Below are 392,048 nucleotides of genomic sequence, written 5' to 3'. Positions count from 1 at the left end.
GTCAAGATGATGCGGGCAGTCGGGGATGTGGTTCCATTCGACTGGCGACTGATCGTCAATGGCTATCTTCCAGAATACGCCTATGAGCGCGGCGCGCTCGACACCAGTCTGCCGCTCGCGGATCTGCGGCGACGCGCCCATGTCGCCGAGCGGGCCAAGGCCGCAGGCCTCACGCCGGACTTTTCCCGGCTCATCAGGCTGGATGTGCCATCTCCATCTGCACCGCAAAAACAGTGAGAGGGAGGGAGGGACGTATGATTCGCTATCCCGGTCAGGCCGATTCAGGCCCGTCTGGCTTCGGGGATGACTGCGATCTCCTTGGAGAATATCACCACGGCGAAGATCAAAACGCCTGCGAAAACAACAAGCGACCCTATCCCGACGAGCGGTTCAAGCTGGACATTGCCAAGTTCCATGAAGTAGAGCGCCGGCAGCATGACGATCAGACCAAGCGTATAGACCACATAATGAACCATGGCCATTCTCTTGACTGCCTTGGCTGGGTTGAGCGCGTAATACCCACCGAAAATGGAACTGGAAACCCAGCCCAAGAGGTTGAGATGTGCATGAGCAGCGATCACCGTATGGTTTCCGGACATTCCCATTTGCAGGCCCATCGCGAGCCCGATCAGAAGACATATGATGGCCGTCTTGAAGAAAAGCTGAGAAATCTGTGGCATTTGGCTCCCCCTGAACCAGAATTCAATGATGCCGCGAATAATACACGCGAGCGACCGTGGTTTCCAGCAAGCCCAGTTAAGCATTAAGAATGAGGCTTGTGTGCTTCGTCAGGTGAGGGGAGCTGCAATGTTTTCCATTGGGGCGCGCAAAGTCCATACGAGGCGTTTGGGCGTTTGTTCGAGGGTGCCTGCCCCCCCAAGGGATAGGGGAGTTACGCGCTCCAGCACGATCTTGCCAAATCCATGGGCACGCCCAAGCCTTACAGGTGGCCCGTCAGATTCAGTCCACGCCAGATAAAAGTTGTTACCGTCATCGCCGACATACCAATCGATTGCGATGCTACCCCGGTCAGCGGAAAACACACCATATTTGGCCGAATTCGTTGCCAATTCATGGAACGCAATCCCCAGATACTGAACGGCATTGGGCTGCAGGACTATAACGGGACCTGAAATTGTAACGGCGGATTCATCGCCGAACGGCTTTATCTGCGCCAAAAGCAGATCTGCTACGGTCGCTCCGCGCCATTCGGCGTGTACAAGCAGATCATGTGATCGCGCGAGAGCCATGATTCTTTCCCGCACCTGCTGCTCGAACTCGCCACTATCTCCGGTGCGATTGCCGGTTTCGCGGATCATGGACAGAATGACGGCATATTGATTCTTGACGCGGTGGTTTACCTCCCGCATCAACATGACGATGCGTTCTTCCTTCTCCTTTCTATCGGTAATGTCGCGGGCAATCTTGGACGCACCAATGATGCGACCGGTCGAATCCTTGACTGGCGATACGGTCAGCGAAACATGAATCCGCACCCCGTCCTTGCGCACCCGAATTGTCTCATAGTGATCCAGGCGTTCACCCTTGCGGACTTTGTCGACGATGGACTCTTCCTCCCCCAATCTTTCGGGAGGAATAACAGTGGTGATCGAACGGCCAATCATCTCCTCGGCTGTGTAACCGAATACGCGTTCAGCACCCCTGTTCCAGCTCCTGACGATGCCTGTGAGGGTTTTGCTAACGATCGCATCGTCGGATGATTCCACGATCGCCGCGAGGTGCTGAGCCGACTCTTCATTGCGCTTCTGTTCTGTGAGATCAACCAGCATATTCAAAGCGCCAATAACTTCGCCACTCTTGTCCCGGAGCAAAACAGGGAATGGACGGAACGCAACCCGGGTGCCGTCGGGCCGCTCGGCTATTGCTTCCAGTCCTCGCACCTCTCTGCCTTCGCGCAGGCTCGTCGCCATGGGACACTCGTCATGCCGCATCGGCGTTCCATCAGGCCAGTACAATTTCCATGATCCGCACCAAGCCTCTTCGCTGATCCGCGGCTCACGACCCCAAAACTCCGCCGCGGCTCGGTTGTAGAAATTAATGATGCCGGATTTGTCTGTCGTATATACGGGAATGGGAAGTGCCATGACCAGGGAATCACGGATGACGCTGTCCATGCTGTGCAAAGCTGCAAGCGAAGAACTAAAGTTGCTTTGCGCAATATCCACTATTTTTCCTGCTTCAAGTAACTACTTGCCTGCCGGTTCTCGAATGAAGGGGAACAGTCGACAACAGCATAACCCCATCTGCGAAACTATCTGCAATGACTTTGGTTCCAATAGTGCCCAGGCGCACCAAGGGCCAGAAGTGGCGCCTGAAGCGGTGAGAGTAAAGGGCGGTCTTTCCTCCCGGCCGAACGGTTCGACAGCCGGTTCAAGCGCCATTCCTACCGGATTTTGACCTAAAGTCCCAACAATAGAATGGGCCAGTTTCTCTTGGAAACCAGCCCATACCAAACCCATGCGCTATCCGTCGGACGCACACAGCTCTCCGAGTTTTCATCCCGATCGGGTCAAATCCCCGATAGTCAAACCGCAAAGACGACGGCTGCAACTGCCAGCGCGCCAAACAAAATCATTGAGCATGTCATCCAGTTGGAGATATCGCCGTTTTCTTTCGTGTGTCGCATCGCCTGACTCCTCCTGAGCGTAGCCGGATAGGACCGGCGCGTTCTCAAAAAAATCATAAACACCCGTCGCTGATTCCAGTTCCCAGCGATCAATTCAAATTGTGGTGATCATGTGCTTGACCCAAATCATGGAAGGCTTAATCCCATTATCCCGGCCTCACTGGAAGGGATTATAGCGCTTTCAATGTAGAGCGCAATTTGCGCTGTGCCTTAGTTTCATCACATTTTGATATCGAGTGAAACGAAAGCGATATCGGTGAAACTCAGGCTGCGCTGGCCTCGACGAGCTTTGGAAAAGTCATCCGCACCATCGCTCCGCGACCGGTATGAAAGCTCGCAGGGGCATCCAGCATTTCGAGATGCCCACTATGATCTTCGACGATTTTCTTGACAATGGCGAGGCCGAGACCGGTGCCCTTTTCGCGCGTCGTCACATAAGGCTCGAGCAGTCGATGACGATTGTCAGCGGGCAATCCTTTGCCGTTGTCGAGCACTTCAACAATGATGGACGAACTGGTGCTGACAGCACGAACGAGAATGAAACCTTCTTCGATCGCTCCGTTCTGGAGCGCTGCCTCAATGGACTCCGAAGCGTTCTTGATAATGTTACCGAAAGCCTGACCAAGGAGTCTGTTGTCGAAATTTCCAACGAGCGGCTCGTCGGTAAAGTCATGCTCGAACTTGATCTGGTTGTTACTGATTTCCACGAGAAAGGATGCGTCGCGCAACACATCGCGGATGTCCGTTGCTGCGAGTTGCGGCTTGGGCATACGAGCGAATTCAGAAAACTCATCGACCATACGACCTATATCGCCCACCTGGCGGATAATCGTTTCGGTGCATTGGTCGAAAACCTCGCGATCGTCGACAATGACCTTGCCGTAGCGGCGGCGAATGCGCTCGGCGGAGAGCTGGATTGGCGTTAGCGGATTCTTGATTTCATGGGCGATGCGGCGTGCGACGTCCGCCCAAGCGGACGAGCGGTGGGCAGCGACCAGATCGGTGATATCGTCGACGGTCACCACGTAGGAGGTGTGCTGCGTATCGGCGTCTTCCCGGGTAATCTGAACGTTGAAAGAGCGTACGACACCATTGCGGGTAATGCCTATTTGCTGGCGGCTGGAAGACCGGCCGTTCTCCCGCGCCGCCTCGAATACAGCGCCGATTTCCGGAAGGATATCAAGGAGGTTCTTGCCGATAGCGAGTGAACCATCTATCGACAGCATGTGCTCGGCTGGCCGGTTTAGACCGGCAATATCGCCTTGCGAGTTGACGCTGATAACGCCGGCGGTCACGCCGGACAGAACCGCTTCGGTAAAGCGCCTGCGCTCATCGATCTCGTCCTTTGCCGAGATCAGATCGTTATGCTGGGTTTTCAACTGCTCGACCATATTATTGAACGTATGAGATAGGGAGCCGATATCGCCATCCGAAGCGCGGACAGGCACTGAGACGTCAAAATTGCCGGTGGCAACGTCGCCGGCAGCGCCAATCAAAAGGCGAATGGGCCTGACCACACGATTGGCGACGGCGATGCCAGTCCAGACGGCGGTCAAAAGCAGCAACAGTGTCAGCTCAATATAGAGCAACGCGTAGGCGATCTGTGTATTCTTCCTGTTGCTCGCCAGCGACTGATATTCGGCATTGTTGTCGGTCATGACGCGCATGTTATCCAGTGCCGAAGAATCCACGGCGCGGATCGTATAGAGGTACAAATCCGGCAGCGCCTGCATCTTGATGATGGCGCCGACGAGGTTGGTGGCTTCCGGCGGTATCAATACCGGCCTGTCGCCCGCCGCAGTTTTCAACGCCTCCAGCGGTGCTTCGGGAAGGCTGTGATCGTTGAAAAGTTGGGCGCTGACCACAACCTCACCGTTGGCTCGGACCAGGGATGCGCCAAGCAGATTGTTGCGGCCTGCATCGTAAGTCAGCCAATTTTCGAAGGCGCCTCGATCAAGACTGTACAGCATCCGCCGCTGATCGAGATCGATCGCCATTGAAAGTGTTGTGGTCAAAAGACTTTGCGCATTGTCCTCGGTGTAGGACTGAGCCGCCTTGATTGACATATCAATGATCTGATTGTTCTCGGGATTGATCCAGGAGTTTAACCGATTGTCCAGGACAATGAGTGAAAAACAGGCAACCATGATCGAAGGGATCGACGCGATCAGCGCGAAGATGATTGCTATGTTGGTATGCAGATCCCGGTGCTTTTCCTTGCTCTTGAACAGAAACAGTTTCCGGAGCGTCGCATAGGATAAATAGATCAGTACCAGAATTGAAACTGCGTTGGCTGCAATGATGATTTGCGTCGTCCGTTTGGTGGGCGAGATGTCGGTAATACCCATCATGATGACGAACGAAACAATTGTTGTCGCCAACGTCAGGAGCGTCATGATCAACGCGCCTTTCGGCAGAACCTGCGGTTTGACTACGGTCTTGCTCATTTGCTGTCGATTATCGGTCGCAGCGTTGCTTGTAAAGGAAGCTTGCGCTCCGAATGCGGTTTGAGGCACGAGGCTGTAGCAGCGTTGCTCATGTGCCACGTCCCAGTTTGAAAGGTCCAAGTTTTGACGATACGCCCAATCCTCAAATATCCGCATCCCTTGCTGCGTTCATCGGCTGAAGGCGTTACCGAATTTGGGAATGATCTCCGTTTGCTGGCAGATGACCTCCTGGAGACAATGCGGGCAGCGCCGGGAATAGGCATAACCGCTCCACATATCGGCCTGTTGAAGCGCATTGTCGTTCTTGAACTTGATCGCGGGCAACCAGCTCGCTTCTATGTTAATCCGGAAATCGAATGGTTTTCGGCTGACACCGTCCGGCACGAAGAGGGCAGTGTTTCTATGCCAGGTGTTTCTGACGAGGTCGAGCGGCCCGCTTCCATTCGGGTTCGCTATGAGGATCTTGCGGGCGTGTCCCAGACAGAAGAAGCGGCCGGTCTCCTGTCCATCTGCTTACAGCACGAAATCGATCAGCTCGATGGCATATTCTGGATCTACCGTTTGTCGAAACTCAAACGTGACAGGTTGATCAAGCGTTATGAGAAGCTCTCGCGCAGTCAGCGGTGAATCGGATCCTTCCATAAAACACCCTCCGGCATTTCTACCGGCTGAATATCGAGATTGACGACGACAGGCTCCTGACCGGAGCGGACAAGGACGCATTCAAGCGCTTCGTCTGTACTGGCGTTTATCTCCTGATGCGGCACATATGGCGGCACAAAGATGAAATCGCCGGGGCCGGCTTCCGCGACATATTCCAGCCTTTCGCCCCAGCGCATGCGTGCGCGGCCTTTGACCACGTAGATAATGCTTTCCAGATCTCCGTGGTGATGCGCGCCGGTCTTGGCGTTGGCGTGAATGACAACGGTTCCTGCCCAGATTTTTTCGGCTCCAGCCCGGGCGCGATTGATGGCGGCGGCTCGGTTCATACCCGGCGTCTGTGCTGTGTTGGGATCAAGCGAATCGCCCGGAATAATTTTGACACCATGCTCCCGCCAGTCGACTGGGTGGTCATGCGCGCGCGCGTACTCCTCTTGATGTTCGTCTGACATCGATGCCTCCTGCCTCTTGGCGATGTTACGGGCAATGTAGCGAGGAGAATGCAATGACACCAGAGATCAACCGCTGTCAGGATGTGCGTGTATCGGTAGTTGCAAACGCATAGTAAATAATTTCTACTTCTCCCGGAACATTGGCATATTGTTCTGCGAACTTAGTGCCCGAGATTGCTAGCATGCGAATTCGATAACGAAACCAGTGGGATACAGATGAAATCCTACAGTAGCTGCGGGGAATACCATGAACTTGAAAAGTGTCGCCTCAATCGGGCTTGGCGTTTTGGTGGCATTGACGGCGGCGACGTCCGGCTTTGCGCAGACAGTGAAAATTGGCAGCAAGAATTTCACTGAACAGTTCGTCGTTGCTGAAATCTATGCGCAGGCGCTGGAGAAGGCCGGCATCACAGTCGAGCGCCGGCTCAACCTGGGCGCTACGCTCATCGCACATTCGGCACTGACGAGCGGCGAGATCGATCTTTATCCGGAATATACCGGGACAGCGCTTGCGGCGGTGGTCAAGGGCGACCTGTCGGGCTCGGCCGACAAGATTTACAAGGACGTCAAGGATTATTACGAGAAGAACCTGCAATTGACCCTGCTTGAGCCAACGCAGATCAACAACGGCTATGCCATCATTACGCTTCCAGAGACCGCCGAAAAATACAAGCTCAAGACGCTGACGGATCTTGGTCCAGCTTCCAAGGAGCTCTCCTTTGGCGCCGAAGGCGGCTTTGGCGAACGCAAGGATGGTCTGCCGGGGTTGAAGCAGGTTTACGGCATAGAGTTCAAGGATTTCCGCATCTTCGCCAAGCTTGGTATCCGCTACAGCGCGCTGACGAGCAAGAACATCGATGTGTCCTATGGTTTCAGCACTGACTGGCAGATCGCCGATAGCAATCTCGTTGTTCTGGATGACGATAAGCACCTTTTCCCTCCCTATTATCTTGTGCCTGTCGTTCGCCAGGATGCCTTGGCGAAAAACCCGAAGATTGCTGAAGTGCTCAACAAGGTCAGCCCGCTTTTGACCAACGAGATCATGCGCGACCTGAATGCCGCCGTCGAACGCGACAAAAAGGAACCAAAGGAAGTCGCTGCAGAGTTCCTGAAAGAAAAAGGTATTTGATTATACTCGGCGGAACCCAGCGGTTTCGCCGATCATTTGAACGTGTATGGCGGAGATGACCACATCTCCGCTATTTCATTGCTGAAGCGACCATACAGGCAGGACGGCACCCTTGAACTGGGCTCCCAAAAACATTCCGGAAATACTCACTGCGACGTGGCAGCACCTGGTTCTGTCGGTTTCCTCGGTGCTGATAGGACTGGTGATCGCCTTGATCCTCGGGATCATCTGTGCGCGACGGCCGAAGCTGTACGCTGTTGTCCTGACGCTAACAGGCATCATTTTCGTCATCCCCAGTCTGGCGCTATTCGCACTTTTAATTCCCTGGCTTGGCCTTGGGACAAAGCCAGCGCTGGTTGGACTGTCGTCCTATTGCCTGCTCATTCTCCTGCGCAATGTCGTAACCGGATTGCGCGGCGTACCGGCCGATGTTCTCGATGCCGCAGATGGTATGGGTTACAATGCCTGGCAGCGGCTTGTCGGGATCGAACTTCCTCTCGCACTGCCCCTCATTGTTTCGGGCATACGCATCGCCCTTGTTACCGTCATTGGCATCGCCACCGTAGCGGCCTTCATCGATGGCGGCGGGCTTGGCACGATCATTCTGATGGGGATCGATCAAAACTACACAGAGAAGATACTCGTCGGCGGCATTTTGACGTCCTTGATGGCGATCTTCTTCGATGTCGTGCTCAGTCAGGCCGAGAAATATCTCGTTCGGGGGAGGGCATGACATGTTGATCACCGCCTTCACTTGGATCATCAATCATCAGCCGGAGTTCTACCAGGCGCTTGGCCAACATCTGGTCATGTCGGGGGTCTCGTTGGCCTTCGCGCTGGCCATCGGACTGCCGCTGGCGATCCTGATCATCAACCGGAGCGGCCTCGCCTTTGCCGTCATCAACACAATTAATGCACTGCGTACGATTCCCAGTCTCGCAATTCTCGCGATAATGATGCCGCTCCTTGGCATCGGATTGTGGCCGTCCATCGTGGCCCTGACCATTCTCGCATTGCCGCCTATCCTGCTCAACGCTTTCATCGGACTGCGCGACGTCGACCCCGATGCCGTCGAAGCGGCAACGGGAATGGGCATGAGCCGAGGGCAGATCTTGCGTAAGATACGCATTCCCCTTGCAGCACCTGCCATGTTCGCCGGTGCACGCACCGCCGCCGTTCAGGTCTTGGCCGGTGCGACGCTTGCCCCTTTCATAGGCGGCGGCGGCCTCGGAGATTTCATCGCCGTCGGCATCAGTATGATGGATATGTCGAGGCTGCTGGTTGGCGCCATTCCCATTGCGCTGCTCGCGCTCACGACCGAGTTTACTCTCGGCATCGCCGAAAAAGTCTTTTTTGCAGAGAGATCTACCGCATGATCACCATGGAACATGTGACCAAACGTTTCGTTGCGGGCGGACCCGCTTCAGTTGATGATCTCTCGCTGGTTGTGCCGGAAGGGACGACAACGGCACTCATAGGTCCATCGGGCTGCGGCAAAACCACGACCATGCGGATGATCAACCGCCTTATCGATCCGACGGAAGGCAAGATTATCGTCAATGGCGAGGACGTCACAGAGGTTGATCCGGTAGAGCTGCGCCGGCACATTGGCTACGTAATTCAGCAGGTCGGTCTGTTTCCGCACATGACCATTGCTCAAAACATTGCGGCGGTGCCTAAATTGCTCGGCTGGACTGAAGCGAAAATCACCGGCCGTACGGAAGAACTGCTGGATCTGGTCGGACTGGACCCGAGCGAAATGCTGAAGCGCTACCCGCGCCAGCTCTCAGGCGGACAGCGCCAGCGCATAGGGGTGGCACGCGCGCTTGCGGCCGATCCGCCGGTGCTGCTGATGGATGAGCCTTTCGGCGCGATCGATCCGATCGCCAGAACGAGACTTCAGGACGAATTTCGCCAGATATTGCGCCGCGTTCGCAAGACTGTTGTGCTCGTCACCCATGATCTCGACGAGGCCATCCGGCTTGGAGACCGCATCGCCATCATGAAAAGCGGCAAGATCGTCCAGTACGATACGCCGGATGCAGTGCTGTCTCACCCCGCCGACGCTTTTGTGGAAAATTTTGTCGGGATAGACCGCGCGATCAAGCGGCTCAGCCTGTTCACTGTGAATGACGCGATGACCACTGCAGCGCCGAGCACAGGTGCCGGTACGGTTGCGCGGACGAGTAGCCTGCGCGATGCGCTAGCGTTAATGGTTGCCGCCAATAGCGACGTTCTTGCGGTTGTAGACGAGAGCGGCGCAGTGAAGGGGCAATTGACGAGGGACGCTATCTTCGCGGTCTGACGGGCGGTACGAGCAAGGGTAACCCAGCAATGCACATCGGAATATCGATCACGCCGTTTGGCCACCATCCCGCCGCCTGGCGTGAGAAGTCGGAAGATGCGATTCATTTCAACGCGTTGGCGGCGCAGGTGATGAAAGCAGAAGAAGGCGGGTTGGACTTCGCATTTTTTGCCGATCGGCTTGGCCAGCGGCCCCTGAACGCTCTGTCGCCGCAGGCCGTGCCTTTCGAGCCGACGACGCTGGTTGCGGCACTTGCCACTATCGCTCGCCGGATCGGGCTGATCGCAACCGCTGCAATGACCCAGCACGAACCTTACAACCTTGCGCGTCGCTTTGCCTCGCTCGATACGATCAGCAAGGGCAGGGCTGGGTGGAATGTCGTGGTTTCGTCGGGCACAACCGCGCGCGACCAGGAATATCTCGAAGTGATCAACGGACTCTGGGACAGCTGGGAGGATGATGCCTTCGTTTATGACAAGGCCTCAGGCCGTTTTTTCCTGCCGGAGAAAATGCACCTTCTCGATCACAAAGGCGCGTATTTCACCGTGCGCGGTCCACTCAACGTCAATCGTTCGCCACAAGGCAAGCCTGTTGTTGCGCACGTACTGACGGCTGACACCGCCGAGATGGCCGCACGCTGGGCCGAACTGGTTTTCATTAATCCGGCGTCGGTGGACGAGGCGACGACGCTTGTCTCCGATTTCGTGCGGCGGCTCGAACGTCATGATCGCAAACGGTCCGAGGTGAGGATCCTTGCAAATGTCATTCCATTCATCGGCGCTACCAAATCTGACGCACAGCAACTTCATGCCAAACTGGATGCGCTATCGCCCGATGGAGAAAGGCCTGGAGGGTCGGAGATCATTGGCACGCCTCTCGATATTGCGGATGCGTTGGAGACATGGGCAGGCGTTGTCGATGGTTTCACCGTCCTTCCTCCGGTGACGCCGGAAGGTGTCAACGCCTTTGTGGATCACGTCATACCTGAACTTCGAAAGCGCGGACTATTCCGCAACTCCTACGCGGATACCACACTGCGCGAGCATCTTGGATTGCAACGTCCGCGTCATCCGGCCAGCCAGGCAGCGGAGCAACCATCATGAGCAAAGCACTGATGAAGCTTGGCGCCTTTCTTATGGCAGGCGGCCATCATATTGCGGCCTGGCGGCACCCGGACGCGGTTGCCGAAGCCGGTGTGGATGTCGATCACTTCATAGCTCTGACGCGCCTTGCAGAAGCTGCCAAATTCGACATGGTTTTCTTTGAGGACGCGGCCGCGATCCGCGAGCGCAATATCAACACCGCGAGCCAGGCTGCGCGTTCGACCATGTTCGAGCCGTTGAGCCTGCTTGCGGCGCTGGCGGTCAATACGTCCCATATCGGCTTGGTCGCTACGGCCTCCACGACCTACAACGAGCCCTATGGCCTTGCACGCACACTGGCCTCCATTGATCAATTGAGCGGTGGCCGGGCTGGTTGGAACCTCGTCACGTCCGCGAGCGAACTCGAGGCGGAGAATTTTGTTTCAAGCGGCCTGCGGCCCCATGCGCAGCGTTATGAACGTGCCGAGGAATTCGAACAAGCGGCAAGAGCAGTCTGGGACAGTGTCGACGCCGGCGCTTACGTCGCCGACGGAAAAAGCTATACCGACCGGACCAAACTACATCCAGTCAATCATCACGGCGCGCATTTCACGGTGAGCGGACTTCTCGACAGCCCGCGTTCGCCGCAGGGCCGTCCATTGATGGTGCAGGCCGGTGCTTCGGATGCGGGCAAAAACCTCGCAGCGCGTACAGCGGATGTGGTGTTCGTAGCAGCGCAAACCTTGCAGGAAGCTCAAACCTACTATGCTGATTTGAAATCGCGCATGCCGGGCTTCGGTCGGAAGCCGGACGATCTGAAGATCCTGCCCGGCGTGTCGCCCATCGTTGGCCGAACCGAAAGCGAAGCACGAGCGAAATATGACGCCCTCCAGGAACTCATTCCCGATGAGGTTGGGGTGGCGTTGCTCGCCAGCTATCTCAGTATCAAGGACCTGTCACAGTACCCGCTGGGAGGACCATTGCCCGAAATGCCAGCGACCGATGGCATTCAAAGCCGTCAGCAATTGATCATCGATCTTGCGCGGCGGGAGAACCTTTCGATCCGGCAGGTTGCGCGCAATTTCGCCGGAGCGCGCGGCCATTGGCAATTGATAGGCACACCGGCGCAGATCGTCGATGAACTGGAGGAGCGGTTTCATGGCAAGGCGGCGGATGGCTTCAACGTGATGGGTGCCTATTTTCCAGGGGCACTCCAGGATTTCATCGACCTGGTTGTGCCTGAATTGCGTCGCCGTGGCCTCTTTCGCAATGAGTATGAAGGGCGCACATTGCGCGAAAATCTCGGAATCACAATCCCTGCGCGTGCAGCATGAGCAAAGACATGAAACCTATCTATATCGACTATCTGAATGCGCTCGACATCGATGCGTTGGCGCTGACGGATGCCGAAATTCTCGGTGCAATCGAAACCTCGCTTGCCGCGCAGGGCAATGGCCAGACCGTCATAGAGCCGCGAGTGCATCTTGAGCCGGATGCGACTTTCAACGGCCATTTCAACGTGTTGCGGGGATATGTTGCGCCTTTGAATCTGGCAGGTGTGAAGATCGTCGGGGACTTTGTCGACAATTACAAGCTGAACTACCCATCAGAATTCGGTGTGCTCAATCTGTTCGATCCACGTACCGGTGCGCCTCGCGCTATTCTTGATGCAACGGTCATCACCGATATGCGCACCGGCGCCATCACCGCACTCGGAGCAAAATATCTCGCGCGCAAGAGTTCGAAGATCCTTGGCCATATCGGAGCGCGCGGCACGGCCTATTGGAACGTGAGGCTCCTTGATCATCTCTACAATTTCGATGAAATTCGCGTGCATTCACGTCGTCCCGAAAGCCGCAACGCCTTTGCCGAGAAGCTTTCCCGGGATCTTGGCAAGCGGATCATCGTCACGGATGATTGGCGTTCCTGCGTCGAAGGCGCCGACATTGTTGTTGAAGCGTCGCGCTTGCCGCAGCCGCAACCGATATTGAAAACGGAATGGATCAAGCCCGGCGCGTTCGTCGTGCCTTACGGAACAATGAGCGCCGTGGAGCTGTCGTTGACCGACATCATGGACAAACTTGTCGTCGATGACTGGGGCCAATGCAAGGGCGGGAAATTTGGGTCCCTGCGCGCTCATGTGGAGGCGGGCAAGCTATCCGAACAGACGTTGCATGCGGAGCTCGGCCAGATCGTTGCCGGACAAAAGTCCGGACGTGAGAGTGAAAATGAGACCATCCTGTTCTGGCATCGGGGCCTGTCGCTAAGCGACATTGCGCTGGGCTATGCCATGCTGGAAAAGGCCAAAGCCTCCAATATCGGCCAGCGGCTGCGCTTTGCATGAGCCCCGTTGTCTTCAGTGGAGCGACCACCACGATCGCTGATATCGCAGCGATCGCCCGTAAGAATGCGGCGGTCCAAGTCGAGCCCGCTGTGTATGACAGGCTGGAAAAGGGGCGGACGCTCCTCGACAGAGCTGCATCATCTGGACAGCAAATCTACGGTCTTAATACTGGGCTCGGCGCCAATTTGAAAACATCGGTGACCGAGGACATCAGCGCCTTCCAACAGCAATTGGTGCGCGGACGCGGCATGGGTGTTGGCCCGTCCCTGGAGCGCGATGCTACCCGCGCCCTCATGGCCGCGCGGCTTTCAATGCTGGCTGTCGGCGGATCCGGAATTTCTCCATCAGTTTTCAATGACTTGCTAGCGTTGCTCAATAGACAGATTCATCCGGTTATCCCATCCATTGGCTCCATAGGAGCTGGTGATCTCGTGCTGCTGGCTGCTATGGCATCCACTCTGATCGGCGAAGGTTCTGCAGAATATCAAGGCAAGGTCTACCCATCTGCTCAAGCTTTGAAAAAGGCCGGTCTTGCGCCGTCGGCGCTTGGCCCGAAGGACGGGTTGTCGCTGCTCAATGCCTCAGCGGTTTCGGTCGGGCGGGGTGCACTTGTTGCGATAGACGCTGGTGCGCTTCTCGACTGTCAGCGTCGCTCGATTGCCCTGAGCTTCGAAGCCTTGGGCGGCAATCCACGCATTCTGACACCTGCGATTCAGATTGCGCGTCCCGCTGCAGGTCAGGTGGAAGAGGCGGAAAAGCTTTTGGCATTGCTTGAAGGCTCGTCATTGCTCGAAGCAAAGACGGCGATTCAGGATCCACTTAGCCTGCGTTGCGCAGCGCCCATTCAGGGAGCGCTTGCCCATGCCTTGAAGGCCGCGACAGACGCGATCGAACTCGAGCTCAATTCGGCCGCGGATAATCCGCTGGTAATCATCGATGAAGACCGGGTACTGTCGACGGGAAATTTCCACACGCCGTCGCTGGCGCTGGCTTTCGAAACACTTGGGCTAGCCATCGCACAAGCGGCGCTGGCCAGTGCTGCACGTTTCATTCAAATCACGGGCTCCGGGCGGCATGGCCTACCACGGTATCTGAGCCCAGTCGGCGGGGCGTCGGCCGGTTTTGTACCTTTGCAGAAGACAGTAGCCGCAATCGCTGGTGCCATTCGCTCCAAGGCCAATCCGGTCCTTCTGGATTTCCTTGCCGTTTCGGAAGGGGTCGAGGACCATGCGACGCAGACGCCGCTCGCAGTGGCAAAATGTGCGGAGATTGTTGATTTGTGGCGACACCTTGTTGCCTGCGAGATGCTGGCCGCAGCACAGGCCATAGATCTGAGGCCGGAACTTCGCTGCGGCAGGGGAACGAGACAAACGTATGATCTCGTTCGCGCTGTTTCACCCAAGCTGGAAGCGGATCGGGCGCTCGGAGCGGAGGTTTTGGCGTTGGTGGACAGCTTGCGCCAATGATTGGGGCGTCACCTCAAGCCATCGGTCGGGTGTTGTCGGATGTGCAACGGTTTGGACACCTTTGCACGCTAGAATGGTGAACGAGTTGTATATTCGTTACCGGTAAGTTTCATGATCTGCGCATCGTCTGCCACCAAGTTTCGGCAACACTATCGAAACGCTAAATTCTTGATGCCAGTCCAAGAACAGAACATTTGACTTATTTCCACGAATAACATCGACTAAAGTAGGGTGCTGTAAAATCAGCGTTTCTTGAAAAGCTGGATAGTCATGACGGTCGAGCGGAATCTTTTGTGGGCGCCAACAATAGGCTTATCCTGGCTGTGGGGATTGGGTTTCTTTTATTCCATCCACGTCACTCTGACCTATGGTTGGCTGGGGTTTTTTGGTTTTGCCATTGCCAATGTCGCAGGGCTCTGGCTGTTTGGATTTATTCTCGGCCGCACCAAGCGGCCGCCTGATCAAATCATCAAGGATATTGAAGGCCGCTACGCTGGCGTGTTTCTGCTATTTCAGATGGCCGCACTGGTTGTGACGATCTTCGGATTCGTCGCCTATCTCTGGCAGCCGATCGTGGGCGAGGGATCGGCGCTCGGCGTTGCGCTGTTGTTGTTGTTTGCATGCGCTATCGGTCATGCGCTGTCGCTGCAGCAACTCAAACTATTGCATATCGTCTATACGATTGTCGGGGTGGCTGCGGGGATTGTCCTGCTCATCGGACTGCGGCAGACATCAGACTATCCAGGTGTGCCACTCGAAAAGTTCGATAGCCGCTTCTATGGTCTGATCATGCCAACGCTGATCGGGTTCCTGCTTGGCCCGTGGCTCGATATTCAGCATTGGCAGCGGGCGGTTACCATCAAACGCGAAGGCGGTGATGTGGGCATGGCCTACGGTGTCGGCGCGTTGATATTCTTTGGCTTTTTGTTGCTCAATGCGCTTACCGCTTCGGCCGTCGGCCCGATAGGCAGCATTCTGTCCATCGATGGTCTACCAAGCGCCCAGGGATCCGTCTCTGCAGCTACGGTTCTTGCTGCAGAAAATGGCCAGCCATATCTGGCGGTTGCCTTCGTTATCTGGACCGTCATTGCCCTGGCTTCAACCGTGGACAGCTTTTATTGCGCCACGTCGTGGTTCCTGAAAGGCAAAAATCTACGCAGCAACAGTCCCTTGCTTGCTCTCATCCCGGACGGTGTCGCTTCATCGCCGCTTTGGCTGTTGTTTGGCGCTGCCTGGATTGCCTTCACGGCGGTGCCGGCGAATTTCTCGCTGATGTATTTCATGATGCCATTCGCAACCCTGTTCGTCAGCGCCTCGGCGAACCTCGTATGCGAGGCGCTCGGCGCAAAGCCAAAGTTCGACCCGGTGCTCAGCTTCATGATCGGTTGCGGTTCGTCGCTGATATTCATCATCGGCTACATCCAGCCGGTGCCAGGCTTCCTGTTCATCTCTCCGTTCATCGGTCTGATAGGCGCTTTGCCCGTCATCATCGAACTGTTCGGGCCGGCCTCGAAGGCTATTCCCGTTGAGATCGTCGATCAACCTATCCGGATGATGTCGCCCATACCACTTGCCAGCGTCGCGGGAGGTGACGAGGTTTCGCCGTCGCATGGATTCGACGGTGAGTGGTTCGTCATGCAGCTTGTTCCCACTTATGATGATACGAATTCCGTCGGAAACGTCTATTTCGCCAACTACGTGCGTTGGGTCGGCAAGGCACGCGAGTTGTTCTTCAACGTCTGCATGCCCGATTTCGACCTGGCAACGACGCGGTTCTATATCCTCACGCGTTCGTTCACCCATGATTACCGTCGCGAGTCGAAGGAGTTCGAGCAGATCACCGTGCGCATCAAGATTGCACGCCACAATCGGAAGTTCGTGACGTTGCAGCATGAGATCCACAGCGCCGCACAAGGATTGCTCGGGCATGGCGAGCAGTCATTGATGTTCGTCGACCGCGACCACTACAATCCGCTCGATATTCCGGGGGAAGTGATCAAAGGCTTCCTGCCCTATTGGCCGAAGGATTCACGCCTGTCCGCGAACTACCGGCCGGTCAATATTCAGGATGCTGCGAAGCGGCAGGCGTGATGCTGGCGGATTGTCAGAGCTTTGATGCCTAAGAACCGTTCTCGCAGAGCGGTTCTTTATTTAGATAGTTCTAGCTGGCAACCTGGTATCGGTCACGATCGAAGGCGAGCAGCTCGAAAGTCTTCTCGACAGGTTCTGCCGGGCTGAACAGGAAGCCCTGCACCTGATCGCAACCCTCCTTTTGCAGGCAGGCAAGTTGCTCACGGGTCTCGACCCCTTCCGCAGTGATCTTCATGCCCATGCTGGCCCCAAGGCCCATCACCGCACGGATAATTGCGAGGCTGCCCCGATTGTGTGGAAGGTCGCGCACGAAGGACTGATCGATCTTGATCTTGTCGAATGGCATCTTGCGCAGGTAGCTCAAGCTCGAATAGCCGGTGCCAAAGTCATCGAGTGCAATGCTCACTCCCATGGCGCGGAACTGGCGCAACAACGAAATAGCAGCGACATTCGCTTCAAGAAAGACGGATTCAGTGATCTCCAGCTCCAGCCGATTTGGTTTGAGCTTGTTCTTGGTCAAGGCATCGCGAACGATGGACGCCAGGTCGGAGTGCCGGAACTGGATCGCCGAGATATTGATAGCAACGTGGATTTCCTGCGGCCACGAAACGGCGATACGGCACGCTTCCTGGATGATCCACTCGCCAAGGGGAATGATATTGCCTGTCTCTTCTGCGATCGGGATAAAGATAGTCGGAGAGATGAAGCCGTGCACCGGATGCTTCCAGCGCAGCAGGGTCTCGAACCCTACCGTCTTGAGCGTCTGCGCGGAAATGATGGGCTGGAAATGGAGGATGAACTCGTCTCGTGCCAGAGCCCCACGCAAGTCCATGGCGAGCGCACGTTTGGCTTCGATGCGCGCATCCATTTCCACCTCGTAGAAACGGAAACTGTTGCGGCCCTCATTCTTGGTCCGGTAGAGTGCGAGGTCGGCGCAGCGCATGATGTCGTTGACACTGTCGGTCGGTGCAATGGCAATGCCGACGCTGATGTGAATATTGATCTGGATACCGTCAATCCAGAAGGGTTGTGCGATGCTTTGAACGAGCTGCTCGGCGAGTTCGGTGGCAGCAGACTGATCCGCGCCACGCGCCAGGATGGCGAATTCATCGCCGGAAAGGCGGGCAACGACATAGGTTGCGGGTGCTGCACCACGCAGGCGGTCCGCGACCTGTTTGAGCAACTGGTCGCCGATGCCATGACCAAAACTGTCATTGACCGTCTTGAATTCATCAAGATCGACGCAAAATACCGCAAAGCTGCGCAGCCCTTTCTCAAGGTCCTTGGTGGCTTGCGAGAGCTGGTCGGTAAACAGTGTACGGTTTGGCAGATCGGTCAGCACATCATAGCGGGCGAGATAGGACAATTGATCGTCCGATTGCTTTGCAGCGGTCACATCGGAGCCGACGCCGCGGTATCCGACGAACTGGCCCGCGTTATCGAAAATCGCCTTGCCGGTGAGCGACCACCAACGGGTCTCCCCCTTGATGTTGACAGGCAGAATATGGTTGCGGAATGTTGTGCGGTTCTCGATGGCCTGCCAGATCGAACCAACCTTGACTGCCTCTTCGGCATGAGACTGATCGATCTTGAACAGTTGGGCAAAAGGCATGCCTTGCAGCTCTTTGGTCGTTTTTGCAGCGATCTGCGCCAGCCGCGGCGATGTGTGCTGAAGCTTCAGATCGGCGTCGGTCTCCCAAATCCAGTCGCTGGCGTTTTCTTCGAAGTCATACAGCAGCAGGCTGATAACTTCCTTCTGCTGTTCGACCTTGATCTGGTCCAGCGTGCGCATAACAATAAGATTGCTCATGTGGACGATGGTGAACAGAATGAAGAGCGCATAGAAGGCAAGCAGGATCGCAATGAACAGAAAGAAATCTTCGCCAGTCGACGCAAGCGCGAAGAATGAACCGGTGATGATTGTGCCTGAATAGGCGATCGCAGCAAGGGGTACCACTGCCACGCCGATGCCGGTTGCCATGAGACCTGCTGCTGTACACGCGATCAAAAGCCTGTGGTAGGGATCAGCGTCGAGAAACAGCATCAGGGGAATGCTGGCAAGGCAGATGCCGTAAAGCGCGGATATGATGATCAAGTATTTGATCGCATCAAATCCAAGCTCCTTGACCTTTGGCACTGTGTACCATTGCCAGCAGGCGAAAAGTGAGCCCACAGTCATGAGCGCGACCATTATCGACACACCGGCGAGATAGGGGCGGGGGCCGAGATCCCAGAAAACGAACGCGACGACAAACACGACGCACATAGCCACCAGAACCGTAAAAGGCGCTAGCCTCAGTGCAACATCCATCTGCTCCGCATAGACACGACGCTTTACTGCCGGGTTGATAGCACCCCGCATACCGAACATCGATCGGATAGCGTCAAAAGTATGGAAATTGGACAATTGCACGCACAGACCTCAGGCAGGTGAGTTCATCTCTGACCCATGTTAGTTTTTTTACGTTCGGCATTGGTTAATATACTTAGCATTTTTTCTATTAGTTACCAATGTCTTTATGTCCTGGCGTCGCGCTTTCGTTAAGATAAAATTTGCGACTACAGGGTATTAGTGCGAGAAAAGACATAAATTTTCTACTGATATAAGTATATCAATAATCTATACGTTAAAGTGGAAAGTAATGTTTCCAAAACAACTTTTTTCTATTCAAATGTATTCCGCCGGTCAATCTACTCGATTTGCTACGCAATCAAGTAAATAGTTCTTTGGAATTAGCTCTTATCGGCCGAAATTTTCCCCTGCATGAAGGGTACAAAGCCGATGTGCTGGCCGATACGTTCGTTTTGGAAAGACATTCCCGCAATTGACACAAATATGAAACCGGCGTCGTGTCATCGGACGAAAACATTGCGTATCGTCATCTCCGTCGACGCTTTCCGGCCACCCAAGATGTCCAAACAGAGCTTAAAATGTTGATCCCTGTCGTCAAGGTCTATCGAAACTCGAAGATGGTCTGTATAGACCGCCCTAAAAAGGCAACAGGGCGGACGTGCGAACTCCGCAAATGAACATGGCAGTATTGAGAAACACGGCAACGAGTACGCCGCACGTTCTACCAGGTAATGAAGCGGCTGTGCCCGAGGCAGCCAATCCCATGGTTGTATTCGAAGGCGTTGCCAAACGCTTTGCGGCGGGGAAAACCGGCGCCGAAGTGGTAGCGCTGAACGATATAGACCTCGTGGTGCCCCGTGGATCTGTAACCGGGATCATTGGCCGTTCAGGAGCGGGCAAGTCGACGCTGATCCGGCTCGTCAATGGGCTTGAAAAGCCGAGTTCTGGCCGCATCCTCGTTGACGGCGTGGATATAGCTGGACTGGACGAGAAAAATTTGCGCGCTGTGCGCCGCTCGATCGGCATGATCTTCCAGCATTTCAATTTGCTCTCCTCGCGCACCGCCTTTGGCAACGTAGCGCTGCCGCTTGAAATTGCCGGCATGGGAAGACAAGACATTGAAAAACGTGTGGCGCCTTTGCTTGACCTGGTCGGCCTTTCCGACAAGCGCGACCGGTTTCCTTCCGAGCTTTCGGGCGGTCAGAAACAGCGCATCGGCATCGCGCGCGCTTTGGCAACCGAACCAAAACTGCTGCTCTCCGATGAGGCGACATCGGCGCTGGATCCAGAAACTACGCGCTCGATCCTTGCCCTGCTCCGGAAGATCAACAAAGAGCTCGGTCTGACTGTGCTTCTGATTACCCACGAGATGGAGGTGGTGAAGGCCATCGCCGACCATGTGGCAGTGATCGATGGGGGCCGCATCGTCGAACAGGGCCCTACATTCGATGTGTTTACCGGGCATGTGCACGAAACCACAAAAGCCCTGCTCGGTGGCCTCGCAGGCATGTATTTGCCGGAGTTCCTGACCAGCCGGATGTCGCAGCAACCGGAGCCCGGCTCCCGGACCATTCTTCGCGTCATATTCAAGGGCGAAAATGCCACGGAACCGATGTTGGCGCGGCTTGGAAGCGATCTTGGCATCGAGGTCAACATCATGGCCGGTGCAGTCGATGAAATCGCGGGGCGTCCTTTCGGCATGCTGGTCGTTTCCCTGCGTTCCGACGAAGCAAAAATTGCCGAGGCCCGGCAGTTCCTTGCCCATCACGGCCTGTCATCGGAGGTGGTCGGCTATGTCCGCTGATATCGTTGCTCTCATCGTCAAGGCGACGGGCCAGACGCTGTATATGGTCGCAGTCGCTGGACTGATTGGTTCATTGTTGGGCATTCCCCTTGGCGTGTTTCTGGCGACGAGCGGGCGAGGCGAGCTTTTCGCTGCGCCTTGGGTCAACAAGGTGCTTGGCGCCATGGTCAACGCCACGCGTTCGACGCCGTTCATCATTCTGGTCGTTGCCATCATCCCGTTCACTAGGTTCGTTGCGGGCACCTCCATAGGAACCACCGCTGCGATAGTGCCGTTGACGATTGCGACAATCCCCTTCGTTGCTCGTCTGGTCGAAACGGCAATTCGTGAGGTCGATCCTGGTCTCACCGAAGCGGCGCGCGCAATGGGTGCAGGCCCGATGCAGATTGTCTTCAAGGTGCTGCTCGCAGAGGCGCGGCCTGGAATTGCCTCTGCACTGACGCTGACGATCGTCAGCTTGATCGGTTACGCGGCAATGGTCGGTGCGATTGGCGGCGGCGGCCTTGGCGACCTTGGCATCCGCTACGGCTATCAACGCTTCATGCCAGACGTCATGGCCGTCGTCGTTGTGGTGTTGATCGTACTTGTTCAGCTTGTCCAGAGCGCCGGCGACCGGTTGGCGCGGCAATTCGACAAGCGCAGCCGTCCCCGTTGAATTTTTTATAGAAGCAGGAGTATGAAATGTTGAAGAAAATACTTGGTGTGGCAGCCTTGGCGGCGATCCTCGGCGCGACCGGTGCGTTCGCCGAAACGATCAAGATCGGCGTTACGCCAGGAGAGCATGCGCAAATTCTCGAAAAGGTCGCGGAGGTCGCCAAGCCCAAGGGTCTCGATATCCAGATCCTCGAGTTCTCGGACTACGTCGTTCCAAATCAGGCATTGAACGACGGCGAGCTCGATGCGAATTCCTTTCAGCACAAGCCTTACCTGGACAATCAGATTGCTGATCGTAAATTCGATATCGTCGATGTCGCCTATACTGTCAATTTTCCGATGGGCGTCTATTCCAAAAAAGTGAAGAGTTTCGACGAGTTAGCGGATGGAGCTACGATTGCGATTCCGAATGATCCGACCAATGGCGGCCGTGCCCTGCTCATTCTCGCCGATAAGGGTGCGATCAAGCTGAAGGAGGGTTCCGGCCTGAAGGTGACGCCCGCCGACATCACCGAAAACAAGAAGAACTTCAAGTTCGTTGAACTCGATGCCGCCCAGCTACCGCGTTCGATTGATGACGTCGATGCCGCAGCGATCAATACGAACTACGCCCTTGAAGCAGGACTTGATCCGATGAACGGTACGATCCTCAAGGAAGGTGAAAAAGCTCCGTACGTCAATCTCATCGCCGTTCGCACCGCCGACAAGGACAAGCCCTGGGTGAAGACACTCATTGAATCTTACCACTCCGATCCGGTGAAGCAGTTCATTCTCGACAAATACAAGGGTGCGGCCGTCCCAAGCTGGTAACCCGATCTTGGAAGAGAATCTCACTTATGCAGGTGGGATTCTCTTCCCGTCAGCACCAAAAAGATGCAGCTTGTCCTTCGGGATGATTACCCGCAGGTGATCATCGGTTTGTGACGCGGATCGGCCCGGAACTCGCACCACGACGCGCTCGCCCCCGGCAATGCCATAGACATAGCTTTCTGCACCCACCGGCTCGACGCCCAGTACCTTGAGATCAAGAACCAGTCCGCCGACATGCGTCTCCGATCCAGCGGAGACTTCGAGGTCTTCGGGCCGGAAGCCGATGAAAGCCCCATCGCCTGGAATGACAAGACCTTCAGCACCGATGCGTGTGCCGTCCTTCAGAACCAGTCCCGAATGGTCGGCGTTGACCGGCACAAGGTTCATGGGCGGCGCGCCAATGAAGCTTGCGACAAAGGTGCTGGCCGGCTTCTCGTAAATATCGAGTGGTGCGCCGATCTGTTCTACGGAACCGGCGTTCATGACGACAAGGATGTCAGCAAGCGTCATGGCCTCTAGCTGATCATGGGTAACATAGACGCTGGTCACGCCCAATTGCCGCTGCAGGTTCTTGATTTCGACGCGCATTTGCCCGCGAAGCTTGGCATCGAGGTTGGACAGCGGCTCATCGAAAAGAAACACTTTCGGGCTGCGGACTATAGCGCGGCCCATGGCGACGCGTTGACGCTGGCCACCTGAAAGTTCTTTTGGGCGACGTTCCAGAAGCTGAGTCAATTCAAGGATTTGAGCTGCGTCTTTTACACGCTTGTCGATCTGGTCCTTTGGCATACCCCGGTTGCGCAGGCCATAGGCCATGTTGTCGTAGACCTTCATATGCGGGTAGAGCGCATAGTTCTGGAATACCATTGCGATGTCCCGCTCGGCGGGTCCAAGCTCGTTGACCACCTTGTTGTCGATTTTCACCGTGCCGTCGGTGATCGACTCCAGACCCGCGATCATACGCAGCAAAGTTGACTTTCCGCAGCCGGACGGACCAACCAGCACGCACAGTGCGCCATCCTCTATGGCAATGTTGATGCCTTTGACCGCTTCGACGGAGCTACCATAGACCTTGCGAACATTGGTCAATTCTACATTTGCCATATCGGTATCATTTCTCCGTTTCGACCAAACCGCGCACGAACCAGCGTTGCATCAAAACGACAACGAGGATTGGAGGCACTATGGCGAGTATGCAGGTCACCATCACCAGGTGCCATTCGGTATCGGCGTCGGCGAAGGAAATCATCTTGCGTAGACCAATGACGATGGTCGACATGTCGTTGCGGTTCGTCATCAGAAGCGGCCAGAGATACTGCGTCCAGCCATAGATGAAGAGGATCACGAACAGGGCGGCGATGTTGGTCTTGGATAGTGGCAGCAGGATATCCTTGAAGAATCGCCATGGTCCTGCGCCATCAACGCGGGCGGCCTCGACAAGTTCTCCGGGGATGGTCATGAAGAACTGCCGGAACAGTAGCGTGGCCGTTGCAGACGCCATGAGCGGCAGGATCAACCCCGTATACGTGTCGATCAGGCCAAGGTCGACCATGATCTTATAGGTGGGCAGGATGCGAACCTCGACCGGCAGCATCAGGGTTATGAAAATGAGCCAAAAGAAGATCATGCGCCCCGGAAAGCGGAAGAAGACGATCGCATAGGCAGAAAGGATCGAGATGCAGATTTTTCCGATGGCAATGCCGAGCGCCATGACCAGTGTGTTGAACAGGAGCCGGTCTACGCCCACGCCGCCGATACGGCCTACGCCACCAAAGAGCGCAGCGGAATAGTTCTCCCACAAGTGTCCGCCCGGCAGCAATGATAGCGGCGGGCGCAAAATTTCCTGGAGCGTTTGGGTCGAGGCGACGAAGGTATAGTAGATCGGGAAGGCGACGATCAATATACCGATAACCAATATCACATGGGCGAACAGGCGGCCGAGGGGATTGTTCTGGATCATTATCTATCCTCAGCCGTAGTGCACTTTGCGCTCAACATATCGGAACTGAATAGCCGTCAAGCCGATAACAATGATCATCAGGATCACCGATTGAGCGGCGGAGTCACCCAGGATGAGGTTGACGAAGCCGTCATTGTAAACTTTGTAAACGAGCGTTTCCGTAGCCTTGCCGGGACCGCCCCCGGTGACCGCGTGGATGATGCCGAAGGTGTCGAAAAAGGCATAGACCGTGTTGACGACGAGCAGGAAGAAGGTGGTCGGAGCCAGTAACGGAAAAACGATGGTCCAGAAGCGTTTCGTTTCGCCCGCGCCGTCAATGGCTGCAGCTTCGATCAGCGATTTGGGTATCGACTGCAGACCGGCGACGAAAAAAAGGAAATTATAGCTGATCTGCTTCCATGCCGCGGCCGAGACGATCAGCACCATTGCCTGATCGCCGTTGAGCAGCGGGTCCCAATTATAGCCTGTCGAACGGAAGAGGTAGGCAAGGGTTCCCATCGACGGATTGAACAGGAACAGCCAAAGCATGCCCGCGATGGCGGGTGCGACCGCATAGGGCCAGATCAAAAGCGTTCTGTAGATGCCTTTGCCGCGGATAACTTTATCGGCCATGACGGCTAGAAGAAGAGCAAGCGCCATCGCGATGAGCGCAGTGGCTACAGAGAATATAACTGTAACCTGAAGGGAGTTCAGGTAGTTCGGATCTCCGAGGACGCGCCGAAAATTGTCGAGACCGACAAATTGCGTGGAGAGCCCGAAAGGGTCTTCGCGCAAGACGGACTGATAGATCGCCTGTGATGCCGGCCAGTAGAAGAATATTGCGGTGATGGCGAGTTGTGGTGCCAGCAGCAGATAAGGCAAAAACTTGTTTGGAAAAGTGACGCGCGTTGACGATGCCATGAATGCCCCGTTTTGAAATAGCCCGTCCGTAAATTACGGACGGGCTGTCATGAATTGAAGCTTACTGGCCGATTGCCTGCTTGATCGCAGCGTTGCCACGCTTGACGGCGTTATCCAGAGCCTGTTGGGCAGTCTGTTTACCCGAAAGCATGTTTTCGAACTCTTCATTCTGGATGTCGCGAACCTGCGGCAGGTTAACGAGGCGGACACCCTTTGAATTCTCAGTCGGCGCCTTGCCCATCATCTGCTGGATCGGCGTTTCGCGACCGGGATTCTTGTCGTAGAAGCCAGACTTCTTGGTTTCCTCATAGGCGGCCAGCGTTACCGGCAAATAGCCCGACACCTGATGCAGGCGCGCCTGAATTTCGGTTTTGGAGAGGAAGTTGAAAAAGGCTGCGACGCCCTTGTATTGCTCGTCGCTCTTGCCCGCAAAAACCCAAAGGCTCGCGCCGCCGGGGATCGTGTTCTGTGGCGCACCTTTGGCCTCAGGGTCATAAGGCAACGGACCTGTTCCGTAGTTCATACCCGATTTGATCACGTCGCCGAGACCGCCCGATGAATCGTTGTAGATGCCGCATTCGCCGGAAAGGAAGAGCGGTTTGGCTTCGGAAGTACGTCCTCCGTAACGGAAAGTGCCATCTTTTGCGAGATCGGCGAGTTCCTGAAAATGCTTGACGTAGATTGGCGCATTGATCTTCAGCTCGACATCGACGCCGCCGATACCGTTTTCATTCGAACCCCAAGGCAGGTTGTTCCAGGCGGCGAAGTTTTCGGTGTGAATCCAGGTCAGCCAGGCCGAGGTATACCCGCATTTGGCTGCGCCGCTTGTCTTGATCTTCTTCGCAGCGTCCCAGACTTCGGACCACGTCTTGGGTGCATTGTTTTCGTCGAGTCCGGCCTTCTTGAAGATGTCCTTGTTATAGTAAAGGATTGGCGAGGAGCTGTTATACGGGAAAGACAGCATCGTGCCGTCGGGCTTGGAATAGTAGGCGACAATTCCGGGCAGATAGAGGCTCTTGTCAAACTTGGCGCCGCCCATTGAAAGAATGTCGGCGACCGGCTTGATCGCGCCCTCGGCGGCCATCATCACGCCGGTGCCCGCATCAAATACCTGAATGATGTCCGGTGCCTGTTTGGCGCGGAACGCTGCGATGCCGGCATTCAGCGTTTCGGGATATGTGCCCTTGAACACCGGAACTACTTTGTAGTCGCTTTGGCTTTCGTTGAATTCCTTCGAAAGCGTGTTGACGACCTCGTTGTTGGCGCCGGTCATCGCATGCCACCAACTGATCTCGGTGACGGCAAAAGACGAGGTGGATGAGGCGAGGACAATGCCGAGAGCAAGGCTCAGTGAAGTGCCGCGAATAGTCATGTGAATCTCCCATACACATAAGGCGTCATCTGAAGTGCGCTTGACGGCAGTATCGCCATTATGTGACAGGGAAACAACAGTTTTGTGTCTGGAAGCTCATACCTTGGTTCAAGGCTGTGGAAAAAATGCTCAGCTGTTCACTTCGAGTGGCCGTTAAACAAGGACAACACCGGCCTTGCGCATTTTTGCGGTCATGGCAGCGAGCGAGCCGCCAAGATCGATCCCGCGACAGGCGTCGAGCAGGACCTCCGCGGTAAAACCGTGTTCGATAGCGTCCAACGCAGAATATGCGACGCAATAGTCGGTCGCGAGACCTGCGAAAGTCACATTGGTAATGCCACGCTCGCGCAAATAACCGGCAAGTCCGGTAGGAGTCTTCCGGTCGTTTTCGTAGAAAGTCGAATAACTGTCGATATGCGGATGAAAACCTTTGCGGACCACCAACTCCGCTTTTGTCCATACCAGATCCGGATGGAATTCCGCACCGGCAGATCCCTGGATACAATGATCGGGCCAGAGGACCTGCTCTCCATAGGGCATCATGATTGTTTCGAACGGCGCCTTGCCTGGATGCGACGACGCGAAGCTCGAATGCCCTTGTGTGTGCCAATCTTGCGTGAGGACGACGCGATCAAAACGCTGTATGAGCTTGTTGATGATGGGAACGATCTCGTGCCCGCCATCAACTCCCAACGCCCCGCCAGGACAGAAGTCATTCTGCATATCGACGACGATCAGCGCGTCCTTGGCCATCTCGATTCTCCAGCAAGGTGAAGGCTCTAGGTCGTGAACTCATAAACCCGATGGAAATGGTATGACCAGTCGAACTGTTCCGTCAACGTGCGTAATGCGAATCGCCACCGATCCAGACGTGATTGACATCGAGCTTCTCGTCGAGATGCACGACATTGGCGATATAACCCGGCGCAAGGCGTCCGTAACGGTGATCGACACGGATACTCTGGGCAGGGTAGAGCGATGCCATACGCAGTGACTCATCGAGAGAGAGCCCGAGTTCCCGATGCACAAAACGCACTGCGGAGATCATATCGAGATCAGCACCGGCCAGTGTCCCGTCGTCCAGTGTCAAACGTCCGCCGGCACGTGTGATCCTGCGTCCGTTCAGCGTGAACGATGAAATGTCGGTACCTATCGTGGACATCGCATCGGTGACGAGGAATATCTTTGCCGGACCCTGCTTGGCACGCAGTGCGATCGCCATTGAGGCTTTGTCGACATGAAAGCCGTCGGCGATCAACCCCGCCGACAGTTCCCCTGATTGAAGCACCGCGCCGACCACGCCGGGACTGCGATGGCCGAGCTGGCTCATTGCATTGAACAGGTGTGTCACCATGGTTGCACCCGCATCCTTGGCTGCCAGCGCGACTTCATAGGACGCGCCGCTATGGCCGAGGCTGACGATCACCCCGGCGTCGACCATCGCCCGGATCTTTTCGGCCGATACCGTTTCCGGTGCAACTGTGGTGAGCAGAACCGGCAATTCCTGCACGGCTTCTATGATGGCAAGGAGATCAGCGTCGTCCATCGGCCGGATCAGCTTCGGGTCGTGCGTGCCCTTGTGTGTTAAAGACAAATGTGGACCCTCGAGATGCAAGCCGAGAAAACCCGCCACTTTCTCTTGTGCCGCGGCCTTGCCTGCGGCGATGGCTGCCGCCGTTATTTCCGGCGTATCGGTGATCAGCGTTGGCAGCAAGGCAGTCGTGCCGAAGGCGAAATGCGCATCGCATATGGTGCGGATTGCGTTGATGCTTGGGCCATCGTTGAGGAGTACGCCACCACCCCCATTGACCTGTACGTCGATGAAGCCCGGTACAAGCTTACCGCCCTTCAATTCGACCTGGCGAATGTCGCCGGGCAGATTCGACAACGGCGTGATACTCTTGATTACGTCGCCATCGACAACCAGACCTGAATCGGTGTGCCAGGTTTCGCCGTCGAATATCTCGGCGCCGATGAGGGCATAGATAGTACTCATAGGGTTTCAGTCACTTTTCGCAGGTGCGGAGGTTCATCCGGATTCAATCCACGACTGCGGGCAAAGCTTTCGACGAAAGCATAGAACGAAACGAGCAGTGCCAATGGATCAGTCAGCGGGTGGGACGTAGGAACGAAGGGCAGGGCCGTAGCATGTGATGGTTTGGACGAGGTGAGGAACACCGCGGCGCCCTGGTCGGCCAGGCGATTGGCAGCGTCCACGAGTGAATCTTCGGCCGCGTCCCGTGCAGCAAGGACGAGAATCGGGAAACCTTCACCGACAATTGCCTTTGGCCCGTGCATGACTTCGGCAGCACTGAAGGCTTCGGCATGAACCGCACTTGTTTCCTTGAATTTCAGCGCCATTTCGTTGGCGATTGCCAGAGATGGCCCGCGTCCAAGAACAAACAGGGAGTTTTCGTCCGTCACCGCGCCCGCAAAGGCCGACCAGTCACAAGCCACAGCTTTGGCGAGTGCAGACGGAAGATCATCGATTGCGGCAAGCAACTTGTTGTCTTGGGTCCAGTGTCCGATCAGCGCGAGACCCGCAACCGCCGAGCTGACGAAAGACTTCGTGGCGGCGACGCTGCGCTCTGGCCCGGCCAGGATATCGATAGCAAAGTCGCTGGCATGTGCAAGGTCCGACGCGATGACATTGGTAATCGCAATTGTCAGCGCCCCACTTTCACGCGCTGCGTTTGTCATGCTGACGATGTCTGGACTCTTGCCGGACTGCGAGATGGATAGCGTCGCAGCAGAGCCCAATTTAAGCTTCACGCCATAGATCGAGGCGACAGAAGGCCCGAGCGAAGCAACCGGAATACCGGCCGTGAGTTCGCTGGAATATTTCAGGAAGGCACTGACGTGATCTGATGATCCGCGAGCGATTGACGCAAGGAAGGGCGGGTTTTTTTCGCGCAACTTCGCGCCAGCGGCAGCAAGCGTTGCGCGGGAGGCGTCAAGGAACTTTGCTGTCACATCGGGAATTGAGAGTATTTCTTCCCGCATAAGGGTCGTTTTGGCATTCACAGCACTGCTCCTGAAATTTCCGAAGACTCGCCGAGTTTGAGTTCGGCGACAAATTCATAGGCATCGGCACGGTAGATCGATCGGGTAAACTCGATCACCTTCCCGGATTCGAGGTAAGATATCCGCTCTATATTCAAGCTGGCGGAACCCGCCGGAACCTGGAGCAGTTTAGCATCATTCTCTTTCAAAATGGCCGCCGAAATGCGCTGTATCGCCCTGACAGGTCGATTGCCGCTCTCGGCAAGTACTGCATAGAGCGATAAAGTGACAAGTTCCGGATTCGGCAGCACATGGATTGACAGTGCAGCGCGTTCGATTGCCATGGGCGTGTCGTTGGCCACGCGCAATCGGCTGATCCGCGCCACCTTTTCGCCGGATGACAGGCCGAGCGTCACCATTTCTTCGGGGGAAGGGGCATAGACGCCGCGGTCGAGCCATGTTGAGCGGACGATCATACCGCGCCGCGCCATATCCTCAGTAAAAGATGTAAGGTGCGACAAGGATTGCTCGACGCGTGCGGAACGCGGTGCAACAAATGTGCCCGAACCATGCCGCTGAACAAGCAGTCCATCATTGACGAGACCCTGGACGGCTTTGCGTACGGTTACCCGCGAGATCTCCGCCATTGCAGCGAGCTCTCGCTCCGGAGGCAATGCGTCTCCAGGTAGAAGTTTTCCTTCACGAACGGCGTTTTCGATCAGCCGTTGCAATTTCACGTAGAGCGGACCACCGATAGCAGAACTCTCGTTGAGCGAGGGCAGAATGTCGATCAAACCCTCACCCATTGCTGACCTCCTCTGATGACGAAGCGAAATTGCGCGCTGCCAGCTGGACTGCACCCGTCAGTGCGTCATTCAACGGTGCTTGCAGTATTGCCCGATAGCGAGGTGAAAGGCGCGGACCATAAAAAGCGCCAAGACCACCCAAAAGAGAAAGGCGCATAGGGGCCGGGGACATGACGGCATCGAGCCCTTCCTCGATTTGGCCAATGGTCTTATCCAAAAGAGCAACGGCGACAGCGTCATGTTGCGAAGCATACTCGAAGACAGTTGGCGCGAACGTGCCGAAATCACTCGGCGTCGCGGAATGCGCGAATTGGACGATCCGATGCGGGTTGCCTCCAAACCGCTCCATAACTGCCGTCGTCATCGGCGAGCTCATGTGAAACTTGTCATAGGCGAGCAATGTTTCTTCGAGTAGGTCCCGGCCAAGTCTAGCACCCCCGCCGAGATCACTGACCTTGAAGCCCCAGCCGCCGGCAAATCGAATGTTATTGCCGAGCCGGGTAACATAGGCGGAACCGGTGCCGAGGATCACCACTGTGCCATCATGATCGCCAAGTGCACCTTGGAGCGCGATCATGCCATCAGAATAAACAAGCGATTTTTGAAACGGCAGCATAGCTTCCAGCTTTGCGCCATTACCGCCCACATTGGCGCCGGCGAGACCGAGGACCGCGAAGACCGTTTTGCTTTGGCCAGCGTCGATTCCAGCCATTTTGAATGCTGCTTCCGTTGCATCGAGAATATTGAGACGTGCTGTATTCATGTCGGTCATGATATTGGCCGAACCACTCTTGCCAGTGCCTAGAACATTGCCGCTCAGATCAGCCAATGCCGCCCTGCAACCTGTGCCACCACCATCAATTCCAAGGAGATAAGTCACGTTCAATCGTCCTCCAGCATTCAGAATACCAATAAAATACCAATAGCCAAGCGTTAATTTGTATCTCGCCGGGTTTTTCTCGATCTAATTGAAATAATTGAACAAAAATCCGTCGTCGCAAATCCTCGTGCAAATTTTTTAAGGAATTGCTGGACAAGTGGTATTTTTTTGGCATTAATTATCGGAACGAGGAGTGAGCAGTGGCACTAACCCGCACCGAGCAGCGCAACGAGAACGCATTGGGACTGGACGAGAAGTCGCCAGAAGATGTTCTGCGGTTGCTGCATGAAGCACAGATTGAGGCTGCTGCTTCGGTTGCTCGCGCCAGGGATTCCATTGCAAATGCCTCCCTGCTTGCTGCCGACACGCTCGCGTCGGGTGGACGTCTGGCTTACGCCGCGGCGGGCAGTTCAGGGCTGATGGCCATGGCGGATGCGCTGGAATTACCCGGTACTTACGGCATTGCTCCCGACCGCGTCGTCGTTCTGCTTGCTGGCGGTGTTGCCAGTCTTACCCGGTTGGCTGGCACTTACGAAGATGACGCGAGCCAAGCCTCAAGCGATATTGCGGCGGCAGGGTTGATGGCCGGTGATTGCCTGATCGCGATTTCCGCCAGCGGCACAACGCCCTATGCACTCGCCGCAATCGATGAAGCGAAAGAGCGCGGCCTCAAGATCATTTCGATCGCCAATAATCCCGACGTTCCGATGTTTGAAAAGGCGGACGTAGCAATTGCGCTGGAAACGCCGGCGGAAATGGTGGCGGGCTCGACACGAATGGGGGCGGGAACCGCGCAGAAAATCGCACTCAATCTGTTGTCCACTTTGATGGCCATCCGTCTCGGTCACGTGCATGACGGGTACATGGTCAATCTTGTCGCGGACAATATCAAACTGCGCGAGCGCGCGGCGCGCATCGTATCGGCGATCAGCGCTTGCGATATGAGCGACGCAGCAAAATTGCTGGAAGCCAGTGGTGGCTCGGTCAAGTCGGCGATCCTGCTCGCTGCTGGAGCAACGAGCGCTGAAAATGCATCAAAACTTCTCGAAAGCAATCAACAGAGGCTTCGCCCGGCGCTTTCGGAACTCAAAGAGAGTCATGGTTCCCGCTAGGAACCCGGGCTCTCATTAACGGCACTGCTCAAAAGGGTGCAACAGGAGACTAAAATGGGAAGCACGACTTTAAAAACATTGCTTATGGCGACAAGCATTCTGGCTACGGCCGGTTTTGCCCAAGCCGCCGATACCACGCTGACGCTGGAAAGCTGGCGTACCGACGATCTGGCCGTGTGGCAGGAAAAGCTCATTCCAGCTTTCGAAGCCAAAAACCCTGGGATCAAGGTGAAGTTCGCTCCGACGCCTCCAACGGAATATGATGCTGCGCTTGGTGCGCGCTTCGATGCGGGTAGCGCTGGCGACATTATTACCTGCCGTCCCTTCGACAAATCGCTGGAGCAGTTCAAGCGCGGCAATCTGGCGAGCCTGAACGACCTTCCGGGAATGAAGAACTTCTCGGATGTGGCAAAGTCCGCCTGGACGACCGATGATGGCAAGGACACGTTCTGCGTGCCGATGGCTTCGGTTATCCACGGCTTCATCTATAATAAGGATGCCTTTGACAAGCTTGGTATCGCGGTTCCCACCACGGAAGCCGAGTTTTTCGCCGCGCTCGACAAGATCAAGGCCGATGGCACCTATATTCCCATGGCCATGGGTACAAAGGATCTCTGGGAAGCCGCTACCATGGGTTACCAGAATATCGGACCGACCTACTGGAAGGGCGAAGAAGGCCGCGCCAAACTGATCAAGGGCGAAGAGAAGCTGACCGACCCTGATTGGGTCGAGCCCTACAAGGTTCTTCTCAAGTGGAAGGATTATCTCGGCGATGGTTTCGAAGCCCAGACCTATCCAGACAGCCAAAATCTGTTCACTCTCGGACGTGCTGCGATTTATCCGGCCGGTTCATGGGAAATCGGTCTGTTCAATACGCAGGCCCAGTTCAAGATGGGGGCATTCCCGCCGCCTGTGAAGAACGCCGGTGACACCTGCTACATTTCCGACCACAATGACATCGGTGTCGGGCTCAATGCCAAAAGCGGCCACCCTGAAGAAGCCAAGAAGTTTCTGGAATGGGTTGCTTCTCCGGAATTTGCAGAGATCTATGCCAACGCGCTGCCAGGCTTCTTCAGCTTGAACTCGACGCCGGTGAAGATGCAGGATCCGCTGGCGCAGGAATTCGTTTCATGGCGCGAGAAGTGCAAGCCGACGATCCGCTCGACCTACCAGATCCTGTCGCGCGGCACGCCAAACCTCGAGAACGAAACCTGGGTTGAATCGGCCAACGTCATCAATGGCACCGATACGCCGGAAGCTGCGGCCAAGAAGCTGCAGGATGGTCTCGACAGCTGGTACAAGCCTGCCAAGTAAGTGATTGATGGCCGGGACGTTCTCGTGATCGTCCCGGCTATTTCTTTATCCGGGCGCAAGGCACGCCGGTGCGCTATCATTACTAAAAAACGGCAGTCGCAGGCCGCTTTCCGTGCGACCAAAAATCACAAGCAGGGGTCTCAGTTTTTCAATGAGCACAGTCGCAGAAGTATCGATCGATCGAGCTGAGGACAGACACCGCCGGCGCTGGCACATTCTCGTGTTTTTGGCGCCCGCCTTGCTCGTCTATACGGCTGTGATGATCCTGCCGCTCATCGAAACGCTGCGGCTTTCCCTGTTCAATGTCAAAGATAACCAGAGCATCTTTGTCGGCTTCGGTAATTTCCAGGTGCTTTTCGGCGATCCGCGCTGGGCCGCCAGTTTCTGGAATGCGCTGCGCAACAACTTCGTTTTCTTCCTGATCCACATGCTGGTACAGAATCCCATCGGGGTGGCACTTGCCGCACTGCTGTCTGTCCCGAAGCTGCGCTTTGGGGCCTTCTATCGTACGGCGATGTTCCTGCCGACGCTTCTCTCCTTCGTGATCGTCGGCTTTATCTGGAAGCTCATCCTGTCACCAATATGGGGCGTTTCGCCTTTCCTGCTCGATCTGGTCGGGCTGAAATCGCTGTTTTCGCCCTGGCTCGGTAAACCGGGTAGTGCTCTGATCGCCGTGTCGCTCATCTCCGTCTGGCAGTATGTCGGCATCCCGATGATGCTGATCTATGCGGCAATGCTCAACATTCCCGAAGAAGTTCTTGAAGCAGCCGAATGCGATGGCGTGACCGGATGGAGCCAGTTCTGGAAGATCAAGCTGCCGCTGATCCTGCCATCCATCGGCATCATCTCGATTCTGACTTTCGTCGGCAATTTCAATGCGTTCGATCTGGTTTATACCGTGCAGGGTGCGCTAGCCGGACCCGACGGCGCGACGGATATTCTCGGCACTTTGCTTTACCGCACCTTCTTCGGTTTCCAGTTGCAGATCGGCGACAAATCCATGGGCGCGACGATCGCGACGGTGATGTTCCTCATCATCCTGTCAGGCGTCTGCCTCTACCTTTTCGCCATCCAGCGGCGTATGCGCCGCTACCAGTTCTAGGATCGAGAATATGGCAAAGCCAACTGCATCGCCCGTCCGCACCGGTCTCGTCCATCTGGCGCTCATCATCTATACGCTGATCGCGCTGTTTCCAGTATTCCTGACCGTCATCAATTCCTTCAAGGACCGGAGCTCGATCTTCCGTGATCCACTGGGTCTGCCAACGCCATCTACATTCAGCCTCATCGGCTATCAGACCGTTCTCGGACAGGGCGATTTTGTTCTTTATTTTCAAAACAGCTTCATCGTTACCGGTGTTTCGATTTTCTTCGTTCTGCTATTTGGCGCAATGGCGGCCTTTGCGCTGTCGGAATATCGCTTCCGCGGCAATACGCTGATGGGACTTTACCTAGCGCTCGGCATCATGATTCCGATCCGCCTGGGAACGGTGGCCATCTTGCAGGGCATGGTTGCTGCGGGACTGGTCAACACGCTCACCGCGCTCATTCTGGTTTACACAGCGCAGGGTCTGCCGCTCGCGGTCTTCATTCTCACTGAATTCATGCAAACCGTTTCGGATGATCTGAAGAATGCAGGGCGTATCGATGGGCTGTCGGAATATTCGATCTTCTTCCGCCTCGTGCTGCCGCTGGTGAGGCCGGCGATGGCAACAGTTGCCGTCTTCACAATGATCCCGATCTGGAACGATCTGTGGTTCCCGCTTATCCTTGCCCCGAGCGATGCCACCAAGACCGTGACGCTCGGCTCGCAGGTGTTCATCGGACAATTCGTCACTAACTGGAATGCGGTGCTCGCCGCGCTGACCCTGGCTATCGTTCCGGTCCTCGTTCTTTATCTTATCTTCTCGCGGCAGTTGATCCGCGGCATCACTTCCGGAGCAGTCAAATGATGGCACAAAAGCCAGTGCGGGTTCTTGTGGCAGGGCTCGGCAATATGGGCCGCAGCCATGCGCTGGCCTATCACCACAATCCCGGTTTCGAGATCGTCGGGCTGGTCAATCGCTCTATCGTGCCCTTGCCGGAAGAGCTCAGTGCCTACACAATCCATCCTTCCTTCGACGAGGCACTCGCTGAGTTGAAGCCCGACCTCGTTTCCATCAATACTTATTCGGACAGTCATGCTGATTATGCGATTGCCGCCATGGAAGCGGGCGCGGATGTCTTCGTCGAAAAGCCGTTGGCCACGACCGTAGCCGATGCGGAGCGGGTTGTTGCTGCCGCCAGGAAGCATGGGCGCAAGCTCGTGATAGGCTATATCCTGCGTCACCATCCGTCATGGATCCGGCTGATCGGAGAAGCCCGCAAGCTGGGCGGTCCTTACGTTTTCCGCATGAACCTCAATCAGCAGTCGAGCGGCCAGACATGGGAGACCCACAAGTCGTTGATGAAGACCACGTCGCCAATCGTCGATTGCGGCGTTCACTACCTTGATGTCATGCTGCAGATCACCGACGCCAAGCCGGTTCAGGTGCGTGGTATGGGCGTGCGTCTCTCCGATGAAATCGACCCGGACATGTACAATTATGGACACCTGCAAGTGCTGTTCGACGACAAAACCGTCGGCTGGTATGAGGCCGGTTGGGGTCCGATGATGTCGGAGACTGCCTTCTTCGTTAAAGATGTGATTTCGCCGAATGGTTGCGTCTCGATCGTCATGGACCAGAACGCCAAATCGGATGACATCGATTCACACACCAAAACTTCGACCATTCGTCTGCACTCGGCAAAGATTGGACCGGATGGCCGCTTCGCAAAGCCCGACGAGCTTTTGAGCATGGCCGGCGAACCTGGACATCAGGAACTCTGCGATCTGGAGCAGGCGTTTGTTCTCAAGGCTATCCGCGAAGACCTCGACCTTGACCGCCACATGCAGGACGCCGTGCGTTCGCTCAGCGTCTGCCTGGCCGCAGATGAAAGCGTGCGGACGGGTCAACCAGTTAATCTATGAATTTGAATCAAGAAACGGGAACAAGACATTGGGTTCTTTGAAAATTGAAAATATCCGTAAGTCCTTCGGTCAGGTCGACGTGTTGAAAGGCATCGACCTTGAGGTCAAGGATGGCGAGTTCGTGATTTTTGTCGGACCGTCCGGTTGCGGCAAATCCACCTTGCTGCGGGTGATCGCGGGACTCGAGGATGCAACGTCGGGTGAAATCCTGATCGACGGCAAGAAGGTCAACAATACGCCGCCTGCGAAACGCGGCATTGCCATGGTGTTCCAGACCTATGCGCTCTATCCGCATCTTTCAGTTCGCGACAATATGGGTCTCGGCTTGAAGCAGGCGGGAAAACCTGCCGATGAGATCAAGGAACGCACCAGGATCGCCTCGAACATGCTGTCGCTCGGTGATTACCTCGACCGCCGCCCGGCGGAGCTGTCCGGGGGCCAGCGCCAGCGTGTCGCCATTGGCCGCGCCATCGTACGCGAACCGCAGCTTTTCCTTTTCGACGAGCCTCTGTCGAATCTCGATGCTGCGCTGCGTGTCAATACACGCATCGAGATCGCGCGTCTGCACCGGCAACTCAAAGCAACCATGATCTATGTGACACATGATCAGGTCGAGGCGATGACTCTTGCCGACAAGATCGTGGTGCTGAACCAAGGCAGGATTGAACAGGTCGGCTCACCCATGGAGCTCTACAATTCACCGCAGACCGTCTTTGTCGCCGGGTTTATCGGGTCGCCACAAATGAACCTGATCGACGCAACCAAGCTCGGCCAGGGTGGCGCGAAGACTATCGGCATCCGCCCGGAACACATCCAGGTCAGCAAATCATCGGGCGAATGGAAGGGCTCGGTGATCCACGTCGAACATCTTGGCGCGGATACGATCATTTACCTCCAGACTGATTTTGGCCCGCTGACCGTTCGCCTCTTCGGCGAGCACAATTACGATGTGGACGGGGTGCTCTACGCCACGCCGGATGCAGGGCGAACATATCGTTTTGACAATGACGGAAAGATCATCAGGGCTAGTTCGTAAACGCGTAAATCTGGTAGAAATGGCGCCTGAAACGGCAAGAATATGCGAGGAGAAAGCCGCTCGGGATATATTGCTCACGTCGCTCTGGAAAATTGAGATTACAGAACAACCGCTATTCATGTCATGACATCACCATGCGTATGGGGCATAGTCCGGCGCGCGTGGAGTCGCCTCCCGCGGTAATAATGTATGGATGAGAGCAGGACGAACACCATGAGCTGGACACCGGACTCCAAGCGCTACGACACCATGAAATACAACCGTTGCGGCAGGAGCGGACTCAAGCTGCCGGCCATTTCTCTTGGGCTTTGGCACAATTTTGGCAACGACACCCCGCACAACGTCAAGCAGGCAATCTGCCGTCAGGCCTTTGACCTCGGCATCACGCATTTCGATCTTGCCAATAATTATGGTCCGCCTCCCGGTTCTGCCGAAGAAGCATTCGGCGACATTCTACGTAATGACTTCAAGGGTTATCGCGACGAGCTGATCATTTCGTCCAAGGCGGGCTACAACATGTGGCCCGGGCCTTATGGCGAATGGGGCAGCCGCAAATATGTTATCGCCAGTTGCGATCAGAGCTTGAAGCGGCTGGGCCTCGACTATGTCGACATCTTCTATTCGCATCGTTTTGATCCCGATACGCCGCTCGAAGAAACGATGATGGCGCTGGATCAAATCGTTCGGTCCGGCCGGGCCCAGTATATTGGCATTTCATCCTACAACTCCCACCGCACGCGCGAGGCGGCAGCCATTCTCGAAGAGCTTGGCACGCCATGCCTCATCCATCAGCCAAGTTACTCGATGATCAATCGCTGGATCGAGGAAGACGGATTGATCGACGCGCTGGAAGATCTCGGTATCGGTTCCATCGTATTCTCGCCATTGGCGCAAGGAATGCTGACCGACAAATATCTCAAGGGTGTGCCAGAAGAGAGCCGTGCGGCACAGGGCAAGTCGCTCAATCCGGATTTTCTCAACGAGCGCAACATCGACAACATTCGTGCACTCAATGAGATCGCTTCCAAACGCGGTCAGACACTCGCGCAAATGGCAATCGCGTGGGTTCTCAGGAAGGGCCGCATCACCACCGCGCTGATTGGGGCCAGCAAGCCACAGCAGGTAGTCGATTGCGTCAAGTCGCTTGAAAATCTCGCATTCACAGATGCCGAGCTTGCCGAGATCGATAGTTATGCAACCGATGCGAACGTCAATCTTTGGGCTGCCTCGGCTGAACGCAAGGGGCCGTCACGCAAGTAAAGCGTCCTCGAAGCAACCTTGAAATTGGTATGGCGGGGTTAAATATGCGAAACATCCCGCCAAGATAAGGATTGGACCGTTCAATGAAGATTGCGATGATCGGAACCGGGTATGTCGGTCTGGTGTCGGGTGTCTGCTTTGCCGAATTTGGCTTTCAGGTCACCTGTGTCGATAAAAACCCGGCGATCATCGACCGGTTGCAGGCTGGCGAGGTCACGATCTACGAACCAGGCCTTGATGAGCTGCTGGTGCGCAATGCGCGCGACGGGCGCCTGACGTTCACGACGGAACTTGCAGAGACCGTTGCCGATGCGGACGTTATCTTTGTTGCGGTGGGTACGCCCTCGAGGCGCGGCGATGGTGAAGCCGACCTGCAATATATTCACGCGGCTGCCGATGAAATCGCTGCGGCAATGAAGCCGAACGCTGTCATCGTCATCAAATCGACTGTGGTCGTTGGCACCAACGCCGATGTGCGTGCGCGCATCGCCAAAGCACGGCCCGGCGTGCCGTTCTCCATGGTCTCCAATCCGGAGTTCCTGCGCGAAGGTTCGGCCGTCGTTGACTTCCTGCGGCCAGACCGCGTCGTGGTCGGCGTTCATGATGATGCCGGTGCAGCAGCCATGAAGCGCGTCTATCGTCCGCTCTATCTGCGCGAAACGCCGATGATCGTCACGACGCTGGAAAATGCCGAGATCATCAAATATGCGGCCAACGCCTTTCTGGCCATGAAGGTCACGTTCATCAACGAGGTGGCTGACCTGTGCGAAAAAGCCGGAGGGAACGTCCAGGACGTGGCGCGGGCCATCGGTATGGACAACCGCATTGGATCGAAATTCCTGCATGCGGGGCCGGGATTTGGGGGGTCATGTTTCCCCAAGGATACACGCGCCTATGCGGCGACCGGACGCAAGGTCAATGCACCCCAAACCCTTATCGAGCAGGTCGTCAGTGTCAATGAACAGCGCAAGCGTTCCATGGCGGAGCGTGTGATCGACGCAGCGAGGCGCACCGGCGCGAAATCCGTTGCCGTGCTTGGCATTGCCTTCAAGCCCAACACGGACGACATTCGCGAGTCTCCGGCGCTCGACATTATTCCTGCCCTGCAGAAGGCCGGATTGAGCGTGCGAGCGCATGATCCTGAGGCACGCGAGGCAGCGGAATCGGTCCTGCAAGACGTCACCTGGTGCAAGTCTGCCTACGAAGCAGTCGACGGGGCAGGGATCACACTGTTGCTGACCGAATGGAATGTCTACCGAGCGCTCGACCTCAAGCGGGTTTCTACGCTGATGAGCGGCAATCTCCTGTTCGATCTGCGCAATGTCTTCAATGCGCAAGACCTTGAAGGCTCCGGTCTCGAATACCATTCTGTGGGACGGCCGCTGGTCGGGCGCACCGAGGTCTAGTCCGCTCTTGCCTTGAACGCGGAATTCGGTTCCGCGGGCTGGAATGCAAGAGTCAGCGGCGCCCCTCCAGTTCGAGGGGAAACGGCGTGCGCTGCCAGATTTTTTCGATCTTGCACCATTTGACCGTAGCCTCCTCCCATTCGTGCAATATCCGCACCACTTCGGCGCGGTCTCCGGCAAGCAGCGCTTGATGGAACCGGGGTTCTCGCTGGTTGAAGTCGTACAGAACGTCCGGATAGTTTTTGAGATTGTTGATGGCGAGCTCGAAATCCCCTTCGAGGACTGGCATCAGCACTTCGCATTCTTTGATGGCGTAGGTCTCCGGCCAAAAGCCCCCTATGCCTCGAACGTAGTCGTAGTAGTCTTGGAGGGTGGTTATGCCGGTGAAGGCGGTCAATATCTCGTCGACTGTCTCGACCAGCTGCGTCATGGATTCCGGCCTTGTGATATCCCAATAGGCTGTGGAGGTGCCATCCTCAAGCTTCTCCCTGAGGCGATCGCCCGCCCCACGATGGCCTCCGCGGGGAACGAGGAGCTGAATTGATGTTTCCACGAGAAAGGATTTGGGGTTGAAGCCGCTTGCCCCAAGATAAACGCCGCGCAGCAGGTGGTGAACCGGCTTGATAAAAACGAAGCGGCCAATCAGAACGAGTTCCGGGCGGCGTTGGAGCAAAGGCCGTAGGAGATTGCGTACATCCTTGATGGTGGTCATTCGTCTTAGTTCCTTCGAATGGAGCCGGCCGACGGCCTGATTTCGATGAAGAAGTACTGCTTGAAGGCCCAACGCGTCTCTCGCGCGTTCCGGAATGTCATCGACGGCACCTCGTATAGAGGTTGGCTAGCTGTCGCGCAGCTCCAATGGAAACGGCGTGCGCTGCCAGATTTTTTCGATCTTGCATCTCTTGACCGTAGCCTCCTCCCATTCGTGCAATATCCGCACCACTTCGGCGTGGTCTCCAGCAAGCAGCGCTTGATGGAACCTGGGTTCTCGCTGGTTCAAGTCGTACAGAACGTCCGGATAGTTTTTGAGAGTGTTGATGGCGAGCTCGAAATCGCCTTCGAGGACTGGCATCAGCACTTCGCATTCTTTGATGGCGTAGGTCTCCGGCCAAAAGCCCCCTATGCCTCGAACGTAGTCGTAGTAGTCTTCGAGGGTGGTTATGCCGGTGAAAGCGGTCAATATCTCGTCGACTGTCTCGACCAGCTGCGTCATGGATTCCGGCCTTGTGATATCCCAATAGGCTGTGGAGGTGCCATCCTCAAGCTTCTCCCTGAGGCGATCGCCCGCCCCCCGATGGCCTCCATCGGGAACGAGGAGCTGGATGGTTCTTCGGGCGCGGAAGGATTTGGGGTTGAAGCCACTTCCCCCAACATAAACGCCGCGCAGCAGGTGGTAAACCGGCTTGATAAAAACGAAGCGGCCGATCAGAACGAGTTCCGGGCGGCGTTCAAGCATAGGCCGTAGGAGATTGCGTACATCCTTGATGGTGGTCACTCGTCTTAATCCCTTCGAATGGAGCCGGCCGACGGCCTGATTTCGATGAAGAAATACTGCTTGAAGGCCCTTAATCTCTCGCTCTTCGCGCTCGAAAACGCAAAATCCGCTATGCGCTTGGTACCAAGCCCTTTGATGCCGGTCTTGAAATCATAGATGCAGGCCGTATCGGCATCCACCGGCTCGACCACATCCACACCCAACGTGTCTCTCGCCCGTTCCGGAATGTCATCGACGGCACCTCGTATAGAGCTTGGCTAGCTGTCGCGCAGCTCCAATGGAAACGGCGTGCGCTGCCAGATTTTTTCGATCTTGCATCTCTTGACCGTAGCCTCCTCCCATTCGTGCAATATCCGCACCACTTCGGCGTGGTCTCCAGCAAGCAGCGCTTGATGGAACCGGGGTTCTCGCTGGTTCAAGTCGTACAGAACGTCCGGATAGTTTTTGAGAATGTCGATGGCGAGCTCGAAATCGCCTTCGAGGACTGGCATCAGCACTTCGCATTCTTTGATGGCGTAGGTCTCCGGCCAAAAGCCCCCTATGCCTCGAACGTAGTCGTAGTAGTCTTCGAGGGTGGTTATGCCGGTGAAAGCGGTCAATATCTCGTCGACTGTCTCGACCAGCTGCGTCATGGATTCCGGCCTTGTGATATCCCAATAGGCTGTGGAGGTGCCATCCTCAAGCTTCTCCCTGAGGCGATCGCCCGCCCCCCGATGGCCTCCGCGGGGAACGAGGAGCTGGACGGTTCTTCGGGCGCGGAAGGCCTTGGGGTTGAAGCCGCTTCCCCCAACATAAACGCCGCGCAGCAGGTGGTGAACCGGCTTGATAAAAACGAAGCGGCCAATCAGAACGAGTTCCGGGCGGCGTTCGAGCAAAGGCCGTAGGAGATTGCGTACATCCTTGATGGTCGTCATTCCTCTTAGTCTCTTCGAATGGAGCCGGCCGACGGCTTGATTTCGATGAAGAAGTACTGCTTGAAGGCCCCTAATTTTTTGCTCTTCGCGCTGGAAAACGCAAAGTCCGCTATGCGCTTGGTACGAAGGCCTTCGATACCGGTCTTGAAATCGTAGATGCAGGCCGTATCGGCATCGACCGGCTCGACCACATCCAGGCCCAATGTGTCTTTCGCGCGTTCCGGAATCTCATCAATCGCATAATATTCATCTGGCATGCCCTCCATGGGCCTCATTAAATAGAGCTCTGCGAAGAGGCGGCCCCTCCAAACGTTTTCGACCTCATCTGCCGCGCGTAAATGGTATTGAATACCGTAATTCTGCGGTGAGCCGTATGACGAGACCGGCCCCATCGAATAGGCCACCCTATCCGCCAAAGCTTGTACATCGAGATACTCGGGGCAGAACTGTTTGATCGTTTCCTTGTCCACCTCCCGAACACTCGCCCATAGCTTCGTGTTCGACCGATCCTCGTCCCTGATAAACTGTTTCGCCCGCATGCCCAGCAGCGGCACGACATAAGGGTCGTCGGTGCTGGCGATGGCGTTGTACTGCTTCACCGCCTCGTCGAGAGGATATTCGATCTCCGGAGCCTTCAGAGCGGACATCAGTGCGGTGACGGTGCCGATGACCGGATTGAGGCGGCGAAAAGCTCCAAGTTCCGGAAGTTCGTGCTCGGTCACCTCCCAAGCCCGTTTTGCCGCGCCAAGCCAATTGGTCGATCGGGAGGTCCCTGCCGCGGCTGCCGCTGCCGGACTGGCGGCCGGGCTACTTCCACGCCGCCTCTCTTGCGCGAGCCAGGCTCGGCCATTGCCGGAACCTGTTCCGCTGGCGCCGGTCCACTGACCGCCGTCCGCACTGCCCGCCGGTACCCGCGGTTGGTTCGGATCGAATTTGCACGAGAGGTCCAATGTCTCCCAAACCTCGACTTGGCTAAGAAGCAGCTCACGTTCCTGCCAAAGTCGTGCGAGGTGGGCTTTTTGTTCCTCCCGAGATGCCCGACGTTTTGGTTGTCTCATCTGGGCATCGTTGGCGCGCAATTGCCAAAGCAGATGGTGATATTCGGGATGGTCTTTGGAAAATTGATGCATGAATATGGTCCTTCATTAGAGGACAATATTCCTACGGCGAAACGGAACCGTCAATTCGACATTAGTCGCAAGTCAATCGATTATTGCGCGGCTTTGTACAGCGTAATGGTCGTTTTACGGCCTTTGCTGTAGTTGATGCCGCTGATAGTAGCGAGTGCGGCAATCGACTTTTCGCCCTGCGGCAGAGCCTCGATGAAAGCGTCGTGTTCCCGTTCATCAACGGCTGAGATTGCGCAAGCCGGATCGTCGGTGAGGTGCTTGGCTGCCCCTGCGCCGTCGGTTAGGACCGTCTTCGTACCGGCAAGAAACACCAGGCTTGGCTCGGCATAGCTGGCAGAAGCCAATACGCTGCCGTCGCAGGGCTTGGCGGCATTGAACGCATTGGCAATGGCCGGGCTGAGCCAGATCGGCGTCAGTGCCGGAACGACGCCCCATGTAAGCAGTGTGAGCGTAATAATCGCAAAGGTTGCAGAGGCTTGCAGTGCACGCTTGAGATTATGATTCAATACCAGACCGCTGGCAAAGACACCGGCGGCGGCTGCGGTAAAGAAGGCAATGATCCCCGGAAACGAGAATGATCCGGTCAGGACGTAGGGAAGGACAAGCCCAGCGCCCATGAAGCCGAGTGTCGCAGCGGCAAGGCCAAGCAGCGTCAGCCGCTCGACCCAGATTTGCCAGCGGCCGCGATAGGGCTGGGCGGCGATGCCCGTGTCGATGGCCCAAGCCATCATCAACAGCAGGGCCGGGTAGGCGGGAAGGATATAGTGGGGCAACTTCGTCGGGATGAGCTCGGTTACCAGCCAGAACGGGATGTACCAGGCAATCAGGAAAGCAAGGCGCGGATCCTCGCGCAGCCGGCTCAGCGCCTGCAGACCGCCTCGAATGGCGAGCACGGCAAACGGCCACATGAACACGACGAAGATCAGGGCGAAATAGCCTGGCGGCGCGCCGTGGCTTTCCTGCGCATCGCCAACCTTCGACAGGAAATCCTTGTTGACCGATTCGTTGAAGAACGCACCGCCGCTTTTCAGCGTGATCAGAATGAGCCAGGGCAGCACGATTGCCAGCAGGACGAGGATACCACTTAATGGCTTGAGGCGTTTCAGCCATCGCCACTCGCGGTAGAAAAGGCTGAGAGAGCCCATCGTCAAAAGACTGACAAATGGAGTGATCGGGCCCTTGATGAGAACGCCGGCTGCCGTTGCCACCCAGAAGATCACTGCTGGTGCCCATTTGGCTGCAGCCTGTTTGCGGCTTGCCATCCAGATCGAGGCAAGCGCACCTTGCGCGATGACGACTGTCGCCAGCACCGTCGCATCGGTCTTTGCCACGCGCGCCTCGAAACCGAGCATAACGATCGATGCAAGGGCGATGCCGGCCATGAGGCCGGCGCTTTGACCAAAAAGGAATGCCCCCAAAGCAGCCGTGCCGAGCACAGCAATCGTAGCGCCGGCCACGGAGACTAACCGATAGACCCATGCCGGTGCATCGTTATTGTAGCCTGTGAGCTTGAGCGCGGCGCTCTGCAGCCAGTAAATGCCAACCGGCTTCTTGTAGCGTGATGCGTCTTGAAAGCGGATATCGACATAATCGCCGCTCTCAGCCATTTGGTGCGTCGCCTGCATGTATCGCGCTTCATCGCGGTCCAACGGGGGTATCGAAGCGATGCCGGGTACGAAGGAGACGAGGCAGATGAACACCAGCAGTAAGTAGTGGCTGGCGCGAAGTTTTGTGCCGCCGCCGGGAGCCAGGTCCGAAGAGGTCATCAACATCCCTCGCTCACGTGTCCAGCGTCATCGCCTTCTTCTCATTAGCGATCAGCCAGAGATTGCGAATATAGACGATCAGCCCCAAGCCCTGACCAGCAATGAACACCGGATCCTTGCGCACGACTGCGTAGACAAAAAGCAGCACACCGCCGAACAGCGAAAAGAACCAGAATGTCACCGGTACGACACTGCGTTTGGCGCGTTCAGAGGCAATCCACTGCACGACGAAACGCATGGTGAAACAGCCCTGCGCAAAAAAGCCCAGCAGGATCCAGGCGTCGAATTGGGCCACGAAAACCGAGTGCAGCCAATTGGTAATAGAATCAGCCATGACTGATCTCCGTAATCGTTGGAACGGTCTTGCGGCGTTTGCGCAACCACCAGACGCCATAAAGGTCGAGGATACCGCGCAGACCGCGGTCGAGAATACCGTAGTTCGATTTGCCGTGACGGCGTTCGCGATCGAGGACATCGACATGCACGACGCCGTAGCCTTCACGGATCACCAATGCAGGCAGATAACGATGCCAGCCATCGAAGAAAGGCAATTCGCGGAAAAGCTGGGTGTGGATTGCCTTAAGGCCGCAACCACTGTCGCGGGTATTGTCCTTAAGGATCGCGCTGCGCAGCTTGTTGGCATATTTCGATGCAAACTGCTTCAGTTTCGTGTCGGTACGCTTCAGGCGTTGCCCGGCTGCGATCCCGATTGCCGGACCGGCCTGCAGCAGTGCATCGGCGAGCTGCGGCAGATAGGCAGGGTTGTTCTGCCCGTCGCCATCCATGGTGACCACGACCTTGCCCCTTGCCGCAAATACGCCTGAGCGAACGGCTGCACTTTGCCCCGCTGACTTGTCGTGACGAATATGGCGCAGAGGCTTCCCGGCCTTGATCCGCTCGCCCAATGCTTCACCCGTCAGGTCGGTAGAGCCATCGTCGACCACGATCACTTCGTAGCTGCGGCCTTCCATGGCTGCATCCACTTCATCGAGGAGAAAGGCTAGATTGGCGGCCTCGTTGCGGCACGGAATGACGATCGTAATTGCCGGATTGCTCAAGTTGCAAGCTTTCGTAGTGGGACTTCAGGCGGGCTCCATAACATCGAAAGCGCCGCCGTGCCATCCTCATTTGCATTACGAAGCCGGAATGGTCACTTGTCGTTCAACGCTTGTTGCGAATGTCGGAGAGCGACTTTGCCGGTGTAATCGCTTCGGGATCAAGGCGGATCTCGATGATTGCCGGTCTGCCGCTTTCCACGGCTCGTTGCCACGCTCCTTCGAACGCCTCGGTTGCGTCCACTGTCTCTCCATGCCCGCCATAGGCACGCGCCAGCATGGCAAAATCCGGGTTGGTGAGATCTGTTGCGGATACTCGCCCAGGATATTCGCGTTCCTGATGCATGCGGATCGTCCCGTAGATGTTGTTGTTGATGACGAGGACAATGATCGGCAAGTCATACTTCACCGCTGTTGCAAAATCCTGGCCGTTCATCAGGAAGCATCCGTCGCCCGCAAAGCAGACGACCATACGCTCCGGATAAAGCTGCTTGGCTGCAATCGCGGCTGGGAGCCCATAACCCATGGAGCCCGACGTCGGCGCCGCCTGTGTGCCAAAGCGGCGGAATCGATGGAAGCGATGCAGCCATGTGGCATAGTTGCCTGCGCCATTGGTCATGATAGCATCCTCAGGCAGCACGCTCTCAAGATAGGACATGATTGGTCCCATCGCGACCTTGCCTGGTCCGGTCTTCGGCGGTGTCGACCAGGCAAGATAGGACTTATGCGCAATGTCGGCTTCGCCCGGCCAGTTGATGTGGGATGGCGGGGCGAGGTGCTCAACGGCTTCAGCAAAAGCGTCGGGCGCTGAGTTGATGGCGAGGCTTGGGCGATAGACTCGTCCGAGCTCACCCGCGTCGGGATGCACATGGATCAGCATCTGCTTGGGGTAGGGACTGTCCATCAACGTGTATCCCGAGGAGGGCATCTCACCAAAACGCCCGCCGACGAGCAGCAACACATCAGCGTCTTTCACGCGCGCCGCCAAAGCCGGATTGATCCCGATCCCGACATCGCCAGCATAATTCGGATGCAGATGATCGAATAGCATCTGCCGGCGGAAAGAACAGCCAACGGGCAGGTGCCATTTTTCTGCAAAACGTGTGATTGACTGAACGGCATTTTCATCCCAGCGCGACCCGCCCAGGATCATGAACGGCTGTTTTGCACCCTGAAGAAGATCGGCGAGCTTTTCGATACTAGCCGGAGAGGGCCCCGTCTCGACCGGTTGCCAGCCCTGAGCCGCCACTGCTTCGACCTCGTCCGTCAGCATGTCTTCCGGCAAGGCCAGTACGACAGGCCCAGGACGGCCCGACGTTGCGACTGAGAAGGCGCGCGTGACGAATTCCGGAATGCGCCGCGCATCGTCGATTTCTGCCACCCATTTCGCTGTATCGGCAAAGAATCGGCGGTATTCGACTTCCTGAAAGGCCTCGCGCTCACGTGCGTCGCGTTGCACCTGGCCAATAAAAAGGATCAGTGGCGTTGAATCCTGCTTGGCGATGTGGATTCCAGGGGAGGCATTGGTTGCCCCCGGACCCCGTGTGACAAAGCAGATGCCTGGCTTGCCTGTGAGCTTTCCCCAGGCATCAGCCATCATCGTCGCACCGCCCTCGGCCCGGCAAACGGTGACTCCTATCTGTGCGTCGTAGAGCGCGTCGAGCACGGAAAGATAGCTCTCACCCGGCACGCAAAACAACCGCTCGACACCATTCGCCGCCAAAGCCTCGACAATCAATTCACCGCCCGTTTTCATTTGGATACGTCCTTCAGTTCTTCAAGAATTTCGGCGCTGTGCTCGCCAAGACGTGGCGAAGGCCGTTGATAGCAAAGCGGGCTTCTGGACAGGACGATGGGCGTGCGCACCGAGGGAATAGTGCTGCCATGGCCGTCCTCGAGGTCAAGCCGCAATTGCCGCGACACGATCTGAGGATCGTTGAACATCTCGCCGATCTGGTTGATCGGGCCAGCGGGAACAGCATTTCGGGAACAGGCGTCAAGCAATTCGGCGCGGGTACGTTTCTGCGTTTCAGCCCGGATCAGGGCCGTCAGTTCGATGCGATTTTCCAGTCGTGCCCGATTGGTCAGGAAGCGAGGATCGCTGGCGAGATTTTCAAGCCCGACAAGGCTGCAGAACCGGGCGAACTGCCCGTCATTGCCGACGGCGAGAATCATGTGACCATCGGATGTCGGCACAACTTCGTACGGCGAAATATTCGGATGCGCGTTGCCCATGCGGTGCGGGCTCTTGCCCGTTGCGAGATAGTTCATCGCCTGGTTGGCCATGACAGCGGATTGCACATCGAACAGGGCCATATCGATCATCTGGCCTTCGCCTGTCTTCGTGGCATGGGCCAGCGCTGCCTGAATGGCGATGACGGAATAGAGCCCGGTGAAGACATCGGCGACTGCGAGGCCAACCTTTTGCGGCTCGCCGTCGGGTTCGCCGGTAACCGACATCAGCCCGGACATGCCCTGAATGATGAAATCATAGCCCGCCTGAGCGGCGTACGGACCGTCCTGACCAAAGCCTGTGATCGAACAATAGACGAGGCGCGGATTGTCAGCGCTCAGAGATGCATAGTCGAGGCCGTACTTCTTCAGGCCGCCTACCTTGAAATTCTCGAGCACGACATCTGCGGTACGGCACAGTGCCTTGACCGTCTCCTGCCCCTCGCTGGTCGTAAAGTCGATGATGATCGAACGCTTGCCGCGGTTGCATGCGTGAAAATAGGCGGCGGAGAGGCTTTCGCCCTCGCTGCTGGTGATGAACGGCGGTCCCCATCCACGCGTTTCGTCACCTCCGGCGGGGTTCTCCACCTTGATGACATCGGCGCCAAGGTCGGCAAGAACCTGTCCGGCCCATGGCCCGGCCAGAACGCGAGCGAGTTCGATGACGCGTACACCTTTGAGAGGAGCATCAGTCATGCTTCAAGCACTCTCGTTCGTTTCGAAACGGTTTGTGTGGCCCAATCCGCGAAATCTCGCATGATTACCTCCCTGTTGATCTCGTTGAGGCCTTCGTGCCGCGTACCCTCGTAGATCTTCGTTGTGACATTGGAAAATCCAAGCTGTTTCATTCTGCGATAGAGGTCCCTGACAGCTTTGCCCTTTTCAGTGGCCGGATCTTCGGCACCGCCGACGAGATTGAAGGGTAAGTCGCGAGGGACGTTGGCCAGCAATGAATTATCTGCACCGGTGAAGATGAGGTCGAAAATATCGCGCCACATACTCACCGTCGGGTTCCAGCCCGACAATGGGTCGGCAAGATAGGCATCTACTTCGTCAGGGTCGCGCGATAACCAGTCGGAGGCCGTACGGGCGTTGGCAACGTTGCGGCCCCACTGCTGAAAGGTGAATTTCGGTAGCACCATGCTTGGAACGTCCGATCCCAAAAACATGCGCTCGGCACGCAGGACACCTTGCGCGACCCGGCCGAGAAGTCCAGCAGAGAAATTGGCATTCCAGATCGCCGCAGCGTCCACTCTACCCGGATGCTTCAGCACGTAGTTCAGTGCAATCAATCCGCCGAGCGAGTGGCCGAACAGAATCATGGGGAGGTGAGGATGACGCTGGCGGGCAAGACCGTTGATGGCATCGACATCGTCCAGAACGTGCATAACCCCGTCGCTTTCCGCAAATCGTCCAACCGGGGCTCCGGGTGCTTTGGTACGTCCGTGCCCGCGATGATCGTGAGCATAGACGTGAAAACCTTGTCCGTTCAAGAATTGGGCAAACCGCGCATAGCGCAGGGAATGTTCACTGACGCCGTGACTGATCTGGACGGTAGCGTGGGTTTGACCTTCGGCCGCGGAAAACCGCATCGCAAGTTGTGCCCCTGTCGCGCTTGCAATTGTTTCTACGTCCTCGAAGGCCATTCTGTGCTCCCGCCGCCAGTTGAAGTGGTGGCGCAGGAATAGTCAATGCGCAATAAATTCCGATAGAATCCGCTTAATTTTTTTCGATCCTGCACAATAAATAATCACGACAAACTCTATGCAATTTTATTTTGCAAAGCCTCTTGCAATCGATAAAAACTTGCCTCAGAACTTCACTCGAAAGAGATCGAATGTGCGATCGTTGCAACCGCAACAATGAAACGCACACGGTCTGCCAGTTACATGGCCGTTCAGGGGAGAAGAGGACGCTCCCCGAATGCGGCACCAGAGGGGAAACCGGGTGACGGAAATATCCGCGCCCGGTTTCGCTCGTTTTGGATGTCCAAATGGTATTGCATCTGGCAAATCGGCGGCCTCGGACCAAATGGCAAGAGTCAGATGAGCGGTTGGCAAAGAAGGAGCCTAACCTCGGTCAGCTGCTCGAAATAAACCACCGATCCATTGCCACAGGAGCCCCTTTCGCCTACATACGGCGCAAATTCATGTCCCTAAAATCCCGAACACCGGAGTGACGCGCGTTATGGCACGCCAATTCATCTATCATATGGCCGGCCTGAACAAGGCATATGGAACCAAGAAGGTTCTTGAAAACATTCACCTTTCTTTCTACCCCGATGCCAAAATCGGTATCCTCGGGCCGAACGGTGCCGGTAAGTCGACGATCCTGAAGATCATGGCCGGTATGGACAGAGAATATACGGGCGAGGCCTGGCTGGCCGAGGGCGCGACAGTTGGCTATCTCGCGCAGGAGCCCATTCTCGATCCGACGAAGGACGTGATGGGCAACGTCATGGACGGCGTTGCCGACAAGAAGGCCATTCTCGACCGCTATAATGAAGTCATGATGAACTATTCTGAAGAGACCGCTGACGAGGGCGCGAAACTGCAGGATATCATCGATTCCAAGAATCTCTGGGATCTGGAATCGCAGGTCGAGATGGCCATGGAAGCGCTGCGTTGCCCGCCTGGAGACAGCGAGGTAACCAACCTTTCCGGCGGTGAACGCCGCCGCGTGGCTCTATGCCGTCTTCTGCTTTCGCAGCCGGACCTTCTGCTCCTCGACGAGCCGACCAACCATCTGGATGCGGAGACCACCGCGTGGCTCGAAAAGCATCTGCGTGAATATAAAGGTTCGGTATTGCTGATCACCCACGATCGCTACTTCCTCGACAATGTTACCGGCTGGATTCTCGAACTTGATCGCGGTCGCGGTATTCCTTATGAAGGCAACTACTCGGCGTATCTCGGTGCCAAGGCCAAGCGCATGCAGCAGGAAGGCCGCGAGGACGACTCGCGCCAGAAAGCATTGGAGCGCGAGCGCGAATGGATTTCTGCGAGCCCCAAAGCACGTCAGGCGAAATCGAAGGCGCGTATCAAGGCCTATGATGCTCTGGTGGATGCGGCCAACGATCAGCGGCCCGGCGACGCACAGATTCTCATTCCGGCAGGCGAGCGCCTTGGTCAGGTGGTTATCGAAGCGGAAGGCCTCACCAAATCCTTCGGCGATCGACTGCTCATCGAAAACCTGACATTCAAGCTGCCGCCCGGCGGCATCGTCGGCATTATCGGCCCCAACGGTGCTGGTAAAACCACCCTGTTCAAGATGATTACCGGACAGGAAAAGCCTGATTCTGGATCCATCCGAATCGGCGAAACCGTGCATCTGGGCTATGTCGATCAAAGCCGCGATCATTTGAAGGCGGATAAAAACGTCTGGGAAGAAATTTCGGGCGGCAATGAAATCATCAAGCTCGGCAAGCACGAGATGAACTCACGTGCCTATGTCTCGGCGTTCAACTTCAAGGGCGGGGATCAGCAGCAAAAGGTAGGCAATCTCTCCGGCGGTCAGCGCAATCGCGTGCATCTCGCCAAGATGCTGCAAGCTGGTGGCAATGTTCTTCTGCTCGATGAGCCTACCAACGATCTCGACACCGAAACGCTGGCAGCGCTTGAGGACGCGCTGGAAAAATATGCAGGCTGCGCCGTGATCATCAGCCATGATCGCATGTTCCTGGACCGGCTGGCGACGCACATTCTCGCATTCGAAGGCGACAGCCATGTGGAATGGTTCGAAGGCAATTTCGAAGACTATGAGAACGACAAGATCCGCCGCCTTGGTCCGGACAGTGTCAACCCGAAGCGTCCCAGCTACAAGCCGCTAACGCGATAAACGGTGTTGGGAGGCGGAGACGTTCTCCCATCACCATTTTTGACGAACCCATCAGGCTTATTCGCTGGTTTTCCTCACCTGAATTTCTAGTATGCGAAGAATTCATGGAGTGGCTCAATGACTGACCTGTTTGGAACCAGAACCGAAATAATGCCTTCACGCAAGCTTAGCGGGCGGGTCAGCGGGTTGTTCGAAGCACTCGCGGGCGACTTTGTCACGACGCCTGCAGCTTCTCTTGATCTCACATTCGATGGGATCGTTGGCGATTTTCATGCTGGTCCAACGCGTAGGTCCGGTGGGCGTGAGCCCTGGTATCCGCGCGGTACGGAAATGCGCAACGAGCGCCAGCTTTCCATTCTCGCATCGGACGAGCTGGCGGATGTCGCTGCTGGCATGGGATTGTCCTATCTGAAGGCTGAATGGATCGGCGGGAACATGGTCATTGACGGTATTCCGTCGCTGTCGATGTTGCCGCCACGGACGCTGATGTTCTTTGAAGGCGGCGTCACTTTGAGGGTGGACGGGCAGAATGCCCCGTGCAAGGTAGCGGGGCGTTCCATCGGCGAACATGCTGACACCGAAGATCACACGACGACAGCGCTCGATTTCGTCAGGGTCTCGAAACGCCTGCGCGGTATTGTCGCCTGGGTAGAGAAGCCGGGCACCATTCGCGCCGGTGAAAAAGTCGATGTGCGGGTTCCCGAGCAATGGATTTATCAGGTCTGAGGCTTGCGCCAAGTGCATTTCTATGGCGAATGGACTGAAGGTCCGGTGCCCGCGCGATGCGGGAGAATCGGGAAGCCGGTGTGACTCCGGCACGTGCCCAACGCTGTAAAGGGGATGGGCCGCGCAGATGCCACGGAAATACCGGAAGGCGCGCGGTTCAGATGAACCTCAGTCAGAAGACCGGCCGGACCTCATAGCTCAAACCGCGCGGACAGCGGGGAGAGTTTCCAAGCGTTGTTGGGAGCAAACAATGCAGAATGTTTCGTATCGTCCTGTCGCCGCCGATTGCTTTTCCGATGATGAACGTGCGGCGGTGTACAAAGCCATCTATACAAGACGCGATGTGCGCGACCAGTTTCTCCCGAAACCGGTGCTAGACGACATCCTTATGCGGCTGCTGGACGCCGCACACCACGCGCCGTCGGTCGGATTCATGCAGCCCTGGAACTTCATCATCATTCGCGACGAGGCGCGAAAGGCGGAAATATATCGCGCTTTCACCCGCGCCAACGAGGAAGCGAAGGTGCTGTTCGGCGACGAACGGCAAGCGCTTTACGCTTCGCTGAAGCTCGAAGGCATTCTCAAGGCTCCGGTCAACCTGTGCATCACCTGCGACCGCACCCGTGGGGGCAAGGTGGTGCTTGGACGTACGCATAATCACCAGATGGATCTCTACAGTACCGTCTGCGCTGTGCAAAACCTTTGGCTCGCAGCTCGGGCCGAGGGTATTGGGGTCGGCTGGGTGAGCATTTACCGCGATCAGGATATGCGCCATATCCTCGGCATTCCTGGGCATGTCGAGATCATAGCCTACCTTTGTGTCGGTTATGTCGACGAACTCTACGATGCGCCGGAACTGCAAAAGCGCGGCTGGGCCAAAAGATTGCCTCTGGAGAACCTGATTTTCCAAGATCAATGGCAGGAGACGACAAGCATCAGCTCGGATCTTCCTCATCAGGATCCAGCAGACGCGTCGCTCGCCACTCCGTCAACTTCCGATTGATGGCATCGAGCACGAAGAATCGCGCACTTTCCTTGTCATACCCTTCATCGCGCAGAGCGTCGTAGTCCGTGTGCTGGTGGCGGACATGCGCCACGGTAGCAAGCCAAACCGCGATGGGAGGGGGCAATGACCGCATGTGTGGCGCGCCGGCAGCAGCCCTTATCGGCTCCGAATCCGAATAGGGCACCGCAGGGAGAAGCAGCGTCAGTGCCTTGTTGATCGCACGCTGGCGGTTTGTTCCTGTGCTCATGCAGGCTCCTTGCGTGATTCTCGGTCGTATTTCAAACGCGGCAAAATTTGTCGTCAACGGCAAAAACAGCTTGCCAAAATTTGATTCCTCACATAAACATATCTTTATGTCTTTTGAGGTGAATGATGGACAAGCGTAATCTCAGTCTTGATCTGATGGTCGACACGCTGAAAGCAGCGGCCGAGCCGAGCCGCTTGCGCATTCTGGCGCTACTGTCGCGCGGCGATCTGACAGTTTCCGACCTTACGACCATTCTCGGCCAGTCACAGCCACGTGTGTCACGCCACCTCAAGCTCCTGTTTGAAGCAAGCCTCATCAACCGTTATCAGGAAGGCTCCTGGGCCTATTTCCGTTTGGCAGAATCGTTGATCGTCGGCGACATTGCCCGCTCCCTTCTGGATCGCCTGGACAACGCCGATACGCTGTTGGAGCGTGATCTCGAACGCCTTTCCTCGGTGAAGCTACAGCGTCGCGAGCGTGCAGCCGCATACTTCAGTGCCAATGCCACCAGCTGGGACGCGATCAGATCACTGCATGTTCCGGATGGCGCTGTAGAGGACGCACTGATCAAAATTGTCGGGCGCAAGCCCTTCCAGGCCATGCTCGACGTTGGGACTGGCACAGGCCGCCTTCTGGAGCTTTTTGCGCCGCTTTATGTGCGCGGTGTCGGCATCGACATTAATCGCGACATGCTGACTATTGCCCGTTCAAACCTCGACCGCGACGGGATTACCAACGCACAGGTTCGCCATGGCGACGTCTACTCGCTTCCGGTCGATCGAGAGACTTTCGATCTCGTGACGATTCACCAGGTCCTGCACTTTCTCGATAATCCGGCGGAAGCGATCCGCGAAGCGGCGCGCGCGTTGCGGGCAGGCGGACGAATGTTGATCGTCGATTTTGCGCCGCATGAGCTTGAATTTTTGCGCGACAATCATGCGCATGTGCGCCTTGGGTTCAATGACGGGCAGATGCGCGACTGGCTGACCGAGGCCGGATTGATGCTCGAAGAAAGCCGCGATTTGGAACCGAAGGGCGATGACAAACTGACCGTCAAATTGTGGCTGGCACGCGACCCACGCCTGCTGATCGCCGATCCCGATTCAACCTCCCGCATAACGGAGAGCGTATAATGAGTTTTTTCCGCCAGTCCCGCCGTTCGGATATTGGGTCAAATATCCGTGTTTCATTTGAGTTTTTCCCGCCGAAGACGGAAGTCATGGAAGAACGGCTTTGGGAAACGGTGACGCGCCTTGCGCCGCTCAATCCTGAATTCGTTTCGGTAACTTACGGCGCGGGCGGCACCACCCGGGAACGTACTGCCCGTACAATCAAGCGGATTTTGACTGAAACCGACGTCAATGCCGCTGCCCATCTGACCTGCGTCGATGCGACAAAGGAAGAAGTGGATACGGTTGTGCGCGAGTTTGCCGCCATGGGCGTCAAGCGCTTTGTGGCGTTGCGCGGCGATCCGGCCGGTGGCGTTGGCGCGCACTATAAACCAACTCCAGGTGGCTATGAGAACGGCGCCGACCTGGTCGCCGGACTCAAAGCCTTCGCAGACTTCGATATCTCAGTCTCCGCGTATCCGGAAAAGCATCCGGAAAGTCCAGATTTTGCCACGGATATCGACATGCTGAAACGCAAGGTCGACAATGGCGCGACCCGGGCGATCACGCAGTTCTTTTTCGAGAACGACCTTTATGAACGCTACGTTGAAAAGGTTCGCCGCGCTGGCATCTATATTCCGATCCTGCCCGGCATATTGCCGATCCATAATTTCACGCAGGTTACCAATTTCTGCTCAAAGGCCGGAACGCACATTCCCGCATGGCTCGCCGAGCGGTTTGACGGGCTGGACAATGACCCGCAGACGCATGCCTTGGTCTCCTCCGCGGTCGCTGCCGAACAGGTGCTCGATCTGGTCGAGCGCGGTATCCAGGATTTCCATTTCTACACGATGAACCGGGCTGATCTACCCTTTGCCATCTGTCATTTGATTGGCATCCGTCCTGGCGGCAGCAATGCGGTTGAGGCCAGTCTTGCCGGCGCCGCGGCCTGAATGAGAAACGAAAACGGCCCGGTTGCTATAACCGGGCCGCCTTCCTGTTTCTATTCGCTTAACGGTCAGAGACCATCTTCGTAGCGCTCTTATTTATAATCAGGGGATTAGTCCTACGACCATTGCACCAATAAATGCGAACGCTGCACAGATCATAAGGACATTCATCGATCGAGTTAGTCCCATCGCTCGTCTCCTGCAGTTAACCCATTTAGCATAGCGCAAATTTGCCACATAAAAAGCCTAAATATTGCGGTCTTGTGACATGGATGGTAGAAATTTTTGCTTCTCAAACCTAAGTTTTTGAATTTAAACCCATTTAGATCAGCAAAAAAAATTTAAATCACGATAAAATGTTCCAGTAGGTGGTATATTTTTGCAGTGCAGCAAAAAGGTCACACAGTAGGGATCGGCATGAGGTTTGCCACAATTAGGCCAGAATTAAGCCGCGGACCCGGAGCTATAGGACTAACGGAATATTGAAAACTTTAGGCTTTTTGGCGCTTTTGCAAGTCTGCGAGCAGCCTGCCATCAATCGTCAACAGTCCGAGAGCGATCAATGCCATGCCGAGGAAGTCCTGAAGCCCTAACTTTTCGTCAAGAAAAATTGTTCCAAGCAGAATAGCGCTGACTGGAACGATCAAAGTGACGAGTGATGCATTTGTTGCCCCCGCCGTCCGGACGATCGAAAAGTACAGAATATAGGCGAAAGCGGTCGACAGAATGCCAAGACCGAGAATGGCCAACCAAACACCGGTATCGATGTTCGCTACGGCAGGAACGCCGTCGTAGATGAGCACCACGGGTATCATGATGAGCGTGGATGCGGTCATTTGACCGGTGGAGGTCACTGTCGGCGGCACGCCCTTGAAGCGCTTCGCCAAAATGCCGGCAAAAGCATAGGAGAGGGTGGCGCCTATCACAGCAATTTCAGCCCAAAGCGGTCCACCGAGACCGGTGAGGACACCAGGGCCGATCATGATGACGAGCCCGAATATGCCCAGGAGAATGCCGACAAGTTTGTTGATCGTGATCCGTTCGTCTACCGTAAGGATGGCGGCGACCACGACCGTCCAGATCGGTGTTGTCGCATTGAGGATCGACTCGACACCAGCGCCAAGAACGGTCTGCCCGATGAAGAGCAGGGAAAAGGGTATGACGTTCATTAGAAGACCAAGGCCGGCGAACTCAAATGCATGGTCTCCGTAGTCCCAGAACCGGATGCCGCGGCTCAGCAGATAGAGATGAAGCGCCAGAGCTGCTACCGCCACGCGAAAAAGAACCAACGTCAACGGGGGAACGACCTGCACCGCGACACGCGCAAAGAAGAATGACCCACCCCAGATCGCGCCAAGAAGGAGTAATTGCAACCATGCGAAGCTGGTCATGGCGAGAGGGTTGGGCGACGTCGTTTGCGCGGTGGTCATGGAGAGATCCTTTTCGACAGTGCGGTCTGATCAGGTTTCTAGCTGTTCGACGGTATAAAACCACCCGATTCCAGCTGCAAGAAACCGACTTTCGTCTGTCACCTGTCCTTGATAAGAGTTTTGCATGACGCAGAACAAAACGATGCAACGATTCGCCTCGGCCCGTGAAGCAGCGCTTACCCTGCGGCCGGATCAACCAGTCTACTGCTTTCGCCCGCAAGTTCTGATCGATGATGCGCACCGCTTCATGAAGATGTTCCCTGGCGAGACGGCCTATGCGGTCAAGACCAATGGCGAAAATCTTGTGCTCGAAACGCTGGCACGCAATGGCATCACTGTTTTCGATGTGGCATCCCCGGGAGAGTTCGAAGCGGTGCGCAAGGTCGCACCGGATGCGCAGATGCTCTATATGCACCCGATCAAGGCGCAGTCGGATATTCGCCTGGCTCTTGAAACCTACGGCATTCGTGTGCTTGCAGTGGACCATGAGGATGAGATCGCCAAGGTAACCCGCATCGTGCGCGCACTCGATATCGATCCAGCCAGCATAACGCTATATATACGGCTGCAGACCAAGGGACATGCGGCTTACGAACTGTCCAAGAAATTCGGTGCGGCTCCAGCACATGCGGTCGAGCTTCTGCAGCGCGCCCACAAGATCGGCTACATGGTCGGCCTGTGTTTTCATGTTGGCAGCCAGATCGAGGATCCCGACACCTATGAGCGCGCCTTGAGCTCGGCTGATTGGGTACGCAACCGCGCCGGAGTTCCCTTGGCGGGTCTCGACGTTGGCGGTGGCTTTCCCGCTGAGTACGGACATGACCCGAAACGCAAGCATGTCGAGATGCCATCGCTTGGCCAACTGATGTCGCGGCTGCGGGGTGATATCAAGGAGTATGGCTTTGGTGATTTGCCCCTCGTGGCAGAGCCGGGCCGGGTCATCGTCGCCCGGGCGTTTTCATTGATCGTGCGTGTTCTCTTACGCAAGGGCAGGCGGCTCTACATCAATGACGGTATCTGGGCGTCGCTGTCGGATTCGTGGACCGGCAAGATCACGCTGCCTGCCCGCTTCATCCCCGATCCGGCCAAAAAGCACCGTCATGGCGATCCGAAGGAAATTGTGCCTTTTCGGGTGTGCGGCGCAACGTGCGATTCCGTCGATATCCTGTCACGCCCGTTCTGGTTGCCGGAAACGGTCGATACTGGCGACTGGATCGAGATCGGTAATATCGGTGCCTACTCGCTGTCGCTGCGCACCCGATTCAACGGTTTCTATCCCGACACGTTCGTGGAGGTCGAAACACCCTTCGACGAAGGTGATCGACCGGAGGGTTTTGCCTCGCTCGAAACGATGGCGCCTGCGCAGTAGGGTTAGGTCGTGTGGACAGTTATGAATTAGAGCGTGGTATGAGCAAAATCGTCCAGTTCGAGGAGCGAGACCGAAGGCGGAGATGTTCTCCTTCGAGGGCTTGCGACGCTGAAATGGGCGATTTTGGCCATATCCCTTTCGGGACGCGGCGGATTTCAGCCCTGGCTTCGTTGAAAAGCCCTTGTGGTGGGATACACCACCGCGGTCTTTTCGCCTTGCCAGCTCAGAAATCCGGCTCGCGCCACGCCCAATCGCTAACTGTCCACACGACCTAAAGCTTGCCGAGGAGTTCAGGTGTTGGCCACGCATCGGCGGGCAGACCAAGGCGAATCTGTTCGTCACGTACCGCATCGCGGGTAAGAATGCCGAACACGCCATCGATCTTCGGGCCCATGTCGTGGCCACGCGCCGCAAGCTTGTTCTGCAATTCCTTCATTTGTTCGGGATTGAGCCCGACTTCAGGATTGGTCGGCTCCAGCGGGCCCGCGCCAGCCAGGCGGGTGGCAAAATAGGCCGCTGTCGTAGCGTAGATGATCGATTTGTTCCATTCGACAAAAATATCGAAGTTCGCGTAGGAAAGGAAAGCTGGCCCCTTGCGGCCCATCGGAAGCAGCAGCGAGGCATCGCCATCGTCTGGACCAAGCGGTCCCTTCATACCGGTAACACCCCACGCTGCCCATTTGGAGTGGGGCAAACGGTTGGTACGCATGGCATTTTCCCAAGGAAGCTCTTGTGTGAGCTTTACTTCCTCCAGCCATGGCTCACCCTTGCGCCAGCCCAGATCATGCATCACACGAGCAGCGGTCATGATCGCATCTGGCGCGCTGTGCTTCAGATCGACCTTGCCATCGCCGTCACCGTCGACGCCGCGCTCGAGATAATCGGTTGGCAGCATCTGCATCTGGCCGATCTCGCCAGCCCAGGCGCCGGTCGTCTTGGCATCGACCACACCGCTGTCAAAAAGTTTCAGAAGAGCGATCAACTGCGGGCGGAAAAGTTCTGGCCGGCGGCAATCGAATGAGAGTGTCAAGAGTGCGTTGAGCGTATCGAAATCGCCCTGAACTGCGCCGAAATCCGTCTCAAGACCCCAGAATGCCGCGATCACCGGTCCTGGAACGCCATACTCAGCTTCTGCCTTGGCAAAGGTATCGGCATACTTCTTGAGGTTTGCAGCGCCCTGTTTCAAACGGTAATCGGACACCATGCGCGAGGAGAAAGTGAGGAAAGTCTGATTGAACACGCCTTGGGCGCGGTCACGCTCCAGTACCTTGTCGTCCATCGAAGCCTTGAGAAGCTCAGCCAAGCCCCTCTCGGTGACACCGGCTTCTTTTGCCTCGGCGATCAGCCCATTGAACCACGGCTCCAGTTCGCCGCCGCATGCGGGCTTTGCCACTACCGGCTGCATCGGCGCCACCTGATCCAGGGCGCGGGCGGTGCCGCATAGCGCAAAAAAGCTGATGGCAAGTCCAATCGATAGTTTGCTCATAAGAAAAATCTCATTGATAACGGGCGCGTATTCAATACACGCAGAATTTTTCCTGCTAATGCACGAATATAAGGATGGCGTGAAGTCAAAGAAGTGCGAGAAAGCGCTCGCGCTGAGCTTTATCGGAGCTTGTTGCGCACCAGCCACTGTTTCCAGGCGCTTTCATTGCCCGCGAAAACATTGATATCCGCATCGCCACGTATGCCAGGGATGGCTCCCGTCCCGGTATATTGCCAAAAAGTCCAGGGGTGCGGTCCGTACTTCTCATCGGGGTGACCTGCCACCGAGCGCAACCAGAATGGATAATTGGCTAGCTGCTTCAGATCGTTGTCGTCGAAGAAATCGACGGTCGTATAAATGATTGGCCGTTTGCCGTAATGCCGTTCGACGATATCGAGGAAGGTACGCATTTCGCCGCGCACGACAGCCGCATTTGGCCTGAGCTTGCAGGTTGGAGAGGCGGCGTTCCACTCCATGTCGAGAACCGGGGGCAAAGCACCGGGATCGTTGGGAACATGCTCGATGAACCAGCGCGCCTGTTCCTTGGCGGTACGGCAGAAATAGTAGAAGTGGTAGGCACCGCGAGGGATGCCTGCGGCGCGCGCCGCTGCCCAGTTCTGGCCAAATCTTTCGTCGAACCTGTCGGCGCCTTCAGTCGCCTTTATGAAGACAAAGGAAATACGGCTGCTGCGAACCGTCTGCCAATCAACTGTGGACTGATATTTCGAGACGTCCGTTCCATGAATCGGATATCGCCAGGGCGTCTTGCCGGTCCAGTCGTGAGGATCGCGATCACCGAAGCGCGGCGCGCTCACATTGCCTGTCGGGGCGGCAATCTGTTGAACAGCCGACGTTTGTTTGGGTGTGGAGAAGTCGTAGTCAACCGTCGTGCAGCCGGCGAGCAAGAGGGTCAATATACTGGCTGCAAGTCGTTTCATGAAGGAGTTCCGTATCGAATCGTGGACGGTGGGTCACAGGTACATTACACATGCGTCATTATGCTTAACAAAGATTGCATATTAGAAATTAGCCAAAGGCGATTTAGCTATCTTATAAATTCCGCATGCTTTCAGCCATTTTGGACGAGATCCGGTACCTAGTTGCGCGGCCAAGATTGCCCGGCCTTGCTTTCCGGTCGACGACATTGTTGGATCGTCTTTTTGGCACTTGGGGGAGAAGAGCCATGATTGCCGCTTACATTGACGAGTTCATTATGTTTTGCGCCGGATTGTGGATGACAGCCGTTGGATTTCGCTATCTTTCGTTTCCACCTGCCAACCAAGGTGCTCAGAACGCTTGGCTCGGAAACCTTGTACACCATTTTCGATGGATGGGCCCGCTATTGCTGGTAATTGCTATCGTTTTGGCGATAGCCGCGCCGGCTTAGTCCGCTGGTCGCTACCTTTACGTCAACGCCGATGATGCTCTCGGTGGCAGTGTGCGGGACATGAAGTAGTCAGCTTAACCTGATGATCATGCTTGGCTTGCTTACTATCAGGACGTAGCGTTGGCACGACAGCCAGAATCAGGAGACCGGGAAATGCTCAAGTTCATATCCGCCGAAGGACAGATTGTTTACGTTAACCCGCATACGATCGTTGCGGTCCAGAAATATCCAGACGCGCAACATACAACCATTCACACTCTGGGACCGCAAAGCCCTAGTCACTTCTGCATCCTGGTGAACGAAGAGCCCGAGACCGTTGCAACGCAGTGGCGGGAGGCGATGAAATAGACTTTTCCTATTTAACTTTATCCTTTGCCGACATCGCACGACTGGCCTCAAGGCGAAGTTCTGATCATGGTTCCAACAAAAAGGCGGTGGACTTTCGACCACCGCCAATCCGTTGGTATCAAGCTGGATACCGGCGTCCTTCAAACCAATGAAATATGCTTTAGGTCATCTTCTTTAAAAGCCCGGTCAGCTGGAGTCTCAAGGGTCAGCTGACCGGGCTGTTGGGCCTTGGGGGCCCGTGCCGGCGGGGGTGGTGTCGGCACTAAAGAGGATAGCCTTAATCAGGCGATGCGATATCGGACTAAAGGCCTACCAGTGAAAATCAAAGGTCCTACACATAGACTGAGTTTTCTCAATGGACGCCACTGGGCACGCCGCCTTCGCCTTTGCACCATCGCGGAATTGGCATGATATCTTTCTTCTGCAGGCTAACTCCATTTCATCGGACACCAGCCTTGCAGCCTATCATCCAGCTCGTTCTATTCGGTGAGATCTGCCTGCTACGCTGCCAACGGCGAGGTAAATGTTAGGCCCATTGATTTTTACTGATGGGTCTTTAGTCCGATTTCTCCATCCTCGAAGGAGCCTATCCTTGGACTGTTTGCCCGGTTCTGTCGGCATGCGATTCATTGAGGAGGTGGATAATGGTTCAATTTAAAGTTCGTATCGTCGCAGCAGCGTGCCTTGGTTTGTTTTTTGCCGGCGCAATGTGTGCAACCACCGATCAATTCAATCCCCTAGGTTCGGCCTTGGCCAAAAATGGCGGCGGCAATGGTGGTGGCAACGGCAATGGTGGTGGCAACGGCAATGGCGGTGGAAACGGCAACAACGGTGGAAGCCACGGCAAGTCGTCCGACCGCGGCAATTCGGCAAATGCTCACGACAAAGCCAAAGTCGAGAAAACATCTCTGGATGCTGACGACGATAGAACAGGATTGGGTCCGCTGAATGCTGCGCATGCGTCTGCACGGGCAAGGGAACGGGCCGCACCGAACTCTTCCGTAGGCAAGATTGCAACCTATGAGCGCAGCCGGGAAGAGGCCTTGGCGCTGACTGACCCTGTGTTGCGGGAGCAGGCGCTTGACGATGCCGTTGCACGGCTGGAAACCGCCTTTGGCCGCACGCTCACCCCGGCGCAGGTTGATCGCATTGACGCATTGCTGGATGCGCGGCAATAAGATCTTATTGAACCTTTATGGGTAATCTTTTGACGGCCTCTTCCGGGCCGCTGTTTTCAAGGGCAGCGAGCCGGATTCACGTTTTGATTGCATGAGGAAGTTTCTTGGGGGTAGAGATTGCGCCATGTCTCCTGGCTCGTGCATAATTGCACGATGACAGACCTTGCGATAACGGTGACCACGGCAACAGATCCGGGTAGAAACAAAAACGGGGCTCGCGACCGCTATGGGCAGACCAGTGCTGCGACCGCACAGGCACCCAGAATGGAGACAAAACAATGAAAGCATCGGGGTATCGGTGCCTATGCAACGTTCGAAAATTGCCTCGATCAAATGGCTTTGGACCAACGCACCGTACACAGCCATGAATCTGCTGACCCGCTGGAATTCCCAGTCTCTTGCGAGGCAGTTTCTGCTCATTGGAGGGTTAGTCTCCGTGGGCGCGATGATTTTGATTGGCGCTTTTGTGGCGGGGCTGATTGAAGCTGCCGTTACTCGCAATTCGGCGGCGGCGACCGCTTTGTACGTAGACAGCGTTGTCGCGCCTATTCTTCCCGACATGCAAACCAATCAGATGCTCGACGAGACGGTTACGCGTGCGTTGGACGAGACATTGGGGCAGGGGGCGTTGGCCAGCAGGCTCGTATCTTTCAGGCTCTGGCGAAGCGACGGGCTGGTTCTCTATTCCAATGACAAGACGCTTATGGGCAAGCGTTTTGCGGTCAACGATGACCTGAAGACGGCGTTTGCTGGCAAGATGGTCGCTAATTTTAACAACATTGACGACGTGGAAAGCGAAGCGGAGCGGGCGAGTGGCAAGCCGCTTCTGGAGATCTATAATCCGGTCCTCCAACCGTGGTCGGGCAAAGTGGTCGCCGTATCGGAATTTTATGAGATAGCTGACGAATTTCAGCACAGTCTGGATCAGGCGCGCCTGCGCAGCTGGCTTGCTGTGGCCTTCTTCACATTGGCTTTTTTTCTGGTCTTGTCAGCTATCGTGTTCCGTGGAAGCAAGACCATCGACGACCAACGCCGGGACCTGAAGCAACGGGTGAGCGAACTTTCTGACCTGCTCCTGCAGAACAAGACGTTACATGCACGCGTCCAACGTGCCTCTCAACGCGCTGCGGCACTTAACGAAAGCTATCTCAGGCGTATTGGGGCGGATATTCATGACGGCCCCGCACAACTCATGGCGTTCGCTGCGCTTAGGTTGGACAGCGATGTCCTGGTTAACTCCGCCGTCTCGGAAGAAACGCGTGAGGGTGAAGTGATGGCGATAAAGGAAAGCCTGGATGAGGCGATGCGTGAAATCAGGAACATCTGCGACGGCCTTGTGCTGCCACATATAGAGGCTGCCGATTTGCCAGAAATTATCCGACGGGCGGTCAAAGCCCACGAGTATCGCACCGGATCGAGTGTTGATTTATCGATATCGGGCACGCCTGTGCAGCTCGAACCTTCGGTAAAAATTTGCATTTATCGCTTTATACAAGAAGGTTTGAACAATGGCTTCCAGCACGGCGGAGGCATTGAACAACGGGTTGTGGAAACTTTGCGGGGCGAGCGCGTTGTAGTCGAGGTCTCCGACGGCGGGCCGGGATTCGATCCGGCCACTGTCGGTCGCACCGGTATCGGACTTGCTGGGCTAAGGGATCGAGTCGAAAGCCTTGGTGGCCATTTTACGATAGAGTCTTCGGCACAAGGGACTAAGGTGCGGATGTCACTAAATTTGGACGGACTGGAGCAGGCGTAATGACCGGACTACGTATTGCAGTGATCGACGATCATCCGTTGTTCAGGGAAGGGGTCAGGCGTAGCCTCGGTGAAATCAACGGCTTCCAAATCGTTGGAGAAGGCTGCACGAAGGAAGACGCGATCCGGATTGCCCGTGATCACGGCCCCGACGTCATTCTCATGGACATTTCCATGCCAGGCGGAGGCCTGGATGCGATCCCGCCGATCCTCGACCATTTCCCCGACCAAAAGATCATCATGCTGACGGTGTCAGAGAGGAGTGACGACGTGACGAAGGCCCTGAACAGCGGCGCGAAAGCCTATGTCCTCAAAGGCGTCGGCTCCCGTGCGCTGGCCGAAATAATCCGAGCGGTCGCTTCTGGCGAGGGTTACGTTTCGCCGGCCCTATCGGCCCGGATGCTATCGGATCTCTCATCCATCAACAATGCATCCAATAAGACTGATTTGATCTCCGAACTCTCCAGTCGCGAGTATGAGGTCCTGGATCTTGCTGCGGCAGGATTGAGTAACAAACGGATTGCGCTGAAGCTCGACATCCACGAAAAAACTGTGAAGCACCATATGGGACGCATATTTGCAAAGCTTAACGTCACTAACCGGACAGAGGCCGCGATGGCACTGCGTGACGCTGGTCGCGATATCCGCTTGGTATAAATGGTCGATGTTGGCGCGCCCGGCGGACGGACGATCAGCGGGCGAACGATTGTAATCTCGATTGATCGGAATTTGTCGCTGTGCGGCTGATGATGGTCCGTCCCTTTGCGTCCTTCATCGTGTAGCGCCCGGCCTCAATCCTTTCGCTCATCCCATTCTTGTGACGGACTTCAATCAAAGAGTCATCGACTTCGACGGTTTCGCGGGTAACTGGTTTGGATTGATTGACTGTACTAGCCTTTTTATCGCCGCTCTGGCCGGCATTGTCGTTTTTTCCGTCCTTGCCGTTATTGCCCTTTCCGTTCCCTCCGCCGTTACTTCCACTGTCGCCACCATTGCTATTGCCTCCGCCTTTGCCGCCACCTTTACCGCCACCATTGCCGCCACCATTGCCGCCGCCATTACCTCCATCTTTTGCCCACGCCGATTGTGCGTGCAAACTCGGAGACGTGCCATCAAAGGTGAGTTCAAAGGGGGTAGCCACCAATGCCGCCGCTACGAAAGCGCTACAAAGGACGTGAGCGAGTTCAAAACGGGTATGCATAGTGCCTCCTGGAGTTTCTGCCCTCATAACAGAACGCAAAACAAAGGAAAGATTTGGTCTCGGTTGCGCCTCAAAGCACCTGCAGTCATAGAAGTGGCCGGCTTCAAGAGGACTTCCCCAAATTTTGACACGTCGCGTTCGCGTGTCAATCGCCATACTTTCCATACCAAACGATTGCCTCGCGGTATTCCGACTTTGGTCCGATCATCGATAGTCATAAGACTCATCCTTCGCTGGTCTGAAGTCCAAGGAGGAATTTGACTGCTCTGAGAGGCTGTCGAGCCGAGCCTCTACATTGCCGAACAGCAATTCAGACTTTGGTCTGATTTTGGGCTTGGCATAAGTCCGGCACTTCCTAGGGCTGAAGCCCAACGGTGGAACGAAGTCGCCAGTCCCGGGTTGGCGTGGAAGATTGCCGCGCCTATGAAGAGTTGGTTTAGCCATCCAGGATACGAAACGAGCCAGCTTCTTGAGAACCACTCGAAAGGACTTCTTGTGACGACAAAAACAATTCGAGAATCCGAAGAACTTGAAAAACTTCCGATTGGAGGGCTCTTGAAACGATCCTTCGATGTGCTTGCTGCCATCCTTGCCCTCATCCTGCTCAGCCCGCTGTTTATACTGCTCTCCTGTCTGGTTAAGTTGTCTGATGGTGGACCTGTTCTTTATGGCCATCGCCGCATCGGGCGTGGCGGGAATGCCTTCTATTGCCTCAAATTTCGTACCATGGTTACGGATGGTGATGCCGTCCTAGAAGCCCATTTGGCTGCAAATCCGGACGCACACGCAGAATGGTTGGCCGCACGAAAGCTGCAGGTCGATCCACGCGTCACCACGGTCGGCATCGTGTTGCGGAAATTGAGCCTCGACGAATTACCTCAACTGGTCAACATTCTTCGCGGCGAGATGAGTCTCGTTGGGCCACGTCCCGTAGTGAAGGATGAGATCGAGCTCTATGGTTCCGCCGCAACTTACTATTTCAAGTCGCGCCCTGGCCTGACTGGTGTGTGGCAGATCAGCGGGCGTAATGACGTCAACTATGACGAACGGATTGCTTTCGACAAGCACTACGTTGAAAACTGGTCATTTCAGAAAGATATCATAATCATTCTCAAGACCATTCCCGCCGTATGTACGTCTCGCGGATCATATTGATAGTTGTTTGGTGGTCGTTTCACTGGCTGGATAAAATTGAGTTGTCGGTGCGCATCTTGCAGCCAACGATTCTGCCAAAGAAAAGACGGCGGTCGAGTCGTCAGCCGTCTTTATGCTCGTAAAGTTGGTCCATACTCAATGAGGCTACTTCGGCAAATGGAGCCTGGCTCTTTACGTGACCGCCGCTGAGAATCACAACATCATCGCAAAACGCAATCGTGCTCCTGTGATGGCTGATCACGATCGTTGTACGCCGTCCCGCCCTCGATTTAAGCGTCTCGACGATCGCCGCTTCCGAGAGACCGTCCACAGCATTTGTGGCCTCGTCCAGAATCAGGATGTCGGGATCGCGCACCATTGCTCTTGCAAGAGCAATGCGTTGCCGCTGTCCGGCCGACAGATTGACACCCCTGTAGCCAACGATCGTTTGGTACCCGTTAGGCAGGCCTTTTATAAAGTCGTGTGCCTCGGCCAATTTTGCCGCACGCTCAGCTTCAGCGCCCGTCGCCAGGTCTTGTCCGTAAGTGATGTTCTCCAAAATCGTACCGTCCACAAGTTCGAGGTCCTGGCTTGCCAACGCGATCTGGCTTCGCCATTGGGTGGGGTCGATCTGGTTCAAGGGTACGCCATCAACGATGATCCGACCCTTATCCGGATCCACAAATCTGCATAAAAGGTTGACTACCGTAGTCTTGCCGGCACCTGATCGACCGATGATTGCTGTCGAACAACCACTGCGGATTTCGAAGGTCGCGGAATGCAACACCGCCGCGCGGGAACCTGAACCAGGGTATTTAAACGTCACACCTTCGAATTGCATCCGTTGACGCAAGCCCTGGGCCGGTAGCGTTCCCGCTGGAGGTTTTGGCTTATCTGACGAATCCAGCAACCAGCGCACTTCTTCCAGCGACCCGCTCCAACCCTGGATCTGGCTCCACGACAATTGCAAGGCACGCATATGCGGCTGCAGCCGGTAAAGCAGGACGATGAATGCGACGATAACCGGAAAACTCACGTTCATGAACCAGGCAACCACGACGACTGCCAGGAAAAGCATCGCATGCAGGACCTCGGTCAGCGGCGGTAGAGCGCCCTGACGGGTCTGGAGGACAAAACCAGCCCGGCGAACGGCGTCCGATGCTTTGTCGAAAACCGCCTGTTCACGCTGCTCCTGTCCGAAGATACGGATCAGCCGGCCGGCATGCACGAGGTGGAGCATTCTTGATGCAAGTTCGCTATTGAGCGATGTCACACTACGGCTCGGGTCTTTCAGACTGGCCGAAAGGAGGGCATGCGCCAGTTGGACCAACGCCAGCCCCATCGCCACGAACAATGTCATCGGCCAGGACAGAAGCAGAAGGAACCCCAAAAGAATGATCGCGGCCGACGCGCTCACAATCGACGCGAGGACGGTCTGGATGGCATCCGAAGCCCGCCACGACTCGTTGGAGATGATATTCAGCAACCGCCCCGGGCTCTGTTGCAGGAAAAACGGGTATCCTATGCTGAGAAGCTGCTGTGAGAGCGCGCTTCGAATTGAGTGGCTGGCTTTACCGTAGATGTATGTCGTGAGCACGGTGTTTGAAAATGCCAAAACGTTCTTCAGCGTGATCAAAGCGAGGACAATGACCGCGATTACAACGAGTCGTTCCCCATCATCGAATCCCGATCCGACTTGTTGGAACACGGCCGAGAGGCCGCCCATACCCGCGTCTTTCTCATGACCGGCAATGATGCTCAGCATGGGAATGACGAGACCTATACCGGCGCCTTCGAGCGCGGCGCTGCTCAGACCGAGGATGACCACAGCCGAAAGCAGGGGCAATTGGCGGCCCAGCGCGTCTCGGAGCAACCGCGTGCCTGGCAATACGAATTGCAACATGATGTCACCTTAGCTCAAGAGCTGCCTCTTTGTCTTGGCGCACCTCTCGGCGACGCCGCCGTTTTGTTAAAAGAAGACCCATGAACGCGACAGCGCCCAGCAAATTCATGAATACAATTGGCCAGTGAGAAAGGTGCAGCTCAGGGTCGAATCGAGGGCCGCCGAAAAGCTCTCTGCAGGCCGATCTCACGGACCAGAAGAAATGGCGAAGCAGCCATGGAGCACATCGGATATGCTTTACATAGAGCCCTCCATTACCCAAGCTGTAACTTCGGTGGAGCCTTTCGACATCCTGGCGAGAGCTTCGTCCGTGGTGATGGAAGACTGTCATGTCAGGCACGTATTCGACCGGGAAGTTAAGCTGAAACGCGCGAATCAGGTAGTCGGTGTCCTCTGCGGCTCGCAGCGGCGCACCGGCGCCCAGCAGCTCGTCGAAATGGCCGATACGAGCCGCGACATCGCGATGCATCGTCATGTTGCAGCCCACCACGAAGCCACCCGGATGGACGTCGCGGGTTAGGCGCGCCCGTGTCGGCGATCGTTTGATCGTGAATGGTAAATCATTCGGGTTGCCGAGCTCGACTCGGCCGCCGCGAATGACCAACCGCTCACCGGTCGCATAGTGACGCTCAAGGTCGCGGAGATAGTCGCGATGAACTTCGCAATCGTCGTCGATGAAAATGACAATGCTGCCCCGCGCATGCTGCAGTCCGGCATTGCGCGCGGCGGCTAGGCCCGGACGCGCTTCTGCAAGCAGCGTGATTGGAACATCCGAGGCAGCGGCCACGCCCATCACGTATTCTGGCGTGCTGTCCGTCGAGCCGTTGTCGACAACAATGAGTTCGCTCGTAAAGGCAGCATGGGACCGGCATGCTGCCTCAATCGATCTAATGCAGGCGGCAAGAGCCGCAGCGCGGTTTCGCGTACACACAATGAAACTTCCCTGCACAGGTTTTTCTGACTCCGAGGGAGCTTTTGTCGAAAGCGCACGCGCCATCTTGAAACTGTGTCGGGCGGTGTGGTGGAGTTCCATATCCATTCTAACTCAGCCGATCAGGTCACAATGGGGAAGGACGGTGGCAGCGGGCACGGACTGCAAGTACCGGGACAACGCGTCGACCTGCTTGTTGGCCGCAATTGAAATCCCACTGAACCACGGCATGTATGCACCGGGGCGGAGACTGTATCGTTCGCGGCGCCGAATGAGCCCCCATTTTCGCGTGCGGGTTAAGAACTCATGCGTCAACTCCGGCCGCTGTTCATCGCTGATGAGCTGATAGAGGAAGTAGAAGAGGTTCAATGTGCCTTCTTCATAGCTCGGCCGTATCGCCTCGGGCTGTGTCGACACATTCTCTTCGAGCCCCAGGATACATTCCGCAACCCGCTGAACACTGTTCCACGTCACGGCCTTGGCGATGTCGTCGAAAACGTCAGGATTGTCGACCAGACCTTCCCGCTCGAGGTTCTCAGCAACGATCTTCAGATGCGTCTTGCGCATCTGTCGCTTGTGCTTGTTTGTGACGCTTTCGTCGTGGATACGGTAGGCGACCAAACTCTCACCGATCATTGCCGCTGAGAAGCGATCCGTAATCCGTCTGAAAAGATCGAAATCTTCTGCGTGGACATAACGTGGGTCATAGGAAAGCATCTCATCCGGGATGACATTTCTGTTGTAGACCACGGTCGAGTGCATGAAGATCGTGAAGAACTTCGACAATATCCCTAAATTCGCCCACAGGTAGAGTGGATCAAGCGACCCCCGCACAATCCGGTCGCCGATGAGCGTGTCGATACCCGTCCCACAGATTGCGAGGTGCGGTTGTTCCTTAAAAACCGCGACTTGCCGCGACAGGCGAGCCGTATAGCAGACGTCATCTGCGTCCATCCTGGCGATAAGTTCGCCCTTGGCTAGAACCAGGCCCTCGTTCAAGGTTGCGATGAGACCACGGTTCTCTCGTGAGACGATGGATATACGATCGTCGACCTTCTGGTACCGCTGCAGGATCTGCAAGGAGCCATCAGTTGAACCATCATCGATTGCGATGACCTCCAGACGTTCATGGTCCTGACGCAGAATGCTGGCGAGCGCCGCAGCGAGGTATGGTTCGCCGTTGTAGACGGGCAGCAGGACGGAGACCAGTGGAGTGGGCATGGTTCACCTGAAATCAGTTCGTTGACGATTGAGGGTTTGGGAGAGTGTCGCTGTCATCGATTGCACGGTAAGGATGGGCGGTATCCCCGTAATGTTTGGTCCCGTGCAGCCGTTGAGCGGCGCTGCGCTCCTTTGGAGCGACGTAAGGGAAGAAATCTTTCAGCGCGTTGATCCGCTTTTCCAGGACCAGCCACGAGATCGAGGCAAGCCCTATTGTGCCCGCAGTTGCGACGAGGAGCCGGCCAAATCCTTGCTCCGAGACATTGATGGGTATCCAGGGCTGCGCCTGGACGATCAATGCAAGGACAACCGCGTGCAAAAGGTAAACGCCGTAGCTGATGCGGCCCAGCGCAGTCAGTGGCGGGCATTCAACGAACCGACCCAGATAACCGCCAAATCCTGCTGAACAGAAGCTCACAATCATCACCAGCGGGACGAGAGGAAAAACCTCCAGCCCGATCCAGCGTGCCCAATCCTGCGTCACCGGCACTGGCACCGGCCTGAGCCACAACAGAATGAGGAAGGCGGCGGCCAGCGGCATCCAGCTCATCAACATCCATCGGGGCGAGAGCGCAGTCCTCGACCGCCAGGCAGCGAGCAATGCACCGGATGCGAGTGCGTCCATCGATGCGGGAGGTAGCAGATCACGCGATAGAGAAGGGATTCCCGTCACAGGCCAGTAGAAACGATATGCCAACGAAAGGAGGATGACGCCAATGCAAATCCGTTCGATCGATCGGCGCGGCGCCAACAGAATAACCAACGGCCAAATGACGTAAAACTGCTCTTCGATGCTCAGACTCCAGGTATGACATAAGATCCACGGCGTCCACTCGTCGCGAAGGGCATACCAGAAGTTCGAAAGGTAAAACGCGTGCCAGGCAAGCACTCGTTTGGATTCCTCTAGACCTGCCAGCCAGACGAAGCTCAACATGCCAAAATATAGCGGAAAAATGCGCAATGCCCGGCGAATGTAAAACGACTTGAGTGCAGCAACGGGTTCGAATTCTGCGGCAGAGCGCGCCTCCAGGAGAAGCCGCGTAATCAGGAATCCGCTCAGTACGAAGAAGAGACGTACTCCGACGTGACCCCAATAAGAGCCATCGGCCGCGAAGAGATGCGCATACAAAACCATGGCGACGGCAACGGCTCTCAAACCGTCCAACTGCCGAGAACGCACATTCGACATCGGGTTCCTTCAGCGTTCAGCTATGCCGGCAAGCTCCTGGACCGCACCAACCCTCCAATCAGTGACGGTTCTTGCCAAATGGCCTCCCTCATTGACCCAACAAATAATCTCTCGGGCGTGATCACCTCGATCGGCGGACGTAGCAAAGCTTCATTCGGCACAGCAATTGTGGCTGCTTATTTGGCGCGTGGCAGAAAGCCCAAGAGTGCTCGCCTGTCTTCCAGTTCCTCCATAGCAAACATTGGCCGCACCGTAATCAGACTTTGGTCTGACTGCGGTGAGGCATAAGTCGGGCGCGTTTCAGGGCAAATAAACGACCGACAACAGCGGTGGCCATTGCAACGTCCCGTCGTTGAGATTTGTGCTGGCGGAGCTTCTGCGAGCCTTGGAGATGCAGATTGGATAAGGGCGTCAAGGGTAAAGGCACTTCGCATGGCACGACGGCCAAAGTGGGCTCGGCGCGGTTTCAAAAGCCCCTATCAAGCCGCCATTTTCCTAGCTGCACGAATTCTTGGCGCGTGTTACTCGTTGCAACCTATGTTTGAGACGTATTGGTTGCAGCGTTGCCATTTTGGGGGCAAGAAATGATCCGTAGACTTGGCTTGCTGGTTTTGCTCATCGGCTTCGTCGCGTTCGCAAATGCCTTTTTGAGTTCCTGGGTAACGATCGATCGCAATGATTTGGGTGTTTCCGTGGGCCAAACCGGAAGCTGTACCCGACCTACAATCCCGAGTTTCTGGCGGAACTATCGCGGCTATCCCGATTATGACAATGAACTGATCTCCGATTATTTCGGCATCTATGCTGCCTATGCGTCGAATGTTTATCAACCGATCCCGCGCGAGCGCTTCAAACTGCAGCCCGACTATTTCGGATGGGCTCCGCAAGGTGGACCGATTGTCAGGCCAGGCGGCTTCGACGCCGAAGTGTACTATCGTCGCGCCGCTGATCGCCTGTCGGTGATGATGGTGTTCCGGGGCAAAGACAACGCCACAAGTCTCAACGATCTCATCAGCGAAAACACCTATTTTACCCAGATGATCAATCCCTGGGATCAATATCGCACGGCGCGCAAGGAGTTCGCCAAGGTTCGCAGGGAAGCCCAGCAGAACGCGGCCGGCCTTCCGGTTGAATACATAATGGTCGGGCATGGGCTCGGGGGCGGGCTCGCGCGTCACATGGCAGCCGCGTTTCCATGTACCGCCGCTATCGTCTTCAATTCGACCTTCATATCTAACAACCGCCGTCTGGCGGAGCCGTATGATGGCCAGGTCGTCGATCTTTTTTCCGACAATACCCTTCCGTCGAGATTGGCAATCCTGTCCAACCCGCGCGCATTCTTCCGGATTTCGCGCGTTCACCAATGGTATCGTGTGCGAAATGCCGGAGACTTCGTCGGGCCGCAAGGCATGCAAAGAGCTGCTGTTGCCATGGCCCGCATCCCGGTTATGTGCCTGCTTCGCGCCGATTGCGAATTGAACAAAACTACAAGTGGCGACGCGCAGGAGGCGAATCCGCAAAACACCCGGACGGCTGCGGAGATGTCGATGCTCTATTGCCTCGCGGGTCCGAACTCGGAAGGCTCCAAGAACGATCTGTGCAAATAGGTCTATTTCTTGCGGCGAACAACTGAAATCCAGGCAAAGCCGCGGTAGAGCCGCCGCGCTTCGCTTGAACATCCGCCCTGCGCAGCGATCGTATCAGCTACGTCGAACAGGTTGTTGCGCGGTGTGACGTGATACCACTCCAGCCATTTGTACAGGGCAGTCCTGGTAAAGCCGGGCAGGTCCTTCAGGTCGCCAAAATCCACGATATGCAAAGCACCCCCAGGGGTCAGATGGGTCACAGCCTCGCGGATCACCTCTTGCCACTGCGGAATCATCGAAACCGCATAAGAAATGAAGATCCGGTCGAATTCACGTCGTCCGAAAAGCGCTTGGGGATCAAAATCCGCGGCATCGGCGTAAGCGAGGTGAGTGCGTTCGTCCAGTCCCGCTGCGGCTATTTTCTGGGTCGCGGTCGCGAGCATTTCATGCGAGATATCAATGCCATAGAGCGAAGTCTTCGGATAAGCTTCGCCGGCAAGGACAAGATTCCGGCCGGTGCCGCAACCAATTTCGAGAATGCTACCGTTGCCAGGGGGATGCAGGCCCGCGATCATGGGGTCGCGTCCCAGAAGATAATACTTGCGGGTCGCGTCATAGAAATGACGCTGATGCCGGTAGACCCGATCCATTAGTGGACCATGTTCAATCTTGGCAAGCATCGAACTAATCCTTCAGCGTATAGAGGTGAAAACCGCCGTAGATTGACGAGCGATCGCGGGCATGAAGGGCGAGTGACTGTTCGTTCTGATAGGACCAGCGCTCGAGCAGAGCATCGTCGATACGACCCGGCAGGATGGTCGGCTCGGCGGCGGTCCGGAATATCACGCGAGCGCCTGGTGAGGCGGTGCGGGTAATTTCGTGCCAGAGTTCGTTGAGCTGGGTGTCGTTCATCCAATCCTGTGCGTCGAGAAGGATGAAGCGGTCGACGGATGCGACGGCCTTTGCTGCGAGAAATTCTGTCAGGGACGCATTTACAACGCTCATCCGACCTGCGCGGTCGCGCACGGTGGCAAAGTTGTTGCGAGAGAGGTACGGAGGCAGCGGGCCCGTTTCAGCGTTGTCGCTATAGCCACGACCGAAGGCCTGCCAGGCGAAATAGTTCTCCGAAAGGGGAAAGCCACAAGCGAGCTTTTCAAGACGGCCGCGCAGGACCTGTGCCATATCGCCGTTTCCGGCCGTCGCAAGAGCATCATATTGCTGCGGTGGGATGCCGAGACCAAAAAGGGACGATTTCCGCTTCGTCGCCCAGCGGATCATACGTCTGTCAAAGAGCGGGGCGAGAGCGCTGTCGAAATAGGCGCGCTGTTCCTCCATGGTCGAGGATTTCAGAATGTCGCGCGGATCGATGCCGTAAAGCTTTGCCACGCGATGTCCCATGCCGATGAACAGACCGAGCAGACCGTGGCGATAGAGATCGCGGGAAAAGATCGTGATACGCCGGCGCCCCGACAACATGCGTGTTTCCCAATAGGCGCGGCTCGTGGAATCCAGATGCTGGCGAATAAAGCGTTCATACGCGGCAAGGTTGGCCTTGTCATCGGCCGTGCCGTAGAAGCGATAGAACGCATCGTAGTTGGGCAGGTTTGCCACTGCCGCGAGCTTCAGGCGGTTAAATGCGACGTGGGCGGTATTCAAATCGACGGCCTCGACACTGGCAGGGTCAGCAGTCAGGTAGGACATGGCATTGCAGCCGCCCGACGCGATTGTGACGATGCGATGCCCAGGGCGGATCTGCAGCGCCTCCATGTCGACTTGGGGATCTTCCCAGATTTGTGGATAGACCAATCCCTTGAAGACATGAGCGAAAAGCCGCTCGGACATCCCGGCCCGCGATAGAAATCGGTTCTGACGGACCGCCTTGTTCAGTTTCTCATTCCGCGGGAGAGGGGTATTTGTGGATTGTCGAGCAAACGGCATCTAATCGAATCCCCATTGTTGGAAATTCCTGCTCGCCTAGCATTTCGATGTAACAGACGGGTGACGGTGTCGGTGCAACAAATTGTCAAATTGATTCAACTTATAGCGGCAACCCATTGGGTTTGCTCGTTCGCGCAATGTGACACTGTTGCCGCATAAGTGATCGGATTCGGCTAATTCCTTGTTTTTCCCACTTTTCCCGGAACGGCTAGCTGATATATGACGTTTTAGTGACGGTTTTGTAACAACCGCCCGCGCATTGTGGAGATGGCGTTGGTCAGGCAAATCGAGCAAGTCGAACTTGAGACAGAGAGTGCCTGGCAGGCCGATGCGGCTGCGACGCAGCCCTCCATGTTTGCAATCTACCTACGGCACGCGGGTTATGTGATCGCTGTTTGCGTTCTTTCAACGGTCTTGGTGTTTGCCATTGAACTGGTATCGCGCGGCTCAGTTTCGGAAACGATGCTGTTTTTTCAGGAGCTCTACCGGCCTGCCTGGACGACTGTCGGCTTCTATGCACTGGTGATGATTGCGTTCGATGCGCTTCTCGGACGGTCCCACAATGGACTGCTGGTCATCGCTCCCTGCGTGCTGCTGTTCACGTGGATTGGGAGACAGAAAGCGCTGTATCTGGGAGACCCGCTTTATCCCACTGATTTTCTATATTCGCGCCAGATCGTGGATCTTTTGCCGTTGCTCGTCAGGGAACGCCCGTGGAGTGCCGCCGGTATCGTCGTAGTAGCGATTTTGGTAAGTGCCGGGCTCGTATTGACTTGGCGGTTTTGGCGCCAGCGCACCTTCAGGCTCAACGGTAGGGGACGCGTGTGGCGGCTGGTTGTCGCGCTACCGGCGCTGGTCTTCTTTGTTTCAATCATGGATTACAACAATTTTTCCTGGGCACGGGACCGCCTGCGCGTGCAGCCAATCATGTGGGATCAGAAGGAGAACTATGCCCATAACGGGTTTACAATGGCCTTCGCACTCAATTTGCCTATGGCCGACCTGACCGTTCCGCAAGGCTATTCTTCCGATGCTATCACTGCGATTTCATTGCCTGCTACAGCAATGGAGCCACGGGAAAAGCCCGATATCATTATGGTGATGAGCGAGTCCTTCTGGGATCCGACACGGTTACGCGGCGTGAATTTCAATCGTGATCCGCTCCCAACGGTGCGTGCGAGCCTATCTGGCTCGGTGTTCTCGCCAGAGTTTGGCGGGATGACAGCCAATGTGGAATTTGAAGCGCTGACGGGTTTTTCCAACGCATTTTTGCCCTATGGCAGCATTCCTTATCAGCAATACATCCGCCATCCTCTCCCTTCGCTCGCCACCTTTTTGAAAAGCAAGGGTTACGCTACGAAAGCGATCCATCCCTATCATGAGTGGTTCTGGAACCGGCGCAATGTCTATCAGGCATTCGGCTTCGACGCGTTCCGATCGGAGGAGAATCTGCCGAAACTTGCGTCGCGGGGACCGCTGGTATCGGATGCGGCCCTGATGGAGGAAGTCATTCGGGAAGCGGACGAGACCAAAAGCCCGTTCTTCTTCTTCACCGTGACCTTGCAGGGTCACGGCCCTTATGAACCGTATCGTTACAAAGACCCATCTATTGATGTGGCGACAGAAACAGGTGTTGCCGAGCGCGAAGCCATCCGCAGTTATTCCGAAGGTGTCGCCGACGCCGACCGTGGTTTGAAGAAACTGATGGACTGGGCGTCAAAGCGCAAACGCCAGACGATTCTCGTCTTTTTCGGCGATCATCTGCCACCCCTTGGCGACGCCTATATCTCCACAGGATACATGAAAGGCCGTGTTGCAGACAGGCGCGCGCCGCTCGACGAGATGCTCAAGCAGCATGAAACGCCTCTGGTCGTCTGGTCCAATCGTACGGGAACGGATCATGCTATCGGTACTGTCAGCCCGGCCTTCCTACCTCTTCACGTGCTGGAGGTTGCCGGGTTAAGCCATCCATATTACACAGGTTTTCTTGGGGCGATCCGCGACCGCTACAAGATCATAGACCGCCATCTGCTATTGTCTACCGACGACATGTCAAATCCTGACTGGATGGAAAAGCCAGGCACCGACCCGCTGATCAATAATTTCAGGCTGCTGCAATATGACATGATGTTCGGGAACCGGGCGGGTCAGGATAAATTCTTTCCTGAACTGAATGTTCACGGCACTTAAGGCGACCGTTTATCTCAGGTCCAACCGCAATAGTTCATCGTCATAGGATTGACCGTTGACACGCAGAGCGTCCTTTTCAAAGCCAAAGACAGTGAAGCCAAGCTCCAGGTAAAGCGCGCGTGCCGATATGTTTGTGGCCATTACAGTTGCGTGCAATGTATCGACATGACCACGAGCATAGTCAATGACCGCTTCCGTCAATCGCTTTCCAAGGTTATGCCCGCGCCATTCCCTGTCGACGAAGACGCCCCACAGCAGCCCCTTGTGTCTTTGCTTGCTTTTGGTGTTCATGGCGAAGCCGGCAATCCCGACAAGGACATCGTCGGCGAATGCACCAAAGACGGCATTGGGCTGGTCATCGAGGCGCCGGCGGACGTCCTCGATGCTGCGTTCGCGTTCCTCTTCGTAGCTCGAACCGAAAGCCTCTGGCGCACTGCGCAACCCATGCAGGCGCAGTGCGTGAAAGGCTTCGGCATCGGCGCCGTCCAAAATCCTGATGAAGGGAGTGGCGGCGCGCACCATTGTCAGCCTCCGATCTTGCCGTAACCGCCGGGCGTCGGCGTTGTGACGATGATGGCCTCACCCGCTTCGAGCACAGTCTGGTCGCAGGCCTTCAACGTTTCAATAGTTCCGTCGTTGCGGCGGACTTCGGTCTTGCCAACCTCGCCGTCGCCGCCGCCATCCAGGCCCTCTGGAGGACGATCGCGATGTGATGAAAGGATCGAGCAATCCATCTGCCTTAGAAACCGGATAGTGCGTTTGGTACCGCCACCGCCCGGGAACTTCCCGATACCTCCAGAATTTTCCCGGATGTGAAAGTCCTCGAGCAAGACGGGAAATCGCATTTCGAGTATCTCCGGATCGGTGAGGCGCGAATTCGTCATATGGGTGTGAACGCCGGATGTCCCGGCAAAGCCGGCCCCATTGTTGAAATGGCCGGCGGGAGAACCTGAACAGATTGTCTCGTAGTATTGGTATTCATCATTGCCGAAGGTCAGATTATTCATCGTCCCTTGCGAATTTGCCACGGCACCAAGCGCCGCGAAAAGCGCATTGGTAACATGCTGCGACGTCTCGACATTACCGGCCACGACAGCTGCCGGATAGGCAGGCTTGAGCATGGAACCATCGGGAGTGATGATGTCGATCGGACGCAGACAGCCTGCGTTCATCGGGATCGCGCCCTCAACCATGACGCGGAAGACATAAAGAACTGCCGCGCGCGCCACCGGTTCCGGCGCGTTGAAGTTGTTCTTCATCACCGGCGACGTGCCTGTGAAATCGACAGTCGCCCGGCGCTGACGCCTGTCGACGGTGATCTTGACCTTGATCGTCTGGCCCGTATCGGTCGCATAGGAACATTCGGAACGTTCCGGCAACCGGTCGAGAACGTTGCGGACGCTTTCTGCCGCGTTGTCCTGCACGTGACCCATATAGGCTTCCACCACATCGAGACCGAACTGCGCGATCATCTTCCTGAGTTCATTCACACCCTTTTCGTTGGCGGCGATCTGGGCTTTCAGGTCGGCGACATTCTGGTGGACATTGCGTGCCGGCCATGGGTGGTTGGTCAAAAGTTCGGTCAGTTCTTCTTCACGGAAGCGGCCCCGTTCTACGAGACGGAAATTGTCTATCAAGACGCCTTCTTCGTCCACGGTCGTCGCCAGCGGCGTCATTGACCCCGGCGCCGATCCGCCGATATCCGCGTGATGGCCGCGAGACGCCGAGTAGAAGAGGATTTTTTCGCCTGCCTCATCGAAAACCGGAGTGACTACCGTGATATCGGGAAGATGCGTGCCGCCATTATAGGGTGCGTTGAGTGCGAAAACATCGCCGGGATGGATATCGCCTTCATTTAGCTTGATGATTGTTTCGACGGAACGATCCATCGATCCCAGATGCACCGGCATATGCGGGGCGTTGGCCACCAGCGCACCATTGCGATCAAAAACCGCGCAGGAGAAATCCAGCCGCTCCTTGATGTTGACCGAATAAGCCGTGTTTTGCAGCGTCACACCCATCTGCTCGGCGATCGACATGAAGAGATTATTGAACACCTCCAGCATGATCGGATCAGCTTGCGTGCCAAGCGCTGCAGCGCGTGCCTTCTTCTCGATCCGCCGCATCAGAACGTGATTGAGCGCGGTGATTTCCGCCTGCCAGCCGGGCTCCACGACGATCGTTTGATGTGTCTCGATAATCAGTGCGGGGCCACTGACCTTGTGCCCAGGCCTGAGATTGGCGCGGGCGAAGGTGACAGCGTCGTGGAAGGCTCCTCCGGTATAGACCGTGCAGGTCTCACCGGCCTCGGGCTCCGAATTGTCTGGGCGTTGTTCGGTTTCAATCTGCTTGTGCCCGCGGCTATCGGAGCCCTCGACGCCGACTGCTTCTACGACGATACCCTTGTCGTCATAAATGAAACCGAACTGGGCCTTGTGGGCAATTTCAAAGGCAAGGCGCGCATTATCGATCGAGAAATCACTGAAATCGACAGGGATCGTCGTATCGGTGCCGTCATAGCGCAGATGCAGAATCGGGCGCGAAGTAACGTGTTCAGGTGGGACGCCCTGTTCGGTGATTTCCGCGACGACAGTTCCGGAGAGCCGGTCGGATAGCTGGCGTATGTCGCTCAATGAGCTTGGGGACAGGGCTTTCACCAAGGCTTGCTGACGGGAGGCGAATATGGACGATAAGCCGATTCCATAGGCGGAAAGCAGGCCGGAAAAAGGATGGATCAACACGGCTTCCATGCCAAGGGCGTCGGCGACGAGGCAAGCATGCTGGCCTCCTGCGCCACCGAAACAATTCAGCAGATACCGGGTAACATCGTAGCCACGCTGCACGGAAATCTTTTTCACCGCATTGGCCATGTTTTCAACCGCGATGGTGATGAAGCCTTCGGCAACCTCTTCCGGTGTTTTGCCTTCGCCGATCTCGGCAGCGAGCGCAGTGAATTTTTGGACTACCACCTCGCGGTCGAGCCGCTCATTTTGCCCCGGACCGAAAATCGCAGGGAAATACTTTGGTTGCAGCTTACCGAGCATGACATTGGCGTCGGTCACGGCCAGCTGGCCACCGCGACGATAGCAGGCTGGGCCAGGATTGGCGCCGGCAGAATCGGGACCCGCCTGAAACCGGCCGGCGCTATAGTGCAGGATCGATCCGCCACCCGCCGCTACCGTATGAATCCGCATCATCGGCGCGCGTATACGCACGCCCGCGACTTCGGTGTCGAAGGCACGCTCATACTCTCCTTCATAGTGCGCAACATCGGTCGATGTGCCGCCCATGTCGAATCCGATCACCTTGTCGAAACCGGCGAGCTTTGCCGTCTCCACCATGCCAACGACGCCGCCTGCCGGACCGGACAGGATGGCATCCTTGCCTTGAAACAAATCTGCTGCGGTCAAACCGCCAGAGGACATCATAAACGAAAGGCGGGGGCCGACATCGGACTTGTGCTCTATGCCAAGCTCGCGCGCGACGTGCTCGACATACCGGCGCAGGATAGGCGAGAGATAGGCATCCACAACCGTTGTGTCGCCGCGACCAACGAGCTTGGCCAGCGGCGAGACCTCGTGGCTGACGGAGACTTGGCCGAAGCCCATTTCGCGCGCAATTTCGGCCGCTGTCCGTTCATGTGCCGGATAGTTCCAGGCATGCATAAAGACGATCGCGACGGCATCGATGCCCGCCTGCCTGATATCGGTCAATGCGACGCGGATTTTCTCAGCGTCGGGAAGGATCTCCACGGTTCCGTCTGTACGGACGCGCTCGTCGATTTCGATCACGCGCTCATAGAGCTGTTCAGGGAGAATGATTTCTTTGGCAAAGATGTCCGGCCGCGCTTGATAGGCTATCTTCAAGGCATCACGAAACCCTTTGGTGATCACGAGGGCCGTCCTGTCGCCTTTTCGTTCGAGGAGCGCGTTGGTGGCAACGGTCGTGCCCATCTTGACCTCACCGATACGCTGCGAGGGGATGGGGTCGTCCTTTTTGACACCAAGCAAATCGCGAATGCCCTGGATGGCAGCATCGCGGTAAGCTTCCGGGTTCTCCGAAAGTAATTTGTGGGCTCGTATAGTGCCTTCGGGATCGCGAGCAATGACGTCGGTGAATGTACCGCCGCGGTCGATCCAGAAGTCCCATTTGTCGCTCATAATATTCGTCCAATCTCAAAATTAGTGATTTGCAAAATTTCGGCGAGTTTGCGCGCCGCCCGCCACAATAAACAGGCCTGGTCAGCAAGCGCAATCGGCTGCAGCATTTGGATTAAATTTTCTTCCTATGTGTGGTTATCCACACAGGAATTAACCGAGAGCAAAAACAAAATCCAACTTTGCCTCATTTTCGATAAGGTGGAATCGAGGGGCCATCTAAGTAATTTCGGAGAGGAAACCATGAAGAGTAAGTTTGTTGTTTCGCTGGCGGCGGTTTCGCTTCTGGCGCTAGCCGGTTGCGGCGAGAGTGAGCAGAAGTCGGAACAGCCGCCAGCAAAAGCCGAACAGCCGGCGCCAGCTCCAGCTCCAGCGCCAACGCCAGCACCAGCCCAGGCGCCAGCGGCTACGGAAGCGCCGACGGCGCCAATGAACGCAGAAGAAACCTTGAAAAAGATCAAAGAACAGGCTGCGACAATGACGGCTGAGCAAAAGCAGGCTGCTGTCGCCACCGCCAGAAAGGCAGCTGAGGATGCCGCGACGGCAGCCGGTCAGACGGCGGATCAGGTCAAGGCGGCTGCGGACTCTGCAGAAAAAGCCATCAAGGACGCACTCGGCGTTCAGTAAAAAACAATCCCGTTCGTGGGTAAGCGGCCAGCCATGTGCTGGCCGCTTTGCCAGACGCATGCAAATGCTGCGTCAACCGGTCCCGGCAAAACGCGTTTTTCAACACACTATCTCTCTCGCAATTGCGAACGAATTTGAATAAAACGAACATATGTCGATTTGGCGCCGCATCAGCGATTTCATTACCAGCACAGCGATCGATGCCTTCTCGAGCATCATCGAGGCAGTTCGAACTGCGTTCGAAGGTGATCCGGAAACGCGACGGCGCGTCGCCTTCTCCATCGCCATGATTGCATTGTCGGCCAAGATGGCGAAGGCCGACGGGGTCGTGACGCAGGTGGAAATCAACGCTTTCAACGACATTTTCCATGTGCCGGCGCAATATCAGGATCAGGTAACGCGTCTTTACAACCTCGCCAAGCAGGATGTGGCAGGCTATGAAGCATACGCCGCGCAATTGGCTTCGCTGTGCGGATCGGGCAAGCCTAATTGCAAAATGCTGGAAGATATCCTTGACGGGTTGTTCCACATCGCCAAGTCGGACGGAGCCTTGCACGACGAGGAACTGATTTTTCTCGGGACAGTCGCTGACATATTTGCGATTGATGAGGAAGAATTCGACATCATATTGGCACGGCATGTCGGGCGCAGTCAGGCGGACCCATATCTCGTTCTTGGCCTTCCACGGAACGTCAATTTTGAAACCGCACGCAAGCAGTATCGTGCCCTTGTTCGCGAAAACCACCCGGACATGTTGATGGCACGCGGAGTACCGGAAGAGTTCATCGCCATCGCCAACCAGCGCATAGCCGCTATCAATGCGGCTTGGGACAAAGTCGAAAAAGACCTTAAGGCATATGAGCACGTTTGAGCCGGACCAACCGCGGGCCGATGTTCATGCCTCGCCGAATTTCGGTCCGCGCAAGGACGGCAAACGTCCCTCTATTTTGATCCTGCATTATACCGGCATGGAAACTGGCGAGGCAGCGGAAAGCTGGCTGGCAAATCCTCAAAGTGAAGTGTCCGCTCACTACGTCGTTTACGAGAATGGCCGCATCGTACAGATGGTGCCAGAGAGCGAACGCGCCTGGCATGCGGGGCAGAGTTCCTGGAAAGGCGAGACGGATATCAATTCCTGTTCCATCGGAATCGAGATCGTCAACGGTGGTCCGCTGCTGGGGTTTCCCGATTTCCCAGAACGGCAGATCGAGGCGGTTATCGACCTTTGCAACGGTATCGCGACGCGCCACACCATCCGGCCGGAGAATATTTTGGCGCATTCGGATATCGCGCCGGCGCGCAAGATCGATCCCGGCGAAAAATTTCCATGGCCAGCACTTTACGATGCGGGCATTGGCCATTGGGTTGCCCCTTCGCCGGTACGCGGCGGAAGGTTCTTTTCGCTTGGCGATGAGGGACAACCTGTCGAGGCCCTGCAGTCAATGCTGGCTCTTTATGGCTATGGCGTTCCTATCGATGGTGTGTTCGGCTCGTCGACACAATTGGGCATTTTGGCCTTTCAGCGTCACTTTCGCCCTGAAAAAGTCGATGGAGTAGCGGACGTATCAACCATCGAAACCCTGCACAAGCTACTTTCTGCACTGCCAGTGGTCTCGTCATAAGTTGTTGAACAAAAAAGTCTTTTCCCGATAGGCTTTGTGCGCTGCAGCATATATATTTCAATGGGTTACACAAAGTTATTTGGCCGATCAATATTCGGCTGCATTGCGCCGTCAAATCCTTGGCCAATGTTCCGGGCATCGCCCTTGTGTGTTTTTGGCACGGAACGGTCCCGGCGTGCACGTTCGTGCGGCCTAAGCTTCTAGACGGAAAAAGATGACAAAAAAATTTGGTATGATTTTCGCCCTCCTTGGGGCGATGGCCTTCTTCGGCACAAATTCAGCATTCAGCGCTCCAAATGAGCCGACAAACCTCGCCGACTACATGAAGGCAAAACGAGCCGAGGCGGAAAAACAGAAAGCCGCCACCAAGTCTACGAAGCCAGTACAGGCAAAGACCCAAGCCAAGCGCGGTGTCGAAAAGACAGCGGTCAAGAAAAGCGCAGTCAAGTCGCAGCGGGTGAGCAAAAAGGCTTCAACCTACAAACGCCCGGTGGTTCACGCTAAAGCGCGGGTGAAAACCGTCGTTCGCAACGAGACCATCAACCGCGTTGATACCATGACCACGGGTGGTGTCCCTTCAGCGATCGGAGCGTCCAACTATTCGACGATTATCAGTTCCTACGCGTCGTCCTATGGTGTTCCTTTTGCTCTGGCGAACGCGGTCGTCAGGGTGGAAAGCAATTATCGTCCGAACATGACCGGCAGCGCCGGTGAAATCGGACTGATGCAGATCAAGCTCGAGACGGCGCGTGGTCTTGGTTATACGGGATCGCGGCAGGCGCTTTATAACCCGGAAACAAATATTCGCTGGGGCATGAAGTATCTAGCAGGCGCCCACAAGCTTGGAAACGGCACGACCTGCGGCACAATCCTGCGCTATAATGCCGGTCATGGTGCCACTCGCATGAACCCAGTTTCTGCCAATTACTGCAGCAAAGTGAAGTTGCAAATGGCTGCCATGTAGGTTGATCAAAGCCCCTGCTGAGTTCAAAGGCCGGATCCCATCCGGCCTTTTTTATTTGCGTTTTTCCTCCGAAACGCATTTATACGCATCGCCAGCTGGCCGGGCAGCCGCGCATGTCATACGCCGAAAGGCGGCATGTGAGGAAAGTCCGGGCTCCATGGAAACACGGTGCCGGATAACATCCGGCGGGGGTGACCCCAGGGAAAGTGCCACAGAAAGGAAACCGCCCCGTCTTTCGTTGCGCCGCATACGGCTCGTATTGGACGCAAGGAATGACGGGGTAAGGGTGAAAGGGTGGGGTAAGAGCCCACCGCGCAACTGGTAACAGGGGCGGCATGGCAAACCCCACCGGGAGCAAAACCGAATAGGGACGGCGTGCCGGGCGAAAGTCCGGCGATCAGTTTCCGGGTCAGTCGTCCGGGTGGGTTGCAGGAGGCGGATGGCAACATCCGTCCAAGATGAATGGCTGCCGCGTTGGATGAAAATCCAGCCATACAGAACCCGGCTTACAGGCCAGCTGGCATTTTCAATTTATAGATTTCGCGGCTTTCGAGCGGTCCGGCCGCGCTTTGTCAATTACAACTTCCCAAAGAGTCCTAACCCTTCATTAAGCTTAATGAGCGATAAATTCAGAATCGCCGGAAGTGTGCCGGAATAGCGGCTCATTCCCACTCTGTGTCTTGCAATCCCATTGACGCCCATAGTGCCCCATGATATCGATTGATTTCATCAGTAGCGTTCAGTCGACACGGTGTTTCCCGAAATACGATTTGGCATGCCAAGGCTGGCGTTCGGCTCAGTTTGCCGGTGCTTGGACTTCTATTGGTGGGGCTCGCGCTTCGAAGCGATCGAAGGGTGAGGCAGAGGTAGAGATGATCGAAGCCCTGGGGGCGGAAACGGCGGAGTTGCGTTTTGAACCGGTTCCTCGGACATGTGACGAACAGGATAGATGCCAAGGGACGGGTGTCCGTTCCGGCGCATTTTCGTTCGATCATCCAGGCGGCCGGCCACACGGAACTCTACGCCCTGCGTTCCTTGCATCTGCCTGCGCTCGATGCGGGCGGCCCGGAACTTTTGACGCGCTTCGACAACCATCTGGACGGCCAGGATCTTTTCGCGGAGAACGCGGACGACATGTCCTTTTATCTTCACGCGGATGGCGGTTTCCTGAAGCTGGACGGGGATGGACGGATAACGGTTACGGATTTCATGCGCGAGCATACGGGGATTTCATCGGATGTGACCTTTGCGGGCGCCAACACCCATTTTCAGATGTGGCATCCGGACCGGTTCGAGGCGCATCGGGCAAAGGTCCGGCAGCGACTGGCGGAAAAGCGCCGTCAGGAAAATCTGACCGCGGGGAAGAGCTGATGGCGGGTTCGCCGGATGCGGCCGATGGCCGTCACATTCCGGTCCTGCTCGATGAAGTCGTTGCTGCGCTCCAGCCGGAAAAGGGTCAGCGGATCATCGATGGCACATTTGGTGCTGGCGGCTACACCAAACGCATCCTTGAAACAGGGGCTTCCGTAACGGCCATCGATCGTGACCCGTCGGCTATTGCGGCAGGTCGCGTCATGGAAAAGGAATATGCCGGGCGATTGACCCTCGTGCAGGGCACTTTTTCGACACTGGATCAGGTCGCGTTATTCGGTGCACCCGATGGCATTGTTCTCGATATCGGTGTTTCGTCCATGCAGATCGATGAGGCGGAGCGCGGCTTTTCGTTCCAGAAGGATGGCCCGCTCGACATGCGCATGTCGAATACTGGCCCGAGTGCCGCTGATGTCGTCAACCGCCTGAAAATCGGTGATCTGGCGCGGATCTTCAATTTTCTCGGGGAGGAACGCCATGCGGGGCGCATCGCCCGTATGATCGACAAGCGCCGAGTGACCGAACCATTCACCCGCACGCGCGACCTTGCCAATGCGATTGAAGCGCTTGTCGGCAGAAATCCGAAAGTGCCGATCCATCCGGCTACACGGGTATTCCAGGCCCTGCGCATTTTCGTCAACGATGAACTGGGCGAACTCGTACGCGCATTGCATGCGGCGGAACGTGTGTTGAAACCTGGCGGGCGGCTTGTGGTCGTCACGTTTCATTCGCTCGAAGATCGCATCGTGAAGCGTTTCTTGTCCGACCGCTCAGGGACAGGTGGCGGCTCTCGTCATCTACCGCAACTCGAACAGCGTCTGGCAAGCTTCACCCCCGTCGGCAAAGGCATCGTTGCCCCGAGCGAGGCAGAGGCTCTCCGCAATCCGCGAGCCCGCTCGGCGAAATTGCGCGCCGGGATCCGCACAGACAATCCGCCGCTGGCTGAGGATCATTCGATCTACGGCTTGCCGAATCTTCCAGTGTTCCATGAAACAGCGAGGGGCTGATCCGTGCTGCGTACCTTCGACATCATATTGATCGGGCTGATGATCCTGGCGGCCGCCGTGACCTACAAGATCAAGCACGATGCTGAAAACCAGATGACGCAGGTTACCCGGCTCCAGCGCATGATAACGGATGAGCGGGATACGATCGATCTGCTCAAGGCTGACTGGAGTCTGCTGACCCAGCCGAACCGTCTGCAAAAGCTGGTTGAGACGTTCCAAGGCCAACTCGACCTGCAACAGGTGGAGGCGCAACAAATCATCAGCATCAATGAATTGCCGCAGCCGAAACCTGTGTCGCAAGATCTGGATGACGTTGCGAACATTATTACCGAGGCAGATGCAGGTGAGAAAATCAAACCAGACACAACCATGACCGGCAGCATCAACAAACCGAAGGCGGCGCCCAAGCCGCCCAAGCGAATTGTTCCGATTGCATCGCCAAAGGCAGCGGGGCTCTATTGATGGCTGCGATCTGGATCAAGCGGAAGAAAGCTGAATTGGTGACGGGCATCGCGCCTGTCTTCGCGCTCGACGCCAAAAAGAAAAAATCGGGCAATCGCGCTCGCAACCGCGTTGTCATGGCGATAGCCTGCTTCGTCGGCATCTACGGGATTATCGGCGGACGTCTGGTTTATTACGGGATGCAGGAAGACACGACGGGCTATAGTGGCCCGACCGGGGCCGTGCTTGCATCCCGTCCAGATATTCTCGACCGCAATGGCGAAGTCTTGGCCACCGATATCAAGACCGCCTCGCTTTATGCTGAGCCGCGCAAGATCGTCGATCCCGACGAAGCTGTCGAACTACTTTCGACGGTTCTGCCGGATCTCAACTTCGAACAGACCTATAGCCGTCTCAAGAGCGGGACGGGCTTTGCCTGGCTCAAGCGCGGGCTTACACCGCAGCAGAAGAGCCAGATCATGGCGCTGGGCATTCCGGGGATTGGCTTCCGCACGGAGAAATCGCGCTTCTATCCGGGCGGCCCGACTGCGTCGCATATCCTTGGTCTCGTCAATATCGACAATCAGGGTATTGCCGGGATGGAGAAATACATCGACGAACAGGGCCTGTCCGACCTGCGCGATGTCGGCCTTGCCGACAGCCGCTCCCTTGAGCCAGTGAAATTGTCGATCGATCTGCGTGTCCAACATGTCGTGCGCGATGTGGTCGTCAATGCGATGCAAAAATACCGGGCGATTGCAGCCGGTGCCGTGGTGATCAATGTGCATACCGGCGAAGTGCTTGCGATGGCCTCGGCGCCAGATTTCGATCCGAACAATCCGTTCAATGCGCTGGATAAAGACCATCTCAATCGCATGTCCGCCGGTACATACGAGATGGGTTCCACCATCAAGAGTTTTACCACGGCGATGGCACTCGATTCCGGAAAGGTCAATCTGCAAAGTACGTTCGATGCGAGACGCCCGATCACCATCGGTCGACAGACGATCCGCGATTTCCACGGGAAAAATCGCATCCTGACCATGCCGGAAGTCTTCATCTACTCCTCGAACATCGGCTCGGCCAAGGAAGCGGACGTTGTGGGTATCGAAGGACACCGTGCCTTCCTGCATCGCATGGGACTGCTTGATCGAATGCAGACGGAATTGCCCGAAGTCGCGCGTCCAATGGAACCGAAGGTCTGGAAGAAAGTGCATTCCATTACGATCGCTTTCGGTCACGGAATGGCTACAACACCATTGCAGACGGCGGTCGGTGCAGCTGCCTTGATGAATGGCGGCAAGCTCATCGAACCGACTTTCCTGCCCCGCACGATCGAAGCGGCAAACAAGGTCGCAAAACAGGTGGTGAGCGAAAAGACCAGCGAGGATATGCGCTATCTTTATCGCCTGAACGCTGAGAAAGGCTCTGGTGGTTCCGGCAACCGGGCGTCGGTTCCCGGGTATCGCGTTGGTGGCAAGACCGGTACTGCGGAAAAAGTGATCAATGGCCGCTACTCCAGCGACGTACGTTTCAACGCGTTTGTCGCAGCCTTTCCCATCGACAAGCCAGAATATGTGGTTCTGACCATTATCGATGAACCCAAGGCGGAAGAAGGCAAGGTTGGCGCTACCGCAGGTTTTAACGCAGCACCAATGGTTGCAGATATTATTCGCAGATCGGCATCGTTCCTCGGGGTCCAGCCAGATTTTCGCGAAGAACAAGAATCCGCTCCATTGATGGTTAATTTTGATCAATAGCGGTAGAACGCGAATCATATCGTCGCGTTTTCGATGGTTTTTAAAGTGAAGATGGGTCCAGTCCGGCCATGAAACTGAAAGATCTGAACGGCATACCAGCCTTGGCCATCTCCGAACTCGGAGAGAAGACAATCCGTGGCCTGACGTCGGACTCCCGTCAGGTCGCGCGTGGATTTCTGTTTGCTGCATTGAAGGGTTCGAAGGCCGATGGCGTTGCCTATGCTGCCGATGCGGTGGCGCGCGGTGCCGTGGTTATCGTGACGTCGCGCGGAGCAAAGCTCGGCAATGTCTCCGTACCCATCATATATGTCGATGATCCGCGCAGGACACTGGCACTGGCCGCGGCCAGTTTCTACAAGTTACAGCCAGATGTGATGGTTGCCATTACCGGCACCAGTGGCAAAACCTCCGTCGCGTCATTCACGCGTCAGATATGGGCGCAGGCGGGCTTTGCTTCGGCAAGCATCGGAACAACCGGCGTCGTCTCACCGAAGCGCGATGATTATGGTTCGCTGACGACACCAGATCCGGTCGAACTGCATAAATTGCTGCTTGAATTGGTGGAAGAGGGCGTAACTCACGCGGCGATGGAGGCCTCTTCTCATGGTCTCGACCAGCGCCGGCTCGACGGCGTCCGGCTTGTGGCGGGAGCCTTCACCAATCTCGGCCACGATCACATGGATTATCATGCGACCGTCGAGGAGTATCATGCAGCCAAGCTACGGCTGTTCACAGAGCTTCTGCCCAAGGGCGCGCCGGCAATCATATTCGCAGACGATCCGTTCTCCAAACCCACTATCGCCGCGGCAGAGAAGGCTGGTTGTACGGTTTTGACCGTTGGCCGTAAGGGCGATTTCATCACGCTGAAGCGCGTCGAGCACGAGCGGTTCCGCCAGCACGTTGAAGTGCACATTGCCGGTGAGATCTTTGAGATTACGCTACCGCTCGCTGGTGATTTCCAGGTGGCCAATGGTCTGGTCGCGGCCGGCCTTGCGATTGCCACTGGTGTACCTGCCGCAGCTGCAATGCGCGGGCTTGAGCGGTTGAAGGGTGCGCCGGGGCGGCTCGATCTTGTCGGTGCGACCGAAGATGGCGCTCCTGCCTATGTCGATTACGCACATAAGCCCGACGCGCTCGAGAATGTACTGACGTCAGTCCGGCCGTTCACGACGGGCCGTGTCATCGTGGTTTTTGGTTGTGGCGGTGATCGGGACAAGGGAAAGCGCCCGATGATGGGCGAAATCGCAACACGCCTTGCGGATGTGGTCATCGTGACGGACGACAATCCGCGTTCCGAAGTTCCTGCCACCATCCGTGCCGAAATTCTGGCAGCGGCTCCCGGTGCCCGCGAAATCGCAGACCGCCGCGAGGCGATCCAGGAAGCCGTCGCCATGATGAAGACCGGCGATACGCTGATCGTCGCGGGTAAGGGGCACGAGGAAGGCCAGACCATCGGCGACGTCGTGCTCCCGTTCTCTGACCACGTAGAAGTCGCCCAGGCGCTCAAGGACCGGCTGGCGCGGGAGAAGGGCGCATGAGCCTGCTCTGGACTTCCGATGCGATGGTCGAAGCGATGAATGGAAGGCCCGTTGGCAAATTGCCTGAAGGGATCACCGGAATTTCCATTGATACGCGCACCCTGCAGACCGGCGAAGTGTTCTTTGCCATCAAGGGTGATGCGCTCGATGGCCATGACTATGCAACGGCCGCTGTTGCGGCTGGCGCTGCACTGCTCGTGGTCGCCGAAGCAAAACTGCCCGCGCTCGGAAAACTGAAAGCGCCGATGATCGTCGTTGATGATGTGTTGGCGGCGTTGACCCGACTAGGCATTGCATCGCGGGAACGCTCGCATGCACAGATCGTTGCCGTCACAGGATCGGTCGGCAAAACAACCACGAAGGAGGCACTGCGGCATGTTCTTGCACAAGCCGGAAAAGTGCATGCTTCTGTAGCATCCTTCAACAATCACTGGGGCGTACCGCTAACGCTGGCGCGCATGTCGGCGGACACTGATTATGGCATCTTTGAAATCGGCATGAACCATGCGGACGAGATACGCCCGCTCGTCAAAATGGTTCGTCCGCACGTCGCGTTGATTACGCTGATTGCTGCTGCGCATCTCGGCCACTTCAAGAATCTGCAGGAAATCGCCATTGCCAAGGCCGAGATATTCGAAGGCGTTGCCCCCGGCGGCTATGCCTTGCTCAACCGCGACGACAAGCACTTCAAACTTTTGGAAAAGCTGGCGCGGGACGCTGGTGTTGAGCACATCAAGAGCTTTGGCGAGAATGCGCGGGCCGACTACCGCCTGATGAAGCTTAAACTTCACGCCGAATGTTCCTGTTTGACGGCGCGTCTTGCGGGCGAGGAAGCAGTCGTCAAAATAGGTGCTCCAGGCAGGCATATTGTCCAGAATGTACTTGCAGTCCTCGGGGCCGCCCACCTGACAGGCGCGGACATGACCAAGGTAACACTGGCGCTCGCATCCTTGCGACCGGAGAGCGGACGGGGCGCGCGTCATCTCCTTGAGATCGCCGACGGAACGTTCACACTGATTGACGAAAGCTACAACGCCAATCCCGCATCGATGCGCGCGGCAATCGAACTTTTGGCGGCCGCAACGCCTCATGGTAAGGGCCGCCGCATCGCGGTTCTCGGCGACATGTTGGAACTGGGCAAGCAGGCACCGAAGCTTCACGCCGAGTTGTCTTCGGTGATCCTGGCCAATCCAATCAATATGGTTTTTCTCGGCGGACCGGAGATGGCCGCGCTGAAATCGGCCATGCCGGTTGAATTTCATGCCGAATACAGGCAGACCGTAGACGAATTGCAACCGCAATTGCTGAACACCATCAGAGCCGGTGACGTGATCATGGTCAAGTCATCCAAGGGGACCGGCTTCGCGCAGATCGTGAAAACGCTCCTGCAAAAATACAACACCGTAGAGCCGCTCGGTCCTGCCGAATAGCCTGCGTGTATGGGGAATTAACGTATGTTGTACTATCTCGCCGGGTTGGCGGAGCATATCCAGTTTCTAAACGTGTTCCGCTATATCACGTTCAGAACCGGCGGAGCGCTGATCACATCGGCGCTGATCGTTTTCCTGTTTGGCCCGCGCATCATCGACTCGCTGCGCATTCGGCAGGGACGGGGCCAGCCTATCCGCGCCGACGGTCCGCAAACCCATTTCAAGAAAGCAGGAACGCCGACGATGGGCGGGCTGATGATCATGACCGGCATTGTCCTTTCTTCGCTGCTTTGGGCAAATTGGTCGAACGTCTATGTCTGGATCGTTCTTCTGGTCGCATTGTTCTTTGGAGCGATCGGCTTTTACGATGACTATCTCAAGGTCAGCAAACAGTCGTTCAAGGGCTTTTCGGCGCGTGCACGTCTCGGCATCGAATTCCTTGTCGCTGCCATAGCCGGCCTGGCCATCATGCGGGCGGGGCAGGAGCCATTTTCGTCCTCGCTGACATTCCCGTTCGCCAAGGAACTCATCCTCAATCTGGGCATATTCTTCATTCCATTTGCTGCCTTCGTTATGGTCGGGGCCGGCAATGCGGTGAATTTCACCGACGGTCTGGATGGTCTGGCGACAGTTCCGGTGATGATCGCGGCCGCTTCGTTCGGCGTCATCGCCTATCTCGCAGGTAACGCGATTTTTGCCGATTATCTGCAGATTCACTTCACGCCGGGCACCGGTGAACTCGCCGTTGTGCTCGGATCGGTCATCGGTGCTGGACTTGGTTTTCTATGGTTCAATGCGCCCCCTGCCGCTATTTTCATGGGCGACACCGGCTCGCTCGCACTCGGCGGACTCATCGGCGCAGTCGCCGTCGCTACAAAGCATGAGATCGTCCTCGCCATCATCGGCGGTGTGTTCGTCATGGAGGCAATGTCGGTAATCATCCAGGTGGCATCGTTCAAGATGACGGGAAAGCGCGTCTTCCTGATGGCGCCAATTCACCACCATTTCGAAAAGAAGGGCTGGACCGAGAGCCAGGTCGTGATCCGCTTCTGGATCATTGCTGTGATCCTCGCACTGATCGGCCTCTCCACGCTTAAGCTGAGGTAGAGCATGATTGCTGCCCATTCCTTGAAGGACAAGACCGTCGCGCTCTTCGGGCTCGGCGGTTCGGGCATTGCGACGGCGCAGGCAATTGTTGCGGGCGGAGCCAAAATCGTTGCCTGGGACGACAATCCCGAGAGTGTGGCGCGCGCGCAAAGCGCGGGAATAGAGACAGCCGATCTTCGCCAGGTCGATTGGAAACAGTTCTCCTCGTTCGTATTGTCACCCGGCGTGCCGCTCACGCACCCGCGGCCGCACTGGACGGTGGATCTCGCAAGGGCAGCGGCCGTCGAGATCATCGGCGATATCGAGCTTTTCGTGCGCGAACGCAACCTTGCTCACAAGCAGAGCCCCTTCATTGCCATTACCGGCACCAACGGCAAATCGACCACAACTGCGCTGATCGCCCATATCATCAAGAGTTCTGGTCGTGATATGCAGCTTGGCGGCAATATCGGCACGGCCGTCATGACCTTGGAGCCTCCGGAGGACGAACGCTTTTATGTCGTCGAATGCTCTTCCTACCAGATCGATCTCGCGCCCTCGCTCAATCCCACCGCAGGTATCCTGCTCAATCTGACGCCGGATCACCTCGATCGCCACGGTACGATGCAACATTATGCTGACATCAAGGAACGTCTGGTTGCCGGTAGCGAAACCGCAATCATTGGCGTCGATGACAGCTTTTCAGCGGCAATCGCCGACCGGCTCGAACGGACAGGCAAATCCGTCATTCGCATTTCAAAACGTTGGGCCGTTCGTGACGGGTACTTTGCCAAAGGTCTTGAGCTGATCTTTGCGAGAAGGGGCGACGAAACAGTTGTTGCATCGCTCGCGGGCATCGGGTCGCTGCGCGGCGAACACAATGCACAAAATGCGCTCGCCGCCTTCGCCGCCTGCCGCGCCGTCGGCCTCTCTACCGAGGAAATCAATGCGGGGCTGAAAACATTTCCAGGTCTCGCTCACCGCATGGAACAGGTCGCGCGGCTCGGCAAGACATTGTTCGTCAACGATTCCAAGGCGACAAACGCTGAAGCTGCTGCGCCGGCCTTGTCGTCGTTTCCGCGTATTTACTGGATCGCTGGAGGCTTGCCCAAGGAAGGCGGCATCGCTTCGTTGTCGGGTTTTTTCCCGCGCATTGCCAAGGCCTATCTGATCGGCGAGGCGGCGCCGCAATTTGCGGCAACGCTAGGCGACGCCGCACCATTCGAGATATCCGGCACAATCGGTGCTGCTGTGGATCATGCCGCGCGCGATGCAGCCAGGGACGGTTCGAGCGAAACCGTGGTGCTGCTGTCGCCGGCCTGTGCCAGTTTCGACCAATTTCAGAATTTTGAAAAGCGCGGCGACGCATTCCGCTCCGCCGTCCTTGCGCTTGAGGGCGCAGCACCAATCATGGGAGCTAGAAGCTGATGGTTAGTCGTGTTGACCGTGGTCCCGTTGCCGATTGGTGGTGGACAATTGATCGGTTTCTCCTGGCCGCTTGCCTCGCGCTGATGGGGCTTGGCATTTTGCTGTCGTTCGCGGCAAGCCCTGCGGTAGCCGAGCGTATCGGCCTCGACAGCTTTCACTTCGTCAAGCGGCAGGCGCTGTTCATGGTGCCGGCGGTCATGGTGATGTTCGCAGTCTCCTTCATGGCGCCAAAAACAATCCGGCGCTTTGCCATGATCATGCTCGGTATTTCCCTAGTGGCGATGGTTGGTGCCCTGTTCTTCGGTATTGAGGTCAAGGGCGCCCGCCGTTGGGTCTCGCTTGCCGGCATATCCATTCAGCCCTCCGAATTCATGAAGCCGGCCTTCGTCATCATCTGCGCGTGGCTATTTGCCGAAAACGAACGCCGCAAGGACATTCCGGGCAACTTCTTCGCCATGGTGTTGTTTGCAGTTGTCGCGGCATTGCTGGTCGCACAACCCGATCTTGGCCAGACCATCCTGACAGCCGTTACCTGGGGCGCGATGTTCTTCATGGCCGGTGTACCGTGGTTCTGGATTATCCTCCTCGGTGTCCTGGCAATTGGCGGATTCTTTGGCGCCTACACGGTCTTTCCGCACGTTGCCGGCCGTATCGACCGGTTTCTGACCGGAGAAGGCGATACTTTCCAGGTCGATGCAGGGCGTGAGGCGATTGTCCGGGGTGGCTGGTTCGGTCAGGGTCCGGGTGAGGGCACCATCAAGCGCATCATCCCCGACAGCCACACCGACTTCATATTCTCGGTGACCGCTGAAGAATATGGCATCGCCCTCTGCCTCTTGATCGTGCTGATCTTCGCGTTCATCGTTGTCCGTGGCCTGTCGATCGCCCTGAAGGAACGCGATGATTTCACCCGGCTTGCCGTATCGGGTCTGGTGATCCTGTTCGGGTTCCAGTCGATCATCAATATGTCGGTCAATCTGCACCTGATGCCCGCAAAAGGCATGACGCTGCCATTCATCTCCTACGGTGGTTCATCACTGATCGCGGTGGCAATTTCCACAGGGCTTTTACTTGCGCTGACACGCCGCCGCCCAGAGGCACGCCGGTCCGCGACGTTGGCAAACTCGAGAATGCATTCGATGTTGGGCAGCACCTGATCGATGTCCAAGGGGGTTATTTTTCTCGCTGCCGGGGGTACGGGCGGGCATCTGTTCCCGGCTGAAGCGCTGGCACATGAATTGATCGAGCGGGGGTGGGAAATCCATCTGGCGACCGACGAACGTGCACAACGCTTCACAGGCGCATTTCCCGCCGAGCAGATACATGTCGTCAGATCTGCCACTATTGCGGGGCGCAATCCCGTTTCCTTGGCGAAGACCTTCTGGACCCTTTGGCTCGGCAATCTCGATTCCCGCAAGTTTTTCCGAACATTTCGGCCAAAGCTGGTCGCCGGATTTGGCGGGTATCCAACGCTGCCACCGCTCTATGCGGCGAGCGGCATGAAAATACCGACACTCATCCACGAACAGAATGCAGTGATGGGACGTGCCAACAAGGCGCTGGCTGCCCGTGTCAACGCAATTGCCGGCGGCTTCTTGACCGACACTGGTGGACCATTTGCGCAAAAGACGATCGCCACCGGAAATCCAGTGCGCCCGGCAGTCCTGGCAGAAGTCGGGAAGCCTTATAAGGCTTCGCAGGCGCACCAGCCCTTCCGTTTCCTGGTTTTTGGCGGTAGTCAGGGCGCGCAATACTTCTCCACTGCCGTGCCGGCTGCCATCAAGCTGCTGGCGCCGGAAGATCGTGCACGTCTTGTCGTGACGCAGCAGGCTCGCGCAGAAGATGAGTCATATGTGCGCTCGGCCTACCAATCGCTTGGCATCACGGCGGAGGTCGCGCCATTCTTTCTTGATATGCCGCACCGCATCGCCGAATCCCATTTCGTTCTCTCCCGTTCAGGTGCGTCCACGGTTTCCGAGATCGCTGCCATCGGCAGGCCAGCTATTCTTGTGCCCTTCCCGCATGCCCTTGATCATGATCAGGCGGCGAATGCAGCGGCGCTCCAGGCCGCCGGCGGTGCGGACGTGATCAAACAGTCCGAGCTCTCCCCGGAGCGCATTGCCTCCATCCTGACAAGTGCGATGAGCGACCCGGCCCGTCTGGCATTTATTGCGGAAAAAGCCCGCACCACCGGCAAACCTGAAGCCACAAGGTTGCTTGCGGACCTCGCAGAAGCTATTGCGTCCGGTCAACGGATTGAAGATTTCAAAAAAGGAATGCGCCCATGAAGATGCCGCTCAATATCGGCCTCGTTCATTTCATCGGTATCGGCGGTATCGGCATGAGCGGTATCGCCGAAGTCCTGCATAACCTTGGCTACAAGGTTCAAGGCTCCGATCAGGCCGACAGCGCCAATGTGCAGCGTCTGCGCGAAAAGGGCATCGATATCTATGTGGGCCACAAGGCCGAGAACATTGGCGATGCTGAAGTCGTCGTCGTCTCGACAGCTATCAAGAAATCCAATCCTGAATTGATCGCCGCCCGAGAGAAACTGCTCCCGGTCGTCCGCCGCGCCGAAATGCTGGCCGAACTGATGCGTTTCCGCAAGGCCGTTGCCATCGGCGGCACCCATGGCAAGACCACGACCACCTCCATGGTCGCTACTTTGCTTGACGCGGGTAATCTCGATCCGACGGTTATTAATGGCGGTATCATCAATGCCTATGGTACGAATGCACGCATGGGCGAGGGCGACTGGATGGTCGTCGAGGCTGACGAGAGCGACGGCACGTTCCTGAAGCTTCCTGCTGATGTGGCCGTGGTCACCAACATCGATCCCGAGCATCTCGATCATTACGGCACGTTCGACAGGGTTCGCGAAGCCTTCCGGCAGTTCGTCGAGAACGTACCGTTTTACGGTTTCGGCGTGATGTGCCTCGACCATCCGGAAGTCCAGTCGCTGGTATCGCGGATCGAGGACCGCCGTGTCATCACCTATGGGGAAAATCCGCAAGCAGATGTCCGTTTCGTCAATCTCGTTGTCGATGGCGCGGCCTCGCGTTTCGACGTTCATATCGCCAAGCGCAAGACCGGCGAGATCACCGAGATTACTGGCCTGCGCCTGCCCATGCCGGGCCGGCACAACGTTTCCAACGCCACAGCGGCAATTGCGGTAGCCCATGAGCTTGGTATCTCACCCGAGGATATCAAGAAGGGTCTCTCGTCATTCGGCGGGGTCAAGCGACGCTTTACCCATACCGGCTCATGGAACGGCGTTGAGATATTCGATGATTATGGCCACCACCCGGTGGAGATCAAAGCGGTATTGCGGGCGGCGCGGGATTCCTCCAAGGGCCGGGTAATCGCCGTGGTGCAACCGCATCGGTTCACGCGTCTAGCCAGCCTGTTCGACGAATTTGCAGCTTGCTTCAACGACGCCGACACGGTCGTCCTGGCGCCCGTTTATGCAGCAGGTGAAGACCCTATTGCGGGTGTGACTTCGGAGGCGCTGGTTTCGCGCATCAAAACCGCCGCACACCGTGACGCACGCTATATCGCCGGTCCGCAAGAGGTGGCTCCTTTGATCGCCGAAATCGCCAAACCGGATGATTTCGTGGTCTTTCTTGGGGCGGGGAACATAACCCAATGGGCCTATGCCTTGCCAAAGGAACTCGCAGCGCTCTAGATTTGCCGGTTGCTCCGACAGGGATGGTTCGGACGGGAAGGATATGATGTCTCCACTTATTGATGGCGAGGCCCTGCTGAAAAAGCTGGGAGATCGTTTATCTGGTCTGCGCGGACGGTTGACGCCTAACATGGGCATGGAAAAGGTTACGTGGTTTCGCGCCGGTGGCCCTGCCGAAGTCATGTTCCAGCCCGCGGACGAGGAAGATTTGTCTGCATTCCTCAAAGCTGTCCCGCAAGAATATCCGATCCTCGTCGTTGGTATCGGCTCCAATCTCCTGGTGCGGGACGGGGGTATTCCGGGTTTCGTTGTCCGCCTTTCGGCCAAGGGTTTTGGCGAGGTCGAGCGGGTCGGCGATACGCAGTTGCGTGCGGGCACGGCTACGCCAGACAAGCGTGTTGCTGCTGCGGCCCTGGAGGCGGGCATCGCCGGGTTTCATTTCTATCACGGTATCCCTGGCGGGATCGGCGGCGCTCTGCGCATGAATGCCGGTGCGAACGGCGTTGAGACGCGTGAGCGCGTGGTGGAAGTGCGAGCCCTTGATCGCAAGGGCGAGGTTCGAATTCTTTCGAACGCTGACATGGGCTACGCCTATCGTCATTCCGGCGCGGCAAATGATCTGATCTTCACTTCGGCGCTATTGGAGGGCAAGCCGGGTGATCGCGGGGAGATCCAGTCAGCGATGGATGCCGTCCAGCAGCACCGTGAAACGGTGCAACCCATACGGGAAAAGACCGGCGGTTCGACGTTCAAGAACCCCGAAGGCTCCTCTGCCTGGAAAGAGATCGACAAAGCTGGCGGGCGCGGACTGATGATCGGTGGTGCTCAGATGTCACCGATGCATTGCAATTTCATGATCAACACCGGCACTGCCTCGGGACATGACCTTGAGACGCTTGGCGAAACCATCCGTTCGCGGGTCGTGCAGAATTCGGGTATTCGCCTGCATTGGGAAATAAAGCGCCTCGGGCTTTTCCGCTCTGGCCATGAAGTCCACGAGTTTATGGGCCAGTTGCTCTGATGTGGATCAACTAGCTTTTTTCAAATAATTCTTTGTTCAAATTTCATTGTGAATGGTACTGAAAAATGGTACTCAATTTATGAAGCGTAAACACCATGTTACGTTGGTGCAGATTTTCGCTCGTCCGGTCAGCGGTTCAGTTCGCTGGGTAGATGTGGAAGCATTGTTTGTCAGTCTCGGTGCTGAAGTCAGCGAAAGAGAAGGTTCGCGTGTTGGTGTCGTTTTGTTAGGCGAAGTTCGCATGTTTCACCGCCCCGCATCCATCGCCTGATACCGACAAGGGTGCAATTGCGAGCATCAGAAAATGGCTGGAAAGCCATGGAGTGAAGCCATGAAAAATGTCATCGATATCGACGGTCACAAAGCGGTCGTTTCACTTGATCCGGAAATCGGTATGATCCGTGGAGAATTTCTCGGATTATCCGGAGGCGCAGATTTTTATGCGAGGAGCGTCGATGATCTGATTGTCGAGGGTCGTAAGTCGCTCAAAGTTTTTCTTGAGATGTGTGCTGAAAAAGGCATTTCCCCATTCCGCGAATTCTCTGGTCGTTTCAATGTACGCCTTGCTGCGGAAGTTCACGAAGCTGCCGTTTTGGCGGCTGCTGCAGAAAACAAAAGTCTCAATGAATGGGTGGCTGACGCGATCGAGGCAGCGGCCCGCGCCGCTTGATGTGCCGTCTCCTGAAACATTTTTTTACACGAATTTCCATTGTTGAATCATTGGGGACTTGTCAGCGAATCAACTCTCTGATTCTTTAGGGACAAGCGTTAACTGATTTGAGTCGGCTGGATTTTCCAGTCTCGGGTATCTGCGGTCTCAGCCGCCGGATGTGTGCGGACTCATGTCTGTTTTCAGCTTTGATGGGGAAGTGTTCGAGGGGTTGCCTTCATGGCGAAAAAGCATGTTGCGGTGCTGATGGGTGGCTTTTCATCGGAGCGTCCGGTGTCGCTATCTTCCGGCAATTCATGCGCCGATGCTTTGGAGGCTGAAGGCTATACCGTAACGCGCGTCGACGTTACGCGCGAAATCGCCAGTGTATTGCGTGAACTCAGGCCCGATGTCGCCTTCAATGCGTTGCATGGGCCGTTCGGCGAAGATGGCACCATCCAAGGTATTCTGGAATATCTCGAAATTCCCTACACGCATTCTGGCGTGCTCGCGTCTGCGCTTGCGATGAACAAGGAGCAGGCGAAGATCGTTGCCAAGGCGGCTGGTATTCCTGTGGCTGAAGCCAAGACCATGAACCGCCTGGACTTCACCTCAAAGCATCCGATGAAGCCGCCTTACGTCGTGAAGCCCGTGAGCGAGGGCTCCAGTTTCGGTGTCGTCATCGTCAAGGAGGATCAGTCCCATCCGCCGCAGATCATCACTTCTGCCGAATGGAAATATGGCGATAGCGTCATGGTTGAGCGCTACATATATGGGCGCGAATTGACCTGTGCCGTGATGGGTGATGTGGCTATCGGAGTGTGTGAAATCATCCCGGTGGGGCACCAGTTCTACGATTATGATTCAAAATATGTTGCAGGCGGATCAAATCATGTTGTTCCCGCTAAAATTTCACTAAAAATTTACCAAAAAATACAAACACTGGCACTCAAGGCGCATCAGGCAATTGGATGTAAAGGGATTAGCCGGTCGGACTTCCGTTACGACGACCGTTTTTCCGAGGATGGCGAGCTGATCTGGCTGGAAGTCAACACCCAGCCAGGCATGACTCCCACCTCTCTCGTGCCTGATATCGCCAAAGCTGCGGGGCATACCTTCGGTGAATTGTTGAGTTGGATGGTGGAGGACGCATCGTGTTTGCGTTGAAGGGCAAAAATGCGCACCCGCGGGGTGCTGTGCCGGTGTCTTCGGGCAGGTCGGCGACTTTTGGCCGTTTCCGGATCGTCCTGCCAAAAATCCTGCGCAAGCCTGTACGTGTCCTTGCACGCACCATCGAAGGCGAAGTCTCCATTCCGAACCATGTGGGGACATTCGGTGCCTTGGCCTTCCTGGCTTTGACTGGCGCTTACGGCGCAATCCTTGGGGGTCATGCGCCCGAAGTGGTCAAGGTTACAACCTCGACGTTCGGCTTCGCCATTGAAGATGTGAAGGTCGTCGGCAACAAGGAAACGTCTGAAATCGACGTTCTTGGCGCACTTGGTCTTGACGGCGAGACGTCTCTGGTCGGCTTGAGCGCTGCAGACGCCCAAAAGGCCGTAGCAGGGTTGCCTTGGGTCGAGTCCGTCGATGTGTTCAAGGTCTATCCGAATACGATCCAGATTTCGATCCACGAGCGCACCGCATTGGCGGTGTGGCAAAATGGCGACCAGCTTTCGGTGATCGATGCCGATGGCCGCATGATCGTGCCTTTCAACGGCGGCCGCAGTGCTTCATTGCCTGTCGTAATCGGCGCCGGTGCTGACAAGCAGGCAAAGCTTCTCCTGACGCAGATGGCGGGCTTCCCGCAAATCGCCGCCGAGGTAAAAGCCTATCAGCGGGTCGGCGATCGACGTTGGGATCTGGTGCTGAAAAACGGTGTAAGCCTGATGCTGCCGGAAACGCGCATCGACGAGGCCCTGACCGATATTGCCAGTATGGACAGCAAGGCGGGGCTTTTGTCTCGCGATATTGCATCGGTCGATATGCGCCTGACGGACCGCGTCGTTGTCAGGCTGACACCGGAAGCAATGGTACAGCGCGTTGAGTATTTGAAGGCCCGTGACAAGGCGCCCAAGCGTTCGGAGAAGCGTGTATGAGTATTCTGAACGGAAAAGGTACATCGACAGGAGCGCCATCCGCCAAGCGGACGCGCTCGTTGACAGTTCTGGACATCGGTTCGAGCAAGGTCTGCTGCATCATCGCGCGTTTGCGACCGCGTGAGGAAAGCGCGCATCTGCCAGGCCGTACACATCGCATCGAAGTTTTGGGAATTGGCCACCAGAAGTCGCGCGGCATCAAGTCAGGCGTCATCGTCAATCTGGATGCTGCCGAGCAGGCGATCCGTCTTGCCGTCGACGCGGCGGAGCGCATGGCGGGTCTTACGGTCGACTCGATGATCGTCAATATTTCGGCGGGCCGCCTGAAGAGCGAGAGCTTTTCTGCCAGCATCAATCTGGGCGGCCATGAGGTTGATCAGTCGGATATCCGCCGGGTGCTTGCCGCCGGTGCCAAACAGGCGCTTGCTGCTGAACGTCATCTCGTTCATTCGCTACCGATCGCCTATGGCCTCGATGGCGAACGCGGCATTCGCGATCCGCTCGGCATGATTGGCGATACGCTCGGCGTTGAAATGCATGTGCTGACTGCTGACGCGGCGCCGCTGCGCAATCTTGAGCTGTGCGTCAATCGCTGTCATCTGTCCGTCGAGGCGATGATCGCAACGCCTTACGCCAGCGGTCTTTCAGCGCTCGTCGATGATGAAGCCGAGATGGGCGCTGCCTGCATCGACATGGGTGGCGGTACGACAACGATTTCCGTGTTTTCCGAAGGCAAATTTATCCACGCCGATGCCATCGCCATTGGCGGCAATCATGTGACCATGGATGTTGCGCGCGGCCTTTCCGCTCATATGGACGACGCCGAGCGGCTGAAGGTCATGCACGGCTCAGCTCTGCCCAGTGCTGCCGATGACCGGGACATGATCAGTGTCTCGCCGCTCGGCAACGATGCACGCGATGTTCCCAATCAATATCCACGTGCGGTACTGACCCGCATCATCCGCGCTCGTGTAGAGGAAACGCTCGAACTCGCGCGTGACCGCCTCAACCAGTCCGGCTACGGCCAGATTGTCGGCAAGCGCGTGGTGCTTACGGGCGGCGCCAGCCAGTTGGCGGGATTGCCGGAGGCGGCACGCCGCATTCTGGCTCGCAACGTGCGTATTGGCCGTCCTCTTGGTGTCACGGGGCTTCCCGAGGCTGCCAAGGGTCCGGCTTTCTCTGCAGCGGTTGGTCTTCTGATTTATCCGCAAGTGGCAGGAATTGAAGAGCGTTCTGTAAAGGCTGGCTCATCGTCGTTGATGACAGGCACAGGTGGGCGTTTTCAGCGTATCGGCCAATGGCTGAAAGAGAGTTTTTGATCAATCGGGGAAACCCAAAAAAACACCGCAGCGGCGAGGCGGTAGAGACGAAAAGGAACGAAACAAATGAGTATCAATCTGCAAAAGCCGGACATTACCGAGCTTAAGCCACGGATCACCGTATTCGGTGTTGGCGGTGGTGGTGGCAACGCGGTCAATAACATGATCAATGCCGGCTTGCGCGGCGTTGAATTCGTTGTGGCCAATACCGATGCACAGGCGCTGTCGCAGTCGAAGGCTGAACGCCTGGTTCAGCTTGGCGCCGCTGTGACCGAGGGCCTTGGTGCCGGCTCGCAGCCGGAAGTCGGCCGCGCAGCAGCCGAAGAATGCATCGACGAGATCAATGATCATCTCCAGGGCACCCACATGTGCTTCGTCACGGCCGGCATGGGTGGCGGCACCGGTACCGGCGCAGCTCCAGTCGTTGCCCGGGCGGCACGCGAAAAGGGTATTCTGACGGTTGGCGTCGTCACCAAGCCCTTCCATTTCGAAGGTCAGCGCCGTATGCGCACCGCCGATATGGGTATCGCTGATCTGCAGAAGAACGTCGATACGCTCATCGTCATTCCGAACCAGAACCTCTTCCGCATTGCCAATGACAAGACTACCTTTGCCGATGCCTTCGCGATGGCCGATCAGGTTCTCTACTCCGGTGTTGCCTGCATCACCGACTTGATGGTGAAGGAAGGCCTGATCAATCTCGACTTTGCCGACGTTCGTTCAGTTATGCGCGAGATGGGCAAGGCGATGATGGGGACCGGCGAGGCCTCCGGCGACGGCCGTGCAATGGCTGCCGCTGAAGCTGCAATTGCCAACCCGCTGCTTGATGAAACCTCCATGCGTGGCGCCAAGGGTCTGCTGATTTCGATCACCGGTGGCCGTGACATGACGCTCTTTGAAGTCGATGAGGCTGCAACGCGTATCCGTGAAGAAGTTGACCAGGATGCAAATATCATCCTCGGCGCAACCTTCGACGAAAGCCTCGAAGGCATCATCCGCGTTTCTGTCGTGGCAACTGGCATCGATAAGCAGATTGGAGAGTCGGCGCCCGCGCCGATCGAATTTCGCCAGCCTCTGAAGCCCATTGCCAAGCCCGCGCAGCAGGCCGCCGCAAGTACAAATGCACGTCCGGTTGTCCAGCAGCCGGCCGCACGCGCAGCGGACCCCGTAGCCGATGCGATCCGCGCCGCGGAACAGGAGGTGGTGCAGCGTGCTCCACAGCCTGCCGAGGAATTCCGTCCACAGAGCCGCATTTTCCAGGCTCCGGCGCCGGAAGTCTTTGATGCTCCATTCGCTGCCGCGCCCCAGGCTCCAGTGCATCAGCCTGCCCCGCAGCCACAGATGCAAGCGGTACCGGCACCGCAGCCAGCTGCCCCGCGCATGCCGAATGTCGCTGATTTTCCGCCTGTGATCCAGGCAGAACTCAACGCCCGCGACATGGGAAGCCGTGAGAGCAACCGCGAGCCTTCCTATGACAGCCAGGAAGACCGCGGTCCGATGGGTCTTCTCAAGCGCCTCACTGCCGGTTTGACTCGCCGGGAAGACGAGACCGCCCGCCTCGAACCAGCGCAGCCGCGGGAACCCGCGATGCGTCCGGTCGAACAGCGCCGACCGCTTTCGCAAGACGCGTCGATCTATGCGCCACGCCGTGGACAGCTCGATGAGCAGGGCCGCGTTCAGCCACAGGCGCGCCAGGCTTCCGAAGACGATCAGCTTGAAATCCCGGCTTTCCTTCGCCGTCAGGCCAACTGATCTAATCACGGATTGTTAAAGGATATGAATTCCGCCATTGCCTCAATGGCGGAATTTTTCGTTCAAGCCATTGAAAGGCCAAAGAAACGGCTTAGCTGACGGCGCAGTGGTTTCGTTACAAACGTCGCGAAACCGTGATTTTGCTTCATGGGATGTCGACTGTATCTTGCGCCGCAAAATAACGATGAGCGATGCTGATTCCCGAAACGTGCAGCGCCGCAAACGAAAGTCGAAAACCGGATGGACGATCCGGGCGGTACATAGGCACGAGGTTTCAATTGCGCGACTACCAGACAACGATTGCCGAGCGAATTGCCCTTTCAGGTGCTGGCGTCCACAGCGGTGCGCCGGTGACGATTGCCTTCGTGCCGGCCGAACCCGATACGGGCATCGTTTTCCACAGGCTCGACGGGAGGGGGGCCAGCCACGAGATCAAGGCGCTTGTGTCTGAGGTCGGGACGACCGATCTGTCGACGACGCTTGCCAACAGGGCAGGCGTGACGATCAGCACAGTCGAACACGTCATGGCTGCCATCGCCGGTTCGGGCATCGACAACATGATCGTCGAGATCGACGGCCCGGAAGTGCCAATTCTCGATGGAACGTCCTCGGTGTTCCTCGACGCATTCGAGCAGGCCGGTTTTGTGCGGCAAGCGGCGAAACGCCGTTTCATCCGCATCCTGAAGACATCGCGCATCGAGGCCGGGGCATCCTGGGCCGAGTTCCGTCCTTATGATGGAACGCGTTATGAGGTCGAAATCGATTTTGAAACGCCGGTCATCGGTCGTCAGAAATTTGCCGCGGATATGGATGAGACGGTTTTCCGGAAGGAAATTTCACGGGCTCGCACCTTCGGTTTCATGCGCGATGTGGAAAAGCTTTGGGCCGCGGGCCTGGCGCTGGGGTCGTCACTCGATAATTCGCTGGTCATCGGCGACGATCATTCCGTCATCAATCCAGGTGGCCTGCGCTATAAGGATGAGTTTGTTCGTCACAAGGCGCTGGACGCTATTGGCGATCTTGCCCTTGCTGGCGCGCCGTTCATTGGCTGTTTTCGCTCATATCGCGGCGGGCACCGGCTGAATGCAGCGGCGCTCCGCGCACTCCTATCCGATCACACGGCGTTCGAGATCGTCGAGATGGCTGGTAAACGCGGCCAATCGCGCGGCGCATCGCTTGTTGCCGTAAACGCTCCCGTTTTTGCACCCTGGGCGATCTGAAGCTCGTCAGTACGCTGGTATCGCGTTGTGCACCGCTTGCAGCATTATTGATGCAAGGCGTGCGGTTGCCGGATCCGGTTGCGCTTGCGATCGATGAAGAACAAGCCCGAGATAGGGTAGCGGCGGTAGTCCGCTGTCAGCCGGGATCAGAGGTTGTACGCTTGGCGGTAAGCCGAACGGGGTGCGAATAGTCACGCCAAGGCCCGCGACGGTTGCAGCCCACAATCCCGCCAGGCTCGGACTCACAAACGACTGGCGCCAAGGGATGCCGGCGCGGTCGAGTGCTCTCGTGGCGGCGGTGCGCAAGAGGCAGGGTGCTTCCAGCGATGCAAGAGGCAATGGTTCGTCTGCGGATGCTCGCCAGTTCCTTGGCTCCCCGGCCGGGCCGACCCAGCACATTGGTACATCCTTGATGTGGGCGGCGTGCGGTGTCGTCACCGTTCCATCGCTCCATGCCAACGCCAGATCAAGACGGTCGGATGTGATGCGATCGATCAACTCGCTGTTGCGCGCCACGCGGGCTTCGATCCGCACCTTTGGATGAGCGCGGGCGAACTGTCCTAAGACGTCCGGAAGAATGGTTTCGCCGAAGTCCTCCTGCAATCCGAGCCGCACCCATCCGGCAAGCTCGGTGCCGTGGATCGCCGTCGCCGCTTCATCGTTCAGGTCGAGCAACCTGCGGGCATAGGCCAGCATGGTCTCGCCGGCTTCCGTTAGCGCCAGCCCGCGACCGGCCTTGACGAAGATCGCCGTTTCCGTCTGCTGCTCGAGTTTCTTCAGCTGCGCGCTGACCGCCGAGGTGGAGCGGCCAAGCCGGGCGGCTGCCTTGGCAAAACTGCCAAGTTCCATGCCGGTTGAAAAAGTGCGCAGCACATCAAGATCGAAGGTAATTCGTCGCATTTTAATTATCCATATTTTTTGAACTGTTTATCAAAAACTTTCTGATTTTTAGGACGATAATGCCGTTCTATAAAAATGGCGTCAAGACTTTAGAAGAAAGGATGGTTCAATGCCCTTCACCCGCATTTCGCTTCTTGAGGGAAAATCCGATGAATATCTGAAAGCAGTTTCCGATAGCTTGCATCAAGCCATGGTCGAAGCCTTCAATGTTCCGCTTGCGGATCGTTTCCAGGCCATTCACCAACATCGCCCCGGCGAGTTGGTGTTTGACCGCAATTATTTTGGCGGTCCGCGTTCAGACGACTTCGTGGTGTTTGCGATTTCTATCGGCAGACCTCGCGATGCCGCGACGAAGCAGGCATTCTACAAACGTCTGGTCAAGCTGCTCAGCGAAGCGCCCGGCGTCCGGCAGGAGGACGTCATGATCATCATCAGCACTTCAAGCCGGGATGAATGGTCTTTCAGTAATGGTGAAGCCCAGTTGCTTGAAAACGCTTAGTTGAAACAAAATAAGTGAATCTTAGGGATTTGCGGTTCATTTTCGGCTCCGCCACAAAATTGGACGATTACATGGCAATAAGATTGCTGATTCTCCGCGCTTGTGGTTTATGACCGCCCAACCGACGGTAGATTGACTATCCCTAGAGTGTGGGCTGCAAACATGATATCGGGTTTGCGATCATTGCTCTTAAATTGATATATGGGGCCGGAAACAGCATGGCGAATAGCAGAATTTCGATAAGTAAAGGCTTTGGGGGCAAGGCCAGGATGGCCTTTCTACTCCTTCCAGTCGCCAGTGCTATAGCCATTTCCGGTTGTGCTTCGAAGGACGACGACATCGATCTCAACGCCTATGTCGACACGATCGAACCCGCAGACGTTCTCTATAACCAGGCTCTGGCCAACCTGAATTCCGGGCGCCTTGATGAGGCCGCCAAGAAATTCGATGCTGTCGACCGCCAGCATCCCTATTCGGAGTTTGCCCGCAAGTCGCTGGTGATGGGCGCATTCGCCAATTACCGCGCAGGCAAATATGACGAGTCGATTGCCATGACCAAGCGCTACATTGCGCTTTATCCAACGCAGCCAGAGGCGGCTTACGCTTATTACATCACCGGCCTTTGCTACTACCGCCAGATCCCTGATGTGACACGTGAGCAGAGCATGACGCGCCGCTCGATTGCTGCGTTCAACGAGGTGGTCGAACGCTACCCCGACTCCGAATATGTCGAGGATTCCAAGCAGAAGATCCGCTTCGGCCGCGATCAGCTCGCCGGCAAGGAAATGCAGGTCGGCCGTTACTATCTCGAGCGTAAGGAATACCTGGCAGCGATCAAGCGCTTCCGCGGCGTTGTCGAGCAATATTCGAACACGCGTCAGGTGGAGGAAGCCTTGGCCCGCCTGGTTGAAGCCTATTACGCCTTGGGCATCACCAATGAAGCCCAGACAGCGGCCGCCGTTCTCGGCCAGAATTATCCGGACAGCGAGTGGTACAAGGACAGCTACAAGCTGCTGCAAAGTGGCGGGCTTGAACCTCGGCAGAACGCCGGCTCATGGCTCTCCAAAGCCGCAGAGGCTATCACTGGTGGTAAAGACGGCGTCTAACCTGCAATAACCATAACTTGAGCAACCATGCTTTCGCATCTGTCGATCCGCGATATAGTTCTGATTGAACGGCTCGACATCGAGTTTCGCGAAGGTCTGTCGGTGCTAACCGGCGAGACAGGTGCAGGTAAATCCATTCTGCTCGATGCTTTGTCGCTGGCGTTGGGGTCGCGCGGTGATGCTTCGCTGGTGCGTCATGGCGCTGAACAGGGTCAGGTTACCGCTGTCTTCGATGTGGCAGGAAGCCATCCTGCTCGTGCGCTGCTGCGTGAAAACGACATTGACGACGATGGCGATATCATCCTGCGCCGTGTTCAGAATGCCGATGGCCGCAGTCGGGTCTTCATCAATGATCAGGCGGCAAGTGTCACACTGCTGAAGGAACTTGGACGCAGGCTTGTCGAAATCCACGGCCAGCATGATGACCGTGCGCTTGTCGATCTCGATATCCACCGTACCTTGCTTGATGCCTTTGGAGCGCTTGAAATCAAGGCGGCGCTTGTGCGCGCGCTCCACAAGACCTGGCGCGATACGGAACACACTCTGGTTCGTCACCGTGCCAAGGTGGAAGCGGCGACCCGTGAAGCCGACTATCTGCGCGCCTCTGTTGAAGAACTTGCGACGCTTGATCCGGAGCCGCTGGAAGAAGAGACGCTGGCGATCAGGCGCACGGACATGATGCGTTCGGAAAAGATCGCTGGCGATGTCAATGATGCCAATGAGGTGCTGTCCGGCAACGCGTCGCCCGTGCCTTCCCTTGCCAGCCTCGTCCGCAGGCTGGAACGCAAGGTGCCGGAGGCTCCGCAACTGCTGGAGCCGGTCGTCAAGGCCATCGACGAGGCCCTGAATGCGCTGGCAGAGGCGCAAAACGGCATCGAACATGCGATCCGCGCCATTGATTTCGACCCGCGTGTGCTTGAGCAAACGGAAGAACGGCTCTTCGCCTTGCGTGCCGCTGCCCGAAAGTATTCCGTTGCTGTCGATGACCTTCCAGCGCTGCGCGACCGGATGGATGCGGATCTTGCCGATATCGACGCGGGAGCCGAGCGGCTGGCAGCGCTCGAGAAAGAGGCACAAGCCGCGCGAGATGCCTATGATCTGGCGGCACTCGCACTTTCCGCCGATCGCCGTGAGACTGCCGAGCACTTGAAACAGGCTGTCATGGCGGAACTGCCGGCCCTGAAACTCGAGCGCGCCGAGTTCATCGTCGAGATGACGACGGATGCAGAGAGCCGCACAGCGGATGGGATCGACACGGTCGAATATTGGGTACGGACAAATCCGGGCACGCGCGCAGGTCCGATGATGAAGGTCGCATCCGGCGGTGAGCTTTCGCGTTTCCTGCTGGCGCTGAAAGTAGCGCTCGCCGATCGCGGCTCGGCGCCGACGCTGGTGTTCGACGAGATCGACACAGGTGTCGGCGGTGCGGTAGCGGACGCCATTGGCCAGCGTCTCCGGCGGCTCGCGGGTACCGTTCAGGTTCTCTCCGTCACGCATGCGCCGCAGGTTGCCGCGCGGGCCCAGACGCATTTCCTTATCGCCAAGGCCGCTGCCGGTCATGACCGCGTGGCGACTTCCATACGAGCGATGGAAACCGGCGACCGCCAGGAGGAAATCGCCCGCATGCTGGCCGGCGCCAGCGTCACCGACGAAGCGCGCGCCGCGGCAGTGCGGTTGCTCCGGGAAAACGCTGCAGTTATTTAACGATGTCAGGAACTGGCTGTAGCTGCATCGAGTGCGCACTTTGAACGATGCTTTTCCATTTCTCTTACGCTAATCTCCCGCCCGAATCCGTATTTTCAGCGTCGGACAAACCATGGCAGATATTCCTGTAGAAGACTTAAGCGAGGCGGATGCTACTGAGGAGCTTGGCCGCCTTGCAGCCGAGATTGCCCAGCACGACTACCGCTACAATACGGAAGACGCCCCCATCATCTCGGATGCCGCGTATGATGCGCTGCGGCGCCGCAATCTTGCAATCGAACAGCGTTTTCCGCATCTGAAGCGTGAAGACTCGCCATCGAACAAAGTCGGTGCCGTCGCTTCCGAGAAGTTCGGCAAGGTAACCCATTCAATTCCAATGCTCTCCTTGGACAATGCTTTTCACGACAGCGATGTTGAGGATTTTGTCGGCCGCATCCGCAGGTTTCTCAAGCTTGGAGCCGACGCTAAGATAGGCATTACGGCGGAACCCAAAATCGATGGCCTATCGCTTTCGCTCCGCTACGAGCTTGGCAGGCTGGTGACGGCGGCAACCCGCGGCGACGGCACTACGGGCGAAAACGTCACGCTCAATGCCCGGACAGTTGCGAGTATCCCCAATGTGCTCAGCGGCAAACCGCCCGAGGTGCTGGAGGTGCGCGGCGAGGTCTATATGAGCCACGCGGATTTCGCAGCGTTAAACGAGCGGCAGGCCAAGGATGGCAAGCAGATTTTCGCCAATCCGCGCAATGCGGCGGCGGGCTCCCTGCGCCAGCTCGACCCCGCGATCACTGCTTCGCGGCCATTGCAATTCTTTGCCTATGCCTGGGGTGAGGTCAGCGCGATGCCCGCCAAGACGCAAATGGGCATGGTCGAGGCGTTCAAATCCTATGGCTTCCGCGTCAACCCGCTGATGCAACGATTCGAGACGGTAGATGCGCTGGTGAAGCACTATCACCAGATCGAGGAACAGCGGGCGCTGCTCGGCTACGATATCGATGGGGTGGTCTACAAGGTCGATGATCTGGCGCTGCAGCAACGTCTTGGCTTTGTCTCGCGCAGCCCGCGCTGGGCGATCGCGCATAAATTCCCGGCAGAGCGAGCGATGACGATCCTCAGGGGCATCGACATTCAGGTTGGCCGAACCGGCGCGCTGACACCGGTCGCGCGGCTCGAGCCCGTCACCGTTGGCGGGGTGGTCGTCACCAATGTGACCTTGCACAACGAGGACTACATCAAGGGTATCGGCCAGAATGGCCAGCCCATCCGTGAGGGGCGGGACCTGCGCATCGGCGACACGGTCGTGGTGCAGCGTGCTGGCGACGTCATCCCGCAGATTGTCGATATCGTCGCCGACAAGCCGCGCGGAACGACACCGTATAAATTCCCGGATATTTGCCCCGCTTGCGGTTCCCACGCGGTGCGTGAGGAAGGCGAGGCGGTGCGGCGCTGTACGGGCGGGTTGATTTGCCCGGCGCAGGCGGTGGAGCGCATCCGGCATTTCGTCTCGCGCAACGCCTTCGATATCGAGGGCCTTGGTGAAAAACAGGTGGAGTTCTTTTTCAAGTCGGAGGATCCCGCTCTGCATATCGGCACGCCTGCCGATATTTTCACTTTGAAGAAACGTCAGGCCGCCTCGTTGGCGAAGCTTGAAAACATCGATGGTTTCGGCGCGACGTCGGTCAAGAAACTTTATGACGCGATCGACGACCGGCGCGAAGTTTCTCTGAGCCGCTTCGTTTACGCGCTTGGCATTCGCCACGTGGGTGAGGTCAATGCCAAGCGGCTCGCCAGAGCCTACCATTCCTATGATGCACTTGCCAGTGTGGCCATGGCAGCGGAACCGCCAAGAGACAAAGCTGACAAGGGCAACGATGCGTGGCGCGAGTTGAATGAAGTGGAAGGTATCGGCAGCATCGTGGCCGAGGCGCTGGTCGACTTCTATGCCGAGGAGCACAATCGCCACGCGCTCGACGCGCTGCTTGCCGAGGTAACGCCGCTCGATGAAGAAGTCCGAACCGTCAGCCATTCGCCGGTGGCAGGCAAGACCATCGTCTTTACCGGGTCGCTCGAGCGGATGTCACGCGACGAGGCCAAGGCAATGGCCGAACGTTATGGTGCCAAGACGGCTGGTTCCGTCTCCAGGAAGACCGATCTCGTGGTGGCAGGCCTCGGCGCAGGATCGAAACTTGCCCAGGCCCAGACTCTCGGCATTGAAGTGATCGACGAGGATTCCTGGTTTACGCTGGTGGGCGCATGAGCGACCTGGTTTTCAAAGGCTTTGGCGAAAAGGCACTCCCCTTTCTCAAAGCACTCGATTTCCACCAGAACCGTGAGTGGTTTCTGGAGAACAAGGATATTTTTGAGGCTCATCTCTACGAACCGCTGGGCGATCTCGTCGAAGATCTGATGGCCCGGTTCGAAAAGGCGGGTCTGCCGTTCCGGGGCGATCGCAAGAAGTCGCAATTCCGTATCAAACGCGATGTGCGCTTTTCCAAAGACAAGAGCCCGTATAACCGCCACCTGTCGGCGCTTCTTTCGCAAGATGGCACAAAGTGGGCCGAAAGCGGCTGTTTCTACGTCTGCATCGGCCACGAAGATTATCGCGGCTGCTATGCTGCTGTCGCATGGTGGCAGCAAAAGCCGGAACTCCTGCTCGCGATGCGCAAAGCAATCGTCGAAAAGCCGCAGAACTATCGCGCAATGGTCAAGGCGCTCAAGAAAAATGGGCTGGCGATGAAAGATACGGATGCATTGAAGCGCACGCCGCGCGGATTTGAATCGGTCACGGATGCTGATTTGATCGAGGCCTTGCGCAACCGGAATTTCGTGGTCCGCTATTCGATCGATCCCGCCGATATCACTTCGCCAAAGCTTGCGGATGATCTTTTCGATTTTGCGGTGCGCGCCAAGCCCCTGATCGATTGGGGCAGGGCTATCGAGGGTACTGCAACCTCCTGATTCATATCATTTTTGCCGCAGTTCAAATCGCAAATGCCGGATTGTGACAATGTGTAATTAATTAATGTTGACTTTTATAGTCTAGTTTTAGTAGTGAACATTTGTACGGCGCGGACACGCGCTGTTTATTCGCTCAGCAAGCCACTGACCCACAACGAGATTTTCGTGTGACGTAAGCCAGCCAGGCATTCTCTTTTGGGTTTGGGGAACTGGGACATGGCTAAGAGGACTCTGCTTGCGCGGCTTATGTGTGGCGGCGCCGGTACATTGGTGATGGTTGGGTTGAGCACCGGCGCATCGATTGCGCAAAGCACCACGAACACTGGTGATAATATCGAACTCGAAACAATCGTCGTAAAAGGCGCCAGGCCGAAAGCCGCCGAGGGTGAAAAATCCCCGTTGACCACGGTGACTGACCGGCAAGAGATTCAGGAGCGCATGGTCGAAAGCTTCGAGGATCTTGGGCGCCGTGTCGATGCCGGTGTTAATTTCAACACCCAAAACAACAGTATCAACTTGCGGGGCCTCGATCAGAATCGCGTGCTGACGACGATCGACGGCATACGTGTGCCGTGGCTGACCGACCCCCGCAGCAATTCGGGCGGCTTGAATGCCGTCGATTTCGACGGGCTATCGGCGATCGACATCACCAAGGGGGCTGATTCCAGCCGTTATGGCTCGGGCGCTTTGGGCGGTGTCGTGCAGCTGCAGACGCTCGATCCGGAGGACCTTTTGACGGATGGGCGCAATTGGGGCGCTATAACCAAGGGCGTCTATGACAGCGCCGACCGGAGCTGGCGTACGAATGCCGCCGTTGCAGCGCGCGCCAACGATACGGAATTCCTGATCCAGGGCGGCTACAGGCAAGGCCATGAATTTGAAAACATGGGCGACGTTGGCGGTTATGGCGCAACGCGAACCGAGGCCAATCCATTAGACTTCGATCAAGGCAATTTTCTTGCCAAGATTTATCAGAATGTCGATGGCGGCCATCGGTTTGGCATAACCGGCGAATATTTCAAGCGCGATGCGGACATCGACGACAGGATCGGTTCGACGGCAAGCTACGTTCGCGGAAGTCTCGAATCCGGTGACGACGTGGAGCGCAAGCGGATATCCGCAAGCTACGACTATATATCGCCTGACAAGACCGGCTGGATCGATGAGGCGCATGCCATAGCTTATTGGCAGCAGCAGATTCTGACCAAGACAACGGACGGCGTTCGTTTGCCGGATAGCCGGGCGCGAATAATTCGCGGAGATCCATTCTTTTACGGTTATCCCTCCGGCATCTATACGCGTGACAACGAGCTGAAGCAGGACAGTTACGGCCTCACGGGCAATGTTCTGAAAAGCACCGAAATCGGCAATCTTACACACACGTTCCGTGTTGGCGGAGAAATCTACCGTCAGGACCTGCACCAATATTCAGCAGGCGTCGACAATTGTCCCGATATCGATTGGTCCACGATTCCACAACCCTTCGGTCCGCAATCGTGCCGAATGCTGCATTCGAATTCATCCGATATGCCGGACGTCGAATCTCTCGCGGTCGGCCTCTATGCCGAGGATGACATCGATGTCCTCAATGGCCGTGTGACAATCACGCCCGGTGGACGTTTTGACTGGTATGATCATCGCCCGCAATCGACGGCAGCTTATGAGGCCGGGCCCAATTTCGATGGCACGCTGCCTTCGTCCAACAGCGACTCGCGCTTCTCTCCGAAGCTCCGCGCAACGTGGCACGCTGCTCCTGACCTCGACTTTTACGCTCAGTGGGCACAGGGTTTCCGCGCTCCGACCGCGCTTGAACTCTTCCAGAATTACGGTGCGCCCGGCTCCTACGCCAGAATCGGCAATCCCGATCTAAAGCCCGAAACCAGCAACGGTTTTGAAATCGGCGCGAAACTTGAAAACGAGACCTATGGTTTTGGCGGAAGCATTTTCAACAATTACTACCGCAACTTCATCGAGGAAGTGACGATCGCGCCTCCAGGCGGTGAATTTCCGGTCGGCGGTATCACGGGTTATGCCAATCTCGACCGCGTTCAGATTTATGGAGCAGAATTGCGTGGCCACGTGAATTTTGCCGATCATTGGCGCACCTGGGCCTCCGTCGCATGGACCGTCGGTAAGGATACGGAAAATGACGAGTATCTGAACTCGGTGCCGCCGGTTCGTGCGATCGTCGGGCTGGGATACGCGGTAGAGGATTGGGGTAGCGACGTATCGCTCACCATGGCTTCGCGCCGTGACAAGGTCAGCGATGGCGGTTTCGTTGCGCCCGGCTATGCGTTGGTCGATACCACTCTCTGGTGGGAACCAAAGTTCGCCAAGGGCATGAAGCTTCAGGCGGGCATCTTCAACATCTTCGACACGAAATACTGGAATGCGCTCGATGTGCCGGATTCAATTTCGCCTGCGATAGCAGATCGCTATACCGAAGTTGGCCGCAGTTTCCGCGTTTCCCTGACGCAAAAGTTCTAAAGCAATTCCAGGAATTGCATCAAAACAATGAGTTGGATGCCTTTGATCTCCCCTCCACCTGGGGGAGGTCAACGTTCTATTCCAGCCATTCGGTTATGAATACCTCATTGGCGTGGATATCGATGGTCTCCAGCGTGCCCGGCCCGAGATTTTCAAATTTGTGCGGCGTGTTGGCGGGCGAAACAACGATCTGGCCTTCATGAGCGTCGATGATTTCATCGCCGACGGTAAACCGTGCATGACCTTTGCGGATGATGAAGGTCTCCGTATAGGGATGCTTGTGTAACCGCGGCCCTGCGCCGACCCGCTCCTGATGGTTGAAAATCACCGAGACGTTGGTTCCGTAAGGCTTGCCCGTAACCTCTCCCTGCCAATTCTCGGGATCGGTCGCCCAGACATCGCGTTCTATTATTTGGGGCATTTTTGGTCTCCCTTGTCTCGTCGATGCAAAATAAACGTGGCAAAATCACCTGACAAGAACGGATGCATTCCCGGTCACTGCAGTGACATTGATGATATCAATCAACAAATGTGACGTGACAGCCAGGTGAAGCTGTCCTAGATCAGACCAATGGACGAACAAATATATCAGCGGCAAGCGGTTCCCGCCGATCCCGGCCGTGCGCGCACCCAGTTCTTGGAAGGCTTCGCCAAAGGCCTGCCCATCATGATAGCTTCTGCGCCGTTCGGGCTGCTGTTTGGCGCGCTGGCCGTCGACAATGGGTTCACCGTGTTTCAGGCCGTGTTGATGAGCGCCGCGATTTTTGGCGGTGCAAGCCAGATGGTCGGCATCGAACTGTTCGGCCATAATGTCCCTGCCTGGCTGATCGTCTTTTCCATATTCGCCGTAAATTTCCGCCATGTGCTCTATTCGGCGGCGGTGGGGCGGCGCATTGGCCACTTCAAACCGATCCAGAGCGCCCTCAGTTATTTTCTTTTGACCGATCCTCAATATGCGGAAACCGAGAAGCGCGCGGAATCCGGGAAACCGGTCACTTTCATCTGGTACCTTGGCGTCGCCACGCCGATTTATGTGATGTGGGTAACAGAAGCCTGGATCGGGGGTCTGTTCGGCAATCTGATCTCCGACCCGCATGCTCTCGGAATCGATATGCTGCTGCCGATTTATTTTCTTGGGCTGGTTATGGGATTTCGCAAGCGTGATAATTGGGCGGCGATCGTCATTGCCAGCGCCGTAGTCTCAATCATTGCCTATAAGACGATTGGCTCGCCCTGGCACGTCAGTATTGGCGCTCTTGCTGGTATTCTGACGGCTGTGATTGTCGCCAAGCCAGAAAAAGCCAAGGAGCGCAGCTGATGTCCGAGATAACGTGGATCATAATCGCCGGCGCAGTTCTGACATTCCTGACGCGTATCGGCGGTCATCTGGTTCTGTCGCGCTTCGAGCGCATTCATCCTCGCGTCGAAGTCGCACTCAATGCGGTGCCTGCCGCGGTTTTAACGACGCTCGTTGCTCCTGCCGCCGCGGAAGCTGACTGGCGCGGATTGTTGGCGCTTGCCTTCGCCGGTCTTGTGGCTCTGCGCTTTAACGCGCTGACCATGTTTCTGGCTGGCGGAGCGTTGATCATCCTGCTGCGCCAGTTCTCCTGAACAGAAGCTAGTTCACGGCCTGGCTCTCGTGGCCGAATGGTTCTGTTGACGCAATCAGCCATTCGCGCGCCGGGCCATCCGTGTGCGGCAGCAACGCCTCGCGAACTCTCGCGTGATACGCGTCCAGCCAAATAAGCTCTTCCCGTATCAATAGGCTGGTATCGATCAACCGTCTGTCGATGGGGCAGAGCGTAATCGTCTCAAAACCCATCATCGCGATGTCGCCGCCTTCCGGCACTTCCGGCTCTGTGACGATCAACAGGTTTTCGGTGCGGATGCCATAGGCACCGGGCTTGTAGTAGCCGGGCTCGTTGGAAAGGATCATGCCGGGCAGCAGCTCCTGCACGCCCCGCTTCGATATGCTCTGCGGCCCCTCATGCACAGATAGGAATGAACCCACCCCATGTCCGGTACCATGACCATAATCATATCCCTGTTTCCACAGGGCAATGCGGGCAAGCACATCGATGTCCATACCGCGCGTTCCCTTTGGAAACCGCGCAGTTGAAATGGCAATCATACCCTTGAGCACAAGGGTGAACTTGCGCTTCATATCATCAGAAGGCTTGCCGACCGGTAGCGTGCGGGTGATGTCGGTGGTCCCGTCGCGATATTGGCCGCCGCTGTCGATCAGATAAAGCTCGCCGTCCTCCAATGTGCGGTTCGACGCTGTGCTGACACGGTAGTGCGCGAAGGCTCCATTCGGTCCGGCCCCTGAAATGCTGTCGAACGAGAGATTTTCCAGCGGCATCTGGAAGCTCTCCGCCACGCTCTGGCGGGTCTCTTCCAGTTTCGTCGCCGCAATGATCTCATCGATTGTGCCCGGCGCTTGCCTATCGATCCAGGACAGGAAGGATACCATTGCCACGCCGTCGCGCTCATGCGACTTGCGTGCGCCTTCAAGCTCGACCGAGTTCTTGATCGCGCGCGGCAACCGCGCCGGATCGAGGCCCTCCACGACTTTTCCACCGGCTTTGTCGATGATCAGACGCAGCTTCTCTGCTGTCAGTGCCGGATCGAGCATCACGGTCTTGCCCTCGGCAGCAAAGGCCGCGACGTCTCCTTCCAATGCTGAAGGGGCACGCAAGGTTGAAAGCTGCGTGAGATAGGCTTCCGTTTCGATCGGCAGCTTGCGCTTGTCAATAAAGAGCAGCGGTTCGCCCGATGCCGGAATCAGCGCGAAAGCAAGGGGAAGGGGCGTGTTGCTGACATCATTGCCGCGAATATTGAAAGCCCATGCAATAGAAGATGGATCGGTGAGGATCGTCGCATCGGCTTTTGCCTTGGCAACGGCTTCTGCCATTTCATGCAGCTTCTGGCTCGCCAGCTTGCCTGCGTATTTTTCCGGCTGGATCGTGACGGCTTCCAGCGGCGGGGCAGGCTGGTCATCCCAGATCATATCGACCAGATTGTCTTTGACTGCAACGAGAGTGCCGCCGTTTTTCTCCAGAGCCTCGCGCAACGATTTGGTTTCGCTGATCGTGTGGAGCCAGGGATCGAAGCCAATGGTGAGCTTCTTGTCGACATTGCGCAACCAAACTGGCGGTGGCGTGTCGACAAGGCTTTCGATCGTGAAGACTTCAGGGTCGGTCTGTTCCGCTGCCTGCAAGGTGTAGCGACCGTCGACGAACAGATAGGCTTTGCTTTTCATGATCAGAGCAACACCGGCAGAGCCGGTAAAACCCGTCAGCCAAGCCAGGCGGCGGGCGCGGGCAGGCACATACTCGCCCTGGTGTTCATCGGCGCGCGGCACAAGGAAACCATCGAGGCCAAGATTTTCGAGTTCGTCTCGCAGCTTGGCGACACGGGGCGCCCCGGTGGCAGGATTGCTTGTGACCTCAAACGACTGGAACATGGGAATCTCGACCTTTTTGTTCGCGTACAAAACCCAAAAATCTATTCGATTTCTATAAGGATCATGCGCCAATGATAGGGTCGAAACCTAGCCTCCCGCTTTCACGCACGCAATGGAGGAGTGCGTCCGGAAACCGATTTAATCGGGGATCGGATGTTTGTCCCGAACGAACGCTGGAGTGCTACCTCACCATCCAGCGTTCGAGCAAAGTGCGGGCGCCATCTTTGACCGCCCGCCACTGCGAGAGCTTATCCTTTGACAAGGAGCCCTGCACGGCAAGCGTCAAATCTCTGTAATAGAAAGTAAAGTCGCATCCGTCGCTGAGGCTGAGGCATTCGAGAATCGCTTCTTCTTCCACGTTCACATAAGTTTGCAGCCAAAAATCGAGAGGCGTAATTCGCGTCAACGCGCTCTCGAAAGGGATGCGTTCCCTGTACATATCCATTTCAAATTCAATGCTTGAGAACGGAAATCCTGGAGTATTTTTTCCGTCCGGAATTACTCCCGTTCCAAGGGTTCAGCGCATTTCGTGGATGTTCGTGCCCGACCACCTGTCAAGTCGGAACAATGTCGTCGGACAGACTTCCGGACTTGATGTCCTGACGGGCTTACAGCTCGAGTGGAAAAGGCGTGGGTTTCCAATAGTCCGTCAGGCCAAGGGTTGCGATCGAGCGCGCCTGCTGCTTGCGCAGAAAAGTGATAAGGCCGCCCCGGTCTCGTTTCTTCAGAAGTTCGTAGTATGTCGGCAAATGATCGACCCAGCCCTTGGCGATAGCCGCATCCACAATGGAGAGGGCCTCGTCAAAATCGCCTTTCGTTATAGCGATATGGGCCATAACGGTAGTATCGAAGGAGAAGGTGTTATAAGGCTTTGGCTCGTCCAGGCGATAGGCGACATAATCGTCGATCGTGTTGACACGGCGCAATTCAGGTAAGGTTGTCTCTTCAATTATATGGCGTAAGCGCTCGACCTCTTCGGGATCATAGATGTTCCAAGAGCCCCACCCATTGTCGTAGAGCGCACGTCCGCCATACGTCGCCCAACTCGAATAACGCAGGAATGTCACATCGACGACTGCAGTGACGTTGAAGAGGTCGTCAAATATCCAGTTGCCAAAACGGATGAACCGCAGCACATGCCCTACCGGCTTGACGACTAGATGGCGACCAACGAGCGTCAGGTCCTCATAGCGATGAAGGATTGGCTCAACCAATTGTTCGACATCGTCCTGCGTGACAAGGGGAAGCAAACTTGCCCTCATGCCTTCTCTAATCCAAAACGCTCGGGTTCAAAATGTTTCGTCAGTTTGAGTTCCCCGATCGTGCGCGTCTGCTGTTCGCGCAGGAGATCGAGAAGCGCGGCACGATCCCCTTGCTTCAAGGGCTCGTAATATTCGGGCATCGAACTGATTTCGCCGCCGGCAATAGCTGCCTCGATGATCGAAAGGGCTTTCTCAAGATCGCCATTGGCAATTGCGATGAGGGCAAGATCGGTTGGATGAAGAGATGAACGATATCGCGATCTTATGCTATTGGTTTGGTAGCCCGCGAATTCGTCAATAGTGGTGACGCGGCGCATTTCCGGCAGTGCTTCTTCAATCATCTGGCGCAGCACTTCGAGCGACTCCGGGTAACGGATATCCCAATCCCCTCGATCAGCCGCCAGCCGCCAGCCGCCGTCGAGCGGCCAGTGGCCGATATTGAAGAAGGTGAGGTTCATGCCGGTGCGAACCGCAAAGGCATGCACGTTTGACCGGCGATCAATGCAGATGAAGCGCAGGACATTGCGCACCGGGGTTAATACCAGCATACGTCCGACGACCGCCAGATCATCATGGCGCTCAAGCAAGGGCATCATTGCCCGTTTCACATCGGCAATTGTTGTCAATAGCTTAACCACGGTTGGATGGGAATGATGATAATACGCTTCACCACTTTGAAATTCTTATGAACAGACTGGCCAATCTCCCGCATTCTCGCTGGGGTTAGCCCACTTTTCGCGGTTTTCAGATCGTAGACGCAGACGACGCCATTACCTACGTCTTCAAGGACATCCAGACGAAGTGAACCGGCCAAGCCATACCGAACACCGTCTTGGCTGTAGTTATTATCCTTTATCTCCTGAGCATACTTCAAGTAAGATCGTTCGGGTATTAGACTTTCAGGGTATTTTGCAAGAATATAGTCTTTCATGATCGTGTGCACTTCGGTGCCAAATTCGCTTGCCGACCGGTAGTTGCCGCGTTTGATTGCTTCCTGTGTGGCCAAATTTGCTTCTTTCTGAACTGCGCCATACAACGGGCAGGCGCCTTCCACTTGCTCACGAAGTAATGGCACGACCACAGGTTGCGGCTTCGGTCCTTGCCCCGCCTCAAATTCATGCGGAGTGAACTGCAGAGCGGGTACAATAGTTTTTGGCGCATTCTGGAGCAGCCAGTTATAGCGCTCGGCTGCCTCGTCCGGAGTGCCTTTGAATGATGAATCCAGAGGATCGCTGTCGAGTAGGTGGCGGAGGAGTTGTCCGACGATTGCCGGCCCCGCACCTCGACCGAACAACGAGCCGGGCTTTGAAGTGGGCACAGGATTGATTAATGCGCCTGGGTTGATCCCCGGCTTGGTCCCGGAAAAGTCAGTTCTCGCAGGGCTTAGCGGATCATTGCTTCCTGGCCTGGACCCACCACCGCCATCGGTCCATTGCCCGCCATCGGGATTTCCCGCAGGTACGCGTGGCTGATCGGGGTGGAATTTCCGTAAGATATTCTCGGCCATGCTGAGGTGGCTACGCCAGGCATTGTAGTTGTGCTCGGCAGCCCGAATGTGTCGCCACGGATAGGTGTTGGGCGGCGCCTGCCGCATCGCTTTCAGTTCAGCGGCGGCCTGTTCAACGCGAAATCTGTGGTGATAAACTTGGGACAGGTCATATTCGAAATCTCTCATGAAATAAATCCTTTAAAAAGAATATATTCCTATAATTAAATAAAACTGTCAATTGGAGTGAGAATGCCGCTCCGAAAAGCTCTAATACGTAGCTTGGGCTTTCAGATGCAGGGTAACCCAGCCCTCGCGGCGCAGTGTCTTGATATGAAACAGGCCCTGCGTTCGGTAGGCGGCGAGAACCTTCTCCCGTTGCGTCTCGAGAATACCGGAGAGGATGAGTGAACCACCCCAGGCGAGGTGTCGGCGCATTTCAGGGGCGAGCTGCATCAGCGGCCGCGCCAGGATGTTTGCGACGATGAGGTCGAAGGGTGCGGCGGCGCGCATTGCCGGATGATGAAACCCCGTTGCGGTTTCGGTCCGTATCCGGGCTGCAACGCCGTTCTTCACCACATTCTCCTGCGCCACCGCGACTGCGACCGGATCGATATCCGTTGCCAGAATAGGGATAGGTGCAAGCTTGGCGATACCGATGGCCAGCACGGCGCTTCCCGTTCCAAGGTCAAGCGCATTGCGCGGATGTTCGCGCCGGATCACCTGGCTGATCATATCGAGACAGCCGGACGTGGTGCCGTGGTGGCCTGTACCGAAGGCTTGTCCTGCATCGATTTCGATGCCGAGATCATTAACGCGGCGTTTGTCGCGATCATGCGAGCCATGCACGAAAAAGCGCCCGGCACGCACCGGTTTCAACCCTTCCAGCGAATGCGCGACCCAATCGATGTCCGGCACCTGCTCACGTTTCAATTCAAGGCCGAAGGTGTCGCTGCCGAGGACATCGCGAATGCGTGTCTCGATTTCGTCGGGCTCGAACGTATAGACCGAAACCTCGAATATTTCACGATCCTCGTCGATTTCGGCGTTGGAGACCGGCAATCCGTCCTCTTCGAATTCACGTTCGAGCTTGGTGAAGATGCGCTCGGCTTCGTTCTTGCCGGCGGTAACGAAAAGGCGGGTCTGAGTGGTCATTCAAGAATGTTTTCTCTAGGGTCAGGACCTGTTAATCTGGTCGAAAAGGCCATATCCTGCGGACGCCGAAACGGCTGCAAGCTGCAGTGTCGAACCGCTCGGCCGGGGGGAAAACCCCGCCCTTCACGCTTCTCCTCGCATCTTCTTGCCGTTTCAGGCGCCATTTCGATCATATTAACAGGTCCTGACCCTAGCTCTTGGCGAGGCGTTTTAGTTTCTCGACAGCCGTATCAGGATTTTCGCCATAGGCAATGGTGCCGAAGAAACGGCCTTTGCTGTCGAGAAGAAAGATCGAGGCGGTATGGTCCATCGTATAGTCGTTGCCTTCGACGGGAACCTTGCGCGCATAGACGCTATAGCCCTTGAGCATGGCTGCGATCTTGTCGGGATCGCCTGTCACACCCGTGATCCGGTCAGACACATTGCTGACATAGGACTTCAACACGGGGACAATGTCCCGCTCCGGATCTACCGTCACGAAGTAGGCGTTGACGTCCGCGCCCTCCGTGCCGAGTTTCTTGAGCCAGCCGTCAAGCTCGAACAATGTCGTCGGACAGACTTCCGGACAATGGGTGAAGCCAAAGAATATGGCGGATGGCTTTTGCCGGAATGCCGCCTCCGTGATCGGTTCGCCGTTCATCGTCGTCAGCTCAAAAGACGTGCCGAATGGCCCCTGATTGCCGGTCGTCGTCTGGCGTGACGACTGGAAGGTGATCCAGCCCGCAGCTCCGGCAAGAAGAGCAATCGCCACGATCAAAAAAGGCAGCAGGCGTTTGTTCATGGATGATTACTCAGGGACTGCCAAGCTTCTACATACACCAGGCCAATCCCGCATTGATGAGGGAAAGGAAGATGGAATCGCCCTTGTCGAACCACGCAGCAAAGGTGAGCCCCGTAGCTACCGATGCCGCAAGGGCAAGTGCAGCATAGAGCACCATTCTCGGTGTGCTGATGGAGGAGGACGTTTTCATTGTTGGATTATAGGATTTCGCTTTGGTTTATGCAAACAAGCGACCGGGACTTGCTACGATCGTCTGACTATGGAAAACCGGACAAAACACGGACTTCTCCCGGTTCCGGCGTTGCCGGCCGCGAATGGACGGCGAGCCATCGTTTTCAACTCGTCAACGACTTTCTGTGCAAAAGAATTGGCTGAACAATTGAGAAAGATCATGGCCGATAACGACGATCCGCGCTTCCAGAATGACCAGCCGCGCATCCATCCATCCGCGCAGCTGAAAGGCGTCAAGCTTGGCAAATATACCGAAGTTGGCGAGCGCGTTGTCCTGCGCGATGTGACGGCTGGTAATTTTACCTATTTCGAACGGCACAGCGAGGGTATCTATGCCGATATCGGGCGGTTTTGCTCGATTGCCGCGAACGTTCGCATCAACGCACTCGAACATCCGATAGAGCGGCTGACGACGCACAAGATCAGCTACCGGCCAAACGAGTTCTTCAAATACCAAGGCATCGACAACGTCTTTCGCGCACGCCGGCAAGCGAAACGCGTCGGGATCGGCCATGATGTGTGGATCGGGCATGGCGCGGTAATCATGCCTGCAGTCCAGATTGGTCATGGCGCAGTCATTGGCGCCAACGCGGTGGTGACCAGGAATGTCGCACCCTATACGATCGTCGCAGGCAATCCGGCCCGGGTCCTCCGCCTTCGCTTCCCGGAAGAGATTGCCGCGCGGTTGCAGCGACTTGCCTGGTGGGACTGGCCTCCGGAAACGGTCTTCGAAGCCATTCCGGACATCCAGTCACTCGGCATCGAGGATTTCCTGGCGAAATGGGAGCGTTAAAACGCGTTCGCATTTGCTTGCAATCGTTCAGCGCAATATCCAACTGTACTTTGCTCTAACCCTCGGGAGTTTTCTATGAAGCGAACGCTTGCTGCCCTGGCCCTCCTAGGCGCCGCATTTCTTCCTGCTCAGGCCGAAGAAGTCGGCAAGGTCGGCGTCGACTGGCTCGGCAATGATATCGTCATCGATGCTGTCACCGATCCGAAGGTGCAAGGCGTTACCTGCCATCTCGCATCCTTCTCGCGGGGCATGATCGACCGGCTGCAGAAAGGCAACTGGTTCGAGGATCCGTCCAATGCCTCGATTTCCTGTCAGCAGACAGGACCGATCACGATTGGCGATATCGAGCTTGGAGAAGGCGGCGAGCGCGTTTTTTCCGAGCGCACCAGCCTTATCTGGAAGAAGCTCGTCATTACGCGCGTCTACGACAAGCCGAACAACACGCTCATTTATCTTGCCCATGCCACGCAGGTTCAGGATGGCTCGGCCAAAACCTCGATCTCGACGATCCCGCTTTTTGCGGGCAATGTCAGCTGGTCCAAAGGCAAGCCGGAATAGCGAGATTTCCGCACTTAAGGTGCCGCTATCATGGCGCGGGGTCATATCTGCCTGCAATGGCGCTGTGCGTGGTTCGACAAGCTCACCATGAGGGACGATTTTGATGGCAGGAAGCCAGATCCTGCACCGTTGAACGGAATTCTGCAATCAGTCCAACGCCCTCATGGTGAGCTTGTCGAACCACGTACAGCGCCATTGCCATAGATCATAACACCCTCGTATGCAGATCCATCCTATTGACAAATAGGATTTAAATCTTATTACTGAGCGCATTTAAGAACTAAAAGGATTTTTTTCATGGAATTTCAAATCAAGGACAACAGGCTTGCAGCGACTTCTTCCCGCGTAGAATTTGTGAGATCACCGAATATCGGAGGTCCGCTGAAGCCGAAATTTTTGATCATTCACTATACCGCAAGCGGGCCGGACGCCGACATCGCCAGATACTTTTCGCAAAAAGCGGCCAATGTTTCGGCCCATCTCGTCGTTCGCCGCGATGGGTCGGTCACGCAATGCGTGCCATTCAATGTCATCGCGTGGCATGCGGGCCAGAGCCAGTGGACGGGGAAGGGCGGCACCAGATATTCGGGGCTGAACAGTTCGGCTATCGGCATCGAAATCGAAAACTGGGGGCCGCTTGACAAGGGTGCTGGCGGCTGGGTGTCCTGGACCGGAGCGGCCGTTGATGGCTCGAAGGTCGTCGAAGCCCGCCATAAGTTCGGTGTGCCCAATTGCGGCTGGGAAATCTTCACCTCCGCGCAGATAGAGACCGTGACTGCCCTGGCGCAAGCAATCTGCAGCGCTTATGCCATCGAGGATATAATGGGTCATGATGATATCGCTCCCGGCCGCAAGTCCGATCCGGGTCCAGCCTGGGACATGGAAGCGTTCAAGGCGAGGGTAAGGGGCGGGGCCGAATATAGGAAAATCGAGGGTATTCGGATGCAGCAACGGACTGAGCGATAGCTCAAATCCCTTTCACAAAGCTGTCCAGCACGCGCTTTTGCCCGGCCTTGTCGAAATCGATCGTCAGCTTGTTGCCTTCGATCGATGAGACATTGCCATTGCCGAACTTGATGTGGAAGACGCGGTCGCCCACGTCGAAATTCGAGGGCGTTTCGCTGACGGATTTCGCCACCAGTTCACCATCGATCGTGCGGCCCTTCACTGAACCGCGTCCTGCGCCAAGGACGGAATCCGTTTCGCCGTAGCCGATGCGCTCAACTTTTGCGCCAGAACGTGAGCCCCAATTGTTGCGGGTCGCGTCGGAGCGGTTTTGCTGGGCGCGTTGCCAGCCGGGGGTCGAATAGGTGTTTTCGAATGGATCGGCGCGATCGAAGCGCGATTGGCCGTAACCGCCGCCCCGGCCGCCGTAGCCTCCGTAACTATCGCCGCCCGCCACCACGTCCACATGTGCTTCCGGCAGCTCTTCGAGAAACCGGGAAGGGATCGTCGATTGCCACAGGCCATGGATACGCCGATTTGAAACGAACCAGATATGCAGGTTCTTCTTAGCGCGCGTCAATCCGACATAGGCGAGGCGGCGTTCTTCTTCGAGACCCGAGCGGCCGCCTTCATCCAGCGCGCGTTGGTGCGGAAACAGGCCTTCCTCCCAACCCGGAAGGATGACCGTCTCAAACTCAAGGCCCTTGGCCGAGTGAAGCGTCATGATATTCACGGCATCGAGGTTTTCGTTCTGCTCGGCATCCATGACCAGCGCGACGTGTTCGAGGAAAGAGCGCAGCGACTCATATTCCTCCATCGAGCGGATCAATTCCTTCAGGTTTTCCAGCCGGCCCGGTGCCTCGGCAGAGCGATCCGCCTGCCACATGGCCGTATAGCCGGATTCGTCGAGGATTTTCTCGGCAAGCTCCGTGTGAGGGGTCGTGTCAATCTGCCCTTGCCAGCGCTGGAAATTTTCAACGACTTCGCGCAAGGCCGAGCGCGGCTTGGGCTTCAGCTCTTCCGTCTGGATCAGGTCCGCTGCCGCTTCGAGCATGCTGATGTCGCGAGCGCGCGCATAATCATGCACCTGCCGGATCGCTGCTTCGCCAAGGCCGCGCTTTGGCGTGTTTATGACGCGTTCCAGCGCGAGATCGTCAGCGCCTTGCGCCACGACGCGAAAATAGGCCAGCGCGTCGCGGATTTCGAGACGTTCGTAAAACCGTGGGCCGCCGACCACCCGGTAATTCAGTCCGAGCGTGACGAAACGGTCTTCGAACTCCCGCATCTGGAATGAGGCGCGTACAAGGATCGCTATATCGTTGAGCAGGTGGCCCTTGCGCTGCGCCTGCTCGATCTCTTCGCCGACAGCGCGCGCTTCTTCTTCCGAGTCCCAGGATGCGTGCACATTGACCTTCGCATCTTCAGGATTGGCCGCATCGGTAAACAGGGTTTTGCCGAGACGGCCTTCATTGTGCGAAATCAGGAACGAGGCCGTACCGAGAATATGCGCCGTCGATCGGTAGTTGCGCTCTAGCCGGATCACAACTGCGCCGGGAAAATCCTTCTCGAAGCGCAGGATATTGTCGACCTCCGCGCCGCGCCAGCCATAAATCGACTGATCATCATCGCCGACACAGCAGACATTCTTCGACCCCTGCGCGATCAGCCGCAGCCACATATATTGGGCGGTGTTGGTGTCCTGATACTCGTCGACGAGGATATAGCGAAACTTGGCGTGATATTCTTTCAGCACATCCGGGTAGGCGCGGAACATGCGGATCGGATGGCAGAGCAGATCGCCGAAATCGCAGGCATTCAGCGTCTTCAGGCGGTTCTGGTATGCGCTGTAAAGCTCGCGGCCCTTGCCATTGGCAAAGGCGCGCGCGTCGCCTTCCGGTATTTCGGAAGGGCCAAGCCCCTTGTTCTTCCAGCCGTCGATCATGAGCGCAAACTGCTTGGCGGGCCAGCGTTTGTCGTCGAGGCCCTCGGCCTGGATGATCTGCTTGATCAGGCGAACGACGTCATCGGTGTCAAGAATGGTAAAATCGGACTTGAGACCGACCAATTCCGCATGACGCCGCAGCAGCTTGACGCCGATCGAGTGGAAGGTGCCGAGCCATGGCATGCCCTCGACTGCACCGCCAACCAGAACGCCGATTCGCTCCTTCATCTCGCGGGCGGCCTTGTTGGTAAAGGTCACTGCCAGGATCTGACTTGGCCAGGCTTTGCCCAGCGAAAGGATATGCGCAATACGGGAGGTCAAAACGCGCGTCTTGCCCGTACCGGCACCAGCCAGGACGAGTACCGGACCTTCCGTCGTTTCAACCGCCAGTCGCTGTTCCGGGTTGAGCCCACTGAGGTAGGGTGGCGCCCCACGCGCTTGCATAGCGCGCGCGGCTATGCCCGAAGGCTGGCGCGGCGGCACATCAGCTTCGTCGAAAAACGGCATATCGTCAGGTAATCCGGACATTTGAACCCAATGTAGTGATTCGGTACCGAAAAACCAGAAAAATGCGATACAAAAAGAGAACGGGCCGGCTTAGGCACATCTTCTACACCTAAACTTGAAGTTGAAATATAGGCCAAGCGATATTGCGTCACCTGGATTTACGGCATACCCATTTTGATTGAGACGACTCTTGACTTGAGCACACCCTGACAGCCGCCGGCACGTTCGCAGCCGCCTGTCGGGGATCCATCGATCCTGATCGAGCTTGGAAAAGGACCCCCCGCCCCATGGCAATCACTCTGACAGCCGTTGTTTTCCTGTTGATCGCTGCGGCGCTAGGTGCCGGTGGTGTCTGGCTCGCGGTGCTGGGTGGCAGCTGGTATTATATCCTCGCTGCGCTGGCTTTCCTGATAACCTCCTATCTTCTCTTCCGAAAACGCCCCTCGGCGTTGCTTGTCTACGCGATCCTGGTGATCGGTACGCTTGGCTGGGCCATCTGGGAGATCGGCTTTGACTGGTGGCAGCTCGCGCCGCGCGGCGGTGCCATCATCCTGCTCGGGCTATGGTTGCTGACGCCGTGGATTCGCCGAGGACTGAATGCTGGCGCTGATGCACAGCGGACCTCGTGGGGGCCGGCCGTTCCTCTGCTTGTCAGCGTCCTCGCTGCACTTGTTGTGGCCGGCTACTCCATGATGGGGGATCCGAAGCAAATCACGGGAAAGCTCAGCGAGGAGGTTATCGTAACCGAGCCCGATCTTGGCGGCAACGTACCCGCCGACGATTGGCATCAATATGGTCGCACACCCTATGGCCAGCGCTATTCGCCGCTAAAAGAAATTACGCCAGACAACGTCAATCGCTTGCAGGTTGCCTGGACCTACCAGACCGGCGATGTGAAACTGCCCGATGATGTCGGTGAAACCACCTACCAGGTGACGCCGCTGAAAGTGCGCGACACGCTTTTTATCTGCACGCCGCACAACTGGGCCATTGCGCTCGATGCGGCGACGGGTAAGGAGAAGTGGAAGTTCGACCCGAATGTCGGGCTCAATCCTGATCGCCAGCACCAGACATGCCGCGGCGTCTCCTACTATGCGGATCCGGCTTTGCAGCCCGGCCAGCCTTGTGCCGAACGGGTTTATCTCCCGACCTCAGACGCGCGATTGATTGCCCTTGACGCGGCAAACGGCCAGATCTGCCCCTCTTTCGCCGACAAGGGCACCCTGCATCTGGAAAAAGGCATGCCATACGATCCGGCGGGCTATTATTATTCGACTTCACCGCCCGTCGTCGCTGCCGGCAAGATTATTGTCGGCGGCGCGGTCAATGATAATTACTCGACACATGAGCAGTCCGGCGTTATCCGCGCCTACGACATCAATACAGGCGCGCTCATCTGGAACTGGGATTCAGGCAATCCCGACGTGACGACGCCTTTGCCGGAGGGCCAGACCTACACCCACAATTCACCCAACAGCTGGTCGGTTTCAAGCGCCGATGAAAAGCTTGGGCTGCTCTTCGTTCCGCTCGGCAATCAGACGCCGGACCAGCTTGGTGCAGGACGGTCGGAGAATGTCGAGAAGTTCTCGTCGTCGATCGTTGCGCTTGATCTGAATTCCGGTCAGTTGCGCTGGGTACGCCAGACGGTTCATCACGATCTCTGGGACATGGATGTTCCTGCCCAGCCGACGCTGCTCGATATCAATACTGCAACGGGTGCCATTCCAGCACTCGTCGGGCCGACCAAGCAGGGCGACATCTACGTTCTCGACCGGCGCACTGGCGAGCCAATCCTGCCGATCGAGGAAGTTCCGGCGCCGACGGGTGCAATCGAGGGGGATCATACCGCTCCGACACAGCCGGTATCTGCTCTCAGCTTCATGCCGCAGCGTTTGACGGGCAAGGATATGTGGGGCGTGTCGATGTTCGACCAGCTGGCGTGCCGCATCGAGTTCCGCAGGCTGCGCTACGAAGGCCGCTACACGCCGCCATCGCTGCAAGGATCGCTGATCTATCCCGGCAATTTCGGCGTGTTCAACTGGGGCGGCATAGCTGTCGATCCCGGGCGCCAGATCATGTTCGGCATGCCGACCTATCTTGCCTTTACCTCAAAGCTGGTTCCCCGTGCCGATGTTCCGCCACCGGGCGACAACACCAAGGGCAGCGAGCAGGGTCTCAATCGCAATGAAGGCGCGCCCTATGCGGTCGTCATGGGACCATTTGTTTCGCCGCTCGGCCTGCCTTGCCAAGCTCCACCATGGGGCTATGTGGCCGGGGCCGACCTGCGCACCGGCAAGATCGCCTGGAAACACCGGAATGGTACAGTGCGGGATTCGTCGCCGTTGCCTTTGCCGTTCAAGGTCGGCGTTCCGGGCATTGGCGGTCCTATGATCACCGCCGGTGGCGTCGCGTTCCTTGGTGCTGCTGTGGATGATTATCTGCGCGCCTATGATGTCACGACCGGCAATCAGCTTTGGGAGGCACGCCTTCCGGCAGGCGGCCAGTCCACCCCCATGTCCTTCGCTTTGAATGGCAAACAATATGTCGTCATGGTCGCCGGCGGACACGGCTCGGTTGGAACCAAGCCCGGCGACTATGTCATCGCCTATACCCTGCCGAAGTAGGGTATGGTTGGATTTGAGAATGCCGCATCAGATGCCTGGCCGGAGGATTGCCTAAGGTTTCTTAACGTTGCGGGAGCTTCAAAGGAGCTCCCGTTTTCACCGTGCGGATGGCGAAATTCGAACGGATGTCCGCAACACCCGGAAGCAATAGCAGCTTTTCAGTGAGGAACCGCTCGTAGGCGCTCAGATCCTCGACAACCACTTCGGCGAGAAAATCCGCGGTTCCGGAAATGAGGAATGCGGCCGTCACTTCCGGCATGGCAATGAGCGCCGCCTGTTGCGCGTCCGAATTTTCGCGGCTGTGCTGCCCGACCTTGATTTCCACGAACACCGTCAAGCCGAGACCGACTTCCTTGCGGTCGATATCCGCACGGTAACCGCGGATGACCCCGGCCTTTTCCAGATTGCGGATACGGCGCAGGCAAGGTGACGGCGAAAGATTTACCTTCTCGGCAATCTCGACGTTCGTCGCCCGTGCATCCCCCTGCAGCGCTTCGAGTATCCCAATATCGAATTTATCCAGATTTGGCATAAATCGCCTTCTGCGCCCATCCAACTTATCAAATATTGCTGAAACGGTATCAAAGACAGCATCAACTTGCAAGGACATGCTCCTGCCTTCGGCGATATCCTGCCTTTCAACCGAAGATGTTCGGGCAATTTGAAAGGAAGTTCCGATGGTTGCTCTCAGCCCAGAATTCAGGAAATCCAATTCCCACGCCACGGGCTATGCGGGTGCGCTGGTCACCGTTTTCATCTGGGCGACGTGGATCATTGCCACCCGCCACAGTAGCGCCACGCATCTCGGCACGATCGATCTTGGCCTCATCCGCTACGGTATTCCGGCATTGATCCTGGCACCGGTATGGTTGAAGACGGGACTTATCCCTCGCGATGTTCCGCTCGCCCTTCTGACCATCATGGTCTGCGGCGCTGGTGCGCTGTTCTTCCAGGTCACCACTTTCGCCATTCACTCGACGCCCGCTTCGGCCGTCGGCGTTCTCCTCGGCGGTTCCATGCCGCTTGCTGCCGCGCTGATCGGTGTCGTTGTGTTCGGCGAGCGGCCGGATCTCACGCGCTGGTTGGGCCTTGGCTCCATTGTCGCCGGTCTCGCCATCCTTCTCGTACTTGCGCTGAACAGTCATGAAATCACCTGGATCAGCTTCGTCTTCCTGCCGCTTGGTGCCTTGCTCTGGGCTGGCTATACCCATGCATTCAAGCGGTCCGGTTTGACCGCGCTGCAGGGCGGCGCGCTGATCGCGGTCTGGTCTTTCCTCATTCACGTTGGCCTCGCGCTCACCTTCGGCTCCACGATTCTCGAGGTTCCACTGCCTGAACTCGGTTTGCAGTTACTGAGCCAGGGTGTCCTGTCGGGTCTTGCCGCGATGTTGGCCTATGGCATCGCCGTCCGCTCCCTTGGTGGCAGCCAGGCAGCCGCCTTCAGTGCACTGACGCCGGTGCTTGCTGCTCTTGGCGGCGCCATATTCCTTGACGAGCCCGTCGGCGTCTGGGAGATTGTGGCAGCACTTGTCACCGGACTTGGCGTTGCCCTTTCAACCGGTATCCTTTCGCATCGCGCCAAGGGCTGATGCGGGGATTCGCGCCTCGTCCTCCACGTTTGGAGGAAACAGTTATGAACAAGCCGACAATCACCCAAGCGATGGTCGAGGCCTACGACGAATATACCCACCTGTCGCTTGACCGCCGCGCCTTCATGGAAAAGTTGACCAAGCTTGCCGGTTCCGGTGCTGCTGCTGCGGTCATCGCCCCGATGCTGGCGGCAAATGCCGCACAGGCTGGCATCATCGCGGTCGATGACCCGAGGCTCCGCACCAAGGACATCGTTTTTTCGTCACCCGCAGGGGACATCAAGGGATATCGCGCCAGCCCGGCAGAACGCTCGGGCAAGCTCCCGGCCGTCATTGTCATCCATGAGAATCGCGGCCTGAACGATCATATCCGTGACGTTGCACGCCGAATTGCCCTCGAAGGTTTTGTCGCGTTGGCGCCGGACCTGCTTTCCGCCTCTGGCGGAACGCCCGGCGATGAGGACAAGGCGCGGGATATGATCGGAGCACTCGACCCAAAGACTGCGATTGCAGAAGGCATTGCGACCATCGAATATCTCAAGCAGGACAAAGGGACCACCGGCAAAGTCGGCGTCGTCGGCTTTTGCTGGGGCGGTGGCGTAGTCAATGATCTTGCTGTCAACGCGCCTGATCTCGGCGCCGGGGTCGCATATTATGGCCGGCAGCCAAAAGCCGAGGATGTCGCCAAAATCAAGGCACCGCTGTTGTTGCAATATGCCGGTCTCGATACGCGGATCAATGCAGGTATCGATGCCTACAAGAAAGCCCTTGAACAAAACGGCAAGAGTTTCGAGATCCATATTTATGATGGCGCGAACCACGCTTTCAACAATGATACGTCGGAAGCCCGCTATGACAAGAAAGCGGCGGATCTCGCCTGGAGCCGGACGGTAGCGTTCCTCCAGAAGAATCTTGCGTGAGGAGCACGAAAAACAAAAGAGAAACCAGAGGCTTGCGGGACCGTTCTAAGGCCATTACTTCTCTCATTGAAAGAAGGAATGACCCTATGCGAATTGTTACCCTCGCTTTAAGCGTTGCGCTTTTTTTGCTGGCAAGCGTCCAGCTGGGCCTTGCACAAGAGCGGGTTTTTCCCGGCGGTTCCGGTGTCGGGCTCGTGCCGCCTCCCGGTCTGGTCCTGTCTACCAATTTCAGCGGGTTCGAAGATGCCGCCAAGGGTACATCGATCGTTCTGACGGAGCTTCCGGTGGACGCCTATGCGGAGCTCGCGGCAAAATTCAATCCCGATGGTCTGCGCGCGACCGGGATCGAGGCTGGCCAACCGGAAGATTGGCCGGTCGACGGCGCCGTCGTCTCAAAACTTATTCGCGGCAGCCAGGTCGCGGCCGGGATCAAATACCGGAAGTGGGTGGTCCTGGTCGGCGCCAAGACGACAACTGCCATGGTGACGGTACAGATACCCGAGGGCGTCCAGGGAGGTTTGTCCGATGCGGATGTCGAGACCGCCCTGCGCACCATCACGATCCGCACCCCGCCAAGCCTTGACGAGCAGGTCGCTGCCTTGCCGTTCAAGGTGTCCGATACGGCCGGGTTTCGCCCGGTGCGCGTGATAGCCGGGGCAACTCTTCTTCTGACCGAGGGTCCGAATGATGTTGCCGCAAACTCGATGCAGCCCATCATCATCATTGCGTCCAATCTCAATACCGCACCGGAAGCGCCGGCGCGGATGTCCTTTGCCAAGCAGGCATTCGCCTCATTGACCGGCATTAAGGATGTCCAATCGGACAACGAGACGAGCTCTGAAGAAAATGGCGCCGAATGGGTCGAGATCGACGGGAGTGCCAAGGATGCTGCCAGCGGAGATGCTCTGTACGTCGCGCAAATTGCTCGTTTTGAAACAAGCCGTTACGTGCGCGCCATCCTCATCGTTCGCAGCAGCGAGAAGGACAAGTTTTCCGATCGTTTTCGAAAACTAGCCAAATCCCTGACGATCAACTAAAATTGGCTATGGAGAAAAGCTACCGACTCACCAAGAACGAGATACGGCCATTGATCCGCAACTATGGCGGTTGCATCGCGACGGATACGATCACGATCGATGGTTATCCGGTGCGCTTCATGTACCGCGAGGATCCCGATAACGAGATGGATAGCGGTTGGCGGTTTCTCTCCGGTTTCGAGAGCGACGACTATATGGAAGACCCGGACAACAGCGGCATCTTCGAAGTCAATACCATCGCTAATTACGATCCCAGTATCATTCCGCTTCTGGACGCTCCGGTTGGCAGTGTGTTCGAAAAGACTGGCGAGCAGGAGCGCTTCATCCCCGTCACGGATTGGCAGCCGGGCGAAGACGATGATGAGGATGACGACGACGACAATTAGATCCCGCCTTTTCGCCTGCGGGAAGTCGTCACGGTAATCACACAGAGTTACAACTGGACAAGTCGTGTGCATTCCCCGAAAATGCACGCGTGGAAGACGTATATTGAAGGGTGGAACTGGAATGGCATTGGCAGATGCGGGCGCTTTGCTACGCAACGAAAACGGTATCGCGACGGTCGTTTCTATTCTGAAGAAGCGCTTCGGCGATAATGCGCAGTCGGGCAAATCCATTCGCGAACAGCACGCGCATACGACGAGTTACGTGCCCAATCAGGCACCGGATCTGGTCGTTTTCGTTGAGTCCGCCGAGGATGTTCAGGAAATAGTGCGTCTGTGCAGTGAATGGGGCGTTCCGGTGATCGCGTTTGGAACGGGCACTTCCCTTGAAGGTCATGTCAACGCGCCGGCCGGCGGCATTTCCATTGATCTTTCGCGTATGAATCGCATTCTCAAGGTGTACAGCGAAGATCTGAATGTCGTTATAGAACCGGGTGTCACGCGCAAGCAGCTCAACGAATATCTGCGCGACACGGGTTTGTTCTTCCCCATCGATCCGGGAGCGAACGCCAGTCTCGGTGGCATGGCGGCAACGCGCGCTTCGGGCACCAATGCCGTGCGCTATGGCACGATGCGCGAGAACGTGCTGGCACTGAAGGCAGTGATGCCGGACGGACGCTTGATCACGACGTCGAAGCGGGTGAAGAAAACATCGGCAGGCTATGACCTGACGCGTCTCCTCGTCGGTTCGGAGGGCACACTTGGTATCATCACGGAATTGACGCTGAAGCTTTACGGCATTCCGCAAGCGATTTCCGGCGGCATATGTGCTTTTCCAGATCTTGAAAGCGCTTGCAACGCGGTGATCGAAACCATTCAGATGGGTATCCCGGTAGCGCGTATCGAACTGGTCAATCAGCTCGAAATGCAGGCGATGATCGCCTATTCCAAGCTGGATTACGAGCCTGCGCCCTATCTCTTTCTCGAGTTCCACGGCAGTGAAACGAGCGTGGCCGAGCAGGCAGAACTCTTCGGTGAAATTGCCGCTGCCAATGGCGGCGGTGAATTCAAATGGACAGCCAATGCAGAAGAGCGGGAGAAGCTCTGGTCGGCGCGTCACAATTCCTATTTCGCCTGCATGACGCTCGCGCCTGGAAAGCAGTCGCTTTCGACCGACGTGTGCGTGCCGATTTCACGCCTGGCGGAATGCATCGTCGAGACCGAGAAGGATATCGAGGAGAGCGGGCTGATCGCGCCGATCGTCGGTCACGCCGGTGATGGAAACTTCCATGTGCTCGTGCTTTTCGACGAGAAAGACCCGGCCGAGATCCAGAAGGTTGAGGCATTTGTCGAGCGCCTCAACTTGAGGGCGATTGCGATGGATGGAACCTGCACGGGCGAACATGGCATCGGCCAGGGCAAGATCAAGTTCCTTCGGGCAGAGCTCGGCGGTGCTGTCGATGTGATGGAAGCGATCAAGCGCGCAATCGATCCGGATAATATTATGAATCCCGGCAAGATCTTACGCCTTTAGGCTAACGAATTGATTCCTGGCGCTAAACCATTGTGTGAGCGTTGCAAATTGACCAGAAAGACTGTCATGTCTTGCCGCCGCCAAAAACTGGTGCTTATGGTGCCCGGCACGTATCGATCGGAGTAGGACACTGGCACGCCTGTTCGTATTTATCGGCGGATTACTGGTACTGGTGCTGACTGCGGCGCTGGTCGTGCCTTACTTTGTCGATTGGGCCGGTTACCGGTCCTCATTCGAGCGTGAGGCTTCGGCGCTGCTCGGGCGCCCGGTGACAGTTGCAGGCAGCGCCAGCGCGCGACTACTACCGTTCCCGTCTGTGACATTTTCCGACGTCAAGGTCGGTGATCCGGGTTCCGAACCGGTGATGACGATCGAGAAGTTTTCGATGGATGCCGAGCTTGCGCCATTCGTACGCGGCGAAATCCTGATCTTCGACATGCGGATCGAGAAGCCGACGGCAAAGGTGGCCATCGACGAGAATGGCGTCATCGACTGGGCGATCCGTCCGCGCGCGCCTTTCCATTCGGCGCAGGTCAGGCTGGAGGACATGCGCATTACGGATGGCTCGGTGGTCATTCGCGATGCCTCGACGGGAACCACCCGGACGATCGGAAACCTCAACGCGTCATTGTCGGCTACGGACCTTTCCGGGCCCTGGAAATTTGATGGCACGCTGTTTTTCAACGGGGCCAAGACGGCTGTTTCGGCTTCGACGGGGGCTGTGAAGTCCGATGGCACGCTGAATGTTCATGCACGCGTTTCCCCGGACCGCATTCCGGCGGCTTTCGAGACCGACGGCGAATTGACCGTGAATGAAGGTGTGCTGAAATATGCCGGCAATATCGACATTCGTTCGGCTGACGAGGTGCCTGCTGCCGACGGTTCCAAGTCTGCCGGGAAAACCGAAAGGCCCTTGCTTTCCAGCGTTCGCGTCACCGGGCGTTTTGAAGCCGATCACGCCAAGATCAACATCCCCGAATTTCGCATGGAGCAGGGGACCGTCGACGATCCCTACATAGTCAACGGCAACGCGCTCTTCGATTACGGCAATGATCCGCATTTTGAAATCAAGGCGGACGGACAGCAGGTCACGTTTGCCAACCAGAATGAACAGGCCAAAGGCACGACACCTAAGCCGGCCACCGCATCTGAACGGTTGGGTGTGTTCCGGCGTCTGGTGGACCAACTGCCCATACCGACCGTTCCCGGCACGATCGACCTCAAACTTCCTGCGATCGTCGCAGGCGATACGACGATCCGTTCGGTGACGATCGACGCAGCGCCGTCGAACGGGGCTTGGCAGATCAATCAGGTCAAGGCGGAGCTGCCGGGGCGAACCCAGTTCGAAGCGCAGGGTACGTTGCATGTCGGGGACGATTTTGGCTTCGACGGTCGGCTGCTGATCGCTTCTCGTCAGCCCTCGGGACTCGCCGCATGGCTGACGGATTCCGTTGACGAGTCGATCCGGCGTTTGCCCGGAGCCGGCTTTTCCGGCGATGTCAGCCTGCATGACGAGTTGCAGAAGGTCGACAATCTCGAATTGGCGCTTGGCGGCGCATCGCTCAAAGGCTCGCTGGTACGCAGCGCGAAAGGCGAATCACTGCCGCTGACGCAGCTGACGCTCGAGGGCGGGGCGCTCGATGCCGATGCGCTGGAGGCTTTCGCGGCGATCTTCGGCAATACTGGAACGCCATCTGCAAACGGTTCTCCCCAGTTGCGCGGCCAGGATCTCGATGTGCATCTGAAGGCGGGACCTGTCACACATGACCGGCTGGTCGCGGAAACTCTGGACACGGCTTTCCGCCTGCGCGATGGCGTTTTCGATATCGATAGGCTGACGATCGGTGATGTTGCAGGCACCACCATAACCGCGACCGGCAAGCTTGCACCCTTCAAGGCCGAACCTTCAGGCTCGCTCGATTCCACCATTCTCTCCGACAATCTCGCCCCATTTGTTACGGCGATGACCGAGAGGTTTCCGGATTTCCCCTTCATCAGGACGTTGAGCGAAAATGCCGCCCGGTTTCCAGGTCTCTTCGAGGAGACCAATCTCAATGTCATTGCAAACACTTTGCATGGCAAAGGCGGATCCGAGTTCTCTTTGAGCGCGGCCGGAAAAACCGGGGGGATGGACGTGACCCTCTCCGGCACGACCACGGAAAACGCCGACAAGTTGCGCTCGCTCGAGCTGACGATGGATGCGCGCAGCGCACAGGCGGAGACGCTGATGGCCTTGATAGGGCTCCCGGCGCTGCCACTCGGCATGGCGGGCGAACTTGAGGCCGACCTGGCGCTGAAAGGCAATGAAAGGGATGGCCTCCAGACACAGCTTTCGCTGAAGTCCTCCGATGGACAGGCGCTTGTCGATGGCAGTTTTCGGGACGTCGGCGGCGAGCTGAGCGGCGAGGGCCGTGCCTCGATCAAGGCGGCGGATCTCGAACCCTATATCGCAACGGCCGGCTACTCATTGCCCGGCTTTGGCAATGGCATGGCGGTGGACATCGCAAGCAGTTTCCAGCTTTCGAAGGGTAAGCTGACCTTGCCGGATTTGAACGGCGAAGTGAGCGGCAGGAAGATCGCTGGCCGACTGGGCTTCGATGCCGAGAACGGCATACCGGCGGCGCAAGGCGATCTGACGCTCGCACAGCTCGATCTTCCGTCACTAGCGCAATTCATGCTTGGCACGAACGCACTCGGGACTGATGGTCGCAATGTTTGGCCGACGGAGAACTTCGCGGCCGCACCGCTTTTTCCGGTAAATTTCAACGTGAAAATCAATGCCGCGGAAGCTCCTGCCGGCATTCTTGGCACGATGGGTAAATTCCAGGCGATTGCTACCCTGAAAGACGGCTCGCTTCGTCTCGACGATGTAAAAGGTGATCTGCTCGGGGGCCAGGTCCATGGTATGTTCGAGTTGCGCAATACCAGCGGTACAGGTCTTGCAACCGGACAGTTTACACTCGACCAGACGGCTCTCGAGGCGCTCTACAAGCCCGACGAAGACCAGACGCCGCTGAAGGGCAAGGCGAAAATATCGGCCTCTGTCAATGCGACGGGGACCTCGATTGCCGAGATGATGGAATCTGTCGCCGGCTCAGGCGTGGTCTCGGTTGCGGATCTTGCGATCAACGCGATCAATCCTGGTGCGCTGAAGCCGATCCTTCAGGCGGCGGACGCGATGGAGGGACCGGTCGCCGCCGCCGCCGTGACGGCAACGATTGGCAAATATTTGCATGAGGGCACGTTCAATGCCGGCGCTGCGGAATTTGCCTTCACGATTGCCGGCGGCATGGCGCGGACCTCGACATTCCAGCTTCAAAGCGAGGCCGCAACGCTGGCCGCTGATCTGCGGCTCAATTTTTCCGACATGAGTATTGCATCGCAAGGGCGTTTTACCTTCGATCCGGGCAAGGCCGAGGTTGCTGGAGCCGACCCGCTTGTCGAGTTCAGTCTGGCCGGTCCACTGAACAATCCAAAATTGGCTTTGAACCGGCAGCCGCTTGAACAGTTCCTGACCCAGCGCGCCTTGGAGCGCGAACAACAGCGCGTGGAAACAATGCAGGCCGCGCTTGTCGAAAAGCAGCGTCTGCGCCGCGAGGTGCAACTCTATCAGGCCCGCGCGGATGAGCGTGTGCGGCTTGCCGAAGAAGCCCGCCTCAAGGCCGAGCAGGAAGCACGTGCAGCTGCTGAACGCGCCGAAGCTGCGAGGCTCGCCGCAGAGCAGCGGGCTTTGGCAGAAAGACGTGCGGCCGAGGAGGCGGCTCAAAAGGCGATCGAACAATCGCAACCGGCACCAGCCCCGGCCGCGCCACAGCCGCAAACGCCACCCGGACCGGGCGGCGCTGCAGCAGCGCCGCAGGGCACTGGTGCGCTCGACAAGCAGTCAGTCGATGAGTTCCTGAAAACGCTCGAGCCCAAGTCCCTGGACCCCAAGATTCAATAACGCCATTAGTCACTGACGCCGTTATATGCGTCCTTGATCTTCTGGATGTCGATTTTATACATCTTCATCATCGCTGCCATGACACGGTCTGCTTTCGCTTGGTCCTTGTCGCGCAGCATTTCGGGAAGAATGGTTGGAACGATCTGCCATGACAGGCCAAATTTGTCCTTGACCCAGCTGCAGGGGCGAATTTGCCCGCCATCGGCCGTCAGTTTTTCGGTCAGTCTATCCACTTCCTCTTGGGTGCTGCAGTCAATGGATAGCGAAATACCCTCGGAAAACTGGAATTCTGGCCCGCCGTTCAAAGCGATATACTCCTGGCCTGCAAGCTGGAAAGTGGCGACGAGCAGGGAACCTTCCTTGGATCCACCCTCTTTGCCCCAGTTCATCTTGGTGAGAATCTTGCTGTCCTCGAAAATGGACATATAAAAATCCATTGCCTCCTCGGCATTTCCATTGAACCAAAGGCAGGGGGTAATTTTTTGTTTGGCAGGCATCGCTTTTCCCTTTCATAGCGGTTTGCACTGTTTATAAGACGAACGAAGGTGTGCCGTTCCGACAGGGCTGGAGAATTTTTTTCCGCAGGCGATTGATGAGTCAAAACAGTTGGCTATCGCCGATTAGAGCCTTTCATGGCTAGACGGAAGCGTTCTGCTGGAGGGAATTTGGTTCAAGGTCGAGGGAATTTGGCCCTGTTTCCAGCTAACGATGAACGGCTCTACTGGTGTCGTTCCTCACCCAGTCCAGCACATAGATGCGTAGTGCCGATGACAGGTTGGAGTTGCGATCACGGCTTTCGTCGATTTCGGCAATCAAGCCCGCAACTGTCATGCCGCGGCTAGTCGCGATCGAAATCATGATGTCGTAGAAGGGGTCTTCGAGCGAAAAGCTCGTGCGGTGTCCACGTATGGTGACCGAACGTTTGCGGACACCGCTCACTTGCTGTCCGCATCGTCGTCTGTGAAGGATGGTTTTGTTTCAAGACGACGGTCGTCAAGAAAGCGTGCCTTCTTGCGATTGGCTTCCCGGTCAAATTGCTTCTCAGTCTTGGTCCGTCCGAACAGGACCCGGTTTTCGGCTGCGGTCTTCTCAGCAGCCTCCTTCGCTTTGCGCTTCTTGATCAGTCGAAGATTGACGATCTCGGCCATAGCCAGGCTATTTCTTCTTGCGGAAAGAATCCAGCGACACCACGGACGCGGTGGCTTTGTCTCCGGTCTCCTCGGTATCCGATTTGTCGCCGGCCTTGACCGGCTTCTTCACCGTTTTCACCGGCGGCTTCGGCTTGGTGCTCGGCGTTGCAAGCTTGGGCTTGTCGCTCTGCGGCACGGGAGCAATGCTGGTTATACCCTGATCATTGTCGCCAACGGTTTCTTCCACCTCGACATCAAATTCCAGTTCGAAATTGACTGACGGGTCGTAGAAGCCGCGAATCGCCGAGAAGGGGACGACCAAACGTTCGGGTACATCGCCAAAGGAAAGCCCGACTTCGAAAAGGACGTCGGTCACCTGCAGGTCCCAGAACTGATGTTGCAGCACAATTGTCATTTGTTCCGGATATTTTTCGTGCAGACGCGACGATATGCGAACACCTGCCGCACCGGTTAGAAAAGTGACAAAGAAATGATGGTTGCCGGGAAGACCCGCCTTGGCGACTTCGCCAAGCACCTTACGAATAACGCCGCGAAGCGCTTCCTGGGCAAGTATATCGTAGCGGATCATATCTTGTGGCATGCACTCTTATCCCATGGAGTCACCCCTCCCTGTCAAGCGGAGATGGCTATCATCATTCAACCATTATGGCGCATGGCTAGCGGAATTGCGACCGCTTGTCTGCCGCACAAAACAATTTAACGCTCGTCAGGAAAATTGACGAACGTAAAATACAATTTAACCGTCGTTTGCGGCGAATTTTAAGATGAAAATATCAACTTCAGCAAGTATCAGCTGACGACAGCGAGAGCAGGCGTTCGCGGAGCCGCTTCACTTGCGGGCCCTGCATAGGCGCGGATGAACGTCCGTACCGCGTTGCGCGCAGCACTTTCAAGTTCTTCGTCAGTCGGCGTGCCGCCCAACAGCGTGATCATTTGCAGATCAGCGTTGACCAAGGCCAGAAACTGGCGGGCAGCAAGGTCGAAATCGTCGATCCGTAGCAGGCCTTTGTGGCTGAGGCGTGCAAAAAGAGCGCCCAGAGCCGTGCCGATCTTGCCGGGGCCATGCTGGCGCCATGTTTCAAAGAGGTGCGGATAACGCTCGCCCTCGGACTGCACAAGCTTGCGCAGAAATTTGCCATCCTGATTGCACAGGCAATTTTTCGTGAGACGAACGGCAAAGGCTGTCAGATCATCCTCAAGATGGTCCGTCTTGTCTGGAAAGGTGGATAATATCGAAAACAGCATGGCGTTGGCACGGTCCATGACATCCTCGACAACCGCCGTGAACAGAGTTTCCTTTTCGCGGTAGTGGTTGTATATGGTCTGACGGGAAACGCACGCCTCTACGGCAATTTCGTCGATACTCGCTCCTGAAAAACCTTTGCGACAAAACACCTGAGCTGCAGAATCCAATATGGAAATGCGTTTTGCGCATTGACCGCGCTGTGTATGGCCCGTTCCGGCTCTTGGTTCGTTGCGATTTTTCATCGGCGAAAGATAATGCGTCTTGACGTTTTAGACAATAGTGTCTAGTTTGACAGCGGTGTCCATATTTGTTGACACAGCTTTTTTGCCCTGTTGATGCGCTATCCTCCCAAGCCCGCGCACCATATCGGCCCCCGAGAATCAGTTCGAACCCTCCCGAGTTCACGACCTAAGTGGCGCGAAGACAATCCGGTTTTTGCGCCTCGGTTTCTGAAAGATCACCATCATGACGAGCTCCTTCTTTCGTAGTGCCCTCATCCTTGGCCTTCTGACAGCCATCGGTCCCTTTGCGATCGACATGTATCTTCCCGCGATGCCTTCCATCGGACAGGACCTCGGCGCAGGAAATAATGCTGTTCAGATGAGCTTGTTGGCCTTCTTCATTCCATTTGCGGTCGCCCAGCTCTTCTACGGACCCATCTCCGATATGTGGGGCCGCAAGGCACCGCTTTATATGGGCATCGGTTTGTTCGCCCTTGCGAGCATCGGTTGTGCGCTGGCCAGCGATGTCGAGACCTTGATCGCATTCCGCTTTCTGCAGGGTATCGGCGGTGCCGCCGGTATGGTTATTCCCCGGGCTATCGTCCGCGACATGCATACAGGCGTGCAGGCGGCACGGCTGATGTCGCTGCTGATGCTCGTTTTCAGCATCTCGCCAATCCTTGCCCCGCTGACGGGCAGTGCCGTTATCGTCCTGTTTGGCTGGCGCGGCGTCTTCTGGGCCGTGATGATCGCCGCGTTTCTCGGGCTGATCCTCCTGTCGACGCAGTTGACAGAAACGCGGACCAAGGACGCCCGGGCGGAAAGCGGTTTCGGCAGCGCCATGGCGGCTTATCGCCTGTTGTTCAAGGATGGCAACTTTCTCACGCTCACCTTCATCGGTGGCCTTGGCCTGTCCAGCTTTCTCGTCTATCTGGCCAACTCACCCTTCGTGCTGATCAACCATTACGGATTGACGCCGACACAATACAGTTTTGCCTTCTCGATCAACGCGGTATCGTTCTTTGCTGTCTCGCAGCTGACGGGTTGGCTCGGAGCTCGCTACGGCCTCGTGCGTGTGATGCGCAACGCGGTGACAGGCTTTTCGCTGGCCATGATCGCCATGGTCGTCGTCATGAGCCTTGGCTTCAATCAGCTGCCGGTCATGGCGACCTTCCTCTTCATCGGCTATGGCTTCCTCGGGCTTGTCCTTCCGACAACCGGTGTGCTTGCGCTTGAAGACCATGGCGAAATCGCAGGCACGGCGTCGGCACTTATGGGGACGTTGCAGTTCGTTACCGCCGCTGTCGCCATGGGCATTGCCGGCGCGTTCTTTGATGGCACCGCCTTGCCGATGGCGGCAGGCATTGCCCTTTGTGCCGTCAGTGCATTGATCGTCACGCAGACAACGATCGCTCGCCGCCGCGTCGTCGAGGCGGAGGCCGCCGCAGAATAAGATCTCTGACCTTCCATCAGACGCGAGAGTAAGGCCCGGAACGATGTCCGGGCCTTTTTCATGTCGAATGTTTCATCGGAATTCAGGTCATTCCTGCGCGAGCAACTCTTCCAGCCGATCGAACGTACTGTTCCAGCCCTCCCGGTGACCGTCGCAATCTTCAGGCGTATCGAATTCGCTCTGTTGGAATGTCATCAGTGTCTTGCCATTCTGGCCTTCGAAATTGATGTCGACGAGCGTTTCGAGGCCTGGCGTGCCGTTCTCCTGATCCCAGGCAAACGTGTAAGAGAGGCGCTTGCCCGGCACGATCTTGCGATAGACGCCGCCATGCCACAACTTCTCGCCGCTTGCTTGGCTATCCAGGCAGGCGCGCCATTTGCCGCCAACCCGCAAGTCCGCTTCAACGTAGCTTGCCGGATAATCGCGGGGGCCAAGCCATTGCAACATGCGTTTTGGATCGGAGAACGCATCGAAAACCAGCGCGGGCGGCGCGTTGAAAATGCGTGTTATGGTCAGAACGCGACCGGCTGATGCGTTCATTTCAACGTTGGTCTGGGCCATCGTTATCTCCATTTGTCTGAACCTCCTGCAGATATTCTTCCAGCCGGTCGAAACTGGTTTCCCAGAAGCGCCGGTAATGTTCGAGCCAGTCCCTCACTTCCTTGAGGGGTGCCGCATCGAGACTGCATGGCCGCCATTGCGCCTCGCGGCCGCGAATGATGAGCCCGGCACGTTCGAGCACCTTGAGATGCTTCGATACGGCTGGTCCGGACATGCGAAACGGTTCGGCGAGTTCCGTCACCGAGGTCGTGCCCAGCGCCAGACGTGCCAGGATTGCCCTGCGTGTCGGGTCCGCCAGTGCCGAGAAGATGGTATCGAGACGATCGGTTGCCATGTTGTGCTGAACCATTCGGTTATTTAACTACATGGTTTTATACGCCTTGATAAAGCGCGCGTCAAGCCTTGCACGAGCCGCGCAGGGAAAGGGCGAGGAGAAGGGGAAATGCAGGGGCAGGGAGAGAAGTGAAGGCTTCTGTTGCCAGGTGCCTCCGAACCCCGCCTAGAAGTGCGAACCCCTAGGACTTGATTTGAAGCTATCGCACCGCATTAAGCGGCGAGACGTGCTTCCGCATAGTTGTCGTTTGCAACTACTAGGTTAGCCCGATAACGGTGGTACAATGCCGGGCAAAAGTTCGATCTTTATACTCTTGTCGATCCTATTTCGCCCCCGCCACAAAGCAGCAAGACCTGCTGCGTTCTGGTGGAGGCGCCGGGTACCGCCCCCGGGTCCAATAAGCTTATTACATCGACCGTTTATCACCATAGCTGGCCGAAGCCAGCAGCTCTTATATAGGAGCTGTTGAGCCGAATTGAAAGAGTGGATTGACTTGGAACTGTTGCTGGGGAATGTTTCGGGGTGTCTAGAGAGCCATCGCCTCATGCATCTGCCAGTTTGTGCGATGTCCTCATTGTCAGAGAGGTTGCAATGCCACGCATTGAGCCTAGCAATCAGGGGGTTTTTCGATGAGTGACTATCTAAAGGATGTTCGTCATTATGATGCGGCTGCCGATGAGGCGACTGTAGCGAAAATCGTCAAACATCTCGGAATTGCTCTGCGCAACAGGGATTCTTCGCTGGTTTCCTGCACAGATCCGGACGAATTGAAGCGTGTCCGCACCAATTGGGTCGAAAAGAAGCTGGGTTTGACAGACACCGCCAAGGCCGATGCCGCCATCGAATCCGTCTGCGCAGCGATGAAGGCGGACAGCTCAAAAAGCCGCGTCACCTTTTATTACCTGACTGCCAAAGCCCTCGGCGCTCTCGGCAAGCTCTGATCATTTCAACCGGCAAATCCGAATCATCCCCGGCGAATCACCGGGGATTTTTCATTGCGCGCGTGGATTTTGCCCTTGCAGGTCTGTGGATCACGCACAAGTTTAAGTGTTTAGTCAGCCGAATCTGCTAAAAGAAATTATGCGCACTTATCTCGATCTTCTTCAGCACGTGCTCGATACGGGGGCTGACCGCGGCGACCGCACCGGCACCGGTACCCGGTCTGTTTTCGGCTATCAGATGCGTTTCGATCTGGCAGCCGGCTTTCCCATGCTGACGACGAAAAAGCTGCATCTGAAATCCATCATTTATGAACTTTTGTGGTTTCTGCAGGGCGACACGAACGTCGGTTATCTTAAGGAAAACGGCGTCACGATATGGGACGAGTGGGCCGATGAGAATGGCGACCTCGGCCCTGTCTATGGTGCGCAATGGCGCTCATGGCCAGCGCCGGACGGCCGGCACATCGACCAGATCTCGAATCTTTTGAATCAGATACGCAAGAATCCTCATTCAAGACGTTTGATCGTCTCGGCGTGGAATCCCGCCTTGGTCGATGAGATGGCGTTGCCGCCCTGCCATTGCCTGTTCCAGTTCTACGTGGCCGATGGCAAGCTCTCATGCCAGCTCTACCAGCGTTCGGCGGACATTTTCCTGGGCGTACCGTTCAACATCGCCTCCTACGCGCTGTTGACGATGATGGTGGCGCAGGTCACCGGGTTGAAACCCGGCGATTTCGTTCACACGCTCGGCGACGCCCATCTCTATGCCAATCATTTCGAACAGGCGAAGCAGCAATTGATGCGCAAGCCCGGTCCATTGCCGACGATGCAGATTAACCCGGACGTTACCGATCTGTTTGCCTTTAAATATGACGATTTCCATCTGATAGATTATGTCGCCGAGCCGAGCATCAGGGCGCCGATCGCGGTGTAGATTCCGCGTTCAGGTTTGCGGGCGAAATGTTTGTTTGAAACGGATGGATGCCACATGATCAGTTTTGTTGTTGCTATTGCCGAAAACGGCGTCATCGGCCGCGAGAATGGCTTACCGTGGCGATTGTCCTCGGATCTGAAGCGGTTCAAAGCCACCACCATGGGCAAGCCCATCATCATGGGGCGCAAGACATGGGATTCGCTTGGGCGGCCCTTGCCCGGCCGGACCAACATCGTCATCACCCGGGACCCCGCCTTTTCCGTTGAAGGTGCTATCGCCGCCCGGTCCATTGATCAGGCGCTGATGATTGCGGGAAGCCATGCCGGTGCCGACAAGGTCGACGAGATTTGCATTATCGGCGGCGGCGATATTTTTCGCCAATCGTTGAACCGCGCCGACAGGCTGTATGTCACCTGGATCCTGGCCGACGTCGAAGGCGATGTGTTTTTCCCCCCGATCGATCCAAAGGTATGGACCGAGGTTTCCAGCGAGGATTTTCCGGCGGGTGAAAAAGACAATTATGCAACGCGGTTCGCCATCTACGAACGCGGCTGATTTGGGGTCTGTTCGATATTCACACCCTAGCGTGGCGAAAACGGCGGGTTTCGAGCAACGGAGCGCTGCGTACATTTGGTACGTGCGCACCGGAGCGCAGAAAAACGTCGTTTGCAGGCCGCTATGGCGTGAATAAACGTCGCCACGCGTTGAAAGCGTGCCTTGCGATCCCTATAAACGGGAAGTTGGATTAGCGGGAGGAAGCCACGGGTGGCGCTTTCGTTCAAATTAAGAGGTAGGAATGCCCTGGAGTAATCAGAACGGCGGCGGCGGCCCATGGGGTGGCGGCGGTAATAATAGTGGCGGCGGTGGCCCTTGGGGTCAAAAGCCGCAGGGAGGCGGAGGCAAGACCCCTCCCGATCTCGAAGATATCTTCCGCCGTGGTCAGGATCGTTTGCGGCAGGCGCTGCCGGGCGGTTCCGGTGGCAGCCCGGCGATCTGGGGCCTGGCCGCACTTGCGCTGGTGGCTTTCTGGCTTTTCCAGTCGATATACACCGTCCAGCCTGACGAACGGGCCGTCGAACTGCGTTTCGGCAAGCCCAAGCCCGATATCGCCGAGCCGGGCCTGCATTTCCATTTCTGGCCGATCGAATCCTATGAGAAGGTCGAGATCGTTGAAAAGCAGAAGAATATTGGCGGGCAGGGTGCCCGCGGCGCCAAGGAGGGCCTGATGCTCTCCGGCGATCAGAACATCGTCGATGTTCAGTTCTCCGTTCTCTATCGCGTTTCCGATCCCGTCGCCTATCTGTTCCATGTCGAAAATCCGGAAAACCTCGTGCAGCAGGTTTCGGAAAGCGCCATGCGCGAGATCGTTGGGCGCAGTCCGGCCCAGGATATCTTCCGTGATAACCGTGCCGGTATTGCCAATGATGTGCGCAACATCATCCAGAAGACGCTTGACGATTATGGCGCCGGCATTGCGATCAATGCCCTGTCGATCGAAGATGCCGCGCCGCCACGCGAAGTGGCCGACGCGTTCGACGAAGTTCAGCGTGCTGAACAGGACGAAGACCGTTTCGTCGAGGAATCGAACCAGTATTCCAACCAGAAGCTGGGCCAGGCCCGCGGTGAAGGCGCGCAGATCCGAGAAGATGCGGCTGCCTATAAAAACCGTATCGTCCAGGAAGCAGAAGGTGAGGCGCAACGCTTTACCTCTGTCTATGATCAATATGTCAAGGCACCGGAAGTCACGCGCAAGCGTCTCTTCCTTGAAACGATGGAGCGTGTACTGAAGGATTCGAACAAGGTGATCGTTGATCAAAGCGGACAGGGCGTCATACCTTATCTGCCGCTGCCGGGTTTGACCGCCAAGCCTGCCCCCGCCACCACCACAGAGGGGACAAAGCCATGAACCAGAATCGTGTTCCGCTTCTCGTTGGCCTGATCGCGTTCATGGCCTTGCTGGCCTATTCGTCACTGTTTGTCGTCAGGGCCGGCCAGCAGGCCATCGTCCTGAGGTTTGGTCAGATTGTCGATGTGAAGGCCGATCCCGGCATTTACTTCAAGTGGCCGTTCGGCTTTCTCGAGGCAGACAATGTCCAGATGATCGAAGATCGTCTCCTGAGCTTCGAACTCGACAACATCCGTGTTCAGGTTTCGGGCGGCAAGTTCTATGAGGTCGATGCTTTCCTCGTCTACCAGATCACCGATCCGCGCAAGTTCCGCCAGACCGTATCGGGCGATGTCACATTGGCCGAAGCCCGGCTGCGTACCCGTCTCGATGCAGCGTTGCGTGGTGTCTATGGCTTGCGTGGCTTTGAGGCTGCGCTGTCGGACGAGCGCGCCGGCATGATGAACGAAGTGCGCGAGCAGTTGCGTCCCGATGCGGAATCGCTCGGCCTGCAGATCACCGACGTGCGTATTCGCCGGACGGACCTGACGCAGGAAGTGTCGCAACAGACGTTCGACCGCATGAAGGCGGAACGTCTGGCGGAAGCCGAGCGCCTGCGCGCACGCGGCCGTGAAGCGGCCCAGCGTATCAAGGCCATCGCCGATCGCCAGGTTGTCGAAATCATTGCGGAAGCCCGTAAGGAATCGGAAATTGCAAGAGGTCAGGGTGAAGGCGAGCGCAGCCGTATCTTCGCCGATGTCTTCTCGAAGGATCCGGATTTCTTCGCGTTCTATCGCTCGATGACGGCCTATGGCACGGCGCTGGATAATACGGGGACGACGATGGTGCTTTCACCCACATCCGAGTTCTTCCGCTATTTCCAGGATTCGAATGGCGGTCTGCCTCCGGTCAGCGGTGCTACACCGCCTGCCGCCGGTGCCGAGCCGCCTGCTCCCGCCACTCCCGCCCCTCAATAGGGGCGGGTTCAGATCATGATCGATTTTATTGATGCCGTAGGGCTGTTCCTCGTATTCGAGGGGCTGCTCTATGGCCTTTTCCCGCTCGTTGCAAAACGTGTTGCCCGCGATGTCAGCGAACAACCGGACGGTTTCCTGCGCGTCGCCGGCGTCGCTTCGGTCGCAATCGGCGTTGGGGTGGTGTGGCTCGCTCGGGGGTAGGCATCGCGCGTTTTAAACCAATTTGACGCGTAGTGTCGTTTGATCCATCACCTGCTTTGCGGTTCGACCCCGTCGAGGGTTGATCTCGGGGTGGAAGCAGGCGGTTGCGCTCAGGCATGGGAAAGCTTCGAACCGCAGACAACCATTCCCTTGGAACCCGCGTGCCGTTGAACCGTTGCCGTTGCATGTAACCATGCAGCACTTTCAGCGGAGGAGAATATGGCTCGACAAGAAGGTCCCGGAGTCCCGGCTCCGTCTATGCGCGAACCCGTCGGCGACTTCGATGTGGTCTCCGAGGATGAATGGAACCTTGCCCGCGAGAAGCTGCTCGTGGAGGAAAAGGCCCTGATGAAGGCCAAGGATCGTCTGGCCGCCAAGCGCAGACTGCTTCCGGTTACCGAAGTCGACCGCAACTACAAATTCATAGGCATTAATGGCGACAGGGATCTGCTGGGGCTGTTCGAAGGCCGACGGCAGCTGATCGTCTATCGTTTCTTCTATGCGCCCGATGTCGAGAATTGGCCGGATGGGGCGTGCAGCGGTTGCTCGCTGGTTGCGGACACCGTTGTTCATCCTGCCCATCTTGCAGCACGCGATACGACCCTTGCCTTTGTGACTGCTGCGCCCATCGACAAGATCAAGAGCCTGCGTGAACGGATGGGATGGAACCACATCCCCTTCTATTCGCTGTCCGACGAGCGATTCTCCCGGGATTTCGGTGTTGAAGAAATGTTTGGCATCAATGTCTTCATCCGGCACGGTGACCGTATTTTTCGCAGCTACTTTCTGAACGGTCGCGGCATTGAGGAAATAGGGCCTGTCTGGTCGTTTCTCGACATGACGCCGTTGGGTCGCCAGGAGACTTGGCAGGACGTACCGCCCGGCCGTCCTCAGGGAGATCCCTACATCTGGTGGCGTCTTCACGACAATTACGGCCGAGTCGTTACTCCCGACCCGCCGCAACAGAAGGGAGACGCCTGAGCTGGGGTCACATTGCGAAGCAAGAATAGGACGGGAGCAATTCATCAACTCTTGAATTGACTGATCCGAAATAAATGCTGCAATAGCCGCTCGGTCATATTTATGTCGCCTCTCGCCGTTCTGTTGTATCATCCTGTTTCCGATAAGGGCCCGAACGTATGTTTTTCAAGACTGGTCGCCTCGTTCTCCGTTCCGCAACCGCGGCTGCCGCGCTGATTGCGCTGGCCGCGACAAGCTTCAACCCGGCATTTGTCGGTGAAGCCCGGGCACAGGTGCAAGCTCCTATCGTGCCCAACAGTCAACAGCCCCAAGCACAGGGGCCGGCCTCCGTCGCCGACCTTGCGGCGGGCTTGCTCGATGCCGTGGTCAATATCTCGACCTCGCAGACGGTCAAGGGACAGGACGGGGAATCGGGACCGGTGCCGATGCCGAAGGTGCCTGATGGCTCGCCCTTCCAGGAATTCTTCGACGAATATTTCGGCAAGCAGAATCCTGGCGAGAGCAATCCTTCGCACAAGGTCCAGTCGCTCGGTTCGGGTTTCGTGGTCGATGCGGCCGAGGGGATCGTCGTCACGAATAATCACGTGATTGCCGATGCCGACGAGATCGAAGTCAATTTCAATGACGGTTCCAAGCTGAAGGCGACCCTGGTTGGCAAGGATACCAAGACCGATCTTGCGGTGCTCAAGGTCGATCCGAAAAAGCACAAGCTGGTGGCGGTCAAGTTCGGCGATTCATCGAAGACCCGTATCGGCGATTGGGTCATGGCCATAGGCAATCCCTTTGGCCTCGGTGGCACCGTGACCGTCGGTATCGTCTCGGCGCGCAACCGCGATATCAACTCCGGTCCCTACGACAACTTCATCCAGACCGACGCTGCGATCAACCGCGGCAATTCCGGCGGGCCGCTGTTCGATATGTATGGACAGGTCATTGGTATCAATACCGCCATCATTTCCCCGACCGGCGGATCGATCGGTATCGGGTTCGCCATTCCGGCCGAGCTTGCATCCGGCGTCATCGCACAGCTTCGCCAGTTTGGCGAGGCGCGTCGCGGTTGGCTTGGCGTGCGCATCCAGCCTGTGACTGACGATATCGCCGAAAGCCTCGGCATGACATCCAGCAAGGGCGCGCTGGTCGCCGGGATCATCGAAGGCGGTCCGGTCGCCAATGGTGCAATTCTTCCCGGTGATGTGATCACGCGTTTCGATGGCAGGGATGTCAACAACGTCAAGGATCTGCCGCGCGTCGTGGCGGAGAGCCCCATCGGCAAGGAAGTCGATGTCGTCGTTGTCCGCAAGGGCAAGGAGCAGACTGTCAAGGTCACGCTCGGCCGTCTGGATGACGGTGATCAGGCGGACGCCAAGAAGGACGACCAGACAACCGGGGAGGACGGAGCCGCCCAGAACGTGGACGTGCTCGGAATGAGCCTTGGAAAACTCGACGATGCCACACGCAAAACCTTCGGCATTGCCAAAGAGGTCGAGGGCGTGCTGGTGACGGAAGTGCAGAACGGCTCGATAGCCGCCAACAAGCGGATCGCGGCCGGTGATGTCATCGTCGACATTGCGCAGGAGACCGTCTCGACGCCTGAGGATGTGGCGGCGCGGATCGAAAAACTTCGCGACGAAGGCCGCAAGAATGCGCTGCTGATGCTGGCGTCGAAAACCGGCGAGCTGCGGTTCGTCACGCTTCAGATGGACTGATCTGAACGGTCGGATTCAAGCGCGGCACTGTTCGTTCACAAGATTGAGGATCGCATGCAAGTTTGTGCAAGTTTGACACAATCTTGCACAAGAAAATACGAATCTTACGCAAGAAGTGTCGATTCTGGCGCAAGATTTTCAACCATTGCGAGAAAAATGGTTGTGGGGACGCGAGTTCAGACTACAAAATCGGCCTTTCGATAACCCTGGATATAGAGAAGGGCGGTCAGATCACCGTGGTCGATCCGCACCTTCGCCTGTTCTGCAACGATCGGTTTGGCGTGGAGCGCTACGCCTGTGCCTGCCAGCTGCAGCATGCCGAGGTCATTGGCGCCGTCTCCGACCGCGATCGCATCCTGGGATGAAAGGCCGAAACGCTGGCAGATGGAGGTCAGCGCCGCCACCTTCGCTTCGCGTCCGAGGATCGGCTCCTTGACCTCTCCCGTCAAGACTTTTCCATTATCTATCAAGGTGTTGGCACTGTTTTCATTGAAGCCGATCATCTCGGCGATACGCTGGGTGAACACGGTAAATCCGCCTGAAACAAGCGAAGTATATGCCCCGTGCTTCTTCATCGTGCGCACCAGTTCCGGTCCGCCTGGCATGAGCGTGATGCGACCGGCGATCACCTTGTCGATCACCGTGTAGGGCAGGCCCCTGAGCAGCGCGACACGTTCACGCAGCGCAGGTTCGAAGGCGATTTCGCCATTCATGGCCCGCGCAGTGATCGCCGCGACTTTTTCGCGGAGGCCAGCTTCTTCGGCCAGTTCATCGATACATTCTTGCTGGATCATGGTCGAATCCATGTCGGCAATCAAAATCTTCTTGCGTCTAGTGTCTTGATTCTGAACGACAATATCGATCGGCGCGCCGTCGGCTGCTCTTGCCAGTTCAAGGCGTGCTTCAGCCGCATCCGTACCGTCCCTTAGAGGCAGGTCACAGGCAATCCCATCGGCCAGCCAGTAAAGACCTGTTGCATTGACCGCCGCCGAGGCTTTAATCCCGAGCGATGGTACAAGGTCCGAAGTGGCGGGATTGGCGATGAGCGTGGCCATCAAGGGCATAGGGCGATTTCCGGTTGGGCGTTAGCGTGACGAAAAGACAGATAATCCTGATAGCTGGACCGACGGCAAGCGGCAAGTCGGCGCTTGCGCTTCGTTTGGCAGATGAAACAGGCGGCGTCGTGGTCAATACGGATTCAATGCAGGTCTACGATGTCCTCAACCTCTTGACCGCGCGGCCTGGTCGGGACGATCTCAAAGCCGCGCCGCATTATCTTTACGGGCATGTTTTCCCAAATATCGCCTATTCGACCGGACGCTGGCTCGCGGATGCCGAAGACGTTCTGAATAGGCCAGAACTAACTGAAAAGACTATGATTTTCGTTGGTGGCACCGGGCTGTATTTTCGTGCACTTCTCGGAGGACTATCGGCTATGCCTGACATTCCGGCGGGTATACGGACACATTGGCGCCAGCAGGATGCGGAGCTGGGCTCCGAGGAATTGCATGCGATACTTACCGAGAAAGACCCGTTGGCGGCGTCTACCCTACGTCCGACCGATGGCCAGCGGATTGTACGAGCGCTCGAAGTCATCGATACATCGGGCCGGTCCATCGTCGAATGGCAAAAGGAAACCGGCAGATCACTGATCGACGCTAAGGCCGCGCGCAAGTTGGTTATCGAGCCGGATCGGAAATGGCTTGGCGCCCGCATCGCCGCGCGCTTTGAAACCATGATGAAAACCGGTGCCATAGACGAGGTCAAGGCATTGTTATCATTGGGGCTTTCGAGCGAACTCCCTGCCATGAGAGCGATCGGAGTGCGCGAAATTGCCGAGGTCCTTGCCGATCGCCTGGATCTGGAGGAGGCCGCTGAACTCGCGACGATTGCTACCCGTCAATATGCCAAGCGCCAGATGACATGGTTCCGCAACCAGCTCGGGGACGATTGGGAAAGGCTGTCTTATCCCTAACTCAGGTCTTGTCGTTGCGGAATGTACGGATCAGGTCGCTGGCACGGAACCGGTCGGTCCCTTCCGGTTGCGACTTGGGCGGTTCCTCTTTGCGGATTGCCGCATCGATATTGCGCCACTGAGTTCTTACCGGCTCCTGAGTCAAGGGAACGGTATGCCTCTGACTCGGAACAGAATTACCAATGCTTTCGACAATATCGAATGCGTCATCCTGGCTGCTTGTGCTTTCTGCCGCGTTGAGCTGGCGCATTCGCATCAAGATCGTATCGAGAGAGAGGTAAGAATCGCCCAGCCGCATGGATTGCTGGCTTTTGGTCATATGCGCAGCCGGCAATTGGTCAGGCGCGATTGTCTCGAACATCATGCGCATCGGCGTTGGAACGGCCTCACCAAACGCGATCGCTTCTCGATTGGCAATCGATGACAGAAATCCAATCGTGCTTTGCGATGCGCCGGTAATGGCGCCCCGAATGATCTCCTGGTCACGCTCATTTCCGAGGCGCATGGCAAACACGGTGCTGCATTGGGAAAGAATGGTTGCATCAAGCTCGCCTGGACGCTGCGTAATGACTGCCAGATAGACGCCATATTTGCGGCCTTCCTTGGCAATACGGGCAACTGCCTGACGGGTTGGCCAGAAACCTGCATTGGCATCGGCTGGAATGTAACGATGCGCCTCCTCGCAGACGACGAGCGTCTGTGCGCGGCCGTCACTCGAAACCGCGAGGTCGAAGGCCATGCGGCAGAGTACCGAGGCAACGGAATTCACCACTTCCGATGGCAATCCAGCCAATTGAAAGACGCAAATCGGTCGATCGTTCTTGGGTATGCGGAAAATATGGCCAATCGTCTGGCGCATCGTGTCCATCGTCGTCGGGGCCGAAAACATGAAACGGTAGCGGGGGTCGGCAACCAGCGCCTGCAAACGCTGCCGAAGCGCCTTCATGATCGGCCGATCTGTCTTGCCTTCCAATTGGCCGATACGTTCATCGATCAACTTGATGAGATCAGCCATCCGGTATGGTGTCGGCGTATCGGCGGTCAACGACGAGTAATCGCGATCTTTCTTCAGCAGCGATGTGGCGGTGGTTGCTTCGGAACTGGCAAAGCGCTCCCGCGCAATCGGAATCAGATCGCGCAAGGCATCAACTTCGGCTGGTACCGTCGGCCTCCCGCGGAAGACAGCTTCAGCGAACTCTTCCAGCCTGAACAGCCAATAAGGCAATTCCAATGTGTTGTAATCGATCGAGATCGCATGATCTGGAAAGGCGCTTGCAAATTCGTTGTGAGGATCGAGGATCAGTACGCGAAGATCCGGTCGCTGCGCGATGATTTTGCGCAAGAGCAGGGAAACGGCACTCGATTTACCAACGCCGGTACTGCCGAGAACGGCAAAGTGTCGCGAAACCAGACTATCTATCGAAATCAGTGCCGGGATCGATGCATTTTGCGACAGATGCCCGACCGATACGCTGTTCTTCAGGCTCGCTGTGTAAATAATTGCCAGATCTGTCGCGCGAATCCGATGTGCTACGGCGCCCATGTGCGGATAATTCGCGATGCCGGATGAAAAGGTCAGCGAACCATCATCATGCTCATTGACCTGTCCGATAAGCTCGACATGGATGCGAATGCTCTGGTCGGCTTCGACGACCCATTGCGCTTCGTGGGCGTTGACTTCATAGACGAGCCCGACCACGCGGCTGTTTCCGACCTGAATGGAAATCAACTGGCCGACTGTCCAGTAGTCATCCGATGCTGCGATAGATGGTCCGGTCAATGCGTAAATGACGGCTTTTTCGCCATTGCATTCGATGACGTGCCCATCGGTTCGATTGCGAACGAAGGGTCTGGGTTGTTCAGCCGGCAAGGCTTCAGCGTTCATCGTTGGTGACCATTCCGTGAACTTATAGCAGTGTGGTGACAAGACTTGTCGGGTCACCCTAATTCGAAGGCATTGAGATTATCTTAGCGTGATTGTGACAATTGTTTCGACTGGTTTGAGGTTCGGTGCTGATCATTCGATTTGATTTGCATTTTTGCCGTTGACGTATGGAATTTGCTTAACTATCGTCCGCGACCATGAAAACAGTTCTTATCGTCGTGGGATCGCGCATGGGCAGGGTGTAGTAAGCACCCGGCGAAAGCTCCCATGCGCGATACACAGGCTCCTTCGGGGGCCTTTTTTATTTCCAACATTTCAGTTAGAGCAGACACCTTCTGAAGGGCCAAGAGCCGCAGAATAGACGGGAAGAGACCGATGAAAGCAGACAAGCAGGATAGTGACAGCCGACCATCGCAACGACGTGAAATGACTGGTGCCGAGATGGTCGTCCAGGCACTCATTGATCAGGGGGTAACCGATATTTTCGGATATCCGGGTGGCGCCGTGCTTCCGATTTACGATGAACTCTTCCAACAGGACAAGATCAACCACATTCTGGTCCGGCACGAGCAGGGTGCGGGTCATGCCGCGGAGGGTTATGCCCGGTCCACCGGCAAAGTCGGCGTCATGCTGGTCACATCAGGACCCGGTGCAACCAATGCGGTTACGCCACTGCAGGATGCGCTGATGGATTCCATACCGCTGGTCTGTATCAGTGGACAGGTCCCGACGAGTCTGATCGGTTCGGATGCCTTCCAGGAGTGCGACACTGTCGGTATCACACGCCCTTGTACCAAGCACAATTGGCTGGTGAAGGATGTCAACGATTTGGCGCGGGTCCTGCACGAAGCTTTCCACGTTGCCAAAACAGGGCGTCCCGGTCCCGTCCTTGTTGACGTTCCGAAGGATGTTCAGTTTGCAACCGGTATGTATACACCGCCGGAAGTCTCGCCGCGCACCAGCTATCATCCCAAGATCCAGGGCGATATCGAGGCGATCAAGCAGGCTGTCGCTCTGATGCTGACGGCAAAACGCCCTGTTATCTACTCGGGAGGAGGTGTCATCAACTCCGGCAACGAAGCAAGCAAGTTGCTGCGGGAACTCGTTGAGCTGACCAATTTCCCGATTACCTCCACATTGATGGGGCTTGGTGCTTATCCGGCATCTGGCAAGAACTGGCTTGGCATGCTCGGAATGCACGGAACCTATGAAGCCAACATGACGATGCATGATTGCGATGTCATGTTGAACGTCGGTGCACGCTTCGACGACCGCATTACCGGCCGCATCAGCGGTTTCTCGCCAAATTCCAAAAAGATTCACATCGATATTGATCCGTCGTCGATCAACAAGGCGGTTCGGGTTGATGTTCCGGTCATCGGCGATGTTGCCCACGTGCTCGAAGATATGATTCGCCTGCTGCGTGCGTCGTCGACCAAGCCTGACGAAAAGGCGATCGATCAATGGTGGTCGCAGATCGACAGATGGCGCTCACGGAAGTCTCTGTCCTATACGCGCAACAAGGACGTGATCATGCCGCAATATGCGTTGGAGCGGCTGTATGCACTGACCAAGGATCGCGACACTTATATCACGACCGAAGTCGGCCAGCACCAGATGTGGGCGGCGCAGTTCTATCATTTCGAGAAGCCCAATCGCTGGATGACATCAGGCGGTCTCGGAACGATGGGCTATGGCCTGCCAGCAGCGCTCGGTGTGCAGATCGCGCATCCTGACTCTCTGGTTATCGATATAGCCGGCGACGCTTCGGTGCAGATGACGATGCAGGAGATGAGTGCAGCTGTTCAGTATGAAGCGCCGATCAAGATTTTCATCCTGAACAACCAGTATATGGGTATGGTTCGCCAATGGCAGCAACTGCTGCATGGCAATCGATTGTCACATTCCTATACGGAAGCCTTGCCCGATTTTGTCAAGCTGGCAGAAGCCTATGGCGGTCATGGCATTCGCTGCGAAAAGCCTGGCGATCTCGACGATGCCATTCAGGAAATGATCGACGTCAAAAAGCCGGTTCTTTTCGATTGCCGCGTGGCCAATCTTGCAAACTGCTTCCCCATGATCCCGTCGGGCAAGGCTCACAATGAAATGCTTTTGCCCGATGAGGCCACGGATGATGCAGTCGCCAACGCCATTGATGCCAAGGGCAGACAGCTCGTTTAAAAAAACCGGAGAAATAACGAATGAACGCTCAAAACCTAGCCTCCGGTTCGGCATATTTCATTGCCAAGGAGACTGAACTACCAGTCACGACGGTTCTATCGGTCCTGGTCGATAACGAGCCCGGCGTCCTTGCACGCGTGATTGGCCTATTCTCCGGACGGGGCTATAACATTGAAAGCCTTACGGTCTCCGAGACGGAGCACGAACAGCATCTGTCGCGCATCACAATCGTGACGCGCGGCACACCGCATATTCTGGACCAGATACGCCACCAGCTGGAACGCATTGTACCTGTGCACCGAGTGGTGGATTTGTCTGTGCGTGCAGATGAACTTGGTCAAAGCGGACCAATCCAGCGCGAACTGGCGTTGGTCAAGGTCGCTGGCCTTGGCGAGCATCGCAATGAAGCATTGCGTCTGGCCGATGCGTTCCACGCCAAGGTGACGGACGCAACGACGGAGCATTTCATCTTCGAGATCACCGGCAAAGGGTCGAAGATCGACCAGTTTATCGCGATCATGAAGCCGCTTGGCCTTGTTGAGATTTGCCGGACGGGCGTTGCAGCCATGAACCGCGGACCGATGGGAATGTAGTTCTGGCCGATACCCAGCCTTGGTCACTATTGTCAGGGACGCTCAATTGTATCCCTGACAAGTCCGCCCTTGAGCCAAATATTGCCAGACCCTATGAGTGCCCCTTTTACGGGGGGTGGGGATAATAATGACACTCGAGATTTTTCTGACCCTACTGGTGTTCGCTTTTGTCACTTCGATAACGCCGGGACCAAATAATTTCATGTTGCTGACGTCCGGCGTCAATTTCGGCTTCAAACGCACGATTCCCCACATGTTCGGTATTGGCTCGGGTTTCTTTACTCTCCTCATTGGAGTGGGTTTGGGACTCGGCGCTTTGCTGCAGACCTTTCCGCTTCTTTATACGGCCCTGAAATTTGCCGGCGGTGCCTATTTGATTTATCTCGCCTATAAGATCGCCAGGTCGCGCTCCTTGAACGCAGTTGACGGCAAGGCGCGGCCGATGACGTTCCTGGAAGCTGCCGCATTCCAGTGGATCAACCCTAAAGCGTGGGTGATGGCTGTGACCGCCATGGCAACCTATACGTCGCCGCAAGCTTATTTTACGACGGTTTTAATCGTGGGCATCGCGTTTGCCATCGTGAATATTCCATCCGTTTCGAGCTGGGCGGCCTTTGGGCAAATCATGCGTGGCTGGCTTGCTAATCCAGTGCGGCTCAAATGGTTCAACATCACAATGGCCGTTCTGCTCGTGGCCACCTTGTGGCCAATGTTGAAGTAAGCTTGCGCTGACCGCTGTTGGCGCATAGGATTTTCTGTATGCCACACGATCACGACGACCACCATCACGATAATGAACTTGATCCCATGGCCGCACGCGTGCGCGCCTTGGAAACGATTTTGACGGAGAAGGGCCTGATCGACCCGCAGGCGATCGATGCGATCGTCGATACGTACGAAACGAAGGTTGGTCCACGCAACGGAGCGAGGGTTGTCGCAAAAGCTTGGTCGGATCCAGAATATGCCGATTGGCTGAGGCGCGACGCAACAGCAGCAATTGAGTCCCTGAGGTATACCGGGCGGCAGGGCGAGCATATGCAGGCAGTATTTAATACGCCGGACACGCATAATCTCGTCGTGTGCACCCTGTGCTCGTGCTACCCATGGTCGGTGCTTGGCTTGCCTCCCGTCTGGTATAAATCGCCACCTTACCGGTCGAAAGCGGTTATTGATCCCCGCGGCGTACTGACGGAGTTCGATCTGGTCCTCCCTGAAACGACCAGAATTCGTGTCTGGGATTCGACTGCCGAACTCCGCTATCTTGTTGTACCAATGCGACCCGAAGGCAGCGAAGGCATGAGTGAAGAACAGCTTGCCCGGCTCGTCACACGTGATTCCATGATCGGGACGGGACTGGCGCTCGTACCGGAGGCAGCATGAACGGGCCGCAGGATCTTGGCGGACAGATGGGGTTTGGCCCTGTTGCGCCCGAAAAAAATGAGCCGCTATTTCATGCCGATTGGGAAAAACGGGCAATGGGCATGACAATCGCGGCCGGCGCGATGGGGCACTGGAATATCGACGAGAGCCGTCATGCGCGCGAGAGCCTTCATCCCGCGGATTATTACACTTCCAGCTATTATGAAATATGGGCCAAGGCGCTTGAGGTCCTGCTCAAGCGCCATGGATTTGTCCAGCCCCTGGAACTCGATGCAGGCCGCTCACTTGGCAAAGGAACTCAACCAAAGCGTGTTCTGAAAGCGGAAAATGTCGCTGCTGCCCTTGCGAAAGGTGGCCCTTGCGATCGCCCTGTGGCAGGTGCGCCACGCTTCCAGTCCGGCGATCGCATCCGAACCCATAATTTCAATCCGGAAGCGCATACGCGATTGCCGCGCTATGCGCGCGGCAAGTTGGGGGTTGTCGAAGCTGTCCGTGGTGGCTTTGTCTTTCCGGATTCCAACGCTCACGGCAAGGGTGAAAACCCACAATATGTTTATACAGTGGTCTTTAGCGCTCCTGAGATATGGGGCGATGGAGCCGATCCTGCAGTGACCGTCAGTATTGACGCCTGGGAGAGTTATCTTGAGCCTGCGTGAGCTGATCACTCACTCGCGCGGACTACCAGGAAGCCCTGATAGCCCGGTATTTGCCGAACCTTGGCAGGCGGAAGCTTTTGCGATGGTGGTTGCCCTCCACGACCGCGGGTTGTTCACCTGGGAGGAATGGGCGGCCACGCTTTCGGGCAAACTGAAACACGTTCGCGCGCTGGATGATGGCAGTGATTACTATCATTGCTGGCTTGAGGCGTTGGAATCGCTGATCGCCTCCAAGAATGTTGCGGATAGCCACGATATCGACCAGTTGACTGAGGCTTGGCAGCGCGCTGCACATGCGACACCGCATGGTCAACCCATCCGCCTCGAAAATGACCCGGACCGATCCTGAGATGAATATACCCTCAATCGCTACACTGCTGGTCTCCACTTTCATGTTGTTTACCAGCCATGCCTCGGCACAAGACACTTCGTGGTCGACGCCAAATGAAGACGATCTGCGCAAAGCCATCACCGGAGCGACTCTTACAGGCGAAGTTAAAGCTGAGCCGCCCTTCAACTTCACTGAATTCCTCGGCCCGGATGGCAAATCTCGCGGCAAGATGATCCAATGCTGCAAACCGGAAGAGGTTGCGACGAAGGGCATGCCCTACGCCGGCGAGTGGGCGCTTGAGAATGACAACCTTTGCTTGACCTATGAGGGTGAGGATCAGAAGATCTGCTGGACGCTGCAGGTCAATGGCAATCGTTTTCGCATGGTGAATCAACAATTCGGCCGGATTGGCGAGGGACAGATACGGCCTGGAAATCCCGATAACCTATAAGTCTAATACTCCTCGCGCCCATTTTCCTTGCCCTTTGGCGGCGAATCCTGTCACTCAGGACTATGCAATTATCACCACAACAGGATGAAGCGCTCCGCGCCGTTTCAAAATGGTTGAAAGACGGGCGCAGCCCGATTTTTCGGCTTTTCGGTTATGCCGGAACTGGGAAAACGACGCTTGCTCGCTATTTTGCCGAGCATATCGAGGGTGACGTTCAGTTTGCGGCTTTTACTGGCAAGGCAGCACAGGTGCTCCGTTCGAAAGGCGCCGCCAATGCTCGCACGCTCCATTCTCTCATCTACCGGCCGCGGGGTGAAGAGGCGATCGAGAACGAGACCACTGGGAAAACCAGCATTGCTCCGACATTTTCCTTGAATCGCCAAAGTCCGGTGTCCAAGGCCAAGCTCATCGTCGTCGACGAATGCTCCATGGTTGACGAGCAATTGGGACGGGATCTCATGAGCTTCGGCACGCCAATCCTTGTGTTGGGCGACCCCGGTCAGTTGCCGCCGATTTCCGGTGGCGGTTTTTTCACCGAACACGAGCCGGATTATCTCCTGAGCGAAATTCACCGGCAAGCGCGTGACAACCCCATCATCCGTCTGGCGCTCGATGTACGCGAGGGCCGTGAGTTCACGTTCGGCGATTTTGGCGCCGCAAAGGTGATTTCGAAGACGGATGTTACACAGGAACTGGTTCTCGGTGCCGACCAGGTGCTCGTGGGTACCAACCGCACGCGCCGGCGCTACAACCAGCGCCTGCGAGAGTTGAAGGGTTTTTCCGCGTCCTTTCCACAGGCCGGCGACAAGCTGGTGTGTCTGCGCAACGACCCCGCAAAGGGTTTGCTCAATGGTTCGCTATGGAAGGTCATGACCTCGTCGCGGGAAACGGTGAAACCGGGAATCAATCTCTTGGTCGCTCCAGAGGATGAGGAGCCGGGGAGGGGCGTCGCCAAGATAAAACTGCTGAAATCGCAATTCGATGATCCGGACGCCGAAATACCGTGGCAGACCAAGAAGCGGTTTGACGATTTCGACTACGGTTATGCTCTGACGACCCACAAAGCCCAAGGATCACAATGGGATGAGGTCGTGCTCTTCGACGAAAGCTATGCTTTTCGCGATACACGCGAACGCTGGCTCTACACCGCAATTACCCGCGCTGCAGAACGCTTGACCGTCGTGCGATAAAACCAGAGGGCTCAATCTTTGAGTTTAGATGAAATAGCATTATTTTATGTCGCGTTTCTGCTGTAAAGAAGACGCCAATGCTTCCGCGTATAGGTTAAATCATGACCGCATCACTCTCCGTCAACCTCAATGCGATCGCGATGCTGCGCAACAGACGCGATCTGCCATGGCCCAACGTCATTAGTCTTGGACGCATCGCCTTGGCGGCTGGCGCATCCGGTTTGACTGTGCACCCGCGCCCCGACGAGAGACATATCCGTTTTTCCGATTTGCCGGCAATTCGAGCGCTTATCGACGATGAATTTCCGCAGGCGGAGTTCAATATCGAAGGATATCCTACGCGCGAGTTCCTGGACCTTGTCGCCGCGAATGAACCAGAGCAGGTGACGCTGGTGCCGGATGATCCGGCGCAATCGACATCGGATCATGGCTGGAATTTGCAACGCGATGCGGAATTCCTCCGGCCAGTTATTTCCGAACTCAAAGCACAGGGTATTCGCGTTTCTTTATTCATCGATCCCGACCCCGATACACCAGCCATGGCCAAGGCGCTTGGCGCTGACCGGGTTGAGCTCTATACTGGCCCCTATGCAGGCGCATACGATGATCCGCGCCTGGAGGCCAGCGAACTCGCAAAGCTGGAATCGACCGCCGCGGCGGCGGCAAAAGCAGGGATTGCAGTGAATGCAGGGCATGACCTGACGGTCGTCAATCTGCCGGCTTTGGTCAAAAAAGTGCCAAATCTTGTTGAGGTTTCTATCGGTCATGGGCTTACAGCGGACGCTTTGGTGCACGGGATGTCGGGTGCTGTGGAAAGATTTCTCAATGCGCTTCAACCCTAGCCCCTTGATTCGGGTGCGGGATTCGCTTTGCTATGCATTTTTGCATACCACAGGCGAACAGCTATGAAAAAATGGCGATTGATATTGCGCTGCAACACGACTAACTCGTCCGCCCACGCTGTCAGAGCGAGGGAAAACCTGCATGAGTGAACAACAATTGGATGACGAGAACTGTGATAACGGTCCCGTCGTTCATGAATCGGAACCGCATCACAAAGAGGCCTTTCCGGTTCTTGTTCTTGGTGCTCTCGGCGTCGTTTACGGCGATATCGGCACAAGTCCGATCTACGCCTTTCGCGAAGCGCTCCACGCGGCTTCGCTCGATGGAACGTTGAGCCGCACTGACGTTCTTGGTGTTGTTTCAATGATCTTCTGGGCGCTGGCCCTCATAGTAACCGTCAAGTATATTCTATTTGTTCTGCGAGCCGACAATGATGGCGAAGGCGGTATCCTGTCTCTGATGGCTTTGGCACGGTCGAGCTTCAAGACTCGCCCGCAGCTTATTCTGGCACTTGGAATCGTTGGCGCATCGCTGTTTTATGGCGATGCGGTGATTACGCCCGCAATTTCGGTGCTTTCGGCCGTTGAGGGTCTTGAGATCGTCACACCGCGGCTGACACCTTTCATCGTGCCGATCACTCTGGTGATCCTTCTAACCCTTTTTTCCGTTCAGCGCTTTGGTACTGCGCGGGTCGCGACCGTTTTTGGCCCGATCACGCTGCTATGGTTTCTCGCTATCGGTTTTTTTGGTTTATGGCACCTTGCCGACGATTGGAGCGTTTTTGCTGCCGTCAATCCCGTCTATGCCGTTGAATACATTATAGATAATCCGGTTACGGCGTTCCCCACCATCGGCACGGTGTTTCTTGCTGTGACGGGGGCGGAGGCCCTCTATGCCGATCTTGGCCATTTTGGTCGCAAACCGATCGCGACGGCCTGGATGTGGATCGTCTTTCCTTGTCTTCTGCTGAACTATTTTGGGCAAGGCGCATTCATTCTGGCAAACGGGGACTCCGCAGAGAATCCATTTTTCGAAATGTTTCCGCACTGGGCACTTCTGCCGATGGTACTGCTCGCTACGATGGCAACTGTCATTGCCAGTCAGGCGGTTATTTCCGGTGCCTACTCGCTGTCGCGGCAGGCTGTGCAACTCAATCTCTTGCCGCGCCTCAACATCGAGCACACGTCGGAGAAATTGTCCGGCCAAGTCTATCTGCCGCGCGTCAATGTTCTGCTTGGTCTCGTCGTCGTCCTTTTGGTGCTCGGTTTTGAACGGTCGTCTAATTTGGCGTCCGCGTATGGTATAGCCGTAACCGGTAACATGCTTGTCACGACGATATTGCTTTTCATCGTCATGAGCAGAATTTGGAAGTGGCGCTTGTGGGTGGCAATATCGGCGACCCTCTGCTTCCTCATCATCGATCTAACCTTTGTTAGCGCCAATCTTATCAAGGTCGTAGATGGCGGTTGGGCATCGCTGGTGGTCGCATTCCTCGTCGTCCTCGTGATGTTCACGTGGGTGCGGGGCAGCCGCCAGCTGTTCGAAAAAACCCGCAAGGGCGAAGTGCCGCTCGATCTCATTTCCAGGAAAATGGCAGAGAATCCGCCAACCCTCGTGCCGGGTACTGCTGTCTTTCTGACAGGTGATCCAAAGAGCACGCCGACCGCGCTGATGCATAGCCTAAAACATTACAAGGTGTTGCACCAGAATAACGTTATTCTTACGGTAATTACCGCTCCGACTCCTTTGGTAAAAAAGAGCGAACGGGTGCGTATCGAGCCTATAAATGACCTCTTCATGCGCGTTACTCTGACCTTTGGTTATATGGAACGGCCCAATATTCCGCGCACACTTGCGATTTGCCGGAAGCAGGGATGGAAGTTCGATATTATGACCACTTCTTTCTTCCTGTCGCGCCGATCCTTGAAAGCATCGGCCCGATCGGAAATGCCGCGCTGGCAGGACCGGCTGTTCATTGCGCTCGCCCGGACAGCCAGCGATGCGACCGAATACTTCCAGATTCCCACCGGCCGCGTTGTGGAGATCGGTACGCAGGTCAACATCTAGTACAGGCATGCATTCTACCCGGCACACCAAAATATCAATTGATGGTTGATATTCTTGCTCGGGAATCGCACTTTCTTATTTCATTTGGGGGTATTCTTGTGCGGCTTCCGAAATTCCTTGTGCAAGAATTGATTGGACAGACTGAGAATTTGTCCTGTTTTGGCCTTGTCAAATTCCTTTCACCGTATTAGAACCGCTGCCGTAACGTACGGTACGGTACGGCAGGGAGTTGAAAGTGCAGTTAGCGGTCGACGTTGGCGAGAACGCATTGACGGAGCGTCAGAAGGACGTTCTCGACGCTGCGCTTGCACTGCTGGTCGAAGCGGGAGACGCGCTGACGATGACCAGCGTCGCGCGCCGCGCCAGCTGTTCCAAAGAAAGTCTCTACAAGTGGTTCGGTGACCGTGATGGGCTGCTCACGGCGACTGTTCAATGGCAAGCCTCGAAGGTGAGGGCGGTGCCTGTCAATCCTGAGGCATTCAATCTTGCTTCGCTAACCGCCGGTCTTCAGCGCTTTGCCTCAGATTGGCTGCACGTCCTCTCCGGGACCATTTCCGTGGCGCTTAACCGCGTGGCCGTCGGTCATGCGGGCAGCGACAAGCACGACCTCGGCGTCATCGTTCTCGAAAACGGACCCTTCGCCATGGCTCGCCGGCTCAAGCCACTGCTGCAGCTTGGTCGCGATACCGGTCTGCTGCATTTCAGCGAGACTGATGAAGCGTTTCGTACCTTTTTCGGACTGGTTGTCCGGGACGTGCAAATCCGGTTGCTGCTCGGCGACCGGCTGGAATTGACTGATGCGTCAATCGAGCGGGATTCGCTGCGAGCGACACAACAGTTTTTGGCTCTTTATGGAGCTCAAACGGAAGCGGCCGAAGGTGGCCACTAGGTCTCACATTGGAAGGGATAAATCAATGCGCGTATATTATGACCGCGACGCGGACATCAACCTGATCAAATCGAAAAAGGTTGCAATCATCGGCTATGGTTCGCAGGGGCGTGCCCATGCACTCAACCTGAAGGATAGCGGCGCCAAGGACGTGCGCATCGCGCTTCGCCAAGGTTCGGCAACTGCCAAGAAAGCAGAAGCCGACGGCTTTCAGGTCGTCAACGTCGCAGAGGCGGCCAAATGGGCAGACCTCATGATGATGGCGACGCCGGACGAGCTACAGGCAGACATTTACAAGGATCACATTGCCGACAATATCCGCGACGGCGCAGCGATCGCTTTCGCCCACGGTCTCAATGTGCACTTCGGCCTTATCGAGCCGAAGAAGTCGGTTGACGTGGTCATGATCGCGCCGAAGGGCCCAGGCCACACGGTTCGCGGCGAATACCAGAAGGGCGGCGGCGTTCCTTGCCTGATCGCCATACACCAGGATGCGTCAGGCAATGCACATGACCTTGCCCTGTCGTACGCATGCGGCGTCGGCGGCGGCCGTTCCGGCGTGATCGAAACCAATTTCCGCGAAGAATGCGAGACCGATCTTTTCGGCGAGCAGGTCGTCCTTTGCGGCGGTCTGGTCGAGTTGATCCGCGCCGGTTTCGAGACGCTGGTCGAAGCTGGCTATGCCCCGGAAATGGCCTATTTCGAATGTCTGCACGAAGTGAAGCTGATCGTTGACCTGATTTATGAAGGCGGCATCGCCAACATGAACTACTCGATCTCCAACACTGCGGAGTGGGGCGAATACGTGTCCGGTCCACGCATCATCACTGCCGAAACCAAGGCCGAGATGAAGCGCGTCCTGTCCGACATCCAGACCGGCAAGTTCACCTCCGACTGGATGCAGGAATACAAGGCCGGCGCATCGCGCTTCAAGGCTATCCGTCGCAATAACGACAAGCATCAGATCGAAGAAGTCGGTGAAAAGCTGCGCGGCATGATGCCGTGGATCGGCAGCAACAAGCTGGTCGACAAGGCCAAGAACTGAGATTTGACTTTGGTTGAATAGTAAAAGCCGGTGGAGCGATTCACCGGCCTTTTTTGTGCGGTGACAACACCGTTGCCCTAGTTCGCAAGGCTACTCGCGACGTCATACAGTTCCAGACAAGCTTACGGGCTTAGACGTCGGGAGATCAATCTCGATTGGATGAAAGCGAAATGGACATGAAGCGGCTGGTGAGCGCCAATGGACAAGGGACGCGCCTGTGATCGCATCCGCCTGCGGCGTGGTTAAGCTGCGTCTTTCCCGCGCAAAAAGACGAGCTGCTTGTCTTATCGATCGCGCGGTCCGGGCACTCAATGAAGCTTCGCCGGCAAATCACAACGCCGGAACACTCGCAAAACGCAACTTCGCCTGCTGGTTTCTCGCATTGTTCGCCGTGACGCAGTTTCCGCTCTATTCGGTCCAATACCCAGACATCACAGACTTTCCAAACCATCTGGCTCGAATTCACACATTGATGCAGCTTTCGCAGTCCGGGACGTTGCAGCGCTACTACGAACTTCGCGATCTGCAGATCGGGACCAATCTGGCGATGGAGGTCATCGTACCGGGGCTCGCGAACTTCATGAGCCTTCCGGTCGCCCTGAAGGTCTTCGCCTCGCTTTCAACATTGCTGTTAACCACTGGCGCAGTCATGGTGGGTCGGGCCATCACAGGTCGTTTAAACTACTTGTTGCTCGGCGTATTGCTGTTTGCCAACAATGCGATGTTCCAGCTAGGCCTGTTGAACTACCTCTTTGGCGTTGGTGTCGCCTTCTGGCTGCTATCAGCGTGGATCATCGCGGGTAGGCCCGTCGGAGGTCGTCGTTTGATGGCCTTCTCGGCGGGTTGCGTTGCAGTATATTTGTGCCATTTGAGCGCGCTGGGCATCTACGGTGTCGGCGTCCTCGGCTATGAACTCAGTCTTGCACGCAGCCGGGGCGTCTTCGCATGGCGCTCGCTATTGCTGGCACTGATGCAGTTCGTGCCTGCAGCCACGCTGCACGTGCTGGTATCGTCGAATTCAGCGGGCAGCTATGTACCGGCACCAAGTCCCTACACAGGGGTGGGCATGTCGGTCGTCTATAAGATCGTGCTTGTCTTCCTCGCGCCGGGGGTAGGTATTTCGGGCTATCCGCTCGGCCAGATCGCGATCGGCTTACCTCTGGTCCTGGCGCTCTATTTCAGTTTTCGAGAGGGTGCGCTGCGGCTGGTCACTACAGCACGATGGATGGTAGGACTGCTTGCTATTGCAATCGCCTTGCTCCCGCCCTCCGGGTTTGGATCGAACCTCGTCGACATCAGGCTGATCCCGGCTTGTTGCCTCCTTGCTTGGTCTGGGTTGGAAGCCACGGACCGCGGCAGGTGGGTGGCGCGCGCCGTGCTGGCGGTAATCGCGTCGGCCGTATTTCTAATCAGCCTCGAAACCACTTACGAGTGGGGAATGCGAGATGACGAGTATGGACGGGTCAGAACCGCCTTGCGTCAGGTTTCCGAAGGCTCAAGAATTGCCACGGTTACGCTGGACCAGGGCGAAATCAGGGCCACGTCGATTTCTCCCCATGCTGGCGCCTGGAGCGTCATCGACGGCTCGGCCTTCCTGTCAAATTTCTACATCTGGCCGTTCCAGCCATTTTGGATTGCCTACCGCGAGCCCTATGCCGCATTGGCTGAGCTGGCGCGAACCGACGATCCGGCTGCAGCAACGCCAGCATACGAAACGCTCAAGGACCTTTACGACTACGTGCTGGTCTTTGGTGGAGATGGCGCGGCGCGCCTGCGTTACGCGCCAAATGCCGAGTCGGTATATGACTCGAGGTCGGTCCGCATGCTTCGAACTGGTTCTACAGATCACAGCGTCGGCGCGGTCCAGTGAAAGGCTGATAAGTATTGTCGAAGGCACGGTAGGATTGGTATTGCGCGCGGCAACGCTCAACCTGTGTTCGGCCGGATGGGCCGATGGGGCGATGAACGCGGAAATCATAGCAGCGGGCTGATCCGGTGCAGTCGCGTAAAGCGGGATTGGACGGCGTGCCGCTGCCCGGAATATAGGGCTTTCTCGGGACTGCATCGAGCCCGCGCGGTGCCGGGCGGTAGCCCTGGATTTCCTGTGCGGATACGCTGACAAGCTGGGTTGTCAGAATAAAGCCGAGGGCCGCAAGTATGATCTTCAAGGCTTTCATTCGTTGTTCTTCCCGCTTTGATAACCCCTATATAAGGTTTTGTCGGGTGGATCGCCACTGGTGGCAGCCAGTCAATGGGGCTAGGTTCTCAATCGGAACGTTCCCGTCACATAATTCAAACATTCGAGTTCCCGCATGTCCGTTCGCATCGCCACTTTCAATGTCGAAAACCTCATGAGTCGTTTTGATTTTTCGGGATTCAAGAACAATCTCAACAAGGACCGGACGTTGCAGCTGTTCCAGATAGAAGATGAGGAACAATACCGGCAGCTTGAACAGGGGCGGGCGATTGCCTATGCCGACGACACGCGGCAATTGACCGCCCTGGCGATCGCCGAAACCCATGCCGATATTCTCTGCCTGCAGGAGGTGGACAATATCGGCGCGCTGAACGCCTTCGAGTTTGGATATCTGTTCAAGATGGTCGGCGAGGGCTACCGCCACAAATATATGGTCGAAGGCAATGACAGCCGTGGCATCGACGTGGCTGTATTGATGCGCGATCAGACCCGTTATGGCGAGCCGGTCGAATTTGTTGGCATGACCAGCCATGCGCATCTCACCTATAACGATCTCGGTATTCACAATCCTCAACTTGCCTTGCTCGGCATCGAGCCGCATGAACGTATCTTCAAACGTGACTGCTTGGAAATCGACGTACGCATCGGCGGCAAGCCGCTGACGCTTTTTGTCAGTCATTTCAAGTCGATGGGCTCGCCGCGGAACGGCATGGACGGGCGCGCATCGACCATGCCCGTGCGGGTGGCGGAAGCGACGGCGGTCCGGCGGATCATCGAGAACAAATTTGCGGCAAGCGGCGGTGCGGCTGGCAAGCGCTGGGTGATCTGCGGCGACTTCAATGATTATCGCGAGAGAGTGGTGATCGGCGGGGATTCGTTGGTTGGATATACCTTCGCGCCGGTGAGTGAGCCAATCAGCAGTCTCGACGTTCTGCTGAATGACGGATTTTGCAAGAACCTGGTGGAACGGCGGCCTGTCATGGATCGCTGGACGCTTTATCACACGCGCGGACCAGACGAGCGGCATCTGTGCCAGCTTGACTATATTCTCGCTTCACCGGCGCTCGCGCAGAGCAATGCTACTGCCGTACCCGATATCGTCCGCCGTGGTCAGCCTTACCGGACGATCTTTCCGCCCGATCAGAAGGTGGAGCTTTTTCCGCGTACCGGCTGGGATCGTCCGAAGGCCAGCGACCATTGCCCGGTTTCCGTAACTTTGAGTATGGTTTGAGTAATGCACGAAATTCCAGAGAAGACCGTCATCCCCCTCAACAACGCGGTGATCCGCATCGACAGCGCCCCACTTGAATATGGAATTTCAAATGAGGCGGCAATTGCTGCTGGATGGGTCAGCGCGACGGCAGCCAATCCGGCCATCTTCAATGGGCCATTTTTCATGGCTGAGGAGGCGGGGGTGGCGGACGATGCGTTTCAGGCGCGATATCATCGCACGCGATTTGCCACGATGATGCATTGGAAAGCCGATGCAGGAAACGTGAAGCCCTGGCATATTTTCGCCGTCGGTGTGATCGTTTCGGCGGATAACAAGCTGATCGCCGGGCGTATGGCCGCTTCGACATCGGCAGCCGGCCGCATCTATTTTCCGGCGGGTTCGTTCGACGAAGAGGATGTGGCGGGCGACCTCATCGATATTGACGGCAACATGCACCGGGAAGTCGAAGAGGAAACTGGCGTCAGGCTCTCAGGGGCCGGAAGGCGTGACGATCAGCTCTATCTCGTCACTGCCAGCCGCAGCATCGCCTTGTTCCGGCGTCATTATTTCGATGCCAGTGGAGAGGAACTGCTGGAGCATATCCGCGGCCACATTGCTGCCGAGGAGGATTCCGAGCTCGACGACATCACCGCGATTTCCGCTGCAGGAGAAATGGGCGAGGCGACACCCTGGACGTTTCGTACATTTGCCGACTGGCACTTTCGCCAGGGCTGAGGTCCGTACTGAATGTCACCGTCACAAGGTTTGACTTGTACGGACACTGCCTTACTCTATTTTCTCCGCTCCAGGTTGCGTTGATATTGACGCCGTGACGGCCTGCAACGCCGTGTCGGGATCGCAAATCTCAACGCAACCCAACCAGGAGAAAGCAAATGGCCGGTCGCTACTACGAGGTCTACGACGTCTTCACCGACGAGGTGCTGGCCGGCAATCCGCTGGCGATCGTGCACGATGCCGACGGCCTCGACGATATCGCCATGCAGCGGATCGCGCGCGAGTTCAATCTTTCCGAAACTGTGTTCGTGCTGCCTGCAAAGAACCCCGCGCACACGGCATGGGCGCGTATTTTTACACCCGACTATGAAATGCCGTTTGCTGGACACCCGACCGTCGGGACCGCAGTGGCCCTGGCTCAAAGTCGATTTGGCGAAGTCAAGGGTACGCAGGATGCACTTATCATCCTGGAGGAGCAGGTAGGTCCCGTCCGCTGCGGTGTCAAACTAAGTGAAAACGGCGCCTTTGCCGAGTTTGATCTGCCGAAGCTGCCGCAGGAGGTTCCTTATAAATACGACAAAATCGCCATCGCCAATGCATTGCGGCTCGAGCCAAAGGAAATCGGCTTCGAGAACCATGTTCCGAGTATCTGGGATGCGGGCGTACCTTTCATGCTGGTGCCGGTGCATGGACTTGAAGCGGCGGGGCGCATCGTTATCAATCAGATCGCGATGAAGGACGTGGCGCCGACGATCGGCCATCGCCAGCTGCCGGTCTATGCCTATTGCCGCGAAACGATACTGCATGACAGTCATTTTCACTCACGCATGTTCGTGAGCGATGAGGGCACCTATGAAGATCCGGCGACGGGTTCTGCGACTGCAGCGTTTGCCGGTGCAATTCATGCGTTCGACGAACCGCTGGACGGCATCCTGCGCCTCTCGATCGAACAGGGATATGAAATGGGAAGGCCATCACGACTCCAGCTCGAGCTGGACATCGTCGACCAGAAGCTGACCGGGGCGCGCATTGGAGGTTCGGCAATCAGGGTCGCGGAAGGCCGGCTGTTTGTATAGGTCATAAAGTTTTCAAGAAGGGCTGGACAGGCAAGATTTGCCCCGTTATAGAGCCCTCACTTGTCGCCGCCAAACGGCTGACGGGCACATAGCTCAGTTGGTAGAGCAGCTGACTCTTAATCAGCGGGTCGTAGGTTCGATCCCTACTGTGCCCACCATTTTAAACCAGCATCTTAGACGATTTTGTTAAAGATGCTGGTTTCCTCCTCCCGTCTCTTGTCGTTCAACCTCTCGGCATCATCGACTCCACGATCTGGTCCACTGTGAAGCTCGCCGCCTTCGCACGTGGCGGGAACTCCTTGAAGGTTTGCAGCCATTCGGCAACCATAGCCTGTGCGGCATATTGCAGGGGTACATGCTCGACAAACCACTGCGCGTAATAAAAATTGCTCTCTTCGCCACGCTCGAACGGATCGGAACGAAGATCGAAGAGCTTGGGTATACGCATCTCCGACAAGGGTTCCCGCCAGACATCGAGCCCTTTGCTCCTCTGCTCGTTGAACACCATCTTGTACTGGTTGAAGCGTAGCGCCATCAGTTCGCCATCGTCACTCCAGTAGATAAAACCCTTGCGCGGGGACTCTTTCTCTTTTCCGGCAAGAAATGGCTGAAGGTTGAAGCCGTCGAGATGCACCTTGAAGGTCTTCGCGCCGATTTTGTACCCTTTTTTCACTTTTGCGACGAGGTCGGGCTCGCCCGCGGCGGCAGCAAAAGTCGGGATGAAATCCTGCAGCGAACAGATGTCATTGATGACACGGCCAGGCTCGATGACTCCCGGCCAGCGCATGACACAGGGAATACGCCAGCCCCCTTCCCAATTGGTGTCTTTCTCACCCCGGAAAGGTGTTGCACCACCATCTGGCCAAGTCACGACCTCGGCGCCATTGTCCGTTGTGAAGACAACGATGGTATTGTCTGCGACGCCGAGCTTCTCGAGCTTGTCCAGCAACTGGCCGACATAGCCGTCCAGTTCCACCATCCCGTCCGGATAGAGGCCATGCCCCGTCTTGCCGGCAGACGATGGCTTGAGATGCGTGAAGACGTGCATGCGCGTGGTGTTCATGTAGCAGAACCAGGGTCCACCTTCCTTGGTCTTGCGCTCCATGAAGTTGAGTGCCGCCCCTACAAACTCCTCGTCCACCGTTTCCATTCGCTTGCGCGTAAGCGGACCAGTGTTCTCAATCACCTGTTTGCCGACCTTGCCGTATTTTGGATCGACGGTCTTGTCGTCCTTGTCGGACGCCTTGCACCTGAGGACACCGCGCGGGCCGAACCTTTCGCGAAACTTCGGGTCCTTGGGATAGTCCGTGTATTCGGGCTCTTCCTCCGCGTTGAGGTGATAGAGGTTGCCGAAGAACTCATCAAATCCGTGCACTGTAGGCAAATACTCATTGCGGTCGCCTAGATGGTTCTTACCGAATTGACCTGTCGCATAGCCAAGGTTCTTCAGGAATTGGGCAATCGACGGATCCTCCGCGCTGAGACCGAGCGTCGCTCCAGGCATACCAACTTTCGTCAGTCCCGTTCGGATCGGTGCTTGTCCAGTGACGAAGGCAGCTCGTCCGGCAGTGCAACTCTGCTGGCCGTAGAAATCCGTGAACATGGCGCCTTCGCGCGCGATACGATCGATGTTGGGTCTCCGGTAACCCATGATACCATGGTTGTAGCAGCTGACATTGAACCAGCCGATATCGTCGGACATTATGAAAAGAATATTGGGCTTGTTGGGTTTCGGTGCCTTGGCCATCGCTATTCTCCCGGTTGCGGGCGAGATATTAGCTACGTCGGTGATGCCAAGAAGTACGTAACAGTTACAGATGCTCAGCTTACCAAATCCACGAGCACATCATAGGCGGCATCGATATCGGCCTGAATGGCTATTTTGACCGCCTCGCCATCGTGAGCGCATAGCGCGGTGAACATGGACTGATGGTGCTCGTTGGCTTTGGTGTAATTGCCGGAATCATGCAGCATGTTGAAGTAGGGGCTGACCTGCAGCCAAAGATTCTCGATGATGTTGAGAATGCTTTCCGACCCGGCCGCCCGGTAAATCGAGAAATGGAACGCGTAGTTCGCTCGCAGGTATGATTTGATATCGCCGGAGGCGTTGGCTTTCTCCAGTGCTTTCAAAAGCGAGCGGAGCGTCGCGAGCTCACCGTCCTCGATGCGCTCGGCGGCCCATTTGCCGGCAAGCGCTTCGATCTCGATACGAACATTGCGCAGGTCCGTGAGCTTGGCGCGGCTCAACCGCGGTATGCCGATGGAGCGCCCGGAAACCACGGTCAGCGCATTGGCCGCTGTCAGCCGCCGCAAAGCCTCCCGCACCGGCATCGCGCTGACGCCGAAGGCATCTGCAAGGCTTTGCACAGGGACCATCTCGCCCGGAACGATGCCGCCTTCGAGTATCAGGCTGGCAATCTGGCGATAGACGCGGTCCTGCAGCGTCTCCTTGGAAAGCGGGAGAATTTCCACACCTGGTCTCTTGTAACCGGCTTCGGCCATCGTTCACCTTTTTCGCGGTGGGTGCTTTTACGCGGAATGCAGCGTCCACCGCAGCGCGTCAAGCGTTTCTGCTTATCTAACAAATCTTATGCACGATCAATGGTTTTTCATCATTGATCTTTGATCAAATGGTGCTACGGTTGGCTGAAGGAACGACGAGGGGGAAGAGGAGCCCCCTCGGAGATGTTTTCCTGTGTCAGGGAGGAGATATAATGGGAATTGGATCAATCATCCGGCGCGCTGCTGCTTGCGCGTGCATTGCGTCAAGCATGGCTATGATCGGGCATGCCGACGCGGCCGAAAAACACAAGATTTTTCTGAGCATGAGCTTTATCGGCAATGACTGGCAGGCCGAGGCAGCCAACATGGTCAAGGCCATGGCTGCCCACAAGAACTACGCTGACAAGGTGGATTTGCAGGTCCAGGTCGCCGGCCCCAATGCGCAGCGGCAGATTCAGCAGATAAACGCCATGGTCCAGGCAGGTGCAGAAGCGATCGTCATTTTCCCGATTTCACCGACCGCACTCAACCAGGTCGTCAAGAACGCGTGCGATAAGGGTGTCAAAGTATTTGCCTATGATGGCGAGATCACCGAGCCCTGCGCTTACAACATAGCGATCGATCAGGAAGAGGCCGGCCGCGTGACGGCGGAATGGCTGGTCAAGAAGCTCAATGGCAAGGGCAATATCATCGCGATTACCGGCGTGCCGGGAACGTCCGTCGACAATCTTCGTACCAAGGCGGCCAAGGAGGTCTTCGCCAAACATCCCGATATCAAGATCGTCGGTGAAGCGGTTGGCATGTGGAGCCAGGCTGTCGCGCGCACGGAACTTTCGAAGATCCTCGCAACCCGCAACTGGGACGACATTAACGGGCTTTGGATGCAGGTCGGCTGCTTTACCGCAAATTCGATGCAACTCGAAGCTGGCAAGAAGCCCGAACAGCTTCTTCCATGCGCAGGCGAGGGGTCGAATGGCGGCCGTATCCAGATGCTGCCGGCAGGAACCGAAGCAGAGGGTGCGACAGCTCCCTATGCACCCATGGGCGCGCCGCGCATTTCCTATGCATCGCCGCCATATTCGGGCGCACTGGCGCTGAAGCTCGCCGTCGATGCGATCGAAGGCAAGGAAGTGCCGAAGAAGACTGTACTGCCGCTGCCTCTCGTAACCAACGAGACCATCAAGCTCTGCCAGGAAGGTACGTGGCAGGAAATGAAAGACGGTTGCAACGCATTCAAACCGTCCATCGTCTCCAATCCAGGCTGGTTTGCTTCGATCTTCTCGGAAAAAACGCCGGAGATCGGTCTCAACGCAGCATTGGTCGGTCAGCCTGAAAACTGAGGGTATGCTTGCGCGGAGCGTCTTTCGTTCCGCGCAACGTTTCCAATCCCGATCAATTGAGCAGGACCGGTGGGATGAATTCACCATTCGAACAATCCGCCATTGAAGTGACCGATATTCGCAAGGCGTTTGGCGCCACGGTTGCCGTCGATGGCGTATCCTTCCGCATCGAGCCTGGTAGCACCCATGCTTTGCTCGGCGAAAACGGTGCGGGCAAATCAACGATCGTCAAATTGCTGTCGGGACTGCTGCGTCCCGACGAGGGGCACATATCGGTCTTTGGCGAAAGAGCAGCGCTCAATGCCCCAAGGGCAGCGCATGCGCTCGGCGTCCAGACTGCGTTTCAGGAAATGACGCTGGTCAAGGATTTGACAGTGCTCGACAATATGCTGATGCCCTATGCGCCGATGGGCCTAACCGGCATGATCCGCCGGTCTGCGGCGCGTCAAGCCATAGCGCAGCATTTGCAGGAACTCGAGTTTGTGGTCGATCTCGATGCTGAAGTCGGCACGCTCGACCTTGCCATCCAGCAAAAGATAGAAATTGCCCGTGCGCTTTACCGCAAGCCGCGGATTCTTCTCCTGGACGAGCCAACATCGACGCTTGCGGGCAGCGACGTCGAATGGCTGGGCCGGATCATCGCCAAACTGAAGGCTGCAGGGACCACCATCGTTTTCATCACGCATCGCATGCGCGAGGTGCGCGCTTTCTGCGACACGCTGACGATTTTGCGCAACGGCCGCCACATAACCACCTGCGCTGTCGCCGCAATCACCGACGGCCAAGTCATCGAGAGCATTGTCGGGCGATCGATTGCCCAGACTTTCCCGGCGAGGCCGAAAAGCGATGCCGCATTTGGTGCTCCCGTGTTGGGCGTCCGCAACTTGCGGTCCGGCCACAAGTTGCGGGATGCGAGTTTTGATTTGCGGAAAGGCGAAATCCTTGGCATTGCCGGGCTGCAGGGCATGGGTCAACTCGACCTCTTCCTGACTTGCTTCGGCATGACGCAGGTATCCCACGGCGATATCCTTGTCGATGGGCGCAGGGTCCGGTTTGGCTCGCCTGCAGATGCGCTCAAGCCCAATATTGCCATTGGGCTGGTGCCTGAAGACCGAAAGACGGAGGGCCTGTTCCTGAAGCTCAGCGGAACGCTCAATGCGTCCTTGCCGGTGATCGACAGGTTTTCACGATTTGGACTGATACAAAGTGATCTGGAAAGCCAAGCCGTGCGTTCTGCCTTCGGCACCGTCGAGGTCGACCAGCGCGCGCTCTGGACCAGGGCAGGAGCTTTCTCTGGAGGCAATCAGCAGAAGATCGCAATCGCCAAATGGCTTGTCGCTCAAAGCCGTATTCTGCTGCTGTTCGATCCCACCCGCGGTATCGATGTCGGCACCAAGCACGAACTTTATGTCATGATGCGCAACTTCACCGACGCCGGTGGTTCGATCCTCCTGCATTCGACCGAAATTCCCGAGCTCGTGCATTTGTGCGACCGGGTTCTGGTCCTTTATGACGGGCGGATTGCAGCATCGCTGTCGCGCGATGAATTGACCGAAGCCTCGATCATGCGGCCAGCGCTTGGCCATGACAGCGCAGCAAAAGAGGCCGCAGAATGACGATGCTGACCTCGACCTCAACGAGCCGCAACTGGACGTCCCTGTTCAGCATGTCGCCTGAACGGCGCAGCGTACTCATAGCCATAGCCGTATTTCTTGGCCTGCTTGGTTTGGTGGATTTTGTCAGCAGCGGCCCCCTCAGCTATTTCGACATTTCGTTTCTTTCAAGCGGCGGAGCAACGTCGGCCGTTGCTGCAATCGGACAAACGATCGTCGTTCTTTCCGGTGGTTTCGATCTGTCGGCCGGGGCGGTGATTTCTCTGGTCAATGTGGTGTTGGCGCAAGGCATGGACCCGGCTGCGGCACAGACAAGCGTTGTTTATTGGACCTGTGTCGGTATCGGCGTTGGCATGCTGACCGGGGCTTTCAACGGCGTTTTCATCGCATTCTTCCGGTTGCAGCCCATCGTGGTCACGCTGTCGACCATGTTCATCATCCAGGGTTTGACGCTGCTGGTAATGGACAAGCCCGGTGGCTTCGTCGCGCCTGACCTCGGGACTTTTTATTTGGGTGATGCCATACCTGGCTGGCTGCCCATGCCGCTGGTGGTGATCGGCGTGGTTCTGCTCGCCTGGCTCTGGCTGAAAAACACGCGGTTCGGTACCGCGATCTATGCGGTCGGCAGCGATCCTGATGCGGCTGCCGCTATTGGTGTGAAGGTCAAGCTCACCAAATTCCTGGTCTATGTCATTGCTGGCGGCTGCTATGGCCTGGCTGGCGTTTTCATCAGCGCCCAGACGGGTAGCGCCGATCCGCTGGTGGGCAATCCGCTGCTCCTGTCGATGTTTGCGGCAGTGGTCGTTGGTGGCACGCGTCTGGGTGGCGGACGCGGCGGGCCGCTCGGCACCGTCTTCGGCGCCTATATTCTCATGATGGTCGTGAACATTCTCCTCGTTCTGAATGTGTCGGCCTACTATTCGACCATTGCTGAAGGAACCATCCTGATACTTGCGGTACTGGCAGGATCGATCTCACACAGTTCGACCCTTGCCAAGCAATTGCGCGGCGCGCGGGCCCAGTTTAGCGCCTGGCGCCAGGGCCTGCTGCCGTCGCAGCTCGACCGCACTGACCGGCGGATGAAAATGCCGTCGTCGGTCGCGGGCAAACCGGTAGCGTCGTCATTCCTTTCACGCCACAGCGAGACGATCCGTTATGCGCTGCCGGCATATTTGTGTCTGCTCGCCGTTGTCATAGTGACTCAACTGTGGCTTGGCCGGGCGATCCTGAACCCGACCTACTGGAACTCGCTGGCGGTCCTGTCCACCTTCCTTGCCATACTGGCTTTGGGGCAGGGTACGGTGATCCTGACCGGGGGGCTCGATCTGTCCGTTCCCTGGACCATCGGCATAGCGGGTATCCTGTTGGCGGGTATCGTCAATGGTTCCGACGCGGCGCTCGTCTACGCTTTGCCCGCGGTTCTTCTCATTGCCTGCCTTATAGGTCTCGTCAACGGCTTAGGCATCGTCGTGCTCGGTATATCGCCCATCGTCATGACCCTGGCTATGAATGGCATCCTGCAGGGTTTCGCATTGGTCTATTCGCAAGGAACGCCAGCGGGATTCTCGTCACCGATGCTCCGCTGGTTCATGACCGGGAAGATATGGATTGTCACGCCGGTCGTGCCGTTCATGGTGCTGTTTGTGATTGCCGCCGTATTCCTGCTCGGCCGAACAGCCTTCGGACGCAGGGTCTACGGTATCGGCAATGGATTACGGGCGGCCCAGCTCTCTGGCATCGCTGTCGGTCGTACGCTCATTCTTGTCTATGTGCTGTCCGGTCTTTGCGCCGGGCTGGTCGGGGTTTTGCTCACCGGCTTTTCGGGCCAGGCAAGTCTTGGGATGGGCGATGACTATCTGTTGCCGTCCATCGCGGTGGTCGTTGTCGGTGGAGCCCTGATCACCGGCGGTCGTGGGCATTATCTCGGCATGCTGGGAGGAGTGTTGCTGCTCACCGCGCTGCAAATGTTTCTGGCCGGCACAACATTACCCTACGCTACGCGGGCGATCCTCTTTGGCCTTGTGGTGCTTGGTGCGGTTATGGCGCTTCGTGAGAAGCGGTCTTAGGAGGACAAATGATGAATAAAATAGCTCCGGCATCTGCAGAAGAATTCTTAAGTGGTTTGCGCGATCAGAGAGTGCTGGTCACGGCGGGGGGCTCCGGTATCGGCTATGCGATTGCCGCTACACTTTCGAGGCTTGGCGCGCGTGTCGCGATCTGCGATATATCCCAATCGCTGCTGAACGAGGCGCAGAATAGCGTTTCTCTGGCTCATGCGACGTTGGCCGACGTTTCGCGTGAACAAGATGTCGACCGCATGTTTGAGGAAGTTTCTTCTTCGCTGGGTGGTCTCGACGCGCTCATCAACAATGCTGGCATTGCCGGCCCGACTGGCGGTGTCGATGAGATCAATACCGAGGACTGGCGCCGTTGCATCGACATCTGCCTGACCGGGCAGTTCCTTTGCGCGCGGCGCGCCGTACCCATGCTCAAGGCATCAGGAGGCGGGTCGATCGTCAATATGTCATCTGCGGCTGGCAAGCATGGCTATGCTTTTCGCACACCATATTCGGCGGCCAAGTTCGGCGTGATCGGCCTTACCCAAAGTCTCGCCAAGGAGCTCGGGCCGCATGCGATCCGCGTGAACGCAATCCTGCCAGGCATTGTCGAGGGACCGCGTATTGAAAATGTCATCAGCAACCGGGCCAAGCAACTGGGTATCTCGCACGAGGAAATGACAGAGCGCTATCTCGAGAATGTTTCGTTGCGCCGCATGGTCAGCCCCTACGATGTCGCGACGATGGTCGCCTTCCTGCTTTCAAATGCGGGGTTGAACGTTTCGGGCCAGTCGCTCGGCGTCGATGGCAACGTCGAAACTCTGTGAGGTAGCGATGCAAAAGACAACGATCATCGGCAGCGGTTTCATCGGCAGAGCATGGGCCATCAGTTTCGCCCGCGCAGGCTATCAGGTGAGCCTTTGGGATCAGGCGCCGGAAGCAGTGGCCAAGGCTCGCGGCTACATAGCAGATGTGCTCGCCGACCTCGAGCGCAACGACCTGCTGAACGGGCATTCACCGGAAGCGGTTTTGTCGCGCATCGTGGCCGAGACGGATCTGGTGAAGGCGCTGCAAGGTGCAGTTCACATTCAAGAAAATACACCGGAAAATCTCGAAACAAAGATCAAGGTGTTTTCACTTCTCGATGAGAACGCCGATGCGTCGGCCGTCATCGCGAGTTCGACATCGGCCCTGCTTCCTTCGAAATTCACAGAGCACCTGAAAAACCGCCAGCGTTGTCTTGTCGTTCACCCGATCAACCCGCCATATCTCATTCCTGCGGCCGAAGTTGTACCGGCACCGTGGACCTCGGGCGAGGTCGTGGAACGGACCCGCGCGTTCTTGATTGCCGCGGGACATGCGCCGCTGGTCATGAAGCGCGAACTCGACGGATTCATCATGAACCGCATGCAGGGCGCCCTTCTCGAGGAGGCCTTTCGGCTGGTGGCCGATGGGTATGCGACAGTCGAAGATGTGGACATCGGCATTCGTGACGGACTTGCCCTCCGCTGGTCGTTCATGGGTCCATTCGAGACGATCGATCTCAACGCACCGGGAGGTGTGCGCGACTATGTCGAGCGCTATCAGATAATCTACGAGCGGCTGTTTCCGCAGATGCAGCGCCGCGTCGACTGGGCGGGCGATGTCCTGAAAACTGTAGAAGCGGGACGGCGCGAAAAGCTGCCGCAGGAGAAGCTGGTTGATCGCCAGGTCTGGCGAGACCGCCGCCTCATGGCGCTTGCGGCGCACAAGAAGAAATCAACGCAGGAGTTCGGACAATGAGCGAGACGACACGAGTGACAAGTGGTTCGAGCACAAAAGGCAAGGTCATCATAACGTGCGCCATAACCGGTGCGATCCACACGCCGACGATGTCACCCTATCTGCCGATCACGCCCGACGAGATAGCGAACGAAGCGCTTGCCGCAGCAGAGGCGGGTGCTGCGATCCTGCACCTTCACGCGCGCGACCCGGAAACCGGCAAGCCAGACCAAACCCCGGAGGCATTCGCCAAATTCCTGCCGCGCATCAAGCAGAACACCAATGCTGCCATCAATATCACCACCGGTGGCAGCCCTTACATGAAGGTGGAAGAGCGGGTGAAACCGGCGGCAACCTTCAAGCCCGAGGTGGCTTCGCTCAACATGGGTTCGATCAATTTCGGACTCTATCACCTTGTCGACAAATACAAGGAGTTCAAGTTCGATTGGGAGAAGCCGCATCTGGAGGCGACCCGCGATCTGGTATTCCGCAACAGTTTCAAGGATATCGAGTATATTCTTGCGACCTGCTACGACAACGGTACGCGGTTCGAGTTCGAGTGCTACGACATCGCGCATCTCTATAACCTTGCGCATTTCGCCGATCGTGGATTGGTAAAGCCGCCATTCTTCGTGCAGTCGGTTTTTGGCCTTCTGGGCGCAATCGGCACGCATCCCGAAGATGTAGCGCATATGAAACGCACTGCGGACCGGCTTTTTGGCGAGAATTATCGCTGGTCGGTGCTCGGAGCTGGATCTAGCCAGCTTCGCATTGCCGCCCAGGCAGCCGCGCTGGGCGGTAATATCCGCGTTGGCCTTGAGGACAGTCTGTGGGCGGGCAAGGGCAAGCTGGCGAAGTCCAATGCCGATCAGGTTCTGCTCGCACGCAAGATCATCGAAGGCCTTGGCATGGAAGTGGCGACGCCGGACGATGCGCGCGCGATCCTTGAACTCAAGGGCGGCGACAAGGTCGCGTTTTAGGAGATTTCCATGCTGCGGATCGAGGTTTTCAGCGAAGATCGCAATCAACTGGGCGAAGGCCCGCTTTGGGACGTCGAGGAACAGCGTTTGTACTGGATCGATTCCTACGCTCCTGCAGTCTATTCCTGTGATGCCACAGGCGGCAACCGCAAGAGCTGGAACCTGCCCGAACCGGTCGGCTCGCTGGCACTGCGCGAAAAGGGTGGCGCAATCGTTTCATTGCGCAACGGATTTCATACGCTCGATTTTGAAACGGGTGCTGTCGAGCTGCTGCATGAGACCCACCCAGGCGAGCTTCGACCGCGCCTAAACGATGGAAAGGTCGATCGTCTGGGGCGCTTTGTTGCCGGTTCGATGGATTTCGAGGAACGCGACCCGGTGGGAACGCTCTTTCGCCTCGATCCTGATCTTTCGCTGCACACGCTCGATACGGGCATCATTTGCTCGAACGGGCCCTGTTTCAGCCCGGATGGAAAGACACTCTACTTCGCGGACAGTCACAAAAAAGCGATCTACGCGTACAGCTATGACACCGCGTCGGGCACGGTCGGGTCGCGGCGCGTATTTACCAGCTTCGGCGATCTGCGCGGCTATCCTGATGGCGCGACTGTCGACGCGGAAGGATATGTCTGGAGCGTTGAAGTCTATTCCGGACGGCTTATCCGGTTCGATCCAAACGGTGTGATCGACCGTATTGTCGGCCTGCCTGTGCAATCGACGACGAGCATCACCTTTGGCGGACCGGATCTCGATATCGCGTACGTTACGTCGATGGCCCGGCCCTTCAACAACCAATACCACCGCGAGCGCGAGGCCGGCTGCATGTTTGCCGTGCACGGCCTTGGCGTGCGCGGTGTGCCGGAACCGCGTTTCAAGGGATGAGGGAGGTAATATGAAAATCGATGTGGTGGTGGACGTAAAGACCACGCTGGGCGAGGGCCCGTTGTGGGACGTCGAACAACAGCGGCTTTACTGGATCGACAGTTTTGATGGCCGCGTATTTCGTGCGACGGCCGATGGCCGGGAAATCCGCTCGTGGGATGTCCCCATGAAGATCGGCTCGATGGCGCTACGCAAGGATGGAAATGGCGCCATCGTGTCACTGGCGCGCGGATTTCATCTGCTCGATTTCAAGACAGGCGATGTTGAACTCATCCATGACCCGGAGCCGGACAAGTCGGCAAACCGCATCAATGACGGCAAGGTCGACAAGCAGGGAAGGTTTATTGCGGGCTCCATGGACACGATGGAGAGCGGTCCGAACGGCGCGCTCTACCGTGTCGACCCGGACCTCAGCGTGCATAAGCTCGACGATGGTATCATCGTTTCGAACGGCCCATGCTGGAGCCCCGATGGAAGCCTGTTCTACTTCGCGGATTCGTGGTCGGGCGAGATATGGGTTTATGACTATGACCAGACGACGGGAAATGTGTCCAATCGCCGGACATTTACCAAGATCGACACATCGAGAGGCGGTGCCGCCGATGGCTCGACGGTCGACGCGGAAGGCTGCCTTTGGAATGCGCAGGTCTATGACGGCAAGGTCGTTCGCTATCGGCCCGACGGCACCGTCGACCGCGTCATCGATATGCCGGTGAAAAAGGTCACCAGCATCATGTTCGGCGGCCCGGATCTGGACATTATCTACGTGACATCCATGGCAAAGCCGCCCTTGCCAAGATTTCCGGGAGATGGTGTCTTGCGCGGCAGCCTTTTCGCGATCACCGGGCTTGGCATCAAAGGTATACCCGAGCCGCGCTTTGCAGGCTGAGTATCCGGACTTCAAACAATACTGCGCCGCGTTACTCTGCAGAAGAAAACGGCCATAATTAACGGCAGAAATCCAGGTTAAAACGTCACTCGCATGATGATTCTTGCCGGCAGATCAGGCACTGCCCCAGGGTGTGCGGCCATCCGCTCAATACTTCTCGGCTGAGTCGTCCTCGTCGCCGGAATTGCCCTCGTTCTCGCTCAAGGCCGCCGCAATCTGTCCAGCGGTCACCCTTTCACGCATCGTTGGCTTGGAGCAGTCCTCGGTGATGTCCCTGAACTCGAGACTGATTTCCCGGTTGGCGGCGACGGCTGCGATGAGATCTGGATCGCGCATGCCCCGGTCAAAAAACATCATGACATTTCGTGCCAGGCGGTTGGCGCGCGGATCGGTCTTTGGTGACCTTTTCAGCAGCGCAGACGCTTGCGCAAAGGCATGCTCCATTATCTGCCAATCAGCGGACGAATAGGTCAGTTCTTCGGTTCGAGAAAAAGGCATGGTTCCCCCAAAAGTCCAGCCGCCTCGTCACGTAATCAGATGATCATGCGCATTTCAATGGATATAACTGCCTGAGAAGGCGTGGCGCCCGAATCCCTCAATCAGTGGAACCCAGTCACTTTTGATTCCACCTTCTTATGACCGGTTCAGTGAGGTCGTGTTCGTAGCCGAGGATACTTATGCTCGCCGTATCGAGGACAAAGAGTTCACCGGCTTCAGGTAGTAATCCGAGCCAACGCGCCGCAAGAACTCTCAAGAAATGAGAGCTCGAAAATATCAGGATCGTGCCATCGGTTTGGCGGAGCTGGCCAACGGTCAAATCCGCCCGTGCGCCCACATCCGATGTCAGTTCGCCCTGCGGACAGCCATCCCGGAACAGACGCCATCCGGGGCGTTCGGCGAGAATTTGTTTCGTCGTCAATCCCTCATACGCCCCGTAGTCCCACTCTGCCAATTCTGCCTTCGTCACCGCCTGCGAGCCAAATCCTGCAAGCGCGCAGGTTTTAGAAGCGCGTTGTGATGGACTTGACCACACAGCGGAGAAAGTCAGGCCCGACAGACGGGCAGCGATGTGGCGCGCGGCCTCTTCCCCAGCGGGCGTCAACGGTATGTCCGTACGTCCCGTGTGCCTGCCGGAGACACTCCATTCTGTTTCTCCATGGCGAACGAGATAGGTCTCCGGAAAAGCACTGCTCATATGGACTCCTTTTGATGATGCACGTCGAGCTGATCTTTTAACGGATCTGCTCAATGTATTTGGCGTGGAACCGGACGTAGCCATTCTCGGTCTGCTTGAGCTCGGTCTCGATCAATGCATGGAATTCCGGCAGTCGGTAGAAAGGAACAGTCGGATAAGCATGGTGTTCGGCATGATAAGGCATGTTCCACGCGAGTTTGCGCACTAGCCAAGTCGTGGTGGTTGTCCTGCTGTTCTCGAGCATGTTGGCGACATAGGGGCAGCGGCCGTGCTCGGCCAGAAGATAGATGCGCAGGAAAGGCTGTCCAAATATCGCCGGCAGGACCCATACATACAGAAGGACTGCCGTCTGCAGGTAAACGGAGACAGCGATCATCAGGGCATAGACCGCAATCATGATCTGTGCCTCGCTGCGAACCTTCCGGCGACCTTTTGCCGGCACGAATGTATCGCTGCAACGTCCCGAAGCGTTTATCACAAGCGTCTTGATGTGGCTCCACCAGACGGGAATGCCGGACAGGTGCACGAGGTATTGCCGCATGGTTTCCGGCTTGAGGGACATCAGCTCAGGATCGTTCTCCGGATCCTGAGTGAAGCGGTGGTGGGCCAGGTGAAAGTAGCGAAACCAGTCCGAGGGCAGGACAAGCAGGACGCTACAGACGCGGGCAACCCAGTCGTTCAACCACTGCGTCCTGAATGGCGTGCGGTGGATTGACTCGTGTATGAGGGTAAACAGGAACACGATCAGAATCCCTTGCAGGATCATCAAGAGCGGCCAAAGGGGTATCCGCACGGCGATCAACCATCCGAGCAGAATGATCGAGCCCCAATGGAGGGCGAGTTGAAGGAGGCCAGCACGGTCCGATTTGGTGGTCAGACGATTGCGCTCCTCCGACGTCAATGATGCAATGACAGTCCGGTGATCCATTTGGCAATGATAAGCGAACGGAGCACTTATTTATATAACTTCTCGAACGTCTAGATATGAAATTTGACTCTACGGTATGTGGCAAATAGTGTGACGCCGAATCGACTGTTATTGACGTTCGTTGCTGATGTTGCGCGCCGTTACGGGCAGAAAATAATTCAAAATCAAAGCGCTGTGATATTAAAATAATCGTAGTGCTCAATCAGCGGGTCTAAGGCTTGATCTGCAAACCACGCTACCATCCTTTGAAAACGGGGCCGCATCGGCCCTTTTTCATGCACGCAAGGCAGGCATTAAGTTGCCAGCACATCATTAGAGGAGATTTCCATGAGCATTCGCCGTATTGAAGTTGGTCCACGCATGAGCCAGGTCGTAATCCACGGCAACACGGTCTATCTCGCTGGCCAGGTCGGCAGCCCAGGCAAGAGCGTGACGGAGCAGACCAAGGATGTCCTGGCTTCGATTGACCGCTTGCTCAAGGAAGCCGGCACCGACAAATCCAAGCTGTTGCAAGCCATCATCTGGCTCGATGACATGAAGGATTTCGGCGAGATGAATGCGGCGTGGGATGCGTGGGTCGATCCGGCAAACACACCGGCACGCGCAACGGGCGAAGCCAAGCTTGCAACGCCAGAATACAAGGTCGAGATCATTATCACTGCCGCGATCTAGAGCTGTCGATGTTCATGCTCTGACAACCTGCAATTGGCGGCTTTCTCCACTCCGGTGTTCGAAAACCGCCATTTTCGGCGCTTCATGGCAGGAATCTTGAAAGCCCTTGGAATCTATTTTGGTTGGGTTCTGGATAGTCAGCCTGAAGCCGACTGAAATAGACACGGCACAAAAATTATCCCTGCCTAGTGACCAGAATAGTTGGCGTCGTAGCAGGAATACTCAAGTAAATTGCTTGAGCGCACTGGATTTTTGGCGCGGAAATGCATAAAGTCCGCGCTTCTCCGGATTGCCGTAGTGGCAATTCTTCAAACGCTTGTCTGATTGTGGCTCATTTCCTTCCGCAAGGCGAGACAAGCATGGGTAAGGAAAACGATTGCAAGTTCTCGTCCGTGATAACAATGTTGAACAGGCCCTTCGGGTCCTGAAGAAGAAGATGCAGCGGGAAGGTCTCTTCCGCGAAATGAAGGCGCGCCAGGCTTTCGAAAAGCCATCCGAGCGTCGTGTCCGTGAAAAAGCAGAAGCCGTTAGCCGTGCCCGCAAGGCTGCACGCAAGCAGGCTCAGCGCGAAGGCCTGTTGCCAGGTCCGAAGAAAAAGGAACGCGTTGCCCGCCCAGCCGGCAACAATGGCAGCGATTACAACAACCGTTAATTTTTGTGACCGGTCATCCGGTTATAATTAGACGCGACAGAACCCGCATGGTCCAGACCGTAGCGGGTTTTCGTTTGTCTGGAGATGGACCTGCTTGACAACTGCGTCAACAGCGGGTCACATAAACACATTCACCAGGGGAGTCCCGACAAGGGGCTGAGATACTGCTGGCTTTGCAGCGCAGTGACCCGTTGAACCTGATCCAGTTCATACTGGCGTAGGGACGGTGCAAAAGTCTTCGCGTGGAGTGTCTTGGCACTCGGTCTCTATTCAGACTCGCGAACTCCTTTCATCCTTCCGGCACAGAACTGGGTTTCCACGCACTTGCTGCGCCGTGCGTCCACTTGAATGGACGCATAAGGGGCGCAGCAACACTTTTAATGGCTCGTGATCCTTATCCGAAAAGGAAGCGCTTTTTGGGGTCATGAGCGGGCAAAGGAACCTGATGATGACCGTTTTTAATCCAACTATTTCAAACACGCCGAGCGTTTCGACAGGTCCACTGCCTGCGTCGAGCAAGATTTACAAAACCGGGCGTTTCCATCCTGACATCCGCGTGCCCATGCGCGAAATCGCCGTTCACCCGACTGCCGGTGAGCCCAACGTTGCGGTTTATGATTCCTCAGGTCCGTATAGCGATCCGACGGCAGTTATCGATATCGCCAAAGGCATCCCGCGCGTTCGCGAACGCTGGCTCGCCGCGCAGAATGATGTCCATCGCTATGAAGGGCGCAGCGTTATCCCGGCGGATAATGGCTTCGCCACGGGCGAACGGCTGACGCCGGAATTTCCCATCCGCCACAATCCATTGAAGGCCAAAGACGGCAAGGCCGTTACCCAGCTTGCTTATGCACGGGCAGGTATCGTCACGCGAGAAATGGAATATGTCGCGATTCGCGAAAATCTGGGCCGGGAGAATGCAAGGAATGGTGGGGTGCGCGACGGCGAATCGTTCGGTGCATCAATCCCCGATCACGTGACACCGGACTTCGTCCGCGAAGAGATAGCGCGGGGCCGCGCGATCATTCCTGCCAATATCAATCATCCCGAGCTTGAGCCGATGATCATCGGGCGCAACTTCCTGGTCAAGATCAACGCCAATATCGGCAATTCCGCAGTGACGTCCTCCATGGCCGAGGAAGTGGAAAAGATGGTCTGGGCCGCGCGCTGGGGCGCGGACACGGTGATGGATCTTTCCACCGGGCGCAACATTCACAATATACGCGAGTGGATTATCCGGAATTCACCGGTGCCGATTGGTACGGTGCCGCTCTATCAGGCACTGGAAAAGGTCGATGGCATTGCGGAGAATCTCACATGGGAGGTTTATCGCGACACGCTGATAGAACAGGCGGAGCAGGGTGTGGATTATTTCACGATCCATGCCGGCGTGCGATTGCACTACATTCCGCTGACCGTGAACCGCGTCACGGGCATTGTCTCGCGCGGCGGTTCGATCATGGCCAAGTGGTGCCTGCACCACCATCGCGAAAGCTTCCTCTATGAGCATTTCGAGGAAATCTGCGATATCTGCCGCGCCTATGATGTCAGCTTTTCACTGGGGGATGGTTTGCGGCCCGGCTCAATCGCCGATGCCAATGATGCGGCGCAGTTTGCCGAACTCGAAACGCTTGGCGAACTCACGCAGATTGCGTGGGCAAAGGATTGCCAGGTGATGATCGAGGGCCCCGGTCACGTGCCGATGCACAAGATCAAGGAAAACATGGACAAGCAGCTCGCAGTTTGCGGCGAGGCTCCGTTCTATACGCTCGGACCGCTGACGACGGATATTGCGCCGGGCTATGATCACATCACGTCCGGCATCGGCGCAGCGATGATCGGCTGGTTCGGGACGGCGATGCTTTGCTATGTGACGCCGAAAGAGCATCTGGGCCTGCCGAACCGCGACGATGTTAAAGTCGGCGTGATCACCTACAAGATTGCCGCTCACGCTGCTGACCTTGCCAAGGGACATCCCGCGGCTCAACTGCGTGATGACGCGTTGTCACGGGCGCGTTTCGAGTTTCGCTGGGAGGACCAGTTCAACCTGTCGCTCGACCCGGAAACGGCGCGTCTCTACCACGATGAAACATTGCCCAAGGAAGCGCATAAGGTGGCGCATTTCTGCTCGATGTGCGGGCCGAAGTTCTGTTCCATGCGCATCTCGCACGACATCCGTGCCGAGGCGCAAAAGGAAGGCATGGCGGCCATGGCGAAGAAATTTCGCGACGGCGGCGACCTATATATGCCGTTGAACACAGGCGCCTGACAGAATGAACGTTCTCGTAAAGGGTGCCGGCGTGGCCGGGTTGTCGGTCGCCCATGAATTGATGTCGCGCGGCGCCCGTGTGACGGTGCTCGATCCGCAACCGGCCAGCCCCGCGGCGGCATCCTGGTTTGCGGGGGGAATGCTAGCACCCTACTGCGAGCGGGAAAGCGCTGAACAGGTGGTTCTTGAGCTCGGGCTTGGTGCCGCAGACTGGTGGGAAGCGGCGCTACCCGGCTCGGTGACCTGCAATGGTACGCTGGTCTTGGCGCCAATCCGCGACGTCAGGGAGCTTGAACGCTTCGGCTCGCGAACATCTGGCTTTGAATGGGCTGACGATGACGCGATTACAACGCTGGAGCCGGACCTTGCCGGGCGCTTCCGCAAGGGATTGTTCTTTGAGGGGGAAGCGCATCTTGACCCCCGACGCGTGTTGATCCGTCTTGCGGCGAAATTGGCGGAAGCTGGGGTAGTATTTGAAACTGATCCGGTGCGAACCGCGACAGCTGGTTTTGATTGGACCGTTCAGTGCACCGGCTATTCCCGCGACGATCAAACCATACGCGGCGTGCGCGGTGAAATGCTGGTCCTGCGGACCGCTGATATCTCCTTGTCACGTCCCGTCAGGCTCGTTCATCCGCGCTTTCCAATCTATGTCGTGCCGAGGGCGGATCATACGTTCATGGTGGGCGCAACAATGCTTGAAAGCGACTCGGTCGGTCCAATCACCGTGCGCTCGATGATGGAATTGCTAAACGCGGCTTATAGCCTGCACCCCGCCTTCGGCGAGGCCGAGATTGTCGAAACCGGGGTGGGCATTCGTCCCGCCTATCCGGACAATCTGCCCCGTGTCGTCCGCGAGGGTAACACCATCAGCATCAACGGGCTTTACCGACACGGTTTCTTGCTTGCCCCGGCGATGGCCATGCTGGTGGCGGACATGGTTTCGAATGAAAGGAGAGCACACTGATGAAACTGTTCGTCAACGGAGAACCGCATGATGTTGTGGCGCAATCGCTCGATGCTCTGCTTGCCGAACTGGAGTTCGAAGGTGAATGGCTGGCGACGGCATTAAACGGGGAACTCGTGCGGTCACTGGAACGTCAAGCTTGCCTTTTGAACGAGGGCGACCGGATCGAAATACTTACTCCACGTCAAGGAGGCTAGGGCCTTCCATGCTTGGATGGAAGCGTTCTGCCGGAGGGAATTTGGTTCAAGGTCAAGGGATTTGGCGAGGCCGATGTTTACCCATCGGAGGAAGCCGAAGCCCGAAGGAATTGGGCCAAATTCACCTGGCCCACTGGTCGAACCGCATTTCGCTCGAAATGCCGATAATTCGACCAGCGGTTTTGAAAGCTTATGGTTTGCAAAGCAAACCAACGGCTGGGTTTCCGGCTGGCGGAGACCCGATTTGTCAGGCGGCCTCGGACGATGGAAAGACATCGACCTCGCCACCTTCCGCGTGGATTGTCTCGCCATCCAGGAAACAGAACTGTTTCCATCCAAGCATGAAAGGCTCTAGCCATGCTGCAACTTTATAATACCAAACTTTCCTCACGAGTTTTGCTCGGAACAGCGCAGTATCCTTCGCCCGCCATCCTCATGGATGCAATCAAGGCATCCGGCACGGAAATCGTGACCGTCTCGCTGCGGCGCGAAATGGCGGGCGGCAAATCCGGTGACAAGTTCTGGTCGCTTATCCGGTCGCTTGGAACACATGTACTGCCGAATACGGCGGGATGTCATACGGTGAAAGAAGCTGTGCTGACGGCGCAGATGGCAAGGGATGTTTTTGCGACCGACTGGATCAAGCTTGAAGTCATTGGCAATCACGATACGTTGCAGCCGGATGTCTTTGCGCTGGTCGAGACTGCCCGGATATTGTCCGATGACGGCTTCAAGGTGTTTCCCTACACGACAGACGATCTGATCGTCGCCGAGCGGCTGCTGGAAGCGGGTTGCGAGGTTCTGATGCCATGGTGCGCGCCGATCGGCTCGGCTCTGGGACCGCTCAATTTGCACGCACTGCGTTCATTGCGGGGCAATTTCCCCGATGTGCCGATGATCATCGACGCGGGTCTCGGGCGGCCATCTCATGCTGCGACGGTCATGGAACTTGGGTTTGATGCCATCCTGCTGAACACGGCGGTGGCGAAGGCCGGCGATCCAGTGGCAATGGCCGGGGCCTTTGCCAAAGCAGTTGACGCGGGCCATGCAGCTTTTCATGCGGGCCTGCTTGAGCCTCGCGACGTTGCCGTACCGTCTACGCCCGTGATCGGCAGGGCGGTGTTTACGTGACAGAGCCTTCCATCCGGGCATGAAAGGCTCCAGCCTGAAGCCCTTAGCTGTCGAGCAGTTCAGCGACCTTGGCATCGCCGCCGTAAACGAGGCAATCGGCGATCGTCGTCTTGTCCAGGACCGCACGGGTGACATTGGCGACTTCATTGAAGACGTGGCGTATCTCGCATGTCGCTTCGTCCTGGCAATCCTCGCAGCGGCGATAGGCGATCTTGCTCAGGCAGGGCAGAGGGGCAATCGGACCATCAATGAGACGTAGCACCTCGCCGAATGTAATTTCTTCTGCCGGCTTCAGCAGCAGATACCCGCCCATCTTGCCGCGACGACTCATCACGATACCCTGGTGCTTCAGATCGAGCAGTATCTGTTCGAGAAACTTCTTCGGGATATTCTGTTCTTCTGCGATATCCGAGATGAAGAGGGATTTCTCGGCGTTTGCCCTGGCCAGAACGACAAGCGCCCGCAGAGCATATTTGGCCTTTTGCGATATCATTTCTTCTTTGCCTGACTACCGGTGCGATGCAGTCATAGTCCCTCGCACTACAATTTCTAGTGTAAAAATGTTAAAAAATAAGTTTTTTTACGGCCGAGAAATGTCTTAAAAATGGTGTGTAAGGCGCTGAAAAATATTAATTCATTAAGAATTTGGCGTAGACGGCGGTGCGGAAGCAATGAATCCGATACACGATTAAACAGGTAGAGATTATTGACAAATGATTTCAAGCCGTCATCATTGGGGTATCGGTTGACCTAAAGGCAACTGCACTCTGCAACCGGATTGTTTGATGGAGGTCGCGATGTACAGTGAAGTATCAGGCATATTTAACCGGGCGGAACGCCTGTGGCGGGACGTTTTTGCAGCTGAAACTCTCGACCGCGATACCAGCGATTCCAAGCAGCGTGATCGCGAAGAAGCTGCGGCCAAGAAAAACCGCAACTGGACCGAGGAGGATTTCCTCTGGTGCTGGCAGCATCGCGGATTTTGGTGAGGACCGAGTAACTTTCTCCCCGCAAGAGGAGAGATCACCGGCATCTAGGCTCTTGCTAAAGGCCTCGAAGAGAGGGTGTCAGGTGCTGTAGAGGCAATCCTCTCTTGGGGTCTGCGAGGATCCGATAAAGAGGCTAGATCCAACAAAATGCTTTTCTCTCTCGCACCGGGAGAGATCACCGCCATCGCCCATGCCATTTCAGGCGCCATCTCTACCGGATTTATCGGTTCATGAACTAAATTACGCTGCTCGTTGAACGCGAAAATCCTGCTGCGGTCTGCGCAGTGAATCCGCCAGAATGTGCGCTTCCGGCCATGAGCCGAAGCCGCTTTCAATATTGATGTGTCCTGCATTTTTCATGTCGACAAAGCCCGCGCCCCAGACATTGGCCAGGGCTTCAGCTTTGTTGAACGACATATAAGGATCGTTGCGGCTGGCAACCACGATCGAGGGAAAGCCGAGCTTGTGACGTGGCAGGGGTGCAAAACTGCGAAATTTGGAATCCTGAACGGCCATACGTTCCGCGTCGGCTGGCGCAACCAGAACCGCACCAGCGATGTGCGCTGCCGATGGACGGCTGGCGAGATGCGTAACGAGAACACAGCCGAGGCTATGCGCGACAAGGACAGCACCAGGTGTTTCGGCAAGTGTCGCTTCGAGAACATGAAGCCATTGACATAGGACCGGATTGTTCCAATCGTCCTGTTCGACAAGACGCGCCGTTTCATCCTCCAGCAACCATTGCTGTTGCCAGTGGCCTTTTTCGGACCCGCGATATCCCGGAATGATCAATGTTGTCATGCGCCACCACTCCTTTTGTGCCATTGCCTGGGGAAGAACTCGTAATGTGGCCTCAAAATAGGGTGGTTGCACTGATCCATGAAGGAACAGCGCACTAAACTCGGTCAGAAATGGAAAATATTCCCTGCGCGAATTGCGGTTATCGTAAAATTACGCGTCAGGTATCGCTGTCCTTCTTGTACCAGCGCAACAGCAACTGCGAGCGTTCAAAATAAAGTACGACAAGCAAGGAAAGGGCAAATGGAATCAACAGGTAGAACAAGCGGAAAATTATCAGTGCCGCCAATACGTCGGCCTGATTCATATCGGGCAAACCAGTGAGGAAAACCAGTTCCAATACGCCGAGGCCGCCGGGCGCATGGGAGATCAGAGCCGCAGAAAATGATACGAGAAATATCCCGAGAATGATGAGAAAACCGGGATTGCCTGCTGTCGGGAGTGTAAAATAAATGATGGCGGCGGCACCGATGAGCTCCAGTGGTCCGACAATCAGTTGCTGGGCGACGACCGGCAAACGTGGATATTCGAGCGTGAAGCGCCGGATGCGAAGCGGCCGGAAATGCAGCCAACTGCCGAACACATAGAGCAGGACGATCGCCAAGGCCCCGAAACCCAGCCCGTAGCTCAGGGAAGGCGGCAATTCCGCGTTGAAACGCTGAAGGAGATGCGGCTCGATGAGAAGAACCACTGCGCTCAGCGTCAATACGCCCAAGATGAAAGTGAATGAACAGAAAGCGATGAGCAGCGCAATTTCAGGGCCGCTCATGCCTTGCGAGGAATAGGCACGATAGCGAACCACGGCTCCAGAAAGGACCGAGGCGCCGATATTGTGCGAAAGTGCGTAGGTGGTGAACGAACAGAGCGCGATGAACAACCAGGAAATCCTGCGGCGCAGGTGTAGCAGCGCGATGCGATCATAGCCGGCCAAGGCGGCGTAGGCGACGAGGGACGCAAAGCCTGCGAGGATCCAGCGGTGGGCAGGAATGGCATAGAGGCTGTGGATCACGTCATCCAACGAGATGCTCCGCAGCTCCTTGTAAAGGAGCCATATGGAAATCCCGACGGCGGCCAGCCCAACAACCGGCCATACGTAGTCCTTCAACTTCATGCTTTTTCCCGCTTGCCCATTCTGGCTCTATACCGCTTTTGTTGCTTCTATACGGTTCGATGTCTCCGGCTCGGGGTCTTCAAGATCAAGGATGTGGGCGACGATTCCGCGCGCTATTTCACGTTCACCCATGATAACCGCATCCGCACCGAGATCCTGCAAATGCTGGACCTCCGCATCCGAGTGAGCCCGCGCCAAAATGCTGATGACCGGGTTTGCGGCCCGGGCCTTGACCACGATCTGCCCGGCCTCGAAAGCGTTCGGAATGGCGATGATCAGTTGACGGGCCTGGGCAAGATTGGCGGCGGCGAGGATATCGCCATTGGCTGCGTTGCCGACGATCGTTTCAATGTTATCCTCATGCAGTTTCGCTACAGTTTTATCGGCGTCCTCGATAACGAGAAACGGCTTGCCGGCTTCTTTAAGTGCATCACCAACAAGACTGCCGACACGGCCATAACCGACCAGAACGGCATGATCGGTGAGGGACGTCGGCCGAATTTCCACATCGGGGGTTTCAACTGCTGTCAAATCTTCGGTCGAGGGTTCTTCCGCTGGCACGCGCTTTTCGAGCCTTGGTTTGAGATATGTAACCCCTGCAAACACCAAAGGGTTGACAAGTATCGACAAGATGGCGCCACCGAGGATGAGATCGCGGCCTTCCTCCGGCAACATCCCCAACCCGACACCAAGCTCGGCGAGAATGAAAGAGAATTCACCGATCTGCGCCAGGCTTGCAGAAATGATCAGGGCAGTGCCCGTTGGATAGCCAAAGGCGCGGACAATGAAAAATGCCGCGAGCGACTTGCCAACGATGATAATTGCGAGCGTTGCAAGCAGCGGCAGGGGATCATTGACGATTGTCGTCGGATCGAACAGCATTCCAACCGAGACGAAAAACAGCACCGCAAAAGCATCGCGCAACGGCAGGGATTCTTCTGCTGCGCGGTGGCTAAGTTCGGATTCGCTCATGATCATGCCAGCGAAGAATGCGCCCAGCGCCAGCGATACACCGAACAATTTTGCCGCACCGAAGGCGACGCCCAATGCGATCGCCAGCACAGCCAAGCGGAAAAGCTCGCGCGATCCGGTATGTGCGATCGCGTGCAGGGTCCAGGGGATTACCCTGCGTCCCACGATGAGCATGACTGCAACGAAAGCGACAACCTTGCCAAGTGTCAGCGCTATGACGCCGCCGATGCCTAGTTCGAAATATCTGACGATCGGGTCGCTCGCGGCCCGGATCATATCGCCGGTTTCGCTGCCGCCGTTGATCGCGCCGGCAATAGCTGGCAGCAGGACAAGGGCAAGAACCATGGCAAGATCTTCGACAATCAACCAGCCGACCGCGATGCGCCCCCGTTCCGTCTCGATCAGGCGGCGCTCCTGCATGGCGCGCAGAAGAACGACGGTACTTGCCACCGAGAGCGCGAGGCCGAAGACAAGACCCGCCTGTATGCTCCAGCCGAGAATCCAGGCAAGGCCGGCGCCAAGCAAAGTCGCTACCAAAATCTGCACGATGGCGCCGGGAATTGCGATGGCACGAACCGAAAGCAGATCTTTCAAGGAAAAATGCAGGCCGACGCCAAACATAAGCAGAATGACGCCGATCTCGGCGAGCTCGGAAGCCAGCTCCTGATCGGCGACAAAACCGGGGGTATGCGAGCCTGCCAAAACTCCGGCTACGAGATAACCGACAAGGGGAGGAATACGCAGACGATTGGCAATCGCACCGAAAATAAAGGCCAGAACCAGACCTATGACGATTGTCGCAATCAGCGGCGTTTCATGAGGCATATGTCGGCGTCTCCCTCTTAAGATGATCGATGGTTAAAAGCGATGGGTCCTGCGAACAGGTGCTGTCGCAGCAGTATTGCGTACCTCCGGTGGCTTGCAAACCGATTTCATCGGCTCTGGGGCGCAGGAAAGGTGATTTTTTCCCTGCGCCGCAGATAGTTAGCGTTGAACGCTAACTTGGCAGCCAATCAGCTCTGGATGACGGGCTTTTCGCCCGAGCCGATGCGCGAAGCATGGTTCTTTTCCCACCAAGTTCCGAGCAGCAAGAGAATCGGCGCTGCAATGAAAAGTGACGAACTCGTGGCAATGACCACGCCGAAGAGCATTGGCAGAGCAAAGTTTTCCACGGCCTTGCCGCCCCAGATCGCCATGGGAAGCATGGCAAGGAACACGGTCAGCGAGGTATAGATACAACGCGCCAAGGTCTGGTTGATACTCAGATCGATAATCTGACGCAGCGGCATCTTCTTATGAATGCGCAGGTTCTCACGCATTCGATCGTAGACCACGACCTTGTCGTTGACGGAGTAACCGATGATGGTCAGCAGAGCGGCAATGGCCGTGAGGTTGAAATCGAGCCCCATCAGCGCAAAGAAGCCGACGGTTTTCGTGGTATCGAGGATCAGCGTGGCAATTGCACCAAGGGCGAAGTGCCATTCGAACCGCCACCAAATATAAAGCAGCATGGCAAGGCTGGCGAGGGTAACGGCAAGGACACCCGATCGTGCAAGCTCCTGACTGACCTTCGGTCCGACGACTTCGGAACTCTCGATCTTCACACCGGGATCAAGCTGCTGGACGGAAGCCCTGACCTTGGTAACGGCCGCGGTCTGCGCTTCTTCGCCGCCGTCCTGACGCTGGACGCGGATGAGCACCTTGTTGTCGCCGCCGGCCTGCTGGAGCGCGACTTCACCGAGACCGAGGCCTTCAAGAGTCGAACGCATCGTTGCAAGGTCCGCAGGTTTGGACGTTGTAACTTCCACCTGGATACCGCCCTTGAAGTCGATACCGTAATTCAGACCGGGGTGGATGAAGAGGATGACCGAAGCGATAGACAGGAAGATCGAAACGCCGATACCGAAGAAACGGGCGTTCATGAAAGAGATGTTGGTGTTTTCCGGTACGAGCTTGAAGAGGTGTTCGATACGGATCGTCTTCATCTTCCGGCGGCGGACGATAGCCGTCATCATGACACGGACGACGGTAACCGCCGTAAACATGGAAACAAGCGCGCCGATGATCATGGTGATGGCGAAGCCACGGATCGGACCGGTGCCGAAGAGGAACAGAAGTAGCGTTGCGATAAGGTGTGTGGCCTGCGAGTCGATGATCGTCGAATAGGCGAGCTTGAAGCCGCGGTCGACCGCGGCCATCGCACCGATACCTTTGCGCGCTTCTTCACGGATACGTTCGTTGATGAGGATGTTCGCATCAACAGCAAAGCCGATACCGAGGATGATGGCGGCGATGCCGGGGAGGGTAAGTGTCGCGCCGAGCAGGCTCAGAATGCCGAATGTAAGAATAACATTGAGGGCAAGCGCGAGATTCGCGATCAGACCCCAGCCGCTGTAGAGGACGAATATGAAGCCGACCACGAGCGCGAAGCCGATGAGGCCCGTAAGAACGCCCATCTTGATGACGTCGCCACCAAGGTCCGGACCGACGGTACGTTCTTCGATGACTGTCAGCGGTGCCGGCAATGCGCCGGCGCGAAGCAGAGCAGCGGTGGTGACGGTATCCTGAACCGTGAAATTACCGGTGATCTGGCCGGAGCCGCCGGTGATCGGGACCTGGATGACAGGAGCTGTCAGCACCTTGCCGTCCAGTACGATGGCAAAGGGACGACCGACATTCTGGCTGGTGATATCGGCAAACTGACGCGCACCGACATTATCGAAGCGGAATGAAATGATCGGCTGGTTGGTTTGCTGATCGAAGGCGGCGCGGGCATCCGTCAGGCGTTCGCCGCTGAGGGCAACGCGGTCTTCAACCGGGTAGGTAATGGCGGGATCTTTCGCATCCGGCAAGATGGATACGCCAGGAGGCGGCGCGGCGCCGGCATTGCGATCCGCAACCATGTGGAAGGTCATCTTGGCCGTGCTGCCGAGCAGGGCGCGCAGCTGGCTCGGATCCTGCAAACCGGGGAGCTGAACGACGATACGATCGGAACCGACGCGCTGGATTGAAGGTTCGGCAACGCCGACCTGATCGACGCGGCGACGGACGATTTCCAGACTTTGCGTCAATGCATTGTCCAGCTTGTCCTTCATTCCGGCTTCGGTCAGCGTCAGACGTATCTGGTTGCCGTTCGTGTTGATATCGATGTCACTGACAGGTGCGGCAAACCCGACTTGTGCGACTTGAGTGGTAAGATCGCGCAAGGCCGCAACGGCAGCATCGCTTTGTGTCGCGTCCGCCAACGTTACGATGACGCTGTCACCCGCGACACGGACAGACTGCGGCTGGATTTTTGCCGTGCGCAGATGACCGCGCGTGTCGTCGAGAATTGAGCGAATGCGGTCTTTCTTGAGTGCTGCCGCATCCACTTCAAGCACGAGATAGGAACCGCCCCGAAGATCGAGGCCCAGGGCGACCTGCTTCTTGGGGAACCAGCTTGGCATAGCTTCGAGCTGCGCCTTGGTAAAAGCGTTGGGAAGGGCGAGGACGATACCCGCCAGTATAATAGCAATGTAGGTCCAAAGGACCCATCTCGACGTACGCATATCTTAAATTCCGTTATGGAGTGCGGTGGCGCTGCCGAGAACTGATCTACGAGTTTGCCTGGCGGCCGCCGGATTGTTTTCGTCGCTTCCGATTGGAAACGGTGATGTCAGGCCGCGGTCAGAGGCGGAGCGCGGGCGTGGAAAACAGAATTGCGGCCTGGCGCCGGACTCGTTCCGGACGGAACCGGAACGACGCTTTTCCCGTTCGCAAAAACAAGCGCATGCCCTTCAGGCACCAAAGCATCCAGTGAGCGGCTATCGGACCCGAGGCCGCTTTTGATCTTCAGGTGCAAAGCTTCAAGTGCCGCAACACGCATTGCGCTCTGCACGGGAGTGGACTGATTGTTGGCTTCGTGGGCCAAGCGCGTTTCATTACGCGTCGGCGCACCGGCATCCTTTGCCGCAATATTGGTCTCCGCACCGGTCACATACACCGTTCCCAGAGCGGCGCTGATCGTGGATACAAGCCAGAAAATAGAAATCAGGAGCGGAGCAGCGCTTCGCTTTCCTTTTTTTCTATTTCCGTGAACGCTCATCATGTCATCCAATATCACTACGTCGGGGCGCAAAACGCCTCGCTGCGACTCTCTTTATGAAGTCTGAAAGCATGAGTCACTCAAAATCGTCGCGTTTGGCTACCAATGGCCGCAAAATATGTCGTTTTGCAGGAAACGGGTGGAACGAAACCTCCAAGTTGTCCACTTTGCGGAAGATTAGTTCGAAATGGAGGTCACCATGGCTGACTCAATCAGCAGCACATCGACCATTCGATGGGACACGATAGAAGCGGAACTGGACAATTTCGGCTGCGCCATTTTGAGATCCGTTTTATCGAAGGCACAATGCGAAGGATTAGCCGGAGGTTATCCGGACGACAACCAATTTCGCAAACGCATTGTCATGGCGCGGCATGGGTTTGGTCGGGGCGAGTACAAGTATTTCAGCTATCCCTTGCCCGATGTCATCAGCGATCTGCGCCAATCGCTCTATCGGCCCTTGGCCGGCATTGCCAATCGCTGGAACGAACTCATGGGCATCACTGTCCGTTATCCGGACAAGCATCAGGCGTTCATCGAGCGATGCCACGCTGCCGGGCAGAATCGTCCGACACCCTTGCTGCTGGAATATGGTGAGGGCGACTACAATTGCCTGCACCAGGATATCTATGGCGAGCACGTATTTCCGCTTCAGGTGGCGTTTCTGCTGTCGAAACCCGGAGAGGATTTCACTGGTGGCGAGTTCGTCCTGACGGAACAGCGGCCGCGTATGCAATCCCGAGTGGAGATCGTGCCGCTAGGTCAGGGTGACGCTGTGGTTTTTCCGGTCAGCCAGCGTCCTGTCAAGGGTGCGCGCGGCTACTATCGCGTGAATATGCGGCACGGCGTCAGCCGCCTACGCAGCGGAAAACGCCATACGCTCGGCATTATCTTCCACGATTCTCAATAGTTGCATCGGCCCGCGAACCGCCCCATTGTGGCGCGGTAAATCGTGGGGCCTCAATGGATTATCTGATCTTCTGGGAATGGCTGAGCTTCGCTGCGCGGTGGCTGCATGTGATCACCGCGATCGCCTGGATCGGCTCATCGTTCTATTTCGTCGCTCTCGATCTTGGATTGCGGAGGCACGCAAATCTGCCACAGGGTGTCAATGGCGAGGAATGGCAGGTTCATGGCGGAGGGTTCTACCATATCCAGAAGTACATGATCGCGCCGCCGCAGATGCCGGAGCACCTTATCTGGTTCAAATGGGAATCCTATTTCACCTGGTTGTCCGGGTTCATGCTGCTCTGCATCGTCTACTACGGCAGCGCCGATTTATTCCTGATTGACCGCAATGTCCTCGATGTTTCGACGCCCGTGGCTATTCTGATCTCGCTCGCGTCGATTTCAATCGGCTGGCTGGTCTACGACCTTCTCTGCAAGTCTCCGCTCGAGTCCAATGATACCCTGCTGATGCTCATTCTCTATGGCGTGATCGTATTCATGGCATGGGGTTATACGCATCTGTTTACTGGACGCGCCGCACTGTTGCACCTTGGCGCATTCACTGCGACGATCATGACCGGCAACGTGTTCTTGCTGATCATCCCAAACCAGAAAAAAGTCGTAGCCGATCTGATCGCTGGCAAAACACCGGATCCCAGGCTCGGCAAACAGGCCAAGCAGCGCTCTACGCACAACAACTATCTGACGCTTCCGGTCATCTTCCTGATGCTGTCGAACCATTATCCGCTTGCGACTTCCACGGAGTTCAACTGGATAATTGCCGCGCTGATATTCATCATCGGCGTGCTTATTCGGCATTATTTCAACTCGAGACATGCAGGAAGAGGCAATCCGCATTGGACATGGCTTGCCAGTACCATATTGTTCATCATTATCATCTGGTTGTCGACGGTACCTAAAGTCCTTACAGGCGAGGAGAAGGTGCCCCGCGCTGCTGAACCTTTCCTCGCTGCGCAGAACTTCGAACAGGTTCGCGATACCGTAATGGGACGTTGTTCGATGTGCCATGCAGCGGAGCCATCGTGGGAGGGCATCATGCTGCCACCAAAGGGTATTCGTCTCGATACGGATGAAATGATCGCGACCCATGCGAGCCAGATCTATATTCAGGCCGGAGCGAGCCATGCCATGCCGCCTGGAAACCTGACGCATATCACCGATGGTGAGCGTGCGCTGATCGTCGCGTGGTATCGCAGTGCCGCGGCGGGGAAGGCGACGCCATGACAGAATTGTTGTTGCGTGGCCGCATTCTGACGTTCCATGATGAGCCGTTGAACGGTGAGACGAGCGCGGAAACATTCACATATCGCGAGGATGGCGGGCTTCTCATTCGCGACGGCAAGATCGTTGCAATGGATGAATTTGCAACTTTGCGGGCGGGAGACGGCCGTGACGTCGAAGTCATCGACCATCATCCGTATCTGATTATGCCGGGTTTCATCGACTGTCACATCCATTATCCGCAGATGCAGGTGGTCGGTTCCTATGCCGGTGCGTTGATGGAGTGGCTCGACAAATATACATTCGTCGAAGAGCAGAAATTTTCCAATCAAGGCCATCCGGAAAAGATCGGCTCCGCGTTTTTCGATGAGTTGATCCGCCATGGTACGACAACCGCAGCAGCATATTGCTCGGTGCACAAAGCCTCGGTGCATTCCTTCTTTACGGAGGCGCACCGGCGCAACATGCGCATGATTGCCGGCAAGGTCATGATGGACCGCAATGCGCCGCCGGGTCTACTCGATACGCCGCGATCCGGATACGACGATAGCAAGGAACTTATCGCGGACTGGCATGGCAAAGGGCGTCAACTATACGCAATCACGCCACGTTTTGCTCCAACCTCATCTCCAGAGCAACTCGAGATGAGCGGCACGCTGGTGCGCGAGTTTCCGGATTTGCATGTGCAGACGCATCTTTGCGAGAACGCTGCAGAGATTGCCTTCGTTGCTCAGCTCTTCCCGTGGAGCAGGGATTACACGAATGTGTATGAACACTATGGCCTGCTGGGTCCAAAAACCCTGCTTGGCCATTGCATCCATTTGAACGATGCCGAGGTAAGTACGATTGCCAACAGCGGATCGATCGCTGTTTTCTGCCCGACGTCAAATTTGTTCATAGGCAGCGGATTGTTTGATCTGGCGCGCGTTCTGGCGTCAAACATTCGCAACGCGATCGCGACGGATATTGGCGGCGGCACTTCCTACTCCATGCTGCGAACGCTGGATGAGGGCTATAAAATTCTCAATATCCAGGGCCAGCGTTACCATCCGCTCCGGTCCTTTTACCAGGCAACCCTCGGCAACGCGCGGGCTCTCGCGCTGGAGGGCATCATCGGCTCGTTCGTGAGAGGTGCGGAAGCAGACTGCATCGTTCTAAATGCACGCGCCACACCCGCAATGCGCATTCGCATGGAAACCGTCGAAACACTGGTAGAAGAACTCATGCTGATGCAAACCATGGGTGATGATCGAACAATCGCCGAGGTTTACATAGCCGGCGTCGCAGCCAAGAGTACTTTGCCGAGCCAGTAGCGCAGGGAACCAAAAAACGCATTCGGCCGTTGGGCTCGATCAATGCCTCGTCTCCGGGACACTTCATGACAACACAGCATCGGAATTTGCGAACCGGCCAGCCCATCTGGCTTGGCCGACGGGCTGCAGGGATTGAGTTCAACCTGCTGGTTGAAGATATAACAATAGATATCGCCATTGTTGGCGCCGGCATCAGCGGGGCCCTCATGGCCGACAGCTTGAGTGAAGCCGGGTATTCGGTTGCCATCTTTGACAGACGAAAGCCTGTGACCGGTTCGACGCCCGCGAGCACCGCGCTGCTGCAATTCGAAATTGACACACCTTTGTATCACCTTGCGCAACAAATGGGTCGCGACGATGCCGAGCGTGCTTGGCGGCGATCAAAGCTTGCGGTCGATGCATTGCGTGAAAGAACCCGTGACCTTGGGATAAACTGTGAAATGCAGGACAGGGACTCGCTCTACCTTGCCGGCGATCTTCTCGATGAAAAAGGCCTGCAGCGAGAGTTGTTGGCCCGTCGCCGAGCGGGCTTTGAAACAAAACTTTTGAACCGAGACGAACTAAACGCCAGGTTTCATATTGACCGGCCGGCGGCGTTGATGAGTTTTGATAATATTGAAGCCGATCCGCGCAAACTGGCGCTTGGATATCTGAACGCGGCAATCTCCCGCGGCGCCAGGATTTTTGCGCCGGTTGAAATCGTGTCGGTCGAGCCACGGCCGCGCGACGTAATTGCAGCAACAATGGAGGGGCGAAAAATACGCTGCAAATATCTGGTTTCCACAACGGGTTATGAAATACCCGAGCAAGTGCCGCAGAAGGGACACCAGATCATTTCTACCTGGGCACTGGCGACACCGCCCCAGAAGCAAAAACTTTGGCCCGAACAGTGCCTGATCTGGGAGGCCTCGGACCCTTATCTCTATATGCGGACGACTCAAGACGGGCGCATCATCGTCGGTGGAGAGGATGAGGAATTCGAGGACGAGGAAAAGCGCGACGCGAAGCTGCCAGCCAAGACCAAGGCAATCCTCGCAAGGCTCAAGAAGTTGTTTCCTCAAGTTACGGCTGAAGCGGACTACGCCTGGACTGGAAGCTTTGGCTCGAGCACAACGGGTTTGCCAACAATTGGCGCCATCCCAAAAATGAATCGCTGCTTCGCCGTCCTCGGATATGGCGGGAACGGCATCACGTTTTCCATGGTCGCGGCACAACTCGTTCGTGGGCTCATAACCCGGGCGGGCGATCCTGACGAAGACCTGTTCGCATTCAAATAGGCTATTCCACGCGGTAGCCGACTTCCCCCGCCGCGTGTCCTAACGTTTGCCAAAACGAGCGAGCAAAGGTGCGGAAGACGTAAACATCGAAAGTCTCGTCATCGATCCGCTGTATATTGGCGTGAATATCGTGATGCAGCGTGGCGCGCCCGTAGGCGATAGGGAAGGCATGCTCGGAAAAATCGATGGCGAAGAGTTTCGATAAGATCCATTCGGAGCGCGGACCGCTGATCCGAATGACGGTGCGGCCATGGGTAAGGTCAACCATCGTCCCGAGTTCCGGAGAGATGGCGGAGCGCAACCTTGATTCGAGATCAGGTGTAGCGCTGACGACAAAATAACGACCGGGCGCAAAGCCAAAGACAGATTTTTCGCCTGCAACGCGGCCGAGCGCCGGCTTATTCTGAAGAACGAGACCCGTTGCACTGCCGATTGCGGTCAACACGATGGGAATCGTATCCGGCCAAGCTGTGACCTGAATGATCGACAGGTTTTTTCGCTCGCGCAGTGTCACGCCAACACCGGCAGCGGAATTGCCGTGATCGCCTGGAATGAAAGTTGCGCCGAGTGGAGATTGAGATTCAGCCATGCATCCGGGTTCCTTCTGGATCGAACATGTGATGACTGACGATCTCTACCGCGCAATGTTTGTCGCGGAGCAGGTCCGTTGCGAAGGCGCGATTGCCGATCATCGACGTCCCGTGCTTGACCAGTGCGAGCGCGATATATTTGCCGAGCGCCGGTGAGTAACAGGCCGCTGTGACGTGACCAAAACTGTCGGCGGGTTCGCGCGGATTAGGGTCGGTTACGATGTGGCTGCCACCATTGATCGATTGATTGTCGAGCGAGATCAAACCCACGAGCGACAAGCGGTTTTCATCCTTGATCCCTTCACGATTGATCATGGCGGAGCCGATATATGGCTTCTTCTTCGACAGCATCCAGTCGAGATGCAGGTCATGCGCCGTGGTTCTGCCGTCAATTTCGGCACCGGTGACATGACCTTTTTCAATACGCAGCGTCCCGAGGGCTTCAAGTCCGTACGGGATGATTTCAAAGGGCTTGCCGGCAGCAAGGAGCGCTTCCCAGACGCGTGTCCCATATCCGGCGCCGCAATAAACTTCGTAGGCAAGCTCACCCGAGAAAGACAGGCGGCAGATCATGACTGGAACGTCGTCGATCTTGCTGTGAACGATACCCATGAAGGGCAGGCTGTCATTATCAACTTTTGATCCAGTCACGCAGGCCTCAAGTACAGCGCGCGACTTTGGACCAGAGATTGCCGAACCCGCCCATACGTCGGTGACCGAGGTCAGGTGGACCCGCAACTCCGGCCAAATACAGTCGAGATAATATTCCAGATGTTGCATGACAGGGCCGGCGTTGGCGGTCGTCGTCGTCATCAGGAACTGTGTTTCGCCAAGGCGCCAGGTTGTGCCGTCGTCGAAGGCAATGCCATCTTCGCGCAGCATCAGACCATAGCGTGCCTTGCCTACCGGCAGGGTGGAAAACATGTTGGTGTAAACGCGGTCAAGGAATTCCGCCGCATCGGGACCTTGTATGTCGATTTTGCCGAGGGTTGAAACATCGACGATGCCGACACTCTCACGAACTGCCCGCGCCTCACGTATATACGCCTGTTCGATTGTTTCGCCATGGCTGGAATAAATCATGGGGCGATGCCAGAGGCCCGCTTCATAGGTCTTCGCACCGTTTGCCAGATGCCAATCATGCATGGGCGTCAGTCGATGCGGACGCAAGTCTCCGTATCGTTCGCCAGCCAAAGTACCTAGCGAAACCGGCGTGAATGGCGGACGGAACCGTGTCGTGCCCGCATCGGGAATCGAGATGCCGCGCACGTCAGCCATGATCGCAAGGCCGGGAACATTAGAGGTCTTGCCCTGATCGGTCGCCATCCCCAAGGTGGTATAACGCTTCAGGTGCTCGACAGAGTGAAAACCTTCGCGATAGGCGAGGCGAATATCGTCAGCCGTGACGTCATGCTGAAAATCGACGAAGGCTTTCTGGGATTTAACGGCGGGCTCAATTTCAAACACAGGTGCAGGAGAGGAGTCCAGCATCGGCGCTTCAACCGGAGGGAGAATGAGCCTGCTCTTGGCGGAACCCTTGGTTGCTGCGTCGGACATGACGCTGATCGTATCCATGTAGCCGGCTGCGGAACCAGTCATCACCCAGTTCTGGTTTGGCTCCGGCGGCAGGAACGCTTGAAGATCCTCATCCCATTCAGGCTTGCCACCTGCCTGACTTGCAAGGTGGATGGCGGGCGACCATCCACCCGAAACACCAAGACAATCGGTCTTGATTTCGCGAGGCGCGCCTGAGACGCGGCCGGTCTGCGCGTTGAAATGCTGTACCGAGATCGAATTCAGCGTCTTGCCGGCATGGGTCGCTGTAACGGCATGACCGAGCAACAGCTCGGCGCCGGCTACACTCGCGATATCCCTGCATGTGCCCGATACGTCAGAGCGAACATCGATTATGGCAATCACGTTGACGCCGGCAATCGAGAGCGTTCGTGCCGCGTCATAGGCGCTGTCATTGTTGGTGAAGAGCGTGACATTGTTTCCCGCTGCAACGCCATATTCGACCGCATAGCGGCGCACGGCATCGGCGAGCATGACACCTGGACAATCATTGCCGGGAAAAACGATCGGCCGCTCGAATGCGCCAGTCGCCAAAATCACCTTGCCGCTGCGGATTACCCAATGACGCTGGCGTGGCATCCCCTTGGTCCGGTTCGGCTTGTAATCGGAAACATGTTCGACAGCCGTGAGAACATTGCCGTCGTAGTAGCCCCAAACGGATGTCCTGGTCAGAAACCGGACATTTGGTAGATTCGCCAAAGCGTCAGCCTTTTCGCGAGCCCAAACGGCAGGGTTGCGTCCATCGATCATTTCACCGGAGCCAAGCAGTGAACCGCCAGGCAGCGGGCGTTCCTCCGCGATGATGACGCGCGCCCCCGTTGCGGCGGCCGCTTCGGCCGCAATCAGGCCGGCAGGACCACTCCCGACGACAAGGACGTCGCAAAAGGCGTTCATGCGCTCATAGCGGTCCGGGTCGGCGGCCGTACCTGCTTTGCCAAGTCCGGCTGCCCGGCGGATGAATTTTTCACAAAACATCCAGAAGCGTGTGCCTCTCAGCGGGCCGATCGCCGGTCCCATGAATGTCTTGTAATAAAATCCCGCCGAGAACAGGGGCCCAGCCAATTGGTTGATGGCCATAAAATCATGTTCCAGCGACGGAAAGCGATTTTGACTTTGGGTGACCAGACCGTCAAAAATCTCAAGTTCCGTAGCCCGGACGTTCGGCTCGCGTACATCGCCAGAAAGAACCGTGACGAGGGCGTTAGGCTCATCACTACCAGCGGCGAACACGCCGCGCGGGCGATGGTATTTGAACGAGCGTCCGAAAAGCGTAATGCCATTGCCAAGGAGCGCCGAGGCTAGGGTGTCTCCGGGATGTCCGCTATAGGCTTTACCGTCGAACGTGAATCGGATGGATTTGGAGCGGTCGATACGCCCACCCTTCGATAGCCGCGAACTTGTCATGAACGGCCACCACTTACAGTGTCGCGCGCAAATACCGCCGATGAAATCGTATGCGTTGCCATATCCCGGGTGACAAGGAGATGCTGGCGGCAACCTCCAGAATGAAGCCAGAACTCTCGATGGAGACCGCTCGGGTTGGTGCGATCAAAGACGTAGGAATTCCACGCGTCCTGATCGATGGATGCCGGATCTGGACGTTTACGCGTTGCATCGCCTTGATAGGTGAACTCGATGACATCCCGAGGTCCGCAATAGGGGCATTTGATTATCATGATCTCATTTGTCTCGATGGCGAAACGAGTGACTCGCGAGTAGTTTGCTTCAAGGACCAATCAACAGAATGTGTCGCGACCGGTCAAGGTTGACGACGGGAATATAGACGTTGGGATTGCTCATTAAAAAAATACTTCGCGCCCCGATTATATTCTTCATTATAGTGAGGCTACCGTCAAATTATCATCCGCATCGTAACCATAACGTCAGGCAATGTCGCTCCGCCGACTGGTTCGGGTGAGTGAATTGTTGCATCCAATCGTCTGGATCATTGGGCATATCCACAACAGAAAACCGGGCAATGATGGTTACGGGGTCGCCCAGCTCGAAAAACCCCCGGCCGTTCAGTTGCCGTTCAACTTGATCCCGTTATAACTGTTATCAACGAGCCAGTTGGGGTTCCGTAACAGAGGCGGTGGAAGCACCGTAGAGATATGAACAAGTTTGTTGTTGCCGTTCTTTTGTCTGCCGTTTCAGCGGGATCAGCATTTGCCGCCAGCGTTAGGAACGATGAGGCCAGCGCTCAGACTATCGTTGTTACCGAGGGCTCGAGCAAAACCGAATTGCAGGTCGGCGCCGGCGAAACTGTCGAGTTCTGCAATGGCGGTTGTTTCGTTACCTTTCCGAACGGTGACCGCGAAGCCTTGAAAGGCGGTGAGACCGTTGAAATCAAGGGCGGTAAGGTTTCCATCAAGTAGGCTTAGCGATATGCAGCATCACACACGGAGTTTACGAACCGGCGGGAATCAATTTTCGGCCGGTTTTTAATGCTTCATTCACTGTTGATACTACTTTTCAGGTTAACTTTCGCGCGGCCAAATCAACTTCACTTTTCATTTTTACTTTCCCGATAAGTCATCGACTGATAGGCAATTCTTGCCGGCTCGAATAGGCGCATGATTTCAGGGATATGTTGTGGTGGATGCTCGTTCTGACAGCAAGACTGTTGACCTCGTAGTAGATCTCGACGGCACGCTTATAGCCACTGATCTTCTATGGGAAAGTACGTTTCAACTGCTCAAACAGAACATGCTGTATCTCTTTTGTCTGCCCCTTTGGGCTCTAAAGGGAAAAGGTCATCTCAAACATCAGATATCGCTTCGCGTCGCGATTGACCCCGCAACACTCCCTTACCGCGGGGAGTTCGTCGCTTACCTTCGAGAGGAGCACCGCAAGGGCCGAAGGCTAGTGCTTGCGACCGGCGCGGCGCGCAAGTTCGCCGAGAGTATTGCCGCATATCTGGGTTTTTTCGACGCAGTCTACGCGACCGATGAAGCGCGCAACCTGACGTCTGTGCACAAGACCAAATTTCTGCTCGACACTTTCGGCGACGTCAAATTTGCGTACGCGGGGAACAGCCGAGCGGACGTTCCGGTGTTCGATGCAGCAAGCGAAGCGGTGGTTGTGGCACCGGATCGGGCCGCAGAGAAATGGCAGCGTACACATTCTGCGAAACTGTTTGAAGCGCCGAAGACCGATTGGAAGACCTTCGCCAGGATGTTACGCGTGCATCAATGGATGAAGAACACGCTGATTTTTGTTCCGCCGATACTCGATCACGAGATCATGAACTGGCAGATTCTCACCAACTCGATCATTGCATTCTTTGCTTTCTCATTCGCCGCTTCGGCGATCTATATCGTCAACGACCTGTTTGATCTTCCGTTGGATCGCCAGCACGCGCGAAAGAGGAATAGAGCTTTTGCCAGCGGCCTATTCTCTATTTCCTTCGGTCTGCAAATTGCTGTCGCGCTGCTTGTCCTTGCCGGTCTGCTTGCCACGCAACTGCCTTGGGTGTTTAGCGCCGTGTTGCTGGTCTATCTCATTTCGACGACGGCTTATTCGCTATCGCTGAAGCGGATGTTGCTGATTGATGTCTTGACGCTGGCAGGCCTCTATACGCTCCGAATTCTTGCGGGCTCAGCGGCTAGCCAGATCGAGGGTTCATTTTGGCTGCTGGCGTTTTCGTCGTTCTTCTTTCTTTCACTCGCGCTCGTCAAACGCTATGTCGAACTGCAGAACACGGCACTTGTCGAGAAGAATCGCATCGCCGGCAGGGGTTACCGACAGGCCGATCGAGAAGTCGTGGCGCAATGCGGCGTCTCGTCAGCCTTTGCCGCTGCTCTCGTCCTGGCTCTCTACGTCAATAGCGATGCTGTGGTTAGTCTCTACTCATATCCTTGGCTGATTTGGCCACTTTGTCCGATCGTCCTTTATCTCAACATCCGCATCTGGATTCTGGCCCATCGCGGTGAGATGCATGACGACCCTGTCGTGTTCATCATTTCCGATTGGCGCAGTCAGATCGTTATAGCCATCGGCGCGGCGCTGCTGCTTTATGGTGGCATGCGCTCATGATGGCTGGCTATGACAGTTTCGGGCTTGTCGACAGTCGTCCCCGTGCTGCGATCTCGCTCGATGCTGCGCGGCGAATTTTCGAAAGTGGTGATCCCAAGCGGGATGGGTTTCTGCCATTTGGCAATGGCAAATCCTATGGCGACAGCTGTCACAATGATCGTGGCACGCTGGTCGATATGCGAGGGAGCGACCAGCTTATCTCATTCGACCCGCAAACGGGTTTGCTCGCCGCCGAAGCTGGCCTGATGCTGTCGCATATCATTGCGCTCGCGGCGCCGCACGGGTATTTCCTGCCTGTGACACCAGGCACGCGTTTTGTTACATTGGGCGGTGCGATCGCGAACGATGTGCATGGCAAAAACCACCATCGCCGCGGCACGTTTGGCCGCCATGTCGAACACTTCGACCTGTTGAGGTCCGATGGAACGGTCGTCACCTGTTCTGCATCGATGAATTCAAAATTGTTTGCCGCGACAATCGGAGGGCTCGGCCTAACAGGCATCATCCTTTCTGCCAGCATCAGATTGATGAAAGTGGATTCGCTTGATGTGGTCGAGTGCGTCAAGCCGTTTGCAAGCCTTGCTGAATATTTCCAACTGGCGCAGCAGGCCGACAACGACAATGAATATGCCGTTGCCTGGGTCGATCAGTTGAGTTCAGGGAGACGTGCAGGACGCGGCCTTCTTCTCACAGGGAATCATGCGGACAATGGAAATTTTGAGGCTGCAACGGAAAAATCAAGGGTGGGCGTGCCTTTCGAACTTCCCATATCGGCACTTAACTATCCGAGCCTTAAATTATTTAATGCCTCATACTTTCATTTGCAAAGCCGCAAGCGGAAACCTCATCTCACCAGCTACCAGCCCTTCTTCTATCCACTCGACCGCGTCTCGAATTGGAATCGGCTTTACGGAAGGAGCGGGCTGTATCAGCATCAAAGCGTCATTCCGAAAGATGCCGCCTCCATTGTAATTCCGCAGATGCTGGCCGCCACGCGCGAGGCGGGACAAAGCTCATTCTTGACGGTACTCAAACGCTTCGGAAATGTCGCTTCACCCGGGATCATGTCTTTTCCGCAGGCGGGTTATACGTTGACGGTTGATTTTCCCAATCGCGGAGCGCGCACATTGGCACTGCTGGAGCGCCTCGACAGTATGACGATCGATGCGGACGGGCGGGTCAATCCCTACAAGGACCAGCGCATGAGTTCCGCAGTGTTCAAAGCCGGATTCCCGGGATGGCAAGAACTGGAGAAGGAGCGGGATCCCGCATTCAACTCCAATTTTTGGGCGCGGACTGCGTTGGCAGGTGGAACCGTTTGATGCATCCAATTTTAACGATGTGCTTGGGGTCTTTTCAACGCAGCTTTGCTATGCACTCGACGAACTAGAGAGGGCCGTTCTGACATGACAAAATACATTCCATTTATCCTGTTCACCGTCATGACCAATGCGGCGGCGCAAGTCATGCTGAAATACGGCATGATAACGCTGGGGCCGATCAGCTTCAGCGCAGATACGATCATCCAGAGAATAATCCAGATCATTTTCAACCCTTGGGTTTTCGCCGGATTGACGATGTTTGTTATCTCCATGGCCTCGCATCTTTATGTGCTTTCCAAGGTCGATCTATCCTTCGCCTATCCGTTCCTCAGTCTGGCTTATGTGGCCGTCGCATTGTTCGCCTGGGCAGTGTTCAAGGAGGAACTTGGAACGTTCAAGATTGCGGGCATCGCCTTCATCATGCTCGGAACCATTCTGATCGCCCAGAGCGGACGTCATGAAACGCCCGGCGAGCAAACGCCACCAGCTTCCACAACATCCTCGTAAGTGAGTTCGGGTAAATGAGACACGTTATTTTTGGAGGCGACGGTTTCGTCGGGCGGCATCTGGCTCCCAAGCTGATTGCCGCGGGAGAGGAAGTCGTTGTGGCGGACATCGCCAAGAGCGATCTTTCCCACTATGGCGATGTACACTTCGTCAAATGCGATGTGACCGAACCGAATTCCATCGCCGCGGTCGGGATCAAGGCCGACGACATGATCTACAACCTGTCAGCCAAGATGCTTTCGCCGTTGCAGGTGCGGGCGAAACGGCATGATTTCTTCTTTCCGGTCAATTACTTCGGTACCGAGAACATTATCAAGGCGATGGACACGGCGGGTGCCAGGAAGCTCGTACACTATACCACCGACATGATCTATGGCCACACCTATGTCTGGCCCCAGACCGAAGACCACCCGGCGGCGCCGCTTGGCGAGTATGGCATGTCGAAACTGAAAACCGAGGAACTGGCCGCAGAATGGCGCATGCGCGGAATGAATATCTCCCTGTTCCGCCCACGCCTGATCATTGGCCCGGGCCGGCTTGGTATCCTCGAAAAGTTGTTCAAATTGGTGGACTACAACCTGCCGGTACCCATGATTGGCTCCGGCAAGAACCCTTATCAGTTCATTTCGGTGTTCGATTGTGCCGAAGCGGCACGTGCGGCATGGAAGGCTGGCGTGCCAAACGAGGCATACAACCTCGGCTCACTGAACCCACCGCCCGTCCGCAAATTGCTCGGCGATCTTGTGAAATTCGCGGGATCGAGATCGATCCTGCTACCAACGCCCGCCTGGGCGGTAAAACGCACACTGGACTTCTTCGACTGGATGAACAAGCCGATCATGGATCCGGAACAATATCTGATTGCGGACGAAATGTGCGTACTCGACGTGTCGAAAGCGGAGCGTCAGCTGGGCTGGGTACCGCAATATCGCGATGAGGATATGCTGATTGCAGCATATAAGGAATATCGCAATATCAAAGACGGCCGAGCCGTGCAGCAACCATCGTCGATAGCGGCGGAATAACGGGGAATGGCGATGAACAAGGTTACAGCACAGCACGAGGCGGTCCAGGGACTCATAGGAAAGCCAGATCTGCTCACGGTCGAAGAAGCCAAGGCCATGACGCTGCCGCGCATGACCGAGCTTTTCACCAAACATCTCAATCCAGGCCAGCTGCATTTCATGAAGCTTCTCGGTTTTCACAAGGTGAAAATCGACCGCGCGGAAGGCATGTACTATTACGATCAAAACGGCCGCGCCATTCTCGATTTCTTTGGCGGCTTCGGTTCTCTTGCTTTCGGCCATAACCACCCGCGGATTGTCGGGGCGCGAAAGAAGTTCCAGGATGAACAGCGTCAGGAAATAGCAATTGCCTTCATGTCGCAATACGCGTCCGCCTTGGCACACAACCTTGCCGCTTGCTCACCCGGCGATCTGGATATGGTATTCCTTGGATCGTCCGGATCAGAGGCAATGGAAGCGGCGCTGAAGGTCGCCGAGCGCGCCGCCGGCCCAAAAAAAACCAAGATTGTTTACGCCGAGAATTCATTCCACGGCAAAACCAAGGGTGTTCTTTCCATTACCGATGGAGGGCTTTATCGCGGTGAATTCAAACTGGTGGAAAATACGGTTCGTGTTCCTTTTGGCGATATTGACGCCGTTGAGAGTGCTTTCCGCTCCGATCCTGAAATCGGTGTCATTGTGCTGGAAACCATTCAGGGCGGTGGCGGCATCATTCAAGCGCCGAAAGAGTACTGGCAAAAGCTGCGCGCGCTGTGCGATCGGTATGGCGTGCTTTGGGTTGCCGATGAGGTCCAGTGCGGCTTTGGGCGCTCGGGCCGGTTTTATGCTTTCGAACATGCCGGCGTTGTGCCCGATGTGACCGCCTTGGCCAAATCGTTGGGCGGCGGCAAGGCGGCTGTCGGCGCGATGATCGCCCGGCGCGAAGTTTATATGAAAGCCTATGGCACGCCAAAGACGGCTATGATCCACGCCATGGCCACATTTGGCGGGATTGGCGAGGCCTGTGTCACTTCAATAGAAGCGATGAACATTCTTTACGACGAGCACCTGATCGATAACGCTGCAGCAACTGGCGACTATCTGTTGCAAAAGCTCGAAGAGCTGAAAGTCAAATATCCGACGATGATCAAGGACGTACGTGGCAAGGGCCTGATGGTCGGTCTCGAATTTCACGATTTCTCCAAGACGGTTCCAATGGTGTTGCGCCCCGTGCTTGCTGTGCTGGATGACAAGCTGAAGGGATCGCTTCCGGGCTTTATCGGCAGTCACCTCTTGCGCGATCATGGAGTGCTGGTCGCATTTACCGAGTACAATCGAAATGTTATCCGCCTAGAGCCGCCACTCATTTGCGGCCGCGAACATGTGGACGCCTTCATCGAGGCGCTCGATGAAGTTCTCTCCCGCGGTATCGTTCGTATTGTCAAAGACTTCGTCAAAGCTCAGGTAAAGTAAGTCCAGAATTCTACGTAAAGAGCCGGGAATTGGTCCGGCTTGCTGCTGTCAGGATTGGCCGGAAAGTTTTATCCCTGGCCTCAGCAGCAGATCCCAGCAATCATCAAGCTTCACGACAATCCGGTCTACCAAGGCTTTTTCATAGATACGCTGCAGGGAAAGCCGCGCGCTGGTTGTCGGGCAGGACGGGCGCAGAACGCCGTCCGTCTGGCGCAGAGAGGTTTCTTCCGCTTCTGTAAGAACACCGACGGTGCGGAAGGGGTCGGCACCAATCTGAACATTTCGGGTTGCGTCGCGATCGAGTATCCATGGAAACGGATTGACGAAATCGAGCGTCATCAAACTGTTCAAATGGACACCATTCGTGCTCTCGAACTGCTTGAGCGCTTTGACAGCGCGATCGGCGGAGACCACCCAGAACATCTGGTAGTCAAGTTCAGAATAGAGCTGCCAGCTCGGCAGTTGTCCCGCCTCCGCCAGTTGGCGGTAGGCCCCGGCATTGGAAGCGTAGTGGGATTCCAGCAGGTTCACCCGTTCCATGATATCCTTGCGGGTAGAAACGAGGCCCATCGTTTTTACATCACTGACCGGCGCGTCCACATAGGTCGGCGCCACAGCGACAAAGCGTAGGGTGCCCTGCATAATCTTGGTGATCGTCGGGATCGCGGTAAACCCTACCAGACAATAGACTATGAGCCGGCGTCTTTCGGGCAATTCCGGTGTTCTGCGCAGCGCGGCGAGAAGAACCGGCCAGAGGAAGATGAATTCCTGGCTGCCGGTATTCTGCGTCTCAAGGAATATGCCCGCGACCAGCGTAATCCCGATCCACAGCCAATCGCGATCGAGCAGCGCCGCGATATTCGCTGTTGCCGGTTTTTGGCGCAGCGTGCGCCAACGGTCCGCAAGGGGACGCCAATCCAGCCAGAACAGGAAAAGTATCAGACCTGCCGCCGCAAGGATGACGTCGAGTTTGATTGAAAAAACAGTCAAGAAGCGAGGCAGAAGCAGGCTCTCATTCATACTGACCAGCGCTGCGATGCTCTCGACATAGGCAGACACCATTCCATGATTGAACTCGAGTATCAGAAGAGCGACGGTGAAGACGGACAATGCCAGCAATACATGGCGCCACCGGAGACGGCCCGAGAGGATCGCATAGAGACCGATCAACCCGCCTGCCAAAAAGCCGGTTATCTTGGTGAAGAACAATGCAAGCATCGATATTGCTGCGATGAGGGCGAGCTTTCGGCTGTCTGGCAAGAATACGAGTGCGCTGACAAGGACATAGAGCAGCAAGGAGGTGTGGCGATTGTAAATGCCGAAACCATTGACGCCGGGATAGGAATGAAAGCTCTGTGTATTGGTCGGGCACAGCGCAAAAACAAGAAATGGAAGAAGGATCGCGAAGGCGACCTTTCGGCTCTCCTTGTCAATTTCGGCAATAATGATTGCCATCAAAGGTGCGGCAGAAATCAGCACGGACCATTGTGCAATCAACGTAGGTTGCCCGCCGGGGAAAAGTTTCTGAAGCCAGTAGAACTGATAGTATTCGAGGGCGCCGACGGGTGCGAGAAAATCCACAGCCGGCACTTGGCCGAGTCTTATGCGCTGGGCTGCATCGAGATAGATATAGGTATCCCAATACATCGGACCGATTGGGATGACCAAGGGCAGTGACAAGAGAACAACAAGGACCACCAGAACAAGCGCGAGCAACACCAATGGTGAGAACATTTGTGCTGAGGTGCTGGTGGAGCTTCTGGAAATATCCGGCATTAGACTTCGACTCAGGTTCCGCGCGTGACCCTATCCTTAGAGCTTTAATCCTCCACATTGCGTTAAACGCCTCCCGGAATTTGTCGAATGCTCCTATAAAATACGCCCCGTTTAGCTGGCGTCGCGGCGTGTTTTCGCCATGTCGCAAACAGGCCTTAGCGATGGACATGCGAAACGCCATAGTGCAAAAAATTGTGGGAGCCGTTCCGGCCATCGATCGATACCAAAGGACAAAGTGAAATGAAGACTGAGGCGCGTGTTGTCGTTATCGGCGGTGGGGTAGTCGGTGTATCGACACTCTATCATCTGGCCAAGAAAGGCTGGAGCGATGTTGTCCTGATTGAGCGCAAGGAACTGACATCCGGTTCAACCTGGCATGCTGCCGGACTTTTGCCCTTGTTCAATATGAGCTATTCGGTTGGCCAGATTCATAAATATTCGGTCAAATTCTATCAAGAGCTGCAAGAAGAGACCGGCATGAATGTCGGCTTCACCAATTGCAGCAATATTCGCCTTGCTCGCACGAAGGATCGCTGGGACGAATACATGTATTATGCGGGCGTGGCAGAAACGATCGGCGTTCCGGTGAAACTCCTGACACCCGAGCAGGTCAAGGAAATCTGGCCGCTTGCGGAGATGGACGGCATTATTGGCGCAATCCAGCATCCGGAAGACGGTTATATCCAGCCGGCGGATCTCACGCAGGCGCTTGCCAAGGGTGCGCGCGATCGCGGCGCAACCATATACCGCTATACGACCGTGCTTGGCATCGAACAATTGCCGTCCGGCCAATGGCTGGTAAAGACCGACAAGGGTGACATCACCGCGGAACATGTGGTGTCCGCAACCGGCAACTTTGCCCGCAAGACCGGCAAAATGGTCGGCCTCGATGTGCCGGTTATTCCCGTCGAACATCAGTATATCGTGACCGAGCCACACCCGGCAATTCTCGAGCGGAAGGCAAAAGGCCTGCCCGAAATGGGTGTTTTACGCGAAAGCGACAGTTCCTGGTATATGCGTGAGGAAAATGGCGGCTTGCTGCTCGGACCATATGAGCGGGGCGCGCCCGTCTGTTACGTGGACGGCCCCTCGGATGCCAGCGAATATGAACTGTTCCAGGAAGACCTCGACCGCCTCGAACCGCATATCGAAACTGCGATCGCGCGCGTCCCGGCATTTGGTGAAGTCGGTATCAAGAAGGTTTACAATGGCGCCATCGCCTATACCCCCGATGGCTCGCCCATCATTGGACCTGCGCCGCGCCTAAAGAACTTCTGGTTGAATGAAGGGCACTCCTTTGGCGTCACCGCTGCTGGCGGTGCCGGTTGGCAGCTGGCCGAATGGATCGTCGAAGGAGAACCGTCTATCGACATGATGGGCGTCGATCCACGCCGTTTCGGTCCTTACGCGACCGAGGGGTACCTTAAAGAAAAGAATGAAGAGGCCTATGCCGAGGTCTTCTCGGTCCATTATCCAGACGAGGAGCGAGGTGCTGCCCGGCCGTTAAAGCGTTCGCCTTCCTATGATCGCCAGAAGCAACTCGGTGCCGTGTTCGGGACTGTTTATGGCTGGGAGCGCGCCAATTGGTTCGCACCGCAAGGTTACGGGCTTGACGTTGCCAAACTCGACAAGCCGGATGTGTTGATGAATCACAACCATCCGAAGCCTGATGCCGACGGCAAGGTCAAGGAGCTCTGGTCCTTCCGCCGCTCCAACTATTTCGAACATGTCGGTCACGAGATCAAAAATGTGACGAACAATGTCGGACTTCTCGACATGTCGGCTTTCGCCAAGATGGAAGTGTCCGGATCAGGTGCCCGGGCGTGGCTCGACTCGATTTTGGCTAATCGCATTCCGAAAAAGCAGGGCCGCATCGCGCTTTGCCATCTCTTGACGCCGCTTGGCGGGGTTCGTTCGGAATTCACCGTCTACGAGTGGTCCCCCGGGAAATTCTATCTTGTCTCGGCGGGGGCTTACGAAAATCACGACCACGATTATCTGCACAAGCTGCTGCCGGACGATGGCTCGGTCACCTTGCGTCCTATTACGCAGATGTATGGCGTTCTCGTACTGGCGGGACCCAAGAGCCGCCAGGTTCTGGAGAAACTAACGCGTGCCGATTTGTCCAATGAGGCGTTTCCGTGGCTTTCCGGCAAAGAGATCAGCGTCGGTACTGCAACGGCGCATGCATTGCGCGTCAATTTCGTTGGGGAGCTTGGCTGGGAACTGCACCATCCGATTGAACAGCAGAGCACTATCTATGATCTGTTGCTCGAAGCTGGCGCTGAATTCGGTATCAAGCCTTTCGGTATCCGTGCAATGACGGCGATGGCGATAGAAAAGTCATATCGCTTGATCCCGCGCGAATTGTCTATCGAATACAATGCGTTTGAAAGCGGTCTTGATCGCTTCGTTCATCCCAACAAGGGAGATTTCATCGGCCGCGATGCTGTGGTCAAGGCGCGTGAAAACGGGTTGAAATGGAATTTCGTGACGCTCGAAGTGCTCGTTCCGGGTGTATCGGATGTCGATGCGCGCGGCAGCGAACCGATATATGTGAAAGGTGAACTTGTTGGCCGTGCCACTCATGGCGGCTTTGGCTGGCGCCTCGGTAAAAGCATAGCACTTGCGATGGTAAAGCCTGAATACTCTGCTCTCGGCACTCAGGTCGAGATCAAGATATTGGGAAAGACACACAATGCGATCGTGATTCCGGAATCGCCGTTTGATACCGAAAATGAGCGCCTGAAGGCCTAGACCTGTCGAAAACTGATTTTGAAAAATGGCGCCAAAAGGGCGCCATTTTTTGCTTCGGTGCCTTTGTTCAACAGAATGTGATCGCGCTGGAAGTCGCTTTGCGTTCCTGCGATTTGAGTTACACTTCATGCATGTCATCGCGTATGAAGACTCTTTGTAGTTTTCTGTCACTGGCAGCTTTGTTGGCCAGTTTTTCAACGCGTGCACAAGCAGCGGATACCGAGGTTGATGTCGAGTTGGTTCTGGCCGTCGACGCATCCCGATCCATGGAAACCTTCGAGCAGAAGATCCAGCGCGACGGTTACGTCGCTGCGCTCCGACGCAAGGAGGTCGTCGATGCCATTCGCGACGGTATTCACGGTCGTGTAGCCATTACTTATGTGGAGTGGGCCGGATCGAACGTACAACGAATCATCGTTCCCTGGACGCTGGTTGATGGCGCCGACTCTGCGGAAAAACTTGCGGATGCGCTCGATCAGCCTATACCCGCGACGCAAAGTCGGACATCGATCTCCGGGGCTATCGATTTTTCCAGTACTCTTTTCGACAACAATGGCTTCAAGGCGTCGCGACGAGTTATCGATATTTCAGGCGACGGCGCGAACAACAATGGTCGCCCAGTGGCTGACGCTCGTGATCAAGCGATTGCCAAGGGCATTACGATCAACGGGTTGCCGTTGATGACGCGTGGGGACTTCTACTCCGACTGGGCCGTGAAGGACCTCGATCTCTATTACAGCAGCTGCGTTATCGGAGGACCAGGTGCTTTCATGGTTCCAGTTAATTCCTGGGATCAGTTTCCGGAGGCCGTTCGCCGGAAACTGGTATTGGAGCTGGCGGGCGATACTCCTGCCATGCAGAAGGCAGATTGGCTGCCGTCACAGACGTTGCCGCTGGTCCTGGCCCAGGACAAGCCGCAAATCGATTGCCTTTCAGGCGAGCGAATATGGCAACGGCGGATGCAGGACTGGGAATCGAGATGAGCTACGCTGCAATCAACTGCTTGCGGTCAGCGCGTTCCTGCTGCGGCGAACGGCCGTAAAGTTCGCGGTAGCATTTGGAAAAATGCGATGCCGATACAAATCCGCACGCAACTGCCACCTCTACGATCGGCATTGACGATTGAATCAACAGATGCCGGGCACGGTCCAAACGGATCTCCAGATAGTAGCGGGCTGGCGAGCGCCCCATTTCCTGGCGGAACAGTCGCTCGATCTGGCGACGGGAGAGGCCAACATGGTCGGCAATCTCGATCAAGGACAATGGCTCGGAAAGCCGTGCTTCCATCAATTCGATTATTGTCAAAACCTTGGAATTCTGCACGCCGAGACGTGCGCGCAACGGCAGTCGCTGACGGTCGTGCGGGCTGCGCACGCGATCGGTCAGTGCCTGTTCACAGACACGATTGACGATATTGTCGCCGAAATCATCGCCGATGAGCTTGAGCATCATGTCGAGCGCGGCGGTCCCGCCGGCGCAGGTGTAGATGTTGCCGTCAACCTCGAACAGGTCGGCGTATACATCGGCCTTTGGAAAGGCCTCAGCAAAACCCGGGAGATTCTCCCAATGGATCGCGCACCGCTTGCCAGAAAGGAGTCCTGCCGCTGCGAGAATATGCGCCCCGGTGCAGAGCCCGCCAACAGCGACGCCGCGGTTGAATTCTTCGCGAAGCCAGGCAAAGACTGATTTGTTGTGGAATTTCTCGACGTGAATACCGGCGCACACAAAGACCATGGATGGTCTTTCCTCGCCGGTCAGATACCGCCTCTCGTCTTCCAGTGATGTGTTCGCGGCGCATTCCACACCGTTCGAGGCCGTGACAGGCTTCGCATCAACAGAGGCAAGACGCCAGCGATAGGCTTCATATCCTAGCATCCGGTTTGCGATGCGCAGTGGCTCGATGGCTGTCGCAAACGCGATCATCGAGAAATTCGGCACGAGAAAGAAAACGAATGAGCGCTTATTGAGACCAATGTGATCCATGGTAATTCCAGGTTCCCGTATCTGGCTTTAAGGCCATGTCGCAACTGAAGTAACAACTTCAACTTACGGGCGTGGTCTCTAGAGCTTTTTTTCAGATAGAACCATAGAATTATTCTAAATGGAAGGGCGTAAACCTGTGTCGCAAAAGCGCAGGTATCACATATGATAAAAGGGAGCAGATAGACCGTTATCTGCTCCCTTAAGTTGATTGCTTCATGATTTTACGACCGCGAGTTCTTCAGCTGATTGCATTCGGTGACTTGGCGCTCATAGAGATCTGGCCAGCCGATGTCGCAACGCATATTTTCCGGCAAGCCGTCAAGTGCCATTTCCGTAGCGCGTAGGCGGCGTTCCCGGACAAAAACATCGCGGGCGGTTCTGATTCGTGCGGCCAAATGAGTCGTGTAATGCGCGACATAGACTGCAAGCCGTTCGGCGAAACTTCTCGTATCGCTGTGATATAGGTTATTGCAAGTGCTCATTTTCCTTCTCCTTTTTTCAACAAGAGCATCATTGTGCGTGATGTCCCTCGATCAACTTGACTATCGCTCCAAGTTGATGTTCAATCAAACGGAATTACGAAACACTATGTTTCAGAAAAATTGATGAAGGAGAATGCGCCATGTCAGCCCCGATGCATCATCCCATTCCGATCCTCGACCTGGATGTGTTGCGTACCTTTGCAATGATTGCCGAAACAGGCAGTTTCTCGAGCGCTGCAAATGCCGTGTTTCGTACCCCGTCGGCTGTTTCCATGCAGATCAAAAAGCTGGAGGAGACCTTAGGCCACGTGCTGCTGGAACGGGATGCACGTTCGGTTAAACTGACACCAAGCGGCGAGGTTCTCCTTGGTTACGCAAGGCGCATGCTGGCGCTCAATCGCGAGACAGTGGCGAAATTTATAGCTCCGACGGTTTCCGGTGTCGTGCGGCTCGGTGCGCCAGACGATGTCGGCGAGCGGGTACTTCCGTTTGTCTTGAAGCGCTTTGCGGAATCTCATCCGGATGTAACCGTCGATGTGGTCATCGACCAAAGCAATAGTCTGCGCAAACGCCTTGATGAGCAGCGTCTCGACGTCACTTTGGTCAATGTCAATGAGACACTGGCCAAGATGGATGACATAGAGGTTCTCATGACCGAGGAGATCATCTGGGCCGGCGCCAAATGTGGGACGGCACATGAGCGCAACCCACTGCCGCTTTCAATGTGGGAAGAGGGGTGCATCTGGCGCGCCAACGCGATCAGTGCGCTGGAAAGTGCAGGCCGTGAATATCGCGTTGCCTATATGAGTGCCCATACGATGGGGCAGCGTGCGGCAATCGTCGCTGATCTTGCCGTTGCACCTTTTTCGAAATTCCTTTTGGAAGACAACATGGTACAGCTCGGCGCCGAGCACGGTTTGCCACCGCTCGGCGAATCCAGGCTCGGCATGCTTGTTGCGAAAAACGCGGGTGCGCATGTCAAAGCTGTCGCGCAGCATCTGCGGGTTTATTTCGAGGGATATGAGCGGACGGGCAAGCTTAGCTGCTAGAGACCTTTGCCAATCCATCTGACGACCATCTGATGCGATTGTCTGCGCTTGCCATGCTCACGGACAAATAAGTCCGCTGCGCTTCGGTTCTCGAAACCATAGCAGTTGATCAGGCCGAATTCCCAAAGGTCTCTTATCTGCTAGCGCAATACTGTTTCAATGCCCTGACGAGCTCAAAACTGGTCTGCTTCTGTGACGCACTTTCGAAGCCGAGCCGCTTTGCTTCTTCGCTCAGCACGGGCACGGCCGATGCGCAAGATGAGTGGATTTCTTCAAGCGGAATGCGGTCCCGCAGAGCACCGATATTGCCAATGTTGACACCGGAACCGGGCATGATCTTGATTCGGCCCGCCGCAAGTTCGAATGTTGCTTCCAGGTCGTCGATCCCATCAAGCGCGGTCAGTGATCGTCCCGAAGTCAAGATTCGCTCAAATCCGAGCTCGATCGCCATATTGACGGCCTCAGAAAGATCGGGGACGAGATCGAATGCGCGATGCAGCGTAACACCAAGACCGCCGCATTGCCTGATGAGGCGTTCGAGCGTCGTATGGTCCAGCTGGCCATCGGGGAGGTTGGCGCCGAAAACCACACCAGCAAGTCCAGCGGAGCGCATCACATCGATCTCGCGCAGCATTGCGTCAATGTCGCCTTCATCAAAAACGAAATTGCCCGGACGAGGACGGATCATGGCGTAAACGGGAATGGGGGAGACAGCAGCCTGTCCGATCAGTCCCGGTGTCGGCGTCAAACCGCCTAGCTCCAGCGCTGAACAGAGTTCAATGCGGTCGGCGCCTCCCGTGATAGCGGCTGCCAGACTGGCGGGGCTGTCCACGCAGATTTCCAAAAGGATGCTCATTTTGAGATTTCCATCAACCCAAGAACGCCAGCACCGATCAGACCGGGTTCGATCTTCAATTCTGCAGGAATAACCAGTGGTTTATCGGTTTTCCGCAGAATACGTGCTCGAACTGCCTCATCCAGGCGCTTGATGAGCTCCACAGAATTGGCAAGTCCCCCGCCAACGGGCACGATAGATGCGCCAACAATGTTGATCGTCATCGCGAGCGGGCCGCTGACGATATCGATATAGACTTCAATAGTACGTTCAGCGGCTGCGTCACCGGCGTTCCATGCCGCTATAATCGCTGTGCTTGGCAAATCAACACCATGCAGGTGAGCGTGCAGCCTTTCCAAGCCACGCGCAGCGCCGACCGCATCAACGCAACCGACCTGGCCGCAGCCGCAGGCATAGCGCGGAATGGCGACGGGCGGATTACCCGCAAGCGTGGCCGAAACCGGGCCGTGGCCCCATTCGCCGGCAAAGCCGCCAGCCCCCTCATGAATCTTGCCATCGATAATGATGCCACCACCGACACCGGTGCCGAGGATGACACCGAAGACGACGCGGTGTGCACGTCCAGCGCCGACGACTGCCTCAGAGAGTGCGAAGCAATCGGCGTCATTGGCGACCCGTACTGGCCTTTGCAGCTTCTCGCTGAGATCGGCAACCAATGGACGGCCATGAATGCATGGAATATTGGCGCAAGTTATCTTGCCCGAATCGGAATCAACCACCCCCGCGATGGAAATCGATATCAAGCTCCTGTGGTCAGCGCCTCCATCCGCCGCGATCTTTTCGATGGCTGACGCAAACGCATCAAAATCGTTCAGCGGCGTCGGGATTTTCGGTAGCGGCCTTATATCTTCAGGCGAGTAGGCGATTGCGCCCTTGATGGCAGAACCGCCAATGTCAAAGCAGGCTATCATGGCATGTTGTTTCCGGAATCAATCATGGATGTTGATAGCGGAATTTGCCAGCCGGACAAAGTTAATCGCGATTACGCCGTGCTGCGCGTTCTTCGCGTGCCCTGCGACGTGGAGTTGCATCGCCAGCGACGCCATCCTCGCTGACATTCTTGCGTGGGGGCAGCGTTACGGCCTGCGACAGTTTGGGGAACGGGTCGATCTTGTTCGGCATTGCCATGGCGTTCACGAAGAGTTGCTGGAAATTCGGCTCCAGTGCAGTCTCTATCTTCTCGATGTTGGCGACTTCTATTTCTATCTCGCGACGATGGTTGCGGTTAAGCAACGCCATCAGCGCGCCCGTACCCGCCGCATTGCCCACAGCCTTCACTTCGGACAACTCGCAGTCGGGAATGAGGCCGAGTACCATGGCATATTTAGGATCGATGAAAGAGCCGAAGGCGCCCGCAAAGCGAATCGTGTCGACCGTGTCGACGCCCTGCTTTTCCATCAGCAGCTTCACACCGGCATAAAGGGCCGCCTTGGCGAGTTGTATGGCACGGATATCGTTCTGCGTGACGGTAATGCGCGGTTCACCGTCACGCAGGAGGTAGGAGAAGGTGCGCCCATTAGCGATGATGCGCGGGCTGCGCTCGGCCATCGTACCATCGACGACACCGTCTTCTGAAATGACGCCGGCAAGATACATTTCCGCGACCACTTCGATGATCGCCGAGCCGCAGATGCCCGTGACCCCAGTCGTCTTGGCGGCTTCGTCGAAACCTTCCTCGTCGGACCACTTGTCAACGCCAATGACACGGAACTTCGGTTCGAGGGTCTGGGGGTCTATGCGAACACGCTCGATAGCGCCTGGGGCAGCGCGTTGTCCTGACGAAATTTCGGCGCCTTCAAAAGCAGGGCCCGTCGGGGAGGAAGCGGCGACCACGCGGGTTCTGTTGCCGAGCACGATCTCGGCGTTGGTGCCGACATCAACGAGCAGCATCATCTTGTCTTGCCGGTACGGCCCTTCCGACAGCGTTGCGCCCGCTGCATCGGCACCGACGTGGCCGGCAATGCAGGGCAGCATATAGAGGCGGGCACCGTGGGCGACCTCGATATCGATCTCGTGCGCCCAGTACTGCAGCGGCCCAGAGACGGCAAGCGCGAAGGGTGCCTGGCCAAGTTCGGTCGGATCGATGCCGAGGAACAGATGATGCATGATCGGATTGCCGACGAAGACACAGTCGAAGATATCGTGCCGGTCGACATTGCCTTCCGCGCACACCTTGCCGATGAGCTTGTTGACTGCCTCGCGGACAGCCTTGGTCATTGCCTCGCGCCCGTCGGGATTCATCATCACGTAGGAAACCCGACTCATCAGGTCTTCGCCAAAGCGGATTTGCGGGTTCGATGTGCCGGAGGATGCGACGATGCGGCCAGACAGCAACGAAACCAGATGCATAGCGATGGTTGTTGAGCCGATGTCGCATGCTATGCCGTAGGCTTCGTTCTTCAGACCAGGGTACAAACCGATGATAAAGGGCCGCGAGGAATCCATGTCACGGTGGATGGCGGCGGTCACGCCCCAGTTGCCCTTGCGCAAAATGCCCTGAACCTCGGGGATCAGATGCGGTGCGATGAGCAGATTCTTCCAGCCCCAGTCTTTTTCCAGCACGGCTTTCAGGCGATCGAGATCGCCCAGAGGTTTGTGCATATCGGGTTCCTCGACCTCGACATAGCAAAGCTGCACCGCCGCATTGCGCTCGATAACGCGGTCAGTGGCGGCTTTGCGGATCACCTGCGCGTTGACCTGGACATCCTGGGGTACATCAACGACGAGATCGCCCTGTATCGTGGCGGAACAGGAGAGACGGCGCCCTGCGGGCAGGCCGCGGACCCGGTCATAACGATCCTCCTTCGGACCTCTGGGGGATATGTGGTCGAGCGAGGAGACGATCTTGTGCTTGGCAAAACTGCCTTCCTGCACTTCGACCTGGCAGCGTCCACAGGTTGCACGACCGCCGCAGACGCTCTCAACGTACACGCCAAGGGTACGTGCGGCCTCCAAAATGGGTGTACCGACGGCGAAACGTCCGCGCTTACCCGATGGCATGAAGAGTACGAGCGCTTCTTTTGCCGACGCCTCTGGTGTTTTGACGGGTGCGTTCACGATCGATACTCCAAAACTTTCAGGCGAGGGGCAGTTTAGATGCCTCCCGCCTTTCTATGCTGGTCAGTTTGCGTAACGCAAACCGTCAGCCTGCGGCGCCGCGCCGCGCCTCGCGTCCGCCACGACGGCGCCCGCCGCCAGCCGAATCTGCAGGAACAGACACAGGAGCCGCTGCTCCTGCTGCTGCCGGCTGGTGATCGCGATATTTCTTGATCCAATAGGTGCAATTGGCGTCTGTGCCGTTGAGAACGTTCGCGGCATGAACCGCTTCCATTTCCTGGGGGCGGCAAGGATTCATGATCGCCGAGGTCATGCCCGCACCAATAACCATAGGAATAAACCCGGCGTTTATGCCATGACGGTGGGGGAGGCCGAAGGAAATGTTCGAAAGGCCGCAGGTGGTGTTAACCTTCAATTCTTCGCGCAGGCGGCGGAGTAGGGCAAAAACCTGACGACCGGCATCGCCAAGCGCTCCGATTGGCATGACGAGTGGATCAACAACGATGTCGTGCGCCGGGATGCCGAAATCCGCGGCACGCTGTACGATCTTTTTGGCAACGGCGAAACGAACATCCGGGTCCATGGAAATACCCGTCTCGTCGTTGGAAATGGCAACGACTGGAACATTGTACTTCTTGATGAGCGGGAGAATAGCTTCAAGCTTCTCCTCTTCACCCGTCACGGAGTTGACCAATGGACGGCCCTTGGCGACTTTCAATGCCGCCTCGATGGCGGCGCTTACCGAACTGTCGATCGATAAGGGGACATCGACCAGATTCTGAACGATTTCAAGCGTCTGAACCAGGAGGCCCGGCTCCGTGGCGTTGGGATCCACCGCAGTAACACCGGCGTTGACGTCCAGCATCGTCGCGCCTGCAGCGACCTGCTCCAAAGCATCCTTGATGACCGTATCGAAATTGCCCGTGATCATTTCGGCGGCCAGTTTCTTGCGACCGGTCGGATTGATCCGCTCGCCGATGACGCAGAAAGGCTGATCAAATCCGATGATTATTTCTCTGGTCGCCGAAGCAACGATCGTACGGGTCATGCAAGCATCCTTAGTTCGCGACTGCGTTTGTAGAATAGTGTGCGGTGTTCAGATTCCATGAGCCGCGATCGACAAGCCATTCAGACGACTTCTTCAATCCACCGAACGGGAAGATATGAATTTGCTTGATGACAGATGCCGGGTTAGCCAAAACGTGCTGTTCGATGGGACCAACAACACCTTCCGGTGAGTGGCTTGTGGCGAGCGCTGTCAGCGACAGGGCGTTCTTCTTGAGGAAGCTGATCGAATTGCCAACACCGCACATGGCTGCATATTTGATCAGCGTCGTGATCTTGGCAGGGCCGGCAACACCGAGATGCACGGGAAGGTCGACGCCATGCTGGCGCAGCGATTCCGAATAGCGGATAAAGCGGTCAGCATCGAAACCGAACTGGGTGACAACACGCAGCTTTGCACCCGTGCGTTCGCCGAAGTTCTTCTTCAAACGCAGAGCTTCAATCGCAACGGCTTCGGAAAACTCCGGGCTGCCTTCGGGATGGCCGGCAACGCCCATTTCGGTGATGCCATATTTGTCGAAGAAACCAGTCTCCAAAACTTCCATCGTCGAAGAGAATTCGCCGGCCTGACGCTCCAAGCCGCCACCAATAACGAGGACATCGGTCACACCAGCTTCCTGCGCGGCTCGGCGGATACGGGTCTCGAGCGCTGCTTTGGTCGACAGACGGCGTGAAGCGAAATGCGGGACCGGCTTATAACCAAGCTCATGAATGCGCTTGGCAGCCGCCGTCAGCGTATCGACGCTGTCGGTACCCATATCGGTGATGTAAACCCGAGTGCCTGCAGGGAATAACCCCGGCAAATCCTGGGATTCGATAGCCTGGCGAGCCGCGACTTCAATGGATGCTGCGATCTTGGTCATTTGATCCTGCTGCGACTTCGCTTTGAATTCATGAATGCTCATGTCCACCTGCCTTTACGAGCGCCACAAGGCGTTCCCGATCATATTCATTGTCAATGCGGGCGAGGGCGCTGTCCGCCTCGGTCTCCAGATCATCACTCACAGGCACCGGGGTGCCGCGGCGCCACTCCGCCAGATAGGCATCGGAGTCTTTCGCACCAATACGCATCGCGCACATGTCGATGGCCTCGGTGAAACGAATCGGAAGCTCGCGCTTGGCTGCCTGGCGTCCCTTTTTGACGGTCACTTGAGCGGGAATATCCCGCCAATAAACGACAATGAGATCAGCCATGCAATTCATCCTCCGATGGGGACCCTTTTGCCGGAAAATCAGGGGTTAAGCTTGCTATCTCACGACGCGTGCCCACTCAAATGCGACGTGCGGCATTGGTGTTTTTGCGACAACGATTTGGTTCAGAATGGCCAGTAGGTCATGAGATAGGAAAAGACGCTGGCGGCAACAAAGGCAAAGCCCGTGACAATGCCGATGGATACAACACCGAGTATCAGTCCGCCCAACATCAATCTGCCGTCACGCTCGCAGAGTGCGATGCCTATAATCGCGGTTGCCAAAGCGGGCAGCCAGTTGGACAGTGGCATCGGCAAAACCACTGACAGACCAAGAATGGTGGTAAACGCACCAAGCCAGCGATCACCCTGCTTGCGGCCAAACGGCCAATTGCGCGGCCGGATGAACTTCTCGAGCCATTCTAGCCACGGAACGACGTTGGCCGATATCAAACGGAACCGGTCCGGGGAAATGGTTTTCGCTCGCATGAAAGTTGGCAGCCAAACAGATTCACGCCCCATCACCATTTGAACCGAAACGAGCACAAGTGGAATTCCGGTAATGACCCCGGTGCCTGGCGGCAGCGGAATGAGATTCAAAATAGCAAAAAATGTGAGAAGCGCGGCAAAACTGCGATCTGTAAAGGCGTCTTCGAGCTCGTCAAAAGATACTGGGGCTGTGGCGGCAAGAGACAAATCCCTGAAGACCTGGGAGAGCGGCCGCGGGTCATTGTCTGGCGTCAAACGTACAGGGACACGGTTTGGCTTGTTCTTTTCTTCTGCGTCGATTACGGCCATCTTCTCGTCTTTGTTCACATTTTGACGCATATGGCGCGAGGCAAGTAACATTACAATGACGAAATACCTCAGCGCTTCAGTTCGAGTATATCCATCAGCGATTCGCGGACCGGTGCAGGAAACTCAATTCGAAACTCGTCGTTTGCTGTGCGGTATGCGTATCCTACCTGATCAACGTCGGGACCTGCGCTGTAGTTCCTGGATTTTTCGCCTGCGATGAAGCCAACACCAAGATAGGTGAGACGATTGTCGCTCTCTGTATAGAAGCGTCCCTTCGTGCGTTGTGAACCGCTCGTTTTTTCGAGCATCCAGCCTGACCCGTCGTCGGTGATACGGCAGTTGAACCAGCTGTAGATAACCAGCGCCGGTTCGTTGCCAAGTTTTGCCATTCGGCATTTCCATGCGCCAGTCATATCGAAATCTTCGCTAAAGGGCAGGTGGGGTTTGTCCAGAGTTTCCTTCAGCCATTTAACGTCGGTTGGAGTTCCGCCTTTTTCTGCTTCATCGACAGCCGTGCGCATCGTCTCTTCATACTTGTCGAGCTTCGCTTGATCAGACTTTGTGATAATCCGCGTTATCGCACCGTCTGCTTGGGTGACAGTTGTCCAAGCAATAAGGATAATCATGGCTAATCCAGCGCGAAGCATAGTGAATGACATCCCTTTCATTGGTATTCAGGCATACAGGATGAAGAGGTCGTTCATCTGATGGCGACCGGGAGAGAGAATCTAATCGGGAGCCGCAGCCGAGGTCAAGGCGGGAACGAGATCACCATACCCCGTCAGGCGCCGCTCGTAGGCGAGGCCAAGAAAAGCTGCCGCTCGCTCGGCCTTCGCGCTCAACCTTGGATCATCAGTCTGCGCCATGTAGATCATCTTGGTGTAGTTGCCAAAATACATGTCGCGCAGTTCCGGGTGCCGATCCAGTCCCAGCGGTTTGACCATGAACGCTTCGAAATGGCGGGCGAGGAAATCCGTCATGAAAAACGACGTCATGTCGTCGTCCCACTGCGAGGAGAAGGCTTCGTTGCCGGCATAGAATGAAAAGCAATGCGGGCCGGCGATACGTTCGACTCCATGTTTCTCACAGACGCGGTCAAGCATGCCACCCGTGCCGCAATCGGCATAGCCGACAAATATGCGTGTTATGCCTTCTGCTTTGGCTTTGACAATTGCGCGATCTACCGATGGCGCAATCTTTTCCGGATAGTGGTGATAAATCGCGGGGAGGCATTTGAGATCAATGTGCTCGAGGCCAAATTGTTCGCGGATCGTCAGGATTTCACGCGCGATCATCCCGCACGCGATGACCCGCACAATCTCTGGTGACTTCGTCGACTTTCGGCTTGCATTCATGGAACTGATCTCGCTCTATCGCGTTGTTCCAGCGTTGGATTTAATTTTAGCAGAACGGGAGATACCGTCCATGAAACTATCACATATCGTTCCGATTGCCGCTGTACTTGCGGTCGTCGCACTTGCCGGCTGTGCCAATACGATCCGCGGCATGGGTCAAGATACGGCCAATACGGTCAATGCGACCCAGAACGCTGGTCATCGCGTGGCAAAGTCAGCCAATTAATTAACGCTTAGGGCCGTCTGGGCCTCAGCCGTTTATTGATTTTCTTGCTAACAAAACGGTCGCATGCTCATGCGGCCGTTTTGCACGCCATCAAGCTCCCGAAAGCTGATTGTGTTTGCGTTTCATATAGGCTTTGGCGGTCTCAACAGCAACCGCAGCATCGCGGCAATAGGCGTCCGCGCCGACGGCCTTGCCGAACTCTTCGTTGAGAGGTGCACCACCCACGAGGACGATATAGTCATCGCGGATGCCCTTTTCCTTCATGGTATCGATGACGACTTTCATGTAGGGCATGGTGGTCGTGAGTAGTGCCGACATGCCAAGAATGTCGGGCTTGTGTTCTTCGATTGCCGCCAGATACTTTTCGACCGGATTGTTGATTCCAAGGTCTATGACATCGAAGCCGGCACCTTCCATCATCATGCCGACCAGATTTTTTCCGATGTCATGAATGTCACCTTTGACCGTTCCGATGACCAGCTTGCCTTGCTTCGGTGCACCGGTTGCAGCAAGGAGAGGACGCAGGATAAACATGCCGGCCTTCATCGCATTGGCTGAGAGCAGTACTTCAGGTACGAAAAGAATGCCGTCGCGGAAGTCTTCTCCAACGATGCGCATGCCCTCGACCAAAGCTTCGGTCAGAACCTTGTAGGGCGCCCAACCGCGTTCAAGCAGAATGTTGGTCCCTTCCTCGATTTCCTCCTTCAGGCCGTCATAAAGATCGTCATGCATTTGCTCGACGAGTTCATCGTCAGAAAGCTCCGAAAGAATGATTTCATCATCGGCCATTTTTATGCTTCCTCTCAAGCGTTATGCAATGTCACTAACATAACTGGTGTTTCTTTAACATATCGGGCAAGTTGCTGAAAACGCATCGCTTAAATGCGACCTAGTAAATGACGAAAACGACCGGCAGTTTGTCTCCGATGCGCCACCCGGTGCCGCACACGGAAACGCTCTCGCTGGTGCCACGTTTAGATTTGACCTGCTTAAGAAGAAGTCTGTGCTTGTGAAGCACTGAGGAGACAGAAAATGGTTGAGGAAACGTCAGTCGATGCGCCTGCAGAAGCAGAGACAAGCAGTGGACGTCGCGGCCGCGGCGCTGGCGCGGGTGCAGCCGCACGCCGTGCCGCGCGTTCGGGTGGCGGTCCTGGTAAGTCGCTGACTTATATAACGCGCAAGATACGAACCTTCGAAGTGTTGGACGAAGAAGGTTTGGCGATAATTGAAGCGAACGCCGATACGGTGCTTGAAGAGATTGGCATCGAGTTTCGCGACGATGCGGAAGCACTGGCGCTATGGAAAGAAGCGGGTGCCGACGTCAAGGGCGAGCGCGTCCATTTCCCGAAGGGCCTGCCACGTTCTTTGCTGAAGACTGCTCCGCCGATCTACACACAGAATGCGCGCAATCCGGAGCGTTCCGTCCAGATTGGCGGTGATGCTACCGTTTTTGCACCGGTCTATGGGCCGCCTTTCGTTCGCGATCTCGAGGGCGTTCGCCGCTACGCGACGATCGAAGATTTCAATAATTTCGTCAAGCTGGCTTATATGGCGCCGTCTATTCATCATTCCGGCGGTACGGTATGCGAACCGGTGGATGTACCCGTCAACAAACGCCACCTCGATATGGTGTATGCGCATATCAAATATTCCGACAAGCCTTTCATGGGATCTGTCACCGCACCCGAACGTGCAGAAGATACGATTTCCATGTGCAAGCTTATCTTTGGCGAGGACTATCTCGACCAGAACACTGTTTTAACCAGTCTGATCAATGCAAATTCTCCCATGGTGTTCGACGAGACGATGCTGGGTGCGTTGAAGGTCTATGCACGCAACAATCAGGCTTGCATCGTCACGCCGTTCATTCTTGCCGGCGCCATGAGCCCCGTGACGGTGGCTGGTACGCTCACACAGGTCCTGGCTGAGGTTCTTGCGGGTGCGTCTTTCACTCAGCTGATCCGGCCGGGCGCCCCCGTTATTTTCGGCACATTCGCGTCGTCGATCTCCATGCAGTCAGGTGCGCCAACTTTTGGTACGCCCGAACCATCATTGGTTTCCTATGGTGCCGCGCAACTGGCACGCCGCTGCGGATTGCCTTTCCGGACGGGTGGTTCACTGTGTGCTTCCAAGGTTTCCGATGCCCAGGCAGCTTATGAGAGCGCCAATACATTGAATTCGACGCTTCTTGCGGGCACGAATTTCGTGCTGCATGGGGCGGGCTGGCTTGAAGGCGGTCTGGTATCTTCCTATGAAAAATTCATGATGGATATCGATCAGCTCGGCATGGCCCAGAAGATCGCCCAAGGCGTCGACCTTTCCGAGAACGGTCAGGCGATGGATGCCATCCGGCAAGTTGGTCCTGGTAGTCACTATCTAGGTTGTGACCACACGCAGGCGAACTTCCAAACGGCATTCTATCGGTCGAATATTGCAGATAACAATTCGTACGAGCAATGGCTGGCAGAAGGCGAAAAGCGGGCGGATCAGCGCGCTAATGAACTTGCTCGCCGCTGGCTGGAAACATATGAGGCGCCGTATCTCGACCCGGCCATCGACGAGTCTCTCAAGGAGTTCATCGCCAAGAAGAAGGCGTCCATGCCCGACGCTTTCACCTGAAAGAAGCCCGAAGACGGCCGGGCTAAAGTGGCCGATCTGATCCACCAGGAAGTCTGGGCCTCTGCGGTAAAGGGTTCAGATGCGGGATGATCGTGAAAACCTGATTCCCAATCAAATCGCCGCCGCGCTGGAGCCATATGGTTTGGTCCCGCGCGGCGGTTTCGTTTTCGACGAAGAGAACGCTCCTTCGCCTCTGATTCGAGGTGGGTATTTTCGAAGCATTGTCTTGGTTGGCCACTTCGGATCGGCCATTTGGCCGCATTTCGCGCGGTGGTGGCAGGAACACGCGGATTCCCAGGATCCGCTCGATCAATGGTCGAAGGATGTTCTGAGTGCCGTTGCAATGAAATTCGGAGCAATAGCCGTGTTTCCCTCCGATCGGCCCTATCTGCCGTTTCAACAATGGGCGATGCGCGCTGAGGGACTGCGCCCTTCTCCACTCGGAATACTGATCCATCCACAATACGGGCTTTGGCAGGCCTTTCGCGGGGCGTTGCTATTCGATCGCGCATTGGATTTTGCTGGCGGTGGTCCGCAAGATCATCCCTGCGACGATTGCCGGGACAAGCCATGCCTTTCGGCCTGCCCAGTGAATGCTTTTTCCCGCGACGGATATGATTTCGTCCGTTGCCGTTCCCATCTTGCTTCCGGAGAGGGAAGTGAGTGCCTGAATTGCGGTTGTTTGGCGCGCCGTGCCTGTCCTGTGGGACGCGAATATGCGTATAGCGCGCCGCAGATGCGTTTTCATATGAAGGCTTTTGCGAAGGGCTGACGGGCCCTCCAAAAAAATACAGAAGCTAATTCAATCTCTTAGACGGAACCTGCATTAAAAGATATATCTTTGTCTTGCTTAAAGATATATCTTTGCGTAGATATAACTCATGAAAGATATAACTAGGAGAAATTCCATGTACGGTCATTGTAGAAATCACCACAGCCATGGCGGCGATCACTGGTCGCGCGTTGAGGCAATGTCAGGATCGCAAGACGGCGGCGGTCGCTTTGGCGGACGCGGACGCGGAGGTCCGTTTGGGCGGCATCGAGGCGGCCCATTTGGCGGGCGCGGACCACGCATGTTCGATCCGGGCGCATTGCGCCTTGTCGTTCTCGGCTTGATCGCGGAAGAACCGCGTCACGGTTACGACGTCATCAAGGCACTAGAGGCGAAATTCCAGGGGGCCTACAGTCCAAGTGCCGGTGCGATCTACCCGATGTTGCAGATGATGGAAGAAACAGATCTTGTCACCTCCACCACGACCGGCAACAAGCGGCTCTATACAATCACAGACCAAGGGCTGTCCTATCTCGAGCAGAACCGGGCCGAGTTGGATAAGATCAACGCTCAGCTAGACAACGCTTCCGGCGAGATACACGGTGCCGCTCTTGGCGACGAGATGCATGCATTGAGTTTCGCGCTTCGCTCCAAGATTCGCAGCGGCGCACTGACTGCGGAAAAAGCAGATCAGCTGCGCGAAATCCTGAAAAGGGTCCGCCGCGAAATCGAGGACCTCTGAGGTCTAAAAGTCTGTGCCAAAAAAACCGGCGGGTCAAACCGCCGGTTTTTTGCATCAGATTGGTTTATCCCCGCCGCCCGCGGCGTTCCCGCTTTGGCATGTCATCCGCGTGAGCCGCAAGCTTGTTGCGCATCGGTCCGATGGTCTCGACGATTGTTTCGACAGAAGGGCGCGCGCCATGCGTGTGACTGTCGAGTGCTCTGCGCATTGCCGCCAGATGCTCGAATGATGTACCGCAGCAGCCACCGATGATCTTTGCGCCGCCATTGATTGCGAGATGGGCGTAATCGGCCATCAGTTCCGGAGTGCCGGAATAGAAGATTTCCGCGCCGCGAAATTCCGGTATGCCGCAGTTGCCTTTAATAACGATTGTTGCGGAAGGATCGGCTTCGCTCATGTCAAGGAGAGACGCCAAAATATCCGAGGCACCGACGCCACAATTTGCACCAACGGCAACCGGACGCTGCGAAAGTCCATCGACTACACCGTGGATGTCCTTCGGCGGCAGGCCCATCATAGTCTTGCCCGCTGTATCGAATGATCCGGTATAAACGTAGGGAAGGCCCACTTTTACAGCAGCCTCTGCAGCTGCGCGTATTTCGCCCGGAGCTGACATCGTCTCGATCCAGGCGACATCCACACCACCAGCCTTCAAGCCCTCCAGCTGTTCCGTGAAGGCCGCGACCGCATCTTCTTCGGTCAAGGCACCAAGGGGTACCAGCAATTCGCCTGTGGGGCCCACGGAACCTGCAACAATGACCTTTCGGTCTGCCGTGTCAGCAACGCTACGCGCAAGTTCGGCAGCTTTCTTGTTGAGTTCGAATACACGATCCTGTGCATGATGCAGTTTCAGCCGATGACGTGTGCCGCCAAAGGAATTGGTCAGGATGATGTCGGCACCGGCATCGACAAATCCCTGGTGCAGGGCAACGATTTTCTCGGGTTGCGCTTCATTCCAGAGTTCCGGAGCTTCGCCCGCTTCGAGCCCCGTTGCAAAAAGATTTGTTCCCGTTGCGCCATCGGCAAGCAAAACGCCCTTCTCGGCGATGAGATCAGCAAGTGGGTTTGCAATGGTCATGGCGCACATTTCCCTTGGATGAATTAAATAACGATATAAGGAAGTCTTTATATCTGGTCAATAATCATTTGCGACAAGACCTGCCGCATGGTCAACCGACCTTCAGCGACGAAATGTATCCAGCCACTTCGTGGGCATTGACCTTGGCCACCCGGATAAGTCCGTCGAAGTGCCGTTGCATCGTCAGCACGGCCTCCGTTGTGTACAGGACCAGATACATTTCCCCGACAAATATAGCGGCGCGGTAGGGGCCGAAAACAGTATAGGGGATAGAAAAGCGCTCGCGGCCGTCAAAGAGATAGAGCCGAAATGATGGATAGAGCTCATCAATCAATTCGGCCATGTGGTTGAGCTGTTCGAGACGAACCTTGCGGGGCACATCGCTCCAGATGCTGCAACCCGAAGCGAAGTCGCTTAGCGTCTGGAAGGGCATGCAGACTTCCATGTCGGTGCCGGGCTGACGATTGTAGTCTAGCCGGAATGCGGTCTCGCTCAACTGAGTTGCCGGGTCGCGGTGGACCATCGATGTTTCGTATGCAACCACCGCCTGTGTCCGCAACAGGTCCGGGATGCGCGCGGGGACGTAGCGGATTTTGCTGCCGGTCGCTTCGGCATGCCATTTGACGAGGAGCGTGCGCTCGAAATTATCCGAACCTTCTTCTATTTCCATGCTTGGGCGAAGTTCGCCTGTAATGCCTTCGTCCTGGCTCAATCCCAAAAGCCAATCGAGCGACACGGCGTGGCGCTCGGCAATGTTGAGCAACGTCTCAACGCGCGGCAGCCTGGTAGATACGCCCGATAGCAATTGAGACAGCGCCGAGCGGTCGATACCGACCGATGCAGCGAAGGCTGACTGGTTTTCACCGCTTCGGACAAGAAGAGTTTTGATGCGTTCCTGGAACAGGCGGGAAAGGTCTCGTTTATCCATAATCGCACCGCATTGTTTATAATGCACAACAAATGCGCCATTTGGTGCGCATAATCAACACTTACTCACAAAAATCGCATTGCTGACAGCTCCTGACAATGAGACCATTAAAAACATGGAATCAGAACGACATAACAACATACCCTCTTTGCAATCCCAGCATTCGCGCAAGCGCACCGGCATTGAATGGCCAACCATGGCCTTAATGGCAGCCTGCTACGGGCTTTGGTTTTTCTCCGGTTTTTACGTCTACGACACCATGCCATTGGTTGCTTTGGCGGCGATGGCCATTTCTGTCGCGTTGCATTCGTCCCTACAGCATGAAGTTCTGCACGGCCACCCAACGCGCAGTGGTCTTGTCAACGAAATCCTGATTTCATTGCCGATTGGACTCGTTTTCCCTTACCGACGGTACAAGCATCTTCACCTCAAGCACCATGCGGATGAGCGGCTGACGGATCCCTATGACGATCCTGAGAGCTATTTCCGGGCTCTGGGCGATTGGGAGAAACTGCCTGTAATTGTCAAATCGCTCCTCAACTGGAACAACACGCTGAGTGGCCGGATTGTTATTGGCCCGATTCTGATGGCCGTTGGCTTTGTCATCGCTGAGGTGAAACTGGTTGCTGGAGGCGATCGGAAGACGCGCACCGCCTGGCTTTTGCATGGCGCCGGACTTGTTCCAATGCTCGGTCTGGTATGGCTGGTCTTCGGCATTCCGCTTTGGCTGTACGCGCTGACGGCTGTTTATTGGGGCCTGTCAATCATCTCGATCCGTAGTTATTGCGAACACCAATGGTCGGAGCGCCCGGATGGGCGGACGATTATCGTGGAGAAATCGCCTCTCGCTCTCATATTCCTCAATAACAATCTGCATTTTGTGCACCATAAGCGGCCAACTGCGCCTTGGTATGATCTGCCGGAGCTCTATCGCGAGCAGCGAGAGGAATGGCAGCGCATGAATGGTGGTTATGTTTTCCGTAATTATTTCGAGATTTTGCGTGCATATGCATTCCGCAAAAAACAGGAAGTCGTTCATCCCGTTCTTCGTCGTGAACCAGCTCCAGGACGGGCCTTCCGGCCACGCCGCCATGGCATCAGTCTGCAGGGTGGCTCAACAATGCCTATTCCCGCCGAGCCGCCGAAAGAGTAAACAAGCTACATGACTCTTGTAGCGGCTTTGCCGATGTATGATTGGCCGGAACGGCGCGCGGAGGTTGATGCGCAGTGGGCGGCCTTGCGTGACGCATTGCGATCGAACGGTTTTGATGCGCCGGATTTTCTGGTGCGCCGCAATGCTGATCTGCCCGCGGTTCCTGGCGGCATCAAGAATAAGGCTGGCAATGTCATCGCGCCCGATCCGGCCCAACTTCCACCCGACGATTTAGATCGGCATGCGCTGTGGTGTCATCCAGGTTTACTCTTTGCCCAAACCTGCTGGGGCCCGCTCGAGTTGGGCCTTCAAGCCTATGTGCATGTTGTCGGGCAGGATGACTACTCTGGCGTTGATGGTGGGAGTGGCGAACTTTACTCAAGCGCATTGGTCATGCGGCGAGGCGAGGGGACGCCTGTCAAGGCGCCAGCCGGCGGAGAGGCCAGCCTGCCTGTGCAAGTGATGCGGCAGAAACGGCTCGCGTTCAATAGTCGCGACTCCATGTCCGGCTATCTCGCTCTTCAGCGGGACCTCGAAGCGCAAGGAGAGACGCTGGATCTGTTTATCAGCCATACGGAGACCGGCGGGCATCGCAATTCCGTTGAAGCCGTTGCGTCTGGCCGAGCAGATATCGCTGCTATCGATTGCAAATCCTGGGAACTGGCGCAGCGCTATGATGAAGCAGCCAGCGCCTTGGTCGTCGTCGGCTGGACGGGCAAGCGCAAAGGCCTGCCCTATATTTCAGCCTTTGAATTACCCGCGCATCTTTTCGCCTGACGGATCGAACGGCGGCTCCAGATTGATCCGGGCGGCGCGGCGAACGCCGAGAATTTCAACCTCAAATAAACCCCGCTCTTCGCTTTTGGCGAGTTCCGCCGGTACGTAGCCTTGAGCCATTGACTGCCCGACATAATGGGCATAGCCGCCGGACGTAACCCAGCCTACGACACGCCATTCGCCCTGCACAGCCCCCTTGTCGCCCTCATGGGAAACCACCGCCCCTGTTGCGTCAAAGCGCGGAGCGCCGACACCATGACCTGCCTGAACCGTCCCGTAATCCTTCGAGGTTTTGGCCCAGATCGGCTCGTCGCCCATCACATCGGCCGCATCCTCGCCATGTGGCACGTCAATCAGGAAGGAGACGCGGCGCAGCTTCTTGCTGGTCCCCGTATCAAGCTCCGCCTTTTCCTTGGCGGCCATTTCGCGGCCGATGAAATCATTCTTGGAGAGCTTTATGAAGCGATCCATAGACCCTTCATACGGACCGTAGATTGGACGCAATTCGCGGAACCATGTGGGGAAATTTTTCTCCAGCCGCATGGCGAGCAATGCGCGCATACCAAAATCCACGATGTTGTATTCGGCGCCCGCCTCCTTGATCGCCTTGTACACAAGGCGCTGGTAGGCAGGCTCCATCCAGATCTCATAGCCAAGGTCGCCAGTGTAGGAGATGCGATTGACCTTGCACGGCGCTCCACCGACAGCCATCTCCCGGAAATCCATGAAGCGGAAAGCCACGTTTGACACATCCTCGTCGACGAGTTTTGCAAGGAGATCGCGTGCTCTGGGACCGGCAATCGCCAGACCCACCAGTGTCTGATCGAACCGATGGATGCGAACTGAGCCGTCCCTCGGCTGCTGTTTCTGAAACCAGCGCATGTGATAACGCTGCGCGGCGGACGATCCCCAAATCAGGAACCGGTCATCCGCTGCCTTGGCGATGGTGAAGTCACCGATGAGTTTGCCTTCTTCGTTCAGCATGGGCGTAAGGACCAGCCGTCCGGTCTTCGGCATGGTATTGGTCATCAGATGCGACAGAAAAGCCTCGGCACCTGTGCCCGTCACTTCATACTTGGCGAAATTGGCGATCTCGGTGACGCCGACATTTGTCCGTGTCGCCCGCACTTCGTTGCCGACATGCTCGAAGTCGTTCGAGCGATGATAGGAGACGATATCGCGGGCTTCTGCGCCTTTGGGCGCGAACCACAGCGGAGTTTCGAGACCCCAGGAATCGCCCATGACCGCATTCTGCGCGACCATCGTGTCGTAGAGCGGCGTTGTCTGCTGAGGACGCCCAGCGGGCAGCTCTTCGTTGGGGAAGCGGATGGAAAAGCGGCGCGAATAGTTTTCGCGCACCTTGGCATTGGTGTAGCGCAGGGTCGCCCATTCGCCGAAGCGGGCGACGTCCATGCCCCAGACGTCGAAGCCAGGCTCGCCGTGCACCATCCAGTTGGAAAGGGCGAGGCCAACGCCCCCGCCTTGGCTGAAACCAGCCATGACGGCACAGGCTGTCCAGTAATTGGTGAGGCCAGGAACCGGTCCGACAAGCGGGTTGCCGTCTGGCGCGAACGTAAAGGGCCCATTGATGATCTGCTTGATTCCGGCCTTTTCGATACCCGGAAAATGCTTGAAACCCACCTCGAGTGAAGGAGCAATGCGATCAATATCCGGCGCCAACAATTCGTGGCCGAAGTCCCATGGCGTGTTCACAGGCGACCATGGCTTTGCCGCCTTTTCATAGGTTCCCAGCAGGATACCGTTACGCTCCTGACGGGTATAGATCTCGCCCTTGAAATCCATGACGCCAATGAGTTCGCGCCCGGTGGATTTGTTGAACTCCATAACCTCCGGCATGTCCTCGGTGAGGAGATACATGTGCTCCATGGCCAGAACCGGCAATTCAAGGCCGACCATGCGTCCGACTTCGCGCGCCCAAAGGCCACCGCAATTGACCACATGCTCGGCTTTCACAGTGCCTTGCTCGGTGATGACGTTCCACGTCCCATCCGTTTCCTGTGTCAGTTCGACGACGCGGTTACGCAAACTTATTTCCGCACCAAGCTTGCGCGCTGCCTTAGCATAAGCGTGGGTCGTGCCCGACGGGTCGAGGTGGCCTTCGACCGGGTCCCACATGGCGCCGACGAAATTGGTCTCGTCCATCAACGGGAACATCGCCTTGGCTTCCGATGGCGTGATCAGTTCCGTATCCATGCCAAGGTAACGGCCGCGCGCGTGAGCGAGGCGGAGAAAATCCATACGCTCCGGCGAGTCCGCCATCATGACGCCGCCGGTCAGATGCAGGCCGCATGATTGTTCCGAAAGTTCCTCGATCTCTTTGTAAAGGCTGACAGTATAGGCCTGCAGCTTGGCCACGTTCGGATCGCCGTTAAGAGTATGAAAGCCGCCGGCAGCGTGCCAGGATGAGCCTGATGTCAGTTCAGAGCGTTCTATCAGCAGGACATCGGTCCATCCAGCACGCGCAAGGTGATAGAGGACAGAGCATCCAACAACACCGCCTCCTATGACAACTGCTTTAGCGTGCGATTTCATATTCTTATGCCTCGTAGTTGGAAATTTGATTCGACGTGTTGAGAGTCTGATTCAACGATCAGAAATCAGTGGGAGCGCCGCCTTCGGCCTTGCGCCTTGCAACGAAGGCATTGATTTCCTCTTCGATCGCTGGATCGATCGCCGGTTTCACGTAGGTTGCCAGTCGTTCTTTCCAGACGCGGTTGGCCCGCTCGATCGCCGTTGGTGAACCGGCTTCCTGCCAGCTCTCGTAGTTGCGCCAGTCTGAAATAATCGGTGCATAAAAGGCGGTCTTGTAGCGGGATTGGGTGTGGGCAGTGCCAAAGAAATGGCCGCCGGGGCCGACATCGCGCATGGCATGGAGACCCAGTGCATCCTCCGACAGATCCAGCGGTGTCAGAAATTCCGCGACCATCTGCAGGAGATCGAAATCGAGGATCATCTTTTCATAGGAACAGCAAAGTCCGCCTTCCAGCCAGCCCGCGGAATGCAGCATGAAATTGCCGCCGCCCTGGATCGCGCCCCAAAGCGAGAACACCGATTCATAGGCAGCTTGGGCGTCCACCGTATTGGCTGCACACACATTGGATGTGCGATAGGGGATGCCATACCGGCGGGCCAACTGACCGCCAACCATCTGCGCTTTCATGTATTCCGGAGTGCCAAAGGCGGGAGCGCCCGATTTCATGTCGACATTGGAGGTGAATCCGCCATAACCGACAGGAGCGCCCTTCTTGACCATTTGCGTGAAGGAGATACCAGCCAACGCTTCGGCATTCTGCTGGACCAATGCCCCGGCAATGGTGACAGGGGCCATGGCGCCCGCGAGGGTGAAGGGCGTGACAATGACGATTTGGCCATTGCCCGACATCTGAATGATGCCTTCCATCATCGGGATATCGAGCTTCAGCGGCGAATTGGTGTTGATGATCGTATAGCAAGATGCTTCGCTCTGCAGCCGTTCGTGGCTGACGCCACGGGCAAGACGCGCAATTTCTATTCCATCCTGGTTCCGCTCCTTGCCGAGCGAATAGATGTGAAACGGCTTGTCGGTGAGCGTCGCCAGATCCCGAATGCACTCGAGGTGACGTACCGAAGGATGGATATCGATCGGTTCTACAGGATATCCCCCGGTTGCATTGATGATATTGTGCATCTGAGCCAGTTTCAGGAAATTGCGGAAATCCGCCTGATTGCCCGAGCGCCTGCCATTGTCCGTGTCGGAGCAATTCGGTGCCGATCCCATTTGCGCAAAAATCAGATTGTTGCCGCCAAAACGCACATTGTGTGCGGGGTTGCGAGCATGCAGCGTGAACTCGGATGGTGCGTGACTGACATACTCAAGTATCATTTCTTTGTCGAAATGAACGCGCATTGTGCCAGGAGTAACGTCGGCGCCGGCCTCTTTCATGATTTCGCGTGCACCGTCGTGCAGCACGTCCACCCCAATTTCCTGCAGCACCTTGAGCGATGCATCATGGATCGATTCCAGTTCATCGTCGGAAACGATCTTAGTCGGTGTAAATGGGATATTGAGCTGCCGAAACGGCGGCTGATCGAAAGCACCGCTTTCAACGCTGCGTGGCCGCGCCCGCCCGCCACGTCTGCCATGGTCCCTGGCTGATGCGTTTGCGTCGGTCTCAACTGCAGGTTCACTCATTGGTCATGCCCTCATTCGCACCTGTCACAGGCGATGGTGCACTATCGCCAGAGCGGGGCGTAGGGTGCGCGGCGTGAGCGACGCCGAGCGCAAGGGAAGCGACACCTGGCGCGTTGGTTATTCCGCCGCAGCTTTCGATGTCAGGTGGCTAATCGGCGTGACCATCGCTTGAATCAAATTGTTCATGCTGATGACGCCAGTGGGTTTTCCGTTATCATCAACAACCGTTGCATATTGCTGGTTGGCGTCGGTCATCGTCTTGGCAGCTTCTTCGAGAATCGTGCCGGTTTTGACTGTTACTCCGCCCGTTGCAGATGGCGCGCCGGATTGAGTGGCGATAGTGTCGACCATGATGACCCGGCCGCGATTGACCTCTTTCACGAAGCTCGAGATATATTCGTCTGCGGGTTTCAGAACGATATCCTGGCCGGTTCCTTGCTGAACAACTTCGCCGTCACGAAGGATCGCGATGCGATCGCCCAGCCGCAAAGCCTCATCGAGATCGTGGGTGATGAAGACGACCGTTTTCTTGATTTCCTTCTGCAGATCGAGAAGAACCGATTGCATGTCCATGCGAATAAGCGGGTCCAGGGCCGAAAATGCTTCATCCATCAGGAGGATAGGGGCATCATTGGTCAGCGCGCGAGCCAGACCGACACGCTGTTGCATGCCACCTGAGAGCTGGTTGGGATAATGATCCTCAAACCCTTTTAGTCCCACCCGGCCTATCCAGCGCCTGGCCTGTTCCTCCTGCTTTTCCCGCGACAGGCCCTGTATCTCGAGGCCATAGACGGTGTTATCCAGCACTGTGCGATGGGGCAGCAAAGCGAACTTCTGGAAAACCATCGCTGTCTTGTGGCGTCGGAACTGACGCAGATCGTTCTGATTCATCTTGCAGACATCGGCGCCATCGATGATGACTTCACCGGCCGTTGGATCGATCAGACGATTGATGTGACGGATCAATGTGGATTTTCCTGAACCGGAAAGCCCCATTACCACTTGTATGCAACCGGCCGGCATATCGATGTTGATGTCTCGCAAGCCCAGGACATGTCCATGGGCTTCATTGAGTTCGGTCTTTGACATGCCTTTCTTTACCGCCTCGACGTAGGCCTGCGGTCTCGGGCCGAAAATCTTGTAGAGATTCTTGATCTTGATGCCTGCTCCCTGAACCGAACGATCAGCCATGGACAACCTCCTGGTGCTTCTGAAGACGCTTGCCATAGGCCTGACTAACGCGGTCAAAAATGATGGCGATGCCAACGATGGCAAGGCCGTTGAAAAGTCCAAGCGAGAAGAACTGGCCGTTCACCGAACGTAGCACAGGCTGTCCAAGACCCTGAACGCCAATCATCGACGCGATAACCACCATGGCCAGCGCCATCATGATTGTCTGGTTGATACCAGCCATAATTGTCGGAAGAGCAAGGGGGATTTGGACGTTCCTCAATCGCTGCCAACTCGACGAACCGAATGCATCGGCGGCTTCCAGCACGTCCTTGTCGACCAGGCGGATGCCAAGATTGGTCAGGCGGATCATCGGCGGAATGGCATAGATCACCACGGCGATGAGGCCCGGGACCTTGCCGATACCAAGCAACATCACAACCGGAATCAAATAGACGAAGCTTGGCATTGTCTGCATTACGTCAAGAATGGGATTGACCATTCGCTGGAAACCATCGGAACGCGCCATCACAATGCCAATCGGGATACCGACGACGATCGAAACGACCGTTCCGACGAAGATCATGGCGATGGTCTTCATCGCATCACTCCACATATCGAAATAGCCGATCAAGAGGAGGGTCAGGATAGTGCCGCCCACGATCTTCCAGTTGCGGCTGGCAATCCAGGCAATGCCGCCAATGAGAACCAGCATGACTGGCCACGGCGTCGTCGTCATAAAACGTTCTGCCTGGATAAGGAAATACTGCAGGGGTTGAAAAAACGACTCGATAACATCGCCGTATTGACGGGTGAAGGCCTTGAAACCCTCGTCCATCGCCTTTTTCAGATTGCGCAGCGTGTCGTCGTTCATATTGGGAAATGAGTAAAACCAGTCCATTTGTCGATGCCCCTTCTATAGCCACCCCAAGCGATACGCTTTCCGAATGGCTGAAGCGGTTGAACGTAATGGCGTTCAACCTATCAAGAGTGGGATACGGCGAAGCCCTGCTTCGCCGTATCTGACAATTATTGTATGGCTGCCTTGATTTTCTCGGCGGCTTCCGGCGAGACCCACTTTGTCCAAACCGCCTCATTGTTCTTCAGGTAATATTTGGCGCCATCTTCACCGGTTGCCTGGTTGTCAACCATCCAGGCTAGCAGCTTGTTGAACTCTTCAGTCGAAAGCTGCCGCTTTTTCAGATAGTCGAAGGCGGGACCAGCAGCGTCAGAAAATTTCTTTGTGACAACCGTGTAGATATCCGACTTCGCCCAGCCATTCGGCTTGGGATCGGGACAATCGGCAACGACAGTGCAGCGTTTCCATTCGGCTTCGTCAAACGGTACGCCATTGTCGAGCTTGACCATGGGATACTTGCCGAGGATTGCGGTAGGGCCCCAATAATATCCGAGCCAAGGCTCTTTGCGCTCATAGGCCTTGGCGATTGAGCCATCTAGACCTGCTGCCGAACCCGTATCAACAAGCGTGAAGCCATTTTTGTCGCCACCATAGGCCTTGTAGAAGTTGGTGGTCGTGATCTGGCAAGCCCAACCCGACGGGCAATTATAAACCGCGCCCTTCTTGGGGTCTTCCGGAGCGGGGAACAATTCCGGATGCTTCATCGCGTCCGCAATCGTCTTGATATCCGGGTGCGCATCGGCAAAATATTTAGGTATCCACCAGCTTTCCGTGCCGCCTTCCGTAATGGCGGGCGCTGCCAGGACCAGTCTGTCTTCCTTGACGGCCTTCTCGATGAGGTCACGGACAGTGTTGAGCCAGCCCTCCGGCGCGATGTCCGGCTGACCCTTTTCCAACATCGACGTGAAGGTTGGAACCGTGTCGCCAGCGACCAGTTCGGCGTCGCAGCCATAACCTTCTGTCAGTATGATCTTGTCCAGATTGGCCAAGGCTTCGGCTGACGGCCAGTTCATATTGGCGATTGTTACAGAGCCGCATTCTGCAGCGGATGCCGATCCCGCATAGCCGAAAAGACCAGCGGCGAGTATAGTTGAAGCGAGTAGCTTCTTCATGTGCTTTATCTCCCACTCTTTGACAGTTCACCCGAATACGAATTCTAACTTGGTACTGTCCTACCCAGTTGTTCGCTTATGTGCCATTTGGCATCCTTATCCCGGCAGAATGCAATGCTTTCTTTGAATAAATGCGGTGCATCGCGACAAGGCCTGTCGATATAACGACGCCGGGACAATGAATGAGAACCAATGCACAATGTTCATCCAGGTATCGTAACAAACCAATAGATGAAAGATCAACGCCTTAGACAATTCCTTTATCAATTCATTTGGAAGCGCCGCGCTTTGTCAGATTGTGACTGTACGGAGAGCTCTTCTGTTAACGCCACGCAATTATTTGGGTGCCGACGGCACAATCGTATGGCGAGCAAGCAATTTCGCATGCCTGCCATGCAAATTTGCCTGAATGAATGCAGAAAATGCGACACGCCATGGCGAATTTCCCTGATCAAACTTTAGGCAAGAAGCGCATTTGAAAGGCAACAACAGTTTTCTCTTCGAGGTGCAGGAATGCTCTACATTTTTAACCGTAACAATCGTGTTCACATTTCGTGGAATGCCACCGAAAAGCGTAACGCGCCGTCTAGCAATCTTAAGAGCGGTATCGCCTCTGCGGTGTCATTCATCTGGACGCGTTCCGCGGGCTGATTTACCAAGCCATGCACGCCGCTGCCTTTTCAAGCGGCGGTTTGTCTTTGCATTGCGGAACCGGAGCATTTGACAAAAAACCGCGCTGTCCTGAGAGGAGCAGTGCGGTCTTTTTATTGGTATTCCGCAGAAGCGGCGACTCCGGTACGCAGTACCTGATCCGGAGCAGGCAAGCAGGGTCTTGGTCTGCTTACCTGTAAAGTTTTAACCGGACATCGTTACCGCGAGGTTAGCGAGAGCTTAAGCAAATCTAAATTTGGTAGTTTTCTGGGCGTTTGCCTCTGTGTTTTCAGTTATTGCGTTTGGATTCGCGCAAGAAATTGACAATGCCTGAAAAATCAGTGCCCTCATTGCCAGCTGCGCTGAACGCCGCGTAGAGCTCTTCAGCATGGGCGCCAAGCGGTGTCGCTGCTCCTACGCTCGCGGCGGCTTCCTGCGACAGCTTCAAGTCCTTCAACATGAGAGCCGCAGCAAACCCCGGCCTATAGTCATTATTGGCGGGTGAAGTCGCAACCGGGCCAGGCACCGGACAGTATGTTGTCAGCGACCAACATTGCCCGGACGAGGTCGAGGCTACATCAAATAGCGCTTGATGCGAGAGGCCAAGTTTTTCCGCCAATGTGAAAGCCTCGCTGACGCCGATCATCGAGATACCGAGGATCATGTTGTTGCAGATCTTTGCAGCTTGTCCGTTGCCGGCTTCGCCGCAATGCACTATGCGGCCCGCCATGGGTTTAAGAATGGGTTCAGCTGTTGCAAACGCTTCACCGCTGCCACCAACCATGAACGTCAGCGTACCGGCTGCCGCACCGCCAATACCGCCAGAAACAGGTGCATCGACCGAAAGCAGCCCATTGGCTTGAGCAATCTCGTGAGCGTTTCGCGCCGAGTGCACGTCTATCGTGGACGAGTCGATGAAAAGCGCGCCTCTTCGCGCTTTTTTTGCCACAGCTTCATAAACCGTCAATACGTGTTTGCCTGCAGGCAGCATCGTGATGACGACATCGGCTCCAGCGACTGCTGTCTCGGCACTGCCTGTAACATCCACGCCATTACCGCGGGCTGTTTCAAGGTTTTCCGGCAGCAGATCGAAGCCCAGCACCTTTTGTCCCGCTTTGACAAGATTGGCCGCCATAGGATTGCCCATGTGTCCGAGACCAATAAAAGCCACAGTCGCCATTGCAGTTTTCTCCTGATGAAATTGTTTAGTGACTGGTCATATGCCGTGCGATGATGACGCGCATGATTTCGTTGGTGCCTTCCAGTATCTGGTGAACGCGCAGATCACGAACGAGCTTCTCGATGCCATAATCGTGCAGATAACCGTAACCGCCATGGATCTGCAGCGCGTCATTGGCGACATCGAAGCCCACATCTGTAACGAAGCGCTTAGCCATGGCTGACCATTTCGAGGCGTCATGGGCCTTCCGGTCAAGCTTCGATGCAGCCGTGTAGAGCAGCATTCGTGCCGCAGAAAGATCGGTCTCCATGTCTGCAAGCTTGAACTGCAACGCCTGGAACTGGTTAATCGCCTTGCCAAAGGCCTTACGCTCGGACGCGTAGGTTACGGCTTTGTCCAGCGCCGACTGCGCACCGCCGAGAGAGCAGGCCGCAATATTGAGACGTCCGCCATCAAGACCACCCATGGCAATCTTGAAGCCGTCGCCTTCCTGGCCAAGACGGTTTGACACAGGAACCCGGCAATTGTCGAATATGACCTGCCTTGTCGATTGAGCGTTCCACCCCATCTTGAACTCATTTGCACCGAACGAAAGACCGGGGGCGTCCTTCGGGACAACAAGCGCTGAAATGCCTTTCGGTCCGTCCTCGCCGGTCCGTACCATTGTCACGTAAACGTCGGAGTCGCCAGCGCCTGAGATAAACTGCTTGGCACCGTTGAGGACATACTCATCGCCGTCGCGTATCGCGCGCGTCTTCAGTGCTGCAGCATCGGAACCAGAGTTGGGTTCGGTGAGGCAATAGCTGGCCAACCACTCCATGGACGTCAATTTCGGTACGAAGCGCAGACGCTGTTCCTCGTTGCCAAAGAGATCAACCATCCATGTCCCCATATTGTGGATGGATATGAACGCCGAGAATGCGGGGCAAGCCGCCGACAGGGCTTCGAAAATCAGAACGGCATCGAGCCGCTTCAGTCCTGAACCGCCCACATCTTCACGCACGTAGATACCGCCCATTCCAAGCGGACCGGTTTCACGGATCACGTCGGCGGGAAAATGCTTTTCGCGATCCCAAGCGAGCGCATTGGGCGCCACACGATCAGCGGCAAACGCACGGGCCATGGCCTGGATTGCCAGTTGGTCCTCGCTCAGCTCGAACTGACCGGTAGCCGAATCGACCAGCGTGTCCATGATAACCTCCCTGTACTCTTGTTCCCTCCAGTCTATCCCAAGCACCAAGAGGCGCAACGTCTTCGGTGGGGCTAGGAAGAGAACGACATATCCGCTACTCAAAGCCCATGACGCACGCAATCATGTTGCAGGGAACTGGCTCTGATGTTGGGAAATCGGTCCTCGTGGCGGGACTTTGCCGGCTTGCGCGCAATCGCGGGTTGACGGTGCGCCCCTTCAAGCCGCAGAACATGTCCAACAATGCCGCGGTCAGCGACGATGGCGGCGAGATCGGCCGGGCGCAATGGCTGCAGGCACTGGCTTGCGGCGTGCCGTCATCGGTTCATATGAACCCCGTGCTTTTGAAGCCACAATCGGAAACCGGCAGTCAGATAATAGTGCAAGGCAAGGTCTGGGGGCAGGCCCGGGGCCGCGACTATCAGAAATTCAAGTCGCAGCTGCTCGATGCGGTGATGGGGTCGTGGGATGTCGTGCGAGCCGGTGCTGATCTGGTTATCGTGGAGGGTGCGGGATCGCCTGCCGAAATCAATCTGCGCGCTGGTGATATCGCCAATATGGGTTTTGCCACCCGTGCCAATGTGCCCGTCGTGCTCGTCGGCGATATTGATCGCGGCGGGGTGATTGCATCGATCGTTGGCACACATGCGATTCTTGAACCAGAGGATCGTGACATGATCATCGGGTACATCATCAACAAGTTTCGCGGCGACATTTCGCTGTTCGATGATGGGCTCAAATCCATAACGCAATTTACCGGCTGGCCGTCATTCGGCGTTGTGCCATGGTTGAAGGATGCCTCGCGGTTACCCGCCGAGGATTCAGTTGTGTTGGAACGCTCGGTCAAAGGCGAGGGGCGTGCACTCAAAGTTGCCGTCCCAATCCTCGACCGGATTGCTAATTTTGATGATCTCGATCCGCTGATGGCAGAGCCGCTGGTGGACGTGGTCATGGTAAGAAGTGGCGAACGGCTGCCGGCGGATGCCGGACTTGTGATCATTCCCGGTTCCAAATCCACGATTGGCGATCTCTTGCGCTTCAAGGAAAATGGCTGGGACAAAGATCTTTATATGCACAGGCGTCGCGGCGGTCATATCATCGGCATCTGCGGCGGATATCAAATGCTCGGCCGGACGGTGCGTGACCCCGACGGAATTGAAGGCATTGTCACCGAGATTGAGGGGCTAGGTCACCTCGATATCCATACGGTCATGGAACCGGAAAAGACGGTGCGCAATGTGCAGGCTCATTCACTGCAGTTCGATTTGCCGTTGAAGGGCTACGAGATTCACCTTGGCAGAACAACGGGACCGGATTGCGAGCGGCCAACGGTGCGCGTCAATGGCACGGTTGACGGTGCTGCTTCCAGGGACGGCAAAGTTTTTGGGAGCTATTTGCACGGATTGTTCGTAGACGACCGTTTCCGTGCTGCATTTTTACAATACATGGGAATTGCTGCGGACGCGCTCGATTATCGTGCCGGGGTAGATGAGGCTCTCGATTCCATAGCCGGCCAACTGTCTGACGTGCTTGATATCGACCGGCTGCTCGCGCTCAAATCACAGCAATGACGCGGCAGCAGGAGTTGATGTTGCAGTTTCATTTGACATTCGTGGCGCTTGGTGAATAACGTCACGGGATGATTGGTTCCCGATATCGGCCAAAGGCCAAGGGATCAAAAGGGAATGCGACGGCCGTACCCATCAGGGCGACCTAACCGCAGCCGACCCCGCGACTGTAGAGCGGTGAGGGTCAATGTCATCGCCAGAAGCGAAAGCTGATGGCAGCCACTGGGAAACCGGGAAGGCGGCATTGATCCTACGACCCGCGAGCCAGGAGACCTGCCAGTCATAGGGCAATCGTGCCCAAAACCGAAGGGGATTGTCCCTTCTGGCCCTGCACGGAGGTTGTTATGGCTGTTACTCGTACTTCGACTACGATTTCTCTCCCGCTTGCATCGCGTTTGACCACGGCGGTGTTTTCGCTGATGCTGGGCGTGTTCATCATCTACGGTGTCGGTCTTTCGCATTCCGAAACGTTGCATGATACCGCGCACGACACCCGCCATTCATATGGATTTCCCTGCCATTGAGCTTTTCACTAGCTGAATAGACGATTCAGCTATCTGCTCTTACGCATTGAAAAATTACAATTTGTTTGGTCCGGGGCCTTCTTCAGGTACCCGGCGTCTCGCTTTAGGGATCGGGAGTGAATTCCATGTTGGTTAAATATCTTCTGGCTACCATTGTAGCCGGTCTGTTTGCCGGTATTCTTTTGACGCCGGCGATGTATGTGCGGACTGTTCCGCTTATTCTGAATGCCGAGGAATATGAAAACGCCGGCGGTCATGAACATAGCCATGACGCTGCGGTGGCGGCGACCGAGGCTGCACCCGCTGCCGTAGCCCCGCACGACGACGAAGAAGAGACAAGCCCTGCGCTTCCATTCGGCCGCTTTGGCAATACGCTACTGATCAATCTTATTGCCGGTGCCGGCTTTGCCCTCATCACAGGCGCTGCCGCGCTTTTTCTGGGCCGCAGGATCACGCTGCAAAATGGTGTTTATTGGGGTCTTGCGGGCTTCTTTATCTTCAATCTTGCGCCTGCATTCAGCCTCGCTCCCGAATTGCCGGCGATGCCGGCGGCCGACCTTGCCACGAGGCAGGCCTGGTGGCTGATTACGGTTCTGCTGACGGCAGGCGGCGTTTATCTAATCGTGCTTCGCGACGAGATCTGGGCAAAGGTGCTGGGCATTGCGCTGATCGCAGCCCCACACGTTTACGGTGCGCCTGAAGCCGACGATCTGACTTCAAGCGTACCGCCGGCATTGGCCTCCGAATTTGCCGTGTCGACACTGGCAACCAACCTGTTCTTCTGGATGGTGCTTGGAACCGCGCTTGGCTGGGCCATTCAACACTACGCGCAATCGGAGCTGGATGCCTGATGCAACTGGAACGCAGAGCAACCTTTGTCCTGGGTGGTGCGCGTTCCGGGAAATCCGCTTTTGCCGAGGGGTTGATCGAAGCGTCCGGTATGGATGCGGTCTATCTTGCCACTGGCAGAGCATGGGACGTTGAAATGTCGGAGAGAATTGCGCAGCACAAGCAACGGCGTGGCGGCTCCTGGACAACCATTGAAGAACCACTTGATCTGGTTGATGTGCTGCAAAGAGAATGCGTCGGCAACCGTGCCGTTCTCGTCGATTGTCTGACCTTGTGGCTCACCAACCTGATGATGTCCGAGAAAGATATCGAAACAGAGACAGCGCGGCTTGTTGCGGCGCTGAAAAAATTAAAGGGTGCCGTGGTGCTGGTCTCCAATGAGGTGGGTCTTGGCATCGTTCCAGAAAACCGCATGGCGCGCGACTTTCGCGACCATGCCGGCCGGCTCCATCAAGCCGTGGCAGGTGCTGCGGCTCAGGTCTATTTCGTAGCAGCAGGACTGCCGCTCAAAATGAAGGGATAACACCATGCAGGGTCAAAAGATTCCGGCAACCGTCATCACCGGCTTTCTCGGTTCGGGCAAGACGACGATGATCCGCAATCTCCTGGAAAATGCCAACGGTAAGCGTATTGCGTTGATCATCAACGAATTTGGCGATCTTGGCGTTGACGGCAACTTGCTGAAAGGGTGCGGTATCGAAGCGTGCCGCGACGAGGATATGATCGAACTGAACAATGGCTGCATCTGCTGCACCGTTGCCGATGATTTCATTCCGACCATGACCAAACTTCTGGATCGGCCGGATCGCTTCGATCACATCGTCATCGAAACCTCGGGGTTGGCGCTGCCGCAGCCGCTGGTTGCCGCGTTTAACTGGCCGGAGATCAAGACACAGGTGACTGTCGATGGTGTCGTGACTGTCATTGACGCAGCCGCGGTTTCGGAGGGACGTTTTGCCGACGATCATGACAAGGTGGACGCGCAACGCGAACAGGATGAATCGCTTGATCATGACAGTCCGCTGGAAGAGCTATTCGAGGACCAGATCCGCGCGGCCGATCTTATCGTGTTGAACAAGACGGATTTGATCAGCGATGCGCGGTTGATGAGCGTTCGCGATGATGTGCAAAGCCGCTCGTCGCGCTCACTGAATATGGTTTCGGCAAGCTTCGGCAAGCTCAGCAATGAATTGCTGCTTGGGCTGGGTGTCGGCACCGAGGGCGACATTGCCAATCGTCAATCGCATCACGAGATGGAGCATGCGGCGGGTGAAGAACACGACCACGACGAGTTCGAAAGTTTTGTCGTGGGGCTTGGCCCGGTGGCCGAGCCGAAATCATTTGTCGAAAAGCTCAAAGCAGTGATTGCCGATCACGACGTCTTGCGGCTCAAAGGCTTCGTCGATGTTCCCGGCAAGCCAATGCGTCTAGTGATCCAGGCAGTCGGTTCACGTATCGAACATTATTTCGATCGCAGTTGGAACCCCGGCGAAGAACGTCAGACGCGGCTCGTCGTGATTGGTTTGCACGATATCGATACGGCCGCCATCTCGACGGCAATGCGCGCTGCCGCCGCCTGATTGGGAACCAGATGCATCTCCTGCTTGCCCAGAAAGGCACGATAGCTGAAGGCACCGAGGCCATAGACCTCGGCCAGACGCCGGGAGATGTGCTGTTTCTCTCCGCCGCTGACACGGAACTCGCAAGCCTTAGCTCTGCCCAGCGACAAAACGATGTCGTATCGTTGCGCCTCGCCAATTTGATGGCGCTAGCACATCCCATGTCTGTCGATGCTTATGTCGAGCGAACGGCACGTCATGCAAGGCTTATCGTGGTGCGAATCCTCGGCGGTGAAAGCTATTGGCCTTACGGGCTGGAAGCGTTGCATGCTTGCGCGATCAACCACAAGGTACAGCTTGCGGTGCTGCCAGGTGACGATAAGCCGGACCCGGGGCTGGACCGGTTTTCCACGATTTCACGACAGGATCGCGATGCGCTCTGGCACTATCTGCTGGAGGGTGGCGCGCAGAACGCCCTACGTTTCCTCGATTATTGTGGAGCACTGATCGACGGAAAGGATAAACCGCAGGAAGCAGCGCCGCTTTTGAAAGCCGGGTTGTGGTGGCCGGGCAGCGCCGCCCCGTCGCTGGAAGAATTGCGTGGGCAATGGCAGGATAATGCGTCGGTCGTCGCCATCTGTTTTTACCGCGCACTGGTGCAGAGCGGGCAGACGCAGCCGGTCGAAGCTTTAATCGACGCGCTAAAGGCCAGGGGACTAAACCCTTTACCGGTGTTCGTTTCCAGCCTGAAAGATCCGGTATCCGTGGCGACGCTGGAGAACATTTTCTCCGAGACGCCGCCTTCTGTCGTGCTCAATTCGACTGGCTTTGCCGTTTCCGCGCCGGGCAGCGCCCGCAAAGCCACCGTGCTCGAACAGGGCGGCGCCGTGGTGCTGCAGGTTATCTTTTCCGGATCAAGCATCGAACAATGGCGCGGCTCCGATCAAGGATTGTCAGCCCGTGACTTGGCGATGAATGTGGCACTACCGGAGGTCGACGGGCGTGTTCTAGCGCGCGCTGTTTCATTTAAGTCCGCCCAGCATTATGACGAGAGCACCCAAGCCAATATCGTCACGCACGAGCCGTTGGCCAATCGTGTCGAATTCGTTGCGGCGCTGGCAGCCAACTGGGCACGGCTTCGTGCTGCGAAGACTGCTTCGCGCCGTGTTGCGCTGATCATGGCCAACTATCCCAATCGCGATGGCCGGCTTGGCAATGGTGTGGGTTTGGATACGCCTGCTGGTACCTGGCATATTCTGCATTCGATGCGGGAGCAGGGCTATGGGGTTGCCGGCGTTCCCACCGACGGCGACGCGCTGATCAATCATATGATGGCGGGCCCGACCAACGCAGCCCGCGACGGACGGGAAATCCGGGAAACCATTTCCTTGAATCAATACAGGAGCTTCTTCGAAAAGCTTCCGCAATCGATTCAAGACGTCGTCACCTCTCGCTGGGGGCAGCCGGAGGCCGATCCGTACTTCATGGAGCATGCCGAGAAGTTCGCCTTGCCGTTGGCGCGCTTCGGCAAAACGCTAGTCGGCATTCAGCCCGCGCGCGGCTATAACATCGATCCGAAAGAAACCTACCATTCCCCGGACCTTGTGCCGCCGCATGGCTATCTTGCGTTCTACGCCTATTTGCGCGAGGTCTATGATGCACATGCCATTGTGCATGTCGGCAAGCACGGCAATCTCGAATGGCTGCCGGGCAAATCTCTAGCGCTGTCGGAAAATTGCTATCCGGAGGCAGTGCTTGGACCGGTGCCGCATATCTACCCGTTTATCGTCAATGATCCGGGCGAGGGAACCCAGGCCAAGCGCCGCTCATCCGCCGTCATCATCGATCATCTGACACCGCCGCTCACCCGCGCCGAGAGCTATGGTCCGCTCAAAGACCTCGAAGCGCTGGTTGACGAATATTACGAGGCATCCGGCGTCGATCCGCGCCGACTTGTGCGTCTTAAGGGGCAAATTCTCGATCTGGTGCGCGATATCGGGCTCGACAGCGATGCCGGCATTCACGATCATGACCCGGGCGATCTCGCTCTGCAGAAACTCGATGCTTATCTTTGCGATTTGAAGGAAATGCAAATCCGCGATGGCCTGCATGTTTTCGGACGATCGCCGGAAGGCCGTCTGCTGACCGATCTCGTGGTTGCGCTGGCGCGCGTGCCGCGCGGAGCCGGCCATGGCGGCGATCAGAGCCTGCAGCGGGCCATTGCGCTCGATCTCGGGCTGGAGGGCTTTGATCCGCTGGATTGTGAGATGGCCAAGCAGTGGGACGGGCCTCGCCCCGATATCCTGCAAACTATTTCGAATGAGCCTTGGCGCATCGCCGGCGATACCGTCGAGCGTGTCGAGCTGCTGGCCGCCAAATTGGTGGCCGGAGAGGTGGATTGCGCGCAGGATTGGGCAGCGACAATTGCCGTGCTTGAAGGCATCTGCACCAATTTGCGTCCTGCTGTCACCGCTTGCGGCGATGCCGAGATGAACGCACTACTGACGGCACTGAGCGGACGTTTCGTTGTGCCGGGGCCGTCGGGGGCGCCAACGCGCGGGCGCCCGGATGTCTTGCCGACAGGGCGGAACTTCTTTTCGGTTGATAGCCGCGCCGTGCCAACGCCGGCCGCATGGGAACTCGGACAAAAATCTGCCGAGCTTCTGATCCGACGCTACACGCAGGATCATGGCGAATGGCCCACGTCCTTCGGGCTCACCGCCTGGGGTACTTCGAATATGCGCACCGGCGGCGACGATATTGCGCAAGCGCTGGCACTGATCGGTGTCAAGCCGGTGTGGGATATGGCCTCGCGCCGGGTTACCGGTTACGAAATCGTCCCGACCGCCATGCTTGGCCGTCCACGCGTCGATGTAACCTTGAGAATTTCGGGGTTTTTCCGTGATGCATTTCCAGACCAGATAGCGCTGTTCGATACGGCAGTTCGGGCAGTGGGCGCATTGGATGAAGATGCCGAGCATAATCCCATCGCCGCGCGTATGCGCAGCGAGCAGGCGCGCCTCATTGGAGAAGGCACAGAAGAAAAGCTGGCCAGACAACGCGCTGGTTTTCGCGTATTTGGCTCCAAGCCGGGTGCCTATGGTGCTGGCCTGCAAGCGCTCATCGATGAAAATGACTGGGCAAAGCGCGACGCTCTCGCGGAAGCATGGCTCGTCTGGGGCGGCTATGCCTACGGCGCGGGCATCGAGGGCAATGCCGAGCGCGGCTTGCTTGAAGAACGGCTGCGGGACGTCAACGCCGTCGTACAAAATCAGGACAACCGCGAGCACGATCTGCTCGATTCCGACGATTACTACCAATTCGAAGGGGGTATGTCGGCGGCGGTGGAACTTGTCTCGGGCGAACGCCCTGCCATCTACCATAATGACCATTCACGTCCGGAAAAACCCGTTATCCGCACGCTTGAAGAAGAAATCGCCCGTACGGTTCGTGGCCGTGTGACCAACCCGAAATGGATTACTGGCGTGATGCGCCATGGCTATAAGGGTGCATTCGAGATGGCGGCGACCGTGGATTATCTTTTTGCCTTCGCCGCTACCACCGGCGCTGTCGGCAACCACCATTTCGAAGCCGTCTATCAGGCATTTCTGGTAGACGAAGACGTGCGGAATTTTCTGGCCGAAAAAAACCCGCATGCCTTGCGTGATATTGCGGAAAAGTTGGAACAGGCAGTCGCGCGCGACTTCTGGACGCCGCGTTCCAACTCGGCGCGCTACGCTTTAAGCAAAACTGTCGCTCGATAATTTGATTCCGAAGGGAAAGCCAAATGGCTGAAAAGTCACAAAAATTGCAGAATCTGACCGAAGCGGAAATCAATGAGCGGCATGCCGACAAAATGCGCAAAAAGAAGGCGGTGCGCGACAAAATTCTGGCGACCAAAACCGACGAAAAGGGCCTCGTGATCGTCAATACCGGCAAGGGCAAGGGCAAGTCCACGGCCGGGTTTGGCGTCGTGTTCAGGGCGCTTGGCCATGGGATGAAGATCGGCGTCGTCCAGTTCGTCAAGGGATCATGGGATACCGGCGAGCGTTGGGTTCTTGAAAAATTCCCTGAGCAGGTGACGATTTCCGCCATGGGCGAGGGATTTACGTGGGAAACGCAGGATCGTGCCCGTGATATCGCCATGGCCCGCGATGCCTGGGAACAGGCCAAGATGATGATACTCGACGACGAAACCGAGTTGGTCCTCTGCGACGAACTCAACATTGCCCTGCGTTATGACTATCTGCCGGTCGATGAAATCATCGAGGTCCTGAAACAGAAGCCGCATATGAAACACGTGATCATCACTGGCCGTAATGCCAAGGATGAGCTTATCGAGTTTGCGGATCTCGTCACCGAGATGGAAATGATCAAGCATCCGTTCCGATCGGGCATCAAGGCTCAGAAAGGCATCGAATTTTAGTTTTATGGTGCCGGCCTGAGGCGTTTCGCTACTTGAATTCGGCTGTCTGTACTGCAATCAATCAGTAGAGACATTTTTGGGGGTAATATGAGCGAAAGCATTTTTGATCGGATCACAACGTTTCTGGGTACGAAAAGCGCAGTGCAGAAGGTTGCGGATGACCCGGTGTTGACAGCTGAACTTTTGCTACTGCTGCATATAGCGTTGGCGGATGGAAAGACCGATAAAGCCGAATACGCCGCGATTTTGCGGGTTGCGTCGAACGATTTCGGAATTTCCCCTGAGGAGTTCGGAGAAGTCGCCGAATACCTCAAGGACTTCGGTTATGAGACCACAAGTACCCAAGCGGCGCTTGCCTTTGCGGACGTGTCGTTTGAACGCAAGGTTCAGTTGCTGCGCCACCTTTTGGCGATTGCGAATGCGGACGATGAATTAGATGCCAAAGAAGCCAATCTGATCCGCAAGACGGCTGACCTTTTGGGCGTAACGCCGGAAGAATTGCACAAGAAGCACGGATGACTTCGCCAATCTATGCGCTCGGGGTGGGGTGCGAACGTGGATGTGCGCCGGACGAGCTCTTGGACCTCGTCAACAAGGTCTTGCAAGATGCGGCCGTTGAGTCATCGGATCTAAGCGGCATACACTCGATAGACTTGCGATGGGGCGAGCCAGCCATTGTGAATGTAGCGCGGAAGTTCAACTGCCCCGTCCGCTATTTCAGTGCTTCCACACTGGAAGAACAGACGCCAAATTTGCTGAACCCGTCCAATCGCGTTTTTGCGCTGATGGGATGTCACGGCGTGGCTGAAGCCGCCGCGCTTGCAGGTGTTGGTCCGACAGGCGTATTGGTCGTTGGAAAAACAAAATCGGCTCATGCTACAGCGGCGTTGGCTGCAACGAAGAGATAAAAATGACGATCCATTTCATTGGAGCAGGCCCAGGCGCCCCCGACCTTATTACTGTGCGCGGATTAAGACTGATTCAATCGTGTCCGGTCTGTTTGTACGCAGGGTCACTCGTTCCAGCGGAGATGGTCGCGGAAGTACCCGAGAACGCACGCGTGGTCGATACGTCGTCGCTCACGCTCGATGAAATCATTGCAGAGTTCGAGATGGCTCACGCGGAAGGTAAGGATGTTGCGCGCGTTCATTCCGGGGATCCGTCGATATACGGCGCGGTGGCCGAGCAGATGCGGCGTCTTGATGCATTGGGCATCCACTATGACGTGACGCCCGGCGTTCCGGCATTTGCGGCCGCCGCTGCTGCCTTGAAAAAAGAACTGACGGTTCCGGAAGTATGCCAGACCATCATCCTGACGCGCACTTCGGTCAAATCATCCTCTATGCCGGAAGGCGAAGATCTGGCAACTCTTGGGAAATCGGGTGCGACGCTGGTTATCCACCTTTCGATCCGCAATCTGGCGCGCGTCGAGACCGAACTTACCCCGCTTTATGGCGCTGATTGTCCTGTCATTGTTGCCTACCGCGTGGGCTGGTCAGACGAACAGTTTATCCATGGAACGCTTGCCGATATCGCCGGCAAGGTAGAGATATCGGGCTTGCATCGGTCAGCGATGATTTTTGTCGGACGCGGTCTGGCGGCAGATACTTTCCGGGATTCGGCTCTGTATCACAAAGGTCACACGCACTCGCTGCGCAAGCTTTCAGACTGAGCCAAAAACCTCATCAACAAATAGAATGACGCTTTCGATATCGGCCACACTATGGGTGCTTGGGCGATGGGGACGATCAATCATGATTACAGGAATGCCGAGATCGCGCGCCGCCTTGATCTTGGTATAGGACGCGGTCCCCCCGGAATTGCGGCAAACAATATGCGTGATACGTTTCGTCGTCAGGAAAGCAGTCTCGTCATCAACTTTGCCAGGCTTCGACAATTCCAGTTCGAAATCCACGAGATCGAGCGGCGCTTCAGGTGGGTCTATCATTCGCACGACAAAATGCACGTCGCCGCGACGGGAAAATGGTGCGATGTGTTGTCGTCCAAGCGCGAGCAGCACACGTGCCTTTGCGGGGATGAGGCCAACCGCGTCTTGTAGTGAAGTCACATTCGACCAGCTATCGCCAGGTTTCGTGTGCCAAGCCGGACGCTCTAGCCGAACGAAAGGCGTTTTCGTTGAAGCTGCTGCAAGGATGGCGTTATCGGAGATCTGTGTTGCGAAGGGGTGTGTTGCGTCGATAAGCAGGGATATTTCCTGTTTCACAATATACGCAATGAGGCCTCTGGCACCGCCAAAACCGCCGATACGAACTTCGCCCTTGAGTGTTGCCGGGTTAAGCGTACGTCCCGCCAAAGATGAAATCACGCGGTGACCTTCCGCAACCAGACGAGAAGCGAGTTTTGACGCTTCGGCAGTGCCACCTAGAATGAGAATTGGACCATTAGACACGGGAAAGAACTGTACCCTTGCGATCGGTAATGATGACCTCCACTTCGACCGGGGCGCCCTTGAGTGTGGCAAGAGCTGTTTGCCTTGCCCGTGCGGCAATAGGACTGGCGAGATCAATTCCCATAGATTGTGTCAATTCAAGCACTTCCTGCGCAGTGTTGGCATTCAGAATCCGCTCTCTCACACTTGGATCGAGCCCCAGCTTTTCAGCTTCATCCGCAAGAAAAGCCATGCTGACCTGGCTACGGCCAGAATGAAGATCGAGCGCGCCTTGTGCCAGTTTAGTCAGCTTGGCAAAGCCGCCGGCGATTGTCAGCCGATCGATTGGATGAACGCGCAGGTATTTTAGCAGACCGCCAGCGAAATCGCCCATGTCGAGAAGCGCAATCTTCGGCAGGTGATAAATGGCTTGCGCCGCATCCTCGGAGGTTGATCCAGTTGCGGCGAGAACATGCTTGAGACCTGCTGCACGTGATACGTCAATGCCGCGATGGATCGAGTGTATCCAAGCCGCGCAAGAGAAAGGGTGAACGATGCCAGTGGTTCCCAGAATCGAAATGCCGCCGACAATGCCAAGACGCGGGTTCCACGTTCTCTTGGCCAACTCTTCGCCCTCAGGCACAGAGATTGTGATGACGATATCCGCTGGTAAATCATATTGCCCACAGATTTCCTCGCAAATCCGGCTCATCATTTCACGCGGTACGGGATTGATTGCCGCTTCTCCCGGAGGAATGGGCAAGCCTGGCAGGGTGACCGTGCCAACGCCTTCGCCCGCGACAAACTGTATGCCGCTTCCGGGCGGTGCGGGAAACACCGTCGAGATTATCGTGGCACCATGCGTGACATCGGGATCATCGCCGGCATCTTTGACAATGCCTGCCATTGCATAACCATCGCCGATCGATTCGATCGCCAGCTGGAAGTGCGGAACTTCGCCCTTAGGCAGAATGATCGCTACGGGGTCGGGAAATTCGCCTGTGATCAACGCGATCAATGCCGCCTTGGTCGCAGCGGTTGCGCAAGCACCCGTGGTCCAGCCTCGACGCAAGGGCCGTTCGCTCGTCTTATCGGGTTTCCGCTGTCCTGCATCGGGTTCGTCGCTCATGCAGGTCTTATAGACCAGCTTCTGCCCCCGTTGCATGATATTTCCGATAAGTTCATGCTTACGGCCAGAAAAATTGTGCTATGCGCAAAAGATCGGAATGAGCGATGAGCGCAATGAATTCGAAGCTGCCAGTTTTTGAAACGGGGCACGTCTGGCTTGTGGGAGCAGGGCCGGGCGATCCTGGACTGTTGACCCTGCACGCTGTCAACGGACTCGAACAAGCCGACGTCATCGTCTACGATGCGTTGGTCAATGAGGATTGCCTGTCTTTTGCTGGTCCCGGAGCCGTGTTGGAGTATGCCGGCAAACGGGGCGGGAAACCATCTCCGCAACAACGCGATATATCGCTTAGACTGGTCGAACTCGCAAAGTCTGGCAAGCGAGTGCTGCGCTTGAAGGGCGGTGACCCTTTCGTCTTCGGAAGAGGCGGAGAGGAAGCACTGACCTTGGTCGAACACCAGGTCCCATTCCGGATTATCCCCGGCATCACGGCCGGGATCGGCGGACTTGCTTACGCAGGTATTCCCGTCACTCACCGCGAAACCAACCAAAGTGTGACCTTCCTGACCGGACATGATGCTACCGGCCTCGTTCCCGATTCGATGGACTGGAATAGTATCGCCAAGGGTTCTGCGGTTATCGTCATGTATATGGCAATAAAGCACATCGGACTGATTGCTTCGCGCTTGATTGCTGCTGGTCGCTCCAGGGAGGAACCAATTGCTTTCGTTTGCAATGCCACAACGAGCGATCAAAAAGTGCTTGAGACAACGCTCGAGAGAGCCGAGACTGACGTTCAGCAATCGGGTCTCCGCCCTCCTGCCATCGTGGTGGTGGGACAAGTTGTCCGCTTGCGTGCGGCGCTCGACTGGCTCGGCGCGGCAGAAGGTCGTGTGCTTACGCAGGATCCGCTTGGAACCCGCCGGGAAAAGGATGCGGGATGAAAGGCTTGATTGTTGCCGCTCCGTCGTCTGGCAGCGGCAAGACGACCGTCACGCTTGGATTGTTGCGCGCTCTTCGAAACCTCGGTGTGGAGACTGCGCCGGCAAAAGCGGGGCCAGATTACATCGACCCGGCTTATCACGCGGTGGCGAGCGGTAGTCCTTGCGTCAATCTCGATCCTTGGGCGATGCGGCGGGATTTGATCAGTGCATTGGCTGCACGTCATACCGAAGGCAACAAGATGCTCGTGGTCGAAGGTATGATGGGCCTTTTCGATGGCGCCAGCGATGGGCGGGGGTCTGCCGCCGATCTTGCGGCACATCTGTCGCTTCCAGTTATTTTTGTCGTCGACTGTGCGCGGCAATCCCATTCGATTGCCGCACTCGTTAGTGGTTTTCGAGATTTTCGCCGCGATGTGATGATTGCAGGCCTGATCCTAAACAGGGTCGGCAGTGTCCGCCATGAAACCATGCTGCGTTCCGCACTGGAGGCCGTTGGCATACCGATTCTCGGTTGCTTGTCGCGTGACGAGGGGTTGCAATTGCCGGAACGGCATCTAGGGCTCGTCCAGGCGGGTGAACATCTCGACCTTGAGGCTTTCATCACGCATGCAGGTGATATCATTGGCGACAGGATCGATCTTGAACTGGTCCAGCAACTGGCCAATCGGTATGGTCATACAGGATCGATGGCAAATGTATCCCGCATCCCGCCTCTTGGACAAAGGATAGCTGTTGCGCGTGACAACGCATTCGCGTTTTCCTACTGGCATCTGCTGGACGGCTGGCGGCGGCGCGGCGCAGAGATAAGCTATTTTTCACCGCTTGCGGATGAAGCGCCGGCCGGAGACGGCGATGCTATATATCTGCCTGGAGGCTATCCAGAACTTCATGGCGGGCGCCTTGCCCATGCGGGCAACTTTGCTTCTGGCGTCAAGAAGGCCGCGGCGAGGGGTGCGACCATTTACGGCGAATGCGGGGGATACATGGTGCTGGGTGAGAGCATCGAGGATGGGATGGGGAAAGTACATCCAATGCTCGGGCTCCTGCCCGTCGAAACAAGCTTTGCAAAACGAAAGATGCATCTTGGCTATCGCCGCCTGAAACCACTTACGGCGGCTCCGTTTCAAACGGAGCTTACGGGACACGAATTTCACTATGCCAGTATCGTTCGCGAGGGCGACGCCGAACGGCTCTTCCGCGTTCGGGATGCACTCGGTGACGATTTGGGCGAAGCCGGGCTGCGCGTGGGATCGGTGAGCGGCTCATACATGCACATAATTGATTTGGCGGGATAATGCAGATTGAACATGGAGGCGCGCTCGATCGCGCTCTGGAACGGTTTGGTGGCGCGCCATCCGACTGGATTGACCTTTCTACCGGTATCAATCCGGAAGTACTACCTCTGCCGTCGATTGGTCCTGAAATCTGGAACCGCTTGCCGGACGAAAAACTGCTCACTTCAACCCTTGACGCCGCCCGGAAATATTATGGGGCGTTGGCTGAGGCGGGAATCGTTGCAGCGCCAGGCACACAATCGCTTATTCAAATACTGCCCGATATCGTGGCTGAAAAAGGTGAAGTCGCGATCGTCGGTCCAACCTATCAGGAGCACAGCGCGTCATTCCTCAATGCGGGTTGGCGGATTTCAAGTTGCCGGAGCATCGACGAGATTCTGCCATCTTCGAAGGTTGCGGTTGTGGTCAATCCGAACAATCCGGATGGACGAATTGTCTCAAGAACATCTTTGCTTGAACTTGCTGGACGAATGGAGAGCCGAGGTGGCGTCCTGATTGTCGATGAAGCTTTTGCGGATGCCCATCCGGAAGCAAGCATCGCAAACCACACAGGGAAAAGCGGGCTGATTATCCTGAAATCATTTGGCAAATTCTTCGGCTTGGGCGGGTTGCGATTGGGTTTTGCGTTGACGACGCACGATATTGCACTGGCGCTCAGGCTCCGCCTGGGTCCCTGGGCGGTATCGGGCCCGGCCCTACACATTGCATCGCATGCGTTTTCCGATGAAGTCCTCCTTGCAGGTTTTGCGAAGCGGTTGAGGGCTCGTCGCGAGCTGCTTGGACGCGTCTTGGCAGAAGCGGGTCTTTTACAAGTTGGTGGCACAATGCTGTTTTCGTTGGTGGAGTTTAAGCAGGCCCGGCAGCTTCACGAAGCCTTATGCGAGCAACATGTGTTGACAAGAAAATTTGACTACGCGCCACAATGGTTGCGTTTTGGCCTGCCATTGGATGAGAATGCGGCTGAACGATTGCGGCAACGTCTTCGTATTGTGCTAAGTGCAATACCCCCGCTGATTTGATTCAACAGGATAGAATTATTTATGGAAATCAATCTGTTGATTCTGTTTCTTGCCTTGCTCGCCGATCGAACCTTCGGTGATCCTGATGGGTTGTGGCGGAAAATCCCTCATCCCATCGTCCTATTTGGCAAAGCGATCGAACTGGCCGACAAGCACCTCAACAGGGCTAGCGATTCAGACGATGAAAGACGGCGCAATGGTTTTCTTGCGATGGCGGGCTTGCTGGTGCTGGCAGCGTTCATTGGTTTTCTCGTGCATCTCGCGCTGCAGACGATTCAGCCCTTTGGCGGCTTGATCGAGGCACTGATTGTTGCGGTGTTTCTGGCGCAGAAGAGTCTCGGCGAACATGTGGGGCGTGTGGCAGTAGCTCTGCGCGAGGAAGGTATCGTCGGTGCCCGCCGCGCCGTTTCGATGATTGTCGGACGTGATCCCGAGGTACTCGATGATGCTGCGGTGAGCCGCGCCGCCATCGAAAGTCTTGCTGAAAATACTTCCGATGGCATCGTCGCTCCGGCATTCTGGTATGCTCTGCTGGGGCTTCCCGGGCTTTTTGCCTACAAGATGTTAAATACCGCGGATTCCATGATCGGGCATTTGAATGACCGTTACCGGGATTTTGGGCGGTTCGCGGCAAAGTTCGATGATGTTGCCAACTGGGTACCGGCAAGACTGACAGGTGTTCTGATCTCGGCAGCAGCCTGGGTCGTGCATGGCTATGATGCTGCACTTCGCTCGTTCAATGTGATGATGCGCGATGCGCGGCTGCACCGCTCGCCGAACGCGGGGTGGCCCGAGGCAGCGATGGCGGGCGCAATTGAGGTGGCACTTGCAGGCCCCCGCGTTTATGGCGGCGCGATGGCGAACGAACCGATGCTGAACGGTGCAGGGCGCCGTGATGCAGGAGCCGAGAACATCGAGGACGCGCTTAACATTTTCAGCGTGACAACCGGAATTTTTACAGTCGCAATCCTGGCGCTGTTTCTGGTCGGATTGCTCCTGTAACGGTATCACTGAAATCTTGGGTCAAGCATATCGCGCAAACCATCGCCAAGTAAATTAAGCCCGAGAACTGTGATGACAATCGCGAGACCGGGAAACAGGGCCATGTGCGGAGCCAATCCAATCATAGTCTGGGCCTCGAACAGCATTCTACCCCAGCTCGGCATAGGAGGTTGTGAACCCAGTCCAACGTAAGACAGACCTGCTTCGGCGAGAATGCCGAGCGAAAACTGGATGGTCGCCTGCACGATCAAAAGAGACGCGAGATTTGGCAATATATGGTCACGCGTAATGCGAGCCGGGCTTTTACCGATGGCACCTGCCGCTATCACAAACTCGCGCGACCAGAGGGAGAGCGCGGCGGCACGAGCGACACGCGCAAAGACCGGAATATTGAAAATGCCGATCGCGATAATTGCGTTGATCGCGCCCGGGCCGAAGACTGCGGTAATCATCACTGCGGAGAGTAACGCGGGAAAGGCGAAGACAAGATCGTTGAGTCGCATCAGGACCTCATCGACAAAACCGCCGGTTGCAGCACCCCACAGGCCAAGGGGCACACCAATGCCAGCGCCAATTGCTACTGAAACAGATGCTACAGCGATGGAATTACGGCTCCCGACCATGATCATCGATAGAATATCGCGACCAAAATGATCTGTGCCTAGCAAATGTGCTGCGGATGGCGGCTTTAGCTTGCCCGCGATATCGAAGGCTCCCACCGGGTAGGGCGTCCAGACGAATGATAGCAATGCCACCAGCGCGATTACGCTTGTGACAATGAGGCCTATGCAAAAGGATCTATTCGCCAGTGCCTTGCCGATGTTCATGAGCGGCCCCGCAACCGGGGATCCACTATGGCGTAGGAAAGATCGACCAGCAAATTGACTAGGACGAGAGTAGCAATGAGCAGCATGACGACGCCCTCGACCACAATCAAATCCCGTTGGGTGATTGCCTGGAACACCAAACGACCGAGGCCCGGCAGATAGAACACGTTCTCGATGATGATCGTGCCGGCGAGCAGGAATGCGAATTGCAAGCCAAGAATAGTTAGAACGGGAATAAGAGCATTGCGCAACGCGTGACGGTATAAAACCTGCCGCCTGCTCAAACCCTTGGCGCGAGCCGTGCGAATATAATCCTCACCGAGTACTTCCAGCAGAGCAGAGCGGGTGATGCGGGCAAGGATCGCGGCTTGAGGGAGAGCAAGTGCAATGGACGGCAGGATGAGCGATTTAATGCTCACACCGAAGCCTGCGCCCCAACCGGGGAAGCCGCCGGCCGGAACAAGCCTCAACGTCACTGCGAATAGATAGACCAAAAGCAGGGCGAACCAAAAATTCGGTATCGCCACACCCACCTGCGCAACCCCCATGGCTAGCGTATCGGAGAACTTGCCGCGTTTTGAAGCGGCAAAAATCCCGACAGGGAGTGCTATGAACGTCGATAGTGCCAACGAGATCGCAGCGAGCGGCAATGAAACAGCAACCCGCTCCATAATGAGGTCGAACACGGGGACCGAATAGGTATAGGACCTGCCCAGATCTCCGGTGAGCAGTCCGCCGAGCCAGCTGAAATATCGTATAGCGAGCGGTTGATTGAGCCCCATCTGCTCTTGCAGATTATGAATGGCATCCTCCGTGGCGTTCATACCCAACATCAGTCGAGCGGGATCGCCCGGCACGATTTCGAGCATCGCAAAAACAACAAGCGAGGCGACGAGTAGTGTAAGGATGGCGATGAACGCACGCTTCGTGGCATAGTTCAACATCGAACGCGCGCACCGGGTCGCATTAGTCCAGCCACTTCACAGCGGTTAAATCATTGGCCTGAATCGGTCCGTTTTCCCATAACCCGTCAATCTTCGCGTCCCAGATGCCGGTTTTGGGAAGCTGAAACAGGAACGCCGCAGGTACATCTTTTGCGAGCAATTTTTGCGCCTGCTGGTAAAGTCCGGTGCGTTCAACGCCATCGGATGTGGCGTCTATTTGTTTGATCAGATCCTTGAAGGCCGGACTGTCATAATTGAAATAATAGTCGTCGCGGGAAAAAATATTCAGGTCGTTCGGCTCGGTATGAGAGACGATCGTCATGTCATAGTCTTTATTCTTGAAGACCTGATCCAGCCATTGTGCCCATTCCACCGGAATGATTTCCGCCTCGATGCCGATTTCACGCAGTTCGGCTGCGATAATTTCACCGCCGCGCCGGGCGTAGGTGGGTGGCGGAAGTTTCAGCGTTGTCTTGAAGCCGTCAGGATGACCGGCCTCCGCCATTAGCTTCTTCGCAAGTTCCGGATCGTAAGCCGTTTCCGCCGTCAGATCGATATAGGCTGGGTGATGGGGCGGAAAGAATGATCCGATGGGCGTTCCAAATCCGAACATTGCACCATCGATCAGCGACTTCCGATCGATGGCGTGGGCTATGGCTTGGCGGACCTTTGGATTGTCAAAGGGCGGCTTCTTGTTATTCATGCCGAGAACCGTCTCTCCTTCGGTCGTGCCGATGACAACTTTAAAGCGGGGATCAGCCTGGAACTGCGGGATGGTTTCATAACTCGGAAAAACCGGAAAAGCCTGGACGTCACCCGCCAAGAGCGCCGCCGTTGCGGCGGCCGGATCTGGGATGACCCGAAATGTGGCTTTGTCGAGCAATGCTGGTTTTCCCCAATAATCGGCATTTTTTTCAATGACGATCTGCGAGCCCTTCGCCCAACTATCGAATTTGAATGGACCAGTTCCGACGGGTTTTTCCTTGTTCGTACCGGCGCTTTCAGGCGCCACGATGACCGCATCGCCCCAGGCCATATTGTAGAGGAAATCGCCGCTTCGCCGTTTCAGGGTAACCCGAACCGTAAGGGGATCGACGATGTCAACTGTATCAATGGCTGCAAACAGACCCTTTTGCGCGTTGGTGGATTTGTCTCCACGAGCACGATCGAGCGAAAATTTGACGTCGTCGGCGTCGAATGATGTGCCGTCGTGAAATTTGACGTCCTTGTGCAACTTGAACGTATAGACCTTGCCGTCATCCGATTGTGTCCAGCTTTCGGCGAGAGCTGGGAGGACGTCCCCCTTTGCCCCGATACGTGTCAGACCCTCGAAGATATTTGCATAGACGATCTCGTCGATGGCCGCCGCAGCGCCTGCGGTCGGATCAAGGTGCGGAGGCTCCAAAACGATGCCGAGGACAAGATCAGTCTTCGCGGCATAGGATGCCGAGGATATCACCAAGCTTATTGCAACACCGGCGATGGCCAACTTCCATGATTTCATCCAGTAACTCTCCAGCTTTTTGGCCATCAGGCCGATCGCGACAGCAGCACCTTCAAACCGAGCGCCATGACGTTAGCGGATTCGATCATGTCTTCGATACCGACATATTCGTCTGGCCGATGCGCAAGGTCCAGTATGCCCGGGCCGTAGGCGATGCAATCGTGTAGTAGCCCTATGCGTGCAATATGTTTTTGATCGTAAGTACCGGGTGAGATCACGTACTGCGGTTCCCTGCCGAAAACTGACCGGATTCCTTCGGCAACTGCGGTGACGATCGGCCTATCACGGTCCGTCATCAATGGTTGCACTTCCATGATGTCGCGAATGCTGTAGTGAAATTTCGGTCGTTCCCACTGCAGCCTGTCAAGAATCGAAACGACCTCGCGTTTAACCTCGGCGATGTCTTCCTCAAGCAGGAAACGGCGATCGATGGTCAGGCGGCAGCTATCGGACACGTTGGGCGAGGGCAATCCAGAATAATCGTCAGTCTGCCCGCCATGGATGGAGTTAATATTCATGGTGGAGCGACGCGCGCCATCAGGAACCACCGGCATCGAGGTTTGCTTGTTATCCAGGGCGGGGAAAAGTTCCTTTTCGAACGCTTCAAGGACCGCTCCCATATGGCGAATGGCGCAATCACCCAAAAACGGCATTGACCCGTGAGCGATTTCGCCCTTGGTTTCGATTTCTGCCCACCAGACGCCGCGATGACCCAGACAGATACGGTCCTTGTTGAGCGGTTCCGGAATGATGACGTGATCGACGCGGGGCTTCGAGAAGAAGCCTTTGCTGGCGAGATAGGCAACACCGCCGAAGCCGCCCGATTCCTCATCTACCGTGCCGGATATTTCTATTGCGCCAGCGAAGTCCGGATAGACTTCGATAAATGCTTCCGCCGCAATGATTGACGCGGCGAGTCCCCCCTTCATGTCACAGGCGCCGCGGCCATAAATCTTGCCATTCTTGACCACACCTTCGAATGGATCGATGGTCCAGCCATCACCCGTTTCCACGACGTCGATATGGGAATTGAAGTGCACTGTCTGGCCATGGGTGCGACCATCAAAGCGGGCGACGACATTGGTGCGCGGGTATTGGTCGGTGTCGCCAGGCGTCCCTTCGCCACGGATCAACTGGGTCTCAAAGCCGATCAGCTGCAACCGCTTCGCGAGAAATTCAGCGCAGGGCGTATAGGCCTCGCCGGGCGGGTTAATAGTGGGGAAGCGGATGAGATCGCGCGTCAGCGCTATCAGGTCATCACGCCGTTTCTCAATGGCACGGGAGAGCTTGTCATCCATGCCTTATCAAATCAGCACCGCTCCTGATTTGGCAAGTAGCAACTTGTTGTCTGCCGATAGTTGAGCGCTCCAACCTTGGAGAAGCTGGCAAGGGCAAATTTGGGGCTTTAGTTGTAACTTCACAAATGAAACACCGATGCCGAAGCAGGCGCAACTATAACATTAAAAGCACCGGACCATTGAAAGTAAATTGCGCCCATATGCAGGTTTGTCGCACCCGCTTGAACTGCATTTTGGTGAGGGCCATTTTCCTATCGCCGCAATATAGCGGTTCCATTCATCCACAGGACTACGAAATGCTCCGCGAAAAAAGAGTAGCAGAGGAAGAGTTTGTTTCCATTGACCAGGATAATGCCGGACTCTCCGCCAAGCGGAGCGGGACATGCATTCCGGGTGTTCTCTGCGTGATTGGCCTGATCCTGGCAATTGCACTGCTCGCGCCAGAGCGGGATACGGAGCATTCGCAACAGCCCGCACTGGAGCAGATACAATAACGCGGGCCGCAGCCCCAGCGATCAGTCCACTGGTTTTACCAGTCCGACCGAGACCAGTGCCGCTTTCCTGACAACGCAATCGTGCAGACCCGCTAAGATGTTAGTGAGTCGATCGCGCATGCTCTTTGCAAAACACACAGATTTCTTGCAAGACTGCCGCTCAAAGATCGAGACGGGTGGGTCTGAAGCAATTCGCGCTCCGTTTTATCTTAGTGAACAAAAGGGGCGCAACGGGTATGAATTCAGAACCAGTCCTTGCTTTATCGGAGCCGGTTGGTGATGAAATTCGGAAAACCACCTGCTATATGTGCGCCTGCCGTTGCGGTATCGAGGTCCACCTGAAAGACGGCAAAATCCGCTACATCGAGGGCAACCGCGACCACCCGATCAACAAGGGCGTCTTGTGTGCCAAAGGGTCGGCGGGAATTATGCAGCACTACTCGCCGGCGCGATTGCGAGCGCCGCTGTTGCGAACAGGCCCACGCGGTTCAGGTGAATTCAAAGAAATCAGCTGGGAAGAAGCGCTGAAGTTGGCTGTCGATTGGTTGCAGCCGGTACGAGAAACCGCACCTCACAAGCTCGCTTTCTTTACGGGTCGCGATCAAAGCCAGGCTCTAACCAGCTTTTGGGCACAAAATTTTGGGACACCGAACTATGCTGCACATGGGGGATTTTGTTCTGTCAACATGGCGGCCGCTGGGATTTATACGATTGGTGGCGCGTTCTGGGAATTTGGTGCGCCCGACTGGGACAAGACCAAGCTGTTTGTTTTGTTCGGTGTGGCCGAAGATCATGATTCCAACCCGATCAAGATAGGTATTTCCAAACTCAAGAAGCGTGGGGCGCGTTTTGTTTCGGTCAATCCGGTGCGCACGGGCTATTCCGCTATCGCTGATAACTGGATCGGCATCCGTCCTGGCACCGATGGGTTGCTCATACTTGCCGTCATCCATGAACTTTTTCGCACTGGCAAGGTAGATCTCGATTATCTCCAGCGCTACACCAACGCCCCGTGGCTGGTGATTGATGACGACGGTAGGGAAGACCACGGGCTTTTCCTGCGCGACGATCTCGGCAAGGCGCTGGTGCGTGATCGCCGGTCTGGCTTGCTTGTGCGATTTGACGAACCGGGTCATGTCGCTGATCTCAATGCTGAATTCGTCACAGAAGATCGTCGGAAAGTGCGCAGTGTCCTGCGGCTGATGGCGGAAAAATACCTCGATCCGAAATATGCACCTGATGCAGTCGCGGCGGAAACCGGGGTTGCCGCGAGCACGATCCGCGGGCTGGCAGCGGAAATCGCGCGTGTAGCTTTTGAGGAAGAGATTGTCCTCCAGCAGCCGTGGACAGACATGAAAGGCGAGCAACATGAAGTCATGATCGGACGGCCGGTGAGCTTTCATGCCATGCGCGGCATCTCCGCTCATTCGAATGGCTTTCAGTCGGCGCGTGCATTGCACGTTTTACAGACAATCATCGGCTCCATCGACTGCCCGGGCGGCCATCGGTACAAGCCGCCTTATCCCAAACCGGTAACGGCCCACCCAAGGCCGCATGGGAGAGCGGAACATGTAAAGCCTGGTCAACCGCTTGCGGGGCCACATTTGGGATATCCACTTGGACCTGAAGACCTGCTCGTCGATAGTGAAGGCAAGCCGCAGCGGATCGACAAGGCGTTCTCATGGGAAGCACCACTCTCGGCTCACGGCATGATGCATATGGTAATCGCCAATGCCTGTACTGGCGATCCCTATCCTGTCGACGTACTGTTCCTGTATATGGCCAACATGGCGTGGAACTCGTCGATGAACACGCGTGGCACAATCAAGATGCTGGAGGAGCGCGACGCGACAACCGGCGAATATAAAATCCCGAAGATCATCTATTCGGACGCCTATTCATCGGAAATGGTTGCCTATGCCGATCTTGTCTTGCCAGATACGACCTATCTGGAACGTTACGACTGTATTTCGCTGCTCGACCGGCCAATCTCCGAACCTGACGCCGCATGCGATGCAATTCGTTGGCCGGTGCTGGAGCCGGACAGGGATGTGCGCGGGTTTCAGTCCGTGCTGATCGAGCTCGGAGCACGCCTGAAATTGCCGGGTTTCGTCGATGATAGTGGCGTGGCGTTGTATAAAGACTATGCCGACTATATCGTCAATCATCAGCGAAAGCCCGGTATCGGCCCGCTTTCCGGTTGGCGGGGTGCGGATGCCAAAGATGAGGGTAGGGGAGCGCCTAATAAAGATCAGCTGAAAAATTACATTGATCACGGTGCGTTCTGGGTGAAGCACATTCCCGATGAGGCGCTGTATTTCAAGCACCACAACGCCGCATACCAACAGTTCGCCATCGACACGGGTTTCTTCGATGCACCGCAGCCCGTAACCCTACAGCTCTATGTCGAGACGCTGCAGAAGTTCCGGCTGTCGGCGATGGGTGTCCGGCAACCGTTCGCGCCCGAACAATACCGCGAACGTCTGCTCGATTGTTTCGATCCGCTACCGGATTGGTACCCGCCCTTCGAAGAACAGGGCGTCGATATCGCGGAATTCCCCTATCACGCGATCACGCAGCGGCCGATGGCGATGTATCATTCCTGGGGCTCGCAGAATGCGTGGCTGCGACAGATACATACGAAAAATCCATTGTATGTCCCTGGTACGATTTGCGACGAGCTGGGGTTGAAGGATGGCGATTGGGCCTGGGTCATTTCGCATCACGGCCGTATAAAATGCGAAATTGCGCGGACCGATGCGGTGAATGGCAAAACCATGTGGACATGGAATGCGATCGGCAAGCGTAAGGGCGCTTGGGCACTTGATCCGAAAGCGCCCGAAGCAACCAAGGGATTCCTCCTCAACCACCTAATTCACGAACTTTTGCCACCAAAGGCCGATGGGATGCGCTGGTCGAACTCCGATCCCATCACCGGGCAGGCCGCCTGGTACGATTTGCGCGTGCGCATTGAAAAGGCCGAGGCCGGGGTGGAGATCAGCGAACCATATTTCGCTGTAATCAAACCTCCTGGCGGCCAATCGCAACCGGTCGATGAACTGCGTTACGGGCAGGAATGGTCTCCAAAATGACCAGCCTTCCCCAAAATCGTACCGCGAAAAAACTCGGGCTGGTGATCGATCTTGATGTATGTGTCGGCTGCCATGCCTGTGTCATCAGTTGCAAGGAATGGAACACTGGCGGCTACGGCAGTGCCCTGTCGGACCAGCATCCCTATGGCGAGGATGTCTCGGGTACGTTTCTCAACCGCATCCACAGTTTTGAAGTCGCGCCTGAAGGCGGACAAATTATCGGTGAAGCTGGCGACGCCCGCGTTGTGCACTTTCCAAAGTCCTGTTTGCATTGCGAAGACGCGCCGTGTGTCACGGTCTGCCCCACTGGAGCGTCTTACAAGCGTGCCGAGGACGGCATCGTGCTGGTGGATGAGGACAAGTGCATCGGGTGTGGACTCTGCGCCTGGGCCTGTGCCTATGGCGCGCGGGAGATGGATCTTGCTGCCGGCGTGATGAAGAAGTGCACATTGTGCGTCGACCGCATTTACAATGAGACACTGAAGCAAGAAGACCGAGTGCCTTCCTGTGTCAGGACTTGTCCAGTCAACGCCCGGCATTTTGGCGACCTTGGCGATCCGAATTCCGATGTGGCCATCATGGTGGCCGAACGCGGTGGTTTCGATCTTATGCCGGAGCAGGAAACACGGCCCACCAACAAATACCTTCCACCTCGTCCACGAAAGTCGTTGAGCGAAAGCAATCCAATAATACCTCTTGCAGAGAACACCGATGGTGCGCGCGGATTTTTCGCTTGGCTCGACAAGACGCTGGACCGGATCTAGGCGATGCATCCAGCTTATTCGATTATTGTTTTCACGACGCTGTCAGGTCTGGGTTACGGACTTGCGGTCGTGCTTGGGCTCGGTTTCCTGGACCCGTCGCTGCTAGCGACCAAGCTTGCCTATTTGACTTCGCTGGCACTGGTCAGCATTGGACTGGCAGCTTCGCTCCTGCATCTTGGCAACCCCCAACGTGCATGGCGGGCCTTGAGCCAATGGCGCTCCAGCTGGTTGTCACGGGAGGGTGTGATGGCAATCGCGACGTTTGTCCCGCTGACGTTGAGTGCTGCGCTGGCAATCTTCGCCGACAGACATGATGTGATTTTGGGGTTTATCACAGTGCTTGGTGCTTTGATGACGGTCTATTGCACGTCGATGATCTATGCGTCGCTCAAGACTGTGGACTCGTGGCATACGAAACTGACACCACTGTGCTTCCTGTTGTTTTCGCTAGCCGGCGGGTTCTTGTTCGCTAGCGCCTTCGTGGGAAATGGGTTGCTCGAGGAGTTGCTGGCGCTTCTGTTCGTCCTCCTGGCGTTAGTTGCCAAACTGGTTTGGCGCAACCGCGCCAGGACACTCTTACCCATTTCGACGCCGGAGACGGCAACTGGCCTTGGCTTCGTCGGCAAGGTGCGGCTGTTTGAGCGTCCGCATTCGCTGGACAACTATCTGACGCGGGAGATGGGCTTTCGCGTTGCCCGTAAACACGCCGCAAAGCTGTGGGTGATCGCCTTTATTTGCGGTGCAATCCTGCCAATCGTGGCGCTTTTGCTGGCGATGACCATCGGCGAAGGGCTGACCGCCCAGATTGCGCTTGTTTTCAGCGTCATCGCATATGTGTTTGGGATTCTCGTTGAGCGCTGGCTGTTCTTCGGCGAAGCCAAACATGCGGTGATGAACTACTACTAGTTACTGTTCCAGCGTTTGTGGAACCACATCCACTGACCGGGGTATTCGCGCACCCAAGACTCGACCTTATCGTTCAGAGCCTGGACAGTTGCGGCGAGGTCCACGGCCCCTTTGTCATCGCGCGGGATCTCCATCTTCTCTTCAAGTTCCAACCGAAACCGGCCACCTGGCAGGCGGACACAGCGCGCCGGATAGACGTCGCACTCATATTGACGCACGAGTTTCGCGAGAAGTGGATTGGTTTTGCATGGGCGGTTGAAAAAAGTAGAAGGGATGCCGCGTTTGAATTTTTGATCGACCAGCATGCCGACATTGCCATTGTTGTTGAGGACGGTGGCGAGGGACCAAGCGGCACCGGCCTTCGATGGAACGAGATGTCCCATGTTGGTGCGGCGTGCCCCGAGTATTTTCTTGGCAACATAAGGGTTGTTCGGTGGGCGAAACAGCGCAGTGACATTCAGATCGAATGTCGCCGCGCAGATCGGCAGCAGCTCGAAATTCCCCGTATGACCTGTGAAGAATATATGTGGGCGGTCCTTCTCGTCCCGTATGCGTTCGAATATCTCGCGTCCCTGAACCTCGACCAGTCCGGGCGTGTCGCTGTGCGGATCGAAATCGAAGATCGCATCCAGGAAGACATATTCGGCAGTGAGTCGTGCCATATTGCCCCACATATCTCGGGCAATCTGTTGCAGTTCTTCTTCAGATTTCTCCGGATAGGCTTTCCGAAGGTTGGTCATCGCAATGCGATGGCGCCCCATCAGCGGCCCAATTTTACGTGCAGCGGCATCGGTAAAATCCATAGCCGCCTTCGCCGGCAGCATACGGAGCAATTTGAGGATACCGAAAATGACAAACGCCGACAGCCAGTAGTTGAATTTCTTCAACCGCTGGCTCCAGCGGAATAGAGCTAGCTTTGTGTCAAGTTTCATTCTGGATCAGTTTATACGCAGGATGATCTTGCCGAAGACGTCCCGACCTTCCATCCGCTTCAATGCCGTATCGATATCATCGAAGCCGACTTCGGTGTCGATGACGGGATGGACAAGGCCGCGCGCCATCTTCTGCATGGCATCCGCCATGTTTTCCATGCGGCACCCGAATGAGCCGAGGAGTTTCAGCTGTTGCTGGAACAGCATCATAAGGTTCATGCTGGTTGAAACACCCGACGTCGAGCCGCAGGTGACCAGCCGCCCACCGCGGCGCAACGACAGCATCGATCCCGCCCATGTGTCGGCGCCGACATGCTCGAAGACAACATCAACGCCCTTCTTCTTCGTCAGCTTGCGCACGATGCCTTCAAAGCGGTCCTCACGGTAATTGATGACGTGATCTGCTCCCAGCACCTTGGCCTTTTCGATCTTGTTATCCGAGCCGACGGTCGTGATGACCGTGCAGCCCATCTTCTTGGCGAGCTGGATTGCGGCCGATCCAATGCCAGAGCCACCCGCGTGGACGAGAATCGTTTCTCCCGGTTCGAGCTTGGCATTATCAAACAGCATGTGCTCGACGGTTCCGAAAGTGACCGGCGCAACGGCAGCGCCGATTTCATCGACGCCAGGAGGAGCCGGGACAAGCAAACGGGCTTTGAGGTTGACTTTTTCCTGGGCAAAGCCATCGAGATGGAAGCCGTGCACACCGGAGACATGTTCGCAAAGATTGTCGCGACCTTCGCGGCAGGGACGGCACAATCCGCAGGTCTGCGCACCATAGATCGAGACGAGCTGGCCTGGCAGTAGATTGCCGACGCCCGTGCCGATCGCGTCGACAACGCCCGAAGCTTCCGCGCCGATCGTCAATGGCATCTTGCGCTTGGCAAAGGCCATGCCCCGCCAGCCCCAAACATCGATGTGATTGAGTGCAACAGCTTTGATGTTGACGGTAACCTCGCCGGGACCGGGCGCAGGTGGCGGCGCAACATCGACGATCTCGAGCTTGCGGTCTTCAATCAATTGTAGTGCACGCATATCCGTTTCCTTATTCAGGCCACGGATTAGTTCGGTTCTGCCGTCATGACAAGACACGTATTTTGTCCGCCGAAGCCGAATGAACTGGAAAGCACCGATGAGACACTTGCTTCGCGCTTAACGTTGGGCACGACATCCATGACAATTGCCGGATCAGGATTGTCATAGTTGATCGTTGGCGGGATGGTACCGGTCTGAATAGTCAGTACAGAGAATACGGCTTCGATCGCACCGGCAGCGGTCAAAGTATGGCCGATCATCGACTTGTTTGACGACACAGGCAGTGATGAAATTCGATCGCCAAAGACCGTCGACAACGCCAGATATTCCATCTTGTCGTTTTCTGGCGTCGACGTTCCATGGGCGTTGATATAGTCAATTGCGTTTTCCTCAATCCCTGCATCTTCAAGGGACGCGCGAACCGCACCAATGGCCGGCGAACCGTCCGGTTTTGAGCGGGTTCGATGGAAGTCATCGGCCTTTTCGCCGCAACCACGCATGATGCCAAGAATATTTGCACCTCGTGCGACGGCCGATTCGAGCGATTCCATCACCATAGCGCCCGAACCTTCTGCCATGACAAACCCATCTCGATCCTTCGAGAAGGGTTTTGCGGCCTTGTGGGCCGGCTCGTTATGGGTGGATAGCGCTGAGAGCAGCGAGAACCGGATCAGCGCTTCGGCGGAAACCGAACCATCCGTGCCGATCGACAGGACCCTGTCGCTTTCGCCGCGACGGATGGCTTCCACGCCCAATTGAATGGCAGTCGCGCCAGAAGCGCAGGCTGTCGATAAAGTGATCGGTAGACCGCGCGTGCCGAACTTATCGGCCAGAACCTCAGCGATATGGCCAAATTCCGCGGTGTTGAACATGTCGACCTGCGGGCCTCGGCGGCACGCGGCGAGCAGCAGGTCGTATCCGGGCTCGCCTTCAGACTTGACCAATGCATCCAGGGCAAGGCGATTGCGCCATTCGAGTTCGACCGGTGGGGCAGCCAGGAAAAGCGGGCCGCCGAAGTCATCGACTGGAAAACCAGCCTGCGCCACAGCTTCTTCCGCTGCAAGCGACGCCAGCTTTTGCGACAGCGCCGAAGCGCCTTTGGTGCTTTCCTCAAGAAAATCGACAGTTCCGGCGATCTGCGTTCGCAGATTATCCAAGGCGAACCGTGTAATCGTGTGTATGCCGGACGTGCCGGAAGTCAGCGCAGCCCAGTTCTCTTCCTTGCCTTGCCCAAGGGATGAGACAACGCCAAGGCCTGTTATGGCGACAAGGGGGCGGCCGAGATGATCAGTATATTTGGACATGGAAATATCCCTTAAACTTTGACCAGGCGGGCAACGCCTTCGCTGCGGGTTCCGCCAATGGACGTGGCGAGCGCGGTATTGACGCTGGACGGTCCGGCCTTCTCATTCTCCGCGTCGACAGGCGGGAATGCGGATCCATTGAAAACGCTCAGTGCAGCCAGGGCAACAACCAGCGGGAATTGTGCTTCGCGCAGATGGCCCAGTTTCCCCGCGACGCCCCGCACCGCCGAACTTGGGAATGTGTCGAGCGCCGCTTTCTCTAGCGCGGTTACGTGTTTGGCCCCGCTGGCGCCTGAAATGATCAGATCTGCAGCTTTATCTACGCTTGCCGCACCGATCAGCTTGGCTACGGTTTGCGTTAAGTCATCGCGGCGGCGTCGAATTTGCGCGCTGTAGATACCATCGATAGCTGCATATACGCGTGCACCGCGTTTTTGCGCGTGCTCCGCACTTTCCAGAACCAGAAATGCACCGCCGGATCCGGTAACGATCCCACCTCCGGCGCTGTCTTCTCTTTGCCAAAGCGGCGCCCAACCGTCACGCTTGAGCATCCCGTTCAATTCGTAGCCCAACAACATGTCTGGATGCTGGGAATTGTACGCACCACCAACGAGAGCATGTGTACTCTGTCCGGAGCGAATGCGAGCTGCAGCTGTATCGATCGCCGAGATGCCGGAGCCTTCCTCACCCATGAATGTACGTGAAGAACCGGTGACTTTGTGGACGATGGAAATATTTCCAGCGAGCAGGTTCGAAAGCTGTGCCAGAAACAAGGTTGGGCGCAGCTCAGTCGTGAGCTTCTCGTTTAGCATCGTTCCGATATCATTGCGCACACGCGCTTCGGCAAGGATTTGCGTATCTACCGAGACGTCGCGTTCCCCGCCGCCTGCCGCCACCACCATATCCATGCTGGCACAGAGCGATTCGTCGTCTTTTATGCCCGCATCCTGCAGCGCGAGGCCAGCCGTGTAGGTCCCTATACGCTGCCACGTCTCCATCTGCCGCTGGTCACCGCGCTTCGGTATCTGGTTGTTCCAGTCGACTTCGACGAGCGGATGAACGGTATACGGCCTGAACGTTTCGCCATCGATGCTCGGTTCGAGCCCGTCATTGAACGCCTTCCAATGGGCATCGACGCCTTCGCCAAGTGATGAAATCAGTCCGATACCAGTAATGACGACGGTGTTGTTCTGCATTGTCTCGCAACACCGTTTGCACGGTGTACCCGGTTAGCTGGGAAATCAGGCCTTCTTGGCAGCGACGAGTTCGTCGATCTTGGCACACAGGTTTTTCAACACGAAGTATTCTTCGGTCGGAACCTTGCCGTCATTGACCTCCTGCGTCCACTGTTCAAGCGGGATCTTGATGCCAAAGGCCTTGTCGATCGCAAAAACGATGTCCAGGAAATCAAGGCTATCGATCCCCAGATCGTCAATTGTGTGACTCTCCGGCGTAATCGAGTCGCGATCGATCTCGCTGGTTTCGGCAATGATGTCGGCGACCTTGTCGAATGTATCGGACAATTGATTTTCCTTTGCTTATCGTGCCTCAGGCAAGGGCACTGATGTAGAACGAAGCCGGTATCTAGCGTTTTTCATGCTTCAGGGAAAGACCAAAGCTGCGCTGTGATTAGTCGAATATGATTCTTCCTGCGATATGAACGATTTCACCTTCCTCGGCTTTTGAAACAACGACCGCTTCTGTCGGACGTGGCGTAACACCGGTCAAAGCAATGATATTGGCGCGATCAGTCATCATTACCAGGTTACCAAGACCCTTGAATGCGACGATTGCCGCACGAATTTGGTCGATCTGAATTTGTTTGGCAGCTTCATTCGCAGGGCGTGGATCGAGCGGCCTAAAGATCTCAGCGGAGATTGAACCGAATGACAGCCGGGCGGTTTCCCGTGCATTGCAGGTAGAACTTGTAAGAACCTTGTCGATTCGCACCCCGCGTGCGGCAAAACGGGCTCCAAGTTTTTGGGCCAGCTGGCGCCCGCGGTCCGAGAGCGTTTGCGTAACCGAACAATCGGCCGAGCTGTCAATGGTTGGACTTAAGGTTCCGGAAGCATCGGCGCCCTGAATGAGAATTGTGTATCCGCCGCGCTGTACCCGCGCCCATGCAGCATCTGTCGCATATGCGTGCGATACGACAAAAACCAGGCTGAACAGCGCATATACAGGAATTGCCCATGGGCGGAATTGCTTCAACATCATTCTCCTTAGCAGTCGAGATGGGGATTTGTTGATGAAAAATAAAGCTATGCAACCAGAACGTCTTGCACCGCCAGATTTGCGGGCCTATTGCGGAACGCGATGAGCCTCATTCAAACAATCATCGTCGTTTTTGGTGTGATTGCCATCGCCTATGCAGCGGCGCATTTCAAGTTGCTGGATGAGCGAGTGGGTGACGGTCTATCGGATTTTGTCTTCGTGATCGCCGCGCCCTTGCTCCTGTTCAGGACAATGGTGAGAGCTGATTTCCATGGCACGGCTCCCTGGTCGTTGTGGATCTCGTATTTTATTGGTGTGATCGTCGCGTGGGCGGCATCGGATGTGGCGATCAAGCTGTTCTTCGGGCGAGACAACCGCGCTGGCGTTGTGGCCGGAGTCTCTGGAGCATTTTCCAATCTCGTTTTTCTTGGCATGCCGCTCATGCTCGGCGTCTTCGGCCAGAATGGCTTTGCGATACTGTCTCTGATCGTCGCCGTCCATATGCCTGTGATGATGGCCGCCTCGATTACGCTGCACGAATTGGCCATGAGAAGGGACGGCGTGTTCACGGGCGAGAGTCATTGGGTCGCCGTGATCGGATCGTTCTTCAACAGCTTGCTGCGCAACCCGTTTGTGCTGGGCATCCTCGCCGGCTGGATATGGCGCCTGCTGGGTTTGCAAATGCCGGACACAGCCGACGCGTTGATCGAGACCTTGAGTGGAGTGGCAGGACCCGTCGCGCTGTTCGCCATGGGCATGGGTCTGAAGAAGTTCGGCGTTTCTGGAAATATAGCAGCAGCGGTGCTCATGTCTGCTATCAAACTTGTTCTTATGCCTGCCGTGGTGCTTGGCGCCGCGTGGTTGATCGGTCTACCGCCATTTACCGCGAAAATCGCAGTGGTTGCCGCCGCACTTCCGGCTGGCGTCAATTCTTACTTGATTGCCACGCGCTTTGGCACGGGTCAGGCTCTCGCCTCCAATTCCATGGTGATGGCGACCGCTTTTTCGGCGTTGACCCTGACCTTATGGGTTTCCGTCGCTACGCGGATATTTGGTTGACGGAACCCCGTTGCAGCTTTTGCCAAAAAGGAGCAGGGTTGTATCGCCTTGACCAAGGCAGACATTGCCATGCGCAGTGCAGGGTTTATTTTCACGGAACTCACGAACAACAATAACCCTTCGAACACAGGGAGAAACATGATGTTGCAGAAATCCAGCCAGTTCATGAAGCAGGCAAACCTCATAGACGGTGAGTGGGTGGCGGCAGATTCGGGCAAGACCATCGACGTCATCAACCCTGCTACCGGCCTGAAGATCGGTACCGTCCCAAATTCGGGCAAGGCGGAGACACAACGTGCCATCAATGCCGCGGAAAAGGCCTTCAAGACATGGCGCAAGACATCCGTACTGGAACGCTCGAAACTGATGCGCAAGCTTCACGACGCCATTTTGGACAATCAGGATGCGCTGGCTGAATTGCTGACACTGGAACAGGGTAAATCCCTTGCGGAATCCAAAGGTGAGATCGGCATGTCCGCCGCCTACATCCTGTGGTATGCAGAGGAAGCTCGCCGCACATATGGCGATGTTGTCCCTTCTCCTTGGGCCGATCGCAGAATTCTGGTCACGAAAGAGCCTGTGGGGGTCATCGCTGCAATAACGCCCTGGAACTTCCCGTCCTCCATGCTCGCACGCAAGATCGGCCCGGCGCTGGCGTCGGGTTGCACGGTGGTGGTCAAACCTGCGACGCAGACTCCCTATTCAGGGCTGGTCTGGGGCTCTCTTTGCGAAGAGGTTGGCATTCCGAAGGGTGTCGTCAACATTTTGACGGGGTCGGCGACGGAAATTGGCGGAGAAATTACGAGCAATGAGCTTGTTCGCAAGATCACCTTCACCGGATCGACGGAAATCGGCAAAATACTGATCAAACAAGCTGCGGACACGGTTAAGAAAGTCTCCATGGAGCTTGGCGGCAATGCGCCGTTCATCGTATTCGATGATGCTGATGTCGATCGGGCTGTGGATGGAGCCATTATCGCGAAGTTCCGCAATTCGGGTCAGACTTGCGTCTGCACCAACCGTTTTTTGGTACAAGCCGGCATCTATGACACATTCGTCGAGAAGTTTGCCGCCGCTACCCAGAAGCTCAAAATCGGAAATGGTCTGGAAGAAGGGACGCAGCAGGGGCCATTGATCGATGACAAGGCCGTCGCCAAGGTCGAGGAATTTATAGCGGATGCCACACAGAAGGGCGGCAAGATCGTCACAGGCGGAAAACGTCATGCACTTGGTGGCCGTTTCTTCGAGCCCACTGTGATCGCCGACGCTACAGCGGAAATGCTCTTCACCAAGGAGGAAATCTTTGGGCCAGTGGCGCCGATCTACAAGTTTCAAAGTGAGCAGGAAGCGGTTGACCTTGCGAACGATACGCAATTCGGTCTCGCCAGTTACTTCTACACACAGGATCTTGGGCGGATGTTCCGCGTTTCGGAAGGACTGAAATACGGTCTGATTGGCGTCAATGAGGGCATGATTACCACGGTGGAAGCCCCATTCGGCGGCTTGAAGGAATCCGGCCTCGGCAAGGAGGGCGGACACCAGGGTATCGAAGATTACCTCGACACGAAATATGTCTGCGTTGGCGGTTTGGGGTTATAGAACCAATGAATACGGAAGTTTTCGGCCACACGCCGGACGGCGAGGCAGTCCACCGGATCACAATTTCAGGTGGTGGATTAACCGCCGACGTACTGACCTGGGGCGCGGTTATCCAAGACTTGCGTCTCAAGGGGCATGAGCATCCCCTTGTCCTTGGGTATCGGGACTTTGCCGATTATCCGGCATACTCTCCCTACCTCGGTGCAACGATCGGCCGTTGTATCAACCGTATTCGTGACGGCGAGCTTGTGATTGACGGGAAGACTTACGAGCTCGAAAAAAACTTCCATGGCAGGCATAATATCCACGGCGGGAGCCGCGGTGCCGGCAAACGCATCTGGGATGTTGTCGCTATTGGTCCGGATTACGTCACATTGACGGTCCAGCTTGGTGACGGTGAGATGGGTTTTCCTGGAAATCTGACAATCACGTGTACTTATATGCTGGAGCCCAAGGGAACTCTTGTGATCCGCATGGACGCAGTCACGGACAAGCCGACGATCTGTAACCTTGCGCATCACAGCTATTTCAATCTCGATGACGGAGGCGCAACCGAGGCGCTCGATCATCAGGTCAGGATCGATGCGCAAGCCTATCTTCCTGTGGATGGCGATCTTCTTCCCGACGGCCGTGTTATGCCGGTGGCCGGGACAACACATGATTTCCGCGAGTATCGGGCCGTCCGGCGCGAAGTGGACGGCAAGCAGGTCATCTATGACAATAATTTTTGTCTCGCCAGCCAGCGTCGCCCATTGTGCCTTGTCGCTTCGGTAAAAGGTGCCGACTCCGGCGTCGAGATGAACGTTTCCACAACCGAGCCTGGCGTGCAATTCTACGCGGCGAACACACTAGGCGGTAAACCAGCCATCGGGCTGACCGGCAAGACCTACGATAACTACGCAGGCCTCTGTTTTGAAACGCAAACTTGGCCCGACTCCACTCACTTTCCGTATTTTCCTCAAGCGATTTTGCGGCCTGACGAGGTCTACAGCCAGATGACCAAGTACAGTTTCAGAAAATGAAATCCTAGGGTCAGGACCAGTTAATATGATCGAAATGGCGCCTGAAACGGCAAGAGGATGCGAGGAGAAGTGTGAAGGGCGGGGGGCTTTCCCCACACTGCAGCTTGCAGCCGTTTCAGTTCATCCGAGGATATGGTCCATCTTCCCGGGAATGTCGTCGCAAGGGACTTGAAAATGGATGAACATTTCCATCGCCCTTGCTCCACCTATCCGAAAAGATGGCCTCATACCATTTCGACCAGATTAACAGGTCCTGACCCTAAGCTTTGAATGCCTTCTTCGCTTCATTCATGGGAGCGAGCGCGCCATGGAATTCGACGACGCGGGCAGCCACCTTGTGTGCGTTGACCGCGGCGACAAGTGGATCGAGACCCGCCAGCCGCGAAGCAATGTATCCGCCGTTGAAGCTGTCGCCAGCGCCCGTCGTGTCGACAGCGTCGGCGCGAACTGCCGGCACTTCGGTCGTTGTTCCGCCGGCAATGACCAACGCCGGCTCTGTGCCATCTTTGACGACGATCTCGCGCACGCCATAACCAGTGATGCGTGTAGCGGTATCGGCAGGTGTTGCGTCACCGAATAGGGCGTTCTCGTCCGGAAATGTTGGTAACGCGATATCGGTAACGTGAAACGCATTGCTCAAAACCTGACGCGCGGTGTCGGCATTTTCCCACAGGCGAGGGCGGTAATTGGCATCGAAGACGACAAGCGAACCTTGACGGCGGGCATTACTGACGGCGTTGAGGACATTCTGGCGACTTTTGGGGCTCAAAATACCCATCGTGATACCGGAAAAGTAGATGACTTGCCGACCGTCCAAGCTTTTCGCCAAGGCGTCAGGGTCATCGGCCAGATGGCGCGCTGCGGCATCATTGCGCCAATAGGTAAATGAGCGCTCGCTACCGGTTAGTGTGATGGCATAGATTCCGGGGCGAGCGCCAACGATGGTCGGGCTGTGGGCGGTATTGATCGCATTATCGCGAAGGAACCTGCGCTGTTTCACCGAGAAGGGATCGTCGCCGAATGCGGTGACATAATCGACGGCAAAATCTGTACGGGTGAGGGCGCGAACATACCAGGTAGTGTTGAGGGTGTCTCCCGCAAAACCCATGCGCCACTGATCGCCATTGGCGCCGGACAATTCGATCATGCACTCGCCAATGGCCGCAAATCCGCCCATAAAATCCTCCGCTGCTCCGGTCGCAGCGACTGATATACAAGTGCATTGCCGTTGTCATTTCATAAAAACGCGAACTGTCATAATCGGTTCGTCATGCCATGTTAGTCGGCGAACACGTGTTGCAGGAGAAATTCAATGTCGCGGATCACGACAATCGAACAGCTCGAAGCCATCTACGGCGGCGGCATAACTGAAGCTTCCACAGCCAAAGTTGCCGCTCGGATTACGCCGGAATACCGCAAGTTGATCGAGGGTTCACCCTTTGTGGCGCTCGCAACTAGTGGTCCTGAAGGTCTTGATTGTTCACCACGCGGTGATCTCGCCGGTTTTGTAAGGATTCACGACGAATCGACCTTGATGATGCCGGATCGCCGCGGCAACAACCGCGTTGACTCGCTCCGCAATATAGTTCGAGACCCGCGCGTGGCTCTCCTCTTCCTCATTCCCGGATTGACGACAACGTTTCGCGTCAACGGGCGTGCATTTGTCGAAACGGATCAGGCACTCCTCGACAGCTTTGATGTCGATGGCAAGGCGCCGCGTTCCGTCACTGTCGTCGAAGTGGAGGAAGCTTATTTTCAGTGCGCCCGTGCACTAATTCGCTCCGAATTATGGAATCCGGCCAAGCAACGCTCGGCAAAAGAGTTCCCCACCCCCGGGCAGATGCTGGCGGCGCTCAGCGAGGATCGCGTTGGCGGCGAGACCTATGACCGCGAATGGCCGGAGCGCGCCGCCAAGACAATGTGGTAGGTCACGCGGAGTTGTTGTTATCTATCGCTATTTCCAAGCGGTCCGCGGCAAAGCGGGTTTTCGAATATTGAATTGGATGACCTTCAGGATCCACATTGATGGCCGTCGCAACGAGAACAATGGCTCCGGGGGAGAGTTTCAAATGGCGCAACTCCTCCGCTTCGGCATGACGCGCCGCAATAAGCGTCGACTTGCGCAAATAATCGTCTATTCCCGCAGCTTTAAGAGCAAATGTTATTGAACCGGATAAGCCATAGTCCTCTGCCACATTGGGTACACGCGTTGCGTCGAACCAAGCAGTGGCGCACGAAACCGGATTGCCGTCTGCGGTATGCATCGTGTCGATCCTGATCACTTGCCCCGATGGCATATCCAGCGCCGCTGCAACGTCGGCGGGTGCCTCTTCAAGGCGGTGGGCAAGCAATATGCCCTTGGTTTCGCGCACCTGTGTGGAAAGGATCTGGGAAAAACGCGTGCGCTGGCCAATGCGGTAAGTGAGCTTCTTGCTGTTGGCGACAAAAGTACCGCGTCCCTGTTCGGCTCGCAGGACGCCCTCCTTGGTGAGCGCGGCTATAGCACTGCGGATCGTGTGGCGATTGACCGCAAAACGCGTCGCCATTTCAATTTCGGCTGGCATGCGCGTGCCATTTGCCAGTTTCCCCGCCGAGATATCGCCCCTGATCTGATCCGCGATCTGACGCCAGATCGCAACGCCACTGTTGCGGGTGATGAATCGTGCCGATGTCACGTTCTGTCATGCTCCTGTCATTGACCTGATCTATAAAGAGAGATATTGTCTAGTTGTATAGATGACTAGACAAATTTCAGCGAGGTGTCAATGGGCAACGAAAATTCAAGCGCAACTCCCATTTCTGGCGAAGCTGATTTCGGGCGCAAGGCCGCGATGGCCTTGCTGGCACAGGCAACTGCGCAGGAGATGAATGATTTCTGGACGCAGTGGGCGAACAAGCCGCAGGTCGAGACCTTACGTGGGCCGGAAATCGGCCTCGTGATGATGCGGGGACGTATTGGCGGTGGCGGTGCTCCCTTCAACCTCGGCGAAGCGACAGTCACGCGTGCAACAGTGCGACTCGCCAATGGTGCTGTGGGTCACGCTTACGCCCTTGGACGATCGAGTGAGAAAGTCCGACTCGCGGCGATCTTCGACGCGCTGTGGCAGGAGCCGGCCTATCGCCAGACGGTTGAGGAAACGGTCCTCGCCCCAATCGCGCAACGTCTCAACAGCGATCTCGAAGACAGACGTGCCGAAACGGCCGCAACCAAGGTCGACTTCTTCACAATGGTGCGAGGGGATAATTGATGCGCGCAGCAACACAGGTTTACGAAGGCGGTTTCAGCGATGCTGTTTTCAATTCCCAAGAGGTCTTTCGGGCACTGATGGACGCAATGGCTAGCCCGGGCCGCGTCATTGAGATCGGCAATCTGGCGGTTGCTCCGTCGCCGATATCCTCGGTAGCAGCGTCCGTTGCAGCTACATTGTTCGATCATGACGCGACGGTCTGGTGCGACAAGTCGATCACGGGTTCGGTGGCGGCAATTGGCTGGCTGAAGTTTCATACGGGACTTGAACTGACGTCAAATCCATCGGACGCGCAATTTGCGTTGATCGGCGACCTCAATACGATGCCATCATTGGAATCCTTTGCCAAAGGTACCTCGGAATATCCGGATCGCTCTACAACAATTATCCTCCAGCTCGATGGTTTTAACGGGTCAGAAGAACTGACGCTGAGTGGCCCGGGCATCGAGGATACGCAAGGCTTCGCGCCAAGCCAGTTGCCAAAAATGTTCGTTGATCAATGGGCCGCCAATCGCGGCGCATTTCCGCGCGGCATCGACCTTGTCTTGGCTGGTAAAGGCGCACTCGCTGCGTTGCCGCGTACGACGCGCATTTCAAAAAAGGACGCGTGAGCCATGTATGTTGCTGTCAAAGGCGGTGAAGCCGCCATTCGCAATGCGCATAAACTGCTTGGCGACCGCCGCCGAGGCGACCGCTCGCTGCCAGCCATTGGCCTTGACCAGATCGTCGAACAACTTGCATTGGCAGTCGACCGTGTCATGGCCGAAGGATCGCTTTACGACACCGAGCTTGCGGCGCTAGCGGTGAAGCAGGCGCGGGGCGATATGATCGAGGCGATCTTTCTGGTTCGCGCCTACCGCACCACATTGCCGCGCTTTGGCTATACCAAGCCGGTGGAGACTTCGCAGATGGCGATCGAACGGCGGATATCTGCAACTTTCAAGGATTTGCCAGGTGGACAGTTACTCGGTCCGACATTCGACTATACGCATCGCCTGCTCGATCCCGAACTCGCCGAAGATGGGATCGTCGAAACGCCCGAACGCCGCGTTGACGCGCACGAACATACACCACGCGTCACCGATATTCTCGGCCATGACGGTATGATTGAAGCCGACGGCGATATGCCCGAGGGTGTCGAGACAGGCGATCTCACACGGGAGCCGCTGTCGTTTCCGCTGGAGCGCGATTTGCGTTTGCAGGCGCTGGCTCGGGGTGATGAAGGGTTCCTTCTCGGTCTCGCCTATTCGACACAGCGAGGCTACGGCCGCAGCCACCCTTTTGCCGGCGAAATTCGCATCGGCGAGGTCGAAATCGAACTGGAAGTCGCCGAACTCGATTTTCCTCTGACGCTGGGCCGCATTCGTGTCACCGAGTGCCAGATGATCAATCAATTCAAGGGCTCATCCAAACAGCCCCCGCAGTTTACCCGCGGCTATGGCCTCGTATTCGGCCAGAGTGAACGGAAATCCATGTCGATGGCGCTGTGTGACCGCGCATTGCGGGCGAGGGAACTTGGCGAGGACATCACAGCTGCAGCGCAGGACGAGGAATTCGTCATCTCTCACAGTGACAATGTGCAGTCCACCGGCTTCGTGGAGCATCTGAAACTGCCCCATTATGTCGACTTCCAGGCAGAGCTTGACCTCGTGCGTCGCATGCGCGGCGAGCATGAACGCCGCGACAGCGAAAACAGCGAAGCCAAAGAGGCAGCAGAATGAGGAGAGTGAGGTCCGATCATATCGCGCCAGTTCTGTTTCACGGATGGCGCGACAATCCACTAGGGCGCGTCGGCCTCGCCAAATCCCCCGACCTTGAACCAAATTCCCTCAGGCAAAACGGTGCAATATGATCGAATCCCAGTCTCAGCTTGCGACGTATAATTTCGCCTATCTCGACGAACAGACGAAACGGATGATCCGCCGCGCTATCCTGAAGGCAATTGCCATTCCCGGTTATCAGGTGCCGTTCGCGTCGCGCGAAATGCCGATGCCCTATGGTTGGGGTACCGGCGGTGTTCAGGTGACAGCTGCGGTGATTGGCCCGAACGACACGTTGAAAGTGATCGACCAAGGCGCCGACGATACGACCAATGCCGTGTCGATCCGCGCCTTCTTCCAAAAGGTTTCCCATGTTCGGGTGACGACAAAAACGACCGAGGCGACCATCATCCAGACGCGCCACCGCATTCCTGAAACCGCGCTGAACGCTGGGCAAACGCTCGTCTATCAGGTTCCGATCCCGGAACCTCTGCGGTTTCTTGAGCCGCGTGAGACCGAGACGCGAAAGATGCATGCGCTCGAAGAATATGGACTGATGCATGTGAAACTCTACGAGGACATCGCGCGTCACGGCCGTATCGCCACGACCTATGCCTATCCGGTGAAGGTCGAAGGCCGTTATGTGATGGACCCATCGCCCACACCAAAATTCGACAACCCAAAGATGCATCAATCTCCCGCGTTGCAACTATTTGGCGCAGGGCGTGAAAAGCGGATCTATGCCATCCCGCCCTATACCGAAGTTGTCAGCCTGGATTTTGAGGATCATCCATTCGAGATTCAGACATTCTCCGAGCCCTGCGCCCTATGCGGAGCCAAAGGCAGTTATCTCGACGAAGTCATTCTCGATGACAAAGGCGGCAGCATGTTTGTTTGCTCGGATACCGATTTTTGCGAGGATCGGCAGGTGGAGGGCCATCGCGGCCATCTTCCGGCTAATCCTGCGGAGGCAGCACAATGAGCGATATACCACTCCTGAAAGTCAGCGCGCTTTCGAAATTCTACGGAAGCCGGATCGGCTGCCAAAACGTGTCCTTCGAGTTGTGGCCAGGTGAAGTTCTGGCGGTCGTTGGCGAATCCGGTTCAGGCAAGACGACGCTGCTGGACTGTCTGGCAACGCGCCTTGCACCTTCCACGGGTTCGGTCGAGTACCGGATGCGTGATGGCCAGTTCCGAGACCTCTATCGCATGAGTGAGGCGGAGCGGCGCTTTCTGATGCGTACGGATTGGGGCTTCGTCCATCAAAATCCCGCCGATGGATTGCGCATGACCGTATCCGCCGGCGCCAATGTCGGCGAACGGCTGATGGCTGTTGGTGACCGGCACTATGGCAAGATCCGCGCGACCGCTACCGATTGGCTCGGCCGTGTGGAGATCGCCGCTGACCGTATTGACGATCAGCCGCGTGCTTTTTCCGGCGGTATGCGCCAGCGCCTTCAGATTGCGCGAAATCTCGTCACCAATCCGCGACTCGTTTTCATGGATGAGCCGACGGGTGGGCTTGATGTCTCGGTCCAGGCAAGGCTTCTCGATCTGCTTCGAGGTCTTGTAAGCGATCTCGGTCTGGCAGCTATTGTCGTGACGCATGATCTTGCGGTGGCGCGTTTGCTCTCGCACCGAATGATGGTGATGAAGGATGGTCACATCGTCGAGACCGGTCTCACGGATCGTGTTCTTGATGATCCCCAGGCGCCTTACACCCAGCTCCTCGTTTCCTCCATCCTGCAAGTCTAGGAGACAATCATGCCGACACCTCTCGTTGTTTCCGATGTCGCCAAGAGCTTCACCATGCACTTGCGCGATGGTATTCGTCTGCCCGTCGTGGCAAACGTCTCCTTCTCCATCAGGGCCGGCGAATGCGCCGTTCTCGGCGGTCCCTCAGGAGCGGGCAAAAGCTCTATCCTGAAGATGGTCTATGGCAACTATGCCGTTGATCGAGGCCAGATCATCGTGCCTTATCGCGACCGGCTCGTTGACGTTGCGGCCGCTGATCCACGCACAATGCTCGGCATCAGGCGCGACATGATCGGATATGTCAGCCAATTCTTGCGTACGGTACCGCGCGTTTCGGCGTTGGACGTTGTCGCGGAACCGCTGATTGCACGCGGTATTGATCGTAAAGATGCACGCGACAAGGCCGGATTATTGCTTGCCGGACTCAATTTGCCGGAGCGGTTGTGGTCGCTGCCACCGGCGACATTTTCAGGCGGCGAACAGCAGCGCGTCAATATTGCTCGCGGCTTCATAACAGATCATCCGATCCTGCTTCTGGACGAACCAACGGCGTCGCTTGATGCCAAGAACCGCGATGTGGTGGTCTCTATGATCCAGCAGAAGAAGGACGCGGGTGTGGCGATGTTGGGCATCTTCCATGACCAGGATGTGCGGGAAGCTGTTGCCGACAGGATCATCGACGTCACGGCGTTTTCTGTGCCGAATGGCGTAGCGGCATAATTCAACCTTTGGGTTCTATTCGATTTTAATCATCGGTTTTTCGGGAGCGGATCACACAAATTTGTGTGCCGCTCCCGTTCTCTTTTGCACCGTCGAGGTGGGTTTTCCGTGGATAACACATAAGCTGAGAAAGCAATCGGAAGTTGTCACGCAACTGAAATGAAACTGCCATCGCAGGTTCACACAATCCCTCTAGGACGAAGCAGCGGCCAAAAGGGATTGACGAATGCTGAAGATTGAAAACGTGACGCGGCGCTTTGGCAGTAACATCGCCATCGACAACGTCAATGTCGAAATTCCGCAGGGCCAGATGGTTGGCATTATTGGCCGATCGGGCGCAGGCAAGTCGACCTTGCTGCGTATGATCAATCGGCTTATCGATCCTTCCGAAGGCTCGATCCTGTTCGAGGGCACCGATGTCGCTAAGCTGCGCGGTTCGCACCTGCGCAATTGGCAGCGTGATTGCGCAATGATCTTCCAGCAGTTCAACCTTGTGCCGCGTCTCGATGTTCTTACCAATGTGCTTCTTGGCCGTCTGAACCACCGTTCGACAATCAAAAGTCTGCTCGGCATCTTCTCCAACGATGAGCGCGCCATGGCGGTCGCTGCTCTCGACCGGCTCGATATTGCCAAGACCGCCCTGCAACGCGCAGGCACACTCTCCGGAGGGCAGCAGCAGCGTGTCGCCATAGCTCGCGCGTTGATGCAGAATCCGAAAGTCATTCTTGCTGATGAGCCTATCGCTTCACTCGATCCGCGCAATGCGCAGGTCGTCATGGAGTCGTTGCGCGATATCAATGAGAAGGAAGGCCTGACCGTTATCACCAATCTGCACACACTTGATACCGCCCGGCATTTTTGCACCCGGATCATAGGCATGCAGGGCGGCAAGGTGGTTTTCGACGGCGGTCCGGATGATCTGACTGAACTGGCCGCCCGCCGCATCTACGGCGCCGATGGCCTCAAGGACGCGTTTTCAGAAGCAATTACATCGACGAGTATCGTACGCGGTTCACAGAAGCCAATCCCGGAGTTGGAGGCCATTCTGGCCGCGCGTTGAGCGTAAAAGATCGTCTTGCCCACGTTACGGGCCCACACGAACCGATCACAAACTCATTCGACGTTTGACAGGAGAGAACCATGTTGTTCAGAAAAGCCCTTCTAGGCGCAATCGCGGTCAGCGCAATGCTCACCGGCACAATGGCCCGCGCTGAAGACCTCAAGGAATTCCGCATCGGCATTCTCGGCGGCGAGAACGAAACCGATCGCCTGCGGAACTTCGGTTGCCTTGCCGACCACCTCAAAGAGACTTTTGGCTTTGAAAAGGTTTCGCTGTTTCCCGCTGCGGACTACGACGGTGTGATCCAGGGCCTGCTTGGCGGCACACTTGATTTCGCCGAACTTGGCGCTTCCGGCTATGCCGCAGTCTACATCAAGGATCCCAAGGCAGTTACGCCGATCCTCACTACGCAGCAGACAGACGGTTCGACGGGTTACTATTCCATCGGTCTCGCCCGTAAGGATTCCGGCATCAAGACGATTGCCGATGCCAAGGGCAAGACCCTCGGTTATGCCGATCCGGATTCAACGTCCGGCTATCTCGTTCCGTTGACCCAGATTCCCAAGACCACTGGCATGCCGAATGACAAGTTCTTCGCAAAGACCCAGTTCAATGGTGGTCACGAGAACAATCTTCTTGCTGCTTATGACGGCAAGGTCGACGTTGCGGTAGACGATTCTTCCGGCCTCGGTGATTTCAAGGATGGCTACACTTCCGGCACGTTCCGCAAGGAAGTCGACAAGGGCGCTGTCGATCCCAGCCTGCTGGTCGAAGTATGGCGTTCACCTCTTATCCCGAACGGCCCGCTGGTTGTTCGCAACGGCATCGGTGACGAATGGCACGCCAAGCTTGCTGATTTCTTCATGAAATTGCCAGCAACCGACAAGAAATGCTTCGAGGCTGTAGAAGGCGGGGACTTCAAGGGCTACCAGCCTGTGAAGCCCGAATTCTACAACGCGGTCATCGACATCCGCAAAAACGCGATCGGCGGCTAACGCTTGCGATCAATCACGGGGTGGCTGGTAACGGCCGCCCCTTGTCTTGTGCGCTCCATGCGGATCAACTCCATGACGTTTGCCGACCCTCAACCGCAACTGCACAGTTCGCACGACGTAGCCGAGTCTTGGCGCAAAGTCGTCGCACGCCGCCGGATGTACACGAGCCTCGGCTTCCTCCTATTGTTCATCGCGTTCGCAGGTTCCGTTCGTTTCGCCGATGAAAGCAATGCGGGCCATTTTTTCGATCGTCTTCCCCATCTCTTCGATTTTCTCAGCTGGCTCGTGCCAAAGGATTGGAGCGACGTATGGCGGGCACTGTTCGATATCGCAAGCCCCAACGACAAGGGTGGCCAGGAGTTTAATTTCGCTCTTGGCCGGGTCTATATCTGGGGCGATTTCTATATTCCCGAATACTTCGAGTTGATGATCATCACCTTCAATGTGGCTTTGGTATCGACCATTATCGGATTTGTTTTTGCGGTCCCACTCAGCTTCATCGCTGCACGCAATCTTACTCCATCCAATCCACTGCGTATCGCGGTCAAACGGTTCATGGAATTTCTTCGGGCTTTTCCGGAGATTGTCATCGCAGGGTTGTTTTCGGCTATTCTTTCAATTGGACCGATCGCGGCCATTATCGCGATTAGCCTGCATTGCATCGGTGCGCTTGGGAAGCTGTTCTACGAGGTTATCGAGAACGTCGACATGCGCTCGGACGAGGGCATGCGATCTGTAGGCGCCAGCTGGGTGGAACGCGTCCGTTTCGCTGCCATGCCGCAAGTACTACCGAACTTCATGTCCTATGCACTGCTGCGGCTTGAGATCAATGTTCGCGCCTCGACTATCATCGGCGCCGTCGGTGGAGGCGGCATTGGTGAAGAACTGAAGCTGTCAATCTCACGCGGCTTCGGCGCCAAGACCTTGGCGCTCGTGCTGCTGCTCTTCGTCACCATCTTTGCCGTCGATCAGTTTTCCGCCTGGCTGCGACGCCGGCTGGTTGGCGAAAACGCCTTCCTTCTGAAGCATTGAGGATGCCATGACCTTTATCGATGCAAGCCAGGCAGAATCAATCCAGGTGCGCTATCCTGAGGTCTTTCAGCGTTCCTTTTTCAAGCGCTTCGCGCCTTTGCTGATGGTTATCGGCCTATTCCTCTACGGTATCTACGCGGTCTGGTTTTTCGAGATCCCCAAGGCCATATCGGAAGGCCATTGGGAGCGCGTCGGGATTTATCTGAGCCAATGGGTCAGCTACGACGTACAGGCTGAATTTCGGCTGGAAGGCGACACGATCACCCCGAAATATCCGCGATTTTCACCCTTGGGTAATCACCCAAATCCTGATTGGGTCAAACAAAACAACGACCGAACCGTGACCGTCGAAATTCGTGGACCGAACCGGGCGGTGACGTTCAGCGACACCGAAGCAACGCTGACCGCCCATGGCGAGTCCGTGCGAGTAGAGCTGGCGGGCGAAAGGCCTATCGTCTCTGGAAATATACCATCCTGGATCAGCATCTATGATGAAGATGTAGTCGCGGATATGGGCTTTGCCGGAGAAGTGCGTGTCGAGGCTGACCGCATCAAGATCCGCAAACGCTTCCTGGGCTGGGCCAATTTTATCTTCGATCCGCAATCACCCTTTTTTGGAAAATCGGTCGGCGAGGTGATAAGGCTCGTCACGAGCGGCCCTCAGATCGAGCCTGGAAGATCCAACCTGTCGCTGGCCGTCGATAACTTTCTCAACAATGGCGAATGGCAACACGGCGACGTCTGGGTCAAACTCCTGCAGACGATCATCATGGCGTTTCTTGGAACAATTTTAGGTGCGGTCGTGAGCTTTCCCTTGGCATTCCTTGCCGCACGCAACATCACATCAAGCCGCTTCGTCAATCAATCGTTCAAACGTTTCTTCGATTTTCTGCGCTCGGTCGACATGCTGATCTGGGCTTTGTTCTTCACCCGTGCATTTGGACCGGGTCCGCTTGCAGGTAGTGCTGCGATTTTCCTGACCGAGACCGGTACACTCGGCAAAATCTACTCCGAAGGGCTTGAAAACATCGACGACAAGCCGCGCGAAGGTGTTCAATCGACCGGTGCAAGCCATGTCCTGATTCAACGCTATGGCGTCATGCCGCAAGTGGTGCCGGTCATGATCAGCCAGACACTTTATCAATGGGAATCAAATATTCGCGGTGCGACTATCATCGGTGCGGTCGGTGCTGGCGGCATCGGTCTTAAACTCTGGGAAGCGATGCGCACCAACAAGAATTGGGAAAACGTCGCCTATATGGTCCTCTTGATCCTGTTGGTTGTGTTTATCTTTGACGGCATATCCAATGCGCTGCGTTCGCGGCTGATCGGCAAGCCACAGCACTAGGGTCAAGCCTATTAATATGACGGCATTCAAAGGCTTGTCATAATCGGAGCGTAACGCGAGAGTGTTCCGGAGGAATCAATATGCGCTATGCGATCTATTTCACGCCGCCATCAAGTGACCCGCTTCTGAAAGTCGCGGCCAATTGGCTTGGTCGAAATGCCTTTACCGGGCAACCGGTAAGGCCACCGCAGATCCGCGACCTTGCCCACGAGGATTTCACGCTCTTGACGGCATCGGCACGTCGCTACGGCTTTCATGGTACCTTGAAAGCTCCGTTTCATCTTGCCGATGGCTTTGAGGAAAAGGAGCTTTTGTCGGCTCTTATGCATTTTGCCTCATCCATGGATCCAGTCGTGATTCCGAAACTACAGATCGCCAACCTTGACGGATTTTTTGCTTTGGTTCCGGAGGAACCGGTAGCGCGTCTCAGCCAATTGGCGAACGACGTCGTTGTCGGACTTGACCGCTTCCGTGCTCCTCCAACGGAGGAGGAAATCAAACGGCGCAATCCAGACAGAATGACAGTGTCGCAGCGGCGAAATCTCGAACAGTGGGGTTATCCCTATGTTTTTGAGGATTTTCGCTTCCACATGACGCTTACCGATATGGTGCCGGAACGCGACCGCCCTAAAATAGAACGGATTTTGAGCGAATTCCTTGAGCCGGTTCTGGAAGAGCCTGTCGAGATAAATAATCTGGCCCTTTTTACCGAAGCCGAACCCGGTTTCCCCTTTGAAATACACTCACTGCATCCACTAGCAGGAACCAACAGAAGAAAGACCGCCTAAGATGTCTGCCGAATTGATCCTGAACAATGCGAAAATCGTCCTTGAAGATGAGGTCATCTCCGGGACGGTTGTGATCAGAGATGGCAAGATCGCCGACATCCTGGAAGGCTCGATTTCTGGCGGCGAGGATTTTGAGGGTGATTACCTCATTCCCGGACTGATCGAACTGCACACGGATCACCTCGAGGGGCACTACATGCCACGTCCGCGGGTGCGCTGGAATCCGATCGCGGCGGTTCTTGCGCATGATGCGCAAATCGCAGCATCGGGGATTACCACGGTTTTCGATGCCCTGCGGGTCGGACTCGATGAAGATGCGGACATGTCCGCGGATGAAAGCCGCAAGCTTGCCGATGCGATTGAAAATAGTGTGGAGCAGGGCCGGTTGCGAGCCGATCACTATATCCACTTGCGCTGTGAAGTATCGGCATCTGATTGCCTTGAGGGCTTTGCCCACTTCGACAATGACAGCCGTGTCCGGCTGGCCTCTTTGATGGATCATGCACCGGGACAGCGGCAGTTCGTTAGTCTGGAGACCTATGCCTACTACTACCAACGTAAGCTGAAGCTTTCCGACAAGGAATTTAACGCGTTCTGCGAGAAAAGAATGGCGGAATCAGCGAAGAATTCCGGACCGCAGCGCAAGGCCATCGCTGAACTTTGCCGTGAGCGCGGAATTGTCCTTGCCAGCCATGATGATGCGACCCGGGCCCATGTGGACGAAGCGGTGGAGCAGGGCATTCATGTGGCGGAGTTTCCAACGACGCTCGAAGCTGCCGCTGCATCGAAGCAGGCTGGACTTTCAGTGCTGATGGGGGCGCCGAATGTGGTGCGTGGCGGATCGCATTCAGGAAATGTGTCGGCACGCGAACTGGTCGAACACGGCCATCTTGATATTCTGTCATCTGACTACATTCCGTTCAGCCTGATCCAATCGACCTTTTTTCTTGGGGAAACGGTCGATGGAATCACGCTTCCGGACGCCGTGCGTCTGGTAACCAAGAACCCAGCAAAGGCTGTGGGATTCGATGACCGGGGCGTTGTCGAGCTCGGCAAGCGCGCTGATCTCGTGCGGGTGCGTGTCGATGAACACATTCCCGTGGTGCGTACCGTATGGCGCGAAGGCCGCCGGGTCGTATGATGGCCGGAATGATAGAGCGCGCGCTCAATCCCGCCGCCGCACCGCTCCGCAATGGTGCTTTTGTTGCCGTTGTTGGGCCGAGCGGGGCAGGGAAAGACACGATCATTGATTTTGCCCGCGCTGAACTGAACACGCAGCCTGGCTACCATTTCGTTCGCCGTGTCGTTACTCGTCCGTCGTCGATAGATACGGAAGATCATGATACTCTGAGCGAAGAGCAGTTCCTGGTGGCCAAGCGGGCAGGCAAATTTGCACATCTGTGGGAAGCGCATGGCCTGCATTACGGCTTGCCGAAATCCGTTGACGACGAGATCGAGCGCGGCTCTATAGTGATCGCCAATGTCTCGCGCGGTGTATTGCCCGCTCTACGTGCAGCCTACGCCAATTTTGTTGTGGTCCATATCACCGCATCGCATGACGTTCTGGCAAAAAGGCTGGCGTCACGCGGGCGCGAAGACGCTGCTGAAATACAGCGCCGTCTGATGCGGGCTGCACCTAATCCGTGCGATCCGGCGGATGCGATTATCATTGACAATTCCGGAGCCGTTTCGGCCGCTGGAAATGAGTTCATTGCGATCCTGAAAAGAACCGCCGCGTTTGCTGCAGTCTCGGAACAGATTTAACCGACTTTCAGCAGAGATCCGGAGGTACCGTCTCTGGATCTCCCTAACTATCTCAACGTTTAGAAGTTGCGCTGGAAGCGGATGATGCCGCCGAACGCATCGTCGCTGCCGCCTTCCGCGAGTGCTTCATCCTTACGGGCACCATCAAACTTGGTATAGTTGATTTCAGGCGTGATCGTGAAGCCTGGAACAAGCTCGTAAGCCACATTAAGAGCAAGAGCATACGTGCCTTCGGATTCGTAGGCCGCCTGGCCATTGATCGTCGCCTTGTCGGCCACCTTGGCGGCGAAACCGCCCCAAGCCGCCCAGTCGCCTTCCCAGAGGCCGTACCAGTTCTTGTTGGTATTGGTTACGAATGAATCCGGGTCATAGTCGGATTGATAAGCGCCCATGACCCAGGCTGAGATCGTATCCGTGAATTTTACATCCAAACGCGCCTTGACGCCAATTGCCTCTTGCACCGAGTCGTAGCCAATAATACCGGAGATTGTACCCCAGCCCTGTTCGAATTTCGCGCCTGCAAGAACGTGCGGCATGTAGTCGTCGATAGTATAATCGTAGTCCCCTTCTACCGAGCCCTGTTCGGCGGCAATGATAGCCGAGAAACCATTGCCAGCCTTGTAGGTATAGCTGATCTCGTTACTGGAGAAACTATCGCTGCCATACTGGATCACGTCGTCATTGACGATATCACCTGCATAGCCGGCCCATGAACCGAAGATTGCGTCGTTGACGCCGATCTGAAAGCCGCCGAGTTCAATATAGGCTTGATGAAGGGTGCCACCATCGTCCTCGCCATCGGTGTACTGGAACCGGCCGTCGATGTAGGAGCGTAACGTGCCGAGTTCGGTTTCCGAGCGTGCGTCAAACCGAAGCTCGGCACGAGTGCTCTTGCTCCAAGTGTCGTTCTCGCCGCCTACATGCCCACCGGTATAGACATCGTCACCGGCAGCTGCATCGTAACGCAAATACCCGCCGATCTTGAGGCAGGTTTCAGTTCCTGGGATGTAGAAGAAGCCGGCGCCGTAAGCGTCACATACCCTTACATATTCAATGGGCTCTGGCTCTGCCACGACTACCGCGTCTGCAGCGCGGGCGCTGGCTGCTACCATGAGTGCGGCAGCCGAGCCGAGGAGGAAGCTTTTGATGTTCATTTCCAATCTCCGATTACAAAGATAGTCACAAGCTCATGTCCCCAAACGATCCATATTCCTGTTCAATGACAGGCGCAAAACCTAAGCACTATCGAACTGCGGGTTCTGAAATGCTTGTTGCTACTTTACAACGAGACCTGACAAAACGTCGTGATTTTCACCGGAGCGTAGAGAAGCTGGCGGGTTGGACAATCGCCGCTTAGCGTTCTATGAGGACCACCAGATGTTGGTAAGCAGCGCCTGGTACACTATATGCCGAGTACGCAAACGGACGTTTCCATAGTGACGAACCAAGTTGATATAAGTGAAAACTACAAGCGCAACCGTTTTGCGGTAGCGCCGATGATCGATTGGACGGACCGGCATTGTCGGACCTTCCATCGGCAGTTCACGCGTCATGCCTTGCTCTATACGGAGATGGTCGTTGCTGATGCTGCAATCCACGGCAATCGCGAGCGCATTCTTGGGTTTGCCGAAGCGGAACATCCCGTTGCGCTCCAATTGGGTGGGTCCGACCCCATCAAGCTCGCTGAAGCAGCGCGTATCGGCGAAGCCATGGGTTACCAGGAAATCAATCTCAATGTCGGCTGCCCCTCTGACCGCGTTCAATCCGGCACATTCGGTGCTTGCTTGATGAAAACGCCGCACATCGTTGCGACGAGCGTCGAAGCGATGAAACGAGCTGTGGCAATTCCCGTGACGGTCAAGTGCCGTATCGGTGTCGACGACCAGGATACGGAAACCGCTCTTGATGAACTCGCAAGCGGTGTCTTCCATGCTGGTGCTGATGCATTGTGGGTGCATGCCCGCAAGGCTTGGCTGAAGGGGTTGTCACCCAAGGAAAACCGCGATATTCCGCCGCTGGACTATGATCGCGTCTACCGTCTGAAACAGCAAAATCCGAGTCAATTCATAGGGATCAACGGCGGCATTCAGGCGCTTGATGAAGCGCTTGATCATTTGAATCATGTTGACGGTGTTATGCTTGGCCGCGCGATCTACAACAACCCGATGCTGTTGCTCGAAGTCGATAGAAGCATATATGGCAGCGAAAGCGCCGTGCCATCAATCGACATGATCATAGACCACATGTGCGAGTATGCGGACGCCCATATCGCGCGCGGCGGTCGATTGTCGCACATTACGCGGCACCTGGTGGGTCTGTTCCACGGCGCCGCCGGTGCACGGCGCTGGCGCCAAATACTGTCGACTGAAGCCAATCAAACGGATGCAACCAGTGCTGTGATCCGGCTGGCGTATGCGGCGATCGAGACCGCCTCGACAGAGAAAGCTGCCTAAACTCTAGTCTGACAGAACCAGCCGGTCGCCGCGTACGGAAAAGCCGCTGAGTGTGTTGAGGAAATTCATGCCGAGCAGGCTGCCCGCCATTTGCCCATCTGCAGTCACCATCGCCCGGATGTTACGGCGTTCGATGGCACCTATCCTGATGCTGTCCAACGTGACGTTAGCCGCAGTTGCCATGCCATTGGCGGTCATGATTGGCGTTTTGTAGGAGAGCTTGTCCGGATTAAGCCCGGCGCGGCGTGCATCTTGCGCGGAGAGCACGATCGATGAGGCGCCGGTATCGATGATGAATGGTACCGTAGCACCATTTACGTCGCCGCGAACTTCGAAATGACCGCTATCCGCCTTGGCTAGGGTCACCGTGATTGTGCCGTCACCATCTCGATTGGAGATTGGGCTTCCAGGGATTAGTCCTGCCGTTATCCGGTGGCCAACATCTTGCAACTCGTAACGGTATTGATAGCCGGCAACGATCCCAAGAAAAATGACGATCCAGATCGCCATACTGCGTAAAAAATGGCCGAGCGGAATTCCGGAACCAAGCAGGGCCGAACCAAGCACGACACCCCAGATGCCCATATAAGCGAAACGGGCAAAATCATCATTGGCGATGCCCAGGGTTGAACCACTGTCATTGTTTGCCATCAATAGGAGCAAGGTTGCGCCTATCAGGGCAACGATAATCCAGAACAAGCGGCCCATCTTCGATTAACCTTCTTGCCTTTCGCGCGCCATACGGCTGCGCCGCGTTTCGCGGCGCGGGCGCCGTTCAACTGTCTCAAGCCGGTCCGGCAGGCTCGCCATGACGTTGCGGCGCGTCTCAGGCGACATTATTGACCATGTACCTATTTCCTCGCGCGTGCGCCCGCAACCGAAGCAGAAGCCGGTCTTCATATCGATTGCGCAGACGAGGATGCAGGGTGACTCGATGATGCTCATTTCAAAGATTTGGTACGGCTAAAGGGCAATGACAAGGCCGAGCAGCAGTGAAATTGTCGCGAGTTGCTGCATGGCCCCCAACGTGTCACCCGTTTGTCCGCCGATCTTTTTGCGGCAAAGTGCGGAGAAACCGACAAAGACGAGTGCGGTCAAACATGCTCCGACAACGATTGCCAATGGCCCGCCAACAACGCCATAGCCGATTGCAAGAACGACAGCGCCGAGGAGGAGAGCAAAATTGGCCGCTTCGGCAGGTGGAGATCCCGCTTGGTCGGCGACTCCACCCGCGCGTGCGGATGGCAGGCTCTGCCAGAATTTTGCCATGACGGCGCGGCTGGCAGCTTCTGTCCCTATGATGACAGCTACCCCATGGATTACACCGACCTCGTCGAGTATCGTGGCAAGCAGCGCTGTCCGCAGGAACACAGAGACTATCAGTGCAAGTACACCGTAGGAACCCGCCGCCGAATCCTTCATAATCTCTAGCCGCCGGTCGATGGACGTCCCGCCGTAAAAGCCGTCAGCTACGTCAGCAAGTCCGTCCTCATGCAATGCACCGGTGGTGATGATCAATGCGACGACAATCAATAACGCCGAGACGATTTCGGGAAGATCAAGTGCATGCGTGATCAGCAGGATAAGCGAAGCGGGCAGGGCGATAAGCACACCCGCCAGGGGAAAGCCCCGCACGGTACCACTTAGCGAACCGCCATAGCCTTCGAACCAGACCTGCGGGACGGACAGTCGCGAGAGAAAGGCCAGCGCCCGCATCGTGTCATTGAGCAAATCCATGCTGCAGCCTTTGAATCACTGACGTCGCGACACTCTGCGCCGCGGGTTGACCTTTGCGTTTTCTCTCCCAGCGCTTATAGGACGGTGTTTGCTAATTTGCCATGAAGAGTTGATCGCAAGGGATATCATGACCACTGGCCTGCCGTTTGACGATTTTCGTACTCTCATCGAGACATTGCCTGGACCCGACGAGGCCGCAGTTGCCGCCGTGCGCAAGCGCGATGCGACGTTGACGAAGCCACCGGGTGCACTTGGACGTTTGGAAGAGATTGTCGAATGGCTTGCCGCCTGGACAGGGCGTTCGCGCCCGCAGATCACCCGGCCACTTGTCGCAGTCTTTGCGGGCAATCACGGCGTCACCGCCAAAGGTGTTTCACCTTATCCGTCCTCCGTCACGGCGCAGATGGTCGAAAATTTTGCAGCGGGCGGCGCCGCGATCAACCAGATCTGCATCGCCAACGACCTTGGTCTGAAAATCTTTGACCTAGCGCTTGAGTACCCGACTGCTGATATCACCGAAGAAGCAGCCATGGACGAAAAGACCTGCGCAGCGACCATGGCGTTCGGGATGGAATCGATCGCTGGCGGTACTGACCTTCTTTGCATCGGCGAAATGGGGATTGGCAATACGACGATCGCCGCGGCGATATTCCACGGTCTCTATGGCGGTACTGCAGAGGAATGGGTTGGGCCGGGCACCGGTGCCAACAGCGAAGGAATGAAGCGCAAGGCCGACGCTGTGCGCACAGCAGTCGCTCTCCACGCTTCGCATTTGAAAGATCCACTGGAAGTGCTGCGCCGCCTGGGTGGGCGCGAAATCGCTGCAATGGCTGGTGCCATTCTTGCTACGCGGGTCGAAAAAATCCCGGTTATCGTCGATGGCTATGTGGCCACTGCCGCCGCGGCGATCTTGCATGCTGCGAATCCGGAAGCGATCGACCACTGCCTGTTCGGCCACGTCTCAGCGGAACCAGGCCATCGCAAGGTTTTAGAGAAATTGGGCAAAAAGCCATTGCTCGACCTTGGAATGCGGCTGGGCGAGGGTACCGGCGCGGCACTTGCAGCGGGCATCGTCAAGGCAGCCGTACTCTGCCACAGCGGTATGGCGACGTTCGATCAGGCGGGCGTCAGCAATCGCGATTGAATAAGAAAAGGGCCCGCAAAAGCAGGCCCTTTTTCAAATGGCAGGAGTTCAAAACTCCTTGCCAATCCTGGCATCAAGGGAGTGCTTGCTCGCGCCACGAATGACGAAGACAAAGAGGATTGCCGTCCACAGGATAGATTTCTCTGAACCGCTCCAACCCTGCCCCTGCACAAAACCGTGGAAGTATATTGTGACTGCAAGCACGATCGCCGTCGCGAACGCTGCTGGGCGCGTGAGCAGGCCAATGGTCAGTAAAATGCCACCAAAGAACTCGGTGGCGGCGAGAAGCGGCGACCAGAACACGCCCGGATAGAAGCCGAGGCCTTCGACCATTTCCACCGAGCCCATCGGATTGACGATCTTGCCCGACCCGTGCACGACGAGCGCAACGCCAGCCACCACCCGCAGGATCGTTTCGGAGATATCACCGAGAGCGGCATAGATGCCACCCAGAGCGGGGATGATCAAAGGACGGTTATTGCCGGTTGAATTCATTGAGAAATGTTCCGTTCATTGTTGCGCTGTCATGAGCAATGCAGGGCCGCTCACCAACGAGCAAATAACAATAAATTGAACTTGAGTAATCTAGGCAGCTTTTTTATGGAAAGGCTTGCTGCGCTTTGCAGGGGTGCCCTGAAGTACGCGGCTGCGCGGGAACGTAGCGAGCGCTTCCGTCCCTTCGCGCAATTTGGAGAACAGATGAAACTCGCCATCGTGGATGTGGACCAACGCCTGAACGATGGGCAGACCGAGACCGGTTCCCTGTTCGGCATTTTTGATGGCAATCGAACCCTGGCCGAAAGCTGAAAGTACGATGGGTATTTCTTCCGGCGGAATTCCCGGTCCAGTGTCGCGGACCGAAATGTACTGACCACCTCCAGCGGTCCAGCCTACTTTGACATAGATCTTGCCGTTTGGTGGCGTGAACTTGACCGCATTGGCCATGAGATTGAGCAATATCTGACGTATCGAGCGCTCATCGGCAGTGAGGCGCAGCATCCCGGTCTCGAACTGGGGAATAAGGGCGATATCCTTGTTGCGCGCCTTCAAATTCATCATGTGGATGCATTCGCTGGCAATGTCGGTCAGCAGCAGCGGCTCATCGTTGATGGAGTATCGCCCTGCCTCGATCCGGCTCAGATCGAGTATTTCATTGATGAGGTTGAGCAGATGTTCGCCAGAAGCATGAATATCGCTGGCATATTCCCGGTATGTCCCGTTCTGGATCGGCCCCAGCACCTCCTTGGCCATGACCTCCGAGAACCCCAGGATTGCGTTGAGGGGCGTGCGTAGCTCGTGGCTCATCGAAGCCAGAAAGCGCGACTTGGCAAGATTGGCTTCCTCAGCGCGCCGTCTGCCTTCGTCGGACATGGCGTTTGCCGTTTCAAGTTCGGCGATCAATGCATCTTTCTCTGCCTGCAACGCCAATGTGATTGCAACCGATTGGTTGAGCCGGGTTGCAACCAGATAAAAAAAAGCGAGCCCCGCAACGAGCATGATTACCATCGTTGCCTGCACCGGATTGTCGAAATGCGTCCAAGCCAGCAGGGTGTAGGTCAGGACTGGTAGGGCGAATGCCGCGAGAATGGCCGCACGAAGTGCTGACGAGATAATGGCGGTAATCGCCATAGCCAGAATAATGACCACGGCCTTGACCACGGGAAACAGATTGGTGCCGCAGGCGGCGCAATCGAGGAAGGTGAAGTAGGCCCATCCCAAACTGGTCATGAAATGACCGCTCAGATAGATTATTTGCCATTTCCGGATTTCCTCGTTGGCGAGGCCAATCTTCTCCAGGTGGCGTGCAAGAAGCCCCAGTATCACATAGAGTCCGATGGCGAAGCCGGCCCACAAAACAATCGTTTTGTCGAAACCTGCGAACACGCCTATCACGACAATCATGGCTATCAGAAGCGGGATAGTCGCTGAGTTGATGATCAAGGCACGCGTATGCATGAAGAGCAGTTCGCGATCGAAATGATGGATGCCCGCGCGCTCCATCAGGCGGTCACGCGCTCCGCGCATGACGACAGTCAGATCCTTGTTGCGCGGCAATTTGCGACGATCAACAACATTCTTGTCTGCACTGGTCGCGTCGAGTGATGCCATGCGCCTCGTTCCAGATATGTCCATAGCTCTGCACTTGTGGCAGCATTGCATCGCAAGGCTATTCAGAAATGATTAACACTCCATCAAACCAATACAGCAAATGGTATCGATCGGATCAGGTCGTAACCTTATAAATCGGGTAGAGATGGCGCTTGAAACGGCAAGAAGATGCGAGGAGAAGCGTGGGGGTATCCGACAAGATGGCCTCATCGATCTATAAGTTCACAACCTAGCTCAAGGGCCTCTATGAAGCTGCCAGTTGCGATGAAACGACCATGAACCGAGGGTACCGCAGCTTTCGTCGCAGATGGCGACGGCCGCCGCCGTCGCCGCGTTCATTCGGGCGCAAACTGGTGGACTACAGCCTGATGGTCATCTTCTTTGTGCTTGTTGCCCTGCTGGCGGCTAAACTCGGCCAACCAAAAGCTCCGACACAATCGCTCGCGGGCAGGGCCTATGTCATTGACGGCGACACGCTGTCTATTTCAGGCAACCATATTCGTCTCCAGGGCATCGATGCTCCCGAGCTCGATCAGAGTTGCGGCGCCAATGCTTGCGGGAAAGCTGCCAGGCAAACGTTGGTGCAGTTGATCCAGGGCAGACCAGTTCGCTGCGATGAGAACGGCCACGATAAATACAATCGCAGCCTGGCTGTTTGCTTTGTTGACGCGATAAATCTCAATCGTGCCATGGTTGAGGCTGGACAGGCGATTGCTTATGGCGATTATCGTGATGCAGAACTGCAAGCTCGAAGAGACAATAAAGGTCTGTGGTCGGGAAAATTTGAGACGCCGCAAGATTGGCGCAGGGAGCATGAGCGGGTGCCTGAAGCGCCGCAACCGCAACCCAACCATGCACAGGACCTGATTGACCAATTCATAGAATGGATCCGAGGTTTAGTGGGAGGACTCTGATGAAACTATACGATGGAGGCCGCGCGCCCAATCCACGCCGCATTCGTATTTTCCTGGCGGAAAAGGGCATCGAAGTGCCCTTGGTACCCGTTGACATGACCGCCATGGAACACAAGACGCCTGAATTTACGGCTCTCAATCCATTTCAGCGGCTGCCAGCGCTCGAGCTCGACGATGGTACGGTTATCAGCGAATCGGTGGCAATCTCACGCTACTTCGAGGAATTGTATCCCGACCCGCCATTGTTTGGTACGGGCGCCCTTGGCAAGGCGCAGGTGGAAATGTGGAACCGCCGCGCTGACCTCCATCTCCTCACCGTCGTGATGGCAGCATTTCGCCACACGCACCCTGCCATGGTCGAATGGGAGGTTCCACAGATCCCGGCTTGGGGCGAAGCTAACCGGCCGAAAGCGTTGGCGTCGATGAAGATTATGGATGATCAACTCGCAGCGAACGAGTTTTTGGCAGGTGATGCGTTTTCGATTGCGGATATCACGCTGCTTGTGTCGATCGACTTCTTAAAACTCGCCAGGATACAAATGCCTGAAGAGCTGGGTAACCTCCGGCGTTGGCACGGTGCGGTGTCGAGCCGCCCCAGCGCCAAAGCGTGAGATTAGAACGACTTGCCGCCAATGCTGGATACCTTGTCGTCGGAAATCAGGTCGTGCCGGATATGCCGGGATGCTCCACGGTATGGCATGCCACTGCCAGATGAACCCAATCCGGTTTGCGTGCTCTCGGCAACAGCGCGCATAGTCATTTGCGGGCAGGCGCCGGGCATTCGCGTACACAACACGGGTGTGCCGTTCAACGATCCCTCTGGCGTCCGCCTGCGGGACTGGCTTGGCGTTGATCGCGAAGCATTCTACGATCCGGACAAGTTCGCCATTGTCCCGATGGGATTCTGCTTCCCCGGATATGACGCGCATGGGAGCGATCTTCCACCTCGGCGAGAATGCCGCGAAACATGGCATGATCGTGTGTTTCATTCCATGCCGCAGATCGAACTTGTTTTGACGATCGGCCAATATGCGCAAGCCTACCATCTCCGAAGCCGTCGCCGCGCCAGTATGACCGAAACGGTGTTGAACTGGCGCGACTACTTCGAGCCAGAATCGGGACCGTCAATTCTGCCGTTGCCGCATCCGTCGTGGCGCAACAGCTCCTGGTTGAAAAAGAATCCGTGGTTCGCGCAAGACGTTCTCCCCTTGCTTCAGGAGAAGGTCAGAATTCTAACTTCATAAGCTGTGGAACGAAATTTTTGCCTAATTTGAAAAGTTTAGAATAATTTTCTTGTACGCTGCCGGATTATCAGACCATAAAGTATCTCATTCCAATGGGACTGTAAGCAAACATGGACAGACTCGACCGAAAGATACTTCGTCTCCTGCAAGAGGATGCAACGCTTGCCGTAGCGGATGTTGCCAAGAAAGTCGGACTTTCGACAACGCCTTGCTGGCGCCGCATCCAGAAGCTGGAAGAAGACGGTGTGATTCAGCGACGTGTCGCCATTCTCGATCCTGTCCGCGTCAATACGCGAGTGACGGTCTTTGTCTCGATCCGTACCGGATCTCACAGCAATGAATGGCTGAAGCGCTTTTCCGAAGTTGTTCAGGAGTTCCCGGAAGTGGTTGAATTCTATCGCATGAGCGGAGATGTCGACTATCTCTTGCGCGTCGTCGTGCCGGATATCGCTGCGTATGATGCGGTCTACAAGCGCCTGATCAGTAAGATAGACATTCGGGATGTATCGTCTGCGTTCGCCATGGAACAGATCAAATACACCACCGAATTGCCGCTCGATTACATGAGCATCGAGAAAGAGTCGAATTGAGACTCTCCGTTTGCGTAGATTACTTTTTCTCCAGTCGTGCCAGCAGAGATGATGTGTCCCAGCGATTGCCGCCCATGACCTGAACATCTTTGTAGAATTGATCCACTAATGCAGTTACCGGCAGTTTGGCATTGTTGCGGTTGGCTTCTGCCAGACAGATACCAAGGTCCTTACGCATCCAGTCTACCGCAAAGCCGAAATCGTATTTTCCGGCATTCATCGTCTTGTGGCGGTTTTCCATTTGCCAGGAACCAGCAGCGCCCTTGGAAATCACCTCGATGACTTTCTCGATATCGAGACCCGCTTGTTTGCCGAAGTGAATGCCTTCGGCAAGTCCCTGGACCAACCCGGCAATGCAGATCTGATTGACCATTTTGGTCAATTGTCCAGCACCGGCCGGTCCCATAAGACCAACCATCTTGGCAAAGCATTCGATGACCGGTTTTGCCTGGTCGAATGCGTCTTGCTCGCCGCCGACCATAACGGTGAGCGCGCCATTTTCCGCGCCCGCCTGACCACCGGATACGGGAGCGTCGAGAAAGTGAATGCCACGCTCGCGGGCTGCCGCGTCGAGTTCCCGGGCAGCTTCCGCAGATGCTGTGGTGTTGTCGATGAAAACGGCGCCTTTCTTCATCGACTGGAATGCTCCGTTTTCACCAGTCGTCACCGCGCGCAGATCGTCGTCATTGCCAACACATGAAAAGACGAAATCTTTGTCCCTTGCCGCTTCCCCTGGCGTTGCCGCATAGGCGCCACCAAATTGCTGGGCCCATTTCTTGGCCTTCTCGCCACTGCGATTGAAGACCGTAACGTCATGGCCGCCGCGCGATTTCAAATGACCCGCCATCGGATATCCCATGACGCCAAGACCAATAAAAGCGACTGTTGCCATTCCTTAGTTTCCTCTGTCAGATAGGCCATGTGGTGAGTATCGGGGACGTTAGGACAATGCGGCGGATCATCAAAGGCCTATTATGGATTGTTTTCTCCCTCATCCCCATCGCATTGCTCGGCACAGTCCTCGGTTATGTCTGGCTTGCCCGCTCGGTAGCGCCCGCCACCGGGGAGATGGTGCTTGCGGGTTTGACCGCACCCGTCACGGTCACGCGCGACAAAAATGCAGTCCCGCACATTAGCGGTAACTCGGTCGAGGATGTTCTGGCCGCTCTTGGCTTTGTCCATGCGCAGGAACGCCTCTGGCAAATGGAAGTGAACCGCATGGCGGGACAAGGACGTTTGTCCGAGTTGTTCGGCGACAAGACTGTATCTACCGACCGCTTTATCCGCTCGATTGGCCTCTATGAATCGGCCGAGCGCTCCGCAGCGTCACTGGACGAGGCGGACCGGAAGAAGATTGATGCATATGTGCTTGGAATCAACGCGTTTATTGCCGGAGCGGGGCCGACATTTGGTTCCAAATACTCGCCTGAATTTGTCATACTGGGCCATACACCGGAAAAATGGACTTCCGCCGATGTGATTGTGACGCTGAAGTTGATGTCGGTGACACTGGCCGCCAACATCGATGACGAAGTGTTGAGATTGAAGTTCGCCCGTCTGGGCATGAGCGATGCGGAGATTGTCGATTTGCTGCCGCCCGTGCCCGGTGATACGCCACCACCGTTGCCGGATCTGCGCCAGGTTCTGGGCTTACCCAGCGGCGCGCTCAAGGCCGGCGCAGCGCAGGCCGAAAGCCAGTTTGCGGCATTGAACGACATCATGTCCACCGGCGCTTCGAACAATTGGGTCGTAGGTGGTGCCCGAACCGAGACCGGCAAGCCGATCCTCGCCAATGATCCGCATTTAGGGCTAACTGCACCCTCTCTCTGGTATCTAGCGCACCTGCAGGTCAAGAATGGCGAGGGATCGTCGAAGAACCTCGTCGGTGTCACGCTGCCGGGAGCCCCGTTGGTATTGCTCGGACGTAATGACAAGGTGGCGTGGGGCTTCACAAATACCGGATCCGATGTTCAGGACATTTTTGTTGAGAGGATCAATCCCGCCAATCCCGATGAATACCAAACACCTCAGGGTTTCTCGCCTTTCGAAAGAAACACCATATCCATCAAAGTCAAAGGCAGTGACGCGGTAACCTTTGACCGCAGAACCACACGTCATGGTCCGGTCTTGCCTGCGGATTATCGCGGGCTCGACCATTATCTGCCGGATGGCACAGTTGCGGCCTTGTCCTGGACCGCTTTGGCCGGCGATGACAAGACGATTTCTGCTGGACTGAAGCTCTGGGATTTCGCGAATGTCGCTGATTTTCAGAACGGGATGCGCGAATTCGTAACGCCGATGCAGTCAATAGTGATTGCAGATGCCGATGGAAATATTGGTCTGATCGCTCCCGGCAGGGTGCCTGTGCGTGATCCTGCCAATCAAATCATGGGGCGAGCACCATCCCCGGGTTGGGACGCCACCTACGACTGGAAGAGCTTTATACCCTACGAGGAATTGCCGCGCGTCTTTAACCCCGCAGACAATGTTCTTGCGACTGCGAATACGAAGATCGTCGATGCGAGTTATCCGCATTTCCTGACCTTCGACTGGGACGAACCGTGGCGCTTCGAGCGCATAAAGACACTGATCTACGGTGCGAACCAGCAGACGCGGGAAAGCAACAGCAAGGTCCAGGGTGACGCCTTGAACAGTGCTTACGCCGCTTTGGCTCCGGTCATGCTGAGACTGGTCGATGGACGGAGTGACGTCGACGTCGATGTTACCAAACAGTTGCAGGCGTGGGATTTTGTCGAGAACCGGGAGCGCATCGAACCGCTGCTGTTCAGTGCCTGGTTGAGGATGGCGACGAAGCGAATTCTTGAAGACGATCTTGGCGATGCCTTTCCATCCTACTGGCAGGGCCATGTCGACGCTATGTTGCGCTGGCTTGGGCCAAACCCGGCGCGTGACTGGTGTGATGACGGTCGCACGCCGGAGAAAGAGAGTTGTGGCGATATTCTGGCACTGGCACTCGCCGATGCGATCAAGGATATGAATGCTCGTCTTGGTTCGGACCGCTCCAAATGGACTTGGGGAACGTTGCACTATGCTTACGGAGCACACCGGCCGTTTTCGCAGGTCAGCCCGCTCGACAAACTTTTCAATGTCACGGTGCCTGTGTCAGGGGGTGCTTATACGCTCAATCGCGGCAAGTCGTCGTTTATGGATGAAAGCAATCCCTTTCGCGTGGCGCACGGCACCAGCTATCGTGGGCTGTTCGATCTCGCCGACCTCAATCGCTCGACCTATATCCAGACGACTGGCCAGTCGGGAAACGTATTTTCATCGAACTATCGTGATTTCGCTCAAAAGTGGGCTGACACCGAAGCCATCACCATTCCCACCGATGAGCGAAGCTATCAAGACGGTCTGCTGGGCGTGTGGCGTCTGAAACCGAAAGAATGACCTGGGGACGAGACCCTAGGTGAGGGGGGTCATTACCGTCTTCTGGTAAGCTGGACGCGCCTTCAAGCGTTCATACCAGGATTCAAGATGAGGATGATCCGGGCGCTCAATCGCCATTTCGAACCAGGCATAGGCAAAGCAGCCGACGGGGATGTCGCCGATGCCGAAGTTTGCACCCGACAGGTAGGGCTGCGAGGCAAGCGCTGTATCAACAATACCGAATAGTTTGCTGCACGTCTGACGCCCTTTTTCCATAGCTGCATTGTCGCGTTCTTGTGCAGACATACGCACCTGATTCCAGAACAAGTCGCGGAAGGGACCGGCCAGGGTGGAGGTTGCCCAGTCCATCCATCGTTCGGATTTTGCCCGGGTCGCTGCATCGTCGAGATAGAGCGTCGACTGTCCATACTGCGCGGCGAGATAGCGAACAATTGTGTTGCTTTCCCACAGCACCAGATCCCTGTCTTCCAGAGTCGGCACCAGTCCGTTGGGGTTCATCGCCCTATAAGACGGATCAGATACGACGCCGTGGGCGCCGCCCGCAGGGATGTTTTCGTAAGCAACGCCGACTTCCTCGGCGGCCCAAAGCGCTTTCTTGACGTTGGTCGAGTTGGTACGGCCCCAGATTTTAAGCATGGTAGATTCTCTTGGTGGGTTGGTGTCAGCGTATGAGATGACGCGTGATGCGACGCTCCAACCAATCCCAGATATGCCGAATGATTTCCACCAAAATCAGATAAATGATTGCAGCCCAGAGATAGGCTTGAAAATCGAAGGTTCTCGAATAGGCGAGGCGCGTGTAACCCATCAGATCGTAAACCGTGATCAGGGCAACGATTGCCGAGCCCTTGATCATCAGGATGATTTCATTGCCATAAGGCCGCAACGCAACGATCAGAGCTTGCGGCAGCACCACCTTCCAGAACGTAACGAATTTCGAAATGCCGAGTGACGCCGCTCCTTCCCATTGTCCGAGTGGAACGCTGCGGACCGCGCCGCGCAGTATCTCGGCTTGGTATGCTGCTGTATTGAGTGAAAACGCCAGCAGGGCGCAATACCATGCCTCTCGAAAAAACGTCCAAAGGCCAACTGCTTCGAGTTGGGGCCTGAATGATCCGAGGCCGTAATAAAACAGAAAGACTTGCGCGATTAGCGGTGTCCCCCGGAAGAAATAGACGTAGGCGTAAGCGATCGACGATGCGATGCGGTTTTTGCTCATCCGGCCAAGGGCCACCGGTATCGAAATCAACGCGCCCATCAGGATTGACGATCCCACAAGCCCGATCGTGGTCTTCAGGCCCGCAAAATATGTCGGGCCGTATTTCGCGATGAGCTCTGGGTTCCATGCGCTGTAAAGATAGACGAGCAGTCCGACGAGAAGAGCGATCCAAAGACCCACAAGCAGATGGCCAACGAGTCGGCCTCGAGTCCATTTTTTCGGCGGTGCCGGGGGACGCATGACAGTTGCTGGCCGCGCATTGATGAAGCTTTCCGTCATCGTTTTACCCCGCTCTTGGCCGATGAGCGTTCAATCGCGTCGATGACGAAGGATGAAAGAATGGCGAGGACAAGATAAATCATGCAGGCCGCACCAAAGAACAGGAAGGCGTGCTTCGTAACACGAGCCGCCACGCCAGTCTGGCGCAATATGTCCGCAAGTCCAATGGCTGAAACCAAGGCTGTGTCCTTGAGCAGGATCATCCATAGATTGGCCAGCCCAGGGAGCGCGATGCGGATCAATTGTGGCAGGATAACCTTGCGCATGGTCTGACCGCTGGAAAGTCCGATGGCATAGCCGCCCTCATATTGGCCCTTCGGTATCGCGCGGAATGCGGAAAGGAACACTTCGCTGGCGTAGGATGAAAACACGACGCCTAGAGCGAACATGCCGGCGATGAATGAATTGATTTCAATCGTGCCTTGGTAGCCAAGAAGCTGACCCAGTTTCTGAATGCCTATCTGCGCGCCGAAATAGACCACGAACAAGGTGAGCAGCTCAGGCAGGCCCCGAAAAATAGTCGTGTACATGTTCGCGGCGAGTTTCACGGAACGTTCCGGCGATTGTTTGCCAAGCGCGACAAAGAAGCCGATCGCCAACCCGACCGGCAATGTGGCCAGCGCGAGACTGACCGTTACCAGAACACCGCTGGCAATGCTCGGACCCCAACCGCCCTCGCCAAAACCCAGTAACGCTATTGAGCCTTCCATAGCAACTTTCATATTTGCGGGCTGTTCCCCATGGCTCTTTTCCGAGCCCGCCCGTCATTTTATTCAAAGCCGTAGATGGCGGTATGACCCGCCATCTACATTTCATATCAAGTCAGTGCGCTTGGCTCAATCCTCGCCGCCGTAAACGTCGATCTTGAAGTACTTGTCGTTGATTTCCTTGTACTTTCCGTTCGCGCGGATCGCGGCAATAGCTGCGGTGAATTTATCGGCCAGCGCTGTATTGCCCTTCTTCACCGTCACGCCGGCGCCTGGACCGTGGATCGCGGGATCAGGGGTAATCGTGCCGAGGAGCTTGCAGCAAGAGCCGGCATCGCTATCGAGCCACTGGCCCAGAACAACGACGTCGTCCATTACGGCATCGACACGACCATTGCTGATATCAAGTTTATATTCATCTGACGTCGGATACATCTTGATATCCGAGCCGCTATACTTGGCTTGGGCGTAGTTCGAATGGCTGGTCGACCCTTGCACACCCAGAGTTTTGCCCTTCAGGGATTCCGGTGTGATGTCCTTGATATCGGAATCCTTCGGTACAGCAATTGCCGGAGGCGTGTTGTAGTACTTCTTCGAGAAGTCGACTTTTTCCAGACGTTCGGGCGTAATCGACATGGAGGCAATGACCGCATCGAACTTGCCTGCCTGCAGCGCCGGGATCATTCCGTCCCAATCCTGAGATACCCAGGTGCATTCGGCCTTCATTTCTGCGCAAAGCGCATTGCCGATATCGATATCGAAGCCCTCGAGCTTGCCGTCGGGGGTAAGATTGTTGAAGGGTGGATAGGCTCCTTCGGACGCGATTGTCAGTTTCAGTGCGTCCTCCGCGTGTGCCGCGCCCATGGAAAAGGCTAGAGCTGCAGCGGAAATCGCGAGTACGAGACGCTTAGTGATACGCATTTATTTGAACCTCTCTTTTATAACCCGGCTGTTCCCCTATTTTTCTGGACAGCCTTCCGGGTATGGTCGCAGTTTATGTCACTGCTCCTGATACGGATATTCCCACTAGTTTTCTTTTAATTGCAACCGGGAATCGTGCGTCGCCAAGCGAATCTGGCCGTCAAAATCACATAATTATTTTGAGCCTAATACTTTTGTTGCGCACGTATTAGGTGAAACGTCATTTTCTAACACGCCTAGCGGGAAAGCTCCGTTTCACGTTCGATCAAATCGGCCAGGGCAGCAATATCGTCCAGTTCGTAGACGGGTACTGTCTCGTCCAAAATCGGGTAATCGCTGGCGATCGCAACGATGCTGGGATCGCCTGTCGTCAATCGTCCCCCTGATCTGCCTTCGGTACGGCGGGTTTCGATCTTCTTGTGCCCCTCGCGCTTGTAACCTTCTACCAGGATAAGATCACAGGGTGCGAAACGGGCAATGATATCAGCCAGCGTCGGCTCGCTCTCACTCACTAGCTCATGCATCAGCGCCCAGCGTCGATCCGAGACAATCGCCACTTCGCCGGCACCTGCCTTGCGGTGACGAAACGAGTCAGTGCCCTCCTTGTCGATATCGAAATCATGATGGGCATGCTTCACGGTCGAAACCTTCCAGCCCCGGCGGGTCAATTCGTTAACAAGTTTGACGGTCAGCGTGGTTTTTCCCGAATTCTTCCAGCCGGTTATCCCGAATACGCGAGGGTTCATCGTATGGCACTCCACCGCTGCCTGGCTTCGGCAATATCTTCGGGTGTATTGATGTTGAAGAACGGGTCGAGAGACGCTCCGGATTGCGTCGTCACGATCGGGAATTCCGCAATCTTGTGCGGATGGCCCTCGATCCATGCAATGACACGGCGGTTCTTTTCGTTGCTCAACCAACGGCGGAGATCGCTCTTGAGAAAAACTGGCCAGAGGCCGAAAACCGGGTGCAGCCGGTTCCCAGAAGCTGCGACTCCGATGTGTCCTCGCGGAGCGTCTGCGACAGCTTGGCGTAATGTATCGACAAGATTATCGGGAAAGAATGGCGTGTCCGTCGCCACGGTGACAATGTGCGTGTACGGTAGCGCCTGGTTGTTTGCCCATTCCATCGCAGCCAGAACTCCGGCAAGGGGCCCTGCAAACCCGTCAATGTCGTCGGGGATGACGGGAACCGGCAAATCCGAAAATAGCATCGGCTCGTTATTGCTGTTCAAAGCCACCGGTTCGATTTGACGCGCCAAACGGGCATAGACATGATCGATCACGCGCCGGTCGCCAAACGGCAGCAATGCCTTGTCAACTCCGTCCATCCTTCGCGATTGACCGCCCGCCAGTATTATACCCGCAACTCTCACGCCTATACTCCATCAGGTGACGTCGCCGCCGCCGTTGTGGTTGCGACCGGCTTCAACCGGCCGACAATGCGCTCACGGTAAAGGGTATAAAGCCCGCTGCCAATCACGACGAGGGAGCCGACGATCATGGGGACGTCCGGCAGATCACCGAAAAACAGATAACCGAGCAGGATAGCCCAGATCAAACTCGTATAGCGGAACGGCGCAACGAAGGCGATTTCGCCTTCTCTCATGGCCAGAATGATGAAGTGATACGCGACCATGACGCAGCAGGCGGCAAGTGTCAGCAGCAAGGTGTTTGTCAGCGACATGGGCGTCCAGCCGCCCAGAGGACCGATCATGCCGACCCCGGCAACGCCCACACCTGTCGAAGTTAGCGCGGAGATCATCAATACCGGAATGGTCCTTGGGACCTTGCGCGTCGCGAGATCCCGCATTGAGGCAAAAATCACCGTGACGACGATCAAAAGAATGTATGGGCTGACACCGTTATGGCTTGGCCGGACGATTATCAATACGCCGATAAAGCCGACAATGATTGCAATCCAACGACGCCAGCCAACCGGCTCGCCGAAGAATAGCGCAGCCCCGAGGGTCACCACCAAGGGCAGAGCCTGTAGAATTGCCGAGGTCAAAGCGAGAGGAACGTGAACCAAAGCGACAAGAAAGCTGACCGTCCCAACGACCTCGCCGATCACGCGCAGGATCGTCATTTTGTGCAGGGCTTCACGCAGCGGAACCAGCATGCCCTTGTGCCAGGCGAGAACAAGGATAAGGACGGTCGAGATCGAGCTGCGTACGAGCATGACCTGGCCCATATTCATGTCTTCCGCAACGAATTTGACCGTCGCATCGTTGAACGTGAAACTGGCCATGCCGATGGCCATAAAAAGACTGCCACGCAAATTGGGAGATAGCGCCAAGATGGTCAATTCCGGATGAGAAGGCGATTCTCCTCCAGAATCGCTTCATTAGATATATCAATCTGTGCTGCTCAGTGCATCTGGAATGTTTTGGCGAGCCGGGGCCTCACGCTCTAACCCCCCGTGACGCTCATGTGGCGGGAGACAGCAGGGCGATTGTGACGGCGGTCAATAATAAAATCATGGCCCTTCGGCTTGCGGCCAATTGCTTCGTCAATGGCAGAATTCAGAAGTTCGTTGCCTTCTGACGAACGTAATGGTTCACGCAGGTCAGCAGCGTCTTCCTGGCCGAGGCACATGTAAAGCGTGCCGGTGCAAGTAAGACGTACCCGGTTGCAACTCTCACAGAAATTATGCGTCATCGGTGTGATGAAGCCGACACGCCCGCCGGTTTCCTCGATTTCGACATAACGGGCGGGACCGCCGGTCTTATAGGCGATGTCGTTCAAGGTGAACTCTTCGCCGAGTTTGGCCCGAAGCAGCGACAGCGGCAGGTACTGGTCCGTACGATCGAGCTCGATTTCACCCATTGGCATGGTTTCGATCAGCGTCAGGTCCATACCGCGCCCATGAGCCCAGCGGATCATCTCTGGAATCTCGTGATCGTTAAAGCCTTTAAGAGCGACGGCATTCAGCTTGACTTTGATGCCGGCTTCCTGCGCAGCATCGATGCCTTCCATAACCCGGCTGAAATCACCCCAGCGGGTAATCGCGCGAAATTTATCAGGATCCAGCGTATCCAGTGAGACGTTTATACGTTTGACGCCATGGCCGGCCAACTCAGGCGCAAAGCGTGCGAGCTGCGAGCCGTTTGTGGTGAGGGTCAACTCTTCGAGCGCACCGGACTGAAGATGACGCGAAAGCTCTCCGATCAGATGCATGATATTTTTGCGAACCAGCGGCTCGCCGCCGGTAAGGCGCAGTTTTTTCACGCCTTTCTCGATGAACGCCGTGCAAAGCCGATCCAGCTCCTCGAGCGTCAGGAGATCCTTCTTCGGCAGGAATGTCATGTGTTCCGACATGCAATACGTGCAGCGGAAATCGCAGCGATCAGTCACCGATACGCGCAAATAGCTTATCGTGCGCCCGAAAGGGTCGATCATGGGGGCCTGATGTGCCGTCGTATCGAGCAATGCAACGTGATCCAAGAGCTTCCTCCTTCCAAAGAGATAGGGTGCCGGCTTCCAATTGTCCAGCCGTCGGACGTGACAAACGCTGAGGTTTTTCCACGCAGCTGTTCAGCCCCGCGTTCGTTGCCGAGCGCGTCTGACAAAGCGGGGAATCGGCGTGTGCAAGGGAACAGTCTGCACAGTACCCGCCATGGATTGGAAGGACGGACTTGCGGGGATCGATCCTTGTTCTTACAGAAGAGGGAGCACGAGGAGGGTTCGCAATGACTGATGCCTGGCCCAAAGAACTGCGCGTAAGCAAGGACCGCCGATCGTTCACGATCGTCTTCGACAATGGGGAAAGCTATGTGCTTACGGCAGAGCTTTTACGGGTCGCGTCACCTTCGGCGGAAGTTCAGGGGCACTCGCCCGAGCAACGCCAGACAGTGCCGGGCAAAATAAATGTCGAGATTGCCAAGATGGAACCCGTTGGAAATTATGCTGTACGCATCATTTTTGACGACATGCACGATACTGGTCTGTTCAGTTGGGACTATTTGATCGATCTTGGGCGTAACAAGGATGCACGCTGGCAGGCCTATCTCGAGGAACTTGCGGAGAAGGGTTTAAGCCGCGAACCGTTCACGCCCCGGCGAGTGACTTGAGTTACTTCAAAACAATTGCATGCGAAAGCAGCCCGCGCGATCCCAGAACCACAGGTTGCAGGAAATGAAACGGATCTGCGCGCAGTAGTCAATGGGCTATTTGCTGAATAGTCGTTCGCGTTGACCTGTAGGAAATATTCTATTGATAAGTGTATCCTACGCATTCTCGGGTGACACTGAAGAATATATTTTAAGAACCGCCCAACACAACGGCGATATGTGAAAATACTTGTTCGCCTTGTTATCCAGTTTGATGCGGCACGTCGCTTCTTCTGGAATATTACTACGATTGTGGAAATAGAGCTGGATTCTTCAACTATTTGTGTGATGAATTAACATGCAAGTGCGGGTGATTTGGGATAAATGTGTCAAAACCAGCACACAGCTTAAAATTGTGCCGCAGCGAGTTAATATTTGGGGGCGGGGCATTGTTAAAAGATTCTAAATACGATGCGGTCAAACTGGCTACACACGTCATCAATGGCTCATGTTCATCCGTGAGCACCACAGTTCCAGCTGGGCACGCATCATGAATTCCCGTTCCAAAAAAAATACAATCCTTCTGGCTGCGATGTTGTCGGCCACGGCTATATCGATGTCGCCGGCATCGGCAGCCAATAACCTGATGGAACTGCTGTTCGGCAATCGCCGCGTCGAGTCGCGTCCTGTCGACCAAACACATCAGGTCCATCCTGGCAGTGTGCAAGATGCGAGCGTGCGGCGTCCGAACGCCCCTATCAAGCGCGTGGTGGTGACAGCGCCGACAAACTATGACTACAAGCCCGAAGGCTTGGTTCAGATCGATTTTTCGAAAGTGGATACACAGATCACGGCTTCAGCGGATCATGGCACGGATATGTCGCCATCAATGGCGATGGATGAATTCGGTCTGAAGATCGACCATCTGAAGGCTGCCCATGTTCTGGCAGAGAAGGAAATCTCTGACGCGATTGTCTCATATTATGCCACGAAGCAGCGTGCGATCTGGACGGCTTCTTATGATGTGACACGACAGGCAAAGGCGGTCGTAGCGCTTTTTGCAAAGGCTGCTGACGATGGTCTTGATCCACAAGATTACGCGGTTGCGGTCCCGAGTGACGATTACGACCGTGCCGACATTCCAGCGCGATTGAAGGAGCTTGCAGATTTCGAGTTATCGATGTCGGCACGAGCGCTGCGCTACGCCATGGATCAGGGCGAGGGCCGCATCAATCCAAACCGCCTAAGCGGGTTCCACGACTTTGCCACGGGCCGGGTCAAGCCGCGCGAAGTGATCGAACAGCTTGCGTCGTCGAACGATCCCGCCGCGACACTTGCTGCTTTCGAACCACAGAATAAATGGTATGCCGAGCTTAAACAAAATCTGCATGAGCTCGATGACACCAGTGAGCCGACTGTCAGCATTGCTCCCGGCACAATGATCCGGCCGGGAGATACCAGCGATGAACTTCGCAATGTCGTAGCGCTGATCCGGGCGAAAGCGCCGCAGGATTATTTGACAGAGCACAAGATCGTGCTGGCCGCGCATGAAAACAGCTATGTCTATGACGAGAGTCTCGTCCAAGCTATCAAGGACTTTCAGAAGTCGCAGGGCCGCAAGGCTGACGGTGTAATTGGCAGCAACACCATCAAGTCGCTTCAAACTGAAACAACTCTGTCTAAACGGAACCGTATTCTGTATTCCATGGAGCGGCTGCGCTGGTTGCCGCATGATTTCGGCAAGCGCTATGTTTTCATCAATCAGCCTGCCTACCGCGCCCAGTACTTCGACGACAACACAGAAAAACTGGCGATGAATATCGTGGTCGGATCACCCACGAACCAGACCTATTTCTTCAACGATACGATCGAGACTGTTGTCTTCAATCCATCCTGGGGGGTGCCGCGCTCGATCATTCTCAACGAGATGATGCCGAAAATACTCAGCAATCCGTCCTATCTCGAAAATAGTGGATATGAAGTCTATGACAAGTCGGGTCGCGTGGTTCCGTCGAGCTCGATCAATTGGTATCAGGTTGCTTCAAACGGCGGCGGCGTTGGCATTCGCCAGAAGCCGAGCCTCGACAACGCTCTCGGAGAACTGAAGATACTCTTCCCGAATAGCCACGACATCTACATGCATGACACGCCGGCCAAATCATATTTCAAGCGTGACATGCGGGCTTTGAGCCATGGCTGTATCCGCCTGGAGCGCCCACGTGACATGGCGGCGGCAGTGCTCGGCGTTCCGGTCGAAGATCTGAAGCAGTACTTCGGAAAAAACGAACGCAGCGTCAAGGTAAAGGACCAGTTGCCGGTCTACGTTTCCTATTTCACTGCGTGGCCAGATGCGACGACAGGCGAGATCAAGTATTACGACGATGTCTACGAGCGCGACGCTTATCTCGAAAAGGCTTTCGTCAAGACGCGGGCAATGCGACAGGCAACAAACGTCCAGACTGCGAAACTATAAAGGCAGCGCCCCTAGTCGTTTTTGATTTCAAAAGGTGGCAGGCTTTGGAAGGCAAGTTTCAAGGCCTGCGACCAGCCATCCGAAATCATTTCGTAGTAAGGATCATGGCGTTCGATGCGTTTTTCGAAACCAAGCTTGAGACTGTCCGACTCGTAGAATTGCAAGTCCAGCGGCAATCCTACTGACAAGTTGGATTTCAACGTCGAATCGAAGGAAACCAGCAACAGCTTCGTCGCTTCCTCAAAAGTCAGTGCAGGGTCATAGGACCGCACGATAATCGGTTTTCCATACTTGTGCTCACCGATCTGGAAGAAGGGTGTATCCGGCGTCGCTTCAATGAAATTTCCCTCAGGGTAGATCAGGAAAAGGCGTGGATCGCCGCCTTTGATCTGACCACCGAGGATGATCGAGGCGCCGAATGAATCGGCGCGCTGCCCGCCCGAATCCACCTCGTCGATGACATGCCTAATCGTATCGCCAACGAGCCTTGCCGTCTGGAACATCGATGGCATTTCGTAGATCGACGGCGACCGTTCGGAAGGCTCCTTGGTGCGTTCATTCAGGATGCTGATTACGGCTTGGGTTGTTGCCAGGTTACCAGAGGAAACCAGCGTGATAACGCGGTCGCCGGTCTTGGCCCAGGTATACATCTTCTTGAACGTGGAAATATTGTCGACACCGGCATTTGTTCTTGTGTCCGACATGAACACAAGGCCGCGGTCCAGTTTGAGCCCCACGCAGTAAGTCATAGCGAATCCCGAATCCCGATAGCAGAGCGATTACTGCTCTACATTGACCTCTACGGCAAGTGATTCAATGCCCGGTCCAAAGCGTATACCGGAAACCGGGGCCGCTTCGCGGTAATCGAGGCCGCACGCCAGACGCACATAGGTTTCATTCGGACAAATATCGTTGGCTGCGTCGAATCCCACCCAGCCTAGTCCTTCTATATGAGCTTCGGCCCATGCGTGGCTCGCCGTTTGCTCGATCGTGTTGTTCAGCATGAGATAGCCGGACACGTAGCGGGCGGGAATATTGAGCAGGCGAGCGGCGGAAATGAAGACATGGGTATGGTCCTGGCAGACGCCTTTGCCGTTAAGAAACGCCTCCTCGGCCGTCGTGTTGATGTTGGTAGTGCCTGGTGTATAGGCCATTTTCTGATGCAACAGTGCCATCAGTTCGTGCATGATTGCGAGTTTGTCGCTACTGGCTGGCAAGCTTGCTGCCAATTCGCGGATGGAATCACCCGGTTTGGTCAAGTCCGTTTCACGCTCGTAGAGCCATATCGGCATGAAATTATACACCTTGCCGAGAACGCCCGTACGATCCTCGGTTTCGACTTGGCCTTCCGCGCGTATGACGAGTTCTTCGATGTCGCGATCAAGCCGTATCAGCATGGTGCGATTGCCATAGCCGTCACGGTAGTTCGCTTCCTGGGTCGCGCCCTCTATCTTGAGTGCCCAGTCGACGACTTTCTGGCCCGGGCTGCTTTGTGGATGCATGCGCAATCGCAGCACCGAATAGTGAACCGGAGCGTCGTATCGATAGCGGGAGTTGTGCTGGATGTTCAAAAGCATGATCTTCAATCAAAATTGTAGGCATGAGCAATCTTGCTGCTCAAGCTGTTCGTTTGATAAATGAGGTCGCTCAGGAATTCGTGTAACCCGTTGTCAAAAATGGTGCGGATCTCATTGTTCTCCAGCCGCGTCATAATGCCCTCGGACATGTCATGGCATTCGTGCCGCTTGCCGTAGTCGAGGGCGAGGTATTTCAGATTATCCACGATATTGGAGTAGCAGAAGTTCAGCGACCTGGGCATACGTGAATTCAAGATCAGATAATCGGCGATGTTCACCGGATTGTATTCGACATCATAGACCCAGCGATAGGAGCGGTGTGCGGAGACAGATCGCAGGATAGATTCCCATTGGAAGTTGTCGAGGGTCGTTCCGACATATGAAATCGAGGGAAGCAGAACGTAATATTTGACGTCCAGAATGCGCGCGGTGTTATCTGCCCGCTCGATGAAGGTGCCGATCCGCGCGAAATTGAAAATTTCGTTGCGCAGCATGGTTCCGTGAAAAGCACCACGGATAATCGCAGTTTCGCGCTTGATCTGATCGAGAACGCGTGGAAGGTCGGTTTCGGGGATGATTGAAGCCAGTGTCGACTTGAGCACCATCCAGGTCTCGTTGACGCTTTCCCAAGCCTCACGCGTAAGTGCGGTGCGCACCATGCGTGCGTTGGATCGCGCGGTTTCAACGCAAGCCATTACGCTTGAGGGATTGCTCAGATCACGCAACAGGAAATCGGAGACAAGGCTTGCATTGTACTCCTTGTATTTGCTGTCGTAGCCGATCTTTACTCCCGCGCTCATCAATACGGAGGACCATTCCTCTGGGGCGTCGGATGTTTTCGTCAGTGCCATTCGCAACCCGGCATCGATGAGCCGTGCCATATTCTCTGCCCGCTCAATGTAACGGAACATCCAGTAGAGACCATTTGCGGTGCGGCCAAGAAGCATTTTTTAGTTGTATCCTTTTTGCAGTTCTGGAACCGTCTTGAGCGTCTTTGTTTCCCTCGCAACAAGTCTAGTCGTCCAGCACCCAGGTATCCTTCGTACCTCCACCTTGACTGGAATTGACCACGAGCGAGCCCTCTTTCAATGCGACACGCGTCAGACCGCCAGGTGTGATGCGTATGCGGTCAGACACGAGGACGAATGGCCGCAAATCCACATGGCGCGGCGCCAAACCTTTTTCGGTCATGATCGGCGTTGTCGAAAGCGCGAGCGTTGGTTGTGCGATGTAATTTTTCGGGTTGGCCTTCAGTTTAAGAGCGAAGGCTTCACATTCCTTCTTGGAAGCCGCGGGGCCGACGAGCATCCCGTATCCGCCGGAGCCGTGAACCTCCTTGACCACGAGATCAGAAAGGTTTTCAAGCACATATTTTAGGGTGTCCGGTTCCGAGCAGCGATGCGTCGGTACATTCTCCAAAATTGCCTTTCGTCCAGTGTAGAATTCTACGATCTCCGGCATATAGGAGTAGAGCGCCTTGTCGTCGGCGATCCCGGTGCCCGGCGCGTTGGCAATGGTGATGTTCCCTGAACGATAGACGTCCATGATCCCAGCCACGCCGAGCGCTGAATCGCGGCGGAAGGTGAGGGGATCAAGGAAAGAATCATCGACTCGCCGGTAAAGCACATCGATGGCGCGATTGCCTTCGGTCGTCCGCATGACGACCTTACCGTTCTCAATCTTGAGATCGCTCCCCTCGACGAGTTCGACTCCCATCTGATCGGCGAGAAAAGCGTGTTCGAAGTAGGCGGAATTGTAGATGCCTGGCGTCAGCACCGCGATGGTCGGCGTATCCTTGCAGCCGGGCGGAGCAACCGCCGCCAATGACTGCCTTAGCAGCTTGGGATAGGTCTCGACGGGACGCACCTTGATCTGCTGGAACAGTTCCGGAAACAGCTGCATCATCGTTTCGCGGTTTTCCAGCATGTAGGAAACGCCCGAAGGTGTGCGCGCATTGTCTTCCAGGACGTAGAACTGGTTCTCTTGCGTCCTTACGATATCCACGCCGATGATATGCGTATAGACGTTTCCCGGCGGTCTAAACCCGACCATCTCCGGCAAATAGGCATCATTGTGGGTGAAAAGTTCACGTGGAATGCGGCCGGCGCGGATGATCTCCTGGCGGTGATAAATATCGTCGAGAAACGCGTTGAGTGCCATGACACGCTGTTCGATGCCCTGCGACAGGCGGCGCCATTCATTGCCGGTGATGATGCGGGGGATGATATCGAATGGGATGAGGCGTTCTGCGGCTTCCTCGTCGCCGTAGACTGCAAATGTAATCCCGGTCTTGCGAAAGACGTTCTCTGCATCAAGCGACTTTTGAGCTAACCGCTCGGGATTCTGCGTATCGAGCCAGCATTTTAGCTGTTCATATGGCGGGCGCACTTCACCGCCTGTTTTGATCATCTCATCAAATGGCTTCACTAAAACCCCCTTCATGTAGGCGTATTCAAGCGGGTTCAGCAAAAAATGCAAGCACATTCCATTGTTGAGGAACGGCTCCGGAAGCACGGCTCAAAAATTAGGCAACTACAGAGCGTTTGAGGCAGGCGCAATAGTATTTTCGTCTAATGCGTGAGCTCGCGTTTGCTATTTTCAAAAATAAAAAGGGCCCGCCTACCACTGGTAAACGGGCCCTGGAATCATGTCATCAGGTTTAGTATGGCGATACGCATTGGCGACGGGGGCCGTTGTTGGGCTGATAGGTATTGTCATAGGCCCTGTACGACCGATAGCGGTTGTAGCACCACTGTGTATGCGCACTGCCGGTGCGATAGACCGGGCGAGGCGCAATCGCGCTACCCACTATAACCCCGGTACCAAAGGCAGCCAGTGGGAACCAGGCTCCGTTATAATATCGATAGCCCGGACGATAGTAATTATACCCGCGGTGTCCCCTGTACCAATACCGGTCGCCGCCATAGTAGCGGCCGCCGCGATAGTAGCGATCTCCACGATAGTAGCGATTGCCGTTCCAGTTTCGGTCGCCGCGATAATGCCGCCGGTATTGCACTTGCTCGACGTTGGCGCTCGTGGTTTCGATACTCAACGGCGCAAGGGGCGCCGAAAAGGCCGGTATCGGACCGACCGAAGTCAGCCCCGCCGACATCGCAAGTGCGGCAAGCATTGAAGTCAATTTCCTCAATTTTTCCTCCTGAAATCCCGGGACTGCGCCCGTTTTCAATGTAAGAGCAAAAAAACCTCGGATGCTAGGCTGATGCTCAGCCCAACATCTGCAGCTGATTAACGTACGGATAAAAAAATCGTTCCAATTCAGACGGTTCAAGCGTTAACTGCACCTATCAAATCGTCTGCGAGCTTCACCTTCAACTCACGATAGTGTGAGATGACCCGGCTCGGCTCATAGGTTGCAACCGGCAAATCCGAGTAGCCGAAATCCACCGCAATTACGGGAATTCCTGCGGCCTTTGCCGTGTTGATATCCGTTTCGCTGTCACCGATCATCACAGCGCGCTCGGGATCACCACCGGCCTTGCGAATGGTTTCAACCAGATGGCGTGGGTCAGGCTTTCGGAAGGCGAAAGTATCGGAACCGCAAATCGCATCGAAACGCGATGATTGACCCAGACCGGCCAGGAGGTTGACGGACAGGCCTTCAAACTTGTTGGTGCAGACTGCCAGCAGATAGCCGGCGCTCGACAAGTCTTCCATGGCCTGTTCGGCGCCCTCATAAAGCGCGGAGTGTCCGGGCATGTTGGCACCGTAATGTTCGATGAAGATGCCGACCAGCCAGTCAAGTTGTTCTGGGCTCAGCAGCTTTTGCTGTGCTTCGAATGCTCGTTCAATCATCACCCGTCCGCCTTGTCCGACATAACGGCGCAGCGTGACCGGATCGACCTTTTGCAGGCCTGTTTCAGCGAGGCAATGGTTCAGACTATCGAGCAAGTCGGGGGCGGTATCCACCAGAGTTCCGTCAAGATCAAATACGACAATGGGTTTGGACATTTATGTTCCTGTGGCATCCGTAGCCGATGGCGAAAACAGCAGCAGAATTGCTGGTTTCGAGAGGTGACCTACCCACACTGAAGTATAAGGTGGGTTCAAAATCAAGCCACGAGCCTTGACCCGATCGCCTGACGTGGTAGGGAGCAGCCAGTGTCGACTCAAAGAAACGGCAAGTCAAAGCTACAAGAGGGCGCACCACCATGGATGCCAAATCGCTGAAGATCAAAGCGGCTGCGGAAGCCCTGACCTACGTCAAGGATGGCATGCGCCTTGGAATAGGGACAGGTTCGACCGCCGAGGAATTCGTGCGGCTCCTGGCCGACAAGGTCGCGTCTGGATTGAAAGTCATTGGCGTACCTACATCGGAACGCACTGCCGCTCTCTGCCGCGAACTGGGCGTCAAGCTCAGCACCCTGGAAGAGACGCCGCAGCTTGATCTTACGATCGACGGGGCCGACGAGGTCGACCCCGACCTCACATTGATCAAGGGCGGCGGCGGCGCCTTGCTGCGGGAAAAGATCGTCGCGGCCGCTTCGAGCGAAATGATCGTAATTGCCGACGAATCGAAGCTGGTGAATATGCTGGGCGCCTTTCCCTTGCCCATCGAAGTCAATCTTTTTGGGCTTGCCGCCACGAAACTTGCCGTCGAACAGGCTGCTGGCAAGCTTGGACTTGCAGGTCCTGTTACATTGAGGATGACGGGAGACGAAGCATTTGTTACAGACGGCGGGCATTTGATCCTGGATGCATCTTTTGGCCGCATTCCGGATACAAGAGCTTTATCGAACGCTCTGCACGCCATACCCGGTGTGGTGGAGCATGGACTTTTTCTGGGACTGGCGCGCGTGGCCATTTTGGCGGGTGCTGACGGTGTCAGAACACTGCGGAGCAGGGCGTCTGTTTAGAGGCACTTGAAGCAGGCGCACATTTGAATCCTGCGCAAAGCCTTCTGAAAATCGAGGATGATTTTTGGGTTATGCGCGACAACGTCGAAAACGGAGCGATAAATTCATGAACCGAGCAACTGGCTTCCGCCGCTTGATTGCACCTTTGGCCGTCGTAATCATGCTTGGCGGTTTCAGCGCCGCTCAGGCGCAGGATACGAACGCCAACAATAACATCACCCCGTCGCATCTGGCGGCCGCCCGGGCTGCTATTTCCGCAATCAAGGCAACGGACCAATTCGACTCGATCCTGCCTGGCGTTGCGCAGCAGCTGAAGGGTGAGTTGATCCAGAAGGATCCAAACCTTGAGTCTATCATTGGCGCAGCCGTCGACGAACAGGCTCTCGCACTTGCAGCACGTCGTGCCGATCTCGAAAATGAGGCCGCCCGCGCCTATGCGGTATCGTTCAGCGAAGAAGAACTGAACGCCATCACCGGGTTTTATAATTCCGAGGCTGGCAAGAAGCTGTTGTCAGAGGGTCCGATCGTGACGCGCGAGGTCATGAAGGCTGCCGGCATCTGGCAGCGTGGCATCGCACGCGATCTTGCCCAGGCTGTTGCTGAGAAGGTCGTTGCGGCGGCGGCTGCGACAGCGCCTGCCCAAGCACCAGCGACGCCTGCACCAGCTCAACCAAAGCAGCCGTAAGACCGGACTCAATTGATATTACGCAAAGCCCGGCCATCAGCCGGGCTTTGTTCTTTTAAGTGGCCAAGATACAACCCATATAAGCGCTGCTCATCAGATTCGGAGTTCTTGCACCATGCCAAGCTATGATTATGACCTTTTCGTCATTGGGGGAGGGTCGGGCGGTGTACGCGCCGGGAGACTTATCGGTGCCATGGGCAAGAAGGTCGCGCTCGCGGAAGAATATCGTATGGGCGGTACCTGCGTCATCCGTGGCTGCGTGCCGAAAAAGCTTTTTGTCTACGCGTCGCAGTTTTCTGAACACTTCGAGGCTGCGGCCGGTTATGGCTGGAGTGTCGGAGAAACCAGGTTCGATTGGCCGACGCTGGTTGCTAACAAGGATCGGGAGATTGCTAGGCTGGAGGGCCTGTATCGGCAGGGACTCGACAATTCGGACGTCGAGATATTCGACAGCCGCGCGGTGCTTGTCGACGATCACACCATCGAAATCCTCAAGACCGGTCAGCGGGTGACGGCTGACCAGATCCTCATCGCAACCGGTGGGCATCCAAATCCGCATCCGGCTTTGCCGGGACACGAATTGTGCATCAGCTCCAATGAGACATTCCATCTCGAACAACTGCCAAAGGCCATCATTATCGAGGGGGGTGGCTACATCGCAGTCGAGTTCGCCAATATCTTCCATGGTCTTGGTGTCGATACGACGCTGATCTACCGCGGCAAGGAAATCCTGTCGCGCTTTGACCACGATCTGCGGCAGTTGCTGCACGCGGCTATGGTTGCCAAAGGTATCCACGTCCGTTGCGTGGAGGTCATCGAGGAAGTGAAGCGCCAGCATGACGGCAGGCTGGGCGTCCGCCTTTATTCTGGCGATGAGCTTGTTGCGGATCAGGTCATGCTGGCCATTGGCCGGACACCAAACACGAAATCGTTAGGCCTGGATGAGGCGGGCGTCGAACTCGACGAACTTGGCGCAATAAAGGTCGACGAATATTCGCGTTCGAGCAAGGCGAACATCTGGGCTGTCGGCGACGTGACCAATCGTGTTCAACTGACGCCGGTCGCCATTCATGAGGCCATGTGCTTTATCGAGACGGCGTTTAAAAACAATCCGACTAAACCTGACCACCGCCAGATCGCGACAGCGGTTTTCTCCCAACCCGAAATCGGGACCGTGGGATTGACCGAAGAAGAGGCGGCCAAGGAGTACAGGGAAATCGAGGTGTATCGCGCCCTTTTCCGCCCGATGCGCAATACGCTATCCGGCGCCAAGGACAAAATGCTGACCAAGCTGATAGTCGATGCCGCCAGCAGGAAGGTCATCGGTGCGCATATCCTGGGCCCCGATGCCGGGGAAATGGCTCAACTTTTGGCCATTCCGATCAAAGCCGGCTGCACCAAGGATGATTTCGACCGCACGATGGCGGTGCATCCGACTGCTTCAGAAGAGCTGGTGACGATGTATAAACCCAGCTATAGATTGGTGAATGGCGAACGGATTGATGGGTGAAATTGAAGTCCTTGCGAAGAGCGGCAAACTTGTCGCTTATTTCGGTTATGGGTCGCTGGTAAACCGCCATACGTTGCGAACCAATATCGTTTACGCCATGCCTGCAAAACTTCATGGCTGGCGGAGATTGTGGCGCGCCAGTCCTCGCGAAGCCGGACTTCACGCCGCTCTATTGTCTGTTCGCCGCGACGAAAATTCCAGCGTGGATGGTCTGCTGGTTTTCGATTATCTGGAAAACCTTGCAGCGGTCGATCTGCGCGAGGAAAATTACGACCGTCGCAGCGTCCTGCCTGAACAAATCGAGACTGCAATGCCCTTTCCCGATGGCATGCCTATCTTCGTCTATGAGGCGCATCAGTCCGTACCAGTTCATCCGCAACCGCCGATGATCTTGCAATCCTATCTGGATGCGGTCATGCAGGGTTTTCTGGTCGAGCACGGTGAGGCAGGACTTCGTCGGTTCGTTCTCAAAACGGAATATTTCAACACACCGATTTACAGGGACCGCCCGTCGCCGACCTATCCGCGCGCCGTCAAGCTCAGCGACAAGGAAATAGACATGTTCGACAGGCTCTTGGAGGAAGTCGGTGCGAACTTTACCGATCCGCCAGACATCGATGAAGCGGCTATCACGGACGTCAGTTAAGTCTCGGTCGTTATTTCTTATACCCCAACTATACCCGCCTGCAGTGCCACAATGGGATCGGCCGCACTGGCCGCCAAAGGACTGGTATATCCTCCACAATTGGACTATATGAGCGCCTTCCGGGCTGACCGGATATTTTCAAACCATCGCTACCAATGTGGAAAGCAAGTAACAGGTGCAATAATGACCAAGAACTGGACACCGACTTCCTGGAGAGGCAAGCCTATCAAGCAGGTGCCTTATTATCCGGACGCTCAGGCTGTGAGCGATGTCGAGGCCCGTCTTCGGACTTATCCGCCCTTGGTTTTTGCAGGTGAAGCACGCAAGCTCAAGAAGCAGCTTGCGGCTGTTTCCCGGGGTGAAAGCTTCCTGTTGCAGGGCGGCGATTGCGCCGAGAGCTTTGCCGAACATGGCGCGGACAACATTCGGGATTTCTTCCGCGTCTTCCTGCAGATGGCCGTCGTGCTGACCTTCGGTGCCTCTCAGCCCATCGTCAAGGTCGGGCGTATCGCTGGTCAGTTCGCCAAGCCGCGCACCTCGGACACCGAAACCAAAAACGGCATCGAGCTCCCGATTTATCGCGGCGACATTATCAATGGCACCGAGTTCACCGAGCAGTCGCGCACCCCGGATCCGGCTCGCCAGGAAATGGCTTACCGCCAATCCGCCGCTACGCTTAATCTTCTGCGCGCTTTCGCCCAGGGTGGTTATGCCAATCTGGAGAACGTCAATCAATGGATGATGGGTTTCGTTGCCGATAGCCCGCAAGGCGAGCGCTATGGCCAGTTGGCACGCCGTATCTCCGAGACCGTCGACTTCATGCGCGCTGTCGGCATTACCGCGGAAACAAATGCGCAGTTGCGCGAGACGGATTTCTACACAAGTCACGAAGCGTTGCTTCTTGGCTATGAGGAAGCACTGACCCGCGTCGATTCGACGTCTGGCGACTGGTATGCGACTTCCGGCCATATGATCTGGGTTGGTGACCGCACGCGTCAGGCGGATCATGCCCATGTGGAATACTGCCGTGGCATCAAAAACCCGCTGGGTCTGAAATGCGGTCCGTCACTGGAAGCGGACGATCTTCTGCGACTGATTGATCTGCTCAATCCTGCGAATGAGCCGGGCCGGCTGACATTGATCGCCCGCTTCGGCCATGACAAGGTTGCCGATCACCTGCCGAAGCTCATTCGTGCGGTGCAGAAAGAGGGCCGCGAAGTTGTGTGGTCCTGTGATCCCATGCATGGCAACACCATCACTGCCAATGGCTACAAAACACGGCCATTCGACCGTATTCTGAAGGAAGTCGAGACCTTCTTTGGTGTGCATCATGCGGAAGGAACCTATCCGGGCGGTATCCACATAGAGATGACCGGCAATAACGTCACGGAATGCACCGGCGGTGCGCGGGCGGTTCTGGCGGAAGATCTGCAGGATCGCTATCACACCCATTGTGACCCGCGACTCAATGCCGATCAGGCGCTGGAATTGGCGTTTCTGGTTGCGGAACTTCTAAAGAAAGAGCGCGACAGCCATCCGCAGAAAATGGCCGTCAACGGTTAATCTTCAGCTATTCGTGAAATCGAAGGCGGTCTTCTGGGCCGCCTTCTTCAGTTTCAGTCGTCAAAACGTTTGGGCTGGAGTTTTGCCGTTCGAGATTCTATCAAGGTCTCATGGATCCAAAACCCGTTCGCCGAGTCCGCCTGTCAGCATCCTTCCGTTCGTTCATTGAGAGTGAGGCCTCCGGCGGCATCATTCTGATGGCGGTTGCGGCGCTGGCACTGATTGCCGCCAACTCTCCCTTGCGCGAAGACTATTTCGGTCTGCTGAAGACTTATGTTGGCGGCCTGAGCATTCTTCATTGGGTGAACGATGCGCTCATGGCCGTTTTTTTCCTGCTGGTTGGACTGGAAATAAAACGCGAGATGATCAGCGGTCAACTGTCGAGCTGGTCGCGGCGCGCACTGCCGGGGTTTGCCGCTATCGGTGGTATGGTCGTTCCCGCTCTGATCTTTCTTGCCTTTAATGAGGGTGAGACAGTTCGCGGGTGGGCCATCCCGACCGCCACCGATATCGCCTTTTCGCTGGGCGTTCTGTCGTTGCTCGGGTCGCGCGTTCCGTTGCCGGTGAAGGTGTTTCTGACGGCCCTTGCCATCATCGATGATCTAGGTGCCGTCATCATCATTGCTCTGTTTTATTCAGAGGGATTGAACATCCCTGCCTTGGTCGGCGTCGCGGCCGTTTTCACAATTCTGATGCTGATGAACATGATGGGGATAATCCGGCTTTGGGCCTATCTCATTCTCGGGGTGATCCTGTGGATCCTCGTCTTTAAATCGGGGATCCACGCGACGATTGCCGGCGTGCTGCTGGCTCTGGCAATCCCGCTGCGCGGCACAAAGGCGGAGGGTGATTCCCCGCTGGTCGAGCTCGAGCATGCTATTCAGCCATGGGTTGGCTTTCTGATCGTGCCAATCTTCGGTTTCGCCAACGCCGGCGTTTCCTTCAGCGGCGTGTCGCTGTCGAATCTCGCCGATCCGGTTCCGCTCGGCGTGGCAGCTGGCCTGTTTGTCGGCAAGCAGATCGGCGTATTCTCCTTTGCCTGGCTGGCGATCAAGCTCCGCCTGGCCGAACGGCCCGCCGGCACAAGCTGGCTGCAAATGTATGGTGTCGCTACGCTGTGTGGAATCGGCTTCACGATGAGCTTGTTCATTGGCCTGCTTGCCTATGCGGATTCCCCATTGTTGCAGGATGAAACCAAGCTCGGCGTTCTGCTCGGCTCGTTGCTGTCAGCCGTCTTCGGGGCCTTCCTGCTCAGCCTGTCGTCGAAGCGTCCGGCAAAGACGTGAATGCGAAAGAACGGCACCTGTGGCATCGCTTATGTTTTGTTCTCAACAATAACGGGGTGAGAGTATGGTTGAGTTGCATCGGGGTTCGTGCCTGTGCGGGAGAGTACAATTCGAAACGCGTGGCATGCTGCGTGGTGTCGTCTACTGCCATTGCTCGCAATGCCGCAAACAGTCGGGCCATTTTTACGCTGCGACAAACGTGCAGGACGATTCGATCGACATTTCCGGCGAAGAAAATATCAGCTGGTATGAGGCAAGTGAATTTGCACGCCGTGGCTTCTGCAAGAATTGCGGCTCAGCGCTCTTTTGGAAGCACAATGATCTCGATCATATTTCCGTCATGGCAGGATCATTCGATCAACCATCGGGTCTGCATGGAGAAAGTCATATCTTTGTGGAGGACAAAGGCGACTATTACCAGATTGACGATGAATTGCCCAAGTATGCAAGGAGCGGCGGTGGAGTCGTGGTTGCGTCCGATGGACAGGATTGACGCGAGCCGAACTCTCCTTATAGCTGCTGAATTTACGGCCTAACAACTCGGGAGCGGGTATGCAGCGTCTGGTACTCGCATTTATAAATTCCATGCGTGCGCTGAAGCATCTGGCGCAGCACGAGAAGGCCGTTCAGCAGGAACTCACGCTGTTCGTCCTTGCCATCCCCGTCGCGGCATTGATCGCACCGACCGGTCTGTCGTTCCTGCTCCTTACCGGATCGGTACTGTTTCTGATCATGATCGAAGTACTCAATACTGGCATCGAGGCCGCCTGTGATGCGGTTTCATTGGATTTTCATCGCGAGATCCAGATCGCCAAGGATTGCGGATCGCTTGCGGTGCTGATCTCGGTTATCCTCGTCGCTGCCGTCTGGGTCTATACCGTGTGGAGCGTGTTTTTTTCCTGACCGCTTGATCAAACATTGTTTTTCCACCAACGAAACGATATATGTTCATTATGAGCAAAAGTACCGACATTCTCCGTATCGCCATCGCTCAGCTCAATCCAGTGCTGGGCGATATCAGGGGTAATCTGGCGAAAGCACGCGAGGCTCGTGCTGACGCTGCGCGTCAAAACGCCGATCTGGTGCTATACACCGAGCTTTTCATTTCCGGTTATCCGCCGGAGGATCTGGTGCTGAAGCGGGCGTTCATCGAGGCTTGCCAGAAGGCGGTTCAGGAATTCGCATTGGATACTGCGGATGGCGGGCCTGGCGTCATCATCGGAACACCTCTGAAGCGCGAGTCCGGCCTGCACAACTCGGTCATGGTCCTGGATGGCGGCAAGGTGATTGCCGAACGCTTCAAGGTCGATTTGCCCAACTATGGCGAGTTCGACGAAAAGCGTGTGTTCCAGGCAGGTCCCATGCCCGGACCGGTCAATTTTCGCGGCGTTCGCATCGGCATTCCGATCTGCGAGGATATCTGGGGCGACCTCGGTGTCTGCGAGACATTGGCGGAGAGCGGCGCGGAAATTCTCTGTGTGCCCAATGGCTCTCCCTATTATCGCGGCAAGGTCGATGTGCGTTATCAGGTGGCGCTTCGCCAGGTGATTGAGACGGGGTTGCCATTAATTTTCGCCAATCAGCTTGGCGGACAAGACGACTTGATTTTCGACGGAGCTTCCTTCGCGTTCAATGGCGACAAAAACCTTGTTTTCCAGATGTCGCAGTTTGAGGAGCAGTTGATCGTCACGACGTGGCGGCGCGGCACAGATGGCTGGACCTGTGCTGAAGGCCCGATGTCGCGGATCCCGGAGGGGGAGGAAGCAAATTACCGCGCCTGCATGCTCGGCCTGCGTGACTACGTCAACAAGAACGGATTCAAGGATGTTGTGCTTGGTCTGTCTGGCGGCATCGACTCTGCAATCTGCGCCGCCCTCGCGGTGGACGCTTTGGGGGAAGAACGTCTGCGGGCTGTCATGATGCCTTACACCTATACGTCGAAGGACTCGCTGAAGGACGCCGAGGACTGTGCCAAGATGCTTGGCTGCCGCTATGATATCGTCCCGATCTTTGAGCCGGTCGAGGGCTTCCTCAGGGCGTTAGCGCCGATCTTTGAGGGCACCAAGGAGGGTATAACCGAGGAAAACCTGCAGAGCCGTGCCCGCGGTACCATCCTCATGGCAATATCCAACAAGTTCGGTTCCATGGTCGTCACCACTGGCAATAAGTCGGAAATGTCAGTCGGCTATGCCACGCTCTATGGCGACATGAACGGTGGCTACAATCCGATCAAGGACCTCTACAAGATGCAGGTCTATGCGATGTCGGAGTGGCGCAACAAAAACGTCCCTGCGGGCGGCCTAGGTCCGTCCGGCGAAGTTATTCCGGTGAATATCATCAGCAAGGCGCCCTCGGCAGAACTGCGGGAAAACCAGACTGACCAGGATTCGCTGCCGCCTTATCCGGTTCTTGACGATATCCTCGAATGCCTCGTCGAACACGAAATGGGCGTCGATGAAATCGTCGAACGCGGTCACGAGCGCGCAATGGTCGAGCGCATCGAACACCTGCTCTACATCGCCGAATACAAGCGTCGCCAATCGGCGCCGGGTGTGAAGGTGACCAAAAAGAATTTCGGCCGTGATCGGCGCTATCCCATCACCAACCGGTTTCGTGATCGATCACGGTAAACTGTTGTAATCTGGTCGCACCCGATTCTCGAAAACCGATTGCAAAAAAAAGACACTTGGCGGCGCAAAACGATTCAACTATAAGCCGACCTCCGGCAATAGCGACCGGGAGGTTCTCGAATGGCACCCATGTTTATGTCCCCGCGGGGCGGCGCTCGTTCCTGACACGTGATGACGAAAGGCCTTCTTGCCTTTCGATTGACTTCACCGGTCAAGGTAACTCATCGCCGATAATGGCCTTTCCTGTATTCAGGCGAGTTGCCAGATCATTCATGCCGTACTGATTCTGTCTTCTTTTCCACGGCATTCTCGTTTGCATTTTTCTATTGAGGCTGGTGCGTATCCGCATCGGACAATCGTCATGGCTTTATTTCGTAAAGACCTGCGCGGCGGTGCATTCCGCAGCGTTCTTGGTTTCACCTGGTTACACTGGCAGCGACAGCCGGTGCGTATCGCCGTCATTGCTGGTGCAGTGTTGCTGTCGACGCTGGCCGACGTGTTGACGCCGCTCTATTCGGGCCGGCTCGTCGATGCCGTGGTTAACGGTCACGCCACCGAGGCGGTCGTCTGGAATGCGGCAGTCGCTGCGTTCTCGACACTGCTTGCCCTGTCCCTCGGCGCAATCATCTTGCGGCACATCACCTTCATCCAGATCGTTGATCTGACATTGAAGATGATGACGGAAATCGCCTCCGGTGCATTCTACCGCATCCAGCGGTTCTCGACCGAGTGGCATGCCAACAGTTTTGCCGGCTCAACCGTCCGCAAGGTAACACGCGGCATGTGGGCGCTGGACCTGTTGAACGATACGCTGTTGCTGGCGCTGTTTCCGTCGGTCATCATGCTGATTGGTTCGACGGCGCTGATGGCGTGGTACTGGCCATTGATGGGTGTAATCATCGGCATCGGCTCCTTCCTGTTCGTCGCGGTCACCGCATCACTGTCGCTCGGTTACGTTGCGCCCATGGCAAGCCTTGCCAACCGCTGGGATACCAAGCTCGGTGGTTCGCTCGCCGACGCCGTCAGTTGCAACATGGTGGTCAAGGGTTTCGGTGCGGAAAGTCGTGAAGATGCGCGTCTGGCGAAAGTCCTGACCAAATGGCAGGACCGGACGGCGCGTACCTGGGTTCGCGGTACGTGGAACGGCACGTCGCAAGGAACGATGCTGCTCGTCCTGCGGGCGGCGGTTATCGGTTTCGCGCTGATCCTGTGGTCGAAGGGGCAGGCGAGTGCGGGTGATATCACTTTTGTACTCACCTCGTTCTTTATCCTGCAGGGCTATTTGCGGGAAGTTGGCATGCACATTCGCAATTTGCAGCGCTCGATCAATGACATGGAGGAGCTCGTTGATATCCAGAGTCAACCGCTTGGTATTGAAGATCGACCCGGCGCGAAGCCAATCCGGATCAGCAACGGCAAGATCGAGTTTGACAATGTGACGTTCCACTATGGCGCACATCGCCTGCCGCTCTATGACCGCTTTTCGGTGACGATTCGGGCAGGTGAACGTGTCGGCCTGGTTGGTCATTCGGGTTCGGGCAAGACCACCTTCGTCAAGCTGATCCAGCGTTTGCATGATGTGAAGTCGGGCCGGATCCTGATCGATGGTCAGGATATAGCAGGGGTCACACAGGCTTCGCTGCGCCAGCAGATAGCCATCGTGCAACAGGAGCCAATCCTGTTTCACCGTTCGCTGGCGGAGAATATCGCCTATGGCCGGCCCGGTGCCACGCAAGGCGAGATCGAAGAGGCGGCTAGGCAGGCCAGCGCGCATGACTTCATTACGGCATTGCCGAAGGGGTACAGCACGCTTGTGGGCGAACGCGGTGTCAAGCTTTCAGGCGGCGAGCGTCAGAGAGTGGCCATTGCCCGGGCTTTCCTTGCGGATGCTCCGGTTCTCATTCTGGACGAGGCAACTTCCAGCCTCGATTCGGAATCCGAAGTGCTGATCCAGCAGGCGATGGAGCGGCTGATGCTGGGACGGACGACACTGGTGATCGCCCACCGTCTGTCGACTGTGCGCTCGCTGGACCGGCTCCTGGTTTTCGAGCACGGCCGTATTGCCGAAGAGGGTAACCACGAGGCTTTGATCGGGCTCAATGGCGGTATCTACCGCGGGCTGTTCGAGCTGCAGACGCTTGAGCTGACCAAGGGGCTTGTCTTCAACGATGACAGGTCGTGACCCTAAGATGGGCCGCGCGCAAACGCGGCCCATATTGCCATTGCTTGCTCTATCCGATATGCCGCAAGCATGACCATCATCGTCCGTTTTGCACCGTCTCCGACCGGCTATATCCACATTGGCAATACGCGTATTGCCCTGTTCAACTGGCTTTTTGCCCTCAAGAACAATGGCCAGTTCATCCTGCGCTTCGACGACACGGATACCGTTCGTTCCAAGACGGAATATGCTGAAGCGACGATCGCGGACCTCGACTGGCTGGGCATCAAACCGGTGCGCATCGAGTACCAGTCGAAGCGGATCCCTATCTATGATGCTGCCGCCGATAGGCTCAAGGCAGCGGGTGTGCTCTATCCATGCTACGAGACTGCCGAGGAACTTGAACGTAAGCGCAAGCTGCGCCTGGCGCGGCGCCTTCCGCCTATCTATGGGCGCGATGCCTTGAAGCTGACGCCAGCCGACAAGGAAAAACTTGAAGCCGAAGGCCGCCGGCCGCATTGGCGATTCCTGCTGCCAAACTTCAAAGACGATCCGTTTTCGGTAACGAGGACCGAAGTTCACTGGAACGACATCGTGCGCGACAGGGAAACGGTTGATCTAGCCTCGCTTTCCGATCCGGTTCTGATACGGGAAGATGGCACCTACCTCTACACGTTCACCTCGGTCGTTGACGACGTCGACATGGACATCTCGCATATCATCCGTGGCAACGACCACATTACCAACAGTGGCGTACAGATCGCTATCATCGAGGCGCTTGGTGCGAAGGTCCCCGAACTTGGTCACATCAACCTCCTGACGACTGCGGCGGGAGAGGGGATCTCCAAGCGAACAGGCGCGCTGTCGATCGGCAGTTTGCGGCGTGACGGTTATGAACCAATGGCTGTGGCCAGTCTTGCCGTGTTGATTGGAACGTCGGAAAATGTGACGGCCGTACCCGACATGGCGACGCTAGCAGACATTTTCGACCCGGCGGCAACCTCAAAATCGGCTTCGAAGTTCGACCCGGCTGAACTCGATGCGCTCAACCGCGCGCTGATTCACGCCATGCCCTATGCGCAAGCAAAGGATCGCCTTGCAGCGCTTGGTATCGAGGGCGATCGGTCAGAGGCGTTCTGGCTCGCAGTTCGGGGCAATCTTTCGCGTGTGGCCGATGCTGCAAATTGGTGGAAGATCATTAAAGAAGGTCCTGCGACGGACGAACAGCTTGCCGAAGAGGATCGTGAATTCGTGCGCGCTGCTTTCGATCTTTTACCGCCTGAGCCCTGGAACCGCGAGACCTGGAAGCTATGGACCGATGCGGTGAAAGTCCAGAGCGGCCGCAAGGGCAAGCCACTATTCATGCCCCTACGCATCGCGCTTACTGGGCTGTCTTCTGGTCCGGAGCTCGCAGATTTATTGCCCCTTCTTGGTCGGGAAGGAACGTTGGCCCGACGACCCTGACCTTGCGGTTCGGATCGATCGGCTTGTCGCCGCTAAGCGGCTGCGGCAGCGGGGCCTCCGTCTTGGTCGTCGCGGGTTCACCCAACTGAATAATGGATGACGGATTTTCGGTCGGTTGAGCTGCCGACACGGTCGGCTCGACTTTGGTTTCGACGGGCTTCGCAGGTTCGACAACTTTTGCTGGTTCGCCGGGCTTTCCGGTGGCGAATGTCGCCGCCGCTGGATTGCCCAATGTGGAGAAATTTGCCGCCGATTTCTGGCACCCGCATTGCGGCGTTCCATTGGCTCCAACCTTCCTGAACTTGAAGGCATTCGGCATATCCTTGTAATCCTCGCCGCTTAACGACGTCATCCTTTCGGGATTTGGATTGTCGGTAGGCTGATAGTACAGCTTTGCGCCGGGACACTGGGATTGGCACTGTGCCTGATCGCGTGAGAAATTCTCCGCGCCGGTTTCATAGGAGAGCGGGAAGTAGTAGCCGTCACATGAACGCACGCAAAGCGTCTGATACCGGCCGCCATAGACCGGCGCTGTACTCATTTCTGGCTCGATAGGTTCCGGCTCTTTTCCCATAACCTCGTAAGGCTGCGAACCCGCAGTGTCCGGCTGCGGGTCATCATAGACACGGTCGTCCACGGCAGAACAATTATTGGCATCGAGCGCAGCTTCGACGCGGTCGCGCCGCAAGTTGAGTTCGAAGTCATCGACATCGGCGTTGCGGTTGAGCTCGTCGAGTCGGTCCAGCATCCGCGCGCAAATATCTGAATTTGCAGACGAAAGTTGCCCCGCCGCCAGAATGGCGGTCACTGCTATGAAGGCGATCTGGAATGTTCGGTACATGCGGCGGCCCAAGATTGTCATGCGCATTCGAGGCGAGTGAATGCGCTGGAACCAGCCACGGCCATGCGGCAGCAATAAGACACCCGCCGGTTAATCAACGCGTTGTGATGCTTCCACCACCGCGAGTGCCGTCATGTTGACGATACCGCGCGATGTCACGGATGGCGTCAGGATATGTGCGGGCTTGGCGGCACCGAGCAGGATCGGGCCGACATGCAAGGCATCGGTAACGGATTTGACGACATTGAGGGTGATATTCGCCGCGTCGAGATTGGGGAAGACCAGCAGGTTGGCTTCGTCGCTAAGCCGCGAATGCGGGAGTACGCGCTCCCGCAGGATCGCCGACAGTGCGGAATCGCCATGCATTTCGCCATCCTGCTCCAGATCAGGCGCCTTGACGCGGAGAATTTCTGACGCGCTCCGCATCTTTGCTGCACTTTCGGAATCGCGTGAGCCGAAATTGGAATGCGAGAGCAAGGCTGCCTTGGGCTCAATGCCGAAGCGGCGGATTTCGTTGGCGGCGAGAACTGTTTTTTCGGCGATCTCTTCGGCTGTCGGATCGATGCTGACATAGGTATCGGTCAGGAACAGCACACCGCGTTGCGATATAAGCAGGCTCAGCGCCGAGAAATTGCGTATGCCCTCCAGTTTTCCGATAATCTGGTCGACATTACGCAAGTGCCGCTCGAAACGGCCTTCAAGACCGCAGATCATTGCATCGGCTTCCCCGCGAACGATGGCAAGCGCTGCGATCACGGTGCCACTGGCACGGACCATGGTGCGAGCAACTTCCGGTGTTGTGCCCCGCCGCCCTGTGAGATTGAGCAGCAGATCGACGTAATCGCGATAACGCGGGTCATCCTCAGGATTGATGACATCGAAATCGGTGCCGATCTTGATTTTCAGCCCATAGCGCTGCAGCCGCGTCTCTATGACCTGCGGGCGTCCAATCAGGGTCGGGATGGCGACGCCTTCTTCCAGCACAACCTGAGCTGCGCGCAAGACTCGCTCATCCTCGCCGTCCGCATAGATCACGCGCTTCTTCTCCGCCGTTTTTGCCGCGGTGAAGATTGGCTTCATGATCAGGCCGGAGCGGAAGACGAAGCGATTCAACCGGTCGAGATAGGCATCGAAATCCTCGATCGGACGTTCGGCAACGCCGGTGTCCATCGCGGCTTTTGCGACCGCCGGTGCGATCCGCAGAATGAGACGCTGATCGAACGGCGAGGGAATGAGATATTTCGGCCCGAAGGTCGGCGTCTCGCCGGAATAGGCGCGGGCGGCAACGTCCGATGGTTCCTCGCGAGCAAGCGCGGCAATAGCCTGTACTGCCGCCATCTTCATTTCCTCGTTAATCGCCCGCGCACCGCAATCGAGGGCGCCGCGGAAGATGAAGGGGAAGCAAAGGACGTTGTTGACCTGGTTGGGAAAGTCCGAACGGCCGGTACAAATCATCGCGTCGGCACGCGCCGCGCGTGCCTCATCCGGCATGATCTCCGGGTTTGGGTTGGCCAAGGCCATGATCAGCGGGTTAGGTGCCATCTGCTTCAATAGCTCGGGCTTAAGCACACCGGCGGCCGAAAGGCCGAGAAAAACGTCAGCGCCGCCAATGACATCTGCGAGAACCCGCGCATCGGTTTTCTGAACATAGACCGATTTCCAGCGGTCCATCAGCGTATTGCGGCCCTCATAGACGACGCCATCGATATCACAGACCCAGATGTTCTTGCGGTCAACGCCGAGCTTCACCAGGAGGTTGAGGCAAGCGATTGCCGCTGCGCCGGCGCCGGAAGCGACGATCTTGATCTTGGAGAGCTCTTTTCCGGCAAGTTCCATGCCGTTGAGAATAGCCGCCGCCACGATGATCGCGGTTCCGTGCTGGTCGTCATGGAACACCGGGATGTTCATTTTGGCGCGAAGTTGTTCTTCTACTTCAAAACATTCCGGCGACTTGATGTCTTCGAGATTGATGCCGCCGAAAGTCGGCTCCAGAGCCGCTACCACATCGACGATCTTGCCGATTTCCTGAGCGTCGATTTCGATATCGAACACATCGATATTGGCGAATTTCTTGAAAAGGACGGCCTTGCCTTCCATGACGGGCTTGGACGCGAGCGGGCCGATATTGCCGAGGCCGAGGACAGCGGTGCCGTTGGAGATGACTGCGACGAGATTGGAGCGGCTGGTATAGTCGGCTGCCGTTGCGGGATTCTGGTGAATCGCGAGACACGGCGCAGCGACACCGGGAGAATAGGCAAGTGCAAGATCCCGCTGATTTCCAAGCGGCTTCGTCGCCTGGATTTCCAGCTTACCCGGCTGAGGAAAGCGATGATAGAACAATGCGCTTTCTTCAAGATCAGAGTTGCTGGGCGTTTGGTCGTTGGCCATTGACGATGTCCTCCGGGATTTGGCTCGCGCGTTTATACACTGGCGATTCAAATTTTCCAGCACGCTAAAATCTCATCCAGAGGCATAGCGGAACGCGATTTTGTTACAAGGGCCTATCTCGCCGAAACACGCACTTTTCGGTGCCGTCATAAGACTGTTGCATGAATCAGGTTTGTGTCAGCGCTAATGGACGCGCCTTTGCGTCAGCTGAACGGAGATCAGCGTCATGGTCGAGATCGAGGCCCGCAAATTCCGCACGCTTTTCCTGTCCGATGTGCACCTCGGCTCGAAAGGTGCGAAGGCCGGTTTTCTGCTGGATTTTCTGAAATACCACGACGCCGATACGATCTTTCTGGTCGGGGATATCGTCGATGGCTGGCGCCTGCGTCGCAACTGGCATTGGCCGCAAGAGCACAATGACATCGTGCAGAAGCTCCTGCGCAAAAGCCGCAAGGGTGCGCGTATCTTCTACATTGCTGGCAATCATGACGAGTTCTTGCGTGATTTCCAGGGGACGCATTTCGGCGGCATTGAGGTCATGGACCGGATCATTCACGAGACCGCGGACGGCCGGAAATTTCTCGTCATCCACGGAGACCAGTTCGATGTTGTCGTGCGCAATGCCCGCCACATCGCTTATCTCGGCGATTGGGCCTATGACGCCGCGCTCGCAATCAACACACTCATGAACAGGATAAGGCGCATGCTTGGCCTGCGCTACTGGTCGTTTTCGGCTTGGGCAAAGTTCCGCGTCAAGAAGGCCGTGAACTTCATCGGGTCGTTCCAGACGGTGGTTTCGGACGAGGCCCGGCGCATTGGTGCGGATGGCGTGATTTGCGGCCATATTCACCACGCAACGATCGAGCAGATCGACGGCGTCGAGTACATCAATACCGGTGATTGGGTTGAAAGCTGCACGGCTATCGTCGAGCACTTTGATGGCCGCATGGAACTCCTTTCCTGGACGCATCTGATCGGCGAACAGGCCGGCTTTGCGCCCGTCGTCCGGCTGGATGACAAGCGTCCAAAGGCGGCGAATGCAGCCTGACGGTCAAGCGAAGCGCCTGGTCATCGTCTCGGATGCGTGGCACCCGCAAGTCAATGGCGTGGTTCGTACGCTAACCAAGCTGCGTGAACAAATGGAAGCCCGCGGCTTTGAAGTAACAATCATCTCGCCTGCAGATTATCGTTCTGCGCCTTGCCCGACCTATCCGGAAATTCGTCTGGCGTTGACCCATCCCCTTGCCATCAGGGCGCGCATCGAAGCGCTGCAGCCGGCTTATGTGCATATCGCGACCGAGGGTCCACTCGGCATCATGGCACGCCGTGCTTGCCTGAAGAATAGTTGGCGATTTACCACCAGCTTCCATACCCGTTTTCCTGAATACCTGCGCGAGCGGCTGCCTGTGCCTCTGTCATGGTCCTATAGTTTCCTGCGGCGCTTTCACAATGCAGCCGAACATTGCCTGGTCCCGACACAGTCCATCCATGACGAACTTGCCGAACGCGGCTTTGCGACGCTGAAAGTGTGGACGCGCGGCGTCGACCGTGCGCTTTTCCGGCCGCAACCCGATGTCGATCTAAAGCTGCCCCGACCTGTCTTTCTTTGCGTCGGGCGTGTCGCGCCTGAAAAGAATCTTGAATCCTTCCTGTCTCTTGATCTGCCGGGCACCAAACTTATCGTGGGCGACGGTCCGGATCTGGACGAATTGAAGCGGAAATATCCGGATGCTGTTTTCGCCGGGAAGAAAGAAGGCGAAGACCTTGCTCGTTATTATGCGGGGTCGGACGTATTCGTCTTTCCGAGCCGCACGGACACGTTCGGTCTTGTTCTGCTTGAGGCCATAGCCTGCGGGCTGCCTGTCGCGGGGTATCCCGTTCCGGGTCCAAAGGATGTTATCGGCGCGTCAGGCGCGGGTGTTCTTTCCGACAATCTGCAGAAGGCGGCGCTGGGCGCGCTGGAAATGGGCCGGGTCGATCCGGACGTCAGACTCAAGGGCTTCAGCTGGGAAGCCTGCGCTGACATATTCGAAAGCGCATTGACGACGATTGGAGGTGCGACGGCGCCTGCACCACGCAAAGTAAAATCCGGCAAGATCGTATCAGCGCGATAAGACCATGTTAGTTGCGGATGAACTCCGGTGTTTGTAGGCGCTTGGCGAATTTCGTGATAGTTGCGAATCTCAGGCAAATGCACGATTGCGATTCCGCCTGAACCCCTCGATCTTCCGAAAGTTTTTCCATGACAGCCGCTGCAGCGGACCCTATCCAGGATATGCCGTTTCGTTTCGAGCTGCGGGTTGCGTTGGCTTATTTCGCGATTTTCACATCGAGCGGCATGCATCTGCCGTACTTTCCGTTGTGGCTCGAATATCGTGCGCTGACACCGACGCAAATCTCCATCGTATTGTCCATGCCGTTGTTCGTGCGTGTCATCGCCGCGCCGCTGGTATCAATGCTCGCCGACCGTTCGAATGATCGCGCGCACATACTGACCATGGCGACGATTTTGGCCGTCATCGTCGCGGCCTTCTATTTCGTCCCGTTCGGCTTCATCGGGATTTTGATCGTATCCCTAATGCTTGCCCCGCCATGGACGTCGCAAGTGCCGCTTGCCGACACGATCGCGCTGTCCGGGGTCCGCCGGTTCGGCGCCGATTTCGCGAAGATGCGCGTCTGGGGCTCAATATCGTTTCTGCTCACGTCTTTCGTTGGCGGTGTGTTCATCCAGCAAGTGGGCGAGCACATCATTCCGTGGGCACTTTTAGCCACGCTCGTAGCAGCCTGTGGCATGAGCTTCATCGTGCCGCGCATCGGCAAGCCACGGCGTCTTTCACCGCTTTCGGATGTCGATATCGCAGATGCGGGAAGGGCGCTGCGCAGGCCGGCCTTTGTTACCTTTCTCATTGCCACTGGCATCACCCAGGCCAGCCACGCTTATGGCTACAGCTTTTCTGCGATCTACTGGAAATCGATCGGCATCGAGGAGACCATGATCGGCGCGCTGTGGTCGATTTCAGTCGTTGCCGAAGTCATCATGTTTACGTTTTTCCGTCGATTGTTCGGCCGCCTGCATCCGGCTAAAGTCCTGATCATCGGCTCGGCCGCTGCGATGTTTCGTTGGGCGGTTTTTCCGCTTATTGCACCCGCCGGCCTCGGTGTTGCAGGATTTCTAGCCGTGCAGAGCTTGCACGCGTTTTCCTTCGCGCTGTCGTTTCTCGGCATGCAGAAAATGATAGCACTGACCATCCCCGAGGAACGCGGCGGCACCGCACAGGGACTTTCGACATTTTTCATCGGTACATCGCTCGCCATCGCCACAATGGCGTCGGGACCGCTTTACAGTGCCAGCGGGATTTATGGTTTTTACGTGATGGTGGTCTTGGCTGCGTGCGGTCTCGCCCTTGCGATCGTTGCACTAAGGCTGGAACAACGAGAGGGTTAACCCCACAGTTCCGGGAGGGGCGGGGAGATGCGGCTTCCTTCGAACAAGAGGCCAGGTTTACGGTCTTCGCGCAGGATCAGCGGTCCGTCGAGATCGATGAAATCCGCATCCTGCGCCAGCAGTACTGCGGGTGCCATAGCCAAGGACGTCCCGACCATGCACCCGACCATGATGCCAAACCCAAGCTCGCGGGCGCGCTTTTGCATGCGCAATGCTTCTGTGAGGCCTCCCGTTTTGTCGAGCTTGATATTGATGCTGTCATAACGGTCAAGGAGTGTGTGCAGATCGTCTGTGCCATGGGCGCTCTCGTCAGCACAGATGGGCACCGGATGCGGTATGGTGCCGAGAATGGCATCGTTGCCGGCTGGCAAAGGTTGTTCGATCAGCACGACGCCGGCCTTGGCTGCAGCCAACATGTTTTCAACAATGTTGTTATTGCTCCAGCCTTCATTGGCATCAAGTATGATCCGGCTTGAGGGCGCGGCGTTGGCCACAGCCCGAATCCGCTCGGCATCGTTCTCCCCGCCAACCTTGACCTTGATCAACGGGCGGTCGGCGAAATCCCGGGCCGCGGCAGCCATGGTCTGGACGTCGCCGAAGGAAACGGTCACCGCTGTCGTCAAATGGTGCAAATGTGACAAGCCAAGAAGATCAGCAACAGTTTTGCCAATGCGTTTTGCCTCCAGATCCCACAATGCGCAATCGACTGCATTGCGGGCCGCGCCCGCACCGATCAATGCCGGCAGAGCATCTCGTCCGGCGCCGTTAGCCAATGCGACGCGCAGTCCTTCGATCTCCGCGCAAACGGAGTCCAGGCTTTCGCCATAGCGGGCATAGGGCACGCACTCGCCACGTCCGGTGAACATTCCGTCGGACAACGTGCACATTACGATCGCCGCCTCGGTTTTCGAGCCGCGCGAGATCGTAAATGTTCCGGCGATAGGCCAGCGCTCCACCGATATTTCTACGCTCACAACCATATTTCACGCCTTAATTGTTCAAGTGACAGGAAGCACGAGACTCGATATGTGTGTGTGATGTTGACCGATAGAGCAAACAATTCAAGTGCTTCTACCGCAGCGCCGCCTCACGTTGAATTCAGCAAGGACGGCGACCGCGCGACGATCACGCTATCGGGCGCATGGACAACACGCAATGTTCGCCGAGTCGATGACCGCATGCGCGAAATTGCCCACGACAACAGTTTTTCAAGTGCAGTAATCGAGGTTTCCGGCATTGAATTGCTGGATACCGCCGGAACCTGGCTGATAGAACGCCTGCGAACCACATTGCAGAAAGCTGGCAAGCAGGTCACCGTCGAAGGACAATCGGAAAGCTGGGGCGCCTTGTTTGAAGCCGTAGGCGATGCTGCGTCAGCACCTGAGGAGCCGGTTCATATCGAACGGCCATCCCTCCTGATTCGTTTTTTAGAAACTATCGGCAGAACCGTGTACGCTTTTGGCGACGATTTCACCAAAGCCATGCATATCCTCGGCGCAACCGTACGCGGTGCCCAGATGAAGGGCAGCGGGCGCAGCGGCATCAGGCCAGCTGCGATTGTGCATCAGCTCGACAGCATGGGTATCGGCGCCGTGCCGGTGGTGGTGCTCATGTCGACGATCATCGGTGCGATCATCGCCCAGCAGGGCGCGTTCCAGCTTCGTTATTTCGGAGCAGAGATATTTGTGGTCGATCTAGTCGGCATTCTGGTGTTGCGCGAGATCGGTGTGCTTCTTACGGCCATCATGATTGCTGGCCGTTCGGGAAGTGCCATCACGGCTGAGATCGGCTCGATGAAAATGCGTGAAGAGACCGATGCGCTCACTGTCATCGGCCTCAATCCGGTTGGCGTTCTGGTTTTTCCGCGCCTGGTTGCGTTGGTGATTGCCCTGCCCTTGTTGACGATCGTCGCGGATTTCGCAGCGTTGGGGGGTGCGATCGGAATCACCTGGGCCTATTCCGGTATCACGCCCGATGCGTTTATTCAGCGATTGCGCGACGCGATCGATACGTCGAGCTATCTGGCAGGTCTGATCAAAGCGCCGTTCATGGCGATGATTATCGGCATCATGGCATCGGTAGAAGGTATGAAGGTTGGCGGCAGCGCCGAGTCTCTCGGTCAGCGGGTGACGGCGTCCGTGGTGAAGTCCATTTTCGTCGTTATCGTGGTCGATGGCATTTTTGCAGTCTTCTACGCATCGATCAATTTTTGAGCCAGAAATGACGCCGGCAACAAGCAAGCAACCCGACACTGATGCGCGAGAAGTGATCCTTTCAGTGAAGGATGTCAGCGTGTCATTCGGCAAGGCGAAGATTCTGGATAATCTATCGCTCGACGTCTATCGCGGCGAGATCCTTGGTTTCGTCGGGGCGTCAGGCACAGGCAAATCGGTGCTGATGCGGGCGATCCTCGGTCTCAACCAGAAACAGAGCGGTCAGATCAAGATCTTCGGTCACGATATAGATCGTGCCTCGGAACAGGAGAAGCTGGGCGTCGACATGCGCATGGGCGTGCTGTTCCAGCAGGGCGCACTGTTTTCCGCCTTGACCGTCCTGGAAAATATCCAGGTGCCCATGCGGGAATACCTGGATATTCCGCAAAGGCTCATGGATGAGCTTGCGCGGCTCAAAATCGAGCTGGTCGGCCTCAAGGCGGATACGGCTGAAAAATTTCCCTCGGAGCTTTCAGGCGGGATGATCAAGCGTGCCGCACTGGCGCGCGCGCTATCGCTTGATCCGGAAATCGTCTTTCTCGACGAGCCGACTTCGGGTCTTGATCCGATCGGCGCGGCGGAATTCGACGAACTCATCGCCAATCTGCGCGATACGATGGGTTTGACAGTTTATATGGTGACCCATGACCTCGACAGCTTGTTCGCCGTTTGCGACCGAATCGCGGTATTGGGAAAGAAGAAAGTTCTCGTTGAGGGAACGATTGAAGACATGCTGGCGTTCGACGATCCGTGGGTGCAGGAATATTTCCGCGGAAAGCGGGCACGCCAGATAGTTTCCAATGGCGACCACAGACGGCGATCGACGCACGAACAGCCTAGGGCAGAGCAGGATCAGACGAAGTAATCTATGGAAACGAAAGCCAACTACGTTCTGGTCGGTGTCTTCACGCTCATAGTGTGCATCCTTGCCTTTGGATTTGTCTATTGGATTGCTCGTTATGGCGATCGCAGCGAGACCGCGACACTTGAAATCCGCATAGTCGGCTCGGTCACCGGCCTGGCCGAGGGCAGCCAGGTGCTGTTCAACGGTATCAAGGTCGGCAGCGTGCGCCGCCTGTCTATCGACGCCAACAATCCCGACGCCGTTATTGCCCAGACGGAGGTCAACGCGACGACGCCCATCACCCGTTCCACGCAGGCGACGTTGGGTTTTGCCGGCCTGACCGGACAGGCCTTCATCGAACTTAAGGGCGGCAAGCTCAACGAGCCCAATCTCCTGGAAGAAGCGGCCAAGGACGACCAGATCGCGCGCATGGATGCCGATCCTTCGGTTGTGAACAACCTGTTGCAGAAGGCGCAGACGATTCTTGAGCGTGTGGATGGTGCAGTAGGGTCTATCGAAAGCTTCATCACCGAAGTGAAAGGCCCGTTGGTCGACACGGTCAACAATACCAAGAAGTTTACCGATGCACTGGCCAATAATTCCGATGTCATCGACAAATTCAGCCAGAGTGCCGAAGATGTTCAGGCTGTGGTGAAAGAAGCTCGGCAGATGATGACCCGGCTCAACAGTGCATCGACGAGGGTCGATGGCGTTCTTGCCAAGCTCGACAAGCAGCTATCGGATCAGGACGGCAGCGTCGTCAGGGAGGCGCAGGATACACTCAAATCGTATCGCGCGGTCGCCGACAATCTGAATGCGCGGCTCGGGCCGATCACCGACAACATCAATCGATTCTCCGGGCAGGGTCTGCGCGACGTGCAGGCACTCGTAAATGAAAGTCGTCAATCGGTTCAGCGCATTGAACGGGCGATCACCGACCTTGAAAAGAACCCGCAGCGTGTAATTTTTGGGGGCGGCGGCAGCGTTCCGGAATATGACGGACGCACACGCCGTTGACTTTGGGCGATTCGCATCGCATGAAAGTCACCGGGGTTAGTGCGTTCGCATGACACGAACAGAGGGGCGCTGGTGAAAACAACAACGACTATTGCCGCTCTGCTGTTGGCTTTGTCCGTTTCAGCCTGCGCAAGCTCCAAGAAGCTTGATACTTTCGATCTTTCCAGCGCTTCACCAGACGTCTCTTCACCGAAGAAGCAGGGTCGTCAGATTCTGATCGCGGCACCCTCCGCGCTCAAAGCGCTCGATGGCGAAAATATTGTCGTTCGATCGGGCCCGAATTCGATTTCCTTCTTGAAGGGTGCGCAATGGGCTGACCGTCTGCCGAATATCGTGCAATCGCGGCTGGTCCAGGCCTTCGAGAGCACTGGCCGTCTTGGCGGTGTCGGGCGCCCAGGCGAAGGCCTTGCCATCGACTATCAAGTGATCAGCGACATCCGCACTTTCAATATCAATGTATCCAGCGGCCGGATTGCGATCGTTGAAATCGCCATCAAGATATTGAACGACAAGAATGGGACTGTGCGCGCCGCGCGTGTTTTCCGCGCGACATCGCCAGTCAGCGGCGAGGGCAATGCATCCTATATCGCCGCGCTTGACAGAGCCTTTGACAGCGCCTCGAGCGACATTGTCACGTGGACCCTGTCGGTCATCTGAGCTCGGGCAGCCAATAACCATATATTTAGGAACGGGACGGTGACGCCTGGCGATGGCCGGCTGCGACTTGAAACCAGCATGCCTTGGACCAAAACTTGGAAGTGGGTCGCCAAGAGAGTAAATCGCCATCAAGTTCTTCCAATAAAAAACGCGGCCGAAGCCGCGTTTTTATTGGTCATTCCGCCGCTTATTTCAGGCGGTTGCTCGCGTGCGCGAGCATCGTATAGACCTTTCCGGTGTCGGACGTGAGGTAGTTCTGCGCCATGACATTGTCGCGGTCGTTGCGCGAAACGTCTTCGAGCAGGCGTTCGAAGTCATCCATGTAACGATCGACGGCGCGTTTGAATTCGCTGTCGCCCTGATACTTGCGCTTGATCTCGTCAAATGTCTGCTGACCCTTGAGCGTATAGAGACGGCGGGTAAACACGTTGCGTTCGCCGGCGCGATAACGCTGCCAGAGCTCGACCGAGGCCTCATGGTCGATTGCGCGGGTGATGTCGATCGACAAGGAGTTCAGCGATTCAACGACCTGGCCAGGCGAGCGCCCGCCAGTCTCCGGTGCCTTCGCCGCTGGTTGGGCCTGCGCCTCGTCGCTCGATGCGCGGCGCAGGAGATCCGAAACCCAGCCATTGCCTGCAGGGCGTGCGGCCGGAGCTGCGTTACCACGAACATCGAGACTGCCACGTATTGCAGGAGCTTGTACTGGCGCGGAAGCCGGTGCAGCTGCCCGCGGGGTGGCCGCGGGTTCCGTACGCTGCGGTTGCGCTGCGACGGCCGATGTCCGGGTTGGCGTTGCGGCGCGAACTGCACGGGCTTCGCCAACATCGGTCAAACGGCCCGATTTCTGAACGATTTCCGCAAGTTCCTTCAAGGCGTTGATCTGCTCGGATACCGCCTTGCGCATTTGGGCAGTCGACTGCTTGGCTTCTTCCGGCATCTCCATGACGCCGCGCTGCAGCTCGGAACGGGTTTCCTCCAGCTCGGCGCGGATGGCAGCAGAGGAGCGGCGGATTTCGTCCGTGGCATTGGCGAACTTCTGTGATGCCTGCTCGACGACTTCCGAGATCGAGGTGCGGATCTGTTCGGTCGTCTGTGTTGCCCGGCCTTCGGCACGGTCAAATGCCGACGAAACCAGCGATTCGAACGAACGCATGGTCTTCTCGACGCTTTCCGACTTCGCGATCAAGCCGGCGGCAAGCTTCTGCAGTGCCTCCTGACGCTCGTCGAAGGTCGATGCGAGATTCGATTGCGATGCGTTGATGAGCTCGGAAGCCTTGTCGAGCATGCTGCCATGTTCTTCGAAGCTTTTCGCGATGGCGGAAATATCCGTCAGTGTCGAGTTCGAAAGTTGCGAGAGCTTCCCGAGATTGCCATCGATGAGACGGGTCGATGTCTGGAACGACTCAGCGGCTTTCGTTGCGTTTTCGGCAAAGGTCGTCGTCGTGTCGAGCAGACGCCCGTCGATATCGCCGAGGTTTTTGGTCGCCATGTCGATCAATTCGCCGAGCTTCGCATTGGAAGCAGAGAGGCGGTCGATCAGATTGCTGACATCGTCGGTGAGTCCAGCCTTCGCGGCCTGAACGGCGGTAATGGTCTCGGCCGTGCGGCTGGCAATGGCATTGATCAGGGCGGCGTTCTCGACGCGCAGGCGTTCCGTTGCCGCCGTTGTTGCCTCGACCAGCTGCGAAGCCAGCGTGCGGCCGTTGTCGGCCAGGCTATCCACCAGCGGCTGGGCAGTATTGTCGAGGATGCCGATGATCTCCTGCGAGCGGGCAGCGAGAACTTCATTGAGCTCGCGCGTGCTTTCCGCAAGCTTCGATGCAGTCGAATCCGTCGCAGCGGAGAAGCGCGCTTCGAGTGCTTCGAGATTGGCGGCTGCTTCGCGAGCCCGTTCGCCGAGACGCTTTTCAGTTTCCGCGAGGCTTTCATTCATCCGCAGGCTGAATGCCTCCCCATGCCCGTCAAGCGCTTCGCCGGCCTTCTGTGCCTCACCGGTGAGGGAAGAGGCGGCCTCGGTGATCTTGTCACGCAAGCTGCGTGCCACAACGGTCGCACTCTGTTCCAGTGACTTGCGCACATTTTCGACGCCCATCTCCAGAGCGTTTTGCATGGTCGTTGTGCGCTCGTCTATGGTTCCGCCGTGGTTTTCGAAGGCCTTGGCCAGCACGTCCGCGCTGTCCTGCAGGATGGCTTGAAGTGCAACCGTACGGTCGCTGATGGCGCTCGCCTGGTTGTCCAGCGTCTTGCCAATAGCGGCGTTGCCTTGCTCCATGGCGGTGCGGATGCCGGCAATGCGGTCATCGAGCAGTCCGGCATGTTCATTCAACGTGTCGCCAATACGGGTATCGCTGTCCGCAAGCGCGACGCGGATCGCTGCGGCCCGCTCCTCGAGAGCGCCGATATGCGACGCAAGTGTATCACCGAACTGGTTGTTGCCGTCGTCAAGCGCAGCGCGAATACCTGCCGCACGTTCCTCGATGTCATTCGCATGCCGGCTGAGTGTGTTCGCGATCTGACTGTTGCTGTTATCCAGCACGGAACGGATACCCGCCGTACGCTCCTCGATATCGTTCGCATGCTGGGCAAGCGTCTCGCCGATACGTGCGTGGGTATTTTCGAGGGCCGACTGGATGCCGGCGGTGCGTTCGTCAAGCGAACTCGCATGGGCAGCGAGGGTCTGGCCGATCCGCTGATCGCTGTTGCTCAGCGCCTGCTCGATCCCGGCGGTACGATCCTCGATGGCGCTTGCATGGGATGTCAGCACATCACTGATCCGCGCATCACTGCTGGTGAGTGCCGATTCAATGCGGTTCGTCCTGTCATCGACCGAGTCGATGAAACCACCCAGCGTTTCATCGATGCGTGTGCCGCTAGCGAGCAATGTCGACTGAATTTCCGCATTGCGGGAGTCGATGGCCTGCGTATGCGCGGCCAATGTCTCGGACAGCTTGCCGTCGCTGCTCGACAGAGCCAGCTGGATTTCCTGGTTGCGCTCGTCAAGGCTCTTGGCATGGTGGTCGAGAGTCTGTGCAATCTTTGCGTGCGTTTCGACAAATGCCGCGCGCATGCCGGATGTCCGGTCTTCGAAGATCTTGGCATGAGCATCGAGCGTCTGGCCGATCCGCGAATCATTGGCCTGAATGGCCGCTTCGATAGTGGAGCTGCGCAGATCGATCGTGCGCGCATGCTCATCCAGCGTTTCACGGATCTTCGCATCCGTATCGGAGAATGCAGCGTGCATGCCGGACGTGCGGTCTTCGATCGCCTTGGCGTGCTGCTCGAGCGTTGCGCCGATGCGCGCATCATTGTCATCGAGCGCGGCCCGCAAGGCGGCAGACTGGCTTTCGAGAGATGAGCCGTGGCTCTCGATGATCTGGCCGATGGCGGCGGTGCTGCTTTCGAGAATGGTCTTGAGGTTCGATGTATGACCGCCGATCTGTCCGGCCTGTTCGCGGATTACGTCGGCAGCGCGGTCTGTTTCAGCGGACAGCGTTGCGGCAAGCGCCTCCCGGCTTTCGACCAGTCTATCGGCAAAGGCGGCCGCATTTGTGGAGAGGAGGCTGCCAACGGAGTCAGACAGGCTCGACAGGTCATTGCCGATCTTTGCCTTGGTTTCATCGACGATGCCGTCGATCGAGGCACGACCATCGGTGAAGGTCTTGGCGATATCGCGCGTGCGCTCGATCAGCTGTTCGTTGATCTGTCGGGCACGGGCTTCAAGGGCTGAATTGAGGCGCTCGGTGCTTGTATCAAGCGACTGGGCACGGGTTTCGAACTCGGCCAGCAGCGAGCGGCCACGTTCGTTGATCGTCGTGTCGAGACCTGAGAGGCGCGTATCGAATTCGCCGACAAGCGTTTGCGTGGCGTTGCCAAGCAGCGACAGCATGCTGCTGGTGCGGCCGTCCAGCGTATCGGCAAGTTTCATCGTTACGGCATCGGTCTGCTCAGATAGGGCTGCGATACGCATTTCCAGAAGGTTTGCAAAGGCTTCGCCGGAAGTGCTGATCTTGTGTGAAATGTCGTCGGACCGCGAAACGATCGAGTCGGAAATCGTCTGCCCGCTCTGGGTCAGGCGGTCGATAAGCGTCTCACCGGACTGGCTGATCGACATGGTCAGGTTGGTCGAGGCATTGGCGAGATTGTCGCGCAATGATTCGCCCGCTTGTGACAGCTCATCCTTCAATTGCTCATGCGCGCTCGAAATCGACGCACGAACGCGTTCGGCATGGCCGATCACCGATTCGCGCTCGCCGCCCAGGCGGTCGACGAGTGTGCGGATGCGATATTCGTTGTCCGTATAGACGCGTTCAAGCTGGTTGACCTCGGTCTGCACGAGCGTTTCGAGTTCGACGGCACGGGCAAGGGTACGCTCGACACCTTCACTCATGGCGGCGACTTCGCGACGTACGGCCTGACCAAGCGAGGCGACGCGGTCCGAAGACATCATTTCAGGTTCTGACAGGCGCATCGCCGCTTCGGCCATGGAGCGCGCCGCATATTGCATTTCCTGCGCGCGCCGGATCATGACTGCGAAGGCCCAGAACAGCATGATCGGTACGATAATGGCAACCAGCATGGCAATTGCGTGCGGTGCCGCGGCAAAATCCGTGAAGGAGCGAATTGACCGCAGCTCGGAGCCGTAAAGCGCGTTGCCAAGAGCGAGCACAGCCGCCGCCCAGAGGACGCTGACGATGACTGTTATCAAACCGTAGGATTTTGGCGCTGGGACGGTGCTGGCTGTGCGCGACACGGTCGCTGTCTGCAGCAGATCGTCATTTGCCGGCTTGAAGGTCTGTGCGGGCACGGCCGGCGCCTTTGGCGGCGCGGGCGGTGCGGCGGGAATAGGGTTGGCAGCCTTGATCTGCGGCTTTGGCGCAGGGAGGGGAATCGGTGGCTCAGTGGAAACAGGCGCTTTGATTTCGGGCGCTTTCACCGGTTCCGGCGTCGCTGGCGGGTCAAGTTTTTCCGCTGCCAGTTCCTGGGCTGCCTGCGATATCTGCGCTTCCAGATCAGTGAAGGACAAGAGTTCGTCATCGATAGGCGACAAATCCATATCCATCCCAAGCGTGGACTCATCGAAATCGATTTCGAGAGCCTTTTCAAGAGCTTGGCCGAGTTCGTCGTCGGCCTTCACTGCTTTGCTTTTCGGGGCTGTGGCCATGTTTTCCTCACAATATTGGGCGGTGACCACATGTAAAGCCCACCGCACCATACTCTCTACGCCGCTACTGTATCGTACTGGCACATGGATTGGAAAGAAACAATGGATTCGGGAAATGCTTAAAAGTTTAAACACAAGGTTAATTTTTTCGGGTCGAGCGAAATTTCAAACGAACACCAAAATTTACCGTTTGTTCACCATAACCGGCCATTTCCCAGCAGTGCTTGCCACGTTTTAACCTTGAATCAGAGGCATTTGAGTAAACTTGTTGGTTCAGTTGTAAAGCGTTCAGGAGAGTACCCAATGGCACAACAAGCATCGATGGCCTTTGCATCGCCGGGAGGTGAAAAGTCGAAGCCATCGCGCAAGCGGCCAATCGATCTCGTCCATTTGACACGCGAGACGTTCGGCAACCGGGCCCTCGAGACCGAAATCCTCAACCTGTTTTCCCGCCAGACATGCGGCATCGTCGACCGGCTGGCGCACGCCAACCCGGATGAACGCGTTCGTCTTGCCAAATCATTGAAAGGTTCGGCCCGAGCGGTTGGAGCATTTCGCGTGGCCGAGATGGCGGAAGCCATCGAACAGGAGCCAAGCGACACGAAGAAAATCAAGGATATGGGACCGGCCATCGATGATGTCCGCGATTATATAGCTGCTATAACGCGCTAGGATCAAAGTCGGTTGAAATACTCAACGTCCGCCATTTTCGGTCGGCCTCGATCTTGGCGATATCGTTCTTTTCGACCGCGCTCACTGCATCGCTGCCGAGCAACAGGCGTAACGGTGGTTCGTCAAGGGTCGTGATGTGCAATATCGCATCCGCGGCTTTGACAGGATCTCCGGGTTGTTTTCCGTTGTAATTGCGCTGAAATCGGGCCACTTCGCCCACAGTTGTATCATATTCGGGGCGGCCATTGTGGATCGTGGTTGAAGCGCCAGCAAAATCGGTACGAAAGCCGCCCGGCTCGACGATCGTTACCTTGACGCCGAGTGGGCCAATCTCCTTGGCCAGCACTTCCGAGAAGCCCTCGACACCCCACTTTGCGGCCGAATAGGGCGCGCGGCCGACCGCTCCAATTCGGCCGCCTACGGAAGAAAACTGGATGATGTGGCCGGATTTTTGCTCGCGCATCACTGGGATCGCAGCCTTGGTGACATTGATGACGCCAAACAGATTGGTCTCGATCTGCGTCCGAAATTCCTCGATGGTGGTGTCTTCGATCGCGTTGACATTGCCGTAGCCCGCATTGTTGACGAGGACATCGAGGCGTCCGAACGTACCGACCGCCCTTTTTACCGCTGCGTTTGCCGCCGCTGGGTCGGTCACGTCGAGTTCGAACAGTTGGACCTGTTCACCATAACGCTCCGCCAGATCGGAGAGTTGGGAAAGATTGCGAGCTGTAGCGACGAGTTTGTGGCCAGCCTGAAATACCGCCTCCGCCAACGACCTGCCAAGGCCGCGGGCGCTGCCCGTTATCAACCATACCTGTGTCATGAATGTCTCCTTGGTTTATCTGAAAGCTATATAGAGGCAATGGTATCCTCTTGAAAGAAGGAACCCATTGGAACTATACTTACCTCTTGGAAACCAAGGACCTGAGATGACCGTTCAACCTTCCCAGCAAGCCATCGACTTTTGCGCGACCATGACCGACGAACAAGATGAATTTGCGCGCGAAATGCTTGAGCGGGTCTCGGCCAAGTGGCCGCTGCGCACCCTGCAGATATTGCAAGCCGCAGGCGGGCCCTTGCGGTTTTCCCGCGTGCTCGAGCGGGTAGGCGGTATCAGCCAGAAAGTATTGACACAGACCTTGCGCATGCTGGAACGGGACGGGCTGATCACTAGAACGCTTTATCCTCAGGTGCCGCCCCGCGTGGAATACGAACTCACGCCGCTCGGTTATGAGTTTCTTCTGCAGACCGTTCCACTCTGGCACTGGATTATCGAGCACCTTCCAGCGTTCAGTGCCGCGCGCCATGAAGCCGCCAAGCGGTAGAGGGCTGCGTCAGGGAATACAATTGACTTGCCAGCCAAAATCCCTATGTGAGCGGTAACTTTCCTGCTTTGGGGCGATTTTTATGGCAAAGATCACTTTTGTCACTCATGACGGTGCGCGTATTGAAACGAACGCGGAAAACGGTTCGACCGTGATGGAAAATGCCATCCGCAATGCGGTGCCGGGCATCGATGCCGAGTGCGGCGGTGCCTGCGCCTGCGCCACGTGCCATGTTTATGTGGATGAAGAGTGGACCTCCACGACTGGCGAGCCCGAAGCGATGGAGGAGGATATGCTGGATTTCGCCTATGATGTACGCCCGAACTCGCGTCTGTCGTGTCAGATCCGTGTTTCCGATGAACTCGATGGTCTCATCGTACAAGTTCCGGAACGTCAGGCCTAGCGCCTGCTGATATTTTCTCATCGACCGATTAGAATACGTCCTTTGCTGGGCAATTTGGCGGGCAAGGGAAACGCATTCTCTTGACCTGGGCGAGTGCAATCGTTACGCGCTTGGCAGCCCGCGTGTCCCGGACACGCCAGCCACACCCTTTTTTCCATCAGCGCGGCATGCAGGCATGAGGAATTTTCGATGAGCGAGATTATCAAAACCGATGTTGTGATCATTGGCGCCGGGCCCGTCGGTCTGTTCGCCGTGTTCGAGCTTGGCCTTTACGATCTCAAATGTCATCTCATCGATATTCTGGATCGTCCGGGTGGCCAGTGCGCCGAGCTCTATCCGGAAAAGCCCATCTACGACATACCGGCTTGGCCAGTCATCAGCGGCCATGATCTCACCGAAAAGCTCATGGAGCAGATCAAGCCGTTCGCGCCGCAGTTCCATTTCAACCGCATGGTGACGAAGTTGGAGCGGCAAGCCGATGGCTCATTCCACGTCGAAACTGACGAGGCGGAGGTGTTCGAAGCCAAAGTCGTGGTAATCGCTGCAGGCGGTGGCTCTTTCCAGCCGAAGCGCCCGCCGGTACCCGGCATTGAAGCCTATGAGGGCAAAAGTGTTTTCTATTCCGTGCGCCGCATGGAAGAATTTCGCGATCAGGACATCTTGATAGTCGGTGGCGGCGACAGTGCGCTCGACTGGGCGCTCAATCTGCAACCGATCGCGCGCAGTCTCACAGTCGTACATCGCCGCGCCGAATTTCGTGCGGCTCCCGACAGTGTCAAGAAAATGTTCGAACTGGTCGAGAGCGGCAGCGTGCGTTTCGAACTGGGTCAGGTTTCCGGCCTCAAGGGCGAGGACGGCCAGCTCACCCATGCAACGATCAAAGGTGCCGAGGGCGAGACCGACATTCCGGTTACGCGTCTCCTGCCGTTCTTCGGTCTGACGATGAAGCTGGGGCCGATAGCCGATTGGGGGCTCAACCTGCACGAAAATCTCATTCCGGTCAGCGTCGAAACATTCGAGACATCGGAGCCCGGCATTTTCGCTATCGGTGATATCAACACCTATCCCGGCAAGCTCAAGCTCATCCTGTCGGGCTTTCATGAAGCGGCGTTGATGACGCAGGCCGCCAAGCACATCGTCAGTCCGGGCGAGCGCATTGTGTTCCAGTACACAACGTCATCGACCAGCCTGCAAAAGAAGCTCGGTGTGAACTGATCGATCGTACAAGGCCAAGCTTTACTAAGGGCTTTTTGCGAATTCGCGCTGGAGCCGGAAAACGAGAAGCCGTTCAAAGCGGCTGTCAAAGTTAACGGCTTCGACACGGTCGAACTGGATTTGGGCAAGGTCGTGCTGGCGCATCAATTTTGCAGTCAGCGCATCGATGTCAGCCTTCATGGCGGTGCAATCGCTGCGCCATGGCAGCGCCTTGATCGCCCTCTCCATATCGCCTGCAGCTGTGCGCGCGATGACAATATGACTCTCTTCGTGCCGTTTTATATCAGCCGATAGCGTATCCCAGATCAGGGCAAGATCCGGTTTCGCTGTACGGCGCTGTATCCAGCGGGGCAGGAACACCTGGGCATGAACGACGACGTTGGCATCGACAACACGGCAGTTTTTGCCATTGGAACCGTATTTTATCCTGTTGGTGAAGCGCATCTTCGTCATGCCCGGATGACGCTGGCCCGTTTTTAGCAAAATCGGGCCCCGGCGGTATAATTCACGATCGAGATCCGTTGCCGTACGGCCATTCAGCGCGAAGTATTCATATTTGCGCAGGACTACCGCCGCGTTGGCAGCGGATATGGTCATCAATAGCGCCACACCGAGAGAGGCAGCTTTGGCAAGAACATGCATTTGGTATCTTCCTTTTCGGCCAAGTCTGCCCGATCCTGAGACTATCGTCAAAAACATTGCGGATGAATTGACGTTGCATGCGTTCTGTTCAAAAACAGAACAATGATATGTGAAGCATGATGGGAGCGCGCCGATGCAAAGAGAATGGAAACTGGCACATGGCCGGTCTCTGAGGCTGGGCGACCGCGCACTGATCATGGGCGTGCTTAACGTCACGCCAGACTCTTTTTCCGACGGCGGTGTGCATTATTCTTTGGATCAGGCCCTGGAGGGCGCGCGGGAGATGATCGCCGAAGGCGCATCGATCATCGATGTGGGCGGCGAATCGACCCGGCCCGGCGCCACACGCGTAGAACCGGCCGTCGAGCAATCGCGCATTTTGCCCGTGATCGAAGCGCTGGTTAAAGAAACGGACATAATCATCTCGGTCGATACCTATCGTGAAGAGACCGCCCGCCTTGCCGTCGCTGCCGGCGCTCATATCGTCAACGACGTCTGGGGTGTGCAGCGCGAGCCTGCCATTGCCGATCTCGCGGTGGAAACCGGTGCAGGGCTTGTCATCATGCATACGGGCCGCGAGCGGGAACGCCACCCCGATGTCATTATCGACCAGTTTGCCTTTCTTAACCGTTCGCTGGAAATTGCCAAGGTCGCCGGTGTTTCGCGCGAGCAGATCGTACTCGATCCGGGCTTCGGCTTTGCCAAAGACACGGCGGAAAACATTGTCCTGATGGATCGCTTTGTGGAACTCGAGGCGTTCGGTTATCCATTTCTCGTCGGTACCTCACGCAAGCGTTTCTTGCGAGCCACTTCGGGCGGTGAGCAACAGGAGTGGGATATCGCCACGGCCGCTTCGTCAGCGATATTGCGGATTGCCGGTGCAGACATTTTCCGGGTCCATAATATCGCGATGAGCCAAAGCGCGCTGGCGCTGGCGGATGCGGTGTTGCAATCGCGCAGATCGAGGCAATGACCGCCTTGAAGCACAAGGCGTGGCTCGGGCTTGGCGGCAATATCGGAGATCCCTTGACTTCAATGGCCAAGGCATTGCGTGCGTTGAACGAACGCAGTGAAACGCGTGTTCTCGGTGTGTCGCCGGTCTACAAAACGCCTCCGTGGGGCAAGACGGATCAGGCATGGTTTCACAATGCCTGCGCCGAAGTCGAGACCTCGCTCGATCCGGAAGCGCTACTCGCAGCTTGTCTCGATGTGGAAAAGCACTTGAAACGTCAGCGACTCGAACGCTGGGGGCCACGGATCATCGATATCGATGTGCTGGCTTATGAAGGACTTGAGGAATTTGAAAGTCCGACCCTGATCTTGCCGCATCCGCGCATGACCGGGCGCGCCTTCGTGATGGTTCCACTCGCCGATATCGCACCGGATTTGGTGCTCAGCGGCAAGACAGTCGCGCAATGGGCTGCATTATGCGACAGGACCGGCGTGGAAACTGCCCGCGATGATTTGGACTGGTGGAAATGAACGATTCGCGCTTTCAGGCTGCCAAATACTGTTAGTTTTTGGCGATGCTGCCAACAGCCCTGGCGTCAACGCGCTTCAACGTCATGCCTACGACAGGGATCAGCGCCTCTTCAAGCCGTACTGAGATCGTGACGTTCATCGTGTTGTCATCGTTGAACTTGGCCAGCATGGCGCCGTTCAATTGTTTGCGGCTGATGGCGAGCACGACACGGTTGCCGGAGACATTGCCGCCAGTGATGTCGAGACCCTTACCGGCCGAACCATCAAGAAAGCTGCCCTTGTAGCTATTGCCAGCCCGAACGATCGTTGCCTTCATCGGCTGGTTGAAAATGCCGACGCGGCAGCTGCCGTCCAGTGTCATGCCGGCTTTTTCCGCTGGCGTGGACCCATCGAGCGTGCAGACGAATTTGGTGCCCTTATATTTGCCGGCCACGATCTCGCCGGGACCGACCCACTGACCTTCCACGGTTTGGAAGAATTCGGCGTCCTTGTCCTTGGCTTGCGCCGGCGACGCCAGAAACGCGCAGGCAAACAGGGATAGGGTAGCGGCTGCTGCGCTTCTTTTCATAGACAAGACTCAACACAAATCATTGGAATGGGCACTTAGTTGATCATCGTTTGGAATGGTTAATGGATGGTTGCCATTCTCAGTTAAATTGCAACCCCGGAAAAAAGGAACCTTCGCCGCTATGGCTTTTTTGCACCACCAATACGCGCCAGATCGCCGATGAAATCACCGATACTCGGGCGCCTTTCCGCATTGAAAGGGAAGGGCCGTACGAGGTCCATGGCGGAGATGCCGATACGCGCTGTCATCAATCCATTGATGACGCCTTCGCCAAGCCGCGCGGAAAGCCGCGCTGCCAGACCGTGGCCAACCAGCTGCTGAATGATGCTGTCGCCCATCGCCACCGTGCCGGTGACGGCGAGATGCGCAATGACATTGCGGGTAAGTTTGAGGAAGCCAAGCGTGCCCGGCCGGCCGCCGTAAAGCTCCGAAAGCCGCCGGATAAGACGCGCAGACTCAAAAACCACATAACCGATGTCGACCAGCGCTCGCGGACTGACTGCGGTGACGATCGATACGCGTTTCGAGGCGGCGAGGATCATCTCCCGCGCCTGCCGGTCGAGAGGGCGGAGTAGTTCGGTTTCACTGAGCCGGATCAGGTCGCGGCCGTCGATAACCTCGTCACGCAGATCGTGCAGCAGTGCGCGGCCCTTGGCTGTAGCGGGGAGGGTTTCGGCAATTGAGACGAGCTTGCCGACAGCCGTTTTCGCCGCTCGATCATCACTATCCGCTGCAGCCTTGGCCGCCTCATCGCGCAAGTGCTGTACCGATGCCAGCCGGCGCAAGGCCAGCCCCTCGCGAAGGACGATTGCAATCAACGCGAACGCTGCGACGACACTGACCCCAAGTGCTACCCAACCCAACCACGGCGCACGCCCGAACAGCGTACGAACGAGATTGTCGGCCCACAGCCCCAGCGCCAGCGATACCAGCACTCCGAGCGCTCCTGTGAGCAGCGAGGCGAAAGAAAAGCGCTTTTTATGTGCCAGTGCCGGTGGCGGGGTCAGCGCATCGAGTTCGTTTGCGGTCTCCGGGTCGAGGTCGAAGACATCCACGGCTGCCGGTGTGATCACTGCGACATCCTTGATCGAGGTCGGCTTACGCTGTTGCGCGGCGCGCGCCTTCTGCGGATCAGCGATTTGCTCTGGCTGGTCGAGCCGGAAGGCAGCGGGTTTGCGGGCGTTGTTATCCGTCATGCGAGGCGATCTCCTATGAGGAATTGTAGCGCGCGATCGAGCCTTATATGCGGCAGCGACAGGGTGAGGCCTTCCGCGGTCTTCTCCAGCCGGGGCGGGCGGAAGCGGACGAAACGAATAGCCGGGTCTTCAGACACCCTGTCCGGATGTTCAAAGATCGAGTCCGGTTTTGCCGGCAAGTCACCGGGAAATATGGCTGTTTCGGTTTTGCCATCGAATGTCTCGCCATTGATGGTCTCGCCTTTCAGCGGCGTTCCAATGATGACCGGGAGGGTTTCCTTGCCCTGCGTCACCGTCGCTTCGCGCGTGGTACGTACCGCAGCCATCGCCAGCACGTCGACGGTTGCACCAGAAAAATCGGCACGGCTGACGGCGCGGTCCACCAATCGCCGGACGATGGCTTGCAGGCGGTCGTGGCTCTCGTGGTGCAAATGATCGGCCTTGGTCGCGGCAACAAGAATACGGCTGATGCGCCGCTGCACGAGGCCCGTCAGGAAATTGGTGCTGCCAGGGCGAAAGCAGGAAAGGATTTCCGTCAGTGCTCGCTCCAGATCAGCCACAGCCGATGGCCCGGCATTCATTGCCTGCATGGCATCGACAAGGACGATCTGCCGGTCGAGCCGGGCAATGTGTTCGCGGAAAAATGGTTTTACTACATGGGTTTTGTAGGCTTCGTAACGCCGCTCCATCATTGCCGCCAACGAGCCCGGCCGCGGCTTACCTGCCTTGAGGTCCGGCAATGGCGCGAAGGTGAGCGCTGGTGACCCGTCAAGGTCTCCCGGCATCAGGAAACGGCCGGGCGGTAACGTCGACAATGCGCGTTCGTCGGCCTTTCCAGCTTTCAGGTAATCTGTGAAGCTCTTTGCCAGGCGCTGTGCCGTCATTTCGTCTGCGTTGGCATCGGCCTCGGCATCGTTCGACACCTTGAACCAGTCCGCTGCAAGATCGCGGTGGCTTTCGAGTTGGGCGAGCTCAAACGAATCCCTGGAAAACTCCCCATAGGTTTTACCCAATAGCGGGAGATCCAGCAGCCATTCTCCGGGATAGTCGACGATATCGACCGAAAGCTTGCCGCCGGAGAACATGCGGTTCCATATCGACGCCGATTCATATTCGATCGTCAGGCGCAGTTCGGAGATTGCCCGCGTCGAGTCCGGCCATATCCGCTCGTCGATCAGCGCCTTCAGATGCTCCTCATATTGAAAGCGCGGAACTGCATCGTCGGGCTGCTCTTCGAGATATGCGCGTGCAATGCGTCCGGATTTCTGTGCTTCAAAAAATGGCAGGCGGCCGCCATGGATCAGGTTATGCACCAGCGCGGTGATGAACACGGTCTTGCCCGCACGAGAAAGGCCGGTAACACCGAGCCTTAGCGAAGGGGACATCAATCCGCTGGTGCGGTCGGCCAGCGTATCGAGCGCTATTTTCGCTTCATCGGTAAGTGTCGTCAGTGTGCCCAATTCAACCGTCCTATGGCCGCGTCGCAGTCTTGATCTCATTCCTTGGCTCAGCCCATTTGGGCGTCCGGCGTGTCAAAGGCAAGAAAATGATGATCTTACAAATGTGTTGAGGGCGAAAAGAAAGCCTGCAACACACCGGTTCCCGGGCGGATTTCCGCAAGCGGACTGTCGAACTGGATGACAGCCAAGGCGGCCGTCGGAAACCCGGAAACGAAGGTCGGATGGCTTGGGGGATTGCCACGGCCGGCGAGGGCGGTGGCCAGTTCCTCCATCATCGGGTTGTGACCGACCAGCATCACGGAGTTGGCCGCTTCGTGTTCGAGCCCGGCCATGCGGATCGCCATGAGATAAGCGTCAGGACCGGCCGAATAGAGCTCTTCTGATTCCTCGACGATGAAAGGGGGTTGGACATCGACGTACTCAAGTGTCTGTCGCGCCCTGATAGCGGGTGAACACAAAACGATCTCCGGTTTCATTCCGGAGCGCCTGAGTTCTTCCCCAAGGACCTTGGCGGCTTCGATGCCGTCGGTATCGAGCGTCCGGTCGAAGTCTTTCTGGCCGGGGGACGGCCAGACTGCTTTTGCATGCCGCAGCAAATAAACCTGGCTCATCGCGCAACTCCCTGATGATACTGTTCAACAGGTGACATGCTTCCCCGAAAGACGCAAACTTTGGATAAAATCTGTGCGGCAAATGTGACGATTATCAAATAATTGTGCAAAACGGGCCTGTCGAATTTCTGGGCGGCATGCATGTTTCCAAGGCGAGCTACAACCGGTAGTAGAGCCTTGGAGCTATAAAATGCCGAAATTTGCCCTCGTTTCTTCGTATTTTTGGTTAGAAAATCGATGAATCTTGCCATTTTTGCCGATAATTTAGGCAAAAAATCATGATTTCTTTCTTTGATTTACATGTCTTTTTGTAGTTGTGCGCCAATCTGACACGACCTATATAGGCCTCCTCGCGTCTTACAGGTGCAGGGTGATTCAAAGATGAATAAACTGATCGATCTTGACTACAAGCCCACGGATGACGAGCCCTTCATGAGTGATCGGCAGAAATCCTACTTTCGTGAAAAACTGATCAACTGGAAAAATGATATTCTGCGGGAGGCGCGTGAAACGCTTGAGATCCTGCAGCAGGAAAATGCAAATCTGCCAGATATCGCAGACCGCGCATCATCTGAAACGGACCGTGCAATCGAGCTTCGGGCCCGTGACCGCCAGCGCAAGCTAATCTCCAAGATTGACGCCGCCTTACAACGCATCGACGACGGGACCTACGGTTTTTGCGAGGAAACCGGCGATCCGATCAGCTTGAAGCGTCTTGACGCGCGTCCTATCGCAACCTTGTCAATCGAAGCTCAGGAACGTCACGAACGGCGTGAGAAAGTCTACCGCGACGACTGAGCTGCAATCTGAATTACAGAAGGCCCGGTTTTCCGGGCCTTCTTTTTTGTGACGATTGAAGCAATTCGAGACCTCAGCTTGATAGGAGCCGCTTGGCGAGCACAGAAAATCACGTCAGGTGCCGATCAGGATCGCTTCTCCTTTTTCAACGCTTCTCAGGTCGGGATAAATCTCCTAGCAGCCGTTCCATCTCGTCCTCGATGCTGTCCTGTTTTTCAGGCTTTGCTTCCTTGCCGGGTGCGATGTTGAGTTCGCTTCCGAGGTCTGTCTCGAATGCGTCGCTGAAATCCATGTCGCCCAAGGTTATTTCAGATTCTTCCTCTTCCACGGACGCATCGAAGGTCGGCTCCTTGACGGCCGCGGCCGGTTCGTTGCGCACGGCGAAGGGGAAGGCAGCGGCAGTCGTCGTTCTGGTTTCCGATGCAGCTACCTCCCTCGCAGGTTCTGGCGCTTCTATCTTCGGCTCGGCCCGAGTCACGGTTCCAAAGGATGGCGAAGCGGTTCGCTGCCAGCCATTGTCCTGCGCCGGAGCACTGACAGCCGGTGGTTCGTTCGAAGGAGCGGACGCTGCTGCCGGGGCCCTCGCTGCCGGTGGAACGGGTGGCACGGGGGGCGTGGATGGCAAGGGGGCCGGTTGCTCGGCCTGTATCGGTGGTTCGGGCGGCCGCCTTGGCGACTCAGATTGCTGCGACGGTGCCGGACGCTGCGGTATCTGCGGCGCTGGCGCTGTCTGAACAGGTGAGGGAGGCGTGTGAACCGGAGGGGCTGGAGATGCGATACGGGGCTGTGCGCGAGGCGGCGCTTCGGCGACCTTTGGCTCCGGCCTCGGTTCAGGAATTCTCGGCTCGGGTTCGGGCGTTGCTCCGGACGCTGGCGGTTCAACCCGCGCTTGGCGCGCAAACTGGCGAATGTTTTGCTCGATCACCAGGTCGCTTGGACCGCCGATTAGAATCAGATGTTCGACGTCGTCGCGGCGCACGAGGACCAGCCGTCTGCGATTATCGACAGCCGCGGCGTCGGTTACCGAGAGACGGACCTGCCGGTTGCGCCCGCCGGCAACGAATGTTCCACCCGTCACCCGCCGCAATATCGCGAATACCAGCAGAAGCAGGGCGATGACCAGAATGAACAGAAGAATAAATCCCACTATGGGGGCAGCGCTTTCGCCAACAATAGTGGCAAGCCAAGCGTTCATGATAAACTCTCCTTGTGCGTTCTTCGGGCCCAAAACTTGTTCCCCGACATGGGCTTCGAAGCATTACTTTATGCGACACTAGTGCGTGCCATAGTTAGCCGCAACCCTAACGCAGTTTCGGCTTGTGTAGTACGGATTGTCTACGCGCGATATTGGATGTTCTAAATCGGAATTCGTGCGAAACCGTGGAATAATCGCGGTCATGTAAAGGATGGGGTTTATACGGGGTCAAAGATATGATCCAAACGATTCGAGAATAAACATCGCCCTGATGCAATTGCGCCGGTGATGAAGAAAAGGGGCCTGAGACGTATGTCTCAAGAAACGAATAGCAGACGTATGTCTCAAGAAACGAACAGCGATCTTTATCCAGAACCGATCATCGCGAACACGAAATCCAACAAGGCTGGACTGCGCCTGGTTCTTCTTGGCGTGCTGCTGATCGGCGTTTCCCTCCTCTATTTCATCTATCGCGATCAACTCGGGCAGCAATTCCTGCTTGGCCTCCTCGGCACGCTGGCCATGACCGGTGTGTTCTATCTGTTCGGCTCGGCGATCAATGTCATTCAGTTCACGCCGCGGGGCACCAGTGACGAACTCACGCGAGCGTTTGTCGATACGTTTCCGGAGGGCACGGTCGTCTGCGATCAAAAGGGCCGTATTGTCTACGCCAACAGGGCCTATGCCGAGCTGACCGGTGTCACCAATTCCAACGATGTGCGGGCGATCGAGCATATTCTGTCCAGCGAAGCCGCAGCCTCGGATCCGATCTACCGGCTTGCCAATGCCGTGCGCGACGGCGTTTCCGGACAGGAGGAGCTGCGACTGTCCCGGCCGCTCGATCCATCGCGTGAGCCGGTCCCGACATGGTACCGGGTCAAGGCGCGGCCTGTCGCGGGCATTCCCGACCAGACGACACCGGTTTACGCGTGGCAGATCGCCGACATTTCGGCTGAGCGTGCCGAACAGGAGCGCTATTTCCAGGATATTCAGGAGGCCATCGATCATCTCGACCACGCTCCGGCGGGCTTCTTCTCAGCCGATCCGGACGGCCGCATCATTTATATCAACGCAACGCTGGCGGAATGGCTCGGCGTCGACCTTACACGGTTTACCCCTGGCTCGATGATGGTTCGCGACATCGTCGCAGGCAATGGCATGGCACTGATCAATGCGGTCAAGACAGAGCCTGGCACCAGCCGCAACACAGTCATCGATCTCGACCTTGCCAAATCCAATGGCCAGAGCCTTGCCGTCCGCTTCTATCATCGCGTTCAGGCGCAGCGTGACGGCCGGCGCGGCCCTACGCGTACGATCGTTCTCAACCGCGCTGAAGGCGAGGACAATTCAGCCGCGTTGCGCGCGGCAGAAGTGCGGTTCACGCGCTTCTTCAATTCAGCCTCTATGGCTATTGCAGCGGTCGACGCCACCGGCAAGATCCTGCGCACCAATGCACGGTTCCTGGGGCTTTTTGCCCCGGTTGTCGATCGTGATGATATCGACCGGCGCATCCCGCTTGAGACCGTCGTGCATGAACGCGATCGCGAGGCCTTCGACCGGGCGCTGGCAGCGGCTTTTGCCGGCAAGGCGGAAATCTCCCCAGTCGATACCGTTATCCCGGGTAATGAGGACCGCCATCTGCGCTTCTATGTCAGTCCGGTGTTCGATGCCGGTTCAGAGGATGGTGCCGAGGAAGCCGCCATTGTTTCAGTGGTTGAAACCACCGAGCAGAAGGCGCTTGAAGCCACGATGGCGCAGAGCCAGAAAATGCAGGCCGTAGGGCAACTTGCGGGGGGTATCGCCCATGATTTCAACAATGTGCTGACCGCCATCATCATGTCTTCCGATCTGCTGTTGACCAATCATCGCGCATCGGATCCGTCCTTTGCCGACATCATGAACATCAAGCAGAATGCCAATCGCGCCGCTTCGCTGGTACGGCAGCTCCTGGCGTTCTCGCGTCGCCAGACCCTGCGGCCGGAAGTGCTGAACCTTACCGATGTGATTGCTGATGTTCGCATGCTGCTGACGCGTCTTGCCGGGACGCAGGTCAATCTCAAGATCGAGCATGGACGCGATCTGTGGCCGGTGCGCGCGGACCTCGGCCAGTTCGAGCAGGTGGTCGTCAATCTGACGGTCAATGCGCGGGACGCTATGCCCGAAGGCGGTAACCTGACGCTCCGTACCCGCAACGTGACCGAAGCGGAGAGTGCTGAACTCACTTATCGCGACCTTGTTCCAGGCGATTATGTGCTGGTTGAGGTAGAGGACAGCGGCACCGGCATGACGCAGGAAGTGATCGAGAAGATCTTCGAACCCTTCTTCACGACGAAAGAGGTCGGGAAGGGGACGGGTCTCGGCCTGTCGATGGTTTATGGTATCATCAAGCAGACCGGTGGTTCGATCCACGCCGAGTCTGAGCTCGGCAAGGGGACGACATTCCGCATTTTCCTGCCGCGTTTTGTCGAGGAAAAGCAACCGCAGGTGATAAACGCCGATGGCGAAGCCGTCGTGACCGAAATGCCGAAAAAGGAGAAAAAGGCGGAAAAAGCCACCGATCTCTCCGGTTCTGCAACCGTTCTCCTGGTGGAAGACGAGGATGCCGTCCGCATGGGCGGGGTTCGCGCGCTGCAATCGCGTGGCTACACTGTGCACGAGGCATCCAGCGGCGTCGAGGCGCTCGAGGTGATGAAAGAACTCGATGGTAAAGTGGACATCATCGTTTCCGACGTGGTCATGCCCGAAATGGATGGCCCGACGCTGCTGCGCGAATTGCGCAAGGATTACGGCGATATCAAATTCATCTTCGTTTCGGGCTATGCGGAAGATGCTTTTGCCCGAAACCTGCCGGAAGACGCCAAATTCGGCTTCCTGCCGAAGCCTTTTTCACTGAAGCAGCTGGCGACTGCGGTCAAGGAAACGCTCGAGAGCGAGTAGGCATTCACCGTCATCCTCGGGGCGAGCCCAACTGGCTCAGCCATCCAGGCCTTCGAACAGCGCGGTGGACAGATACCGCTCGGCGAAGGAAGGGATAATCACAACAAGGTTTTTGCCCTTGTTTTCCGGGCGGCTGCCAACCTCTATCGCCGCCGTCAGCGCTGCACCTGACGATATCCCCACGGGTACGCCTTCAAGCCGCGCTACGAGACGCGCATTGGTGAAGGAATCCTCGTTCGAGACCTGTACGACCTCGTCATAAATGTGTGTATCAAGCACGGCGGGAGCAAAGCCTGCGCCTATACCCTGGATCTTGTGCGGGCCGGGGTTGCCGCCGGAAAGAATAGGCGAATCCTTGGGCTCCACGGCAATAACCCGCACACTCGGCTTGCGCTGCTTCAACACTTGGCCGACGCCGGTAATCGTGCCGCCAGTGCCGATGCCGGCAACCAGGATGTCGACAGTGCCCTCGGTATCGTTCCAGATTTCCTCGGCGGTGGTGCGCCGGTGGATTTCAGGATTTGCAGGGTTGTCGAACTGGCCAGGTATGACCGCGTCGCCAATGGTCTCGACCAGCTCGTTGGCCTTGGCAATGGCGCCCTTCATACCCTTGGCGCCTTCGGTCAGCACGAGCTCCGCGCCGAGCAGTTTAAGCATCTTGCGGCGTTCGACGGACATGGTTTCGGGCATGGTGAGGATCAACCGGTAACCTTTGGCGGCGGCGGCGAATGCCAGCGCGATGCCGGTGTTGCCGGAGGTTGGTTCGACGAGCGTCGTCTTGCCCGGTTTCGCCTTGCCCTGTGCTTCGAGAGCCTCGATAAGCGCGACACCGATACGGTCCTTGACGCTGGCGATAGGATTAAAGAATTCGAGCTTGGCCAGCAGATTGGCACCGATACCCTTTTCCCTGGCAAGTTTGTCGAGCCGGATCAGGGGCGTATCACCGATCGTATCGACAATGGAATTGTAGATGCGGCCACGGCCTGGCTTGCGCGCAGTGTCATTGCTCATGAATATCTCCTGATCCTGTTTGGGTTCGTGCGGCGATCTTATGGGCCTTGCCTAAAAATTCCTAGTTGGCACCATGCGCAAACCCGCTTCCGATTGGAAGAAAATTCTAATATTTGGCTGTATTTGCAATAGCATTCTTGCTCAGGAGGAACGCCCGGCAATGGCGAGCGCTGCGCCCGCCATAAAGGCCGCCGCCGTGCGGTTCAGTCGCTTCAGCGCCCGGGGCGAGGCGAGCAGTCCTCGCGCCTTGGCCGCCAGGGCAAGGTAGGGCACCAGCACCACGAGCAGAACCAAAACTGTCAATGCCGCGAGGATCGAATAGTCGGCCAGGGTGATCGTATGCAGGTCGACGAGAGTCGGTGTGAGGGCGATATAGAAAAGCATTGTCTTTGGATTGCCGAGCGTCACTGTCAAGCCGGCCACAATGCTGGAGACGGCACCGCCGCGGCTTTTCTTGGCTTCGATTTTTTCGGCCGATATGCCCGATGTCCAGAAACCCCAGGCAAGGTAGGCAAGATACGCGACGCCCGCCCATTTGATCACGAGGAAAACCGTGCCGAACGTTTGCGCCACCATGGCAAGGCCGAGCACCACTGCGGTCAAATAAGTGAGGTCGCCAATGATTAAGCCGAGCGACATAAACAGCGATGAGCGAAACCCCGAGCCGAGTGCCCGGGCAACGAGGGCGGTTACCCCTGGGCCGGGGATAGCGGCAGCGATGGCAAGAGCACCAGAATAAGCAACAAAACCGGCAAGCGTCATGATCGTTCTCAATGGGTGGAGGGTTGGCGGCGAAAGATACTCCGAGGTCCGGCTTCTGTCCATGGACCGTGGAACGAACCCGATTACACCTTGATTACAGCGCTTTTAGTCTATAGTTTAGAATTATTCTAATTTGGGATCACGCCATGCTCAGCCGTTTTTTCGGTCATCGCCGCCATGAACTCGCCTCTCTCTCCGAGCAGCAATTGCTGGCTCTGGCTATTTCGTCGGAAGAAGACGACGCACGAATCTATCTCGCTTATGCGGATGGGCTGCGCGAGGATTATCCGCAGAGCGCCAAGGTTTTCGACGAAATGGCAGAAGAGGAAAATCGCCATCGCCAGGCATTGATCGATCTGCACAAGGAGCGTTTCGGCGACCAGATACCACTCATCCGCAGGGAGCATGTGCGCGGCTATCTTGAGCGCAAGCCCGACTGGCTGGTTCGTCCGCTCGGCATAGAGAAAGTGCGGGAAATGGCCGAGAAAATGGAAGAGCAGGCCTACCGCTTCTATACCGAGGCATTGAAACTTGTGCAGGATGCCTCTACGCGCAAGCTGCTTGGCGACCTCGCCATCGCCGAGAAGGCACATGAGTCATTGGCCCATCGGCTTGGCGTCCAGCACACGCCCGACGACGTGCAGGAAGTCGAGAAACAGACCGAACGGCGACAGTTGATTTTGACCTATATCCAGCCAGGTCTTGCCGGCCTGATGGATGGTTCCGTTTCGACCCTTGCGCCGATTTTTGCGGCCGCCTTTGCCACCCAGGACACCTGGCAGACGTTCCTTGTCGGCCTGTCTGCTTCGCTCGGCGCCGGTATTTCCATGGGGTTCACGGAAGCCGCGCATGACGACGGAAAATTGTCGGGGCGCGGTTCACCCCTGAAGCGCGGCCTCGCCAATGGCCTGATGACGGCGATCGGCGGCCTTGGCCACGCGCTGCCCTATCTCATTTCGGATTTCTGGACGGCCACGACAATCGCCGCGATCGTCGTCTTCGTCGAACTCTGGGCCATCGCCTATATCCAGCATCGCTTCATGGAGACGCCATTTTTCCGCGCGGCGATCCAGGTCGTTCTCGGCGGCGGGCTTGTGCTTGCAACAGGCATATTGATCGGGAACGCGTGATTCGAAATCCGCGCGCGATTCACCAATATTTCGGGCGCCTTCTTGGAGCAAAGAGGGCGAATTCCCGCCATTTTCCCGGCGCGAAAAGATCTTTTTGCCCAACTGGTTAAGGCTAATTTTCTATGAATTCATCTGATTTTAACCAACGCCGTTCAGGAGGCGTTCATCTTTATGCATTAAATTTTAGCTAATTGATCGCTATCGGCGCCGTCCGGTATGCCAAAAGCAAGAGACCAGAATGATGACCATGATTATCCAGCTGCGCGATACGCTGCGCGTCGTGCGAGAATTCATAGCTCCGAGTTACCGGCCAGAGCGCCACTACATGCGTGGCCCAGGACCGGCTTGCGCCCAGCGCAACCACCAGGTTCAGGCGTGATGGTACACTCGCGCATCAAGCGGAGCTTCATCACGGGCGCGCAACCCATAATCACGTATAACGGACGCAATCCGCAGCCGGTAGTCGGCAAAGATCCCGGCGCGGCCGTCACGTTGAGCCAGTCGATGTTCCTCGGTCTGGCGCCAAGCCGCCACTGAGGCTTCATCACGCCAGAACGACAGGGAGAGATAGCGGTTTTCGTTGGCAAGGCTGCGAAACCGCTCTACGGAAATAAAGCCGTCCATCGTCTCCAGCAGCGGCTTCAGGTCCGCTGCCCTGTCAAAATAATCCTTGCCGCGGCCTTCCGCCGGTTCCACCTCGAAAATCACCGCAATCACTTGACCATTCCTCCCTTCGTTCCCGTCACAAGGCGCAGGAATGTACGGTCCTCGCGCCGGATAAAGCGTTTTTCCCTGGAAAATTCATAGTTGGCCTGGCCCAGCGGATCCGCCATAAGCCGCGCGCGATAGGCTTCATACGCGGCAAGGTTCTCTATGTTGTAGACCCCGTAGGCCAGCGTCGCGGAGCCCTCATGCGGCGCATAATAGCCAATGAGATCAGCGCCGCAACGTGGTATCGCCTCGTTCCAGTTGCGCGCATATTCCTCGAAAGCGTCCTTCTGATAGGGATCGATTTCATATTTGATGAAACAGGTGATGGTCATTTTCGGTCACTCCGTTGCCTGTGGGTTGACCACCTTTATAGGCAGCAGTAGCGCTTGATACTTCGATCGTTTTCGAAGCATCATCGTCTGTGCCGGGTCACTCTCGATCGGCCAGCAAACACGGAAACGATCATGTCGAACAATGCGAGATTTGCCGAAATAGCCGCGCTTGCGGGTGATCCCGGCCGTGCGAGCATGCTCAACGGGCTCATGGACGGCCGCGCGCTGACCGCATCGGAACTCGCACAGCTTGCCGGCATCACCGCGCAGACTGCCAGCAGCCATCTGACACGCATGACCGAGGCCGGACTTCTCGCGGTGGAAAAGCAAGGCCGCCATCGCTATCACCGGCTGGCTTCGCCTGCCGTGGCCCAGATGATCGAGAGCATCATGCGGCTCGCGGCGCCGGAAGCTGCAGCCAGGCCGCTACGGACCGGTCCACGCGATGCCGCGCTCAGGGCAGGGCGCACCTGCTACGATCATCTCGCCGGGCATCTCGGCGTTTCGATCACCGATTCGCTGATCGATGCCGGCCATCTGGATCTTGGCCTCGATGCAGGCGAAGTGACGGATAGCGGGCTTGCGCTGCTTGCCCGCGCCGGAATCGATGTGGAAGCGTTGACCGCCAAGCGCGGCCGCCGCATTCTGTGCCGGCCCTGCCTCGACTGGAGTGAGCGCCGCCCGCATCTTGCAGGTGCAATCGGCGCAGCGCTGTGCAGCCACTGCTTCAACAATGGCTGGATCAGGCGGCTGGAAGGAACCCGCGCGGTGTCTGTGACGCCGAATGGCCAGAGACAGCTGCGCGAGACGTTCGGTGTCAGTCTCTAGGGTCGGGACCTGTCCCTAGACATGCCGCGTGACGCCGCCATCGATCCGTATGTTCTGGCCGGTGATATAACCTGCATCGTCTGACAGCAGGAAGGCGGTTGTCTTGGAGATTTCCGCCATCGTCCCAAGCCGCTTCATGGGTACCTTGTCTTCGGTTCCGGGCTTGTGGTCGAGACTGTCGATGTACCCCGGCAGAAGTGCATTCATGCGGATATTGTTGGCGGCATAGCGATCAGAGTAGAGCTTGGTATAGGCGCCGACGGCTGCGCGATAAGCACATGACACAGGAAAAACAAGGCTTGGCTCGAAGGAGGCGAATGTCGTGATGTTCACCCAGGCACCCTTGCCCTGCTTCAGCATATGGGGTGTCACCAGCCGCGCCATGCGCACCACGCTCAAAACCATCAGATCATTGCCGATCGCCCAATTTTCATCCGTTATATCGAGGAGATCGCCCTTCGGAGGATGACCGGTGTGATTGACCACAGCATCGACACGGCCGTAGGCCTCCACAGTTCTGGCAACCAACGCCTCCAGATCCTTTGCCTCACCTGCCGAACCCTTGATGCCGATACTGCCAAGCTCGGCGGCAAGTTCGACCGCGCTGCCGGAAGGCGACATCAGTCCGAGACGATAGCCGCGCCCGTGCAACTCGCGCGCGATGGCAGCGCCCATGCCGCGGCCTCCACCGGTGATGATTGCAACTGGTGCTTGTGAGGTGTCGGTCATAATGCTCGCCTTTCAAGATTTGGAATGGCGGCGAGCATGTTTGATCGCTAGCTCCAGCGCAAATGAATTCAGGCGGCGGCGAGGCTCAAATATTTTGAACGAACTTCGAACCTCTCCACGCCGTATCAATCCATCGTAACGCCCGTGCTCTTTACGACAGGCTCCCATTTCTGGATCTCTGCTTTGACGTGTGTCGCAAGCTCGTCTGGTGTTGAACCGACAATCGTCGCACTGAAATCTTTCATGCGCGAAACGACGGCAGGGTCTTTCAGCGCTGTATTGGCGGCTTCGTTGAGGCGAGCCACGACCTCGGGTGGGGTCCCGGCGGGCGCGAACAAGGCATTCCAGGTATATGTCTCATAGCCTGGAACGGCCTCGGCGACTGTTGGTACGTCAGGGAAGGAAGGAGCTCGATCCTTCGTCGTGACACCAAGGGCCTTAAGCGATCCGGCCTTGATGTGTGCCGAAGACGACGGCAAATTGTCGAACATGATCGACACCTGATTGCCGAGCAGATCGTTCAAAGCCGGTCCCGCGCCCTTGTATGGGATATGTTCCATGGAGACCCCGGCCATGCTTTTGAAAAGCTCACCGGATAAATGCAGCGGAGTGCCGTTTCCAGACGAAGCATAGGAATATTTGTCTGGGTTGTCCTTGAGGAGCTGAACGAGTTCCTTGACGCTGTTGACTGGCAACTGCGGGTTGATGACCAGCACATTGGGCACCAATACCAGAAGTGAAATCGGCGCAAAATCAGTGACGGGATCATAGGGTTTCGTTTTCAGCATCAGCGGATTCAGCGCATGGGTTGCAACCGTTCCCATGAGGATCGTGTATCCGTCGGGTTCCGCCCTGGCCACTTGGGCAGCTCCGAGGTTTCCGCCCGCACCCCCGACATTCTCGACAATTACTTGCTGTCCGAGTGTCTTTGACATGTTTGCCGCGACGAGACGGGCAACGAGGTCGGTCGAGCCACCAGCCGCAAAAGGCACCACCAGCGTGACCGCGCGATCCGGGAATGTTTGTGCTGAAGCCGGTAATGCCGATGCGATCGCCGTACCAATCGCCAAACCTAAAATAACGCGTCTATTCAATGCCACAGTATCCCCTCCAGGTAAGTGTGGTTCACCTGATGTCGAATGGCCATTTCGAGAAGACATTCTCGATCGGACCATAAACTCGATGAGCTATAGGACGGCATTTCAGAATCCATGTCCAGACCAGGATTTTGGCTCAGTGCTCTTTTTGCAGCAAACCGGCAGCGAGATGGCCGAAAGCCTCGACAGCCTTTGCAAAGACAATGCGAGGATCATCGGCCGCGGCAATCCAGATAGAGGCATTCAACGCCGCTCCATTGATCAGACGGGCGGCGGCTTCCGCGTCCATCGGCTTGACCGTTCCTTCATCGATCAACGCTTGGATTGTTTGCGCCGTAGTTTCAAGGCATGCATTCTGATTGGGCCATTGCGATGGATCGCCGAGCACGGCTGGCCCGTCCAACAGCATGATGCGCTGGATCTCCGGCTCCAGAGCCATTTCGATATAGGCCATGCTCTCTGCGAGAAATCCCAGCCATGTGGTCTTCTCCCGTTGGCGCGCAGTGCGCATCCGCGCCAGCATTTCCGCATCGATCTGATCGATAACGGCCTGCAGCAGACCCTTCTTGTCGCCGAAGTTGTGGTAGAGCGCGCCTCGCGTAAGGCCCGCTTCAGCGGTCAGATCGTCCATCGATGCGCCCGCATAGCCATTGGCCGCGAACGCCTTCCGCGCCGCTTGAATAAGCTTGGCCCGGGTTTCCTCCATCATTTGCGCACGTCGTCTCGCGACCACGATCATCTCCTGTAAAATGCATACGTGCCGTATGCCAATTGACATACGGTATGTATGCCAATATATGGCTACATACGGGACGTATATCAATGATCGCCCCGGACAGTAAAGCGGAATTATGTAGCAAAAACCACCAGATTTAGAACCCAGCATGGCATAGCCTTGATCTAGAATATGATCAGGAGCGCTGAATGGATGTAACGGTAGAGTTGAAACGGAAAAGGGGCGAGATTCTCGACAGGCTGGTCGAAATCCGAGAGGCTCAAGCAAATCTAGAAGCCCAGATGATCGCACTGGATCAGGTCATCGCGATCTATGAACCAAGCTATGCGCCCGCAGGTTCTGTGACGGGAACCAAAATCCGCAACAAGCGCCAGAAGTCGCCTGATATCATCGAGATCGACACGCTGTTGGGAAGCATCGAGCCAACCAGCGCTGTGCTTGAGATATTGCGGGAAGCTTCCAGGCCGCTGACGACTGCCGATTGCGCCGTCAGGCTGCTTCAAAGGCTTGGGATCGACAAAGGTGACCCGAGGACTGGCCGGGTCGCAACCCGCCTGTCCGCCACACTCGATCAGCTGATGAAGAAAAGTCGGGTCAGGCACGCGGGGAAGTTCGACGGTACGAGGAACCTCTGGGAAATCGCAGCTTAGGCCGGATCTCCCTCCCAGATGAGGTCAGGCGGCTTTCTTCCTTGCCAGTATCCGCACAGGTACCGCGATGTCGGCCGCGTCAGCGCACGGCCGAGGACCTCGAAGAACTGGTTCTCATTCGAGTTTTGCCTCACGTCTTCACGCCAGGCCAACTCCGCAATGTACCAGTCGAAATACTTCAGTGAAAAACGGTGATGGATGCCGATATAGGCGCGCTGTACCCGCGAGAAGAAGCTTTCTACCTGGTTGGTATTGGTGCCGTCCTTGGTCTGATAGGCCTTGGAGTGATTGACACGCTCCAGGTTATTCAAGCCAATCAAGTTGTCATAGCTCTTATGCTCGTCGGCGAACATCTTGGCGTTCCGCAAGACGTGATCCCTGGCGGCTGCCCAAGCGGCATCGCTGTCTTCGTCATAGATAATGCGAGTGAAAGTCTGACCCGGCCGTCCAAGACCTCGCTGCCGAAGGGCTAGCGCGCACAGCCGCTTATGGTTCTGATACTTCGCCTTGCGGCGGTCAATGCGATCCTCGGCCTTGTTCTTCGGACGAATGTGGCCGCCAGCGTACTTGCCATCAATCTCGATCTCGCCTTCGAGCATCATCTTATCCCGTCGGGAAGCGATCGCCTCGCGCAGCTTCATGAGCATAACCCAAGCCGTCTTGTACTGTACGCCGATCTCGCGGGAGAGCTGCAGCGCAGCCTTTCCCTTGACCGAGTTCACGGACAGCCAGATTGCAATAACCATCTTCTTGAAGCTGAGCTTGCGGAACGCGAACACAGTGCCCGACGTGACGGTGAACACGGAGTTGCACTCCTTTGCCGAGCACTTGTAACGCCCGCGGGTCATGGCATAGCAACGCAGCGTGCCGCAACCAGGGCAATACGGCTCACCGTCGGTTTCTGGCCAGCGCATGCGCATAAACCACTTACAGGCTGTCGCCTCGCGAATCTTCGCAAGATCCATGAACGTAAGCGTTCGGCACCCCGGTGTGAGCAGGAAATGTTGCCCTTTTGGTTGATCTTCGGACGAAGCCACGGCTCAGTCCCTCCCAGGCTTGGACGGCAAAATAGCCGCATATTTCCCAGCCTCGGGACGAGGGACAGACGTGTGAAAGACCGCTCAAAAGCGGTGAGTGGGCAAACCAGATATGGATATGATTGCGCATGTTCGGGCTCCTTTGGCTCTCTTAATAGACGTACAGCAGCTGTCGGCGACACTGAGGTCACCACAATAATCAACGCTGTATTTGAGCCATCCTGAACATGCGGGGCTCTATGCCAGATCTCAGATGAAGAGTCGATCGAGAAAATTGGAATAGGTTAATTGGGCGGCGCGAGGTTGTGTTTCGTTTTCTAGGGTCTTTGGTACATCGGCGACACGGCAGCATGGCAAGTAATCTCGGGCGAAACGCACGTATCGCAGATGTGGCAAACTACATTGATAGTTTGGCCTTAACGGAGATTAGGCATTGTGCAATGAGAGAAGCGATTGCGTTAAATGGGCCAAGGGCCTCGTTTTTAACAACGCACTTCGATGGGTCCTTGGGATCCACGAGCAAAGGTATAATTTTCCCTACTACGGAGTTTTTGCGAACGTCGAGACTTCCAGTATCTAGAGGATCCTCAAAATAGATCGTTTCGAGGTACTCATACTTTACTGTCAACGACCATATATCTGCGTCTCCGCCGACAGCTGGATATACACGAACTATCTCTCCCTTTAAATGTATCCACGATCTAGAAATATATATGTAGTATGCTTTTATTATCAAGAAAAATGCAATTATTGAAAACACCATTAGCGCTAGTTTATACCAATCGCTCATCTCGAAGTCACCACGTTATCCAAGATATACATGTAGTAGGCAATGTTTACAAAGTAAATATCTAAATGCCCGGCTGGATGGAGCAGTTGATGGTCAAGCCGATAGGCCCTGGATGGTGTCCGACTTCATCACGTCGGCTGCATACGCAGTTCCCGCATCTATTACCAAACTGATTTTTCGTAGTTATATCAGATGGTTCACAGGCAATTGGTGGTCTTTGCTACCTAATTCCGCAGTAAAGCATAAGGCTTTGGAACCCGGCGCTAACCGGCTCATCTTTCCACGCCTTAAGTCCAACAGGAACAACCAATGACAAAACGCGATGCCATTTTCCCTGCCGGTCGGCAGGCACTCTATGAGATCAATCGATATTCGGCGGCGATTCGCTCGGGCGAGCTTCTGTTTGTATCGGGGCAGGTTGGCAGCCGCGAGGACGGGTCGCCAGAACCGGCCTTCGAAAAACAGGTGCAGCTTGCCTTCGACAATCTCGCCGCCGTGCTGAAGGCTGCAGGTTGCACGTTCGACGACGTGGTGGACGTGACCACTTTCCACACGGACCCTGCCAGGCAGTTTGAGGCAGTCAATAGAGTTCGCCTGAAGGCCATAGGTGAGCAACCTTACCCGAACTGGACGGCGGTGGGCGTGAACTGGCTGGCCGGCTTCGATTTTGAAATCAAGGCAATAGCGCGCATTCCTCAGTCCAGCTGATCGGCTCGGCTATGTCACACCATGACGGCCGGCAGCCGGCCGTCATCGATGCAAGCGCCCGGATGTTACCGTTACGTACTTGCCCCTGAGCATATCCGGACCGACCATAGCCCATTCACGCCGCTCAGTCTTAGTTCAGCATCACGGCGTGCATTTTGCAGGGCCACATCCACAGAGCACACGAAATCCTAAGGGCGCAACGTTCCCGCAGGAGCATGCCTCTGTTTTGGCCTGACCAATGGAGGACTACAATGGCAGAAAATCCAGATCCGAGCAGGCGGGACATCTTGCTGACGGGCGGCTCATTACTCGCCATGTCAGCTATCGGCACAGGTGCCGCGGGCCTTATTTCAGCTTCCCCGGCGCGGGCGGCCGCACCTGAAGAAATCCGCCCGTTCAGCATACACTTTTCGGACCAGCAACTTGCCGATCTGCGCAGCCGCGTTGCGGCAACGAAATGGCCGAGCAAGGAAATTGTCGCGGATGCGTCCCAGGGCGTGCAGTGCGCTACGCTGCAGAAACTCGCAAAATATTGGGCGACCGACTATGACTGGCGCAAGATGGAGGCAAAGCTCAATGCCTTGCCGCAATTCATCACAAACATCGACGGCGTGGACATTCATTTCATCCACGTTCGTTCGAAGAATCCGAACGCGCTCCCGGTTATTATCACGCATGGTTGGCCGGGCTCGATTATCGAGCAGTTGAAGGTCATCGCGCCGCTCACCGACCCAACGGCAAACGGCGGCGAGGCCGAAGACGCGTTCGACGTCGTGATCCCGTCGCTGCCGGGCTACGGCTTTTCAGGAGTGCCCACGGTTACCGGCTGGGATCCTGTCCGTATCGCAAGCGCCTGGATCGTGCTGATGAAGCGGCTCGGTTACGAGCGCTATGTTGCCCAGGGCGGCGACTGGGGAAATGCCGTCACGGAACAGATGGCCGTGCAGACGCCTCCGGGGCTACTCGGCATCCACACCAACATGCCCGCCACAGTGCCCGACGATATTGCACAGGCGCTGAGCTCCGGAAGCCCACCGCCGCCGGGCCTTTCTGCCGACGAGAAACATGCCTACGAGCAGCTCGACTTTTTTTATAAACACGGCCTGGCTTACGCCCAGGAGATGGGTAACCGGCCGCAGACGCTATACGCAATCGAGGACTCGCCCGTCGGTCTCGCCGCCTGGATGCTGGACCACGACGCCGCCAGTTATGCACTCATCGCACGCGTCTTTGACGGCGTACCCGAGGGCCTGACACGAGATGACATCGTCGACAACATCACGCTCTACTGGTTGACGAACACAGCAGTCTCTTCGGCCCGCCTTTATTGGGAAAGCAAGCTGCCTTTTTTCGCCCCGAAGCACCTCACCATACCAGTGGCCGTAAGCGCTTTTCCCGACGAGCTTTACCAAGCTCCGCGAAGCTGGGCCGAAAAGGCTTATCCGAAGCTCATCTTCTACGCCAAGCATGACAAAGGCGGTCACTTCGCGGCGTGGGAACAGCCGGAATACATCACGGCCGACCTTAGGGCGGCTTTCAAGCCACTACGCCAGTAGATTTATAAAAACACCGCGCGACTTGCGCACTATCCCTTCAACAGGCATCGAGGAGGACCATGCCATGACTGAGACAAATCAAGCGCGAACGGCCGATATGAAGCTGGAAATCGTCGTCATCCCCGTTTCGGACCCGGATCGCTCGAAGGCGTTCTACGCCAACCTCGGCTGGAGGCTGGATGCCGATTTCGCCGGCACCGATTTTCGCGTGATGCAATTTACGCCGCCGGGTTCCGGCTGCTCCATCATCTTCGGCAAGAATGTCACCGCCGCGGCGCCTGGCTCCGCTCAAGGGCTATACCTGATCGTTTCCGACATCGAGGCTGCCCGGAAGGAGCTGATCGGACGTGGCGTGAAGGTCAGCGACGCATTTCACCCTGCCGGTGACGTTTATACGGGTCCGGACGAGCCCTATTTGTTTGGACGAGTCCGGACTGCCGGTCTGCACCCCGAACGTGGCACCTATCGCTCATTCGCATCATTCAGCGATCCCGATGGGAATGGCTGGCTGTTCCAGGAGGTTACAGCGCGATTGCCAGGACGTGTCGACGCGACCGACACAATCTTCACCTCGTCGAAAGAGCTCGCGGCCGCCCTACGCCGTGCAGGTGCCGCCCATGGTGAGCACGAGAAACGGTCAGGTGGTGAATATGATGAGGGCTGGCCTGACTGGTATGCGGAGTACATGGTCAAGGAACAATCGGGCGAACCCCTGCCAACCTGAGCGGCTGCGACAATCCGAGCCAGAGGCGATCGAGCTAAGCGGCTCGATCGTCACTCTCCGGCTTCGCGGCCGCGATTTCTGCGGACCCGGTCTGCCTTTCCTGAAACAGTGCTGCGATCAGGTCCGATTGGGTGACGACACCAACCACACGGTTGTTTGCATCGACCACGGGCATGTGATGCAGGCCCATATCGGCCATCGGCGGCACAAGCTTGGCAATCATGGTTTCCGGCAAGGTAGATTGGACCCGCCGTGTCATAATGTCGGCCACCGTGTGCTTGGATTGGCGCGCCAACCGGAACCGGTTGCCGACGCGAACGCGCCAGCCAAGATGGAGGAGGCCATCGTCGGCCAAAAGCGATGCCCGCATGAAGTCTGTCTGGGTGATGATGCCGACCAGTTCGCCATCCGGTGAGGTGACCGGAAGCGCCTTGACGCGGTGATTGACGAGGAGCTTCCACGCGTCACGCAAAGCGGTCTCGGGGCGCACGGTTGCGACATCCTTCGACATGATCTGGCCACAGGTGATCTCGCCGGATCGCCTTTCATAGGCTCGTATCTGCGCACGATGCAACAACGCATCGAGCTCGTCCGGGCTGACGTTGACGATCTCGTCATATTGGGCCAGCACGTCCTGCAGATCGCTTGGGACAAATCCCAGGCGAGCCGTGGGCGGCAGGTCAGCCGTATGGTGGATGTTGACTTGAGGTCCAGGCGCAAGGTGGGGATATCGCCGCCCCGCCAGATTGTTGAACACCAGCGCTGACGCCAGCAGCAACAGGGAATTGAGACCGACCGGCCAGAAGACGAAGCCATATCCTTCAGCCTGCAATACGGGACCGCCCAATACCGCCGTCAATGCAACTGCCCCGCTGGGGGGATGCAGACAACCCAGTGCCAGCATCAGTCCAATGGCGACCGAAACGGCCAATGCCGACGCTATGATCGGATCGGGCACCAGAAGGGCGAATGAGACGCCGACAAATGCGGACAGCATGTTGCCGCCGAGTATCGACCATGGCTGCGCCAGCGGACTTGTTGGTGCGGCAAAGAGCAACACTGCCGATGCGCCCATGGGAGCAATCAGCAGGGGAAGGTTAACCTCTGGACCCAGCGCAAGCTTACTGACAGTGCCCGTCACCATGATGCCGACAAGCGCACCAAGGCACGCTCTGAAGCGCTCATACTTGCTGATCGGCGCAACCGCAGGAATGAAGCGCTTGAGGGTGCTCCAAGGCATGTGAACTATCCGTCTGTTGGGATTGACCCGGTAGCTGGCGTGACGCTTGGGTGTTTGCCTAAATCACTAGCAGTTAGCCTACAAATTAGGCAACGAATAAATGTCCTCCTTGCGGGGCAATCGCAGAACAAATTTCGCCTCTTGCCGGTGTACGAGGCAAATCAATCCAGCGGCTGAATTGCCGGTTCCCGAAGGGGCCGTAGGAATTTCAGATCGGGCCTCCACTCACCCGCCATCTTTACCCTTCTTTTGCCCGAATCACTCGTATATTCCCTGCCACATCCAACCGGGGACCTGATTCCATGATGAAGAGATTTGCCATCGGCTGCCTTGCCGCGACCTTTCTTGCGGGCTGCACCACGACCGACCCCTATACGGGCCAGCAGAAAATGTCGAACACGGCCGGGGGTGCCATGATCGGCACAGCTGTCGGCGCGTTGACCGGTCTGGCGATTGGCGGCGGTGGCAAGTCC

Annotated in this window: 364 protein-coding genes, 1 tRNA gene, 2 other RNA genes, 2 pseudogenes and 3 riboswitches (1 of these 372 running past the window's edge); of the genes and pseudogenes, 216 read left to right on the top strand and 153 right to left on the bottom strand. The window is 56.4% G+C overall.

What is annotated here, in order from left to right:
- Positions 1–237 (top strand): annotated as a pseudogene (locus J2X72_RS09180) (hypothetical protein); the annotation flags it as partial.
- 44 nt (positions 238–281) lie between these two features.
- Here J2X72_RS09180 and J2X72_RS09175 read toward each other — a convergent pair.
- From J2X72_RS09175 to J2X72_RS09165, 3 genes are all read right to left on the bottom strand, one after another.
- Positions 282–680: a hypothetical protein gene (locus J2X72_RS09175; RefSeq protein ID WP_210000069.1), complete on the bottom strand. Its 399-nt coding sequence runs from the start codon at positions 678–680 to the stop codon at positions 282–284.
- 108 nt (positions 681–788) lie between these two features.
- The gene (locus J2X72_RS09170; RefSeq protein WP_310070960.1) at positions 789–2,186 is read right to left on the bottom strand and encodes a PAS domain S-box protein; all 1,398 of its coding nucleotides are present in this window, start codon (positions 2,184–2,186) and stop codon (positions 789–791) included.
- 724 nt (positions 2,187–2,910) lie between these two features.
- Positions 2,911–5,094: a PAS domain-containing sensor histidine kinase gene (locus J2X72_RS09165; protein ID WP_310070958.1), complete on the bottom strand. Its 2,184-nt coding sequence runs from the start codon at positions 5,092–5,094 to the stop codon at positions 2,911–2,913.
- Positions 5,095–5,217: 123 nt separating this feature from the next.
- Between J2X72_RS09165 and J2X72_RS09160 the strand changes: the two genes are divergently transcribed.
- Positions 5,218–5,721: a peptide deformylase gene (locus J2X72_RS09160; protein WP_310070956.1), complete on the top strand. Its 504-nt coding sequence runs from the start codon at positions 5,218–5,220 to the stop codon at positions 5,719–5,721.
- Here J2X72_RS09160 and J2X72_RS09155 read toward each other — a convergent pair.
- Positions 5,712–6,206 carry a cupin domain-containing protein gene (locus J2X72_RS09155; protein WP_310070954.1) on the bottom strand — a complete coding sequence of 165 codons (495 nt, stop codon included), beginning with the start codon at positions 6,204–6,206 and terminating at the stop codon, positions 5,712–5,714. The two genes, J2X72_RS09160 and J2X72_RS09155, sit on opposite strands and share 10 nt — an antisense overlap.
- Before the next feature lie 247 nt (positions 6,207–6,453).
- Here J2X72_RS09155 and J2X72_RS09150 point away from each other — a divergent pair, with 247 nt between their 5' ends.
- The 9 genes from J2X72_RS09150 (at position 6,454) to J2X72_RS09110 (ending at position 16,623) form a co-directional block, all read left to right on the top strand.
- Entirely contained in the window at positions 6,454–7,335 is an 882-nt protein-coding gene (locus J2X72_RS09150) for a glycine betaine ABC transporter substrate-binding protein (protein ID WP_210000081.1), read from the top strand.
- Between the two features lie 112 nt (positions 7,336–7,447).
- On the top strand, positions 7,448–8,068 hold the full coding sequence (locus tag J2X72_RS09145) for an ABC transporter permease (RefSeq protein WP_310070948.1): 621 nt from the start codon (positions 7,448–7,450) through the stop codon (positions 8,066–8,068).
- A gap of 1 nt (position 8,069) precedes the next feature.
- Positions 8,070–8,711: an ABC transporter permease gene (locus tag J2X72_RS09140; RefSeq protein WP_210000091.1), complete on the top strand. Its 642-nt coding sequence runs from the start codon at positions 8,070–8,072 to the stop codon at positions 8,709–8,711.
- Complete coding sequence (locus J2X72_RS09135) at positions 8,708–9,640, top strand: ABC transporter ATP-binding protein (RefSeq protein WP_210000094.1); 933 nt, start codon at positions 8,708–8,710, stop codon at positions 9,638–9,640. Before J2X72_RS09140 ends, J2X72_RS09135 begins: the two co-directional genes overlap by 4 nt.
- A 29-nt stretch (positions 9,641–9,669) precedes the next feature.
- Positions 9,670–10,743, top strand: a complete 1,074-nt coding sequence (locus J2X72_RS09130; protein WP_310070941.1) for an LLM class flavin-dependent oxidoreductase — start codon at positions 9,670–9,672, stop codon at positions 10,741–10,743.
- Positions 10,740–12,056 carry an LLM class flavin-dependent oxidoreductase gene (locus J2X72_RS09125; protein ID WP_310070939.1) on the top strand — a complete coding sequence of 439 codons (1,317 nt, stop codon included), beginning with the start codon at positions 10,740–10,742 and terminating at the stop codon, positions 12,054–12,056. The genes J2X72_RS09130 and J2X72_RS09125 overlap by 4 nt, the downstream gene beginning before the upstream one ends.
- 8 nt (positions 12,057–12,064) lie before the next feature.
- Positions 12,065–13,066, top strand: coding sequence for an ornithine cyclodeaminase family protein (locus J2X72_RS09120; RefSeq protein WP_310070936.1), 1,002 nt, complete (start codon positions 12,065–12,067; stop codon positions 13,064–13,066).
- On the top strand, positions 13,063–14,532 hold the full coding sequence (hutH, locus tag J2X72_RS09115; RefSeq protein ID WP_310070934.1) for a histidine ammonia-lyase: 1,470 nt from the start codon (positions 13,063–13,065) through the stop codon (positions 14,530–14,532). Before J2X72_RS09120 ends, hutH begins: the two co-directional genes overlap by 4 nt.
- A 270-nt stretch (positions 14,533–14,802) precedes the next feature.
- Positions 14,803–16,623, top strand: coding sequence for a thioesterase family protein (locus J2X72_RS09110; protein ID WP_310070932.1), 1,821 nt, complete (start codon positions 14,803–14,805; stop codon positions 16,621–16,623).
- Between the two features lie 70 nt (positions 16,624–16,693).
- Here the strand turns inward: J2X72_RS09110 and J2X72_RS09105 are convergent, their stop codons facing one another.
- Complete coding sequence (locus J2X72_RS09105; RefSeq protein WP_210000111.1) at positions 16,694–19,036, bottom strand: bifunctional diguanylate cyclase/phosphodiesterase; 2,343 nt, start codon at positions 19,034–19,036, stop codon at positions 16,694–16,696.
- A gap of 703 nt (positions 19,037–19,739) precedes the next feature.
- On the opposite strand from J2X72_RS09105, the gene J2X72_RS09100 reads away from it, so the two are divergent.
- Genes J2X72_RS09100 through J2X72_RS09090 form a run of 3 tightly spaced genes read left to right on the top strand, consistent with a single transcriptional unit; the run spans position 19,740 to position 22,244 of the window.
- Positions 19,740–20,780, top strand: a complete 1,041-nt coding sequence (locus tag J2X72_RS09100) for a methionine ABC transporter ATP-binding protein (RefSeq protein ID WP_210001639.1) — start codon at positions 19,740–19,742, stop codon at positions 20,778–20,780.
- A complete protein-coding gene (locus J2X72_RS09095; RefSeq protein ID WP_310070925.1) occupies positions 20,770–21,435 on the top strand; it encodes a methionine ABC transporter permease in 666 nt (221 codons plus the stop codon). The genes J2X72_RS09100 and J2X72_RS09095 overlap by 11 nt, the downstream gene beginning before the upstream one ends.
- 29 nt (positions 21,436–21,464) lie before the next feature.
- On the top strand, positions 21,465–22,244 hold the full coding sequence (locus J2X72_RS09090; RefSeq protein ID WP_310071067.1) for a MetQ/NlpA family ABC transporter substrate-binding protein: 780 nt from the start codon (positions 21,465–21,467) through the stop codon (positions 22,242–22,244).
- A 24-nt stretch (positions 22,245–22,268) separates the two neighbouring features.
- Here the strand turns inward: J2X72_RS09090 and ugpC are convergent, their stop codons facing one another.
- The 9 genes from ugpC to J2X72_RS09045 form a co-directional block, all read right to left on the bottom strand.
- Entirely contained in the window at positions 22,269–23,348 is a 1,080-nt protein-coding gene (ugpC, locus tag J2X72_RS09085; protein ID WP_310070923.1) for a sn-glycerol-3-phosphate ABC transporter ATP-binding protein UgpC, read from the bottom strand.
- A 7-nt stretch (positions 23,349–23,355) separates the two neighbouring features.
- Complete coding sequence (gene ugpE, locus J2X72_RS09080) at positions 23,356–24,204, bottom strand: sn-glycerol-3-phosphate ABC transporter permease UgpE (RefSeq protein WP_310070922.1); 849 nt, start codon at positions 24,202–24,204, stop codon at positions 23,356–23,358.
- A gap of 9 nt (positions 24,205–24,213) precedes the next feature.
- Positions 24,214–25,104, bottom strand: a complete 891-nt coding sequence (ugpA, locus tag J2X72_RS09075) for a sn-glycerol-3-phosphate ABC transporter permease UgpA (RefSeq protein ID WP_114432340.1) — start codon at positions 25,102–25,104, stop codon at positions 24,214–24,216.
- A 61-nt stretch (positions 25,105–25,165) separates the two neighbouring features.
- A complete protein-coding gene (gene ugpB / locus J2X72_RS09070; RefSeq protein ID WP_310070917.1) occupies positions 25,166–26,476 on the bottom strand; it encodes a sn-glycerol-3-phosphate ABC transporter substrate-binding protein UgpB in 1,311 nt (436 codons plus the stop codon).
- Positions 26,477–26,629: 153 nt separating this feature from the next.
- Positions 26,630–27,229, bottom strand: a complete 600-nt coding sequence (gene pncA, locus J2X72_RS09065; RefSeq protein ID WP_210000139.1) for a bifunctional nicotinamidase/pyrazinamidase — start codon at positions 27,227–27,229, stop codon at positions 26,630–26,632.
- A gap of 82 nt (positions 27,230–27,311) precedes the next feature.
- Positions 27,312–28,472, bottom strand: coding sequence for an N-acetylglucosamine-6-phosphate deacetylase (gene nagA, locus J2X72_RS09060; RefSeq protein ID WP_310070914.1), 1,161 nt, complete (start codon positions 28,470–28,472; stop codon positions 27,312–27,314).
- A complete protein-coding gene (locus tag J2X72_RS09055; protein ID WP_310071064.1) occupies positions 28,469–29,479 on the bottom strand; it encodes an SIS domain-containing protein in 1,011 nt (336 codons plus the stop codon). The genes nagA and J2X72_RS09055 overlap by 4 nt, the downstream gene beginning before the upstream one ends.
- A gap of 17 nt (positions 29,480–29,496) precedes the next feature.
- Positions 29,497–30,285 (bottom strand): GntR family transcriptional regulator, encoded by a 789-nt coding sequence (locus tag J2X72_RS09050; RefSeq protein ID WP_210000143.1) that lies wholly within the window; start codon positions 30,283–30,285, stop codon positions 29,497–29,499.
- Positions 30,278–31,165, bottom strand: coding sequence for an N-acetylglucosamine kinase (locus J2X72_RS09045; RefSeq protein WP_310071062.1), 888 nt, complete (start codon positions 31,163–31,165; stop codon positions 30,278–30,280). Before J2X72_RS09045 ends, J2X72_RS09050 begins: the two co-directional genes overlap by 8 nt.
- 200 nt (positions 31,166–31,365) lie before the next feature.
- Here J2X72_RS09045 and J2X72_RS09040 point away from each other — a divergent pair, with 200 nt between their 5' ends.
- The 8 genes from J2X72_RS09040 to J2X72_RS09005 all read left to right on the top strand — a co-directional run bounded on the left by J2X72_RS09040 (position 31,366) and on the right by J2X72_RS09005 (position 40,303).
- The gene (locus tag J2X72_RS09040) at positions 31,366–32,277 is read left to right on the top strand and encodes an N-acetylmuramic acid 6-phosphate etherase (RefSeq protein WP_310070911.1); all 912 of its coding nucleotides are present in this window, start codon (positions 31,366–31,368) and stop codon (positions 32,275–32,277) included.
- Between the two features lie 54 nt (positions 32,278–32,331).
- On the top strand, positions 32,332–33,591 hold the full coding sequence (locus J2X72_RS09035; RefSeq protein ID WP_310070908.1) for an ABC transporter substrate-binding protein: 1,260 nt from the start codon (positions 32,332–32,334) through the stop codon (positions 33,589–33,591).
- A gap of 151 nt (positions 33,592–33,742) precedes the next feature.
- Positions 33,743–34,693 (top strand): carbohydrate ABC transporter permease, encoded by a 951-nt coding sequence (locus J2X72_RS09030; RefSeq protein WP_271894788.1) that lies wholly within the window; start codon positions 33,743–33,745, stop codon positions 34,691–34,693.
- A gap of 10 nt (positions 34,694–34,703) precedes the next feature.
- Complete coding sequence (locus J2X72_RS09025) at positions 34,704–35,543, top strand: carbohydrate ABC transporter permease (protein ID WP_112531782.1); 840 nt, start codon at positions 34,704–34,706, stop codon at positions 35,541–35,543.
- Positions 35,543–36,601: a Gfo/Idh/MocA family oxidoreductase gene (locus J2X72_RS09020; RefSeq protein WP_310071060.1), complete on the top strand. Its 1,059-nt coding sequence runs from the start codon at positions 35,543–35,545 to the stop codon at positions 36,599–36,601. Before J2X72_RS09025 ends, J2X72_RS09020 begins: the two co-directional genes overlap by 1 nt.
- Positions 36,602–36,629: 28 nt before the next feature.
- The gene (locus J2X72_RS09015; RefSeq protein WP_210000157.1) at positions 36,630–37,637 is read left to right on the top strand and encodes an ABC transporter ATP-binding protein; all 1,008 of its coding nucleotides are present in this window, start codon (positions 36,630–36,632) and stop codon (positions 37,635–37,637) included.
- 213 nt (positions 37,638–37,850) lie between these two features.
- Positions 37,851–38,897, top strand: a complete 1,047-nt coding sequence (gene mgrA, locus J2X72_RS09010; protein WP_310070899.1) for an L-glyceraldehyde 3-phosphate reductase — start codon at positions 37,851–37,853, stop codon at positions 38,895–38,897.
- 83 nt (positions 38,898–38,980) lie between these two features.
- Entirely contained in the window at positions 38,981–40,303 is a 1,323-nt protein-coding gene (locus tag J2X72_RS09005; RefSeq protein ID WP_310070896.1) for a UDP-glucose/GDP-mannose dehydrogenase family protein, read from the top strand.
- 52 nt (positions 40,304–40,355) lie between these two features.
- On the opposite strand, the gene J2X72_RS09000 is transcribed toward J2X72_RS09005, so the two are convergent.
- From J2X72_RS09000 to J2X72_RS08950, 11 genes are all read right to left on the bottom strand, one after another.
- On the bottom strand, positions 40,356–41,015 hold the full coding sequence (locus J2X72_RS09000) for a hypothetical protein (protein ID WP_310070893.1): 660 nt from the start codon (positions 41,013–41,015) through the stop codon (positions 40,356–40,358).
- Positions 41,016–41,141: 126 nt separating this feature from the next.
- Positions 41,142–41,798 (bottom strand): hypothetical protein, encoded by a 657-nt coding sequence (locus J2X72_RS08995; protein ID WP_310070890.1) that lies wholly within the window; start codon positions 41,796–41,798, stop codon positions 41,142–41,144.
- Positions 41,799–41,803: 5 nt separating this feature from the next.
- On the bottom strand, positions 41,804–42,001 hold the full coding sequence (locus J2X72_RS08990) for a hypothetical protein (RefSeq protein ID WP_310070887.1): 198 nt from the start codon (positions 41,999–42,001) through the stop codon (positions 41,804–41,806).
- A 54-nt stretch (positions 42,002–42,055) separates the two neighbouring features.
- On the bottom strand, positions 42,056–42,712 hold the full coding sequence (locus J2X72_RS08985; RefSeq protein WP_310070884.1) for a hypothetical protein: 657 nt from the start codon (positions 42,710–42,712) through the stop codon (positions 42,056–42,058).
- 5 nt (positions 42,713–42,717) lie between these two features.
- Positions 42,718–43,842, bottom strand: coding sequence for a hypothetical protein (locus J2X72_RS08980; RefSeq protein WP_310070882.1), 1,125 nt, complete (start codon positions 43,840–43,842; stop codon positions 42,718–42,720).
- Between the two features lie 80 nt (positions 43,843–43,922).
- Complete coding sequence (locus tag J2X72_RS08975) at positions 43,923–45,608, bottom strand: glycosyltransferase family 39 protein (protein ID WP_310070879.1); 1,686 nt, start codon at positions 45,606–45,608, stop codon at positions 43,923–43,925.
- A 13-nt stretch (positions 45,609–45,621) separates the two neighbouring features.
- Entirely contained in the window at positions 45,622–45,942 is a 321-nt protein-coding gene (locus J2X72_RS08970) for a lipid-A-disaccharide synthase N-terminal domain-containing protein (RefSeq protein WP_210000184.1), read from the bottom strand.
- A complete protein-coding gene (locus J2X72_RS08965; protein ID WP_210000187.1) occupies positions 45,935–46,666 on the bottom strand; it encodes a glycosyltransferase family 2 protein in 732 nt (243 codons plus the stop codon). Before J2X72_RS08965 ends, J2X72_RS08970 begins: the two co-directional genes overlap by 8 nt.
- A 103-nt stretch (positions 46,667–46,769) precedes the next feature.
- Positions 46,770–48,419: a thiamine pyrophosphate-binding protein gene (locus J2X72_RS08960; protein ID WP_310070874.1), complete on the bottom strand. Its 1,650-nt coding sequence runs from the start codon at positions 48,417–48,419 to the stop codon at positions 46,770–46,772.
- Complete coding sequence (locus tag J2X72_RS08955; RefSeq protein ID WP_310070872.1) at positions 48,416–49,591, bottom strand: CaiB/BaiF CoA-transferase family protein; 1,176 nt, start codon at positions 49,589–49,591, stop codon at positions 48,416–48,418. Before J2X72_RS08955 ends, J2X72_RS08960 begins: the two co-directional genes overlap by 4 nt.
- Positions 49,588–50,541, bottom strand: a complete 954-nt coding sequence (locus tag J2X72_RS08950; RefSeq protein ID WP_310070870.1) for an alpha/beta hydrolase — start codon at positions 50,539–50,541, stop codon at positions 49,588–49,590. The genes J2X72_RS08955 and J2X72_RS08950 overlap by 4 nt, the downstream gene beginning before the upstream one ends.
- A gap of 541 nt (positions 50,542–51,082) precedes the next feature.
- On the opposite strand from J2X72_RS08950, the gene ettA reads away from it, so the two are divergent.
- The 3 genes from ettA to bluB all read left to right on the top strand — a co-directional run bounded on the left by ettA (position 51,083) and on the right by bluB (position 54,461).
- The gene (gene ettA / locus J2X72_RS08945) at positions 51,083–52,732 is read left to right on the top strand and encodes an energy-dependent translational throttle protein EttA (protein WP_210000197.1); all 1,650 of its coding nucleotides are present in this window, start codon (positions 51,083–51,085) and stop codon (positions 52,730–52,732) included.
- Between the two features lie 117 nt (positions 52,733–52,849).
- The gene (locus J2X72_RS08940) at positions 52,850–53,458 is read left to right on the top strand and encodes an MOSC domain-containing protein (protein ID WP_310070866.1); all 609 of its coding nucleotides are present in this window, start codon (positions 52,850–52,852) and stop codon (positions 53,456–53,458) included.
- 26 nt (positions 53,459–53,484) lie between these two features.
- Positions 53,485–53,662: riboswitch (cobalamin riboswitch) on the top strand.
- Positions 53,663–53,708: 46 nt separating this feature from the next.
- Positions 53,709–54,461, top strand: a complete 753-nt coding sequence (gene bluB, locus J2X72_RS08935; protein ID WP_310070864.1) for a 5,6-dimethylbenzimidazole synthase — start codon at positions 53,709–53,711, stop codon at positions 54,459–54,461.
- On the opposite strand, the gene J2X72_RS08930 is transcribed toward bluB, so the two are convergent.
- Positions 54,394–54,711, bottom strand: coding sequence for a DUF2293 domain-containing protein (locus tag J2X72_RS08930; protein ID WP_210000273.1), 318 nt, complete (start codon positions 54,709–54,711; stop codon positions 54,394–54,396). The genes bluB and J2X72_RS08930 overlap by 68 nt on opposite strands.
- Before the next feature lie 125 nt (positions 54,712–54,836).
- Between J2X72_RS08930 and J2X72_RS08925 the strand changes: the two genes are divergently transcribed.
- On the top strand, positions 54,837–55,844 hold the full coding sequence (locus J2X72_RS08925; protein WP_310070861.1) for a metalloregulator ArsR/SmtB family transcription factor: 1,008 nt from the start codon (positions 54,837–54,839) through the stop codon (positions 55,842–55,844).
- On the top strand, positions 55,844–56,773 hold the full coding sequence (gene metF, locus J2X72_RS08920) for a methylenetetrahydrofolate reductase [NAD(P)H] (protein WP_310070859.1): 930 nt from the start codon (positions 55,844–55,846) through the stop codon (positions 56,771–56,773). The genes J2X72_RS08925 and metF overlap by 1 nt, the downstream gene beginning before the upstream one ends.
- 488 nt (positions 56,774–57,261) lie before the next feature.
- Here the strand turns inward: metF and J2X72_RS08915 are convergent, their stop codons facing one another.
- A complete protein-coding gene (locus J2X72_RS08915; RefSeq protein ID WP_310070857.1) occupies positions 57,262–58,200 on the bottom strand; it encodes a DMT family transporter in 939 nt (312 codons plus the stop codon).
- 142 nt (positions 58,201–58,342) lie between these two features.
- On the opposite strand from J2X72_RS08915, the gene J2X72_RS08910 reads away from it, so the two are divergent.
- Positions 58,343–59,569, top strand: coding sequence for an alanine racemase (locus J2X72_RS08910; RefSeq protein WP_210001652.1), 1,227 nt, complete (start codon positions 58,343–58,345; stop codon positions 59,567–59,569).
- Positions 59,570–59,840: 271 nt separating this feature from the next.
- On the opposite strand, the gene J2X72_RS08905 is transcribed toward J2X72_RS08910, so the two are convergent.
- Together J2X72_RS08905 and J2X72_RS08900 are read right to left on the bottom strand one after the other, a co-directional pair.
- The gene (locus J2X72_RS08905) at positions 59,841–60,974 is read right to left on the bottom strand and encodes a lytic murein transglycosylase (protein ID WP_405044677.1); all 1,134 of its coding nucleotides are present in this window, start codon (positions 60,972–60,974) and stop codon (positions 59,841–59,843) included.
- 200 nt (positions 60,975–61,174) lie between these two features.
- On the bottom strand, positions 61,175–61,993 hold the full coding sequence (locus J2X72_RS08900) for a GH25 family lysozyme (RefSeq protein ID WP_310070855.1): 819 nt from the start codon (positions 61,991–61,993) through the stop codon (positions 61,175–61,177).
- Positions 61,994–62,238: 245 nt separating this feature from the next.
- Between J2X72_RS08900 and J2X72_RS08895 the strand changes: the two genes are divergently transcribed.
- From J2X72_RS08895 to J2X72_RS08875, 5 genes are all read left to right on the top strand, one after another.
- On the top strand, positions 62,239–62,442 hold the full coding sequence (locus J2X72_RS08895) for a hypothetical protein (RefSeq protein WP_310070853.1): 204 nt from the start codon (positions 62,239–62,241) through the stop codon (positions 62,440–62,442).
- A 153-nt stretch (positions 62,443–62,595) separates the two neighbouring features.
- Positions 62,596–62,790, top strand: a complete 195-nt coding sequence (locus J2X72_RS08890; protein WP_210000293.1) for a hypothetical protein — start codon at positions 62,596–62,598, stop codon at positions 62,788–62,790.
- 644 nt (positions 62,791–63,434) lie between these two features.
- The gene (locus tag J2X72_RS08885; RefSeq protein WP_310070850.1) at positions 63,435–63,968 is read left to right on the top strand and encodes a Holotricin-3 precursor; all 534 of its coding nucleotides are present in this window, start codon (positions 63,435–63,437) and stop codon (positions 63,966–63,968) included.
- 364 nt (positions 63,969–64,332) lie between these two features.
- Complete coding sequence (locus J2X72_RS08880; protein ID WP_310070848.1) at positions 64,333–65,724, top strand: sensor histidine kinase; 1,392 nt, start codon at positions 64,333–64,335, stop codon at positions 65,722–65,724.
- Positions 65,724–66,380 carry a response regulator transcription factor gene (locus J2X72_RS08875; protein ID WP_310070846.1) on the top strand — a complete coding sequence of 219 codons (657 nt, stop codon included), beginning with the start codon at positions 65,724–65,726 and terminating at the stop codon, positions 66,378–66,380. Before J2X72_RS08880 ends, J2X72_RS08875 begins: the two co-directional genes overlap by 1 nt.
- A gap of 34 nt (positions 66,381–66,414) precedes the next feature.
- Here J2X72_RS08875 and J2X72_RS08870 read toward each other — a convergent pair whose 3' ends face one another.
- Positions 66,415–66,924 (bottom strand): hypothetical protein, encoded by a 510-nt coding sequence (locus J2X72_RS08870; protein ID WP_310070843.1) that lies wholly within the window; start codon positions 66,922–66,924, stop codon positions 66,415–66,417.
- Positions 66,925–67,419: 495 nt separating this feature from the next.
- On the opposite strand from J2X72_RS08870, the gene J2X72_RS08865 reads away from it, so the two are divergent.
- Complete coding sequence (locus tag J2X72_RS08865) at positions 67,420–68,079, top strand: sugar transferase (protein ID WP_310070840.1); 660 nt, start codon at positions 67,420–67,422, stop codon at positions 68,077–68,079.
- A 100-nt stretch (positions 68,080–68,179) separates the two neighbouring features.
- On the opposite strand, the gene J2X72_RS08860 is transcribed toward J2X72_RS08865, so the two are convergent.
- From J2X72_RS08860 to J2X72_RS08845, 4 genes are read right to left on the bottom strand one after another with little or no spacing between them, the layout of a single operon-like run.
- Positions 68,180–69,961, bottom strand: a complete 1,782-nt coding sequence (locus tag J2X72_RS08860; RefSeq protein WP_310070837.1) for an ABC transporter ATP-binding protein — start codon at positions 69,959–69,961, stop codon at positions 68,180–68,182.
- Positions 69,962–69,965: 4 nt separating this feature from the next.
- On the bottom strand, positions 69,966–71,000 hold the full coding sequence (locus J2X72_RS08855) for a glycosyltransferase family 2 protein (RefSeq protein ID WP_405044667.1): 1,035 nt from the start codon (positions 70,998–71,000) through the stop codon (positions 69,966–69,968).
- Between the two features lie 6 nt (positions 71,001–71,006).
- The gene (locus J2X72_RS08850; RefSeq protein WP_310070834.1) at positions 71,007–72,113 is read right to left on the bottom strand and encodes a glycosyltransferase; all 1,107 of its coding nucleotides are present in this window, start codon (positions 72,111–72,113) and stop codon (positions 71,007–71,009) included.
- Positions 72,114–72,126: 13 nt separating this feature from the next.
- Positions 72,127–73,302, bottom strand: a complete 1,176-nt coding sequence (locus J2X72_RS08845) for an acyltransferase (RefSeq protein WP_310070832.1) — start codon at positions 73,300–73,302, stop codon at positions 72,127–72,129.
- 584 nt (positions 73,303–73,886) lie between these two features.
- Between J2X72_RS08845 and J2X72_RS08840 the strand changes: the two genes are divergently transcribed.
- On the top strand, positions 73,887–74,909 hold the full coding sequence (locus J2X72_RS08840; protein WP_210000308.1) for a hypothetical protein: 1,023 nt from the start codon (positions 73,887–73,889) through the stop codon (positions 74,907–74,909).
- A gap of 2 nt (positions 74,910–74,911) precedes the next feature.
- On the opposite strand, the gene J2X72_RS08835 is transcribed toward J2X72_RS08840, so the two are convergent.
- Together J2X72_RS08835 and J2X72_RS08830 are read right to left on the bottom strand one after the other, a co-directional pair.
- A complete protein-coding gene (locus J2X72_RS08835; protein WP_310070828.1) occupies positions 74,912–75,568 on the bottom strand; it encodes a class I SAM-dependent methyltransferase in 657 nt (218 codons plus the stop codon).
- Positions 75,569–75,572: 4 nt separating this feature from the next.
- Positions 75,573–76,826, bottom strand: a complete 1,254-nt coding sequence (locus tag J2X72_RS08830) for a DUF3419 family protein (protein ID WP_310070826.1) — start codon at positions 76,824–76,826, stop codon at positions 75,573–75,575.
- A 273-nt stretch (positions 76,827–77,099) separates the two neighbouring features.
- On the opposite strand from J2X72_RS08830, the gene J2X72_RS08825 reads away from it, so the two are divergent.
- Positions 77,100–79,016 (top strand): LTA synthase family protein, encoded by a 1,917-nt coding sequence (locus J2X72_RS08825; RefSeq protein WP_310070824.1) that lies wholly within the window; start codon positions 77,100–77,102, stop codon positions 79,014–79,016.
- A 9-nt stretch (positions 79,017–79,025) separates the two neighbouring features.
- Here the strand turns inward: J2X72_RS08825 and J2X72_RS08820 are convergent, their stop codons facing one another.
- A complete protein-coding gene (locus tag J2X72_RS08820) occupies positions 79,026–79,538 on the bottom strand; it encodes a GNAT family N-acetyltransferase (RefSeq protein ID WP_310070821.1) in 513 nt (170 codons plus the stop codon).
- Positions 79,539–79,540: 2 nt separating this feature from the next.
- On the bottom strand, positions 79,541–83,176 hold the full coding sequence (locus J2X72_RS08815) for a hydantoinase B/oxoprolinase family protein (protein WP_310070818.1): 3,636 nt from the start codon (positions 83,174–83,176) through the stop codon (positions 79,541–79,543).
- A gap of 240 nt (positions 83,177–83,416) precedes the next feature.
- On the opposite strand from J2X72_RS08815, the gene J2X72_RS08810 reads away from it, so the two are divergent.
- The 24 genes from J2X72_RS08810 to lpxC all read left to right on the top strand — a co-directional run bounded on the left by J2X72_RS08810 (position 83,417) and on the right by lpxC (position 108,189).
- The gene (locus tag J2X72_RS08810; RefSeq protein ID WP_310070815.1) at positions 83,417–83,800 is read left to right on the top strand and encodes a hypothetical protein; all 384 of its coding nucleotides are present in this window, start codon (positions 83,417–83,419) and stop codon (positions 83,798–83,800) included.
- Positions 83,801–83,951: 151 nt separating this feature from the next.
- On the top strand, positions 83,952–84,671 hold the full coding sequence (locus tag J2X72_RS08805; RefSeq protein WP_310070810.1) for a DnaJ family molecular chaperone: 720 nt from the start codon (positions 83,952–83,954) through the stop codon (positions 84,669–84,671).
- The gene (locus J2X72_RS08800) at positions 84,658–85,422 is read left to right on the top strand and encodes an N-acetylmuramoyl-L-alanine amidase (RefSeq protein WP_310070808.1); all 765 of its coding nucleotides are present in this window, start codon (positions 84,658–84,660) and stop codon (positions 85,420–85,422) included. Before J2X72_RS08805 ends, J2X72_RS08800 begins: the two co-directional genes overlap by 14 nt.
- Positions 85,423–85,636: 214 nt before the next feature.
- Positions 85,637–86,386: a transglycosylase SLT domain-containing protein gene (locus J2X72_RS08795; RefSeq protein WP_210000343.1), complete on the top strand. Its 750-nt coding sequence runs from the start codon at positions 85,637–85,639 to the stop codon at positions 86,384–86,386.
- A 91-nt stretch (positions 86,387–86,477) separates the two neighbouring features.
- An RNA gene (rnpB, locus tag J2X72_RS08790) (RNase P RNA component class A) lies at positions 86,478–86,911 on the top strand.
- A gap of 387 nt (positions 86,912–87,298) precedes the next feature.
- Positions 87,299–87,757 carry a division/cell wall cluster transcriptional repressor MraZ gene (mraZ, locus tag J2X72_RS08785; protein WP_310070804.1) on the top strand — a complete coding sequence of 153 codons (459 nt, stop codon included), beginning with the start codon at positions 87,299–87,301 and terminating at the stop codon, positions 87,755–87,757.
- Positions 87,757–88,764, top strand: coding sequence for a 16S rRNA (cytosine(1402)-N(4))-methyltransferase RsmH (gene rsmH, locus J2X72_RS08780; RefSeq protein ID WP_310070801.1), 1,008 nt, complete (start codon positions 87,757–87,759; stop codon positions 88,762–88,764). Before mraZ ends, rsmH begins: the two co-directional genes overlap by 1 nt.
- Before the next feature lie 3 nt (positions 88,765–88,767).
- Complete coding sequence (locus tag J2X72_RS08775; RefSeq protein ID WP_310070798.1) at positions 88,768–89,226, top strand: hypothetical protein; 459 nt, start codon at positions 88,768–88,770, stop codon at positions 89,224–89,226.
- Positions 89,226–90,965 (top strand): penicillin-binding protein 2, encoded by a 1,740-nt coding sequence (locus J2X72_RS08770; RefSeq protein WP_210000351.1) that lies wholly within the window; start codon positions 89,226–89,228, stop codon positions 90,963–90,965. The genes J2X72_RS08775 and J2X72_RS08770 overlap by 1 nt, the downstream gene beginning before the upstream one ends.
- A 68-nt stretch (positions 90,966–91,033) precedes the next feature.
- On the top strand, positions 91,034–92,503 hold the full coding sequence (locus J2X72_RS08765; protein ID WP_210000354.1) for a UDP-N-acetylmuramoyl-L-alanyl-D-glutamate--2,6-diaminopimelate ligase: 1,470 nt from the start codon (positions 91,034–91,036) through the stop codon (positions 92,501–92,503).
- Positions 92,500–93,933 carry a UDP-N-acetylmuramoylalanyl-D-glutamyl-2,6-diaminopimelate--D-alanyl-D-alanine ligase gene (locus J2X72_RS08760; RefSeq protein WP_310070792.1) on the top strand — a complete coding sequence of 478 codons (1,434 nt, stop codon included), beginning with the start codon at positions 92,500–92,502 and terminating at the stop codon, positions 93,931–93,933. The genes J2X72_RS08765 and J2X72_RS08760 overlap by 4 nt, the downstream gene beginning before the upstream one ends.
- A gap of 24 nt (positions 93,934–93,957) precedes the next feature.
- Complete coding sequence (gene mraY, locus J2X72_RS08755; RefSeq protein WP_210000367.1) at positions 93,958–95,040, top strand: phospho-N-acetylmuramoyl-pentapeptide-transferase; 1,083 nt, start codon at positions 93,958–93,960, stop codon at positions 95,038–95,040.
- Between the two features lie 3 nt (positions 95,041–95,043).
- Positions 95,044–96,447 (top strand): UDP-N-acetylmuramoyl-L-alanine--D-glutamate ligase, encoded by a 1,404-nt coding sequence (gene murD / locus J2X72_RS08750; RefSeq protein ID WP_310070789.1) that lies wholly within the window; start codon positions 95,044–95,046, stop codon positions 96,445–96,447.
- The gene (gene ftsW, locus J2X72_RS08745) at positions 96,447–97,604 is read left to right on the top strand and encodes a putative lipid II flippase FtsW (protein WP_210000372.1); all 1,158 of its coding nucleotides are present in this window, start codon (positions 96,447–96,449) and stop codon (positions 97,602–97,604) included. The genes murD and ftsW overlap by 1 nt, the downstream gene beginning before the upstream one ends.
- 3 nt (positions 97,605–97,607) lie before the next feature.
- Positions 97,608–98,735: an undecaprenyldiphospho-muramoylpentapeptide beta-N-acetylglucosaminyltransferase gene (gene murG / locus J2X72_RS08740; RefSeq protein ID WP_310070786.1), complete on the top strand. Its 1,128-nt coding sequence runs from the start codon at positions 97,608–97,610 to the stop codon at positions 98,733–98,735.
- A complete protein-coding gene (gene murC, locus J2X72_RS08735) occupies positions 98,732–100,132 on the top strand; it encodes a UDP-N-acetylmuramate--L-alanine ligase (protein ID WP_210000377.1) in 1,401 nt (466 codons plus the stop codon). Before murG ends, murC begins: the two co-directional genes overlap by 4 nt.
- A 46-nt stretch (positions 100,133–100,178) precedes the next feature.
- Positions 100,179–101,153 carry a UDP-N-acetylmuramate dehydrogenase gene (gene murB, locus J2X72_RS08730; protein ID WP_310070781.1) on the top strand — a complete coding sequence of 325 codons (975 nt, stop codon included), beginning with the start codon at positions 100,179–100,181 and terminating at the stop codon, positions 101,151–101,153.
- 79 nt (positions 101,154–101,232) lie between these two features.
- Positions 101,233–101,424, top strand: coding sequence for a hexulose-6-phosphate synthase (locus J2X72_RS08725; protein ID WP_310070779.1), 192 nt, complete (start codon positions 101,233–101,235; stop codon positions 101,422–101,424).
- A gap of 60 nt (positions 101,425–101,484) precedes the next feature.
- A complete protein-coding gene (locus J2X72_RS08720) occupies positions 101,485–101,823 on the top strand; it encodes a type II toxin-antitoxin system HicB family antitoxin (protein WP_210000382.1) in 339 nt (112 codons plus the stop codon).
- Positions 101,824–102,042: 219 nt separating this feature from the next.
- Positions 102,043–102,969: a D-alanine--D-alanine ligase gene (locus tag J2X72_RS08715; protein ID WP_210000383.1), complete on the top strand. Its 927-nt coding sequence runs from the start codon at positions 102,043–102,045 to the stop codon at positions 102,967–102,969.
- Positions 102,957–103,898 (top strand): cell division protein FtsQ/DivIB, encoded by a 942-nt coding sequence (locus J2X72_RS08710; RefSeq protein ID WP_310070772.1) that lies wholly within the window; start codon positions 102,957–102,959, stop codon positions 103,896–103,898. The genes J2X72_RS08715 and J2X72_RS08710 overlap by 13 nt, the downstream gene beginning before the upstream one ends.
- Positions 103,895–105,217, top strand: coding sequence for a cell division protein FtsA (gene ftsA, locus J2X72_RS08705; protein WP_210000389.1), 1,323 nt, complete (start codon positions 103,895–103,897; stop codon positions 105,215–105,217). The genes J2X72_RS08710 and ftsA overlap by 4 nt, the downstream gene beginning before the upstream one ends.
- A 66-nt stretch (positions 105,218–105,283) precedes the next feature.
- The gene (gene ftsZ, locus J2X72_RS08700) at positions 105,284–106,969 is read left to right on the top strand and encodes a cell division protein FtsZ (protein ID WP_310070768.1); all 1,686 of its coding nucleotides are present in this window, start codon (positions 105,284–105,286) and stop codon (positions 106,967–106,969) included.
- Between the two features lie 278 nt (positions 106,970–107,247).
- Entirely contained in the window at positions 107,248–108,189 is a 942-nt protein-coding gene (lpxC, locus tag J2X72_RS08695) for a UDP-3-O-acyl-N-acetylglucosamine deacetylase (protein WP_310070765.1), read from the top strand.
- A gap of 6 nt (positions 108,190–108,195) precedes the next feature.
- On the opposite strand, the gene J2X72_RS08690 is transcribed toward lpxC, so the two are convergent.
- On the bottom strand, positions 108,196–109,089 hold the full coding sequence (locus tag J2X72_RS08690; protein ID WP_310070762.1) for a LysR substrate-binding domain-containing protein: 894 nt from the start codon (positions 109,087–109,089) through the stop codon (positions 108,196–108,198).
- A gap of 109 nt (positions 109,090–109,198) precedes the next feature.
- On the opposite strand from J2X72_RS08690, the gene J2X72_RS08685 reads away from it, so the two are divergent.
- The 6 genes from J2X72_RS08685 to J2X72_RS08660 all read left to right on the top strand — a co-directional run bounded on the left by J2X72_RS08685 (position 109,199) and on the right by J2X72_RS08660 (position 117,843).
- Positions 109,199–109,588, top strand: coding sequence for a tautomerase family protein (locus tag J2X72_RS08685; RefSeq protein ID WP_310070757.1), 390 nt, complete (start codon positions 109,199–109,201; stop codon positions 109,586–109,588).
- 269 nt (positions 109,589–109,857) lie between these two features.
- Complete coding sequence (locus J2X72_RS08680; RefSeq protein WP_210000402.1) at positions 109,858–110,694, top strand: outer membrane protein assembly factor BamD; 837 nt, start codon at positions 109,858–109,860, stop codon at positions 110,692–110,694.
- 27 nt (positions 110,695–110,721) lie between these two features.
- Entirely contained in the window at positions 110,722–112,398 is a 1,677-nt protein-coding gene (recN, locus tag J2X72_RS08675; protein ID WP_310070756.1) for a DNA repair protein RecN, read from the top strand.
- A 112-nt stretch (positions 112,399–112,510) separates the two neighbouring features.
- Entirely contained in the window at positions 112,511–114,655 is a 2,145-nt protein-coding gene (gene ligA / locus J2X72_RS08670) for an NAD-dependent DNA ligase LigA (protein ID WP_310070754.1), read from the top strand.
- Positions 114,652–115,356, top strand: a complete 705-nt coding sequence (locus J2X72_RS08665) for a TIGR02453 family protein (RefSeq protein ID WP_310070752.1) — start codon at positions 114,652–114,654, stop codon at positions 115,354–115,356. Before ligA ends, J2X72_RS08665 begins: the two co-directional genes overlap by 4 nt.
- 216 nt (positions 115,357–115,572) lie before the next feature.
- A complete protein-coding gene (locus tag J2X72_RS08660) occupies positions 115,573–117,843 on the top strand; it encodes a TonB-dependent hemoglobin/transferrin/lactoferrin family receptor (protein ID WP_310070749.1) in 2,271 nt (756 codons plus the stop codon).
- A gap of 76 nt (positions 117,844–117,919) precedes the next feature.
- Here the strand turns inward: J2X72_RS08660 and J2X72_RS08655 are convergent, their stop codons facing one another.
- Positions 117,920–118,264, bottom strand: coding sequence for a cupin domain-containing protein (locus J2X72_RS08655; protein WP_310070746.1), 345 nt, complete (start codon positions 118,262–118,264; stop codon positions 117,920–117,922).
- Between the two features lie 150 nt (positions 118,265–118,414).
- Between J2X72_RS08655 and J2X72_RS08650 the strand changes: the two genes are divergently transcribed.
- A complete protein-coding gene (locus J2X72_RS08650) occupies positions 118,415–119,161 on the top strand; it encodes an AzlC family ABC transporter permease (RefSeq protein ID WP_310070744.1) in 747 nt (248 codons plus the stop codon).
- Positions 119,161–119,454 (top strand): AzlD family protein, encoded by a 294-nt coding sequence (locus tag J2X72_RS08645; RefSeq protein WP_210000428.1) that lies wholly within the window; start codon positions 119,161–119,163, stop codon positions 119,452–119,454. The genes J2X72_RS08650 and J2X72_RS08645 overlap by 1 nt, the downstream gene beginning before the upstream one ends.
- Before the next feature lie 7 nt (positions 119,455–119,461).
- Here J2X72_RS08645 and J2X72_RS08640 read toward each other — a convergent pair whose 3' ends face one another.
- The 8 genes from J2X72_RS08640 to J2X72_RS08605 form a co-directional block, all read right to left on the bottom strand.
- Entirely contained in the window at positions 119,462–121,309 is a 1,848-nt protein-coding gene (locus J2X72_RS08640; RefSeq protein WP_310070742.1) for an aminopeptidase P family protein, read from the bottom strand.
- Between the two features lie 181 nt (positions 121,310–121,490).
- On the bottom strand, positions 121,491–121,754 hold the full coding sequence (locus tag J2X72_RS08635) for a hypothetical protein (RefSeq protein WP_310070740.1): 264 nt from the start codon (positions 121,752–121,754) through the stop codon (positions 121,491–121,493).
- Positions 121,755–121,917: 163 nt separating this feature from the next.
- A complete protein-coding gene (locus J2X72_RS08630) occupies positions 121,918–122,571 on the bottom strand; it encodes a hypothetical protein (protein ID WP_310070738.1) in 654 nt (217 codons plus the stop codon).
- A complete protein-coding gene (locus J2X72_RS08625) occupies positions 122,568–123,197 on the bottom strand; it encodes a hypothetical protein (protein ID WP_310070736.1) in 630 nt (209 codons plus the stop codon). Before J2X72_RS08625 ends, J2X72_RS08630 begins: the two co-directional genes overlap by 4 nt.
- Entirely contained in the window at positions 123,194–124,246 is a 1,053-nt protein-coding gene (locus J2X72_RS08620; RefSeq protein WP_310070733.1) for a hypothetical protein, read from the bottom strand. The genes J2X72_RS08625 and J2X72_RS08620 overlap by 4 nt, the downstream gene beginning before the upstream one ends.
- Positions 124,247–124,327: 81 nt before the next feature.
- The gene (locus J2X72_RS08615; protein WP_310070730.1) at positions 124,328–125,212 is read right to left on the bottom strand and encodes a 50S ribosomal protein L11 methyltransferase; all 885 of its coding nucleotides are present in this window, start codon (positions 125,210–125,212) and stop codon (positions 124,328–124,330) included.
- Positions 125,213–125,402: 190 nt separating this feature from the next.
- Entirely contained in the window at positions 125,403–125,993 is a 591-nt protein-coding gene (locus tag J2X72_RS08610) for an SCO family protein (RefSeq protein ID WP_310070728.1), read from the bottom strand.
- Between the two features lie 28 nt (positions 125,994–126,021).
- On the bottom strand, positions 126,022–126,183 hold the full coding sequence (locus tag J2X72_RS08605) for a hypothetical protein (protein WP_210001719.1): 162 nt from the start codon (positions 126,181–126,183) through the stop codon (positions 126,022–126,024).
- A gap of 201 nt (positions 126,184–126,384) precedes the next feature.
- Between J2X72_RS08605 and J2X72_RS08600 the strand changes: the two genes are divergently transcribed.
- The 3 genes from J2X72_RS08600 to J2X72_RS08590 all read left to right on the top strand — a co-directional run bounded on the left by J2X72_RS08600 (position 126,385) and on the right by J2X72_RS08590 (position 128,541).
- Positions 126,385–127,017, top strand: coding sequence for a DapH/DapD/GlmU-related protein (locus J2X72_RS08600; protein ID WP_310070725.1), 633 nt, complete (start codon positions 126,385–126,387; stop codon positions 127,015–127,017).
- Between the two features lie 75 nt (positions 127,018–127,092).
- Positions 127,093–127,575: a CreA family protein gene (locus J2X72_RS08595; protein WP_210000459.1), complete on the top strand. Its 483-nt coding sequence runs from the start codon at positions 127,093–127,095 to the stop codon at positions 127,573–127,575.
- A 297-nt stretch (positions 127,576–127,872) separates the two neighbouring features.
- Complete coding sequence (locus J2X72_RS08590; RefSeq protein ID WP_310070721.1) at positions 127,873–128,541, top strand: N-acetylmuramoyl-L-alanine amidase; 669 nt, start codon at positions 127,873–127,875, stop codon at positions 128,539–128,541.
- Position 128,542: 1 nt separating this feature from the next.
- On the opposite strand, the gene J2X72_RS08585 is transcribed toward J2X72_RS08590, so the two are convergent.
- Entirely contained in the window at positions 128,543–130,990 is a 2,448-nt protein-coding gene (locus tag J2X72_RS08585; protein WP_310070718.1) for a UvrD-helicase domain-containing protein, read from the bottom strand.
- A 266-nt stretch (positions 130,991–131,256) separates the two neighbouring features.
- Here J2X72_RS08585 and J2X72_RS08580 point away from each other — a divergent pair, with 266 nt between their 5' ends.
- Positions 131,257–133,593: a glucose/quinate/shikimate family membrane-bound PQQ-dependent dehydrogenase gene (locus J2X72_RS08580; protein WP_310070716.1), complete on the top strand. Its 2,337-nt coding sequence runs from the start codon at positions 131,257–131,259 to the stop codon at positions 133,591–133,593.
- Positions 133,594–133,654: 61 nt separating this feature from the next.
- On the opposite strand, the gene J2X72_RS08575 is transcribed toward J2X72_RS08580, so the two are convergent.
- Positions 133,655–134,125: an Lrp/AsnC family transcriptional regulator gene (locus tag J2X72_RS08575; RefSeq protein ID WP_210000481.1), complete on the bottom strand. Its 471-nt coding sequence runs from the start codon at positions 134,123–134,125 to the stop codon at positions 133,655–133,657.
- Positions 134,126–134,270: 145 nt separating this feature from the next.
- Between J2X72_RS08575 and J2X72_RS08570 the strand changes: the two genes are divergently transcribed.
- From J2X72_RS08570 to J2X72_RS08545, 6 genes are all read left to right on the top strand, one after another.
- Complete coding sequence (locus tag J2X72_RS08570; RefSeq protein WP_310070713.1) at positions 134,271–135,182, top strand: DMT family transporter; 912 nt, start codon at positions 134,271–134,273, stop codon at positions 135,180–135,182.
- A 44-nt stretch (positions 135,183–135,226) separates the two neighbouring features.
- Positions 135,227–136,102, top strand: coding sequence for a dienelactone hydrolase family protein (locus J2X72_RS08565; protein WP_310070711.1), 876 nt, complete (start codon positions 135,227–135,229; stop codon positions 136,100–136,102).
- Positions 136,103–136,188: 86 nt separating this feature from the next.
- Positions 136,189–137,139 carry a hypothetical protein gene (locus J2X72_RS08560; RefSeq protein ID WP_310070710.1) on the top strand — a complete coding sequence of 317 codons (951 nt, stop codon included), beginning with the start codon at positions 136,189–136,191 and terminating at the stop codon, positions 137,137–137,139.
- 8 nt (positions 137,140–137,147) lie between these two features.
- Entirely contained in the window at positions 137,148–137,525 is a 378-nt protein-coding gene (locus tag J2X72_RS08555; protein WP_210000491.1) for a DUF2185 domain-containing protein, read from the top strand.
- A 121-nt stretch (positions 137,526–137,646) separates the two neighbouring features.
- On the top strand, positions 137,647–139,056 hold the full coding sequence (locus tag J2X72_RS08550; protein ID WP_210000494.1) for an FAD-binding oxidoreductase: 1,410 nt from the start codon (positions 137,647–137,649) through the stop codon (positions 139,054–139,056).
- Between the two features lie 61 nt (positions 139,057–139,117).
- Positions 139,118–142,999, top strand: a complete 3,882-nt coding sequence (locus J2X72_RS08545; RefSeq protein WP_310071054.1) for an AsmA family protein — start codon at positions 139,118–139,120, stop codon at positions 142,997–142,999.
- Positions 143,000–143,004: 5 nt separating this feature from the next.
- Here the strand turns inward: J2X72_RS08545 and J2X72_RS08540 are convergent, their stop codons facing one another.
- The 5 genes from J2X72_RS08540 to J2X72_RS08520 all read right to left on the bottom strand — a co-directional run bounded on the left by J2X72_RS08540 (position 143,005) and on the right by J2X72_RS08520 (position 145,638).
- Positions 143,005–143,496: a VOC family protein gene (locus tag J2X72_RS08540; RefSeq protein WP_210000501.1), complete on the bottom strand. Its 492-nt coding sequence runs from the start codon at positions 143,494–143,496 to the stop codon at positions 143,005–143,007.
- Positions 143,497–143,701: 205 nt separating this feature from the next.
- Positions 143,702–143,938, bottom strand: a complete 237-nt coding sequence (locus tag J2X72_RS08535) for a ribbon-helix-helix domain-containing protein (RefSeq protein ID WP_310070699.1) — start codon at positions 143,936–143,938, stop codon at positions 143,702–143,704.
- Positions 143,935–144,147: a DUF4169 family protein gene (locus tag J2X72_RS08530; RefSeq protein ID WP_210000506.1), complete on the bottom strand. Its 213-nt coding sequence runs from the start codon at positions 144,145–144,147 to the stop codon at positions 143,935–143,937. Before J2X72_RS08530 ends, J2X72_RS08535 begins: the two co-directional genes overlap by 4 nt.
- Positions 144,148–144,154: 7 nt before the next feature.
- Positions 144,155–144,730 carry an SspB family protein gene (locus tag J2X72_RS08525; RefSeq protein WP_310070696.1) on the bottom strand — a complete coding sequence of 192 codons (576 nt, stop codon included), beginning with the start codon at positions 144,728–144,730 and terminating at the stop codon, positions 144,155–144,157.
- A 209-nt stretch (positions 144,731–144,939) separates the two neighbouring features.
- Complete coding sequence (locus tag J2X72_RS08520; RefSeq protein WP_210000522.1) at positions 144,940–145,638, bottom strand: TetR/AcrR family transcriptional regulator; 699 nt, start codon at positions 145,636–145,638, stop codon at positions 144,940–144,942.
- 223 nt (positions 145,639–145,861) lie between these two features.
- On the opposite strand from J2X72_RS08520, the gene J2X72_RS08515 reads away from it, so the two are divergent.
- The gene (locus J2X72_RS08515) at positions 145,862–147,070 is read left to right on the top strand and encodes a multidrug effflux MFS transporter (protein WP_310070694.1); all 1,209 of its coding nucleotides are present in this window, start codon (positions 145,862–145,864) and stop codon (positions 147,068–147,070) included.
- A gap of 87 nt (positions 147,071–147,157) precedes the next feature.
- On the opposite strand, the gene J2X72_RS08510 is transcribed toward J2X72_RS08515, so the two are convergent.
- The 3 genes from J2X72_RS08510 to ssrA form a co-directional block, all read right to left on the bottom strand.
- Positions 147,158–147,631, bottom strand: a complete 474-nt coding sequence (locus J2X72_RS08510) for an SRPBCC domain-containing protein (RefSeq protein ID WP_310070693.1) — start codon at positions 147,629–147,631, stop codon at positions 147,158–147,160.
- Complete coding sequence (locus J2X72_RS08505; RefSeq protein WP_310070689.1) at positions 147,612–147,965, bottom strand: metalloregulator ArsR/SmtB family transcription factor; 354 nt, start codon at positions 147,963–147,965, stop codon at positions 147,612–147,614. The genes J2X72_RS08510 and J2X72_RS08505 overlap by 20 nt, the downstream gene beginning before the upstream one ends.
- A gap of 127 nt (positions 147,966–148,092) precedes the next feature.
- Positions 148,093–148,450, bottom strand: a transfer-messenger RNA (tmRNA) gene (gene ssrA, locus J2X72_RS08500).
- Positions 148,451–148,594: 144 nt separating this feature from the next.
- Between ssrA and J2X72_RS08495 the strand changes: the two genes are divergently transcribed.
- The 8 genes from J2X72_RS08495 to J2X72_RS08460 all read left to right on the top strand — a co-directional run bounded on the left by J2X72_RS08495 (position 148,595) and on the right by J2X72_RS08460 (position 155,590).
- Positions 148,595–148,906 carry a DUF2853 family protein gene (locus J2X72_RS08495; protein WP_210000530.1) on the top strand — a complete coding sequence of 104 codons (312 nt, stop codon included), beginning with the start codon at positions 148,595–148,597 and terminating at the stop codon, positions 148,904–148,906.
- 139 nt (positions 148,907–149,045) lie between these two features.
- Positions 149,046–149,840, top strand: coding sequence for a thymidylate synthase (locus J2X72_RS08490; RefSeq protein WP_310070686.1), 795 nt, complete (start codon positions 149,046–149,048; stop codon positions 149,838–149,840).
- Positions 149,841–149,894: 54 nt separating this feature from the next.
- Positions 149,895–150,395 (top strand): dihydrofolate reductase, encoded by a 501-nt coding sequence (locus J2X72_RS08485; protein WP_210000535.1) that lies wholly within the window; start codon positions 149,895–149,897, stop codon positions 150,393–150,395.
- A 241-nt stretch (positions 150,396–150,636) separates the two neighbouring features.
- On the top strand, positions 150,637–151,746 hold the full coding sequence (gene hflK / locus J2X72_RS08480) for an FtsH protease activity modulator HflK (protein WP_210000537.1): 1,110 nt from the start codon (positions 150,637–150,639) through the stop codon (positions 151,744–151,746).
- Positions 151,743–152,702 carry a protease modulator HflC gene (gene hflC / locus J2X72_RS08475; protein WP_210000540.1) on the top strand — a complete coding sequence of 320 codons (960 nt, stop codon included), beginning with the start codon at positions 151,743–151,745 and terminating at the stop codon, positions 152,700–152,702. The genes hflK and hflC overlap by 4 nt, the downstream gene beginning before the upstream one ends.
- A gap of 15 nt (positions 152,703–152,717) precedes the next feature.
- Entirely contained in the window at positions 152,718–152,903 is a 186-nt protein-coding gene (locus J2X72_RS08470) for a DUF2065 family protein (protein WP_210000543.1), read from the top strand.
- A 219-nt stretch (positions 152,904–153,122) separates the two neighbouring features.
- A complete protein-coding gene (locus J2X72_RS08465; protein WP_310070677.1) occupies positions 153,123–153,884 on the top strand; it encodes a DUF899 domain-containing protein in 762 nt (253 codons plus the stop codon).
- Between the two features lie 158 nt (positions 153,885–154,042).
- The gene (locus J2X72_RS08460) at positions 154,043–155,590 is read left to right on the top strand and encodes a DegQ family serine endoprotease (RefSeq protein ID WP_405044666.1); all 1,548 of its coding nucleotides are present in this window, start codon (positions 154,043–154,045) and stop codon (positions 155,588–155,590) included.
- Positions 155,591–155,766: 176 nt separating this feature from the next.
- On the opposite strand, the gene serB is transcribed toward J2X72_RS08460, so the two are convergent.
- Positions 155,767–156,654 carry a phosphoserine phosphatase SerB gene (serB, locus tag J2X72_RS08455; RefSeq protein ID WP_310070674.1) on the bottom strand — a complete coding sequence of 296 codons (888 nt, stop codon included), beginning with the start codon at positions 156,652–156,654 and terminating at the stop codon, positions 155,767–155,769.
- Between the two features lie 26 nt (positions 156,655–156,680).
- Here serB and miaA point away from each other — a divergent pair, with 26 nt between their 5' ends.
- Entirely contained in the window at positions 156,681–157,565 is an 885-nt protein-coding gene (miaA, locus tag J2X72_RS08450; RefSeq protein ID WP_310070672.1) for a tRNA (adenosine(37)-N6)-dimethylallyltransferase MiaA, read from the top strand.
- Position 157,566: 1 nt separating this feature from the next.
- Here miaA and J2X72_RS08445 read toward each other — a convergent pair whose 3' ends face one another.
- Positions 157,567–159,450 carry a helicase HerA domain-containing protein gene (locus J2X72_RS08445; protein WP_310070671.1) on the bottom strand — a complete coding sequence of 628 codons (1,884 nt, stop codon included), beginning with the start codon at positions 159,448–159,450 and terminating at the stop codon, positions 157,567–157,569.
- 375 nt (positions 159,451–159,825) lie between these two features.
- On the opposite strand from J2X72_RS08445, the gene J2X72_RS08440 reads away from it, so the two are divergent.
- The 13 genes from J2X72_RS08440 to J2X72_RS08380 all read left to right on the top strand — a co-directional run bounded on the left by J2X72_RS08440 (position 159,826) and on the right by J2X72_RS08380 (position 172,946).
- On the top strand, positions 159,826–161,631 hold the full coding sequence (locus tag J2X72_RS08440; protein WP_310070669.1) for an acetolactate synthase 3 large subunit: 1,806 nt from the start codon (positions 159,826–159,828) through the stop codon (positions 161,629–161,631).
- 20 nt (positions 161,632–161,651) lie between these two features.
- Positions 161,652–162,224, top strand: a complete 573-nt coding sequence (gene ilvN, locus J2X72_RS08435) for an acetolactate synthase small subunit (RefSeq protein ID WP_112530013.1) — start codon at positions 161,652–161,654, stop codon at positions 162,222–162,224.
- A 127-nt stretch (positions 162,225–162,351) separates the two neighbouring features.
- Positions 162,352–162,945 carry a LysE family translocator gene (locus tag J2X72_RS08430; RefSeq protein WP_210000558.1) on the top strand — a complete coding sequence of 198 codons (594 nt, stop codon included), beginning with the start codon at positions 162,352–162,354 and terminating at the stop codon, positions 162,943–162,945.
- A gap of 38 nt (positions 162,946–162,983) precedes the next feature.
- A complete protein-coding gene (nthA, locus tag J2X72_RS08425) occupies positions 162,984–163,604 on the top strand; it encodes a nitrile hydratase subunit alpha (RefSeq protein ID WP_310070665.1) in 621 nt (206 codons plus the stop codon).
- The gene (gene nthB / locus J2X72_RS08420; protein ID WP_310070661.1) at positions 163,601–164,260 is read left to right on the top strand and encodes a nitrile hydratase subunit beta; all 660 of its coding nucleotides are present in this window, start codon (positions 163,601–163,603) and stop codon (positions 164,258–164,260) included. Before nthA ends, nthB begins: the two co-directional genes overlap by 4 nt.
- The gene (locus J2X72_RS08415; protein ID WP_310070657.1) at positions 164,247–164,609 is read left to right on the top strand and encodes a nitrile hydratase accessory protein; all 363 of its coding nucleotides are present in this window, start codon (positions 164,247–164,249) and stop codon (positions 164,607–164,609) included. The genes nthB and J2X72_RS08415 overlap by 14 nt, the downstream gene beginning before the upstream one ends.
- 1 nt (position 164,610) lies before the next feature.
- Positions 164,611–165,042 carry a hypothetical protein gene (locus tag J2X72_RS08410; protein WP_310070655.1) on the top strand — a complete coding sequence of 144 codons (432 nt, stop codon included), beginning with the start codon at positions 164,611–164,613 and terminating at the stop codon, positions 165,040–165,042.
- Positions 165,043–165,104: 62 nt separating this feature from the next.
- Positions 165,105–166,232 (top strand): ATP-dependent RecD-like DNA helicase, encoded by a 1,128-nt coding sequence (locus J2X72_RS08405; RefSeq protein ID WP_310070652.1) that lies wholly within the window; start codon positions 165,105–165,107, stop codon positions 166,230–166,232.
- Positions 166,233–166,333: 101 nt separating this feature from the next.
- Positions 166,334–167,074: a pyridoxine 5'-phosphate synthase gene (locus tag J2X72_RS08400; RefSeq protein ID WP_310070650.1), complete on the top strand. Its 741-nt coding sequence runs from the start codon at positions 166,334–166,336 to the stop codon at positions 167,072–167,074.
- A 142-nt stretch (positions 167,075–167,216) separates the two neighbouring features.
- Complete coding sequence (locus tag J2X72_RS08395; protein WP_210000574.1) at positions 167,217–169,142, top strand: potassium transporter Kup; 1,926 nt, start codon at positions 167,217–167,219, stop codon at positions 169,140–169,142.
- A gap of 235 nt (positions 169,143–169,377) precedes the next feature.
- The gene (locus tag J2X72_RS08390) at positions 169,378–170,031 is read left to right on the top strand and encodes a TetR/AcrR family transcriptional regulator (protein ID WP_310070646.1); all 654 of its coding nucleotides are present in this window, start codon (positions 169,378–169,380) and stop codon (positions 170,029–170,031) included.
- 25 nt (positions 170,032–170,056) lie between these two features.
- On the top strand, positions 170,057–171,076 hold the full coding sequence (gene ilvC / locus J2X72_RS08385) for a ketol-acid reductoisomerase (protein WP_310070643.1): 1,020 nt from the start codon (positions 170,057–170,059) through the stop codon (positions 171,074–171,076).
- A gap of 217 nt (positions 171,077–171,293) precedes the next feature.
- Positions 171,294–172,946, top strand: coding sequence for a hypothetical protein (locus J2X72_RS08380; RefSeq protein WP_310070640.1), 1,653 nt, complete (start codon positions 171,294–171,296; stop codon positions 172,944–172,946).
- Here the strand turns inward: J2X72_RS08380 and J2X72_RS08375 are convergent.
- Positions 172,915–173,253, bottom strand: a complete 339-nt coding sequence (locus tag J2X72_RS08375; protein WP_310070637.1) for a BA14K family protein — start codon at positions 173,251–173,253, stop codon at positions 172,915–172,917. The two genes, J2X72_RS08380 and J2X72_RS08375, sit on opposite strands and share 32 nt — an antisense overlap.
- Positions 173,254–173,388: 135 nt before the next feature.
- On the opposite strand from J2X72_RS08375, the gene J2X72_RS08370 reads away from it, so the two are divergent.
- The 4 genes from J2X72_RS08370 (at position 173,389) to J2X72_RS08355 (ending at position 176,455) form a co-directional block, all read left to right on the top strand.
- Complete coding sequence (locus tag J2X72_RS08370) at positions 173,389–174,504, top strand: endonuclease/exonuclease/phosphatase family protein (RefSeq protein WP_310070634.1); 1,116 nt, start codon at positions 173,389–173,391, stop codon at positions 174,502–174,504.
- Between the two features lie 3 nt (positions 174,505–174,507).
- Positions 174,508–175,221, top strand: a complete 714-nt coding sequence (locus J2X72_RS08365; RefSeq protein ID WP_310070632.1) for an NUDIX hydrolase — start codon at positions 174,508–174,510, stop codon at positions 175,219–175,221.
- Positions 175,222–175,379: 158 nt separating this feature from the next.
- Positions 175,380–176,297 (top strand): PhzF family phenazine biosynthesis protein, encoded by a 918-nt coding sequence (locus tag J2X72_RS08360; RefSeq protein ID WP_310070629.1) that lies wholly within the window; start codon positions 175,380–175,382, stop codon positions 176,295–176,297.
- 82 nt (positions 176,298–176,379) lie between these two features.
- A tRNA-Lys gene (locus J2X72_RS08355) sits at positions 176,380–176,455 on the top strand.
- A gap of 65 nt (positions 176,456–176,520) precedes the next feature.
- Here J2X72_RS08355 and J2X72_RS08350 read toward each other — a convergent pair.
- Positions 176,521–178,044, bottom strand: a complete 1,524-nt coding sequence (locus tag J2X72_RS08350; RefSeq protein WP_405044665.1) for an arylsulfatase — start codon at positions 178,042–178,044, stop codon at positions 176,521–176,523.
- A 74-nt stretch (positions 178,045–178,118) separates the two neighbouring features.
- On the bottom strand, positions 178,119–178,799 hold the full coding sequence (locus J2X72_RS08345; RefSeq protein ID WP_210000598.1) for a GntR family transcriptional regulator: 681 nt from the start codon (positions 178,797–178,799) through the stop codon (positions 178,119–178,121).
- A gap of 212 nt (positions 178,800–179,011) precedes the next feature.
- Between J2X72_RS08345 and J2X72_RS08340 the strand changes: the two genes are divergently transcribed.
- From J2X72_RS08340 to J2X72_RS08305, 8 genes are all read left to right on the top strand, one after another.
- Positions 179,012–180,139 carry a sugar ABC transporter substrate-binding protein gene (locus J2X72_RS08340; protein WP_210000608.1) on the top strand — a complete coding sequence of 376 codons (1,128 nt, stop codon included), beginning with the start codon at positions 179,012–179,014 and terminating at the stop codon, positions 180,137–180,139.
- 74 nt (positions 180,140–180,213) lie between these two features.
- Positions 180,214–181,755 carry a sugar ABC transporter ATP-binding protein gene (locus tag J2X72_RS08335; RefSeq protein WP_310070624.1) on the top strand — a complete coding sequence of 514 codons (1,542 nt, stop codon included), beginning with the start codon at positions 180,214–180,216 and terminating at the stop codon, positions 181,753–181,755.
- A 50-nt stretch (positions 181,756–181,805) separates the two neighbouring features.
- The gene (locus tag J2X72_RS08330; protein WP_310071049.1) at positions 181,806–183,818 is read left to right on the top strand and encodes an ABC transporter permease; all 2,013 of its coding nucleotides are present in this window, start codon (positions 181,806–181,808) and stop codon (positions 183,816–183,818) included.
- Between the two features lie 11 nt (positions 183,819–183,829).
- A complete protein-coding gene (locus J2X72_RS08325) occupies positions 183,830–184,636 on the top strand; it encodes an SDR family oxidoreductase (protein ID WP_210001665.1) in 807 nt (268 codons plus the stop codon).
- A 7-nt stretch (positions 184,637–184,643) separates the two neighbouring features.
- Positions 184,644–185,591, top strand: a complete 948-nt coding sequence (locus J2X72_RS08320; protein ID WP_310070621.1) for a 3-hydroxyacyl-CoA dehydrogenase — start codon at positions 184,644–184,646, stop codon at positions 185,589–185,591.
- Positions 185,588–186,550 carry a 3-keto-5-aminohexanoate cleavage protein gene (locus tag J2X72_RS08315; protein ID WP_310070619.1) on the top strand — a complete coding sequence of 321 codons (963 nt, stop codon included), beginning with the start codon at positions 185,588–185,590 and terminating at the stop codon, positions 186,548–186,550. Before J2X72_RS08320 ends, J2X72_RS08315 begins: the two co-directional genes overlap by 4 nt.
- A 9-nt stretch (positions 186,551–186,559) precedes the next feature.
- Positions 186,560–187,432 carry an SMP-30/gluconolactonase/LRE family protein gene (locus tag J2X72_RS08310; protein ID WP_310070616.1) on the top strand — a complete coding sequence of 291 codons (873 nt, stop codon included), beginning with the start codon at positions 186,560–186,562 and terminating at the stop codon, positions 187,430–187,432.
- A 10-nt stretch (positions 187,433–187,442) separates the two neighbouring features.
- Positions 187,443–188,321: an SMP-30/gluconolactonase/LRE family protein gene (locus J2X72_RS08305; protein WP_310070614.1), complete on the top strand. Its 879-nt coding sequence runs from the start codon at positions 187,443–187,445 to the stop codon at positions 188,319–188,321.
- 147 nt (positions 188,322–188,468) lie between these two features.
- Here J2X72_RS08305 and J2X72_RS08300 read toward each other — a convergent pair whose 3' ends face one another.
- From J2X72_RS08300 to J2X72_RS08290, 3 genes are all read right to left on the bottom strand, one after another.
- Positions 188,469–188,819 (bottom strand): hypothetical protein, encoded by a 351-nt coding sequence (locus J2X72_RS08300; RefSeq protein ID WP_210000622.1) that lies wholly within the window; start codon positions 188,817–188,819, stop codon positions 188,469–188,471.
- 115 nt (positions 188,820–188,934) lie between these two features.
- Positions 188,935–189,516 carry a histidine phosphatase family protein gene (locus J2X72_RS08295; RefSeq protein ID WP_310070610.1) on the bottom strand — a complete coding sequence of 194 codons (582 nt, stop codon included), beginning with the start codon at positions 189,514–189,516 and terminating at the stop codon, positions 188,935–188,937.
- Between the two features lie 37 nt (positions 189,517–189,553).
- A complete protein-coding gene (locus tag J2X72_RS08290) occupies positions 189,554–190,444 on the bottom strand; it encodes a fatty acid desaturase family protein (RefSeq protein ID WP_310070607.1) in 891 nt (296 codons plus the stop codon).
- Between the two features lie 327 nt (positions 190,445–190,771).
- On the opposite strand from J2X72_RS08290, the gene J2X72_RS08285 reads away from it, so the two are divergent.
- The 6 genes from J2X72_RS08285 (at position 190,772) to J2X72_RS08260 (ending at position 196,332) form a co-directional block, all read left to right on the top strand.
- Positions 190,772–191,116: a RidA family protein gene (locus tag J2X72_RS08285; protein ID WP_112528765.1), complete on the top strand. Its 345-nt coding sequence runs from the start codon at positions 190,772–190,774 to the stop codon at positions 191,114–191,116.
- A gap of 376 nt (positions 191,117–191,492) precedes the next feature.
- Positions 191,493–191,768, top strand: coding sequence for a 30S ribosomal protein S21 (gene rpsU, locus J2X72_RS08280; RefSeq protein WP_112528763.1), 276 nt, complete (start codon positions 191,493–191,495; stop codon positions 191,766–191,768).
- A gap of 126 nt (positions 191,769–191,894) precedes the next feature.
- A riboswitch (TPP riboswitch) is annotated at positions 191,895–192,010 on the top strand.
- 206 nt (positions 192,011–192,216) lie between these two features.
- Positions 192,217–194,037 (top strand): phosphomethylpyrimidine synthase ThiC, encoded by a 1,821-nt coding sequence (gene thiC, locus J2X72_RS08275; RefSeq protein ID WP_310070602.1) that lies wholly within the window; start codon positions 192,217–192,219, stop codon positions 194,035–194,037.
- 4 nt (positions 194,038–194,041) lie between these two features.
- Positions 194,042–195,004, top strand: a complete 963-nt coding sequence (thiO, locus tag J2X72_RS08270) for a glycine oxidase ThiO (protein ID WP_310070600.1) — start codon at positions 194,042–194,044, stop codon at positions 195,002–195,004.
- On the top strand, positions 195,004–195,201 hold the full coding sequence (thiS, locus tag J2X72_RS08265; RefSeq protein WP_310070598.1) for a sulfur carrier protein ThiS: 198 nt from the start codon (positions 195,004–195,006) through the stop codon (positions 195,199–195,201). Before thiO ends, thiS begins: the two co-directional genes overlap by 1 nt.
- A 357-nt stretch (positions 195,202–195,558) precedes the next feature.
- Positions 195,559–196,332 (top strand): thiazole synthase, encoded by a 774-nt coding sequence (locus tag J2X72_RS08260; protein ID WP_210000638.1) that lies wholly within the window; start codon positions 195,559–195,561, stop codon positions 196,330–196,332.
- A gap of 43 nt (positions 196,333–196,375) precedes the next feature.
- On the opposite strand, the gene J2X72_RS08255 is transcribed toward J2X72_RS08260, so the two are convergent.
- The gene (locus tag J2X72_RS08255) at positions 196,376–196,825 is read right to left on the bottom strand and encodes an Rrf2 family transcriptional regulator (RefSeq protein WP_310070593.1); all 450 of its coding nucleotides are present in this window, start codon (positions 196,823–196,825) and stop codon (positions 196,376–196,378) included.
- A 304-nt stretch (positions 196,826–197,129) separates the two neighbouring features.
- Here J2X72_RS08255 and J2X72_RS08250 point away from each other — a divergent pair, with 304 nt between their 5' ends.
- Positions 197,130–197,321 (top strand): hypothetical protein, encoded by a 192-nt coding sequence (locus tag J2X72_RS08250; RefSeq protein ID WP_210000656.1) that lies wholly within the window; start codon positions 197,130–197,132, stop codon positions 197,319–197,321.
- Positions 197,322–197,561: 240 nt separating this feature from the next.
- On the opposite strand, the gene J2X72_RS08245 is transcribed toward J2X72_RS08250, so the two are convergent.
- From J2X72_RS08245 to J2X72_RS08225, 5 genes are all read right to left on the bottom strand, one after another.
- Positions 197,562–198,212 carry an alpha/beta hydrolase gene (locus tag J2X72_RS08245; protein WP_310071046.1) on the bottom strand — a complete coding sequence of 217 codons (651 nt, stop codon included), beginning with the start codon at positions 198,210–198,212 and terminating at the stop codon, positions 197,562–197,564.
- 67 nt (positions 198,213–198,279) lie between these two features.
- Entirely contained in the window at positions 198,280–199,230 is a 951-nt protein-coding gene (locus tag J2X72_RS08240; RefSeq protein ID WP_310070589.1) for a lysylphosphatidylglycerol synthase domain-containing protein, read from the bottom strand.
- A 27-nt stretch (positions 199,231–199,257) separates the two neighbouring features.
- Positions 199,258–201,027, bottom strand: coding sequence for a YbaL family putative K(+) efflux transporter (gene ybaL, locus J2X72_RS08235; RefSeq protein WP_310070587.1), 1,770 nt, complete (start codon positions 201,025–201,027; stop codon positions 199,258–199,260).
- A 188-nt stretch (positions 201,028–201,215) separates the two neighbouring features.
- Complete coding sequence (gene secD / locus J2X72_RS08230) at positions 201,216–203,750, bottom strand: protein translocase subunit SecD (RefSeq protein WP_310070585.1); 2,535 nt, start codon at positions 203,748–203,750, stop codon at positions 201,216–201,218.
- 107 nt (positions 203,751–203,857) lie between these two features.
- Positions 203,858–204,286, bottom strand: coding sequence for a hypothetical protein (locus J2X72_RS08225; RefSeq protein ID WP_310070581.1), 429 nt, complete (start codon positions 204,284–204,286; stop codon positions 203,858–203,860).
- A 199-nt stretch (positions 204,287–204,485) separates the two neighbouring features.
- Between J2X72_RS08225 and J2X72_RS08220 the strand changes: the two genes are divergently transcribed.
- The 4 genes from J2X72_RS08220 (at position 204,486) to J2X72_RS08205 (ending at position 209,066) form a co-directional block, all read left to right on the top strand.
- The gene (locus J2X72_RS08220) at positions 204,486–205,196 is read left to right on the top strand and encodes a 2OG-Fe(II) oxygenase (protein WP_310070578.1); all 711 of its coding nucleotides are present in this window, start codon (positions 204,486–204,488) and stop codon (positions 205,194–205,196) included.
- A gap of 53 nt (positions 205,197–205,249) precedes the next feature.
- A complete protein-coding gene (locus J2X72_RS08215) occupies positions 205,250–206,479 on the top strand; it encodes a urate hydroxylase PuuD (protein ID WP_310070575.1) in 1,230 nt (409 codons plus the stop codon).
- A complete protein-coding gene (gene guaD / locus J2X72_RS08210) occupies positions 206,476–207,789 on the top strand; it encodes a guanine deaminase (RefSeq protein ID WP_310070573.1) in 1,314 nt (437 codons plus the stop codon). The genes J2X72_RS08215 and guaD overlap by 4 nt, the downstream gene beginning before the upstream one ends.
- 65 nt (positions 207,790–207,854) lie before the next feature.
- The gene (locus J2X72_RS08205) at positions 207,855–209,066 is read left to right on the top strand and encodes an FAD-dependent oxidoreductase (RefSeq protein ID WP_310070570.1); all 1,212 of its coding nucleotides are present in this window, start codon (positions 207,855–207,857) and stop codon (positions 209,064–209,066) included.
- 1 nt (position 209,067) lies between these two features.
- Here J2X72_RS08205 and J2X72_RS08200 read toward each other — a convergent pair whose 3' ends face one another.
- The 3 genes from J2X72_RS08200 to J2X72_RS08190 are packed head-to-tail and all read right to left on the bottom strand — an operon-like array spanning position 209,068 to position 212,907.
- A complete protein-coding gene (locus J2X72_RS08200) occupies positions 209,068–209,655 on the bottom strand; it encodes a sarcosine oxidase subunit gamma family protein (RefSeq protein WP_310070567.1) in 588 nt (195 codons plus the stop codon).
- On the bottom strand, positions 209,648–212,635 hold the full coding sequence (locus tag J2X72_RS08195; RefSeq protein ID WP_310070564.1) for a sarcosine oxidase subunit alpha family protein: 2,988 nt from the start codon (positions 212,633–212,635) through the stop codon (positions 209,648–209,650). Before J2X72_RS08195 ends, J2X72_RS08200 begins: the two co-directional genes overlap by 8 nt.
- Positions 212,632–212,907 (bottom strand): sarcosine oxidase subunit delta, encoded by a 276-nt coding sequence (locus J2X72_RS08190; RefSeq protein WP_210000697.1) that lies wholly within the window; start codon positions 212,905–212,907, stop codon positions 212,632–212,634. Before J2X72_RS08190 ends, J2X72_RS08195 begins: the two co-directional genes overlap by 4 nt.
- A gap of 435 nt (positions 212,908–213,342) precedes the next feature.
- Here J2X72_RS08190 and J2X72_RS08185 point away from each other — a divergent pair, with 435 nt between their 5' ends.
- The 6 genes from J2X72_RS08185 (at position 213,343) to J2X72_RS08160 (ending at position 219,572) form a co-directional block, all read left to right on the top strand.
- Positions 213,343–213,606 (top strand): hypothetical protein, encoded by a 264-nt coding sequence (locus tag J2X72_RS08185; protein ID WP_210000705.1) that lies wholly within the window; start codon positions 213,343–213,345, stop codon positions 213,604–213,606.
- Positions 213,607–213,826: 220 nt separating this feature from the next.
- Entirely contained in the window at positions 213,827–215,266 is a 1,440-nt protein-coding gene (locus J2X72_RS08180; protein ID WP_310070559.1) for a UbiA family prenyltransferase, read from the top strand.
- Entirely contained in the window at positions 215,263–216,588 is a 1,326-nt protein-coding gene (locus J2X72_RS08175) for an FAD-binding oxidoreductase (protein ID WP_310070557.1), read from the top strand. Before J2X72_RS08180 ends, J2X72_RS08175 begins: the two co-directional genes overlap by 4 nt.
- Positions 216,589–216,672: 84 nt before the next feature.
- Positions 216,673–217,095 (top strand): transporter, encoded by a 423-nt coding sequence (locus J2X72_RS08170; RefSeq protein ID WP_310070554.1) that lies wholly within the window; start codon positions 216,673–216,675, stop codon positions 217,093–217,095.
- A gap of 14 nt (positions 217,096–217,109) precedes the next feature.
- The gene (locus J2X72_RS08165) at positions 217,110–218,120 is read left to right on the top strand and encodes an NAD(P)-dependent oxidoreductase (protein WP_310070552.1); all 1,011 of its coding nucleotides are present in this window, start codon (positions 217,110–217,112) and stop codon (positions 218,118–218,120) included.
- A 12-nt stretch (positions 218,121–218,132) separates the two neighbouring features.
- Positions 218,133–219,572 (top strand): aspartate aminotransferase family protein, encoded by a 1,440-nt coding sequence (locus tag J2X72_RS08160; RefSeq protein WP_310070549.1) that lies wholly within the window; start codon positions 218,133–218,135, stop codon positions 219,570–219,572.
- Between the two features lie 48 nt (positions 219,573–219,620).
- On the opposite strand, the gene J2X72_RS08155 is transcribed toward J2X72_RS08160, so the two are convergent.
- Positions 219,621–221,306 (bottom strand): hypothetical protein, encoded by a 1,686-nt coding sequence (locus J2X72_RS08155; RefSeq protein WP_310070546.1) that lies wholly within the window; start codon positions 221,304–221,306, stop codon positions 219,621–219,623.
- 282 nt (positions 221,307–221,588) lie between these two features.
- Between J2X72_RS08155 and J2X72_RS08150 the strand changes: the two genes are divergently transcribed.
- Both J2X72_RS08150 and J2X72_RS08145 read left to right on the top strand, forming a co-directional pair.
- Complete coding sequence (locus J2X72_RS08150; RefSeq protein ID WP_310070543.1) at positions 221,589–224,105, top strand: FAD-dependent oxidoreductase; 2,517 nt, start codon at positions 221,589–221,591, stop codon at positions 224,103–224,105.
- Positions 224,106–224,287: 182 nt separating this feature from the next.
- On the top strand, positions 224,288–225,088 hold the full coding sequence (locus J2X72_RS08145; RefSeq protein WP_310070541.1) for a DUF1194 domain-containing protein: 801 nt from the start codon (positions 224,288–224,290) through the stop codon (positions 225,086–225,088).
- Position 225,089: 1 nt separating this feature from the next.
- Here the strand turns inward: J2X72_RS08145 and J2X72_RS08140 are convergent, their stop codons facing one another.
- Complete coding sequence (locus J2X72_RS08140) at positions 225,090–226,088, bottom strand: GlxA family transcriptional regulator (RefSeq protein WP_112528712.1); 999 nt, start codon at positions 226,086–226,088, stop codon at positions 225,090–225,092.
- A 221-nt stretch (positions 226,089–226,309) separates the two neighbouring features.
- Complete coding sequence (locus tag J2X72_RS08135) at positions 226,310–226,570, bottom strand: hypothetical protein (RefSeq protein WP_310070534.1); 261 nt, start codon at positions 226,568–226,570, stop codon at positions 226,310–226,312.
- A 140-nt stretch (positions 226,571–226,710) separates the two neighbouring features.
- Between J2X72_RS08135 and J2X72_RS08130 the strand changes: the two genes are divergently transcribed.
- Positions 226,711–227,619, top strand: coding sequence for a LysR family transcriptional regulator (locus tag J2X72_RS08130; protein WP_112528708.1), 909 nt, complete (start codon positions 226,711–226,713; stop codon positions 227,617–227,619).
- A 133-nt stretch (positions 227,620–227,752) separates the two neighbouring features.
- Here the strand turns inward: J2X72_RS08130 and J2X72_RS08125 are convergent, their stop codons facing one another.
- From J2X72_RS08125 to J2X72_RS08085, 9 genes are all read right to left on the bottom strand, one after another.
- Entirely contained in the window at positions 227,753–228,475 is a 723-nt protein-coding gene (locus J2X72_RS08125) for a copper homeostasis protein CutC (protein ID WP_310070530.1), read from the bottom strand.
- A complete protein-coding gene (locus tag J2X72_RS08120; RefSeq protein WP_310070527.1) occupies positions 228,472–229,386 on the bottom strand; it encodes an ROK family protein in 915 nt (304 codons plus the stop codon). The genes J2X72_RS08125 and J2X72_RS08120 overlap by 4 nt, the downstream gene beginning before the upstream one ends.
- A 61-nt stretch (positions 229,387–229,447) precedes the next feature.
- Positions 229,448–231,475 (bottom strand): ASKHA domain-containing protein, encoded by a 2,028-nt coding sequence (locus J2X72_RS08115; RefSeq protein ID WP_310071044.1) that lies wholly within the window; start codon positions 231,473–231,475, stop codon positions 229,448–229,450.
- A 142-nt stretch (positions 231,476–231,617) separates the two neighbouring features.
- Complete coding sequence (locus tag J2X72_RS08110; RefSeq protein WP_310070525.1) at positions 231,618–232,580, bottom strand: methyltetrahydrofolate cobalamin methyltransferase; 963 nt, start codon at positions 232,578–232,580, stop codon at positions 231,618–231,620.
- A gap of 10 nt (positions 232,581–232,590) precedes the next feature.
- Positions 232,591–233,460: a methylenetetrahydrofolate reductase gene (locus J2X72_RS08105; RefSeq protein ID WP_210000743.1), complete on the bottom strand. Its 870-nt coding sequence runs from the start codon at positions 233,458–233,460 to the stop codon at positions 232,591–232,593.
- A 28-nt stretch (positions 233,461–233,488) separates the two neighbouring features.
- The gene (locus J2X72_RS08100) at positions 233,489–233,791 is read right to left on the bottom strand and encodes a virulence factor (protein ID WP_183662365.1); all 303 of its coding nucleotides are present in this window, start codon (positions 233,789–233,791) and stop codon (positions 233,489–233,491) included.
- Between the two features lie 122 nt (positions 233,792–233,913).
- Positions 233,914–234,585, bottom strand: coding sequence for an exopolysaccharide biosynthesis protein (locus J2X72_RS08095; RefSeq protein ID WP_210000748.1), 672 nt, complete (start codon positions 234,583–234,585; stop codon positions 233,914–233,916).
- Positions 234,586–234,653: 68 nt separating this feature from the next.
- Positions 234,654–235,211 carry a DUF4893 domain-containing protein gene (locus tag J2X72_RS08090; protein WP_310070519.1) on the bottom strand — a complete coding sequence of 186 codons (558 nt, stop codon included), beginning with the start codon at positions 235,209–235,211 and terminating at the stop codon, positions 234,654–234,656.
- Between the two features lie 102 nt (positions 235,212–235,313).
- A complete protein-coding gene (locus J2X72_RS08085; protein WP_310070516.1) occupies positions 235,314–235,940 on the bottom strand; it encodes a DUF1638 domain-containing protein in 627 nt (208 codons plus the stop codon).
- Between the two features lie 70 nt (positions 235,941–236,010).
- Here J2X72_RS08085 and J2X72_RS08080 point away from each other — a divergent pair, with 70 nt between their 5' ends.
- On the top strand, positions 236,011–236,166 hold the full coding sequence (locus J2X72_RS08080) for an entericidin (protein ID WP_210000754.1): 156 nt from the start codon (positions 236,011–236,013) through the stop codon (positions 236,164–236,166).
- Between the two features lie 90 nt (positions 236,167–236,256).
- Here J2X72_RS08080 and J2X72_RS08075 read toward each other — a convergent pair whose 3' ends face one another.
- The gene (locus tag J2X72_RS08075; protein ID WP_310070512.1) at positions 236,257–236,955 is read right to left on the bottom strand and encodes a B12-binding domain-containing protein; all 699 of its coding nucleotides are present in this window, start codon (positions 236,953–236,955) and stop codon (positions 236,257–236,259) included.
- 243 nt (positions 236,956–237,198) lie between these two features.
- Here J2X72_RS08075 and J2X72_RS08070 point away from each other — a divergent pair, with 243 nt between their 5' ends.
- Positions 237,199–238,785 (top strand): trimethylamine methyltransferase family protein, encoded by a 1,587-nt coding sequence (locus tag J2X72_RS08070; protein WP_310070510.1) that lies wholly within the window; start codon positions 237,199–237,201, stop codon positions 238,783–238,785.
- 908 nt (positions 238,786–239,693) lie between these two features.
- Positions 239,694–240,299, top strand: coding sequence for a PadR family transcriptional regulator (locus J2X72_RS08065; RefSeq protein ID WP_310070508.1), 606 nt, complete (start codon positions 239,694–239,696; stop codon positions 240,297–240,299).
- 64 nt (positions 240,300–240,363) lie between these two features.
- Here J2X72_RS08065 and bmt read toward each other — a convergent pair whose 3' ends face one another.
- Positions 240,364–241,377 (bottom strand): betaine--homocysteine S-methyltransferase, encoded by a 1,014-nt coding sequence (bmt, locus tag J2X72_RS08060; RefSeq protein WP_310070505.1) that lies wholly within the window; start codon positions 241,375–241,377, stop codon positions 240,364–240,366.
- A gap of 91 nt (positions 241,378–241,468) precedes the next feature.
- The gene (locus J2X72_RS08055; RefSeq protein WP_210000782.1) at positions 241,469–242,305 is read right to left on the bottom strand and encodes a helix-turn-helix domain-containing protein; all 837 of its coding nucleotides are present in this window, start codon (positions 242,303–242,305) and stop codon (positions 241,469–241,471) included.
- A gap of 196 nt (positions 242,306–242,501) precedes the next feature.
- Here J2X72_RS08055 and J2X72_RS08050 point away from each other — a divergent pair, with 196 nt between their 5' ends.
- On the top strand, positions 242,502–243,458 hold the full coding sequence (locus tag J2X72_RS08050) for a fatty acid desaturase (RefSeq protein WP_310070501.1): 957 nt from the start codon (positions 242,502–242,504) through the stop codon (positions 243,456–243,458).
- A 9-nt stretch (positions 243,459–243,467) separates the two neighbouring features.
- On the top strand, positions 243,468–244,235 hold the full coding sequence (locus J2X72_RS08045) for a PhnD/SsuA/transferrin family substrate-binding protein (protein WP_310070499.1): 768 nt from the start codon (positions 243,468–243,470) through the stop codon (positions 244,233–244,235).
- Here the strand turns inward: J2X72_RS08045 and J2X72_RS08040 are convergent.
- The 7 genes and pseudogenes from J2X72_RS08040 to J2X72_RS08010 form a co-directional block, all read right to left on the bottom strand.
- Positions 244,212–246,788, bottom strand: a complete 2,577-nt coding sequence (locus tag J2X72_RS08040; protein ID WP_310070496.1) for an FAD-dependent oxidoreductase — start codon at positions 246,786–246,788, stop codon at positions 244,212–244,214. The two genes, J2X72_RS08045 and J2X72_RS08040, sit on opposite strands and share 24 nt — an antisense overlap.
- Positions 246,789–246,846: 58 nt before the next feature.
- Positions 246,847–248,427, bottom strand: coding sequence for a trimethylamine methyltransferase family protein (locus J2X72_RS08035; protein WP_310070494.1), 1,581 nt, complete (start codon positions 248,425–248,427; stop codon positions 246,847–246,849).
- 117 nt (positions 248,428–248,544) lie between these two features.
- Positions 248,545–249,618, bottom strand: a complete 1,074-nt coding sequence (locus J2X72_RS08030) for a glycine betaine/L-proline ABC transporter ATP-binding protein (RefSeq protein WP_310070491.1) — start codon at positions 249,616–249,618, stop codon at positions 248,545–248,547.
- Positions 249,611–250,498: a proline/glycine betaine ABC transporter permease gene (locus tag J2X72_RS08025; protein ID WP_210000794.1), complete on the bottom strand. Its 888-nt coding sequence runs from the start codon at positions 250,496–250,498 to the stop codon at positions 249,611–249,613. Before J2X72_RS08025 ends, J2X72_RS08030 begins: the two co-directional genes overlap by 8 nt.
- A 128-nt stretch (positions 250,499–250,626) precedes the next feature.
- Positions 250,627–251,628: an ABC transporter substrate-binding protein gene (locus J2X72_RS08020; RefSeq protein WP_210000797.1), complete on the bottom strand. Its 1,002-nt coding sequence runs from the start codon at positions 251,626–251,628 to the stop codon at positions 250,627–250,629.
- 940 nt (positions 251,629–252,568) lie between these two features.
- Positions 252,569–253,471: pseudogene (mmsB, locus tag J2X72_RS08015) on the bottom strand (3-hydroxyisobutyrate dehydrogenase); the annotation flags it as partial.
- A 13-nt stretch (positions 253,472–253,484) separates the two neighbouring features.
- Positions 253,485–254,651, bottom strand: a complete 1,167-nt coding sequence (locus J2X72_RS08010) for an isobutyryl-CoA dehydrogenase (RefSeq protein ID WP_310070488.1) — start codon at positions 254,649–254,651, stop codon at positions 253,485–253,487.
- 107 nt (positions 254,652–254,758) lie between these two features.
- Here J2X72_RS08010 and J2X72_RS08005 point away from each other — a divergent pair, with 107 nt between their 5' ends.
- From J2X72_RS08005 to cobM, 10 genes are all read left to right on the top strand, one after another.
- A complete protein-coding gene (locus tag J2X72_RS08005) occupies positions 254,759–256,219 on the top strand; it encodes a cobyric acid synthase (protein ID WP_310070485.1) in 1,461 nt (486 codons plus the stop codon).
- Positions 256,220–256,275: 56 nt separating this feature from the next.
- Positions 256,276–256,512, top strand: a riboswitch (cobalamin riboswitch).
- 48 nt (positions 256,513–256,560) lie between these two features.
- Positions 256,561–256,740, top strand: coding sequence for a CbtB-domain containing protein (locus J2X72_RS08000; RefSeq protein ID WP_310070481.1), 180 nt, complete (start codon positions 256,561–256,563; stop codon positions 256,738–256,740).
- 125 nt (positions 256,741–256,865) lie between these two features.
- Positions 256,866–257,591, top strand: coding sequence for a CbtA family protein (locus tag J2X72_RS07995; RefSeq protein ID WP_310070479.1), 726 nt, complete (start codon positions 256,866–256,868; stop codon positions 257,589–257,591).
- The gene (cobU, locus tag J2X72_RS07990) at positions 257,591–258,112 is read left to right on the top strand and encodes a bifunctional adenosylcobinamide kinase/adenosylcobinamide-phosphate guanylyltransferase (RefSeq protein WP_310070477.1); all 522 of its coding nucleotides are present in this window, start codon (positions 257,591–257,593) and stop codon (positions 258,110–258,112) included. Before J2X72_RS07995 ends, cobU begins: the two co-directional genes overlap by 1 nt.
- Before the next feature lie 4 nt (positions 258,113–258,116).
- Positions 258,117–259,169, top strand: coding sequence for a cobalamin biosynthesis protein CobW (gene cobW / locus J2X72_RS07985; RefSeq protein ID WP_210000818.1), 1,053 nt, complete (start codon positions 258,117–258,119; stop codon positions 259,167–259,169).
- An 11-nt stretch (positions 259,170–259,180) separates the two neighbouring features.
- A complete protein-coding gene (gene cobN, locus J2X72_RS07980; protein WP_310070474.1) occupies positions 259,181–262,912 on the top strand; it encodes a cobaltochelatase subunit CobN in 3,732 nt (1,243 codons plus the stop codon).
- A gap of 23 nt (positions 262,913–262,935) precedes the next feature.
- Entirely contained in the window at positions 262,936–263,574 is a 639-nt protein-coding gene (gene cobO, locus J2X72_RS07975) for a cob(I)yrinic acid a,c-diamide adenosyltransferase (protein WP_114428738.1), read from the top strand.
- Between the two features lie 87 nt (positions 263,575–263,661).
- The gene (locus J2X72_RS07970; protein WP_210000844.1) at positions 263,662–264,093 is read left to right on the top strand and encodes a TerB family tellurite resistance protein; all 432 of its coding nucleotides are present in this window, start codon (positions 263,662–263,664) and stop codon (positions 264,091–264,093) included.
- Positions 264,090–264,482 carry a cobalamin biosynthesis protein gene (locus J2X72_RS07965; RefSeq protein WP_310070469.1) on the top strand — a complete coding sequence of 131 codons (393 nt, stop codon included), beginning with the start codon at positions 264,090–264,092 and terminating at the stop codon, positions 264,480–264,482. Before J2X72_RS07970 ends, J2X72_RS07965 begins: the two co-directional genes overlap by 4 nt.
- A 2-nt stretch (positions 264,483–264,484) precedes the next feature.
- Positions 264,485–265,246 (top strand): precorrin-4 C(11)-methyltransferase, encoded by a 762-nt coding sequence (gene cobM, locus J2X72_RS07960; RefSeq protein WP_310070467.1) that lies wholly within the window; start codon positions 264,485–264,487, stop codon positions 265,244–265,246.
- Here the strand turns inward: cobM and J2X72_RS07955 are convergent.
- Together J2X72_RS07955 and J2X72_RS07950 are read right to left on the bottom strand one after the other, a co-directional pair.
- Positions 265,238–265,984, bottom strand: coding sequence for a cobalt-precorrin-6A reductase (locus tag J2X72_RS07955; protein ID WP_210000860.1), 747 nt, complete (start codon positions 265,982–265,984; stop codon positions 265,238–265,240). The genes cobM and J2X72_RS07955 overlap by 9 nt on opposite strands.
- The gene (locus J2X72_RS07950) at positions 265,977–267,092 is read right to left on the bottom strand and encodes a cobalt-precorrin-5B (C(1))-methyltransferase (RefSeq protein WP_310071041.1); all 1,116 of its coding nucleotides are present in this window, start codon (positions 267,090–267,092) and stop codon (positions 265,977–265,979) included. Before J2X72_RS07950 ends, J2X72_RS07955 begins: the two co-directional genes overlap by 8 nt.
- Before the next feature lie 104 nt (positions 267,093–267,196).
- Between J2X72_RS07950 and cobA the strand changes: the two genes are divergently transcribed.
- The 4 genes from cobA to cbiB are packed head-to-tail and all read left to right on the top strand — an operon-like array spanning position 267,197 to position 271,352.
- A complete protein-coding gene (gene cobA, locus J2X72_RS07945; RefSeq protein ID WP_310070462.1) occupies positions 267,197–268,036 on the top strand; it encodes a uroporphyrinogen-III C-methyltransferase in 840 nt (279 codons plus the stop codon).
- Positions 268,033–269,331 carry a cobyrinate a,c-diamide synthase gene (locus tag J2X72_RS07940; RefSeq protein WP_310070459.1) on the top strand — a complete coding sequence of 433 codons (1,299 nt, stop codon included), beginning with the start codon at positions 268,033–268,035 and terminating at the stop codon, positions 269,329–269,331. The genes cobA and J2X72_RS07940 overlap by 4 nt, the downstream gene beginning before the upstream one ends.
- Positions 269,331–270,350, top strand: coding sequence for a threonine-phosphate decarboxylase CobD (cobD, locus tag J2X72_RS07935; protein ID WP_310070456.1), 1,020 nt, complete (start codon positions 269,331–269,333; stop codon positions 270,348–270,350). Before J2X72_RS07940 ends, cobD begins: the two co-directional genes overlap by 1 nt.
- Before the next feature lie 21 nt (positions 270,351–270,371).
- Positions 270,372–271,352: an adenosylcobinamide-phosphate synthase CbiB gene (gene cbiB / locus J2X72_RS07930; protein ID WP_310070453.1), complete on the top strand. Its 981-nt coding sequence runs from the start codon at positions 270,372–270,374 to the stop codon at positions 271,350–271,352.
- Positions 271,353–271,357: 5 nt separating this feature from the next.
- Here cbiB and J2X72_RS07925 read toward each other — a convergent pair whose 3' ends face one another.
- From J2X72_RS07925 to J2X72_RS07910, 4 genes are read right to left on the bottom strand one after another with little or no spacing between them, the layout of a single operon-like run.
- Complete coding sequence (locus J2X72_RS07925) at positions 271,358–272,179, bottom strand: ABC transporter permease (protein WP_310070451.1); 822 nt, start codon at positions 272,177–272,179, stop codon at positions 271,358–271,360.
- Entirely contained in the window at positions 272,176–273,123 is a 948-nt protein-coding gene (locus J2X72_RS07920) for an ABC transporter permease (RefSeq protein ID WP_310070448.1), read from the bottom strand. The genes J2X72_RS07925 and J2X72_RS07920 overlap by 4 nt, the downstream gene beginning before the upstream one ends.
- Before the next feature lie 22 nt (positions 273,124–273,145).
- Positions 273,146–274,627, bottom strand: a complete 1,482-nt coding sequence (locus tag J2X72_RS07915) for an ABC transporter substrate-binding protein (protein ID WP_310070445.1) — start codon at positions 274,625–274,627, stop codon at positions 273,146–273,148.
- A gap of 26 nt (positions 274,628–274,653) precedes the next feature.
- A complete protein-coding gene (locus J2X72_RS07910) occupies positions 274,654–275,925 on the bottom strand; it encodes an acetylornithine deacetylase/succinyl-diaminopimelate desuccinylase family protein (RefSeq protein ID WP_310070443.1) in 1,272 nt (423 codons plus the stop codon).
- 296 nt (positions 275,926–276,221) lie between these two features.
- Between J2X72_RS07910 and J2X72_RS07905 the strand changes: the two genes are divergently transcribed.
- The 4 genes from J2X72_RS07905 to J2X72_RS07890 all read left to right on the top strand — a co-directional run bounded on the left by J2X72_RS07905 (position 276,222) and on the right by J2X72_RS07890 (position 281,181).
- On the top strand, positions 276,222–276,419 hold the full coding sequence (locus J2X72_RS07905) for a hypothetical protein (protein WP_310070441.1): 198 nt from the start codon (positions 276,222–276,224) through the stop codon (positions 276,417–276,419).
- 236 nt (positions 276,420–276,655) lie between these two features.
- Complete coding sequence (locus J2X72_RS07900) at positions 276,656–279,511, top strand: molybdopterin oxidoreductase family protein (protein ID WP_310070438.1); 2,856 nt, start codon at positions 276,656–276,658, stop codon at positions 279,509–279,511.
- On the top strand, positions 279,508–280,275 hold the full coding sequence (locus J2X72_RS07895; RefSeq protein ID WP_210000898.1) for a 4Fe-4S dicluster domain-containing protein: 768 nt from the start codon (positions 279,508–279,510) through the stop codon (positions 280,273–280,275). The genes J2X72_RS07900 and J2X72_RS07895 overlap by 4 nt, the downstream gene beginning before the upstream one ends.
- Before the next feature lie 3 nt (positions 280,276–280,278).
- The gene (locus J2X72_RS07890) at positions 280,279–281,181 is read left to right on the top strand and encodes a DmsC/YnfH family molybdoenzyme membrane anchor subunit (protein WP_310070435.1); all 903 of its coding nucleotides are present in this window, start codon (positions 280,279–280,281) and stop codon (positions 281,179–281,181) included.
- Here the strand turns inward: J2X72_RS07890 and J2X72_RS07885 are convergent.
- From J2X72_RS07885 to J2X72_RS07860, 6 genes are all read right to left on the bottom strand, one after another.
- Positions 281,178–282,113 carry a lipid A biosynthesis lauroyl acyltransferase gene (locus J2X72_RS07885; protein WP_210000903.1) on the bottom strand — a complete coding sequence of 312 codons (936 nt, stop codon included), beginning with the start codon at positions 282,111–282,113 and terminating at the stop codon, positions 281,178–281,180. The two genes, J2X72_RS07890 and J2X72_RS07885, sit on opposite strands and share 4 nt — an antisense overlap.
- Positions 282,114–282,119: 6 nt before the next feature.
- Positions 282,120–283,148, bottom strand: coding sequence for a zinc-binding dehydrogenase (locus tag J2X72_RS07880; RefSeq protein WP_310070432.1), 1,029 nt, complete (start codon positions 283,146–283,148; stop codon positions 282,120–282,122).
- Positions 283,149–283,174: 26 nt separating this feature from the next.
- A complete protein-coding gene (locus tag J2X72_RS07875) occupies positions 283,175–284,452 on the bottom strand; it encodes a beta-ketoacyl-ACP synthase (protein ID WP_310070429.1) in 1,278 nt (425 codons plus the stop codon).
- Positions 284,453–284,463: 11 nt separating this feature from the next.
- Complete coding sequence (locus tag J2X72_RS07870) at positions 284,464–285,648, bottom strand: beta-ketoacyl-ACP synthase (RefSeq protein ID WP_310070427.1); 1,185 nt, start codon at positions 285,646–285,648, stop codon at positions 284,464–284,466.
- 45 nt (positions 285,649–285,693) lie between these two features.
- Positions 285,694–285,975, bottom strand: coding sequence for an acyl carrier protein (locus tag J2X72_RS07865; RefSeq protein ID WP_008123430.1), 282 nt, complete (start codon positions 285,973–285,975; stop codon positions 285,694–285,696).
- A gap of 106 nt (positions 285,976–286,081) precedes the next feature.
- Positions 286,082–286,663, bottom strand: coding sequence for a histidine phosphatase family protein (locus tag J2X72_RS07860; RefSeq protein WP_310070421.1), 582 nt, complete (start codon positions 286,661–286,663; stop codon positions 286,082–286,084).
- A 105-nt stretch (positions 286,664–286,768) separates the two neighbouring features.
- On the opposite strand from J2X72_RS07860, the gene J2X72_RS07855 reads away from it, so the two are divergent.
- The 3 genes from J2X72_RS07855 to J2X72_RS07845 all read left to right on the top strand — a co-directional run bounded on the left by J2X72_RS07855 (position 286,769) and on the right by J2X72_RS07845 (position 290,346).
- Complete coding sequence (locus J2X72_RS07855; RefSeq protein ID WP_310070420.1) at positions 286,769–287,725, top strand: AEC family transporter; 957 nt, start codon at positions 286,769–286,771, stop codon at positions 287,723–287,725.
- Positions 287,726–287,866: 141 nt separating this feature from the next.
- Positions 287,867–289,324, top strand: coding sequence for an NAD-dependent succinate-semialdehyde dehydrogenase (locus J2X72_RS07850; protein WP_310071038.1), 1,458 nt, complete (start codon positions 287,867–287,869; stop codon positions 289,322–289,324).
- Between the two features lie 5 nt (positions 289,325–289,329).
- Positions 289,330–290,346 (top strand): aldose epimerase family protein, encoded by a 1,017-nt coding sequence (locus J2X72_RS07845; RefSeq protein ID WP_310070417.1) that lies wholly within the window; start codon positions 289,330–289,332, stop codon positions 290,344–290,346.
- Between the two features lie 259 nt (positions 290,347–290,605).
- Here the strand turns inward: J2X72_RS07845 and J2X72_RS07840 are convergent, their stop codons facing one another.
- Entirely contained in the window at positions 290,606–291,523 is a 918-nt protein-coding gene (locus J2X72_RS07840) for a sugar kinase (protein WP_310070415.1), read from the bottom strand.
- Positions 291,524–291,658: 135 nt separating this feature from the next.
- On the opposite strand from J2X72_RS07840, the gene J2X72_RS07835 reads away from it, so the two are divergent.
- Complete coding sequence (locus J2X72_RS07835; RefSeq protein WP_310070411.1) at positions 291,659–292,273, top strand: pyridoxamine 5'-phosphate oxidase family protein; 615 nt, start codon at positions 291,659–291,661, stop codon at positions 292,271–292,273.
- A 1-nt stretch (position 292,274) separates the two neighbouring features.
- On the opposite strand, the gene phnF is transcribed toward J2X72_RS07835, so the two are convergent.
- Positions 292,275–293,021, bottom strand: coding sequence for a phosphonate metabolism transcriptional regulator PhnF (gene phnF / locus J2X72_RS07830; protein ID WP_310070409.1), 747 nt, complete (start codon positions 293,019–293,021; stop codon positions 292,275–292,277).
- A gap of 90 nt (positions 293,022–293,111) precedes the next feature.
- Here phnF and phnG point away from each other — a divergent pair, with 90 nt between their 5' ends.
- The 13 genes from phnG (at position 293,112) to phnN (ending at position 304,816) form a co-directional block, all read left to right on the top strand.
- A complete protein-coding gene (phnG, locus tag J2X72_RS07825) occupies positions 293,112–293,594 on the top strand; it encodes a phosphonate C-P lyase system protein PhnG (RefSeq protein WP_310070407.1) in 483 nt (160 codons plus the stop codon).
- On the top strand, positions 293,594–294,205 hold the full coding sequence (gene phnH / locus J2X72_RS07820; RefSeq protein WP_310070404.1) for a phosphonate C-P lyase system protein PhnH: 612 nt from the start codon (positions 293,594–293,596) through the stop codon (positions 294,203–294,205). Before phnG ends, phnH begins: the two co-directional genes overlap by 1 nt.
- 3 nt (positions 294,206–294,208) lie before the next feature.
- The gene (locus J2X72_RS07815) at positions 294,209–295,315 is read left to right on the top strand and encodes a carbon-phosphorus lyase complex subunit PhnI (protein ID WP_310070401.1); all 1,107 of its coding nucleotides are present in this window, start codon (positions 294,209–294,211) and stop codon (positions 295,313–295,315) included.
- Positions 295,316–295,442: 127 nt separating this feature from the next.
- Positions 295,443–296,336: an alpha-D-ribose 1-methylphosphonate 5-phosphate C-P-lyase PhnJ gene (locus J2X72_RS07810; protein ID WP_310070399.1), complete on the top strand. Its 894-nt coding sequence runs from the start codon at positions 295,443–295,445 to the stop codon at positions 296,334–296,336.
- A complete protein-coding gene (gene phnK / locus J2X72_RS07805; RefSeq protein ID WP_310070397.1) occupies positions 296,333–297,109 on the top strand; it encodes a phosphonate C-P lyase system protein PhnK in 777 nt (258 codons plus the stop codon). The genes J2X72_RS07810 and phnK overlap by 4 nt, the downstream gene beginning before the upstream one ends.
- A 9-nt stretch (positions 297,110–297,118) precedes the next feature.
- Positions 297,119–297,829, top strand: a complete 711-nt coding sequence (gene phnL, locus J2X72_RS07800) for a phosphonate C-P lyase system protein PhnL (protein ID WP_310070394.1) — start codon at positions 297,119–297,121, stop codon at positions 297,827–297,829.
- Between the two features lie 226 nt (positions 297,830–298,055).
- Positions 298,056–298,889, top strand: coding sequence for a phosphonate ABC transporter ATP-binding protein (gene phnC / locus J2X72_RS07795; protein WP_210000949.1), 834 nt, complete (start codon positions 298,056–298,058; stop codon positions 298,887–298,889).
- Positions 298,890–298,972: 83 nt separating this feature from the next.
- Complete coding sequence (phnD, locus tag J2X72_RS07790) at positions 298,973–299,884, top strand: phosphonate ABC transporter substrate-binding protein (protein ID WP_405044676.1); 912 nt, start codon at positions 298,973–298,975, stop codon at positions 299,882–299,884.
- A gap of 72 nt (positions 299,885–299,956) precedes the next feature.
- Positions 299,957–300,916: a phosphonate ABC transporter, permease protein PhnE gene (phnE, locus tag J2X72_RS07785; protein ID WP_210000958.1), complete on the top strand. Its 960-nt coding sequence runs from the start codon at positions 299,957–299,959 to the stop codon at positions 300,914–300,916.
- Positions 300,917–300,923: 7 nt separating this feature from the next.
- The gene (gene phnE, locus J2X72_RS07780; protein ID WP_310070385.1) at positions 300,924–302,264 is read left to right on the top strand and encodes a phosphonate ABC transporter, permease protein PhnE; all 1,341 of its coding nucleotides are present in this window, start codon (positions 300,924–300,926) and stop codon (positions 302,262–302,264) included.
- An 80-nt stretch (positions 302,265–302,344) separates the two neighbouring features.
- Positions 302,345–303,052, top strand: a complete 708-nt coding sequence (locus tag J2X72_RS07775) for a DUF1045 domain-containing protein (RefSeq protein WP_310070382.1) — start codon at positions 302,345–302,347, stop codon at positions 303,050–303,052.
- Between the two features lies 1 nt (position 303,053).
- Positions 303,054–304,193, top strand: a complete 1,140-nt coding sequence (locus J2X72_RS07770) for an alpha-D-ribose 1-methylphosphonate 5-triphosphate diphosphatase (RefSeq protein ID WP_310070379.1) — start codon at positions 303,054–303,056, stop codon at positions 304,191–304,193.
- An 8-nt stretch (positions 304,194–304,201) separates the two neighbouring features.
- Positions 304,202–304,816, top strand: coding sequence for a phosphonate metabolism protein/1,5-bisphosphokinase (PRPP-forming) PhnN (phnN, locus tag J2X72_RS07765; protein WP_310070376.1), 615 nt, complete (start codon positions 304,202–304,204; stop codon positions 304,814–304,816).
- Between the two features lie 59 nt (positions 304,817–304,875).
- Here phnN and J2X72_RS07760 read toward each other — a convergent pair whose 3' ends face one another.
- A complete protein-coding gene (locus tag J2X72_RS07760) occupies positions 304,876–305,970 on the bottom strand; it encodes a porin (RefSeq protein WP_310070374.1) in 1,095 nt (364 codons plus the stop codon).
- 282 nt (positions 305,971–306,252) lie between these two features.
- Between J2X72_RS07760 and dusA the strand changes: the two genes are divergently transcribed.
- The gene (dusA, locus tag J2X72_RS07755; RefSeq protein WP_310070371.1) at positions 306,253–307,269 is read left to right on the top strand and encodes a tRNA dihydrouridine(20/20a) synthase DusA; all 1,017 of its coding nucleotides are present in this window, start codon (positions 306,253–306,255) and stop codon (positions 307,267–307,269) included.
- A 3-nt stretch (positions 307,270–307,272) separates the two neighbouring features.
- Here dusA and J2X72_RS07750 read toward each other — a convergent pair whose 3' ends face one another.
- Genes J2X72_RS07750 through J2X72_RS07740 form a run of 3 tightly spaced genes read right to left on the bottom strand, consistent with a single transcriptional unit; the run spans position 307,273 to position 309,006 of the window.
- Positions 307,273–307,977, bottom strand: coding sequence for a TIGR02281 family clan AA aspartic protease (locus J2X72_RS07750; protein WP_310070369.1), 705 nt, complete (start codon positions 307,975–307,977; stop codon positions 307,273–307,275).
- A gap of 6 nt (positions 307,978–307,983) precedes the next feature.
- Positions 307,984–308,214, bottom strand: coding sequence for a DUF1289 domain-containing protein (locus J2X72_RS07745; protein WP_310070366.1), 231 nt, complete (start codon positions 308,212–308,214; stop codon positions 307,984–307,986).
- 18 nt (positions 308,215–308,232) lie between these two features.
- Positions 308,233–309,006, bottom strand: a complete 774-nt coding sequence (locus tag J2X72_RS07740; RefSeq protein ID WP_310070365.1) for an adenosylcobinamide-GDP ribazoletransferase — start codon at positions 309,004–309,006, stop codon at positions 308,233–308,235.
- A gap of 124 nt (positions 309,007–309,130) precedes the next feature.
- Here J2X72_RS07740 and cobT point away from each other — a divergent pair, with 124 nt between their 5' ends.
- Positions 309,131–310,150: a nicotinate-nucleotide--dimethylbenzimidazole phosphoribosyltransferase gene (cobT, locus tag J2X72_RS07735; RefSeq protein ID WP_210001682.1), complete on the top strand. Its 1,020-nt coding sequence runs from the start codon at positions 309,131–309,133 to the stop codon at positions 310,148–310,150.
- A 48-nt stretch (positions 310,151–310,198) separates the two neighbouring features.
- Here the strand turns inward: cobT and J2X72_RS07730 are convergent, their stop codons facing one another.
- Together J2X72_RS07730 and J2X72_RS07725 are read right to left on the bottom strand one after the other, a co-directional pair.
- Positions 310,199–310,645 (bottom strand): DoxX family protein, encoded by a 447-nt coding sequence (locus J2X72_RS07730; RefSeq protein WP_310070361.1) that lies wholly within the window; start codon positions 310,643–310,645, stop codon positions 310,199–310,201.
- A gap of 90 nt (positions 310,646–310,735) precedes the next feature.
- On the bottom strand, positions 310,736–312,259 hold the full coding sequence (locus J2X72_RS07725) for an ATP-binding protein (RefSeq protein WP_310070359.1): 1,524 nt from the start codon (positions 312,257–312,259) through the stop codon (positions 310,736–310,738).
- 353 nt (positions 312,260–312,612) lie between these two features.
- On the opposite strand from J2X72_RS07725, the gene J2X72_RS07720 reads away from it, so the two are divergent.
- The 4 genes from J2X72_RS07720 to J2X72_RS07705 all read left to right on the top strand — a co-directional run bounded on the left by J2X72_RS07720 (position 312,613) and on the right by J2X72_RS07705 (position 315,007).
- Positions 312,613–313,173, top strand: coding sequence for a thermonuclease family protein (locus J2X72_RS07720; protein WP_310070356.1), 561 nt, complete (start codon positions 312,613–312,615; stop codon positions 313,171–313,173).
- On the top strand, positions 313,173–313,784 hold the full coding sequence (locus J2X72_RS07715; RefSeq protein ID WP_210000987.1) for a glutathione S-transferase family protein: 612 nt from the start codon (positions 313,173–313,175) through the stop codon (positions 313,782–313,784). The genes J2X72_RS07720 and J2X72_RS07715 overlap by 1 nt, the downstream gene beginning before the upstream one ends.
- 21 nt (positions 313,785–313,805) lie before the next feature.
- Positions 313,806–314,417 carry a uracil-DNA glycosylase family protein gene (locus J2X72_RS07710; protein WP_310070353.1) on the top strand — a complete coding sequence of 204 codons (612 nt, stop codon included), beginning with the start codon at positions 313,806–313,808 and terminating at the stop codon, positions 314,415–314,417.
- Positions 314,418–314,527: 110 nt separating this feature from the next.
- Positions 314,528–315,007, top strand: coding sequence for an Lrp/AsnC family transcriptional regulator (locus tag J2X72_RS07705; RefSeq protein ID WP_112528551.1), 480 nt, complete (start codon positions 314,528–314,530; stop codon positions 315,005–315,007).
- Between the two features lie 19 nt (positions 315,008–315,026).
- On the opposite strand, the gene J2X72_RS07700 is transcribed toward J2X72_RS07705, so the two are convergent.
- Positions 315,027–315,899 (bottom strand): NAD(P)-dependent oxidoreductase, encoded by an 873-nt coding sequence (locus tag J2X72_RS07700; RefSeq protein ID WP_310070350.1) that lies wholly within the window; start codon positions 315,897–315,899, stop codon positions 315,027–315,029.
- Positions 315,900–315,955: 56 nt separating this feature from the next.
- On the opposite strand from J2X72_RS07700, the gene J2X72_RS07695 reads away from it, so the two are divergent.
- A complete protein-coding gene (locus tag J2X72_RS07695; RefSeq protein ID WP_310070347.1) occupies positions 315,956–318,415 on the top strand; it encodes a penicillin acylase family protein in 2,460 nt (819 codons plus the stop codon).
- Positions 318,416–318,430: 15 nt separating this feature from the next.
- Here the strand turns inward: J2X72_RS07695 and J2X72_RS07690 are convergent, their stop codons facing one another.
- The 8 genes from J2X72_RS07690 to moaA all read right to left on the bottom strand — a co-directional run bounded on the left by J2X72_RS07690 (position 318,431) and on the right by moaA (position 324,942).
- A complete protein-coding gene (locus J2X72_RS07690; protein ID WP_310070345.1) occupies positions 318,431–319,051 on the bottom strand; it encodes a glutathione S-transferase in 621 nt (206 codons plus the stop codon).
- Positions 319,052–319,076: 25 nt separating this feature from the next.
- The gene (locus J2X72_RS07685; RefSeq protein WP_310070342.1) at positions 319,077–319,913 is read right to left on the bottom strand and encodes an ABC transporter permease; all 837 of its coding nucleotides are present in this window, start codon (positions 319,911–319,913) and stop codon (positions 319,077–319,079) included.
- On the bottom strand, positions 319,910–320,623 hold the full coding sequence (locus J2X72_RS07680; RefSeq protein WP_210001684.1) for an ABC transporter permease: 714 nt from the start codon (positions 320,621–320,623) through the stop codon (positions 319,910–319,912). The genes J2X72_RS07685 and J2X72_RS07680 overlap by 4 nt, the downstream gene beginning before the upstream one ends.
- A 126-nt stretch (positions 320,624–320,749) precedes the next feature.
- Complete coding sequence (locus tag J2X72_RS07675; protein WP_210000997.1) at positions 320,750–321,541, bottom strand: transporter substrate-binding domain-containing protein; 792 nt, start codon at positions 321,539–321,541, stop codon at positions 320,750–320,752.
- 236 nt (positions 321,542–321,777) lie between these two features.
- The gene (gene mobB, locus J2X72_RS07670) at positions 321,778–322,287 is read right to left on the bottom strand and encodes a molybdopterin-guanine dinucleotide biosynthesis protein B (RefSeq protein WP_310070335.1); all 510 of its coding nucleotides are present in this window, start codon (positions 322,285–322,287) and stop codon (positions 321,778–321,780) included.
- Entirely contained in the window at positions 322,284–322,916 is a 633-nt protein-coding gene (gene mobA, locus J2X72_RS07665; RefSeq protein ID WP_310070333.1) for a molybdenum cofactor guanylyltransferase MobA, read from the bottom strand. The genes mobB and mobA overlap by 4 nt, the downstream gene beginning before the upstream one ends.
- Before the next feature lie 2 nt (positions 322,917–322,918).
- Entirely contained in the window at positions 322,919–323,821 is a 903-nt protein-coding gene (locus tag J2X72_RS07660; protein WP_405044675.1) for a DMT family transporter, read from the bottom strand.
- A 131-nt stretch (positions 323,822–323,952) separates the two neighbouring features.
- A complete protein-coding gene (gene moaA, locus J2X72_RS07655; RefSeq protein ID WP_310071034.1) occupies positions 323,953–324,942 on the bottom strand; it encodes a GTP 3',8-cyclase MoaA in 990 nt (329 codons plus the stop codon).
- Positions 324,943–325,232: 290 nt separating this feature from the next.
- Between moaA and J2X72_RS07650 the strand changes: the two genes are divergently transcribed.
- A complete protein-coding gene (locus tag J2X72_RS07650) occupies positions 325,233–325,613 on the top strand; it encodes a gamma-butyrobetaine hydroxylase-like domain-containing protein (RefSeq protein WP_210001003.1) in 381 nt (126 codons plus the stop codon).
- A gap of 529 nt (positions 325,614–326,142) precedes the next feature.
- On the top strand, positions 326,143–328,065 hold the full coding sequence (locus J2X72_RS07645) for a L,D-transpeptidase family protein (RefSeq protein WP_310070327.1): 1,923 nt from the start codon (positions 326,143–326,145) through the stop codon (positions 328,063–328,065).
- Positions 328,066–328,076: 11 nt separating this feature from the next.
- Here J2X72_RS07645 and J2X72_RS07640 read toward each other — a convergent pair whose 3' ends face one another.
- From J2X72_RS07640 to J2X72_RS07615, 6 genes are all read right to left on the bottom strand, one after another.
- Entirely contained in the window at positions 328,077–328,814 is a 738-nt protein-coding gene (locus J2X72_RS07640) for a proteasome-type protease (RefSeq protein ID WP_112528526.1), read from the bottom strand.
- Positions 328,815–328,844: 30 nt separating this feature from the next.
- Positions 328,845–329,642 carry a transglutaminase family protein gene (locus J2X72_RS07635; RefSeq protein ID WP_210001007.1) on the bottom strand — a complete coding sequence of 266 codons (798 nt, stop codon included), beginning with the start codon at positions 329,640–329,642 and terminating at the stop codon, positions 328,845–328,847.
- A 5-nt stretch (positions 329,643–329,647) separates the two neighbouring features.
- Positions 329,648–330,589 carry an alpha-E domain-containing protein gene (locus J2X72_RS07630; protein WP_112528524.1) on the bottom strand — a complete coding sequence of 314 codons (942 nt, stop codon included), beginning with the start codon at positions 330,587–330,589 and terminating at the stop codon, positions 329,648–329,650.
- A gap of 67 nt (positions 330,590–330,656) precedes the next feature.
- A complete protein-coding gene (locus J2X72_RS07625) occupies positions 330,657–332,069 on the bottom strand; it encodes a circularly permuted type 2 ATP-grasp protein (RefSeq protein ID WP_210001009.1) in 1,413 nt (470 codons plus the stop codon).
- Positions 332,070–332,301: 232 nt separating this feature from the next.
- Positions 332,302–332,772 (bottom strand): BA14K family protein, encoded by a 471-nt coding sequence (locus tag J2X72_RS07620; protein WP_210001690.1) that lies wholly within the window; start codon positions 332,770–332,772, stop codon positions 332,302–332,304.
- A gap of 155 nt (positions 332,773–332,927) precedes the next feature.
- On the bottom strand, positions 332,928–333,611 hold the full coding sequence (locus J2X72_RS07615) for an HAD family hydrolase (protein ID WP_310070319.1): 684 nt from the start codon (positions 333,609–333,611) through the stop codon (positions 332,928–332,930).
- Positions 333,612–333,811: 200 nt separating this feature from the next.
- Between J2X72_RS07615 and rpiA the strand changes: the two genes are divergently transcribed.
- From rpiA to gltX, 11 genes are all read left to right on the top strand, one after another.
- Positions 333,812–334,516 carry a ribose-5-phosphate isomerase RpiA gene (gene rpiA / locus J2X72_RS07610; protein WP_310070316.1) on the top strand — a complete coding sequence of 235 codons (705 nt, stop codon included), beginning with the start codon at positions 333,812–333,814 and terminating at the stop codon, positions 334,514–334,516.
- Positions 334,517–334,622: 106 nt separating this feature from the next.
- Positions 334,623–335,201 (top strand): DUF2059 domain-containing protein, encoded by a 579-nt coding sequence (locus J2X72_RS07605; protein WP_310070314.1) that lies wholly within the window; start codon positions 334,623–334,625, stop codon positions 335,199–335,201.
- Positions 335,202–335,316: 115 nt separating this feature from the next.
- Positions 335,317–336,711 carry a glutathione-disulfide reductase gene (gor, locus tag J2X72_RS07600; protein WP_310070312.1) on the top strand — a complete coding sequence of 465 codons (1,395 nt, stop codon included), beginning with the start codon at positions 335,317–335,319 and terminating at the stop codon, positions 336,709–336,711.
- The gene (locus tag J2X72_RS07595) at positions 336,704–337,357 is read left to right on the top strand and encodes a gamma-glutamylcyclotransferase family protein (protein ID WP_210001044.1); all 654 of its coding nucleotides are present in this window, start codon (positions 336,704–336,706) and stop codon (positions 337,355–337,357) included. The genes gor and J2X72_RS07595 overlap by 8 nt, the downstream gene beginning before the upstream one ends.
- A 183-nt stretch (positions 337,358–337,540) precedes the next feature.
- Positions 337,541–338,920, top strand: coding sequence for a class II 3-deoxy-7-phosphoheptulonate synthase (locus J2X72_RS07590; RefSeq protein WP_310070310.1), 1,380 nt, complete (start codon positions 337,541–337,543; stop codon positions 338,918–338,920).
- Between the two features lie 110 nt (positions 338,921–339,030).
- Positions 339,031–340,206 (top strand): Na+/H+ antiporter NhaA, encoded by a 1,176-nt coding sequence (nhaA, locus tag J2X72_RS07585; protein ID WP_310070305.1) that lies wholly within the window; start codon positions 339,031–339,033, stop codon positions 340,204–340,206.
- 64 nt (positions 340,207–340,270) lie between these two features.
- Complete coding sequence (locus J2X72_RS07580; RefSeq protein ID WP_310070303.1) at positions 340,271–340,699, top strand: GFA family protein; 429 nt, start codon at positions 340,271–340,273, stop codon at positions 340,697–340,699.
- Positions 340,700–340,758: 59 nt separating this feature from the next.
- Entirely contained in the window at positions 340,759–341,109 is a 351-nt protein-coding gene (locus J2X72_RS07575; RefSeq protein WP_210001053.1) for a diacylglycerol kinase, read from the top strand.
- A 50-nt stretch (positions 341,110–341,159) separates the two neighbouring features.
- On the top strand, positions 341,160–342,836 hold the full coding sequence (locus tag J2X72_RS07570; RefSeq protein WP_310070300.1) for an NAD+ synthase: 1,677 nt from the start codon (positions 341,160–341,162) through the stop codon (positions 342,834–342,836).
- Between the two features lie 361 nt (positions 342,837–343,197).
- Positions 343,198–345,018: an ABC transporter ATP-binding protein gene (locus tag J2X72_RS07565; protein ID WP_310070298.1), complete on the top strand. Its 1,821-nt coding sequence runs from the start codon at positions 343,198–343,200 to the stop codon at positions 345,016–345,018.
- Positions 345,019–345,087: 69 nt separating this feature from the next.
- Positions 345,088–346,461, top strand: coding sequence for a glutamate--tRNA ligase (gltX, locus tag J2X72_RS07560; protein ID WP_310070296.1), 1,374 nt, complete (start codon positions 345,088–345,090; stop codon positions 346,459–346,461).
- On the opposite strand, the gene J2X72_RS07555 is transcribed toward gltX, so the two are convergent.
- Both J2X72_RS07555 and J2X72_RS07550 read right to left on the bottom strand, forming a co-directional pair.
- Positions 346,379–347,323 (bottom strand): DUF2865 domain-containing protein, encoded by a 945-nt coding sequence (locus tag J2X72_RS07555; protein WP_310070294.1) that lies wholly within the window; start codon positions 347,321–347,323, stop codon positions 346,379–346,381. The genes gltX and J2X72_RS07555 overlap by 83 nt on opposite strands.
- 69 nt (positions 347,324–347,392) lie before the next feature.
- Complete coding sequence (locus tag J2X72_RS07550; RefSeq protein ID WP_210001063.1) at positions 347,393–349,690, bottom strand: NADP-dependent malic enzyme; 2,298 nt, start codon at positions 349,688–349,690, stop codon at positions 347,393–347,395.
- A 226-nt stretch (positions 349,691–349,916) separates the two neighbouring features.
- Here J2X72_RS07550 and J2X72_RS07545 point away from each other — a divergent pair, with 226 nt between their 5' ends.
- The 3 genes from J2X72_RS07545 to J2X72_RS07535 all read left to right on the top strand — a co-directional run bounded on the left by J2X72_RS07545 (position 349,917) and on the right by J2X72_RS07535 (position 353,135).
- On the top strand, positions 349,917–350,738 hold the full coding sequence (locus J2X72_RS07545) for a UDP-2,3-diacylglucosamine diphosphatase (protein ID WP_210001072.1): 822 nt from the start codon (positions 349,917–349,919) through the stop codon (positions 350,736–350,738).
- A complete protein-coding gene (locus J2X72_RS07540) occupies positions 350,728–351,804 on the top strand; it encodes a glycosyltransferase family 1 protein (RefSeq protein ID WP_310070291.1) in 1,077 nt (358 codons plus the stop codon). Before J2X72_RS07545 ends, J2X72_RS07540 begins: the two co-directional genes overlap by 11 nt.
- Positions 351,805–351,932: 128 nt before the next feature.
- Positions 351,933–353,135 (top strand): MFS transporter, encoded by a 1,203-nt coding sequence (locus tag J2X72_RS07535; protein WP_310070289.1) that lies wholly within the window; start codon positions 351,933–351,935, stop codon positions 353,133–353,135.
- Here the strand turns inward: J2X72_RS07535 and dgcA are convergent.
- On the bottom strand, positions 353,132–354,115 hold the full coding sequence (gene dgcA, locus J2X72_RS07530) for an N-acetyl-D-Glu racemase DgcA (RefSeq protein ID WP_310070286.1): 984 nt from the start codon (positions 354,113–354,115) through the stop codon (positions 353,132–353,134). The two genes, J2X72_RS07535 and dgcA, sit on opposite strands and share 4 nt — an antisense overlap.
- A 57-nt stretch (positions 354,116–354,172) precedes the next feature.
- On the opposite strand from dgcA, the gene J2X72_RS07525 reads away from it, so the two are divergent.
- The 4 genes from J2X72_RS07525 (at position 354,173) to J2X72_RS07510 (ending at position 357,866) form a co-directional block, all read left to right on the top strand.
- Positions 354,173–355,348, top strand: a complete 1,176-nt coding sequence (locus tag J2X72_RS07525; RefSeq protein WP_210001088.1) for an ABC transporter permease — start codon at positions 354,173–354,175, stop codon at positions 355,346–355,348.
- A 7-nt stretch (positions 355,349–355,355) separates the two neighbouring features.
- Positions 355,356–356,213 (top strand): ABC transporter ATP-binding protein, encoded by an 858-nt coding sequence (locus J2X72_RS07520; RefSeq protein WP_210001090.1) that lies wholly within the window; start codon positions 355,356–355,358, stop codon positions 356,211–356,213.
- A gap of 3 nt (positions 356,214–356,216) precedes the next feature.
- On the top strand, positions 356,217–357,209 hold the full coding sequence (locus tag J2X72_RS07515) for an MlaD family protein (RefSeq protein ID WP_112528478.1): 993 nt from the start codon (positions 356,217–356,219) through the stop codon (positions 357,207–357,209).
- A gap of 72 nt (positions 357,210–357,281) precedes the next feature.
- Positions 357,282–357,866, top strand: coding sequence for an ABC-type transport auxiliary lipoprotein family protein (locus J2X72_RS07510; RefSeq protein WP_405044664.1), 585 nt, complete (start codon positions 357,282–357,284; stop codon positions 357,864–357,866).
- Positions 357,867–358,053: 187 nt separating this feature from the next.
- On the opposite strand, the gene J2X72_RS07505 is transcribed toward J2X72_RS07510, so the two are convergent.
- Positions 358,054–363,027 (bottom strand): hypothetical protein, encoded by a 4,974-nt coding sequence (locus J2X72_RS07505; protein ID WP_310070281.1) that lies wholly within the window; start codon positions 363,025–363,027, stop codon positions 358,054–358,056.
- Between the two features lie 303 nt (positions 363,028–363,330).
- Between J2X72_RS07505 and J2X72_RS07500 the strand changes: the two genes are divergently transcribed.
- Positions 363,331–363,699: an Hpt domain-containing protein gene (locus tag J2X72_RS07500; RefSeq protein ID WP_310070279.1), complete on the top strand. Its 369-nt coding sequence runs from the start codon at positions 363,331–363,333 to the stop codon at positions 363,697–363,699.
- Here J2X72_RS07500 and J2X72_RS07495 read toward each other — a convergent pair.
- On the bottom strand, positions 363,686–364,525 hold the full coding sequence (locus tag J2X72_RS07495) for an oxidoreductase (protein ID WP_310070275.1): 840 nt from the start codon (positions 364,523–364,525) through the stop codon (positions 363,686–363,688). The two genes, J2X72_RS07500 and J2X72_RS07495, sit on opposite strands and share 14 nt — an antisense overlap.
- Positions 364,526–364,631: 106 nt before the next feature.
- Here J2X72_RS07495 and J2X72_RS07490 point away from each other — a divergent pair, with 106 nt between their 5' ends.
- The 3 genes from J2X72_RS07490 to J2X72_RS07480 all read left to right on the top strand — a co-directional run bounded on the left by J2X72_RS07490 (position 364,632) and on the right by J2X72_RS07480 (position 366,645).
- The gene (locus J2X72_RS07490) at positions 364,632–365,027 is read left to right on the top strand and encodes a helix-turn-helix domain-containing protein (protein WP_210001106.1); all 396 of its coding nucleotides are present in this window, start codon (positions 364,632–364,634) and stop codon (positions 365,025–365,027) included.
- Between the two features lie 82 nt (positions 365,028–365,109).
- Positions 365,110–365,430 carry a 2Fe-2S iron-sulfur cluster-binding protein gene (locus tag J2X72_RS07485; protein WP_210001109.1) on the top strand — a complete coding sequence of 107 codons (321 nt, stop codon included), beginning with the start codon at positions 365,110–365,112 and terminating at the stop codon, positions 365,428–365,430.
- A 189-nt stretch (positions 365,431–365,619) separates the two neighbouring features.
- Positions 365,620–366,645 (top strand): NAD(P)/FAD-dependent oxidoreductase, encoded by a 1,026-nt coding sequence (locus J2X72_RS07480; protein WP_210001111.1) that lies wholly within the window; start codon positions 365,620–365,622, stop codon positions 366,643–366,645.
- A gap of 24 nt (positions 366,646–366,669) precedes the next feature.
- Here J2X72_RS07480 and J2X72_RS07475 read toward each other — a convergent pair whose 3' ends face one another.
- Positions 366,670–367,287: a DUF922 domain-containing protein gene (locus J2X72_RS07475; protein WP_310070269.1), complete on the bottom strand. Its 618-nt coding sequence runs from the start codon at positions 367,285–367,287 to the stop codon at positions 366,670–366,672.
- A gap of 133 nt (positions 367,288–367,420) precedes the next feature.
- Between J2X72_RS07475 and folP the strand changes: the two genes are divergently transcribed.
- Together folP and folK are read left to right on the top strand one after the other, a co-directional pair.
- On the top strand, positions 367,421–368,260 hold the full coding sequence (gene folP / locus J2X72_RS07470) for a dihydropteroate synthase (protein ID WP_310070266.1): 840 nt from the start codon (positions 367,421–367,423) through the stop codon (positions 368,258–368,260).
- Positions 368,257–368,769 (top strand): 2-amino-4-hydroxy-6-hydroxymethyldihydropteridine diphosphokinase, encoded by a 513-nt coding sequence (folK, locus tag J2X72_RS07465; protein ID WP_310070263.1) that lies wholly within the window; start codon positions 368,257–368,259, stop codon positions 368,767–368,769. Before folP ends, folK begins: the two co-directional genes overlap by 4 nt.
- Positions 368,770–368,800: 31 nt before the next feature.
- On the opposite strand, the gene J2X72_RS07460 is transcribed toward folK, so the two are convergent.
- The 4 genes from J2X72_RS07460 to J2X72_RS07445 all read right to left on the bottom strand — a co-directional run bounded on the left by J2X72_RS07460 (position 368,801) and on the right by J2X72_RS07445 (position 372,604).
- Complete coding sequence (locus J2X72_RS07460; protein WP_210001119.1) at positions 368,801–369,337, bottom strand: hypothetical protein; 537 nt, start codon at positions 369,335–369,337, stop codon at positions 368,801–368,803.
- A gap of 119 nt (positions 369,338–369,456) precedes the next feature.
- Complete coding sequence (locus J2X72_RS07455) at positions 369,457–370,533, bottom strand: TIGR01620 family protein (RefSeq protein WP_310070258.1); 1,077 nt, start codon at positions 370,531–370,533, stop codon at positions 369,457–369,459.
- Positions 370,530–372,032, bottom strand: coding sequence for a YcjX family protein (locus J2X72_RS07450; protein WP_405044663.1), 1,503 nt, complete (start codon positions 372,030–372,032; stop codon positions 370,530–370,532). Before J2X72_RS07450 ends, J2X72_RS07455 begins: the two co-directional genes overlap by 4 nt.
- Positions 372,033–372,088: 56 nt before the next feature.
- Entirely contained in the window at positions 372,089–372,604 is a 516-nt protein-coding gene (locus J2X72_RS07445; RefSeq protein ID WP_310070254.1) for a histidine phosphatase family protein, read from the bottom strand.
- A gap of 381 nt (positions 372,605–372,985) precedes the next feature.
- Here J2X72_RS07445 and dksA point away from each other — a divergent pair, with 381 nt between their 5' ends.
- Complete coding sequence (gene dksA, locus J2X72_RS07440) at positions 372,986–373,402, top strand: RNA polymerase-binding protein DksA (RefSeq protein WP_091877580.1); 417 nt, start codon at positions 372,986–372,988, stop codon at positions 373,400–373,402.
- 145 nt (positions 373,403–373,547) lie between these two features.
- Here the strand turns inward: dksA and J2X72_RS07435 are convergent, their stop codons facing one another.
- Positions 373,548–374,597 (bottom strand): flagellar biosynthetic protein FliO, encoded by a 1,050-nt coding sequence (locus tag J2X72_RS07435; RefSeq protein WP_310070248.1) that lies wholly within the window; start codon positions 374,595–374,597, stop codon positions 373,548–373,550.
- A gap of 339 nt (positions 374,598–374,936) precedes the next feature.
- Here J2X72_RS07435 and cckA point away from each other — a divergent pair, with 339 nt between their 5' ends.
- Positions 374,937–377,534: a cell cycle histidine kinase CckA gene (gene cckA / locus J2X72_RS07430; RefSeq protein ID WP_310070245.1), complete on the top strand. Its 2,598-nt coding sequence runs from the start codon at positions 374,937–374,939 to the stop codon at positions 377,532–377,534.
- A 36-nt stretch (positions 377,535–377,570) separates the two neighbouring features.
- Here cckA and cysK read toward each other — a convergent pair whose 3' ends face one another.
- The gene (gene cysK / locus J2X72_RS07425; protein WP_310070241.1) at positions 377,571–378,545 is read right to left on the bottom strand and encodes a cysteine synthase A; all 975 of its coding nucleotides are present in this window, start codon (positions 378,543–378,545) and stop codon (positions 377,571–377,573) included.
- Between the two features lie 141 nt (positions 378,546–378,686).
- Positions 378,687–379,307 carry a LysE family translocator gene (locus tag J2X72_RS07420; RefSeq protein WP_210001131.1) on the bottom strand — a complete coding sequence of 207 codons (621 nt, stop codon included), beginning with the start codon at positions 379,305–379,307 and terminating at the stop codon, positions 378,687–378,689.
- Positions 379,308–379,453: 146 nt separating this feature from the next.
- On the opposite strand from J2X72_RS07420, the gene mbfA reads away from it, so the two are divergent.
- Together mbfA and J2X72_RS07410 are read left to right on the top strand one after the other, a co-directional pair.
- Entirely contained in the window at positions 379,454–380,437 is a 984-nt protein-coding gene (gene mbfA, locus J2X72_RS07415) for an iron exporter MbfA (protein ID WP_310070236.1), read from the top strand.
- A 238-nt stretch (positions 380,438–380,675) separates the two neighbouring features.
- Entirely contained in the window at positions 380,676–380,816 is a 141-nt protein-coding gene (locus tag J2X72_RS07410) for a hypothetical protein (RefSeq protein WP_210001723.1), read from the top strand.
- On the opposite strand, the gene J2X72_RS07405 is transcribed toward J2X72_RS07410, so the two are convergent.
- Both J2X72_RS07405 and J2X72_RS07400 read right to left on the bottom strand, forming a co-directional pair.
- A complete protein-coding gene (locus J2X72_RS07405) occupies positions 380,807–381,154 on the bottom strand; it encodes an antibiotic biosynthesis monooxygenase (protein WP_112528431.1) in 348 nt (115 codons plus the stop codon). The two genes, J2X72_RS07410 and J2X72_RS07405, sit on opposite strands and share 10 nt — an antisense overlap.
- Positions 381,151–381,480 (bottom strand): NIPSNAP family protein, encoded by a 330-nt coding sequence (locus tag J2X72_RS07400; protein ID WP_210001136.1) that lies wholly within the window; start codon positions 381,478–381,480, stop codon positions 381,151–381,153. The genes J2X72_RS07405 and J2X72_RS07400 overlap by 4 nt, the downstream gene beginning before the upstream one ends.
- Before the next feature lie 132 nt (positions 381,481–381,612).
- Here J2X72_RS07400 and J2X72_RS07395 point away from each other — a divergent pair, with 132 nt between their 5' ends.
- Positions 381,613–382,308: a winged helix-turn-helix domain-containing protein gene (locus J2X72_RS07395; protein ID WP_310070228.1), complete on the top strand. Its 696-nt coding sequence runs from the start codon at positions 381,613–381,615 to the stop codon at positions 382,306–382,308.
- Between the two features lie 15 nt (positions 382,309–382,323).
- Here the strand turns inward: J2X72_RS07395 and J2X72_RS07390 are convergent, their stop codons facing one another.
- From J2X72_RS07390 to J2X72_RS07380, 3 genes are all read right to left on the bottom strand, one after another.
- Complete coding sequence (locus tag J2X72_RS07390) at positions 382,324–383,037, bottom strand: SDR family oxidoreductase (RefSeq protein WP_310070226.1); 714 nt, start codon at positions 383,035–383,037, stop codon at positions 382,324–382,326.
- Positions 383,038–383,162: 125 nt separating this feature from the next.
- Positions 383,163–384,197, bottom strand: coding sequence for a tripartite tricarboxylate transporter substrate binding protein (locus J2X72_RS07385; RefSeq protein WP_210001152.1), 1,035 nt, complete (start codon positions 384,195–384,197; stop codon positions 383,163–383,165).
- Between the two features lie 73 nt (positions 384,198–384,270).
- Positions 384,271–384,843 carry a TetR/AcrR family transcriptional regulator gene (locus J2X72_RS07380; protein WP_405044674.1) on the bottom strand — a complete coding sequence of 191 codons (573 nt, stop codon included), beginning with the start codon at positions 384,841–384,843 and terminating at the stop codon, positions 384,271–384,273.
- A 215-nt stretch (positions 384,844–385,058) separates the two neighbouring features.
- On the opposite strand from J2X72_RS07380, the gene J2X72_RS07375 reads away from it, so the two are divergent.
- Positions 385,059–385,520, top strand: coding sequence for a hypothetical protein (locus tag J2X72_RS07375; RefSeq protein WP_310070219.1), 462 nt, complete (start codon positions 385,059–385,061; stop codon positions 385,518–385,520).
- Here the strand turns inward: J2X72_RS07375 and J2X72_RS07370 are convergent.
- Positions 385,517–386,434 carry an IS1595 family transposase gene (locus J2X72_RS07370; RefSeq protein ID WP_405044662.1) on the bottom strand — a complete coding sequence of 306 codons (918 nt, stop codon included), beginning with the start codon at positions 386,432–386,434 and terminating at the stop codon, positions 385,517–385,519. The two genes, J2X72_RS07375 and J2X72_RS07370, sit on opposite strands and share 4 nt — an antisense overlap.
- Before the next feature lie 520 nt (positions 386,435–386,954).
- Positions 386,955–387,320 (bottom strand): DUF3592 domain-containing protein, encoded by a 366-nt coding sequence (locus J2X72_RS25060; protein ID WP_405044673.1) that lies wholly within the window; start codon positions 387,318–387,320, stop codon positions 386,955–386,957.
- Positions 387,321–387,656: 336 nt separating this feature from the next.
- Here J2X72_RS25060 and J2X72_RS07365 point away from each other — a divergent pair, with 336 nt between their 5' ends.
- The 3 genes from J2X72_RS07365 (at position 387,657) to J2X72_RS07355 (ending at position 390,335) form a co-directional block, all read left to right on the top strand.
- Positions 387,657–388,055 carry a RidA family protein gene (locus tag J2X72_RS07365; protein ID WP_310070217.1) on the top strand — a complete coding sequence of 133 codons (399 nt, stop codon included), beginning with the start codon at positions 387,657–387,659 and terminating at the stop codon, positions 388,053–388,055.
- Positions 388,056–388,369: 314 nt separating this feature from the next.
- Positions 388,370–389,611, top strand: coding sequence for an epoxide hydrolase family protein (locus J2X72_RS07360; RefSeq protein WP_405044672.1), 1,242 nt, complete (start codon positions 388,370–388,372; stop codon positions 389,609–389,611).
- A 64-nt stretch (positions 389,612–389,675) separates the two neighbouring features.
- Positions 389,676–390,335, top strand: coding sequence for a VOC family protein (locus J2X72_RS07355; protein ID WP_310070212.1), 660 nt, complete (start codon positions 389,676–389,678; stop codon positions 390,333–390,335).
- Positions 390,336–390,369: 34 nt separating this feature from the next.
- Here J2X72_RS07355 and J2X72_RS07350 read toward each other — a convergent pair whose 3' ends face one another.
- Positions 390,370–391,575, bottom strand: a complete 1,206-nt coding sequence (locus J2X72_RS07350; RefSeq protein WP_310070209.1) for an HPP family protein — start codon at positions 391,573–391,575, stop codon at positions 390,370–390,372.
- Positions 391,576–391,877: 302 nt separating this feature from the next.
- Here J2X72_RS07350 and J2X72_RS07345 point away from each other — a divergent pair, with 302 nt between their 5' ends.
- Positions 391,878–392,048: the 5' portion of an OmpA family protein gene (locus J2X72_RS07345; protein ID WP_210001161.1), read on the top strand. The gene runs 492 nt beyond the window's last position; the window shows 171 of its 663 coding nt (coding positions 1–171); the start codon lies at positions 391,878–391,880; its stop codon lies beyond the right edge, outside the window.

Origin of the sequence: Phyllobacterium sp. 1468 (assembly GCF_031455525.1) — a bacterium.
Classification (GTDB): domain Bacteria; phylum Pseudomonadota; class Alphaproteobacteria; order Rhizobiales; family Rhizobiaceae; genus Phyllobacterium.
The sequence above is the reverse complement of the archived record's forward strand: the minus strand, read 5'-3'. Positions and strand labels throughout refer to the sequence as shown.

What these genes read in the sequence shown, in the direction of transcription:
- nagA (WP_310070914.1), bottom strand. Translation starts at nt 28,472, where the DNA reads ATGAGTACTATCTATGCCCTCATCGGCGCCGAGATATTCGACGGCGAA.
- J2X72_RS09025 (WP_112531782.1), top strand. Translation starts at nt 34,704, where the DNA reads ATGGCAAAGCCAACTGCATCGCCCGTCCGCACCGGTCTCGTCCATCTG.
- J2X72_RS08585 (WP_310070718.1), bottom strand. Translation starts at nt 130,990, where the DNA reads ATGTCCGGATTACCTGACGATATGCCGTTTTTCGACGAAGCTGATGTG.
- murB (WP_310070781.1), top strand. Translation starts at nt 100,179, where the DNA reads ATGTCTCCACTTATTGATGGCGAGGCCCTGCTGAAAAAGCTGGGAGAT.
- hflC (WP_210000540.1), top strand. Translation starts at nt 151,743, where the DNA reads ATGAACCAGAATCGTGTTCCGCTTCTCGTTGGCCTGATCGCGTTCATG.
- J2X72_RS07915 (WP_310070445.1), bottom strand. Translation starts at nt 274,627, where the DNA reads ATGAAATCATGGAAGTTGGCCATCGCCGGTGTTGCAATAAGCTTGGTG.
- J2X72_RS09020 (WP_310071060.1), top strand. Translation starts at nt 35,543, where the DNA reads ATGGCACAAAAGCCAGTGCGGGTTCTTGTGGCAGGGCTCGGCAATATG.
- J2X72_RS07965 (WP_310070469.1), top strand. Translation starts at nt 264,090, where the DNA reads ATGACTTCGCCAATCTATGCGCTCGGGGTGGGGTGCGAACGTGGATGT.
- J2X72_RS08160 (WP_310070549.1), top strand. Translation starts at nt 218,133, where the DNA reads ATGAACAAGGTTACAGCACAGCACGAGGCGGTCCAGGGACTCATAGGA.
- J2X72_RS07525 (WP_210001088.1), top strand. Translation starts at nt 354,173, where the DNA reads ATGTTGACCGATAGAGCAAACAATTCAAGTGCTTCTACCGCAGCGCCG.
- mgrA (WP_310070899.1), top strand. Translation starts at nt 37,851, where the DNA reads ATGAGCTGGACACCGGACTCCAAGCGCTACGACACCATGAAATACAAC.
- dksA (WP_091877580.1), top strand. Translation starts at nt 372,986, where the DNA reads ATGAATAAACTGATCGATCTTGACTACAAGCCCACGGATGACGAGCCC.
- J2X72_RS08325 (WP_210001665.1), top strand. Translation starts at nt 183,830, where the DNA reads ATGAATAAAATAGCTCCGGCATCTGCAGAAGAATTCTTAAGTGGTTTG.
- J2X72_RS08190 (WP_210000697.1), bottom strand. Translation starts at nt 212,907, where the DNA reads ATGATAATCAAATGCCCCTATTGCGGACCTCGGGATGTCATCGAGTTC.
- J2X72_RS07695 (WP_310070347.1), top strand. Translation starts at nt 315,956, where the DNA reads ATGCGGCGGATCATCAAAGGCCTATTATGGATTGTTTTCTCCCTCATC.
- J2X72_RS07380 (WP_405044674.1), bottom strand. Translation starts at nt 384,843, where the DNA reads ATGATGGAGGAAACCCGGGCCAAGCTTATTCAAGCGGCGCGGAAGGCG.
- J2X72_RS08510 (WP_310070693.1), bottom strand. Translation starts at nt 147,631, where the DNA reads ATGGCCCAGACCAACGTTGAAATGAACGCATCAGCCGGTCGCGTTCTG.
- J2X72_RS08565 (WP_310070711.1), top strand. Translation starts at nt 135,227, where the DNA reads ATGAACAAGCCGACAATCACCCAAGCGATGGTCGAGGCCTACGACGAA.
- J2X72_RS09030 (WP_271894788.1), top strand. Translation starts at nt 33,743, where the DNA reads ATGAGCACAGTCGCAGAAGTATCGATCGATCGAGCTGAGGACAGACAC.
- J2X72_RS07910 (WP_310070443.1), bottom strand. Translation starts at nt 275,925, where the DNA reads ATGGATGACAAGCTCTCCCGTGCCATTGAGAAACGGCGTGATGACCTG.
- cobA (WP_310070462.1), top strand. Translation starts at nt 267,197, where the DNA reads ATGAGCGCAATGAATTCGAAGCTGCCAGTTTTTGAAACGGGGCACGTC.
- J2X72_RS09005 (WP_310070896.1), top strand. Translation starts at nt 38,981, where the DNA reads ATGAAGATTGCGATGATCGGAACCGGGTATGTCGGTCTGGTGTCGGGT.
- ugpC (WP_310070923.1), bottom strand. Translation starts at nt 23,348, where the DNA reads ATGGCAAATGTAGAATTGACCAATGTTCGCAAGGTCTATGGTAGCTCC.
- J2X72_RS08320 (WP_310070621.1), top strand. Translation starts at nt 184,644, where the DNA reads ATGCAAAAGACAACGATCATCGGCAGCGGTTTCATCGGCAGAGCATGG.
- J2X72_RS07400 (WP_210001136.1), bottom strand. Translation starts at nt 381,480, where the DNA reads ATGACCATCACCTGTTTCATCAAATATGAAATCGATCCCTATCAGAAG.
- J2X72_RS08115 (WP_310071044.1), bottom strand. Translation starts at nt 231,475, where the DNA reads ATGCCATCGGGTAAGCGCGGACGTTTCGCCGTCGGTACACCCATTTTG.
- J2X72_RS08560 (WP_310070710.1), top strand. Translation starts at nt 136,189, where the DNA reads ATGCGAATTGTTACCCTCGCTTTAAGCGTTGCGCTTTTTTTGCTGGCA.
- J2X72_RS08590 (WP_310070721.1), top strand. Translation starts at nt 127,873, where the DNA reads ATGGAATTTCAAATCAAGGACAACAGGCTTGCAGCGACTTCTTCCCGC.
- J2X72_RS08805 (WP_310070810.1), top strand. Translation starts at nt 83,952, where the DNA reads ATGTCGATTTGGCGCCGCATCAGCGATTTCATTACCAGCACAGCGATC.
- J2X72_RS08215 (WP_310070575.1), top strand. Translation starts at nt 205,250, where the DNA reads ATGGATTATCTGATCTTCTGGGAATGGCTGAGCTTCGCTGCGCGGTGG.
- J2X72_RS07905 (WP_310070441.1), top strand. Translation starts at nt 276,222, where the DNA reads ATGCTCCGCGAAAAAAGAGTAGCAGAGGAAGAGTTTGTTTCCATTGAC.
- J2X72_RS08495 (WP_210000530.1), top strand. Translation starts at nt 148,595, where the DNA reads ATGAGTGACTATCTAAAGGATGTTCGTCATTATGATGCGGCTGCCGAT.
- gltX (WP_310070296.1), top strand. Translation starts at nt 345,088, where the DNA reads ATGACCATCATCGTCCGTTTTGCACCGTCTCCGACCGGCTATATCCAC.
- J2X72_RS07450 (WP_405044663.1), bottom strand. Translation starts at nt 372,032, where the DNA reads ATGAGATCAAGACTGCGACGCGGCCATAGGACGGTTGAATTGGGCACA.
- J2X72_RS08640 (WP_310070742.1), bottom strand. Translation starts at nt 121,309, where the DNA reads ATGTTCCAGTCGTTTGAGGTCACAAGCAATCCTGCCACCGGGGCGCCC.
- J2X72_RS07365 (WP_310070217.1), top strand. Translation starts at nt 387,657, where the DNA reads ATGACAAAACGCGATGCCATTTTCCCTGCCGGTCGGCAGGCACTCTAT.
- J2X72_RS07635 (WP_210001007.1), bottom strand. Translation starts at nt 329,642, where the DNA reads ATGCTTTTGAACATCCAGCACAACTCCCGCTATCGATACGACGCTCCG.
- J2X72_RS08555 (WP_210000491.1), top strand. Translation starts at nt 137,148, where the DNA reads ATGGAGAAAAGCTACCGACTCACCAAGAACGAGATACGGCCATTGATC.
- J2X72_RS07890 (WP_310070435.1), top strand. Translation starts at nt 280,279, where the DNA reads ATGCATCCAGCTTATTCGATTATTGTTTTCACGACGCTGTCAGGTCTG.
- rpiA (WP_310070316.1), top strand. Translation starts at nt 333,812, where the DNA reads ATGGATGCCAAATCGCTGAAGATCAAAGCGGCTGCGGAAGCCCTGACC.
- J2X72_RS08985 (WP_310070884.1), bottom strand. Translation starts at nt 42,712, where the DNA reads ATGACGACCATCAAGGATGTACGCAATCTCCTACGGCCTTTGCTCGAA.
- J2X72_RS07480 (WP_210001111.1), top strand. Translation starts at nt 365,620, where the DNA reads ATGAGCGAGATTATCAAAACCGATGTTGTGATCATTGGCGCCGGGCCC.
- J2X72_RS07615 (WP_310070319.1), bottom strand. Translation starts at nt 333,611, where the DNA reads ATGTCCAAACCCATTGTCGTATTTGATCTTGACGGAACTCTGGTGGAT.
- J2X72_RS08505 (WP_310070689.1), bottom strand. Translation starts at nt 147,965, where the DNA reads ATGGCAACCGATCGTCTCGATACCATCTTCTCGGCACTGGCGGACCCG.
- J2X72_RS08460 (WP_405044666.1), top strand. Translation starts at nt 154,043, where the DNA reads ATGTTTTTCAAGACTGGTCGCCTCGTTCTCCGTTCCGCAACCGCGGCT.
- J2X72_RS07490 (WP_210001106.1), top strand. Translation starts at nt 364,632, where the DNA reads ATGACCGTTCAACCTTCCCAGCAAGCCATCGACTTTTGCGCGACCATG.
- J2X72_RS07845 (WP_310070417.1), top strand. Translation starts at nt 289,330, where the DNA reads ATGAATACGGAAGTTTTCGGCCACACGCCGGACGGCGAGGCAGTCCAC.
- J2X72_RS07775 (WP_310070382.1), top strand. Translation starts at nt 302,345, where the DNA reads ATGCGCTATGCGATCTATTTCACGCCGCCATCAAGTGACCCGCTTCTG.
- J2X72_RS08595 (WP_210000459.1), top strand. Translation starts at nt 127,093, where the DNA reads ATGAAGCGAACGCTTGCTGCCCTGGCCCTCCTAGGCGCCGCATTTCTT.
- J2X72_RS08260 (WP_210000638.1), top strand. Translation starts at nt 195,559, where the DNA reads ATGCTGCAACTTTATAATACCAAACTTTCCTCACGAGTTTTGCTCGGA.
- ftsA (WP_210000389.1), top strand. Translation starts at nt 103,895, where the DNA reads ATGAGTATTCTGAACGGAAAAGGTACATCGACAGGAGCGCCATCCGCC.
- ligA (WP_310070754.1), top strand. Translation starts at nt 112,511, where the DNA reads ATGGCAGATATTCCTGTAGAAGACTTAAGCGAGGCGGATGCTACTGAG.
- J2X72_RS08530 (WP_210000506.1), bottom strand. Translation starts at nt 144,147, where the DNA reads ATGGCCGAGATCGTCAATCTTCGACTGATCAAGAAGCGCAAAGCGAAG.
- J2X72_RS07570 (WP_310070300.1), top strand. Translation starts at nt 341,160, where the DNA reads ATGAGCAAAAGTACCGACATTCTCCGTATCGCCATCGCTCAGCTCAAT.
- J2X72_RS07435 (WP_310070248.1), bottom strand. Translation starts at nt 374,597, where the DNA reads ATGAACGCTTGGCTTGCCACTATTGTTGGCGAAAGCGCTGCCCCCATA.
- mraY (WP_210000367.1), top strand. Translation starts at nt 93,958, where the DNA reads ATGTTGTACTATCTCGCCGGGTTGGCGGAGCATATCCAGTTTCTAAAC.
- folP (WP_310070266.1), top strand. Translation starts at nt 367,421, where the DNA reads ATGCAAAGAGAATGGAAACTGGCACATGGCCGGTCTCTGAGGCTGGGC.
- J2X72_RS09120 (WP_310070936.1), top strand. Translation starts at nt 12,065, where the DNA reads ATGAAACCTATCTATATCGACTATCTGAATGCGCTCGACATCGATGCG.
- J2X72_RS08910 (WP_210001652.1), top strand. Translation starts at nt 58,343, where the DNA reads ATGCAACGATTCGCCTCGGCCCGTGAAGCAGCGCTTACCCTGCGGCCG.
- J2X72_RS07880 (WP_310070432.1), bottom strand. Translation starts at nt 283,148, where the DNA reads ATGCGTGCACTACAATTGATTGAAGACCGCAAGCTCGAGATCGTCGAT.
- J2X72_RS08370 (WP_310070634.1), top strand. Translation starts at nt 173,389, where the DNA reads ATGTCCGTTCGCATCGCCACTTTCAATGTCGAAAACCTCATGAGTCGT.
- J2X72_RS07535 (WP_310070289.1), top strand. Translation starts at nt 351,933, where the DNA reads ATGACAGCCGCTGCAGCGGACCCTATCCAGGATATGCCGTTTCGTTTC.
- J2X72_RS08845 (WP_310070832.1), bottom strand. Translation starts at nt 73,302, where the DNA reads ATGTCGAATGTGCGTTCTCGGCAGTTGGACGGTTTGAGAGCCGTTGCC.
- J2X72_RS08040 (WP_310070496.1), bottom strand. Translation starts at nt 246,788, where the DNA reads ATGAAATCGCACGCTAAAGCAGTTGTCATAGGAGGCGGTGTTGTTGGA.
- J2X72_RS08140 (WP_112528712.1), bottom strand. Translation starts at nt 226,088, where the DNA reads ATGGATCACATTGGTCTCAATAAGCGCTCATTCGTTTTCTTTCTCGTG.
- J2X72_RS08490 (WP_310070686.1), top strand. Translation starts at nt 149,046, where the DNA reads ATGCGCACTTATCTCGATCTTCTTCAGCACGTGCTCGATACGGGGGCT.
- J2X72_RS07590 (WP_310070310.1), top strand. Translation starts at nt 337,541, where the DNA reads ATGACCAAGAACTGGACACCGACTTCCTGGAGAGGCAAGCCTATCAAG.
- J2X72_RS07475 (WP_310070269.1), bottom strand. Translation starts at nt 367,287, where the DNA reads ATGCATGTTCTTGCCAAAGCTGCCTCTCTCGGTGTGGCGCTATTGATG.
- guaD (WP_310070573.1), top strand. Translation starts at nt 206,476, where the DNA reads ATGACAGAATTGTTGTTGCGTGGCCGCATTCTGACGTTCCATGATGAG.
- J2X72_RS08330 (WP_310071049.1), top strand. Translation starts at nt 181,806, where the DNA reads ATGTCGCCTGAACGGCGCAGCGTACTCATAGCCATAGCCGTATTTCTT.
- cobW (WP_210000818.1), top strand. Translation starts at nt 258,117, where the DNA reads ATGCAGGGTCAAAAGATTCCGGCAACCGTCATCACCGGCTTTCTCGGT.
- J2X72_RS07385 (WP_210001152.1), bottom strand. Translation starts at nt 384,197, where the DNA reads ATGTCTTCTCGAAATGGCCATTCGACATCAGGTGAACCACACTTACCT.
- thiO (WP_310070600.1), top strand. Translation starts at nt 194,042, where the DNA reads ATGAACGTTCTCGTAAAGGGTGCCGGCGTGGCCGGGTTGTCGGTCGCC.
- J2X72_RS08085 (WP_310070516.1), bottom strand. Translation starts at nt 235,940, where the DNA reads ATGAATGCAAGCCGAAAGTCGACGAAGTCACCAGAGATTGTGCGGGTC.
- J2X72_RS08150 (WP_310070543.1), top strand. Translation starts at nt 221,589, where the DNA reads ATGAAGACTGAGGCGCGTGTTGTCGTTATCGGCGGTGGGGTAGTCGGT.
- J2X72_RS08770 (WP_210000351.1), top strand. Translation starts at nt 89,226, where the DNA reads ATGGCTGCGATCTGGATCAAGCGGAAGAAAGCTGAATTGGTGACGGGC.
- J2X72_RS08020 (WP_210000797.1), bottom strand. Translation starts at nt 251,628, where the DNA reads ATGAAGAAGCTACTCGCTTCAACTATACTCGCCGCTGGTCTTTTCGGC.
- J2X72_RS07410 (WP_210001723.1), top strand. Translation starts at nt 380,676, where the DNA reads ATGATGACCATGATTATCCAGCTGCGCGATACGCTGCGCGTCGTGCGA.
- J2X72_RS07685 (WP_310070342.1), bottom strand. Translation starts at nt 319,913, where the DNA reads ATGACGGAAAGCTTCATCAATGCGCGGCCAGCAACTGTCATGCGTCCC.
- J2X72_RS09050 (WP_210000143.1), bottom strand. Translation starts at nt 30,285, where the DNA reads ATGGGTGAGGGTTTGATCGACATTCTGCCCTCGCTCAACGAGAGTTCT.
- J2X72_RS08860 (WP_310070837.1), bottom strand. Translation starts at nt 69,961, where the DNA reads ATGTTGCAATTCGTATTGCCAGGCACGCGGTTGCTCCGAGACGCGCTG.
- J2X72_RS08895 (WP_310070853.1), top strand. Translation starts at nt 62,239, where the DNA reads ATGATTGCCGCTTACATTGACGAGTTCATTATGTTTTGCGCCGGATTG.
- J2X72_RS08520 (WP_210000522.1), bottom strand. Translation starts at nt 145,638, where the DNA reads ATGAAAAATCGCAACGAACCAAGAGCCGGAACGGGCCATACACAGCGC.
- J2X72_RS07375 (WP_310070219.1), top strand. Translation starts at nt 385,059, where the DNA reads ATGGATGTAACGGTAGAGTTGAAACGGAAAAGGGGCGAGATTCTCGAC.
- J2X72_RS07680 (WP_210001684.1), bottom strand. Translation starts at nt 320,623, where the DNA reads ATGGAAGGCTCAATAGCGTTACTGGGTTTTGGCGAGGGCGGTTGGGGT.
- J2X72_RS07875 (WP_310070429.1), bottom strand. Translation starts at nt 284,452, where the DNA reads ATGTCCAAATATACTGATCATCTCGGCCGCCCCCTTGTCGCCATAACA.
- J2X72_RS08340 (WP_210000608.1), top strand. Translation starts at nt 179,012, where the DNA reads ATGGGAATTGGATCAATCATCCGGCGCGCTGCTGCTTGCGCGTGCATT.
- phnG (WP_310070407.1), top strand. Translation starts at nt 293,112, where the DNA reads ATGGGCAACGAAAATTCAAGCGCAACTCCCATTTCTGGCGAAGCTGAT.
- J2X72_RS09165 (WP_310070958.1), bottom strand. Translation starts at nt 5,094, where the DNA reads ATGAGCAAGACCGTAGTCAAACCGCAGGTTCTGCCGAAAGGCGCGTTG.
- J2X72_RS08765 (WP_210000354.1), top strand. Translation starts at nt 91,034, where the DNA reads ATGAAACTGAAAGATCTGAACGGCATACCAGCCTTGGCCATCTCCGAA.
- J2X72_RS08405 (WP_310070652.1), top strand. Translation starts at nt 165,105, where the DNA reads ATGCAATTATCACCACAACAGGATGAAGCGCTCCGCGCCGTTTCAAAA.
- cobO (WP_114428738.1), top strand. Translation starts at nt 262,936, where the DNA reads ATGGCTGAAAAGTCACAAAAATTGCAGAATCTGACCGAAGCGGAAATC.
- J2X72_RS08135 (WP_310070534.1), bottom strand. Translation starts at nt 226,570, where the DNA reads ATGAGCACTTGCAATAACCTATATCACAGCGATACGAGAAGTTTCGCC.
- J2X72_RS07895 (WP_210000898.1), top strand. Translation starts at nt 279,508, where the DNA reads ATGACCAGCCTTCCCCAAAATCGTACCGCGAAAAAACTCGGGCTGGTG.
- J2X72_RS07515 (WP_112528478.1), top strand. Translation starts at nt 356,217, where the DNA reads ATGGAAACGAAAGCCAACTACGTTCTGGTCGGTGTCTTCACGCTCATA.
- dgcA (WP_310070286.1), bottom strand. Translation starts at nt 354,115, where the DNA reads ATGGTTGTGAGCGTAGAAATATCGGTGGAGCGCTGGCCTATCGCCGGA.
- J2X72_RS07815 (WP_310070401.1), top strand. Translation starts at nt 294,209, where the DNA reads ATGTATGTTGCTGTCAAAGGCGGTGAAGCCGCCATTCGCAATGCGCAT.
- J2X72_RS07485 (WP_210001109.1), top strand. Translation starts at nt 365,110, where the DNA reads ATGGCAAAGATCACTTTTGTCACTCATGACGGTGCGCGTATTGAAACG.
- J2X72_RS08005 (WP_310070485.1), top strand. Translation starts at nt 254,759, where the DNA reads ATGACGCACGCAATCATGTTGCAGGGAACTGGCTCTGATGTTGGGAAA.
- J2X72_RS08550 (WP_210000494.1), top strand. Translation starts at nt 137,647, where the DNA reads ATGGCATTGGCAGATGCGGGCGCTTTGCTACGCAACGAAAACGGTATC.
- J2X72_RS09130 (WP_310070941.1), top strand. Translation starts at nt 9,670, where the DNA reads ATGCACATCGGAATATCGATCACGCCGTTTGGCCACCATCCCGCCGCC.
- phnE (WP_210000958.1), top strand. Translation starts at nt 299,957, where the DNA reads ATGACGTTTGCCGACCCTCAACCGCAACTGCACAGTTCGCACGACGTA.
- J2X72_RS08955 (WP_310070872.1), bottom strand. Translation starts at nt 49,591, where the DNA reads ATGACTGATGCTCCTCTCAAAGGTGTACGCGTCATCGAACTCGCTCGC.
- J2X72_RS07730 (WP_310070361.1), bottom strand. Translation starts at nt 310,645, where the DNA reads ATGAATTCAACCGGCAATAACCGTCCTTTGATCATCCCCGCTCTGGGT.
- J2X72_RS07870 (WP_310070427.1), bottom strand. Translation starts at nt 285,648, where the DNA reads ATGCAGAACAACACCGTCGTCATTACTGGTATCGGACTGATTTCATCA.
- J2X72_RS08870 (WP_310070843.1), bottom strand. Translation starts at nt 66,924, where the DNA reads ATGCATACCCGTTTTGAACTCGCTCACGTCCTTTGTAGCGCTTTCGTA.
- J2X72_RS07360 (WP_405044672.1), top strand. Translation starts at nt 388,370, where the DNA reads ATGTCAGCTATCGGCACAGGTGCCGCGGGCCTTATTTCAGCTTCCCCG.
- J2X72_RS09135 (WP_210000094.1), top strand. Translation starts at nt 8,708, where the DNA reads ATGATCACCATGGAACATGTGACCAAACGTTTCGTTGCGGGCGGACCC.
- J2X72_RS08980 (WP_310070882.1), bottom strand. Translation starts at nt 43,842, where the DNA reads ATGCATCAATTTTCCAAAGACCATCCCGAATATCACCATCTGCTTTGG.
- J2X72_RS08285 (WP_112528765.1), top strand. Translation starts at nt 190,772, where the DNA reads ATGAGCATTCGCCGTATTGAAGTTGGTCCACGCATGAGCCAGGTCGTA.
- murG (WP_310070786.1), top strand. Translation starts at nt 97,608, where the DNA reads ATGTCCAAGGGGGTTATTTTTCTCGCTGCCGGGGGTACGGGCGGGCAT.
- ybaL (WP_310070587.1), bottom strand. Translation starts at nt 201,027, where the DNA reads ATGCCTCATGAAACGCCGCTGATTGCGACAATCGTCATAGGTCTGGTT.
- ftsW (WP_210000372.1), top strand. Translation starts at nt 96,447, where the DNA reads ATGGTTAGTCGTGTTGACCGTGGTCCCGTTGCCGATTGGTGGTGGACA.
- J2X72_RS08540 (WP_210000501.1), bottom strand. Translation starts at nt 143,496, where the DNA reads ATGCCTGCCAAACAAAAAATTACCCCCTGCCTTTGGTTCAATGGAAAT.
- J2X72_RS08610 (WP_310070728.1), bottom strand. Translation starts at nt 125,993, where the DNA reads ATGAACAAACGCCTGCTGCCTTTTTTGATCGTGGCGATTGCTCTTCTT.
- J2X72_RS07705 (WP_112528551.1), top strand. Translation starts at nt 314,528, where the DNA reads ATGGACAGACTCGACCGAAAGATACTTCGTCTCCTGCAAGAGGATGCA.
- J2X72_RS07455 (WP_310070258.1), bottom strand. Translation starts at nt 370,533, where the DNA reads ATGACGGATAACAACGCCCGCAAACCCGCTGCCTTCCGGCTCGACCAG.
- cobD (WP_310070456.1), top strand. Translation starts at nt 269,331, where the DNA reads ATGCAGATTGAACATGGAGGCGCGCTCGATCGCGCTCTGGAACGGTTT.
- J2X72_RS07900 (WP_310070438.1), top strand. Translation starts at nt 276,656, where the DNA reads ATGAATTCAGAACCAGTCCTTGCTTTATCGGAGCCGGTTGGTGATGAA.
- J2X72_RS08465 (WP_310070677.1), top strand. Translation starts at nt 153,123, where the DNA reads ATGGCTCGACAAGAAGGTCCCGGAGTCCCGGCTCCGTCTATGCGCGAA.
- folK (WP_310070263.1), top strand. Translation starts at nt 368,257, where the DNA reads ATGACCGCCTTGAAGCACAAGGCGTGGCTCGGGCTTGGCGGCAATATC.
- J2X72_RS08810 (WP_310070815.1), top strand. Translation starts at nt 83,417, where the DNA reads ATGAAGAGTAAGTTTGTTGTTTCGCTGGCGGCGGTTTCGCTTCTGGCG.
- ilvN (WP_112530013.1), top strand. Translation starts at nt 161,652, where the DNA reads ATGAACGCTCAAAACCTAGCCTCCGGTTCGGCATATTTCATTGCCAAG.
- J2X72_RS08255 (WP_310070593.1), bottom strand. Translation starts at nt 196,825, where the DNA reads ATGATATCGCAAAAGGCCAAATATGCTCTGCGGGCGCTTGTCGTTCTG.
- mbfA (WP_310070236.1), top strand. Translation starts at nt 379,454, where the DNA reads ATGCTCAGCCGTTTTTTCGGTCATCGCCGCCATGAACTCGCCTCTCTC.
- phnN (WP_310070376.1), top strand. Translation starts at nt 304,202, where the DNA reads ATGATAGAGCGCGCGCTCAATCCCGCCGCCGCACCGCTCCGCAATGGT.
- J2X72_RS07970 (WP_210000844.1), top strand. Translation starts at nt 263,662, where the DNA reads ATGAGCGAAAGCATTTTTGATCGGATCACAACGTTTCTGGGTACGAAA.
- J2X72_RS08360 (WP_310070629.1), top strand. Translation starts at nt 175,380, where the DNA reads ATGGCCGGTCGCTACTACGAGGTCTACGACGTCTTCACCGACGAGGTG.
- J2X72_RS07555 (WP_310070294.1), bottom strand. Translation starts at nt 347,323, where the DNA reads ATGACAATCTTGGGCCGCCGCATGTACCGAACATTCCAGATCGCCTTC.
- nthB (WP_310070661.1), top strand. Translation starts at nt 163,601, where the DNA reads ATGAACGGGCCGCAGGATCTTGGCGGACAGATGGGGTTTGGCCCTGTT.
- J2X72_RS07745 (WP_310070366.1), bottom strand. Translation starts at nt 308,214, where the DNA reads ATGAGCATCATCGAGTCACCCTGCATCCTCGTCTGCGCAATCGATATG.
- J2X72_RS08685 (WP_310070757.1), top strand. Translation starts at nt 109,199, where the DNA reads ATGCCCTTCACCCGCATTTCGCTTCTTGAGGGAAAATCCGATGAATAT.
- J2X72_RS07940 (WP_310070459.1), top strand. Translation starts at nt 268,033, where the DNA reads ATGAAAGGCTTGATTGTTGCCGCTCCGTCGTCTGGCAGCGGCAAGACG.
- J2X72_RS08100 (WP_183662365.1), bottom strand. Translation starts at nt 233,791, where the DNA reads ATGGCTGATCTCATTGTCGTTTATTGGCGGGATATTCCCGCTCAAGTG.
- J2X72_RS08110 (WP_310070525.1), bottom strand. Translation starts at nt 232,580, where the DNA reads ATGACCCGTACGATCGTTGCTTCGGCGACCAGAGAAATAATCATCGGA.
- J2X72_RS07395 (WP_310070228.1), top strand. Translation starts at nt 381,613, where the DNA reads ATGTCGAACAATGCGAGATTTGCCGAAATAGCCGCGCTTGCGGGTGAT.
- J2X72_RS08300 (WP_210000622.1), bottom strand. Translation starts at nt 188,819, where the DNA reads ATGCCTTTTTCTCGAACCGAAGAACTGACCTATTCGTCCGCTGATTGG.
- J2X72_RS08900 (WP_310070855.1), bottom strand. Translation starts at nt 61,993, where the DNA reads ATGAAACGACTTGCAGCCAGTATATTGACCCTCTTGCTCGCCGGCTGC.
- J2X72_RS08950 (WP_310070870.1), bottom strand. Translation starts at nt 50,541, where the DNA reads ATGGCCTTCGAGGACGTAGAAACAATTGCAAGCGCGACAGGGGCACAA.
- J2X72_RS08120 (WP_310070527.1), bottom strand. Translation starts at nt 229,386, where the DNA reads ATGATAGCCTGCTTTGACATTGGCGGTTCTGCCATCAAGGGCGCAATC.
- J2X72_RS08970 (WP_210000184.1), bottom strand. Translation starts at nt 45,942, where the DNA reads ATGGCTGATTCTATTACCAATTGGCTGCACTCGGTTTTCGTGGCCCAA.
- J2X72_RS08820 (WP_310070821.1), bottom strand. Translation starts at nt 79,538, where the DNA reads ATGGTGCGCGCCGCCACTCCCTTCATCAGGATTTTGGACGGCGCCGAT.
- J2X72_RS08800 (WP_310070808.1), top strand. Translation starts at nt 84,658, where the DNA reads ATGAGCACGTTTGAGCCGGACCAACCGCGGGCCGATGTTCATGCCTCG.
- hflK (WP_210000537.1), top strand. Translation starts at nt 150,637, where the DNA reads ATGCCCTGGAGTAATCAGAACGGCGGCGGCGGCCCATGGGGTGGCGGC.
- J2X72_RS08205 (WP_310070570.1), top strand. Translation starts at nt 207,855, where the DNA reads ATGACAACACAGCATCGGAATTTGCGAACCGGCCAGCCCATCTGGCTT.
- J2X72_RS08890 (WP_210000293.1), top strand. Translation starts at nt 62,596, where the DNA reads ATGCTCAAGTTCATATCCGCCGAAGGACAGATTGTTTACGTTAACCCG.
- J2X72_RS07885 (WP_210000903.1), bottom strand. Translation starts at nt 282,113, where the DNA reads ATGAAACTTGACACAAAGCTAGCTCTATTCCGCTGGAGCCAGCGGTTG.
- J2X72_RS07495 (WP_310070275.1), bottom strand. Translation starts at nt 364,525, where the DNA reads ATGACACAGGTATGGTTGATAACGGGCAGCGCCCGCGGCCTTGGCAGG.
- J2X72_RS08855 (WP_405044667.1), bottom strand. Translation starts at nt 71,000, where the DNA reads ATGGATATGGAACTCCACCACACCGCCCGACACAGTTTCAAGATGGCG.
- J2X72_RS08715 (WP_210000383.1), top strand. Translation starts at nt 102,043, where the DNA reads ATGGCGAAAAAGCATGTTGCGGTGCTGATGGGTGGCTTTTCATCGGAG.
- J2X72_RS08875 (WP_310070846.1), top strand. Translation starts at nt 65,724, where the DNA reads ATGACCGGACTACGTATTGCAGTGATCGACGATCATCCGTTGTTCAGG.
- J2X72_RS07520 (WP_210001090.1), top strand. Translation starts at nt 355,356, where the DNA reads ATGACGCCGGCAACAAGCAAGCAACCCGACACTGATGCGCGAGAAGTG.
- J2X72_RS07645 (WP_310070327.1), top strand. Translation starts at nt 326,143, where the DNA reads ATGAATTCCCGTTCCAAAAAAAATACAATCCTTCTGGCTGCGATGTTG.
- J2X72_RS08840 (WP_210000308.1), top strand. Translation starts at nt 73,887, where the DNA reads ATGATCCGTAGACTTGGCTTGCTGGTTTTGCTCATCGGCTTCGTCGCG.
- J2X72_RS07500 (WP_310070279.1), top strand. Translation starts at nt 363,331, where the DNA reads ATGGCACAACAAGCATCGATGGCCTTTGCATCGCCGGGAGGTGAAAAG.
- J2X72_RS08375 (WP_310070637.1), bottom strand. Translation starts at nt 173,253, where the DNA reads ATGAAAGCCTTGAAGATCATACTTGCGGCCCTCGGCTTTATTCTGACA.
- J2X72_RS08240 (WP_310070589.1), bottom strand. Translation starts at nt 199,230, where the DNA reads ATGAAGTTGAAGGACTACGTATGGCCGGTTGTTGGGCTGGCCGCCGTC.
- J2X72_RS08075 (WP_310070512.1), bottom strand. Translation starts at nt 236,955, where the DNA reads ATGGCCGATGATGAAATCATTCTTTCGGAGCTTTCTGACGATGAACTC.
- J2X72_RS07350 (WP_310070209.1), bottom strand. Translation starts at nt 391,575, where the DNA reads ATGCCTTGGAGCACCCTCAAGCGCTTCATTCCTGCGGTTGCGCCGATC.
- J2X72_RS08165 (WP_310070552.1), top strand. Translation starts at nt 217,110, where the DNA reads ATGAGACACGTTATTTTTGGAGGCGACGGTTTCGTCGGGCGGCATCTG.
- J2X72_RS07710 (WP_310070353.1), top strand. Translation starts at nt 313,806, where the DNA reads ATGCTGGATACCTTGTCGTCGGAAATCAGGTCGTGCCGGATATGCCGG.
- nhaA (WP_310070305.1), top strand. Translation starts at nt 339,031, where the DNA reads ATGGATCCAAAACCCGTTCGCCGAGTCCGCCTGTCAGCATCCTTCCGT.
- ettA (WP_210000197.1), top strand. Translation starts at nt 51,083, where the DNA reads ATGGCACGCCAATTCATCTATCATATGGCCGGCCTGAACAAGGCATAT.
- J2X72_RS08605 (WP_210001719.1), bottom strand. Translation starts at nt 126,183, where the DNA reads ATGAAAACGTCCTCCTCCATCAGCACACCGAGAATGGTGCTCTATGCT.
- serB (WP_310070674.1), bottom strand. Translation starts at nt 156,654, where the DNA reads ATGCCCTTGATGGCCACGCTCATCGCCAATCCCGCCACTTCGGACCTT.
- J2X72_RS09055 (WP_310071064.1), bottom strand. Translation starts at nt 29,479, where the DNA reads ATGCGGGAAGAAATACTCTCAATTCCCGATGTGACAGCAAAGTTCCTT.
- bluB (WP_310070864.1), top strand. Translation starts at nt 53,709, where the DNA reads ATGCAGAATGTTTCGTATCGTCCTGTCGCCGCCGATTGCTTTTCCGAT.
- J2X72_RS08795 (WP_210000343.1), top strand. Translation starts at nt 85,637, where the DNA reads ATGACAAAAAAATTTGGTATGATTTTCGCCCTCCTTGGGGCGATGGCC.
- J2X72_RS08315 (WP_310070619.1), top strand. Translation starts at nt 185,588, where the DNA reads ATGAGCGAGACGACACGAGTGACAAGTGGTTCGAGCACAAAAGGCAAG.
- ugpE (WP_310070922.1), bottom strand. Translation starts at nt 24,204, where the DNA reads ATGATCCAGAACAATCCCCTCGGCCGCCTGTTCGCCCATGTGATATTG.
- J2X72_RS07810 (WP_310070399.1), top strand. Translation starts at nt 295,443, where the DNA reads ATGATCGAATCCCAGTCTCAGCTTGCGACGTATAATTTCGCCTATCTC.
- J2X72_RS08880 (WP_310070848.1), top strand. Translation starts at nt 64,333, where the DNA reads ATGAATCTGCTGACCCGCTGGAATTCCCAGTCTCTTGCGAGGCAGTTT.
- J2X72_RS08130 (WP_112528708.1), top strand. Translation starts at nt 226,711, where the DNA reads ATGTCAGCCCCGATGCATCATCCCATTCCGATCCTCGACCTGGATGTG.
- J2X72_RS09150 (WP_210000081.1), top strand. Translation starts at nt 6,454, where the DNA reads ATGAACTTGAAAAGTGTCGCCTCAATCGGGCTTGGCGTTTTGGTGGCA.
- thiS (WP_310070598.1), top strand. Translation starts at nt 195,004, where the DNA reads ATGAAACTGTTCGTCAACGGAGAACCGCATGATGTTGTGGCGCAATCG.
- J2X72_RS25060 (WP_405044673.1), bottom strand. Translation starts at nt 387,320, where the DNA reads ATGGTGTTTTCAATAATTGCATTTTTCTTGATAATAAAAGCATACTAC.
- J2X72_RS08080 (WP_210000754.1), top strand. Translation starts at nt 236,011, where the DNA reads ATGAAACTATCACATATCGTTCCGATTGCCGCTGTACTTGCGGTCGTC.
- J2X72_RS08620 (WP_310070733.1), bottom strand. Translation starts at nt 124,246, where the DNA reads ATGAGAGATTTCGAATATGACCTGTCCCAAGTTTATCACCACAGATTT.
- J2X72_RS08760 (WP_310070792.1), top strand. Translation starts at nt 92,500, where the DNA reads ATGAGCCTGCTCTGGACTTCCGATGCGATGGTCGAAGCGATGAATGGA.
- J2X72_RS07750 (WP_310070369.1), bottom strand. Translation starts at nt 307,977, where the DNA reads ATGGGCCGCTTGTTCTGGATTATCGTTGCCCTGATAGGCGCAACCTTG.
- J2X72_RS08185 (WP_210000705.1), top strand. Translation starts at nt 213,343, where the DNA reads ATGAACAAGTTTGTTGTTGCCGTTCTTTTGTCTGCCGTTTCAGCGGGA.
- J2X72_RS08195 (WP_310070564.1), bottom strand. Translation starts at nt 212,635, where the DNA reads ATGACAAGTTCGCGGCTATCGAAGGGTGGGCGTATCGACCGCTCCAAA.
- J2X72_RS08660 (WP_310070749.1), top strand. Translation starts at nt 115,573, where the DNA reads ATGGCTAAGAGGACTCTGCTTGCGCGGCTTATGTGTGGCGGCGCCGGT.
- J2X72_RS08650 (WP_310070744.1), top strand. Translation starts at nt 118,415, where the DNA reads ATGGACGAACAAATATATCAGCGGCAAGCGGTTCCCGCCGATCCCGGC.
- cysK (WP_310070241.1), bottom strand. Translation starts at nt 378,545, where the DNA reads ATGAGCAATGACACTGCGCGCAAGCCAGGCCGTGGCCGCATCTACAAT.
- phnC (WP_210000949.1), top strand. Translation starts at nt 298,056, where the DNA reads ATGCTGAAGATTGAAAACGTGACGCGGCGCTTTGGCAGTAACATCGCC.
- pncA (WP_210000139.1), bottom strand. Translation starts at nt 27,229, where the DNA reads ATGGCCAAGGACGCGCTGATCGTCGTCGATATGCAGAATGACTTCTGT.
- cobU (WP_310070477.1), top strand. Translation starts at nt 257,591, where the DNA reads ATGCAACTGGAACGCAGAGCAACCTTTGTCCTGGGTGGTGCGCGTTCC.
- J2X72_RS08960 (WP_310070874.1), bottom strand. Translation starts at nt 48,419, where the DNA reads ATGAAAACGGGCGGTGAATTGATTGTCGAGGCTTTGGCGGCGAATGGT.
- J2X72_RS07760 (WP_310070374.1), bottom strand. Translation starts at nt 305,970, where the DNA reads ATGAACATCAAAAGCTTCCTCCTCGGCTCGGCTGCCGCACTCATGGTA.
- ftsZ (WP_310070768.1), top strand. Translation starts at nt 105,284, where the DNA reads ATGAGTATCAATCTGCAAAAGCCGGACATTACCGAGCTTAAGCCACGG.
- J2X72_RS08350 (WP_405044665.1), bottom strand. Translation starts at nt 178,044, where the DNA reads ATGGCCAAGGCACCGAAACCCAACAAGCCCAATATTCTTTTCATAATG.
- J2X72_RS08885 (WP_310070850.1), top strand. Translation starts at nt 63,435, where the DNA reads ATGGTTCAATTTAAAGTTCGTATCGTCGCAGCAGCGTGCCTTGGTTTG.
- J2X72_RS08645 (WP_210000428.1), top strand. Translation starts at nt 119,161, where the DNA reads ATGTCCGAGATAACGTGGATCATAATCGCCGGCGCAGTTCTGACATTC.
- J2X72_RS08930 (WP_210000273.1), bottom strand. Translation starts at nt 54,711, where the DNA reads ATGAGCACAGGAACAAACCGCCAGCGTGCGATCAACAAGGCACTGACG.
- J2X72_RS08410 (WP_310070655.1), top strand. Translation starts at nt 164,611, where the DNA reads ATGAATATACCCTCAATCGCTACACTGCTGGTCTCCACTTTCATGTTG.
- phnH (WP_310070404.1), top strand. Translation starts at nt 293,594, where the DNA reads ATGCGCGCAGCAACACAGGTTTACGAAGGCGGTTTCAGCGATGCTGTT.
- J2X72_RS08055 (WP_210000782.1), bottom strand. Translation starts at nt 242,305, where the DNA reads ATGGATAAACGAGACCTTTCCCGCCTGTTCCAGGAACGCATCAAAACT.
- J2X72_RS07460 (WP_210001119.1), bottom strand. Translation starts at nt 369,337, where the DNA reads ATGAAAAGAAGCGCAGCAGCCGCTACCCTATCCCTGTTTGCCTGCGCG.
- J2X72_RS08915 (WP_310070857.1), bottom strand. Translation starts at nt 58,200, where the DNA reads ATGACCACCGCGCAAACGACGTCGCCCAACCCTCTCGCCATGACCAGC.
- J2X72_RS08975 (WP_310070879.1), bottom strand. Translation starts at nt 45,608, where the DNA reads ATGACCTCTTCGGACCTGGCTCCCGGCGGCGGCACAAAACTTCGCGCC.
- J2X72_RS08305 (WP_310070614.1), top strand. Translation starts at nt 187,443, where the DNA reads ATGAAAATCGATGTGGTGGTGGACGTAAAGACCACGCTGGGCGAGGGC.
- J2X72_RS08345 (WP_210000598.1), bottom strand. Translation starts at nt 178,799, where the DNA reads ATGGCCGAAGCCGGTTACAAGAGACCAGGTGTGGAAATTCTCCCGCTT.
- J2X72_RS07545 (WP_210001072.1), top strand. Translation starts at nt 349,917, where the DNA reads ATGGTCGAGATCGAGGCCCGCAAATTCCGCACGCTTTTCCTGTCCGAT.
- nthA (WP_310070665.1), top strand. Translation starts at nt 162,984, where the DNA reads ATGCCACACGATCACGACGACCACCATCACGATAATGAACTTGATCCC.
- metF (WP_310070859.1), top strand. Translation starts at nt 55,844, where the DNA reads ATGAGTTTTTTCCGCCAGTCCCGCCGTTCGGATATTGGGTCAAATATC.
- J2X72_RS08600 (WP_310070725.1), top strand. Translation starts at nt 126,385, where the DNA reads ATGGCCGATAACGACGATCCGCGCTTCCAGAATGACCAGCCGCGCATC.
- J2X72_RS08470 (WP_210000543.1), top strand. Translation starts at nt 152,718, where the DNA reads ATGATCGATTTTATTGATGCCGTAGGGCTGTTCCTCGTATTCGAGGGG.
- J2X72_RS08485 (WP_210000535.1), top strand. Translation starts at nt 149,895, where the DNA reads ATGATCAGTTTTGTTGTTGCTATTGCCGAAAACGGCGTCATCGGCCGC.
- thiC (WP_310070602.1), top strand. Translation starts at nt 192,217, where the DNA reads ATGACCGTTTTTAATCCAACTATTTCAAACACGCCGAGCGTTTCGACA.
- J2X72_RS07690 (WP_310070345.1), bottom strand. Translation starts at nt 319,051, where the DNA reads ATGCTTAAAATCTGGGGCCGTACCAACTCGACCAACGTCAAGAAAGCG.
- J2X72_RS08630 (WP_310070738.1), bottom strand. Translation starts at nt 122,571, where the DNA reads ATGAGGGCAAGTTTGCTTCCCCTTGTCACGCAGGACGATGTCGAACAA.
- J2X72_RS08395 (WP_210000574.1), top strand. Translation starts at nt 167,217, where the DNA reads ATGAGTGAACAACAATTGGATGACGAGAACTGTGATAACGGTCCCGTC.
- cckA (WP_310070245.1), top strand. Translation starts at nt 374,937, where the DNA reads ATGTCTCAAGAAACGAACAGCGATCTTTATCCAGAACCGATCATCGCG.
- J2X72_RS07715 (WP_210000987.1), top strand. Translation starts at nt 313,173, where the DNA reads ATGAAACTATACGATGGAGGCCGCGCGCCCAATCCACGCCGCATTCGT.
- ilvC (WP_310070643.1), top strand. Translation starts at nt 170,057, where the DNA reads ATGCGCGTATATTATGACCGCGACGCGGACATCAACCTGATCAAATCG.
- ugpA (WP_114432340.1), bottom strand. Translation starts at nt 25,104, where the DNA reads ATGGCATCGTCAACGCGCGTCACTTTTCCAAACAAGTTTTTGCCTTAT.
- J2X72_RS08720 (WP_210000382.1), top strand. Translation starts at nt 101,485, where the DNA reads ATGAAAAATGTCATCGATATCGACGGTCACAAAGCGGTCGTTTCACTT.
- J2X72_RS07925 (WP_310070451.1), bottom strand. Translation starts at nt 272,179, where the DNA reads ATGAACATCGGCAAGGCACTGGCGAATAGATCCTTTTGCATAGGCCTC.
- J2X72_RS08170 (WP_310070554.1), top strand. Translation starts at nt 216,673, where the DNA reads ATGACAAAATACATTCCATTTATCCTGTTCACCGTCATGACCAATGCG.
- J2X72_RS09000 (WP_310070893.1), bottom strand. Translation starts at nt 41,015, where the DNA reads ATGACCACCATCAAGGATGTACGCAATCTCCTACGGCCTTTGCTCCAA.
- J2X72_RS08365 (WP_310070632.1), top strand. Translation starts at nt 174,508, where the DNA reads ATGCACGAAATTCCAGAGAAGACCGTCATCCCCCTCAACAACGCGGTG.
- phnK (WP_310070397.1), top strand. Translation starts at nt 296,333, where the DNA reads ATGAGCGATATACCACTCCTGAAAGTCAGCGCGCTTTCGAAATTCTAC.
- J2X72_RS08090 (WP_310070519.1), bottom strand. Translation starts at nt 235,211, where the DNA reads ATGATTATCCTTATTGCTTGGACAACTGTCACCCAAGCAGACGGTGCG.
- J2X72_RS07920 (WP_310070448.1), bottom strand. Translation starts at nt 273,123, where the DNA reads ATGTTGAACTATGCCACGAAGCGTGCGTTCATCGCCATCCTTACACTA.
- J2X72_RS09175 (WP_210000069.1), bottom strand. Translation starts at nt 680, where the DNA reads ATGCCACAGATTTCTCAGCTTTTCTTCAAGACGGCCATCATATGTCTT.
- J2X72_RS08515 (WP_310070694.1), top strand. Translation starts at nt 145,862, where the DNA reads ATGACGAGCTCCTTCTTTCGTAGTGCCCTCATCCTTGGCCTTCTGACA.
- J2X72_RS07855 (WP_310070420.1), top strand. Translation starts at nt 286,769, where the DNA reads ATGAGCCTCATTCAAACAATCATCGTCGTTTTTGGTGTGATTGCCATC.
- J2X72_RS08295 (WP_310070610.1), bottom strand. Translation starts at nt 189,516, where the DNA reads ATGAGCAGTGCTTTTCCGGAGACCTATCTCGTTCGCCATGGAGAAACA.
- cobM (WP_310070467.1), top strand. Translation starts at nt 264,485, where the DNA reads ATGACGATCCATTTCATTGGAGCAGGCCCAGGCGCCCCCGACCTTATT.
- murD (WP_310070789.1), top strand. Translation starts at nt 95,044, where the DNA reads ATGATTGCTGCCCATTCCTTGAAGGACAAGACCGTCGCGCTCTTCGGG.
- J2X72_RS08025 (WP_210000794.1), bottom strand. Translation starts at nt 250,498, where the DNA reads ATGGACTGGTTTTACTCATTTCCCAATATGAACGACGACACGCTGCGC.
- J2X72_RS07675 (WP_210000997.1), bottom strand. Translation starts at nt 321,541, where the DNA reads ATGCGTATCACTAAGCGTCTCGTACTCGCGATTTCCGCTGCAGCTCTA.
- J2X72_RS07575 (WP_210001053.1), top strand. Translation starts at nt 340,759, where the DNA reads ATGCAGCGTCTGGTACTCGCATTTATAAATTCCATGCGTGCGCTGAAG.
- J2X72_RS08125 (WP_310070530.1), bottom strand. Translation starts at nt 228,475, where the DNA reads ATGAGCATCCTTTTGGAAATCTGCGTGGACAGCCCCGCCAGTCTGGCA.
- J2X72_RS07605 (WP_310070314.1), top strand. Translation starts at nt 334,623, where the DNA reads ATGAACCGAGCAACTGGCTTCCGCCGCTTGATTGCACCTTTGGCCGTC.
- J2X72_RS09095 (WP_310070925.1), top strand. Translation starts at nt 20,770, where the DNA reads ATGTCCGCTGATATCGTTGCTCTCATCGTCAAGGCGACGGGCCAGACG.
- cobN (WP_310070474.1), top strand. Translation starts at nt 259,181, where the DNA reads ATGCATCTCCTGCTTGCCCAGAAAGGCACGATAGCTGAAGGCACCGAG.
- phnE (WP_310070385.1), top strand. Translation starts at nt 300,924, where the DNA reads ATGACCTTTATCGATGCAAGCCAGGCAGAATCAATCCAGGTGCGCTAT.
- J2X72_RS07840 (WP_310070415.1), bottom strand. Translation starts at nt 291,523, where the DNA reads ATGGGCGGATTTGCGGCCATTGGCGAGTGCATGATCGAATTGTCCGGC.
- J2X72_RS08095 (WP_210000748.1), bottom strand. Translation starts at nt 234,585, where the DNA reads ATGGCCGTAATCGACGCAGAAGAAAAGAACAAGCCAAACCGTGTCCCT.
- J2X72_RS08430 (WP_210000558.1), top strand. Translation starts at nt 162,352, where the DNA reads ATGACACTCGAGATTTTTCTGACCCTACTGGTGTTCGCTTTTGTCACT.
- J2X72_RS08635 (WP_310070740.1), bottom strand. Translation starts at nt 121,754, where the DNA reads ATGGATATGTACAGGGAACGCATCCCTTTCGAGAGCGCGTTGACGCGA.
- J2X72_RS09140 (WP_210000091.1), top strand. Translation starts at nt 8,070, where the DNA reads ATGTTGATCACCGCCTTCACTTGGATCATCAATCATCAGCCGGAGTTC.
- bmt (WP_310070505.1), bottom strand. Translation starts at nt 241,377, where the DNA reads ATGACCATTGCAAACCCACTTGCTGATCTCATCGCCGAGAAGGGCGTT.
- J2X72_RS07700 (WP_310070350.1), bottom strand. Translation starts at nt 315,899, where the DNA reads ATGGCAACAGTCGCTTTTATTGGTCTTGGCGTCATGGGATATCCGATG.
- J2X72_RS08925 (WP_310070861.1), top strand. Translation starts at nt 54,837, where the DNA reads ATGGACAAGCGTAATCTCAGTCTTGATCTGATGGTCGACACGCTGAAA.
- murC (WP_210000377.1), top strand. Translation starts at nt 98,732, where the DNA reads ATGAAGATGCCGCTCAATATCGGCCTCGTTCATTTCATCGGTATCGGC.
- J2X72_RS08445 (WP_310070671.1), bottom strand. Translation starts at nt 159,450, where the DNA reads ATGAACGCTGAAGCCTTGCCGGCTGAACAACCCAGACCCTTCGTTCGC.
- J2X72_RS08030 (WP_310070491.1), bottom strand. Translation starts at nt 249,618, where the DNA reads ATGGCTGATCGTTCGGTTCAGGGAGCAGGCATCAAGATCAAGAATCTC.
- J2X72_RS08155 (WP_310070546.1), bottom strand. Translation starts at nt 221,306, where the DNA reads ATGTTCTCACCATTGGTGTTGCTCGCGCTTGTTCTGGTGGTCCTTGTT.
- recN (WP_310070756.1), top strand. Translation starts at nt 110,722, where the DNA reads ATGCTTTCGCATCTGTCGATCCGCGATATAGTTCTGATTGAACGGCTC.
- J2X72_RS07595 (WP_210001044.1), top strand. Translation starts at nt 336,704, where the DNA reads ATGGGTGAAATTGAAGTCCTTGCGAAGAGCGGCAAACTTGTCGCTTAT.
- J2X72_RS07540 (WP_310070291.1), top strand. Translation starts at nt 350,728, where the DNA reads ATGCAGCCTGACGGTCAAGCGAAGCGCCTGGTCATCGTCTCGGATGCG.
- J2X72_RS08400 (WP_310070650.1), top strand. Translation starts at nt 166,334, where the DNA reads ATGACCGCATCACTCTCCGTCAACCTCAATGCGATCGCGATGCTGCGC.
- J2X72_RS08010 (WP_310070488.1), bottom strand. Translation starts at nt 254,651, where the DNA reads ATGGACACGCTGGTCGATTCGGCTACCGGTCAGTTCGAGCTGAGCGAG.
- J2X72_RS07445 (WP_310070254.1), bottom strand. Translation starts at nt 372,604, where the DNA reads ATGAGCCAGGTTTATTTGCTGCGGCATGCAAAAGCAGTCTGGCCGTCC.
- moaA (WP_310071034.1), bottom strand. Translation starts at nt 324,942, where the DNA reads ATGATCGACCCTTTCGGGCGCACGATAAGCTATTTGCGCGTATCGGTG.
- J2X72_RS09110 (WP_310070932.1), top strand. Translation starts at nt 14,803, where the DNA reads ATGACGGTCGAGCGGAATCTTTTGTGGGCGCCAACAATAGGCTTATCC.
- J2X72_RS07550 (WP_210001063.1), bottom strand. Translation starts at nt 349,690, where the DNA reads ATGGCCAACGACCAAACGCCCAGCAACTCTGATCTTGAAGAAAGCGCA.
- J2X72_RS08655 (WP_310070746.1), bottom strand. Translation starts at nt 118,264, where the DNA reads ATGCCCCAAATAATAGAACGCGATGTCTGGGCGACCGATCCCGAGAAT.
- phnL (WP_310070394.1), top strand. Translation starts at nt 297,119, where the DNA reads ATGCCGACACCTCTCGTTGTTTCCGATGTCGCCAAGAGCTTCACCATG.
- gor (WP_310070312.1), top strand. Translation starts at nt 335,317, where the DNA reads ATGCCAAGCTATGATTATGACCTTTTCGTCATTGGGGGAGGGTCGGGC.
- J2X72_RS08440 (WP_310070669.1), top strand. Translation starts at nt 159,826, where the DNA reads ATGAAAGCAGACAAGCAGGATAGTGACAGCCGACCATCGCAACGACGT.
- J2X72_RS07740 (WP_310070365.1), bottom strand. Translation starts at nt 309,006, where the DNA reads ATGGATTTGCTCAATGACACGATGCGGGCGCTGGCCTTTCTCTCGCGA.
- J2X72_RS08050 (WP_310070501.1), top strand. Translation starts at nt 242,502, where the DNA reads ATGGCCTTAATGGCAGCCTGCTACGGGCTTTGGTTTTTCTCCGGTTTT.
- J2X72_RS08725 (WP_310070779.1), top strand. Translation starts at nt 101,233, where the DNA reads ATGAAGCGTAAACACCATGTTACGTTGGTGCAGATTTTCGCTCGTCCG.
- J2X72_RS09100 (WP_210001639.1), top strand. Translation starts at nt 19,740, where the DNA reads ATGGTTGTATTCGAAGGCGTTGCCAAACGCTTTGCGGCGGGGAAAACC.
- J2X72_RS08070 (WP_310070510.1), top strand. Translation starts at nt 237,199, where the DNA reads ATGGTTGAGGAAACGTCAGTCGATGCGCCTGCAGAAGCAGAGACAAGC.
- J2X72_RS08175 (WP_310070557.1), top strand. Translation starts at nt 215,263, where the DNA reads ATGATGGCTGGCTATGACAGTTTCGGGCTTGTCGACAGTCGTCCCCGT.
- mobB (WP_310070335.1), bottom strand. Translation starts at nt 322,287, where the DNA reads ATGAACCCTCGCGTATTCGGGATAACCGGCTGGAAGAATTCGGGAAAA.
- secD (WP_310070585.1), bottom strand. Translation starts at nt 203,750, where the DNA reads ATGCGTACGTCGAGATGGGTCCTTTGGACCTACATTGCTATTATACTG.
- J2X72_RS08830 (WP_310070826.1), bottom strand. Translation starts at nt 76,826, where the DNA reads ATGCCGTTTGCTCGACAATCCACAAATACCCCTCTCCCGCGGAATGAG.
- J2X72_RS08045 (WP_310070499.1), top strand. Translation starts at nt 243,468, where the DNA reads ATGACTCTTGTAGCGGCTTTGCCGATGTATGATTGGCCGGAACGGCGC.
- J2X72_RS07580 (WP_310070303.1), top strand. Translation starts at nt 340,271, where the DNA reads ATGGTTGAGTTGCATCGGGGTTCGTGCCTGTGCGGGAGAGTACAATTC.
- J2X72_RS07620 (WP_210001690.1), bottom strand. Translation starts at nt 332,772, where the DNA reads ATGCTTGCCGCACTTGCGATGTCGGCGGGGCTGACTTCGGTCGGTCCG.
- J2X72_RS08250 (WP_210000656.1), top strand. Translation starts at nt 197,130, where the DNA reads ATGTACAGTGAAGTATCAGGCATATTTAACCGGGCGGAACGCCTGTGG.
- J2X72_RS08000 (WP_310070481.1), top strand. Translation starts at nt 256,561, where the DNA reads ATGGCTGTTACTCGTACTTCGACTACGATTTCTCTCCCGCTTGCATCG.
- J2X72_RS08850 (WP_310070834.1), bottom strand. Translation starts at nt 72,113, where the DNA reads ATGCCCACTCCACTGGTCTCCGTCCTGCTGCCCGTCTACAACGGCGAA.
- J2X72_RS08680 (WP_210000402.1), top strand. Translation starts at nt 109,858, where the DNA reads ATGGCCTTTCTACTCCTTCCAGTCGCCAGTGCTATAGCCATTTCCGGT.
- J2X72_RS08940 (WP_310070866.1), top strand. Translation starts at nt 52,850, where the DNA reads ATGACTGACCTGTTTGGAACCAGAACCGAAATAATGCCTTCACGCAAG.
- J2X72_RS08570 (WP_310070713.1), top strand. Translation starts at nt 134,271, where the DNA reads ATGGTTGCTCTCAGCCCAGAATTCAGGAAATCCAATTCCCACGCCACG.
- cbiB (WP_310070453.1), top strand. Translation starts at nt 270,372, where the DNA reads ATGGAAATCAATCTGTTGATTCTGTTTCTTGCCTTGCTCGCCGATCGA.
- J2X72_RS07950 (WP_310071041.1), bottom strand. Translation starts at nt 267,092, where the DNA reads ATGAGCGACGAACCCGATGCAGGACAGCGGAAACCCGATAAGACGAGC.
- J2X72_RS08835 (WP_310070828.1), bottom strand. Translation starts at nt 75,568, where the DNA reads ATGCTTGCCAAGATTGAACATGGTCCACTAATGGATCGGGTCTACCGG.
- J2X72_RS07725 (WP_310070359.1), bottom strand. Translation starts at nt 312,259, where the DNA reads ATGGCATCACTCGACGCGACCAGTGCAGACAAGAATGTTGTTGATCGT.
- J2X72_RS08690 (WP_310070762.1), bottom strand. Translation starts at nt 109,089, where the DNA reads ATGCGACGAATTACCTTCGATCTTGATGTGCTGCGCACTTTTTCAACC.
- J2X72_RS09155 (WP_310070954.1), bottom strand. Translation starts at nt 6,206, where the DNA reads ATGTCAGACGAACATCAAGAGGAGTACGCGCGCGCGCATGACCACCCA.
- J2X72_RS07505 (WP_310070281.1), bottom strand. Translation starts at nt 363,027, where the DNA reads ATGGCCACAGCCCCGAAAAGCAAAGCAGTGAAGGCCGACGACGAACTC.
- J2X72_RS08815 (WP_310070818.1), bottom strand. Translation starts at nt 83,176, where the DNA reads ATGAGCGACAAATGGGACTTCTGGATCGACCGCGGCGGTACATTCACC.
- J2X72_RS07565 (WP_310070298.1), top strand. Translation starts at nt 343,198, where the DNA reads ATGGCTTTATTTCGTAAAGACCTGCGCGGCGGTGCATTCCGCAGCGTT.
- J2X72_RS08905 (WP_405044677.1), bottom strand. Translation starts at nt 60,974, where the DNA reads ATGCAGCCGGTAGTGGCAAAGCCCGCATGCGGCGGCGAACTGGAGCCG.
- ugpB (WP_310070917.1), bottom strand. Translation starts at nt 26,476, where the DNA reads ATGACTATTCGCGGCACTTCACTGAGCCTTGCTCTCGGCATTGTCCTC.
- J2X72_RS08065 (WP_310070508.1), top strand. Translation starts at nt 239,694, where the DNA reads ATGTACGGTCATTGTAGAAATCACCACAGCCATGGCGGCGATCACTGG.
- J2X72_RS07995 (WP_310070479.1), top strand. Translation starts at nt 256,866, where the DNA reads ATGTTGGTTAAATATCTTCTGGCTACCATTGTAGCCGGTCTGTTTGCC.
- J2X72_RS08615 (WP_310070730.1), bottom strand. Translation starts at nt 125,212, where the DNA reads ATGACCACTCAGACCCGCCTTTTCGTTACCGCCGGCAAGAACGAAGCC.
- J2X72_RS08105 (WP_210000743.1), bottom strand. Translation starts at nt 233,460, where the DNA reads ATGACCAAGATCGCAGCATCCATTGAAGTCGCGGCTCGCCAGGCTATC.
- hutH (WP_310070934.1), top strand. Translation starts at nt 13,063, where the DNA reads ATGAGCCCCGTTGTCTTCAGTGGAGCGACCACCACGATCGCTGATATC.
- J2X72_RS08035 (WP_310070494.1), bottom strand. Translation starts at nt 248,427, where the DNA reads ATGAGTGAACCTGCAGTTGAGACCGACGCAAACGCATCAGCCAGGGAC.
- J2X72_RS07630 (WP_112528524.1), bottom strand. Translation starts at nt 330,589, where the DNA reads ATGCTTCTTGGCCGCACCGCAAATGGTCTCTACTGGATGTTCCGTTAC.
- J2X72_RS08575 (WP_210000481.1), bottom strand. Translation starts at nt 134,125, where the DNA reads ATGCCAAATCTGGATAAATTCGATATTGGGATACTCGAAGCGCTGCAG.
- J2X72_RS07770 (WP_310070379.1), top strand. Translation starts at nt 303,054, where the DNA reads ATGTCTGCCGAATTGATCCTGAACAATGCGAAAATCGTCCTTGAAGAT.
- J2X72_RS07850 (WP_310071038.1), top strand. Translation starts at nt 287,867, where the DNA reads ATGTTGCAGAAATCCAGCCAGTTCATGAAGCAGGCAAACCTCATAGAC.
- J2X72_RS09125 (WP_310070939.1), top strand. Translation starts at nt 10,740, where the DNA reads ATGAGCAAAGCACTGATGAAGCTTGGCGCCTTTCTTATGGCAGGCGGC.
- J2X72_RS07420 (WP_210001131.1), bottom strand. Translation starts at nt 379,307, where the DNA reads ATGACGCTTGCCGGTTTTGTTGCTTATTCTGGTGCTCTTGCCATCGCT.
- rsmH (WP_310070801.1), top strand. Translation starts at nt 87,757, where the DNA reads ATGGCGGGTTCGCCGGATGCGGCCGATGGCCGTCACATTCCGGTCCTG.
- J2X72_RS08220 (WP_310070578.1), top strand. Translation starts at nt 204,486, where the DNA reads ATGGCTGACTCAATCAGCAGCACATCGACCATTCGATGGGACACGATA.
- J2X72_RS08200 (WP_310070567.1), bottom strand. Translation starts at nt 209,655, where the DNA reads ATGGCTGAATCTCAATCTCCACTCGGCGCAACTTTCATTCCAGGCGAT.
- J2X72_RS09035 (WP_310070908.1), top strand. Translation starts at nt 32,332, where the DNA reads ATGGGAAGCACGACTTTAAAAACATTGCTTATGGCGACAAGCATTCTG.
- J2X72_RS07355 (WP_310070212.1), top strand. Translation starts at nt 389,676, where the DNA reads ATGACTGAGACAAATCAAGCGCGAACGGCCGATATGAAGCTGGAAATC.
- J2X72_RS08335 (WP_310070624.1), top strand. Translation starts at nt 180,214, where the DNA reads ATGAATTCACCATTCGAACAATCCGCCATTGAAGTGACCGATATTCGC.
- J2X72_RS07370 (WP_405044662.1), bottom strand. Translation starts at nt 386,434, where the DNA reads ATGCGCTGGCCAGAAACCGACGGTGAGCCGTATTGCCCTGGTTGCGGC.
- J2X72_RS07650 (WP_210001003.1), top strand. Translation starts at nt 325,233, where the DNA reads ATGACTGATGCCTGGCCCAAAGAACTGCGCGTAAGCAAGGACCGCCGA.
- J2X72_RS08225 (WP_310070581.1), bottom strand. Translation starts at nt 204,286, where the DNA reads ATGAGCGTTCACGGAAATAGAAAAAAAGGAAAGCGAAGCGCTGCTCCG.
- J2X72_RS07390 (WP_310070226.1), bottom strand. Translation starts at nt 383,037, where the DNA reads ATGACCGACACCTCACAAGCACCAGTTGCAATCATCACCGGTGGAGGC.
- J2X72_RS07835 (WP_310070411.1), top strand. Translation starts at nt 291,659, where the DNA reads ATGTCGCGGATCACGACAATCGAACAGCTCGAAGCCATCTACGGCGGC.
- J2X72_RS07640 (WP_112528526.1), bottom strand. Translation starts at nt 328,814, where the DNA reads ATGACTTACTGCGTGGGGCTCAAACTGGACCGCGGCCTTGTGTTCATG.
- J2X72_RS08290 (WP_310070607.1), bottom strand. Translation starts at nt 190,444, where the DNA reads ATGGATCACCGGACTGTCATTGCATCATTGACGTCGGAGGAGCGCAAT.
- J2X72_RS08665 (WP_310070752.1), top strand. Translation starts at nt 114,652, where the DNA reads ATGAGCGACCTGGTTTTCAAAGGCTTTGGCGAAAAGGCACTCCCCTTT.
- J2X72_RS08580 (WP_310070716.1), top strand. Translation starts at nt 131,257, where the DNA reads ATGGCAATCACTCTGACAGCCGTTGTTTTCCTGTTGATCGCTGCGGCG.
- J2X72_RS08525 (WP_310070696.1), bottom strand. Translation starts at nt 144,730, where the DNA reads ATGCCACAAGATATGATCCGCTACGATATACTTGCCCAGGAAGCGCTT.
- J2X72_RS08310 (WP_310070616.1), top strand. Translation starts at nt 186,560, where the DNA reads ATGCTGCGGATCGAGGTTTTCAGCGAAGATCGCAATCAACTGGGCGAA.